The organism is Dactylosporangium sp. NBC_01737 (assembly GCF_035963215.1).
GTDB lineage: Bacteria > Actinomycetota > Actinomycetes > Mycobacteriales > Micromonosporaceae > Dactylosporangium.
On the sequence record NZ_CP109153.1, the window covers coordinates 13,435,809 to 13,897,181 of the forward strand.

At 71.5% G+C, this 461,373-nt stretch carries 417 protein-coding genes and 16 pseudogenes (2 of these 433 running past the window's edge); 196 read left to right on the forward strand and 237 right to left on the reverse strand.

The features are described 5' to 3' along the window. On the reverse strand, positions 1–490 hold the 5' portion of the coding sequence (locus tag OHA72_RS62110; RefSeq protein WP_327005394.1) for a nucleotidyltransferase family protein. Its footprint begins 35 nt before the window's first position; only the first 490 of its 525 coding nucleotides appear in the window; the start codon lies at positions 488–490; its stop codon lies beyond the left edge, outside the window. Between the two features lie 146 nt (positions 491–636). On the opposite strand from OHA72_RS62110, the gene OHA72_RS62115 reads away from it, so the two are divergent. Further along, on the forward strand, positions 637–1,140 hold the full coding sequence (locus tag OHA72_RS62115) for an NUDIX domain-containing protein (protein WP_327005395.1): 504 nt from the start codon (positions 637–639) through the stop codon (positions 1,138–1,140). Between the two features lie 857 nt (positions 1,141–1,997). Here OHA72_RS62115 and OHA72_RS62120 read toward each other — a convergent pair. The 7 genes and pseudogenes from OHA72_RS62120 to OHA72_RS62150 all read right to left on the reverse strand — a co-directional run bounded on the left by OHA72_RS62120 (position 1,998) and on the right by OHA72_RS62150 (position 10,430). Next, positions 1,998–3,658: pseudogene (locus tag OHA72_RS62120) on the reverse strand (bifunctional 3'-5' exonuclease/DNA polymerase). Between the two features lie 83 nt (positions 3,659–3,741). Next, positions 3,742–4,659, reverse strand: coding sequence for a carbohydrate ABC transporter permease (locus OHA72_RS62125; RefSeq protein WP_442788464.1), 918 nt, complete (start codon positions 4,657–4,659; stop codon positions 3,742–3,744). A gap of 11 nt (positions 4,660–4,670) precedes the next feature. After that, positions 4,671–5,579, reverse strand: a complete 909-nt coding sequence (locus OHA72_RS62130) for a carbohydrate ABC transporter permease (RefSeq protein ID WP_327005396.1) — start codon at positions 5,577–5,579, stop codon at positions 4,671–4,673. A gap of 13 nt (positions 5,580–5,592) precedes the next feature. After that, the gene (ngcE, locus tag OHA72_RS62135) at positions 5,593–7,038 is read right to left on the reverse strand and encodes an N-acetylglucosamine/diacetylchitobiose ABC transporter substrate-binding protein (RefSeq protein WP_327005397.1); all 1,446 of its coding nucleotides are present in this window, start codon (positions 7,036–7,038) and stop codon (positions 5,593–5,595) included. Positions 7,039–7,059: 21 nt separating this feature from the next. Then, positions 7,060–7,812: a sugar isomerase domain-containing protein gene (locus tag OHA72_RS62140; protein ID WP_327005398.1), complete on the reverse strand. Its 753-nt coding sequence runs from the start codon at positions 7,810–7,812 to the stop codon at positions 7,060–7,062. Beyond that, positions 7,809–8,720 carry a MurR/RpiR family transcriptional regulator gene (locus OHA72_RS62145; RefSeq protein WP_327011912.1) on the reverse strand — a complete coding sequence of 304 codons (912 nt, stop codon included), beginning with the start codon at positions 8,718–8,720 and terminating at the stop codon, positions 7,809–7,811. The genes OHA72_RS62140 and OHA72_RS62145 overlap by 4 nt, the downstream gene beginning before the upstream one ends. A gap of 441 nt (positions 8,721–9,161) precedes the next feature. Continuing rightward, complete coding sequence (locus OHA72_RS62150) at positions 9,162–10,430, reverse strand: aspartate aminotransferase family protein (RefSeq protein WP_327005399.1); 1,269 nt, start codon at positions 10,428–10,430, stop codon at positions 9,162–9,164. 53 nt (positions 10,431–10,483) lie between these two features. Between OHA72_RS62150 and OHA72_RS62155 the strand changes: the two genes are divergently transcribed. After that, positions 10,484–11,488: a coiled-coil domain-containing protein gene (locus tag OHA72_RS62155; RefSeq protein ID WP_327005400.1), complete on the forward strand. Its 1,005-nt coding sequence runs from the start codon at positions 10,484–10,486 to the stop codon at positions 11,486–11,488. 1 nt (position 11,489) lies between these two features. Here the strand turns inward: OHA72_RS62155 and OHA72_RS62160 are convergent, their stop codons facing one another. Then, entirely contained in the window at positions 11,490–13,046 is a 1,557-nt protein-coding gene (locus tag OHA72_RS62160) for a PucR family transcriptional regulator (RefSeq protein WP_327005401.1), read from the reverse strand. Between the two features lie 74 nt (positions 13,047–13,120). Here OHA72_RS62160 and OHA72_RS62165 point away from each other — a divergent pair, with 74 nt between their 5' ends. Both OHA72_RS62165 and OHA72_RS62170 read left to right on the forward strand, forming a co-directional pair. Further along, entirely contained in the window at positions 13,121–13,543 is a 423-nt protein-coding gene (locus OHA72_RS62165) for a DUF4265 domain-containing protein (protein ID WP_327005402.1), read from the forward strand. Positions 13,544–13,605: 62 nt separating this feature from the next. Continuing rightward, entirely contained in the window at positions 13,606–14,403 is a 798-nt protein-coding gene (locus OHA72_RS62170; protein ID WP_327011913.1) for a TrmH family RNA methyltransferase, read from the forward strand. 15 nt (positions 14,404–14,418) lie between these two features. Here OHA72_RS62170 and OHA72_RS62175 read toward each other — a convergent pair whose 3' ends face one another. After that, positions 14,419–14,733, reverse strand: coding sequence for a hypothetical protein (locus OHA72_RS62175; RefSeq protein WP_327005403.1), 315 nt, complete (start codon positions 14,731–14,733; stop codon positions 14,419–14,421). A 267-nt stretch (positions 14,734–15,000) separates the two neighbouring features. Here OHA72_RS62175 and OHA72_RS62180 point away from each other — a divergent pair, with 267 nt between their 5' ends. Then, complete coding sequence (locus OHA72_RS62180; RefSeq protein ID WP_327005404.1) at positions 15,001–15,711, forward strand: CHAT domain-containing protein; 711 nt, start codon at positions 15,001–15,003, stop codon at positions 15,709–15,711. Positions 15,712–15,720: 9 nt separating this feature from the next. On the opposite strand, the gene OHA72_RS62185 is transcribed toward OHA72_RS62180, so the two are convergent. Both OHA72_RS62185 and OHA72_RS62190 read right to left on the reverse strand, forming a co-directional pair. Then, positions 15,721–16,761: an SPFH domain-containing protein gene (locus tag OHA72_RS62185; protein WP_327011914.1), complete on the reverse strand. Its 1,041-nt coding sequence runs from the start codon at positions 16,759–16,761 to the stop codon at positions 15,721–15,723. A 77-nt stretch (positions 16,762–16,838) separates the two neighbouring features. Next, complete coding sequence (locus OHA72_RS62190; RefSeq protein ID WP_327011915.1) at positions 16,839–17,267, reverse strand: NfeD family protein; 429 nt, start codon at positions 17,265–17,267, stop codon at positions 16,839–16,841. 158 nt (positions 17,268–17,425) lie between these two features. Between OHA72_RS62190 and OHA72_RS62195 the strand changes: the two genes are divergently transcribed. Then, the gene (locus OHA72_RS62195; RefSeq protein WP_327005405.1) at positions 17,426–18,745 is read left to right on the forward strand and encodes a serine hydrolase domain-containing protein; all 1,320 of its coding nucleotides are present in this window, start codon (positions 17,426–17,428) and stop codon (positions 18,743–18,745) included. Here OHA72_RS62195 and OHA72_RS62200 read toward each other — a convergent pair. Then, a complete protein-coding gene (locus OHA72_RS62200) occupies positions 18,742–19,548 on the reverse strand; it encodes a DUF3097 domain-containing protein (protein WP_327005406.1) in 807 nt (268 codons plus the stop codon). The two genes, OHA72_RS62195 and OHA72_RS62200, sit on opposite strands and share 4 nt — an antisense overlap. 75 nt (positions 19,549–19,623) lie before the next feature. Here OHA72_RS62200 and OHA72_RS62205 point away from each other — a divergent pair, with 75 nt between their 5' ends. Further along, on the forward strand, positions 19,624–20,406 hold the full coding sequence (locus OHA72_RS62205; RefSeq protein WP_327005407.1) for an Rv1486c family protein: 783 nt from the start codon (positions 19,624–19,626) through the stop codon (positions 20,404–20,406). Between the two features lie 582 nt (positions 20,407–20,988). Here OHA72_RS62205 and OHA72_RS62210 read toward each other — a convergent pair. Beyond that, on the reverse strand, positions 20,989–21,480 hold the full coding sequence (locus OHA72_RS62210; protein ID WP_327005408.1) for a MarR family winged helix-turn-helix transcriptional regulator: 492 nt from the start codon (positions 21,478–21,480) through the stop codon (positions 20,989–20,991). Positions 21,481–21,530: 50 nt separating this feature from the next. Here OHA72_RS62210 and OHA72_RS62215 point away from each other — a divergent pair, with 50 nt between their 5' ends. Further along, on the forward strand, positions 21,531–22,025 hold the full coding sequence (locus tag OHA72_RS62215; RefSeq protein WP_327005409.1) for an SRPBCC family protein: 495 nt from the start codon (positions 21,531–21,533) through the stop codon (positions 22,023–22,025). Here the strand turns inward: OHA72_RS62215 and OHA72_RS62220 are convergent. From OHA72_RS62220 to OHA72_RS62250, 7 genes are all read right to left on the reverse strand, one after another. After that, positions 21,988–22,767, reverse strand: a complete 780-nt coding sequence (locus OHA72_RS62220; RefSeq protein ID WP_203851149.1) for an HAD-IIA family hydrolase — start codon at positions 22,765–22,767, stop codon at positions 21,988–21,990. The two genes, OHA72_RS62215 and OHA72_RS62220, sit on opposite strands and share 38 nt — an antisense overlap. A gap of 31 nt (positions 22,768–22,798) precedes the next feature. Next, entirely contained in the window at positions 22,799–23,806 is a 1,008-nt protein-coding gene (locus tag OHA72_RS62225; protein ID WP_327005410.1) for a ferrochelatase, read from the reverse strand. A 22-nt stretch (positions 23,807–23,828) separates the two neighbouring features. Next, positions 23,829–24,599 carry an enoyl-ACP reductase FabI gene (fabI, locus tag OHA72_RS62230; RefSeq protein WP_327005411.1) on the reverse strand — a complete coding sequence of 257 codons (771 nt, stop codon included), beginning with the start codon at positions 24,597–24,599 and terminating at the stop codon, positions 23,829–23,831. A gap of 25 nt (positions 24,600–24,624) precedes the next feature. After that, positions 24,625–25,329 (reverse strand): beta-ketoacyl-ACP reductase, encoded by a 705-nt coding sequence (locus tag OHA72_RS62235; RefSeq protein ID WP_327005412.1) that lies wholly within the window; start codon positions 25,327–25,329, stop codon positions 24,625–24,627. Positions 25,330–25,953: 624 nt separating this feature from the next. After that, positions 25,954–26,904, reverse strand: a complete 951-nt coding sequence (locus tag OHA72_RS62240) for a VWA domain-containing protein (RefSeq protein ID WP_327005413.1) — start codon at positions 26,902–26,904, stop codon at positions 25,954–25,956. Continuing rightward, a complete protein-coding gene (locus OHA72_RS62245; protein WP_327005414.1) occupies positions 26,901–27,806 on the reverse strand; it encodes a DUF58 domain-containing protein in 906 nt (301 codons plus the stop codon). Before OHA72_RS62245 ends, OHA72_RS62240 begins: the two co-directional genes overlap by 4 nt. Before the next feature lie 14 nt (positions 27,807–27,820). Next, positions 27,821–28,912, reverse strand: a complete 1,092-nt coding sequence (locus OHA72_RS62250) for an AAA family ATPase (RefSeq protein ID WP_442788800.1) — start codon at positions 28,910–28,912, stop codon at positions 27,821–27,823. A 283-nt stretch (positions 28,913–29,195) separates the two neighbouring features. Between OHA72_RS62250 and OHA72_RS62255 the strand changes: the two genes are divergently transcribed. From OHA72_RS62255 to OHA72_RS62265, 3 genes are read left to right on the forward strand one after another with little or no spacing between them, the layout of a single operon-like run. Continuing rightward, entirely contained in the window at positions 29,196–29,402 is a 207-nt protein-coding gene (locus tag OHA72_RS62255; RefSeq protein WP_327005416.1) for a hypothetical protein, read from the forward strand. Then, positions 29,399–29,875 (forward strand): PH domain-containing protein, encoded by a 477-nt coding sequence (locus OHA72_RS62260; protein ID WP_327005417.1) that lies wholly within the window; start codon positions 29,399–29,401, stop codon positions 29,873–29,875. The genes OHA72_RS62255 and OHA72_RS62260 overlap by 4 nt, the downstream gene beginning before the upstream one ends. Next, the gene (locus OHA72_RS62265; RefSeq protein ID WP_327005418.1) at positions 29,872–31,236 is read left to right on the forward strand and encodes a PH domain-containing protein; all 1,365 of its coding nucleotides are present in this window, start codon (positions 29,872–29,874) and stop codon (positions 31,234–31,236) included. The genes OHA72_RS62260 and OHA72_RS62265 overlap by 4 nt, the downstream gene beginning before the upstream one ends. A gap of 25 nt (positions 31,237–31,261) precedes the next feature. On the opposite strand, the gene OHA72_RS62270 is transcribed toward OHA72_RS62265, so the two are convergent. Further along, positions 31,262–31,999 (reverse strand): SIR2 family NAD-dependent protein deacylase, encoded by a 738-nt coding sequence (locus OHA72_RS62270; protein WP_327005419.1) that lies wholly within the window; start codon positions 31,997–31,999, stop codon positions 31,262–31,264. Positions 32,000–32,053: 54 nt separating this feature from the next. Here OHA72_RS62270 and OHA72_RS62275 point away from each other — a divergent pair, with 54 nt between their 5' ends. Continuing rightward, the gene (locus OHA72_RS62275; protein WP_327005420.1) at positions 32,054–32,476 is read left to right on the forward strand and encodes a thioesterase family protein; all 423 of its coding nucleotides are present in this window, start codon (positions 32,054–32,056) and stop codon (positions 32,474–32,476) included. A 24-nt stretch (positions 32,477–32,500) separates the two neighbouring features. Beyond that, the gene (locus tag OHA72_RS62280) at positions 32,501–33,190 is read left to right on the forward strand and encodes an MBL fold metallo-hydrolase (protein WP_327005421.1); all 690 of its coding nucleotides are present in this window, start codon (positions 32,501–32,503) and stop codon (positions 33,188–33,190) included. A 44-nt stretch (positions 33,191–33,234) separates the two neighbouring features. On the opposite strand, the gene OHA72_RS62285 is transcribed toward OHA72_RS62280, so the two are convergent. Together OHA72_RS62285 and OHA72_RS62290 are read right to left on the reverse strand one after the other, a co-directional pair. After that, positions 33,235–35,259, reverse strand: coding sequence for a catalase (locus tag OHA72_RS62285; RefSeq protein ID WP_327005422.1), 2,025 nt, complete (start codon positions 35,257–35,259; stop codon positions 33,235–33,237). 29 nt (positions 35,260–35,288) lie between these two features. Beyond that, positions 35,289–35,864 (reverse strand): TetR/AcrR family transcriptional regulator, encoded by a 576-nt coding sequence (locus OHA72_RS62290; RefSeq protein WP_327005423.1) that lies wholly within the window; start codon positions 35,862–35,864, stop codon positions 35,289–35,291. Between the two features lie 66 nt (positions 35,865–35,930). Between OHA72_RS62290 and OHA72_RS62295 the strand changes: the two genes are divergently transcribed. Further along, complete coding sequence (locus OHA72_RS62295) at positions 35,931–36,983, forward strand: alpha/beta fold hydrolase (protein WP_327005424.1); 1,053 nt, start codon at positions 35,931–35,933, stop codon at positions 36,981–36,983. On the opposite strand, the gene OHA72_RS62300 is transcribed toward OHA72_RS62295, so the two are convergent. After that, positions 36,980–39,499 carry a DEAD/DEAH box helicase gene (locus OHA72_RS62300; protein ID WP_327005425.1) on the reverse strand — a complete coding sequence of 840 codons (2,520 nt, stop codon included), beginning with the start codon at positions 39,497–39,499 and terminating at the stop codon, positions 36,980–36,982. The two genes, OHA72_RS62295 and OHA72_RS62300, sit on opposite strands and share 4 nt — an antisense overlap. Beyond that, the gene (gene trmB, locus OHA72_RS62305; protein WP_327005426.1) at positions 39,496–40,143 is read right to left on the reverse strand and encodes a tRNA (guanosine(46)-N7)-methyltransferase TrmB; all 648 of its coding nucleotides are present in this window, start codon (positions 40,141–40,143) and stop codon (positions 39,496–39,498) included. The genes OHA72_RS62300 and trmB overlap by 4 nt, the downstream gene beginning before the upstream one ends. Before the next feature lie 60 nt (positions 40,144–40,203). Here trmB and OHA72_RS62310 point away from each other — a divergent pair, with 60 nt between their 5' ends. Then, positions 40,204–40,686 carry a cupin domain-containing protein gene (locus OHA72_RS62310; RefSeq protein ID WP_327005427.1) on the forward strand — a complete coding sequence of 161 codons (483 nt, stop codon included), beginning with the start codon at positions 40,204–40,206 and terminating at the stop codon, positions 40,684–40,686. Between the two features lie 22 nt (positions 40,687–40,708). On the opposite strand, the gene OHA72_RS62315 is transcribed toward OHA72_RS62310, so the two are convergent. Then, the gene (locus OHA72_RS62315) at positions 40,709–42,151 is read right to left on the reverse strand and encodes an aminopeptidase P family protein (RefSeq protein WP_327005428.1); all 1,443 of its coding nucleotides are present in this window, start codon (positions 42,149–42,151) and stop codon (positions 40,709–40,711) included. Between the two features lie 115 nt (positions 42,152–42,266). Between OHA72_RS62315 and asnB the strand changes: the two genes are divergently transcribed. The 7 genes from asnB to acnA all read left to right on the forward strand — a co-directional run bounded on the left by asnB (position 42,267) and on the right by acnA (position 51,666). Then, on the forward strand, positions 42,267–44,195 hold the full coding sequence (gene asnB / locus OHA72_RS62320; RefSeq protein ID WP_327005429.1) for an asparagine synthase (glutamine-hydrolyzing): 1,929 nt from the start codon (positions 42,267–42,269) through the stop codon (positions 44,193–44,195). Between the two features lie 53 nt (positions 44,196–44,248). Next, positions 44,249–45,355 carry an AAA family ATPase gene (locus OHA72_RS62325; RefSeq protein WP_327005430.1) on the forward strand — a complete coding sequence of 369 codons (1,107 nt, stop codon included), beginning with the start codon at positions 44,249–44,251 and terminating at the stop codon, positions 45,353–45,355. A gap of 12 nt (positions 45,356–45,367) precedes the next feature. Next, positions 45,368–46,549 (forward strand): PfkB family carbohydrate kinase, encoded by a 1,182-nt coding sequence (locus OHA72_RS62330; protein ID WP_327005431.1) that lies wholly within the window; start codon positions 45,368–45,370, stop codon positions 46,547–46,549. Between the two features lie 53 nt (positions 46,550–46,602). Beyond that, complete coding sequence (locus OHA72_RS62335; RefSeq protein ID WP_327005432.1) at positions 46,603–47,346, forward strand: hypothetical protein; 744 nt, start codon at positions 46,603–46,605, stop codon at positions 47,344–47,346. A 77-nt stretch (positions 47,347–47,423) separates the two neighbouring features. Then, positions 47,424–47,951, forward strand: a complete 528-nt coding sequence (locus OHA72_RS62340) for a YbhB/YbcL family Raf kinase inhibitor-like protein (protein WP_327005433.1) — start codon at positions 47,424–47,426, stop codon at positions 47,949–47,951. Positions 47,952–48,053: 102 nt separating this feature from the next. Continuing rightward, positions 48,054–48,449 (forward strand): hypothetical protein, encoded by a 396-nt coding sequence (locus tag OHA72_RS62345; protein WP_327005434.1) that lies wholly within the window; start codon positions 48,054–48,056, stop codon positions 48,447–48,449. A 448-nt stretch (positions 48,450–48,897) separates the two neighbouring features. Then, a complete protein-coding gene (acnA, locus tag OHA72_RS62350) occupies positions 48,898–51,666 on the forward strand; it encodes an aconitate hydratase AcnA (protein WP_327005435.1) in 2,769 nt (922 codons plus the stop codon). A 57-nt stretch (positions 51,667–51,723) separates the two neighbouring features. Here acnA and OHA72_RS62355 read toward each other — a convergent pair whose 3' ends face one another. After that, positions 51,724–52,149, reverse strand: a complete 426-nt coding sequence (locus OHA72_RS62355) for a peptidoglycan-binding domain-containing protein (protein ID WP_327005436.1) — start codon at positions 52,147–52,149, stop codon at positions 51,724–51,726. A 101-nt stretch (positions 52,150–52,250) separates the two neighbouring features. Beyond that, positions 52,251–55,274 carry an Hsp70 family protein gene (locus OHA72_RS62360; RefSeq protein ID WP_327005437.1) on the reverse strand — a complete coding sequence of 1,008 codons (3,024 nt, stop codon included), beginning with the start codon at positions 55,272–55,274 and terminating at the stop codon, positions 52,251–52,253. 193 nt (positions 55,275–55,467) lie between these two features. Here OHA72_RS62360 and OHA72_RS62365 point away from each other — a divergent pair, with 193 nt between their 5' ends. Then, positions 55,468–56,421, forward strand: coding sequence for a quinone oxidoreductase family protein (locus tag OHA72_RS62365; protein ID WP_327005438.1), 954 nt, complete (start codon positions 55,468–55,470; stop codon positions 56,419–56,421). Positions 56,422–56,507: 86 nt separating this feature from the next. Then, positions 56,508–58,076, forward strand: a complete 1,569-nt coding sequence (locus tag OHA72_RS62370; RefSeq protein ID WP_327005439.1) for an MFS transporter — start codon at positions 56,508–56,510, stop codon at positions 58,074–58,076. Between the two features lie 102 nt (positions 58,077–58,178). Here the strand turns inward: OHA72_RS62370 and OHA72_RS62375 are convergent, their stop codons facing one another. Next, entirely contained in the window at positions 58,179–59,075 is an 897-nt protein-coding gene (locus OHA72_RS62375; protein ID WP_327005440.1) for a serine protein kinase RIO, read from the reverse strand. A 149-nt stretch (positions 59,076–59,224) separates the two neighbouring features. Then, positions 59,225–59,872: an HAD family hydrolase gene (locus OHA72_RS62380; RefSeq protein WP_327005441.1), complete on the reverse strand. Its 648-nt coding sequence runs from the start codon at positions 59,870–59,872 to the stop codon at positions 59,225–59,227. Positions 59,873–60,008: 136 nt separating this feature from the next. On the opposite strand from OHA72_RS62380, the gene OHA72_RS62385 reads away from it, so the two are divergent. The 9 genes from OHA72_RS62385 to OHA72_RS62425 all read left to right on the forward strand — a co-directional run bounded on the left by OHA72_RS62385 (position 60,009) and on the right by OHA72_RS62425 (position 69,900). Then, on the forward strand, positions 60,009–60,605 hold the full coding sequence (locus OHA72_RS62385) for a TetR/AcrR family transcriptional regulator (RefSeq protein WP_327005442.1): 597 nt from the start codon (positions 60,009–60,011) through the stop codon (positions 60,603–60,605). A 77-nt stretch (positions 60,606–60,682) separates the two neighbouring features. Then, positions 60,683–61,633, forward strand: coding sequence for a TIGR04222 domain-containing membrane protein (locus tag OHA72_RS62390; protein WP_327005443.1), 951 nt, complete (start codon positions 60,683–60,685; stop codon positions 61,631–61,633). Then, positions 61,630–62,565, forward strand: coding sequence for an MbnB/TglH/ChrH family RiPP precursor modification enzyme (locus tag OHA72_RS62395; protein ID WP_327005444.1), 936 nt, complete (start codon positions 61,630–61,632; stop codon positions 62,563–62,565). Before OHA72_RS62390 ends, OHA72_RS62395 begins: the two co-directional genes overlap by 4 nt. Continuing rightward, entirely contained in the window at positions 62,562–62,969 is a 408-nt protein-coding gene (locus OHA72_RS62400) for an SCO6045 C-terminal-like domain-containing protein (protein ID WP_327005445.1), read from the forward strand. Before OHA72_RS62395 ends, OHA72_RS62400 begins: the two co-directional genes overlap by 4 nt. Next, positions 62,950–63,711, forward strand: coding sequence for an SDR family oxidoreductase (locus tag OHA72_RS62405; protein WP_327005446.1), 762 nt, complete (start codon positions 62,950–62,952; stop codon positions 63,709–63,711). The genes OHA72_RS62400 and OHA72_RS62405 overlap by 20 nt, the downstream gene beginning before the upstream one ends. Before the next feature lie 115 nt (positions 63,712–63,826). After that, positions 63,827–65,524, forward strand: a complete 1,698-nt coding sequence (locus OHA72_RS62410) for a S8 family serine peptidase (protein ID WP_327005447.1) — start codon at positions 63,827–63,829, stop codon at positions 65,522–65,524. A gap of 6 nt (positions 65,525–65,530) precedes the next feature. Then, positions 65,531–65,983: a hypothetical protein gene (locus OHA72_RS62415; RefSeq protein WP_327005448.1), complete on the forward strand. Its 453-nt coding sequence runs from the start codon at positions 65,531–65,533 to the stop codon at positions 65,981–65,983. A gap of 126 nt (positions 65,984–66,109) precedes the next feature. Continuing rightward, positions 66,110–69,037, forward strand: coding sequence for a CHAT domain-containing protein (locus OHA72_RS62420; RefSeq protein WP_327005449.1), 2,928 nt, complete (start codon positions 66,110–66,112; stop codon positions 69,035–69,037). Positions 69,038–69,108: 71 nt separating this feature from the next. Further along, positions 69,109–69,900, forward strand: coding sequence for a caspase family protein (locus OHA72_RS62425; protein ID WP_327005450.1), 792 nt, complete (start codon positions 69,109–69,111; stop codon positions 69,898–69,900). 2,770 nt (positions 69,901–72,670) lie between these two features. Here the strand turns inward: OHA72_RS62425 and OHA72_RS62430 are convergent. From OHA72_RS62430 to OHA72_RS62440, 3 genes are read right to left on the reverse strand one after another with little or no spacing between them, the layout of a single operon-like run. After that, positions 72,671–74,605, reverse strand: coding sequence for an ABC transporter ATP-binding protein (locus OHA72_RS62430; protein ID WP_327005451.1), 1,935 nt, complete (start codon positions 74,603–74,605; stop codon positions 72,671–72,673). 57 nt (positions 74,606–74,662) lie between these two features. After that, entirely contained in the window at positions 74,663–75,403 is a 741-nt protein-coding gene (locus OHA72_RS62435; RefSeq protein ID WP_327005452.1) for an enoyl-CoA hydratase/isomerase family protein, read from the reverse strand. Then, positions 75,400–75,624, reverse strand: a complete 225-nt coding sequence (locus tag OHA72_RS62440; RefSeq protein ID WP_033359767.1) for a helix-turn-helix domain-containing protein — start codon at positions 75,622–75,624, stop codon at positions 75,400–75,402. Before OHA72_RS62440 ends, OHA72_RS62435 begins: the two co-directional genes overlap by 4 nt. A gap of 141 nt (positions 75,625–75,765) precedes the next feature. Between OHA72_RS62440 and OHA72_RS62445 the strand changes: the two genes are divergently transcribed. After that, the gene (locus tag OHA72_RS62445; protein WP_327011916.1) at positions 75,766–77,094 is read left to right on the forward strand and encodes a hypothetical protein; all 1,329 of its coding nucleotides are present in this window, start codon (positions 75,766–75,768) and stop codon (positions 77,092–77,094) included. Between the two features lie 10 nt (positions 77,095–77,104). Here the strand turns inward: OHA72_RS62445 and OHA72_RS62450 are convergent, their stop codons facing one another. Continuing rightward, entirely contained in the window at positions 77,105–78,703 is a 1,599-nt protein-coding gene (locus OHA72_RS62450; protein ID WP_327005453.1) for an ABC-F family ATP-binding cassette domain-containing protein, read from the reverse strand. A 211-nt stretch (positions 78,704–78,914) separates the two neighbouring features. Between OHA72_RS62450 and ypfJ the strand changes: the two genes are divergently transcribed. The 5 genes from ypfJ (at position 78,915) to OHA72_RS62475 (ending at position 82,324) form a co-directional block, all read left to right on the forward strand. Further along, positions 78,915–79,859 (forward strand): KPN_02809 family neutral zinc metallopeptidase, encoded by a 945-nt coding sequence (gene ypfJ, locus OHA72_RS62455; protein WP_327005454.1) that lies wholly within the window; start codon positions 78,915–78,917, stop codon positions 79,857–79,859. Continuing rightward, positions 79,856–80,509, forward strand: coding sequence for a DNA alkylation repair protein (locus tag OHA72_RS62460; RefSeq protein ID WP_327005455.1), 654 nt, complete (start codon positions 79,856–79,858; stop codon positions 80,507–80,509). Before ypfJ ends, OHA72_RS62460 begins: the two co-directional genes overlap by 4 nt. A gap of 115 nt (positions 80,510–80,624) precedes the next feature. After that, positions 80,625–81,260 carry a LysE family transporter gene (locus OHA72_RS62465; RefSeq protein ID WP_442788465.1) on the forward strand — a complete coding sequence of 212 codons (636 nt, stop codon included), beginning with the start codon at positions 80,625–80,627 and terminating at the stop codon, positions 81,258–81,260. A gap of 30 nt (positions 81,261–81,290) precedes the next feature. Beyond that, the gene (locus OHA72_RS62470) at positions 81,291–81,779 is read left to right on the forward strand and encodes an RNA polymerase sigma factor (RefSeq protein WP_327005456.1); all 489 of its coding nucleotides are present in this window, start codon (positions 81,291–81,293) and stop codon (positions 81,777–81,779) included. Beyond that, entirely contained in the window at positions 81,776–82,324 is a 549-nt protein-coding gene (locus tag OHA72_RS62475; protein WP_327005457.1) for a permease-like cell division protein FtsX, read from the forward strand. Before OHA72_RS62470 ends, OHA72_RS62475 begins: the two co-directional genes overlap by 4 nt. Here OHA72_RS62475 and OHA72_RS62480 read toward each other — a convergent pair. The 8 genes from OHA72_RS62480 to OHA72_RS62515 all read right to left on the reverse strand — a co-directional run bounded on the left by OHA72_RS62480 (position 82,321) and on the right by OHA72_RS62515 (position 88,898). Continuing rightward, positions 82,321–82,647 (reverse strand): metal-sulfur cluster assembly factor, encoded by a 327-nt coding sequence (locus tag OHA72_RS62480; RefSeq protein WP_327005458.1) that lies wholly within the window; start codon positions 82,645–82,647, stop codon positions 82,321–82,323. The genes OHA72_RS62475 and OHA72_RS62480 overlap by 4 nt on opposite strands. Further along, positions 82,644–83,111 carry a Fe-S cluster assembly sulfur transfer protein SufU gene (gene sufU / locus OHA72_RS62485; RefSeq protein WP_327005459.1) on the reverse strand — a complete coding sequence of 156 codons (468 nt, stop codon included), beginning with the start codon at positions 83,109–83,111 and terminating at the stop codon, positions 82,644–82,646. Before sufU ends, OHA72_RS62480 begins: the two co-directional genes overlap by 4 nt. Continuing rightward, positions 83,108–84,355: a cysteine desulfurase gene (locus tag OHA72_RS62490; protein ID WP_327005460.1), complete on the reverse strand. Its 1,248-nt coding sequence runs from the start codon at positions 84,353–84,355 to the stop codon at positions 83,108–83,110. Before OHA72_RS62490 ends, sufU begins: the two co-directional genes overlap by 4 nt. 7 nt (positions 84,356–84,362) lie before the next feature. Further along, the gene (gene sufC / locus OHA72_RS62495; RefSeq protein ID WP_327005461.1) at positions 84,363–85,139 is read right to left on the reverse strand and encodes a Fe-S cluster assembly ATPase SufC; all 777 of its coding nucleotides are present in this window, start codon (positions 85,137–85,139) and stop codon (positions 84,363–84,365) included. Continuing rightward, positions 85,136–85,462, reverse strand: a complete 327-nt coding sequence (locus tag OHA72_RS62500) for a non-heme iron oxygenase ferredoxin subunit (RefSeq protein ID WP_327005462.1) — start codon at positions 85,460–85,462, stop codon at positions 85,136–85,138. The genes sufC and OHA72_RS62500 overlap by 4 nt, the downstream gene beginning before the upstream one ends. Beyond that, positions 85,459–86,601, reverse strand: a complete 1,143-nt coding sequence (gene sufD / locus OHA72_RS62505; RefSeq protein ID WP_327005463.1) for a Fe-S cluster assembly protein SufD — start codon at positions 86,599–86,601, stop codon at positions 85,459–85,461. Before sufD ends, OHA72_RS62500 begins: the two co-directional genes overlap by 4 nt. Before the next feature lie 168 nt (positions 86,602–86,769). Further along, complete coding sequence (gene sufB / locus OHA72_RS62510) at positions 86,770–88,176, reverse strand: Fe-S cluster assembly protein SufB (protein WP_327005464.1); 1,407 nt, start codon at positions 88,174–88,176, stop codon at positions 86,770–86,772. Continuing rightward, positions 88,173–88,898 (reverse strand): helix-turn-helix transcriptional regulator, encoded by a 726-nt coding sequence (locus tag OHA72_RS62515; RefSeq protein WP_442788466.1) that lies wholly within the window; start codon positions 88,896–88,898, stop codon positions 88,173–88,175. Before OHA72_RS62515 ends, sufB begins: the two co-directional genes overlap by 4 nt. A 139-nt stretch (positions 88,899–89,037) precedes the next feature. Between OHA72_RS62515 and OHA72_RS62520 the strand changes: the two genes are divergently transcribed. Beyond that, complete coding sequence (locus tag OHA72_RS62520; protein ID WP_327011919.1) at positions 89,038–89,973, forward strand: COX15/CtaA family protein; 936 nt, start codon at positions 89,038–89,040, stop codon at positions 89,971–89,973. Here OHA72_RS62520 and OHA72_RS62525 read toward each other — a convergent pair. The 3 genes from OHA72_RS62525 to OHA72_RS62535 all read right to left on the reverse strand — a co-directional run bounded on the left by OHA72_RS62525 (position 89,940) and on the right by OHA72_RS62535 (position 91,582). Then, complete coding sequence (locus tag OHA72_RS62525; protein ID WP_327005465.1) at positions 89,940–90,473, reverse strand: GNAT family N-acetyltransferase; 534 nt, start codon at positions 90,471–90,473, stop codon at positions 89,940–89,942. The genes OHA72_RS62520 and OHA72_RS62525 overlap by 34 nt on opposite strands. Next, a complete protein-coding gene (locus OHA72_RS62530) occupies positions 90,424–91,140 on the reverse strand; it encodes a DUF4184 family protein (protein WP_327005466.1) in 717 nt (238 codons plus the stop codon). The genes OHA72_RS62525 and OHA72_RS62530 overlap by 50 nt, the downstream gene beginning before the upstream one ends. 64 nt (positions 91,141–91,204) lie before the next feature. Continuing rightward, entirely contained in the window at positions 91,205–91,582 is a 378-nt protein-coding gene (locus OHA72_RS62535) for a VOC family protein (protein WP_327005467.1), read from the reverse strand. A 108-nt stretch (positions 91,583–91,690) separates the two neighbouring features. On the opposite strand from OHA72_RS62535, the gene OHA72_RS62540 reads away from it, so the two are divergent. Beyond that, entirely contained in the window at positions 91,691–92,005 is a 315-nt protein-coding gene (locus OHA72_RS62540) for a hypothetical protein (RefSeq protein ID WP_327005468.1), read from the forward strand. Between the two features lie 4 nt (positions 92,006–92,009). Here OHA72_RS62540 and OHA72_RS62545 read toward each other — a convergent pair whose 3' ends face one another. Genes OHA72_RS62545 through OHA72_RS62565 form a run of 5 tightly spaced genes read right to left on the reverse strand, consistent with a single transcriptional unit; the run spans position 92,010 to position 96,667 of the window. After that, the gene (locus OHA72_RS62545) at positions 92,010–93,434 is read right to left on the reverse strand and encodes a benzaldehyde dehydrogenase (RefSeq protein ID WP_327005469.1); all 1,425 of its coding nucleotides are present in this window, start codon (positions 93,432–93,434) and stop codon (positions 92,010–92,012) included. Next, the gene (locus tag OHA72_RS62550; RefSeq protein WP_327005470.1) at positions 93,431–94,192 is read right to left on the reverse strand and encodes an ABC transporter ATP-binding protein; all 762 of its coding nucleotides are present in this window, start codon (positions 94,190–94,192) and stop codon (positions 93,431–93,433) included. The genes OHA72_RS62545 and OHA72_RS62550 overlap by 4 nt, the downstream gene beginning before the upstream one ends. Beyond that, positions 94,192–94,944: an ABC transporter permease gene (locus tag OHA72_RS62555; RefSeq protein WP_327005471.1), complete on the reverse strand. Its 753-nt coding sequence runs from the start codon at positions 94,942–94,944 to the stop codon at positions 94,192–94,194. Before OHA72_RS62555 ends, OHA72_RS62550 begins: the two co-directional genes overlap by 1 nt. Positions 94,945–94,952: 8 nt before the next feature. Beyond that, complete coding sequence (locus OHA72_RS62560) at positions 94,953–95,702, reverse strand: ABC transporter permease (protein WP_327005472.1); 750 nt, start codon at positions 95,700–95,702, stop codon at positions 94,953–94,955. Next, positions 95,699–96,667 carry an ABC transporter substrate-binding protein gene (locus OHA72_RS62565; RefSeq protein WP_327005473.1) on the reverse strand — a complete coding sequence of 323 codons (969 nt, stop codon included), beginning with the start codon at positions 96,665–96,667 and terminating at the stop codon, positions 95,699–95,701. Before OHA72_RS62565 ends, OHA72_RS62560 begins: the two co-directional genes overlap by 4 nt. Before the next feature lie 162 nt (positions 96,668–96,829). On the opposite strand from OHA72_RS62565, the gene OHA72_RS62570 reads away from it, so the two are divergent. From OHA72_RS62570 to OHA72_RS62585, 4 genes are all read left to right on the forward strand, one after another. Continuing rightward, positions 96,830–97,624 carry a CoA transferase subunit A gene (locus OHA72_RS62570; protein ID WP_327005474.1) on the forward strand — a complete coding sequence of 265 codons (795 nt, stop codon included), beginning with the start codon at positions 96,830–96,832 and terminating at the stop codon, positions 97,622–97,624. A 188-nt stretch (positions 97,625–97,812) separates the two neighbouring features. Beyond that, positions 97,813–98,565: a CoA-transferase subunit beta gene (locus OHA72_RS62575; RefSeq protein ID WP_327005475.1), complete on the forward strand. Its 753-nt coding sequence runs from the start codon at positions 97,813–97,815 to the stop codon at positions 98,563–98,565. 129 nt (positions 98,566–98,694) lie between these two features. Continuing rightward, positions 98,695–99,834, forward strand: coding sequence for a 3-carboxy-cis,cis-muconate cycloisomerase (gene pcaB / locus OHA72_RS62580; RefSeq protein ID WP_327005476.1), 1,140 nt, complete (start codon positions 98,695–98,697; stop codon positions 99,832–99,834). After that, positions 99,834–100,628 carry an IclR family transcriptional regulator domain-containing protein gene (locus OHA72_RS62585; protein WP_327005477.1) on the forward strand — a complete coding sequence of 265 codons (795 nt, stop codon included), beginning with the start codon at positions 99,834–99,836 and terminating at the stop codon, positions 100,626–100,628. The genes pcaB and OHA72_RS62585 overlap by 1 nt, the downstream gene beginning before the upstream one ends. A 29-nt stretch (positions 100,629–100,657) precedes the next feature. On the opposite strand, the gene OHA72_RS62590 is transcribed toward OHA72_RS62585, so the two are convergent. From OHA72_RS62590 to OHA72_RS62615, 6 genes are all read right to left on the reverse strand, one after another. Further along, on the reverse strand, positions 100,658–101,416 hold the full coding sequence (locus tag OHA72_RS62590; protein ID WP_327005478.1) for a TIGR03089 family protein: 759 nt from the start codon (positions 101,414–101,416) through the stop codon (positions 100,658–100,660). A 24-nt stretch (positions 101,417–101,440) separates the two neighbouring features. Further along, positions 101,441–102,067: a hypothetical protein gene (locus OHA72_RS62595; RefSeq protein ID WP_327005479.1), complete on the reverse strand. Its 627-nt coding sequence runs from the start codon at positions 102,065–102,067 to the stop codon at positions 101,441–101,443. Between the two features lie 31 nt (positions 102,068–102,098). After that, a complete protein-coding gene (locus tag OHA72_RS62600; protein ID WP_327005480.1) occupies positions 102,099–102,935 on the reverse strand; it encodes an undecaprenyl-diphosphate phosphatase in 837 nt (278 codons plus the stop codon). After that, entirely contained in the window at positions 102,932–103,867 is a 936-nt protein-coding gene (locus tag OHA72_RS62605; protein WP_442788801.1) for an ATP-grasp domain-containing protein, read from the reverse strand. The genes OHA72_RS62600 and OHA72_RS62605 overlap by 4 nt, the downstream gene beginning before the upstream one ends. A gap of 22 nt (positions 103,868–103,889) precedes the next feature. After that, entirely contained in the window at positions 103,890–104,213 is a 324-nt protein-coding gene (locus tag OHA72_RS62610) for a hypothetical protein (protein ID WP_327005481.1), read from the reverse strand. A 300-nt stretch (positions 104,214–104,513) separates the two neighbouring features. Next, positions 104,514–105,515 carry a heme o synthase gene (locus tag OHA72_RS62615; protein WP_442788468.1) on the reverse strand — a complete coding sequence of 334 codons (1,002 nt, stop codon included), beginning with the start codon at positions 105,513–105,515 and terminating at the stop codon, positions 104,514–104,516. Positions 105,516–106,044: 529 nt separating this feature from the next. Here OHA72_RS62615 and tkt point away from each other — a divergent pair. From tkt to pgl, 6 genes are all read left to right on the forward strand, one after another. Then, entirely contained in the window at positions 106,045–108,102 is a 2,058-nt protein-coding gene (gene tkt, locus OHA72_RS62620) for a transketolase (RefSeq protein ID WP_327011922.1), read from the forward strand. A 32-nt stretch (positions 108,103–108,134) separates the two neighbouring features. Next, entirely contained in the window at positions 108,135–109,244 is a 1,110-nt protein-coding gene (gene tal / locus OHA72_RS62625; RefSeq protein ID WP_327005482.1) for a transaldolase, read from the forward strand. An 865-nt stretch (positions 109,245–110,109) separates the two neighbouring features. Continuing rightward, positions 110,110–111,168 carry a hypothetical protein gene (locus tag OHA72_RS62630; protein ID WP_327005483.1) on the forward strand — a complete coding sequence of 353 codons (1,059 nt, stop codon included), beginning with the start codon at positions 110,110–110,112 and terminating at the stop codon, positions 111,166–111,168. A gap of 5 nt (positions 111,169–111,173) precedes the next feature. Continuing rightward, positions 111,174–112,691 (forward strand): glucose-6-phosphate dehydrogenase, encoded by a 1,518-nt coding sequence (gene zwf, locus OHA72_RS62635; RefSeq protein ID WP_327005484.1) that lies wholly within the window; start codon positions 111,174–111,176, stop codon positions 112,689–112,691. Positions 112,692–112,707: 16 nt separating this feature from the next. Beyond that, the gene (locus OHA72_RS62640; protein ID WP_327005485.1) at positions 112,708–113,721 is read left to right on the forward strand and encodes a glucose-6-phosphate dehydrogenase assembly protein OpcA; all 1,014 of its coding nucleotides are present in this window, start codon (positions 112,708–112,710) and stop codon (positions 113,719–113,721) included. Beyond that, positions 113,718–114,446 carry a 6-phosphogluconolactonase gene (gene pgl, locus OHA72_RS62645; protein ID WP_327005486.1) on the forward strand — a complete coding sequence of 243 codons (729 nt, stop codon included), beginning with the start codon at positions 113,718–113,720 and terminating at the stop codon, positions 114,444–114,446. Before OHA72_RS62640 ends, pgl begins: the two co-directional genes overlap by 4 nt. A gap of 593 nt (positions 114,447–115,039) precedes the next feature. Here pgl and OHA72_RS62650 read toward each other — a convergent pair. From OHA72_RS62650 to rsgA, 14 genes and pseudogenes are all read right to left on the reverse strand, one after another. Continuing rightward, positions 115,040–115,330, reverse strand: a complete 291-nt coding sequence (locus OHA72_RS62650) for an RNA polymerase-binding protein RbpA (protein WP_239136452.1) — start codon at positions 115,328–115,330, stop codon at positions 115,040–115,042. A gap of 170 nt (positions 115,331–115,500) precedes the next feature. Continuing rightward, positions 115,501–115,758: a preprotein translocase subunit SecG gene (secG, locus tag OHA72_RS62655; protein ID WP_033359745.1), complete on the reverse strand. Its 258-nt coding sequence runs from the start codon at positions 115,756–115,758 to the stop codon at positions 115,501–115,503. A 105-nt stretch (positions 115,759–115,863) separates the two neighbouring features. Then, a complete protein-coding gene (locus OHA72_RS62660; RefSeq protein WP_327005487.1) occupies positions 115,864–117,537 on the reverse strand; it encodes an ABC transporter substrate-binding protein in 1,674 nt (557 codons plus the stop codon). A gap of 270 nt (positions 117,538–117,807) precedes the next feature. Beyond that, positions 117,808–118,605, reverse strand: coding sequence for a triose-phosphate isomerase (gene tpiA, locus OHA72_RS62665; protein ID WP_327005488.1), 798 nt, complete (start codon positions 118,603–118,605; stop codon positions 117,808–117,810). Positions 118,606–118,608: 3 nt separating this feature from the next. Continuing rightward, on the reverse strand, positions 118,609–119,796 hold the full coding sequence (locus OHA72_RS62670; protein ID WP_327005489.1) for a phosphoglycerate kinase: 1,188 nt from the start codon (positions 119,794–119,796) through the stop codon (positions 118,609–118,611). Continuing rightward, complete coding sequence (gene gap / locus OHA72_RS62675; protein ID WP_327005490.1) at positions 119,793–120,797, reverse strand: type I glyceraldehyde-3-phosphate dehydrogenase; 1,005 nt, start codon at positions 120,795–120,797, stop codon at positions 119,793–119,795. Before gap ends, OHA72_RS62670 begins: the two co-directional genes overlap by 4 nt. Before the next feature lie 1,477 nt (positions 120,798–122,274). Next, a complete protein-coding gene (whiA, locus tag OHA72_RS62680; protein ID WP_033359740.1) occupies positions 122,275–123,255 on the reverse strand; it encodes a DNA-binding protein WhiA in 981 nt (326 codons plus the stop codon). Continuing rightward, positions 123,246–124,265 (reverse strand): gluconeogenesis factor YvcK family protein, encoded by a 1,020-nt coding sequence (locus OHA72_RS62685; RefSeq protein WP_327011923.1) that lies wholly within the window; start codon positions 124,263–124,265, stop codon positions 123,246–123,248. The genes whiA and OHA72_RS62685 overlap by 10 nt, the downstream gene beginning before the upstream one ends. Before the next feature lie 41 nt (positions 124,266–124,306). Next, positions 124,307–125,203: an RNase adapter RapZ gene (gene rapZ / locus OHA72_RS62690; RefSeq protein WP_327005491.1), complete on the reverse strand. Its 897-nt coding sequence runs from the start codon at positions 125,201–125,203 to the stop codon at positions 124,307–124,309. Between the two features lie 1,191 nt (positions 125,204–126,394). Continuing rightward, a pseudogene (gene uvrC, locus OHA72_RS62695) lies at positions 126,395–128,353 on the reverse strand (excinuclease ABC subunit UvrC); the annotation flags it as partial. Positions 128,354–128,440: 87 nt separating this feature from the next. Beyond that, complete coding sequence (locus OHA72_RS62700; RefSeq protein ID WP_442788469.1) at positions 128,441–128,809, reverse strand: Rieske (2Fe-2S) protein; 369 nt, start codon at positions 128,807–128,809, stop codon at positions 128,441–128,443. Positions 128,810–129,013: 204 nt separating this feature from the next. Further along, entirely contained in the window at positions 129,014–129,523 is a 510-nt protein-coding gene (locus tag OHA72_RS62705) for a Rieske (2Fe-2S) protein (RefSeq protein WP_327005492.1), read from the reverse strand. 473 nt (positions 129,524–129,996) lie between these two features. Then, a pseudogene (gene uvrA / locus OHA72_RS62710) lies at positions 129,997–132,906 on the reverse strand (excinuclease ABC subunit UvrA); the annotation flags it as partial. A gap of 173 nt (positions 132,907–133,079) precedes the next feature. Further along, positions 133,080–134,105, reverse strand: a complete 1,026-nt coding sequence (rsgA, locus tag OHA72_RS62715; protein ID WP_327005493.1) for a ribosome small subunit-dependent GTPase A — start codon at positions 134,103–134,105, stop codon at positions 133,080–133,082. Between the two features lie 88 nt (positions 134,106–134,193). Here rsgA and OHA72_RS62720 point away from each other — a divergent pair, with 88 nt between their 5' ends. The 6 genes from OHA72_RS62720 to OHA72_RS62745 all read left to right on the forward strand — a co-directional run bounded on the left by OHA72_RS62720 (position 134,194) and on the right by OHA72_RS62745 (position 137,239). Then, positions 134,194–134,628: a hypothetical protein gene (locus OHA72_RS62720; RefSeq protein ID WP_327005494.1), complete on the forward strand. Its 435-nt coding sequence runs from the start codon at positions 134,194–134,196 to the stop codon at positions 134,626–134,628. A gap of 34 nt (positions 134,629–134,662) precedes the next feature. Beyond that, positions 134,663–135,349: a maleylpyruvate isomerase family mycothiol-dependent enzyme gene (locus tag OHA72_RS62725; RefSeq protein WP_327005495.1), complete on the forward strand. Its 687-nt coding sequence runs from the start codon at positions 134,663–134,665 to the stop codon at positions 135,347–135,349. Continuing rightward, positions 135,346–135,936 carry an MBL fold metallo-hydrolase gene (locus OHA72_RS62730; protein WP_327005496.1) on the forward strand — a complete coding sequence of 197 codons (591 nt, stop codon included), beginning with the start codon at positions 135,346–135,348 and terminating at the stop codon, positions 135,934–135,936. The genes OHA72_RS62725 and OHA72_RS62730 overlap by 4 nt, the downstream gene beginning before the upstream one ends. Before the next feature lie 105 nt (positions 135,937–136,041). Beyond that, the gene (locus OHA72_RS62735) at positions 136,042–136,209 is read left to right on the forward strand and encodes a hypothetical protein (protein WP_327005497.1); all 168 of its coding nucleotides are present in this window, start codon (positions 136,042–136,044) and stop codon (positions 136,207–136,209) included. Further along, a complete protein-coding gene (locus tag OHA72_RS62740; protein WP_327005498.1) occupies positions 136,206–136,592 on the forward strand; it encodes a hypothetical protein in 387 nt (128 codons plus the stop codon). The genes OHA72_RS62735 and OHA72_RS62740 overlap by 4 nt, the downstream gene beginning before the upstream one ends. Then, a complete protein-coding gene (locus OHA72_RS62745; protein ID WP_327005499.1) occupies positions 136,589–137,239 on the forward strand; it encodes a DUF2637 domain-containing protein in 651 nt (216 codons plus the stop codon). Before OHA72_RS62740 ends, OHA72_RS62745 begins: the two co-directional genes overlap by 4 nt. A 354-nt stretch (positions 137,240–137,593) precedes the next feature. Here OHA72_RS62745 and OHA72_RS62750 read toward each other — a convergent pair whose 3' ends face one another. Further along, positions 137,594–138,628, reverse strand: coding sequence for a hypothetical protein (locus tag OHA72_RS62750; RefSeq protein ID WP_327005500.1), 1,035 nt, complete (start codon positions 138,626–138,628; stop codon positions 137,594–137,596). A 213-nt stretch (positions 138,629–138,841) separates the two neighbouring features. On the opposite strand from OHA72_RS62750, the pseudogene OHA72_RS62755 reads away from it, so the two are divergent. Next, positions 138,842–139,039, forward strand: a pseudogene (locus OHA72_RS62755) (MBL fold metallo-hydrolase); the annotation flags it as partial. A 34-nt stretch (positions 139,040–139,073) separates the two neighbouring features. On the opposite strand, the gene hmpA reads toward OHA72_RS62755, so the two are convergent. Then, entirely contained in the window at positions 139,074–140,312 is a 1,239-nt protein-coding gene (hmpA, locus tag OHA72_RS62760; RefSeq protein ID WP_327005501.1) for an NO-inducible flavohemoprotein, read from the reverse strand. A 57-nt stretch (positions 140,313–140,369) separates the two neighbouring features. Between hmpA and OHA72_RS62765 the strand changes: the two are divergent. From OHA72_RS62765 to OHA72_RS62790, 6 genes and pseudogenes are all read left to right on the forward strand, one after another. Continuing rightward, positions 140,370–140,471: pseudogene (locus OHA72_RS62765) on the forward strand (MBL fold metallo-hydrolase); the annotation flags it as partial. Positions 140,472–140,565: 94 nt separating this feature from the next. Next, on the forward strand, positions 140,566–140,886 hold the full coding sequence (locus OHA72_RS62770) for a GYD domain-containing protein (RefSeq protein ID WP_327011925.1): 321 nt from the start codon (positions 140,566–140,568) through the stop codon (positions 140,884–140,886). A gap of 153 nt (positions 140,887–141,039) precedes the next feature. Beyond that, positions 141,040–141,210, forward strand: coding sequence for a PIN domain-containing protein (locus OHA72_RS62775; RefSeq protein ID WP_327005502.1), 171 nt, complete (start codon positions 141,040–141,042; stop codon positions 141,208–141,210). 25 nt (positions 141,211–141,235) lie between these two features. Further along, positions 141,236–141,399, forward strand: a pseudogene (locus OHA72_RS62780) (MBL fold metallo-hydrolase); the annotation flags it as partial. A 308-nt stretch (positions 141,400–141,707) separates the two neighbouring features. Beyond that, positions 141,708–142,058 (forward strand): type II toxin-antitoxin system PemK/MazF family toxin, encoded by a 351-nt coding sequence (locus tag OHA72_RS62785; RefSeq protein ID WP_327005503.1) that lies wholly within the window; start codon positions 141,708–141,710, stop codon positions 142,056–142,058. Positions 142,059–142,087: 29 nt separating this feature from the next. Then, positions 142,088–142,272 (forward strand): annotated as a pseudogene (locus tag OHA72_RS62790) (MBL fold metallo-hydrolase); the annotation flags it as partial. 12 nt (positions 142,273–142,284) lie between these two features. On the opposite strand, the gene OHA72_RS62795 reads toward OHA72_RS62790, so the two are convergent. The 3 genes from OHA72_RS62795 to OHA72_RS62805 all read right to left on the reverse strand — a co-directional run bounded on the left by OHA72_RS62795 (position 142,285) and on the right by OHA72_RS62805 (position 145,035). After that, positions 142,285–143,553 carry an ATP-binding protein gene (locus OHA72_RS62795; protein WP_327005504.1) on the reverse strand — a complete coding sequence of 423 codons (1,269 nt, stop codon included), beginning with the start codon at positions 143,551–143,553 and terminating at the stop codon, positions 142,285–142,287. 670 nt (positions 143,554–144,223) lie between these two features. Further along, complete coding sequence (locus OHA72_RS62800; protein ID WP_327005505.1) at positions 144,224–144,424, reverse strand: hypothetical protein; 201 nt, start codon at positions 144,422–144,424, stop codon at positions 144,224–144,226. Beyond that, complete coding sequence (locus tag OHA72_RS62805; RefSeq protein WP_327005506.1) at positions 144,421–145,035, reverse strand: hypothetical protein; 615 nt, start codon at positions 145,033–145,035, stop codon at positions 144,421–144,423. The genes OHA72_RS62800 and OHA72_RS62805 overlap by 4 nt, the downstream gene beginning before the upstream one ends. A gap of 82 nt (positions 145,036–145,117) precedes the next feature. On the opposite strand from OHA72_RS62805, the gene OHA72_RS62810 reads away from it, so the two are divergent. Beyond that, on the forward strand, positions 145,118–145,825 hold the full coding sequence (locus tag OHA72_RS62810; RefSeq protein ID WP_327005507.1) for a uracil-DNA glycosylase: 708 nt from the start codon (positions 145,118–145,120) through the stop codon (positions 145,823–145,825). A gap of 13 nt (positions 145,826–145,838) precedes the next feature. On the opposite strand, the gene OHA72_RS62815 is transcribed toward OHA72_RS62810, so the two are convergent. After that, entirely contained in the window at positions 145,839–146,366 is a 528-nt protein-coding gene (locus OHA72_RS62815) for a DUF302 domain-containing protein (RefSeq protein ID WP_327005508.1), read from the reverse strand. 130 nt (positions 146,367–146,496) lie between these two features. Between OHA72_RS62815 and OHA72_RS62820 the strand changes: the two genes are divergently transcribed. Next, the gene (locus OHA72_RS62820; RefSeq protein ID WP_327005509.1) at positions 146,497–147,162 is read left to right on the forward strand and encodes a hypothetical protein; all 666 of its coding nucleotides are present in this window, start codon (positions 146,497–146,499) and stop codon (positions 147,160–147,162) included. Positions 147,163–147,172: 10 nt separating this feature from the next. Next, on the forward strand, positions 147,173–148,159 hold the full coding sequence (locus OHA72_RS62825; RefSeq protein ID WP_327005510.1) for an NAD-dependent epimerase/dehydratase family protein: 987 nt from the start codon (positions 147,173–147,175) through the stop codon (positions 148,157–148,159). 56 nt (positions 148,160–148,215) lie between these two features. On the opposite strand, the gene OHA72_RS62830 is transcribed toward OHA72_RS62825, so the two are convergent. Further along, entirely contained in the window at positions 148,216–149,022 is an 807-nt protein-coding gene (locus OHA72_RS62830; protein ID WP_327005511.1) for a class I SAM-dependent methyltransferase, read from the reverse strand. A gap of 232 nt (positions 149,023–149,254) precedes the next feature. On the opposite strand from OHA72_RS62830, the gene OHA72_RS62835 reads away from it, so the two are divergent. Next, a complete protein-coding gene (locus OHA72_RS62835) occupies positions 149,255–150,250 on the forward strand; it encodes a LacI family DNA-binding transcriptional regulator (protein ID WP_327005512.1) in 996 nt (331 codons plus the stop codon). A gap of 221 nt (positions 150,251–150,471) precedes the next feature. After that, positions 150,472–151,404: an SMP-30/gluconolactonase/LRE family protein gene (locus tag OHA72_RS62840; protein WP_327005513.1), complete on the forward strand. Its 933-nt coding sequence runs from the start codon at positions 150,472–150,474 to the stop codon at positions 151,402–151,404. Here OHA72_RS62840 and OHA72_RS62845 read toward each other — a convergent pair. Continuing rightward, complete coding sequence (locus OHA72_RS62845) at positions 151,377–152,351, reverse strand: helix-turn-helix transcriptional regulator (RefSeq protein ID WP_327005514.1); 975 nt, start codon at positions 152,349–152,351, stop codon at positions 151,377–151,379. The genes OHA72_RS62840 and OHA72_RS62845 overlap by 28 nt on opposite strands. Before the next feature lie 63 nt (positions 152,352–152,414). Here OHA72_RS62845 and OHA72_RS62850 point away from each other — a divergent pair, with 63 nt between their 5' ends. From OHA72_RS62850 to OHA72_RS62870, 5 genes are all read left to right on the forward strand, one after another. Further along, the gene (locus OHA72_RS62850; protein ID WP_327005515.1) at positions 152,415–152,825 is read left to right on the forward strand and encodes a VOC family protein; all 411 of its coding nucleotides are present in this window, start codon (positions 152,415–152,417) and stop codon (positions 152,823–152,825) included. Next, the gene (locus tag OHA72_RS62855; protein ID WP_327005516.1) at positions 152,825–153,370 is read left to right on the forward strand and encodes a YdeI/OmpD-associated family protein; all 546 of its coding nucleotides are present in this window, start codon (positions 152,825–152,827) and stop codon (positions 153,368–153,370) included. Before OHA72_RS62850 ends, OHA72_RS62855 begins: the two co-directional genes overlap by 1 nt. A gap of 12 nt (positions 153,371–153,382) precedes the next feature. Beyond that, on the forward strand, positions 153,383–155,173 hold the full coding sequence (locus tag OHA72_RS62860) for an alpha-amylase family glycosyl hydrolase (RefSeq protein WP_327005517.1): 1,791 nt from the start codon (positions 153,383–153,385) through the stop codon (positions 155,171–155,173). 136 nt (positions 155,174–155,309) lie between these two features. Beyond that, a complete protein-coding gene (locus OHA72_RS62865) occupies positions 155,310–156,257 on the forward strand; it encodes an LLM class flavin-dependent oxidoreductase (RefSeq protein ID WP_327005518.1) in 948 nt (315 codons plus the stop codon). Positions 156,258–156,452: 195 nt separating this feature from the next. Next, complete coding sequence (locus OHA72_RS62870) at positions 156,453–156,923, forward strand: aminoacyl-tRNA deacylase (RefSeq protein ID WP_327005519.1); 471 nt, start codon at positions 156,453–156,455, stop codon at positions 156,921–156,923. Between the two features lie 280 nt (positions 156,924–157,203). Here OHA72_RS62870 and OHA72_RS62875 read toward each other — a convergent pair whose 3' ends face one another. Next, positions 157,204–157,443, reverse strand: a complete 240-nt coding sequence (locus tag OHA72_RS62875; protein ID WP_327005520.1) for a hypothetical protein — start codon at positions 157,441–157,443, stop codon at positions 157,204–157,206. A 498-nt stretch (positions 157,444–157,941) separates the two neighbouring features. On the opposite strand from OHA72_RS62875, the gene OHA72_RS62880 reads away from it, so the two are divergent. Then, the gene (locus OHA72_RS62880; protein WP_327005521.1) at positions 157,942–158,262 is read left to right on the forward strand and encodes a C40 family peptidase; all 321 of its coding nucleotides are present in this window, start codon (positions 157,942–157,944) and stop codon (positions 158,260–158,262) included. 109 nt (positions 158,263–158,371) lie between these two features. Here OHA72_RS62880 and OHA72_RS62885 read toward each other — a convergent pair whose 3' ends face one another. Continuing rightward, positions 158,372–158,806 (reverse strand): cupin domain-containing protein, encoded by a 435-nt coding sequence (locus tag OHA72_RS62885; protein WP_327005522.1) that lies wholly within the window; start codon positions 158,804–158,806, stop codon positions 158,372–158,374. A 217-nt stretch (positions 158,807–159,023) separates the two neighbouring features. Here OHA72_RS62885 and OHA72_RS62890 point away from each other — a divergent pair, with 217 nt between their 5' ends. The 3 genes from OHA72_RS62890 (at position 159,024) to OHA72_RS62900 (ending at position 161,058) form a co-directional block, all read left to right on the forward strand. After that, entirely contained in the window at positions 159,024–159,500 is a 477-nt protein-coding gene (locus tag OHA72_RS62890) for a WapI family immunity protein (protein WP_327005523.1), read from the forward strand. A 22-nt stretch (positions 159,501–159,522) separates the two neighbouring features. Next, the gene (locus tag OHA72_RS62895; RefSeq protein WP_327005524.1) at positions 159,523–159,810 is read left to right on the forward strand and encodes a hypothetical protein; all 288 of its coding nucleotides are present in this window, start codon (positions 159,523–159,525) and stop codon (positions 159,808–159,810) included. A gap of 66 nt (positions 159,811–159,876) precedes the next feature. Next, positions 159,877–161,058, forward strand: coding sequence for a hypothetical protein (locus OHA72_RS62900; RefSeq protein WP_327005525.1), 1,182 nt, complete (start codon positions 159,877–159,879; stop codon positions 161,056–161,058). A gap of 77 nt (positions 161,059–161,135) precedes the next feature. Here OHA72_RS62900 and OHA72_RS62905 read toward each other — a convergent pair whose 3' ends face one another. The 3 genes from OHA72_RS62905 to OHA72_RS62915 all read right to left on the reverse strand — a co-directional run bounded on the left by OHA72_RS62905 (position 161,136) and on the right by OHA72_RS62915 (position 162,822). After that, on the reverse strand, positions 161,136–161,501 hold the full coding sequence (locus tag OHA72_RS62905) for a VOC family protein (protein WP_327005526.1): 366 nt from the start codon (positions 161,499–161,501) through the stop codon (positions 161,136–161,138). 35 nt (positions 161,502–161,536) lie between these two features. Then, positions 161,537–162,163, reverse strand: coding sequence for a trimeric intracellular cation channel family protein (locus tag OHA72_RS62910; RefSeq protein ID WP_327005527.1), 627 nt, complete (start codon positions 162,161–162,163; stop codon positions 161,537–161,539). A gap of 119 nt (positions 162,164–162,282) precedes the next feature. Beyond that, the gene (locus OHA72_RS62915; protein ID WP_327005528.1) at positions 162,283–162,822 is read right to left on the reverse strand and encodes a hypothetical protein; all 540 of its coding nucleotides are present in this window, start codon (positions 162,820–162,822) and stop codon (positions 162,283–162,285) included. A gap of 192 nt (positions 162,823–163,014) precedes the next feature. Between OHA72_RS62915 and OHA72_RS62920 the strand changes: the two genes are divergently transcribed. Both OHA72_RS62920 and OHA72_RS62925 read left to right on the forward strand, forming a co-directional pair. Beyond that, complete coding sequence (locus OHA72_RS62920) at positions 163,015–163,224, forward strand: hypothetical protein (RefSeq protein ID WP_327005529.1); 210 nt, start codon at positions 163,015–163,017, stop codon at positions 163,222–163,224. A gap of 212 nt (positions 163,225–163,436) precedes the next feature. Beyond that, positions 163,437–163,817, forward strand: a complete 381-nt coding sequence (locus OHA72_RS62925) for a hypothetical protein (protein ID WP_327005530.1) — start codon at positions 163,437–163,439, stop codon at positions 163,815–163,817. A 20-nt stretch (positions 163,818–163,837) separates the two neighbouring features. On the opposite strand, the gene OHA72_RS62930 is transcribed toward OHA72_RS62925, so the two are convergent. Further along, positions 163,838–164,350, reverse strand: coding sequence for a hypothetical protein (locus OHA72_RS62930; RefSeq protein ID WP_327005531.1), 513 nt, complete (start codon positions 164,348–164,350; stop codon positions 163,838–163,840). Positions 164,351–164,629: 279 nt separating this feature from the next. On the opposite strand from OHA72_RS62930, the gene OHA72_RS62935 reads away from it, so the two are divergent. From OHA72_RS62935 to OHA72_RS62955, 5 genes are all read left to right on the forward strand, one after another. Further along, on the forward strand, positions 164,630–165,094 hold the full coding sequence (locus OHA72_RS62935) for a carboxymuconolactone decarboxylase family protein (protein ID WP_327005532.1): 465 nt from the start codon (positions 164,630–164,632) through the stop codon (positions 165,092–165,094). 26 nt (positions 165,095–165,120) lie between these two features. Then, the gene (locus OHA72_RS62940; RefSeq protein WP_327005533.1) at positions 165,121–166,059 is read left to right on the forward strand and encodes a sigma-70 family RNA polymerase sigma factor; all 939 of its coding nucleotides are present in this window, start codon (positions 165,121–165,123) and stop codon (positions 166,057–166,059) included. An 8-nt stretch (positions 166,060–166,067) separates the two neighbouring features. Beyond that, a complete protein-coding gene (locus OHA72_RS62945) occupies positions 166,068–166,583 on the forward strand; it encodes a SigE family RNA polymerase sigma factor (RefSeq protein WP_327005534.1) in 516 nt (171 codons plus the stop codon). A 71-nt stretch (positions 166,584–166,654) separates the two neighbouring features. After that, positions 166,655–167,503 carry a hypothetical protein gene (locus OHA72_RS62950; RefSeq protein WP_327005535.1) on the forward strand — a complete coding sequence of 283 codons (849 nt, stop codon included), beginning with the start codon at positions 166,655–166,657 and terminating at the stop codon, positions 167,501–167,503. Between the two features lie 176 nt (positions 167,504–167,679). After that, complete coding sequence (locus OHA72_RS62955) at positions 167,680–169,335, forward strand: GMC family oxidoreductase (protein ID WP_327005536.1); 1,656 nt, start codon at positions 167,680–167,682, stop codon at positions 169,333–169,335. A 66-nt stretch (positions 169,336–169,401) separates the two neighbouring features. On the opposite strand, the gene OHA72_RS62960 is transcribed toward OHA72_RS62955, so the two are convergent. Next, positions 169,402–170,034 (reverse strand): DUF998 domain-containing protein, encoded by a 633-nt coding sequence (locus OHA72_RS62960; RefSeq protein WP_327005537.1) that lies wholly within the window; start codon positions 170,032–170,034, stop codon positions 169,402–169,404. Between the two features lie 121 nt (positions 170,035–170,155). Then, complete coding sequence (locus OHA72_RS62965) at positions 170,156–172,276, reverse strand: ThuA domain-containing protein (RefSeq protein ID WP_327005538.1); 2,121 nt, start codon at positions 172,274–172,276, stop codon at positions 170,156–170,158. A 359-nt stretch (positions 172,277–172,635) separates the two neighbouring features. Here OHA72_RS62965 and OHA72_RS62970 point away from each other — a divergent pair. The 5 genes and pseudogenes from OHA72_RS62970 to OHA72_RS62990 all read left to right on the forward strand — a co-directional run. Then, a pseudogene (locus OHA72_RS62970) lies at positions 172,636–173,055 on the forward strand (MarR family winged helix-turn-helix transcriptional regulator); the annotation flags it as partial. Positions 173,056–173,128: 73 nt separating this feature from the next. After that, positions 173,129–173,545, forward strand: a complete 417-nt coding sequence (locus OHA72_RS62975; RefSeq protein WP_327005539.1) for an organic hydroperoxide resistance protein — start codon at positions 173,129–173,131, stop codon at positions 173,543–173,545. A gap of 74 nt (positions 173,546–173,619) precedes the next feature. After that, positions 173,620–174,666 carry an NADP-dependent oxidoreductase gene (locus OHA72_RS62980; RefSeq protein WP_327011926.1) on the forward strand — a complete coding sequence of 349 codons (1,047 nt, stop codon included), beginning with the start codon at positions 173,620–173,622 and terminating at the stop codon, positions 174,664–174,666. Between the two features lie 146 nt (positions 174,667–174,812). Further along, positions 174,813–175,280, forward strand: a complete 468-nt coding sequence (locus OHA72_RS62985) for a DoxX family protein (RefSeq protein ID WP_327005540.1) — start codon at positions 174,813–174,815, stop codon at positions 175,278–175,280. Between the two features lie 7 nt (positions 175,281–175,287). Continuing rightward, complete coding sequence (locus OHA72_RS62990; RefSeq protein WP_327005541.1) at positions 175,288–175,965, forward strand: GNAT family N-acetyltransferase; 678 nt, start codon at positions 175,288–175,290, stop codon at positions 175,963–175,965. A gap of 36 nt (positions 175,966–176,001) precedes the next feature. Here the strand turns inward: OHA72_RS62990 and OHA72_RS62995 are convergent, their stop codons facing one another. Next, complete coding sequence (locus tag OHA72_RS62995; RefSeq protein ID WP_327005542.1) at positions 176,002–178,188, reverse strand: hypothetical protein; 2,187 nt, start codon at positions 178,186–178,188, stop codon at positions 176,002–176,004. A gap of 195 nt (positions 178,189–178,383) precedes the next feature. On the opposite strand from OHA72_RS62995, the gene OHA72_RS63000 reads away from it, so the two are divergent. The 3 genes from OHA72_RS63000 (at position 178,384) to OHA72_RS63010 (ending at position 182,675) form a co-directional block, all read left to right on the forward strand. Beyond that, positions 178,384–178,929, forward strand: a complete 546-nt coding sequence (locus tag OHA72_RS63000; RefSeq protein WP_327005543.1) for a hypothetical protein — start codon at positions 178,384–178,386, stop codon at positions 178,927–178,929. Between the two features lie 816 nt (positions 178,930–179,745). Next, positions 179,746–180,711: a hypothetical protein gene (locus OHA72_RS63005; RefSeq protein WP_327005544.1), complete on the forward strand. Its 966-nt coding sequence runs from the start codon at positions 179,746–179,748 to the stop codon at positions 180,709–180,711. Positions 180,712–180,773: 62 nt separating this feature from the next. Next, the gene (locus OHA72_RS63010) at positions 180,774–182,675 is read left to right on the forward strand and encodes an MFS transporter (RefSeq protein WP_327005545.1); all 1,902 of its coding nucleotides are present in this window, start codon (positions 180,774–180,776) and stop codon (positions 182,673–182,675) included. Here OHA72_RS63010 and hrpA read toward each other — a convergent pair. Continuing rightward, positions 182,645–186,454, reverse strand: a complete 3,810-nt coding sequence (hrpA, locus tag OHA72_RS63015) for an ATP-dependent RNA helicase HrpA (RefSeq protein ID WP_327011927.1) — start codon at positions 186,452–186,454, stop codon at positions 182,645–182,647. The two genes, OHA72_RS63010 and hrpA, sit on opposite strands and share 31 nt — an antisense overlap. A 755-nt stretch (positions 186,455–187,209) precedes the next feature. Here hrpA and OHA72_RS63020 point away from each other — a divergent pair. Next, positions 187,210–187,911: a pentapeptide repeat-containing protein gene (locus OHA72_RS63020; protein WP_327005546.1), complete on the forward strand. Its 702-nt coding sequence runs from the start codon at positions 187,210–187,212 to the stop codon at positions 187,909–187,911. Positions 187,912–187,981: 70 nt separating this feature from the next. Here the strand turns inward: OHA72_RS63020 and OHA72_RS63025 are convergent, their stop codons facing one another. Together OHA72_RS63025 and OHA72_RS63030 are read right to left on the reverse strand one after the other, a co-directional pair. Then, entirely contained in the window at positions 187,982–188,401 is a 420-nt protein-coding gene (locus tag OHA72_RS63025; RefSeq protein WP_327005547.1) for a RidA family protein, read from the reverse strand. Between the two features lie 93 nt (positions 188,402–188,494). Next, positions 188,495–188,911: an ester cyclase gene (locus OHA72_RS63030; protein WP_327011928.1), complete on the reverse strand. Its 417-nt coding sequence runs from the start codon at positions 188,909–188,911 to the stop codon at positions 188,495–188,497. Positions 188,912–188,968: 57 nt separating this feature from the next. Between OHA72_RS63030 and mug the strand changes: the two genes are divergently transcribed. Together mug and OHA72_RS63040 are read left to right on the forward strand one after the other, a co-directional pair. Further along, complete coding sequence (gene mug, locus OHA72_RS63035; RefSeq protein ID WP_327005548.1) at positions 188,969–189,589, forward strand: G/U mismatch-specific DNA glycosylase; 621 nt, start codon at positions 188,969–188,971, stop codon at positions 189,587–189,589. A gap of 83 nt (positions 189,590–189,672) precedes the next feature. Next, complete coding sequence (locus OHA72_RS63040) at positions 189,673–190,146, forward strand: VOC family protein (RefSeq protein WP_327005549.1); 474 nt, start codon at positions 189,673–189,675, stop codon at positions 190,144–190,146. 210 nt (positions 190,147–190,356) lie between these two features. Here the strand turns inward: OHA72_RS63040 and OHA72_RS63045 are convergent. The 5 genes and pseudogenes from OHA72_RS63045 to OHA72_RS65435 all read right to left on the reverse strand — a co-directional run. Then, a pseudogene (locus tag OHA72_RS63045) lies at positions 190,357–190,587 on the reverse strand (hypothetical protein); the annotation flags it as partial. 467 nt (positions 190,588–191,054) lie between these two features. Continuing rightward, positions 191,055–192,518, reverse strand: a complete 1,464-nt coding sequence (locus OHA72_RS63050) for an HNH endonuclease signature motif containing protein (protein WP_327005550.1) — start codon at positions 192,516–192,518, stop codon at positions 191,055–191,057. Positions 192,519–192,564: 46 nt separating this feature from the next. Beyond that, positions 192,565–193,578, reverse strand: a complete 1,014-nt coding sequence (locus OHA72_RS63055; RefSeq protein WP_327011929.1) for an S-adenosylmethionine:tRNA ribosyltransferase-isomerase — start codon at positions 193,576–193,578, stop codon at positions 192,565–192,567. Between the two features lie 146 nt (positions 193,579–193,724). Then, positions 193,725–194,246, reverse strand: a complete 522-nt coding sequence (locus tag OHA72_RS63060; RefSeq protein ID WP_327005551.1) for an SDR family NAD(P)-dependent oxidoreductase — start codon at positions 194,244–194,246, stop codon at positions 193,725–193,727. A gap of 204 nt (positions 194,247–194,450) precedes the next feature. Further along, positions 194,451–194,549, reverse strand: a pseudogene (locus tag OHA72_RS65435) (hypothetical protein); the annotation flags it as partial. An 88-nt stretch (positions 194,550–194,637) separates the two neighbouring features. Between OHA72_RS65435 and OHA72_RS63065 the strand changes: the two are divergent. Both OHA72_RS63065 and OHA72_RS63070 read left to right on the forward strand, forming a co-directional pair. After that, positions 194,638–196,098: a GAF domain-containing sensor histidine kinase gene (locus OHA72_RS63065; protein WP_327005552.1), complete on the forward strand. Its 1,461-nt coding sequence runs from the start codon at positions 194,638–194,640 to the stop codon at positions 196,096–196,098. Next, a complete protein-coding gene (locus OHA72_RS63070; RefSeq protein ID WP_327005553.1) occupies positions 196,088–196,774 on the forward strand; it encodes a response regulator in 687 nt (228 codons plus the stop codon). The genes OHA72_RS63065 and OHA72_RS63070 overlap by 11 nt, the downstream gene beginning before the upstream one ends. 120 nt (positions 196,775–196,894) lie before the next feature. Here the strand turns inward: OHA72_RS63070 and OHA72_RS63075 are convergent, their stop codons facing one another. After that, positions 196,895–198,334 carry an aspartate aminotransferase family protein gene (locus tag OHA72_RS63075; protein WP_327005554.1) on the reverse strand — a complete coding sequence of 480 codons (1,440 nt, stop codon included), beginning with the start codon at positions 198,332–198,334 and terminating at the stop codon, positions 196,895–196,897. A gap of 147 nt (positions 198,335–198,481) precedes the next feature. Here OHA72_RS63075 and OHA72_RS63080 point away from each other — a divergent pair, with 147 nt between their 5' ends. Further along, on the forward strand, positions 198,482–199,492 hold the full coding sequence (locus OHA72_RS63080; RefSeq protein WP_327005555.1) for a LysR substrate-binding domain-containing protein: 1,011 nt from the start codon (positions 198,482–198,484) through the stop codon (positions 199,490–199,492). Positions 199,493–199,501: 9 nt separating this feature from the next. Here the strand turns inward: OHA72_RS63080 and OHA72_RS63085 are convergent, their stop codons facing one another. The 3 genes from OHA72_RS63085 to OHA72_RS63095 all read right to left on the reverse strand — a co-directional run bounded on the left by OHA72_RS63085 (position 199,502) and on the right by OHA72_RS63095 (position 201,809). After that, the gene (locus OHA72_RS63085) at positions 199,502–200,329 is read right to left on the reverse strand and encodes a DUF1028 domain-containing protein (protein ID WP_327005556.1); all 828 of its coding nucleotides are present in this window, start codon (positions 200,327–200,329) and stop codon (positions 199,502–199,504) included. Between the two features lie 95 nt (positions 200,330–200,424). Next, a complete protein-coding gene (locus OHA72_RS63090) occupies positions 200,425–200,979 on the reverse strand; it encodes a hypothetical protein (RefSeq protein WP_327005557.1) in 555 nt (184 codons plus the stop codon). Beyond that, positions 200,976–201,809: a TetR/AcrR family transcriptional regulator gene (locus OHA72_RS63095; RefSeq protein WP_327005558.1), complete on the reverse strand. Its 834-nt coding sequence runs from the start codon at positions 201,807–201,809 to the stop codon at positions 200,976–200,978. Before OHA72_RS63095 ends, OHA72_RS63090 begins: the two co-directional genes overlap by 4 nt. Positions 201,810–202,212: 403 nt before the next feature. Here OHA72_RS63095 and OHA72_RS63100 point away from each other — a divergent pair, with 403 nt between their 5' ends. The 4 genes from OHA72_RS63100 (at position 202,213) to OHA72_RS63115 (ending at position 204,956) form a co-directional block, all read left to right on the forward strand. Then, a complete protein-coding gene (locus tag OHA72_RS63100; RefSeq protein WP_327005559.1) occupies positions 202,213–203,766 on the forward strand; it encodes an MFS transporter in 1,554 nt (517 codons plus the stop codon). 112 nt (positions 203,767–203,878) lie between these two features. Then, positions 203,879–204,313 carry a phage holin family protein gene (locus OHA72_RS63105; protein WP_442788802.1) on the forward strand — a complete coding sequence of 145 codons (435 nt, stop codon included), beginning with the start codon at positions 203,879–203,881 and terminating at the stop codon, positions 204,311–204,313. Further along, entirely contained in the window at positions 204,310–204,699 is a 390-nt protein-coding gene (locus OHA72_RS63110; protein ID WP_327005561.1) for a DUF3618 domain-containing protein, read from the forward strand. Before OHA72_RS63105 ends, OHA72_RS63110 begins: the two co-directional genes overlap by 4 nt. Beyond that, entirely contained in the window at positions 204,696–204,956 is a 261-nt protein-coding gene (locus tag OHA72_RS63115) for a DUF4235 domain-containing protein (protein ID WP_327005562.1), read from the forward strand. Before OHA72_RS63110 ends, OHA72_RS63115 begins: the two co-directional genes overlap by 4 nt. A 581-nt stretch (positions 204,957–205,537) precedes the next feature. Here OHA72_RS63115 and xylB read toward each other — a convergent pair. The 3 genes from xylB to OHA72_RS63130 form a co-directional block, all read right to left on the reverse strand. After that, on the reverse strand, positions 205,538–206,965 hold the full coding sequence (xylB, locus tag OHA72_RS63120; RefSeq protein WP_327005563.1) for a xylulokinase: 1,428 nt from the start codon (positions 206,963–206,965) through the stop codon (positions 205,538–205,540). A gap of 43 nt (positions 206,966–207,008) precedes the next feature. Then, positions 207,009–208,169, reverse strand: coding sequence for a xylose isomerase (gene xylA / locus OHA72_RS63125; RefSeq protein WP_327005564.1), 1,161 nt, complete (start codon positions 208,167–208,169; stop codon positions 207,009–207,011). Positions 208,170–208,364: 195 nt separating this feature from the next. Continuing rightward, positions 208,365–209,687, reverse strand: a complete 1,323-nt coding sequence (locus tag OHA72_RS63130; RefSeq protein WP_327005565.1) for an ROK family transcriptional regulator — start codon at positions 209,685–209,687, stop codon at positions 208,365–208,367. Between the two features lie 237 nt (positions 209,688–209,924). On the opposite strand from OHA72_RS63130, the gene OHA72_RS63135 reads away from it, so the two are divergent. Further along, positions 209,925–210,380, forward strand: a complete 456-nt coding sequence (locus OHA72_RS63135) for an RrF2 family transcriptional regulator (RefSeq protein WP_033359691.1) — start codon at positions 209,925–209,927, stop codon at positions 210,378–210,380. A 108-nt stretch (positions 210,381–210,488) separates the two neighbouring features. Beyond that, positions 210,489–210,713, forward strand: coding sequence for a hypothetical protein (locus OHA72_RS63140; protein ID WP_327005566.1), 225 nt, complete (start codon positions 210,489–210,491; stop codon positions 210,711–210,713). A 143-nt stretch (positions 210,714–210,856) separates the two neighbouring features. Here OHA72_RS63140 and OHA72_RS63145 read toward each other — a convergent pair whose 3' ends face one another. The 4 genes from OHA72_RS63145 to pyk form a co-directional block, all read right to left on the reverse strand. Next, on the reverse strand, positions 210,857–211,357 hold the full coding sequence (locus OHA72_RS63145; protein WP_327005567.1) for an NADPH-dependent FMN reductase: 501 nt from the start codon (positions 211,355–211,357) through the stop codon (positions 210,857–210,859). Between the two features lie 401 nt (positions 211,358–211,758). After that, positions 211,759–212,214 carry an RrF2 family transcriptional regulator gene (locus tag OHA72_RS63150; protein WP_327005568.1) on the reverse strand — a complete coding sequence of 152 codons (456 nt, stop codon included), beginning with the start codon at positions 212,212–212,214 and terminating at the stop codon, positions 211,759–211,761. A 3-nt stretch (positions 212,215–212,217) separates the two neighbouring features. Beyond that, a complete protein-coding gene (locus OHA72_RS63155) occupies positions 212,218–213,096 on the reverse strand; it encodes an acyl-CoA thioesterase (protein ID WP_327005569.1) in 879 nt (292 codons plus the stop codon). Positions 213,097–213,115: 19 nt separating this feature from the next. After that, entirely contained in the window at positions 213,116–214,546 is a 1,431-nt protein-coding gene (gene pyk, locus OHA72_RS63160) for a pyruvate kinase (protein ID WP_327005570.1), read from the reverse strand. 101 nt (positions 214,547–214,647) lie between these two features. Between pyk and OHA72_RS63165 the strand changes: the two genes are divergently transcribed. Then, complete coding sequence (locus tag OHA72_RS63165) at positions 214,648–215,766, forward strand: low temperature requirement protein A (protein ID WP_327005571.1); 1,119 nt, start codon at positions 214,648–214,650, stop codon at positions 215,764–215,766. Between the two features lie 6 nt (positions 215,767–215,772). Here OHA72_RS63165 and OHA72_RS63170 read toward each other — a convergent pair whose 3' ends face one another. The 9 genes from OHA72_RS63170 to gltB all read right to left on the reverse strand — a co-directional run bounded on the left by OHA72_RS63170 (position 215,773) and on the right by gltB (position 228,925). After that, positions 215,773–216,933 carry a mechanosensitive ion channel family protein gene (locus OHA72_RS63170; RefSeq protein ID WP_327005572.1) on the reverse strand — a complete coding sequence of 387 codons (1,161 nt, stop codon included), beginning with the start codon at positions 216,931–216,933 and terminating at the stop codon, positions 215,773–215,775. A gap of 31 nt (positions 216,934–216,964) precedes the next feature. Continuing rightward, on the reverse strand, positions 216,965–218,002 hold the full coding sequence (locus tag OHA72_RS63175) for a S8 family serine peptidase (RefSeq protein ID WP_327005573.1): 1,038 nt from the start codon (positions 218,000–218,002) through the stop codon (positions 216,965–216,967). A 35-nt stretch (positions 218,003–218,037) separates the two neighbouring features. Continuing rightward, entirely contained in the window at positions 218,038–219,210 is a 1,173-nt protein-coding gene (locus tag OHA72_RS63180) for a WXG100 family type VII secretion target (protein WP_327005574.1), read from the reverse strand. Then, positions 219,210–219,614, reverse strand: coding sequence for a hypothetical protein (locus tag OHA72_RS63185; protein WP_327005575.1), 405 nt, complete (start codon positions 219,612–219,614; stop codon positions 219,210–219,212). Before OHA72_RS63185 ends, OHA72_RS63180 begins: the two co-directional genes overlap by 1 nt. A 103-nt stretch (positions 219,615–219,717) precedes the next feature. Further along, the gene (locus OHA72_RS63190; protein WP_327005576.1) at positions 219,718–220,764 is read right to left on the reverse strand and encodes a S8 family serine peptidase; all 1,047 of its coding nucleotides are present in this window, start codon (positions 220,762–220,764) and stop codon (positions 219,718–219,720) included. A 29-nt stretch (positions 220,765–220,793) separates the two neighbouring features. Further along, a complete protein-coding gene (locus OHA72_RS63195) occupies positions 220,794–221,879 on the reverse strand; it encodes a hypothetical protein (RefSeq protein ID WP_327005577.1) in 1,086 nt (361 codons plus the stop codon). An 81-nt stretch (positions 221,880–221,960) separates the two neighbouring features. Next, complete coding sequence (locus tag OHA72_RS63200; RefSeq protein ID WP_327005578.1) at positions 221,961–222,803, reverse strand: neutral zinc metallopeptidase; 843 nt, start codon at positions 222,801–222,803, stop codon at positions 221,961–221,963. A gap of 76 nt (positions 222,804–222,879) precedes the next feature. Further along, positions 222,880–224,355 carry a glutamate synthase subunit beta gene (locus tag OHA72_RS63205; RefSeq protein ID WP_327005579.1) on the reverse strand — a complete coding sequence of 492 codons (1,476 nt, stop codon included), beginning with the start codon at positions 224,353–224,355 and terminating at the stop codon, positions 222,880–222,882. After that, on the reverse strand, positions 224,348–228,925 hold the full coding sequence (gltB, locus tag OHA72_RS63210) for a glutamate synthase large subunit (RefSeq protein ID WP_327005580.1): 4,578 nt from the start codon (positions 228,923–228,925) through the stop codon (positions 224,348–224,350). Before gltB ends, OHA72_RS63205 begins: the two co-directional genes overlap by 8 nt. A gap of 431 nt (positions 228,926–229,356) precedes the next feature. Here gltB and OHA72_RS63215 point away from each other — a divergent pair, with 431 nt between their 5' ends. From OHA72_RS63215 to OHA72_RS63230, 4 genes are all read left to right on the forward strand, one after another. Continuing rightward, the gene (locus OHA72_RS63215) at positions 229,357–230,601 is read left to right on the forward strand and encodes a L,D-transpeptidase (RefSeq protein ID WP_327005581.1); all 1,245 of its coding nucleotides are present in this window, start codon (positions 229,357–229,359) and stop codon (positions 230,599–230,601) included. A gap of 88 nt (positions 230,602–230,689) precedes the next feature. Then, the gene (locus OHA72_RS63220; RefSeq protein ID WP_327005582.1) at positions 230,690–231,499 is read left to right on the forward strand and encodes a CPBP family intramembrane glutamic endopeptidase; all 810 of its coding nucleotides are present in this window, start codon (positions 230,690–230,692) and stop codon (positions 231,497–231,499) included. A gap of 4 nt (positions 231,500–231,503) precedes the next feature. Continuing rightward, positions 231,504–232,430 carry a CPBP family intramembrane glutamic endopeptidase gene (locus OHA72_RS63225; protein WP_327005583.1) on the forward strand — a complete coding sequence of 309 codons (927 nt, stop codon included), beginning with the start codon at positions 231,504–231,506 and terminating at the stop codon, positions 232,428–232,430. 63 nt (positions 232,431–232,493) lie between these two features. Beyond that, positions 232,494–233,309 (forward strand): hypothetical protein, encoded by an 816-nt coding sequence (locus tag OHA72_RS63230; protein ID WP_327005584.1) that lies wholly within the window; start codon positions 232,494–232,496, stop codon positions 233,307–233,309. 15 nt (positions 233,310–233,324) lie between these two features. Here OHA72_RS63230 and OHA72_RS63235 read toward each other — a convergent pair whose 3' ends face one another. Further along, positions 233,325–234,632, reverse strand: coding sequence for a hypothetical protein (locus tag OHA72_RS63235; protein WP_327005585.1), 1,308 nt, complete (start codon positions 234,630–234,632; stop codon positions 233,325–233,327). A 120-nt stretch (positions 234,633–234,752) separates the two neighbouring features. On the opposite strand from OHA72_RS63235, the gene OHA72_RS63240 reads away from it, so the two are divergent. Further along, positions 234,753–235,085, forward strand: coding sequence for a PadR family transcriptional regulator (locus OHA72_RS63240; RefSeq protein ID WP_327005586.1), 333 nt, complete (start codon positions 234,753–234,755; stop codon positions 235,083–235,085). Between the two features lie 64 nt (positions 235,086–235,149). Here OHA72_RS63240 and OHA72_RS63245 read toward each other — a convergent pair whose 3' ends face one another. The 7 genes and pseudogenes from OHA72_RS63245 to OHA72_RS63275 all read right to left on the reverse strand — a co-directional run bounded on the left by OHA72_RS63245 (position 235,150) and on the right by OHA72_RS63275 (position 243,379). Further along, positions 235,150–235,848, reverse strand: coding sequence for a permease prefix domain 1-containing protein (locus tag OHA72_RS63245; RefSeq protein ID WP_327005587.1), 699 nt, complete (start codon positions 235,846–235,848; stop codon positions 235,150–235,152). Positions 235,849–235,881: 33 nt separating this feature from the next. After that, complete coding sequence (cydC, locus tag OHA72_RS63250) at positions 235,882–237,630, reverse strand: thiol reductant ABC exporter subunit CydC (protein ID WP_327005588.1); 1,749 nt, start codon at positions 237,628–237,630, stop codon at positions 235,882–235,884. A gap of 281 nt (positions 237,631–237,911) precedes the next feature. After that, a pseudogene (gene cydD, locus OHA72_RS63255) lies at positions 237,912–239,546 on the reverse strand (thiol reductant ABC exporter subunit CydD); the annotation flags it as partial. Positions 239,547–239,561: 15 nt separating this feature from the next. Continuing rightward, positions 239,562–240,533, reverse strand: coding sequence for a cytochrome d ubiquinol oxidase subunit II (locus OHA72_RS63260; RefSeq protein ID WP_327005590.1), 972 nt, complete (start codon positions 240,531–240,533; stop codon positions 239,562–239,564). Then, entirely contained in the window at positions 240,530–241,780 is a 1,251-nt protein-coding gene (locus tag OHA72_RS63265; RefSeq protein ID WP_327005591.1) for a cytochrome ubiquinol oxidase subunit I, read from the reverse strand. Before OHA72_RS63265 ends, OHA72_RS63260 begins: the two co-directional genes overlap by 4 nt. 224 nt (positions 241,781–242,004) lie before the next feature. Beyond that, positions 242,005–242,541 carry an ACT domain-containing protein gene (locus tag OHA72_RS63270; RefSeq protein WP_327005592.1) on the reverse strand — a complete coding sequence of 179 codons (537 nt, stop codon included), beginning with the start codon at positions 242,539–242,541 and terminating at the stop codon, positions 242,005–242,007. Positions 242,542–242,605: 64 nt separating this feature from the next. Beyond that, complete coding sequence (locus tag OHA72_RS63275; protein ID WP_327005593.1) at positions 242,606–243,379, reverse strand: ACT domain-containing protein; 774 nt, start codon at positions 243,377–243,379, stop codon at positions 242,606–242,608. Positions 243,380–243,598: 219 nt separating this feature from the next. Here OHA72_RS63275 and OHA72_RS63280 point away from each other — a divergent pair, with 219 nt between their 5' ends. Together OHA72_RS63280 and OHA72_RS63285 are read left to right on the forward strand one after the other, a co-directional pair. Then, positions 243,599–244,624 (forward strand): phosphotransferase family protein, encoded by a 1,026-nt coding sequence (locus OHA72_RS63280; protein WP_327005594.1) that lies wholly within the window; start codon positions 243,599–243,601, stop codon positions 244,622–244,624. Continuing rightward, positions 244,624–245,835, forward strand: a complete 1,212-nt coding sequence (locus OHA72_RS63285; RefSeq protein ID WP_327005595.1) for an acyl-CoA dehydrogenase family protein — start codon at positions 244,624–244,626, stop codon at positions 245,833–245,835. The genes OHA72_RS63280 and OHA72_RS63285 overlap by 1 nt, the downstream gene beginning before the upstream one ends. 66 nt (positions 245,836–245,901) lie before the next feature. Here OHA72_RS63285 and OHA72_RS63290 read toward each other — a convergent pair whose 3' ends face one another. From OHA72_RS63290 to OHA72_RS63330, 9 genes are all read right to left on the reverse strand, one after another. Continuing rightward, a complete protein-coding gene (locus OHA72_RS63290) occupies positions 245,902–246,321 on the reverse strand; it encodes a hypothetical protein (protein WP_327005596.1) in 420 nt (139 codons plus the stop codon). Between the two features lie 664 nt (positions 246,322–246,985). After that, the gene (locus OHA72_RS63295) at positions 246,986–248,086 is read right to left on the reverse strand and encodes a LacI family DNA-binding transcriptional regulator (RefSeq protein WP_327005597.1); all 1,101 of its coding nucleotides are present in this window, start codon (positions 248,084–248,086) and stop codon (positions 246,986–246,988) included. 81 nt (positions 248,087–248,167) lie between these two features. Then, entirely contained in the window at positions 248,168–250,603 is a 2,436-nt protein-coding gene (locus OHA72_RS63300; protein WP_327005598.1) for a glycoside hydrolase family 94 protein, read from the reverse strand. 41 nt (positions 250,604–250,644) lie between these two features. Further along, positions 250,645–251,709, reverse strand: coding sequence for a LacI family DNA-binding transcriptional regulator (locus OHA72_RS63305; protein ID WP_442788803.1), 1,065 nt, complete (start codon positions 251,707–251,709; stop codon positions 250,645–250,647). Then, a complete protein-coding gene (locus OHA72_RS63310; RefSeq protein ID WP_327005600.1) occupies positions 251,666–253,069 on the reverse strand; it encodes a GH1 family beta-glucosidase in 1,404 nt (467 codons plus the stop codon). Before OHA72_RS63310 ends, OHA72_RS63305 begins: the two co-directional genes overlap by 44 nt. Beyond that, on the reverse strand, positions 253,066–253,965 hold the full coding sequence (locus OHA72_RS63315; RefSeq protein WP_327011930.1) for a carbohydrate ABC transporter permease: 900 nt from the start codon (positions 253,963–253,965) through the stop codon (positions 253,066–253,068). The genes OHA72_RS63310 and OHA72_RS63315 overlap by 4 nt, the downstream gene beginning before the upstream one ends. A gap of 94 nt (positions 253,966–254,059) precedes the next feature. Beyond that, the gene (locus OHA72_RS63320) at positions 254,060–255,046 is read right to left on the reverse strand and encodes a carbohydrate ABC transporter permease (RefSeq protein ID WP_327005601.1); all 987 of its coding nucleotides are present in this window, start codon (positions 255,044–255,046) and stop codon (positions 254,060–254,062) included. Positions 255,047–255,134: 88 nt separating this feature from the next. Continuing rightward, complete coding sequence (locus OHA72_RS63325; protein ID WP_327005602.1) at positions 255,135–256,445, reverse strand: ABC transporter substrate-binding protein; 1,311 nt, start codon at positions 256,443–256,445, stop codon at positions 255,135–255,137. A gap of 646 nt (positions 256,446–257,091) precedes the next feature. Beyond that, positions 257,092–257,637: a plasmid pRiA4b ORF-3 family protein gene (locus OHA72_RS63330; protein ID WP_327005603.1), complete on the reverse strand. Its 546-nt coding sequence runs from the start codon at positions 257,635–257,637 to the stop codon at positions 257,092–257,094. A gap of 183 nt (positions 257,638–257,820) precedes the next feature. Here OHA72_RS63330 and OHA72_RS63335 point away from each other — a divergent pair, with 183 nt between their 5' ends. The 8 genes and pseudogenes from OHA72_RS63335 (at position 257,821) to OHA72_RS63370 (ending at position 268,759) form a co-directional block, all read left to right on the forward strand. Then, the gene (locus tag OHA72_RS63335) at positions 257,821–258,537 is read left to right on the forward strand and encodes a pyrimidine reductase family protein (protein WP_327005604.1); all 717 of its coding nucleotides are present in this window, start codon (positions 257,821–257,823) and stop codon (positions 258,535–258,537) included. A 199-nt stretch (positions 258,538–258,736) separates the two neighbouring features. Beyond that, positions 258,737–260,491, forward strand: a complete 1,755-nt coding sequence (locus tag OHA72_RS63340) for an ATP-binding protein (protein WP_327005605.1) — start codon at positions 258,737–258,739, stop codon at positions 260,489–260,491. 17 nt (positions 260,492–260,508) lie between these two features. Next, positions 260,509–261,660, forward strand: a complete 1,152-nt coding sequence (locus tag OHA72_RS63345; RefSeq protein WP_327005606.1) for a metallophosphoesterase family protein — start codon at positions 260,509–260,511, stop codon at positions 261,658–261,660. Between the two features lies 1 nt (position 261,661). After that, positions 261,662–264,138, forward strand: a pseudogene (locus OHA72_RS63350) (AAA family ATPase). Then, positions 264,135–265,085: a hypothetical protein gene (locus OHA72_RS63355; protein WP_327005607.1), complete on the forward strand. Its 951-nt coding sequence runs from the start codon at positions 264,135–264,137 to the stop codon at positions 265,083–265,085. Before OHA72_RS63350 ends, OHA72_RS63355 begins: the two are co-directional and overlap by 4 nt. Beyond that, entirely contained in the window at positions 265,082–265,981 is a 900-nt protein-coding gene (locus OHA72_RS63360; protein ID WP_442788471.1) for a DNA-3-methyladenine glycosylase family protein, read from the forward strand. The genes OHA72_RS63355 and OHA72_RS63360 overlap by 4 nt, the downstream gene beginning before the upstream one ends. A gap of 130 nt (positions 265,982–266,111) precedes the next feature. Further along, positions 266,112–267,230: an ATP-dependent DNA ligase gene (locus tag OHA72_RS63365; protein ID WP_327005608.1), complete on the forward strand. Its 1,119-nt coding sequence runs from the start codon at positions 266,112–266,114 to the stop codon at positions 267,228–267,230. Next, entirely contained in the window at positions 267,227–268,759 is a 1,533-nt protein-coding gene (locus OHA72_RS63370) for an alpha/beta hydrolase (RefSeq protein WP_327005609.1), read from the forward strand. The genes OHA72_RS63365 and OHA72_RS63370 overlap by 4 nt, the downstream gene beginning before the upstream one ends. A 4-nt stretch (positions 268,760–268,763) precedes the next feature. Here the strand turns inward: OHA72_RS63370 and ligD are convergent, their stop codons facing one another. Both ligD and OHA72_RS63380 read right to left on the reverse strand, forming a co-directional pair. Then, entirely contained in the window at positions 268,764–269,774 is a 1,011-nt protein-coding gene (ligD, locus tag OHA72_RS63375; protein WP_327005610.1) for a non-homologous end-joining DNA ligase, read from the reverse strand. Between the two features lie 41 nt (positions 269,775–269,815). Beyond that, entirely contained in the window at positions 269,816–270,622 is an 807-nt protein-coding gene (locus OHA72_RS63380; RefSeq protein ID WP_327005611.1) for a hypothetical protein, read from the reverse strand. A gap of 162 nt (positions 270,623–270,784) precedes the next feature. Here OHA72_RS63380 and msrB point away from each other — a divergent pair, with 162 nt between their 5' ends. After that, complete coding sequence (msrB, locus tag OHA72_RS63385) at positions 270,785–271,195, forward strand: peptide-methionine (R)-S-oxide reductase MsrB (RefSeq protein WP_327005612.1); 411 nt, start codon at positions 270,785–270,787, stop codon at positions 271,193–271,195. Positions 271,196–271,212: 17 nt separating this feature from the next. Further along, positions 271,213–271,656, forward strand: a complete 444-nt coding sequence (locus OHA72_RS63390; RefSeq protein WP_327005613.1) for a hypothetical protein — start codon at positions 271,213–271,215, stop codon at positions 271,654–271,656. Between the two features lie 13 nt (positions 271,657–271,669). On the opposite strand, the gene OHA72_RS63395 is transcribed toward OHA72_RS63390, so the two are convergent. After that, positions 271,670–272,458, reverse strand: a complete 789-nt coding sequence (locus OHA72_RS63395; RefSeq protein WP_327005614.1) for an ABC transporter permease — start codon at positions 272,456–272,458, stop codon at positions 271,670–271,672. Further along, positions 272,451–273,395: an ATP-binding cassette domain-containing protein gene (locus tag OHA72_RS63400; RefSeq protein WP_327005615.1), complete on the reverse strand. Its 945-nt coding sequence runs from the start codon at positions 273,393–273,395 to the stop codon at positions 272,451–272,453. The genes OHA72_RS63395 and OHA72_RS63400 overlap by 8 nt, the downstream gene beginning before the upstream one ends. 79 nt (positions 273,396–273,474) lie before the next feature. On the opposite strand from OHA72_RS63400, the gene OHA72_RS63405 reads away from it, so the two are divergent. The 8 genes from OHA72_RS63405 (at position 273,475) to OHA72_RS63440 (ending at position 282,478) form a co-directional block, all read left to right on the forward strand. After that, on the forward strand, positions 273,475–274,239 hold the full coding sequence (locus OHA72_RS63405) for a TetR/AcrR family transcriptional regulator (RefSeq protein WP_327005616.1): 765 nt from the start codon (positions 273,475–273,477) through the stop codon (positions 274,237–274,239). Positions 274,240–274,371: 132 nt separating this feature from the next. Continuing rightward, entirely contained in the window at positions 274,372–276,642 is a 2,271-nt protein-coding gene (locus OHA72_RS63410; protein ID WP_327005617.1) for a hypothetical protein, read from the forward strand. Positions 276,643–276,660: 18 nt separating this feature from the next. After that, the gene (locus tag OHA72_RS63415; RefSeq protein WP_327005618.1) at positions 276,661–277,551 is read left to right on the forward strand and encodes a methyltransferase domain-containing protein; all 891 of its coding nucleotides are present in this window, start codon (positions 276,661–276,663) and stop codon (positions 277,549–277,551) included. Beyond that, complete coding sequence (locus tag OHA72_RS63420) at positions 277,548–279,062, forward strand: deoxyguanosinetriphosphate triphosphohydrolase family protein (protein WP_327005619.1); 1,515 nt, start codon at positions 277,548–277,550, stop codon at positions 279,060–279,062. Before OHA72_RS63415 ends, OHA72_RS63420 begins: the two co-directional genes overlap by 4 nt. Positions 279,063–279,067: 5 nt before the next feature. Beyond that, the gene (locus tag OHA72_RS63425; protein ID WP_327011932.1) at positions 279,068–279,532 is read left to right on the forward strand and encodes a GNAT family N-acetyltransferase; all 465 of its coding nucleotides are present in this window, start codon (positions 279,068–279,070) and stop codon (positions 279,530–279,532) included. A gap of 53 nt (positions 279,533–279,585) precedes the next feature. After that, positions 279,586–280,662, forward strand: coding sequence for a hypothetical protein (locus OHA72_RS63430; protein WP_327005620.1), 1,077 nt, complete (start codon positions 279,586–279,588; stop codon positions 280,660–280,662). Positions 280,663–280,718: 56 nt separating this feature from the next. Beyond that, a complete protein-coding gene (locus tag OHA72_RS63435) occupies positions 280,719–282,041 on the forward strand; it encodes an FAD-dependent oxidoreductase (RefSeq protein WP_327011933.1) in 1,323 nt (440 codons plus the stop codon). A 2-nt stretch (positions 282,042–282,043) separates the two neighbouring features. Beyond that, positions 282,044–282,478, forward strand: a complete 435-nt coding sequence (locus OHA72_RS63440) for a GNAT family N-acetyltransferase (protein ID WP_327011934.1) — start codon at positions 282,044–282,046, stop codon at positions 282,476–282,478. A 503-nt stretch (positions 282,479–282,981) separates the two neighbouring features. On the opposite strand, the gene OHA72_RS63445 is transcribed toward OHA72_RS63440, so the two are convergent. The 3 genes from OHA72_RS63445 to hemG form a co-directional block, all read right to left on the reverse strand. Next, a complete protein-coding gene (locus OHA72_RS63445; protein WP_442788399.1) occupies positions 282,982–284,022 on the reverse strand; it encodes an IS30 family transposase in 1,041 nt (346 codons plus the stop codon). Between the two features lie 601 nt (positions 284,023–284,623). Beyond that, the gene (gene hemQ, locus OHA72_RS63450; protein ID WP_327005621.1) at positions 284,624–285,322 is read right to left on the reverse strand and encodes a hydrogen peroxide-dependent heme synthase; all 699 of its coding nucleotides are present in this window, start codon (positions 285,320–285,322) and stop codon (positions 284,624–284,626) included. Between the two features lie 4 nt (positions 285,323–285,326). Further along, a complete protein-coding gene (gene hemG / locus OHA72_RS63455; RefSeq protein ID WP_327005622.1) occupies positions 285,327–286,685 on the reverse strand; it encodes a protoporphyrinogen oxidase in 1,359 nt (452 codons plus the stop codon). A gap of 22 nt (positions 286,686–286,707) precedes the next feature. Between hemG and OHA72_RS63460 the strand changes: the two genes are divergently transcribed. From OHA72_RS63460 to OHA72_RS63470, 3 genes are all read left to right on the forward strand, one after another. Continuing rightward, positions 286,708–287,463, forward strand: a complete 756-nt coding sequence (locus tag OHA72_RS63460; RefSeq protein WP_327005623.1) for an SDR family NAD(P)-dependent oxidoreductase — start codon at positions 286,708–286,710, stop codon at positions 287,461–287,463. A gap of 129 nt (positions 287,464–287,592) precedes the next feature. Next, positions 287,593–288,033, forward strand: coding sequence for a hypothetical protein (locus OHA72_RS63465; protein ID WP_327005624.1), 441 nt, complete (start codon positions 287,593–287,595; stop codon positions 288,031–288,033). Continuing rightward, positions 287,942–288,778, forward strand: coding sequence for a HEAT repeat domain-containing protein (locus tag OHA72_RS63470; RefSeq protein WP_327005625.1), 837 nt, complete (start codon positions 287,942–287,944; stop codon positions 288,776–288,778). The genes OHA72_RS63465 and OHA72_RS63470 overlap by 92 nt, the downstream gene beginning before the upstream one ends. 13 nt (positions 288,779–288,791) lie before the next feature. Here OHA72_RS63470 and hemE read toward each other — a convergent pair whose 3' ends face one another. Continuing rightward, a complete protein-coding gene (gene hemE, locus OHA72_RS63475) occupies positions 288,792–289,805 on the reverse strand; it encodes a uroporphyrinogen decarboxylase (protein WP_327005626.1) in 1,014 nt (337 codons plus the stop codon). A gap of 80 nt (positions 289,806–289,885) precedes the next feature. Here hemE and OHA72_RS63480 point away from each other — a divergent pair, with 80 nt between their 5' ends. Then, on the forward strand, positions 289,886–290,434 hold the full coding sequence (locus OHA72_RS63480) for a DUF3000 domain-containing protein (RefSeq protein WP_327005627.1): 549 nt from the start codon (positions 289,886–289,888) through the stop codon (positions 290,432–290,434). A gap of 49 nt (positions 290,435–290,483) precedes the next feature. Here OHA72_RS63480 and OHA72_RS63485 read toward each other — a convergent pair whose 3' ends face one another. Together OHA72_RS63485 and OHA72_RS63490 are read right to left on the reverse strand one after the other, a co-directional pair. Beyond that, complete coding sequence (locus OHA72_RS63485; RefSeq protein WP_327005628.1) at positions 290,484–291,302, reverse strand: hypothetical protein; 819 nt, start codon at positions 291,300–291,302, stop codon at positions 290,484–290,486. A 100-nt stretch (positions 291,303–291,402) separates the two neighbouring features. Then, entirely contained in the window at positions 291,403–292,344 is a 942-nt protein-coding gene (locus OHA72_RS63490) for a S1C family serine protease (protein ID WP_327005629.1), read from the reverse strand. A gap of 426 nt (positions 292,345–292,770) precedes the next feature. Here OHA72_RS63490 and OHA72_RS63495 point away from each other — a divergent pair, with 426 nt between their 5' ends. The 4 genes from OHA72_RS63495 (at position 292,771) to OHA72_RS63510 (ending at position 298,634) form a co-directional block, all read left to right on the forward strand. Beyond that, the gene (locus tag OHA72_RS63495; protein WP_327005630.1) at positions 292,771–294,045 is read left to right on the forward strand and encodes an HRDC domain-containing protein; all 1,275 of its coding nucleotides are present in this window, start codon (positions 292,771–292,773) and stop codon (positions 294,043–294,045) included. Between the two features lie 87 nt (positions 294,046–294,132). Next, positions 294,133–295,326, forward strand: a complete 1,194-nt coding sequence (locus OHA72_RS63500) for a thiolase family protein (RefSeq protein WP_327005631.1) — start codon at positions 294,133–294,135, stop codon at positions 295,324–295,326. Further along, positions 295,323–297,392, forward strand: coding sequence for a 3-hydroxyacyl-CoA dehydrogenase NAD-binding domain-containing protein (locus OHA72_RS63505; RefSeq protein WP_327005632.1), 2,070 nt, complete (start codon positions 295,323–295,325; stop codon positions 297,390–297,392). The genes OHA72_RS63500 and OHA72_RS63505 overlap by 4 nt, the downstream gene beginning before the upstream one ends. A 123-nt stretch (positions 297,393–297,515) precedes the next feature. Next, positions 297,516–298,634 (forward strand): peptidoglycan DD-metalloendopeptidase family protein, encoded by a 1,119-nt coding sequence (locus OHA72_RS63510; protein ID WP_327005633.1) that lies wholly within the window; start codon positions 297,516–297,518, stop codon positions 298,632–298,634. Between the two features lie 643 nt (positions 298,635–299,277). Here OHA72_RS63510 and OHA72_RS63515 read toward each other — a convergent pair. From OHA72_RS63515 to OHA72_RS63525, 3 genes are all read right to left on the reverse strand, one after another. Next, entirely contained in the window at positions 299,278–301,032 is a 1,755-nt protein-coding gene (locus OHA72_RS63515) for a diguanylate cyclase domain-containing protein (RefSeq protein WP_327005634.1), read from the reverse strand. 75 nt (positions 301,033–301,107) lie between these two features. Further along, positions 301,108–302,310 carry a sensor histidine kinase gene (locus OHA72_RS63520; protein WP_327005635.1) on the reverse strand — a complete coding sequence of 401 codons (1,203 nt, stop codon included), beginning with the start codon at positions 302,308–302,310 and terminating at the stop codon, positions 301,108–301,110. Further along, positions 302,307–302,972 carry a response regulator transcription factor gene (locus tag OHA72_RS63525; protein WP_327005636.1) on the reverse strand — a complete coding sequence of 222 codons (666 nt, stop codon included), beginning with the start codon at positions 302,970–302,972 and terminating at the stop codon, positions 302,307–302,309. Before OHA72_RS63525 ends, OHA72_RS63520 begins: the two co-directional genes overlap by 4 nt. A 114-nt stretch (positions 302,973–303,086) precedes the next feature. Here OHA72_RS63525 and OHA72_RS63530 point away from each other — a divergent pair, with 114 nt between their 5' ends. Then, complete coding sequence (locus tag OHA72_RS63530) at positions 303,087–304,454, forward strand: outer membrane protein assembly factor BamB family protein (RefSeq protein WP_327005637.1); 1,368 nt, start codon at positions 303,087–303,089, stop codon at positions 304,452–304,454. An 11-nt stretch (positions 304,455–304,465) separates the two neighbouring features. On the opposite strand, the gene OHA72_RS63535 is transcribed toward OHA72_RS63530, so the two are convergent. The 10 genes from OHA72_RS63535 to OHA72_RS63580 all read right to left on the reverse strand — a co-directional run bounded on the left by OHA72_RS63535 (position 304,466) and on the right by OHA72_RS63580 (position 316,770). After that, a complete protein-coding gene (locus OHA72_RS63535) occupies positions 304,466–305,113 on the reverse strand; it encodes an SPFH domain-containing protein (protein WP_327005638.1) in 648 nt (215 codons plus the stop codon). 251 nt (positions 305,114–305,364) lie between these two features. Then, entirely contained in the window at positions 305,365–306,621 is a 1,257-nt protein-coding gene (locus tag OHA72_RS63540) for a PQQ-binding-like beta-propeller repeat protein (protein WP_327005639.1), read from the reverse strand. A gap of 25 nt (positions 306,622–306,646) precedes the next feature. Beyond that, on the reverse strand, positions 306,647–308,029 hold the full coding sequence (locus OHA72_RS63545; protein ID WP_327005640.1) for an outer membrane protein assembly factor BamB family protein: 1,383 nt from the start codon (positions 308,027–308,029) through the stop codon (positions 306,647–306,649). A 53-nt stretch (positions 308,030–308,082) separates the two neighbouring features. Continuing rightward, entirely contained in the window at positions 308,083–309,489 is a 1,407-nt protein-coding gene (locus OHA72_RS63550) for a PQQ-binding-like beta-propeller repeat protein (protein ID WP_327005641.1), read from the reverse strand. A 110-nt stretch (positions 309,490–309,599) separates the two neighbouring features. Continuing rightward, positions 309,600–311,552, reverse strand: a complete 1,953-nt coding sequence (dxs, locus tag OHA72_RS63555) for a 1-deoxy-D-xylulose-5-phosphate synthase (RefSeq protein WP_327005642.1) — start codon at positions 311,550–311,552, stop codon at positions 309,600–309,602. A 91-nt stretch (positions 311,553–311,643) separates the two neighbouring features. Continuing rightward, positions 311,644–312,894, reverse strand: coding sequence for an ABC transporter substrate-binding protein (locus OHA72_RS63560; protein WP_327005643.1), 1,251 nt, complete (start codon positions 312,892–312,894; stop codon positions 311,644–311,646). Between the two features lie 31 nt (positions 312,895–312,925). Continuing rightward, positions 312,926–314,305: a hypothetical protein gene (locus OHA72_RS63565; RefSeq protein ID WP_327005644.1), complete on the reverse strand. Its 1,380-nt coding sequence runs from the start codon at positions 314,303–314,305 to the stop codon at positions 312,926–312,928. A 102-nt stretch (positions 314,306–314,407) separates the two neighbouring features. Continuing rightward, positions 314,408–314,677 carry a hypothetical protein gene (locus OHA72_RS63570; RefSeq protein WP_327005645.1) on the reverse strand — a complete coding sequence of 90 codons (270 nt, stop codon included), beginning with the start codon at positions 314,675–314,677 and terminating at the stop codon, positions 314,408–314,410. A 535-nt stretch (positions 314,678–315,212) separates the two neighbouring features. Next, the gene (gene aroD / locus OHA72_RS63575; RefSeq protein ID WP_327005646.1) at positions 315,213–315,941 is read right to left on the reverse strand and encodes a type I 3-dehydroquinate dehydratase; all 729 of its coding nucleotides are present in this window, start codon (positions 315,939–315,941) and stop codon (positions 315,213–315,215) included. Positions 315,942–316,005: 64 nt separating this feature from the next. Then, on the reverse strand, positions 316,006–316,770 hold the full coding sequence (locus tag OHA72_RS63580; protein ID WP_327005647.1) for an RNA ligase family protein: 765 nt from the start codon (positions 316,768–316,770) through the stop codon (positions 316,006–316,008). A gap of 271 nt (positions 316,771–317,041) precedes the next feature. On the opposite strand from OHA72_RS63580, the gene OHA72_RS63585 reads away from it, so the two are divergent. Continuing rightward, the gene (locus tag OHA72_RS63585) at positions 317,042–318,586 is read left to right on the forward strand and encodes a TROVE domain-containing protein (protein WP_327005648.1); all 1,545 of its coding nucleotides are present in this window, start codon (positions 317,042–317,044) and stop codon (positions 318,584–318,586) included. Positions 318,587–318,876: 290 nt separating this feature from the next. On the opposite strand, the gene OHA72_RS63590 is transcribed toward OHA72_RS63585, so the two are convergent. Both OHA72_RS63590 and OHA72_RS63595 read right to left on the reverse strand, forming a co-directional pair. Continuing rightward, entirely contained in the window at positions 318,877–320,037 is a 1,161-nt protein-coding gene (locus tag OHA72_RS63590) for a class I SAM-dependent RNA methyltransferase (protein ID WP_327005649.1), read from the reverse strand. Beyond that, a complete protein-coding gene (locus tag OHA72_RS63595; RefSeq protein WP_327005650.1) occupies positions 320,034–322,043 on the reverse strand; it encodes an APC family permease in 2,010 nt (669 codons plus the stop codon). The genes OHA72_RS63590 and OHA72_RS63595 overlap by 4 nt, the downstream gene beginning before the upstream one ends. A gap of 97 nt (positions 322,044–322,140) precedes the next feature. Here OHA72_RS63595 and OHA72_RS63600 point away from each other — a divergent pair, with 97 nt between their 5' ends. Next, positions 322,141–322,806 (forward strand): potassium channel family protein, encoded by a 666-nt coding sequence (locus OHA72_RS63600; RefSeq protein WP_327005651.1) that lies wholly within the window; start codon positions 322,141–322,143, stop codon positions 322,804–322,806. Then, on the forward strand, positions 322,803–323,516 hold the full coding sequence (locus OHA72_RS63605) for a potassium channel family protein (protein ID WP_327011935.1): 714 nt from the start codon (positions 322,803–322,805) through the stop codon (positions 323,514–323,516). The genes OHA72_RS63600 and OHA72_RS63605 overlap by 4 nt, the downstream gene beginning before the upstream one ends. A gap of 824 nt (positions 323,517–324,340) precedes the next feature. On the opposite strand, the gene OHA72_RS63610 is transcribed toward OHA72_RS63605, so the two are convergent. The 4 genes from OHA72_RS63610 to dut form a co-directional block, all read right to left on the reverse strand. After that, positions 324,341–325,036 (reverse strand): DUF3159 domain-containing protein, encoded by a 696-nt coding sequence (locus tag OHA72_RS63610; protein WP_327005652.1) that lies wholly within the window; start codon positions 325,034–325,036, stop codon positions 324,341–324,343. 6 nt (positions 325,037–325,042) lie between these two features. Continuing rightward, on the reverse strand, positions 325,043–325,450 hold the full coding sequence (locus OHA72_RS63615; protein WP_327005653.1) for an OB-fold nucleic acid binding domain-containing protein: 408 nt from the start codon (positions 325,448–325,450) through the stop codon (positions 325,043–325,045). Between the two features lie 64 nt (positions 325,451–325,514). Continuing rightward, on the reverse strand, positions 325,515–326,282 hold the full coding sequence (locus OHA72_RS63620; RefSeq protein WP_442788472.1) for a DUF3710 domain-containing protein: 768 nt from the start codon (positions 326,280–326,282) through the stop codon (positions 325,515–325,517). Then, entirely contained in the window at positions 326,279–326,740 is a 462-nt protein-coding gene (dut, locus tag OHA72_RS63625; protein ID WP_327005654.1) for a dUTP diphosphatase, read from the reverse strand. The genes OHA72_RS63620 and dut overlap by 4 nt, the downstream gene beginning before the upstream one ends. Positions 326,741–326,791: 51 nt before the next feature. Between dut and OHA72_RS63630 the strand changes: the two genes are divergently transcribed. Beyond that, entirely contained in the window at positions 326,792–327,241 is a 450-nt protein-coding gene (locus tag OHA72_RS63630) for a DUF3093 domain-containing protein (RefSeq protein ID WP_327005655.1), read from the forward strand. Here the strand turns inward: OHA72_RS63630 and OHA72_RS63635 are convergent. Next, positions 327,228–328,001 (reverse strand): hypothetical protein, encoded by a 774-nt coding sequence (locus OHA72_RS63635; protein WP_327005656.1) that lies wholly within the window; start codon positions 327,999–328,001, stop codon positions 327,228–327,230. The genes OHA72_RS63630 and OHA72_RS63635 overlap by 14 nt on opposite strands. Before the next feature lie 79 nt (positions 328,002–328,080). Beyond that, complete coding sequence (locus OHA72_RS63640; RefSeq protein ID WP_203846057.1) at positions 328,081–328,377, reverse strand: DUF4193 domain-containing protein; 297 nt, start codon at positions 328,375–328,377, stop codon at positions 328,081–328,083. Positions 328,378–328,736: 359 nt separating this feature from the next. Here OHA72_RS63640 and OHA72_RS63645 point away from each other — a divergent pair, with 359 nt between their 5' ends. Then, positions 328,737–329,273 (forward strand): LytR C-terminal domain-containing protein, encoded by a 537-nt coding sequence (locus tag OHA72_RS63645; protein WP_327005657.1) that lies wholly within the window; start codon positions 328,737–328,739, stop codon positions 329,271–329,273. A 13-nt stretch (positions 329,274–329,286) separates the two neighbouring features. On the opposite strand, the gene OHA72_RS63650 is transcribed toward OHA72_RS63645, so the two are convergent. After that, the gene (locus OHA72_RS63650; RefSeq protein ID WP_442788473.1) at positions 329,287–330,096 is read right to left on the reverse strand and encodes an inositol monophosphatase family protein; all 810 of its coding nucleotides are present in this window, start codon (positions 330,094–330,096) and stop codon (positions 329,287–329,289) included. A 254-nt stretch (positions 330,097–330,350) separates the two neighbouring features. Here OHA72_RS63650 and OHA72_RS63655 point away from each other — a divergent pair, with 254 nt between their 5' ends. Both OHA72_RS63655 and OHA72_RS63660 read left to right on the forward strand, forming a co-directional pair. After that, complete coding sequence (locus OHA72_RS63655; protein WP_327005659.1) at positions 330,351–332,009, forward strand: RNA polymerase sigma factor; 1,659 nt, start codon at positions 330,351–330,353, stop codon at positions 332,007–332,009. Positions 332,010–332,317: 308 nt separating this feature from the next. After that, complete coding sequence (locus OHA72_RS63660; protein WP_203846061.1) at positions 332,318–332,551, forward strand: DUF7455 domain-containing protein; 234 nt, start codon at positions 332,318–332,320, stop codon at positions 332,549–332,551. A 526-nt stretch (positions 332,552–333,077) separates the two neighbouring features. On the opposite strand, the gene OHA72_RS63665 is transcribed toward OHA72_RS63660, so the two are convergent. Both OHA72_RS63665 and OHA72_RS63670 read right to left on the reverse strand, forming a co-directional pair. Next, positions 333,078–334,787, reverse strand: a complete 1,710-nt coding sequence (locus tag OHA72_RS63665) for a DEAD/DEAH box helicase (protein WP_327005660.1) — start codon at positions 334,785–334,787, stop codon at positions 333,078–333,080. Between the two features lie 143 nt (positions 334,788–334,930). After that, entirely contained in the window at positions 334,931–335,209 is a 279-nt protein-coding gene (locus tag OHA72_RS63670) for a DUF3039 domain-containing protein (RefSeq protein ID WP_327005661.1), read from the reverse strand. A gap of 74 nt (positions 335,210–335,283) precedes the next feature. Between OHA72_RS63670 and OHA72_RS63675 the strand changes: the two genes are divergently transcribed. From OHA72_RS63675 to OHA72_RS63685, 3 genes and pseudogenes are all read left to right on the forward strand, one after another. After that, positions 335,284–336,192 (forward strand): pseudouridine-5'-phosphate glycosidase, encoded by a 909-nt coding sequence (locus tag OHA72_RS63675; protein ID WP_327005662.1) that lies wholly within the window; start codon positions 335,284–335,286, stop codon positions 336,190–336,192. Between the two features lie 35 nt (positions 336,193–336,227). After that, positions 336,228–336,809 (forward strand): annotated as a pseudogene (locus OHA72_RS63680) (carbohydrate kinase family protein); the annotation flags it as partial. A gap of 89 nt (positions 336,810–336,898) precedes the next feature. Continuing rightward, positions 336,899–337,072, forward strand: a complete 174-nt coding sequence (locus tag OHA72_RS63685) for a PfkB family carbohydrate kinase (protein WP_327005663.1) — start codon at positions 336,899–336,901, stop codon at positions 337,070–337,072. Between the two features lie 3 nt (positions 337,073–337,075). Here the strand turns inward: OHA72_RS63685 and OHA72_RS63690 are convergent, their stop codons facing one another. Genes OHA72_RS63690 through OHA72_RS63710 form a run of 5 tightly spaced genes read right to left on the reverse strand, consistent with a single transcriptional unit; the run spans position 337,076 to position 340,226 of the window. Then, positions 337,076–337,435, reverse strand: a complete 360-nt coding sequence (locus OHA72_RS63690; protein WP_327005664.1) for a DUF3099 domain-containing protein — start codon at positions 337,433–337,435, stop codon at positions 337,076–337,078. A gap of 40 nt (positions 337,436–337,475) precedes the next feature. Further along, positions 337,476–337,925: a large conductance mechanosensitive channel protein MscL gene (gene mscL, locus OHA72_RS63695; protein WP_327005665.1), complete on the reverse strand. Its 450-nt coding sequence runs from the start codon at positions 337,923–337,925 to the stop codon at positions 337,476–337,478. Positions 337,926–337,935: 10 nt separating this feature from the next. After that, positions 337,936–338,658, reverse strand: a complete 723-nt coding sequence (locus tag OHA72_RS63700; protein WP_327005666.1) for a HEAT repeat domain-containing protein — start codon at positions 338,656–338,658, stop codon at positions 337,936–337,938. Then, entirely contained in the window at positions 338,655–339,221 is a 567-nt protein-coding gene (locus OHA72_RS63705; RefSeq protein ID WP_327005667.1) for an HhH-GPD-type base excision DNA repair protein, read from the reverse strand. The genes OHA72_RS63700 and OHA72_RS63705 overlap by 4 nt, the downstream gene beginning before the upstream one ends. Before the next feature lie 54 nt (positions 339,222–339,275). Beyond that, complete coding sequence (locus OHA72_RS63710) at positions 339,276–340,226, reverse strand: hypothetical protein (RefSeq protein ID WP_327005668.1); 951 nt, start codon at positions 340,224–340,226, stop codon at positions 339,276–339,278. Positions 340,227–340,381: 155 nt separating this feature from the next. Here OHA72_RS63710 and OHA72_RS63715 point away from each other — a divergent pair, with 155 nt between their 5' ends. After that, a complete protein-coding gene (locus tag OHA72_RS63715; protein ID WP_327005669.1) occupies positions 340,382–341,068 on the forward strand; it encodes a DUF998 domain-containing protein in 687 nt (228 codons plus the stop codon). Between the two features lie 47 nt (positions 341,069–341,115). Here OHA72_RS63715 and OHA72_RS63720 read toward each other — a convergent pair whose 3' ends face one another. Both OHA72_RS63720 and OHA72_RS63725 read right to left on the reverse strand, forming a co-directional pair. Then, positions 341,116–341,307, reverse strand: coding sequence for a hypothetical protein (locus tag OHA72_RS63720; protein WP_327005670.1), 192 nt, complete (start codon positions 341,305–341,307; stop codon positions 341,116–341,118). An 81-nt stretch (positions 341,308–341,388) separates the two neighbouring features. Next, the gene (locus OHA72_RS63725) at positions 341,389–344,325 is read right to left on the reverse strand and encodes a glycoside hydrolase family 97 N-terminal domain-containing protein (RefSeq protein WP_327005671.1); all 2,937 of its coding nucleotides are present in this window, start codon (positions 344,323–344,325) and stop codon (positions 341,389–341,391) included. 161 nt (positions 344,326–344,486) lie between these two features. Between OHA72_RS63725 and OHA72_RS63730 the strand changes: the two genes are divergently transcribed. The 6 genes from OHA72_RS63730 (at position 344,487) to OHA72_RS63755 (ending at position 349,614) form a co-directional block, all read left to right on the forward strand. Then, positions 344,487–345,512 carry a LacI family DNA-binding transcriptional regulator gene (locus tag OHA72_RS63730; RefSeq protein ID WP_327005672.1) on the forward strand — a complete coding sequence of 342 codons (1,026 nt, stop codon included), beginning with the start codon at positions 344,487–344,489 and terminating at the stop codon, positions 345,510–345,512. 68 nt (positions 345,513–345,580) lie between these two features. Beyond that, positions 345,581–345,922: a YciI family protein gene (locus OHA72_RS63735; protein WP_327005673.1), complete on the forward strand. Its 342-nt coding sequence runs from the start codon at positions 345,581–345,583 to the stop codon at positions 345,920–345,922. Between the two features lie 18 nt (positions 345,923–345,940). Beyond that, the gene (locus OHA72_RS63740) at positions 345,941–347,146 is read left to right on the forward strand and encodes an RNA polymerase sigma factor (RefSeq protein ID WP_327011937.1); all 1,206 of its coding nucleotides are present in this window, start codon (positions 345,941–345,943) and stop codon (positions 347,144–347,146) included. 71 nt (positions 347,147–347,217) lie between these two features. Further along, positions 347,218–347,496, forward strand: a complete 279-nt coding sequence (locus OHA72_RS63745; RefSeq protein WP_327005674.1) for a hypothetical protein — start codon at positions 347,218–347,220, stop codon at positions 347,494–347,496. Further along, positions 347,493–347,843 carry a type II toxin-antitoxin system PemK/MazF family toxin gene (locus tag OHA72_RS63750; protein WP_327005675.1) on the forward strand — a complete coding sequence of 117 codons (351 nt, stop codon included), beginning with the start codon at positions 347,493–347,495 and terminating at the stop codon, positions 347,841–347,843. Before OHA72_RS63745 ends, OHA72_RS63750 begins: the two co-directional genes overlap by 4 nt. Before the next feature lie 214 nt (positions 347,844–348,057). After that, complete coding sequence (locus OHA72_RS63755) at positions 348,058–349,614, forward strand: glycosyltransferase 87 family protein (protein WP_327005676.1); 1,557 nt, start codon at positions 348,058–348,060, stop codon at positions 349,612–349,614. Here OHA72_RS63755 and OHA72_RS63760 read toward each other — a convergent pair. Beyond that, positions 349,598–350,029, reverse strand: a complete 432-nt coding sequence (locus tag OHA72_RS63760; protein ID WP_327005677.1) for an SRPBCC domain-containing protein — start codon at positions 350,027–350,029, stop codon at positions 349,598–349,600. The two genes, OHA72_RS63755 and OHA72_RS63760, sit on opposite strands and share 17 nt — an antisense overlap. Before the next feature lie 97 nt (positions 350,030–350,126). Here OHA72_RS63760 and OHA72_RS63765 point away from each other — a divergent pair, with 97 nt between their 5' ends. From OHA72_RS63765 to sigB, 6 genes are all read left to right on the forward strand, one after another. Next, the gene (locus OHA72_RS63765) at positions 350,127–350,588 is read left to right on the forward strand and encodes a heme-degrading domain-containing protein (RefSeq protein WP_327005678.1); all 462 of its coding nucleotides are present in this window, start codon (positions 350,127–350,129) and stop codon (positions 350,586–350,588) included. 43 nt (positions 350,589–350,631) lie between these two features. After that, a complete protein-coding gene (locus OHA72_RS63770; RefSeq protein ID WP_327005679.1) occupies positions 350,632–351,090 on the forward strand; it encodes a hypothetical protein in 459 nt (152 codons plus the stop codon). A gap of 51 nt (positions 351,091–351,141) precedes the next feature. Continuing rightward, on the forward strand, positions 351,142–351,483 hold the full coding sequence (locus tag OHA72_RS63775; protein ID WP_327005680.1) for a hypothetical protein: 342 nt from the start codon (positions 351,142–351,144) through the stop codon (positions 351,481–351,483). Positions 351,484–351,500: 17 nt separating this feature from the next. Beyond that, positions 351,501–352,964, forward strand: a complete 1,464-nt coding sequence (locus OHA72_RS63780; protein WP_327005681.1) for a DUF7782 domain-containing protein — start codon at positions 351,501–351,503, stop codon at positions 352,962–352,964. Beyond that, the gene (gene dtd / locus OHA72_RS63785; protein WP_327005682.1) at positions 352,964–353,386 is read left to right on the forward strand and encodes a D-aminoacyl-tRNA deacylase; all 423 of its coding nucleotides are present in this window, start codon (positions 352,964–352,966) and stop codon (positions 353,384–353,386) included. Before OHA72_RS63780 ends, dtd begins: the two co-directional genes overlap by 1 nt. Positions 353,387–353,579: 193 nt before the next feature. Next, entirely contained in the window at positions 353,580–354,503 is a 924-nt protein-coding gene (gene sigB / locus OHA72_RS63790; protein ID WP_327011938.1) for an RNA polymerase sigma factor SigB, read from the forward strand. 679 nt (positions 354,504–355,182) lie between these two features. Here the strand turns inward: sigB and OHA72_RS63795 are convergent. After that, on the reverse strand, positions 355,183–355,719 hold the full coding sequence (locus OHA72_RS63795; RefSeq protein ID WP_327005683.1) for a hypothetical protein: 537 nt from the start codon (positions 355,717–355,719) through the stop codon (positions 355,183–355,185). Positions 355,720–355,735: 16 nt separating this feature from the next. Beyond that, positions 355,736–356,917 carry an L-2-hydroxyglutarate dehydrogenase gene (gene lhgO, locus OHA72_RS63800; RefSeq protein ID WP_327005684.1) on the reverse strand — a complete coding sequence of 394 codons (1,182 nt, stop codon included), beginning with the start codon at positions 356,915–356,917 and terminating at the stop codon, positions 355,736–355,738. 84 nt (positions 356,918–357,001) lie between these two features. Here lhgO and OHA72_RS63805 point away from each other — a divergent pair, with 84 nt between their 5' ends. Next, positions 357,002–358,069, forward strand: coding sequence for a lysylphosphatidylglycerol synthase transmembrane domain-containing protein (locus OHA72_RS63805; RefSeq protein ID WP_327005685.1), 1,068 nt, complete (start codon positions 357,002–357,004; stop codon positions 358,067–358,069). Here OHA72_RS63805 and OHA72_RS63810 read toward each other — a convergent pair. The 4 genes from OHA72_RS63810 to OHA72_RS63825 all read right to left on the reverse strand — a co-directional run bounded on the left by OHA72_RS63810 (position 357,953) and on the right by OHA72_RS63825 (position 360,396). After that, positions 357,953–358,678 (reverse strand): SDR family oxidoreductase, encoded by a 726-nt coding sequence (locus OHA72_RS63810; RefSeq protein WP_327005686.1) that lies wholly within the window; start codon positions 358,676–358,678, stop codon positions 357,953–357,955. The genes OHA72_RS63805 and OHA72_RS63810 overlap by 117 nt on opposite strands. Before the next feature lie 51 nt (positions 358,679–358,729). Beyond that, a complete protein-coding gene (locus OHA72_RS63815) occupies positions 358,730–359,272 on the reverse strand; it encodes a Uma2 family endonuclease (protein WP_327005687.1) in 543 nt (180 codons plus the stop codon). Positions 359,273–359,383: 111 nt separating this feature from the next. Then, complete coding sequence (locus OHA72_RS63820; protein ID WP_327005688.1) at positions 359,384–359,731, reverse strand: winged helix-turn-helix transcriptional regulator; 348 nt, start codon at positions 359,729–359,731, stop codon at positions 359,384–359,386. 11 nt (positions 359,732–359,742) lie between these two features. Further along, positions 359,743–360,396 carry an iron-dependent transcriptional repressor DtxR gene (locus tag OHA72_RS63825; RefSeq protein ID WP_327011939.1) on the reverse strand — a complete coding sequence of 218 codons (654 nt, stop codon included), beginning with the start codon at positions 360,394–360,396 and terminating at the stop codon, positions 359,743–359,745. Between the two features lie 230 nt (positions 360,397–360,626). Here OHA72_RS63825 and OHA72_RS63830 point away from each other — a divergent pair, with 230 nt between their 5' ends. Next, complete coding sequence (locus OHA72_RS63830; RefSeq protein WP_327011940.1) at positions 360,627–361,787, forward strand: acetoin utilization protein AcuC; 1,161 nt, start codon at positions 360,627–360,629, stop codon at positions 361,785–361,787. Here the strand turns inward: OHA72_RS63830 and OHA72_RS63835 are convergent. Continuing rightward, on the reverse strand, positions 361,784–362,056 hold the full coding sequence (locus OHA72_RS63835; protein WP_327005689.1) for a DivIVA domain-containing protein: 273 nt from the start codon (positions 362,054–362,056) through the stop codon (positions 361,784–361,786). The genes OHA72_RS63830 and OHA72_RS63835 overlap by 4 nt on opposite strands. A 40-nt stretch (positions 362,057–362,096) precedes the next feature. On the opposite strand from OHA72_RS63835, the gene OHA72_RS63840 reads away from it, so the two are divergent. Together OHA72_RS63840 and OHA72_RS63845 are read left to right on the forward strand one after the other, a co-directional pair. Continuing rightward, positions 362,097–364,661 (forward strand): bifunctional acetate--CoA ligase family protein/GNAT family N-acetyltransferase, encoded by a 2,565-nt coding sequence (locus tag OHA72_RS63840; protein WP_327005690.1) that lies wholly within the window; start codon positions 362,097–362,099, stop codon positions 364,659–364,661. A gap of 869 nt (positions 364,662–365,530) precedes the next feature. Next, a complete protein-coding gene (locus OHA72_RS63845; RefSeq protein ID WP_442788399.1) occupies positions 365,531–366,571 on the forward strand; it encodes an IS30 family transposase in 1,041 nt (346 codons plus the stop codon). Between the two features lie 356 nt (positions 366,572–366,927). Here OHA72_RS63845 and OHA72_RS63850 read toward each other — a convergent pair whose 3' ends face one another. Then, positions 366,928–367,827 carry a LysR family transcriptional regulator gene (locus tag OHA72_RS63850; protein ID WP_327005691.1) on the reverse strand — a complete coding sequence of 300 codons (900 nt, stop codon included), beginning with the start codon at positions 367,825–367,827 and terminating at the stop codon, positions 366,928–366,930. A gap of 80 nt (positions 367,828–367,907) precedes the next feature. On the opposite strand from OHA72_RS63850, the gene OHA72_RS63855 reads away from it, so the two are divergent. The 4 genes from OHA72_RS63855 (at position 367,908) to OHA72_RS63870 (ending at position 370,046) form a co-directional block, all read left to right on the forward strand. After that, positions 367,908–368,690 (forward strand): NAD(P)-dependent oxidoreductase, encoded by a 783-nt coding sequence (locus OHA72_RS63855; RefSeq protein ID WP_327005692.1) that lies wholly within the window; start codon positions 367,908–367,910, stop codon positions 368,688–368,690. Next, the gene (locus tag OHA72_RS63860) at positions 368,687–369,085 is read left to right on the forward strand and encodes a RidA family protein (protein WP_327005693.1); all 399 of its coding nucleotides are present in this window, start codon (positions 368,687–368,689) and stop codon (positions 369,083–369,085) included. Before OHA72_RS63855 ends, OHA72_RS63860 begins: the two co-directional genes overlap by 4 nt. 98 nt (positions 369,086–369,183) lie before the next feature. Beyond that, positions 369,184–369,423, forward strand: coding sequence for a hypothetical protein (locus OHA72_RS63865; RefSeq protein WP_327005694.1), 240 nt, complete (start codon positions 369,184–369,186; stop codon positions 369,421–369,423). Positions 369,424–369,437: 14 nt separating this feature from the next. After that, positions 369,438–370,046: a hypothetical protein gene (locus OHA72_RS63870; protein WP_327005695.1), complete on the forward strand. Its 609-nt coding sequence runs from the start codon at positions 369,438–369,440 to the stop codon at positions 370,044–370,046. Positions 370,047–370,048: 2 nt separating this feature from the next. Here OHA72_RS63870 and OHA72_RS63875 read toward each other — a convergent pair whose 3' ends face one another. Beyond that, the gene (locus OHA72_RS63875; RefSeq protein WP_327005696.1) at positions 370,049–371,899 is read right to left on the reverse strand and encodes a hypothetical protein; all 1,851 of its coding nucleotides are present in this window, start codon (positions 371,897–371,899) and stop codon (positions 370,049–370,051) included. 48 nt (positions 371,900–371,947) lie between these two features. Here OHA72_RS63875 and OHA72_RS63880 point away from each other — a divergent pair, with 48 nt between their 5' ends. Further along, on the forward strand, positions 371,948–373,129 hold the full coding sequence (locus OHA72_RS63880; protein ID WP_327005697.1) for an acyltransferase family protein: 1,182 nt from the start codon (positions 371,948–371,950) through the stop codon (positions 373,127–373,129). Here the strand turns inward: OHA72_RS63880 and OHA72_RS63885 are convergent. The 3 genes and pseudogenes from OHA72_RS63885 to OHA72_RS63895 form a co-directional block, all read right to left on the reverse strand. Continuing rightward, positions 373,087–375,933 (reverse strand): vitamin B12-dependent ribonucleotide reductase, encoded by a 2,847-nt coding sequence (locus OHA72_RS63885; RefSeq protein ID WP_327005698.1) that lies wholly within the window; start codon positions 375,931–375,933, stop codon positions 373,087–373,089. The two genes, OHA72_RS63880 and OHA72_RS63885, sit on opposite strands and share 43 nt — an antisense overlap. A 193-nt stretch (positions 375,934–376,126) precedes the next feature. Beyond that, positions 376,127–376,300: pseudogene (locus OHA72_RS63890) on the reverse strand (NrdR family transcriptional regulator); the annotation flags it as partial. Between the two features lie 275 nt (positions 376,301–376,575). After that, positions 376,576–376,830, reverse strand: a complete 255-nt coding sequence (locus OHA72_RS63895; RefSeq protein ID WP_327005699.1) for a LysM peptidoglycan-binding domain-containing protein — start codon at positions 376,828–376,830, stop codon at positions 376,576–376,578. A gap of 457 nt (positions 376,831–377,287) precedes the next feature. Here OHA72_RS63895 and lexA point away from each other — a divergent pair, with 457 nt between their 5' ends. Beyond that, positions 377,288–377,968, forward strand: a complete 681-nt coding sequence (gene lexA / locus OHA72_RS63900) for a transcriptional repressor LexA (protein WP_239135838.1) — start codon at positions 377,288–377,290, stop codon at positions 377,966–377,968. 1,456 nt (positions 377,969–379,424) lie between these two features. Here the strand turns inward: lexA and OHA72_RS63905 are convergent. Then, on the reverse strand, positions 379,425–380,633 hold the full coding sequence (locus tag OHA72_RS63905; RefSeq protein WP_327005700.1) for a DUF349 domain-containing protein: 1,209 nt from the start codon (positions 380,631–380,633) through the stop codon (positions 379,425–379,427). Positions 380,634–380,866: 233 nt separating this feature from the next. Here OHA72_RS63905 and OHA72_RS63910 point away from each other — a divergent pair, with 233 nt between their 5' ends. Genes OHA72_RS63910 through dapF form a run of 3 tightly spaced genes read left to right on the forward strand, consistent with a single transcriptional unit; the run spans position 380,867 to position 383,266 of the window. Next, entirely contained in the window at positions 380,867–381,508 is a 642-nt protein-coding gene (locus OHA72_RS63910) for a class III extradiol dioxygenase subunit B-like domain-containing protein (RefSeq protein ID WP_327011941.1), read from the forward strand. Continuing rightward, complete coding sequence (miaA, locus tag OHA72_RS63915) at positions 381,484–382,410, forward strand: tRNA (adenosine(37)-N6)-dimethylallyltransferase MiaA (RefSeq protein WP_442788806.1); 927 nt, start codon at positions 381,484–381,486, stop codon at positions 382,408–382,410. Before OHA72_RS63910 ends, miaA begins: the two co-directional genes overlap by 25 nt. 4 nt (positions 382,411–382,414) lie before the next feature. Next, entirely contained in the window at positions 382,415–383,266 is an 852-nt protein-coding gene (dapF, locus tag OHA72_RS63920; RefSeq protein ID WP_327005702.1) for a diaminopimelate epimerase, read from the forward strand. Between the two features lie 4 nt (positions 383,267–383,270). On the opposite strand, the gene OHA72_RS63925 is transcribed toward dapF, so the two are convergent. Beyond that, the gene (locus tag OHA72_RS63925; RefSeq protein ID WP_327005703.1) at positions 383,271–384,734 is read right to left on the reverse strand and encodes an NAD-dependent malic enzyme; all 1,464 of its coding nucleotides are present in this window, start codon (positions 384,732–384,734) and stop codon (positions 383,271–383,273) included. Between the two features lie 114 nt (positions 384,735–384,848). Between OHA72_RS63925 and hflX the strand changes: the two genes are divergently transcribed. Continuing rightward, a complete protein-coding gene (gene hflX / locus OHA72_RS63930) occupies positions 384,849–386,258 on the forward strand; it encodes a GTPase HflX (RefSeq protein ID WP_442788474.1) in 1,410 nt (469 codons plus the stop codon). Between the two features lie 108 nt (positions 386,259–386,366). Further along, the gene (locus OHA72_RS63935; protein ID WP_327005705.1) at positions 386,367–387,845 is read left to right on the forward strand and encodes an SdiA-regulated/phytase-like domain-containing protein; all 1,479 of its coding nucleotides are present in this window, start codon (positions 386,367–386,369) and stop codon (positions 387,843–387,845) included. A gap of 1,426 nt (positions 387,846–389,271) precedes the next feature. Here OHA72_RS63935 and miaB read toward each other — a convergent pair. Both miaB and surE read right to left on the reverse strand, forming a co-directional pair. Next, positions 389,272–390,765: a tRNA (N6-isopentenyl adenosine(37)-C2)-methylthiotransferase MiaB gene (gene miaB / locus OHA72_RS63940; protein ID WP_327005706.1), complete on the reverse strand. Its 1,494-nt coding sequence runs from the start codon at positions 390,763–390,765 to the stop codon at positions 389,272–389,274. Positions 390,766–390,778: 13 nt separating this feature from the next. After that, positions 390,779–391,567 carry a 5'/3'-nucleotidase SurE gene (surE, locus tag OHA72_RS63945; protein WP_327005707.1) on the reverse strand — a complete coding sequence of 263 codons (789 nt, stop codon included), beginning with the start codon at positions 391,565–391,567 and terminating at the stop codon, positions 390,779–390,781. Between the two features lie 122 nt (positions 391,568–391,689). Here surE and OHA72_RS63950 point away from each other — a divergent pair, with 122 nt between their 5' ends. The 6 genes from OHA72_RS63950 to OHA72_RS63975 all read left to right on the forward strand — a co-directional run bounded on the left by OHA72_RS63950 (position 391,690) and on the right by OHA72_RS63975 (position 398,271). Then, entirely contained in the window at positions 391,690–392,436 is a 747-nt protein-coding gene (locus OHA72_RS63950; RefSeq protein WP_442788475.1) for an amino acid ABC transporter ATP-binding protein, read from the forward strand. Between the two features lie 18 nt (positions 392,437–392,454). Continuing rightward, complete coding sequence (locus tag OHA72_RS63955) at positions 392,455–393,411, forward strand: glutamate ABC transporter substrate-binding protein (RefSeq protein WP_327005709.1); 957 nt, start codon at positions 392,455–392,457, stop codon at positions 393,409–393,411. A gap of 75 nt (positions 393,412–393,486) precedes the next feature. Beyond that, positions 393,487–394,143 carry an amino acid ABC transporter permease gene (locus OHA72_RS63960; protein ID WP_327005710.1) on the forward strand — a complete coding sequence of 219 codons (657 nt, stop codon included), beginning with the start codon at positions 393,487–393,489 and terminating at the stop codon, positions 394,141–394,143. Next, positions 394,140–395,003, forward strand: a complete 864-nt coding sequence (locus tag OHA72_RS63965) for an amino acid ABC transporter permease (protein WP_327005711.1) — start codon at positions 394,140–394,142, stop codon at positions 395,001–395,003. The genes OHA72_RS63960 and OHA72_RS63965 overlap by 4 nt, the downstream gene beginning before the upstream one ends. Positions 395,004–395,122: 119 nt before the next feature. Beyond that, positions 395,123–397,120, forward strand: coding sequence for an Hsp70 family protein (locus OHA72_RS63970; protein ID WP_327005712.1), 1,998 nt, complete (start codon positions 395,123–395,125; stop codon positions 397,118–397,120). Between the two features lie 29 nt (positions 397,121–397,149). Further along, positions 397,150–398,271 (forward strand): branched-chain amino acid ABC transporter substrate-binding protein, encoded by a 1,122-nt coding sequence (locus OHA72_RS63975; RefSeq protein WP_327005713.1) that lies wholly within the window; start codon positions 397,150–397,152, stop codon positions 398,269–398,271. A 12-nt stretch (positions 398,272–398,283) separates the two neighbouring features. On the opposite strand, the gene rny is transcribed toward OHA72_RS63975, so the two are convergent. The 7 genes from rny to dhaM form a co-directional block, all read right to left on the reverse strand. Further along, on the reverse strand, positions 398,284–400,068 hold the full coding sequence (gene rny, locus OHA72_RS63980) for a ribonuclease Y (RefSeq protein ID WP_327005714.1): 1,785 nt from the start codon (positions 400,066–400,068) through the stop codon (positions 398,284–398,286). 1,003 nt (positions 400,069–401,071) lie between these two features. Then, complete coding sequence (locus OHA72_RS63985) at positions 401,072–401,584, reverse strand: regulatory protein RecX (RefSeq protein ID WP_442788807.1); 513 nt, start codon at positions 401,582–401,584, stop codon at positions 401,072–401,074. A 1,194-nt stretch (positions 401,585–402,778) separates the two neighbouring features. Further along, complete coding sequence (gene recA / locus OHA72_RS63990; RefSeq protein ID WP_327005715.1) at positions 402,779–403,828, reverse strand: recombinase RecA; 1,050 nt, start codon at positions 403,826–403,828, stop codon at positions 402,779–402,781. A 148-nt stretch (positions 403,829–403,976) separates the two neighbouring features. Then, positions 403,977–404,177, reverse strand: a complete 201-nt coding sequence (locus tag OHA72_RS63995) for a DUF3046 domain-containing protein (RefSeq protein ID WP_327005716.1) — start codon at positions 404,175–404,177, stop codon at positions 403,977–403,979. 10 nt (positions 404,178–404,187) lie between these two features. Continuing rightward, positions 404,188–405,417 carry an MFS transporter gene (locus OHA72_RS64000; protein ID WP_327005717.1) on the reverse strand — a complete coding sequence of 410 codons (1,230 nt, stop codon included), beginning with the start codon at positions 405,415–405,417 and terminating at the stop codon, positions 404,188–404,190. 40 nt (positions 405,418–405,457) lie between these two features. Beyond that, on the reverse strand, positions 405,458–405,691 hold the full coding sequence (locus OHA72_RS64005) for an HPr family phosphocarrier protein (RefSeq protein WP_327005718.1): 234 nt from the start codon (positions 405,689–405,691) through the stop codon (positions 405,458–405,460). 10 nt (positions 405,692–405,701) lie between these two features. Continuing rightward, the gene (dhaM, locus tag OHA72_RS64010; protein ID WP_327005719.1) at positions 405,702–406,073 is read right to left on the reverse strand and encodes a dihydroxyacetone kinase phosphoryl donor subunit DhaM; all 372 of its coding nucleotides are present in this window, start codon (positions 406,071–406,073) and stop codon (positions 405,702–405,704) included. Positions 406,074–406,137: 64 nt separating this feature from the next. Between dhaM and dhaK the strand changes: the two genes are divergently transcribed. Beyond that, complete coding sequence (gene dhaK, locus OHA72_RS64015) at positions 406,138–407,127, forward strand: dihydroxyacetone kinase subunit DhaK (RefSeq protein ID WP_327005720.1); 990 nt, start codon at positions 406,138–406,140, stop codon at positions 407,125–407,127. 1 nt (position 407,128) lies between these two features. Continuing rightward, entirely contained in the window at positions 407,129–407,746 is a 618-nt protein-coding gene (gene dhaL / locus OHA72_RS64020) for a dihydroxyacetone kinase subunit DhaL (RefSeq protein WP_327005721.1), read from the forward strand. Here dhaL and OHA72_RS64025 read toward each other — a convergent pair. The 4 genes from OHA72_RS64025 to OHA72_RS64040 form a co-directional block, all read right to left on the reverse strand. After that, the gene (locus OHA72_RS64025; RefSeq protein WP_327005722.1) at positions 407,743–408,885 is read right to left on the reverse strand and encodes an acyl-CoA dehydrogenase family protein; all 1,143 of its coding nucleotides are present in this window, start codon (positions 408,883–408,885) and stop codon (positions 407,743–407,745) included. The two genes, dhaL and OHA72_RS64025, sit on opposite strands and share 4 nt — an antisense overlap. A gap of 816 nt (positions 408,886–409,701) precedes the next feature. Then, positions 409,702–410,508, reverse strand: coding sequence for a hypothetical protein (locus OHA72_RS64030; protein ID WP_327005723.1), 807 nt, complete (start codon positions 410,506–410,508; stop codon positions 409,702–409,704). Between the two features lie 5 nt (positions 410,509–410,513). Then, on the reverse strand, positions 410,514–411,296 hold the full coding sequence (locus OHA72_RS64035) for a hypothetical protein (protein WP_327005724.1): 783 nt from the start codon (positions 411,294–411,296) through the stop codon (positions 410,514–410,516). Positions 411,297–411,486: 190 nt separating this feature from the next. Next, a complete protein-coding gene (locus OHA72_RS64040; protein ID WP_327005725.1) occupies positions 411,487–412,809 on the reverse strand; it encodes an aminotransferase class I/II-fold pyridoxal phosphate-dependent enzyme in 1,323 nt (440 codons plus the stop codon). A gap of 35 nt (positions 412,810–412,844) precedes the next feature. On the opposite strand from OHA72_RS64040, the gene OHA72_RS64045 reads away from it, so the two are divergent. Together OHA72_RS64045 and leuE are read left to right on the forward strand one after the other, a co-directional pair. Then, the gene (locus OHA72_RS64045) at positions 412,845–414,077 is read left to right on the forward strand and encodes a bifunctional pyridoxamine 5'-phosphate oxidase family protein/GNAT family N-acetyltransferase (RefSeq protein ID WP_327005726.1); all 1,233 of its coding nucleotides are present in this window, start codon (positions 412,845–412,847) and stop codon (positions 414,075–414,077) included. Further along, a complete protein-coding gene (gene leuE / locus OHA72_RS64050) occupies positions 414,077–414,715 on the forward strand; it encodes a leucine efflux protein LeuE (RefSeq protein ID WP_327005727.1) in 639 nt (212 codons plus the stop codon). The genes OHA72_RS64045 and leuE overlap by 1 nt, the downstream gene beginning before the upstream one ends. Before the next feature lie 69 nt (positions 414,716–414,784). On the opposite strand, the gene OHA72_RS64055 is transcribed toward leuE, so the two are convergent. Beyond that, complete coding sequence (locus OHA72_RS64055; RefSeq protein WP_327005728.1) at positions 414,785–415,189, reverse strand: hypothetical protein; 405 nt, start codon at positions 415,187–415,189, stop codon at positions 414,785–414,787. 129 nt (positions 415,190–415,318) lie between these two features. On the opposite strand from OHA72_RS64055, the gene OHA72_RS64060 reads away from it, so the two are divergent. Beyond that, a complete protein-coding gene (locus OHA72_RS64060; RefSeq protein WP_327005729.1) occupies positions 415,319–420,013 on the forward strand; it encodes an ATP-dependent helicase in 4,695 nt (1,564 codons plus the stop codon). A 42-nt stretch (positions 420,014–420,055) separates the two neighbouring features. Further along, positions 420,056–420,526, forward strand: coding sequence for a group II truncated hemoglobin (locus tag OHA72_RS64065; RefSeq protein WP_327005730.1), 471 nt, complete (start codon positions 420,056–420,058; stop codon positions 420,524–420,526). An 827-nt stretch (positions 420,527–421,353) separates the two neighbouring features. Here OHA72_RS64065 and OHA72_RS64070 read toward each other — a convergent pair. The 4 genes from OHA72_RS64070 to OHA72_RS64085 form a co-directional block, all read right to left on the reverse strand. Beyond that, the gene (locus tag OHA72_RS64070; RefSeq protein WP_327005731.1) at positions 421,354–422,049 is read right to left on the reverse strand and encodes a GNAT family N-acetyltransferase; all 696 of its coding nucleotides are present in this window, start codon (positions 422,047–422,049) and stop codon (positions 421,354–421,356) included. A gap of 2 nt (positions 422,050–422,051) precedes the next feature. Next, positions 422,052–423,248 (reverse strand): glycoside hydrolase family 5 protein, encoded by a 1,197-nt coding sequence (locus OHA72_RS64075; RefSeq protein ID WP_327005732.1) that lies wholly within the window; start codon positions 423,246–423,248, stop codon positions 422,052–422,054. Positions 423,249–423,279: 31 nt separating this feature from the next. Beyond that, a complete protein-coding gene (locus OHA72_RS64080; RefSeq protein ID WP_442788476.1) occupies positions 423,280–424,122 on the reverse strand; it encodes an SAM-dependent methyltransferase in 843 nt (280 codons plus the stop codon). Positions 424,123–424,198: 76 nt separating this feature from the next. Then, positions 424,199–424,996, reverse strand: coding sequence for an SAM hydrolase/SAM-dependent halogenase family protein (locus OHA72_RS64085; protein ID WP_327005733.1), 798 nt, complete (start codon positions 424,994–424,996; stop codon positions 424,199–424,201). Positions 424,997–425,013: 17 nt separating this feature from the next. On the opposite strand from OHA72_RS64085, the gene OHA72_RS64090 reads away from it, so the two are divergent. The 4 genes from OHA72_RS64090 (at position 425,014) to OHA72_RS64105 (ending at position 428,225) form a co-directional block, all read left to right on the forward strand. After that, a complete protein-coding gene (locus OHA72_RS64090) occupies positions 425,014–425,949 on the forward strand; it encodes an LLM class F420-dependent oxidoreductase (protein WP_327005734.1) in 936 nt (311 codons plus the stop codon). Between the two features lie 77 nt (positions 425,950–426,026). Continuing rightward, positions 426,027–426,839 (forward strand): DNA-formamidopyrimidine glycosylase family protein, encoded by an 813-nt coding sequence (locus OHA72_RS64095; RefSeq protein ID WP_327005735.1) that lies wholly within the window; start codon positions 426,027–426,029, stop codon positions 426,837–426,839. A gap of 74 nt (positions 426,840–426,913) precedes the next feature. Next, on the forward strand, positions 426,914–427,360 hold the full coding sequence (locus OHA72_RS64100; RefSeq protein ID WP_327005736.1) for a carbohydrate-binding protein: 447 nt from the start codon (positions 426,914–426,916) through the stop codon (positions 427,358–427,360). A 76-nt stretch (positions 427,361–427,436) separates the two neighbouring features. Beyond that, positions 427,437–428,225: a hypothetical protein gene (locus OHA72_RS64105; protein ID WP_327005737.1), complete on the forward strand. Its 789-nt coding sequence runs from the start codon at positions 427,437–427,439 to the stop codon at positions 428,223–428,225. A gap of 18 nt (positions 428,226–428,243) precedes the next feature. Here OHA72_RS64105 and pspM read toward each other — a convergent pair whose 3' ends face one another. From pspM to OHA72_RS64200, 19 genes and pseudogenes are all read right to left on the reverse strand, one after another. Next, positions 428,244–428,999 carry a phage shock envelope stress response protein PspM gene (gene pspM / locus OHA72_RS64110; RefSeq protein WP_327005738.1) on the reverse strand — a complete coding sequence of 252 codons (756 nt, stop codon included), beginning with the start codon at positions 428,997–428,999 and terminating at the stop codon, positions 428,244–428,246. Between the two features lie 34 nt (positions 429,000–429,033). After that, positions 429,034–429,894 (reverse strand): PspA/IM30 family protein, encoded by an 861-nt coding sequence (locus OHA72_RS64115; RefSeq protein WP_327005739.1) that lies wholly within the window; start codon positions 429,892–429,894, stop codon positions 429,034–429,036. 156 nt (positions 429,895–430,050) lie between these two features. Continuing rightward, positions 430,051–430,563: a hypothetical protein gene (locus OHA72_RS64120; protein WP_327005740.1), complete on the reverse strand. Its 513-nt coding sequence runs from the start codon at positions 430,561–430,563 to the stop codon at positions 430,051–430,053. Between the two features lie 298 nt (positions 430,564–430,861). After that, positions 430,862–432,679: a substrate-binding domain-containing protein gene (locus tag OHA72_RS64125; protein WP_327005741.1), complete on the reverse strand. Its 1,818-nt coding sequence runs from the start codon at positions 432,677–432,679 to the stop codon at positions 430,862–430,864. A 469-nt stretch (positions 432,680–433,148) separates the two neighbouring features. After that, a complete protein-coding gene (locus OHA72_RS64130) occupies positions 433,149–433,610 on the reverse strand; it encodes a helix-turn-helix domain-containing protein (RefSeq protein ID WP_327005742.1) in 462 nt (153 codons plus the stop codon). 99 nt (positions 433,611–433,709) lie between these two features. Next, positions 433,710–434,198 carry a CinA family protein gene (locus OHA72_RS64135; RefSeq protein ID WP_327005743.1) on the reverse strand — a complete coding sequence of 163 codons (489 nt, stop codon included), beginning with the start codon at positions 434,196–434,198 and terminating at the stop codon, positions 433,710–433,712. A gap of 164 nt (positions 434,199–434,362) precedes the next feature. Next, positions 434,363–434,917, reverse strand: a pseudogene (gene pgsA / locus OHA72_RS64140) (CDP-diacylglycerol--glycerol-3-phosphate 3-phosphatidyltransferase); the annotation flags it as partial. Beyond that, complete coding sequence (gene rimO / locus OHA72_RS64145) at positions 434,914–436,344, reverse strand: 30S ribosomal protein S12 methylthiotransferase RimO (protein ID WP_327005744.1); 1,431 nt, start codon at positions 436,342–436,344, stop codon at positions 434,914–434,916. The pseudogene pgsA and the gene rimO, both read right to left, overlap by 4 nt. A gap of 29 nt (positions 436,345–436,373) precedes the next feature. Beyond that, positions 436,374–436,817, reverse strand: a complete 444-nt coding sequence (locus OHA72_RS64150; RefSeq protein WP_327005745.1) for a DUF3291 domain-containing protein — start codon at positions 436,815–436,817, stop codon at positions 436,374–436,376. Between the two features lie 15 nt (positions 436,818–436,832). Then, positions 436,833–437,456 carry a helix-turn-helix transcriptional regulator gene (locus OHA72_RS64155; protein ID WP_327005746.1) on the reverse strand — a complete coding sequence of 208 codons (624 nt, stop codon included), beginning with the start codon at positions 437,454–437,456 and terminating at the stop codon, positions 436,833–436,835. Positions 437,457–437,464: 8 nt separating this feature from the next. After that, positions 437,465–438,388 (reverse strand): AEC family transporter, encoded by a 924-nt coding sequence (locus OHA72_RS64160; RefSeq protein ID WP_327005747.1) that lies wholly within the window; start codon positions 438,386–438,388, stop codon positions 437,465–437,467. 1,229 nt (positions 438,389–439,617) lie between these two features. Then, positions 439,618–441,981, reverse strand: coding sequence for an FtsK/SpoIIIE family DNA translocase (locus OHA72_RS64165; protein ID WP_327011943.1), 2,364 nt, complete (start codon positions 441,979–441,981; stop codon positions 439,618–439,620). A gap of 277 nt (positions 441,982–442,258) precedes the next feature. Beyond that, positions 442,259–442,660, reverse strand: coding sequence for a DUF2784 domain-containing protein (locus OHA72_RS64170; protein WP_327005748.1), 402 nt, complete (start codon positions 442,658–442,660; stop codon positions 442,259–442,261). A 4-nt stretch (positions 442,661–442,664) separates the two neighbouring features. Beyond that, a complete protein-coding gene (locus OHA72_RS64175; RefSeq protein ID WP_327005749.1) occupies positions 442,665–444,353 on the reverse strand; it encodes a ribonuclease J in 1,689 nt (562 codons plus the stop codon). Then, positions 444,350–445,303, reverse strand: a complete 954-nt coding sequence (gene dapA, locus OHA72_RS64180; protein ID WP_327005750.1) for a 4-hydroxy-tetrahydrodipicolinate synthase — start codon at positions 445,301–445,303, stop codon at positions 444,350–444,352. Before dapA ends, OHA72_RS64175 begins: the two co-directional genes overlap by 4 nt. Positions 445,304–445,339: 36 nt before the next feature. Continuing rightward, positions 445,340–446,077 (reverse strand): FAD-dependent thymidylate synthase, encoded by a 738-nt coding sequence (gene thyX, locus OHA72_RS64185; RefSeq protein WP_327005751.1) that lies wholly within the window; start codon positions 446,075–446,077, stop codon positions 445,340–445,342. 9 nt (positions 446,078–446,086) lie between these two features. Further along, complete coding sequence (locus tag OHA72_RS64190) at positions 446,087–446,668, reverse strand: DUF2752 domain-containing protein (RefSeq protein WP_327005752.1); 582 nt, start codon at positions 446,666–446,668, stop codon at positions 446,087–446,089. 48 nt (positions 446,669–446,716) lie between these two features. Beyond that, positions 446,717–447,931: a winged helix-turn-helix domain-containing protein gene (locus OHA72_RS64195; protein WP_327005753.1), complete on the reverse strand. Its 1,215-nt coding sequence runs from the start codon at positions 447,929–447,931 to the stop codon at positions 446,717–446,719. Between the two features lie 79 nt (positions 447,932–448,010). After that, positions 448,011–449,351 (reverse strand): glycosyltransferase 87 family protein, encoded by a 1,341-nt coding sequence (locus tag OHA72_RS64200; protein WP_327005754.1) that lies wholly within the window; start codon positions 449,349–449,351, stop codon positions 448,011–448,013. Between the two features lie 156 nt (positions 449,352–449,507). Between OHA72_RS64200 and OHA72_RS64205 the strand changes: the two genes are divergently transcribed. Then, entirely contained in the window at positions 449,508–450,116 is a 609-nt protein-coding gene (locus OHA72_RS64205; RefSeq protein WP_327005755.1) for a GNAT family N-acetyltransferase, read from the forward strand. An 83-nt stretch (positions 450,117–450,199) separates the two neighbouring features. On the opposite strand, the gene dapB is transcribed toward OHA72_RS64205, so the two are convergent. From dapB to OHA72_RS64230, 5 genes are all read right to left on the reverse strand, one after another. Next, positions 450,200–450,892, reverse strand: a complete 693-nt coding sequence (dapB, locus tag OHA72_RS64210; protein WP_327011944.1) for a 4-hydroxy-tetrahydrodipicolinate reductase — start codon at positions 450,890–450,892, stop codon at positions 450,200–450,202. Between the two features lie 64 nt (positions 450,893–450,956). Continuing rightward, complete coding sequence (locus OHA72_RS64215) at positions 450,957–452,270, reverse strand: M16 family metallopeptidase (protein ID WP_327005756.1); 1,314 nt, start codon at positions 452,268–452,270, stop codon at positions 450,957–450,959. A gap of 3 nt (positions 452,271–452,273) precedes the next feature. After that, positions 452,274–454,751: a polyribonucleotide nucleotidyltransferase gene (locus tag OHA72_RS64220; protein WP_327005757.1), complete on the reverse strand. Its 2,478-nt coding sequence runs from the start codon at positions 454,749–454,751 to the stop codon at positions 452,274–452,276. A 207-nt stretch (positions 454,752–454,958) separates the two neighbouring features. Then, complete coding sequence (gene rpsO / locus OHA72_RS64225; RefSeq protein WP_203846174.1) at positions 454,959–455,228, reverse strand: 30S ribosomal protein S15; 270 nt, start codon at positions 455,226–455,228, stop codon at positions 454,959–454,961. Between the two features lie 94 nt (positions 455,229–455,322). Beyond that, positions 455,323–456,264, reverse strand: a complete 942-nt coding sequence (locus tag OHA72_RS64230; protein WP_327005758.1) for a bifunctional riboflavin kinase/FAD synthetase — start codon at positions 456,262–456,264, stop codon at positions 455,323–455,325. A gap of 35 nt (positions 456,265–456,299) precedes the next feature. Here OHA72_RS64230 and OHA72_RS64235 point away from each other — a divergent pair, with 35 nt between their 5' ends. After that, entirely contained in the window at positions 456,300–456,944 is a 645-nt protein-coding gene (locus OHA72_RS64235; RefSeq protein WP_327005759.1) for an HAD-IA family hydrolase, read from the forward strand. On the opposite strand, the gene truB is transcribed toward OHA72_RS64235, so the two are convergent. From truB to OHA72_RS64265, 6 genes and pseudogenes are all read right to left on the reverse strand, one after another. Beyond that, the gene (gene truB, locus OHA72_RS64240) at positions 456,941–457,774 is read right to left on the reverse strand and encodes a tRNA pseudouridine(55) synthase TruB (protein ID WP_327011945.1); all 834 of its coding nucleotides are present in this window, start codon (positions 457,772–457,774) and stop codon (positions 456,941–456,943) included. The genes OHA72_RS64235 and truB overlap by 4 nt on opposite strands. A gap of 68 nt (positions 457,775–457,842) precedes the next feature. After that, the gene (locus tag OHA72_RS64245; protein WP_327005760.1) at positions 457,843–458,739 is read right to left on the reverse strand and encodes a DUF3626 domain-containing protein; all 897 of its coding nucleotides are present in this window, start codon (positions 458,737–458,739) and stop codon (positions 457,843–457,845) included. A 13-nt stretch (positions 458,740–458,752) separates the two neighbouring features. Next, a pseudogene (locus OHA72_RS64250) lies at positions 458,753–460,040 on the reverse strand (MATE family efflux transporter). Between the two features lie 564 nt (positions 460,041–460,604). Then, positions 460,605–460,823 (reverse strand): DUF6186 family protein, encoded by a 219-nt coding sequence (locus OHA72_RS64255; protein WP_327005761.1) that lies wholly within the window; start codon positions 460,821–460,823, stop codon positions 460,605–460,607. Between the two features lie 31 nt (positions 460,824–460,854). Continuing rightward, positions 460,855–461,256, reverse strand: a complete 402-nt coding sequence (locus OHA72_RS64260; protein ID WP_327005762.1) for a hypothetical protein — start codon at positions 461,254–461,256, stop codon at positions 460,855–460,857. A gap of 53 nt (positions 461,257–461,309) precedes the next feature. Then, positions 461,310–461,373: the final stretch of a DHH family phosphoesterase gene (locus tag OHA72_RS64265; RefSeq protein WP_327005763.1), read on the reverse strand. Its footprint extends 968 nt past the window's final position; 64 of the gene's 1,032 nt are visible here — the last part of the coding sequence; its start codon lies beyond the right edge, outside the window; it ends in the stop codon at positions 461,310–461,312.

Below are 461,373 nucleotides of genomic sequence, written 5' to 3' on the forward strand. Positions count from 1 at the left end.
CGTCGGCGATGTCCTCGCACGGCACCGTCTGGACCAGGTCGGCATGGGCCACCAGATATGCCCGCGCGCCGACGTCTGCGGTCGCGAGGGTGGCGACGCCGGCCCAATGGTCCCGCCCCAGGATCACCGGATGGCCACGTTTCCCCTGGTACGTCGCTGTCACAAGCGACTTCGACCCGCCGTCGGCCGCGGCGAGCAGCCTGGCCACCGCGTCGGGCCCGATGCCGGGCGTGTCGACCAGCAGCACCGCGACCGCCACCGCGTCGGCCTCGCTCTCGGCCTCCGCGACCGCCGCCAGCCCGACCCGCAGCGAGCCGCCCATGCCGCTCTTCCAGGTCGGGTTGTCCACCAGCCGCGCGTCGCCGAGCTGCGCCTCCGCGCGCACCCGCGCCGCCTCGGCGCCGAGCACCACGACGATGCGCGCGCAGCCACCGTCGCGCAGCGTCGCCACGGCGCGCTCAACCAGTAACCGGCCGTCGTCATGACGCACGAGGGCCTTGGGCCCGCCATACCGGCGGCCGCCACCTGCGGCGAGAACCAGTCCGACGATCGTGCTCAGCGGGAACTCCTCGGGTGCTCCTCCAGCGCTACACCGGCGCGAGGCTCAGCGTAATACCGTCGGTAGGCTCCTTGCTCATGGCCCTGCACGATCACTGTTCGTATTGCGGTGTCGCCTATGCGTCGGGGGCCCCGTGGCCCCGTCTGTGCGCGTCCTGCGGCGAGATGACCTGGCGAAATCCGCTGCCGGTCGCGGTCGCGCTCCTGCCGGTGGAGACCGACGACGGCCGCGGCCTGGTCCTCGTGCGCCGCGACATCGAACCGATGCGCGGCGAGCTGGCGCTGCCCGGCGGCTTCATCGAGCTCGGCGAGACGTGGCAGGAGGGCATGGTCCGCGAGCTGCGCGAGGAGACCACGCTGCTGGCCGACCCGGCGGACGTGCGCCTCTTCGACGTGCAGAGCACCGCTAACGGCAACCTCATCGTCTTCGGCGTTCTGCCGCCGCGTCCGTTGTCCGCCATTCCGGCGTCGGTGGCTACGGAGGAGTCGCTCGGTTTTGAGATCGGCGTTGGGCCGCAGCAGTTGTGTTTTCCTACCCATACGGATGTCATGGCTCGGTATCTGGCTGTAGTTGACTGGTAGCTGTCTTTGGTCCTCCCCCAGGATCCTGTGGTCGTCTTCCTGCTGAGCGTCCGCTTGGGGGTACGCCGCTTGGACTGGATCCTGGTGTCAGTCCTCGGGGCTCCGCGCGCCCAAGGCGCGCACCAGATCCAGCCCGGCCCCGTCATGATCGAAGGATCCGGGTGGTCGCCCGGACGACCACGGCCGTCCTTCGATCGTGGGCCGGAGCGGAAGATCGCCGTCCGAGTGCGATGTGATGGCTCGGTATCTGGCTGCTGTTGACTGGCAGCCTCTTGATACTCCTCCAAGATCCTGTGGTCGTCTTCCTGTTGCTCGTCCGCTTGGGGGTACGCCGCCTGGAGTGGTTCCTGGTGTCAGTCCTCGGGGCTCGGTGGTTTCGCGCAGCCTGCGGCGGCGCGGACGGGTAGCGCGGTCACCGTCCGTGCCGTATCGAGGTGATGCCAAGCCAGGTCCGAACTCACATGATCCAGCGCCGTCGAGGTCGTCATTCGGTGGTGCCACACCGTCGCTGGCATCAAAAACCATCGCAAATCACCCAAACCGCGACGCGCCAAGGCGCGCACCAAGATCCAGCCCGCCCCCGTCTTGATCGAAGGCTCCGGGTGGTCGTCCGGGCGGCCGCCGCTGTCCTTCGATCATGGGGCGGGACGGAAGATCGGCGTCCGAGTGCTGGTACTCCCCGGTCTATTGATCGATGGTCTTCGTTTTTCTGACCGGCGACGGTGTTGTAGCACCGAATGATGCGCTCGACGGCGTTGGATCATGTGAGCGGTCGCGCCGCGGAAGGCTGCGCGGAACCACCAAGGCCGCACGCGAACGGCAATCGCAAGACCATCAGCGAATCGGCGAAGACAGGCCTACTTCGCGTCCGAATAGCACTCAACCACAGCCACATCCAGCGGAAACCGGACCGGCGTCTCCGCGAACAACAGCCGTCGCGCCTCGTCGCCCGCCGTGCGCAGTGCGGCCACCACCGCGTCGGACTCCTCCACAGGGCAGTGGACGATGAACTCGTCGTGCTGGAAGAAGACCAGCTCCGCGGCCATCGACGCGAGATGCGAGCGGAGCCGTGCGAGGAGCACCAGCGCCCACTCCGCCGCCGTGCCCTGGATGACGAAGTTGCGCGTGAACCTGCCGCGGGCGCGGCCCTTGGCGCCGCCGCGGGCGTCGACCTCCAGGCCTGGCTCGTCGAAGCCCTCGCGCCAGCTGACCGAGGACGGCGGGCAGGTGCGGCCGAGCCAGGTGCGCACGAGGCCGCCCGCCTCGCCGGTGCGGGCGGCGCCTTCGACGAGGTCCCAGGCGGTCGGGTAGAAGCGGCGCAGGGCGGCGAGGGCGGGTGCGGCGTCGCCACCGGTCTGGCCGTACATGGCGCCGAGGAGTGCGATCTTGGCCTTGGCGCGGTCGCCGTCGAAGGCGTCGGTGGCGAGGGCGGCATAGAGGTCGCCGGCGGCGCCGGCCTTGGCGAGGCGGTGGTCGGCGGAGACGGCGGCGAGGATGCGGGGCTCGAGCTGGCCGGCGTCGGCGACGACGAAGGTCCAGCCGGGGTCGGCGACGACGGCCTTGCGCACGACCCGGGGGATCTGCAGGGCGCCGCCGCCTCGGGTGGCCCAGCGGCCGGAGACGACACCGCCGGGGATGTATTCGGCGCGGAACCGGCCGGCGGTGACCCACTGGTCGAGCCAGGACCAGCCGTGCGCGACCCAGAGCCGGTAGAGCTCCTTGTATTCCAGCAGGATCGGCACGGCGGGGTGGTCGACGTGCTGCAGCTCCCAGCGGCGGGTGCTGCGCAGGGTGATGCCCTGGCGGGCGAAGGCGCGCAGGACCTCGGCGGGCGAGTCCGGGTGGACGCGGGCGCCGAAGGCCTCGTTGAGGCGGGCGTTGAGCTCGACGAGCCGGGCGGGTGGGCCGCCGTCGATCGGGGACGGCGGGCCGAGCAGCTCGCGCAGCAGCGCGTCGTGCACGTCGGCGCGCCACGGCAGGCCGGCGAAGCCCATCTCGGCGGCGACGAGGGCGGCCGCCGACTCGGCGGCGACGAGGGTGCGCATGGCGCCGCCGCCCGGCGCGGGGAGATGGCCGCGGCGGTGCGGGTGCGCTGCGCGGCGTGGACCCGCAGGACCGCGTCGAGCGGCAGTGGCGGGGCGGCCATGAAGGTCTCGTCGAACAGGGAGTCCTGCGCCTCGCCCGGCGGCAGCGCGGCGCGCGAGGGCGGGTCGGGTGGCACAGGGTCGCCGGTGAGGCGGGCGAGGGCGGCGGCGAGGGAGCGGGGCTGGCCCCAGTGGCCCTCGGCGCCGAGCAGGAGGGCCTCGGCGAGCTCCAGGTCGTGGCAGCGCTCGACGCGGACGCCGGCGGCGAGGAGGCGGGGATAGAGCTCCGCGGTGGAGGGCCACAGCCACCGAGGGCTGTCGCGGGCCTCGATCCCGGCGACGGCGGTGGCGAGGTCGTCGACGCGGCGCTCGGGGCCGAGCACGCCGCCGTCGTCGGCCAGTGGTCGCAGCAGACCACCGGCACCTGAGGGCATCACCGCAACAATCACGCCCGCATTACATCGCACACCCCCGACAGTTTTCTGGAAACCGCCGGGGGTGCGCGTGCTCGGGTGGGCTACTTCACGGCACCCGCGGTCAGACCGGCCTGGATCTGCCGCTGGAAGATCATGTACATCACGATCATCGGCAGGATCGAGATCGTCAGGGCGGCGAAGAGGCCCGACCAGTCCGCCTCATAGCCGGCGGAGGTGGAGATGTCCTGGATGCCCTGGGTGAGGACCCATTTGTCCTTCGCGCCGGCCATCAGCACCAGGGGCAGCAGGAACTGCCCCCACTGGCCGATGAGGTTGAAGATCGTGAGGCTGATCAGGCCGGGCTTGGCCATGGGCAACATGACCGAGAAGAACAGCCGGGTGTGCGAGGCACCGTCGATCGTCGCCGCCTCCGCCACCGTGTTCGGCAGCGACCTGAAGAACGAGGTCAGGAAGAAGATCGTGAACGGCAGCGAGTAGGCGATGTACACGATGATCAGGCCGGTGTACGTGTTGAGCAGGCCCAGCTGCTTGACCTGGAAGAACAGCGGCACGACCGCGAGGAACGGCGGGAATGCGATGCCGGCGACGAACAGGAAGTAGACGACCCTGTTGCCCACGAACTTGTACCGGGCGAGCACGTAGGCGGCCATCGAGCTGAGCAGCATCGTGCCGGCCGTCGCGAGCGTGACGACGAGGACGCTGTTGAGCACGTACCGGCCGACGTGCGCCTTGGTCCACGCCCGGCCCCAGTTCTCCCAGCGCAGGTGGTCCGGGACGGTCCACGGCGTGGCGAAGATCTCGGTCGTGTTCTTGAACGACGCCAGGAACACCCAGGCCAGCGGGATGATGATCATCAGTGCCCAGATGGCGAGGAACACGTGGCCGATGCTGCCGGCCACATTGAGCTTGCGGCGCGGCCGCTCGCCCTTCGATACCAGGCGGGCGCCCTGTTGTCCGCTGCGCTGACCCGGCGCGTCACGGCCGATGGTTGTGGTCATGTCTCGGCCTCTCAGTACTCGTAGGACTCACGACGGGTGAGCCGCAGCGTGAACGCGGCGAACACCAGCGACAGCAGGCACAGCGCGACGCCGTAGGTGGCCGCGTCGCCGTAGCGGTTCTGCTGCATGTTGTTGTAGATCTCCAGGCCCAGCACGGTCGTGGCGCCGTCGGGGCCGCCGTTGTCCTGGGCGAGGACCGACACGATGGCGAACGCGTCGAAGGCCAGGATGCCGAGGTAGACCCACGCGGTCTGGATGGTGTCCCAGAGCAGCGGCAACGTGACGCGGAAGAACAGCGACACCTTGGACGCGCCGTCGAGCTCGGCCGCCTCGTAGATCTCGGCCGGGATGTTGGCCATGCCCGCGGAGAAGAGCACGACGTAGAAGCCGACCGCCTGCCAGACCAGCACGGCGATGAGCGCCGGCAGCGCGAGGTTCTTCTCGATCAGGAAGCCGACCGGCTTCTCGAGGCCGGCCCGCAACAGCACACCGTTGATCAGGCCGGACTCGTTGGGCCGGTACACCGTCGCGAAGAGCACGCCGATGACCGGCACGGCGAGGACCTGGGGAAGGAAGAACACGACCCGGTAGAAACCCGAACCCCAGACCCCCGCCGTCTTGCCACCCCTGGCTTTGCCTCCCACGTTGAGGAGGAAGGCAAAGAACAGGGCGAATGCGATCGTGGCCAGCGGCAACAGGACGAGGATGACTGCGTGGTGCTCCAACGCCTGATAGAACCGGTCGGCGTGCAGCATCCGATCGTAGTTCTCCAGCCCGACCCATCGCTTCTTGGTGAAGCCGCGCCACTGGTAGAACGACAGATTGATCGTCTGCACGTACGGCCACAGGACGAAGTACGAGTAGAGCGTTACCGGCGCAACCAGGAACCCCAGAATGAAGGGGACTCTCCCATGCCGCATGATCAGGCTCCGATCAGCGCTTGAACTTGGTGATCGACGAGTCCTTCTTGATCTCGTCGGCCTTCTTCTGGATACGCTCGACGAACTGGTCGGCCTTGATGCGACCGAACATCAGCTCGTTGGTGGCGGTGCGGGCCTCCTTGTCGAGGTCCTTGTACCAGCCGTCGAAGAACAGGTTGAAGACCTCCGAGCCGGCCGCCTTCAGCGCGTCCTGCGACGACTGCGTGCCGGGGGTGAAGGTCAGGCCCTCGGTGCTGCCCAGAACCACGGTAGGCGCCTTGACGACCTCGGTGAAGCCCTTGCCGCCGGCCTTCGACAGCATCTGGCGCATGTACTCCAGGCCGCCCTTGGGGTTCTTGCTCTTCGCCAGGACCATGTAGCCCTCGCCGGCGGTCGCGCGCAGCGCCGTCGACTTGAGCTTGTCCGAACCGGTGACGGACGGGGTGGTCATCATCTGGTACTTGAAGCCCTCGGGTGTGTCCTTCTTCTGCTCGTTCTCGAGCCAGTCACCGGAGGGGTACATGCCCAGCTGGTACTGGTTCTGCTTGAGCTGGACATCGGTGTGCTTGAGACCCTCGGCGCCCTGCAGGTTGTACTTGGCACCGATCTCGGCCCACGCCTCGGCGGCCTGCTTGACCGCGTCGGTCTTCCAGGCACCGTCCTCGAGGTTGTCGATGTTCTTGAGGACGTCGGCGCCACCGATCTTCGCGGCGCTGGTGAGGATGATGTTCCACTGGTAGTACGCGGCGTTGGCACCGGCGTAGGCGTAGGGGGCGATGCCCTTGGCCTTGATCTTGTCGCAGAGCGCGGTGAACTCGCTCCACGTCTTCGGCGCGGTCCAGCCGTTGTCGGTGAAGAGCTTGCCGGAGTACCAGATGCCGAACACGGTCGACACGTAGTACAGGACGTACGGCTTGCCGTTGAACGAGCCGGTGTCCACGGTGCCGGGGACCAGGGTGTCGCGGACCTTCTTGGACGGGTCGTCCACCGACGGCGCGTCGAACAGCGCGGTCAGGTCCTGCAGCTGGCCGTCGGCGACGAGCGCGCCGAAGTCCAGCGACTTCTCACCGGAGTTGTTCACGAACTCCGGCGCGTTGCCGCCCGCGATGAGGGGCTGCACCAGGGTGGAGATGGCCTGGCTGGACTGGTGCTTCACCTCGGACTTCGGGTGCGCCTTCTTGTACATCGGCTCGTGGACGTCCGTGGCGTACTTGTCGCCGTAGCCGCCGTTGAAGATGACGACGTTGATCGGCTGGTCCTCGGGGGCGCCCAGCGGGTTGGTGGCGCTGGTGGCACCGGTGTTGCTGGTGCCCGGCTCCTCGTCGCTGCCGCTGTCGGCACACGCGGCGAGGAAGCCCGCCGCGGGGGTGGCGACGAGGCCGGCGACGGCTGCGCGCTGGAGGACGGTCCGCCGCGAGAGCGCGATTGGCTGCGACGGGGACTCGGGGGTAACGGACATGATCTGTCTCCTCGGTTCGGGTCAGGCGGTGCGCCGGACACGTCCGGCGTACCGCGACTCGAGGGTGTGGTTGTGCTCGTCCCCGCCGGGGACGTTTGCGGACAGGTAGACGGGAGCCACCTCGCCCGCAGCCTCGATGCGTCGCACGACCTCGGCGACCACCAGCTGCGCCATGAGCGCGTTGGTGACCGATGAGACCGGGCAGACCGCGCCGCCGCTATCCAGCGACAGCAGTGCGTCGCCGTACGGCGCGCCGTTGTCCAGCACGACGTCGGCAATATCGGCGAGTCGCTTGCCCGACGGGTGCCTGGGGGACACCCGCTCGGTGTGCTCGACCGACGTGATTGCGATCAACTTGTGTCCGCGCTGCTTGATCAGCAGCGCCATCTCGACGATCCCCCCGTTGATCCCGGACTGTGAGGCCATCACGAACACGTCCTCGGGACGCGGCGCAGCGATCTCGTACAGCTGGGCGGCGATCCGGGGATCGCGTTCCAGCTTCTCGTCCTCGAGGATCTGCGGGTCCTGGCCCCCGTAGACGACCAGGTCCCGCAGGAGGATCTTGTTCGTCGGCACGAGCCCGCCGGCGCGGCCGGCGAAGTCCACCGCCACCGCCTCGGAGTGCCCGGTGCCGAACGCCTGGAGGAGGCCACCGGCGCGCAGCGCGGTGACGATGTGGTCGGCCGCCTGGCTGACGTTGCCGACCTGGGTGGTGGCGATCCGGTCGATGAGCGTCTGGATCGCGGAGACATAGCCACTAGCGGTGACGGTCATGCCGATGCCTCTTTTCCACTGGCCGACCGGTGACCGGCGACCGCCTGCGCGGTGACGCTGAAGGCCGCATGCGCGCGTTCGTGCGTGCGCTGCGCCACCGCGATGTACAGCAGGTCCAGCACCACCAGCTGGGGGTGCCGGGCGGAAAGGGCATCGGGCCGGAAGGTCGTCGCCTGCGTCGCGGTGAGCATGACGATGTCGGCGACCTCGGCCAGGGGCGAGCGAGGGAAGCTGGTCAGCGCGATCGTGGTCGCGCCCCGGCTGCTCGCCTCGGCGATCATCTCGATGGTCTCGCGGGTCTGGCCGCTGTGCGAGACACCCAGCGCCACGTCGCCGGGCTTCAGCAGCGACGCGCTGGCCAGACCGTTGTGCACGTCGGCCCACGCCCACGCGGCGATGCCGATGCGGTGCAGGCAGAACTGCATCTCGCCGCCGACGAGTGCACTGCCGCTGGCGCCGTAGATGTCGACCCTGTCGGCGCGGGCGATGGCCTCCGCGGCGCGCTCGACCTCGGTGAGGTCCAGCAGCGAGGCGGTGTCGTGCATCGCCTGGGTGTCGGCGGCCATGATCTGGCCGAGGACGCGCTGCAGGGGGTCGGTCGGCTGGATCTCGCGGCCGATGTCCATCGTCCAGCCGCCGGTCCTCGACGCACGGCCGGTCTCGCCGGCGATGGCCAGCCGCAGCTCGGCGTAGCCGACGAAGCCCAGGGCCCGGCAGAAGCGGGTCACGGTCGCCGGGGAGGTGCCGCTGCGCTCGGCGAGCTCGACGATCGTCGAGCGGGCCGCCGCGGCAGGGTCGGCGAGGATCAGCTCGGCGACGCGCTGCAGGGCGCCGGTGAGCTCGGGCAGCTGCGCCCGGACCTTCGCCAGGACGCTGTCGCCGGTGACGATGGCCGGAAAGCCGTCCATGCCGGAGAGCGCCCCCGCAGGGATCGACGACACGGGCGAGGCGCCGACAGCGGTGTGCACCGCCGTCGTGAGCTCCTCGCGAGGTGTCATGTCGCTCCCTTTCAGCAAAGTTCCTTAACTGTTAGTGGTAAAAGTTCTTACTGAGGGGCCCTTCTTGTCAAGGAGTTGGGTGAAGTTTTCAAACTGTTACCAAAGAAGTGGATCTTAAAGAGAGCTAAAAGCGCAGCTCAGAGCCATTGGCAACATGGCGGCAACACAACGCTCGGCGCCGGGCGGCCCGACCAAGAACACCAGACCCGACCGGGTGATCGTCAGGGTGCTCCGAAGAAATAGCCCGTTTTGTTACATGCGGGGAACCCGAGGTGATCGGCCGTTTTCATGAAGAAGGGCCGAACAGACCCTTTCGGTCCGTTCGGCCCTTTCGGCCCCATGTGGGCGGCGTCAGCCGGAAGCGCTCCCACCAGCCGTCAGTGCCCTGGTCAAAATTTCCAGCCCCTCGCGGGCTTCCTCCTCGCTCAGGTTGAGCGGCGGGCCCATCCTGATCGTCGTGCCGTACAGGCCGCCCTTGCCGACCAGCAGCCCGTCGCGCTTGCACGCCTCGAACACCGCGTTCGTCGTGGCCGCGTCGACCAGCTCGACGCCGAGCATCAGCCCCTTGCCGCGGACCTCCACCACGGCCGGCGAGGAGACCGCCCGCAGCCCGTCGAGCAGGATCCCGCCGACGCGGGCCGCGTTGGCCTGCAGGTCGTGCTCGACGATGTAGTCGAGGACCGCGTTGCCGGCGGCGGTGGAGATCGGGTTGCCGCCGAACGTGGAGAACGAGATGCCCTGCACCGACTCCATCACCTCGGCGCTGCCGACCACCCCTGCCAGCGCGAAGCCGTTGCCGATGCCCTTGGCGAACGTCAGCAGGTCCGGCGTCACGCCGTGCGCCTGGTACCCCCAGAAGTGCTCCCCCGTGCGCCCCCAGCCGGTCTGCACCTCGTCGGAGATCAGCAGGATGCCGTCCTCGTCGAGAATCTCCTTCCAGACCCGCAGCAGCCCGTCGGGGCCGCTGGTGAAGCCGCCGACGCCCTGGATCGGCTCGGCGATCAGGCACGCGACCGGGCCGGCGGTCGTCGTGGCGAGGACCTCGCGCAGGTCCTCGGCCGAGGCGCGCAGGTAGTCCTCGTCGGACAGGCCCTTCAGCACGCCGCGCAGCCGGTCGCCGGAGTGCAGATAGCTGACGTTGAACGGGTTGAGCGGCGAGGCGGACCAGGCCCGGTTGCCGGTCACGCCGATCGTCGCCGCGGTCCGCCCGTGGTAGCTGTTGCGCACCGCGAGGATCGTGTTGCTCTGCCGCCGGTTGGTCGCCAGTTGCAGCGCCGCCTCGTTGGCCTCGGTGCCGGAGTTGGTGAAGAACACCCGGGCGTCGGGGATGCCCGACAGCCGCGCGATCTTCTCGGCGAGCTCCACCTGCTGGCGGATCAGGTACAGCGTCGACGTGTGCGCGATACCGGTCCGCAGCTGCCGCTCGACGGCCTCACGGACCTCCGGGACGTCGTAGCCGAGGGAGTTGGTCAGCACCCCGCCGAAGAAGTCGAGATAACTCCTGCCGTTACTGTCCGTGACCCTCGCGCCCTTACCGGTGACGAGCTCGATCGGCTCGGCGTAGTAGATCGGCATCCAGGAGGGCATGACGCCCCGGTGCCGCCTGAGTAGGTCGTCCATACCGTCCATTCTCGCCCTGGCGTTTTCACGCTGCTTCGATATGCTGACCGGCGATGTTGACGGCGCCGCGACGGATCCTCACGTTTCTGGCCACCACACTCATGCTGGTGGTCGCGTTCGCCGACCCCGCCTCGGCGGAGCCGGGCGAGGACGGTGGCAGCAACCTCACTGTGCGTCAAGCTCTGGACAAGGCCCTGGGCGAGTACAACGACGCCAAGGGCCGCCTGGACAAGTCCACGGCCGACCAGGCCGCGATCGAGGCTGAGCTCGGCAAGACCCAGGCGCGCCTGGCGGAGCTCGAGGTGGCGGCCGGGACCGTCGCCAGCGCCGCCTACCGCGGCCGCCGGGTCAGCCTGGTCAACGTGATGATCGGCAGCAACGACCCCAACGAGCTGCTGCACAACATGACCACGATCGAATACATGGTCTCCCGCGACGACAAGGCGCTGCACGAGCTCGCCGAGACGCGCGCGAAGCTGGAGCAGCAGAAGGCCGACATCGCCGCGGCGGTCGCCAACCAGCAGGCCCAGCTGAAGATCATGGAAGCGAACAAGAAGACCGCCGAGGACGCGCTGAAGAAGGCGGGCGGCGGCGGGGCCACCACCGGCGCACCGACCGGCGGCGTGGTCACCACCAAGCCGGTCGCGCGCAACTCCGACGGTTCGTATCCGAAGGAAGGCTGCACCCTCAAGGACCCGACCACCGGCAACTGCATGTCCCCGCGGATGCTCAACGCCTACAACGAGGCCAGGCTGGCCGGCTTCACCCACTACACGTCGTGCTACCGCAGCGGCGGCGGTGGTGACCACCCGCTGGGCAAGGCCTGCGACTTCTCGGCCAACAAGAGCACCTTCGTCAACGCCCGCGCGACCGGCGACGACCTCGCCTACGGCAACAAGCTCGCCGCGTGGTGCGTGGCCAACGCGAAGAACCTCGGCGTCAAGTACGTCATCTGGTACAAACGCATCTGGCAGCCCAGCAGCGGCTGGAAATCCTACGGCGGCGACGGCACCCCCGCCGGCGACCATTACAACCACGTACACCTGTCGATGCAGTAGCTCAGTCCCGCAGCGCGTCCAACGCCAGCAGGGCCACATGCAGCGACAGGCACACCCGCACCGAGTCGAGATCCACCCCGAGGACCCTGCGGATGCGGGCCAGGCGCTCGTAGAACGCCGGCCGTGACAGGTGGCTGTGCTCCGCCGCCGCGGACTTGTTGCGCCCGCACTCCAGATACATCCGCAGCACCCCGAGCAGCTGCTCCCGCGGGTGCCGGGCGTCGTGCGCGAGCAGCGGGCCGAGTTCCTGCTCCACGAACGTCTGCAGCCGCGGCTCGTCGCGCAGCATGTGCAGCAGGCCCGGCAGGCCGACGTCGGCGAGCCGGACCACCTCGCCGGGGCCCGACGCGACGTGCCGGACCGACATCGCGACCTGGCTCGCCTCCAGCAGCGACCGGCGCGCCTCCTTCGGCGTCGCCACGGCCTCCCCCGCCGCCACGACCACGTCACCGTCGGCGATGGCCCGGATCCGCACCGCGAGCCGGTGCAGCGCGTCGCGCTCCTCCTCGACGCTCCGCAACGCCAGCAGTATCCCGGCGCTGCCGTCGTCGAGCGCACCCGCGAGCCCCGTCAGCGCGGCCTCCCGCAGCGCCCGCGCCGCGGTCTCCGCCCGGCCCGGACGGATCACCACACCGATCAGGTGCCGCCGTTCCAGTGGTACCCCCAGCGCCCGCGCCCGCACGACCACGTCGTCGACCGGCCCGGTGTGCCGCAGCAGCGCGGTGAGCAGCGCGGTCTGCGTCTGCTGCTCGACGTCGTCGCGGTGGGTCAGCCGCACGAGCGCCAGGGCCGACGCGGCCCGCTCGATGAGGATGACGTGCCGCGCCGCGGGCGCCGCCGCCGGCAACCGGATCAGCAGCCGCCCCCAGTCCTGCCCGCGCGCGCCGACGACGGTGACGAGCCAGCCCGCCTCCGCGTCGTGCCCGGTGCGCCCCGGCGGCTGCACCGCCCGCGAATGCGACTCCCAGTTGGCCAGCAGCAGCTCTGCCGAGCCGCCCGCGGCGTCGTACGCAAGGACCTGCCGCGAAAGATTCTCCAGCACGACGGGTGCACCGGCGAGCGCCGCGGTCTGCGCGACCACCTCCGCCGGCGCCGCCCCCTCCACCGACAGGTCCGTGAACCGCTGGTGGATCTCGGCGGTCGCCCGCAGCTCCGCCAGCTGCGCGTCCACGATCATCCCGTGCACCGCCTGCGTGATCAGCACGAACGGCGTGCCCCGGTGCAGCTCGACCAGCGGAAACCCGAGCTCCTCCGCGGTGCGGACCATGACGCCCGGCAGCCGCTGCGAGTAGCGCCGCCCCATCTCCACGGCCAGGCCGCACGCGCCGACGTCGGCCAGGTCGGTGATGAACCGGCGCAGCCCCGCGTCGTCCAGCGGCAGCCCGATCCCCGTGATGAGGACCAGCTCGCCGCCGCGCAGCAGGGTCGCGATGTCCGGCACCTCGGAGCTGTGCACCCACCGCACGGCCTGATCGAGGCCGCGCTCCCCCGCCACGACCCTTGGCGCACCGTTGCGGACCGGGTCGAGCTCGAGCACCTCACGAACCGACGGGAACATCAGCGCGGATGCTACAACTTCCCGGTCGCCATCCGGGCGGGCGACAGCTGGGGCCGGCCTTGACCATGCAGCACGTGTACGTGGCGCTGGAACGCGACGAGAGCGGCTACCCGCCGTTCGAGGCGGAGGAGATCGACGCGACCGAGGTCGGCCGCGGCCGGTTCCGGATCGAGGGGATCCCCGTGTTCGTCGTCGGGATGGCGCGCGGCGACGTGGTCCGCGTCAAGCGCAGGCGCGGCGACGACCGGCTCTGGGTCACCGCGATCGTGTCGAACAGCGGCCACTGGACGTCCCGCGTCGTGCCGGTCGACAGGACCGCACTCGACCGGGTGGCCCGCCAGTTCGTGGCGCTGGGCTGCGACGCGCACGCCACGCCGTTCGGGATGGTCGCGGTCGACGTCCCCGCCTCGGTCCCGGCCGCGGCCGTCATGCAGGTGCTGCGGCAGGGTCAGGACGCCGGCGCCTGGCACTACGACCTGGGCGTCGTGCCCGCTTGACACCCGGGCCGCGGGCCGGGCGTGCGCTCGCACCCACCGCACTTGGCAGAATCGACCGGGTGCTGACCGCCGAGACCATCACCGACCCCGACGACGCGCGCATCGGCGACTACCGGGCGCTGACCGACGTCGAGCTGCGCACCCGGTGGGAGCCGCCGAACGGGCTGTTCATCGCCGAGGGCGAGCTGGTGATCCGCCGGGCGTTGCGGGCCGGGTACCGGCTGCGGTCCGTCCTGATCGACGCCAAGCGCGTCGGGCAGCTCGACGACCTGCCCCTCGACGGTGCACCCGTCTACGCCGGCGACCAGGCGGTGCTCGAAGCCATCACCGGGTTCCACGTCCATCGCGGGGTCCTCGCCAGCTTCCACCGCAGGCCCGACCTGACCGCGGCGGAGGTCCTGGCGACCGCCCGGCGGGTCGCGATCCTGGAGGACGTCAACAACCACACCAATGTCGGGGCGATCTTCCGGGGTGCGGCGGCGCTGGGCATGGACGCGGTGCTGCTGTCGCCGTCGTGCGCGGATCCGCTGTACCGGCGCAGCGTGCGGGTCAGCATGGGTGAGGTGTTCGCGATCCCGTACGCGCGGATCGAGCCGTGGCCCGACGGGCTCGCGGCGGTCCGCGCGGCGGGGCTCACGCTGCTGGCGATGACGCCCGCACCGGACGCGGTGCCGATCCAGACGTTGAGCGCCGCGCAGCGGGAGCGCACGGCGCTGCTGCTGGGCGCGGAGGGGCCTGGGCTGTCGGCCAAGGCCCTCGACGCGAGCGACGTGCGGGTGGTGATCCCGATGCGCAACGGCGTCGATTCGCTCAATGTCGCCGCGGCGGCCGCCGTCGCGTTCTGGGAATTGTGCCGCTGACGCCTTGCTCCGTGATTACACCCGGCGGCGGATCCAGCGGCGGATCAGGGTGCCGGTCAATGCCAGCAGGAACAGGAAGATACCGGCCCGCCAGGCGTCGCCGCTGGTGTTCTCTCCGGTGTAGGACAGCATGCCGATGAAGAAGAACGCCACGTCGGCCACGATGACCGCCAGCAGCACCTTCGTGTCGATGCCGACGCCGCGCCGCGCCGCCGTCTGCGGCTGGTGCACGTTGATGGTCCCGCCGCCCTGGGTGGCGTACACGTTGCCGCCGGGACCGGCCGAGTTGTACTGGTTGGAATTGTTCGACGGGCCGTTACCCGCGCTCATAGCACTCCCTGCCGTCACGTCGCTTCGCTGTCACCATGACATTGCGGCAATGACGGGCTCCTCCGCCGTGCGGTCAGAACCGGGGCCGTTCCGGACGGACGCGCCCGATTGATCGGACGGCGGGCGTGGACGACTCGCCGTGATCAATGGCTGCGGCGCGTGGCGATTGCCGGACACGGCACGGCGAACCGTCCGCATGACGGATCAACAAAGCGTTGCGCGGGTTGGTTCAGTGAGCCTGACGGACGATTCGGTGGAGGTGTCCCGATGCGCGACACGCAGATCAACCGCGCCGACGGTGGCGGCACGGTGTACGGGGTCATGGGTGGGGGAAGCATCAACATCCACGGCACCGCCGAGGCGGCACCGTCACCGGCGGCTCCCGAGGTCCGCATCCGCGTGCTGATGCTGGCGGCCAACCCGGTGGACACCCCGCGCCTCGCCCTCGACGAGGAGGCCCGGGAGATCACCGAGAAGCTGCGGCTGTCGCAGGACCGGGACGCCTTCGAGCTCGTCACCCGCTGGGCGGTGCGCTCCTCGGACCTGCTGCAGCACCTGAACCAGCACCGTCCGCACATCGTCCACTTCAGCGGCCACGGGGACCGGACCGGCTCGATCACGCTGTCCGCGGGCGGCGGCGACAGCCGGCCGGTCGGCACGGAGGCGCTCGCCGAGCTCTTCCGGGTCGTGCGGGACGACATCCGCGTCGTCGTGCTCAACGCGTGCCACTCCGCCGCCCAGGCGCAGGCGATCGGCCGGCACATCGACTTCATCGTCGGCATGCGCACGCGGGTCACCGACGAGTCGGCGGTCGTCTTCGCGTCGGCGTTCTACTCCGCGCTGGGCTTCCGCCGCACGGTGCCGCAGGCGTTCGAGCAGGCGAGGACCGCGCTGATGCTGCACGGCCTGGCCGACCACGACGTCCCGGAGCTGATCATCAGACCCGGTGCCGACGTGGCCGGCACGATCGGCGGTTGAGCCGCGACGCTAGCGCTCCAGCTCGCGGGTCGGCTGGTCGTCCAGGGCGGCCAGGTCCTGGGCGGTGATCCCGGCGGGGGTGCTCTTCGGGTTGCCGGAGACCTGCGCGGAGGCCGCGGCGGCCTCGGCGTTCGCGGCCGCGGCGGCGTCCTCGGCCGAGCGGCGCGCCTCGATGACGTCGGCGGACTCCGCCTCGTCGGCGCGTGACTCGACGAGACCGGCGCGGGCCGAGTCGGACATCTGAGTGATGCCGCCGAGCGCGCCGCCGATGCCCTCCAGGGCCTTCGTCAGCTCGACCGGCAGGATCCACAGCTTGTTGGACTGCCCGGCGGCAATCTGCGGCAGCGACTGCAGGTACTGGTACGCCATGACCTTCGAGTCGGGGTTCGCCGCGTGGATCGAGTCCACGACGGTCCGGATCGCCTTCGCCTGGCCCTCGGCGGTGAGGATGCGGGACTGCCGGTCACCCTCGGCGCGCAGGACCGCGGCCTGCTTCTCACCCTCGGCGGTGAGGATCTGCGACTGCTTGAGGCCCTCCGCGTGCAGGATCGCCGCGCGGCGGTCACGCTCGGCGCGCATCTGCTTCTCCATCGAGTCGCGGATGCTCGGCGGCGGCTCGATCGCCTTCAGCTCGACCCGGGTCACCTTGATCCCCCAGCGGCCCGTGGTCTCGTCCAGGACCCCGGACAGGTGCCGGTTGATCTCGTCGCGGCTGGTCAGGGCCTTCTCCAGGTCCAGTGAGCCGATCACGTTGCGCAGCGTCGTGACGGTGAGCTGCTCGATGCCCTGCAGGTAGCTGTAGATCTCGTAGGTGGCGCGGACCGAGTCGACGACCTTGAAGTACAGGACGGTGTCGATCGACACGACCAGGTTGTCGGAGGTGATGACGGGCTGCGGCGGGAAGCTGACGACCACCTCGCGCTTGTCGACCTTGTTGCGCACCGAGTCGATGAACGGCACCAGGATGTTGAGGCCGGGGGTCAGGGTGCGGCTGTACTTGCCGAGCCGCTCCACGACGTACTCGACCTGCTGGGGCACGACCTTGACCATCTTGACGACGGTGACGATGAACAACAGCGCGGCGGCGATGACGACGATCGCCACGAACGTACTCGGATCCACTTGGCTCAGTCCTTCCACACCATGGCGGTGGCACCCTTGATCTCGATCACCCGGACCCGGTCCCCGACCGCGAACGTCTGCGTCGCGTCGTAGGGGCGGGCCCGCCACATCTCACCGTCGATCTTGATCTGCCCACTGTCGTGGTCGACGGCCTCGATGACCAGCGCCATCGAGCCCTCCAGGGCCTCGACGCCCATCTGCGTGTCGCGCACGTCGCGGCGCATGTACCGCGTCAGCGTCGGCCGCACGGCGAGGAACGACAGAGCCGACACGACCGCGAACACCGCCGCCTGCACCGGCACCCCCGCACCGAGGGCCGCCGCGCCGGCCGCGGCGAACGCGCCGAGGCCGAACATCAGCAGGACGAACGTGGTCGTGAAGATCTCCGCCACGATGAGCGCGGCGCCGACGACGAGCCAGACGATCAGCCACAGGTCCACCCTTCGATCGTGTCACGCCGATGCTCGTGGCGCTGCTCCCTGATCACTCGTCTTGCCGAATCCTTGTCGATACGCGGTGCGCCCCGGCCCGGCGCACAGTTGGGGAGTCAGTCGCCCTCTTCATCCCTCTTCATCGCACTCGGAGGTCACCCGTGCCGCTGCTGCCCGAGACCGTCTCGCGCGTCGACGACCTCGTCGCCCACGCCCATGCCGGTGGGCGGGTGCCCGCCCTCGTCGCCGGGGTCGTCCGCGACGGCGTCCTGGAGCACGTGGCGACCGGCGGGCTGGACGGTCCGGTCACCGGGTTGCAGTTCCGGATCGGGTCGATCACGAAGACCATGACCGCGGCGCTCGTCCTCGCGCTGCGCGACGAGGGGAAGCTGGCCCTCGACGACCTGCTCTACCGCCATCTCCCCGGTACCCCCGTCGGCGCCGTCACCATCCGGCAGCTGCTCGGCCACGCCGGCGGTGTGCAGCGCGAACCGGACGGCGACTGGTGGGAGCGCGCCGCGGGGGTGGACGTCGACACGTTCCTGTCCACGCTGACGGCCGACAAGGTCGCCTACCCACCCCTGCACGGGTATCACTACTCGAACCTCGCCTACGGGCTGCTGGGCGCGATGGTGGCCCGGGTCGGCGGCGAGGACTGGCAGTCGTTGCTCGCCAAGCGGCTCCTCGGCCCGCTGCAACTGGACCGCACGACGTACGCGCCGGTGGAGCCGTTCGCGCGGGGCTACGTCGTACACCCGTGGCTGGACGAACTGCGCGAGGAGCCGCGACACGACGCGGCCGCGATGGCGCCCGCCGGGCAGCTGTGGTCGACGGTGCAGGACCTGTCGCGGTGGGCGGCGTTCCTGGCCGAGCCCGACCCGGCGGTCCTCGCGCCGGCGACCGTGGCGGAGATGTGCGCGCCGGTCGTGATCAGCGACCTGGACGGCTGGACCGCCGGGCACGGCCTCGGCCTGCAGCTGTGGCGGCGCGGGGAGCGGGTCTTCGTCGGCCACAGCGGCTCGATGCCCGGCTACCTCGCGGTCCTCGCCGTGCACCGGCCGTCGCGCACCGGGGTGGTGGCGTTCGGCAACGCGTACACCATGCGCTACTCCGGTGGGCTCAGCGGTTTCGGCCTCGACCTGCTCGGCGCCGTGCTGGACCGCGAGCCGGCGCGGGTGGCGCCGTGGCGGCCCCGGGAGGAGCCGCCCGCGCAGATCGCGCCGCTCACCGGCCGGTGGTGGTGGATGGGCCAGGAGCACGAGGTCGGCTGGGCCGACGGGGAGCTGGTGGTGACGCCGCTGACGACGGGCCGCCGGGGGTGGCGCTTCACACCGGACGGGCCCACCGCGGACCTGTGGCGGGGCCGCTCCGGCGACAACGACGGCGAGCTGCTGCGGGTCGTGCGCGACGCCGACGGTGCGGTGGTCGCGCTGGACATCGCGACGTTCGTGCTCTCGCGGGACCCTTGGCCGTCCTGCTAGACCTCCTCGTCGGGTTCCGTGACGAAGTCGATGAGGCGTTCCACGGCGTTGATGAGCGGGGTTTCGACGTCGCGGTAGCTTGAGACGGACGCGAGGATGCGGCGCCACATGTCGGCGGGCTCTGCCACGCCGAGCCTCTCGCAGACGCCTTCCTTCCAGGGTCGCCCGGGTGGGATGACGGGCCACTCGCGGATGCCGAGGGCCGCGGGTTTGACCGCCTGCCACACGTCGACGTAGGGATGCCCCGTGATGAGCGCATAGGGTGACCGGATATTTCCGACAATTCGGCTTTCTTTGGAGTTCGGCACGAGGTGGTCGACGAGCACCCCGAGGCGCGCCACGGGCCCCGGATGGAACGCGGCGACGGCCTCGCTCAGCTCGTCGATCCCGTCGAGCGGCTCTACCACGACACCCTCGACCCGCAGGTCGTGGCCCCAGATCCGCTCGACGAGCGCGGCGTCGTGGATGCCCTCGACCCAGATCCGGCTCCGTCGCGCCACCCGGGCCGTGAGCCCCGTCACCGCGATCGACCCGGAGCTGGTGATTTTTCGTTGCTGCGGGTGTACGGCCACCGCCGGCCTCGTCAGCGTCACCGGCTCCCCGTCGAGCAGGAACGCGGCCGGCTCGAGCGGGAAGTTGCGGCGCTTGCCGTGCCGGTCCTCCAGCACCACCGCGCCGAACTCGAACCCGACCACGGCCCCGCAGAACCCCGAGTCGGCATCCTCCACGACCAGGTCCAGCTCAGCGTCCACCGTCGGGACCGTGCGCCGTCTCCGCCAGTCGTTGTTCGCCAGGACGTCCATGGACGGCAAGCGTATCGGCTGACGCCCTGTCCGCCTGCGAGACATACCGGCACGTCAGCACGTACCCTTGCTCCCATGTCCCCCGCAGCACGCGCGGCGACCCTGCAGGCGCGCCGCTCGGCGCGTTTCGTGGCATGGGTCCGGGCGTGGCGCGCCGGCCTCGTGCCGTGCGACGACGCCGCCGCCGAGATCTCCGGCGACGAGGAGCACATGGTCTCCGACGTCCCCGGCACGTGGACCGACGTGTCCTTGACGGACGCGATCGCCGCGCTGTCCAAGCTCCACCCGGACGAGGTCCGCCTGGTGCTCCCCGCCCCAGGCGACCCCCGTGGCCTGCCCGGCCCCGGCCCGTTCAGTGGCGCGGCGCTCCTGGCCGGCGAGGGCGTGATCGCAGGCGGACTCGGTTTCGTGCCGGAGGTCCGCCTGCACACCTCCGGCTCCGGCGACGAGTTCGAGACGGTCCGCTGGCAGGTCTTCGTCCTGCCCACCTCCGTCCCACCGGCAGGCGGCCCTTCGACGGCCGAGGCGGAGGCAGAGCTGTCCGCCGAGCTGGCAACCGCGACCCGCACCCTCGCCAAGCTCGACATTGCCCAGTGGCGCCCAGAGCTCGCCGGCGCCATCGAAGCACTCCGCAAACCCGACGGCGCCACGGACCTGCCCCCTGGCTACGACCCCCGGGCCCGCCGCCTGTACGCCCGAGCCTCGGTCCTGGACCGCGTCCTGGCCCTCGCCGAACACGCAGCCCCCGGCGGCGCCATCAACGGCTACGAGGTCCAGCAACGCGACGCCGCCCTGCGCCCCCTGACCACGGCCTGCCGCAGAGCCTTGGTAGCCGCCTGCAACGCCCCGATGTTGTAAAGCTGCCGCGCCTCCGGCACGGCGGCAGGGGTTCCCACCCGCGACGCGCTCTCCCACCAGCCCGAGTGGACAGGTTGGGGCGCTGCGCTTCCCCGGTCCGTCGTGGTCACCGTCTCTACCGGGCTGGAGTGGGGCAGCCGCCACTGCAATCCTGCCGCAGCTCCGCTGCGGCGGCGGGGGTTCCCACCCGCACCCCCATACTCGCTGCGCTCGCACTCTCGGAACCGGCCCGACCGGATAGGTCGGGGCGCTGCGCTTCCCAGGCCCGCCGGGGGCACCCTTCCTTACGGGCCGGAGCGGGGCAGCCGCCACTGCAATCCTGCCGCAGCTGCGCTGCGGCGGCGGGGGTTCCCACCCGCACCCCCATGCGCCGCTCCGCGCCGCACTCTCCTACCAGCCCGAGTGGTTGGGTCGGGGCGCTGCGCTTCCCAGGCCCGCCGGGGTCACCGTTCCGTACGGGCTGGAGTGGGGCGGCCGCCGCTGCAATGCTGCCGCAGCTGCGCTGCGGCGGCGGGGGTTCCCACCCGCAACCCCATACTCGCTGCGCTCGCAGTCCCCTATCGGGTGGGGTGCTCGGAGTGGTTATTCGAAGCGGGACAGGAGTTTGCGGGACAGGGTGTCCAGGTGGTGGCGTTCGTCGGGGGTCAGGGTGGACAGCAGGTTGGACTCGTTGGCCACGTGGACTGTGGTGACCTCGTCTGTCAGGGTGACGCCGCGGGGGGTCAGGGCGATCAGCATGCTGCGGCGGTCCTCGTGGTTGGCGCGGCGTTCGACCAGGCCGGCGGCTTCGAGGCGGTCGAGGCGGTTCGTCATCCCGGCGCGGGACAGCATGAGGACGTCGGACAGCGCTGACGGGGTCAGGACGAACGGGGTGCCGGAGCGGCGGAGCGCGGCAAGGACGTCGTACTCGCCGCGTTGCAGGCCGAAGCGGGTGAAGGTCTCGTCGACGGCCCTGCCCAGGTGGGCGAAGAGCCGGCCCAGACGGCCGAACGTCTCCATCGCGGCCAGGTCGAGGTCGGGCCGCTCGCGGTGCCACTGCGCCATGATGCGGTCCACGTCGTCGGGCGTCGCCATGCCGACATTCTATGGATCGACAGATAGTTCGACGCCGTATTATCAGACGCATGACTACTTTGCCGAAGCAGACGCTGGCGTTGCAGGCCGAGATCGTGATCGACCGGGATGCGCAGGTCGTGTGGGATGTGCTGGCCGACTACGGCAACGATGTGCTGTGGCGCAAGGGTGTCACGTCGATGGTGCCGACGCCCGCTGGGGCGGTCCGCGCCGGCACGACGACGGAGGAGCACATGCGGGTGGCCGGCGGGGCGTACCACAACGTCGGCGTCGTCACCGGGGTCGGTCCGGGGCTGCGGTTCGCCTGGCGCACCACCAGTGGCGCGGACGCCGACGGCTCGCGCACGGTCACCGCGACCGCCGCCGGCGCATGCCTGGTGCGGCTGGAGCTCAACGTCCGCCTGCACGGCGCGCAGCGTCTCGCGGCGCCCCTGTTCCGCGCGACGCTGCGGCGCGCCCTCACCGGAGACGCCGGGCGGCTCCGCGCCCTGGTGGAAACGGCCGGTGCTACACCTCGTCGATCAGGTGCGCGACCGACGGGATGATGCGCGACGGCCGGTACGGGTAACGCTCCACGTCCGCCACCGTCGAGATGCCGCTGAGGACCAGGATCGTCTCCAGGCCCGCCTCGAGGCCGCACAGGACGTCGGTGTCCATGCGGTCGCCGATCATCGCGGTGGTCTCCGAATGCGCGTCGATGCTGTTGAGGGCGGAGCGCATCATCATCGGGTTGGGCTTGCCGATGAAGTACGGCTCGATGCCGGTCGCCTTGGAGATCAGGGCGGCGACGGCCCCGCACGCAGGCAGGGCACCCTCGTTGGAGGGGCCGGTGGCGTCGGGGTTGGTGCAGATGAAGCGGGCGCCGTCGTTGATGAGCCGGATCGCCTGCGTTATCGCCTCGAAGCTGTAGGTGCGGGTCTCGCCCAGCACCACGTAATCCGGTTCGGTGTCGGTCAGGATGTAGCCGACCTCGTGCATCGCGGTGGTCAGGCCGGCCTCGCCGATGACGTAGGCGGTGCCGCCGGGGCGCTGCGTGTCCAGGAACTGGGCGGTGGCCAGGGCCGAGGTCCAGATCGCGGACTCGGGCACGTCGAAGCCGATGCGCCGCAGGCGGGCCTGCAGGTCGCGGGCCGTATAGATGGAGTTGTTGGTCAGGATCAGGAACGGCTTGCCGGACGAGCGCAGCCGGTTGACGAACTCCGGTGCGCCGGGCACGGGCTCGCCCTCGTGCACGAGGACCCCGTCCATGTCGGTGAGCCAGGACTCGATGGGCTTGCGTTCTCTCACGCGTACATGCTCCCTCAGAAACGTTTCGGTCCTATACGCGTTTCGGTGACACGCAGCAGTCGTCCGGGCAGAAATCCCAGGTGGGGACGGTTCCGAGTGCGTGACGAACGTTACTGTGAGCAAGCACGCGCTCGTCGACGAGCTGTCGGATCATCGTCACGAACCGGGGGTCGACGCCCGGTGTGGCGGCGCGGGCGAAGGCGAGCCCGAGCTTCGCGGCGGTGTCGCGGGCCTCGTTGTCGAGGTCCCAGATCACCTCCAGGTGATCGGAGATGAAGCCGACCGGGCTGACCACGACCTCCTTCACGCCGTCCTCGGCGAGCCGCGTCAGGTGGTCGTTGACGTCGGGCTCGAGCCACGGCACCTGGGGCGGGCCGGAGCGGCTCTGCCAGACCAGGTCCCACTCCAGCTCGGGGGCGGCCGCGGCGGCGACCAGGGCGGCCGTCTCCAGCAGCTGCGCGCGGTACCGGCCGACCCCGCCGGGCCCGGAGGCGTCGTTCATGGCGGTCGGGATCGAGTGTGCGGTGAAGACCAGCCGCGCGCTGAGGCGGGACGGCAGGGACTCCAGCGCTGCCCGTACCGCGGCGGCATGCGACTCCACATAGAGCGGATGGTCGTGGAAGTGGCGGATCTTGTCGATCTGTGGGGCATCGGGCCCGACGGCGTCCCGGGCCCGGGCGATGTCGTCCTGATACTGGCGGCAGGAGGAGTTCGAGCCGAAGGGGCTGGTGACGAAGGCGAGCGCGTGGCGGACCCCGTCGTCGCGCATCTGCCGGACGGTGTCTTCGAGGAACGGGTGCCAGTTGCGGTTGCCCCAGTACATGGGCAGGTCCATGGCGGGGCGCAGTGCGTCGAGCAGGGCGCGGTTCTGCGCGTTGATCGGTGAGACGCCGCCGAAGTGCCGGTAGTGCCCGGCGACGGCCTCGAGGCGCGCAGCGGGGATGCCGCGCCCTCGCGTCACGTTTTCCAGGAAGGGCAGGACGTCGTCCTGCCCTTCCGGACCGCCGAACGAGACGAGCAGGAACGCGTCATAAGCCACGCGTCCCATTGTTACAACAGGGTCAGGAGGAACCGACCGCGTGGTACCCGCCGTCGACGTGCACGATCTCGCCGGTCGTGGCCGGGAACCAGTCCGACAGCAGCGCGCAGCAGGCCTTCGCGGCGGCGACCTGGTCGTTGAGGTCCCAGCCGAGCGGCGCGGTCTTCGCCCACGACTCCTCGAACACAGCGAAACCCGGGATTGACTTCGCCGCCATGGTACGAAGGGGACCCGCCGCGACCAGGTTCACCCGGATGCCCCGGGGGCCGAGGTCCCGCGCGAGGTAGCGCGAGGTGGACTCCAGGCCCGCCTTGGCCACGCCCATCCAGTCGTACACCGGCCACGCCTTGGTCGCGTCGAAGTCGAGGCCCACGATCGAGCCGCCGGTGCCCATCAGCGGCAGGCACGCCACCGCCAGGGACTTGTACGAGAACGTCGACACGTGGATCGCGGTCGCCACGTCCTCCCACGGCGTCTCCAGGAACCCGCCGCCGAGGCAGCTGGCCGGGGCGAACCCGATCGAGTGCAGGACGCCGTCGAGGCCGTCGACGTGCTCGCGCACCTTGTCCGCGAGGCCGGCGAGGTGCTCCGGGTTGGTGACGTCGAGCTCGATGACCGGCGCCTCCTTCGGCAGCCGCTTCGCGATCCGCTCGACGAGCGAGAGCCGGCCGAACCCGGTCAGCACGACGGTCGCGCCCTGCTCCTGGGCGAGCTTGGCGACGGAGAAGGCGATCGACTGGTCGGTGATGATCCCGGTGATCAGCAGCCGCTTGCCTTCGAGCAGTCCGCTCATGGTGCTCCTCTTCGTTCAGCTCTGGTTAGTGGCCCATGCCCAGGCCGCCGTCGACGGGGATGACGGCGCCGCTGATGTACCCCGCGGAATCGCTCGCGAGCCAGGTCACCGCGCCCGCCACCTCCTCGGGCTTCGCCATCCTGCCGAGCGGGATGGCCTTCTTGTATTCGGCCTGCGTCGCCTCGGGCAGCACGGCGGTCATGTCCGTCTCGATGAACCCGGGCGCCACCACGTTGGCGGTGATGTTGCGGCTGCCCAGCTCACGGGTGATCGACCGGGCCATGCCGACCAGGCCGGCCTTGCTCGCGGCGTAGTTGACCTGCCCGGGCCCGCCGTACAGGCCGACGACGGAGGAGATGAAGATGATCCGTCCCCACTTGGCCCGCAGCATCTTGCTGGAGGCGCGCTTCGCGACCCGGAACGAGCCCGTGAGGTTCGTGTCGATGACCCGGGTGAACTGGTCCTCGCTCATCCGCAGCAGCAGCGTGTCGTCGGTGATGCCGGCGTTGGCGACGAGCACCTCGACGGGGCCGAGCTCGGCCTCCACGGTCGTGAACGCGGCGTCGACCGCGGCATTGTCGGTGATGTCACACTGCACGCCGAACAGGCCGTCGGGAGCGCCGGACCCCCGGTGGGTCACCGCGACCCTGTCACCCTGCGCGGCGAATGCCTGCGCGATTGCCAGCCCGATCCCTCGGTTACCGCCGGTGACCAGCACGGTCCTCGCCACGTTGCCGCCCTTCTGCGATTCCTGCGATTAGCTGTACGGAGATTAGGTGTTACTGACGGGTACCCGCCAACTCGCCGGTCGGCTGATGTGGGCCGTGAGGCGTGGCGCTACCATGAGCGCGTCTGCACGTGCTTTTTGCTGACCGCCCGGTGCGGCTGCTGCTCCCTGGAGGTGATCGCTGTGCGAAGTAGCGATCCTTCCAGTCGTGACTCGGTGTAGTCCTTCCCCGGTCACGGCTCCGCGTGTCTGTTCTGGAGTTCTTCTCGAGACACACCGTTGGGAGCACGTCATGAGCCGCTTCATCGCGCCCATTGGATTCTTCCTGGCCGCCATGTGGGTCGCTGCGCTTTTCTACATGGTCGGAGCACATTAATCTTCCGCTGCGGCCTTCGGCCGTCCAGGAGCAGTGGGGGATTCTCACCCCACACCCCCAATGCTCCCGCTGGTCGCACGGCCTGCGCTTCGCGCGGCCGACTCACACGCATGCGCGTGGCGATTGAAGACCGGTGGTTCGGGTTGCGGGTCGTGCCAGGTCTGTCGTCCTATTCGCCTGCCCTGCGCGCGAGACGCGAAGGCAGGCCCATCCGCGATGGACCCGCACGCGCCGTCGTTTTTGTTCTTGGGTTATGGGAGGCGGCTGCCCCAGAGGAGGCTTAGGCCGCCGGCTAGCAGGGCCATGATGAAGCCGGCGCCCAGGTACCACTGGGTGATCTCGCGGGGCTTGGTCTTGTAGCCGATGGAGCTGCCCATGTCGGTGTAGACGCGCTTGAGCTCTTCCTTGCTGGCGGCCTCGTAGAAGTAGCCCTTGGTGGTCTCGGCGACCTTCTGCAGCGAGGCCCGGTCGACGGGGACGCGCTGCGGGGTGTTGCCGATGCGGACCACGCCCTCGTCGGTGCCGAACGCGATCGTCGACACGGGCACGTTGGCGGCGGAGGCGGCGGAGGAGGCGTCCTCCAGGGAGCGGCCGGCGGTGCGGAAGCCGTCGGACAGCAGGACGATGCGGGCCGGCGGCGGGCCTGAGGCGCCGTCGGCGGGGACGGTGCGGATCGCGTCGAGACTGGTGAAGACGGCCTCGCCGGTGGCCGTCGACTCCTGCAGGGTGAGGCCGTCGATCGCCTGGAGCACCGAGTTGCGCTCCTTCGTCGGGGACACCAGCACGCTCGCGGTCTTGGCGAAGGAGACGAGGCCGACGTTGAACGAGGCCGGCAGCTGCCTGACGAAGTCGGTGGCCGCGGACTTGGCGGCCTCGATGCGGGTCGGCTGCACGTCGGTCGCCTGCATCGACAGGGAGACGTCGATGGCGAGCATGATGGTGGCCCGCTCGAGGGGTTCCTTGGTGTCCACCGACGGGCGGGCCATGCCGAAGCTGAGGATGAGCAGGCTCAGCAGGAACGCGGCGGCGCTGACGTGGCGCCGGGCGCCGATGCCCTTGGGCACCAGGCTGCTGAGCAGGTCGACGTTGGTGAACTTGACGGCGAACGCGCGGCGGTGCAGTTGCCGCCAGACGTACACGCCGATGACGGCAAGGACGGGCAGCAGCGACAGCAGCCACCACGGTGAGAGCAAACGGATCATCGGGTCGTCCCCCTCGTCCGGGCGTGCCGCTGGGCGGCGACGAACCGGACGATGTCGAGCAGCCAGTCGGAGTCGGTGCGCAGTCTCAGGTGCGCGGCGTTGGCACCGCGCAGTGCCGAGGCTATCTCGGCGCGCTGTGCGGCGGCCGCGTGTGCGTAGCGGTGCCGCAGCTTCGGGTCGGCGGTCTGCACCTCGTGCATGCGGCCGGTCTCGGGGTCGACGAGGGCGATGACGCCGACGTTGGGCAGCTCGAGCTCGCGCGGGTCGACGATCTCCACCGCGAGGAGGTCGTGGCGGACGCCGAGCTTGCGCAGCGGGCGGGCCCACTGGGCGACCGGGGTCATGAAATCGGAGATGACCACGGCCATGCCCCGGCGGCGCGGCGGGCGGTTGAGCATGTCGACGAGCGCGCCGAGGTCGGCGCGGCCGGGCTGGGCCGCCGTCATGGCGATCGCCCGCAGCAGCCCCTGCGCGTCCTTGCGGCCGGGGCGTGCCGGCAGCCGGTGCATGTCGCCGGCGGTGCCGACGACGGCGCCGATGCGGTTGCCGCCGCGCACCGTCAGGTGCGAGACCGCAGCCGCCGCGGCGATCGCCAGGTCGCGCTTGAGGTAGCGGGCGGTGCCGAAGTCGAGGCTGGCGGACAGGTCGACGGCGAGCCAGGTCTCCAGCTCCCGGTCGGCGACGGTCTGCCGGACGTGCGGCAGCGTCGTGCGGGCCGTGACGGGCCAGTCCATGCGCCGCACGTCGTCACCCGGCCGGTACTCCCGGGACTCGCCGGCCTCGGTGCCGGGGCCCGGCAGGAGGCCCAGGTAGTCACCCTGGAGCAGGCCGTCAAGCTTGCGGGTGACGAGCAGCTGCATGCGGTTGAGCACGACCTCGGCGCGGGCGTCGTCCGTGGCCATGGATCAGCAGCCCCTCAACGGCCCGGCCAGGTGGTGATCGTGGTCGGCGGCGCCCCGACGGTGCCTGCCCCGGCCGCGACGGCCTGCTGGCGCGGCGCGACGGTCGGCGGCGGCACCGCGGCGAGGACCCGCTTGACGATGTCGTCGGCGGAGATGTCGTCGGCGAGCGCGTCGTAGGACAGCACCAGGCGGTGGCGCAGGATGTCCGGCGCGATGTCCTGCACGTCCTGCGGCAGCGCGTAGTCGCGGCCGCGCAGCAGGGCGAGGGCCCGCGACGCACGGACGATGCCGAGCGAGGCGCGGGGGCTCGCACCGTACTGGATGAGCTGCGCGATGTCGGGCAGGCCGTGCTCGGCGGGTGCCCTGGTCGCCACCACGAGCCGCACGGCGTAGTCGACGAGCGCGTTGTGCACGAACACGTCGTCGGCCTTGTCCTGCAACGCCATCAGCTCGGTCGGGGTGAGCACGGCGACCGGCTCCGGGGTCTTCACGCTGACCCGGTAGACGATCTCGCGCTCCTCGCTGTCGGTGGGGTAGCCCACCTGGATCTTCATCAGGAAGCGGTCCCGCTGCGCCTCGGGCAGGGGGTAGACACCCTCCTGCTCGATCGGGTTCTGCGTGGCCATGACCAGGAACGGCCGGGGGACCTTGTGGGTCTCGCCGCCGATCGACACCTGCTGCTCGGCCATGATCTCCAGCAGCGCCGACTGCACCTTGGCGGGCGCGCGGTTGATCTCGTCGGCGAGCAGGAAGTTGACGAACACCGGGCCGAGCTCGACGTCGAACTTCTCGCTGGACTGCCGGTAGATCCGGGTGCCGACGATGTCGGCGGGCACCAGGTCGGGGGTGAACTGGATGCGGGAGAACGTGCCGCCCACCACCCGCGCCAGGGTCTCCACGGCGAGGGTCTTCGCCACGCCGGGCACGCCCTCGAGGAGCACGTGGCCACGCGACAGCAGCGAGACGAACATGCGCTCGATCATGCGGTCCTGGCCGACGATGACCCGTTTGACCTCGAACAGGGCGCGCTCCAGCACGGTCGCGTCCTGAGCGGGTGTCGAGACCTGCCCGCCTGGCGGCGAGACGGGGTTGCTCGGCTGGGTCACCGGTCCTCCACTCATGCTGGCAATCAGAGTGCTCCAAGCGTCGCACGCCGGACCAACCGAACGCGATCCGACGTCACTGGGAAGCTTCTGGGAGTCCTGGTCGCGACCGATTTTTACCGATTTTTCGGATAACTGGCTAGTGATTCTCCGGGAATTTCGGATCGGACACCTTGGGTGACTGGACATCACCCGTACCCGCGTGGGTACGATTCACCCCGTCGCCGGGCGGCTTCCCCCGTGGCCGCCCGGCGCTCATCCTCTCCCCCGCTGGCACACTGGCCGCGTGGATCCCCTCATCTGCTCCGCCAAGGGCTGCCGCGCCCCGGCGACGTGGCAGCTGCGCTGGAACAATCCGAAGCTGCACACCCCCGACCGTCGCAAGGTCTGGCTCGCCTGTGACGCGCACCGCAGCACGCTCGGTGACTTCCTGACCGCCCGCGGTTTCCTGCGCGACACGATCCCCCTCGCCCCGGATACGCTCGACCCGTGACCGCCCCGCCTGACACCGTCTCGTGGCGGTCGATCTCGCCCCGGTACTTCTGGCTGCGCCTCGGCGTCCTGACCGTCTGGACCCTCGCGGTCGCGGTCGCGGCCGCCGTCGCCGCTCTCCTGGTCAACGCATGGTTGCTCCTGCTGACGTTCGCCGTGTTGGTGCTGGGTGTGCTCCGCGCCGTGTTCATGCGCCGCTCGATCCGCGCCTGGGGCTACGCCGAGCGGGCCGAGGACCTCCTCGTGCGGCACGGGCTGCTGGTGCGGCGGCTGTCGATCGTCCCGTACGCGCGGATGCAGTTCGTCGACGTCACCGCCGGCCCTCTCGAACGCGCCGCCGGCCTGGCCACCGTCACCCTGCACACCGCCGCCGCGGCCAGCGACGCCTCCGTGCCGGGACTCGAGGCGGCCGAGGCGACCCGGCTGCGGGACCGGCTCGCCGCCCTCGGCGAGATCCGCGAAGAGGGCCTGTGAGGCAACGACTCCACCCGCTGACCCCGCTGCTGAAGGGGGCCAAGCTGGTGGCGTTCGCCGCCGTCGCCGTCTCCTGGCGCGGGCTGAGCGACCTGGGCCCGCTGCACTGGCTCGCCGCGATGGGCGTGATCCTCGTCGTCGCCGTCCTCGTCTCCGCCGTCGTGTGGCTGGTCACCGGCTACGAGATCGTCGGCCGGGAGCTGCGGGTGCACGAGGGGCTGATCTCCCGGCGTACCAGAACGATCCCGCTCGAACGGGTCCAGGCCATCGACGTGGTCCGCCCGCTGCTCGCCCGCGTCTTCGGGCTCGCCGAGCTGCGCCTGGAGGTGATCGGCGCCGGCAAGACCGAGGCGCCCCTGGCCTACCTGACCGTCGCCGGCGCGGCCAGCCTCCGGTCCCGGCTCATCGGCCTGTCCACCGGCGTGGCCCATGCCCCGGCCGGCGACACCGACGTGGCGGGCGTCTTCACGGTCGTGAACCGGCGGCTGCTGCAGGCCCAGCTGCTCACCCCGCAGGCCCTGGCGGTGCCCGTCGGCCTCGTCTTCGTCTCCTGGCAGGCCTCCCTCGACCCGGCCTGGACCCTGATCGGCGCCGCCAGCACGATCACCGCGTTCCTCGGCGTCTTCCAGGTCCCCGTCCGCCGCGTCCTGGACGAGTGGGACTTCACCATCGGCACCGACGCCGCCGCGCTGCGCGTGCGCCAGGGCCTGCTCAACAAGCGCAGCCAGACCGTGCCGCCCCGCCGCGTCCAGGGCCTCAAGGTGACCTGGCCGCTGCTGTGGCGCTCCCCCGGCTGGGCCCGCGCCCGCATCGACGTGGCCGGGTATGCCGGCGACGGCGAGGCACAGCTGCGCGCCGGCACCCTCGTGCCCGTCGCCGCCTCCGCCGACACCCTCGCCGTCGCCGCCGGCGTCCTCGGCGCCGCCGTGCACGCCACCGTCGGCGCACCGCCGCTCGACGCCGCCGCCCTCCCCGTCGCCGGCCCGCCCCGCCGCGCCCGCTGGCTCGCGCCCCTTGCCTGGTCCCGCATCGGCATCGCCGTCACCGACACGGTCGTCGCCGTCCGCGAGGGCGTCCTGACCCGCGAGCTCGTCGCGGTGCCCCTGATCCGCGTGCAGAGCGTCCGGGTCACGCAGGGCCCGCTGCAACGCGCCCTCGACCTGGCCACCGTCCACGTGGACACCGCCGGTGGGCTGCACGCGGTCGGCCGGCACCGCGCCACCGCCGACGCATACGCCCTCGCCGACCTCCTCGCCGACCGCTCCCGGGCCGCCCGCCGCGCCGCCACCCGCCCCCGGGTGTCCCTGCTGAAGCCCCCTGCCGCGCCCCCGCCGCCCCCGGACGCGACCGAGCCCGGGTAGGTCAGGCAGCGCCGCGGCGCGGGCGTCAGGCGGCGGCGTGGGCGAGGCGTGGGAGAACCTCGCCGATGGGATCGCGGATGACCATGTCGGCGACGGCGTCGTACGGGGTCTCGGCGGCGTTGACGATGACCACCATGGCGCCGGCCTTGCGGGCGACGTCGACCAGGCCGGCCGCCGGGTGCACGGTCAGGGACGTGCCGACGGCCAGGAAGATGTCGCAGCCCATCGCGGCCCCGGCGGCGGCCTCCAGCGTGGCCAGGTCCATGGCCTGGCCGAAGGAGATCGTCGCGGACTTCAGCAGGCCGCCGCAGGCCAGGCAGGCCGGGTCGGGGTCGCCGGCCGTGACGCGGGCCAGGGTTTCGGGCATCGGGCGGCGCTCGGCGCAGCCGAGGCACTGCGTCTGCGAGAGGGTGCCGTGCAGCTCGATGACGGTCGCGGCGCCGGCGCGCTGGTGCAGGCCGTCGATGTTCTGGGTGATGACGGCGGTGAGCTTGCCGGCGCGTTCGAGGTCGACGAGGGCGTGGTGGGCGGCGTTGGGCTCGGCGGTCCACGCGGGGTTGTGCAGCCGCTCCTGCCAGGCGCGGCGGCGGATCTGCGGGTCGGCGACGTAGTGCTCGATCGAGGAGAGCTTCATCGCCTCGGGGTCGCGGGTCCAGACGCCGCCGGGGCCGCGGAAGTCGGGGATGCCGGAGTCGGTGGAGATGCCGGCGCCGGTGAGGGCGACCACCTCGCCGGCGTTCACCCAGGCCGCAAGGTCACGCATGCACCCGACTGTAGCGGCGGGGTTTTCGCCTCGAAACTCATTAGTGTGGGGGGTATGGGCTTCTCTGTGGACGCGGCACCGTGGGTGGGGGCGGTCGCCCGGGTCGAGCTGACCGTCACCGACGCCGACACGGCGCAGTCGCTGGGGTCGGGTGACGTGCCGGTCCTCGGCACGCCGAAGCTCCTGGCGCTCGCCGAGGCGGCGACGGTCGGCGCGCTGGTCCGGCGGCTGCCGCCGGGGTGGACGACGGTCGGGACACGGGTCGAGCTGGAGCACCGGGCGGCGACCCCGATCGGGGGCAGGGTCACCGTCGAGGCGCGACTGGCGAAGGCCGACGGCCGGAAGCTGGTCTTCGAGATCGTCGCCCGCGACGGGAGCCAGGTGATCGCCGACGGCCGGGTCGAGCGGGTGATCGTGGAGCGTCACCGTTTCCTGGAGAAGGCCCGGGGAGACGCACAGCAGGAGACGCACAAGTAGGAGACGCACAGCAGGGGGTGCGCCATGACCGTGTTGCGGGAGATCGCCGCCGGGGTGCACGTCACCCGGCACGGTGTGAGGGCAACCCTGGTCGTCGGGGACGACCTGGCGCTCGTCGTGGACACCCTCGCGGACGAGGCGCAGGCGCGGGGGCTGCTCGCCGCGGTCCGCCGGGTCACCGCGCTGCCGCTGGTCGTGGTCAACACCCACGAGCACGCCGGGCACTGCGGCGGCAACGCCGTCTTCGCCGCCGAGGGCGCGTCACGCGTGGCGGTGCCGGACCACGCCGGACCGGCGCCGGTGCCGGTGCCGCTCGGCGGGGGCAGGGTCGTGCACCTGCGGCATGCGGGACGCGGGCACTCCGCCGGCGACCTGGTCGCGCTCGTGCCCGACGCCGACGTCGCGGTGGTCGGGGACCTGGTGGAGCAGGGTGGGCCGCCGCGGTTCGACGACGCGTACCCGCTCGAATGGCCGGACACCCTGGCCGCGTTGCAGCCGGCGCTGACCGGGCAGACGCAGGTCGTGCCGGGCCACGGCACGGTCGTCGACGCGGCGTTCGTGCGGGCACAGCACGAGCAGCTCGCCGCGCTCGCGTGGCTGATCCGCGACGGTGACACGGACGGGGCGCCCGCCGAGCGGGTCGCGGAGCGGTCACCGTTCGAGGGCTCACTCACCGCCGTCCGGCGCGGATACGCCCAGCTGCACAAGCCCTGAGGCGTGGATGCCGGGCCGCGGCGGACCCACTCACCGGACACGCCTCAGGCGGGGATCGCGGACACGTCCCGGTCGAAGTTGCGGTGGGTGGCCAGGGCGGCGAGCAGGCGGCCGGCCGGGTCGTCGTCGAGGATCAGGGCGGGGTCAGCACCGTCGAGAGGGCCGTCGAGCGGGATGTGGGCGCGGTGCAGGACGTCCTGGCCGGTGCCGGACGCCGCGACCGCCTTGCCGTGCTTGTAGGCCTCGGCGGCGAAGTTGACCGCGACGCCGTCCGCGGCGAGCGCCAGGGCGCCGTCGGGGATGGCGACGGCGTCGTAGAGCACGGAGGAGACGGTGCTCATCGCCCGGGTGACCTCCATCGGCAGGCCGTCGTCGGTGTCGACGGTACCGGCGACGGGCCCGAGCAGTTCGACGAGCACGCCCCGCTCGTCGAGGGCGTCGCGGAGCCGGACGACGGCCCGGGCCGAGACGCCGTCGCCGACGAGGACCGCGACCTTGCGGGTGGCGACGGGACCGGGCGCGGTCACGGCCTGGCTCAGCGCGGCCGAGGCGCGACCGTGGTTGTCGACGGACTTGACGGGTTCCTCGACGCCGATGCCTGCGGCGACGGCGACCGCGAGGTCGTGGTCGACGCGGTTGAGGTGCTCGACCATGCGCACCCGGATGGCCATGGTGTCGACCTTGCCGAGCTCGAAGCGGTACGCGGCCACGATGTGCGCCCGTTCCCACGCCGACATGCTGTTCCAGAACAGGGTCGCCTGGCTGTAGTGGTCGGCGAAGGTGACGCTGCGCTTGCGTTCCTTGGGCCCGTCGACCGTCTCGGCGAAGTGCGCGAAGCCCGCGCCGCGGGCCGGCAGGTTGCCGCCGAGGGAGTTGGGCAGGTAGTTGGCCCGGCCGGTGGGTACCCGCTGCTGGTGCAGGCCGTCCTGCTGGTGGTTGCGGACCGGCGCGTGCGGCCGGTTGACCGGCAGCTGCGCGAAGTTGGGCCCGCCGAGGCGGGTCAGCTGCGTGTCGAGGTAGGAGAACAGCCGCGCCTGCAGCAGCGGGTCGTCGGTGAAGTCGATGCCGGGCACGACGTTGCCGACGCAGAACGCGACCTGCTCGGTCTCGGCGAAGAAGTTGTCCGGGTTGCGGGTGAGCGTGAGCCGCCCGACCGGCGTGACGGGGACGACCTCCTCGGGGATGAGCTTGGTGGCGTCCAGCAGGTCGATGTCGTCGAACGCGAACGCCTGCTCCTGCGGGATGAGCTGCACGCCGAGCTCCCACTGCGGGAACACGCCCGCCTCGATCGCCTCCCACAGGTCGCGGCGGTTGAAGTCGGGGTCCTTGCCGGAGATCTTCTGCGCCTCGTCGAAGACCAGGGAGTGGGTACCGAGCGCCGGCGTCCAGTGGAACTTCACGAACGTGCTGTGCCCGTGGCCGTTGACCAGGCGGAAGGTGTGCACGCCGAAGCCCTGCATCATCCGGTACGAGCGCGGCAGCGCCCGGTCCGACATGAGCCAGATGAGGTGGTGCATCGTCTCGGGCTGCAGCGACACGAAGTCCCAGAACGTGTCGTGCGCGGACGCGGCCTGCGGCATCTCGTGGTGCGGCTCGGGCTTGAGGGCGTGCACCAGGTCGGGGAACTTGATGCCGTCCTGGATGAAGAAGACCGGCATGTTGTTGCCGACCAGGTCGAAGTTGCCCTCGCGGGTGTAGAACTTCGTGGCGAAGCCGCGCACGTCCCTCGGGGTGTCGGTGGAGCCGCGGGAGCCCTGCACGGTGGAGAACCGCACGAAGACGGGCGTCTCGGCGTCCGGGTCGGTGAGGAAGTCCGCGGTGGTGTACTCGTCGAGGGGCTCGTAGACCTTGAACACGCCGTGCGCACCGGCGCCGCGGGCGTGCACGACCCGCTCCGGGATGCGCTCGTGGTCGAAGCGCATGAGCTTCTCCCGGAGGTGGAAGTCCTCCAGGAGGCTCGGCCCGCGGGCACCCGCGCGCAGCGAGTTGTCGGTGTCGGCGACGGGGATGCCCTGGTCGGTGGTCAGTGCGCCCTCGTTGAACGCCCGGTGGTCCGATGTGGCGGTCATACTTCAAGGGCTACCGCGGTTCGCGGCTTTTACACACGTTCGGCGGCATCTTCACTGATACGGATCTGGGTTGCGACCTGCTGCAGCGCGGCAGCCAGCCCGGCGCCGTCGACGCCGCGACCGGGGGCGACGAGGTGCTGCACCACCACGCCCGTGAGCAGCGCCTGGTAGAGGGCCCCCGTGCCCGGGCCGCCGCCGAACAGCTCGGCGAGGCCCTCCTGGGCGGCCGCGAGCGAGTGCTGCCAGCGCTCGTGCAGCTCGGGGAGCACGGCGAGCTGCGCGACCACCTCGAACTGCAGCTTCCACAGCGCCGGCTGGGCCTCGACGGAGGCGATGATCCGCGTCCAGATCGCCACGAACCGGGCATGCGGGTCGAGCGCCGCGTCACCCTCGTCGCGCAGCGCGTCCTCCAACGCGGCGCCCCAGCTCTCCATGGCCCGGTCGAGCGCGGCGTTGAGCAGCGCGTCTGTGGTGCCGAAGTGGTAGCCGATCGCGGCGAGGCTCACGCCGGCCGCCGCGGCGACGTCGCGGGCGGTGGTGCGCGCGTAGCCCTTGTCGAGCAGGCACTCGATGGCGCCGTCGAGCAGCTTCTCCTTGTTACCCATGCCCTGATCATACGTCTCACACAAACGTCTTGCACATTTGTCTAACACGGGTGTACCGTTCTGGGCATGACAATCACGCTGGTCGTTCTCGCCGCCGCCGCCCTCCTCGCCGCCGCTCCCCTCACCGTCAGGGCCGTCCTCAAGCACCGGGCCGCCGCGAAGGCGCGCATCGACGCCCCGAACGGGATCGTCGAGGGCCGTTACGTGCGCATCGGCGGCGTCGAGCAGTGGCTGCAGATCCGCGGCGAGGACCGGGACAACCCGGTGCTGCTGGTCGTGCACGGCGGCCCCGGCTCCCCGTATTCGGTGTTCACCGCGGCCCTGCGCGAGTGGGAGCGGCACTTCACCGTCGTGCACTGGGACCGCCGCGGCTGCGGCCGCACCCTGCGCCGCAACGGCATGCCCGGCGCGGACGAGCTCACGTTCGAACGCATGGTCGCCGACGGCATCGAGGTCGCCGAGCACGTCCGCGCCCACCTCGGTAAGGACAAGGTGATCCTGATGGCCGGCTCGATGGGCACCATCGTCGGACTGCCGATGGCGCGGCAGCGCCCCGACCTGTTCAGCGCGTACGTCGGCACCGACTTCTACGTCGACATGCTCGCCAACGAGCGCCAGGGCCGCGCCGACACCCTGGACCGGCTGCGCGCCGCCGGCAACAAGCGGGGCGTGGCCACCCTGGAGGCCCTGGACGCGGATCCCCGCACCTGGGACGTGAAGGCGTGGGGCCGGCGCATGCAGTGGTCGATGGGCACCGACCCGTCCAACCCCAACGGCGGGCTCAAGAAGCTGTTCTCGCTGCTGCTGACCAAGCCCGACTACTCACTGCTGGACGTGAGCGCCTGGCTGCGCGGGTTCGCCGCGGTCCGCGACGCGATGTTCGCCCAGTTCATGGCGTTCGACGCCCGCGCCGAGGGCACCACCCTGCAGATCCCGTTCCACCTGTTCCAGGGCGCGCAGGACGTCGTCACGCTCACCGGCCCGGCGGTCGAGTTCTTCGCCGAGGTCGACGCCCCGGCGAAGTCCCTGGTCCTCATCGACGGCGCGTCGCACTTCGCCGCCTTCACCCACCCGGCGCAGTTCCTGGCGGCGCTGCGCACCGCGGCGATCACCAACTAACCGTCGGACATCGGTCCCACGGCGGTGACGCGGACCGCGGCGAAGCCCGTCGCGTCGGACTCGGCGAGGTCGACCTCGGCGGTGATCCCCCAGTCGCGGTCACCCGCCGGGTCGTCGAAGATCTGGCGGACGAACCACCGGTCCGGCTTCTGCTCGATGACGAGCAGGGCCGGACCTCTGGCGTCCGGGCCGACGCCGAGCGAGTCGTACTCGTCGAAGTAATCCTCGATCGCGTCCTGCCAGTCGTCGGCGTTGAAGCCGTGCTCGCCGTCCAGGTCGCCGAGCTCGTCGAAGCGGCGCAGCGCCGCCAGCTCCACCCGGCGGAACAGCGCGTTGCGGACCAGCACCCGGAACGCCCGCAGGTTGCGGGTGACGGCCGGCGGGCGGTCGGACAGGACGGTCTGCTCCTCGCCCTCGGCGGTGGGGTTGCGCAGCCGCTCCCACTCGTCGATGAGGCTCGAGTCGACCTGCCGGACGAGCTCGCCGAGCCACTCGATGATGTCGGTGAGCTCCTCGGTGCGGGCGTCCTCGGGGACCGTCTGGCGCAGCGCCTTGAACGCGTCCGCCAGGTACCGCAGGACGAGCCCCTCCGAGCGGGACAGGCTGTAGAACCCGACGTACTCGACGAACGTCATCGCCCGCTCGTACATGTCGCGGACCACGGACTTCGGATTCACCTGGTAGTCGGCGACCCACGGGTGGCCCTGCTTGTACAGGTTGTACGCGGCGTCGAGCAGCTCCTGCAGCGGCTTCGGGTGGGTGACGGAGTCGAGCAGGTCCATGCGCTGCTCGTATTCGATGCCCTCGGCCTTCATCGCGGCGACGGCCTCGCCGCGGGCCTTGAACTGCTGCGCGGACAGGATCTGCCGCGGGTCGTCGAGGGTCGACTCGATGACGGACAGCACGTCCAGTGCGTACGCCGGTGCCTCCCGGTCGAGCAGCTCGATCGCGGCGAGCGCGAACGGCGACAGCGGCTGGTTGAGCGCGAAGTCCATCTGCAGGTCGACGGTGAGCCGGACCCGCCGGCCCTCCTCGTCGGGCTCGGCGAGCTGCTCGACGACCCCACCGGCGAGCAGCGCCCGGTAGATCGCGATGGCGCGGCGGATCAGGCGGCGCTGCGAGTGCACGTCCTCGTGGTTCTCGGTCAGCAGGTGCCGCATCGCGGCGAACGCGTCGCCGGGGCGGCTGATCACGTTGAGCAGCATCGCGTGCGACACGTGGAAGCTGGAGCGCAGCGGCTCGGGTTCGGCGTCGACGAGCCGGTCGAACGTCGGCTTCCCCCAGCCGATCGAGCCCTCCGGCGGCTTCTTGCGCACCACCTTGCGGCGCTTCTTCGGGTCGTCGCCGGCCTTCGCCAGGGCCCGCTCGTTGTCGATGACGTGGTCCGGCGCCTGCACCACGACGGTGCCCATCGTGTCGAACCCGGCCCGCCCGGCCCGCCCGGCGATCTGGTGGAACTCCCGGGCGTACAGCAGCCGGGTCTTCTGCCCGTCGTACTTGGACAGCGCGGTGAACAGCACGGTGCGGATGGGGACGTTGATGCCGACGCCGAGCGTGTCGGTGCCGCAGATGACCTTCAGGAGCCCGGCCTGCGCGAGGGTCTCCACGAGGCGGCGGTACTTGGGCAGCATGCCGGCGTGGTGGACACCGATCCCGTGGCGCACCAGGCGCGACAGCGTCTTGCCGAACCCGGCGGTGAACCGGAACCGGCCGATCGCCTCGGCGATCATGTCCTTCTCCGCGCGGGTCGACACGTTGATGCTCATCAGCGCCTGCGCCCGTTCCAGGGCGGCCGCCTGCGTGAAGTGCACGATGTACACCGGGGCCTGCTTGGTGCTCAGCAGCTCCTCGATCGTCTCGTGCAGCGGGTCCATCGAGTAGTTGAACATCAGCGGCACGGGCCGTTCGGCGTTCTTCACCACGGCGGTCGGCCGGCCGGTGCGCCCCGACAGGTCGTCGACGAACCGGGTGACGTCGCCGAGGGTCGCCGACATGAGCACGAACTGCGCCTGCGGCAGCTCGATCAGCGGCACCTGCCACGCCCAGCCCCGGTCGGGCTCCGCGTAGAAGTGGAACTCGTCCATGACGACCAGGCCCACGTCCGCCGTGGCGCCGTCGCGCAACGCGATGTTGGCGAGGATCTCCGCCGTGCAGCAGATGATGGGCGCGTCGGCGTTCACGGACGCGTCGCCGGTGAGCATGCCGACGTTCTCGGCGCCGAACATCGCGACCAGGGCGAAGAACTTCTCCGAGACGAGTGCCTTGATCGGCGCGGTGTAGAACGTGGTGCGGTCCGTGGCGAGCGCCGCGAAGTGCGCCCCGGCGGCGACGAGGCTCTTGCCGGAGCCGGTCGGCGTCGACAGGATCAGGTTCGCCCCGGACACGATCTCCATCAGGGACTCTTCCTGGTGCGGGTACAGCTCCAGGCCCTGTTCCTTGGCCCACCCGGCGAACGCGTCGAAGACGGCGTCCGGGTCCCCGCCCCTCGGGACCCTGGCGGCCAGTCCCGCGGTCACGACTTCACGAACATCAGGTCGGCGGGCGTGCGCCCGGCGGCGAGGGCCCGCTGCTCGAACTTCGTGACCGGCCTGCTGCGCGGCCGCGGCGCGTAGCCGTCGAACCGGTTGCGCAGCGCCGGCTCCGCGGTCAGGGTCTCCAGCATCGCCTCGGCGTAGCCGAGGTCGTCGGTCGCGCAGTGCAGCAGCCCACCGGCCCGCAGTTTCGCGCTGAGCAGCGCCACATGGACGGGCTGGATGAGCCGTCGCTTGTGGTGCCGGGCCTTCGGCCACGGGTCGGGGAAGAACACGTGGATCGCGTCCAGCGACGCGTCCGGGATGTGTTCGCGGCACAGTTCGAGGGCGTCCACGCTCACCACGCTCAGGTTGTCCAGGCCCCGCTGCTCGATGTTGGCGAGGAGGTTCGCGACGCCCGGGGTGTGGATCTCGACCGCGAGGTAGCGCCGCCCCGGGTCGGCGGCGGCCATCTCGAGGGTCGCCTCCCCCATCCCGGACCCGATCTCCAGCACGTCGACGGGATCACCCGGGGTGTAGCCGTGCAGGGTCGCGAGCCGGTCGAGCGCGTCGAAGTGCCGACCACTGAGCCGCCCCCGGCGCGGATGATATGTCCGGATGGGCTTACGGGTGCGTTCGATGGTCTTCACGGGATCAACAGCCTACCTGCCGTCAGGCAGGCCACCGATCGCGCGACGTATTGTGCAAATATGTCCTACCCACCGCCGTACTATCTCGGGCCCGCCGGCGAGCAGTCCGCCACCTACCGCCCGGCGGCGACACCGCCGGACTTCACGTACGCCAACGGCAACACCGTGCACTACCTCGCCACCGGCGCGTCGACGCACGGGCTGTTCGGCCTGTACCGCTGGGAGATGGGTCCGCAACCGAGCGGCCCCGACCCGCACTACCACCGCTCGATCTCCGAGTCGTTCTACATCCTGTCCGGCTCGGTGCGCATCTACGACGGCAAGGAGTGGATCACCACCGTCCCCGGGGACTGGGTCCACGTCCCCGAGGGCGGCATCCACGCCTTCCGCAACGAGTCCGGCGAACCCGCCTCGATGCTGCTGCACTTCTCCCCCGGCGCGCCCCGCGAGGCGTACTTCGAGGGCCTGCCGACCCTGTCGTCGATGACACCCATCGAACGCGACGAGTTCATGCTGACCCACGACACGTTCTGGCTGTCCTAACGCTGTTGCTGATTCTGGTCCCCTAGCCGGGCAGGCGGGGTCCTGCCTCGCGCTGGGTGGCCAGCCACGACTCGACGGCGTCCGCGGAGCGGGGCAGGGCCTCGGACATGACGACGGCGCCGGTCGGGGTGACCAGGACGTCGTCCTCGATGCGGACACCGATGCCGTGCAGCTCGGCCGGGACGAACTCGTCGTCCGGCTGGAAGTACAGGCCCGGCTCGACGGTCAGCACGTAACCGGCCTCCAGGACACCCTCGCGGTAGCGCTCCTTGCGGGCGCTGCCGCAGTCGTGGACGTCCAGGCCGAGCATGTGACCGAAGCCGTGCAGGGTCCAGCGGCGGTAGAAGATGCAGGCCGGATCCATCGCCTCGTCGACGCTGACCGGGAGGATGCCCAGGTCCGACAGGCCCTCGGCGAGGACCCGCATGCAGGCCTGGTGCACGTCGTCGAACTTCGTGCCGGCCCTGATGACGTCGATGCCGGCCTGCTGGGAGCGGAAGACCAGGTCGTAGATCTGGCGCTGCAGCGGGCTGAACGTGCCGGACACCGGCACGGTGCGGGTGACGTCGGCGGTGTACAGGTGACGGTTCTCCACGCCCATGTCCATGAGGAGCAGGTCACCGGGGCGGGTGCGGCCGTCGTTGCGGGTCCAGTGCAGGATCGCGCCGTGCGCGCCGTTGCCGACGATGGAGCCGTAGCCGACGTCGTTGCCGTCGTGGCGGGCGCGGAGGTTGAACACGCCGTCGATGAGCCGCTCGCTGACGGGGCGGTCCGCGGGCAGGATGCGGGCGACGTCCTCGAAACCCCGGGTCGTCGCGTCGATCGCGTCCTGCAGCTGCTCGACCTCCCAGGCGTCCTTCACCAGGCGCAGCTCCGCCAGGACCGTGGCCAGCTCGGCATCGCGCTCGGGTGTGACGGACCTGACGTTGGCGTCGACGCCCGCGTCGTAACCCCGCAGGACCCGGGTGCGGCCGGGCGCGGCGCCGTCGAGGGCGGCCGCGAGCTCGTCGAGGTGCGCGGTCTGCAGCTGCAGCTCCGTCGCCTTCTCCGCGAGCGTGTGCCGCCGGCCGATCCACAGCTCACCGTGGTTGCGGTCGCGGAAGAACTCGTCGGTGTCACGCGGTGACCGCGGCCGCAGATACAGCGTGGCGTCGTGCCCGCCGTCGGTGGGGCGCAGCACCAGCACCGCGTCGGGGTCGTGCTCGCCGGTGAGCCACACGTGCTCCGTGCCCGGGCGGAACGCGTGATACGTGTCGTTGGAGCGGACCTTCTCCACGCCGGTCGGGATGATCAGCGTCTCACCCGGGAAGGCGGCGGACAGCTCGCCGCGGCGCTTGGCGTGATCCGGCGCCTCGGGGCGTGGGGTGACGTCAAGGGTCGAATCGCGCCAGCCGGTGCGCATGAACTCGATGAACCGGTCCGGAAAGTCCGGATCATGCGACTGGCCACCCGCTGTCTCGTCCATCTCCGCCCGTCCTATCGCTGCGAATTCGTGCTCCTCCTGCGACGGTACAGCGTGCGAGACTTTTCCCCGGAAGGGTCCATGGCGCCTTCCCGGCATCACGCGGAGCGGAGGACGAATGGCTGGTCTGCTCACGTTCGTCAGCGCCCGCGGGCGGGCCGCCGCACACCGTGACGCCGTCACCGACGCTCTGGAACTGCTGCGCCACCGGGGACCCGACGACACCAACGTCGTCGTCACCGACGACGTCGTCTTCGGCGCCGACCGGCTCGCCGTGACGGACCTCACCGGCGGGCGGCAGCCGGTGTCGTTCCCGCCGATGGGCGTCACCCGCGGCCGGTATCTCATCGTGTTCGACGGCGCGGTCTACAACGCCGACGCGCTGCGCGCCGAGCTGATCGAGGACCGTGGCGCCGACTTCGCCACCGAGTCGGAGGCCGAGGTCATCCTCGCCGCCTACCACCACTGGGGGCCCAGCGCCGTCAGCCGGCTGCGGGGCATGTTCGCGTTCGTCATCTGGGACAGTTCGGCCCGCCGGGCGTTCGGCGCCCGCGACCCGTATGGGATCAAGCCGCTGTACCAGCTGACCACCACCGACGGCGTCTACCTCGCGTCGGAGCGCAAGGCGCTGCTGCCGTTCGTCGCCGAGGACCGCAAGGCCGAGGTCGACCCGGCGAACCTGCAGCACTACCTGACGATGCAGTACGTGCCCGAGCCGACCACCATGCACCCCGACATCCGCCGGCTGGGCGCGGGCGAGTCCTTCGTGTACACCCCGGGCGGCCCCCTCGCGAACCGCCGCTACAGCCAGCTCGACCTGCGCCCCACCCCGACCGGCGACGAGGAAGGGCTGATCCGGCGGATCACCGAACGGCTCCGCGACAGCGTCCACACGCACCTGAAGGCCGACGTGCCGGTCGGCGCGTTCCTGTCCAGCGGCATCGACTCGACCGCGATCGTGGCGCTCGCCGCCGAGGTCAGACCCGGCATCCGCACGTACACCGTCGGCTACGACCTCGCGCAGTTCTCCGAGATCGAGGTCGCCGAGCAGTCCGCCCGGGCCCTCGGCGTGCCCAACACAGCCACCGTCGTCGGCCCCGCGGACCTCATGCGGGCGCTGCCACGGATCGTCTGGCACCTCGACGACCCCGTCGCCGACCCGGCGCTCGTCCCGCTGTTCCTGCTCGCCGAGCGCGCCGCCCGCGACGTGACCGTCGTCCTCGGCGGCGACGGCGCCGACGAGCTGTTCGGCGGCTACCCGATCTACCGGGAGCCGATGTCGCTGTCCAGCGTCAGCCACCTGCCCGACTCGATGCAGCGGGGCCTGCGCGCCGTGTCACGGGTCATCCCGCAGGGCGTGAAGGGCAAGAGCTTCCTGGAGCGCGGCACCACCCCGATCGAGGAGCGCTACTACGGCAACGCGCGGGTCTTCACCGAAGAGGAGAAGGCGGCGCTGCTGCGGCACTACACGGCCGACATCCGGCACACCGACGTCACCGCACCGGTCTTCAAGGAGGCCAGCGCGCTCGACGACGTCACCACGATGCAGTACATCGACCTGTACACGTGGCTGCGCGGCGACATCCTCGTCAAGGCCGACCGGATGACGATGGCGCACGGGCTGCAGCTGCGCACCCCGTTCCTGGACCGCGCCGTGTTCGAGGTGGCCTCGACGCTGCCGACCGACCTGAAGGTGCCGCCACGCTCCCAGGACACCAAGGTCGCACTGCGCCGCGCCCTCGCCGACGTCGTGCCGTCACCCATCGTGCACCGCAAGAAGCTCGGCTTCCCGGTGCCGATCCGGCCGTGGCTGCGCACCGAGATGCACGACTGGGCGCACGGCATCCTCGACTCCTCCGACGCCGGGGACCTCATCGACCTCGACGTGGTGCGGGGACTGCTCAAGGCGCACCGCAAGAAGGAGGCCGACCACTCCCGAAAGATCTGGACGGTCCTGGTCTTCTGCGTGTGGCACGCCGTGTTCGTCACCGGCACGATCAAACCCGTGATCCCGGACCCCGTGCGGCTGGGGTTAGATCCCTGGTGATCTCCATGGCTTCGCCGACCGGGAAACGGGCCGCCGCCTAGCGTCGGCAGGCGATGCTGCTCAAGTTCAGGCTCCAGAACTACCGCTCGGTCCGGGACATCCAGGAGCTGACGCTGCTCGCCGGCCCCGACGGCGGCTTCGCCGTGCCCCTCGGCCACGGCGGCACCCTACGGGTGTCCCCGCTGTGCGGGGTGTTCGGCGCGACCGCCTCCGGCAAGTCGACCGTGCTGCGCGCCGTGGCGACGATGCGGGCGCTGGCGGCCTCCAGCAGCGACGTACACGACGCCACCCAACGCTTCGAACCCTTCCAGCTCGACCCGGCCGCGCGGCTGCTCCCGACCCGGTTCGAAATCGAGTTCCTCGTCGACAGCGTCCGCTACGTCTACGGCTGCGCCTACAAGCACGACGAGATCGCCGGCGAGTGGCTGCACGCCACCGACCGCGACCGGCGGCGGGTCTGGTACGAACGCGACCGCACCGGCTTCCGCTGCCTGCCGGAGAGCCGCCTGGACCGCCTCGCCGCCGCCTGCGAACCCGGCGCCACCCTGCTCTCACTCGGCGCCGACATCGAACACCCGTGGCTGGGACCGGTCGCGGCCTGGCTGCGCGGCATCCGCACCGTGCGCCTGTCCCCCGGCACCCGCCTCGCCGGCGGCCTCGCCCACCTCGCCGACAAGTGGAGCGAACAGCTGACCCTGCTGGTCAGCCACGCCGACCTCGGCGTCGTCGGCGTCGAACGGGACCTGCTCCGCCTGATGCACGCCGGCCGCTCCGGCCCCGTGGCCCTCGGCGGCTGGGCCGAGTCCGACGGCACCGTCGCCTGGCTCGACCTCCTCGCGGCGCTGCTGCCCATGCTGGAACACGGCGGCGTCCTCCTCGTCGACGACCTCGACGCCGCCGTACACCCCGACCTGGCCGCGGAGGCACTGCGGCTGCTGCGCGACCGCGACCTCAACCCGGCCCGGGCACAGCTGGTGTTCACCGCCCGCACCCCCTTCGGCCCCGGCACCGACGGCCTGCCGGTCCTCGACCCGGAGCAGATCTGGTACACCGCAAAGGACTCCGAAGGCGCAACCGCCCTCGGCCGCGACCCGGCCACCAGCCAACTGGGCCCGGGTGACCTCGCCCGCGAACTGTGGCTGGCGCGTCAGCCGAAATGATGTACTGGCGCGATGACTCGTGCGGGACATGCGGTGGTCATCGGTGAGGCCCTGGTCGACCTCCTCGAGTCCGGGGACCCCATCGTCTACCACCCGGCGATCGGCGGCGCGCCGCTCAACGTCGCCGTCGGCATCGCCCGCCTCGGCGCCCCCAGCGAGTTCGCCGGCTCCCTCGGCGACGACCCCTGGGCGACCCGGATCCTCGACTTCCTCACCACGTCCGGCGTCGGCACCCGCGGCGTGACGACCGTGCCCGGGGTCGCTACCACCCTCGCGGTGACGACGTTCCGCGGCATCGAGCCGACGTTCCGCTTCTACGGCGAGCCACCGTCGTACGGCCTGCTCACCGACGTCGACACCGACCTGGTGGCGACCGCGGGCCTGCTCTACTGCGGCTCGATGTGCCTGCTCAGCCCACCGGTCCTCGCCGCGGCCCGCAATGCCTGGGCGACGCCCGGCCCGATCCGCGTCTTCGACCCCAACGTGCGCCCCGTCGTCGGCGTCGACCCGGCCGTGGTCGCCGAGTTCGCCGCCACCGCCGACCTGGTCAAACTCAGCTCCGCCGACGCCGCCGCGCTGTGGGGCGAGTCACCGGAGCAGGCGGCGGCGCGCCTGCTCGCCCTCGGCGCGGGGGCGGTCGTGGTGACGATCGGCGCGGAGGGCGCCTTGGTCGCGCTCGCCACGAACCCCGTGACAATCGGCGCGGAGGACGCCCTCACCACGCACGCCACGAACCCCGTGACGACTGGCGCGGAGGACGCCCTCACCACGAACCCCACGGCGCCCACCACTCCGCACACGCCCGCGCCTCCCACCACCGCGCCCGCCGCGCATCCCGCCGCCACCGCGCCCGCACCCGCCGCGCCCACGCCCGCCACCACAGCGCCCGCTACTGCCGCCGCCAACGCGCGTGCCACGCCGCCCGCCGCTGCGCGTGCCATCGCCACGGTGCGGGTGGCCGCCCCTGACGTCGTCGCTGTCGACGCCACCGGCGCAGGCGACGCGACCATGGCCGGCCTGTCCTGGGGCATCCTCACCCACGGCCTGCCGACCGACCTGGCGGGCTGGGAGCGGCTGACCCGGTTCGCGGTGCACGTCGCCGGCCTGGTCTGCGAATCCCGCGGCGGCGCCGTGTCGATGCCGACCCTCGCGGCCCTGCGCGCCCGGTTCCCCTCGCTGGAGCTTGTTCAGTAATGGCATCGTAACTCATGCCAGTAGATGGATGGGTGGTTCGTACACTGGCTGGTGTGACGCCGGAGCAGCTCGGTCGGTACGTGCGTGGCAGCCGGATCGCGGCCGCCGCTGTTGCTGTGGTGCTTGTCGGGCTGCGGGTGGGGTACGAGTTCGGGGTGACCGAGGCGCACACGCCGACGTGGCTGGCGATCACGCTGCTGCTGGCGCCGGTCGTGCTGCTCAGCGGGGCGTTCATCGGGTTCGGGATCGCGTTGCGGCCGGTGATGCAGCCGCCACCGTCGGCGTTGCGGGTTCGTGGTGACGCGTTCGTGGTGCCTGGGTCGCCGATCTGGCTCGGCCGGGCGACGATGGCGTGGGCGTTGCTCGGCACGCTGTTCCTGGAGAGCGACCCGAGCACGCCGCTCGGGCTGCGGGTGACGTTGAACGTGGTGGCCGCGCTGCTCATCGCGCTCGCCGCCGTGCCGCTGCTGCGTGGGCCGCGGATCGTCGTGAGCCCCGACGGGCTGACGATCCGGGCGGGTGGCAGCCGGCGGGTGAAGTGGGACGACCTGGTCAAGGTGCCGCAGCGGCCGCTGCCGCTGACGGTGCGCAGCCCGAAGCTGGCGCTCAGTATCCGCCGGCCGGGGCGGATGGAGCCCGGGTGGCTGCTGATCCCGCTGGAGATGCTTGCCGTCGAGCCCGTCTTCCTCGGCTCGGTCGTCGAGCACTACGTGGAGCACCCGGATCGGCGCGCCGCGATCGGGACCGAGGCAGAGTACGCGAGGCTCACCGGCACCCCGGCCGCTTCTGAAGTTTGAACGGCGCCACTTGAGCGCCATGGTCGTTGGGTAAGAGGATCTGGTTAGGAGCAAAGCCCAGCGCTAGGAGAGTGCCCATGACCGACCGACCCCGCCCGCCGTCGCCCTTCGACTCCCTGCCAGCGGTGCCGGCGTTCGCGTTGACCAGCGAGGACCTCACCGACGGCGGCACGCTGCCCGACGCGCAGGTCTACGAGCGCGGCAACACCTCACCCCACCTGAGCTGGTCGGGCTTCCCGGCCGGGACCAAGAGTTTCGCGCTGACCTGCTACGACCCGGATGCCCCGACGGGCGGTGGGTTCTGGCATTGGATCGTGTACAACCTGCCGGCCGACGTCACGGAACTCCCGACGGGCGCCGGCACGGGTGACAAGGACGGCCTGCCCGACGAGGCGATCCACGCCCGCAACGACTACGGCACCCGCGACTTCGGCGGCGCGGCGCCACCGCCGAAGGACGACCCGCACCGGTACTTCTTCGCGGTGCACGCGCTCGACGTCGACGCGCTGGAGATCGGTGCCGACGCCTCCGCGAACGTGGTGGGCTTCAACGTGGTCGCGCACACGATCGCCCGCGCGGTGCTGGTCTCCACGTTCGGGTTCTGACACCGGGTTCGTGCGGCCGGGGTGACACTCCCCGGCCGTACGGCCGCCAGGTGGCAAATCGACGGCAAGGGTCCTGCAAGACCCGTCGCGCACAGTGGCGGAGTGGATCCCCTACTCCTCGTCCGGCGTGTGCCGGCGCATCGCCTCGCCGTGACCCGGCGCATCACCGCCCGCTGGGGCACGCCGGCCACGTCCGAGGTGCAGTGGTGGGAACTGGTCGACCCTGCCTGCGACGACGAACACCCCGCGGCCGCGCTCGCCGCCGTGCGACCCGACGGGACCACCGTCAGGCTGGTCGGCGTCGCCGCGCCGCCCGGGCGCCACGACCTCGCCGTGCAGGTCCTGCAGGGGCTCGTCGACGCGCTGCGGGCCGGGTCCGCGCTGCGGCTCGCGGCGGCGCTCCCGCCGCACGGTCACGAGGTGCTACGCCAGGCGGGCTTCCAGCCGGCCCTCACCGACGTCCCGCCCGACGACGACTCGTGGGCCGTGGACCTCTGAGACGCGTCCCGCACGACGACTCGTGGGCCATGGACCTCCGAGGCGCCTGTCCGCTTCCCCACAGCGGACTGCAAGCGCCGCTGCAAGCCCGCCGAACCGCACGAGCCGGCCAGGCCATCCGCAACACGCCGCGCCAACCGAACACCGCCCGACACAGCGCCCCCGACACAGCGACCCGACACAGCCGGGCACGGCGCCCCAACGCCGCCGAGCGAGCCGCGCCAACCAAAACTCGCCCGCCGACACCGCCGCGGCGGGCCGCAGCGGGCCGCGGCCCTAGCCCGCCGGGCAGGCCAACTCGGCGTGGTGAATCATGTTTCACAGCTTGGTACACGCTTGCGGGTTTAACAAGACGGACGTACGGTTTTCTTGATTGAAGACGACCGGGCTGCCCGGTTGCGGAAGACTTGCCTTGACACCCGCCTGATTGACTTTAGGGAGCAACGCCGTGGCGAGCCTCGACACGTTCGGAGCCAAGAGCCAGCTGAGCGTCGGTGACGCCAGCTACGAGATCTTCAAGGTCGACAAGGTCGAGGGCGCCGAGCGCCTGCCCTACAGCCTGAAGATCCTCCTCGAGAACCTGCTGCGCACCGAGGACGGCGCCAACATCACCGCCGAGCACATCCGTGCGCTCGGCGCGTGGGACGCCACCGCGGAGCCCAGCGTCGAGATCCAGTTCACCCCCGCCCGGGTGCTGATGCAGGACTTCACCGGCGTGCCGTGCGTGGTCGACCTGGCCACGATGCGCGAGGCCGTCGTGGAGCTCGGCGGCGACCCGACCAGGGTCAACCCCCTCGCGCCCGCCGAGCTGGTCATCGACCACTCGGTCATCGCGGACCTGTTCGGCCGCCCGGACGCCTTCGAGCGCAACGTGGAGCTGGAGTACAGCCGCAACAAGGAGCGCTACCAGTTCCTGCGCTGGGGCCAGACCGCGTTCAACGAGTTCAAGGTCGTGCCGCCGGGCACCGGCATCGTGCACCAGGTCAACATCGAGTATCTCGCCCCGGTGGTCATGCCCCGCAAGGGCCAGGCCTACCCGGACACGGTCGTCGGCACCGACTCGCACACCACGATGGTCAACGGCCTGGGCGTCGTCGGCTGGGGCGTCGGCGGCATCGAGGCCGAGGCCGCGATGCTCGGCCAGCCGGTGTCGATGCTGATCCCGCGGGTCGTCGGGTTCAAGCTCAGCGGCGAGCTGCCGGAGGGCTGCACCGCTACCGACCTGGTCCTGGTCATCACGGAGAAGCTGCGCAAGCACGGCGTCGTCGGCAAGTTCGTCGAGTTCTACGGGCCCGGTGTCAGCGCCGTCCCCCTCGCGAACCGCGCCACGATCGGCAACATGAGCCCGGAGTACGGCTCCACGGTCGCGATCTTCCCGGTCGACGACGAGACGATCAAGTACCTCAAGCTCACCGGCCGGGACGAGGCGCAGGTCGCCCTGGTCGAGGCGTATGCGAAGGAGCAGGGCCTCTGGCACGACCCGGCCGCCGAGCCGGACTATTCGGAGCGTCTCGAGCTGGACCTGTCGACGATCGAGCCGTCCCTGGCGGGCCCGAAGCGCCCGCAGGACAGGGTGCCGCTGAAGACCGCCAAGTCCCTTTTCCGGGGTGTACTGGGTGACTACGTCAGTGGTGACGGCATCGAGGGTCCCGCGGATGAGGCGAGCGCGGAGTCCTTCCCCGCCAGCGACCCGCCCGCGAACCACATCCAGTCCAACGGCGACAAGCCGCACGACCGCGTGTCCGCCGCGCGCGGCGCAAACGGCAGGCAGTCGAAGCCGGTGCAGGTCGGCGACTTCGAGATCGACCACGGCGCCGTCGTCATCGCCGCGATCACCTCGTGCACCAACACGTCCAACCCGCAGGTCATGATCGGCGCGGGTCTGCTGGCGCGCAACGCCGTCGAGCGGGGCCTCACCACCAAGCCGTGGGTGAAGACGACGCTGGCGCCCGGTTCGAAGGTCGTCACCGACTACTACGAGCGGGCGGGGCTCACCGCGTACCTGAACAAGCTCGGCTTCAACCTCGTCGGCTACGGCTGCACCACGTGCATCGGCAACTCCGGCCCGCTGCCGGAGGCGGTCAGCGCCGCCGTCAACGAGCACGACCTGAGCGTCGTGTCGGTGCTGTCCGGCAACCGCAACTTCGAGGGTCGCATCAACCCCGACGTGAAGATGAACTACCTGGCCTCGCCGCCGCTGGTGGTCGCCTACGCGCTCGCCGGCACGATGGACCTGGACCTCACCAGCGAGCCGCTCGGCACCGGCTCCGACGGCCAGCCGGTCTACCTGCGCGACATCTGGCCCACGCCGAAGGAGATCGAGGACACCATCGCCTCGGCAATCGGCAGCGACCTGTACACCACCCGCTACGCCGACGTGTTCGCCGGCGACGAGGCGTGGCAGTCGCTGCCGACCCCGACCGGCAGCACGTTCGAGTGGGACACGCAGTCCACCTACGTGCGCAAGCCCCCGTACTTCGAGGGCATGGCGACCTCGCCGTCCCCGGTCACCGACATCAGCGGCGCCCGGGTCCTGGCGAAGCTCGGCGACTCGGTCACCACCGACCACATCTCGCCGGCCGGCTCGATCAAGGCCGACTCCCCCGCCGGGAAGTACCTCGCCGAGCACGGCGTGGACCGCAAGGACTTCAACTCCTACGGCTCGCGCCGCGGCAACCACGAGGTGATGATCCGCGGCACGTTCGCGAACATCCGGCTGCGCAACCAGCTCGCCCCCGGCACCGAGGGCGGCGTCACCGTCAACCACCTCACCGGTGAGCAGACCACGATCTACGACGCCTCGGTCGCGTACGCGGAGACCGGCACGCCGCTGGTGATCCTCGCCGGCAAGGAGTACGGCTCCGGCTCCTCGCGCGACTGGGCCGCGAAGGGCACCGCCCTGCTGGGTGTCCGCACCGTCATCGCGGAGAGCTACGAGCGCATCCACCGCTCCAACCTCATCGGCATGGGCGTGCTGCCGCTGCAGTACCCGCAGGGTCAGAACGCCGAGTCGCTGGGCCTCACCGGCACCGAGACCTTCACGGTCACCGGCGTCGAGCAGCTCAACGACGGCACCACCCCCCGCACCGTCAAGGTCACCACCGACACGGGCGTCGACTTCGACGCCGTCGTGCGCATCGACACCCCCGGCGAGGCGGACTACTACCGCCACGGCGGCATCCTGCAGTACGTCCTGCGCAAGATGATCGAGGCGTAGCCCGGACGCACCGAGGGCCGGCCACCGGGAACGGTGGCCGGTCCTTTTGCGGCTGGATCAGATGTAGCTGCAGGGCGCGTTCTTGCCGGGGAACAGAATGGTGGCGGCCGTCACCTTGCCGTAGATCCCGTCGTCTCCGATGCCTTCGTGGTGCTGCACCTCTTTCAGCGCCCGCTCGGTGATGGGCCCGAAGTCACCGTCGGCGTTGATGTCGTAGGGGAAGCCCACGGCGTCGAGCCACTCGCCGTAGCAGTCGTGCAGGGTGATCTGCAGCATCCGCACGCCGTCGCCCTTGTGGCCGCGTTGCATCCAGCAGTTGCGGTTGCCGGTGCTGCTCGTCGGCACGTAGTGATTCGACTGGACCCGATAGGTGGTGCAGGCCGCGATGGCGGCCGCGGCCGGCTCGGCGAGCGCGACCAGGCCTCCCGCGACACCCACGACCGCTGCGACGGCCATGCCTGCAAGACGCTGACGGATATTCATGCACGCGATTGTGCCGAGCGACCCGGCGTGGCGCCGCCCGCAGCGACAAATGGTCGCCTACCCGGCGTGTGTGCATCGTCGATGGCGGGCGCCGGGTGCTCCTACTTGGCCGGGATCGCGAAGCGGTAGACGGTCCGGTTCTCCTCGTCGATGAGGACGATCGCGTCGTTGGTGACGCTGGCGTCATACGCGCTGGAGTCGGGGGTGTAGTCGGCGGCGCCGACGACGTTGCCGTCGGCGACGTCGACCAGGGCGACGACCGGGATCGACTTGGTCCCGGAGTTGCGGATCGTCAGCATCACGACCTTGCCGCCGGCACCCGCATACGCCATCTTGCTGAGCAGTGCGCTGCCGATGGCCTTCTGGTCATTGCCGTTGGCCGGGTCGAGCAGGACGGGCTCCTGCACGCTGGTGAAGCCGCCGGAGCCCATGAAGAGCTTGCCGTCCAGGACATACCAGTTGGGCTCGTTCTCCATCGGCTTGGTCCAGCGGGCCTTGCCGTCGTCGGTGCCGAGCGCCACCACCGAGTCCTTGCTGGCGTCGATCTTCACGCAGACGAGCTTGTCGCCGCACGGCCGGAAGTCGTCGAGGGTGGCACCGGTGGCCGCCTTGTATTCCCAGGCCTGGCTGAGGTTGTCCAGCCGGTAGGCGACGAGCGTGTTGGTGTTCTTCTTCTTGAACATCGCCACCCCGCCGTAGACGGACCACGGCAGGTCACCGCCGGAGGCGACGGTGCCGCTGGTCTTGACGGCGCCGCTGGTGGTGTCGATCGTGGCGACCTTGTTCTCGGCCTGCATCTGCACGATGACGCCCGGGTCGACGTCGAGCGATTCCTGGAACGGGATGCGGCGCTGGAAGTCGAGCTGGTAGCTCGGCACGAGCGCGCCGCTCGGCTTGGCCCCCGGCCAGGTCAGCACCGGCTTGGCCAGCCGGTCGCCGGAGGTGATGAAGCCGCCCTTGCCCGGGTGGCTCCACTTCGCCTTGCCGGTGAGCAGGTCGGTGCGCTGCACGGCGGTGCTGCCGCGGCGGATCTCGGTGATCGCGTCGGTGCCGATGTAGAACAGGTCGATACGGTAGTCCCACGCATCGGTCCACAGGACCTTGTGGGTGCCGAGGTCGATCACCGACCGGGCGTCCTTGTCGTCGCGGGTGGTGTCGCTCTCGCCGTCGACGATGAGCAGGTTGCCGACCTGGCGCAGAATGATCTCGGTCGGGTCCATCGGCACGTTGACGGTCCAGCGGCTCTTGCCCGCCGGCTCGAACGCCTCGACGTCGAGCTTGCCCGCATTGCCCACGGCGGTGAACACGGCACCGTTGCCGGCGAGCGCGGTGAACTTGCCGTCGCCGCCGATCTTCAACGGCTCGCCCGCGGTCAGGCCCTCGATCTTCACGTTCTGCGGCTTGCCGTCCGCGCCGGTGGTCGTGATGTCCGGGTAGTTGTCCTTGACCGACTCGAACTGGTCGCCCATCCAGCCGAAGATCTTCGAACCGCCCCAGAAGCAGCCGCCGATCAGGGCCAGGACGATGATCAGGGCGATCCACGGGGCGGTGCGCCGGCGTGGCCGCACGATGACCGGCGGCGGGTTGAACCCGCCCTGCCCGCCGGGCGGGAACCCTGCCGCGCCGAAACCACCCGGGCCGCCGGGCCCGCCGGGGACCCCGAAACCACCCGGGGCGCCGGGCGCGCCGATGCCGGCCGGGACGCCGGGCCGGGCGAGGCCGGGCGGCGGCCCTCCGGGCGTGGCCGGCGACGGTCCCTGCGTGCCGGGCCGGACCCCGGGCGGGGCGGCCGCACCGAAACCGCTCTGCCCGGGCGGGGAGGCCGGCGCCGCCGGCGACTGCACGTTGAACGTCTGGGAGAGCCCGACCGGTGACCCGTAGGCGCCCGGCGAGGTCGGCGTGGTCGGCGTGCCCGAGACGGGGAAGCCGGCCGACACCGGGAACGCGGTGTACGGCGAGTGGCCGGGCGACACCGGGGTGCCGGAGACCGGGCGCGGCTGCGCCACCGGCGGGCCGTCGAAGAGCTGCTGCGGCGGGGTGGCGATGGCGAGCATGCCGCCATAGGCGACCGGCAGCTCGGGCTGCTCCGGCACGACGGGTGCGACGCCGAAGCGGGCGTGCAGGCGGCTCGCGACGAGCGGGATGCGCGACGAGCCGCCGACGAGGAAGATGCCGGCGAGCTGGCGGACGTCGACCCCGGCGCGCTCCAGGACGCGGCGGGTCTCGTCGACGGCGCGGTCGATGAGCGGGCCGGCGACGCGCTCGAGCTCCTCGCGGGTGATGTGCAGCGCCTCTTCGGTGCCGGGCACGTGGATCGGGGCGGAGGAGGCGCGCGACAGCATCTCCTTGGCGGCGCGCACCTCATTCCACAGGGCGCGGCGGTCGCGGTGGGCGGCGGTGCTGTCGGGGTTGGCGAGGCGCTGCCAGATCTCCGGGTCGCGCAGGCTGATCAGCTGGCCGAGGTGGCCGACCAGCGCCGCGTCGATGTCGACGCCGCCGAGGTCGTCGAGGCCGCCGACGCCGAGCACGCGCAGGCCGCCCGCGTTGCCGCCGCCGTGAGGCTCGCGGCGGACCACGGACACGTCGAGGGTGCCGCCGCCGAAGTCGAACACGGCGAGGGACTGCAGCGGGGCGACCTGCTGGCCGAGGACGCGCAGGCAGTAGGTGGCGGCGGCGATGGGCTCGTCGACGAGGACGACGGGGCCGAGGTTGGCGGCGCGGGCCGCCTCGAGCAGCACGCCCCGGCGCTGGCCGCCCCAGTCGGCGGGGCAGGTGAGCACGGTGGCACCGACCGGGTTGACGCCCGCCTGCAGCGACTCGTCGGCGACCCGCTTGAGCAGGGCGGCAAGCATCTCCACGACGGTGACCTCGGAGTCGCCGAGCAGGACGGCGCCCGCGTCGACGCTGCGCTTCGGGTAGGGCTCGAACCGCGACGGGGCCAGCTGCGACAGCCGCTCGGCGTCGCGGCCGACGGAGAGCCGGCCGGTCTCGTCGGCATAGATGCCGGACGCCATCACCGGTGAGCCGTCGAACAGCAGCGCGCGAGGTGCCTCGTCGCCGCGGCGGACGACCGCGACGGTGTGGCAGGTGCCCAGATCGATCGCGAGACGATGGGTCGGCCCCACGTGCTCACCTCCAAAGACCCCGGGATCGTACGGCAGCGGTACGACATTTCCGATCGGCGGATTGGGGTAGACAGGAAGCCGACACGACGAAGAGCTTGGGTGCGGCGCGCAGCGTCGCATGGGGGGTGTGGGGTGGGAACCCCCCACGGAACCGCGGGGCGCCAGCCCCGGGGAGCTAGAGACAGGGGAGTCAATGCGCGCGGTGGTGTTCGACGAATACGGCGACCAGTCGGTGCTGAAGGTGAAGGACGTGCCGGACCCGACTCCTGGGGCCGGTGAGGTGCTGGTGCTGGTCGAGGCCAGCGGGGTCAACTTCATGGACGTCTATCAGCGCACCGGCACCTACCAGGTGCAGCTGCCGTTCACGCTCGGTAGCGAGGGCGCCGGCACGGTGCTGCACCTGGGTGACGGGGTCGCGGGCCTCTCCCCCGGCGACCGGGTCGCCTGGACCGGCGTGCCCGGCAGCCACGCCCAGCAGGCGGTCGTCCCGGCGGACCGGCTGGTGCCCGTACCAGAGGGAATCAGCACCGAACAGGCGGCCGCGGCGATCCTGCAGGGCCTCACCGCGCACTACCTGACGCACGACTCCTACGCGGTGCGCGCCGGTGACACCGTCCTGGTCCACGCCGCCGCCGGTGGGGTGGGGCGGCTGCTGACCAGGATCGTGACGCACCTCGGCGGCCGGGTGGTGGCGACCGCGGGCACCGATGAGAAGCGCGACATCGCCAGGGCCGACGGCGCGGTGCGGGCCGTGGCGTACGCCGACGCCCTCGACGCGGTCAGGGACGTCAGCGACGGCGCCGCGGCCGTGTACGACGGCGTGGGCAAGGACACGTTCGACACCAGCCTGGAAGCCCTGCGGCCGAGAGGCACGCTGGTGCTGTTCGGCGCGGCGAGCGGGAAGGTGCCGCCGTTCGACCCGCTGCGGCTCATGAAAGGTTCATATTCGCTCACCCGGCCCACGCTCGGGCATTTCATCGCGGCCCGGCACGAGCTGCTGGAGCGCGCCGAGACGCTGTTCGGCTGGGTCGCCGACGGGGTCGTGGAGGTCGCCGTCACCGGGCGGTACCCCCTCGACGGCGTGCAGGACGCCTACGCCGCGCTCGAAGGCCGCCGGACCACCGGGAAGCTGCTCATTATTCCGTGATCGTGATCTCAGGCGGCGGACCTGCGTGAACCCGGGAAAAGTTCCCCGACTAGACCTTTGAATGGTCTGCAGGAGGGGAGCGCGCAATGAGCCATGTCTCGACGGAGCCACACGGCAGGCACGAGAAGCCGGCACCACCCGCACGCCACGAAGCACCGGAGACGGCACCGCTGCACGCCTACCCCCGCCGCTGGCTCGCGCTGGTGATCATCGCGGTGGCGCAGCTGATGGTCGTGCTGGACGCCACCGTGGTCAACGTCGCCCTGCCGCACGCCAAGACCGACCTCGGCATCAGCGACGCCAACCAGCAGTGGGTGGTGACCGCGTACACGCTGACCTTCGGTGGCCTGCTCCTGCTCGGCGGCCGGATCGCGGACTACTGGGGCCGCAAGCGCACGTTCGTGGTCGGCATCCTCGGCTTCGCGGTCGCCTCCGCGCTCGGCGGCGGCGCCTGGGACGAGACGTCGCTGTTCCTGGCGCGGGCGCTGCAGGGCGTCTTCGGCGCGCTGCTCGCCCCCGCGTCGCTTGCCCTGCTCAGCGTGCTGTTCGTCGATGCGAAGGAGCGGGCGAAGGCGTTCGGCGTGTACGGCGCGATCGCCGGCGGCGGTGCCGCGCTCGGCCTGGTCCTCGGCGGGATCCTCACCGAGTACGCGAACTGGCGCTGGTGCCTGCTCGTCAACATCCCGGTGGCGCTGATCGCGATCGCGCTCGCCGTCCGGATCGTGCCGGAGAGCAAGGCGCACGGCAACACGAAGTACGACATCCCGGGCGCGGTGCTGGCGACGCTGGGCCTGGGCCTGCTCGTCTACGGCTTCACCAAGGCCGGCGAGACCGACGCTCAGCAGCGGCTGAAGTACGGCTGGACCTCCCCGGTCACCCTCGGCCTGATCGGCGTGGCGCTACTGCTGCTCGCGCTGTTCGTGGTCGTCGAGACCCGGATCAAGAACCCGCTGCTGCCGATGCGGATCGTGCTGCAGCGCACCCGCGGCGGCGCGTACCTGGCCTCCACGCTCATCGGTGCCGGGTTCATCGGCGCGGTGTTCTTCGTCAGCCTGTACTTCCAGATCGTGCTGCACTACACGCCGCTGCAGTCGGGCCTGCGCACGCTGCCGATCAGCGTCGGCGTGCTGATCGCCGCGGGCCTGTCCAGCGGGCTGCTGCCCAGGATCGGCCCGAAGCCGATCATGGCCACGGGCGGGGTCGTCGCGGCGGTCGGCATGATCCTGCTGACCCGCATCGGCGTGGACACCTCCTACGCCACCCACGTCCTGCCCTCGATGCTGATCCTCGGCTTCGGCCTGGGCTGCACGTTCGTGCCGCTGGGCAACATCGCGCTGGTCGGTGTCGACGAGCACGACGCGGGCGCGGCCAGCGCCGTGGTCAACGCCAGCCAGCAGGTCGGCGGGTCGCTCGGCACGGCGCTGCTGAACACGGTCGCGATCACCGCCGCGACCTCGTACTTCAAGGACCACCCGCCGGCCTCGCAGGAGCCGGCGGCGGCGAACGCCACGCAGCTGGAGTCGATGGTGCACGGTTACGTGACGGCGTTCTGGTGGGGCTCGGCCCTGCTGGTCGTCGCGGCCGTGATCGTCATCGTCTTCATCAAGGCGGGCAAGGACGACGTGCCCGCCGAGGGCGCCGTCCACATGGGCTGAGCAAGGTACCAACCCTGCACAGACGGAAGTGACGGAACGACCCTCCCCGTCACTTTCAACCGCGGCCCGCCCGGCCACAACACCGGGCGGGCCACGCGCTTCTCACACCCGCATTCCCGCGTCGTGCAGCAGCTCCACGATCAGCGGCTCCGGGTCGACGTGGAAGCCCTTGCCGGTGAACCACTTCGCCATGTTGGCGACGTCGCGGGCCAGGAACTCGGGCCCCTTCGGGTTGATCACCACGTCGACGATCTGCGGCAGGTCGATGATGACCAGCCGCCCCTCGTGGACGAGGGTGTTGTAGGGCGACAGGTCACCGTGTGCGACGCCGGCGCGGGCCAGGACCCGCAACCCGTCGACCAGCTGCCACCACAGGTCGGCGAGCAGGTCCTGGTCGGGCCGGGTCTGGGCGAGCCGGGGCGCGGCCGTGCCGTCGGCGTCGCCGATGAACTCCAGCATGAGCTCCGTGCCGAGCAACTGCACCGGGTACGGGACGGCGACGCCCAGCTCCCACAGCTGCGCGAGCGCGGCGAACTCGGCCTGCGCCCACTGCCCCGCGATCGCCTCCCGCCCGAACGCGGTGCGCCCGGCCATCGCCCTCGTGACCCGGGACTCGCGGACCCGGCGGCCCTCGAGGTAGCCGGAGTCACGGTGGAAGAGGCGGTGCTCGGAGGACCGGTAGCGCTTCGCGGCGAGCATGACCCGCCGGTCGGTGTCCGGCACGCCGCGCTCCACCAAGTGGACGTCGGCTTCCTTACCGGTCTTGAGCACGCCCCGGTCGGTGTCCTTGGCGGCGTGTTCGGTGATCACCCAGTCGGGGATCGGGGCCGGGCCGTGCTGCACGCCGGGCGCGCTCCACGAGGACCAGCCGGTCTCCTCCTCCACGACGTCCCAGATGGCGTCGGTGGACGGTGAGGAGCGCTTTACAAAAGTCGGGTCGTCGTCGTCGAACTTGCGACGCCGGCGAGTGGACGTGCCAAAAGAGTCGTTGTCACGCAACGCGAGGTCTCCAGGATTGAGATGGAAGCGGAAGTCGGCATGCTGAATCGCGCCGTGACGGCAGTCATAGTTCCCGACCCCCTCTCAATCCGAAGTTCCCGAGCACTCTCCCGCACCCCGGCGGAGCGCGCAACTGATTTACCGCAGACCTACCTCGAGGCCATGACCTCGGCGATCGCGGCGATCACCCCGTCGGCGGTGCGGGTCGGCGCGTAGCGCGGCTCGGCCCACCGCCGCCCGCGGTGCAGCCAGACGCTGCGCATCCCCACCCCCGCCGCACCCCCTATGTCGGCCTCGGGGCTGTCGCCGATGAGCCAGGCCCCGCCGAGCCGCATCCGCGCCCGTTCTGCGGCAATGGCGAAAATTCGCGGGTTGGGTTTGCGGACGCCCACATCCTCGGAGATGACCCAGTCCGCGAGGTACCGGTCGAGCCCGGTCTTGCGCAGCTTCTCCTCCTGCTGGCGGGTCTCGCCGTTGGTGACGACGACGGGCACCCAGCCGGCGTCCTCGGCGATCGCCAGCGCGCAGGCGGTCAGCGGGTCGAGCCGGACCCTGCTCATCAGCTCCGCGCGGATCTCCTCGACCAGGTCGATCGCGGCCTCACGCAGCCCGTACCGCTCCCTGATGCCCTCGGCGACGTCCCACGTGGACCCCATCCCGTCGGCGTCGACGGACAGCAGCCAGTCCAGGTCGCACTCGGGCGCACCGAGCCTGCCCAGGAAGTCACCAGCCCATGCGCGGAACGCCCCGGCCCTGTCCAGCAGGGTGTCGTCCAGGGAGAGCAACAACAGGGGCACGCGGGCAGGTTACGTGACCAGAAAGACATCTAACAGATGCTGTTTTCACGAAATCCGCTGGGAATTTGCCCGGCGGGTCGTCCGCAACCGGCACGGGCATGTGCCAAACCGTATGTACGGCTTGCATAATCAGTGCGTGCCCAGGGTTAGTCAGGACCAGCTCGACGCGCGCCGGAAGGAGATCCTCACCGGCGCGCGGACCTGTTTCGCCCGCCACGGCTACGAGGGCGCCACCGTCCGCCGGCTCGAAGAGGAGATCGGCCTGTCCCGCGGCGCGATCTTCCACCACTTCCGGGACAAGGACTCGCTCTTCCTCGCCGTGGCCGAGGACGACGCCGCAACCATGGTAGCCACGGTCGCCGAGCACGGTCTCGTCCAGGTCATGCGGGACCTGCTGGACCGCGCCGCCACCAACGGCGGCGGCGGTGAGCACGAGACCGACGTCGCCGGGTGGCTCGGCAGCCAGCTGGAGGTGTCCCGCCGGCTGCGGACCGACCCCGAGTTCGCGAAGCGGTGGGCGGCCCGCTCCGAGGCGGTCGCCGAGGCGACCCGGGAGCGGCTCCAGCGCCAGCGGGAGGCGGGCGTGCTGCGCGCCGACGTGCCGATCGGGATCCTCGCGCAGTTCCTCGAGCTCGCCTACGACGGCCTGGTGCTGCACCTGGCGACCGGCCGGCCGGTCCAGGATCTGGAGGCCGTCCTCAACCTGGTCGAGGCCGCTGTCCGAAGATCGTGATGACGTCGGTCACAAGGTTTCCTCAAGTGTCCTTCCGGTGACAGGCGCTCCTCGACATCCGGACCCACACTGGCCCCATGAGGACATCGATCGTGGCGGGGCCCGGGGACACCTGGGGCATCGCCGGCCCGGACTTCCTGTGGCTGTATGCCGGGCTCGCCGCACTCGCGATCATCACCGCGTTCATCTGGCGACGCGGTTACCTGCGCGGGCCCTCACTCCGTAGGGCCCGGGACCTGACCCCGACCCAGGCCGCGCTGCTCAACGGCGACCGGCGGCTGGCCGTCTACAGCTCCCTCGCGGCCCTGCGCGCCGCGGGCGCCATCCACAGCGACAGCCGGGGCACGCTCCGGCAGATCGACCGCACGCCGCCCGGCGCCAGCGAGCTCGACCGCACCATCATCGCGGCCACCGGCCGGAGCGTCACCGCCCGCACCGTGCAGAGCGACCCCGCCGTCGTCGACGTGCTCAAGCGCACCGAGGACCAGCTGCGGCTGGCGGGCTGGCTGCTCGACGAGGACCGGCGCCGCGCCGTGCGGATGGCCGCGCTCATCGTCTTCGCGGTCGTCGCGATCGGCGTCGCCCGCGTCGTCGCCGGCATCCTCAACGACCGCCCGATCAGCTTCCTGGTCATGCTGATCGTCCCGGTGGTGCTCATCGCGCTGCTGTTCCTGCGGGTCCCACGGCTGACCACCAACGCCAAGCGGCTGCTGAGCCGGATGCGGATGCAGGCGCTGCACCTGGCGCCGCGGCAGTCGCCGTCCTGGTCGACGTACGGCCCGGAGGCGGCGGCGCTCAGCATCGGGCTCTTCGGCGCCAGTGCGTTCTTCCTCGCCGACCCCGAGTTCGCCGAGGCCGCCGAGCTGCAGCGGCACGTCGCCTCCAGCGGTGGTGGCGACTTCAGCGGCGGCGGCTGGAGCGGCGGCTCCAGCTCCGACTCCGGCTCGTCCAGCAGCTGCTCGTCGAGCTCCAGCTCGTGCGGCGGCGGCTCCAGCTGCGGTGGCGGCGGCGGAGGGTGCGGGGGATGACCACCCCGGCAGCCGGCGCCCCGCCGACCGGCACCACCGCGGCCGGCACCGCGGCCGGCACCGCGGCCGGCACCGCGGCCGGCACCGCGGCCGGCACCGCGGCCGGCACCGCGGCCGGCACCTCCACGGTCGGCATCGGCTGGCGTCCCGAGATCGCGGGCTACGTCGCCGCCCTCCCGGGACTGCGGTTCACCGAGGTCGTGGCGGAGTCCGTACACCTCGCACACCCGCCGGAACTGCTCATGCAGCTCGTCGAGCGCGATGTGCGGGTCGTGCCGCACGGCGTGAAACTGTCGCTGGGCGGGGCCGAGCCGATCGACGACGCCCGCGCCGCGCACCTGTTCCAGTGCGCGCAGCTGCTGCGTTCACCGCTGGTCAGCGAGCACATCGCGTTCGTGCGGGCGGGCGGCGTCGAGGCGGGGCACCTGCTGCCGGTGCCCCGCACCCGGGAGGCGGTCGACGCGGTCGTCGCCAACGTCCGGCGCACCCAGGCCGCGCTCGGCGGCGTCACCCTGGCCCTGGAGCCGATCGCCGCCCTGTTCGACTGGCCCGACCCGGAGCTGACCGAGGCACAGTTCCTCACCGAGATCCTCGACCGGACCGGCTGCGCGCTGCTGCTCGACGTCGCCAACGTCTACGCCAACGCCCGCAACCGCGGCGGGTCGCCGACCGACCTGCTCGACGGGCTGCCCCTCGAACGGATCGCCTATGTGCACGTCGCCGGGGGCGCCGAGCACGACGGCTTCTACCACGACACCCACACCGACGCGACCCCGCCGGAGGTCCTCGACCTGGTCAAGGAGCTGTGCGCGCGGACCACCCCGCCGGCCCTGATGCTCGAACGCGACGGGCACTACCCGCCCGCTGCCGAGCTCACCCGCGAGCTCGACGCGCTCAGCACCGCGGCCGGCCTGCCCCGGATCACGCCGTGACCCTCGCCGAGCGGCAGCGGGCCCTGGTCGACGCGCTCGTCGCCGGCGGTGACGTCCCCGCGGGTTTCGCCGCGGCCGGTGTACTGGCAACGCGCGCCGCCCTGCGCCGCAAACGGGCCGGCGAGGTGGCCCGGGCGTGGCCGTTCCTCGCGGCGTCGTTCGGCGAGCGCTGGTACGCGGCGTTCGGCGCCTGGGCCGACGGCCGCCCGCCGCAGGGCTCGCTGCGCGACGGCTGGGACTTCGCCCGCACCGCCCGGGAGACGCTGCCGCCGCTGGCCCGGGAGGAGCTCGCCGGCCGCGAGGCCGCCTTCACCTACGACGGCGCCGCCGCCCCGGTCCCCCGCAACCGGCTGGCGGCCAAAATCCGCCTTCTACTATCACGGCATGGATCTCGGGCTGCGTGACCGTGTCTACGTCCTGACCGGCGCGTCCCGGGGGCTCGGATACGCCACCGCCGAGGCCCTCGTCCGCGACGGCGCCAGGGTCGTCGTCTCGGGTCGCACCGCCGCCACCGTCGAGACCGCCGTCGCCGCGCTCGGCGAGGACCACGCCGCCGGGGTCACCGGCGACCTCGGCGACCCGGACACCGGCCCGCGGCTCGTCGCGGCCGCCCGGGAGCGCTTCGGCCGGCTCGACGGCGCGCTCGTCTCCGTCGGCGGCCCGCCGCGCGGCACCGCGACCGGCACCGGCGACGACGACTGGGTCGCCGCGTTCCACACCATCTTCCTCGGCACCGTCCGGCTCGCCCGGCTCGTCGCCGAGAGCATCGGCAGCGTCGGGGAGGGTGAGGACGCCGCGATCGGCGTCGTGCTGTCGACGTCGGTCCGCATCCCCCTCGGCGGCCTCGCCATCTCCAACGGGCTGCGCCCCGGGCTCGCCGGGTTCGCCAAGGACCTCGCCACCGAGCTCGGCCCCCGCGGCATCCGGGTCGTGTCGCTGCTGCCCGGCCGGCTCCTCACCGACCGCAACCTGGAGCTGCTGGACACCCCGGCCGCGCAGGCGCAGGCCGCCGCGGTGATCCCGCTGCGCCGGCTCGGCGACCCCGCCGAGTTCGGACGGGTCGCCGCGTTCGTCCTGTCGCCCGCGGCGAGCTACCTGACCGGCATCGCCGTGCCCGTCGACGGCGGCTCGATCAGCGCGTTCTGAAATTCTTGTATCAGCGACCGTCCGGGGCCCCTCTAGTCAGGTGAGACGGCGCTGTCATCAGTCGGGCGGCGCCCCGCGGGGACGGAGAGCCACCATGCAGTTACGCTGCCGACGGATGACGGGGGACGCGCAGGCCGACCTCGGCGACGACAACGGCACCCCACCGTCGACACCCTGGCTGCCCTCGGCGGCCGTGCTGCGCCGCCACGGCGCCCGCGTCCTGGAGCCCGGCGACGGCGCGTCCGCGCCCACGGTCTACCGCGCCGGCGTCCTGCTGTCGACCGAGCCGGCGGCGGAGCAGCCCTCGACCCTCGAGCACTGCAACCGGACCCTGGCCGCGACCGGTATGCGCCTCGCGGCCTCCTCACACCACGACCACGACCACGACGGCGGGCACGGGCCGGACGGGCCGGTCCGGGAGCGGGCCGTGCGGCGGCGGGTGCGGGCCGTGCAGCTCGTCGCGGCGCACGGTGCCGACCCCGAGTCCGTCGACGCCTGGGCCGCGCTGAAGGCGCTGCGGGCCGGTGGCCACGGCGCGCACCTGTCCCTCGACCACCTGCTCTTCGGTGCCTCCATCGGTGGGGTACCGATGACTGAGGGCTCCCCCATGACCGAGGGCTCCCCGATGACGGAAGGCTCTCCCATGACGGAGGGCTCGCCGATGACCGAAGGCTCCCCGATGACCGAGGGCTCCCCCATGACGGAGGGGTCCCCGATGACCGAGGGCAGCGCCTGGCGCTTCGCCGGTGGCGCCGGACGCCAGCCGGTCGACCTGGTCCTCCAGCCGCCCCGCCGGCGCACCGCCGCCGAGCTCGGCGACCGCCGCCCCGTCGTGGCGATCCTCGACACCGGCATCTCCCCGCACGAGTGGCTCGACGTCCCCGCCCCGGCCGGCTCGGCGCTGCCCACGGACGGGTTCACCGCCGTCGACGCCGAGCTGCAGGCCACGATCCTCGCCGCGCAGGAGCAGCTCATCGCCGCCGGCCACCAGCTGCAGCGGCTCCGCGACGCGTGGGAGCGGCAGATCCGCACCGGCTCCGTCGCCGGCGAGCTCGGCAGCCACACCGGCCACGGCACGTTCATCGGCGGCCTCGTGCGCCAGGTCGCCCCCGACGCGACCGTCCTGCAGATCCGAGTCATGCACAGCGACGGCGTCGTCTACGAAAGCGACCTGCTCATCGCCCTCGACCGGCTCGCCGACCAGGTCGAGGCCGCACAGGCCGGCACCGGCGGCGCCATGGTCGACGTCGTGTGCCTGTCACTGGGCTACTACCTGGAGAGCGCGGCGGACACCACGTACACCATCCGCCTCCAGGAACACGTGGACCGGCTCCTCGCCGCGGGGGTCGTCGTGGTCGCGGCCGCCGGCAACCACGCCACGTCCCGCGAGTTCTACCCCGCGGCCCTGCCCTGCGACGGGGAGCTGCCGGTGATGAGCGTCGGGGCGTTCCAGCCCAACGACGCCAAGGCCATGTTCAGCAACGACGGCCCGTGGGTCCGCTACTGGGCACCCGGTTCGGCGCTGGTCAGCACGTATCCGAAGATCCAGGGCAGCCGCGGCGCCGCCTACGCGACCCCGGCCGGCAACGCCGGCGGCCGCCCCGCACGCCGCGAGACCCTCGACGCCGACGACTACACCCGCGGGTTCGCCTCGTGGAGCGGCAGCTCGTTCGCCGCCGGTCTGGGCGCCGCCGAGGTCGCCGCGCTGCTGCTGGCCAACGCGGCCGACGACCCGCAGCTGCGCCTCGACCAGATCGACGCGAAGTCCACCGTGCAACGGGCGCTGCGGGCACTCGACGGGTTCCCGGGGTAGGGCCCGATGAACGACGACACCCTCCTCGCCGACCTGCGCCGCATCGCCGGCCTGGTCGACCCCGTCCCCGCCGACCTGCTCTTCTCCCTCAGCGTCACCGGCTTCGACATCGAGGTCTGCCGTCCCGTCCCGCAACCCCCCGCCGGCGTGCTGGCGGGGGTCCGCGGCGACGAGGAGACGACCCGGGCCACGTTCGAGTCCGCCAGCCTCACGATCATGGTCGAGTGGACCGCCGCCGCGGGCGGCACCGTCCGCCTCGACGGCTGGCTCGCCCCACCGGCCGCGTGCCGCATCGAGCTGCGCACCGTCGACGGCCCGCAGACGATGGACACCGACGAGGGCGGCCGCTTCGCCGCGCAGCGCGTGACCCGGGGCGAGGTCCAGATCCGCGTCCACCCGACGACCGACCAAGAGGCCGATGGCGTCCGGACGGTGGTGACGCCATCGTTCGTGGTGTAGCCATCGTTCGTGGTGTAGCCGAGGAACCGACCAGCACGGTCGACCCGCGCGATCCCGCGCGGGCTACAGGCATGTCCGGCGACCGCCTGACGGCCCGCGCGGCGCGGCTGCACCGGTCCGCGGTGCGTGCCGGCACCACCGGTCGGCCCGCGACCGCCGCGAGACGCGCCACCGAGGCGCTGCGCCTGCTCGGCTGGCCCGGCGGCGAGCCCTCCGCCCTCGCCCGGCCTCGCCGCGCGGCTCCTGCTGACCCTCGCCCACGCCGAGGCCGAGCAGGGCCGCACCGACCTCGGCCTGGAACTGCTCGACCGCGCCGAGTCCTTCGCCGACCTCACCGACGTCGGCACCGTCCTGCAGCAACGCGGCCTGCTCCTGCTCCGCGTCGGCGAGATCGACGCCGCCCTGAAGCTCCTCGACGCCGCCGTGCCCGTCCTGCAGGAGCACGGCGAACCCGCCGTCCTCGCCCGCACCCTGCTCAACCGCGGCGTCGTGCACCTCACCGCCGGCCGGGTCCGCCTCGCCCGCGCCGACCTGCGCCTCTGCCGCGACCTCGCCGTCGCCCACGGCCTGGACCTGCTCGCCGCCAAGGCCGAGCACAACCTCGGCTACTGCGCTCTCGCCGGCGGCGACGTGCCCGCCGCGCTGCAGACGTTCGACACCGCGGCCGACGCGCTGCGCCGCCTCGGCGCCGACGGCTTCCTCGCCATCTCCATGCTCGACCGGGGCCGCGCCCTGCTGGTCGCCGGCCTGGACACCGCCGCCGCGGAGGAACTCGACCAGGCCATCGAACTGCTGAAACGCCACCGCCTCAACCAGGACCTCGGCGAGGCCGAACTGGCCCGCGCCCAGGCCTCCCTCGGCAGCGGCGACCTGGTGGCGGCGGCACTGTGGAGCGCCCGCGCCAGGGCCCGCTTCACCCGCCGCCGCAACCGCGCCTGGGCCGCTCTGGCGGCGTCGCTCCAGGTCCGCGTCGACCTCGCCGCCGCCGCGAGAACCCAGCCACAGCTGCCGGCCGCCACCCCTGCACCGCCCGCGCCGCCCACTCCCGCGCCGCCCACTCCCGCGCCATCCACTCCCGCGCCATCCACTCCCGCCGCGCCCGCTCTTGCGTCGCCCACTCTCGTGCCGTCCCCTGCTGCGCCATCCACACCCGCGCCGCCCACACCCGCGCCGCCCACACCCGCGCCGCCCACACCCGCGCCGTTCCCTGCCGCGCCATCCACCCCCGCGTTGCCCGCTCTTGCGCCATCCCCTGCCGCGCCATCCACCCCCGCGTCGCCCGCTCTTGCGCCGTCTACTCCTGCCCTATCCACTCCCGCATCGCCCGCTCTTGCACCGCCTGCTCTCGCGCCGCTCACCGCTGCACCGCCCACCGCAATGCCGCACGCCGCAGCGCCGCCCGCTGCTGCTGAAGAGGCGCGGCGCAAGCTGCTCGCCGTTGCGCGACGGGCCAATCGCCTCGCCGCGACGCTGCGGCAACTCGGCCTGCGCCACGACGCCGGCAGCGCCGAGCTCCTCGCCCTGCGGGCCAGGGTCGCCGCCGGTGACACCCCCACCGCCGAGCAGCGCGTCGCCGCGCGCCGGGTGCTGCCCGCCGACGTCCCCCTCGACACGCACCTGCTGCGCCGGCTCACTCGCGCCGAGCTGCACCGCGCCGACGGCCGCCCGCGCTCCGCCCTCGACGAGCTGCACAAGGGGCTCGCCACGCTGCAGGAGCACCGGCGCCGGTTCGGCAGCCTGGAGCTGCAGAGCAGCGTCGCCGCGCTCGGAGCGGACCTCGGCGCGTACGGGCTGGACATCTCCTGGTCGCTCGGGCCGCCGAGCCTCGTCTTCAACTGGTCGGAACGCTCCCGTGCCCAGTCGTTCCGGATCCGCTCGGTGCTGCCGCCGCAGGACCCGCAGGTCGCCGAGGCCATCGCGGAGCTGCGCCAGCTGCGCCGGGCGGTCCGCCTCGCCGAGCTCGAAGGCCGGCCCGAACCCCTGCTGCGGGCCCGCTGCGCCGAGCTGGAACAGGCCATCCGCCGGCAGGGCTGGTGGGCCGGCGACACCGAGGACGGCCACGCCGCCACCGCCGACCCCGAGATCCTGGACCGGGTCCTGGCAGAACTCGCCCGCACCGGCCGCTGCATGGTCAGCTATCTCGTCCGCCGCGACCGGCTGCACGCCCTCATCCTCGCCGACGGCACGATCACGTCGGTCGAGCTCGGCGCGTACGCCCCCGTCGCCGAGTCCGTCCGCCGCCTGCTCAGCGACCTCGACACCGCCGCCGACCGGCGCCTGCCCCCGAAACTTGCGGCGGTGGTGCGCGCCAGCGCCGACCGGCAGGCCACAACACTCGATCAGGCGTTGATCGCTCCGGTACACGCAGCGCTCGCCACCCATGACGTCGTCCTCGTGCCGACCAGACAGCTCGCCGTCCTGCCCTGGGGTCTCCTGCCCGGCCTGCGAGGACGCCCCGTGACGGTGGCGCCGTCGGCTTCCGTGTGGCTCGCCGCCCGTACCGTGGAACGCGCCGCAGACAAGGGCGAGCCGACGGGTGCACCGCTGCTCGTCGCGGGCCCCGACCTCGTGCACGCCGACGCGGAGATCGACGCGATCGCCGCGCTGTATCCGCGCGGCCGGGTGCTGCGCGGCGCCGCCGCGACCGCGACCAGCGTCCTGGCCGGCATGGACGCCGCACCCGTCGTCCACGTCGCCGCACACGGCTACCACGACACGCAGAACGTCCTGTTCTCCCGGCTGGAACTCGGCGACGGCCCGCTCCTGGCGTACGAGCTGCAACGCCTCGGCACCGCCCCCGGCCAGGTCGTGCTGTCCGCCTGCGACGTCGGCCGCGCCGTCGTGCGCGCCGGCGACGAACTCGTCGGCTTCACCGCCGCCCTGCTGCACGCCGGCACCGCCAACGTCGTGGCCAGTGTCGCCCGGATCCCCGACGAACTAGGCCCCAAGGTCATGACGCACTACCACCGCGCCGTCGCCGCCGGCATCTCCCCCGCCCGCGCCCTGGCCGACCTGCCGGAGGCCACCCCGTTCGTCTGCTTCGGCGCCGGCTGAACCTAACCGCCTCCCCGTGACGCCTTCACTACAGAAGGTTCCATCGTTTCGACGTGTTCACGGGGGACACCATGAAACTCGCACTCTGCGTCGGCATCAACGACTACCCGGGCGTCTCCAACGACCTGTACGGCTGCCGCAACGACGCCGCCGACTGGACCGACGCCCTGACCGCCCGCGGCTTCGACGTCCGCACCCTGCTCGACAGCGCCGCATCCGGCGCCGCGATCCGCACCGGCATCGCCGACCTGCTGTCGCGCACCTCCTCCGGCGACGCGGTCGTCATCACGTACTCCGGGCACGGCACCTGGGTCCCCGACCTCGACGGCGACGAGCCCGACCACCGCGACGAGGCCATCTGCCCGCACGACATCGCCGCCAACGGCCCACTGCTGGACGACGAGCTGTCGGCCCTGTTCAGCGCGGCCGCTCCCGGCGTACGCACGGTGCTCATCTCCGACTCGTGCCACTCGGGAACCCTGACCCGCCTGAGCCGCCCCCTGGGCGACAGCCGCTGCTCGAGCCGCTTCCTGGCCCCGTCAACGTTCCTGCCCGCCCGCTCTTCCGACCACGTTTCCGCCCGCTTCTCCGATCGCGGCACGCTCCGGGCCCGCCCCCGCTCCGCCGCGCTGCTGCTGTCGGCATGCCGCGACACCGAGTACTCCTACGACGCCACCTTCGCCGGCCGCCCCAACGGCGCGTTCACATACGTGGCGCTGACCGCCCTCGCAGACCTGCCACCCGCCGCAACGTACCGCGACTGGCTCAGGGCGATCCGAGCACAACTGCCGAGCCAGAACTACCCGCAGACCCCCGCCCTGCAGGCCAGCGCCGCCCAGCTCGCCTGGCCCCTGCTCGCCTGACCACCACCCCCGCGCATTCCCAAAGAACCAATCGACAATCACCCATCAACAAACACCCCCGCATACATCACATTGACCCGCATCAACGCAACCCCACCACGGCGACGACACCTATCGATCCGCCCGCACCGAGTGCCCGGACACGCCGAGACACGCCCAACAATGCCCATCACCACCGATTTGCACACCCCACCCCCACCGCCTATCCCAGCCTCGCAGGGATGCCTCACAGCACCCCACCAGGCGATCTTGCACGGAGATCGAAGCCGCCCCATGGCCGCCCGAACAACCGGGACCATCCTTCGATCACGCACCGGGGCGGCAAGTCGCCGCCCGGACGGTGACCGCGCCGCCCGAGGCGGCACGGACCCATGATCGAAGTCGTCCCATGGCCGCCTGGACGACCAGCGCCGTCCTTCGATCACGGGCGAGCACGAAAGATCGCCGTCCGGCGCGTGGTACCTCTCGGTCCAGTCATCGATTCCGATCGTTTCTCGTGATCACGGGGACCCGCAAAGAGCCCAATCTGGACATCGACGACAAGCACGCCAGTCACGCGGCGCGGGCCTAGGCATACACTTCGAGGCGCGAAGCACACGCGACCTTGACCTGTCGTCGGTCGCTCTTGGTTTTCTGACCAGCGACGGTGTTGTAGCACCGAATGACGCGCCCGACGGCGCTGGATCATGTGAGCGCGGACCTGGCTTGGCATCACCGCAAGGCGGCACGGACGGCGACCGCGCTACCCGTTCGCGCCGCCGCAGGCTGCGCGGAACCACAAAGGCCGCAGCCGTGCTGGATCTTTTATTACGGGCATGACAAACCCGCACGCGAACAGCAACGCAAGGCAACCAGCGCATCGGCGGACCCAGTCGCGCCGCGCATGGATGGACAGCTGGCGCACCACCCGCCCGGAGCAAACCTGCACGACGCAAGCGCCCGTGCTCGTGGACTTGTGAATGCCGTGGACGGCGACGCGGACCAGGTCTGTATCGCGGACGCCGACAGGCAGTGCATGACCCGTGAGTGGCGCAGGAGGCATGGCGCCGGACGCCAACACCCCCGGCGAACTGGCAGAACAACGGACAGGCCAGCTGATCAGTGTGTCGGCCAGCAGGTCGAGCCGGGCGTCCCGGCTGTTCGGCGCGACAGGTCAGCGGTGCACCAACGGACCGGCGTGTAAGCCGACGCACCAGTTGTGGAATCTGCAGAAACAGCGGGCCGGCCGCAGAGCGGCGGATAACCGACGACCTCAGGATGAATCGGCAGAAGGCGGGCTGTTGCAGGAGCGCCGACAGGCCCAGGGGCGCAAACCTTGCAGAATCCGACGGAGTCGACCGCAGAACGGTGGCCAGGCCAGCGACCCACAGGCTCGGACCTGGCAGAACCGACCGGGCGGCTGCGCAACCCGCGAGAGAACAGCGGGCCGGCCGCAGAGCAGGAGAGCGGCGGTCGGACGCAGGGGGCGGCCGGCCACAGAACCCGGCGGGCCGGACGCGGAACGGCAGAGCGGCAGGCCGGACGTAGAGCAGCAGTTGGCGGGTCGGCCGCAGAGCGGTGAGTCGGACGCATGGCGGTGGGCCGGGCACGGAACCCAGCGGGCCGGACGCCGACCGGCAGAGCGGGGGGCCGGACGTAGGGCGGCGGGCCGGGCACAAACCCGGCGGGCTGGACGCAGAGCGGCAGAGCAGCGGTCGAACGCAGAGCAAGGGCGGGCGCAGACGGCGGGCCGGACGCGGGGCGGCAAGCCGGGCACAGAACCCGGCGGGCCGGACGCGGAACGGCAGAGCGGCGGGCCGGACGCAGGGCGGCGGGCCGGGCACAGAACCCGGCGGGGCGGGCACAAACCCGGTGGGCCGGACGCGGAACGGCAGAGCAGCGGTCGAACGCAGAGCAGGGGCGGGCGCAGGGCGGCGGGTCGGACGGAGGGCGGCAGGGCGACACAGAACCCGGCGGGCCGGACGTGGAGCGGCGGGGCGGCGGGCCGGGCGCAGGGCAGAGGGCCGACCGCACAAACCGGCAGGCCGAACGCAGAGCAGAGGGCCCGACGCAGCAGCGGGAGAGCAGCAGTCGGGCCAAGAGCAGCCGTCGGGCGAAGAGGAGCAGTCGGCGGGTCGGACGCAGAGCAGCGGGCCGACCGCACAGCGGCTGAGCAGCGGGCGGACGCAGGGCGGCGCGACGGCACAAGGCGCCGAGACGGACACAGAACGGAGGGGTGGACGCAGGACGGCGGAGCGGCAGGGCGGCCCGGATGCAGCAGCGGGAGAGCAGCGGTCGGGCGAAGAGCAGCGGTCGGCGGATCGGGCCCAGAGCAGCGGGCCGACCGCACAGCGGCTGAGCAGCGGGCGGACGCAGGGCGGCGCGACGGCACAAGGCGCCGAGACGGACACAGAACGGAGGGGTGGACGCAGGACGGCGGAGCGGCAGGGCGGCCCGGATGCAGCAGCGGGAGAGCAGCGGTCGGGCGAAGAGCAGCGGTCGGCGGATCGGGCCCAGAGCAGCGGGCCGACCGCACAGCGGCTGAGCAGCGGGCGGACGCAGGGCCGCGGGACGGCACAAGGCGCCGAGACGGACAACAGAACGGAGCGGTGGACCCAGGGCGGCGGGCGGCACAGGGCGCCGAGGCGGGCAGAGAACGGCGGGGCGGGCGCAGGGCGGCGGGCCGGACGTAGGGCGCCGAGGCGAACACAGAACGGCGGGGCGGACGCGGGACGGCGGGGTGGGCGCAGGGCGGTAGGGCGCAGGGCGGCGGAGTGGGAGGGGTTGGGGGTTATGGGATGGGGGTGGAGAGGGGGTTGGGCGGGTAGGGGGTGGCTGGGGGCAATGGGGAGTCGGCTACGGCGAACTGGGTGCGGTACAGCTCCGCATAAAGCCCAGCGGCGGCGACCAGGGACTCGTGGGTGCCGCGCTCGACGATGCGGCCGTCGTCGACGACGAGGATCTGGTCGGCGTCGCGGATGGTGGACAGGCGGTGGGCGATGACGAGGGCGGTGCGGCCGGTGAGGGCCTCGGCGAGGGCGCGTTGGACGGCGGCCTCGGACTCGGAGTCGAGGTGGGCGGTGGCCTCGTCGAGGATGACGATGGAGGGGGCCTTGAGCAGGAGGCGGGCGATGGCGATGCGTTGCTTCTCGCCGCCGGAGAAGCGGTAGCCGCGCTCGCCGACGACGGTGTCGAGGCCTTCGGGGAGGGAGTCGACGAGGTCGCCGACCTGGGCGCGGCGCAGCGCGGTGCGGATCTCGTCGTCGGTGGCGTCGGGCTTGGCGTAGCGCAGGTTGTCGGCGATGGACTCGTGGAAGAGATGGGAGTCCTGGGTGACGACGCCGATGGTGTCGCGCAGGGACTGCAGGGTGGCGTCGCGGACGTCGACGTCGCCGACGAGGACCGCACCGGCGGTGGTGTCGTAGACGCGCGGGACGAGCATGGCGGTGGTGGACTTGCCGGCGCCGGAGGGGCCGACGAGCGCGACCATCTCGCCCGGCTCGACGGTGAAGGAGACGCCCTTGAGGACCTCGTCGGTGACGGTGCGGTCCAGCGACGCGACGTCCTCGAGCGACGCGAGGGAGACCTCGGCGGCGCTCGGGTAGCGGAAGTGCACGTCGCGGAACTCGACCTTCGCGGAGCCGGCCGGCAGCGGGCGGGCGTCGGGGCGCTCCGCGATGCCGGGGGCCAGGTCGAGGACCTCGAAGACCCGCTCGAACGAGACGAGCGCGCTCATCACGTCGACCCGGACGTTGGACAGCGCGGTCAGCGGACCGTAGAGCCGGGTGAGCAGCAGCGCGAGGGTGACCACGGTGCCCGCGGTGATCTGGCCGTGCACGGCGAACCAGCCGCCAAGCCCATACGTGAGGGCCTGCGCGAGCGAGGCGACCAGCAGCATGCTGACGAAGAACACGCGGCTGTACATGGCGGTCTGGATGCCGATGTCGCGGACCCGGCCGGCGCGGTCGGCGAAGCGGGCCGCCTCGGTCTCGGGGCGGCCGAACAGCTTGACCAGCAGCGCGCCGGCGACGCCGAAGCGCTCGGTCATCGTCGCGTTCATGGTGGCGTCGAGCTGATACGCCTCGCGGGTGATCGCGGCGAGCCGCTTGCCGACGCGGCGGGCCGGGAAGATGAAGACCGGCAGCATGACCAGCGACAGCAGCGTCACCTGCCAGGAGAGGGTGACCATGACCGCGGCGGTGAGGACGAGCTGGATGACGTTGCTGACGACGCCGGACAGGGTCGAGGTGAACGCGCGCTGGGCGCCCTGCACGTCGTTGTTGAGCCGGCTGACGAGCGCGCCGGTCTGCGTGCGGGTGAAGAACTGCAGCGGCATGTGCTGCACGTGGCCGTAGACCTGGGTGCGCAGCGACAGGATGATGCCCTCGCCGATGCGGGCGGAATACCACCGCTGGACGAGGGACAGCAGCGCGTCGATCACGGCGAGCGCGCCGATGAGCAGCGCGACCCGCACGACCGCCGCGCCGGCGTCGGGGCCACCGGCGTTGATCTTGTTGATCACGTCGCCGGCGAGATACGGCGTGGCGACGCCGATGGCCGCGCCGAGCACGACGGTGACCAGGAAGACGCTGATGTCGCTGCGATAGGGCCGGGCGAAGGCGAGGATCCGCTTCGCCGTGCCGCGGGCCAGTCGCTTGCCGGCCAGCTCATCGGCCTTGCGCAGGGAACGCAGCGTCTCCCAGCCCGCCATGCCACTCGAAGTCATCGCCACCCCCGGTCGGAAACCATGAGCACAAGCATGCCCCGGGGGTACGACAAAACCTTATTCGCCCGCGCCCGCCAGATCCTGGATCCGCCGGACCTGCGCGGCCCGCTCGACGGCCTCCTGCTCGGCGAACGTGTGACCGCCCGCCGCCGCGATGAGCGCCTTGATCTCCACGACCGCGTCCCGCGAACCCGCGAGGACGGCCGCGGTCAGGTCACTCACGGCGTCGGAGAGCGCGGAGGCAGGCACCACGACGTTGGCGAGGCCGATCTGCGACGCCTCCGCGGCCGGCACGCGCCGGCCGGTCACGCACAGCTCCAGCGCCCGCGCGTAACCGACCAGCTCGACGAGCCGTTTGGTGCCTCCGAGGTCCGGGACGAGCCCGAGCGTGACCTCGGCCATGCAGAACTTGACGTCCTCGGCCACGACCCGGAAGTCGCAGGCGAGGGCGAGTTGGAACCCGGCGCCGATGGCGTGGCCGTGCACCGCCGCGATCGAGATGAGCGACGGCTGCCGCAGCCAGGCGAACGCCTCCTGATACTGCGCGATCTGCGCTTCGGAGACGCCGCCGAGCATCGTCGCGGCGACCGAGGTGTCGAGCCCGGCTGAGAAGGCCCGCCCGGATCCGCGCACGATCACCACACGCACGTCGCCCGGCAGTGACCGGCCGAACGTCCGGAGGTCGGTCCACAACGCGGGGGTCTGCGCGTTGAGGACCTCGGGCCGGTCCAACGTCACCGTCGCGACCGGCCCATCGACGTCGAAACGAGCCTCTCCCGACGTGGGAGTGGTGTTCACGCCTTCTTGCGGCGCCGGGCACCGCCACGCTGACGAAGCTGAACGCCAGATTCGGTCAGCACCCGGTGCACGAATCCATAGGAACGACCGGTGGAAGCGGCGAGCGCGCGGATACTCTCACCGTTGGTGTACCGCTTCACGAGGTCCTTCGCCAGCGTCTGCCTTTCGGCGCCGACGATCCGGCGACCCTTCTCGGTGCTGGTGGTGGCGGTGGCTGCCATGCTGATCCCTCACGTCCCAGACAGAGCGGTTGGTGCGGTCCCACCTATTAGACCGCCTCGAACGATCATGCGCTAGATATCGACGGCACGCCAACCGACACGCACAGCATTGTCGCCTACCCGATACCGTGATGCGCCGTGATGAGCGAACGCCCCACCGACCGACCATGGACTGCGCATCGTGAGCGTCGCGATGCGCTCCGTTGGGTTGTCCTCGGACTGTGCGGACTCGCGCTCGCCGCGCTTGCGGTGCAGCTCGACGCCCGTCTGGGCACCGCCAGCGCCCCCTTCCTCGGCAGGTACAAGATCAGGGTCGGGCCGGGCAGCGTGCTGGCGCCGTTGGTGGCCGCGGCGGTACTGTGGTCTGCGTCACGTGGCGCCAACCAGCGACGATCATGGCGAAAAATTCAGCTATTCGGGTACATCGCCGGCCTGACGTGGGCTATCGCTTTGGCGTTTGTCGATGGCTGGTCGGGTCTTACGAAAGCTCTGGGCTCACCGGAGGAATACCTGGGTGATGTAAGGCGGGTCGGTGACGATCCGCTGGCATACCTCAGACATTTCACGGCCGACGCGCCGGCGCACTCCGTCGCCTCACGGGGCCATCCGCCGGGTCCCGTACTGTTTTTGTGGCTGGCCGACCAAATCGGTGTCGACAACCACGTCGTCCTCGGATTCCTGATCACCGCCCTATCGGCGCTGACGATTCCGTTGGTGTTGTCGGCGGTCCGCGACTCGGTGGGCGAACCGGCCGCGCGGCGGTACCTGCCGGTGCTCGTGCTGGCCCCGTACGCGATCTGGGTGGCGGTGAGCCTCGACGGCCTGGTGGCCACCCTCGGCGCCGCGGCCATCGTCGCGGGCCTGCGGGCCAGCCGCACCAGGGTCCGCGGGCTGCAGGCAACGGCGTGGGCCCTCGCCGCCGGCCTGCTGATCGGTGTCGCGGCGCTGTTTTCGTACTCCGCGCCGTGGCTGGGCCTGTCGATCGTGTTCATCTACTTCGCCAGACGGCGGGCGTTCCTGAACGTGGTCACGGGCATCGGCGCACTGGCGCCCGTGCTGACCGCCCAGCTGCTCGGCTTCAGCTGGGCGGACGGCCTGGTCACCGCGGAGACCGACTACGCCAGCCGGGTCGCGCCCTACCGGTCGGTGCTGTGGTGGAGCGCGATCAGCGTGGTCGTGCTGCTGCTCGCCACCGGCCCGGCGATCGTCGCCAGCGCACGCAAGGTCCGCAACACCGCCGCCTGGCCGTTCCTGGTGGGCGCCGGGGCGGCGGTGGTGTTCTCGATCGCGGCGGGCCTGGCCCGCGGCGGCGTGGAGCACGCCTGGCTGCCGTTCTTCCCGTGGCTCACGGTCGCCGCGGTGGCGCCCGAGAAGCCCGGCGGCGAGCTGCCCCCGACCCCGCTGCTGCTCACGGCGGTGGGGGCAGTCCTCGCGATCGTCGTGGAGGCACTGCTGATCACGCCCTGGTGAAAGACCAGGATCAGGCGAGCTCGACCAGCTCCAGCAGGTCGTCGCTCCACGCGTCCTCGACGCCGTCGGGCAGCAGGATCGCCCGGTCCGGCTTGAGGGCCGTCACCGCGCCCGGGTCGTGCGTGACGAGCACGATCGCCCCCGGATACCGCGCGATCGCGTCCAGGACCTGCTCCCGGCTGATCGGGTCGAGGTTGTTGGTCGGCTCGTCGAGCAGCAGCACGTTGGCGCCGGAGCAGACCAGCGTCGCCAGGGCGAGCCGGGTCTTCTCCCCACCGGACAGGACCCCGGCGGGCTTGTCGACGTCGTCGCCGGTGAACAGGAACGCGCCGAGGATCTTGCGCAGCTCGGTGTCGTTCTGGTCGGGGGCGGCGGAGCGCATCAGCTCCAGGATCGTGCGGTCGACGTCGAGCTGCTCGTGCTCCTGCGCGTAGTACCCGCGCTGCAGGCCGTGCCCCTCGTGCACCTCACCGCTGTCCGGCGAGAGCTCCCCGGCCAGCATCCGCAGCAGCGTGGTCTTGCCGGCGCCGTTGAGCCCGAGGATCGCCACCCGGGAGCCGCGGTCGACGGCCACGTCGACGTCCATGAAGATCTCGAGCGACCCGTACGCCTTCGACAGCCCGGACGCGGTCAGCGGGGTCTTGCCGCACGGCTTCGGGTTGGGGAAGCGGACCTTCGCGACCTTGTCGGAGACGCGGACCTCTTCGAGGTCGCCCAGCATCCGCTCGGCGCGGCGGGCCATGTTCTGCGCGGCGATGGTCTTGGTGGCCTTGGCCCGCATCTTGTCGGCCTGCGCGAACAGGGCACCGGCCTTCTTCTCCGCGTTGGCCCGCTCCCGCTTGCGGCGCTTCTCGTCGGTCTCGCGCTGCTGCTGGTAGAGCTTCCAGTTCAGGTTGTAGAAGTCGATCGTGGCGCGGTTGGCGTCCAGGTACCAGACCTTGTTGACGATCGCGTCCAGCATCTCGACGTCGTGGGAGATGACGACGAGGCCGCCCTTGTGGCTGGACAGGAAGTTGCGCAGCCAGGAGATCGAGTCCGAGTCGAGGTGGTTGGTCGGCTCGTCGAGCAGCAGGATGCCGCCGCCGGTCGCGGCCGCGTCGCGGAACAGGATGCGCGCCAGCTCGATGCGGCGGCGCTGGCCGCCGGACAGGGTGCCGATCGTCTGGGCGAGGACCCGGTCGGGCAGGCCCAGGTTGGCACAGATCCGGGCGGCCTCGGCCTCGGCCGCGTAGCCGCCCAGGCCGGCGAACTGGTCCTCGAGCTGCCCATACCGCCGGATCATCTTGTCGTCGTCGCCGAGCTTGGCCTCGAGGGCCTTCATCTCGGCGTAGATGGTGTCCAGCCCGCGGGCGGACAGCACCCGGTCACGGGCGGTCACCTCGAGGTCGCCGGTGCGCGGGTCCTGCGGCAGGTAGCCGACGGGACCGCGGCGCTCGACGGCACCCGCGTGCGGAGTGCCCTCACCGGCGAGGACCTTGAGGGTGGTGGTCTTGCCGGCGCCGTTGCGCCCGACGAGACCGATGCGGTCGCCAGGCTGGATGCGCAGGTTGATGTCGCTGAGGAGGATGCGCGCACCCGCGCGCAGCTCAAGACCCGTGGTCGTGATCACAGGAAGGACTCGCTCTCGAAATATTCAAAGGGAAGGCGGACAGACTCCAGGTGCAGAACTGGGGTCACTCCCTCTGAGTACGAGTCACCCGCATATCGTACCGTGCGCATCCCGCAGCACCGCCACACGATTACGTCACAAGATCATCGGGTACCGGTCGAAGCAGACACCGGTCGATCCCGCAAGGTCCCCCCGTACGAAGAGGTGTGCCATGGAGTTCAACGACGATGCCGACCTCGACAGCAGCCAGGTCAACGACCTGCGCGGCTCGACCAGCGGTGGCGGCGGAGGCGGTGGCGGTATCGGCGGCATCCCCATCCCCATCGGCGGGGGCGGCAAGATGGGCCTCATCATCACCCTGATCGTCCTCGCGCTGGTGGTCTGCGGTGGCGGCGGCCTCTTCGGCAGCGGCATGCTCGGCGGCGGAGGCGGCGGCGACCAGCAGGCCGACAACTCCGACATCGAGAAGCGCTGCGACAAGTCCAACAAGGACCGGTTCAACGACGCCGACTGCCGCAACCTGCTCTACATCAACTCCGTCCAGGCGTACTGGAAGGCCGAGATGCCCAAGGCGTTCGGCAAGGAGTACCAGCCGGTGAAGACCAACTACTTCAACGGCGCCGTCAACACCGGCTGCGGCCAGGCCGACTCCGGCGTCGGGCCGTTCTACTGCCCCACCGACAGCCAGGTGTACATCGACCTCACCTTCTACAACGAGCTGTCCAGCCGCTTCGGGGCGAAGGGCGAGTTCGCCGCGCCGTACGTGATCGCGCACGAGTACGGCCACCACATCCAGAACCTGCTCGGCACGAACGCCAAGGTCCAGCAGGGCGACACCGGCCCCACCTCGGGCTCGGTGCGCCTGGAGCTGCAGGCCGACTGCTACGCCGGCACCTGGGCCTTCCACGCCACGGAGACCAAGGACAAAGAGGGCGACGCGGTGCTGTTCAAGAGCATCACGCAGCAGGACATCGACGAGGCGCTCGAGGCCGCGCAGGCGATCGGTGACGACACGATCCAGAAGAAGTCCGGCAGCGGCGTGAACCCCGACGCGTTCACGCACGGCACGTCCGCGCAGCGCCAGAAGTGGTTCAAGATCGGCTTCGACAAGGGCGACCCGAAGCAGTGCGACACGTTCGCCACCAGCAGTTTGTGAGCATCGTCGACGACCTCGCCGCGGTCTACCGGGAGCACGCGGCTCCCGGGCAGGCCGCGGCGATGCGTGCCTACATGCGAGACCAGTTCGAGTTCCTCGGCATCCCGAGCCCGCTGCGGCGGCAGCTGTCCAGGCCGTTCCTGAAGGGCGACCCCCTGCCGGTGGCGCTGGCCTGCTGGGAGCTGCCGGAGCGGGAGTTCCAGTACTTCGCCTGCGACCTGCTGGCCCGGCACGCCAGGACGCTCACCCCCGCGGACCTGCCGACGCTGCGCACGCTCATCACCACGAAACCGTGGTGGGACACCGTCGACGCGCTCGCTGCCAACGTCGTCGGCCCGGTCGTCAGCGGCGACCAGACCCCGATGGACGCCTGGGCCGCCGACGACAACCTGTGGGTCGTGCGCACCGCGATCCTGCACCAGCTGCGGTACCGCGCCACGACGGACGTCGAGCGGCTCTTCGCGTACACCCGCGAAAACCGGCACCACAAGGACTTCTTCATCCGCAAGGGGATCGGCTGGGCCTTGCGCGAATACGCGAAGACCGACCCCGCCGCGGTCCGGCGCTTCGTCGCCGACCACCCGGACCTGTCCGGATTGTCCAGACGGGAAGCGCTGAAGAATATCGGTCGCGACGGCGAGCAGCCGTAGGCATGATGCACGCCATGAACCGATGCCGACCCTCCGTCCCCGTCCCCGCGCCCGCCGGCGAAGGGGCCGAGCGACAGGCCGGCACCCTGACGGAGGCGAGCCGCAAGCAGCGGTCGTGAGCCCCGGCCTCGGCGAGGTCATCCTCTCGGGGATGCTCGCCGGCTACGGGGTGGCGGTCCCGGTCGGTGCCATCGGCGCCCTGATCGCCGGCCTCGCCGCCCGCACCGGCTGGAAGACCGGCGCGGGAGCCGCGCTCGGGGTCGCCACCGCAGACGGGATCTACGCGGTCGTCGCCGTCCTCGGCGGCGCCGCCCTCGCGGGGCTGATCGCACCGATCTCGACCCCTCTGCGTTGGGTTGCGGCGGTGGTACTCCTGGCGCTGGCCACGAAGACCGCCGCCGACGCGCTCAGGCACCGACGCGACGCGGCGCGGCCACGCGACGCCGACGGCAGGATGAGCCGCCCGGCCGGCGCCTACTTCGCCCTGCTCGGCCTGACCCTGCTCAACCCGGCGACCATCGTCTACTTCGGCGCCCTGGTCCTCGGCCGGCGCGCCGACGACGGCCTGTCCGCCACCGGCGAGACCGTGTGGGTCCTCGCCGCGTTCGTGGCGTCGGCCAGCTGGCAGCTGCTGATCGCCGGGGGCGGCACCATCCTGGGCAAGGTGCTCACCGGCCCGCGCGGCCGGCTGTGGACGGCGCTGACATCGAGTGCGGTCATCGCGGTGCTGGCGGTCATCCTGGTGCTGTGACCTTTGGCGAAGCTCGCACGTGATGTCTGCATGAGGGATGCCGACGGCTTCGCCGAGTGTTACGCACTGCAGTTCCGGCAGATCGCCGCACAGCTCAGTGTGTACCTCGGCGACCTCGACGAGGCACGTGACCTGACCCAGGAGGCGTTCGTGCGCGCCTGGCAGCGCTGGGACCGCATCAGCCGATACGAGGAGCCCGCCGCCTGGATCCGCCGGGTCGCGTGGAACCTGGCCACGTCGCGCCTGCGCCGCCTGCGCACCGCGCTGCGGCACCAGAGCACGCTGCGGGCAGAGCCGATGCCCGAACCGGGCGAGCACGGCGTGGCCATCCGCGACGCGCTCACGGACCTGCCCGACGGGCAGCGCCGGGCGGTGGTGCTGCACTACCTGGTGGGGCTGCCGGTGGCCGAGGTCGCGGAGCTCTGCCGGGTCCGTGAGGGCACCGTCCGCACGTGGCTGTACCGGGCCCGGCACTCCCTCGCCGCCAGTCTCCACGACTACCGAGAGGTGCCACGGTGACACACGATCTGCGGGACGCGCTGCGTGCCGAATACGAACTTGCCCACGACGCGATCCGGCCCGACGGGGTGGCCGCGGTCCGCGCGACCGCGGCCCGGCACCGGCGCCGGCAGGCCGTCGCGGGGGCGGCCGCGCTGGCCGTCGCGCTGTCCGGTGGCGTGGCTGCGTGGCGGCTGGCGCCGGGCGACGACGACCCGCCGCAGGTGGTCGCCGACAGCTGCGGCCGGCCCGGCGTCGACGTGTCGGTGTTCCTCCGCATGAACATCACCGACGAGCAGGTCACCGAGCTCGACCGGACGCTGCGGAACTCCCCCGAGGTCTACTGCCTGATCTTCGAGACCAGGGACGTGGCCTGGGAGCGGTTCAAGCGCAACTTCAGCGATGCGCCGGACCTCGTCGCGGCGACGAGGCCCGACATGATCCCGGAGAACTACCGGTTCCGGGTCGCAAAGGCCGGGGAGTCCGACGTGATCGAGCAGAGGATCCGCGCGATCGGGGAGATCGTCGACTACATCTGCTCCTGCCCGACGGCCAAGCCCCGCTAGACGTTGAAGCCGAGGGCACGCAGCTGGTCGCGGCCCTCGTCGCTGATCTTGTCCGGGCCCCACGGCGGCAGCCACACCCAGTTGATCCGGATGTCGTTGACCAGGCCGCCGCCCGGGCCGGAGCACAGGGCCTGGCGGGTCTGGTCCTCGATGACGTCGGTCAGCGGGCACGCCGCGGACGTCAGCGTCATGTCGAGGGTCGCGACGTTCTCCTCGTCGACGTGGATGCCGTACACGAGGCCCAGGTCGACGACGTTGATCCCCAGCTCGGGGTCGACGACGTCCTTCATCGCCTCTTCGATGTCGGCGAGCACCGCGGTCATGCCTTCTTCTCCTCAGCTGGGACTTCTTCGACAACGACGGCCCTCGTGAGCGCGTCCTTGTACGCCATCCACGGCAGCAACGCGCACTTGACCCGGGCCGGGTACTTCGCGACGCCGGCGAACGCCACCGCGTCCTCCAGCACCGCCTCGTCCGGCTCGACCTGGCCGCGGCCGCCCATGAGCTCGGTGAACGCCTCGTGCCTGCGCAGCGAGTCCTGCACGGTGCCGCCCTTGAGCAGCTCGTGCAGGATGCTCGCGGAGGCCTGGCTGATCGAGCAGCCCATGCCCTCGTAGGAGACGTCCGAGACGGTGTCACCCTTGAGCGACACGCGCAGCGTCACCTCGTCACCGCAGGTCGGGTTGACGTGGTGGGCCTCGGCGTCGAACGGCTCGCGCAGGCCACGGCCGTGCGGCCGCTTGTAGTGATCCAGGATGATCTCCTGGTAGAGCTGGTCGAGCTTCATGCGAAGACCTTCCGCACCCGCTCCAGCCCGCGGACCAGCGCGTCGACCTCGGCCGTCGTCGTGTACAGGTAGAACGACGCCCTCGTGGTCGCCGGCACGCCGAAGCGCACGCAGGTGGGCCGCGCGCAGTGGTGCCCGACGCGGACCTGCACGCCCTCGTCGTCGAGGATCTGCCCGACATCGTGCGGGTGGATCCCGTCGACGGTGAAGGAGATCGTCGCCCCGCGGTCGGCGGTGTCCGTCGGCCCGATGACCCGCACGTCCGGCGTCGCGGCCAGTGCGTCGAGGGCGTAGGCGGTGAGCTGCTTCTCGTACACCTGGATCGCGTCCATACCGACGGCCGTCAGGTAGTCCACGGCGGCGCCGAGACCGACCGCCTCCGCGATCGGCGGCGTGCCGGCCTCGAAGCGGGCGGGGGGCGGCATGAACGTCGAGCCGGTCATCGCGACCGTCTCGATCATCGAGCCGCCGCCGAGGAACGGGGGCATGGCGTCGAGCAGCTCGAAGCGTCCCCACAGGGCGCCGATGCCGGTCGGGCCGAGCATCTTGTGCCCGGTGAACGCGACGAAGTCGGCGCCGAGCGCGGTCACGTCGACGGGGATGTGCGGCACCGACTGGGAGCCATCCAGCAGCACCAGCGCGCCGACCTGCCGGGCCCGGGCGACGAGGACGTCGACGGGGTTGATCGTGCCGAGCAGGTTGGAGTAGTGCACCACCGAGACCAGCTTCGTGCGCTCGTTGATCAGCTCCTCGAGCCGGGACAGGTCAAGCCGGCCCTCGTCGGTGAGCCCGAACCAGCGCAGCGTCGCGCCGGTGCGCTGCGCGAGCAGCTGCCACGGCACGATGTTGGAGTGGTGCTCCATCTCGGTGATCACGATCTCGTCACCGGGACCGAGGCGCAGGCGCGGGTCCTGCGCACCGGCGGTGAAGGAGTGCGCGACGAGGTTGATCGCCTCGGTCGAGTTCTTCGTGAACACGATCTCGGCCGCGGTGCCCGCCCCGACGAACGCCGCGACCTTCTCGCGGGCGCCCTCGAACGCCTCGGTCGCCTCGGTGCCGAGCGTGTGCACGGACCGGGCGACGTTGGCGTTGTGCAGCTCGTAGTGGTCCCGGACCGCGTCGATCACCTGGCGAGGCTTCTGCGACGTGTTCCCGGAGTCGAGGTAGACGAGCGGGTTGCCGTTGACCTCCCGATCCAGGATCGGGAAGTCTTTGCGTACCGCGTCAACATCCAGCGCGTTCATGATTCCCCTATGCGTGGGTCACGGGTCCTGCACCCGCCAGGTAGCGCTCGTAGCCTTCGGCCTCGAGCTGCTCGGCCAGCTCCGCGCCGCCCTCTTCGACGATGCGTCCGCCGACGAACACGTGGACCTGGTCAGGCTTGATGTACTTGAGAATCCGGGTCCAGTGGGTGATCAGCAGCAGACCGGTGTCGCCGCTCTCGCGGACCCGCTCGACGCCCTCACTGACCACGCGAAGCGCGTCGATGTCGAGGCCCGAGTCGGTCTCGTCCAGCACCGCGATCTTCGGCTTCAGCAGCTCCAGCTGCATGATCTCGTGCCGCTTCTTCTCGCCGCCGGAGAAGCCCTCGTTGACGTTGCGCTGGGCGAACGACGGGTCCATGTTCAGCTTCTCCATGGCGCCGCGCAGCTCGCCGGCCCAGGTGCGCAGCTTCGGCGCCTCGCCGTCGATCGCCGTCTTCGCGGTGCGCAGGAAGTTGGCCACGGACACGCCGGGGACCTCGACCGGGTGCTGCATGGCCAGGAACAGCCCGGCGCGGGCCCGCTCGTCGACGGTCATCTGCAGGACGTCCTGGCCGTCGAGGGTCATCGAGCCGCCGGTGACCTCGTAGCGGGGGTGGCCGGCGATCGCATACGCCAGGGTGGACTTGCCGGAGCCGTTGGGGCCCATGATGGCGTGGGTCTCCCCCGCCCCGACGGTCAGATCGACCCCGGCGAGGATCGGCTTCAGCTCGCCGTCGGGCAGCTTCACCGACACCTGCAGGTTGGTGATCTCCAGCGTGCTCACTTCGTCACTCCATTACTGGGATTCAAGTCGATGTACACGTCGCCGTCGCGGATCTCGACGGGGTAGACCGGGACCGGCTCGGTCGCCGGCAGGCCGCTCGGCTGGCCGGTGCGCAGGTCGAAGCGCGAGCCGTGCAGCCAGCACTCCAGGGTGCAGCCGTCGACCTCACCCTCGGACAGCGCGACCGCGGCGTGCGAGCACTCGTCGTAGGCGGCGTAGAAGTTGTCGTCGTCGGCGTGGACGAGCGCGATCTCGGTCCCTTCGACCTCGAACTGCTGCACCGTCCCCTTCGCCACGTCCGCGACCGCACACACCTTTATCACGTGCCGGCCGCCTCAAGCCGCGAGTCGATGACCGCACCCAGGCGGTCGCGCAGCGACTCGACCGGGATCTTGTGCAGCAGCTCGGCGAAGAAGCCGCGGACCACGAGCTTGCGGGCCTGGTCGTCCGGGATGCCCCGGGACATCAGGTAGAACAGCTGCTCGTCGTCGAAGCGCCCGGTGGTGCTGGCGTGACCGGCACCGACGACCTCGCCGGTCTCGATCTCCAGGTTGGGCACCGAGTCGGCGCGCGCCCCGTCGGTCAGCACCAGGTTGCGGTTGATCTCGTACGTGCTGGTGCCGGTCGCCTCGGCCCGGATGAGCACGTCGCCGACCCACACGGTGTGCGAGTCCTGGCCCTGCAGCGCGCCCCGGTAGGAGACGAAGCTGCGGCAGTCCGGCACCGAGTGGTCGACCAGCAGCCGGTGCTCGATGTGCTGGCCGGCGTCGGCGAAGTACAGGCCGAACGCGTCGATCTCGCCGCCCGGGCCGGTGTAGTCGACGCTGGTGTACTGCCGCACGACGTCGCCGCCGAGGCTCACCTGCACGTGCGTGACGTGGGCGTCGCGGCCGAGCCGAAAGCGGACGTGCTGCGCCTGGACGGCGCCCGCGTCCCAGTCGGTGACGGTGATCAGGGTGAGCCTGGCCGCGTCGCCGACGATCACCTCGACGTTGTCGGCGAGGGTGACCGTGCCGACCTGCTCCAGCACGACGGTCGCCTCGGCCAGCCGGCCGACCTCGACCACGGTGTGGCCGAACGCGACCTCGGAGCTCGAGCCGATCAGCCGCACCACGGCGGCGGTCTCCGGCACGGCGTTCGCCGCGACGGACACCACCAGGGCGTCGGCGGCCGAGCCGGCGGCGAGCGCGCTGATCCGGTCGAACGGGGTCAGCGCCGAGCCGACCCGCGGGTCGGTGCGCTCAACCGTCGCGACGGTCACACCCTCGGGCAGCTCGACGGCCTCGGCCTTGGGTGCCGTGGCGCCGGGCCCGGCGAGCGCAGTCGCGAGACCGCGCAGGCGCTTGAGCGGGGTGAACCGCCACTCCTCCTCCCGGCCGGTGAGGGCCGGGAAGTCCGCGACGTCGAACGATCGGACCTGCTGCGCGCGGGTCTTCGGCGGTACCAGGACAGGCGCGCTCATGCCGCCGCCTCCGCTGCGCTCCGGCGTCGGCCCGAGCCAAAACTGACACACGATGAGCGGCCCGAGCCGCTTCGCTGGCCGCTCATGCCGCCACCTCCGCTGCGCTCCGGCGTCGGCCCGAGCCAAAACTGACACACGATGAGCGGCCCGAGCCGCTTCGCTGGCCGCTCATCCGACAGCGCCCTCCATCTGCAGCTCGATGAGCCGGTTGAGCTCCAACGCATACTCCATGGGCAGTTCCTTGGCGATCGGCTCGATGAAGCCGCGCACGATCATCGCCATCGCCTCGTCCTCGGTGAGGCCGCGCGACATCAGGTAGAACAGCTGGTCGTCGCTGATCTTCGAGACGGTCGCCTCGTGCCCCATCGACACGTCGTCCTCGCGGATGTCGACGTAGGGATACGTGTCGGAGCGGGAGATCGTGTCGACCAGCAGCGCGTCGCACTTCACCGTCGAGCGGGAGTGGTGCGAGCCCTCCAGGACCTGGACCAGGCCACGGTAAGAGGTGCGGCCGCCACCACGGGCGATCGACTTCGACACGATGGTCGAGGAGGTGTGCGGCGCGGCGTGCACCATCTTGGCGCCGGCGTCCTGGTGCTGGCCCTCGCCGGCCATCGCGACCGACATGACCTCACCCTTGGCGTGCTCACCGAGCATGTAGACCGCCGGGTACTTCATGGTGACCTTGGAGCCAAGGTTGCCGTCGATCCACTCCATCGTCGCGCCCTCGTGGCAGACGGCGCGCTTGGTGACCAGGTTGTAGACGTTGGTCGACCAGTTCTGGATCGTGGTGTAGCGGCAGCGGGCGCCCTTCTTCACGACAATCTCCACCACCGCGGAGTGCAGCGAGTCCGAGGAGTAGATCGGCGCGGTGCAGCCCTCGACGTAGTGGACGTAGGCGTCCTCGTCGACGATGATCAGCGTCCGCTCGAACTGGCCCATGTTCTCGGTGTTGATCCGGAAGTACGCCTGCAGCGGGATCTCCACCTTCACGCCCTTGGGCACGTAGATGAAGCTGCCGCCGGACCACACCGAGGTGTTGAGCGCGGCGAACTTGTTGTCGCCGACCGGGATCACGGTGCCGAAGTACTCCTTGAACACGTCCTCGTGCTCGCGCAGCGCGGTGTCCGTGTCGAGGAAGATGACGCCCTGCTCCTCGAGATCATCGCGGATCTTGTGGTAGACGACCTCCGACTCGTACTGCGCGGCGACGCCGGCGACGAGACGCTGCTTCTCCGCCTCGGGGATGCCGAGCCGGTCATAGGTGCTCTTGATGTCGTCGGGAAGGTCTTCCCAGCTCGCCGCCTGCTTCTCGGTCGAGCGGACGAAATACTTGATGTTGTCGAAGTCGATGTGCGACAGGTCGGCACCCCAGGCCGGCATCGGCTTGCGGTCGAACAGGCGCAGGCCCTTCAGGCGCAGGTCGAGCATCCACTGCGGCTCGCTCTTCTTCGCCGAGATGTCGCGCACGACATCCTCGTTGAGGCCGCGGCGTGCCGTGGCACCCGCGTTGTCCGAGTCGGCCCAGCCGTACTCGTACCGGCCGAGGCCGGCAAGCTGATCGGCAGTGGTCATCTCACGTTCCTTTGCCTATCGGGACGGGCGCCGGAGATCGGCGCCGGAATGTGGGTGGTGCAGATGCCATCACCGTTGGCGATGGTCGCGAGGCGCTGGACGTGCGTGCCGACCAGGCGCGAGATGACCTGGGTCTCGGCCTCGCACAGCTGGGAGAACTCGGCGGCGACGTGCGCCACCGGGCAGTGGTGCTGGCACAGCTGCCCGCCGGTCGCGATGGTCGTTGCGCCGGCAGCGTAGCCCTCGGCGGTCAGCGCCTGGGCGAGAGCCTCGGCCCTGGCCAGGGGGTCGTCACCGGCCTCCGCCATCGCGGCCTTGCAGCGCTCCTCCAGCCCGGCGACCTGCGCCATGGCGAACGCGGCCACCGCGGACTGGCCGTGGTGCTCGGCGATCCACCGCAGCGCGGACGTGGCAAGATCGTCATAGGTGTGCGGCAGCGACTCGCGCGCCGCGGCGGTCAGCGTGAACACCCGCGCGGGCCGTCCCCGGCCCCGGCGCCCGCGGTCGGGGCGCTCCCGGCTCTCGACGAGCCCCTCGGCGAGCATCGCGTCGAGGTGCCGGCGGATCCCGGCCGCGCTCAGCCCGAGGGCGAGCCCCAGCTCCGTCGCCGTCGCCGACCCCTGCTGCAGCAGCAGCTCGGTGACCCGGTCACGGGTGCGCACGTCAAGCGGCGGGCACGCGTCAGCGGCAGCAGTCCTCTGCGCCACCTCCACGTTTTTCACAACACCAACGTTACGTAATTCGCCGGGCACTGGCAAACCGACTCCCGGGTGATCCAACGCACGAAAGGTAAGCCTCGCCTTACTAAACCCGCCGCAGGTGGCATATGTAGCCGCGCGTAGTATCGGCCGCGTGTTGGGGATGCTGTCGTCGCTGCTCGATCGGCCTGTGGTGCTGCGCCGGGCGGCACTGGCCTCGCTGGTCGCCAATGTCGGGATCGTGTGCACCGGGGGGCTGGTCCGGCTGACCGGGTCGGGGCTGGGCTGCCCGACGTGGCCGCGGTGCACCGAGCAGTCGTACGTGACGACCCAGGCCATGGGGCACCACGGGATCATCGAGTTCGGCAACCGGACCCTGACGTTCGTGCTCGGGCTCATCGCCGTCGTCGCGCTGCTCGCCGCGTGGCGCCAGCGCCGCCGGGTGCCGGGCCTGCTCGCGGCGGCGGTGTGGATGATGGCCGGGATCGCCGGGCAGGGCGTCCTGGGCGGGATCACGGTGCGCATGGCGCTCAACCCGTGGACCGTGATGGCGCACTTCCTGGCCTCGATGCTGCTGATCGCCCTGGCGTACGTCTTCTGGCACCGCACCCGGGACGTGCCGCCGCGCTGGACCGCGCCGGCCGCGATCCGCACCGCCGGGATCCTGGTCACCGCCGTTTCCGCGGTGGTGCTGGTGCTCGGCACGATCGTGACGGGCAGCGGGCCGCACTCCGGCGACACGAAGGCCGCCCGCACGGGGTTCGACCCGGCCACCGTCTCCCAGCTGCACGGCGACGCCGTCTTCGTGCTCGTCGGGCTGACCCTGGCGATGTGGCTCGGGCTGCGCGCGCTCGGCGCACCGCTGCGGGTCACCCGCGCCGCCGGGCTGCTGCTGCTGGTCGAGCTCGGCCAGGGGGTCGTCGGCTTCGTGCAGTACTTCACCGGGCTGCCCTGGCCCGTCGTGCTGCTGCACATGCTGGGCGCGTGCCTGGTGTGGACCGCCACGCTGGGACTGCTCCTGTCGGTGACGCCCCGCAAGGAACCCGCCAGGCAACCGGCGCCGGTCTACGAGGGCCACTCCGAGGCGAGCACCGCGTAGAGCAGGTCGTCGGTCCACTCGCCCTTCCAGTAGCTCGCCCGCACCAGCAGGCCCTCACGGCGGAAGCCGAGCCGCTCCAGCAGCCGGGCCGAGCGCTCGTTGCGGGCGTCCAGGGACGCGTGCACCCGGTGCAGGCCCTCCTCGACGAGCAGGTGCCGCACGACCCGGCCGACGGCCTCGGTCGCATAGCCGTGGCCCTGATGGGCCGGCGCGAACGTGAAGCCGATCTCCGCCTGCCGCCCGCCGTCGCCGCGGTTGACGCCGACGTCGCCGAGCAGGAGCCCGGTGTCGCGGCCCTCCACGGCGTACTGGAACCAGCCCTCCCGCTCGGGGTCCAGGTGCGCGGTCTCGGTGACGAACGCGAGGGCGTCGCCGAGCGGGTAGGGGGCGTCCCAGGACTGATACCGGGCGACGTCCGGGTCCGAACGGTAGGCGGCGAGGGCGGCGGCGTCACCCGTGTGGAACCGCCGTAACAGCAGCCGGTCTGTCTCCAGGAGCACGCACGAAGTGTAGTGCCACGGACGCCGCGAGCAGAGCGATCACCGACGATACGATCAACCGCACGATGAACACGTGCGGGCCGCCGTAGGCCAGGGACGCGGTGACGAACGCGCCGGCGGCGAACACCTCGACCGCCACCGACCAGAACAGCAGCGGCCGCCTCGGCACGAGCGGCGGCGGCCCGTGCCACTCGCGGATCAGGTGCCGGCGCCCCACGTACCAGAGGAACACCGGCAACAACAGCAACGCTGCGTAGTCGCTGACGTCGCGGACCGTGCGCCACGACGCGATCACGCCGGGGACGGGGTGGGTGACCAGGTCCCACAGCAGGTGGCTGGCGTCGCCGAGCAGCGCCGAGACCGCCGTGACCCACCACGGGTGCCGCACCCGGCGCAGGGCGCCGTACTCGCGCAGCGACCCCGGCAGGTGCGCCGCGACGGCCGGCGCGCCGAGGCGGATCAGCCACGCGACGAGCACCGTGACCGGCAGGCCCCACCAGAACATCGCGGCGACCGTGTGGCTGCGCACGATGACGGCGCCACCCAGCGCGTAGGCGATGTCGGGGGCGGTCGCGCCGACGGCGAGGGCGACCCCGTCGAACCAGCGCGGCCGCCACAGCTTCAGCGGCAGGACGGCAAGGGGATGTGTCGGGAGCGTCGCGGGCACGCCGCCGACACTGCCGCAGCGCGGGCCCGAACCGGCGGGCCTGCACCGGACCCCCACAAGACCTTCACGGGTGCCGTTCGTCCTCCGACCGGGTCACGCAGAACTCGTTGCCGGCCGGGTCGAGCAGGACCGCCCAGCCGCCGCCGTCGTCCTGCCGGTGGTCCGCGGCGAGGACCGCGCCGAGCGTGATGAGCCGGTCGATCTCGGCGTCCCGGAGACGGTCGCCGGGCTGCAGGCACACGTGCACCCGGTTCTTCAGCGTTTTCGGCTCCGGTACGGCCTGGAAGTACAGCCTGGGACCCTCGGACGGCTCGATCACGACCTCGCCGTCGCCCGGGGCGCAGTCCGGGTGGACCGGGTGGCCGATCACGCCCGCCCAGAAGCTCGCGAGGGCATACGGGTCGGCGCAGTCGAAGGAAACGTTACGGATGAACGACACCATGGACCGCACCTTAAGCGTAGAAAATCCGCGAACGCCATATCATTGCCGTGGTGTAAATTCATCTGCACGTTCTTTGGTGACAGATCTTTCATGTGTAACTCTTCTGCAATGGGGCAACAGGAACCGCTGATCATGCAGATCTACTGCCGCCTGGAAGTCGCGGTCAATGACCCTGACGTCATCGCCAAGCTGGCCGGGCAGCAGCTCCGCGAGGCGGATATCGACTGGTCACGCAAGGAGGAGGACCTCGAAGAGGCGGTCCACCAACTCGAGTCCGACCTGCAAGAGGCATTGGCCTGCGTCGTTGAGCAGAACCGCATGACCGAGCATCTGCCCGGGGTCGAGCCGCGCGGTGGGCTGGTGTTCACGACGTTCGGCAAGCCGGACGACCGCTTCCGCCCGGGCTTCACCGACTTTCTCTGAGCCGCTAGAACGGGTAGGGGGCGATCGTGCCGCGGACCGTGATCCACCGCAGGTCGGTGTAGGCGTCCGCGTTCGATCCGCCCCCGGCCCGCGAGCCCGTCCCCGAGTCTCGGACCCCGCCGAAGGGCGCGACCGCCTCGTCGTTGACCGTCTGGTCGTTGACGTGCACGATCCCCGTCGGGATCCGCTCGGCGAGGGCCAGGCCGCGCATCGCGTCGCCGGTGAGGATGCCCAGCGACAGCCCGTACTCGGAGTCGGCGGCGAGCGCGACCGCCTCGTCCTCGGTGGAGAACCGCACGACCGGCGCGACCGGGCCGAAGATCTCCTGCTGGTAGGCGGGCGCGTCGGCGCCGACCCGGTCCAGGACCGTCGGGCGGTAGAACAGCCCGTCGTAGGTGCCGCCGGCGGCGAGCCGGGACCCGTCCCCCACGGTCGCCTCCACCAGGCGGTGCACCTTGTCGCGCTGGCCGGCGTCGATGAGCGGGCCGAGCGCCACCTTCGCGGTGTACGGGTCGCCGACCGGCAGGGCGTCGGCGTGCGCGGCGAGGCGCTCGACGTACTCGTCGGCGATGGAGGCGTGCACGAGGTGCCGCCCCGCCGTCATGCAGATCTGCCCGGAGTGCAGGTAGGAGCCCCACGCCCCGGCGGACACCGCCAGGTCCAGGTCGGCGTCGGGCAGCACCACCAGGGCGGAGTTGCCGCCGAGCTCCAGGTGGACCCGTTTGAGGTGGCGCCCGGCGAGCTCCGCGACGGCCCGGCCGGCGGCGGTGGAGCCGGTGAACGCGATGACCCTGGTCGCGGGGTGCGCGACGAGCTCGGCGCCGACGTCGGCGCCGCCGGGCAGGACGTGCAGCAGCCCGTCAGGCAGGCCGGCCTCGCGCAGCAGCGCGGCGATCGCGAACCCGCCGCCGACGGCGGTACGCGGGTCCGGTTTCAGCACGACCGCGTTGCCGACGGCGAGCGCCGGCGCGACGGCGCGGATCGCGAGGATCAGCGGGAAGTTGAACGGGGCGATGACGCCGACGACCCCGACCGGCGACCGCCGGGCGAGGCTCAGCCGGGGCAGCGCGCTGGGCAGGATGTCGCCGAGCGGCCGGGACGCCAGCGCCGCCGCCTCGTAGCACTCCTGCGCCGCGACGTGCGTCTCGACGCCCGCCTTCGCGGGCACCGACCCGGCCTCCCGGACCAGCCACTCCTGCACGTCCGCGGCCCGCGACTCGAACAGCGTGCCGGCGCGGCGCAGCACCCCGGCCCGCTCCTCGAAACCGGTCGCGGCCCAGGCGGGCTGGGCGGCGGCGGCCTCGCGGCAGGCCCGGTCGACGTCGCCGGTCGAGGCGAGCCCGACCCGGCCGAGGACGGCACCGGTCGCCGGTTCGACGACGTCACGGAGACCGGCGCCCAGCGGACGCCCGTCGAGCAGTTCAGTCATGACTTCCTCACGAGTTTCGCCTGTTGGATGTGGGTGTACACGCGGCCGCGGAGCTCGGTGAAGCGGTGCTGCGCCCGGGTCCGCAGCTGGTCGCGCTCGTCGGGCAGGTCCACGTCGAGGGTGTCGAGGATCGTCGTCGGTGACGCCGACAGCACGATGACCCGCTGCCCCAGGTAGACGGCCTCGTCGATGTCGTGGGTGACGAACAGCAGGGTCACGCCGAGGCGCCGCCACACCTCGCGGATCAGGTCCTCCAGGTCGGCGCGGGTCTGCGCGTCGACGGCCGCGAACGGCTCGTCCATGAGCAGCACCTTCGGTTCGAACGCGATGGCGCGGGCGATCGCGACCCGCTGCTGCATGCCGCCGGACAGTTGCCACGGGTAGGCGTCGCGGGCCTCGGCCAGCCCGACGGCGGCGAGGGCCTCCTTGACCAGGCCGGGCTTGCGGGGGCCGGACAGCGGCAGCCCCACGTTCTCGTGCACGCGCAGCCACGGGAAGAGGCTGCGGCCGTACTCCTGGAACACCACGGCGAGACCGTCCGGCGGGCCGTCGACGAGCCGGCCGGCGACCCTGACCTCACCGGCGGTCGGGCGCAGCAGCCCCGCGACGCACCGCAGCAGCGTGGTCTTGCCGCAGCCGGACGGGCCGACGAGGCAGGCGAACTCGCCGTCGTCGAGCTTGAACGTCAGGTCCGCCAGGGCCTCGACCCGCCGGCCCTGCCCGTCGTACACCTTGCGCAGCCCGCTGACCTCCAGCATCACCACTCCTTCTCAGCGGCTCGCTGCCCGTGGTACCACTTGAGCACCGGCCGCTCGACGAGCCGGAACACGCCGGCGAGCCCGACGCCGAGCAGGCCGAGCAGCAGCACGCCGCTCCACATCTCCGGGATCTGGAAGCCGCGCTGGAACTGCACGACGGTGAACCCGAGGCCGCTCTGCGCGGCGAACATCTCGCTGATCACCATGAGGATCACGCCGATCGACAGGGCCTGCCGGGCGCCGGTCACGATCTGCGGCGAGGCGGCCCGCAGTACCATCCGCCGCACCGGCGGGATGCGGTAGACCGCGCAGGTGTCGGCGAGCACCCCGTCGACGGCGCGCACCCCCTCGACCGTGTTGAGCAGGATCGGCCAGACGCAGCCGGACACGATGACGAGCACCTTCATGAGGTCGCCGATCCCGGCGATCAGGATCAGAATCGGCACCAGCACCGGCGGGGGAATGGCCCGCATGAACTCCAGGACCGGCTCGACCGTCTCCCGCACCGCCGGGTGCCGGCCGATGACGACGCCGGCGGCGACACCGAGCAGCAGGGCGATCGCGTAGCCGGCGGCGAGCCGGGCGAGGCTGGGCAGCACGTCGTCGGCGATGCGCGGGCCGAACCAGGTGTCGCCGAACGCGACCAGGATGGTGCGCAGCGGCGGGCGGTAGAAGTCCTTCGAGCCGGCGGACAGCACCCACCAGCCGGCGAACAGGACCGCCGGCAGCGCGAAGATCGTCAGTATCCGCACGACCGGCTTCATGCGGCGACCCGCTGCGACGGGTGCCAGCGCAGCAGCCGCCGCTCCCCCGACCTGGTGGCGAGGTTGACGGCGACGCCGAGCAGGCCGGTGACGACGACGAGGGCGTACATGGCGGGCACGGCGCCGCTGCTCTGCGCGACCGCGATCTGCTTGCCCAGGCCGGGCGTGCCGATGATCAGCTCGCCGGTGATCGTCAGGATCAGCGCGACCGACGTGGCGAGCCGGATCCCGGTGACGGTGTACGGCAGCGCCGTCGGCCACACCAGCGCGCGCAGCCGCAGCCACCGCGACAGGTGCAGGCTGCGGGCCGTGTCGCGGGCGACCGGGTCGATGTCGGCGACGCCGTGCAGCACCTGGACGAGCACCTGCCAGAACGACGCGTACACGACCAGCAGCAGCGTCGCGGTGCGGCCGGTGCCGTACAGCAGCACCGCCAGCGGGATCAGCGCGACCGACGGGATCGGCCGCAGGAACTCCACCGTTGAGGCGGTCAGCGCCCGCAGCAGCGGCACCGAGCCGATGAGCATCCCGGCGGCGACCCCGCCGGCGACCGCGATGGCCAGCCCCAGCGCCCACGTCTGCAGGGTGTCCAGCAGCGCGGACCAGAACGCGCCGTGGCGCACCTCCTCGCCCAGGGCGGTGGCGATGCGGCTGGCGGGCGGCAGGTACCTGGCCGGGACGAGCCCGAGCCGTGGCGCCACCTCCAGCAGCGCCACGAACCCGGCGGCACCGAGCAGGCCCCTCACGGCAGCAGTTCGTCCAGCGCCGGCGCCTTATCCAGGAGCTTGTCCTGCACGGCGAGGTCGGTCAGGGTCTGCACCGACGCCTTGTTGATCTCCGCGGGCCAGGCCGGCAGCGTGATCTTCGCGGTCACGTCGGCGGCGATCTGCGTGTACGTGCCGATGATCGCCCGGACCTCGTCGGGGTGCGCGGCGGCGTACGCGAGCGACTCCGCCATCGCCTCCTTGAACCGCTTGACCAGGTCGGGGTTCTTGGCGATGAGCTCCTGCGAGGTGAAGTACGTCGCGACGGTGAGGTCGGCGGCGGCGTCGACGTAGTTGGAGGCGACGAGGCGGGCACCCTGCGCCTTCGCGGCGGTGACGAACGGCTCGACGACCCAGATCGCGTCGACTCGGCCGGCGGCGAGCGCGGCCGGCTGGTCGGGGAAGCCGAGCTCGACGAACTTCACCGTCGCCGGGTCTCCCCCGGCCTTGCGGACCGAGGCCCGCACGGTGGTGTCGCCGATGTTCTTGAGCGTGTTGACGGCGACGGTCTTGCCGGCGAGGTCCTTCGCGGACTGGATCGGGCTGTCGGCCTTGACGAGCACACCGCCGAAGTCGGCGCCGTCCTTGCCGGTCGAGGCGACGCCGTTGCTGACCATCTTGATCGGCAGCCCCCGGGACTTCGCCAGGATCAGCGAGGTCACGTTGCTGAAGCCGAACTGGAACTGGCCGCTGACGACGCCGGGCACGATCGCCGCGCCGCCCTGGCTGGTCGACAGGGTGAGGTCGATGTTGCGGCCGCTGAAGAAGCCCTTCTGCTTGCCGAGGTAGATGGGTGCGACGTCGACGATCGCGATGACGCCGGCGGCGACCTTGTCGGGCTGGCCCGGTGCGGCGGGGGTGGGCGTCCCGGTGCTGGAGTTGCCGCCGCACCCGGCGGCGGCGAGCAGCAACGCGGCGGACAGTGGGATGACGGCGAGGCGGCGCATCGAGGCTCCATCCGGAATTGGTTGTTCGGATGACGAACTTCTGTGCGTTCAGCGAAATCTTTGCCGACCGTAGAACGCTTGACGCCCGGTTCGCAAGGTTTCTACGCTTCCGTTCTGAGAACATCTGTTCGCTATGCGAACATGTCGTCGGCAGGGGGTGGCGTGGCCGAGCTGATGTCACTGCCCGATGCCGTCGCCGCACTGGTCCATGACGGGGACACCGTCGCGCTCGAGGGCTTCACCCATCTCATCCCCGTCGCCGCCGGGCACGAGATCATCCGCCAGCGCCGCCGCGACCTGACCCTGGTCCGGATGACGCCCGACCTCGTGTACGACCAGATGATCGGCGCCGGCTGTGCCCGGAAGCTGATCTTCTCGTGGGGCGGCAACCCGGGCGTCGGTTCGCTGCACCGCTTCCGCGACGCCGTCGAGCGGCAGTGGCCCGGCCCGCTCGAGCTGGAGGAGCACAGCCACGCCGGGATGGCCAACCGGTACGTCGCCGGCGCGTCCGGGCTGCCGTTCGCCGTCCTGCGCGGCTACCGGGGCACCGACCTGCCGGCGCAGACCACGACCGTGCGGCCGATCACGTGCCCGTTCACCGGCGAGATCCTCACCGCAGTGCCGGCGCTCAAGCCGGACGTGACCGTCGTGCACGCCCAGCGCGCCGACCGGCGCGGCAACGTCCAGCTGTGGGGCATCACCGGCGTGCAGAAGGAGGCGGTCCTCGCCGCCCGCCGCAGCCTCGTCACGGTCGAGGAGATCGTCGACACCCTCGACCCGCGCCCCGGCGCCGTGGTCCTGCCGTCCTGGGTGGTCACCGCCGTCGCCGCCGCGCCCGGCGGCGCCCGGCCCTCCTACGCGCAGGGCTACTACGACCGCGACAACGACGCCTACCGGTCCTGGGACGCCGTCAGCCGCGACCGTGCCGCGTTCACGGCCTGGCTGGAGGCGCTGTGACGGACCGCACCATGTGGTTGGAGGCACCGTGACGGGCTTCACCGCCTCGTTGGAGGCACCGTGACGGGCTTCACCGCCTCGTTGGAGGCACCGTGACCGGCCGCGCCGCCTCGTTGGAGGCACCGTGACCGGCCGCGCCGCCTCGTTGGAGGCACCGTGACCGGCCGCGCCGCCTCGTTGGAGGCACCGTGACGGGCTTCACCGCCGACGAGATGATGGCCGTTGCCGCGGCCCGCGCGCTGCGGGGGCGCACCGCGTGCTTCGTCGGGATCGGGCTGCCGAGCCTCGCGGCCAACCTCGCCCGCCGCACCGGCGACCCCGACCTCGTCCTGGTCTACGAGTCCGGCACGATCGGGGCCCGGCCGACCCGGCCGCCGCTGTCCATCGGCGACGGCGAGCTCGCCGAGACCGCCGACACCGTCGTCAGCGTGCCCGAGATGTTCAACTACTGGCTCCAGCCGGGCCGCATCGACGTCGGGTTCCTCGGCGCCGCCCAGATCGACGAGCACGCCAACATCAACACGACGGTCATCGGCGCGTACGACGCACCGTCCGTCCGGCTGCCCGGCGCCGGTGGCGCGCCGGAGATCGCCGCGTCGTGCCGGGAGGTGTTCGTGGTGCTCCGGCAGAGCGCCCGCACGTTCGTGCCGAAGGTCGACTTCCGCACCTCCGTCGGCCACGGCGACGGCCCCGGCAGCCGCGCCGCCCTCGGCCTGCCCGGGCGCGGGCCGGTGCTGGTCATCACCGACCTCGGGATCCTGGCCCCCGACCCGGCGACGTCCGCGCTGCGGCTGACCCACCTGCACCCCGGGGTCACCGTCGAGCGGGTCCGCGCCGCGACCGGCTGGGACCTCGCCGTCGCGCCGACGCTGGAGCACACCCCGCCGCCGACCGCCGCCGAGCTCGCGGCACTGCGCGCGCTGGCGAGCGGCTCGCCATGATCCGCCAATGTCGGTCTTCGCCCCGCGGCATGTCGATAGAGTCGGACCGCGCGACACTGCAGCCGAGCGTGAAACCTCCAGGGCGAGCATGAAACCTCCGGGATGGGCATGAAACCGACCGCATCGAGCTTGTTTGACGGCGTCCTGGCCCGCGGCGAGGTCGCCGCGGCCGTCGGCGACGACGCGTGGCTGACCGCGATGCTCCAAGTCGAGGCGGCCCTCGCGCAGGTGCAGGCGTTCAGCGGGCTGATCCCGCAGGCCGACGCCGACGCGATCGCCGGCTGCGCCCGGGCCGAACGCTTCGACGCGGCCGACCTCGGCGCCCGCGCTGCCGCCAGCGGCAACCCCGTCGTGCCCCTCGTGGAGACGCTGCGGGTGCTCGCCGGGCCCGCCGGGCCGTCCGTCCACCTCGGCGCCACCAGCCAGGACATCCTCGACACGGCCGGGATGCTGATCGCCGCGCAGGCGCTGCGGCCGCTGCTCGCCGACCTCGCCGCCTGCGCCGAGCAGGCCGCCCGCCTCGCCCGCGAGCACCGCGACACCCGCATGATCGGCCGCACGCTGCTGCGGCAGGCGGTGCCGACCACGTTCGGGCTGAAGGCCGCCGGCTGGCTCAGCGGCCTCGACGCCGCCCGCCGGCGCCTGGAGCAGGTGCGGCGGGAGCGCCTCGCGGTCCAGCTCGGCGGCGCCGCCGGCACCCTCGCCCCGTTCGGCGACGAAGGGCCCGACGTCGTCGAGGGCCTCGCCACGCTGCTCGGCCTCGCCGAGCCGGTCCTGCCCTGGCACACCGAACGCACCCGCGTCGCGGAGCTCGCCGGTGCCCTCGGCGCCGCCGCCGGGGTCGTCGCGAAGGTCGCCCGGGACCTGACCCTCATGGCGCAGGACGAGGTCGACGAGGCCTCCGACAGCACCCCGGGCGGCTCGTCGGCGATGCCGCACAAGCGCAACCCGATCGCCGCCGTCTGCGCCCTCGGCTGCGCCGCCTCCGCACCCGGGCTGGTCGCCAGCCTCCTCGCCGCCATGGCGCACGAGCACGAACGCGCCGCCGGCGCCTGGCACGCGGAGTGGCGGCCGCTGCGCGAGCTGCTCGTCTGCACCGGCTCCGCGGCGTCGTGGCTGCGGGCCGCGCTGGAGCGGCTGCTCGTGCACCCCGACGTCATGCGCGCCAACCTCACGCGGGGTCTGAGCGGCGCACAGTCCGACGAGTCTCCGGATGCCGCGGGTGTACTGGTGGACCGCGCGCTGCAGGCGCACGCGAAGGGCTCCTGATGGAACCCGGTGCTGAGCGCGGTGCTGAGCGCGGCCCGGACTTCGTGCAGTCCCTCGAGCGGGGGCTCGCGGTCATCAAGGCCTTCGACGCCGCCCGGCCCGAGCTGACGCTCACCGAGGTCGCCGCCGCGACCGGCGTGACCCGGGCCGCCGCGCGGCGGTTCCTGCTGACCCTCGGCGAGCTCGGGTACGTGCGCAACGACGGCAGGCAGTTCTCCCTCACGCCCAGGGTCCTGGAGCTCGGGTACGCCTACCTGTCGGGCCTGTCGCTGCCGGCCGTTGCCGAACCCCACCTGGAGTCCCTCGTCGCCGAGGTCAACGAGTCCTCCTCGGTGTCCGTCCTTGACGGCGACGACATCGTCTACGTCGCCCGCGTGCCCACGTCACGGATCATGACGGTGACGATCAGCGTCGGGACCCGCTTCCCCGCCTACGCGACGTCGATGGGCCGGGTCATGCTCGCCGGCCTGCCACCGCAGGACCTGGAGGCGTACCTGGCGAAGGTCCGCCTGGAGCGCCTGACCGCCCGCACCGTCACCACCGCGGCGGCCCTGCTCGCCGAGATCAACCGGGCGCGGTCGCAGGGGTGGGCGCTCGTCGACCAGGAGCTGGAGGAGGGCCTGCGCTCCGTGGCCGCCCCGATCCGCGACCGGACCGGCAGGACGGTGGCGGCGCTGAACATCTCCGCCGCGGCGAGCCGCAACTCGATCGAGTCCATCCGGCGCACGTTGGTGCCGCCGCTGGTCGCCACGGCCGCCCGCATCGAGGCCGACCTGCCCGCCCGCCGCTTCTGAGTGCTGCCGCCGCCCGGCTCTCGTGAGCCTCAGGCGGTCCTGCCGAAGACCCGGGTCGCGCCTTCCGCGGCGGCGATCTCGTCGAGCCGGGCCGGGTCCGTGCACAGGATGATCGACGCGCCCACCGACAGCGGCGCGAGGAACCACTTCACCGGGTGCTCGTGCTCGGTGGCGTCCACGACGACCCGGTCGCCGGCGCGCAGGTCCTGCATGCCGGCGATCTCGCGGGCGATGCCGCCCCACTGACCGTAGGTGGTGCCGTCGCCGCTGGCCGCCGAGCCGGTCCGCACCAGCGCGGGCGCCGGGACGTCCGCCGGGAACGGCGCGACCGCGGCCTCGAAGTCGCGCCAGCCGATGACGTCGCGCGGGTCGCCGGAGTCCCCGCCGCCGAACACGAAGCGATGCGGCGCCTCGGGGATGTCCTCCAGCCACGAGCCGAGCCGCTCCCGGGCGGCGAACACCACGTCGAACGGCACCCCCGCGTCCGGGCCGACGGCGGGCAGCCCCGCGGTCGCGGACAGGTGGAACGACACCGTCAGCCCGAGCGACCACGCGCCGAGCAGGGCCGCGGCCGTGCGCCAGTGCGGCAGCAGCAGCACCGCGGCGCGGCTGCCGGAGCCCAGGCCGCAGTCGTGCAGCAGCCCCGCGGTGCGGGCCGACCAGCCGCCGAGCTCCGCCGCGGTCAGCGCGGTGCGCCTGCCGTCCGCGTCGTGGTGCGTGAGCAGCGGCACGTCGACGCCGGCGGCGCCCGCACCCGCGGGCCGCGACAGCTCAGAGGCTCCGGTCACCGGACCACCGTAGCGGCAGCGGGCTCACAGCAGCGTGACGGACTCCGAACGGGCGATCTCCGGTGCCGTGGGCGGCAGCGACTCGTACTTCTTCAGCAGTGCGTGCACGACGAAGATGTACGGCGTCTGCGAGATCAGCCCGGTGACCGTCGCGGTGACCCTCGTGCAGCCCTTCCCCGGTGGGACCGACTGCCACGTCCAGCCCGGCTGCGGCCCGATCAGCAGCTCCTGCGACATCCACGTCAGCTGGTACTCCAGCAGGCTCGGATCGCCGACGTTCCACCAGCTGACGGTGGCGGACGTGGTGCCGGGGACCACCGACGCGCCGTTGATGACGCCGGGCCGGACCACGCCGGTGCACTCGGTCGGGCTCATGCTGGGGGTGGGGTAGCTGCGGCTGACCTTCGGCAGCGGCGAGATCGACGCGAGGGGGCCGCGGACCGGGGCGCCGGCGGACGGGTCGACGGACGGGTCGACGGCGTCGCCCTTCGAGTACACCGTCTTCTGCGGCAGGTCGAGGACCTTGCCGTCCTGTTTCGCCCCGCCACCGCCGGCGTCGCCGCCGCCGAGGCCGGGCAGCACGCTGCAACCCGCCACGCCGGCGAGCAGTGCCGAGGCCAGGACGAGGGCCGCGCAGAGCCGCCGCTTCACATGGGGTTCATCGGCGGCCCGGGCCCGCTTCTTAGGTCGCCTCGATCGTGCCCGTGCCCACGAGGACGAGCAGGAGGGTGCCGAGGGCGACCCGGTACACGATGAAGACGGTGTAGGTGTGCCGCGCCACGAACTTCAGCAGCCACGCGACCGCCAGGTAGCCCACGGCGCCGCTGACCAGGGTCGCGGTGATCGTGGCCGGCCAGCCGACGCCGGTGGCGATGTTGTCGTGCTCGTCGGCGATCTGCAGGACCCCCGCGGCGAGCAGCGCCGGGATGGACAGGAAGAACGACAGCCTGGTGACGGTGACCCGGTCGAAGTCGCGCAGCAGACCCGCCGACATGGTCGCCCCCGACCGGGAGACGCCGGGGATCAGCGCCAGGGCCTGGGCGGTGCCGATGATGAGGGTGTCCTTCCACGTCACGTCGGCCTCGTGGCGCTGCTGGGTGGCGGCCCGGTCGGCGAACCACATCACCCCGGAGAACGCAATCAGCGCCCCGCCGACGAACCACAGGCTGCGCAGCGTGGTCTCGATCTGGTCCTTGAACAGCAGCCCGATGATCGCGACCGGGATCGAGCCGAGGATCACCGACCAGCCGAAGCGGTAGTCGGCGTCGTCGCGGCGGGACCGGTCGAACAGCCCCCGGAAGAACGCGGGCACGATCCGGGCGATGTCGCGGCGCAGGTAGAACGCGGTCGCGAGGACGGCACCGGTCTGGATGATCGCGGTGAAGGCGGTGATGTCGGGGTCGTCGATCGAGTACCCGAGGAGCTTCTCGAGGATGGTGAGGTGGCCGGTGCTGGAGATCGGCAGGAACTCGGTCAGCCCCTCGACGGCACCGAGGAGGATCGCCTCGAAGATGTTCACGCGCTGCCCGGGTGCTCGGCGCGGGGCGCGGGCAGGCGGTCGGCGATCGCGGCGGCGAGCCGGTCCGGGGCGTCCGCGGCGGTGGTCAGGAACAGCGACGGCTCGGTCAGCTCGACCTCGATGACGACGGGGTCGCCGGACGCGGCCGGCAGCAGGTCGACGCGGGCGTAGAGCAGGCTGGCCCGGTCGAACGGCAGCGCCGCCAGGACCCGCTCGGCGAGGGCGTGCTCGGCCGGCGACGGCGTCCTCGGCGTGATGGTCTCCTCCTGGTACAGCGTCTCCACGCCCTCGTCGGGTCCGGTGAGGATGGCGCCCTTGCGGATCGCGTGACTGTACCGGCCGGCGATGAACAGCAGCGCCGTCTCCCCGGCCGTGTCGACGTCGGCGAGGTAGGGCTGCACCATGACCAGCCGCCCGGCCGCCTGCAGCCGTTCGATGTGGGCGGTGGCGAGGCCCGCCTGCTCCGGCAGCCGGTAACGCCCGGTGTCGACGCTGCCGACGCTCACGGCCGGCTTCACCACGATCTCGGCGGCTGCGGTGTCGCCGGTGTCCAGGTGTACGGGGTCGCCCGGCTCGATCCACGTGGTGGGGACGATGGGGATGCCCGCGTCGGCGAGCTGGCGCAGGTACCGCTTGTCGGTGTTCCAGGCGATGACGTCGGCGGCGTTGGCGAGCTGCGGCACGGAGCCGGCCCAGGCGGTGAACTCCGACCGGCGTTTCGGGTAGTCCCAGGTGTTGCGCACCACGGCGAGGTCGAACGCCGACCAGTCGACGGCCGGGTCGTCCCAGACGGCCGGGACGGCGGTGATGCCGGCGGCGGCGAGGGCCGGGACGAGGCTCTGGTCGTCGGGGTCCAGCTCAGGCAGCTCGGCACAGGTAACGAGAGCGACCCGGGCAGCTGCCCGGGTCGCGGAATATGACTGTTCGATGATCACTCAGCGAAGATAGGCGAACCTAGCGGGAAAGGACACGCCGCCCCATGGAGCGCCACAGATCGTTGCTGGGCCGCATCTGCTCGAGCAGCTCGCGCTCCCAGGCGTTCTCGATCGTGACACCGGCCTGCGCGCAGGCGGAGCGCGCAATGTCGGTGCCCTCGGCCATCTGGTCGCCCCAGACGCCGTCCTCCCCGACCAGCACGATGCGGGCACCGCGCCGGCCGACGTACTCGATGACTGCCTTGGCGCCGCCGTGGTCGTCCGCGAAGGACTTGATGCCGGAGATGAGGCTGCCCGGCACCGGGCGGCTCAGGGTCATCGTCGTATCGGAACCATCTGCCATGACGGCCACACTAAAGGGGTAACCCGCCACTCGTGGGTGAACCAGGCCCCTGTTGTGATCGTAGTTACTGACAGGTTTAGTTCACCGGGCGTTCGTTTTGCCCCGACAGAACCCGTTAAAACCGGATATTCGGGTGCTCATTTCCTACTCAGTTTGAGAGATGTGCATCACGCCGAGTAGGGCGGCGCGCGGTGTGCCAAAAATTCGGGCGTTTCCAGGTTAAGTCCCGCTTAGGTCCACATTTCGCAGAGATCAAGTCGGGACCGATGCGCAACTGATGTGGGCCCTCGTGCAACGGAACTACTGGATGAAGACGTCTACTCCGATCGCCACGCACAGCAGCGTGAGATACGTGACCGACCAGTGGAACAGCCGCATCGGCTTGAGCGGCTCGCCGCGGCGTGCCCGGCCGTCCAGCCGGTGGGCCTCCAGCAGCAGCAACGCGCCCACGATGACGGCGACGGCGCCGTAGACGGGCGTCATCCCGAACGGCCACAGCGCCACCGAGGCGGCCACCGTCAGCCAGCTGTAGATCACCGTCTCCAGGCCGACGCGGCGCATGCTGGCCACGACCGGCAGCATCGGGATGCCGGCGCGGGCGTAGTCGTCCTTGAACTTGATCGCCAGGGCGTAGAAGTGCGGCGGCTGCCACAGGAAGACCACGGCGAACATGACCCAGGCCGGCCAGGCCAGCCCGCCGGTGACCGCGGCCCAGCCGATCAGCACCGGCGCCGCGCCGCACGCGCCGCCCCACACCGTGTTCTGCGGGGTGGTGCGCTTCAGCCACAGCGTGTAGACGAGGTCGTAGTAGGCGATCGCGCCGACGGTGAGCAGCGTCGCCAGCAGGTTGGTGAACACGGCCATCAGCACCGTGGACAGCGCGGCCAGGACCAGTCCGAAGATCAGCACGGCCCGCGGGGTGATGCTGTGCGTGGCCAGGGGCCGGCGGGAGGTGCGCTTCATCAGCGGGTCGATGTCGCGGTCGATGTAGCAGTTGAGCGCGTTGGCGGCGCCGGCGGCGAGCGAGCCGCCGACCAGCACCACGGCGATCAGCCACAGCGACGGCACGCCGCGCTCGGCCAGGAGCATCGCCGGGACGGTCGTGATGAGCAGCAGCTCGACGATGCGCGGCTTGGTCAGCGAGACGTAGGCCTTGACGACGGCGCCGAGCCGGGCGCGCCGGCCGGCCGCATGCTCCTGCTGCGCCCGGGCCAGTGCCGCTGCCGTCGTGGGACGGACCGGCGTGGATGCGTCCGCCGCCGTGCTCTGGGGGACCGCCGCACGGTCGACGAGCTGCGTCACGTCTGGGTAGCCACCTTCCGGCATCGGCCGCACCTGGGACACCGCCTGCCTTGAGGCCCGGCCGGGAGACGGCGCGGGAGGGGACACGGCGGAGCCGAGGGTCCCGCCGAGACCGGCGGGCTCTCGCATCCTAGAACAGGATCAACGCAGGCCAGACGCGACCCCGGTCACCCGCCGTGGCACCGTCCCGCTTGCGGTGGCGCGCAGCAAAAGTTTCGCGCAGGGCTGAACCGATCAAGGTTTGCCGCCCATCTCACACATCCTCGCAGTCGCGTGGCCGTGGGGCCTGCGGCGGGCATCGACTACCGTTGCCGCAGGCAGTGTCGCCGATGTCCGAAAGATGGTCGACTGCGCGTGGGGCTACCCGTTCGTGGGTAGGGTCGATCTGAACAGCACCCTGCAACATCCCCTCTGGCAAACCTCGTTCGACAGGAGCAGCACAGCCGTGAGCGCTGAAGAGGTCAAGGATCCCGAGCTTTCCTGGTCCGACGTCGACCGGCGGGCCGTCGACACGGTGCGGGTCCTCGCCATGGACGCCGTCGAGAAGTCCGGCAACGGCCACCCCGGCACGGCGATGAGCCTGGCACCCGCGGCCTACCTGCTCTTCCAGAAGGTCATGAGGCACGACCCCACCGACCCGAACTGGATCGGCCGCGACCGCTTCGTGCTCTCCTGTGGACACTCGAGCCTGACTCTGTATATCCAGCTGTATCTCTCGGGCTACGGCCTGAGCCTCGACGACCTCAGGTCGCTGCGGCAGTGGAACTCCCTGACGCCGGGCCACCCCGAGCACGGGCACACGTCCGGTGTGGAGACCACCACCGGCCCGCTCGGCCAGGGCCTCGGCAACGCGGTCGGCATGGCGATGGCGGCCCGCCGCGAGCGCGGCCTGTTCGACCCCGAGCCGGCCACCGGTGAGAGCCTGTTCGACCACCACGTCTACGTGCTGTGCTCCGACGGCGACATCGAGGAGGGCATCAGCCACGAGGCCAGCGCGATCGCCGGCCACCAGAAGCTGGGCAACCTCGTCGTCATCTACGACGACAACGAGATCTCGATCGAGGACGACACCAAGGTCGCCAAGAGCGAGGACGTCGCCGCCCGCTACGAGGCGTATGGCTTCCACGTGCAGACCGTCGACTGGCGCGCGGGCCACGACGCCGGCGACGGCGTCTACACCGAGGACGTGCCGGCGCTGTGGGCCGCGATCCAGGCCGCGAAGGCCGAGACGAGCCGCCCGTCGTTCATCGCGCTGCGCACGATCATCGGCTGGCCTGCCCCGAAGAAGCAGAACACCGGCAAGATCCACGGCTCGGCGCTCGGCGCCGACGAGGTCGCCGCGACCAAGCACATCCTGGGCTTCGACGCGCAGCAGACCTTCGAGGTGTCCAACGAGGTCCTCGCGCACACCCGCGCCGCCATCGAGCGCGGCCGCGAGCTGCACGCCAAGTGGGACAAGGGCTTCGAGTCGTGGAAGGGCACCGCCGGCGACCGTGCCGCCCTGCTGGAGCGGCTCTTCTCCGGCCAGCTGCCGGTCGGCTGGGAGAAGGCGCTGCCGGAGTTCCCGGCGAGCGAGAAGGGCATCGCCACCCGCAAGGCCTCCGGTGACACGCTCGGCGCGCTCGCCGCGGTCCTGCCGGAGCTGTGGGGCGGCTCGGCCGACCTGGCCGAGAGCAACAACACCACGATGGAGGGCGAGCCGTCGTTCCTGCCGCCCGAGTTCGCCACGAAGGTGTTCCCCGGCAACGAATACGGTCGCACGCTGCACTTCGGCATCCGCGAGCACGGCATGGGCGCGATCCTCAACGGCATCAAGCTGCACGGCCCCACCCGGCCCTACGGCGGCACGTTCCTGGTGTTCTCCGACTACATGCGGCCCGCGGTGCGCCTCGCCGCCCTCATGAAGCTCCCGGTCGTCTACGTGTGGACGCACGACTCGATCGGCCTCGGCGAGGACGGCCCGACGCACCAGCCGGTGGAGCACCTGACGGCGCTGCGCGCGATCCCCGGCCTGTCCGTGGTCCGCCCGGCCGACGCCAACGAGACCGCGTGGGCGTGGCGGCGGGCCCTGGAGGTCACCGACCACCCGGTCGCCCTGGCGTTGAGCCGGCAGAACCTGCCGACCCTCGACCGCACCGAGTTCGCGCCGGCGGCCGGCACCGCCAAGGGCGGCTACATCCTCAAGGACGCCTCCAACGGACAGCCGCAGGTGATCATCATCGCCACCGGCTCCGAGGTCCAGCTCGCCGTCGGCGCGCAGCGGCGCCTGGAGGAGGAGGGCACCCCGACCCGCGTCGTGTCGATGCCCTGCCAGGAGTGGTTCATGGAGCAGGACCTGGCCTACCGCCAGCAGGTCCTCCCGACCGGCGTCAAGGCCAAGGTCACCGTCGAGGCCGGCATCGCCATGTCGTGGCAGCACATCCTCGGCGACCACGGCGTGGCCGTGAGCATCGAGCACTACGGCGCGAGCGCCCCACACACGGTGCTGTTCGAGCAGTTCGGCTTCACCGTCGACAAGGTCGTCGCGGCCGCGCACGCCTCGCTCGCCAAGGTCGGCGAGATCACCGGCACCACCACCGGTAGCTGAGCCACCGGTTACTGAGTAAGAGGAGCACTGCGATGAGTTCCGATCGGCTGGCCGAGCTCTCCGCCGCGGGTGTGGCGGTATGGCTCGATGACCTCTCCCGGCAGCGACTGAGCAGCGGCGGCCTCGACAAGCTGCGCATCGAGCAGCACGTCGTGGGCGTCACCACCAACCCCACCATCTTCGCCAAGGCGCTGTCCTCCGCCGAGGACTACGCCGACCAGGTCAAGGACCTCGCCCTGCGCGACGCACAGGTCAACGAGGCGATGCGCACGCTCATGACGTATGACGTGCGCTGGGCCTGCGACGTCATGCAGCCCGCCGCCGACGCCAGCAAGGGCATCGACGGCCGGGTCTCCATCGAGGTCGACCCGGGCCTCGCCGCCGACACCGCCCGCACCATCGCCGAGGCGAAGGCGCTGTGGTGGCTCGTCGACCGGCCCAACCTGTTCATCAAGATCCCCGCGACCAGGGAAGGCCTGCCGGCGATCACCGCCGTGCTCGCCGAGGGCATCAGCGTCAACGTGACCCTGATCTTCTCCCTGGAGCGCTACGAAGCCGTCATGAACGCGTTCTTCGCCGGCCTGGAGCAGGCGAAGGCCAACGGCCACGACCTGACCAAGATCGGTTCGGTCGCGTCGTTCTTCGTGTCGCGTGTCGACTCCGAATACGACAAGCGCCTCGACAAGATCGGCTCCGAGGAGGCGAAGGCGCTCAAGGGCAAGGCCGCGATCGCCAACGCCAAGCTCGCGTACAAGAAATACGAGGAGCTGTTCTCCTCCGAGCGCTGGCAGGCCCTCGCCGACGCAGGCGCGCAGCCGCAGCGGCCGCTGTGGGCGTCGACGTCGACGAAGAACCCCGAATACCGCGACGTCATCTACGTCGAGGAGCTCGTCGCGCCCGGCACGGTCAACACGATGCCCGAGTCGGTCATCCACGCGTTCGCCGACCACGGCGAGGTCCGCCTCGACGCGATCACCGGCTCCTACGCGGACGCCCAGAAGGTCATGGACGCCCTCGCCGCAGTCGGCATCGACTACGACGACGTCGTGCAGGTCCTCGAGCGCGAAGGCGTCGAGAAGTTCAGCGTCAGCGGCAACGAGATGATCGAGACCGTCCGGTCGGCCCTCGAAGGCGCCAAGTAAGGCCCGCAGTTTCAGTAGGCTGGTCACCTGGTCGGTCATCTTTGGAGGGTGCGGGTGCCTGATCTTCTCGACGACGTCACCGCGGCGGCCGGACTCACGGTGTTCGGCGCCGCGGCCGTCGCCGGTGCGATCGGCGCCCGCGCCACCCTCCCCGACTGGTCCCCCGACTACGACGTGGTGCCGCGGGTCGGCATGCTCCGCGCGGAGCTGCGGGCCCTCGGCCTCGACCACGTCGTCCTCGCCTGCGGCGGCGCCGAGGGTCACGCCGGCGGCGCCGACGGTGGCGCCGGGGCCCTCGCCGCCGAGGCGATCACCCGCACCCTCGGCGTGCCGCTCACCGTCCTTTCCGGCACCGACCCGCACGCGATCGCCGCCGCCGTCGCCGACCGGCTGCACCGCACCGTGGTCGTGCTGACCTCGACGTCGCCCAGCTCCACGCCTCTGGCGACGGACAGCCACCGCCGGGCCTACCTGCAGGCGTTCGAGGATCACGGGATCCATGACCTCGGCCGCCGGTTCGTGTTCGTCACCGTGCCCGGCTCGCCCCTCGCGACGACCGCCCTGGAGATGGGCGCGCAGCTGTTCCTCGCCCAGCCGGGCGCGCTGTCCGCGCACACGCTGGTGCCCGCGGGTCTGGCCGGCGCCGACATCGGCGACCTCGTCGAGCAGGCGTTCGCCCTGGCGGAGCCGCCGAGACGCACATCGGCGCCGGCCGGGTTCGCACTGCCCGCCACCGGCTTCGCCCCGGCCCTGCCGACGCCCACCGGCCGCCGCCCGGCCGCCGCGGTCCCCGCCCCGCGCAACCCAGGACTCCCGGCCACATTGCCGCGCCCGCCGCGCCTCCGGCCACGCTGCCGCACCCGCCGTGCCTCCCGGGATCGCCCCCGCGCAGGTCACGGCTTCCGGCCTCGGCGCGGCGCCGCCGTCGCCCACGAGCTTCGGCGCGGCGCGGGACACGACTTCCGGCGAGGGCCATCCCGCGGAGCCGTTCGAGCATCCGGCCGTCGCGCTGGGCGCTGCCCTTGCCGGTGCCGTCGCCGCGGGGCGGGACAAGTTCGCCCTCGCGCCCGACGGCAGCGGGATCGTGGGGCTCGGCGAGTGGGTCGCCGCCCTGCTCACCGCCGCCGGGTCGCGGGCCGTCCCGGTCGTGCTGGAGACGCCGAGCAGCTGGGGGCACGAGGGGCCCGACGTGCTCAGCGTGACCGTGGGCGGCGCCCTTGTCCCGGGCGTCATGCCCGGCGGCGGCATCGCCCCCGACCTCGCCGTCAACGGGCCGCTCGGCGCGCAGCTGCTCGCCTGGGAGCAGGCCCTGACCGTCGCCGGTCTCATCGACCCGGCCGTCCCCGCCGGCACCGGCGGCGGGTCGTCCTCCCAGGAGGGCGTCCTGCGGGTGCTCGACACCGGGCTGCCGCCGCAGGCGCCCGCGTTCGCCGACGGGGCCGTCGAGGTCCACACCGCGCCCGACCCGCACGGCTCCCCCGAGCTTCGCGGCGGCGGCGGCGGCGCGGCGACCCTGACCGGGGTCCTCGACGGGTTCGCGCGGGCCGTGCCGCCCGGCGCGACCCTTGCCGTGCACGCATACCTCGACAGGACCGGTGACGCCGCCGCCCTCGGCGTGCGGACCGGACTCGCCGGCAGGGTCGACCGGGCCGTGACGTTCGCCTGGGGCGGGGCACCGCTCCAGGCCGCTACGGGCGTCGGGCGCGCCGGCGGTACACCTGCCGCAGCGACCATCCAGATCACCGGCGCGGTCACGGAGGACCTGCGAGTGCCCGGGCGCCCTTACACGTTCGGCGATCTGCAGGCCGCCGAGGCTGCCGACGACCGGCAGGCCCTGCTCGACCGGGGCCAGCCGGTGCTGCGACTGCACCTGACCGACCGGACTTCCGGTATCGACCAACTGTTGGCCGCCCTCGGAGGGTGAGTGTGATGACCAATCCCTTGCGGGACCCGCAGGACCGGCGACTGCCTCGGATTCCCGAGCCATGTGCGCTGGTCATCTTCGGTGTCACCGGTGACCTTGCCCGCAAGAAACTCATCCCGGCTGTCTACGACCTGGCCAACCGGGGACTGCTGCCGCCGAGCTTCGCGGTGCTCGGCTTCGCCCGGCGCGACTGGGGCGACGGCGACTTCGAGGACCTCGCCCGCAAGGCCGCCCAGAGCGGCGCCCGCACCGCGTGGCGTGAGGAGGTCTGGTCCCGCCTCGCCGGCAACATCAAGTTCGTGCCCGGCTCGTTCGAGGACGACGCGGCCTTCGACCACCTGGCGCAGACCCTCAACGACCTGCACGACGAGTCGGGCATCCCCGGCAACGCGGCGTTCTACCTGTCGATCCCGCCGTCGGCGTTCCCGGTTGTGCTCAAGCAGCTCGAGCGCACGGGCATGTCGGACAACGCGAGGTCCGGCGGCTGGCGGCGCGTCGTGGTCGAGAAGCCGTTCGGCTACAACCTGGCCACCGCCCGGCAGCTCAACGACCTCGTCGACGACGCGTTCACCGCGCAGGACGTGTTCCGCATCGACCACTACCTCGGCAAGGAGACGGTCCAGAACATCCTGGCGCTGCGCTTCGCCAACAACCTGTTCGAGCCGGTGTGGAACTCCAACTACGTCGACTCGGTGCAGATCACGATGGCCGAGGACGTCGGCATCGGCACCCGCGCCGGGTTCTACGACACCGTGGGCACCGCCCGCGACGTCGTGCAGAACCACCTGATGCAGTTGCTTGCCCTGGTCGCCATGGAGGAGCCGACGGCGTTCGACGCGACCGCGATCCGCACCGAGAAGCTCAAGGTGCTCAACGCGATCACCGTGCCGACCGACGTGTTCATCAACACGGTGCGCGGGCAGTACCTCACCGGCTGGGTTGCGGGCGAGCGCGTCCCCGGCTACCTGGAGGAGAAGGACGTCCCGGCGGAGTCGAAGACGGAGACGTACGTGGCGATGCGCCTCGGCGTCCAGAACCGTCGCTGGGCCGGGGTGCCGTTCTACGTCCGCGCCGGCAAGCGCATGCCGCGCCGCGTCACGGAGCTCGCGATCTCGTTCAAGAAGGCCCCGCACCTGCCGTTCCACCAGACGGACGTGGAGATGCTCGGGCACAACCAACTGGTCATCCGCGTCCAGCCCGACGAGGGCGTGATGCTGAAGTTCGGCTCGAAGGTCCCCGGCACCACGATGGAGGTCCGCGACATCGCGATGGACTTCCAGTACGGCGAGGCGTTCACCGACGCTTCGCCCGAGGCGTACGAGCGGCTCATCCTCGACGTCCTCGTCGGCGACAAGACGCTGTTCCCCGACTCGGCGGAGGTCGAGGCGAGCTGGAACGTGATCGACCCTCTGGAAGAGGCGTGGACGGGTTCGACACCGGAGCCGTACCGGGCCGGCGAGTGGGGTCCCCGAGCAGCCGACGAGATGCTGGCCCGCGAGGGCCGCGCCTGGCGCCGGGCCTAGTGGGGGGAGATTCGTCATGATCGGACTTTGGGACACCACCGGCATCGAGGTCGTCAAGGCCCTGGCGAACGAGCGGCGCAGCGCCGGCGGGCTCACCAGCGGCCTCGCCCTCACGCTCGTCGCCGTCGTCGACGAACGCCAGGTCCGGGAGGCGGAGGCGGCGGCGACCATCGCCGCGTCCGCGCACCCGTGCCGGCTGCTCATCATCGTGCGCGCCGACGTCACCCAGCAGCGGTCCCGCCTCGACGCGGAGATCGTCGTCGGGGGCCGGCTCGGCCCGTGCGAGGCCGTCGTCATGCGCATGCAGGGCCGCCTCGCGCTGCACGCCGAGTCGGTCGTCATGCCGCTGCTCGCCCCGGACGTGCCGGTGGTGACGTGGTGGCAGTGCACGCCGCCGGAGCGGATCGCGTACGACCCGCTCGGCGTGGTCGCGGACCGCCGCATCACCGACAGCGCCCAGGCCGCCGATCCCGTCGGCAACCTGCGCGTCCGCGCCGACGACTACGTGCCCGGCGACACCGACCTGTCCTGGTCGCGGATCACCCCGTGGCGCACGCTCCTCGCCGGCGCGTTCGACGCGACCCGGGTCGGCGTCAAGGCGATCGAGATCATCGCCCCGGACACCGACCCGACGGCGCCGCTGCTCGGCGGCTGGCTCGAGGCCCGCCTCGGCGTCCACCCGACCCGCCGCACCGGCACCGGCAAGATCATGGAGGCGGTGAACCTGGAGCTCGCCGACGGCAGCACCATGAACCTCATCCGCGACCTCAACGCCGGCATCGCCACCCTGCAGCGCACCGGCCAGTCGGACCGGACCCTGCCGCTGAGCCGCCGCCCGCTCGGCGAGGAGCTCGCCGAGGAGCTGCGCCGCCTCGACCCCGACCAGCCGTACGCGGCGGCACTCGCGGCCGCGACCGGCCGGCGCAGCCTCGACGAGCGGCTCGCACCCCGCGTCCACATCTGGAAGGACCCGGCGCTCGCCGAGCGTCCCGAAGCCACTCCCCCTTCGCTGGAGCCTGTCCCTTCATGACCCGTCACCCGGTCGTCATCCACGACGGCCCAAAGCTGCTCGCGGAGGCCACCGCCGCCCGCCTGATCGTCCGGCTCACGGACGCGCAGGCGGAGCGGGGCGTCGCGTCCCTCGTCCTCACCGGCGGCCGCATCGCCGCGCAGATCTACGCCGCGGTCCGCGACAACCCGGCCCGCGACGCGGTCGACTGGTCCCGGGTCGACTTCTGGTGGGGAGACGAACGCTTCCTGCCGTCCGGCGACCCCGACCGCAACGAGACCCAGGCCCGCGAGGCGTTCCTGTCCGCGCTGCCGGTCGACCCCGCGCGGATCCATCCGATGCCCGCCTCGGACGGCCCCCACGGCACCGACGCGGCGGCCGCCGCGCTTGCGTACGCGGCGGAGCTCGGCACCGCCGCTTTCGACCTGGTGCTGCTCGGCGTCGGGGAGGACGGGCACGTGGCGTCGGTCTTCCCGGGTCACCCGGTGGGCGCCGACCCGCGGCCGGTCGCGGACGTGCACGACAGCCCGAAGCCCCCGCCGGTCCGCATCACGCTCACCCTGCCGACGCTGAACACGGCGGCGGAGGTGTGGCTGCTCGCGTCGGGCTCCGGCAAGGCGGACGCGGTGCGGGAGGCGCTGACCGGCTCCCCGGCCACGCTGCCGGCAGCGAAGGTGCACGGCCGGGAGCGGACCCTGTGGCTCACCGACACCGACGCCACCAAGTCCCTTCCACCACGCTCGTAAGCTGCGGCGTCTGCTCGGCTTTGATCGGCAGGAGCCTGTGCCCTCGTGGCCACGGCTTCCTGCCGATCGAGCTTGCGCCGCCCGCCCGCGTTGCTGCCCGAACCGCCTGGCCGCCGCTCGGACAGGAAGGCGTCCCTCCACACGGCTCGACCGCAGCGTCCGCGTCCAAGTGCGAGTCGGACACGGGCTGCGGCGAAGATCGCCGTCCAGCGCGTGGCCTTCCCTGGCCAGTCATCAACTCTGGCCGCTTCGCGTGTTCGCGGAACTTTCACGGGCCTGGGGCGCCACCAAAGTTCCGCGATCACGGGAACGGGCATGCGCCCCCCGGTGTTCAGCCCTGTTTCGCCGCTGATTCGATCTTGCTGCCATGATCAAAGTCGCTGGATGGCCGTCCGCGCGACCCGTCCGCGACTTCGATCAACCGCACGATCCACTCCCGGAACGGGGTCAGCGGCACAGCTGGCGCGCCGGGAACCGGGCAAGCCGAAGCATCGCCGGGGTCCAGACCACGACGATCCTTCGCGTTACCGCGCCGGCGGGTGCACCAGCGGTGTCCGGCGTTCCGCGAGCGTCCGGGGCGCCGGTGGGGTGGGTCAGTTGCGGCGTTGGCGGAGGCGGGCCAGGGCCTCGGCCAGGATTGCCTCGCCGTCCTCTTCGGAGCGGCGTTCCTTCACGTAGGCCAGGTGGGTCTTGTACGGCTCGGTGCGTGGGCGCTCCGGTGGGGCCTGCTCGTCCTGGCCCGCCGGCAGCCCGCACCGGGGGCAGTCCCAGGTGGCGGGGGGTGTGATCTCGGCGGCGAAGGCGGGCTCGGTCACGTGCCCGTTGGCGCACCAGTAGGTGATGCTGCGGCGGGGGGCCTGTTCACCGCGTTCGGCCCAGCGCATCGGGCCGGAACCCACTCGGGTCCCGCGGATGGCGTTACCAGCTGCCACGGCTGCTCGCTCCTGTTCGTCGGGGGGTGCGACGTCGTGCGGAGGCAGGAGTGTGGGCGAAAAACACCTGCGCGCGGGCCGTTGAACGGACCGCGCGCATGAGTCTAGAACGCGGAGCGTGCTCAGGCACCACCGTTCTCGACAATTTTCAGCCAGAGGCCAAGTCCAACGATGCAGGCGAACCAGATGATGCCGACCAGCAGCGTGTAGCGGTCGAGGTTCTTCTCGGCGACCGACGAGCCGGCGAGGCTGGACGAGACGCCGCCGCCGAACATGCTCGACAGGCCACCGCCCTTGCCGCGATGCAGCAGCACGAGCATGGTGAGCAGCACGCTCGTGATGAGGAGCAGCACGATCAGGGTGTAGGCGAACGCCGTCATGGCGCGGTCGTCCTCTCGGTGGGCGGTCAGGCGGGAGTGCCATTATCGCAAAACAGACGCCAGCTTACTGGACCGTTCGCCCAGATCGACGCGAGGCTCCCTGAACTACGCGAGGCCCAGGGCGCACAGGTCCGGCTGGCCGAACTGGGGGTGGATGAAGCCGCCCCGGACCTTCGTGCCGGACATCCGCAGGGCCTTCATGTAGATGATCGGGATGGAGACGGCGCGGCTCGCGATCTTCTCGTCGAGCTGGCCCCAGAGCAGGTACTGCCGCTCCGGCACCGACTCTTCGAGGGCCGCGGTGATGTCGTTGTTGATCTCCGGGTCGTTGAGCAGCGCGTAGTTCTGGTTGTTGGTCGCGTTGGCCTTGGCCGGGATCAGGCGGCCGTCGAACAGCGGCGGGATGACCGCGGAGCCGTTGGCCCAGTCGGGGATCCAGCCGGCCCACAGCAGGTCGTTGGTGTTGGCCGGGTTGCCGATGACGTCGAAGTACGTCTCCGGGTCGATGCCGTTGACCTTGAGCTGGATGCCGATCTGCTGATACGTCTCGACCATGGTCGCGGCCAGGCGGCGGATGTCCTTCTGCTCCGGGATGGCCAGGGTGAGCGTCGTGGCGCACGGCTTGCCCTTGTTGCGCTGGTCGTCCATCAGCTTCATCGCCACGTCGGGTTTGCCCTCGACGTTGGCGGTGCTGTCGTACAGGTCGAAGTCCTTGTGGGCCTTCAGCTGCGGGGCGATCATCGTGTTGGCGTAGTCGCCGAAGACGGAGCCGCCGAGCGCCGCGCGGAACTTGCGCTTGTTGAAGGCGAAGACCAGGGCCCGCCGGCAGTCCAGCTCGGGCATCCGCTTGGTGTTGAGCGACAGGTACCGGATGCCGCCGTAGCTGCCCTGAACGGCGCGTGAGGACAGGGCGGGGTCGTTGACGACCTGCTGCACGAAGTTCGGCGCGACGTTCTTGTCCAGGTCGATCGTGTCGGTCCAGTCGCCCTCGCTCTGGATCAGGTTCGAGGTGACGGTCGGCAGGTCGCCGTTCGCCTCGATCACGATCTTGTCGGGGTACGCCTTGCGCACGCTGTCGGTCTTGCGGTCCCAGTACTGGTTGCGCACGTAGACGAGCTGCTGGTCGGTGTTCTCCTGCAGCTTGTACGGCCCGTTGGAGAACGGCTTCTTGTCGTATTCGCCCTTGGTGTCCTGTTTGGCGAGGACCGGCGCGAACACGGACATGGCGGCGGTGTAGCCGAAGTCGCCGACGGGCTGGGACAGCGTGAACTTGATGTTGCGGTTGTCGACGCACTGCACGGACTGCAGCCCCTTGCCGTTGTTGTTGCCGCCGACGAATGGGCCCGCGTAGTTGTCGGTGCCGGCCAGGTACGTCTTGGCATACGGCTGGGCGACCGAGAACAGGCTGGAGAAGCTGCGCTCCACGCCGTACTTCACGTCGGCACAGGTGATCGGGGAGCCGTCCTCCCAGCGGATGTCGTCCTTGAGCTGGAAGTCCCAGACGCGGTTGCCCTCGCTGGGGCGCCCGGCGTCGGTGGCCAGGTCACCCACGATCTCGCTGGCGGCCTCGCCGGGCTCGGAGCGGAACGTGGTGAGGGTCCGGGTGGTGAGGCGGCTGATGTTGGCCTCGGTCGCGGTCGCGATGCGCTGCGGGTCCAGGTGGGCCGGCTTGGCGCTGACGACGACGCGCAACGTCCCGCCGGTCTTCGGCGGCTGCGGCCGGTTCTCGGCGCCGGCGTCGCTGCAGGCCGCCGTCGCGAGCAGCGAAAGGGCAACCAAGGGCGCAACGAAACGCTTGTCGAGCATGCTCGTCCCCACTCGTCATGGTCGACCCGTTCGTGGCGGGTGGCCCTGGCTGTTGTCCGCGCCGTGCGCGGCGGCTGCCCGCGCTGTGCGCGGGCGTGTCCGGCAACCCGGTGTAGGGGCTGCGGACCAGGCCACTTTAGGCGGCGTTCATGCCGTGCGGAACGTGGGGTGGGATACAAAACAGCGTCGCGCGGCCCTGATCCGGACCGCGCGACGCTGCGTTGACCTGCGACTACGTGATGCTTACTTGCCGAGGCGACAAATGCGGACGAAGCCCTCGGCGTCGATGCTGGCGCCACCGACGAGCGCGCCGTCGATGTCGGGCTGCTCAATGATCGCCGCGACGTTGTCGTGCTTGACCGAGCCGCCGTACAGGATGCGGATCCGGTCGGCGGTGCCGCCGGTGTACTTCTCCGCGAGGCGGGTCCGGATCGCGCCGATGACCTCCTGCGCGTTCTCCGGGGTCGCGACCTTGCCGGTCCCGATGGCCCAGACGGGCTCATACGCCACGACGATCTTCTCGACCTCGTCGGTCTTGATCTTCTCCAGCGCGGCGTCGAGCTGCGCGAGCGTGTAGCCCACGTGCTCGCCGGCCTCCCGGACCGTGAGGCCCTCACCGACGCAGAGGATCGGGGCGATGCCGTTGCTCAGCGCCGCCTTCACCTTGGCGTTGACGAGCTGGTCGTCCTCGTTGTGGTACTGGCGGCGCTCCGAGTGCCCGACGACGACATACTGGCAGCCCAGCTTCGCCAGCATCGCGCCGGAGATGTCGCCCGTGTACGCCCCGGAGGGGTGCGGGGACAGGTCCTGCGCGCCGTAGCCGATGTTGAGCTTGTCGCCGTCGGTCAGCGTCTGCACGCTGCGGATGTCGACGAACGGCGGCAGCACGACGACCTCGACGGCCTCCAGCTGCGCCTCGTTCAGGCTGAACGCCAGCTTCTGCACCAGGGAGATGGCCTCGAGGTGATTGAGGTTCATCTTCCAGTTGCCGGCCATGAGCGGCCTGCGCCCGGTTGCCTCTGCCTTCTTGACGTCTGCCATGGCTCAGCCCTCCAGTGCGGTGATGCCGGGCAGGGCCTTGCCCTCGAGGAACTCCAGGGACGCACCGCCACCGGTCGAGATGTGGCTGAACCCGTCCTCGGGGATGCCGAGCGCGCGCACGGCCGCGGCCGAGTCGCCGCCACCGACGACGCTGAAACCGTCGATCTTCGTGATCGCCTCGGCGACGCCACGCGTGCCGGCGGCGAACGGCGCCAGCTCGAAGACGCCCATCGGACCGTTCCAGAACACGGTCTTCGCGGACTCGACGGCCTGCGCGAACAGCGCCACCGACTCCGGGCCGATGTCCAGGCCGAGCTCCTCGGCGGGGATCGCGTCCGCGGCGACGACCTGGGTCTTCGCGTCGGCGGCGAACTTGTCCGCGGTCACCACGTCGACCGGCAGCACGATCTTGTCGCCGCCACGGGCGAGCAGGTCCGCGCAGGTGCCGACCATCTCGTCCTGCAGCAGGCTCTTGCCGACCTCGTGGCCCTGGGCCTTGAGGAAGGTGAAGCACATGCCGCCGCCGATGAGCAGCTTGTCGACCTTCGGCAGCAGCGCCTCGATGACGGCGAGCTTGTCGGAGACCTTCGAGCCGCCGAGGATCACCACATACGGCCGCTCAGGGTCGCCGGTGAGCTTCGACAGCACGTCGAGCTCGCGTCGCACCAGGCCGCCGGTGTACCGCGGGAGCAGCGCCGCCACATCGAACACGCTGGCGTGCTTACGGTGCACCGCACCGAAGGCGTCGTCCACATAGACGTCGGCGAACTGCGCCAGCTGCCCGGCGAACTCGCCGCGCTCGGCGTCGTCCTTGCTGGTCTCGCCCTTGTTGAAGCGCAGGTTCTCCAGCAGCGCCACGTCGCCGTCACCGAGCCCGGCGACGGCGGCCCGTGCCGTCTCGCCGACGGTGTCGGTGGCGAACGCGACCGGCTTGCCCAGCAGCTCGCCGAGCCGGTTCGCGACCGGCTGCAGCGTGTACTTCGGGTCGGGCGCACCCTTCGGGCGGCCCAGGTGCGACACGACGGTGACCCGCGCGCCGGCCTCACGCAACGCGTTGAGCGTCGGCAGGACCGCCCGGATGCGCCCGTCGTCGGTGATCTTGTCTCCGTCGAGCGGAACGTTCAGGTCGGCGCGCAGCAGCACGCGCCGACCCGCGACGCCCTCGCTCAGGAGGTCGTCGAGCGTCTTCACAGGCCGGTGCCCACCAGCGCGACGAGGTCGACGAGGCGGTTGCTGTAGCCCCACTCGTTGTCATACCAGCCGACGACCTTGACCTGGTTGCCGATGACCTTGGTCAGACCGGCGTCGAAGATGCACGACGCGGGATCGGTGACGATGTCGCTGGAGACGATCGGGTCCTCGGTGTAGACGAGGATGCCCTTCAGCGGGCCGTCGGCGGCGGCCTTCATCGCGGCGTTGACCTCGTCGACCGTGGTGTCACGACCCACGGTGACGGTCAGGTCGGTGGCCGAGCCGGTCGGGATCGGCACCCGCAGCGCGTAGCCGTCCAGCTTGCCCTTGAGCTCGGGCAGGACCAGCGAGACCGCCTTGGCGGCACCGGTCGAGGTCGGCACGATGTTGAGGGCGGCGGCGCGGGCGCGACGCAGGTCCTTGTGCGGGGCGTCCTGCAGGTTCTGGTCCTGCGTGTACGCGTGGATCGTGGTCATGAGGCCACGCTCGATGCCGAACGTGTCGTTGATGACCTTGGCCATCGGCGCGAGACAGTTCGTGGTGCACGACGCGTTGGAGATGATGGTGTGGTTCGCGGCGTCGTACTTGTCCTCGTTGACACCCAGGACGACCGTGAAGTCCTCGCCCTTGGCCGGCGCCGAGATGATGACCTTCTTCGCGCCGGCGGCGACGTGGACCTTCGCCTTCTCCGCGTCGGTGAAGATGCCCGTCGACTCGATGACGACGTCGGCGCCCAGGTCACCCCAGGGCAGCTTCGACGGGTCACGCTCGGCGAGCGCCTTGAAGGTCTTGCCGTTGACCGTGATCTCGTCGGAGGTCGCCTTCACCTCGTAGGGCAGGCGGCCCAGGATGCTGTCGTACTTGAGCAGGTGCGCCAGCGTCGCGTTGTCGGTGAGGTCATTGACGCCCACAACCTCGATGTCAGCGCCTTTGGCCAGCGCCGCACGGAAGAAGTTGCGGCCGATGCGGCCGAAGCCGTTGATGCCAACCCGGATGGTCACTTCGACACATCTCCTCGCCTCGTCGCGGCCGGCCGTTGCCGATGCCGGTCGCCCGTGAGTGATCATGGCTCGCCCGGTCGGGGGCCTGATCGCTGAGGCCCATGAGCGGGGAGCGGCCGCGTGGAGCGGCATACGGACGGCTTCGTCGCCGAACAGGAAAACCCTATCGCCTTGGGGCCGCCGGACTGGCGCCGGGGTGTCTGAGCACACAGCCTGGGGCCGTTTCAACCGAACGCCCCTCGGGCGCTCACCCGCCTCGTCGACCGCCAGAACGCCCCGGAGCCGATTCGATCTTGCGCCCGTGTTCGAAGGCCGCTACCCGGCCACGGCGCGGGCGATACGCCACAGGCCGAAACGGCACCCCTGCGGCGCGAATTCACCGAACATGCAGGGCCCCGTGGCCTGACCCATTCCCCGACTGGTCGGATTTGCGCCGAATGCGCGGTTTCCAGCGCGGGACACCGGCGCGCTGGCAGCCACCCAGAAACTCACCCGCGGAGCCGCAATGATCGAAGGTGCGCGCCGGCCGCCCGGACGACCACCCGACGACTTCGATCACCTACCCGGCGCCACAGGCCCAACCTTCGTGACCAACGCCGCGCGCCGGCCGCCCGGGCACGACCACCTGGCGACTTCGATCACGTCCGCGGGGTCACCGGCCCGACCCCGCGATCAATGCCGCGCGCCAACCGCGCGGGCACGGCCACCTGGCGACTTCGATCACGTCCGGGGGGTCACCGGCCCGACCCCTCGATCAACGCCGCGCGCCAACCGCGCGGACACGACCACCCGACGACTTCGATCACCTGCCCGGCGCCGCGGGCCCGACCCTCGTGACCAACGCCGCGCGCCGGCCGCCCGGGCACGACCACCTGGCGACTTCGATCACGTCCGCGGGGTCACCGGCCCGACCCCGCGATCAATGCCGCGCACCAACCGCGCGGACACGACCACCTGGCGACTTCGATCACGTCCGCGGGGTCACCGGCCCGACCCCTCGATCAACGCCGCGCGCCAACCGCGCGGACACGACCACCTGGCGACTTCGATCACGTCCGCGGGGTCACCGGCCCGACCCCGCGATCAACGCCGCGCACCAACCGCGCGGACACGACCACCCGACGACTTCGATCACGTCCGCGGGGTCGCCGGCCCGACCCCTTGATCAACGCTGCGTGCTGGTCGCTCGGGTGACCGGTGGGCGACTTCGATCACGAGGGGATGGCCGTGATCGCGGTCGGAGGGCATGGTGCGTGGTCAGGGCGGTTGGGTGGTTGTCGCGGCCGGAGGTCGCGGCGCGGCCTTGGCCGGGCGGGGCGCGGAGGCGCGCCGCCCGGCGGCTGCGTGCTTGTCACGGCCGGAGGTCGTGGCGGCGTGACTGGACGCGGAGGTGGCAGGGAAGGCCGTTCACGGCCTGACCGGTGTCTGACGGGAGCGACGGCCGTGCCCACGACGGACCGGAGCCCGCATGGATGGGCTAGCTGACCAGCATTTCGGGAGTCACGGCGGATTCGGTGTCCGGGATCCCGAGGTCGCGGGCGCGTTTGTCGGCGAGGGCGAGCAGACGCCTTATGCGTCCGGCAATCGCGTCCTTCGTGAGCGGCGGGTCCGCGAGGGCACCGAGCTCCTCCAGGGACGCCTGCCGGTGCTCCAGGCGCAGGGTGCCGGCGCTGAACAGGTGCTCGGGGGCGTTGTCGGCGAGGATCTCCATCGCGCGGGCGACCCGGGCGGCGGCGGCGACGGCGGCGCGGGCGGAGCGGCGCAGGTTGGCGTCGTCGAAGTTGGCGAGCCGGTTGGCGGTCGCCCTGACCTCGCGGCGGACCCGGCGCTCCTCCCACGTGAGGACGCTCTGGTGCGCGCCGATGCGGGTGAGCAGCGCGGCAATCGCGTCGCCGTCCTTGACCACGACCCGGTCGACGCCGCGGACCTCGCGGGCCTTCGCGGTGATGCCGATGCGCCGGGCGGCGCCGACGAGCGCCAGTGCGGCCTCGGGCCCCGGGCAGGTGATCTCCAGCGCGCAGCTGCGGCCCGGCTCGGTCAGCGAGCCGTGCGCCAGGAACGCGCCACGCCACGCCGCGACGGCGCAGCACATGTTGGCCGACACGACGTGCGGCGGCAGGCCGCGGACCGGCCGGCCACGGACGTCGAGCAGGCCGGTCTGGCGCGCGAGGGCCTCGCCGTCCTTGACCACCCGGACGATGAAGTGGCTGGCCTTGCGCAGGCCACCGGAGGCGAGGACGTGGATCTCGCTCTGGTACCCGTAGACCTCGGAGACCTCCCGCCGCAGCCTGCGGGCGGCCGCGTTGGTGTCGAGCTCCGCCTCGACGACCACCCGACCGGAGACGATGTGCAATCCGCCCGCGAAGCGGAGCAGCGCGGCCATCTCGGCGCGCCGGCAGCAGGGTTTGGCTACGTCCACCCTGCTCAGCTCGTCCTTGACCGCAGCGGTCATCGCCATTCTGTCGTCACCTCGCGGGGCTCATTCGAACTGTCGGTGCTGCTATTGATGGTGGTGCTGCTCAGCAGTGGCTCCAAGGCCGTGGCCAGCGCGTGCGGGTCGTGCAGCGGTGCTCCGTCCGCGACGGCCACCGGCGCGAGCAGCAGACGGGCACCCAGCGATTCTGCCGCACGATGGACCGGTTCGGGGTCGCCTACGGCTTTCCCGTCGGCAAGAACTACATCGACGTGTAGCCCAGGTAGGTAACGACGCAGGGCGGCAAGGTGTTCCGGCAGGGTCAATCCAGCCGTCTCACTGTCGGGTGCCAGGTTCAGTGTGACCAGGCGCTTCGCCGCAGTCATGGAGATCGCTGCGGCCAGTTGCGGCACCAGCAGATGCGGGATCACGCTGGTGAACCACGACCCCGGCCCGAACAGCAGCCAGTCCGCGTCGATGGTCGCCCGGACCGCCTCCACGCACGCCTCGGGCGCCGCCGGCACCAGCCGGACCCGGTCGATCGTCTTGAGGGTGACCGCGACGGCGTGCTGACCGCGCACGGTGACGACCTCGCCACCCTGGGACAGGTCCGCCTCGATGTGCAGCGGCTGCCGCGACATCGGCAGGACCCGCCCGTCGCAGCGCAGCATCTCCGCCGCCTGGTCCAGCGCGGCGACCGGGTCGCCGGCCAGCTCCATCAGCGCGCACAGCACGAGGTTGCCGACCGGATGTCCGGTGAGGTCGTCGGTACCGGCGAACCGGTGCTGGAACACCTCGGCGATCGCCTCCTCGTCGGCGAGCGCGGCGAGTGCCTGCCGCAGGTCGCCCGGGGGCAGGATGTCGCGGGTCGCGCGCAGCCGCCCGCTGGACCCTCCGTCGTCGGCAACGGTGACGACAGCGGTGATGTCCAGCGGCGTGTCACGGTGGATGAGCCGCAGCGCCCGCAAGGAGGCGGACAGGCCGTGCCCTCCACCGAACGCGACGACCCGGACCGGCCGCTGTCCTGTCAGGGTTTCCGCGGCGGCTACTGGCATGGCGTCGACGGCTGCGCCGTTCTCGCGGCGCGGCACTACGCTCATTCGCGCCCCAGGTCGCGGTGCTGCGGGGCGGCGGCGAGGCGCATCTCACGCAGGCGGCGGGCGAGCTCCTCGGCGATCGCAACGCTGCGGTGCTTGCCACCGGTGCAGCCGACCGCGATCGTGAGGTAACGCTTGCCCTCCCGCTCGAACCCGGGCGCCGTGGCGTTGATCAGCCGGGCGTAGGTCTCCACGAAGGTGACCGCGCCCCGCTGGCCCAGCACGTACCGGCTGACGTCGGTCTCGCGACCGGTGTGCTCGCGGAGCTCCGGCACCCAGTACGGGTTGGGCAGGAACCTCGCGTCGAGGACGAAGTCGGCGTCGGGCGGCAGGCCGTACTTGAACCCGAACGACAGCACCGTGACCCTGATCTGGGTCGTGTCCTCCTCGCCGAACATCTCCTCGATGCGGCCGCGGAGCTGGTTGACGTTGAGGTGGCTCGTGTCGATCAGGACGTCGGCCTGTTCGCGGGCCTCCTGCAGCAGCTTGCGCTCCGCGGCGATGCCGTCGGACAGCCGGCCGCCACCCTGCAACGGATGCGAGCGGCGCACGCTCTCGAACCGCCGGATCAGCACCTCGTCATCAGCGTCGACGAACACCATCCGAGGGTTGAACCCCCGCTCCCGCAACGACTTCACCGCACCCGGCAGGTCGGTGGAGAAGGCATGACTGCGCACGTCGAGCACCATCGCGGTCCGCCGCGCCGCACCCCTCGCCGCGAACGCCAGCTCCGCCATGTCGAGCAGCAGCGCCTGCGGCAGGTTGTCCACGACGTAGTACCCGACGTTCTCCAGCGCCCGGGCGACCGTGCTGCGGCCGCCGCCGGAGACCCCCGTCACGATGACCAGGTCGGTCGTCGTGCGGTCGGGCGCTGCCGGCGCTTCTTCGCTCACCACGCCGACGAGTTTATGTCGTGCCGTGCTCCGAGCTGACGGGTCGGTCGGTTTGTACCTTTTCCGGGTCATCGACAGACCCGATCGTCGCGGGCAAGCAGAACGTTCGGCGCCTCACGACCGCGGACGGCTCGGCACGGCGTGAAGGGCTGGGCGGGGCTGGCGTGGGCGGGCCGGGCTGGCGTGGGCGGGCCCGGCTGGCGTGGGCGGGCCCGGCTGGCGTGGGCGGGCCCGGCTGGCGTGGGCGGGCCCGGCTGGCGTGGACGGCGCTGGCGTGGACGGGTTGGCCAGCCGCGTTGGCCAGCCGCGTTGGCCAGCCGCGTTGGCCAGCCGCGTTGGCCAGCCGCGCTGGCCAGGCGCGCTGGCCAGGCGCGCTGGCCAGGCGCGGTCGACCCGGCCACGGCTGTGCTTGGCCACAGTTGGTCTCGCCGGGATGCACAGGCGCGACAACCCCCAGGCTCGGCTGGCTCAGGCACCGCTGACCCTGGCACGACCGATTCGGGCACCGCTGGTTCAGGCCGCTGGCCCGGCCACGGCTGCGCCCGGCGCGAGTTCACCAGACGTGGCTGAGCCAGGCACGGCTGCTCTCAGGGGCGCAATGACCGCGGCCGCGCCCGGCGCGGCCGCACCTGGGGGTGCAATGACCGTGGCCGCGCCGGTCGCGGCTGCACCGAAGACCGGTCGCGGCTGCACCGAAGAGCGGCTGTTCATGGACCAGCCCGAGCTGGCTCAGCTCTCGCCGGCTCCCCTCGTCAGCTCGGCGCCCGCCAGGTCCGCGTTTCGCGACTCGGCGTTGTCCGGGTGAAGCTCGGCGGGCTCCGCCTTGTCTGGCGTGAAGTCGATCACGATCACAGGGGTGCCGATGTCGGCCACCGCGGCTGGCACCGTGCGGGCTGCGGCTGGTCGCGTGGTGCCGGTCGAGAACGCCGCACTCGTCCGGTCGGGCAGCCCCCGCCCGTCACGGTCGGTCAGATCCGCGGCGAGCGGCGCCTCGAACTCTCCGACTGCCGAGGGTGGGTTGCCAGGCGGCGGAACCTCGCTACGCCCGATCGACGCCGGAAGCGCACCCGACGCCGGAAGGTTATCTGACTCTGCCGGGACCGTGGACGCCGGCGCCGCGAACGGCAGCGCTGCGGACGGGAGGTCTGACGCCGGGTGTGCGGTTGGCGACGGGAGTGCGTCGGGCGACGGAGCTGGGGGCGGCGGGGATGTGGGTGGGGGGCCGTTGAGGGCGGCGAGGATCGCGGCGGCGGTGCGGCGGCCGATGCCGGGGACCTCGGCGATCTCGTCGATGCTGGCGGCCTTCAAGCGCTTCAAGGAGCCGAAGTGGCGCAGCAGGGCCTTGCGGCGGATCTCGCCGAGGCCGGGCACGTTGTCCAGGGTGGAGGCGGTCATGCGCTTGGAGCGCTTCTGGCGGTGATAGGTGATGGCGAAGCGGTGGGCCTCGTCGCGGGCGCGTTGCAGGAGGTAGAGGCCCTCGGAGGCGCGGGGCAGGATGACCGGGAACTCGTCTTCGGGGAGCCAGACCTCCTCGAGGCGCTTGGCGAGGCCGCAGATGGTGATGTCGTCGATGCCGAGGTCGAGCAGGACCTGGGCGGCGGCGTTGACCTGGGGCTGGCCGCCGTCGACGACGACCAGTTGCGGCGGGTAGGCGAACTTGCGGGGGCGGCCGGTGGTCGGGTCGATGCCGGGGCGGGACGGGTCGACGTCGTCGGCTGTGAGGTCGGCGGCGGCGAGCTCGTCGATCTCGACCTTGGCGTCGAGGTAGCGGGCGAACCGGCGGCGCAGCACCTCGGAGAGGGCGGACACGTCGTCGGTCGCGCCGTTGACCGCGAAGCGGCGGTATTCACTCTTGCGGGACAGGCCGTCCTCGAAGACGACCATGCTGGCGACGACGTCGGTGCCCTGGATCTGGGACACGTCGTAGCACTCGATGCGCAGCGGGGCGGTCTGCATGCCGAGCGCCTCGGCGATCTCCTCGAGGGCCTTGCTGCGGGTGCTCAGGTCGCCGGCGCGGCGCAGCTTGTGCTGCTGGAGGGCCTGCTCGGCGTTGCGGGCGACGGTCTCGGCGAGAGCCTTCTTGTCGCCGCGCTGCGGCACGCGGATCGCCACCCGGCTGCCGCGCAGCTTGCTCAGCCAGTCGGCGAGTGCGTCGACGTCGGCGGGCAGCTCCGGGACGAGCAGCTCCTTGGGCAGGTCGGCGGGGTCGGCGCCGGCCTCGGCGCCGTAGATCTGGCTGCAGAAATGGTGGACGAGGTCGCCGGCGCTGAGGTCCTCGGTCTTCTCCACGACCCAGCCGCGCTGGCCGCGGACCCGGCCGCCGCGCACGTGGAACACCTGGACCGCGGCTTCGAGCGGGTCGTCGGCGAACGCGACCACGTCGGCGTCGGTGCCGTCGCCGAGGACGACCGCCTGCTTCTCCACGGCCCGGCGCAGGGCGCCGAGGTCGTCGCGGATGCGAGCGGCGCGCTCGAAGTCGAGCTCGTCGGACGCGGCGAACATCTCCCGCTCGAGCCGCTTGACCATCGTGTCGGTCTTGCCGGCCATGAAGTCGCAGAAGTCCTCGACGATCCGGCGGTGCTCGTCCTCGCTGACCCGGTCGACGCACGGCGCGGAGCACTTGCCGATATAGCCCAGCAGACAGGGGCGGCCGATCTGACCGGCGCGCTTGAACACTCCGGAGGAGCAGGTGCGGGCCGGGAACACGCGCAGCAGCAGGTCGAGGGTCTCGCGGATCGCCCACGCGTGGGCATAGGGGCCGAAGTAGCGCACGCCCCTGCGCTTGGCGCCCCGCATCACCTGCAGGCGCGGATACGCCTCGTCGAGGGTGACCGCCAGATACGGATAGCTCTTGTCGTCGCGGTAGCGGACGTTGAACCTGGGGTCGTATTCCTTGATCCAGTTGTATTCGAGCTGCAGCGCCTCGACCTCGGTGGCGACCGTGACCCAGTCGACCTTCGCGGCGGTGGTGACCATCTGCTGCGTGCGGGCGTGCAGCGTCCACACGTCGGCGAAATACGAGTTGAGTCGTTGCCGGAGGCTTTTCGCCTTGCCCACGTAGATGACACGGCCCGACGGATCGCGGAACCGGTAGACCCCCGGCGTGTCCGGAATGGTCCCGGACGCGGGTCGATACGTGGACGGATCTGGCACTCTTCGAGACTATCCGGGGGGTACGACAGAAACGGGGTCGGCCGCCCCCTCTCGGCCGGCCCTGCTCCCGTCACACCACGAAGGCCGCTACGCCAGGGAGATGTTGTCCCCGTCGATCTTGAGGGTCTTCTCGGTGAGGCCCTTGGTCGCCGGGCCGTTCTTCACCGAGCCGTCCGCCGCAGAGAACGCGCTGCCGTGGCACTGGCAGTTGATCGCGCCGGCGGCGACGTCGGAGACGACGCACGACTGGTGCGTGCAGATCGAACTGAAGGCCTTGAACTTGCCGACCTCCGGCTGGGTGACGACAACACCGCCGCCGTCCTTGAAGATCTTGCCGCCGCCGACAGGGATGTCGGCCTTGGTTGCCAGGACGCCCGCGGCGGCACCACCGGTGCTGCTGTCCCCCGTCGAACCGCTGTCGTCACTGTCGTCTCCACAGGCGGCGAGCACCGTCACGGCCGTGATTCCGGCCGCTCCGGCGAGCACCGCGCGGCGAGTCGTGTCACTCATAGGCTCCTCCAAGGTCGTTGGCCTGCTGGCTACGCCAGGAAATACATAGATCATGGAGCGTACGGTTCAATGCTCAACGAAATCTGGGAATCCGTTACCCGCGCGTGACCTTGAGTGACGCCCAGGTCACCACGGCCGACAGCGGGTGACTCAGGCCTGCACGACGTAGCCGGACTGGACCTTCACCGGTACGCCGCTCAACCCGCGCGTCGCCGGCCCCCGCGCGAGACTGCCGTCGGCGATCTTGAACTGGGAGTTGTGCCCCGGGCACATGATCGTCGTCGCGCCCGGCGACGGAGGGTCGACAAAGATGCCCTGGTGGGGGCAGCTGGCCTGGTACGCCTTGAACGTCCCCTGCTTGGCCTGCACGACGAGGATCGTCTCCTTGGCGATGACGCCGCCACCCACGGGCACGTCCTTCACGGCCACGAGCGCGCCCGCCGGCGGCGCCGCGTCGCTGGCGCCGGCTGCGGGTGCGGTGTTGTCGAACGGGTTGCCCCCGGTCGTCGGCGCCACTGACGGAGCCGCCTGGCTTCCCGTGGCCGCCGGGGGTTGCTCGTCGTCGCCACAGCCTGCCAGCACCGTCACGCCGAGCGCACCGGCGCCCAGCAGCAGTGCCCGCCGGGCGGAGCAGGGGTTGAACACGTCCTTGACCGGCACGTCTTCCTCCGAGGGGTGAGGCCTTGCCAGCGGCCACCGTAGCAGCGCGCGATCATCCCCGCCCCTCCGTCCGGCGCCCTCCGGCCGGCGCGACGGACAGCCACCGGGCACCCGGCCGGCAGTCACCGGCCAGGCTGCACGCAGCGTGACCCATCGACGATCGTCCGCACCGGTGGCCGGTGCGGACGCCGCCCGCGGCGCACGATGGATCAGCCCTTCGCCGCCGCCTTCTTCGCCGGAGCCCGCTTCGCCGCCGGGACCGCCTTCGCCGCCGGGACCGCCTTTGCCGCGGCCTTGGCAGGGACTGCCTTCGCCGCGGCCTTCGTCGCCTTGGCCGGGCGGCGGGAGGTGACCGCCGGGGCCGGTTCGTCGGCGGCCGGGAGGTCGTCGGGCTCGACCGTGGTCGCCGTGGAACGGGTCCGCGGCGCGGTCGACCTGCGGGTCGACGCGGAACGGCCGGTCCCCGAGCCCGGCCCGTTGGCCTTCGACGCGCGGTCGCGGGCGGCGGGGTCGTGGGACGCGGTGCCGCCGACGTCGCCCTTGATGCCGAGGACGGGCCGCAGGAACTGCCCGGTGTGGCTCTCGGCGATCTCCGCGACCTCCTCCGGCGTGCCGACGGCGACGACCATGCCGCCCTTGTGGCCGCCCTCGGGACCCATGTCGATGAGCCAGTCCGCGGACTTGATGACGTCGAGGTTGTGCTCGATGACGATCACGGTGTTGCCCTTGTCGACGAGGCTCTGCAGCACGAGCAGCAGCTTGCGGATGTCCTCGAAGTGCAGGCCGGTGGTCGGCTCGTCCAGCACGTAGACGGTCCGGCCCGTGGAGCGTTTCTGCAGCTCCGAGGCGAGCTTGACGCGCTGGGCCTCACCGCCGGACAGCGTCGGCGCGGGCTGGCCGAGGCGCACGTAGCCGAGGCCGACGTCGTTGAGCGTCTTCAGGTGCCGGTGGATGGCCGGGATCGCCTCGAAGAACCCGGCGGCCTCCTCGATCGGCATGTCGAGGATCTCCGCGATCGTGCGGCCCTTGTAGTGCACTTCGAGGGTCTCGCGGTTGTACCGGGCGCCCTTGCAGACCTCGCACGGCACATACACGTCCGGGAGGAAGTTCATCTCGATCTTGATCGTGCCGTCGCCGGCGCACGCCTCGCAGCGGCCGCCCTTGACGTTGAACGAGAAGCGGCCCGGCCCATAGCCGCGGACCTTGGCCTCGGTGGTCTCGGCGAACAGCTTCCGCACGTTGTCGAACACGCCCGTGTAGGTCGCCGGGTTGGAGCGGGGGGTGCGCCCGATCGGCGACTGGTCGACGCCGACGACCTTGTCGACCTGGTCCAGCCCCGAGATGCGGGTGTGCCTGCCGGGCACCAGGCGGGCGCCGTTGACGACATTGGCCAGGACCGCGTGCAGGATGTCGTTGACCAGGGTCGACTTGCCGGAGCCGGACACGCCGGTCACGGCGACGAACTGGCCGAGCGGGAACGGCACCGTCAGGTTCTGCAGGTTGTGCTCGCGGGCGCCGACGACGACCAGCTCGCGGCCCGGCGTGCGGGGCCGGCGGATCTGCGGGGTCGGGATGCTGCGCCGCCCGGCGAGATACGCGCCGGTCACCGACTCCTCCGCCGTCAGCAGGCCCTCGAAGGTGCCGCTGTGCACGACCCGGCCGCCGTGCTCGCCGGCGCCGGGACCGATGTCGACGATCCAGTCGGCGGTGCGGATCGTGTCCTCGTCGTGCTCGACCACGATCAGCGTGTTGCCGAGGCGCTTGAGCCGGGTCAGGGTCTCGATCAGCCGGTGGTTGTCGCGCTGGTGCAGGCCGATGCTCGGCTCGTCGAGCACATACAGCACGCCGACGAGCCCGGAGCCGATCTGCGTGGCCAGCCGGATGCGCTGCGCCTCGCCGCCGGACAGGGTGCCCGACGCGCGGTCCAGGGACAGGTAGTCGAGGCCGACGTCGACCAGGAACCGCAGCCGCGCGTTGATCTCCTTCAGGACCCGCTCGGCGATGAGCTTCTGCCGGTCGGTGAGGGTCATCGCCCCCAGCAGGTCGGCGCAGTCACCGACGGACAGGTTGCAGATGTCGGCGATGCTGTGCCCGGCGATGGTGACCGCGAGGATCTCCGGCTTGAGCCGGCTCCCGCCACACGTGCCGCAGGGCACGTCGCGCATGTATCCCTCGTACTTGTCGCGGGAGTAGTCGCTCTCGGTGTCGGCGTGCCGGCGCTCGATCCACTGGACCACGCCCTCGAAGCCGGTGTAGTAGGAGCGCTCCCGCCCGTACTTGTTGCGGTAGCGCACGTGCACCTGGTCGTCCGACCCGTACATGATCGATTTCTGCGCCCGGCTCGACAGCGCCCGCCACGGGGTGTCGAGGTTGAAGCCCGCCTCGGCGCCGAGCGCCTCCAGCAGGCGCAGGAAATACTCCAGGGTGTGGCCGGTGGCCCAGGGCGCGATCGCGCCGCCGCGGAGGGTCTGCTCCGGGTCGGGGACGATCAGCTCCGGGTCGACCTCCTTCTTGGTGCCGATGCCGGTGCAGTCGGGGCAGGCGCCGTAGGGCGCGTTGAACGAGAACGACCGGGGCTCGAGGTCCTCGATCGACAGCGGGTGCTCATTGGGGCAGGCGAGGTGCTCGGAGAAGAGCCGCTCGCGGTGCTCGTCGTCCTCGGGCAGGTCGACGAACTCGAGGATGACGATGCCGGCGGCGAGCTTCAGCGCGGTCTCGACCGAGTCGGTGAGCCGCTGCTTCGAGGACGCCTTCACCGAGAGCCGGTCGACGACCACCTCGATGGTGTGCTTCTCCTGCTTCTTGAGCTTCGGCGGCTCGGTGAGGGGGTGCACCACGCCGTCGATGCGCGCCCGGGCATAGCCCTTGGACTGCAGCTCCTGGAACAGGTCGAGGTATTCGCCCTTGCGGCCGCGCACCACCGGGGCGAGGACCTGGAAGCGGGTGCCCTCCTGCATCGCGAGGACCCGGTCGACGATCTGCTGCGGCGTCTGCCGGGTGATCAGCTCACCGCAGACGGGGCAGTGCGGCTCGCCGATGCGCGCATACAGCAGCCGCAGGTAGTCGTAGACCTCGGTGATCGTGCCGACCGTCGAGCGCGGGTTGCGCGAGGTCGACTTCTGGTCGATGGACACCGCCGGCGACAGACCCTCGATGAAGTCGACGTCGGGCTTGTCCATCTGGCCGAGGAACTGCCGTGCGTAGGACGACAGCGACTCGACGTAGCGCCGCTGCCCCTCGGCGAAGATCGTGTCGAACGCGAGGCTCGACTTGCCCGAGCCGGACAGCCCGGTAAAGACGATCATCGCGTCGCGCGGCAGGTCCAGACTGACGTCGCGGAGGTTGTGCTCCCGAGCGCCACGGATGATCAGACGATCCAACATGCTTCCCCTTGGCAGTGAATATGCCCGCCAGCAGCGGCAAAGAGTCCGGCAGCAGCGACTTTGTCCGATTCGGACACCGTCTCGGCGCCAGCCGACAACTCTAGCCAGGGGGTATGACAATTTTCCGCGCCCGAACGGGGGAACCCTCTGCGGAACTCACGGAGGGCACACCTTCACGGGCGGGCCAGTCGTCGCCGGTCCCGGCTTTCGCGTTTCAGCCGCCGTACCGATGCCAGCTTCTGCTCTTTCTGCAGTTTCTGCCAACTCGCGAACCGTCGCGGGCTGAGCTCGCCGTCCTCCACCGCGTCGCGGACGGCGCAGCCGGGCTCCTCGCCGTGCTGGCAGTCGTCGAACCTGCACAGCGTCGCGAGCTGCGTCACATCCGCGAATGCCCGGTCGAGGCCGGCGACCGTGTCGAACATGCCGACGAGCCGTACCCCCGGCGTGTCGAGCACCGCACCGCCGCCCGGCATCGGAATCAACGCCCGATATGTGGTGGTGTGCCGCCCCCGGCCGTCGCCGCGCAAGGTCTGCGTCTGCATGACCTGCGCCCCGGCGAGGGCGTTGACCAGGCTCGACTTGCCGGCTCCGGACTGCCCGAGCAGGCCCAAGGTCCGGCCGTGCGCGACGAGCGGCCGCAACGCGTCGACGCCCATCCCGGTGCGGGCGCTGACCGCGTGGACCTCGACCCCGCCGGGCATCTGCCCGGCGATCGCCTCGGGATCGGCGGCGAGGTCACATTTGGTCAGCACGAGCACGGGACGCGCCCCCGACTCCCACGCGAGCGCGAGGAGCCGCTCGATACGACCGAGGTCAGGCGACGGGTCGACCGGCTCCACGACCGCGACCGCGTCCACATTGGCGGCCAGGACCTGCCCGAACGACTCCTCGCCCGCGACCGCCCGGACGATCGCGGTGCGTCTGGGCAGCACCGCCTCGGCCGTCAGCCTGCCGTCCGGCCAGGTCCGCACGACGAGCCAGTCCCCGGCGCACGGCAGCGACTCGGGATCCGCGGCGCCGCGCGCCAGCAGGCCACCGGACAGGCTCGCCCGCAGCGGCCCGTCCGAGGCCAGCGCGGTGCAGACACCCCGGTCGACGCGGCTGACCCGCGCCGGTCGCTGCCCGGGCTGGTCGAACCGGCCGGAGTACAGCGCGGCGTAGGCGTCGTCCCAGCCCAGGGCCGACAGGTCAATAATCATGAACATCCTTCCGAACCCGTGTTCGGAATTCCACGGTAGGTAGCGCGTCCACGCCGCGAAACCGAATATCGGAGTTATCGTCGGGTGCGTGCTCCCCTCGCATGTGCTGGCCAGCGCCGTCGGACTGCGCCTGGACCGGGCAGACGTCCAGTGGCACGTCTCACCCGGCCAGGACGACTCGCTCATGCGCTTCTGGCTGACCTTCTCCGGTGTCTCCTACGGTTTCCACGTCGGCGCCGAGGACGAGATCCTCGACGTCATCGTCGAGGAGCGCGGCACCGACGCCGACATGGGCATCTACGGCCGGCTCGAGGTCAGGACCGCCGGGTCCGCGGATCCCGCCGCCGCCGCAGTCGGGCAGCGACTGGTGGTCGTGCACGACCTGTACGCCGGCTACCTGGGCAAACCCATCGGGGCCAGGCTCAGCTTCGAGCACGTCGACCTCAGCGTCGCCGACTGGGAGGACGAGCTGCACTGGGCGGTCGGCGACCTGCCGCCCGCCGTGGGGGTCCGGCAGCGCTGAGATTTGTGTCGGTGGTCGGCGGTACGGTGGGCAAGTGACGGCTGATCCGCTCGTGCTGAGCGCCGAACTCGACCGCGCCACGGCCCGGCTGCTCGACACGGTCCGCACCCTCGACGGCAACGGCCTCGCCGTCCCGTCACGGTGCGACGGATGGACCCGCGGCCACGTCGTGACCCACCTCGCCCGCAACGCCGACGCCTACCGCAACCTGCTGACCTGGGCCCGCACGGGGGTGCGGACCCCTGCGTACGCGAGCCCCGACGAACGCGCCGCGGGCATCGCCGCCGGCGCGCTCCGCCCGCACGAGGAGCAGCTCGCCGACCTCACCACCGCCTGCGACCTGCTCCGCGAGGCGATCGACACGGCACCCGCCGAGAGCTGGACCGCGCTCGTCGAGTGGGGCTCCACCGGCCCGGTGCCGGCCGCCCGCGTCGTCTGGTCCCGCATCTGCGAGGTCGAGCTGCACCACGTCGACCTCGACGCCGGGTACGGTCCGCCGGACTGGCCGGCGTCCTTCGCGCTGCGCGTCCTGCACGACCCTGCCACCCCGCATGTGGCGACCCTGGTCTCCGACGAGGGCACGAAGCTGCTGTCCGTCGACGGCGACACCGTGGTCACGGGCCCGGTGCACCTGCTCGCCGCGTGGCTCACCGGCCGGGGCCACGGCACCGGCCTCACCAGCTCCACCGGAGCCCTTCCCAGCCTGGAGGCGTGGAAATGAGCAGCCTGACGTTCACCAAGCTGTCCGTCGGCCCGATGGACAACAACGCCTATCTGCTGCGGTGCACCGCGACCGGCGAGGGCCTGCTGATCGACGCGGCCAACGACGCCGAACGGCTGCTCCAGCTGATCGGCTCCAACCCCGACGGCATCACGACGGTCGTCACCACGCATCGCCATCAGGACCACTGGATGGCCTTGGAGGACGTGGTCGAGGCGACCGGCGCGGCGTCGCTCGCGCACGCCGCCGACGCCCCGGAAATCCCGGTCGTGACGGGCACCCTCGCCGACGGCGACACCATCTCCCTCGGCGACTGCGCCCTGACCGTGATCCATCTCGTCGGCCATACACCGGGGTCGATCGCCCTGTACCACGACGGCCACCTCTGGACCGGAGACGCCCTGTTCCCCGGGGGTCCTGGACGGACCACAAACCCAGCGAACTTCAAGTCTCTGATGGACGACCTCGAAGCCAAGATCTTCGGTGCCTTCCCTGACGAGACGGAGTTCCACCCGGGGCACGGCAAGGACTCGACACTGGGCACGGAGCGGCCGTCGATCCCGGAGTGGCGCGCCAGAGGCTGGTAGCCATTGTCGGCTCAGGACCCCCGACCTTGTTTCCTGTGTCGGAGGAGCTCCTGAACAATGACGGTTCCATCCATCCCACGCATTTCGCCTTGGGTCGTGGCGTGCATGCCACTGACGCGCGTCGTCCGCGACCCGTACATCGTCGAACTGGTGCGGACGCTCCTAGAGGTCCTGGAAGACCGGACCCTCTCGAATGACGCCGAGGCGTACGCCGCATTCCGCCGCGTCGTCGGAATCCTCGCGGTCCTCGCGGACGAAGGACGGCGCCGATGAGCACCCCGCCGTTGACAATCGCCGAAGCCGCCGACCGCAATCCGTTCCAACTCTTGCTGGACCTGTACAACCACACCCGGCGACGGAAGCCTGCCGGCGAGCCGGCCGAAGCAGCACTCGAAGAACTTGCCCTTGCCGCGGCTGTGGTTTCGTGGTGGAGCCGGTGGCAACCGCTCACCATGCACCGCGCCTTCGAGTCTGGTGCGTCACTGGGCGAGGTCGCGTCCGCGACCGGACTCACTGAGGAAGAGGTCTATGTCCGGTGGTCACGCTGGGCTGATGTCCAGTGCGCCCTGATCCTCGGCGGATGTCCGGCCGTTGACCCGGCCATTGCGGCGGACATCCGGACACGCCTCCGCCCCTCGTCTCGGGACGCCCGATGAACGCGATGCGGCTGGCGCGCGCCGCCAGCACAGCGGCCGTTGCGTCGATCGCTGCGTGGTCGTCGTGGAGTCACATGGTGCATGTCGCCCTGCGGTTCGGCGAGCGGCCGGAGGTCGCCTACGTGTTGCCCATCTCCGTGGACGGGATGCTCATCGTCGCCTCAACCGTGATGGTCGACGACAAGCGCAACGGCGGACGTGTCCGATGGTCAGCACGGATCGCATTCGTGGCCGGGGTTGCTGCAAGCGTCGCCGCAAACATCGCCGCCGCCGAGCCGACCGCCGGCGCGCGGATCGTCGCAGCATGGCCAGCAGTCGCGCTGCTTTTGGTGGTCGAGATGCTCGCCCGCGCCCGCAGGTCAGACTCGGCACACCCGCTGGAAACACCGCCCTCCCCGGAGGCTGCCCCCGGCCCGAGTGCGCCCAACCCAAAGCAACTGGCGACAACGCCGTCAGCCAGACGCCGCCGTTCGAGGGCGGACACCGCTGCGGCTATCGCGAACATCCGGCTGGAGCGTCCGAACGCCACCAGCCAGGACATCGCCGATGCTCTTGGGCTATCAGAACGACATATCCGCCGACTTCTGTCCACAACTCTCAGCGGATTGCCTGGAGGTCATACGCACGTTGGACTCACCACCGACTGATTCACGGATTTGTCAGCCTCACCAGGTGTGCTGGTCACGTCAGCACCGAAGTGTTTCGACACGCCTGTACGGACCTGCGCTATGAGGGCATCGGTCTCAGCAATCGGGCATGTCGTACGTGGCGAAATAGACACCCTCCAGAAATTCATCGAGGGTGGCGGACCGGCCAGCCTCTTGGCGTGGTGCTGGCCCTCGCCAAGAGGCCTGCCACGTAGGCCGTTGCCCCGTCCGGCTCCCCTTCCGCACCCACGCAAGCACTTGCTCGAACGAGTCTCCACACTGCAGTGGAACGCCCGGTCTACCACGCTACTCCAGCACGTAGACAGCGGCTCACAAGCGAAAATCCCGATCGACTTAGAGACTCTCTTCGATTTCTAATTCGGCAAAGGCGCGATTAGTCGACTCTGTCTCACGAGCTGAAACCAATATCGTATTTGGCTTTTGCGCCTTAGCGAATTCAGCTACCGACGCCGTCGGTGGCGAAACTTCCGGAGCCGTCCGCGGATGAATCCCCGCGATAATCGAGAATCTTTCCTCAAAGCGCCCTCGACTATCAGCAACTACTTGCTGGTACGATTGCCGGTCGACGACATAGACCAATGTAGCACCGGGGGTGAAGTTCCAACCCTGAACGCGAATTTCGACACCGGGCTTCGCTGAGTAGCGCGACAATGTGACCGATGGATGCAGCCCGATCAGACGCTCGTGCGATATTGAAAGCTGCTTAGTGAGGCCTTCTTTCTCCGCATTCATGGAGGCTACCTCACTGGCCATAACCCCGATTGTCACCGCCAAAATCAGCGCCGCACCAAACTCAAGATACGCAACCCAGCGGGCGCGCCTTCCATCGTCTCGACGCCTGAAGCTCAATTTCGCGTCAATCAAATTGTACTGAAATAAGTTTCGATCAATCCGGGGCAGACAAGAGGTTAGGATGCGAAGCGTGCTTACCTGATCTCGATATACAGGAGCCGGGCCCAGCTGTAGAACACTGCCGTCATGATTCACTCTTAGACTCGGCCTGCTTGCTGGAGAGGACTCATTAAGAGTGATGCCGACAATCGGAGCTTGCAAATCAAGTAGCAGCGGGACGCCTCCGCCAAACTGGTCTTGGGTGATATCAAAGCGCCCGGTATTACGCACCCTAATCGTTAGAATGTGAGGATCCACCACCTCAGACCCGCCGTTATACAACGAAATTTGCGCGCCGACTGACTGGGAGGCGCCAACCAGCGCAATCGGTGATTCATATGTAACTTCAAATCTACGCTGAGGCGGATACAATGCCGATCGCGCATACAGCACACCTATGACGGTAAACGCTAGTCCAATCACGGTCAGCGAAAGGGTGAGGGCATTAAATCCAATTCCGTCCAGCACGTTCACCATCCGAGGCGATTGAGATTGGACTTTTATGGCACAAGGGGCGATACGGCACCTACGGACGGTATCTTCCCTCATCAGGTGGATGATCGCCACCTATTGTCTACAATCCGTCGCCTTGATTGCCCTTAAAGTCTGGAGTCGCAATCAGTAATCACAATCACGTAGTCGCCAGTGAGTGATTGAAGCAGGCTCCGTCACTTGATCATGCCTCTTCTCGGTACAGGAGCCTTCCCCGGCGGCGTCGGCAACACGTGGGGTGACAAGGCGAACTTCGAGTCGCTGATCAACGACGTGACGACGAAGATCTTCGACCGGTTCCCGGACGAGACCGAGTTCCACCCAGGGCACGGCAAGGACTCGACGCTGGGTGCGGAGCGGCCCTCGCTGCCGGAGTGGCGCGCCAGGGGCTGGTAGGCAGCCGGTCCTGCCACACCCGGCTCTGCGGCACTCAGGCGTACAGCGCTTCCGCCGGTCCGAAGAATTCGAAGTTGATACGTTCGTCGGGCACGTCCAGGGCGCGCAAGCCGATCGCGAGCATGCGCATGAAGCCGCGGGGGCCACAGAAGTAGAAGTGGGCGTCGGCGACCGGAACGGCGCCCTTGAGCCAATCCATCGTGACCCTGCCGGGCAGGTCGTAGTCCCGGCCGAGCACGTCCTCGGGTGCGGGGTGCTCGTAGAACACGACCGGGTGGATCGGTCCGTTCGCGGTGGCGAGGTCGCGGACGTGCTGTTTCATCGCGTGCTGGCGACCGCCGAGTGCGGCGTGCACGTACCACGTCTCGGGTGGTGTCCCGCGGCCGACCAGATGCTCCAGCATGGAAACCATCGGCGTGAGACCGACGCCACCACTGAGCAGGACCAACGGTCGGCGGGACGCCTCGTCGAGGAAGAAGTCGCCGGCCGGCGCGCTGACCTGGATCACGTCGCCCGGACCCACCTCCTCGTGCAGATAACTGGACGCCATGCCGGGTGGTGCGTACGGCGCGTCCTCCGGAGGATCTTCCCGCTTCACCGAAATGCGGTAGTGGTCACGACCGGGTGCGCAGGAGACGCTGTAGTTGCGTACGACGGACTCCTGGCCAGGGACATTGAGCCGGACTGTCAGGTATTGCCCCGGCCGGAACGTCATCACCGGGCCGGAGTCGCACGGGCGCAGGTAGAAGGATTTGATGACATCGCTTTCCGGAACGACCCGGTCGACGGTGAAGTCCCGCCAGCCCACCCAACCGCCGGGCGTACGGGCATTCCGGTCGTAGATTTCACGCTCCCGGCGCATCAGGGTGTCGGCGAGGAAGTCGTACGCCTGCGTCCACGCCGCGATCACCTCATCGGTGGCTGCTTGTCCGAGCACGTCTTTCAACGCGCCGATCAACGCCCGGCCGACGTAGGGGTACTGCTCGGACTGGATGTTGAGGCTGGTGTGTTTCTGCGCGATCCGCTCGATCATCGGTCCACACTCGTCGAGACGGTCGATGTTGTCCGCGTACGCGTGGACCGCCCCGGCCAGCGACCGTGGCTGGCTGCCCGACTGCCCGTGGTGGGACTGGTTGAACAGCCTTTTGATCTCCTCGTCCTGGAACAGGATCTCGTACATCCGCCTGGAGATCTCCAGCCCCCGCTCCCTCAGGATCGGCGCGGTCGCCTTGACCGTGCGCACCGTTCGTGGGCTGAGCACGGAACCGGTCATCGCGCATCGCTACCCGCTCCAGCGGAGGCAATGCGAGACCCCGCAGTCAGCCGGTACCGGCTGCCGGACCCGACGGTGATCTACCCGGGACACGGCAAGGACTCGACGCTGGGCACGGAGCGCCCGTCGATCCCGGAGTGGCGCGCCAGGGGCTGGTAGTCGTCGGCTCAGGACTCCCGACCTGATTCCCAACTTCCTGGCGTGGGCCGACACGCCTCCGGCGATTACGCTCGATGCTGAGGGGGTGATCTCTATGCCCAGATTCCTAATCCAAGGGACCTTCACGCTCGACGGGCTTCGCGGACTGCTCAAGGAAGGCGGCAGCGGGCGCGTCGAGGCAGTCCGGAAGATGGCCGAAAGCGTGGGCGGGCGACTTGAGTCGTTCGACTTCTGCTTCGGCGACAACGACACACATGTGATCTGCGAACTGCCGGACAACAAGGCCGCCGCGGCCGTCGCTCTCACGGTTGGTTCATCTGGTGGAGCCACCACCAAGACCGTAGCGCTGCTGACCCCGGAGGAGGTCGACCAAGCGGTTCAGCAGAGCGTCGACTACCGCGCGCCGGGCGCCTGATCCGGCCACCGGCCGGCCAGCCCGGTCGCGTTCATGACCTCCATATCCCCTATGTCCCCATCGATGCACTCGACGCAGACCATCGGGAGCACGCCGACGGAGTGATCGGCTCGCTCGGCGACCTCCGGCGCAGCGACCGAGGTCCAGGCGGTCATGACCGCTCTTGGCACGCACCGCTCGGCCGGTGCCGTCGGCCTGCTCCTCGCCGCGACCGCCGAGCTGCATGACCTCGCACTGGTGCGCTACGACCACGACTTCGACGAAGTCGTCAAGGCAACGAGCCAGCCGGCGGTATGGGCTGCGGCGCCGTGTTCCATCACGTGAACCGATGGTCCCAGCCACGCGCGACTTCCCCGGCGGCGTCGGCAACACGTGGGGTGACAACGCGAAATCAACGACGTGTCGGCGAAGCTCTTCGACCGGCTCCCGGACGAGACCGAATTTCGCCCCGGCCACGGCAAGGACTCGACGCTGGGCGAGGAGCGGCCGTTGCTGCCGGAAAGGCGGGGGCGCGCGGCTGGTAGCTGCAGCGGTCTACCGTTGAGTAGACTCAACGGTATGAGCACCACGACCATCAAGGTCGACTCCAAGGTCCGCGACCGGCTCGCCGTCTTGGCGCACGAGCGTGGGACCACCATGGGCGCGCTCCTGGCCGAGGCGACCGAAACGCTTGAGCGGCAGGCGTTCTTCGCGCGCGCCCAGGAACAGCTGACGAGACTCCGCGACGAGGATCCGGACGCGTGGGCAGCCGATCGGGCCGAGTCGCGGTCGTGGCAGGCGGGCACTGACCGGGACACGCTGAGCAACGACGATCCAGCCGGATGGTGGGAGTGACCACCGTTCGCACCGGGGAGATCTGGCTTGCCGAACTTGATCCGACCGTAGGTCACGAGCAGGGCGGCCGCCGCCCGGTTGTGGTGGTGTCGTCGAACGGGCTTCACGCACTGCCGATCAACATGATCGTGGTGGTGCCGTTGACCAGCCACGACCGGGGGCTGGTGACACAACCGCGGATCTCCGGCGAACAGTCGGGACTTCGCCAGGCCAGCTTCGCCAGGCCCGAAGACATTCGCGCCGTGGACGTGGGCCGCCTGCAGCGCCGCCTTGGTCAGGTGAGCGACGAAGACCTCGCCGAGATCCGCAAGGTGATGCGGTACTTCCTGGACCTCTGACACCTGTTGCCCGCCAAGCGACGCCGCCGTTCCCCGGCGGCGTCGGCAACACCTGGGGTGACAAGGCGAACTTCGAGTCGCTGATCAACGACGTGTCGACGAAGCTCTTCAACCGGTTCCCGGACGAGACCGAGTTCCACCCCGGCCACGGCAAGGACTCGACGCTGGGCGCGGAACGGCCGTCGCTGCCGAGTGGCGCGCCAGAGGCTGGTGAGGCAGGCCGTCGCTACCGCCAGAGCGTGTCGAGCGGCAGGACGAGGGTCCCTTCATCATGTACGTACGCGAACGCGCCTGTGTACAGCACAACGGCGGCGAGCAGCCGGGTGCCGAGCTTCGCCCGCAATGCCCTGATGCCGCGCAGGTCATGACCGTCCACCCGGGTGCCTGCTTTGATTTCGAACGCGATGACGTCTCCGTCGTCGCGCTCCAGCACCAGGTCGACCTCGTCGGCGGCAGGCGTGCGGAAATGCCCGATCGCGACCGGCGCGTCCCACCAGCTCACCTGCTTCAGAATTTCGCCGACGGCAAACGTCTCGACAACATGTCCGTAATCGGTGAGTACCGCAGGATCCGACTTGGCGATCCTCTCGGGGGACAATCCCAGGAGCCAGGCCATGACGCCCGTATCGACCAGGTGCAACTTGGGCTGACGCGCCACCCGTGATCCCAACGTGGTCCCCCATGCCGGCAGGCGTTGCACGAGGAACACCGCCTCCAGCAGCCGCAGATAGTTCTCGGCACTGCTTTTCTCCATACCGACCGCTTCCGCGGTCGCGGCGATGTTCAGCAGTTGGCCGGACCTGGCGGCAAGCTGGTTCAGCAAGCGTGGAAGCATCTCACGCTGCCGGACGCGGCTCAGTTCGATCACGTCGCGTTCGATGACGAGCTCGAGGTAATTGCTGAACCATCGCGAGCGGGAACGGCCGGGAGGACGTCGCAGGGCGACAGGCATCCCACCTGACGTCACGCGTCGCGCATACTCATCCCGGCTCGTCGGCGACTGCTCGGTCGTGGCCGCAGGGTGTTCGCCACTCAGGAGCCGGTGCACGAGGGGCTCCATTGAGGAGCCGTCGATCTCGGACTGCGCCAGCGGCAACACGTCGAGGATGTCGACCCGGCCGGTCAATGACTGCCCGGCCTGCGGCAGGGTCGAATATCGGGTGGAGCCGGCAAGCACGAACCGCCCTGGGCTCAAGTTCCGGTTGAGTTCCGCTTTGATCGCATCCAGCAACTCAGGAACATGCTGGAACTCGTCGATGAACACCGGGCCAGGGCCGGACACGAAGCGCCCAGGGTCGTTACGAACGGCGGCACGCGTCGCTGGGTCGTCGCAGTCGATGACGGCCCGGCCCACACGCCTCGCCAGGACGCTCAGCAGGGTGCTCTTGCCGACCGTCCTGGGACCGTTCAAGACGACGGTCGGTTCCTCGTCCATACGATCGGCGAGGACTCCCGTCAAACGGCGTTCAGCCAGGCCGGTCAGCGCTCCATCCACGCACCAAGCGTGGCTCATCTTCCGTGTCTGAGCAACTTAGATTCCGTAATTTCCGCACTCAGATTCCGTATCTGCAGTCGCTGACACCTGGCCGGAAGCGGTCGGGTGTGGGCGAGGATCGCCAAGAGATTCGGAAATGCGCAGTTGACCCCATCGACTACGAGAACTGCGCCGGAGACCATGCGGGCACGCCGGCGATGACGCGACGGCATGCCCCGGCCGCTGCGGTATGGGCAGCACCGGAACCACTGCTGCCCATGTCACATAAATGCGATCTTGGTGATGCCGTTGGCCGTTGGGTGCGCAGTGGCCGGCCAGATGACCACGGATTGGGCGGCTCAGTGTCCACGGATCGCGTGATTGCGGCGTACTGGGCCCGTGGTTGATCTCCTTCCCGGCATGCACAGGTGCTTGTCGACGAAGCGCTCGCCGGCACGCGAGTGGTGCTGGTGAACGGTGCCCGGCAGGCGGGAAAGAGCACGCTGACCCGCTTGGCAACGGCGTCGAGGTGGACGCGGTGATCGAGGCACCTGACGGTCGCGTGATCGGTGTCGAGGTCGAGGCTGGTGCGACGGTCAGGGCCGAGGACCTGACGGGTCTGCGGAGTCTGGCGAACGCGCTCGGCGAACGGTTCGTCGCCGGATGGGTGCGTGGCTCGGCGGCGACGCCGTCAGTATGTGGCCGACAGCGGGATCCCGGCGGTTGCGGCACGGGCCAGTGCCTCGTCCGCCAGGTCCGGCGTGAGCGCCAGGAATCCCGGGGTGTCGCCGTTTTGGAGCAGGAGCAGGCGATCGGGCAACGCGGCGGCCAGTGCCTCGGCGACCGACCACACAGCGCGCCCTTCGTCGCCGGCCAGGGGGCCGCCGGTCACCTCGGGGTGGTCCAGCGCTGCCCAGCCGGCCCGCAGGCCGGCGAAGCCGGGCACCGTCCGCGCGACCGTCCGGTCGCCGGTCGGCAGGATGCGCAGGCCGCCGATCGCGTCGGCGGTCTCCGTCCGCGTCGCGCGCCAATCCACGCCGGCGATCGCGGATGCCTGGCCGAGCGCGTCGTACAGCAGATCGCGCGGGCCTGGACCAGCGCCGTCCACGAGGCGGCGGCGTCGCGGCCCGGGTCGAGCAGCCCCCGGCCGGCCCGGGCCAGCAGCGCGCCGCCGTCGAGCACGGCGAACAGTTCGGCCAGCCGGTACACCGCCGGGCCGGTCCAGGCGTAGGTGTCCAGCGCACGGGCGAACGGATCCCAGTCCAGCGTGAGCGTCGCAGCGGGCGCCGCCACGCGCACCAGGTCCTCGATGCCGCGTTCCAGCCCGGTGGAGTACCGGGCCGCGCCCCGCACGATCAGCGGGTCCGCGTGGCACCCGGACAGCCAGCCGGCGCCCGCCCGGTGAGCGTCGGCGAGCGGGTGGTCGACGCCGTGCCGGGCGAAGGCGGCCGCCACCGCCCCCAGCGCCCGCGCCGCCGACGGGCCGACGTCCGTGACTGTCACGGACAGCAGGAGATCCGCCATCCCGGCATCCAAGCACGGCGGCGGGATAGAAGGCAGTTGCGCCGGACGATAGATTGCCGCGATGACTGTGCCGGCGAAGCCCGTGTACCTACTGGACTTCATGCCCGACGACTGGCGTGAGGCGGTCACGCCGTACGTCGACGCCGCCGTCGTGGCAGCGCTGTCCTCGTTCGTCGTCGAGCAGTACCAGTCGGCGGTGGTGTATCCGCGGAAGCAGGACATCTTCGCGGCGTACCGGTTGTGCCCGCTCGCGGCCACCCGGGTCCTCATCCTCGGACAGGATCCCTACATCAAGCCCGGGCAGGCCCACGGGCTCAGTTTCAGTGTGCCGCCGGGTGTACCGGCGCCGCCGTCCTTGCGCAACGTGTACCAGGAGATGCGCGACGACCTGGGAGTCGATCCGCCGCCGTCCGGCGACCTGACCGCCTGGTGCCGGCAGGGGGTGATGCTGCTCAACGCGGTGCTGACCGTCCGCGCCGGCGCCCCGAACTCGCACAAGGGGCAGGGCTGGGAGAACATCACCGACGCCACCATCCGGGCGCTGAACGACAAGGCGGAGCGGGTGGTGTTCGTGCTGTGGGGCGCGGCGGCGAAGGCGAAGTCGCCGCTCATCACCAACGACCGGCACGTCGTGCTGCGGGCGGGCCATCCCAGCCCGATGAACCCGACCGGGTTCCTCGGCAGCCGGCCGTTCAGCCGGATCAACGCGGCGCTCACGGCGACCGGGACCTTGCCGGTCCGCTGGTCCCCGGCGATGCCGAGACACTGACAGGCGCTTGCGGTCACGCGGTGAGGCTCGGGGGTACCGGCAGATCGAGCGCTTCGAGCAGGGCCGCGAGCTTGTGGTCGAGCTCGATGCCGACGGCGGCGATGTCCGGCCTGCCGAACGACGCGAACTGCAGGCTGGGCTGCTCCGCCGAGAACACGACCGGACCGCCCGGCACCTGCGAAATGACCGTGCGCAGCGGGGCGTACAGCATCGCGACCGGGTCGTGGCGGAACATCCGCTCGGCGATCGTGTGGTTGCCCATGAGGTAGGCGACGCACCGGGAGGTGTCGCCGGCGGCGCGCATGATGGCGTCGGCCGCGATCCTCCAGTAGATCAGGAACCCGTGCCGGGCGACGTCGTCGGTCAGGTCGAGGACCGCCTGCCATCCGGCGTCGCCGGCCACCAGCTGCTCGATGTGGGCGGCGGGGTAGACGGGGACGGCGGCCTCATACCGGGCGACGGTGTCGTCGAACGAACCCTCTGCCTCGACGGCCAGCCGCCGCGCCGCCCAGTCCACCGCGACGGTGTGCGATCCGGCCATCGGCTGCCTCCAACCATGCTCAGGTGTGCCGCCCGCTGCGGGCGCCGGGTGCGGGACGGCTCTACCCGCGCCGACGGGCACGGAACCCACGCCGTCGGACGGCTTCCCGGATACTGCTGTGGTGCGAGGGGTGGCGGAGGTACGGCAACGGCTGCGGCATGTGCGGTGGGTCGGTGGGGGCAGCGGCGGGGGGAAGTCGACGCTCGCGCGGCGGCTGGCGGGTGAATACGGGTGGCGGGTGTACGCGACCGACGACGTGATGGCGGAGCACGGAAGGCGCAGCACGGCGCTGGACAGCCCGTTCCTGGCGGCGTTCGCGGCGATGGACATGGACGAGCGGTGGGTGTCGCGGTCGCCGGAGGTCATGCTCGAGACGTTCCACTGGTACCGGGGTGAGGGGTTCGGGCTGATCGTCGAGGATCTCCTGCGGCTGCCGGACACGACCGGGGTGATCGTCGAGGGGTTCAGGTTGCTGCCCCGGCTCGTGCGGCCGTTGCTGGCCGAACCGGGCAACGCCGTGTGGTTGTTGCCGACGCCGGGGTTTCGGCGGGCGGCGTTCGAGCGGCGGGGGTCGTTGTGGCACATCGCGGGCAGGACCAGCGATCCGGAGACGGCGCTGCGGAACCTGCTGCGGCGGGACCTGCTGTTCACGCGGCGCCTCGCGGCGGAGGTGCGGGAGCTGGGGCTGCAAGGCATCGAGGTCGACGCCACGGTGACCGAGGACGACCTCACGAATCGGGTCGGCGCGGCGTTCACCCGGCAAGGGCTACCGGAGCAGTGGCCGGCAACGCCTTAGGCTGGAACGCATGCGGATCCTGATCGTCGGTGGCACACGGTTCGTGGGGCGGCACATCACCGAGGCGGCGATCGCCGCGGGGCATGAGGTGACGCTGCTGCACCGGGGGCAGACCGGGGGTGACCTGTTCCCGGCGGCCACGCATCTGCTCGCCGACCGCAACGCGCTGCCCGACGGGCTGCTGGCGGGCGAGTGGGACGCGACCATCGACGTCAGCGGTTACCTGCCGCGGCAGGTGGACGGGCTCGCCGACGCGCTCGGCGGGCGGGGCGGGCGCTACGTGTACATCTCCAGCGTGTCGGCGTACGCCGTGCCGGCCGGGCCGGGGTTCAGCGAGGACTCGCCGCTGCTGGAGCTCGACGACCCGGACGTCGAGGAGGTCACCGACGCGACGTACGGGCCGCTGAAGGTCGCGTGCGAGCGGGTCGCGGAGCAGCGGTTCGGCACGTCGACGCTGATCGTGCGGCCGACCTACGTGGTGGGGCCGCACGATCACCTGTCGCGGTTCACGTTCTGGGTCGAGCGGGTCGCCCGCGGCGGGGAGGTCCTGGCGCCCGGGCCGCGCGACGCCGCGATCCAGGTCATCGACGCCCGTGACATGGCGGACTGGACGATCCGGCTGCTCGGCCGGCCCGGCGGGGGCGTGTTCCACGCCGTCAGCCCGGCGCCGCCGTTCTCGTTCGCGGACCTGCTGGAGGCGATGGTCGCCGAGGTCGGGCCGCCCGGGACGACGCTGACGTGGGTCGACGCGGACTTCCTCGGCGAGCGTGGGCTCACCGACGAGAGCCTGCCGCTGTGGTCCGCGTTCGACCCGACGGCGGGCCTGAACGCGGCCGACCCGGCGGCGGCGTTCGCGGCGGGACTGTCACCGCGGCCGCTGCGGCAGACGGTGCGCGAGACGTACGAGGACGCGCTGCGCCACCCGCTGCCGCCGCCCGCGGCGCGGCTGACCGCCGAGCAGGAGACCAGCCTCCTCGCCGAATGGCACCGGCGCTGAGGTCCCGGACGCAGCGCACGGGTCAGGTCAGGGGCACGGTCAGGTCAGGGGCACGGTCAGGCGGCGGTACCGCGGACCGCCAGGGCCCGTGCGAGCAAAGGGATCGAACCGTCCGCGGCCCGTGGGAGGCGCTCGCGGAGCAGGTCGCGCAGCGTCGCGCGGTGCTCCTCCGACAATGACGCGACATAGCCCGGGGCCGGGCCCGTGCCGCCGAGGAACGGTGTCCAGTAGTCGTCGAAGTCGACGAAGACCGCGGTCGTGTCGATCGGGCGGGTCGTGACGCCGGACAGGCCCGCCGCCGACCACAGGCCGCTGAGCGCGCCGGTGGAGCAGATGGAGAAGCGGCGGCCCTCGTCCAGGGCGGCGGCGGCCGGGTCGAGGCTGGTCGCGGCGTCCCAGAAGTGGCGCATCATGGCCATGCCGTCGGCGTAGTCCCACACGTACGCGGCGACGAGACCGCCGGGCGCGACAGCCCTGGCGAACTCGGCGACGGCCGTGGCCGGCTCGGGCACGAAGTTGAGGGTGAGCCCGCTGACGACGACGTCGGCGGACGCGTCCGGGACCGGAAGCGCGCGGGCGTCCCCGGCAATGAACCGGGCTGCGAACCGGGCAGCGGACCGGTCTGTGAGCCTGGATCGCGCCAAGGCGAGGAACGCCTCCGACGCATCGACGCCGGTCACCTCCGCGGGCGCCGCGGCGGCCAGGACGGTCCCCGTGAGGGCGCCCGTGCCGCAGCCGACGTCGAGCCAGCGCCGGCCCGGCGGCACGGCCAGCCAGTCCAGGAACCTGGCCGCGACGGGACGGCTCCACCGGCCGACGTACGCCTCGTAGGCGTCGCCCCTGGCCCAGACCTCATTCGCCATGCCGCCACCGTAGGCTGCGCCGACAACCGCCAGGGCGATGGATCGGTGGGTGGTGCTGCCGCGGCCTTCGGGACGCTGCACTTCGCCGAGCTGGTGGCGACCCCGCGCGGGGCTGCGGTGGATGCTGCGGGTCAGGCAGGCCGGCGGACCGGGGCGGCTCCGGCGCGACGGGCGTCGATGCGGACCGGTGACCGTGCCGAACTTCTCCGCGCGATGCTGCCATAATCCTCCGATGGGTAGCCGGCCGAGCCTCGCACAGGTGGCGGCGCTGTCGGGTGTTTCGGTCAAGACGGCGTCGCGGGCGTTGAGCGGCGAGGGGTATGTCGCGGTCGAGACCAAGGCGCGGGTGCAGAACGCCGCCGACGAGCTCGGCTACCGGCTGAACCGGACCGCACGGGAGCTGCGCCGCGGCGGCAACACCTCGACGCTCGTCGGGTTGCTCAGCGGTGACCTGGCCAACCCGTTCTACTCGCGGCTCGCCAGCGGCCTGGAGCGGGAGCTGCGCATGCACGGGCTGCAGCTGATCACCGCCAGCACCGACGAGAACCCGGAGTGGGAGCGCCGGCTCACGGACTCGTTGCTGGAGCGCAGGGTCCGGGGGCTCGTCGTCGCCTCGACGATGGCGGAGCACGGGCACCTGGCGGCGGAGCGGCGGCACGGGAGCCCGTTCGTGTTCGTGGACCGGCCGCCGGTGGACCTGACCGCGGACGCGGTGCTGCTGGACAACCGGGGTGGCGCGAAGCGGGCCGCCGAGCACCTGCTCGAACGCGGCCACCGGCGGATCGGGATCGTCGGGGACCTGTCCCGGTTGAGCACGCACCAGGACCGCGTCGAGGGGTTCGCCGAGGCGATGGAGGCGGCGGGCGTCGCCGACTGGCGCGACTACCTGCTCGAGGACGCGCACGACGTCGACAAGGCCGAGCGGGCGGTCCTCGCGCTGCTGGCCAGGGACCCGGCACCGACGGCGTTGTTCACCACCAACAACCGGATCACGACCGGCGCGCTGCGGGCGAGGGTGCACAGCGGCAGGGACACGGCGCTGATCGGCTTCGACGAGCTGGACCTCGGCGACGTGCTCGGGGTCAGCGTCATCGCGCACGACCCGGAGGAGATGGGCCGGCACGCCGCGCGGCTGCTGCTGGCCCGGCTCGACGGCGACGACGGGCCCGCGCGGCGGGTCGTGCTGCCGACCCGGCTGATCGAACGGTCCACCACCGCGCCCGCCTGAACACGCCGCGCCCGCCTGAACACGCCGCGCCCGCTTGAACGCCGCGCTTGCTTGAACACCGCGCTTGCTTGAACACACCGCCCGCTTGATCACGCCGCCCCGCGGAAAGTTTCGCGGGCCACGCCGTGCTGCGGGGACCGGCGCGTCCAGCGGGACAAGATCAATCGACCGCCGACTATAGGATTGCGGCGTCCGATGAGATCTTGAGCGGGGAGGACCTCATGCACAGACGCACACTGTTCGCGGGTGTCGCCGGCGTCGCCGCGGCGATCGCCCTTCCGGGCGGCACGGCAGCCGCCGGCCGGGGGACAACCGGCCGCGGGACAGCGTTTCCCGAGGTGATCGGCCTGCCCGACGGGTGGCAGGCGGAGGGGATCGCGACCGGCCGGGGCACGACGTTCTACGTCGGGTCGCTCGCCCACGGCGGCATCTACCGGGGCAGCCTCGCGACCGGGAAGGGCTCGACCTTCGTCGAAGGCACCGCCGGGAAGCAGGCGGTCGGGCTCGAGTACGACCAGCGGGGCCGGCTGTGGGCGGCCACCGGGAGCGGCGCCACCGTCTACGACGGCGACAGCGGCCGGGTCCTCGCCGAGTACGCGCTCGGCGGGAGCTTCGTCAACGACGTCGTCGTCACCGGACGGGCGGCGTACTTCACCGACTCGTACCAGCCGGTGCTGTACGAGGTGCCCCTCGACCAGGCGGGCAGGCTGCCCGGGCAGGCGGCGGTCCGCACGATCGCGCTGCCCGGCGGGCTCGGCGAGGCCGACGGGTTCAACAACGGGATCGAGGCCACCCCGGACGGGCGGCTGCTCATCGTGCAGATGCTCGCCGACCGGCTGTTCGCGTTCGACCCCCGCAGCGGGGTGGCGGCACAGGTCGACCTCGGCGGCGCGAGCGTGCTGCAGGGCGACGGGCTGCTGCGGCGCGGCGCGCACCTGTACGTGGTGCGCAACTTCTTCAACGTCATCGCCAAGTTCCGGCTCGGGCCCGGCCTGCGCTCCGCGACCCTGGTCAAGGAGATCACGCATCCGAGGTTCGACATCCCGGCGACCGTGGCCGGGTTCGGCGGGTCGCTGTACGCGGTGAACGGCCGCTTCAACCTGCCCGCGCCCGCGCCGACGGACACCTACTCGGTCGTCCGGGTGCCGGCCTGACCGTCCGCCGTGCTCACGGCGGCCTGGTAGCGGGCCGCGAGGTCGCGCAGCAGGTCACGCAGCTCGGGCGGGTCCAGCACGGTGAAGCCGAAGCCGATCGAGCCCAGGAACCCTGCCAGGTCGATGAGCTTGTCGGCGCCGGTTTCCAGCTCGCAGGTGGCGTCGCCGGTCGGGGTGAGCAGCCCGGCCGTCGACGCCAGCCGGGCCGTCACGTCCGCGATCGGCGCGTGCAACCGGATCCGGGCCGGGACCCGCCACGCCGCCGACGCGACACCCCGCAGCACGTGGGCGACCGCGTCGCCGCCGGGTGGCTCGCGGGGCGCGAATCTGGGCCCCGTCGGGGCGTGCAGCGACACCAGGTCGGCGCGGAACGTGCGCCAGTCGGCCCGGTCGACGTCCCAGGCGAGCAGATACCAGCGCCGGCCGGTGTAGACGAGGCGGTGCGGCTCGGCCCGGCGCCGCCGGTCCTTGTAGTCGAAGCTGATCCGCTCGTGGTCGCGGGTCGCCGCGGCCAGGGCGGTCAGCAGCGACGCGTCGACCGTCGGGCCTCCCCCGGCCGCCGAGACGGTCGCCGAACGCAGCGCGTCCACGCGCCGGCGCAGCCGTGGCGGGAGCGTCTGCTCCAGCTTGATCAGCGCCCGCAGCGCCGGGTCCTCCAGGCCCGTGACCGACCCGGCGGCCGCTGCGCGCAGGCCCACGGCGACCGCGACCGCCTCCTCGTCGTCGAGCAGCAGCGGCGGCATCGCGGCACCGGCGCCGAGGCGGTAGCCGCCGGTCGTGCCGGTGCTGGAGTCGATGTGGTACCCCAGGCTGCGCAGCCGTTCGACGTCGTTGCGCACGGTGCGGGTGGTGACGGCGAGCCGGTCGGCGAGGGCCGCACCGGACCAGTCGCGGCGGCTCTGCAGCAACGACAGCAGCCGCAGCAGCCGCGCCGAGGTCTCCAACATGCGCCGAAGTCTGCCAGGTATTGAGGAACGAATCTTTCCGCAACGGCCGATAGCGTCGTACCCATGACACAGAGCAGCGCACACACGTTCCGGGGATTCGCCACGCTCAGCTTCTTCGCCGCCGACCACGAGGCCGCCAAGCGCTGGTACGCGGACCTGTTCGGGCTCGAGCCCTACTTCGAGCGGCCCGGCTACGCCGAGTTCCGCATCGGCGACGACGAGGACGAGATCGGCATCATCGACAGCCGGTACGCGCCGCACGACACGTCGGTCTCGCCGGCCGGTGCGTTCATGTACTGGCACGTCGACGACCTGGAAGGCACCCTGGCGCGGCTCACGTCGATGGGTGCCACGCCGCTGCAGCCGATCACCGAGCGTGGGCACGGCTTCGTGACGGCCGCCGTCACCGACCCGTTCGGCAACATCGTCGGCATCATGCACAACCCCCATTACCTGGAGATCGTGAACGCCTGATGGAACCGATCCTGTTCACCGACACGACAGCGTTCGAGACCTGGCTCATGTCGTACCACGCGAACACCAGCGAAATCTGGATCCTGGTCGGCAAGAAGGGCAGCGGGGTTGCCAGCCTCTCCGTGCAGGAGGCCCTCGACGTGGCACTGTGCTTCGGGTGGATCGACGGGCAGCGCAAGGGTTTCGACGATCGGCATTTCCTGCAGCGGTACGTGCCGCGCCGCCCCCGCAGTACCTGGTCGCAGGTGAACGTGGCGAAGGCCGAGGCGCTGACGGCGGCAGGCAGGATGCGGCCCGCGGGGCTGGCCGAGGTCGCGAAGGCGCAGGCGGACGGGCGGTGGGCGGCGGCGTACCCGTCGCAGCGCACCGCGACCGTCCCGCCCTGCCTCGCCGAGGCGCTCGCCGGCTCCGGGCGTGCGCAGGCGGCGTTCGACGCGCTGGCCGCGACCGAGCGGTACCTGCTGATCCTGCAGCTGCACAAGCTTCGCACCGAAGCCGGCCGGGCGGCTCGGGTGAAGGCCATCCTCAAACAGCTGGAGGCATGAGACGGTGGTCGGGTGGCCCTGCGGAGCATCTCGGACATCGACTTCCATGCGTTGACCGACCGCCAGTTCCATCCCTCGCCGGCGGCATGGGAGGACGAGGTCCTGTACTTCCTGCTCGTCGACCGCTTCTCCGACGGCCGGGAGGCCTCCTACCGCGACAATGACGGAGCCCTGGTGGCCGCGCCCGGCGGCACGCCGCCGCTGCGGCCCGGTGACCACGGCAACGCCGTCGGCACCGAGGACGACGCGGCGGCATGGCGGGCCGCCGGGGGCGGCTGGGTCGGCGGCACGCTCACCGGGCTGCGGACCAAGCTCGGCTACCTGCGCCGCCTCGGCGTCACCGCCGTCTGGGTCAGCCCGATCCTGCACCAGGTGCCGGACGCCGGGTCGTACCACGGCTACGGCACCCACGACTTCCTCGCCGTCGACCCGCACTTCGGCACCGGCGAGGACCTGCGCGACCTGGTCGCCGACGCGCACCGGCTCGGCATCCGGGTCGTGCTGGACGTGGTGCTCAACCACGCCGGCGACGTCTTCGCCTACGAACCCGACGTCGTGCCCGACTGGAACGGGCAGCCGTACCCGGTCCGCGGGTTCCGGGACATCCCGGGTGGTGCCGTGCGCCCCGTCGAGCTGCAACGCGACGGCACGTTCACCGGCAAGGGACGCATCGCCGACTGGGACCGCTTCCCCGAGTACGTGGAGGGGGACTTCGAGACGCTGAAGGACATCCACCTCGGCGCGGGCCCCACCGACGAGTACCGGCCGTCGCCTGCGCTGATCGCGTTGACGCGGGCGTACCAGTACTGGATCGCGTACGCGGACCTCGACGGGTTCCGCGTCGACACGGTCAAGCACATGGATCAGGGGGCGGCCAGGTACTTCGCGTCCGCCGTCCACGAGTTCGCGCAGTCGATCGGCAAGGAACGCTTCTACCTCATCGCCGAGATCACCGGCGACCGGGCGTTCGCCGTACGGACCCTGCAGTCCACCGGCATGGACGCCGCGCTCGGCATCGCCGACGTCCAGGACCGCCTCGAATGGACGGTCAAGGGGGCCCGGAACCCGGCGGAGTACTTCGCGCTGTTCCGCAACTCGCTGCAGGTCGGCGTCGACTCGCACACGTGGTTCCGGGATCGGGTCGTCACCGGGTACGACGACCACGACCAGGTCCGCAAGGGCCAGGCCAAGGCACGCTTCGCCGCCGACGACGCCGGGCAGCGGCTGGCACTCGCGGCGCTCGCGCTCAACGCCACGACCCTCGGCATCCCGTGCGTGTACTACGGCAGCGAGCAGCTGCTCGACGGGCGGGGCGGCAACGACCGGTACATCCGGGAGGCGATGTTCGGCGGGGCCTTCGGGGCGTTCCGCAGCCGCGGGCGGCACACGTTCGACGAGAGCCACCCGGTGTACGTGGAACTGGCGAAGATTCTCGCGCTGCGGCGGCGGGTGCCGGCGTTGCGGCGGGGGCGGCAGTACCTGCGGGAGATCTCCGGCAACGGGTCCGAGTTCGGGCTGCCGCAGTTGCTGGGCGGCGCGGCGCTGCGGTCCGTCGTGCCGTGGTCGCGGATGTTCGCCGACCATGAGGTGCTGCTCGCGATCAACACCGACGTGGCCGAGCCGCGGACCGCGTGGGTGACGGTCGACGACGGGCTGCACGCGGCGGGCGCGACGCTGACCTGCCGCTACTCCACCGATGCGGGCGCGATCGGCCGGACGGTGACCGTGGAGGCACGCAACGGCAAGGCGGTGCTGCTCACGGTGCCGGCGGCGGGGTTCGTCATGTACGACGCCACCGGTTGAGGGATTTGACGTGGCGGTTGTGCACGCTTATGGTCATAGGTGCGGGCGGAGTTGGGCCTGGGATCTTGGGTGAAGCCCCGGATATGGGGTCATGGGTGGCGGTCCGGCGGGCCGATGGGGCTGGCAGCATGGCGGGATGACGACTCTGGGTGCCGTGTTCGTGCCGCAGTTGCCGCCCGAGCGGCTGCGCGCCGTGGTCCGCGCCGCCGATGAGAGCGGGCTGGAAGAGCTGTGGCTGTGGGAGGACTGTTTCCTCGAGAGCGGGATGGCGACCGCGGCGGCGGCGCTCGCGTGGTCGGAGCGGCTGCGGGTCGGGGTGGGGCTGCTGCCGGTCCCGCTGCGCAATGTGGCGCTGACTGGGATGGAGCTGGCGACGCTCTACCGGCTGTTCCCAGGGCGGGCGCTGGTCGGGGTGGGGCATGGGGTGCAGGACTGGATGGGGCAGGTCGGCGCGCGGGCCGAGTCGCCGGTGACGCTGCTGCGTGAGTATGTGACGGCGCTGCGGGGGTTGCTCGGCGGAGAGCGGCTCAACGTGCAGGGCAGGTATGTGCGGCTCGACGGGGTCGCCCTCGACTGGCCGCCCACGGAGGCGTCCGTGGAAGCGGCTGGGACCGGGGCGGCTGGGACTGAGGCTGGGGCTGGGGCTTTGCAGCGTGGGGTGTTGAACCCTGGGGTGCTGGTCGGCGCGGTAGGGCCGAAGACGTTGCGGCTCGCCGGGGAGGTGGCTGACGGGACGATCCTGTCCGGTGGCACCGACGTCGACGGGGTCAGGGCGGCTCGAGGGCTCATCGACGAAGGGCGGCAGGCGGCGGGACGGAGCGGACCGCACCCGGTCGTCGTGTACCTGCACGCCGCGACCGGTGACGGTGCCGCCGAGCGGATGGCGGCGGAGCGGGTCCGGTGGGGGTATCACGACGGGCAGGACGTGTCCGTGGCCGGGGACGCGCACGCCGTCGCCGACGCGGTCAACCGGTGGGCGGACGCGGGCGCGGACACCGTGGTCCTGCAGCCGACCCCCGACGACCCCGACCCGGAAGGGTTCATGCGGTTCGTGGCGGAGCGGGTGCGGCCGCTCGTCGGGTAGGGCGGCGCGCTGGCGTACCGTGGCGGACACCGACGAAACGGAGCACCGATGGCGCCGAATGCCGGCTCGAACCCTGCGCCGGATCCCGGGCCGGACCCGGCTGAGAACCCGGCTGCGAACCCGGCTGAGAACGCTGCTCTGGACGCGGCTGTGAGCCCTGCTGTGGATGCTGCGGGGGGTTCTGGTGCGGGTCAGGTGGGGAATCCGGCGGTTGCGGCGGTCGCGGGGAGTGGGATCGCGTTCCGGGTCGTCGAGCACGGGCCGGTGCGCAGCCTGGCCGAGGCCGCCGCGGTGCGTGGCGTGGCGGTGCCCGACGTCGTCAAGACGATCGTGGTGCGGGTCGGTGACGGGGACTACCGGTTCGTGCTCGTGCCCGGTGACCGGGTCATCTCCTGGCCCAAGCTGCGGGCCCTCCTCGGCGTCAACCGGATGTCGATGCCGGACGCGGCGACCGCGCGGGACGCGACCGGGTACGAGCGCGGGACGATCACCCCGTTCGGCTCGACGACGGCGTGGCCGGTGGTCGCCGACGAACGGATCCTCGGGCGCGAGATCTCGCTCGGCGGGGGGCGGCACGGCGTCGCGCTCGCCGTCGACGCGAGCGCTGCCGTGCAGGCGTTACAGGCGACCGTCGCCGACGTGTCCGAAGCCGAGTCTTCCGGCTGAGCCTCTTGGCTCCGCCCCGTGAGCCGTCGGCTGGGTTGATCGACAAACCCGCTTCCCGGTCGATGCGAGTGGAAAAGTCCGCGCCAATGGCAATTTGCGCAAAATGCCCGGCTTCTGCCGGAACTGTGGGAATGTGGCACTGGCAACCATCATTGCCCGGGTTTCCGGCACACGTGTTCCGGCGGTTCTGCCGCTGGGAGGCACGGCCCAGACCGTGACGGCGCACGCTAAGCGTGCACGCCGCGGGCGGGCCGCCGGGGAGCGCAGGAGAGCCCCGGGCCTAGCGGGGAGTCGCACTGTCCACACATCCGTTACGCCGTCCCGACGGAGCGGCCCGCCGCAGCGTCACCACGGCGAACACACTGAGCGTCAATCTCCGGACCAGCGTCGGCACCGTGCTCTGCGTGGTGCTGTGCACCGTCGCCGGGAGCGGGCCGGCACACGGCTCCCAGGGACATGAGGAGGCGAGCCGCAGCAGCCGGATCAGCACGGACTGGATCAGCACGGACTGGATCAGCACGGCGCCGCCTGCGGGCGTTCGTTCGCTCGCGTACTACCAGGGAACCGCGGTCGACGCGCTCGCCGAACTCCGCGAAGTGCGCGCCGCGAGCAGGAACGCCATGCGGGTCCGGGCCGCGCCGGCGGGTGGCGCGGATCAGCCCGGTGGCGCACCCGAGGCCACACAGGTTCAGGGCGCGGCGAACGTGCCGGCGACCGCCGCGGGGCGGGCGCACACACCACGAAACGGGCCCGACCGGCGCAGCAGGCCGGGCGGCCCCGGCAGGCGACGCCGCGAACGGGTCCGGGCCGGCAGCGCGGGTCGACCCCACGGGCCACGACGGCACGCAAGACGGCGCCACGGGCGGCAACGTCGCGTGCGGCTACATCACGGCCTGCTGCATTACGACCGGCTGCATCACGGCCGGCTGCATCACGGCCGGCTGCATCACGGCCGGGGGTATCGCGGGCGGGCACGTTCGCCGGCGCCGGCGGTGGGTTCAGCGGCGCGGGTGGCGGGGTGGTCGGGTTCGCGCTTGCCCAGGTCGGCAAGGGGTACGGGTTCGGATCCGTCGGGCCCGAACGGTTCGACTGCTCGGGGCTGGTGGCCGCCGCGTACCAGCGGGTCGGAATCTCCCTGCCGCACCAGACCGGGGCCCTGGCGGGGGTCGGGCGGCCGGTCGGGCGCGGTGAGCTGCGCCCCGGGGACCTGGTGTTCCCGTCGGCGGGTCACGTCGGCATCTACATCGGCGGGGGGCGGATCGTGCACGCCTCGACCGAGCGTGGCGGGGTGAAGATCTCGCCGATCTACGCGTTCCGTTTCGCCAGACGGATCGGCTGACCACCGCAGCACTGAGCCGATAACAGTGGTCGCAACGCGGTCCACATCGGACGGTCTACATCGGACAGCAGAGCCTGTCTGATGTGGACCGTTCGGCGTCGGCGCCGGGTCAGGTCGCCAGGCGGAAGTCGGCGAAGTCGAAGCCCGGGGCGACGACGCAGCTGACGAGGACCGGTTCGGCGCCGGTGGGGGTCGCGGCCTGCCAGACGCCGGCGGGGATCAGCACCTGGGGGCGCTGCCCCGCGGCGACGTCACCGCCGAGGAGCGTGGTCGGGCCGTCACCGGGACGGTCGCCGGAGCCGCCGAGGCGCAGGGCGAGCGGGCCGCCCGAGTGCCAGAACCACAGCTCGTCGGAGCGGACCACATGCCAGGCTGACTCCTCGCCCGGGTGCAGCAGGAAGTAGATGGCGGTCGCGGCGTTGCGGGGGCCGTCGTAGCCGTCAGGGGTGAACGTCACCGGCGAGCGCCACGTCTCCCGGAACCAGCCGCCTTCCGGGTGCGGCGCCATGTCGAGCAGCTCCGCGAGCCGAGGTCTCGTCGTCATCCAGTCACCGTAGCGACCAGGCAGGCAACGACCGCCGCCCGGGAGGCCAGCGTCAGAGTGGGCAGCGTCAGAGTGGGCAGCGTCAGAGTGGGCAGCGTCAGAGTGGGCAGCGTCAGAGTGGGCAGCGTCAGAGTGGGCAGCGTCCGCCGAACGTCCGGTGCCCTCGGGCGGCACGGCTTGCGATGCTGGCTGGGTCGGAGGTTGCCGTGGTGACTGCATGTTCAGTGAGGTTGAGGTCGTGAAGCTGGAAGCACCGGGCGGCGGAACCGTCGAACTACGCGTCGTCGACCGCACCAGCACCGCGCCGGGCAGTGACCAGACAAGCAGCGATCAGGGCGCGTTGCTCGTCGTGGAGGGGATCGTGGACGCCGGGGACGGGCGGGCGTGGACGTTCCGCGACGCGTGCCTGACGGTGGCGGAGGCGGCAGCGCTCGGCGGCTGGCTGTTGAAGGCCGCGAAGGGGCGGCTGGAGCTGCCGAACCGGTTGACGTTCGCGGCGCCGAGCCTGACGTTCACCCTGGAGGAGCACGACCATCTCCAGCCGCGCGTCACGGTCGGGTTCTCCCTGGCGGCGGCGCCGCCGTGGCTCGGTGAGGAGCGCGACCGCACGTACGACTACCCGATCACCCTTGACCTCGACCCGGAGTCCCTCGAGGCCGCGGCTGTGGACTGGGAACGCCAGCTTGCCGGGTGACAAGGCCGACTATGGTCGCCGCATGGCGATCGAGTTCCTGCACGACGACCAGATCCTCGTCCTCGACGGGCGGGTCCTGGAGATCTTCCGGCGGCACGGCCAGGACACCCAGCGGTATCACGTCGCGTTTCTGGGCGTCTACGTGAAGCCGAAGGGCGACAAGTACAAGGTGCAGGTCGGTCTGAGCTACGGCGAGCAGGTCCTCGGCGGTTCGACGCTGACCTTGGACGCGATGCAGTTCGCCAGGTTCCAGGAGTTCATCGGGCACGCCACCGCGGCCCGCGACAGCGCGCCCAACCCGCCGCGCTGACCCGCTCCCGCTGGCCGGTCGCTCCCGGCGGGGTCGGGCGGGGTCAGGCAGTCATAGGATCGCCGGATGCGACGACGCACCGCGGCAGCTGCACTGACGACCGTCGTTCTCGCGCTCGCCGGGTGCGGTGGGTCGCCGGCCAAGCCCGCGGGCGGCGTACCGGCTGCCAGTGGCACCGGGCCGGAGGCGAGCGCCGCGCCGTCCGTACCGGCGACGCAGAACGCGACCGCGAGTGCCTCCGCGGCGACGGCGATGCCGGCGCAGGGCAACCCGAACGGGCGGGCCACCGTGCCGGCCGAAGCGCGGGCCGTCGACACGTCGAAGCCGACCAGGGTCGTCGGCAACGGCAGCCCCGGCAGCTGCACCTCCGAGGCCGTGGTGTCGGCGGTCGGCGCGGGCGGGATCATCACGTTCAACTGCGGGCCGGCGCCGGTCACGATCACCATGAAGGCCACCGCGAAAATCAAGAACACGCAGGGCGCGAAGATCGTGCTCGACGGTGGTGGCAAGGTGACGCTCAGCGGTGAAGGCCGGCGGCGCATCCTGTACATGAACACGTGCGACAAGAATCAGGGCTGGACCACGTCGCACTGCCAGGACCAGGACCACCCGTCGCTGACGGTGCAGAACCTGACGTTCGCCGACGGCAACTCCACCGGCGACACCGCGGAGGGCGGCGGGGGTGGCGCGATCTTCGTGCGTGGCGGCCGGTTCAAGGTCGTCAACTCGCGCTTCGTGCGCAACCGCTGCGACCAGAGCGGACCGGATCTCGGCGGCGCCGCGATCCGGGTGCTCAGTCAGTTTCACAATCAGCCGGTGTACGTCGTGGGCAGCACCTTCGGCGGCGCCTCCGGCCAGGGCGGGGTCTGCGCCAACGGCGGCGCCCTGAGCAGCATCGGCGTGTCGTGGGTGGTGCTGAACAGCGTGCTGTCCTACAACTCGGCGGTGGGCAAGGGCGCCAACCCTGCCCGCGCCGGCACACCGGGCGGCGGCAGCGGCGGGGCGATCTACTGCGACGGCAACCAGTTCACCGTCCGGCTCGCCGGGACGCTCGTCGAGCAGAACAAGGCGAACGAGGGCGGCGGGGCGGTGTTCTTCGTCAGCAACGACCGCACGGGGACGATGTCGATCGAGAGCTCGACGCTGCGGAAGAACCCGAGCGCCGGGTTCGAGACCCAGGGGTTCCCCGGGATCTTCTTCCTCGGCGCCCGGCCCCCGTCGGTGTCGTCTTCCACACTGACTCGCTGAGCTGGCAGGCTGTGACTCTGGGCAGGCTGTGACTCTGGGCAGGCTGTGACTCTGGGCAGGCTGTGACTCTGGGCAGGCTACGACCGCAGGCAGGCGCAGAACGGGTGGCCGGCGGGGTCGAGCAGGACCAGGTACCGGTCGGGTGCGGGCTGGAAGTCGGGGCGGGTCGCGCCGAGCTTGAGGGCGCGCTCCTCGGCGTCGGCGAGGTCGTCGACGTAGAAGTCGAGGTGGAACTGCTTCGGCACGGGACCCTCGGGCCAGGTCGGCGGCGCGTAGCTCTCGATCTGGCCGAAGCCGACGGACGTGGTGCCGTCGCTGATCATCGCGTACTCCGCCTGGCTGTGGGTCACCTCCCAGCCGAGGACCTCGCTGTAGAAGGTGGCGAGCACCGGCGGCTCGGCGCAGTCGATGTTGACCATGATGAGCGTGGCGAATCCAGACATGCCCTCATCCTGCCGCCGGTACCTGCCACCTCATGTCAGGAATCCCCCGAAAGGTTCGAGGCGGTCGGTGCGGACCAGTTGCGGCGCAGCGCGACCATCCGCAGGGCGAAGACGAGCACCGCGGCCAGGCCGATGCTCACCGGGCGCTGCATGCGCAACGCGTCCAGCGCCGCGACCGAGGCGCAGCCCAGCAGGCCGGCCACGGCGTAGATCTCGCGCCGCAGCACCGAGGGGATCTCGCCGGTGAGCAGGTCCCGGATCAGCCCGCCGCCGATCCCGGTGATCATGCCGATGATGCAGGCGCCGACGGGTGGGATGCCGGCGTCGAGCGCCTTCAACGTGCCGGTCACCGTGAACAGGCCGAGGCCCGCGGCGTCGAGGACGAGGACCGTCCAGTGCAGCCGGCTGACCGTCGGGTGCAGCCAGAACGTGGCCGCGGACGTGACCACGGCGACCGCCGCGTACCGCCAGTCGACGAACGCGAACGGCTGCACGTTGACGAACACGTCCCGCAGGATGCCGCCGCCGAGCGCCGCCATGAACCCGACGAACACGACGCCGAACAGGTCCAGCCGCTTCGCGACGCCGGCGGTCGCGCCGGACGCCGCGAACACGGCGATGCCGACCAGGTCGACGACGAGCAGCGGGTTGAGCTCTGACACGGTTGTGCTCCAGCGGTACGGATGTGCGGACGGTGAGACTGGCACCGCAGGACGGGCGCGGCGCCGCACGGCACCGCGCCCGTCCTGTATACGGCAAGCCATTTGTACGGCACGCCGGTTCAGATGTTGTTGATGATCGCCATGCTGGTCTCGTGCTGCATCGCCATCATGTCGGAGACCGCGGCGGCGTCGTAGTAGCCGCCGGTGCTCGTGCCGGTGTCTGCTGCGTTCTCGGTGTCGGTCTCGGTGCCGGTCTCGGTGTCGGTCGCTTCGGACACGGAGCCCTCCGCGGTGGTCATGCCGCTGACGTCGCCGTCGAGGTTGCCGCCTGAGCCGTCGTACTCTGCCGTGTCGTATGCAGCCGTGTCGTATGCAGCGAGGTCGCCGTCCAGGTTGCCGCCCGAGCCGTCGTAGTCGGCGGTGTCAGCTGCGTCGGCTGCGTCGGCGGTCAGGTCGGTGTACTCGTCGGTGAGGGCGTTGTAGGACTTCTCGTAGACGCCGTTGCCGTCCTCGTCGAGGGCGGCGAAGTCGGCCTGGCCGTCGCCGTCGAGGTCGCCGACGATGACGTTGGCGCCGTCCTCGGTGGTGTAGATCACGGCCTGGTCCTCGACGCCGTCGCCGTCGAGGTCGGTGGTGAACGGGGTGTATTCGTCGCTCATATCGGTGGCTCCTTCAAATGCCTGTCAGGGAACGAGTGGAACCGTACGAGCAGGCCCGCGGCCCTGACTCCCCCTTTGCTGCCAACCGGACAGCGAGGAAGATCACCGGGCGGGTTTGCGTCACAGGGGCTGCGGGGTATTCAACCGTCGATTCGAAGAAGACGAGTTCGTTCGATAGATGGAGGCAGTCCCGTGGGCAGAGGATCCGGTATCGGCGGGGTCATCCTCGTCATCTGGCTGATCATCGGCGTGATCGCGGCAGGGCAGCGCGGCTACTTCGACAGCGAAGACACGAACTGCGCGAAGACCGGCACGATTCTCGTGACGATCGTCGCCGGACCACTGAACTACCTGGGCGTCAACCCGAAGATCAACTGCGACCTGCCGGAGCCCTCGAAGTAGGGGTCACGGCAGTTCACTGGAGCCGGTGCCACCGTCATGGCGCCGGCTTCAGCGCTGCTCACCCGGCAGTCCCCCAGCGCTCCCCCCAGCGCTCCCCCCACCGCTCCCCCCACCGCTCCCGCGGGTGCTTCCCTCAGTGCTGCCCGGCTTTCCGGAGCCTGTTCACTGCGTACTCCCGGTTCACTTCCAGCGGGGCGCGTTAGCTTCGGCGCATGGATGAGCACAAGGCACGGCGGGTGGTCGACACCTTGCGGGAGCGGGGCGTAGCCGCCCATCTGGAACTGGCGAAGGCGGGACTGTCGGCGTTCGGGGTGCGTATCGCGCTGCCGGACGGGCGCAGCGCCGTGTGGGACACCGACGGCACCGCCGGCCTGGAGGCACAGGTGATGCGGGACGGGATGCTCGTCGGGTACGTGCCGATGATCGAAGGCTCGGAGCACTTCACCGAGGCGCAGGTCGTCGACGCGATCGCCCGCACCGAGTACGACCGGCCGATCGCCAGGCAGCGCGCGGTGGCGCCGCCGCCCGGGCCGGCGCTGCCCTATGATGGCGGGTTCTTCCGGCGGTTCCGGTCAGGGTTCCGCACCACCTGACGAACTGGTGTCAGCCGTAGTCACAGGTCCTGGGTCTGCGCGCGTTCGATCTCGGTGAACGCCGCCTGCAGGTACCGGGGGAACGGACGCGCCTGCAGCAGGTCGACGAGCAGCAGCGGGGCGTGCCTCGCCAGGGCCTGCGGTGACGGGCGTCCCTCGTCGTCGTTGTCGTCCTGGACGCCGAGAGCGCCGACGAGCAGCACGACCATGACCTGTGGGTCGACGTCCTGCCATTCGGCCGCGGACCGCACCGCGTGCTCCAGGGCGGCGCGGACGTCGTCGCCGTCGAGGCCGTCGGGATGCAGGTCCTCGAGCAGGGTGCGCACGACGGCGCCGAGGACCAGGCCGACCTGCTCGGCGTCGAGGGCGGCGAGCTGCTCGACGGCCGCGTCGAACGGCTCCTTGTCGCGGGCCTGAGCGGCCTCGACCGCGGCCGCGGCGGCCGTCGCGATCGCCCGGGCCGGTGCCGGCAGGTGTCGCCAGCCTGACGGGGTGCGGGTGGTGTCCACACCGTCGAACCCTAGTGCCTGCACGATCGCCCACCTGCGACGGAGGCGGCATCGGCGACGTTTGACTGCTGTAACTCTGACTGCTGTAACTCTGACTGCTGTAGCTCTGACTGCTGTATCTCTGACTCTCGTATCTGTGCCTGCTGCATCTGTGAGCGCCGGCTCAGCGATGCCGAGCAACGGCCGGACCGCCCGTTCAGATCGTCGCCCAGCGCACAGGCCGTGGCGCACGCCACACCGGCGGCGGACCCGGAACTGTCACGTTCCGGGTGGGCTCCCCGTCGTCACTGCATGAAGCAACGAATGTCGCTCAGCGAAATCAATCCCGCCGCGTACCAGGCCGTGCTCGGACTCGAGAAGTACATCAGGGCACACGTCGACTCGGCGCTGCTGCACCTGCTCAAGCTCCGTGCGTCGATCCTGAACGGGTGCGCGTTCTGCGTCGACATGCATTCCACGGAGGCGCTCGCCGACGGCGAGGACAGCCGGAAGCTGTTCGCCGTCTCGGCATGGCGGGAAGGCCCGTTCTTCGACGACAAGGAACGGGCCGCGCTCGACCTCACCGACCACGTCACCCGGCTGGGTGAGCACGGGGTGCCGGACGAGGTGTGGGACACCGCCGTCGAGCACTACGGCACGGAGGGAGTTGCGGACCTCCTCATGGTCATTGCGACGATCAACGTGTGGAACCGTCTCGCGGTGTCGACCAGGACCCAGCCGCCGGCGCCGACCCAGCACCCGGCCCAGAACCAGCAGCCGGCCGTCTGAACGAGGAGTTCCTCGCGCACCGGCGAATGCTGCTCGGGCTGGCGTACCGCCTGCTCGGGACGCTGTACGACGCCGAGGACGTCCTGCAGGAGGCGTACCTGCGGTGGACCCGCGCGGACCGATCCGACGTCGCCGAGCCGCGCCGCTACCTGACCAGGGTGGTGGCGCGGCTCGCCGTCGACGCGCTCCGCACGCGGCAGGCGCGGCGGGAGGAGTACGTCGGGACCTGGCTGCCGGAACCGGTCCGCACCGGCGCGCCCGCGGGTGGGCCCGCCGGCACGGAGCTCTCGGGCAGTGGGTTCGCCGGCAGTGGGTTCGCCCACAGTGGGATCGCCGGCAGTGAGTTGCGTGGCAGTGGGTTCGGCGGGCTCGAAGATCTGATCGACACGTCGGACCTGTCGATCGCGGTGCTGCACCTGATGGAGCGGCTGACACCGCCACAGCGGGCCGTGTACGTGCTGCGGACCGCGTTCGAGCTGCCGTACGCGGAGATCGCGGTGATCCTGGACCGCAGCGAGGAGGACTGCCGGCAGCTGCACCGGCGGGCGGGGGCCGCGCTCGCGGGGCGGGCCAGGTTCAGCACCGACCCGGCCGAGCACACGCGGCTCCTCGAAGGGTTCGTCGCGGCCGCCCGGGACGGCGACGTCAAACGCCTCGAACAGCTGCTCCACGAGGACGTGATCGCGTGGAACGACGGCGGCGGCAAGGTGAGGACGGGCCCGAACCCGATCCGCGGGCGGGCGAAGGTCGTGCGGTTCTTCGTCGGCATCATGCGCAAGCGCGCCCGGGCCGGCGCGGCGCCGTTCACGGCCGTGCCGACCGGGGTCAACGGGCAGTACGCGCTGTTCGTGGACGCGAACTACCGGTGCGCCATGTGCGTCAGTGTCGTCGACGGGCGGATTCAGGACCTGTTCCGGATCGCGAATCCGGCGAAGCTCTCAACCTTTGGCGGGGAAGACTCGTAGTAGGGGGTATGCGCGACTTCGACGAGTTCGCCGCCGCGGCGACCCAGCCGTTGCTGCGGCTCGGCTGGCTGCTGACCGGCGACGCCGAACAGGCGCAGGACCTCGCGCAGAACACGCTGATCCGGACGTACGGCGCGTGGCACCGGGTCCGGCACGATGACGCGCTCAGCTACGCCCGGCGGGTCATGGTCAACCTGCACACGGACTGGCTGCGACGGCGGCCGTGGCGGGAGCAGCCGCGCGCCGACCTGCCCGACACCGGCGCCCACGACGGGGGTCAGGGTGCCGTCGAGGACAGGGCCGCGCTGGTGGCCGCGCTGCAGTCGCTGACCCGGCGGGAGCGGGCCGCGATCGTGCTCCGCTACTACGTCGACCTGTCGGAACAGCAGACGGCGCAGACCCTCGGCGTCAGCGTCGGCACGGTCAAGTCCGTCTGCTCGCGGGCTCTCGCCAAGCTGCGAGGCAGCCCTGCGCTGCGTGAGGAACGCCTCTTCGTTCGTACGGCCCAGGGAGAACGATCATGAGCACTGAGCCTGTAGGTGCTGATTCTGTGAGTGCTGATGCTGTGAGTCCTGATGCTGTGAGTGCTGATGCTGTGAGTGCTGTGTTGCAGCTGGACGAGCGGCTCGGTGACCGGCTCACCGACGCGGCGGCGGCCGCGCCGGACCAGTTGGGGGTCACGGTCGAGGAGCTCCGCAGGCGGGGGGCGCGGCGGCGGCAGACCCGGATCGGGGTCGCGTCCGCGGCGGTGCTGCTCGTCGCGGGCGCCACGGCCGGCGGGGTGTTCAGCGGGGTCAGCGGCGGGTCCGGCACGGAGGGCTTCACGGTCGGTGCGCCACCCGCCACCGCCGGGCCAAGCTCCGGACCGAACTCCGGACCGAGCTCCGGGTCAGGCTCTAGACCAGCCGCCGGACCGTCAGCCGGAACGACGACCGAGGTGCCGGATGCGACCGCTGGAGGCGGCTCGGCGTACGCCGTCGTCGAACCGGTGACCACGATCGACACGGGTGAGGCGATCGCCGGTGGGACGCTGACGCTGTGGTTCGCGGTGCACGAGGACCGGTTCCTGCAGGCGGTCGGGCACCGCGGGGCGGACGGGAAGCTGGCCCTGGTCGGCGTCACCAACGACCCGGACGTGACCGGGACGGGGCCCGGGGACGTCGGATTCCACGCGGGCTGGGAGGTCGGCTCCGGAGCGGACCGGTTCGTCACCGGCTACGTCGTCGGAGACGTCACGAAGGTGACCCTGACCGTCGACGGGGCACCGGCAACCGCGAAGGTCGCCGCCTGGCCGGAGAACCCTGCCGTGCACGTGTGGTGGCTGCGGGTGCCCGCTGCGGCGGGCGCGGCGGCATCGTCCGTGCAGGTGCGGGACCTGGTCGCGACCGACGCGGCGGGCACGGTCGTGGCGTCGGCGCCGGACGGCGGTGTCGCCGTCGGGTGACCGGCGGGGTGCCGGCAGAACACGGGTAGAAGGCCGACCGGGGCGTCGACACAGCCCCAACAGGGCGCCGGCAGAGTCCCCACAGAGCCCCGACAGGGCGCCGGCAGAGCGCCGGTTGGTCGGCACTCCCCCGGAGCCTGAAGTCGGCGTATGGTCGGTTGCCAAGGAGGCCCGCCATGCCTGCTGAGGACTTCGAACCGACCGTTTTCGACTATGTGATCGTGGGTGCCGGGCCGGCCGGTTGTGTACTGGCCAACCGGCTCTCCGCGGACCCGGGCACGACCGTGCTGCTGCTGGAGGCCGGTGGGCCTGACAAGGCCAGGGAGATCCGGATCCCGGCGGCGTTCAGCAAGCTGTTCGCCACGCCGTACGACTGGAACTATCGCACCGTCAAGCAGCCGCGGCTCGCCGACCGGGAGCTGTTCTGGCCGCGGGGCAAGACCCTCGGCGGCTCCACATCGATCAACGCGCAGATGTGGATCCGGGGCTGCGCCGCCGACTACGACGGGTGGGGTGTCGACGGCTGGTCGTACGCGGAGGTGCTGCCGTACTTCCAGAAGATCGAACGCCGTGTCGGTGCCGCCGAGGGCAGCGGGTACGGCACCGGCGGTCCATTGTGGATCGACGAGCTGCGCAGCCCGAGCCGGATCACGGCCGCGTTCCTCGAGGCGTGCGTCGCGGAGGGGATCCCGGCGACGGCCGACCTCAACGGACCTGACAACAGCGGCTGCTCCCCCACGCCGGTCACCCAGCACAGGGGCGCCCGGTTCAGCGCCGCCGACGCGTACCTGCGGCCGGCACGGCGGCGGCCGAACCTGACCGTGCGCACCGGCGCGACCGTGGACCGCCTGCGCCTGGCGGAGCCTGCGAAGTCAGCGCCGGCCAAGTCAGGGCCAGCCACGAGCGGTACACAGGCTGAGGCGGCGAAGCGTCGGGTCATCGGTGTCTCGTACCGTGACGGCAGCGGAGTCGTGAGCGAGGTGACGGCGCAGCGGGAGGTGCTGCTGTGCGCCGGTGCCGTGAACACGCCGCAGATCCTGCAGCTGTCCGGCATCGGCGACCCCGACGCGCTGCGGGCCGCCGGGGTCGAACCGGTCCACGAACTGCCCGGCGTCGGGGCGAACCTGCAGGACCACCTGTCCACGGGTGTCGTCGTGACGTGCCCGCAGCCGATCACGATGTTCGCGGCGGAGTCGCTCGGCAGCGTCGCGCGGTACCTGTTCGGGCGGAGGGGAATGCTGTCGTCGAACGTCGCGGAGGCGGTCGCGTTCATCGCCCCGGACGCCGGGACGCCGCCGGAGATCGAGCTGATCTTCGCGCCGGTGCCGTTCGTCGAGCACGGGATGGTGCCGCCGCCCGCGCACGGGTTGACGATCGGGGTGGTGCTCCTGCAGCCTCGCAGCAGGGGGACGGTCGGGATCGCCGGGCCGACCGCGGCCGAGCCGCCGGTGATCGAGCCGGGCTACCTGAGCGACGAGGCCGACCTGCGGCGTCTGATCTGGGGTGTACGGGTGGCGGAGCGGCTCGCCCGGTCGTCGGCGCTCGCGCCGTACGTCGGTGAGCCGATGGAGCCGTACACGGGGGTCCTCGACGACGACGGGCTCGCCGAGTCGATCCGGCAGCACTCGGAGACGCTGTACCACCCGGTCGGTACCTGCCGGATGGGCACCGACGACAGCGCTGTGGTCGACGCCTCGCTGCGGGTGCGGGGGCTGGCCGGGGTGCGGGTCGTGGACGCCTCGGTGCTGCCGGTGATCAACCGGGGGCACACGATGGCGCCGGTGTACATGGTCGCGGAGAAGGCCGCCGACCTGATCATCGCGGGGCGCTGAGCACAGGAGCCGGCTGGGCAGCAGCCAGCCACGCATCGGAGTCAGCCAGGCCGGCTGAGCACAGGGTCAGCCGGTGGCCGGGGTCAACCGCAGGGCGGCACGGGTCCTGGGGTGGAGGGCGAGGACCGTTGTCAAAGGCCAGAGCGACTGGGCGCCGGCGGCAACCCGTTCGGCGAGCCCTACCAGTACACCGACGGCGAGCGCTACGCAGAAGAGCACGACAAACGTGACCAGCACGCCGGCCGCGGCTCGCATCAGCGCCGGCGGGACCGGCTGGGGTGCGCTGCCGGGGACGCGGCTCAGGGCGGGCCACAGCGCGAGGCAGGCGAACGCGACCGTCGCCGCGAACTGATGCGCCCCCGACGAGCCGGTGCGGGGCAGCGGGAACGCGGCGACGAGGACGGTGGCGACGCCGCCGGTGGCGAGCATGACCCTGGCCGGGGTCGCGAACGGGCGCAGGCCGAGGGCGGTGACGCAGTGGCAGAGTCCGACGCCGAGCAGGGCCACGGTCATCACCCACCGGTGGGCGGCGCCGTGGCCGGCGAGGGCGCTGATCGTGTCCCTGAGCGAGTCGAAGCCGGAGCTGGCTGGTTGGAGTGCTGCGGCAAGGGTCCAGCCGCCGATGAGCAGGACCGGTGCGGTGGCCGAGGAGACCACCGCGAACCACCGCACCGAGCCGAGCCGTCCCGAACGACGCATGTCCAGGAGTATGCGCTGCCGTGGGCAGGCGCCGCTCTCAGGCCGTAACTATCACGGCGCTGCTGTCACGGCATTGCTGTCACGGCATTGCTGTCACGGCATTGCTGTCACGGCATTGCTGTCACGGGCCCCAGGCTTCGAGCTCCCAGAGGGAGTAGCCCCACTGGGAGCCGCGCTGGGTGCCGTTGACCCGCAGGTACCGGCCGGAGCCGGTGACCGTCAGGTCGTCGACGCCGCCGTCGCCGGTCGTCGTCGTGTAGATGTCCGTCCAGGTGTTGCCGTCCGGTGAGGTCTGGATCTGGTACGCCTTGCCGTACGCCGTCTCCCAGTTGAGCCGCACCCGGGTGATGGACCTGGTGGCACCGAGGTCGAGCCGGATCCACTGCGGGTCGGCGTACGCGCTGCCCCAGCGGGTGGCGACGTTGCCGTCGACGGCGTTCGCGCCGGTGTGCGCGCTGCCCGGCTCGACCGACGACACCGTCACCGGGCAGTTGCGGCACAGCGACTGCGGTCCGGTGCTCGCCGGGGTGCCGTACACGTTGAGGTCCCAGATCGAGTAGCCCCACTGCGTGCCGCGCTGGGTCTGGTTCACCCGCACGTATCTGCCGGTGCCGGTCAGGGTGACGTCGTCGACGCCGCCGTCGCCGGTCGTCGTGGTGAACACGTTGGTCCACGCCGCCCCGTCGGGTGAGGTCTGGATCTGGTACGCCCTCGCGTACGCGGCCTCCCAGTTGATCCGGACCCGGTTGAGGGTGTACGAGGCATCGAGGTCGACCTGGAGCCACTGCGGGTCGGCGTGGACGCTGCCCCAGCGGGTGCCGGCGTTGCCGTCGACGGCGTTCGCGGCGACGAGGGTGCTGTTCGGCACGGTGCCGTTCGGCTCCACGGACGATGCGGTCGCCGTCTTGCCACGGGCGATGTCGGTGGCGGGTGGGGTGCCGTCGGTCCTGATCCGGATGTTGCGGTAGAAGATGTCGGCGCCGGCACCGTCGTTCTGGACGCCGATGTAGCCGGACTGGATCGCCCTGGTGCTGGTGTAGTCGTTGATCTTCACGCCGTTGAGCCAGATCTCCACCCGCTGGCCGTGCACACCGATCTCGTAGGTGTTCCACTGGCCCGGTGCGTTCAGCGCCGCGGCACGCAGGGCAGTGTCGGGGGCCTTGAAGCTGTACACGCTGCCGGTGGTGCGCGACGGGTCGGCGTCGGTCGCGTCGATCTGGATCTCATGACCGGTGTTGACGGGGCCCCATGGGTCGCCGTTGGGGTCGGGGAACCCGATGAAGACGCCGCCGTTGTCGTCGCCGGGCATCTGCCAGTCGACCTTCAGCGAGTAGTTGGAGAACTGGCTCACCGGGTACCACAGCAGCCCCATGCCACCGAACGACGTGAGCGTGCCGTCGGCGAGCGTGAACCCGCCGGGGCCGGCCTGGCGCCACTGGTTGAGGCTCGACTGGCTGCCGTCGAACAGCCCTTGGTAGCCGGTTTCGGGGCGGCAGTCGGCCTGGGCCTGTCCCGCGGCCCACATGATGCCGCCGAGGAGGTGGGCGGTGAAGTTCGCCTCGGTGTAGGACGCTTCGGTGTGGCCGAGTCCGGTGTACCAGGAGCGGCCGCCGTCGAACTGCTTGCACCATGAGATGGGGTGGTCCCCGGCCGTGCCGTTGCCGGGCATGGTGCCTCCCGAGTAGGAGGTTTCATCGAGGCTCATCAGCACCTTGGCGGTGCTGCGGGGGTTGGTCTGGTAGTTGTACCACTCGTCGGTGCGGGTCCAGGTCTGCGGCAGGTGCGCGGTGGCGGGGTTCGCGCGGTCCTCGACCTTGATCGTCGCCTGCTGCTGCGCGGGGTGCGAGCTGAACCAGGCGCCGACGAGGTTGCCGTACCAGGGCCAGGTGTACTCGGTGTCGGCCGCGGCGTGCACGCCGACGTAGCCGCCGCCCGCGCGGATGTAGGACTCGAACGCGGTCTGCTGCGCGGCGTTGAGCACGTCACCGGTGGTCGACAGCCACACGACGGCCTTGTACTGGGCGAGGTTGGCGGTCGTGAACGCGGCCGCGTCCTCGGTCGTGTCGACGGCGAAGTTGTTGGCGGTGCCGAGCGCCTGCACGGCGGCGATGCCGTTGGGGATCGAGCTGTGCCGGAAGCCCGCCGTCTTGGAGAAGACGAGGATCTTGTACGCGGGTGCGGCGGCCGCTGGGGTTGCCGCGCCGCTCGCGGCGAGGATGGCGGCGACAGCGGTCGCGGCCATCAGTTTCCAACCAGGCAGTTTCCAACCAGGCAGTTTCCAACCAGGCAGTTTCCAACCAGGCAGTTTCCAACCGGGTGTACGCACGTGACGTGCTCCTTCCGACTGGATCGCGGGTCTGTGCGGGACCGTCGCGATCACGGGAGAGGAGGAGCGCGCCGAACGCACCTTCCGTTGCTTCAAGCAGAACTTTGCCGTCAACCAACAAAAGTGTCAATGCCTCGATGAGTGACACCCAGCGACTGACACCTAGTGACTGGCGTTCCGTGACTGGCGCCCCGTGACTGGTTCCGGTGGCAGATGCCGGGTGATTGACGACTCGTTAAGTCGTGCACGATCTAGTCGTGTGCTACTTTTCGGTGGTGAGGGATGTTCTGGCACTCGACCAGCAGGTATGTTTCGCGCTGTACACGGCCTCGCGGGCCGTTACCGCGCGCTACCGTCCACTGCTCGACGAGCTGGGCATCACGTACCCGCAGTACCTCGTCCTACTCGTGCTCTGGGAGCACGACGCGCAGACCGTCAAGGAGATCGGCGCCGCGCTGCGGCTCGACTCGAGCACCCTGTCGCCGCTGCTCAAACGCCTCGAGGCGGCCGGCCTCGTCGCGCGTTCACGACGCACCGACGACGAGCGCTCCGTCACGGTCCGGCTCACCGACACGGGCAGCGCACTGCGCGAACGGGCCCGTGCCGTCCCCGCCCGGCTCGTCTGCGACGGCGGGCTCGGCATCAGCGAGCTCGACGCGCTCCGCGAAACCCTGGTGCGCCTCACGGCAACACTCACCGACCCAGCGCTCACCGACCCGGCGCCTATCAACAGTGCGGCGCTCACCGACCCGCAAGGAGACACCCCTGATGGCAGTCCTGTACACCGCTGACGTCACCGCCACCGGCGACGGCCGCGACGGCCACGTCACCAGCACCGACGGCATCATCGACGTCGACGTCGCCGTGCCCAAGGAGATGGGCGGCGCCGGCGGGGCGACCAACCCCGAGCAGCTGTTCGCCGCCGGTTACGCGGCCTGCTTCCACAGCGCGCTGCGGGTCGTGGCCCGCCGTGCCAAGGCGTCCGTCGAGGGCTCCGAGGTCAACGCCCGCGTCGGCATCGGGCCCAACGGCAGCGGCGGGTTCGGCCTGGACGTCACGCTGACGGTCACCCTGCCCGATGTCGACCCGGCCGTCGCCCGGCAGCTCGTCGACGCGGCGCACCAGGTCTGCCCGTACTCGAACGCGACCCGCGGCAACATCGACGTCAAGCTGGAGATCGCGTGACCGGGGACGGCGTGACGGGAGACAGTGTGACCGGGGACGGCACCAGCGGCGCTGGGGCTGGCGGGGGCGGCACGGTGAGCCGGGTCTGGCAGCTCGCCGCCCGGCCGACCGGGTTCCCGACGCCGGAGGACTTCCGGCTCGTCACCGAGGAACTGCCGGCGCCCGGCCCCGGACAGATCCTCGTCCGCAACGAGGTCATGTCCGTCGACCCGGCGATGCGCGGCCGGATGAACGACGTGCCGTCGTACGTGGCGCCGTTCAAACTCGACGAGGCCCTCGACGGCGGCGCGGTCGGCACGGTCATCGCCACAGGGGGGCCCGCTGGTGACTCTGGCCGCGATTCCGGCCGTGACTCTGGCCGTGATTCTGCGTCTCCCGCCGTCGGCGACAGTGTTCTGCACGGGCTCGGCTGGCGCGAGTACGCGCTCCTCGACGCGCGGCACAGCCGGGTCGTGGACACCACGATCGCGCCGGCTTCGGCGTACCTCGGCGTGCTCGGGATGCCGGGTCTCACCGCATACGCCGGGCTCCTCGACGTGGCGAAGATGCGCCCCGACGAGACGGTGTTCATCTCCGGCGCCGCCGGGGCCGTCGGGACCCTCGCCGGGCAGATCGCCCGGCTGCGGGGCGCGCGGCTCGTGATCGGGTCCGCCGGCTCCGCGGAGAAGGTGCGGTACCTCGTCGAGGACCTCGGATTCGACGCCGCGTTCAACTACAAGGACGGCTCGATCCGGACGCAGCTGAAGCAGCTCACCCCCGACGGCATCGACGTCTTCTTCGACAACGTCGGCGGCGAGCAGCTGGAAGCGGCCCTGTTCCGGATGAACCTGCACGGTCGGGTCGCCGTCTGCGGCGCGATCTCGCAGTACAACAACCCCGACCCGACCGGCATCCGGAACCTGACGCTGCTCATCAGCAAGCGGATCACATTGCAGGGGTTCCTGGTCCTCGACCACTGGGGGCGGCGGCAGGAGTTCGTCGAGGAGATGGCCGGTTGGCTGCGCGAGGGACGGGTGCAGGTCGCGGAGACGTTCGTGGACGGCATCGACCACGCCGTCGACGGGTTCCTCGGCATGCTCCGCGGGGAAAACCTCGGCAAGATGATCGTCCGCCTCTCGTGAGCTGGTCCGCGCGCCAGAACGGCGCGGTACACAGGGACGCCGTGCGTGAGAGCGCTGTTCCCGGCAGCGCTGTCCCCGGCAGTACTGTCCCCGGCAGCACTGTCCCCGGCAGCACTGTCCCGGGCAGCACTGTCCCCGGCAGCGCTGTGCGGGACAGCACTGTCCCCGGCAGCGCTGTGCGGGGCGGTGGCGCTGCGCCCGGGCGTCGTTCCGCGTTCGCGCTGGCGGGCCTGCTGGTGGCCGCGGGGGTCACCCACCTGGTGAACCCGAAGCCATACGACCGGATCGTGCCGCGGGCGCTGCCCGGGTCGCCACGGACCTACACGTCCGTGAGCGGGGTCGTGGAGCTCGCGCTCGCGGCCGGGCTGGTCCACCCGCGGACCCGCCGGGCGGCCGGGCTCGCCTCCGCCGGATTCTTCGCGGCCGTGTTCCCCGCCAACGTGAAGATGGCGCTCGACTGGCGGCACGCGCCGCCGGTACGCCGTGCGGTCGCACACGGCCGCTTGCCGCTGCAGTTGCCGCTGATCCTGTGGGGGCTGAAGGTCGCCCGGGAGGCTCCGCGATCCTCGCCGGCTCGCAATACGGACCGCCGGGCGGTTCCACCGCGGGTTTAATGGCGGGATGCTGCGAACTTCACGGTTGGTGCTGCGACGGTGGCGGGACGAGGACCGGGCGCCGTTCGCGGCGCTCAACGCGGACCCCGAGGTCATGCGGTACTTCCCGCGACCGCTGACCCGGGCCGAGAGCGACATGATGGTCGACCGGATCGAGGCGTCGTTCGACGAGCACGGGTACGGCCTGTGGGCGGTGGACGTCGTCGAGTCCGGTCCGACCGGTCCGGGGACCGGGTCAGGTCCTGGCTCCGGCGCCGGCAGCGGTGGCTTCATCGGGTTCGTCGGGCTGGCCTGGCAGCGGTTCCCGGCGCACTTCACGCCGGCATTGGAGATCGGGTGGCGGCTGGCCCGGCACGCGTGGGGACATGGGTACGCGACGGAGGCGGCGGTAGCGGCACGGAACTTCGCGTTCCGCCCCGCCGCCGCTGACACTGCCGGTGCTGCCGGTGCTGCCGGTGCTGTCGCTGGCGGTGCTGCCGCCGCTGGCGGTGCTGCGGTCTACGGTGCGGGGATGGACGAAATCGTGTCCATGACCACGCGCACCAACGAACCCTCGCAGGCGGTGATGCGGCGGATCGGGATGACCCGCGACCCGGCCGACGACTTCCGGCACCCAAACCTCGAACCGGACCATCCACTGGTCGAGCACGTGCTGTACCGGCTGCACCGCCCCGCCGGCCAGTGACCTGCGGAGCGCCCGCGCTGTGGCGGTGCCGCAGGGTCAGCGGTACAGCTGCAGGTGGAGCTGGAACGCGACCTCGGTGTACCGGATCGTCGGCGGCCGCAGGGCGAGCAGCTGCCGCTCCAGGACGACCTGCAGCTCGCGGGGTGGGGCCTCCGGGCGGGCCATGATCCGCACCGCGACCGGGCGTGACGGGCCGAGGTGGAACTCGACCATGAGTTCCTCGGTGCCGTGCCGTACACCGGTGAACGCCCGATCGACGATGCCCCTGGCCCGGTCGATGAAGTCGCCGAGCTCGGCCGCGGTCGTGGCCCGGCGGAGCTGCTCCTCCGACGTGAGCAGGACGATCCGGCCACGGTCGACGTGCCGGAGCGCCCTGCCGTCGGCGTCACGGCCCGACCGCTCGGCGTCCTCGGCTCGCGGCGGGTGGTAGATGGTGAGCTCGCCGGTGCGGTACCGCTCACCGGCAGGTTGCACGGGTGCGACGCCGGATTGTGCGGAGCGGGCGACGGTGTGGCCGCTGTCGCGGAGGGTCCCCGTCCCGGAGTGGTTCACAGCGTCGCCGGGACGGCCGGTGCCCTCGGACCGCCCCCCGTCCAGAGGCCGGTCCCGGTCCAAGTGCCGGTCCCCGTCCAAAGAACGGCTTGCGTTCAGGGAGCGGCCTGCGTTGGGTTGTCGGTTCGCGTCCAGCGGTTGGTTCGCGTTCAGCGGCCGGTCCGGATCGTGCGGGGGCGTGTCCGGGTGCTGGGGTGCGTCGCGGAAACGGTGCTCGTCACCGGCCTGATCCGAGTCCTCGGACCGCCGCGCTGCCGCAGGCCGCTCCGCACCGCTGACTCGATGCGCCTCACCGGACACGCCGTGGCCGCCGAGCGCCGCGCCACCGCCCACACCACTGCCCGACAAGCCCCCAGCGCCGCTGCCGGTACCGCTGCCGGTACCGCTGCCAGACCGGCTCCCGGACACGCTGTCGGACCCGCTGTCGGACCCGCTGTCAGACTCGCCGCCGGACTCGCTGCCGGACTCGCCGCCCAACGCGGCGTCGGACCTGAACCTGGCCGCGGTGATGGCCGGGTCAGCGAAAGCGGACCGTGCTCCATTACCAGCCAGATCGCCGTCACCGCCGGCCGGACCAGGCTGCGGAACAGACTCGGAGTGGGTTCCGGGACCCGGCCGCACCGCCTGCACAGGACGCGTCGCGGGGCCGGGCCTCGGCTCCAAGCGGAGCGCGAGGGTACTGACCGCACCGGCAGGCAGGCCGATCTCGATCGGGCGGCCGGCCTCGACCGCCTGGCGGAGACGGGCGTACATCGCACCGGTCAGCAGCACCGCGAAACCGTCCTCGACCTGCCGGGCGGTCGGCTCGACGTTGCCCCGGACCAGGAGCAGGAAGTTGCAGCCGATCCGGGTGGAACGCTCACCGCCCGGCGCGACGATCGCGGCGGGACCCTGCTGGCCGGGCGCCCACACGTACGTCTGCGGGACGTCGGCAAGTCCGGGCAGGAACGCGCACACGTCGGCGGCCTCGCGCAGCGCCTCCTCGAACGCCTCCAGTTCCTCGTCGGCGCCGCCGATGTACGAAGTGGCGTCGCCTGCGGTGATGATCAGCTCGAGACGGTCGCCGATGTGGACGACCCGTAGGAACGGCAGGTTGTACGCGGGAGCCTTCGACAGCATTGTCGCGGCGCGGAACTCGGCGTCGTCGACGACCGGGGGCCGGCCGGGACGGAACCACCACGGATGCGGGTAGTACCGCTCCTGCGCACCGAGCAGGGACAGGACCCGCGCGTGGCCGAACCGCTGCACCACCGCGGTCTCACCGGCGAGCAGCGGCAACGCCACGAGCGGGGGGCGCTCGAACCTGACCGTCGACGGGATGTCCTCGGGGGCGGCGGCGTACACGAACCCGGTCACGCGGCCGTCGACGTCGATGCCGGGCTGGCCGAACACGCTGACGTCCCCCGCCTCCACGAGCCGCCCCTCGGCCGCGAGCTGGTGGACGGTGCGGGCCATCGTGAGCGGGTACCCGGGGGCGGGCGCCCCGGTGCGGATCACGGCGAAGACCATCTCCCGCTGACCGTGCCGTTCGAGGCCCTCGGTGGTGTACAGCAGTGCGGGCAGCATGCCGGAAGCCGTGCGGATGCCACCCTCGTCGATGGCGACCGACAGCTGCCGGGGGATGAGGACCTCCCGGCCGACGGGTAACGCGGAGCCCACGGGGCCGATCATCGCATCCACCCGCAACAGTTGACCTTGGACGAACCGTTGCCGCTGGTACCGGAGGTGCCCGCCGCGCTGTCAACGCCGTCATGCGGGGGGACGTCGCCGCGTGGGAAACCTCGCTGCGCTGGGAACATCGCTGCGCTGGGAACATCGCGTGTCGTGAGGGTGGCGCTTCGGGGTCCGGGTCGCGACGATGGTGTGATGCGGATGACGTCGGAGCCGCCGGCCGAGTACGTCGCATTCGTCTCCCGGCACCTGGAGCCGTTGCGACGGGACTCCGTGCGCGTCGTCGGCGGCGAGGAGGACGCAGACTGCCTGTACGTCGATGTCCTCACCGACGTCGCGACCCGCTGGAACTGGCTGGAGCTGCAACGGACCAGACTCGGACATGAGGGCGCCGCAGACGACTTCCTCGGCCGGGTCTTCGCCCGCCGATCCGAGCGGTTCTATCTCGGCGAGGACGGGTTCGACGACGACGACCTGCAGATCCAGGTGACGCCGTGGTACCCGGACGAGCCCCCGCCCCCACGCCGCGTCTACGTCAGTACCGCGGTCCGGCTCGCACCGATGCTCGTGCCACGGCGCAGGAGCACCGTGTTCGTCGCCGGGCCGGCATGCGAGGCGGCGATCGCGTGGTGGCACGCGTACGAGACGATCCGCCGCCGGCGGCTGGTGTACGTCGGGTTCATCGCGATCGCACTCCTGATGGCCCTCGCGAACTTCACGGCGCCCCCGCCAGCGGTCTGACCGTTCGTACTTCGCCCCGAACCTCCGCGGCCTGGCTGGTCCCCGTTCCCAGCGCTCGGGTTCGCCCCACCGCACAACTTGGCCCCATCGCACGCCTGGCCCCACCGCACGCCTGGCCCCACCGCACGCCTGGCCCCACCGCACGCCTTGCCTCACCACACGCCTTGGCCCCACTACACGCCTTGGCCCACCGCTCAGCATGGCCGCCTCACCCGGTGACGGCATAGCGACAGTGCCGGCACCGGCCGCAGTACCACAGGAGCACGGGCGAGCGTGACGCATGCCACGCTCTTGCGGTTCCGGTGACATGATCGTCACCGAACATGCGCGTCCCGATGGCTGTTGCGCCTGCTCCGCCCGTTCACCGGCTGTCCAGCGCTTCCCCCGCCCTGCTCGACTGCGCGGCACCGCCAGCGGAGTGGTGGCAGGACGCAGGGCCGCACCGACCGGCGTGCGGCACGACGGTTGACGGATCCTGCTAGTGTCCGCCGAAGGCCGGTTGGGGGTGACATGAGCACGACGACACGCGGCACAGGACGCTGGGCGGCACGCTCGGCACGGCGATTCGCGGGATTTCTCCCGAGTCTCCTCGCCGCGACTCCGCCGGCACGCGGGACGGGCCACGACGCCACGCAGACCGTGGCGCAAGGCACGGACGCCCGCCCCGCGCCGCACGGACCCTCAGCGCACGGACCCTCAGCGCACAGGACCCCAGGACGCGGTGCCTCAGCCCGTCGGGCCGCGGCCGTGTGGGTCGCCGCCGCCGTCGCCGCCGGTGGATTCGGGTCGCTCGTCGTCGCTCAGCCCGCACATGCCGTGACCACCGAGGCTGACATCGAAACGAAGATCGGCAACAACACCATCCAGGGCAAGGCGGGCGCAAAGACCTCCATCGGTTTCCAGATCACCAACCATGGAAAAGTCGACGTCGGGGTGACCATCACGATCCAGGTGCCGGCGAACACCGAGATCGAGTCCGCCGGCAACTGCAACGTCGGCGGCAACCGCCGGGCGGCCAGCTGCCAGGTGACGATGAAGGCCAGCGCATCCGTCAACGGCTCGGTGCAGGTCGTCCTGCGCACCGCCGGCGAGGGCAACGGCAGCGTCGTCGCCAAACTCAGCGCCAACCAGAAGGTCACCGATCCGAAGCCCGGCAATGACAGCGAAGGGTTCAGGGTCCGCGTCACCGGCGCGAGCGCCACCCCGAGCGCGTCGAAGTCCACCCGCGCGTCGCGCAGCGCCTCCGCCGACCCGACCGGCACCTCCGACGAGGTCATCGCCCCGCCCGAGGCCGGCAACGGCGCGATCCCCCGCGAGGATCCGAAAACCCCGGTCAGCAGCGACTCCGGCGGCCTGTCGTTCGGGTTCTGGATCGGCGTGGTGGCCATCGTCGCGGCGCTCGGGCTCGTCGGCAGCCTGTTCTACTTCCGCCGCAAGGACCGCCTCGAACCGGACACGGGGGTGTTCAACCTGCCCACCGCCGGTCACGACCACCCCACGTCGGTGATCACCCCCGGTGTGTACGGGTCTCCGGCCGCACCAGCTCCCGCAGGTCCCGCCTTCCAGAGCGCGCAGAACTACGGCGGCCAGGGTTACGGGCAGAGCTTCCAGCCGGGCCAGGGTGCACCCGCCGGACCGAGCGTCTACGGCGCGCCGGCCGCACCGCCCATCGCGCCGCCAATCGGTTCTCGACCCGCTGGTCCCCCGGTCGGCCCTCCGCCGGCATCCGGGCCCGGCGCGAACGACCAGACCATCATCATGCGCAGGCCCGACGACCTGTGACGTGACGCTGCTGCCGGTCCCAGGCTGACGGTTCCTCAGCGGCTGCAGGTCCCGAGCACGCGGTGGGTCTGCGTCTCGCCATCACAGGCACGGCACCGGGCATCGTGCCCGGATGTCACGTCGTACTTTGTACAGCGCATCGTGACTGTGCAGCGCGTCGTTTCGGTGCGGCGCCGAGGTCGCTGAAACCGGCAGCCGATTCCTCACCGCCCGCCCAGACGCCCTGGTGGATGGTCGAATCGGACCGCGGCAGGCACGATGGGGCGATGCCCAGCAAGCGGTCCACCTCTATGCGACGGGCCGCACTCGGCACGGCGGTCGTCTTCGCGGCCAGCGGCGCGATGCTCGGCACGTGGGTGTCGCGGGTACCCGCGATCGTCGCCCGGCACGATCTCAACCCGGGTGAGCTCGGCCGGGCACTGCTCGCGCTGGGTATCGGGTCACTGCTGTCGATGCCGTTGACCGGACACGCCTGCAGGCGGGTCGGCAGCAGGGCGTGGACCGCTTTCACCTCGGTGGCCGCAGCGGCGGTGCTGAGCTGCGTGGGCCTGGCCACCGGTCCGGTCCAGCTGTCGGCCGCCCTATTCGCGCTCGGCATGGCCTACGGATCGTGGGACGTGGCGATGAACGTCCAAGGCAGCGCCGTCGACCGGCGGGCCGGGCGGGAGTGGATGCCCCGGTACCACGCGTGCTGGAGCCTCGGCTCAATCGTCGGTGCGGCGGCCGGCGCTCTGGCGGCCCGCGGTGACGTTGCGATCGGTCTGCACTTCACCGCCGCCGCGTGGTCCGCCGCCACGGTGACGTTCGTGGGTCTGTCGCGGTTCATCGACGAGCGGGCTCCGATCGGTACCGGGTTGCCGAGCGTGTCAACGGAAGTGCCGGCGGCAGGTCTCGCACGCGAGAGCCGGAAGCGGGACGGACAGCACGTACAGCACGTACAGCACGTACAGCACGTACAGCACGTACAGCAGCCAACACGGCACCAGCAGACCGTCGATCCGGCTGTCCTGAACCAACGAACGCAACCTCAGCAGTCGAACGAGCAGGCGGCCGGACAACCAGGGACAGCAGAGCAACAGGCCGCGCACCATCCGGCCGCGCACCATCCGGCCGCGCACCATCCGGCCGCGCAGCAGACAGGGCAGCAGACAGGGCAGCCGGCGCCCACCGGACGGCGCGGCGGGCGGGGACGGCTCGTCGGGAAGCCGGCACTGCTTCTCATCGGTCTCCTCACGCTGTGCGCGACGATCATCGAGGGCGCCGCCGACGACTGGCTGGCGCTGTACCTCCACACCGGGCGAGGACTGTCCGAGGCGTCAGCAGCGCTCGGCTACGCGACCTTCGCGACCGCCATGACCGTCGTCCGGTTCGCGGGCACGCCGGCCGCCGCATGGCTCGGGCGGGCCGGGGCCGTACGGGCCGGTGGCGTACTCGGCATCGCCGGGGTACTGATCACCGTGCTGTCGCCGTGGCTGCCCGCGACGTTCGCCGGGGCGCTGTTGTGGGGTGCCGGGGTGTGCCTGGTGTTCCCCGCCGCGGTGAGCGCCGCCGGCGAGACCGACCGTCCGGCCGAGGCGATCGCGTTGGTGACCAGCATCGGGTACGGGTCCATCCTGATCGGCCCGCCACTCATCGGCGCCCTCGCCGACGTGATCGGGATGGGTGAGGCTCTGCTGACACTGGCGGCACTGGCCGCGGGCGTGGCGGTGCTGGCACCGGCCGTCCGGCAGCCCCCCAAACCAACGGCCCCGACCCAACCACTGAACCAACCACTGAACCAACCATCGAACCAGCTGTCGAACCAGCCACTGAACCAGCCATCAACACAGCCACCGGCCCAGTCGACCGCCCAGCCAGCAGCCCAAACACCGGCGCCGAGGCCAACGCCGGACCTGGTCACCGACGGCAGTCGGAATGGCAGCCGGGACGGCGATCAGTCCGGCAACGCGTCCATCGCGCGGTAGATGCGGACATCGGAGATCGGGTACGCGGTACCGAGCGCCTGCGCGAACAGCCCCACCCGGAGTTCCTCGATCATCCAGCGGATCTCCCGCAGCTGAGGGCTCATCGTCATGCTGGCCACCAGCTGGTCGTACTCCCGCTGCACCTCCTGCACGGTCAGCATCCGCTCCCGGTCGCGGGCAGTGTCCGTCGGCACCTTTTCCAAGCGCCGTTCGATGCCACGCAGATACCGTTCAAGATCCGGGAGACGCTGCCAGCCGGTGTCCGTCACGAATCCCCGGTACACCAGCCGTCCCAGCTGCCCGCGCATATCCGTGAGCGCGGGCAGGAGCAGCGGGTTCTTCGTCCGGGCGAGGCGCTGCTCGACGTCGTACGAGGCAGCAAGGATCCGCTGCACGTTGCCGACCACGTCGAGGGTGAGGTCGACCAGGTCGGCGCGGACCTTGTCGCGGAGCTTCGCGAACGCCTCGCCGTTCCACACCGGCCCGCCGGCGTCGGTCATGAGCTGGTCGACGGCGCACGCGGCGCAGTCGTCGAGCAGGTCGACGGCGTTGCGGTGCGGGTTACGGCTCAGGGCGAGCTTCGCCTCGTTCGACAGGCGACCCTGCACGAACTTCGCCGCCGGCGGCAACGTGAGCTGCAGCAGCCGGCGGGTGCCAGCCCACATCTCGTGCCGCTGCCGGGCGGGCAGGTCGAACGCCTTGACCGCCACCGACGTACCCTCGTCGACGATCGCCGGGTAGACGGTGAGGGTGTGCCCCGCCACGGTCCGCGACAGGCTGTGCGGCAACGTGCCGAAGTCCCAGGTGGTGCTGCCGGTCCGGGTGACGTCCGTCGCCGCCTCCGCGACCGTCGCCTGTACCTTCGGCGCCAGCCGGTCCCGCAGCTCGGTGAGGCTCTTGCTCTCGGCGAGGACGGCGCCACCGTCGTCGACGATCCGGAACGACATCTTCAGGTGCTCCGGCACCCTCGTCAGGTCCCACGCGTCGCGGGGCACCGTCACGCCGGTCAGTCGGCGCAGCTCCCGCTCCAGGGCCTCAAGGAGGTGCCCGTCGCGGACCGGCATCCCGGCGAGCGCGTCCCGGGCGGTGTCGGGCGCCGGGACGAAGTTGCGGCGCAGCGCCTTCGGTAGCGACTTGATGAGGGTCGTGACGAGTTCCTCACGCAGGCCGGGCACCTGCCAGCTGAAGTCGGCGTCCCGCACCCGGCCGAGCAACGGCAGTCCGATGTGGACGGTTACCCCGTCGGCGTCGGTACCCGGCTCGAACTGGTACGTCAGCGCGAACCGCTGCCCGTCCTGCTCCCAGGCGTCGGGGTACTGGTCCTTCGCGACGCCGTCCGCGCGGTCGTTGACCAGCATCGCGGGGTCGAACGTGAGCAGCTCGGGCTGGTCGCGGCGGGTCTGTTTCCACCAGCTGTCGAAGTGCCGCCCGGAGACGACGTCCTCGGCGATGCGCTTGTCGTAGAACTCGAACAGGGTCTCGTCGTCGACGAGGATGTCGCGGCGGCGGGCCCGGTGCTCGAGTTCCTCGACCTCTTCGAGCAGCCGCCGGTTCTCGGCGAAGAACGCGTGATGCGTGTCCCAGTCACCCTCGACCAGCGCGTGGCGGATGAACAGCTCGCGCGACAGCGCCGGGTCGATCCGGCCGTAGTTAACCTTCCGGGAGCTGACGATCGGCACGCCGTACAGCGTGACCTTCTCCATCGCCATCACGGCCGCGGGTTTCTTCTCCCAGTGCGGCTCACTGTAAGTGCGTTTGACGAGGTGCTGGGCGAGCGGCTCGATCCACTCCGGCTCGATCCGCGCGGCGACGCGGGCCCACAGCCGGGTCGTCTCGACCAGTTCCGCCGCCATCACCCAGCGCGGCGTCTTGCGGAACAGCGCGGAACCGGGGAACACCGCGAACTTCGCACCCCGCGCACCGAGGTACTCGCTCTTCTCGGCGTCCTTCAACCCGACGTGCGACAACAGCCCGGCAAGCAGCGACACGTGGATGTTCAACGGCGCGGCGGGTTCCTCATTCGGTACGACATCCATGCTCCGCAGCACCGAGCGCAGCTGGCTGAAGATGTCCTGCCACTCACGGACCCGCAGGTAGTTGAGGAACTCGGCCTTACACAGCTTGCGGAACTGGTTGCTGGACAGCTCCTTCTGCTTCTCCTGCAGGTAGTTCCAGAGGTTGACGTACCCGAGGAAGTCCGAGTCCTTGTCGGCGAACCGGGCGTGCTGCTGCTGTGCCTGCGCCTGCTTCTCGACGGGGCGTTCACGCGGATCCTGGATCGACAGGGCGGCGGTGATGACCATGACCTCGCGGACACAGCCGTTGCGTTCGGCTTCGAGGACCATCCGGGCGAGACGGGGGTCGACCGGCAGCTGCGACAGCCTCCGGCCGAGGGGGGTGAGCCGCTGACCGGCCTCCAGCGCGCCGAGCTCCTCCAGCAGCTGTACACCGGCGCTGACGTTGCGGCGGTCGGGCGGGTCGATGAACGGGAACGCCGCCAGGTCGCCGAGGCCCAGGGAGATCATCTGCAGGATGACGGAGGCGAGGTTGGTCCGGAGGATCTCCGGGTCGGTGAACTCCGGCCTGCCGTCGAAGTCCTCCTCGCTGTACAACCGGATGCAGATGCCGTCGGAGGTACGGCCGCAACGTCCCTTCCGCTGGTTTGCCGACGCCTGGGACACCGCCTCGATCGGCAGGCGCTGCACCTTCAACCGATGGCTGTACCGGGAGATGCGGGCGGTGCCGGGGTCGATCACGTACTTGATGCCGGGGACGGTCAGTGACGTCTCCGCGACGTTCGTGGCGAGGACGACGCGGCGGCCGGTGTGCGGCTGGAACACCCGATGCTGCTCGGCGAACGACAGCCGGGCGAACAGCGGCAGGATCTCGGTGTTGCGCAGGTCGAGCTTCGTGAGCGCGTCCGCGGTGTCCCGGATCTCACGCTCGCCGCTGAGGAACACGAGCACGTCACCGGGGCCTTCGGCCTGCAGTTCCTCGACGGCGTCGCAGATCGCGTCGGTCTGGTCCCGTTCCTCCTCGCCCTCGTCGGGCGCCTCGATCGGGCGGTACCGGACCTCGACCGGGTATGTCCTGCCCGACACCTCGACGATCGGGGCGTCACCGAAATGCCGGGAGAACCGCTCCGGGTCGATCGTCGCCGACGTGATGATCACCTTCAGGTCGGGCCGCTTCGGCAGCAACTGCCTGAGGTACCCGAGGATGAAATCGATGTTGAGGCTGCGTTCGTGCGCCTCGTCGATGATCAGCGTGTCGTACTGCCGTAGGAGGCGGTCCGTCTGCATCTCCGCGAGCAGGATGCCGTCCGTCATCACCTTGATCATCGTCTGATCGCCGGACTGGTCGGAGAAGCGGACCTTGAACCCGACCGTGGCACCGAGCTCGGTGCCCAGCTCCTCGGCGACGCGCTCCGCCACCGTCCGCGCCGCGATCCGCCGCGGCTGCGTGTGCCCGATCTGCCCGGTGACACCACGGCCCAGTTCGAGACAGATCTTCGGTAACTGGGTCGTCTTCCCCGAACCCGTCTCACCGGCGACGATCACCACCTGGTGATCACGGATGGCGGCGAGGATGTCGTCCTTGCGCTGACTGACCGGCAGTTGCTCCGGGTACGTGATCTGCGGCATCCCGGCGCGGCGGGTCGCGACCCGCTGCTCGGCACGCTCCACGTCGGCGCGGATCGCTTCGGCGATCGCCTGCGCGTGCGGGGACTTCTTCGCCCCTTCGAGCCGCCGGCGCAGCCGATGCTGGTCCTGCGGCATCAACCCGGCCAGACGCGAGCGGAGCTCATGCAGGACGCCGAGATCCGGTACACCGCCCCGCTCCTGCGACGCGGCCTGCTCCGAACCGGCACCCCGGCCGGTCCGCCTGTTCTGCCTGCTGCCCTGGCTGCCCTGTCCGCTGCCGCTCTGCCCGCTGCCGCCGCTGTTTTGCCCGCTGCCGCCGCGGTTCTGGCCGCCGCCGCCCTGTCTCCTGCCGTTCTTCCTGCCCACCGACTGTCCGGAAGCCACCGCCCCCGCATCCACAGTCAAGGCGTCCGCTGGGCCCGCCGCCACCGTCTCCGCCGCCGCCGTGCTCGCTGCTGCCACCGCGTCCGCTGCCACCATGTCCGCTGCCACCGCGTCCGACGCTGCCAGACCTGCCGTTGTTGCAACGCCTGCCGCTGGTTGACCCGCCACCGGAACTGTCGCTACTGGGTCACCGTCGTCAGACGCTCGGGCAGCATCACGAACGCCGACGGCCTGCTCAGCAGCCGCCCGGATGGACAAATCGACGGAAGGCCGGTGGGCGGAGTCGCCACCGGACCTGGTACGGGACCCGCCGCTGGCCTCGCTGCGGGGCTCGGTCAGGTGGTCGGGCTGGGGCACGTCAGACATAACGCTCGCAAGGATAGGCACGCGTCGCCGCGATTGCCCGGTGATTTTCCGCCACCTGGACTTCCTGGACGGTGGAATTCGCCGGTATGAGACCGAAGGACTCTCGGCAGATCGTCACTCCTGCCACTAACGTCACACTCATGCCCTCCCCGAGCAGACCCGCCGTGCCCGCGAAGCCCAGGCCACCGAAGGCCCTGGAACTGGCGACCGTCGACGAGGACGACCTTCGCGACGAAGGCGCCTACACCGGGCTCGGCTTCTACGACCTCGACCTGACCGGACGATCGGCCAAGGGCGCCGAGTTCGACCAGTGCCGCTTCAACCGTACCGACCTCAGCGGCTCCTCCTTCGTCAAGGTGTCACTGACCGACTGCCTGGTCGAAAGCTCCAATTTCGCCAACCTGCACGGCGACCAGTCGTCGCTGCTCCGGGTGGCGGTCAAGGACTCGAGACTGACGGGCCTGCAGTGGCTCGACGGGGTGCTCCGCGACGTGACGCTGCGCGACTGCCGGATCGACCTGTCGGTGTTCCGCGCGACCAAGTTCGGGGCGGTCCTGTTCGAGGACTGCAACCTGGCCGGCGCGGACTTCACCGGCGCCGACCTGACCGGCGCCACCTTCGCCCGCTGCGATCTGACCGGGGCACAGTTCTCCGCCGCGATCATGGACGGTGCCCGGCTGACCGACTGCGCCCTCTCCGGCATCGGCGGGGTGACCAGTTTCGCCGGCGCCACCATCAGTACCGGCGACCTGATCGCGCTGTCGCACACGCTCGCCGCCGCCCTGAACATCACGGTCTCGGACGGGCGCAGCACGGACGACACCCCCGGCGGCAGGACCTGACGCTGCACCACGCGGAAGCGGTGTTCCCTGCCCTCCGAACGCCTACCGGGCCAGACCTATCCGGCCAGACCTATCGGGGCCAGCCGAGACCCGGTGCGACGCGGCTGCCCGACCGGCGGGCGGTCACCTCGATCTCGATCCGCATCCGCGGGTCCGACAGTCCGCACACCTGCATCGTCGCCGCCGGACGCACGTCGCCGAGCCACTCACGCAGCACCGGCCAGCAGGGTTCGAAGTCGGCGGCGTCCGGCAGCAGGTACCGCACCCTCACCACGTCCTGGACGCTGGCACCGGCCTCCCGCAGGGCCGCGTCGATGTTGGCCCAGCACTGCCGCGCCTGCGCCACCACGTCGTCCGAGATCGTCATCTGCGCATAGTCAAAGCCTGTGGTCCCCGACACGTGGACCCAGTCACCGTCCACGACCGCCCGCGAATATCCGATCTCCCGCTCGAACGTCGAACCACTGGAGATCAACCGCCGCTCACCCATGCCGCTCACGGTAGTGGACCACCAACGGCCCAGGGCCAAGCGGCCTGGGTAGGCAGCACGGGTCAGCGACAAGGGGTGGGCGGCGGCGGTTGATCAGAGCTGGCCGAGCTGACGCATCAGATCGACATCGTCGGACATCACCCAGATGTCGGTGATCTTGCCAGCCTCGACGGCGAGGATGTCGTTGACTCTGATCTTCAACTGGCGGCCGGTCGCTTCGACCCGTCCGAGGGGTGTGACGTACGGACCCACGTGCCTGACGTGCATGTAGAAGCCGATCACCAACCGACTGGCGGTCTCCACCCGGTGCACCAGTTCAGTGCGGCGATCCGCGAACGCGACCTGCAACGCCCGGGCACGAGCCACCAGGTCGTCCGCGGTCATCGGAGTGCCGTTGACCGGCACCGGGTCGGCGTAGAACCTCCTGAAGTCGGCGGCCGGATCGGCACGGTCGTCGACCGGCTCATCCCAAAGCGCCAGCACGGCATCGAGGTCCATCGGCGTGTACATGGTCTCCACCCGTCCACTGTGCCGGTCGCCGAGGCCACCCCTGGCATCCTTGTCCGCATGGCGTCGACATTGAACCGGGGTGTACGACCGAGCCGTGCTGATCTGGCCGCAGCCACGGACAAGTTGCTCGCGGACGTCATCGCGCCCGGTCTCGACGTCCTGCTCTGCGGGATCAACCCCGGGCTGTGGTCCGCGGCGACCGGGCATCACTTCGCCCGCCCCGGCAACCGGTTCTGGCCGGCGTTGCACCGCAGCGGCTTCACGCCGCGGCAGTTGCGCCCGGACGAGCAGGGCCTGCTCATCGGGTACGGGCTGGGCATCACCAACCTCGCCGCCCGTGCCACCGCGCGGGCCGACGAACTGACCCGTGATGAACTGACCACCGGTGGGGTGATCCTGCGGGAGAAGGTGGAACGGTTCTCACCCGCCTGGTTGGCGGTGCTCGGGGTGACCGCGTTCCGCACGGCGTTCGGCGCGCAACGGGTCCACGTGGGTCCGCAGGAGCAGAAGTTCAGTGGCGCGCGGTTGTGGATCCTGCCGAACCCGAGTGGCCTCAACGCCCATTTCACGCTCGACGGTCTTGCGAGCGAGTTCGCCGCGCTCCGAGCAGCCACGGAACACTCAAAGAGCGCGGGAGGCGCACGGGAGGCGCCGGAAGACCAGCGACCGAGGCGCTGACCGAGGCGCTGACCGAGGCCGCCCAGGTGGCAGACTCGACCACAGCGCAAAAGGGTACGTACCCGAGGCGGAGGAGACCGACGATGATCCACGAACCGCATAGTCCCGTGATCTCGCTGATGCTTGCCGTGCCGGACGCCACCGTGGCCGCCCGATGGTACGCGCGGGCGCTGGGTGCCACCGAGCTGTGGAACCTCGGCGGAGTGGTCGGGTTGACCGTCGGAAGCGCCCCCTTCTTCCTGGGCGAGCCGGAGAACAACGGCTGGGACACGCCGGCCGCCGTACAGGGGAGAACGGTGCGGGTCGAGGTGTTCGTCGACGATCCGGACGCCTTCATCGAACGCGCCGTGGCCGCGGGCGCCGACGGCAGCGTCGATGAGATCCGCGACCACGAGGCGCCGTGGGGCGTTCATCGCCAGGGAGGCTTCCTCGACCCGTTCGGCCACCTGTGGCTGGTGGGTGACCGGTCCCCGTTGCGCATGCACCAGGCACCGCCGCCGGGCAGCTCACCGGGCGTCTCACCAAGCATGGCGGACGATGAGCAACGGACGAGCTGAACCAGCCACGGACCGGTGGGCGCCACCTCGACTCCAGTCGGCCTGGTCCGGCGCTCCTTCGGCGTGCAGCTGACACGGCTTTTCGCCTACGTTGCAGCAGCGATCATCCGGTACCGGTGGCTACCTCAGCCGTGTCCGCCGTTCTGGCGCCGGTTCATCCGCGGCTTGCTGCCACTGGCCGCGAGCGACGGTACGCCTCGTGCTGCCGCGCTACAGCGACCCGGGCCGCCGGCACCCGGCCGGCGTGTCGCCGAGCTCGCCTGCGGGTCCCTCGTACCTGGCGGCACGTTCACGGAGCAACTGGCCGAACAGTCCGCTCGGCTGCCCGCAGTCCGCGCAGACGAAGTTGCCGTCGAGCCTCGGCCCGCCGCAGTGGTCGCATGACCCCCGGTCCCGCGGGTCCTGGTACGCCCGCAGCGCCTCCACGAACGCCCGCGCCACCCCCGGCGAGAGCCGCACCGCCGCCCCACCGTCGACCCATAGCTCGACACCACCTGAAGCACCGCGCGAACCACTGCCCGAACTGGTGCCCGAACCAGTGCCCGTGCCGCCGCTCGAGCCGCTGGCCGGACCAGTGCCCGAGCCATACTCCGGGCCGCCATCTGCGCCACCGCCGAGGCCACCACTTGAGCCACCCGAGGCACCGCCGCCAGCACCGGCCCACTCGGACCACCCGGAATCTGCACCACCGTCCGGCACGTGCGCAGGCTCGTACCCAGGCCCGTCCCCAGCGGCATGTGCAGGGTTGTACCCCACTTCGGTTTCCGGGCCTTGGGCCTGCACACGGGTGGGAGGCGGGTCGAACACCGCGATCCTGCGGACGAACTCCTCCAGCGCGGCCGTGACGTCACCGGCCGAAGAGTCCGACCACCGCATCGTCATCCCGCGACCCTAGCCCGCATGCACCGTCATTCCGGTGGCGGGTCGGGGGTGCTGGCCTCCCGATCGGGTGGTGGCCGGCCGCCGCCGCGCCGGAACCCGTCGACCTTCGGTCTGCTCGGTCCCAGCTCGTACGGCCTTCCGTCAGGCCGGGTGATCGTGATCCACCCGGTGACCGGGTCACGGTCCATCGCCCACCCGCGCTCGTGGACGCACACGTGGTGATACCGGCACAGGATGACCAGGTTGCCGACCTCGGTGTCACCGTGGTGGCGGACCCATTCGCGCAGGTGATGCGAGTCGCACCAGCTCGCGGGGATCCTGCAGCCGGGCCACCGGCACTCGGGGTCGCGGGCGGCGAGCACCCGCCGGAGCGCGGGTGGCGTGTTGCGGTACGCCCGCCCGAGCTTGAGCGGCAGTCCGTTGTCGGGGTGCAGCAGCAGCGGCTGGAGGATGGCGTCGCAGCTCAGTCTGGCCGCCAAATCGTCGGGGATCGGACCCCACCCGTCCATGACGGCCGGTTCGTTGCCGTCCGCAGGCGCCGGGAAGAACTGCGTCTCGTCAACCCCCTGCGCCGGCGATGCACCCGGGGATGGCGCTGCAAGCGACGCTGCAGAGGACACTGCAGAGGACGCTGCAGAGGACGCTGCAGACGGCTCGTCCGAGGCTGCGGGTTCGCCGCTGCGGCCGCTGCGGGTGGTGTGATCGTGGAGGTCGACATACCGCCGCACCGGCATCAGCAGCCCGATGTGCGGCCGGAGTCCGCCGCTCGCCGGGGCCTGGCCGTTTCGCAGGACGGTGTTGAGCAGGTCTGCGAGCGCGTCGTGCCGGCGTTGCGCCGGGCTGCGGTTGTCGCCCTGGATCGGCGCCGGGCTGAACGCGTCGAGCGCGCTGCGCAGCAGCGTCCCGGTTTCCGCGTCGAGCAGCCCGGTGAGGTGCCACATGTCGTTGATCCGGCTGACGGTGACGCCGCGGCGCGCATGCTGCCGGTCCGGTGGCGTCGACTTGTCCCGCAGGGCCTCGTCACGCAGGTAGTTGCACGCCGACCGGAGCGTGTCTGGGTCGACGATCTTCGCGAGCGGAACGAGGATGTCCTCGGCGTCCTGCACGACGTCGTCACCGACCCGCTCGGCGGTCAGGCCGATCCTGTTGACGTGCTCGGCGTCGACCTCGCCGGCGACGAACGCCGCTTCGAGTTTCGGCAGCAACCGGGTGATCCCGGCGGCGCGGACTCTGGCGCTCGCGGCGGGACCTGACAGCCGCGCATACGCCTCGAGCCACAACGTCGTCTTGTTGTAACCGTCCTGATGGAACAAATTCCTGTCGTCGAACGTACGGGTGAAACGGGCGATGACCGCGTCGAGCTGGTTGGCGCACTCGAGCATGGACAGCAGGGACTCCCGCACCGACTGGTCGTCGAGTGTCTCAGGATTGAGGACGGCCATCGATGCGAGAACGCCGGTCAGCGGACCGACCACCCCGTTCTCACCCATGCCCCGAACCTAACCCCACCCACCGACACAATCCCCCGCCCGTCACTCACCGCAACAACAGGTTCACATCCCCGAACTCGTGCCAGAGGTACCCCTCCCGGACCGCTTCGGCGTAGCACCGGGCGAGCAGGTCCCGGTCGACGACCGCGGCGAGCAGGTCGAGGTGGGACGCCTTCGGCTCGTGCAGGCCGGTGAGCAGCCCGTCGACCGCTCGGACGCCACGGTCCGGCGTGACGATCAGGTCGGTCCAGCCCTCACCGGCGACGACCCGGCCGTCCCCTCCGGCGACCGTTTCAAGAGCACGGACCGCCGTGGTACCGACAGCGACAACCCTGCCACCGGCGGCTCGTACGTCGTTGACGAGCCGCGCGGTGCTCGACGGCACGCGGAACCACTCCGGGTACGGGCGTTCGTGCGCCTCGGGCGACGCCACCCCGGTGTGCAGGACCAGCGGCGCGATCTGCACGCCCGCCGACACGAGACGGGTGACGACACGGTCGGTGAACGGCCGCGCCGCGCTCGGCATTTCGGCGCTGCCCGGCTGCGTCGCGAACACCGTCTGGTACGCCTCGAGCGGCCACCGCCGCCGCACGTACGGGTAGCGGATCGGCTGCCCGTACCGGTGCAGGAACTCGAGGACCGGGGTGCCGGTGCGGACCGACGCGAACCACAACCTCCCCCGCGAGTACGGCTCCTCGAGCGTGACCGTGCCGCCACCGGGCAGCCGCAGCGGCCCGGGCCTGCCCGGATGTTGGCCGAGGTCGGCGCCGCGGAGCTCGACGAGCCACCGTCCGTCGGCAAGCCTGGTCGAGAAGTGGACCCGCAACCGCGTATCGACGACCGACACGGATGCGGGCAGCGTGCCGGACGTGTTGACGACCAGCAGGTCACCGGCGCGCAGCAGATCGGGCAGCTCGGCGAAGTGGTGATGCGTGACCGAGGTCCCCTGCCCGACGAGCAGCCGCACGCCGTCGCGGGCGGTCCCCCGCGCCTCGGGCGGCTCGTGCGCCTCCAGCGCCGCCGGCAACACGAAATCCAGCGACCCCGCACCGGTAGGCACAGCTCTCAAAGACGCTGCACCCGGGGACACAGGACCCGGAGGAACAGGACCCGGGGACACAGGACCCGGTGGCTCAGTTGGTGCACGATCCGCAGGAAATCCAGACGGTGACCTGCCGTGATGGCTCATCTTGAGTTCCAGCGCCGTCACAGCCGCACCCGCCCCGACGCCGGCCGTGTGGTGACGAGTTCGAGGAACGCCGGCGTCACCGTCTCCGGCAGCGGCCGGTCGCTGATGTCCTCACCGGGAAACGCCTCGGCGTGCATCTGGGTGCGCAGGTCACCCGGGTCGACCCACCACACCCGCAGGTTCGGCTCCTCGACCGCGAGCACGTTGCTCGCCTGCTCCGCGGCAGCCTTGGCAGCGCCGTACCCGCCCCAGCCCGCGTACGCCTCGACCGCCGCGTCGGACGTGATGGTGACGACAGCCCCGTCGTGCTTACGCAATGCCGGCAATGCAAGCTGAGTCAGCGCGAGCGGCGCAACAACGTTGACCTCGAACACGTCACGGAGTGTCGCGAGTGGATAGTCCGCGAGAGGCGGCTGCGGGCTCGGCCCGAGAATGCCGGCGTTGTTGACGAGCAGGTCCAACCGGCCGGTGGCCAGCGCCGCCTCGACGAGCGCCGTGCGGTGCGCGGGGTCAGTGACGTCGCCAGGAACCCTGATCACTCCGGCCGGTAGATCGCTGGTGGGTAACCCGCCCGTGAGCAGCTTGCCCGTGAGCGGCCCGCCCGAAGGCCCTGCAGGAGAACCGGCAGATCCGGGAGAACCAGCAAGACCAGGAGAACCTGCGGATCCAGGAGAAGCCGCGGATCCAGCAGAGCCTGGCGCCAGGGTCCGGCCGTCGACGACGACGGTCCAGCCGGCCGTCGCCAGTGCGGTGGAGATCGCCCGTCCGAGCCCCCGGGAGGCGCCGGTGATGATCGCAGTTGGCATGTCCCCGACGCTATGCAGCGCCTGATCCGCTGCCATCGGGCCGCAGACGGGTGACCGCCCAGGTCTTTGGTCCTAAGTCCAAGAGCCGAAGTGCGAAATGCCTCGGCGTCGGTACTGTCGGAGCATGGCCGCCTGTGATCGCGACGAACTGCGCGAGGTCAGCGCGGCGGTGCTGGCCGTCACGGCGCACCTGTCGGTTCGCGAGGTCCTCCAGACGATCGTCGCCGCCGCCCGGCGGCTCCTGGACGCCGAGTACGCGGCGCTCGGCATCCCCGACGGCAACGGCTCGTTCCGCGAGTTCCTCGCCGATGGTCTCTCCGACGCGCAGTGGCGGGCGATCGGCCCACTCCCCCGCCAGCATGGCCTGCTCGGCGCGATGCTCCGTGACCCGAGTCCGGTCCGGTCGGCCGACATCCGCACGCATCCCCGGTTCGAAGGCTGGCCGTCCGCGCACCCGGAGATGGTCGACTTCCTGGGCATGCCGATCGTCGACGGCGACGAGATCCTCGGCGAGATCTTCCTCGCCAACAAACGCCGCCCAACCCCAGCCCAGCCCGCAGCCGACCAGCGCCCAGCAGACGGGCCCTCAGCAGACCAGCCCTCAGCAGACCAGTCCCCAGCAGACCAGCCCTCAGCAGACCAGTCCCCAGCAGACCAGTCCCCAGCAGACCGGCTACCAGCAGTCCAGCCCGCAGGAGACCGGCACCACCCCCGCCAGCACGGCGGCTTCGACGCCGACGACGAGGAGCTGCTGCGCCTGCTCGCCGCCCACGCCGCCATCGCGATCATCAACGCCCGCCTGTACGAGCGCAGCCGCGAACTGTCCATCGTGGAGGAACGCCAGCGGATCGCGCGGGAGCTGCACGACGCGGTCACGCAGAAACTCTTCAGCCTCCGGCTCACCGCCGAGGCGGCCTCCGCCCTGGTGACCCGCGACCCGCAGCGCGCCGTCGCCGAACTGGACACGGTACGCAGGTTGGCCGCCGACGCGACCGCCGAGCTCAAGTCCATCGTGGTCGGTCTGCGCCCCGCGGACCTCGCCGGCGACGGCCTGGCCACGGCGTTGCAGCGGCAAGCCGAACTGCTCGACCGGGTCCACGCCGCCCGGATCCGGTTCACCGGCGACCAGTTGCCGAAGCTGTCGGAGGAGCGCCAGGAAGCGGCGTACAGAGTCGCGCAGGAGGCCCTCCACAACGCCCTCCGGCACGGCGATCCCCGCCACGTCGACATCCACCTGCGCCGCTCAGGTCGCGGCTTCACCCTCCGCATCACCGACGACGGCACCGGCTTCGACACCACGGAAGCCGGCTCGACAAGGCCCGGCCAGACGAATGCCAACAGAACGAGTCCCAGCAGTACGCATGCCAGCAGTACGCATGCCAGCAGTACGACGACCAGCAGAGCGAATGCCAGCACAACGACCCCAGACAAGACGGGCGCGGGCAGCTCAGGAGCCGCCGCCCAGCGCAGGCTGGGGCTCGCGTCAATGCGGGAACGCGCCCGCAGCGTCGGCGGCAGGCTGACGGTCACATCGAGGCCCGGCACCGGCACAACCGTCACCATGGAGGTTCCCGGTGGCTGCTGACCCAGCCTCCACCCCGATCAGGGTGCTCGTGGTCGACGACCATCCCGTGGTACGGCAAGGCCTGCGCACCTTCCTCGACCTGCAGGACGACATCGCTGTCGTCGGCGAGGCCCACGACAGCGTCTCCTGCGTCGCGGCGGCGGACGCAACGTCCCCGGACGTGATACTGCTGGACCTCAAGATGCCAGGCGGCGACGGCGTCGAGGCCCTGCACGCGCTCCACCAGCCGAACCGGCTCCCACCCCCGGGCACCGACCCCGCCGGGCTCCGACCCGCGAGCACCGCGAAGGTGCTTGTCATCACCAGCTTCACCGACCCGTCCGCCGTCCTTCCTGCGATGCGGGCCGGTGCCGCCGGGTACGTGTACAAGGACATCGACCCACCCGCCCTCGCCGCCGCCATCCGCGCCGTGCACGCCGGGCACGTACTGCTGCACCCTGATGTCGCGCGGCTGCTGGCCGACAGCGGCCCGCCGCCGGAGTCCGCGCACCTGACCGCCCGGGAGCGGGAGGTGCTCGCCGAGGTCGCCCGCGGCCGGTCGAACCGTGAGATCGCCCGCGCCCTCGGCCTGGCGGAGAAGACCGTGAAGACCCACGTGAGCGCGATCCTCACGAAGCTCGGCGTGCAGGACCGCACCCAGGCCGCCCTGTACGCCGTCCGCTCCGGCCTCGACTGATCACAGAACCCAGTCGAACCCAGCCGTGCCTGTCAGTCCCGCAGCTTGTCAGTCCCGCAGCTTGTCAGTCCCGCAGCTTGTCAGTCCCACAGCCACCAGGCCCGCAGGCCAGACCCGCCCTCAGCCCGGACTGACGTCCCCAATCGCCTGGTCCAGCATCTCCAGACCCAGCCCGATCTCCTCATCAGTGCTGGTCAACGGCGGCGCGATCCGGAACGTCCCACCCATCCCCGGCAACTGCACCACGTTGACGTGCAGTCCAAGCTCCAGGCACCGGCGAGTCACCGCCGCACCGACCTGATCAGCGCCGGCCGAGGCCGTACCGGCCGAAACAGCGCCAGCCGAAACAGCGCCCCTCAGCTCAATGCCCTGCAGCAGCCCCCTCCCCCGGACATCGCCGACAATCGGATGACGGCGCTGGATCTCCAGCAACCCTTCGCGCAGGCGCGCGCCGAGGACCCCCGCCCGCAGGTCGAGCTGGTCCCGTTCGAGCACGTCGAGGACGGTGTTGCCGACCGCGGCGACGAGCGGGTCGGAGACGTGCGTGGTGTAGAACAGGTACCCGCGCTCATGGGCCCGTTCCTCGATCTCGGCGCTGGTGACGACCGCGGCCAGCGGCAGTCCCGCGCCCAGCGTCTTGGACAGCGTGAGGATGTCGGGGACGACGCCGTCGCGTTGGAAGGCGTACCAGGTGCCGGTCCGGCACAGCCCCGTCTGCGCCTCGTCGAGGATCAGCAGCATGCCCCGCTCGCGGCACTTGCGGTGCAGCGCGGCGAAGTAGCCGACCGGTGGCTCGATGACCCCGCCGGAGCTGAGGATCGGCTCGACCAGGCACGCCGCGAGGCTCCCGACGGACTGCGCGTCGACGAGTTCGAAGGCCAGGTCAAGCTGCCGCCGCCAGTCATGACCGCCGTCGGGCGTCGTGAAGTCCGGCCGGTACGCGTTCGGCGTCGGGATCGCGATGTTCCCCGGTGCGTTCGGCCCGTACCCCTTGCGCCCGGCGCTGTACGTCGCCGCGGCCGCGGCCTGCGTCATGCCATGCCACGAGCCGGCGAACGACACGATCTCGTGCCCGCCGGTGACGAGCTTCGCCATCCGCACGGCGGCCTCGTTGGACTCCGCCCCCGTGGTCAGCAGCAGCACCTTCGTCAGCGGCCCGCCACCCACAGAACCGCCGTCCACAGAACCGTCACCAACAGGACCATCGCCGACAGAACCGCTGCCGACAGAGCCGCCACCGCTCTGAGCAGCCGGCAGGCCGGCCACCGCCTTGTCCAGGGAGTCCGCGAGGCGCCGGCTGAGCTCGACGACCGGCCGGGACAGCATGCCGCTGAACAGGTGGTCCAGCGTCCCGACTTGCCGCCGGACGGTGGCGACGATCTCCGGGTGGGCGTGGCCGAGGATCGCGCTCATCTGCCCGGACGTGAAGTCCAGGATCCGCCGGCCGCCCTCGGTGTACACGTAGCTTCCCTCGGCCCGATCGATGATCTCCGGGGTGAACGCCCCTCCGTACCGCACCACGTGCCGCCGCACGTCCTGCCAGAACTCGGTGTCAGCCATGCGATCGACCGTAGGCGAGCACATTGTCAGGTTCCAGCGCATCATCCCGCACATACTGTTCGGAACAACCGCACAGCACCGACGGCACAACACCGACGGCACAGCATCGGCAGCAGCACAGCACCGAAAAGCAGAGGAGCGCACCACATGCTCGACCCATGGCGGCTCCGGCTGCTCACACTGCTGGAGAGCCTGGGTACCGTCCGGGCCGTCGCCGAGTCGGCGCGGCTGAGCCCGTCCAACGTGTCCGAGCAGCTGTCCATCCTCGAACGCGAGGCCGCCACCCGGCTCTTCGAACGCGCCGGCCGCCGGCTGCGGCTCACGCCCGCCGGCGCGGCCCTGGTCCGGCACGCGAGGGTGATCCTCGACCAGATGGACGCCGCGCACGAGGAGCTCGCCGCGTTCGACGCCACGGAGGGCGGGCTGGCCGGCGGCGTCCGTCTGGGCGCGTTCACCAGTGCGCTCAACACGTTCGTCCTGGACTCGGTGCGGGACCTGACCCGTGAGCATCCGCGGCTGCGGGTCACCGTGTGGGAGCTGGACCCCGCCGACAGTGTCGCGGCCCTGCAGCGCGGCGAATGCGACGTCGTGGTCACCGCGGATCTGGGCACCAGCACCAGCACCAAGCCCGGCACCAAGGCCGGCACCATCAGTACCGCGGACAACGCCGACAACGACGTCGCGTCCGCCTCCGGCTCGGCCCCGATCCTGCCCGACGTCGTCCACACCCTGCTCGCCACCGACGAGATCATGCTCGTCACGGCCCAGCCGCCCGGTGGCGACCGCCCGCCGCCCTCCGGGCCCGCCGATCTGGCCGATTTCGCAGCCGACCGCTGGAGCGTGGAGCGCCCCGGCACGTGGACGTTCGATCTCGTGACGTCCACGTGCCGACGGGCCGGCTTCGAGCCCGAGGTCGCCGGGTTCTTCGCGTCCTACGGTCCTCTGCTCGCCCACGTGGAGGCCGGACTGTCCGTGACGCTGCTGCCCGAGCTCGCCGTCGACCGCCGATACCGGGTCGCGGCGCGCTCGTTCCGTAATCCGATGCGCCGGCGCATCACCGCCGCCGTCCGCAGGAGCTCAGCGGGGCGCGCCTCGATCGTCGCGGTCGTCGACGCGCTCCGCCGTACCGTGCGTGCCCGGGGCAACGCCTCGGGCTGACCATAGGCGTCAGGTCGTGGCGACGTCCGGGGTCGCCGCGCGGAGGTGGGCCAGGACGTGCAGGTCGACGGCACCGTCGACGAGGCGCTCCTCCAGGTTCTCCACACCGGCCCAGCCGGCCAGGTCGGCGAAGCCGAGCGACGTGAGCCGCTCCGTCACCTCGTCCGCGAGGGCACCGGCGAGCGGCAGGAGGGTCGCAGGGTCGGGCTTCTGGAAGTACAGCTCCCAGAGGCTCATCAAGCTGCCGAGCCGCGTCACCGGGTCGGGGTCGTCGTCGACGCGCAGGTCCACCTCGACGTCGCTGAGCCCGCCGTACCCCGCGCCCCGGCGCACGACGAGCAGCGCGGCGCTCTGCCGCCCGCGGCTGTCCCCGCCGGCCCGGTCCCCCGCGGCGAGCGCGGCATGCAGGCGCCTCGCGAGGGACGCGCCGGGGTCGGCGAGCCAGGCTGTCTCCATGTCGCGGACGACGTCGGGCCCCGTGAGGATGTTGCCCTGGATCGCGTACCCGTCCCCGGCGACGCCACCGGCCCACGCGAAGCACTCGTCGCCGGTGAACGTGGCTCCGGAGCCCTCCCGCCCGACGACGCCGAGCTGCCGGGTCGCGCGCCCCGGATCGGCGGCGGTCAGCCCGGCGATCGTGTCCGCGGCGCTCGTGCCGGTGCGGAGCATCGCGAGGCCCTGGACCCGGTACGCGAGGTTCGCGAACGACTGCGTCGCAAGCGCCCCGACCTCGGCCTCGGCGGCGGGGACGGCGGCCCCGACGGCAAGGAACTTGCTGGCCACGGCGACACCGAGCGACAACCCGTCAACGGACCGCCCCACGATCGAGAACGTCATGGCGCCCACCGTAACGGACCCACCCGCCACAACCGCAGCAGCTCAGCACGGCAGCTCGAAACCGCAGCCTAAGACGGCAGCTCAGGACGGCAGCTTCAGGACGGCAGAGCGCTCGGCGGCTGGGACAGGCAGACGAACGGCCCCCGCACTCCCGCACTGAACCGCTCCGCCGCCCGCAGCGCCACCTCCACCCGCCGTTGCGGCGCCATCCGTGACCCCGCGGTCGCGAACAGCGCCCCGAGCGCGATCTCGTCACCGACGCCGACCGCCGCGTACCCGTCGGCCGCCTCGGCGACCTGGTAGTCGTCGTGGACGGTGAACAGCCGCCCCTTCACCCCGACGAGGAACGTGCCGCCTTCCTCGCGTTCGCTGTCACGGCGCGCCCATCCGCCGGTCTTCAACGCCTCACGGACCGAGTCGATGAACCGGGTCGCCATGAACCGTTCGATGTCACCGACGGGCTTCGGCGGCTTCAGCGCGTACCGGATCAGCTGCCCCATCCGGAACGACGTGGTGAACCCGAACAGGTAGCCGTTGTTGTGGAACACCTTGCTGTCGGCCCGGACCGTGAGGCTCCAGCCGGACGCGCCGGCACTGTCCCCACCGATGTACACGGTCCCGGTGTGCACCAACCCCACGATCGCCGTCATACCCCGTCCCCGTCCCCGTCCGCAACAGCCCCAACAGACTCAGCAGCCACCGGCTCAAACACAGCTGACTCAATCACAACTGACTCAAGCACAGCAGACTCAAGCACAGCAGACTCAAGCACAGCGGGGCCGGCGCCACCCCCGCCGGTGGGGTCCGTCCCACCGGCGTACCGGGCAAGCCCGTCGACCATCAGGTCGATCGCGAACGCGAACCGCTCGTCGCCGCTGCCCTCCGTCATCGCCGGCGCCATCGCGACGAGGTTCGGGAACCGGTCCGCGGGCAGCGAACCGAAGTACTCGCGGACCTGCGCCAGGTACGGCTCCGCGTCCGCCTCCGTCTGGCGCCCGTGGCTGGCGTGGATCGCGGACTCCACGGCGTCCGCGACGATCACGAGCGACATCTGATCCATGCCCCAAGCGGCGATCTTGTCCGGGATACCGGCGCCGCGGAGCACGGCCAGCATCGCCTCGGTGTACCGCAGCGAGTTGGGACCCACGGGAATGTTGGCGCGGGCGACCTTGACGAGGTCCCGGTGGGCGAGGAACACCGCCCGGCTGTCCCAGCAGCTGCGCTTCACCACCGCCGCCCAGTCCCCTGCCTGATCACCCGCCTGATTTCCTGCCTGATCACCATCCGCCCGTGGCGGGTGCGCCACCGGCAGCGGGATCTCGCCGATGACCCGGTCGAGCAGCTGCTCGAGCAGTTCGTCCTTGTTCGCGAAGTACGCGTACAACGACGCCGCCCCCGTGCCCAGGTCCTGTGCCACCCGCCGCATGCTCAGCGCGTCGAGCCCGTCCCGGTCGACGAGCCGCAGCGCGGTCTCGATCACGGCCTCCGCACTGAGCGGCTGCCGGGCGACCGGCGCCTTCCGCCGGGTCCGCCACGGCGGCGCCGGCAGTCCCGCCTCGGGCGAAGCACCGCCCTGGCCGACAGCGCTGCCCTGGGTAGCAGCACTGCCCTGGGTAGCAGCACTGCCCTGGCTAGCAGTACTGCCCTGGCTGGCAGCGCTGACCTGGCTGGGCTCGGAAACGGCTCGGGCTGGCACCCGCCAATCCTACTTGACACGAACAGTGTTCGTAAGTAGAACGGTGTTCGTGACCAACGAACAGCGTTCGAAATCCGCAGCACCGGACACGGCGACCCCAAACCCGACAATCCCTGACACAGCGACCCTGAACACGCCCGCCCACACCGGCACCAGGCCGCCCGACCCGTACCGATGGCGCTGGGCCGTGCTCGCAGTAGTCCTCGCCGCCGAGGTCATGGACCTCCTCGACGCCACGATCATCGCCATCGCCGGCCCCTCGATCCGCGCCGACCTGATCGGCCCAGATCTGACCAGCCCAGCCCTGACCAGCCCAAGCCAGGGAGCCGGCGGCACCGCGTTCCTGCAGTGGCTCGCCGCCGGGTACACCCTCGCCTTCGCGGTCGGCCTGGTCACCGGTGGCCGGCTCGGCGACATCTTCGGCCGCCGCCGCATGTTCCTCGCCGGCGCCGCCGGGTTCACCCTCATGTCCCTGCTGTGCGCCGTCGCACCCGGCCCGGTCTCCCTGGTCGTGTTCCGGATCCTGCAGGGCCTCGCCGGCGCGGTCCTCATCCCGCAGGGCCTCGGCCTGATCAAGGCCGCGTTCCCGCCGGACAAGCTCGGTGCAGCGTTCGGCGCGTTCGGCCCCGTGATGGGCCTGTCCGCCGTCTGCGGCCCGATCCTCGCCGGCGTCCTCGTCGACGCCGACCTCTTCGGCACAGGCTGGCGGATGATCTTCCTGATCAACCTGCCCGTCGGGATCGCCGCACTGATCGGCGCCTGGCTGATCCTGCCCCGCCCCGCACCCGGCAGCGCCGACGCCGGGCTCCGGCTCGACCTGACCGGCACGGTCCTGCTCAGCGGCTCGCTGCTGCTGCTCGTCTTCCCCCTCGTCCAGGGCCGCGAGCTGGGCTGGCCCTGGTGGACGTGGGCCATGATGGCCTTGTCGGTCCCCATGTTCCGGGTGTTTCAGCGGTACCAGCAGCGCCTGCACCGCACGGGCCGCAGCCCGCTCGTCGAGCCGAGCCTGCTCGCCAAGCAACGGTTCACCGCCGGCCTGCTGGTCGGCCTGATCTTCTTCGCGGGACTGATGGGCCTGACCCTGATCCTGAGCGTCTACCTGCAGCTCGGCCTCGGCTTCTCCCCGCTGCGCGCCGGTCTCACCCAGTCGCCGTGGGCGTTCGGCACAGCCGTCGGCGCGGTCGCCGGGCACGTGCTGAGCGCCAGGTTCGGCGGCCGGCGCCTCCTCGTCGGCGGCACCGCCGTGCTCGCCGCGGGCGTGGTCGCGCTGCTCGTCACCCTGACCACCACCGACGGCCCCGTGTCGTCCGTGGCGCTGCTGCCGTCCCTGCTGGTGCTCGGCATCGGCATGGGCTGCTCGATGGCGCCGTACTTCGACATCGTCCTGGCCTCCGTCGACGAGCACGAGGTCGGCTCGGCGTCCGGCACCCTGACCGCCGCCCAGCAGGTCGGCGGCGCGATCGGCGTCGCCACGCTCGGCACGGCCTTCTTCGCCTGGGCGCAGCCGCAGCACCTGGGCCGCGCCTTCGACACGAGCCTGCGGCACGTGCTGTGGCTGGAGCTCGGCCTGCTCGCCCTCGCCGCCACCCTGTCGTTCCTCCTACCGGAACGCGCCCGCGAAGAACCCACCACTGAAGAACCCACCACTGAAGAACCCACCACTGACGAGCCCGCCACCGATGGACCCCACCCCCAGAGGGTGGCCGTGACCGGCCCGGAGGTGTCCGCACCAGTGGCGTGACGTGGGTTAACCCCGGCGTTCACGGGGAAACAGGTACATGCGGGCGAGAGGAGAAGCCATGACGTACACCGTGAACGACCGGCCGGCCACCGCGCCGCGCGTGCAACCCCCCGTGGTTGCGAGCACCGGGATTGCGACCACCCCGGCCACCGACCACCGCTCCACCGCGGACCTGGTCAAGCTGGCCGCCGAGCAGGTCTCCACCCTGGTGCGCGACGAGCTGAAGCTCGCCCAGGTCGAGCTGGCCCAGAAGGGCAAGCGGGCCGGGCGGGGCGTCGGCATGTTCGGCGGCGCCGGCCTCGTCGCGCTCTACGGCGTAGGTGCTCTGATCGCCGCCGCCATCATCGCCCTCGCGGCGGTCATGCCGGCGTGGTTGTCGGCGCTGCTGGTCGGCGTGGTCCTCCTGGCCGTCGCCGGGATCCTGGCGCTGCTCGGCAAGTCCCAGGTGAGCAAGGCCGGGCCGCCGGTGCCGCAGGACGCGGTCGCCAGCGTCAAGGCGGACATCGACACGATTACCCACTCCGTGAAGGACCGGGGGCACCGATGACGGCGACCGAGTCGAAGAACGGCCACAACGGCCACGCCTCCCCCACCGATCCGGAGGCGCTCCGGCAGGAGATCGCCCGGACCCGTGCGGGGCTCGGCGAAACCGTCGAGGCCCTGGCGGCCAAGGCGGACATGAAGTCCCGCGCGCAGGACGCCGTCTCCACCTCGGTGACGGCGGCGAAGCTGCGGATGCGGGAGGGCGTGGAGCAGGTCGCGGTCAACGCCGCGTACGCCGGTCGCGAACTGCGGACCCACCCGCGCCAGGCCGTGCAGCGCTCGCTGCACCGCATGGTCCAGTCGGTCCGGGACCGTCCGGCGCCCTGGGTGGTGGCGTCCGGGCTGCTGATCCTCGCGGCGCTCATCGGGTACCGGAAGGGGTACGAGTGAACAAGATCCTGTACAAGCCGTTCAGCATCGCGTTCAGCGTCGCCGGTGGTGTCGCGGCCGGGATCGTGTTCAAGCAGATCTGGAAGCGGCTCTCCGGCGAGGACGACGCCCCGGAGGCGACCTCGCGGGAGTACGGCTGGGGCGAGGTCCTCGCCGCAGCCGCCCTGCAAGGCGCGATCTTCGCCGTGGTGAAGGCCGCGATCGACCGTGGCGGCGCGGCAGGCGTCCGCCGCATCACCGGCGACTGGCCCGACTGACAAACCTGGCCTGATCAAGCCGGAGCCGGAGCAGGTGACGGAGCCGGAGCCGGAGCCGGAGCCGGCGGCAGCCGACGACAAGCGTGAGAAGGGTCTCCCCAATGCGGGGCGGCCCTTCTTCGTGTCCTACGGCCGGTGGACGCGATGTCACCCGACCCGCCCCGGCAACGCACGCACTCCCGTACCGGAACCGTCCCGCGCAACACGGCGGCCCCAGAGTCTGACCTGCGAACGTGATCCAGCGCCGGCGCCGCACGAGGGAGCGGAACCGGCGCGCGGGAGTCCGGTGCCGGGCCGTCGGGCGGACGGCCCGGCACCGGAACCCCAGACAGGGTCACCCACCGCCTCGTCAACGCCGAATCCCGGACCCAGCCCCGGATCCAGCGCCCAGCCCAAGCCCAAGCCCAAGCGAGCACGCGCCAAGCCCAAGCCCAGGCAACCCGATCAACGGCCGGACAAAGGCCGGGCCGGGACGCCCCAACAACATCCCGGCCCGGCCACCGCACCGGACGCCTCACCAACGCCCGTGCGCAGTTCCCGCGCCCCGCTGCACGACCAACACCCCGTGCACCGGCACCTACCTACCGCAGCAGCGCCTGCGCCCGGTCCCGGACATCGGCGTACACCTTGCGGGTCTCCCCGACCGGCGGTGCCAGGGTCTCCGCCGCGGTGGCCGTCCCCGGCACCCGCCAGGCGGGAGGCTCCGCGCCGCCGTCGAGCACCCACGCGGCCTGCCGGGCGCCGCCCAGCGCGACGTACTCCCCCGGGTCCGGCACACTCACCGGTACCCCGAAGAGGGCGGGTGCGATCTCGCGTACCACGGCGGAGGCGGCCGCACCACCGATGAGCAGGACCCGCTCGACCGGCACCCCCAGACCCCGGACCGCGTCGATGCCGTCGGCGAGCCCGCACAGCATGCCCTCGACCGCCGCCCGGGCCAGGTTCGCCGGGGTGGCGTTGCCGCGGGTGATGCCGTTGAGCAGGCCGCGGGCGTCCGGCAGGTTCGGGGTGCGTTCCCCGTCGAGGTACGGCAGCAGCGTCAACCCGCCCGCACCCGGCGCCGCCGACCGTGCCAGCTCGTCCAATGTGGACAGGTCGACGCCGAGCAGCGCGGCGACGGTCGACAGGACCCGCGCCGCGTTGAGGGTCGCGACGAGCGGCAGGTGCCGGCCGGTCGCGTCGGCGAACCCGGCGACGGTGCCGCTGATGTCGACGACCGGCCGCTCCGACACGCCGAAGACGGTGCCGGAGGTGCCGAGCGACACCACGACGTCACCGGGGCGCAGGCCGAGACCGAGCGCGGCGGCCATGTTGTCGCCGGTGCCCGGCGCAAGAAGGGCACCGGCGACGGTCTCACCCACCACCTCGGCCGGCCCTGCGACCCGCGGCACGGCCAGATCCCGCCCGAAGGCCAGCCGCAACAGCTGCGGCTGGTACGAGCCGGACGCCGGCGACCAGTAGCCCGTCCCGGAGGCGTCCCCACGGTCGGTGGTCGGTCCTCCGTGCGCCGTTTCAGGGTTCCGGTCGGCGCGCAGCAGGTGCGTGATCCAGTCGTGCGGCAGCATGACGCTCGCGGCGCGGGCGGCGTTGTCCGGTTCGTGCTCGGCGACCCACCGCAGTTTCGTCACGGTGAAACTGGCCACCGGCACGAGCCCGGTCGCGTCGGCCCAGCCCGCGGCCCCGCCGGGCAGTTCGGCGATGAGGTCCGTGGCGGCGCCGGCGGACCGCGTGTCGTTCCACAGCAACGCGTCGCGGACGACGTCGCCGGCCTCGTCGAGCAGCACCATGCCGTGCTGCTGCCCGCCGACGCCGATCGCGGCCACGCCGTCCAGCAGTGCACCGTCGGTGGCCTCGCCGAACGCCCGCCACCAGTGCGCCGGGTCGACCTCGGTCGCGTCGGGGTGCCCGGCGCGACCCTCCCGCACGACCTCACCGGTGTCGGCGTCGCAGACGAGCACCTTCGTCGACTGGGTGGACGTGTCGACGCCCGCCACCAGCCGCCTGCTCACGCCGCCGCTCCCCTCACGACCGCACGGCCCGCGACCGCACGGTTCACGAACGGACTCCGAGGAGGTGCTCCATCGCCAGCTGGTCGAGGTGCTCGAACGCCCCACCGCGGGCGGCGAGCTTCTCGACGTCGAAGTCCTCGGCCCGCAGCGACTCGATCGTCTCGCCCTCGCCGAGGGTCGGCTCGGACAGCTCGTTGACCCGCGCCGCCTCGAGCGCCGCGGCGACCTCCGGGTCCGCGCGGAACGAGGCGACCCGCTCCTTGAGGATCAGGTAGTTGCGCATGCACGCCCGTGCGGTCTCCCACACGCCGTCGTAGTCCTCGGTCCGCGGCGGCTTGTAGTCGAAGTGCCGGTAGCCGGTGTAGCCGCCGGTCTCCAGCACGTCGACGGTCCAGAACGCCCCGCGCAGGTTGCCGGCGCCGAAACGCAGGTCCTGGTCGAAGCGCGGGCCGTGCTGGCCGTTGAGGTCGATGTGGAACAGCTTGCCGTGCCACAGGGCCTGGGCGATGCCGTGGGCGAAGTTCAGCCCGGCCATCTCCTCGTGCCCGACCTCGGGGTTGAGGCCGACCCGGTCGGGCTCGTCGAGGGTCGAGATGAGGGCGAGGGCGTGACCGATCGTCGGCAGCAGGATGTCGCCGCGGGGCTCGTTCGGCTTGGGCTCCAGGGCGAAGCGGATGTCGTAGCCCTGGTCGCGCACGTACGCGCAGAGGAGGTTGAGCCCTTCGCGGTACCGGTCGAGCGCGGCCGCGACGTCCTTGGCCCCGCCGGACTCGGCGCCCTCGCGCCCGCCCCACAGCACGTAGGTCTCGGCGCCGAGGTCGGCGGCGAGGTCGATGTTGCGGAGCACCTTCTTGATCGCGAAGCGGCGGACCGCGCGATCGTTGGAGGTGAAGCCGCCGTCCTTGAAGATCGGGTGGCTGAAGAGGTTGGTGGTGACCATCTCGACGCGCACGCCGGTCGTCTTCAGCGCGTCCTTGAACCGGGCGATGGCGTGATCGCGGGTCGCGTCGTCGCTGCCGAACGGGAACAGGTCGTCGTCGTGGAACGTGACGGCGGCCGCGCCGAGGTCCGAGAGACGGTGGACGGCCTCGACGGAGTCGAGCGGGGCGCGGGTCGGGCCGCCGAAGACGTCCTGGGCCTGCCAGCCGACGGTCCACAGCCCGAACGAGAACTTGTCGGCGCGGGTGGGCTGGTAATCGTTCATGAGTACCTCTTAGCGGGGTGTTCGTTGGCGGACGTCTAGCACCCTACGCCGCCTGACGGGGTTAGTTCAATATCGGAACTAACTGGAGCGTGCCTACCCCACGTATCCCGAAATATCCAGTTCAACCAGGACGTACTGTGGCGCACATCCACAGCATGCACCGCGCCGTCAGGCGCGGAAGCAACCCAGTGGCCGTCAGGCGCGGAAGACGACCCGGTAGTACGTCTCCGAGTGCTGCAACGCGAGCAGCACCGCCCCGCGCACCTCCGCGTCCGGCCCGAGCATCGACGCACGGATCTCGACGCCGCGCAGCGCCGGTGCCAGGGCGTGCCGCGCCACCGCTGCCCGCAGCGGGTCCAGCAGCAGGTCCCCGATCGGCGCCAGCCCGCCGCCGACGATGACGACCGCCGGGTTGTACGCGTTGATCAGCCACGACGCCGCCAGCCCCAGGTGCGCGCCGATCTCGGCGATCGCGGCCGTGGCAACGGTGTCGCCGGCCCGGGCGGCCGCGGTGACGTCCCGCGCGTCGAACGTCCCGAGCTCCGCCAGGCTCGACGGCTCTCCCGCGGCGAGCGCGCGGCGCACCGCCCGCACGATCGCCGGTCCGGACGCCATCGTCTCCAGGCAGCCGACCTTGCCGCAGTTGCACGGCTCCTCGTTGCCGGGGACGGCGTTGTGCCCGATCTCGCCCGCGGTCCCGCCGACACCGTGGAACACCCTGCCGTCGGACAGGACACCCGCGGAGAGGCCGGTGCCCGCGTACAGCAGCGCCAGGTCCCCGACGCGCCCGCCGGCGCCCTCCAGGTTCTCGGCGACGGCCGCGGCCTGGCCGGCGTTGTGCACGTAGACGGGGGCGCCGAGCTCGGCGGCGAGGATGTCGCGGACCGGCACGTCCCGCCAGCCGAGGTTCGGCGCGAGCAGGCACACGCCGGTATGGAAGTCGGTGAGCCCGGGCAGGACCGCCCCGACCGCGGCGAGCCGGGCGGTGGGCAGCGCCGTGCTCTGGATCGCGGCGCGCGCCTCGGCCGCCACCATCCGCAACGCGTCGGCCGGCGCCACACCCGTGAGCGCCTGGGAACTCCCAGGGCCCGCACTGCCTCCAGGACCCACACTGCCTCCGGGACCCACACTGCCTCCAGGACCCGCTGTGCCCCCGGGACCCGCTGTGCCCCCGGGACCTGACGCCGCGGCGAGGGCGGTCGGCGTGGGGAACTCGCGCCGTGCGATCTCCTCCCCCGCGGCGTCGCCGATCGCGACCGTGGTGCGCCGGGCGCCGATGTGCGCGCCGACCACCAGCTGGGAGCGGGCGTTGAACTCGAGCAGGATCGGCGGCCGGCCGCCACTGACCGCGGTCGAGCCCGGACCGAGCTCACGGACGAGGCCGTCGGCGATCAGTTCGTCGACGATCGCGGACACGGTCGGCTTCGCCAGCGTCGTGGAACGGGCGATGCTCGCGCGCGAGACCGGCCCGCCCTCCTTGACCAACGCCAGCACCAGCGAACGGTTGACCTCGCGCATCACGTTGTGATCGGCGCCCCTGCGCGGTTCGGATGAGCGGGGTTCGGGTGACCGCTCACCCACGCGTTCGTCTGGTCGCATAATCCGACAACGCTACCCCGGCGATCACCCGTGAGCGCGCACCCTACATTGGTATCGGACATTCCCCATCGGCTAGCTCGAAAAGCTAGCCCCATGGCGGGCCCCGAGGTCCGTCATGGGTACGGCGACGCTCTCTGCGGGAAGGCAGTCTTTGCCATGCACATCTCGGCACGCGGCGACTACGCGGTGCGCGCCTCGCTCGGTCTGGCGGCCGCCTACCCCGCGGTCGTATCGGCCGCCGGCCTCGCCGACGAACAGGAGATGCCCCGCAAGTTCCTGGAGGCGGTCCTCGGCGACCTGCGGCGGGCCGGTCTCGTCCGCGGCCAGCGCGGCGTCGACGGCGGCTATGTCCTGACCCGCCAGCCCTCCGAGATCATGGTCGGCGACGTGCTCCGCGCCGTCGACGGCCCGCTCGCCGAGGTGCGTGGCGTCCGTCCGGAGGAGGCGATGTACTCCGGCACCGCCGAACACCTGCAGCAGCTGTGGGTGGCCGTGCGGGCCGCCGTGCGCAACGTCCTGGACGAGGTCAGCCTCGCCGACGTGGTCCGCGGCCGGATGCCGGCACACGTCCGGCGCCTCACCACGCCACCGCAGGCATGGCAACCCCGCTGAGCCCTGGCACCTGAGCGGACGCGGGCGGGCGGCGCGGGGAGATCTGGCGGCGGCGCCGAAAGTCCCGAACCGGGGGTGAGTCGCCCGTTGCGGACCTACGCTCAGGTCATGTCTAAGGCGCACGACCCGTACCTGCAGGCGGCCGAGGGCTTCCTGCACGCCATCCGCGACGAGCTGGACATGGCCGACGACCTGCAGATGGACCGGACGCTGCAGGTCACGCAGACCTATGCGCTGGTGAGCATCGCCCGCTCGCTGAACGTCCTCAGCGAGCAGGCCGACGGTGCCGACGACTCACCCCTCGCCATGGCGGGCAACCTCATCGCCCGCTGACGGCCACCCCGCCCCTCGGCGCCGACCCAGGTCCTGCCGCACGCGTCAAGCCGCACGCGTCAAGCCGCACGCGTCAAGCCGTGCGGGTCAGACCGTGCGGGTCAGACCGTGCGGGTCAGACCATGCGGGTCAGACCATGCGGGTCAGACGGCGGCTTCGGCGGTGAAGGCGTCGCCGACCCGGGCGACGTACTCGGCGGCGGCGGTCCCCGCGTTCGCCAGTTCCGACTCGACCACCGCCAGGCCCGGGGTCACCGGCACCGCGCCGAGCTCACCGAGCAGTTCGCACAGGTGCCGTTCGGTCGCGTCGGCCTGCGGGCCGACCCCGGCGGTCACCACGGTCACCGCCGCCACGTCCTTGAGCCCTTCGGCCGGCAGCTGGTCCAGCAGGACCTTGAGCACACCGGTGTACGTGCCCTTGTACGTCGGGGTCGCCACGACCAGCACGCTCGCGCGCCGGAGCCGGCCGAGCGCGTCGGCGACCGCACCGTCGCCGGTCTGCAGCAGGCGCGTGCCGAGCGCGGCCACGTCGATGGTGTGCGGCACCGGCTGGCCGAGCCGGTCCGCCAGCGCGGCGCCGACCTCCTCCGCCAGGTGCAGCGTGCGGGAGTGCGGACGCGGGTTGCCCGAGAGCACGACGATCATGCGCCGATCCTATCTCCTATCGAATCGATCGGAAATAGCGAAAGGATCAACCCTCCGTCCTGTGATCACGGGACGGAGCACCTCCGAGCACGGCACAAACGTGGAGCCAGCCGGTTTTCTGACGTCCACTGGCACCGACGTCGCATCCGTGCCCCGTCCAGCCCGCGGCACCCGTCCCGGCCGCGGGCTTGTCGCGGCCGGAGGTCGCGGCGCGGCCGTTCACGGCCGCGGGCTTGTCGCGGCCGGAGGTCGCGTCCGCGCAACTGCACGCGGAGGTGGCAGGGAGGCCGTTCACGGCCGACCGGTGGCTGACGGGAGCGACGGTCGTGCCCACGACGGACCGGAGCAGGCGGCTTTTGCAACCAGGCAGGACCACCGCACCGTGCCCGCCGGCGGCGCCGTCAGACCCAGGCGCGCGGGTCGGCCACCAGGTCGCGGACGCGCTCGGGCAGCTCGCCCGTGACGACGTCCTCGATCGTGACCGTCTCGAGGATGAGACGCTCGTTGGCGCGCAGGGCGATCCACACGTCCTGTAACGCGGAGGCGGCGCCGTGGTAGCCGAGTTCCTCTGGGCGCTGGCCGCGGACGTTGGCGAGCGGGCCGTCGATCACGCGGATGATCTCGGCGAGGCTGATCTCGGCGGCCGGCCGGGCGAGCCGGTAGCCGCCCTCGGGGCCACGCTGGGCGACGACGATGCCGCCGCGGCGCAGCTGCAGCAGGATGCTCTCGAGGAACTTCGGTGGGATCTGCTGGGCGGCCGCCAGGCGGTCGGCGGTCACCAGCTTGCCGTCACCGGCCGACGCCGCGAGCTCCGCCACCGCGCGGAGGGCGTAGTCGACCCGGGCTGAAAGGCGCATGACTCATCCTCCCACGCGTCGCAACAGGCCCTCTTGCACGGCCGTCGCGATGTGTCGCCCATCGCGGGTGAACATGCGGCCGGTGGCCAGGCCGCGGGCGTCGGAGGCCGATGGGCTCACCGAGTCGTACAGGAACCATTCGTCGGCGCGGAAGCCGCGGTGGAACCACAGGGCGTGATCGAGGCTGGCGCCGACGAAGCCGCCGGGGCCCCAGACGGCGCCGTGGACGGCGAGGACCGAGTCCAGCAGGGTGAGATCGGAGGCGAACGTGAGCGCGCACGCGTGCAGCAGCGGGTCGTCGGGGAGCTTGCCGTCGATACGCATCCAGACCCGCTGGGTCGGGGAGGCGGGGCGGTCGCCGGGGCGGACCCAGCCCGGCTCGCCGACGTACCGCACGTCGATCGGGCGGGGGATTATCGACCAGATGCCGGCCCGCTCCGGATACTTCGCCAGCCGCTCCGCCATCGTCGGCGTCTCCTCCGGCAAGGGGATGTCCGCCGGCGCGGCCTCGTGGTGGTCCAGGCCGTCCTCGGGGACGTGGAACGACGCCGACATGAAGAAGATGACCTTGCCGTGCTGCTGCGCGACGGACCGGCGTACGGAGAAGGAGCGGCCGTCGCGGATGTTCTCCACCGCGTACGTGATGGGCTCCGTCGGGTCGCCCGGCCGGACGAAATACCCGTGCAGCGAGTGCACCTGGCGCTGCGGGTCGACGGTCCGGCCGGCGGCGACGAGAGCCTGCCCGGCAACCTGCCCGCCGAAGACGCGCTGGGGGCCGACCGGCGGGCTCATGCCCAGGAACCGGTCGTCCCCCAACGCTTCGAGGTCCAGGAGTCGGACGAGGGCGTCTACCGCCGCCTGTCCGCTTGCAAGCTCGTCCACCCCTGCAATCTAGAGGTAATTACGCGCTGTGTTCCTGTGACAGTGCTCCCAGCTGGTGAACGCGCAGCGTGTTGGTCGAGCCGGGCGTCCCGGGCGGGGAGCCCGCGACGATGACGACGTCGTCGCCGGCGCTCAGCCACGGCAGCCCGACCATGGCCAGGTCGACCTGCTGGAACATCTCGTCGGTGTGCTGGACGAACGGCACGTCGAACGTCTGCACGCCCCACGACAGGGCCAGCTGGTTACGGACCGTCGGCTCGGGCGTGAACGCGAGCAGCGGCAGCTCGCAGTGCAGGCGGGCGAGGCGGCGGACCGTGTCACCGGTCTGCGAGAAGGCGACGAGCGCCTTGGCGCCGATGTTGCGCGCGATGTTGGAGGCGGCCGAGGTGAGCGCGCCACCACGGGTGCGCGGGTCGTGCTGCAGGCGCGGCACCGACAGCGAGCCGCCCTCGGTGGTCGCGATGATCCGGGCCATCGTGGAGACGGTCAGGATCGGATACCGCCCGACGCTGGTCTCGCCGGAGAGCATGACGGCGTCGGCGCCGTCGAGCACGGCGTTGGCGACGTCGGACGCCTCGGCGCGGGTCGGGCGGGCGTTCTCGATCATGGAGTCGAGCATCTGCGTGGCGACGATGACCGGCTTCGCCGACTCGCGGCACAGCTGGACGGCCCGCTTCTGCACGAGCGGCACCTGCTCGAGGGGCATCTCGACGCCGAGGTCGCCGCGGGCGACCATGACGCCGTCGAAGGCCGCGACGATCTGCTCGAGGGCGGCGACCGCCTCCGGCTTCTCGACCTTCGCGATGACCGGGCGGTGCACCCGCTCCTCGTCCATGATCTCGTGGACGAGCTTGATGTCGTCGGGCGAGCGCACGAACGACAACGCGATCCAGTCGGCGCCGAGCTGCAGCGCGAAGCGGAGGTCCTCGGCGTCCTTGTCGGACATGGCCGGGACGCTCACCGCGACGTTGGGCAGCGAGACACCCTTGTTGTTGGAGACCATGCCGCCCTCGGTGACGAGGACGGTGATGTCGTTTCCTTCGACGCCGGTGACCTCGACGGCAACCTTGCCGTCGTCGATCAGCAGTCGGTCGCCGGCCTTCACTTCCTGCGGCAGCTTGGTGTACGTGCACGACACCCGGTCGGCGGTGCCGACGATGTCGTCGCTGGTGATGACGGCCGTGTCACCGGTGCGCCACTCGTGGGGTCCGTTGGCGAAGCGACCGAGCCGGATCTTGGGACCCTGGAGGTCGGCGAGAATGCCCACGGAACGGCCGGCGGCAGCGGCGGCCTCACGGACGAGGGTGAACACCGCGGCGTGGTCCTCATGGCTGCCGTGGCTGAAGTTGAGCCGCGCGACGTCCATCCCGGCGTCGACGAGGCCGCGAATCCGCTCCGGAGACGATGTGGCGGGTCCGAGCGTACAGACGATTTTTGCGCGTCGAGTCACACCTTGAGGCTAGCCCCTCCACGCAGTGACGCTTCGCCCGACCCAGGGTGGCGCCATCAGTTGAGACACTGTCCACCGGGGGTTTCCCTCATAATCGTGCGATGGCTTCCACCTCACAGTGGCGCCGGCCGATGGGCACCCGCGACACCCGCGAGCCCCATCGTGTCGCGACACCGCTCGAGCTGCTGTTCGACCTGTGTTTCGTGGTGGCCATCGCCCTGGTGGCACAGCTGCTGCACCACGCGGTCACCGACGGTGACGTCGTGCACGGGCTCGTGGCGTACCTGACGGTGTTCTTCTCCGTCTGGTGGGCGTGGATGAACTTCACCTGGTTCGCCTCGGCGTACGACACCGACGACGTCGCGTACCGGCTGACGACCCTCGTGCAGATCGCCGGCGTGCTCGTCCTGGCCGCCGGGGTCACCGACGCGTTCCACGGCCACTTCGGCACCGTCACCGTGGGGTACGTCATCATGCGCGCCGCCCTGGTCACCCAGTGGCTGCGGGCGTCGGCCGGCGACCCTGGTGGTCGATCAGGGGGCCGGCGCACCGCCCGCCGGATGGCCGCCGGGGTGTCCGCGTGCCTGGTCGGCTGGTCGCTGATCCTGCTCACCCACGGCACCCCGCACCTGGCGCTGTTCTTCGTCATGGTCGCCGCGGAGCTCGCGGTGCCGCCGTGGGCGGAGCGGGACTACCACACGCCCTGGCATCCGCATCACATCGCCGAGCGGTACGGCCTGCTGTTCATCATCGTGCTCGGCGAGATCGTGCTGTCCACGACCCTCGCCATGCAGGCCGGGTTCGTGCAGGACCGGCTGTGGTGGGTGGCGGGCAGCGGCCTGGTCATCGTGTTCGCGTTCTGGTGGCTGTACTTCGACCACCCGGCGCACCGCCTGCTGGTGGATCAGCGCCACGCGTTCGTGTGGGGCTACGGGCACTACGTCGTCTTCGCGGCCGCCGCGGCGATCGGGGCCGGCATCGCCGCCGTCGTGGACCGCCCCGACCTGTCCGGCGCCCCCGTCACGATCCCGGTCGCGGTGCTGCTGGTGGCGCTGTGGGTCCTGCACATCCGCCCCCGCACCTGGCTGGAGCCGGCCGCCGCGGTCCTGGTCCTGGCCGCGACCTTCGTGGGGGCGTCGCTGGTCGTGACGGCGGCGGTGTTGTCGGTACTGGTGGCCGCCCGCCTTGTGCTCCGTTCCAGAACCCCGGTTGCCGGCTAGCCGCTGTCAGTGCTCCCGTTCGCCACCGGTGAACGCCTCGGCGCGGGCCCGGCCGTCGACGCTGTGGCTGAACACCCGGGCGTCGCTGTCCGCCGTGTGCGTCTGCCCGGTCAGCGTCGCGTGCAACGGCATCGCGGAGGTCATCTCGGCCCGCACCCGCGGCAGCGACGACGGGTGCGCGTCGCGCAGCCACGTCACCATGTGCTCCCGGATGAAGCACCGCAGGTCCCACAGTTTCGGCGCGTCGGTCGCGCTGACCAGCGCCCGCAGCCGCATCGCGCTGCCCGTCGCCTCGACGACCTGCAGCACCGACACCCGCCCGTCCCACAGGTCCGTCGACTCCAGCGCCCGGCGCAGTTCCTCCCGCGCCTCCGGCACCGGCAACCACCAGTCGACGTCGAGCATGACGTCGCCGAGCAGCGCCGCCTCCGTCCGCGTCCAGTTCTGAAACGGCTTCTCCGTGAAGTACGACGTCGGCAGGATCAACCGCCGGTCGTCCCACACGTGCACGACCACGTAGGACAACGTGATCTCCTGGACCCGCCCCCACTCCTCCTCGACGATGACGACATCCCCGAGCCGCACCGCGTCGCTGAACGCCAGTTGCAGCCCCGCGAACAGGTTCCGCAACAGGCTCTGCGCCGCCAGACCCGCGATGATGCCAACGAACCCCGCACTGGCGAGCACGCTCGTGCCCAGTATCCGAGCCTGGGGGAACGTCATCAGCATCACCCCACCGGCGATCACGGCGACCGTCGCGACCGTCACCCGCCGGATCATCACCACCTGCGTGTGCACCCGCCGCGCCTGCCGGTTGTCCGGCACGTCCGTCCTGAACCGCGCCAGCGCGGCGTCCTCCGCCACCACCAGCAACGCCGCGACCAGCCACGCCACCGCCCCGATGATGACAAGCTGCTCCACGTGCAGGAACGTGGGCCGCCACTCCGCCTCGTCAGCGGTGTCCCGGATCGTGAAGTACACCGCCGACAGCACCACCACCCCCTGCGTCGGCCGGTGCGCCCTGTTCGCCAGCTCGGTCAGCAACACCGACCGCCGCCCCACCCGCAGCAGCGCCACATGCACCGCCTGCACCAGCAACAACGCGACGAGCGCCGCCCCGAGCGCAATGCCCAGCGGCTCGAGCGTGTCGATGAGCGTGTCTCGCATTCGGCGCTGGGTACCCGAGCCCGCTGGCCTCCTAACGTGTCCTGCGTCGCACCCACCAGACAACAACTCCACCAACCACCCCGACCCCCACCACAACCCACCCTGCCGCCACACCGACCACCCCACGCCCCGGCGTCTCCCCCTGCCCCGTGGCGGCCGGACTGCCGCCGGGTGCCACAGCGGGCAGCTCCGCGGTCAGCGCGGCCACGGGATTGACGATGCCGTACCCGTACTCGTCGTCCCGCCCCGGCTTCCCCCGATCGGTGGCGGTCGCCGTCAGCCGCCGGATGACCTCGGCGGCGGAGAGGCGGGGGAACTTCGCCCGCACCAACGCCACCACCCCAGCCACAATCGCCGTCGAGTTACTCGTCCCATCACCCGTCACGTACTTGCCGAACGCCCCCGTCGAAACAATGTCAACCGCAGGCGCCGCCAACACCACCTCCGGCCCCGTCGCGGAGATGTCCGCGTGATCACCCTGTTTGCCGGTTCCGGCGACCGCCACAACACCGGGGAGGCTCGCGGGAAACGCGACGTGCTGCGCGGTGGTGGTGTTGCCGGCCGAGGCCACCACCACCACGTCGGAGCGGATGGCGACTTCCACGGCGCGCTTGATCTCTGGGTACTCGCTCGTGCCCGCGGCGACGCAGATGACCCGAGCGCCTCGAGACACAGCCCATTCGATGCCGGCCCCGAGGTTTGCCGGTGAACCACCGAACTCGCTGCGAATCGTGCGGACCGGCAGGATCTGCGCCTTGGGAGCGATGCCGAGGACGCCGGAGCCGTCCGCAAGTCCACGACCGGCGATCAACCCCGCCATGGCCGTTCCATGCCCATCGGTGTCGGTTCTTCCGTCGCCGTTTGCCTGTTCTCCGAATTCCTTTCCAGCGGTGACGGCCTCGGCCAGTTCGCCGCGCCTGGCGTCGACGCCCGTGTCCGCCACGGCTACGAGCACGCCGTCACCCTGGCTCAGACTCTGAGCTTCGGGGATACGGAGAGCGGCAAGATGCCATTGCCGGTCCCGGATCTCGTCAGCCTCTGCGTTCGACGGAGTGAATATCAGAATCACCGCACACAGCACGGCTGCGATTCGGGGTGGCAACCTCAACGGTCTATCCCGAGAACGCCGGGACCCGGATCGTGAGCGGTGGGCATCTCGGCCTCAAACAGCGGTCGCACGCCTTCCGGAACTGACCACGTGCCCTCACCGTCGCGCTGTTGTGTCCTGCGGCGTGCTATGTATTCATCGAATGACCGGTCTTGATACCCGCCACCACCACCGCCACCGACTGGTCTCGCAGAATACGGCGAGGTCGCTGCCGCCGGGCGACGCATCGCAGCCGACGTCGCGCCGCCAATCCGATTGGAACCGGCGGGCGCCGAGCCACCAACCAGTGGTGTGCCGAAAGGCCTCATCGTCGTAGGCTGGCCGACAGGTCCGCCGCCCGCAGTTGCACCTCGTGCGCCGAACCCGCCGGGTGATCCGATCACCGGATAGGTGACGGCTTCTCCGCCGGTCGATCGGACAGATACCGACGAACCCGCTGGAGGCGGCCCGGGATTCATGCCACCTGCGCCCAGCACGTCAGTGACGTGCCGGCCGGTGAGCAGAAAGTCTTCGTCAATCGCAGGAGCAGGCGGTTCGAATCTCGGAGGAACCAGTGCCGTCGCCGCACCGCTGCTGCTCAATGCGAGACGGTGACCGCTTCCAGTTCCAGCGCTGCTGCCGGGCGAGCCCGTGCCGACGGCGGTGACCGGTATCGGAACTACTCCCTGCGTACTGAACCGCGTGTACTGGGGCATGGGCACATTGAGCAGGCCCATCGCTTTCACCACGGTGGCGTCGGCCGCGATGAGAACATCCCGAGCTCGCTGATCCAGCAGCTTCTTCGCGTGCTGACCGACTCGCGGGTCGGCGAGTTCGGAAGCCTTGCCATACTCCGCGACCAGCGACGCCAACTTCGAACGCGATTCCTGGATCACGTTGACGATATGAACGAGACTCCCGCGAACCTCGCCGGCACCCCGGGCTGTTCCCGTCATCGCATCGATCATGTCGTTCAACTTGTCGGCGAACGCCGTGGCCGCTTCGCTCTTCTCCGGTGGCCATGCCTCGGCGAGCTGGTCCCGCAGAACTCGCAGCCGGTCGCGCTGGGTTTCCAGGGCGGTCTGCTGGCGGCGCAAGGTTGCCAGATGCAGGTGAGCATCCTCGGCATCGTCGGCGGCGACCATCTCCCACAGCTCGGGCAGCCGCCACCGCCGGTACGACTCGGCCATCAGGCGGACCTGCCCGTCTTCGGGTCGTGCTGGGCGGTCCAGAGCGCGTCGTCCACCTTGGTCGACGCGACGGCCAGGCTGGCCTTGAACTGCTCACCGCTCAACGTGTCCGCCTGCGCATAGGCCGCGGCGACCTCCTCGGCCGCCTGCACGAACACGGCGCCGTTGTGGACGAACGCGTCCATCAGGTCCAGCAGTTCGATGAGCTTGCGGTGGTACAACGTCGCCGCCGCCTGGACGTCCGGGCTGGCCGTGCGGGTGCCGAACGACGGAGTGTCGACGAACGTGCGCAGGATCTGGTCGTGCTCCGGTGACAGGTGCGCGGTCAGGTCGGCGTGCAACCCGGCGCCGAACGAACGGACCGCTTCCAGATCGACCGTGAAGCCCGACTGTTGATCACTCACCGCGTCCTCCCCGCCACGATGTGCAATAGACAGACGTGACGGTACCGCAAGTCCGAAGCGCTGTGACGCCCGGAATTGCAGCAACTGCGAAGCGTGACAGCAACTACCGCAACCGGCGCCGCCGCCAGGCCAGCAGCCCGGCACACGTGACGACCGTCCCACCACCGACGAAGGCCCAGACCATCGGCAGCGGCGCGGAGGCGTCCCGCTGTCCGGCACGATCCGAGGGAGGCGACGCAGCCACGGTCGGCCCGATCGACGCCGTCAACGCCGCGACCGGATTGACGATGCCGTACCCGTACTCGTCGTCCCGGCCCGGTTTTCCCCGATCGGTCGCGGTGACGGTCAGCCGCCGGATGACCTCGACGGCCGGCAACTGGGGGAACTTCGCCCGCACCAACGCCACCACCCCAGCCACAATCGCCGTCGAGCTGCTCGTGCCCTCGCCGGTCACATAGGCCCCGAACGCGCCAGTGGACACCACGTCCACGGCGGGCGCTGCCAGCACCATCTCAGGGCCAGTGGCCGAGATGCGCGCATGATCCCCGTCCTTGTCCGTCCCGCCAACCGCCAACACCCCGGGCAACTTGGCCGGAAACGCGACCTGCTTGGTCTGCGGCAGATTCCCGGCGCTCGCCACGACCACGACGTCTGCCTTGACGGCCGCCGCGACTGCCGCCTTCACCTCCGGATACTCGCTCGTGCCCGCCGCGACGCAGATGACTTTGGCACCCTGCTCAACCGCCCAGGCGATGCCGTCGCCCAGGTCGATCGGAGAGCCGCCGAACTCGCTGTGCAACGTCTGCACCGGCAGGATGGTGGCCTTCGGCGCGACACCGAGCACACCAGCACCGTTGGGAAGACCGCGGCCTGCAATGAGGCCCGCCATAGCCGTGCCGTGCCCGTCTGTGTCACGTTTCCCGTCGCCGGTCGGCTGCTCACCGAACTCCTTGCCCGGAAGGACGGCACCGGCCAACTCGCCGTGACGGTCGTCGACACCTGTGTCGACGACCGCTACGACGACACCTGCACCCTGCGTGATCTCGTGTGCCTGCGTGATTCGCAAGGCCTTGAGGTGCCACTGCCGGTCACGAATGCTGTCAGCACGGGCAAGGTCGGGCGTCCCGATGATCACAACCGACAACGCCACGCAGGCGAGGACTGCCCGACGAGTTGCGGTCAACGGTCTATTCCGATGACTCCTGGTCCCGGATCGTGGGCCCGGGCCGGAGGAACGTCGATCAAGGGCGGCACTCCCTGTTGCACCGACCACGATTCGTCGTCGCTGTCTCGCGAAGCACGCCGACGACTCGCATATTCATCGAACGATCGATCGCGGTAGCCGCCGGCACCGCCGATCCCGCGTGCTGCCGGTGCGCCGACTCCCGGAGCGCCGATCGCCGGCCGGGTCCCTGAGGCGCCGCCGGTGATCACGCTGGGCGTGCCCACGTTGCCTTTCGCGACGACCGCGCTGGGCGTGGCGGTGCTCTTCGGCAGGGCAGCGCCACCCAGGACCCGCCCTGGTGCCAGCGCAGAACGGTCGATCGGATCGGCCGCGTCGGCCGCCGGGACCACGGACGAGAGCAGCACGTCCTGGTTGCCAGCGGCCAGCCCGAACTCAGCGTCCGCCAGACCGCCTGAGGGCTCCGGCGGATCGAAGCGCGGCACTGCGAGATCGCTGGTTCCGCGTCGGCCAGGGTTCCCTGCGGTGGAACCGCCCGCGCCCGGCGTGCCGCCACTCACCGGCGTCACGACGGTGGTCTGCATGCTGAACCGTTCATAGACGGGCAGCTGGACGTCCATCGCCGCCGCCGGGTCGACCACCCTCGCGTCGGTCGTCATGAGGATGTGGCGGGCGCGTTCGTCCAGGAGCTTCCGGGCGTGTTCCGCCACCCGGTGATCCGGCAGGTCGGCCGTTCGCTGGTACTGCTCGACCAGCGGTGCCAGCTCCGCACGTGCCTGATCGAGCGCCTCGACGATCAGGCTCATCCTGCTGCGCACGTCGGCCGCCCCGCTCGCCGTCAGCGACATCGCGCGGATCATGTCGTTGAGGCGCTGGATGAAGGCGCTCGCCGCTTCGCTCTTCTCGGGTGGCCAGGCCTCGGCGAGGTGGTCGCGGAGGGTTCGTAGGCGGTCGCGCTGGGTTTCCAGGGCGGTCTGCTGGCGGCGCAGGGTTGTGAGGTGGAGGTGGGTGTTCGCCGGGGTGTCGGCGGCGACCATCTGCCACAGCTCCGGCACCCGCCACCGGCGGTACGACTCGGCCATCAGAGGCAGCCGAACTGGTGATCACTCATCGCGTTCTCCCCGCCACGATGTGCAATAGACAGACGTGACGGTACCGCAGGTTCAGCCGTGATACGAGGAGGGCATGTCGCAGGCGTCGAGGGACTGCTCGTAGCCGTCGAAGAAGGCGCCGGTGCGTTGGGCGGCGGAGCCGTGGGCGCCTTCCTGGAACCAGGGTTCGTCCTCGGGGTCGGCGACGGAGAAGAGGCCGTTCCTGAGTTCGTCGAGGTCGCCGTCCTCGAGGGTGAAGTCGCCGACCTTGATGGAGTCGCCGATGTACGCGCCGGCGAAGCAGTCGGCCTGCAGTTCCTGGTAGATGGTGAACTGGTAGTTGATGCCGAGGCGCTGCTGGATCGCGTGGCCGTACTCGTGGCCGAGCAGGTAGAAGACGAACGCGTCGCCGAGTTCCTGGTAGACCTGCTCGGACCAGTTGACGTCGTAGGCGATGAAGTCACCGACGGGGCAGTAGGCGGCGTTCTGGGTCGGGATCGGCTGGGTGCCGCACATGACCTCGCCGTCCACGCGGTAGGGCACGACCCGCGACACCGGCCGGAAGCCGACGATGCGGGAGCTCCAGTACCGTTCCACGACCCGCAGCGCGATGCTGACGTCGTGGGCGAACGTCGAGTCGGCCGGCGCCGAGGCGTGTCCGAAAGCAGAAGAGCCGGGAGCAGAAGAGCCGGAAGCAGACGGACCGGGAGCAGACTGGCCGGGAGCAGAAGAGCCGGGAGCAGGGAAGCCGGGAGCAGAAGAGCCGGACGGCGGCCGCGGGGTCGGCATGGCCGGGATCGACGGCGCCCAGAACGGCGGCGGGTCGGACGCGTGCGCAGCGGTGGCAGGCAGCAGCCACAGCAGGAGAGCCGCCGCGAACACCGGCGGCAGCGCGAACAACGGGGCGGGCTTCATGGCCGACGGGTACCCGGGGAGCGGCCCCACAACAGCGCCGCTCCCGTTTAGCACCCGACAAAGAACAGCAACGGCCTCAGGCCGACAGCGCCACCGCGGACGGCTCCACCGGAGCGGGCAGGGTCCCGTCGCCGCCAAGGTACGCGTGGATCGACGCGGCCGCCGACCGGCCTTCGGCGATTGCCCACACGATGAGCGACGCGCCGCGGTGCATGTCGCCGGCGACGAAGACGCCCGGTGCGGAGGTCTGCCAGTCGGCGCCGGTGTCGATGCCGCCGCGGCGGTTGCGGGTCAGGCCCAGGTTCGTGAGCAGCGGTCCGGGCTCGGTGCCTTCGAAGCCGATGGCGAGCAGGACGAGCTCCGCCGGGTAGAGCCGCTCGGTGCCCGGCATTTCGGTGACGACCCTGCGGCCGTCCACTCTGGACACCTGGACCTCGGCGATGCGCACGCCGGTGAGGTCGCCGTCGTCGTTGCCCTCGAAGGCGGTGACGGCGACGGCGAAGGCGCGCTCGCCGCCCTCCTCGTGGGCCGGGTAGTTGCGCAGGATCCACGGCCACGTCGGCCACGGGTCGCGCGACTCGTCGCGTTCGGCCGGCGGGACCGGGTACTGGTCGAGCTGCAGCACGGACCGGGCGCCCTGCCGGTGCGCGACGCCGAGGCAGTCGGCCGCCGTGTCACCGCCACCGATGATGATGACGTTCTTGCCGGAGGCTGAGATCGACGCGGCCGGGACACGCCCGGCGACGACCCGGTTGGACTCGACGAGGTGCTCCATCGCCAGGTGTACGCCGGCGAGCGAGCGGCCCGGCGTCTCCGGCACGTCGCGGCCCTGCAGTGCGCCGCAGGCGAGCAGGAGCGCGTCGTGGCGGGCCCGCAGGTCGTCGACGGAGACGGAGACGCCGACGTTGACGCCGGTCTCGAAGCGGACACCCTCGGCGCGCAGCTGGTCCAGGCGCAGGTCGATGTGCCCCTTCTCCAGCTTGAAGTCGGGGATGCCGTAGCGCATGAGGCCGCCGAGGGCGTCGTCGCGCTCGTACACCACCACGTCGTGACCGGCCCGGGCGAGCTGCTGCGCGGCGGCGAGCCCGGCGGGACCGGAGCCGACGACGCCGACGCTGCGGCCGGACCGTTCGGGTGCGGGGCGGGGCGTGACCCGGCCGGCGGAGACGGCCCGGTTGATGATCTCGACCTCGACCTGCTTGATCGTGACGGGCTGGCCGCCGGCGATCGACAGGACGCACGCGGCCTCGCAGGGTGCGGGGCACAGCCGCCCGGTGAACTCCGGGAAGTTGTTGGTCGCGTGCAGCGCCTCGATCGCGAAGTCCCAGTTGCCGGTGCGGACCAGGTCGTTCCAGTCGGGGATGCGGTTGCCGAGCGGGCAGCCGTCGTGACAGAACGGGATGCCGCAGTCCATGCAGCGGCTGGCCTGCTCGGTGATCAGCTCGTCGGAGGCCGACGGGTACACCTCGCGCCAGTCACGCAGCCGGACCGGCACGGGACGCCGGGCGGGCAGGCGCCGCTCGTACCGCTGGAAACCGTTCGGGTCAGGCACGTGCGACCTCCATGACAGCCGCGTCGACATCGCGGCCGGCTGCCTCGGCGGCCCGCATGACCTCCATGACGCGCTTGTAGTCGCGCGGCACGACCTCCGTGAACTCCAGGACCGACGCGTCCCAGTCCTCCAGCATGCGCCCGGCGACCGCGGAGCCGGTTTCGGCCAGGTGCGCGGCGACCAGCTCGCGCAGCACCGACGGCGAGGAGACCGGCTCCAGGTCCACCAGCTCGGCGTTGACCAGCGTGCGGTCGAGCTTCCAGACGTAGGCGACGCCGCCGGACATGCCCGCGGCGAAGTTGCGGCCGGTGGGGCCGAGCACGACGACGGCGCCGCCGGTCATGTACTCGCAGCCGTGGTCACCGACGCCCTCGACGACGGCGACCGCGCCGGAGTTGCGCACCGCGAACCGCTCCCCCGCCTTGCCGCGCATGAACAGGGAGCCGCCGGTGGCGCCGTACAGGACCGTGTTGCCGCCGATGATCTGCTCCTCGGCCACGAACGGGGCCGTGGGGTCGGGGCGCACGATGAGCCGGCCGCCGGACAGGCCCTTGCCGACGTAGTCGTTGGCGTCGCCGACGAGGCGCAGGGTGACACCGTGAGGGACCCAGGCGCCGAAGGACTGCCCGGCGGTGCCGTGCAACGTAACGTCCACGGTGTCGTCGGGCAGGCCTGCGCCGCCGACCCGGCGGACGATCTCACCGCCGAGCATCGCACCGACGGAGCGGTGCTCGTTGCGGACGGCGATCTCCAGCTTGATCGTGGTGCCCTCGTCGAGCGCGGGCGTGACCGCTGCGATGAGCTGGTTGTCCAGGGCCCGCTCCAGGCGGTGGTCCTGCTTGGTGGTCTGGCGCCGCGCCGCGTCGTCGGCGAGGGGAGGCACGTGCAGCAACGGGGTCAGGTCGAGCCCGCCGGCCTTCCAGTGGTCCACGGCCGGGCGGACGTCGAGCAGCTCGGTGCGGCCGATCATCTCGTCGAGGGTGCGGAAGCCCAGCTCGGCGAGGTAGCCGCGGACCTCTTCGGCGAGGAACCAGAAGAAGTTCTCGACGAACTCGGGCGTGCCGGTGAACTTCTTGCGCAGCGCCGGGTTCTGCGTGGCGACGCCGACCGGGCAGGTGTCCAGGTGGCAGACGCGCATCATGATGCAGCCGGACACGATGAGCGGCGACGTCGCGAACCCGAACTCCTCGGCGCCGAGCAGCGCCGCGATGATGACGTCCCGGCCGGTCTTGAGCTGCCCGTCGACCTGGACGCTGACCCGGTCGCGCAGGCCCGACAGCAGCAGCGTCTGCTGGGTCTCGGCGAGGCCGAGCTCCCACGGCGTGCCCGCGTGCTTGAGCGAGTTGAGCGGCGACGCGCCCGTGCCGCCGTCGTGGCCGGAGATGAGGATGACGTCGGCCTTGGTCTTGGCGACACCGGCGGCGACGGTGCCGACGCCGATCTCGGAGACCAGCTTCACGTGGACGCGGGCCGCCGGGTTGACGTTCTTCAGGTCGAAGACCAGCTGGGCGAGGTCCTCGATGGAGTAGATGTCGTGGTGCGGCGGCGGCGAGATCAGCCCGACGCCGGGCGTGGCGTGGCGGGTCTTGGCGATCCACGGCCACACCTTGTTGCCGGGCAGCTGGCCACCCTCGCCGGGCTTCGCGCCCTGCGCCATCTTGATCTGCAGGTCGTCGGCGTTGACGAGGTACTCGGTGGTCACGCCGAAGCGGCCGCTGGCGATCTGCTTGATGGCGGAGCGCCGGCGCGGGTCGTGCAGCCGCTCGACGTCCTCGCCGCCCTCGCCGGTGTTGGACCTGCCGCCGATGTTGTTCATCGCGATGGCGAGGGTCTCGTGCGCCTCCATGGAGATGGAGCCGTAGGACATGGCACCGGTCGCGAACCGCTTGACGATCTCGGTGGCCGGCTCGACCTCCTCGATCGGCACGGCGGGACGGACCCCGGTGCGCAGCTCGAAGAGCCCGCGCAGCGATCCGGCCTGCCCGGCGAGCTCGTCGACCTTCGCGGTGTACCGCTGGAAGACGTCGTACTGCTTGGACCGGGTCGCGTGCTGGAGCAGGAAGACCGTCTCCGGGTTGAACAGGTGCAGCTCGCCCTCGCGGCGCCACTGGTATTCCCCGCCGACCTCGAGCCGGCGGTGCGCCCGCTCGGCCTCGTTGGCCGGGTACGCCCGCGCGTGGCGGGCCGCGATCTCGGCGTGGATCTCGGCGAGACCGATGCCGCCGATCTTGCTGGGGGTGCCGGTGAAGTACCGCTCGACCAGGCGCGGGTCCAGCCCGACAGCCTCGAAGACCTGGGCGCCGCAGTAGGAGCTGACGGTCGAGATGCCCATCTTCGACATGATCTTCAGGACGCCCTTGCCGAGCGCCTTGACGTAGTTGTAGACCGCCTTCTCCGGGGCGACGCCGGGCAGCGCGCCGGTGGCGATGAGGTCCTCGGCGCTCTCGAAGGCCAGGTACGGGTTGACCGCGGACGCGCCGAACCCGGACAGCAGCGCCACGTGGTGCACCTCGCGGCAGTCGCCGGACTCGACCACGAGGGACACCTGGGTGCGGGTCTGCTCCCGGACGAGGTGCTGGTGGACGGCGGCGGTGAGCAGCAGCGACGGGATCGGCGCCAGGTCGACGGTCGAGTCGCGGTCGGACAGGACCAGGACCCGCACGCCGTCCTCGATCGCCTCGGACACGCCGCGCATGATCTCCACGAGGCGGCGCTTGAGGCCGGTCGCGCCGTCGCGGATCGGGTACAGGCCGGAGACGCGGACCGCCTTGAAGCCGGGCAGGTCGCCATCGTCGTCGATGTGCAGCAGCTTGGCGAGGTCGTCGTTGTCGATGACCGGGTACGGCAGGGCGATCTGCCGGCACGACGCGGGACCCGGCTTGAGCAGGTTGGCCTCGGGGCCGATGGTGGCCGCGACGCTGGTGACGATCTCCTCGCGGATGGCGTCCAGCGGCGGGTTCGTCACCTGCGCGAAGAGCTGGGTGAAGTAGTCGTACATCAGCCGCGGCCGGGTGGAGAGCACGGCGACGGGCGTGTCGGTGCCCATCGAGCCGAGCGGCTCGGCGCCGGCCCGCGCCATCGGCCCGACGAGGATCTTCAGCTCCTCCTCGGTGTAGCCGAAGGTCTGCTGGCGGCGCTGCACGGAGTCGTGCGTGTAGACGACGTGCTCCCGCTCGGGCAGCTGGTCGAGGTCCATGAGACCGGCGTGCAGCCAGTCCTCGTAGGGCTCGGCCTGCGCCAGCTCCGACTTGATCTCGTCGTCGGTGCGGATGCGGCCGGCGGCCGTGTCGACGAGCAGCATCTTGCCGGGCGCCGAGCGGCCCTTCGCCACGATCGTCGCCGGGTCGAGGTCGAGCACACCCGCCTCGCTGGCCAGCACGACGAGCCCGTCGGCGGTCTGCCACCAGCGGCCGGGGCGCAGCCCGTTGCGGTCCAGGACCGCGCCGACGACGGTGCCGTCGGTGAAGGCGACGCTGGCCGGGCCGTCCCACGGCTCCATCAGGCAGGCGTGGAAGCGGTAGAACGCCCGCCGCAGCGGGTCCATCCGCGGGTCGTTCTCCCACGCCTCGGGGATCATCATGAGCACCGCGTGCGGCAGGCTCCGGCCGGCCAGGTGCAGCAGCTCGAGGACCTCGTCGAAGTTCGCCGAGTCCGAGGCTTCGGGGGTACAGATGGGGAACAGCCGGCGGATGTTGCCCGGCAGGTTCTCCGTGGCCAGCAGCGCCTCGCGGGCGGCCATCCAGTTCCGGTTGCCGCGGATGGTGTTGATCTCGCCGTTGTGGGCGATCAGCCGGTACGGGTGGGAGAGCTCCCACGACGGGAACGTGTTCGTGGAGAAGCGCGAGTGCACCAACGCGATGGCGGAGGTGACGCGCTCGTCGGACAGGTCGGGGAAGAACGACACGACCTGGTCAGGGGTGAGCATGCCCTTGTACGTGATGGTCCGCGACGACAGCGACGGCAGGTAGAGCTGGATGCCGCGCTCGCGGGTCTCCCGCTCGGTCTGCTTGCGCACGCAGTAGACGACCCGGTCCAGGTCGAGGCCGGACAGCACGGTCCCCGGCGCGCTGAGCTTCTCGGCGCTGATGAAGACCTGCTTGATGCGCGGCATCGCGACGAGCGCGGTCGCGCCGAGGTCGGTGGGGTCGGTCGGCACGTCGCGCCAGCCGAGCACCTGGGCGCCCTCGACGAGCGCGTACTTCTCCAGCACGCGCATCGCACGCTGGGCCGCGTCGTCGTCGTTGGGCAGGAACGCCAGACCGGTCGCATACGAGCCGGCGGGAGGGAGGTCGTCGACGCCGGCGGCGCTGGGCTCGAAGACGGCACGGAGGAACGCGTCCGGGATCTGGATCATGATGCCGGCGCCGTCGCCGGTGTTGGGCTCGGCGCCGCGAGCGCCCCGGTGGTCCATGCGCAACAGCGCGGACAGCCCCTTGTGCACGACGTCATGGGAGCGCCGGCCGTGGATGTCAGCCACGAACGCGACCCCGCAGGCGTCATGTTCAAAGGCAGGGTCGTACAGACCCTGCGGCTGCGGTCCGGGGTAACCCATCGGGCCTCCTGACGTCATCGATTGCGAGTCGGGACAACGTCGGCCCAAAAACAGTCTACGGAGCAGTCTTGCCAGTGTACGCGAAGATTCGGGCGCGATCCTCATGTGTGTGATCGGCCGCCCGCCGTGTGCGTTGCCGACCAACGTACCGCCTGCACCGGCGCGCGACCTACAACGTGAGATCGTGACAAATCCCACGAGCGCCCAGGTAGGAGCACTGCGGGGGTGCTGCGGGGGTGCTACAGGGGGTGCTACAGGGCGGTCGTTACCGAATCGGGACGCAACCTTGGACAGTCTGGAACACGTCCAAGGAGCGGATAGCTCAGGCTCTCCGTTACTTCATACGATGCCCCTGCTCCGGTTCAACGGGTTGAACCGTGTGGCACAAACCTGGGATACACCGGCGTTGTAACCGGTGCATGCTCTAGCCCAACGAAGGAGGTGTGGACATGGGAGTCTCCGCACGCGCACTGGCCACGATCACCGCTCTTGCCGGCCTGATCGCCCTCTCTGCTTGCAGCGCTGACGAAAAACCCAAATGGAGTGACAGCGGCAGTGCCGGCGGCCCCTCGGCTTCCGCGTCCGCCGCGCAGCCAACCGCGACCCTCACCGCGCCGGCCGACGGCGCGACCGGCGTCTCCACCGCCACCGAACTCGCCCTGCAGGCGGCGCCCGGCGCGAACGCGTCGGTCACGCTCACGGACGCGTCCGGTGCCACGGTGAACGGCGGTCTGCGCTCCGACGGCACGACCTGGATCCCGGCGACGCAGCTCAAATACGGCACGCAGTACACCGCGACCGTGACCTCCGCCGGTGACAGCACCGGCAAGAAGGTCACGTTCACGACCATGGCGAAGCCCGGCAAGACGGTCAACGTCTCGACGGCCCTGTCCGACAACAAGGTCTACGGTGTGGCCATCCCGGTCGTCGTGCGCTTCGGCTCCAGCGTTCCCACGGAGCTGCGGGCGAGCGTCGAGAAGCGGCTGCTGGTCACCAGCACGCCGCCGCAGGTCGGCACCTGGTACTGGTTCAACGGCGGTGAGGTCCACTTCCGCCCGAAGGAGTACTGGCAGACCGGCACGAAGGTCAGCGTCCGCCTGGCGACGGGTGGCCTGCAGCTGACGAAGACCGGCTGGGGCGCCAAGGACGTCACGACGAACTTCACCGTCGGTGACAAGATCATCATGACCACCGACGACAAGACCCACCAGATGACGGTCGAGAAGAACGGCGAGGTCATCAAGACCATCCCGGTCAGCCTCGGCAAGGCCAAGACGCCGAGCTCCAGCGGCGCCATGGTGGTCATGGACAAGCAGCAGTCCGAGCTGTTCGTGTCGACCGACCCGTCCGACCCGTACCGCGAGACGGTGTACCTGACGCAGCGCACGACCAGCGGCGGCGAGTACATCCACGCGGCCCCGTGGTCCGAGGGCGACCAGGGCAAGCGCAACGTCTCGCACGGCTGCACGAACGTCTCGCAGAAGAACGCGAAGTACCTGTTCGACCTGACGAAGATCGGCGACGTCCACATCGTGAAGAACACGACGCGGAAGCTCGCCTGGGGCAACGGCTGGACGGACTGGGACAAGACCTGGGACGAGTACGTCAAGGGCAGCGCCCTCCCGCCGCCGGCCGCGGACCCGGGCGCCAGCGCCCAGCCGAGCGCCACGGTCACGGTCTCGCCCTCGGCGTAACCGGACGGCTACAGAGCAGCGCGGACAGGGGCCGCTGTCAGAGTCCACCGGACGGTGGGGCTGACAGCGGCCCCTTCCGTGTCCCACCATGGCAGCCGTGCTGGACTGGGTCGACCCGACGTTCCACGCCGCCGAGGTCGTCCTCACGGCGCTGGTCCTGCTCGTGCTCACCGCCAGCGTCCTGCGCGCGTCGCCGGCCCGGATGCGGGAGCGGATCAGGACGAAGGGCCTCGTTCCGGCGTTCCGGCGGTCCGCGGCCACGAACACCCTGGCGGCCCTCATCGCCCTCGAGGCCGTCCTCGTCGGCCCCGGCCTGGACCTCGCCGACCTGGGGCTGCGGCCCGTCACCGTCGGCGACGTCCTGGTCGCGCTGGGCCTGCCGGCCGCGGCCGCCGGGACCGCGGCGTTCCTCGCGGTCCGCTCCGGCGGGATCGGGCCCGACGAGGACCCGCTGTCGTTCCTGCGGCCCGCGACACCGGCCGAGCGCCGCTGGGCGGCCGTCGGCGCCGTCGCCGCAGGGACCGGTGAGGAGATCGTGTTCCGCGGGTTGTTCATCGCCGCCGGTACGGGGGTGCTCGGGCTCCCCGTGTGGGCGGCGGCCGTCCTCGCCGTGGTGCTGTTCGGTGCCGGCCACCGGTATCAGGGCCTGCGGGGCGTGCTCACCACCGGCGGGGGCGCGGTCGTGTTCACCACCCTGTACGCGCTGACCGGCAACCTCATCGTCCCGATCGCCCTGCACATCACCATCGACCTGGTGTCGCTCCTGCTCGTCCCGAGCCTCCTGGCCCGCAACACCGCGCCGGCGGCAGACACGGACGGGGCAGACACGGACGGGGCAGACACAGACGGGGCAGACACAGACGGGGCAGACACAGCGACGGCGGAGGCCGCATCATGACGGCGTGTTCGAGTGGATCGATCCGCCGTTCGACGTCGCCGGTGCCTGCCTGACCCTGCTCATCCTGGTGACGTGCACCGCCGCCGCGGTCCGGGGCTCGACGGCGAAGGCTCGCGCCGCCCGGGACCGCCTGGTCGCCGCGCCGGGCGGGCGGATCCGGCTGTACCGTGCCGGCATCCGCACCTCGATGATGCTGGCGGTGGCCGCGTTCGCGGTGGTGTGGACCGACGGCGTCGACCTCGCCGACCTCGGCCTGGACCTGCCCACCGGCCGCGACGTGAGCACCTCGGTGCTGCTGCCCTCGCTGCTGGCGTCCGCCGTGCTCGTGCCGGCCGTGATCGCCGGCACCGTCAGGGTCGCCGCCGCCCGGCGTGACGGCGACCCTGACGGTGCCGACACCCGCGGCGGGCGCCGTGCCCGCAGCCTCGGCGGCGCCGAGGAGACCCTGGCCAGGGTCCGGTTCATGCACCCGACCACGGCGGCCGAACGCTGGCTGGCGGGCGGGCTCTCGGCGGGTGTCGGGGTCGCCGAGGAACTCGTGTACCGCGGCCTGTTCATCGCCGCCGGCACGGGGCTCCTCGGGCTGGACGCCCGGGTGGCGGCGCTGCTGTCGCTGGTGGTGTTCGGCGTCGACCACCTGTACCAGGGCTGGCGCGGCGCGGTCAGCGCCACAGTGCTCGGCGCGTTCTTCACGCTGCTCTACGCCGTGACCGGGGCCATCTTCGCGCCGATCATCGTCCACACCGTCTTCGACGTGACCGCCCTCGTCGTCGCGCCCTGGCTGGGCCGGCGCGTCGAACGCCGCCCCCGCCGCACCCCTGCCTCCGCACCGTCCCTCCGGCCCGCTCCCGCAACCACACCGTCTCCCGCAAGCACGCCGGCAACCACTGCCAACGGACCGATCTCGCTACGATCCGCAGTGCCTGAGTGACGCAGGGCAGCTGTCGGGAATCGGGTATCGCGCGGGGATCGACGCACCGCTACCGTCTCGCGCATGGCTCTCGTCCGTCGCACGAATGTGCTCGGCCCCAACTCCAACCGTGTCGTGGCCGCCGCCTCGGTGACCCCCGCCGACGCCCCCGCGATCGGCAGGGCCCACGTGCCCACCCAGCAAGGCCCCTCGACCCGATCCGCGAGCGCCGAGGCCACCGGGACCGCACCCGGAAGTGACGCCCCTGCGGAGGAGGTCGGGATCGCGATCGCGTCCGCCGGGCCGGTGGAGCCGACGCCCGGCGGCGAGGCCGCGGCCGTCCCGCCGCAGCCCGCGTCGGTGCTGTCGCTGGTGTCGGCGTTCATCCTGGTCGCCGCCGGCGGCGCCGGGTCGTGGGCGCTGTGGCACTTCAACGTCAACGCGCAGGCGATCCACCTGCCGGACGCGACGACGTTCTTCGCGGTGCTGTTCGCGTTCGCGACCGCCGTCGAGCGCATCCTGGAGCCGTTCGCCCGGTTCCTGCCCGGCAAGCACGCCCGCGGCGAGCTGGAGGCGGCGGTGGCGAATCTCGCCAACAAGTATCACGACGCCACCCTCGACGACCTGATCCAGGTGGCGCACGCGAAGTCGATGATGGAGAAGGGCCGCGCGAGCCGCGGTCTCGTCTCGTGGGGCATCGCGACCGCCGTGGCGACCGTCGCGTCGTCGGCGGGCGGGCTGTATCTGCTGCACTCCATCGCCGGCGAGAACTGGAACGGCATCCCGGTCTGGGTCGACGCGATCGTCACCGGCATCGTCGTCGGCAGCGGCACCAAGCCCCTCCACGACGTGATCAGCAAGGTGCAGAAGAACAAGGAGAAGTCCGAGGACACCCCCTGACGTCGGGCTGCCTGCTCAGATGACCAGCAGCCCGTCGCTCTGCGCGCTGTGCGCCATGACCGCCAGGGCCGGCGGCACCTCAAGGAACGGCAGGTATGGCAGGTCGTAGGGGTGCATCCGCAGCACCTGCGTGGCGTGGTGCCCTGGCACCACGCCCGCCGGGTAGGCGCGGGCGCACCGCCGGTCGACGAGGCCGTGCCGGGTCCCGAACCCGGCCACCGCCTGCCACTCCGACAGGTGCGCGACGGTCGGCAGCGGCATGCCCGGCGGCTCGGCGAACACGTCGACGGACACGAACGGTTCGCTGCCGGCCAGCCACCACGACAGGGACCGCACCGCTGAGCGCAGCGGGTGTTCGCACCAGTACGGGACGAGCCCGGCCCGCAGCACGTGCCACGCGTCGAGGAGGCGGCCGCATTCCACGACGAGCCGGCCCCCGGTGCGCTCGCCGGCCCGCAGCCACTGCCGGTACAGGTCGGCCACGGCGCCGCTGAGCACGTCCGGGTGCCGGTACAGGACCTGGCGGACCGGGTGGCCGTGCGCGGAGCCGTACCGGCGCAGGTCCTCGACCAGGGCCCGGTCGACGGCCCGTTCGCCGTCGCTGTCCTGGCGGGGCGCCCGGCCGCGCAGCGAACGCTCGTCGCGGTAGTCGCCCGGGCCGAGACCGCTGGCGCGGCTGCCGAGCTGGAAGGAGTAGCCGTCCTCGCCGGGCGACGTCTGCCAGCGGCTGACGTCGCGCACCACGACGACGGGCGCGTCCGGGTACAGCCGCTCGGCGATGAACCGCCGGTACGCGGCCGGGAGGCGCCGCCAGCGCACCACGGCGTACGCGGTCGCGGCACCGGACCAGCCCCGCCACACCGGGTCGTACACCTGGCGGACGCCGACGTCGGGGTTGTCGGCGAGGATGTCCCGGGCGAGGCGCTCACCGTCGGCCGCGGGGTGTTCACCGGCGGCGACCTCGGGGGTCGGGACCTCGAACGCGACCGGCAGCCACGGCACGCCCAGCGCCATCGCGAGGTGGACCGCGGCGCCGTGCGGTGAGCCCACGACGAGCCCGGTGTACCGGCCCTCGGGGAGTTGCCCGACGAGCCAGGCCGCGACGTCCTCGGCGTCGAGCTCCCGGCGGGCGTGCCGCCCCGCGCCGGCGGGCTGGCCGATCCTGCCGGCCCGGTCCATCGTCCACTGTGGAGCGGTGACCGCGGGCCTGGCGACGCCGCTGCGGTACGCGAGTGCCCGCCCCGATGCGATCGCGAGTGTGGTCCCCAGTCCGTTGGGCCACAACGACTCGACGTCCTGCGTGGCCTCGACCCGCCGCCTCATACCGCTCCTCGACTTCCGGGCCCAACCACCGGTCACCCGACAGCGCTCCTTCCCAGGACCACAGGGCGTAAACCTGCCCCTCATGGCGTCGCGAGCTGCGAACCCGTAGACTCGCTACACATGAAGGCGGACGCGCTGCGCGGGCATCTCGACGCACTCCTGCTCGCGGTGCTGGACGGCGAACCCCGCCACGGCTACGCGATCATCGAGGCCTTGCAGGAGCGCAGCGGCGGTTCGCTGACGCTGCCGACGGGCACGGTCTATCCGGCGCTGCGCCGCCTGGAGCGTGCGGGCTATGTGGAAAGCGCCTGGTCGACGGTCGGCGGCCGGGAGCGCCGCACGTATCGGCTGACCAGCGCGGGCCGGAAGGTCCTGGCCGAGGAGCGCTCGGCGTGGCAGGAGTTCACCGCCACGATCGGCGCGGTGCTGCTCCCCCCGCCCGCGACCGCCTGACGGCTTCCCGGCGCGCTGCTTCCCCGGCCGTCGTTTCCCCGCCCTTCGCTTCCCCGGCCGCCGTTTACGCGGTGGCGGGCTGGCTCCGCGGTCTGCGGGTGGCGGAGACGCACCGCACGGCCAGGCAGCCCGCGTAGCCGAACGCGGCGGTGTTGACGACCATGCCGATGAGCACCGGCGGCCAGGTCGCCGCCGCCGGCCACTGGCGCAGGCTCAGCACGAACACGGTCGCGCCGAGCAGCGCGTGCATGCCGAGGAACACCACGGTCGCCTGGCCGACGAGCCGCGCATACTGCAGGCCGTCGCGCAGGAAACGGCTGCCCCACCCGAACCCGACGATCGCGAGCCCGGCGGCCGCGGCGGCGAGGAACGACGTGTACTGGAAGTGGTCGACGAGCACCCAGTAGACGTGGCTGGCGCGGTCCGTGCTCCACGACGTGTCCCACCACATGAGCGGCTCGAGCAGCGTCATCACGGGCAGCACCAGCGCGATCCACGTCGCGGTGCGGCGCCCCTGGAGCGTGGCGAGCTCGGCCTGATACCCGGGGACGACCTGCCGGTGCGTGCCGAAGTCGGCGACGGCACGGCGCTGCGCGTCGAGCGGGTCGTGCCCCGCCTCGACATACGCCTCGGCGGCGTCCAGGAGGCTGTCACGCGCCTCGGTGACCATCTCCTGCCGGTGCTGGCGCTGACCCCGCAGCGCGGCGGCGAGCCCGTCGACATAGACGTCGATCGGGCCGGAACCGTGTGAGACCCCGTCCACCCGTCAAGGTTCCCACATCCCGGCCGAGCGCCGTCATCCGCCGGACGTCCGGCCTTCGTCGACGCTGACGACCCGGTCGAACCGGCTCAGCTCCGCCGCACGGTGCGTCACGACGACGACGGTCCGCCCGCCCGCGGCCCGCAGCGCGGTGCCGAGGACGGCGTCGGCGGCGGCCGCGTCGAGGCCCTCGGTCGGCTCGTCCAGCAGCAGCACGGGCGGCGGCGCGACCAGCGCCCGCGCCAGCAGCAGCCGCTGGCGCTGCCCGCCGGAGAGCTTCCCGCCGTCCTCACCGACGATGTCGTCGAGCCGGTCGGCGTACTCGGCCAGCCCCGCGTCGGTGAGCGCCCGCCGCAGCTCCGGGTCACCATGGCCGTCCCGGCCGAGGAGCAGGTTGTCCCGGACGGTCGCATGGAACACGTGCGCGTCGGCGAACACTCCCCCGGCGACCCGCCACGCCTCGACCCCGCCGGGCATCCCGTCGACGGCGCCACCGGCGAGCGGAACCCGACCGGCGATCACCGCGAGGAGCGTCGACTTGCCGGATCCGCTGGGTCCGACGACGGCCACCCGGCTCCCCGCGGGCAGTGCGAGGTCCACGTCCAGCAGCGCGGGCGGCAGATCGTCGCGGTACCGCACGGTGACCCCCCGCAGCACCAGGTCGACGGGTCCACTGATCGGCCCGACCCCGGATCCGCCGGCGTCCAGCGCGGTGACCGGGCCGACGATCCCCCCGGCGGCACCGTCCGAGACGGCGCGGTCCTGAGCAGCGCGGTCCTGAGCAGCGCGGTCCTGGGCGGCGGGGACCGGGGCGGCGGTGGCGATCAGTTCGCGGACGCGGCGGAGTCCTCCGCGCAGTTCGGCGTGCCGGACGGCGGCGGCGGCGAGAGGCACGACGACCTCGCCGACGCTGAGCGCGACGAGCGCGAGCACCGGCCCCGAGCGCCCGTCGGCGAGGACCGCGATCCACACCGCGACGACCGCTGGGATCAGCGCGGCGGCGCCCCCGACGACCGCGGCGACCGTCGCCGACCTGGCTTCGAGGGCGGCGAGCCGGCGGCTCCGGTCGGCGGTGTCGGCGAGGGCGGCGGGCAGGGCACCGTACGCGGCGAGTTCCGCCACCCCGTGCACCACGTCCACGGTCGCCGTCGTCAGCTCCCCCCGCGCCGCCGAGATGGCCGCCGCCCCGCTCAGCGAGCCGGACGGGGAAGCAGCCTGGGAGATGGGGCGGCTGAGCCGGTGCCCGGCCCATGGCAGCAGCACCCCGGCGGCGAGCAGCCCGAGCAGGAGGACGAGGCCGGCCCGCGGGTCGGCGGCGGCGATCCCTGCGACCCCGGCGAGCCCGACGACGGCGGCGACCCCGGCGGGCAGCGCACCGCGAAGGACCGCGTCCTGCACCCCGTCGACGTCGGACACGACCCGGCTGAGCACGTCGGCCGAGGAGACCGGTCCCCGGCCGGTCCGGGCCGCCGGGTCGGCGAGCGCGCCGAACGCCCGGGCCCGCAGGTCCGCGAGGACGCGCAGGACGGCGTCGTGGCCGGCGAGGCGTTCGGCGTACCGGAGCCCGCCCTTGAACAGCGCGAACCCCCGCACCGCCGCGATCGCCACGGCGAGCGCGGCGAGGGGTGGCTGTTCGGCGGCCCGCACGATCATCCAGGTCGCGGTGCCGATCAGCCCGATCCCGGCGGCCTCGGTGAGGACGCCGAGCAGCCCGGCGAAGACCAGCCGGAGCAGCGCACCCGGCCCGAAGAGCCGCACGGGCGGGCCGGCGAGGAGCGCGATCACGCGTGCACCGCCTCGGCGCCGGATGCGGGCGCGCCCGAGGACGCCGGCCCCGCGCCAGTCACGACGGCGGCCGCAGCGCCGGGCCCGGCAGGCGGCGTAGAAGCAGGCCCGGCGGGCGGCGTGGAAGCAGGCCCGGCAGAAGGAGCGGAAGCAGGCCCGGCAGAAGGTGCGGACGCTGCGCCGGGCGGCGGTGCGGCGACAGCCCCGGCAGCCGGCGCGGGAGCAGGCCCGGCACCAGGCCCGGCACCAGGCCCGGGAGCCGGCTCCGCAGGAGGTCCCGTGGCAGGTGCCGGCAGCGGCACCGCGACGCCGTCCTTGATCTCGACGATCCTGGTGGCGACCGGCAGCAGCGCGGGCCGGTGGGCGACCAGGAGGGCCGTGCGGCCGGCGGCGAGCCTGGTGGCGGCGGCGATCACGGCCGACTCGCTGGCCGGGTCGAGGCGGGCGGTCGGCTCGTCGAGCAGCAGCAGCTCGCCGCCGTGGGTGCTGGCGCGCAGCCAGGTCCTGGCCATGGCGAGCCGTTGCCGCTGGCCGCTGGACAGGCCGTGGCCGGCGAGGTCGGTGTCGTACCCGGCGGGCAGGGCCCGGATGAAGGCGTCCGCGTCGGCGGCGATCGCGGCCTCCACGACGCCGGCCTGCGGGGTGGCGGGGGCGCCGAGGCGGATGTTGTCGGTGACGGTGCCGGCGAACAGGTGCGGGCGTTGCGGCATCCACGCGAGCCGGGCCCGCCAGGCGGCGAGGTCGAGGTCGGCGAGGTCCACACCGTCGACGAGGACCCGGCCGCTGCTCGGGGTGACGAACCCGAGGACCAGGGCGAGGATCGTGGACTTGCCGCCGCCGCTGGGGCCGACGAGCGCGACCCGGTCGCCGGGCGCGACGTCGAGGCTCAGGTCCCGCAGCGCCACCACGTCGCCGTAGCGCACCTCGACCCGGTCGAAGGCGAGCCCGGCGAAGCCCGTGCCGGGCAGGCGTGGCGCGGTGCGTACCGGCGGGACCGGCGCCGCGTCGAGGACCTTGAAGATCTCCGCCGAGGCCGCGAGCCCTTCCTGGCTGGCGTGGAACTTGGTGCCGAGCGCGCGCAGGGGCAGGTATGCCTCCGGCGCGAGCAGCAGCACGACCAGGGCGGCGGTCAGGGTCAGCTTGCCGTCGAGGAGCCGCAGGCCGACGGGCACCGCGACGAGCGCCACGGAGACGGTCGCCACGAGCTCCAGGACCAGCGCGGACAGGAACGCGAGGCGCAGGGTACGCATCGTCGCGACCCGGTACGCGTCGGCCATCGCCCGGACCCGGTGCACCTGGCCGCGTTGCGCGCCGAACGTGCGCAGGGTCGGCAGGCCGATGACGGTGTCGAGGAAGTGGCCGCCGAGGCGCTGCAGCAGGTGCCACTGGTGTTTGGTGCGGGCGCCGGTCTGCCAGCCGACCAGCGCGCCGAAGACGGGGATGAGCGGCAGCGTGACCCCGACGACGATCGCGGACGTGGGGTCGGTGAGCGCAAGCCAGCCCAGCGTGCCGACGGGGATGGTGACGGCGAGGAACACCTGCGGCAGGTACGAGGCGAGATACCCGTCGAGCCCGTCGACGCCGCGCCCGGCGAGGGTGGCGAGCTCGCCGGTGCGCTGCCCGGCGAGCCAGCCGGGGCCGCGGGCGGTGGCGGCGTCGAGCAGCTCGCCCCGCAGGTGTGCCTTGACCCTGGCCGTGGCCCGCCCGGCGACGGCGGCGGCAACCGCGCCGTGCAGGCCGCGCAGCACCACGAAGGTCAAGCAGGCGAGCACGGCGCCGAACGACAAGGAGCCGGACAGGAGGGTGGCGAGGCTGACGGCCTGGCCGACGACGAGGATCGCGGCCAGAACAGCCGAGCCGGCCAGCACCATCGCGTAGTGCCGGACCGGCCCGAGTCGCAGCAGTCTTCTGTCCATGAACGTCCGCGCGCCCTACCAGTAGAGAGGGGTGGGCTGACTCTCCCGCCGCCTGAACAGCCACCAGCAGGAGACCTGCACGGCGACCAGCACCGGCAGCAGTGGCGCCGCGCCGATGGCGAGCAGCCGGAGGGTGTCGCCACCGGCGGCCGCGCTGTCGACGGTCACCGTCGCGCCCGGGTCCATCGTGGACGCTAGCACGCCCGGATACCTGGCCAGGGCGACCGTGATCACCGGTAGGGCGCACGCCACAAGCGTGGCGGTGAAGGCCCGCCCGCCGCTGGTGAACCGGGTCGCGACGAGCGCGGCGGCGGTGGCCACGACCAGGCCGGTCGCGAGGAGCGGGTTGCTGACGCCGGGTGGCTTCTGGGTGTACCAGACGGCGGCCGCGACGAGGACGAGCGCGGCGCCGGCGGGGCCGGCCTGGGAGAGCACGCGCCGCATGCGCGGGTCGGCGGTGCGCCAGGCGAGGTAGGCGGCGCCGTTCGCGACGACCAGGACCACGTTGACGAGCGCGGTCAGCCACACGGCAGGGCTGGCGAGTGGCGCAAAGCCGTGCACATGACCGTCGGCGGTCATCGGTACACCATGCGTCACGACACCGAGCAGCAGCCCCCAACCGACCGCGAGTGCGAGGGCACCGGCCGTGATGAGCGCGTCGAACCCGCCGGTGCTGGTGCCGCGGCCGCGCAGTTGCACGCCGGCGTTGAGGGCGGCGAGGCCGAGCACGACAACGATGATCACCGGGTACGCGGCGCCGAACAGCTCCCCCTCCAGGCGCGGAAACGCGGCGATCAGGACGCCGACCGCGCCGACGATCCAGACCTCGTTGCCCAGGAACCGCGGGCCGACGGCGTTGAGCGCGGCCCTCCTGGCGGGGTCACCCTTGTGCAGCGGCAGCAGGAGCGCGACGCCCTGGTCGAGCCCGCCGAGCGCGAAGTAGGCCATGAACAGCAGCCCGAGGACGGCGTACCAGAAGGTGCTCATACGGTGATCTCCTCGCGCACTGGCAGCGGCTGCGGCAGGAACTCATCGCCCGGTCCGCGTCTTGCCTTGCGGGCCAGGAGCCACCAGTCGACGACGACCAGCCCGGCGACCACGGCGGTGAAGCCGAGCGTCGAGGCCAGCAGCGCGCCGTCGCTCATCGGTGACACCGCGTCGGCGGTCTTGAGCAGCCCGTAGACGGCCCACGGCTGACGGCCCTCCTCACGGACGATCCAGCCGGCGATCGCGGTGAGGAACGGCACCGGGATGAGGGCGGTGAGCAGCCACAGCATGGGCCGCGCCCAGCGCCGCTTGATGATCGTGTCGCGGATCGTGAGGAGCTGCGCGGCGAGCAGGATCAGGAACAGCAGGTTCGCCACCATGATCATGGCTCCGAGCGAGGCACCGACGATGCCGCTGTTCGGCAGGTAGTCGCCGGGGCCGTGCTTCGCGGCCCACTCCGCCTGCAGCCGCAGCGCGTCCTCGCCGTCGCCGGAGAGCTTCGTCGGCTGGTTCGCCCCGAGCGGACCGAACTGGGCGTAGCCGAAGCCCATGGTGAGGAACATCCCGACCAGTGAGGATCGCAGCCCGCCGCGCAGCGACCCGCGGAAGATCGGGTCGGCCCCGGCACGGCGAAGGTGCCAGGCGCTGACGCCGGCGACGAACATGCCGCCGGTCAGCATGGCGGCGGAGACGGTGTGGGCGAAGGCGAACCACAGGGCGCTGTTGGTGAGCAGCGCGCCGAAGTCGGTGAGCCTGGCCGTGCCGTCGCCGTCCAGGACGTAGCCGACGGGATGCTGCAGGAACGCGTTGGCGACCAGCACCCAGAACGCGGACAGCAGCGCGGTCGCGGCGACGCCCCAGATCAGGGCCAGGTGCAGCTTCTTGTTCAGCCGCTCCCAGCCGAACAGCCACATGCCCAGCAGCGTGGACTCGAGCACGAACGCGATCAGCGTCTCCAGGGCCAGGGGCGCGCCGAACACGTCTCCGGTGAGCCGGGACAGCCCGCTCCAGTTGAGCCCGATCTCGAATTCCATGACGAGTCCCGTGGCGATGCCGACGGCGTAGTTGATCGCGTACAGCGAGCCCCAGAAGCGGGCCGTCCTGCCGTACGCGGGGTCGCCGGTGCGCACGTAGCGGGTCTGCACCGACGCGACGAAGAAGACCAGGCCGAGCGTGAGCGCGACGAAGAGGAAGTGCAGCGAGGCCGTGACGGCGAACTGCCATCGTGCGGAGTCGAGCGCATTCATAGGTTGCCCCCCGACATGTATCCAACCAACATGTCGGCAGCCTACATGTGAAGGCGGCAAAAGTCAGGCGTGAGTGCGGCGCGGAGCGTCGCATGTGGGTGTCATGGGGGGTGTGGGTGGGAATCCCCCACGGGAACCGTAGGGCCTCAGCCACGGGGAACAAGAAGCAGCGCTCGTCCTCCGCCAAGGACGAGCGCTGCTGAGAAAGGTCTCAGGCGGCCGGGTTATGCCGCGGTGTTCCGCCTTCCCGCCACCTGGGCGAGGCCGACGAGGGCGTGCGCCCGGGCGTACTCGGCCGGGGTGAACGCCGGCGCGGGGCGGCGCACGTAGAGCGTGCCTCCCGCGGGGTCCTGCAGCTGCATGCCGGTCGCGGTGTACCCCTCCGCACCCGTGGACGTGTCCGCCCGCCAGGAGATGTCGCAGTCGCCGAGCAGCGCGGCGATCGCCTCCTCCAGGGTCGCGGTGCCGTCCAGGACCTTCGTGGCCAGGGCGAGGACGCGGGTCGGCTCGTCGATGAGGCCCCGGACGTCGGCCTGGGCGACCCACGCGTCCCGGCCGCGGCCACGCCGCACGGCCTCGGTGAGATCCGCGACGGTCAGCTCGTCGGGCGCCTCGACGAGGAAGTCGTCGACCGCGCCGGACTCGGTGGTGTGCACCTGGACGGAGAGGATGTTGACCTTGCGCAGCGCGAGGCTGGCGGTCAGGACGGAGAGGAAGCCGGGGCGGTCGTCAACGGTCGCCCGGATACGCCAGAGGGTCATACGGGGGGCTCCTTGCCTGTGGTGCAGCCTGGGACGGTGGGGGGACCGCGCCGCAGCGGGCTGGTCAGGCCGCCCAGGAAGCTTTTGTGCCGGCGGGAGCGGGGGCTCCTGCAACGGAACCTCCCGCTTTACCCAGCTCCGCCAAGCCGGGCCCCGCCAGCCGTTCCCCCAGCACAGACGCGGTTGCACCGACCAACTGCGCCAGCCTTGCCACTTCGGAACCGTGGAAAGGTGGTGCTCCAGCGTCGCCGTCCGCCCCGCCGCGGGCGACAACAAGGACCAGACCTCTACGCTGAAAAGGCGCGACAGCAAGATGAATGCCGTCAGCTGCGCTGATCGCGCGAGGTCGGAGTGGTGCGATGTCCACCTGTGGGGGGACATCCGGAGTGCGCCAGCTGGCGCAGATCACCGAGGAGTCGGACCATGCCTGGGCTCGCGCGCCGCCGCCCGCCCAATCCGATCCGACCAGGATCGCGACCGCCCAGTCCGCGCCGAACAGTGCCGGTGCCGCGTCGACGACCGTTGCAAGGCCGTTCTGCGGGCTTGCCGCCACCTGTCCGATGAGCGCGACCTCGCGGCCACTACTCGGCTCCGACAGCTCTGTGCCGCGCCACACACCGTCCACGCGAACGCCTGGGATCGCCGCGAGACCGGTGAGAACACGGTCGACAGGGGCCGAAGCCGGCCATACCACGGTAAGGTCGTCCACCGCACGGCCGCCGACGCGTTCCAGTACAACGACCGAAACGATGTCGGCACCGACCACACCCAGCGTCCGGGCAACCTGCCCGAGTGAGCCGGGACGGTCGGGCAGCGCAACTCGCAGCCGTAGCAGCATGAAAGTCGACCTCCCGTTCGTCCTTGGCTGAGTACGCCGCCGTTGGTGTACGTCACTTGCTCTCCGGTACTGACAACAGTCTGCCCACCGCGGATTTCCGCGCCGTTTCGCCGCAGTGTCGATGCCGGAACGTCTCCGGGTCTGCGAAAACGGACATTGGCGGTGAAAAACCTCGCTCGGACCTTGACAGAGAACGCGTCTCACCCCTGGACTGGCCACATGAGCACCCCGCCCGGTCTCGACATCGCGCGCTTAGCGGCGTACCTCCAGGACAAGGCCCCTGGGCTCGTCACCGAACCCATCGACGCCGAGCTCATCGCCGGCGGCCGGTCCAACCTGACCTACGTGGTCAACGAGGTCTTCGTGCTGCGCCGCCCGCCGCTCGGGCACGTCCTGGCCACCGCGCACGACATGGCCCGGGAGTACCGGGTCATCTCCGCGCTCGGCCCGACGCCGGTGCCGGTACCCGACGCGCTGCTGCTGTGCGAGGACCCCGACGTCCTGGGTGCGCCGTTCTACCTGATGGCCCGGGTCCCCGGGGTGGTGCTGCGCAGCCGCCGGCAGACCGACCCGCTCGGCGACGACGCCCGCCGCGAGGTGGCGTTCGCGATGATGGACACCCTCGCCGGGCTGCACCGCGTCGACCCCGCCGAGATCGGGCTCGCCGACTTCGGCCGGCCGGAGGGCTTCCTGGAGCGCCAGGTCCGGCGCTGGTCGAAGCAGCTGGCGCAGTCGACGAGCCGGGACCTGCCCGACGCGGAGGTGCTGCGGGACCGGCTCGCCGCCGGCATCCCCGTGTCCGCCACGACCGCGATCGTCCACGGCGACTACCGGCTCGACAACCTCATCGTCGACCCCGCGACCATGCGCGTCGCCGCCGTCCTCGACTGGGAGATGGCGACCCTCGGCGACCCGCTCACCGACCTCGGGCTGCTGCTGGCGTACTGGACGGTCCTCGACCAGCTCAAGATCGGCGTCAACCCGATCGCCGACGGGCTCGGCGCCGACGCCGGCTTCCCCTCCGGCGACGAGCTGCTGGAGCGCTACGCGGGCAGCAGCGGTGCGGCGCTGGACGACCTGCACTGGTACGTCGCCATGGCCTGCTACAAGCTGGCCGTCATCCTCGAGGGCATCCACTACCGCTACACCAGCGGCCAGACGGTCGGCGCCGGCTTCGACCAGATCGGCGCGCTGGTCCCACCCCTGCTCGCGCAGGGCCTCGCAGCGATCAACGGAGAGAGCTGATGGACTTCCGCTTCGACACGCGCACCGCCGACCTGCACGAGAAGCTCACCGACTTCCTGGAGGAGGAGGTGTACCCGGCGGAACCCCGCTTCGAGCAGGAGATGGCCCAGCTCGACGACCCGTGGGCACGCCCCCCGGTGATCGAGGCGCTGAAGGCGTCCGCCCGCGACCGCGGCCTGTGGAACCTGTTCCTGCCCGACGAGCGCTACGGCGCCGGCCTCACCAACCTGCAGTACGCACCCCTGGCCGAGGTCACCGGCCGCAGCCCGCACCTCGCCCCCGAGGCCGTCAACTGCGCCGCGCCGGACACCGGCAACATGGAGGTCCTCGCCGGGTTCGGCACCCCGGAGCAGCAGGACCGGTGGCTCAAGCCACTCCTGGAGGGCCAGATCCGCTCCGCGTTCTGCATGACGGAGCCCGACGTCGCCTCCTCCGACGCGACCAACATCGCCACCCGGATCGAACGCGACGGCGACGCCTACGTCATCAACGGCCGCAAATGGTGGTCCTCGGGCGCGATGAACCCCAACTGCGCGATCTTCATCGTCATGGGCAAGAGCGACCCCGGCGCCGAACGCCACCGCCAGCAGAGCATGATCCTGGTCCCGCGCGACACCCCCGGCGTCACCGTCAAGCGTGGCATGCACGTGTTCGGCTACACCGACGGCGCCCACGGCGGCCACGCCGAGGTGGTGTTCGAGGATGTACGCGTCCCCGCCGACCACCTCATCGCCGGCGAGGGTGACGGCTTCGCGATCGCCCAGGCCCGCCTCGGCCCCGGCCGCATCCATCACTGCATGCGGCTCATCGGCATGGCGGAGCGGGCGCTGCAGCTCATGTGCGAGCGCGTCATCGAACGGGTGGCGTTCGGCCGGCCCCTGGCCGAGCAGGGCGTCGTGCGTGACTGGATCGCCGAGTCCCGGGTCCGCATCGAGCAGGCCCGGCTCCTGGTCCTGAAGACCGCCTGGCTCATGGACACCGTCGGCAACAAGGGCGCCCACACCGAGATCCAGGCGATCAAGATCGCCGTGCCGCAGATGACCGAATGGGTCCTCGACAAGGCGATCCAGGCCCACGGCGCCGCCGGCGTCAGCCAGGACACTCCCCTGGCCGCGCTGTGGTCGCAGGCCAGGACGCTGCGCCTCGCCGACGGCCCCGACGAGGTCCACCGCGCGTCCCTCGCCAAGCGGGAGCTGCGCAAGTACAGCTGAGCGCCGCACGACGACAGCGCGAGCGGGCCGCCCCTGGTCGTCAGGGGTGACCCGCTCGACGCGGTGCTATTCCGCGACGCGGTACGGTGCCGGAGCCTCGTACGTGGGGGACGGAACGTCCTCCTCTTCCTCGAACCGCTCCTGCGCCGCCTGGATGGCCTTCGGCGCCGAGGCCGCCACCGCCCAGCCGACCGCGATCCCGCCGAGCACGGCGACCGCGAACCAGCCCCACGGCTTGCGCTGCGGCCGGCCCGACAACGCGTCGAACGCCAGGCTCGCCCGGTGCCACGCCTCGTCGGCCGCGGACCCGACCCGGTCCGACGCCGAGCTGTACCGGCTCGACGCCTCGTCGGCGAGGTCGTACGCCCGGTCCTTCACGGACCCACCCACCGAACGCGCCGACTCGACCGCGGACACCAGATGATCCCAGGCGTCCTCAGCCACACTCTCGGCGCGCCGCTTACCCTTCTTCCACTGTGCGGTCATGTTGGCACCCACCTCTCCTCCATTGACCGGGGTGCCCTATAGGTCGCTGTTGCAAACTGGTTGATGTCAGAGGTGGGTGCTTGGCTGTGCTAGCTGGGGCACGGCTGGCGCCGCGCCCCGGCGGGGGGTTCCCACCCCGCACCCCCCATGCGACGCTGCGCGCCGCACTCAAGCCTGTTTCTTCCGCGGCGGCCTTCGGCCGGAAGAGCATTGGGGGATTCTCACCCCCCCGAATAGCGCTCGCGCTCCAGCGCTTCGCGCGGCCGAAACACACGCATGCGCGCTGCATCCGAAAGACCGGGGGTTCAGGTTGCGGGTCCGGCCGGGTCTTTCGTCCGATTCGCCTGCCCTGCGCGCGAGACGCGAAGGCAGGCCCATCCAGAGACCCGGCGCCGGACCGGTCGGCATGACGTGCACCTTCCGGCGGGTTCGTCGGCCCGAAGTGCGAACGTCCGCGTGCCTGGGCGGATGGGCCTGCCTCCGCGTCTCGCGCGCAGGGCAGGCGAGCTGGACGACAGACCTGATGCGCCTCGAACCTCGACCCCCGGTCCTTTGATCGCCACGCGCACGCGTGTGAGTCGGCCGCGCGAAGCGCTGGGCGTGCGAGCGCGGAGCGCGAGCATTGGGGGTTTGGGGTGAGAATCCCCCACTGCTCTTACGGCCGTCAGGCCGCCGCGGAAGAAGCGGAAGAAACAGTGCTAGCGCGCTCCACCAGGTGGGTCTCGACCATGACGGCGGTGGGGGCGGCGCCGGCGATGCGGGCCAGGAGCAGGCGGACCATCTCGCGGCCCATGGCTTCGACGGGCTGGTGGACGGTGGTCAGCGGCGGGTCGGTCTGGCGGGCGATGGCGACGTCGTCGAAGCCGACCAGCGACACGTCGTCCGGGACGCGCCGGCCCAGCTCGCGCAGGGCGCGCAGGGCGCCGACGGCCATGAGGTCCGAGGCGGCGAAGACGGCGTCGACGTCGGCGTTGCGGGCGAGCAGCTCGTGGATGGCGCGCTCGCCGGAGGCCTCGCTGAAGTCGCCGTAGGCGATGAGGGTCTCGTCGACGGGCAGGCCCGAGCGTTCGATCGCCTCGCGGTAGCCGGCGAGGCGGGACACGCCGGCGGCCATGTCCTGCGGGCCGGCGATGGCGGCGATGCGGCGGCGGTTGCGGTCCAGGAGGTGGCCGACGGCGAGGCGGGCGCCGCCCTCGTTGTCGGCGTCCACGAAGGCGACGTCGGTGCCCAGGGTGCCGGCGCCGACGCCGGGGGTGCCGTCGGCGAGCATGCGGGCGGGGCGGCCGCCGAGGACGACGGGCAGGCCGCGCTGCTCCAGCAGGCCTGGCAGCGGGTCGGCGTCGTGCAGGGACAGCAGCATGACGCCGTCCACGTGCTGGTTGGTGAGGTGGTGTTCGACGCGCTGACGCTCGGCCGGGGACTGCGCCATGGCGAGCCACAGCTGGAGCTGGGTGTCGGCGAGGGCGGAGCTGACGCCGCGGACGATCCCGGCGAAGAACGGCTCGCCGAAGACCCGCTCCTCCGACTCGGACACGACGAGGGCGACGGAGTCGGTGCGCTGGGTGACGAGGGCACGGGCGGCGCGGTTGGGCACGTAGCCAAGCTCGTCGATCGCCTTCTGCACGGCCGCCCGCGCCTCCGGGCTCACCTGCGGCGAGCCGTTGACCACGCGCGACACGGTGCCGCGCCCGACGCCGGCGCGCGAGGCGACCTCGTCGAGCGTGGGACGGCCCGCGGAGCGGGGGCGGCTGTTGGTGGAAGGCACGCCCCATTGTGCGCACACGCCCGCGATCTTGCAGCCGCGGTGCCCGAGAATCGCGGCACCGCGGCGGCAAACCGAAACGATCTACGACAAATGCGCCTCCACCAGCACCGAACTGCCCGCCGGCGCGACGGGCAGCACGCCGCCCTCCACCGGTACACCATCCGCAACGAGACGGCAGGCCGACGCCGACGCACCGGGTTCCTTGGTCACCGTGATCCGGTAGGTGGCGCCGCGGAAGCGCCGGACCGCGGAGAACCCGGACCACGCGGCGGGGATCACCGGCGCGATCCGCAGCCCCGACAGCTCCGGGCGGATGCCCAGGATCCACTGGGTGACGGCGGCGTAGTTCCACGCGGCCGTCCCGGTCAGCCACGAGTTCTTCGCCTCGCCGTGCGTGGGCGCGTCGCGGCCGGCGATCATCTGGGCGTAGACGTAGGGCTCGCAGCGGTGCAGGTCGCCGAGCTCCTCACGGGCCGAGGGGTTGATCCGCTTGTAGTAGTCGAAGGCGCCGTCGCCGTTGCCGACCATCGCCTCGGCGATCATGAGCCACGGGTTGGTGTGGCAGAAGATCCCGGCGTTCTCCTTGTACCCCGGCGGGTAGCTGGAGATCTCGCCGAGCTCGATGCGGTACGAGCTGAACGCCGGCTGCTGCAGCACGATGCCGTGCGGGGTCGCCAGGCGCTCCCGGACGCTGGTCAGGGCGCGGACCGCGGTGCCGTCCTCGAGACCGACGCCGCCCATGATGCACATGCCCTGCGGCTCGATGAAGATCTTGCCCTCGTCGTTGGACGCGGAGCCGATCACGTTGCCGTGGAAGTCGTAGGCGCGGCGGAACCACTCGCCGTCCCAGCCGTGCTCGGCGACGGTCCCGGCCATCTTCTCCGCCGCGTTCTGGTAGGCGGTCGCGTCATCCTCGCGATGCGCGGCGAGTGCCGCCAGTTCCTTGGCCGCCAGGACGAACTGCCCGGCGATGAACACGGACTCCGCGACCCCGCCGGTGGCGTTCTCGGTGGTCTGGAACGGCTCCCCGGGCGTGTCGGAGAAGCAGTTGAGGTTGAGGCAGTCGTTCCAGTCGGCGCGCCCGATCAGCGGCAGGCCGTGCGGTCCGAGGCGCTCCAGGGTGTACCGCAGCGACAGCTTCAGGTGCTCGTACAGTGGCTGTTCGCTGCCGGGGGCGTTGTCGAAGGGCACCGGTTCGTCCAGGATGCCCCAGTCGCCGCTCTCCTTGATGTACGCCGAGACGCCCAGGATCAGCCACAGCGGGTCGTCGTTGAAGCCGGACCCGATGTCGTTGTTGCCCCGTTTCGTCAGCGGCTGGTACTGGTGGTACGCCCCGCCCGTCGGCAGCTGGGTCGCGGCGATGTCGAGGATCCGCTCCCGGGCCCGCTCTGGGATCATGTGCACGAAGCCGAGCAGGTCCTGGTTGGAGTCGCGGAAGCCCATGCCGCGGCCGATCCCGGACTCGTACAGCGAGGTGGACCGGCTCATGTTGAACGTGACCATGTTCTGGTAGGCGTTCCAGATGTTCACCATGCGGTCGGTGTCGGTGTCCGGCGTCTGCACCTGCAACCCGCCGAGCAGTTCCTCCCAGCGCGCCGCGAGCGCGGCGAACCCGGCGTCGACGGTCTCCTGCCGCAACCAGTCAGTGATCTTGGGCAGCACGAGCGCCTTGTTGACGGTCTGCGAGCCGGGCGGGTCGAACTTGGCGTCGCGGGGGTTCTCGGCGTACCCGAGGACGAAGCCGATCTCGCGGGTCTCCCCCGGCTGAAGGGTGAGCTTGACGTGGTGCGAGCCGTGCGGCTGCCAGCCGTGCGCGATCGAGTCGGTGGACTCGCCGCGTTCGACGACGAGCGGCCGGTCCCAGGAGCGGTACGGCCCGAGGAACGCCTCCCGCGCGGTGTCGTAGCCGGCGAGGGGCTCGCTGCAGGCGAAGTAGGCGAAGTGGTCGCGGCGCTCCCGGTACTCCGTCTTGTGGTAGATGACGCCGTCGACGACCTCGACCTGGCCGGTGTTGAAGTTGCGCTGGTAGTTGGTGGCGTCGTCCTGCGCGTCCCACAGGCAGAACTCGATCGAGGAGAAGGCGGACAGCGAAACGGCGGTGTCGCGCTCGTTGGTGACCTTGAGCCGCCACACCTCCAGGGTCTCCCCCAGCGGCACGAAGTAGAGCGTTTCCGCCTTGATCCCGCGGTACCGGGAGGCGATGCGCGTGTAGGACAGCCCGTGGCGGCACTCGTACTCGTCGAGCTCGGTCTGCGTCGGCTGCCACGTGGGCGACCAGAAGGTCTCCTCGTCACGCAGGTAGAGGTAACGCCCGCCGAGGTCCATGGGGGCGTTGTTGTACCGGTACCGGGTGAGCCGGCGCAGCCGCGCGTCGCGGTAGAACGAGTAGCCGCCGGCGGTGTTGGAGATGATGCCGAAGTACGCCTCGGTGCCGAGGTAGTTGATCCAGGGCAGCGGGGTGTCTGGTCGGTCGATGACGTACTCGCGGCGTTCGTCGTCGAAGTGGCCGAAGCGCACGGGGTGCCTCCTGCAGGGGATGAAGACTGCGCTCGAAACGGTCAGGCCGACTCGCGGACCACGAGGTGCGTGTCGAGCACAGTCGAATGGGCCGGCCCGCCGGCGATGCGGGCCAGCAGGAGCCTGGCCATCTCGCGCCCCATCCCCTCCACCGACTGGTGCACGGTGGTGAGCGGCGGCTGGGTCTGCCTGGCCACGGCGGAGTCCTCGAACCCGACCACGGCCACGTCGGCGGGCACCCCGCGGCCCAGCTCACGCAGGGCGCGGATGGCGCCGGCGGCCATCAGGTCGGAGGCGGCGAAGACAGCGTCGAGACCGGGGTTGAGATGGATCAGGCGGTGCATCGCGTCGGCCCCGCTCGCCTCGCTGAAGTCGCCGTACGCGATGAGTCGCTGTTCGTGCGGCAGGGACGCCAGGCGCAGCGCCTCCCGGTAGCCACGGAGGCGGGCGATACCCACCGCCATGTCCTGCGGGCCGGCGATCACCGCGATGCAGCGGCGACCGAGGCCGATGAGGTGTTCGACGGCGGTGCGGGCACCGCCCTCGTTGTCGTTGTCGACGTAGGCGACCTCGTTGTCACCCTCGATTTCGAGCATGTGTGCGGGGCGCCCGCCGAGGACGGTCGGCAGCCCCCGCTTGCCGAGCAGCGCCGGCAGGGGGTCGTCGTCGTGCAGGGACAGCAGCAGCACCCCGTCGACGTGCTGGTCGGACAGGTGCCGTTCGACCATGAGCCGCTGCGACGGTGACTGCGCCATCGCCAGCCACAGCTGCAGCGAGGTGTCGGCGAGGACGTTGCTGACGCCGCGGACGATGCCGGCGAAGAACGGCTCGCCGAAGACCCGCTCCTCCGACTCGGACACCACGAGGGCGACCGATTCGGTGCGGCGGGTGACAAGGGCCCTGGCCGCCCGGTTGGGCACGTAGCCGAGTTCCTCGACGGCTCGGGCGACGGCGGCGCGGGCCTCCGGGCTGACCTGCGGCGAGCCGTTGATCACCCGGGAGACCGTGCCCCGCCCGACGCCGGCGAGCGCGGCCACCTCGTCCAGCGTCGGGCGGCGCACGCTACTCGCCGAGGCCGTTGTGCTTGATGACCTCGCGGAACCGATGGCCGCTGGCCTTGACCGTGCGCTCCTGCGTGTCGTAGTCGACGCGGATCATGCCGAACCGCTTGGTGTAGCCCCACGCCCACTCGAAGTTGTCCAGCAGCGACCACGCGAAGTAGCCGTGCAGCGGCGCCCCGGCGGTGATCGCGTCGTGGCAGGCCCGGAAGTGCGCGTCGAAGTAGGCGACGCGGTCGGCGTCCTCGACCGTGCCCGCGTCGGTGACGGTGTCGATGTACGCGGCGCCGTTCTCGGTGATGTACAGCGGGATCGCCGGGTAGTCGCGGGCGACGCGGGTGAGGGTCTCGGTGAGCCCGGGGGCGTCGACCTCCCAGCCCATGTCGGTGACGGGGACGCCGGGCCGCTTGAGGAACCGGACGGTCTCGCTGCCGGGCCATGACGTCGGCGCCCGCCAGTACGGCTCGGCGGGCACGTCCGGGTCCTCGGCCCCGACGACGTGCCGGCTGTAGTAGTTGATGCCGAGCAGGTCCAGGGGCTGGGCGATCTGCTCCAGGTCGCCGTCGCGGACGAAGCCGAAGTCGCTGACCTCGGCCAGGTCGGCGACGACGTCGGCGGGGTACGAGCCGAGCAGCACCGGGTCGAGGAAGATCCGGTTGGCCAGGCCGTCGATGCGGCGGGCCGCGTCGAGGTCACCCGCCTTGTGCTCGTCGGCCGGGGAGATGGCGTACAGGTTGAGCGTGATGCCCAGCTGCGCCGTGGGGTCGGCGGCCCGGATCGACTGGACCGCCTGGCCGTGGCCGAGCAGCAGGTGGTGCATGGCGGCCAGGGCGTCGGGTGCGTGCTGGCGGCCGGGTGCGTGGACGCCGGACGCATAGCCGAGGAACGCCGAGCACCACGGCTCGTTGAAGGTCGTCCAGTGCCGGACCCGGTCGCCGAGCGCGCCGTGCACGAGCGTGGCGTAGTCGGCGAACCGGGCCGCGGTGTCGCGGGCGGGCCAGCCGCCCGCGTCCTCGAGCTCCTGGGGCAGGTCCCAGTGGTACAGCGTCACCCAGGGGGTGATGTCGTTCGCCAGCAGCTCGTCGACGAGCCGCCGGTAGAAGTCCAGGCCTTTGGCGTTGGCCGGCCCCGACCCGCCCGGCTGGACGCGGGGCCACGCGATGGAGAACCGGTAGGCGTTGACGCCCAGGTCCTTCATCAGTCCCACATCTTCGCGGTAGCGGTGGTAGTGCTCGCAGGCCACGTCGCCGGTGTCCCCACCCAGGGTCTTGCCCGGGGTGTGGCTGAACGTGTCCCAGATCGAGGGGGTGCGGCCGTCCTCCTGGGCGGCCCCCTCGATCTGGTACGACGCGGTCGCCGCACCCCACACGAAACCGGGTGGGAACGTCAGCGGGTCGATGCTGGTCACGCCTTGACCGAACCTTCCATGATGCCGCCGATGATCTGACGGCCGAATGCGATGAACACGAGGAGCAGCGGCACGATGGCCAACGCTGTCCCGGTAAAGACTTGCACGTAGTCGGTCTTGTAGTAACCGGTCGCGAGAATGTTCAGTGAAACTTGCACGGTCGGGGTGTCGCCGTTGAGCACGACGTACGGCCACAGGAAGTCGTTCCAGGTCTCCATGAACGTCAGCAGCCCCAGTACCGCCGCCGCGGGACGCAGCGCGGGCAGCACGACCGACCAGTAGGTGCGCCACGTGGAGGCACCGTCGACGCGGGCCGCCTCGATGAGCTCGTCGCTGATCGCCGACTCCGCGTACTGCCTGATCATGAACACGCCGAAGCCCTTGACCAGGAACGGCACGATGACCGCCTGGAGGGTGTTCGTCCAGTCGAACTTCACCATCAGCAGGTACAGCGGGATGATGTTGACCTGCGTCGGGATCATCATCGTGAGGATGATGATCAGCAGCAGGGCGTTCTTCCCGCGGAACTTCAGCTTCGCGAAGGCGAACCCGGCGAGGGTGGAGAAGAACACCACCGACAGGGTCACGCACGACGACACGATCGCCGAGTTGATCAGGCCGTAGACGAAGTTGGCGTCGGTGTTGTCCAGCACCCGCTGCGCGTTGTCGAAGAAGTTCGGGCCGGGCGTGAGCGGCGGCGGGATGTCGGTGACGGCGCTGTTGTCACGCGACGCCACGATGAACGACCACACGATCGGGAAGACCGACAGCACGATCGTGATGATCAGCGCGAGGTACGTCAGCGGGCTGGCGTCCCACAACGCCGACGAGGCGCTGCGGACCTTGCCCTTCTTCCCCGGCGGTGGCGTGCCCGGCACGCTCCTTGGCCTGGTCATCGTTGTGCTCATGCCGCCACCTCCGCTGCGCTCCGGCGTCGGCCTGAGCTGAACTGCATTGCCGATGAGCGGTCCGAGCCGCTTCGCTGACCGCTCATGAGGTGGTCCCCTTGACGGATCGGCGCACCAAGGCGAAGTTGATGAGCGCGAAGATCAGGATGATCACGAACAGCAGCCAGGAGATCGCGGCACCGCGGCCCACGTTGTAGTTGTTCGTGAACGTGGTCTCGTAGATGTACATCGCGACGGTCTGGAACTCGTTGAGCGAGCCACCCTGGATGCGGCCGTAGTTGAACAGCAGCGGCTCGGTGAACAGCTGCATGCCGCCGATCGTCGAGATGATCACGGTGAAGAGGATCGTCGGCTGGATGAGCGGCACGGTGATCCGCCAGAACCGGCGGGCCGCGGACGCGCCGTCCAGGGACGCCGACTCGTACAGCTCCCTGGGGATCGCCTGCATCGCGGCGAGGTAGATCAGCGCGTTGTAGCCGGTCCAGCGCCAGTCGACCATGAACGCGATCGCGGTCCACGACGACCAGCGGTGGTTGCGCCACTCGACCGGGTCCAGGTGCAGGGACTGCAGCAGCCAGTTGGCCAGGCCGTACCGGTCGGCGAAGATCAGGCCGAACACGATGCCGACGGCGGCGACCGAGGTGATGTTGGGGATGAGCACGCCCATCCGGATCGCGGTGCGGGCCCGCATCTTCTTGTTGAGCCAGCTCGCGATGAGCAGCGCGAAGATGAGCTGCGGCACGGTCGCGACGAGGAACAGGCCGAACGTGTTGTAGATGACGATCCAGAAGTGCTCGTCCCAGAGGATCTTGCGGTAGTTCTCGAACCCGACGAAGCCCGCGTCACCGCCGGTCAGCGTGTTCTTGCGGGTCGAGAGGATCGCGGTGTAGATCAGCGGGTACGCGCCGAACACCGCGAACAGCACGAAGAACGGTGCGACGAACAGATACGGCGACAGTCGCAGGTCGAGCCGGCCGACCCGCACGGAGCGCCGCGACGGCTGCTTCGACGGCCCTGTGGGTGCGCGCCCGTGGCGAGGTCCGGTGACCTCGCCGACGTTGGTTGCCATGGGGGGTGGATCCCTTCCGATCAACGGGCTATGTGGATGACGGAGGCGGCGTCAGGTTCGACGCCGCCCCCGCCGTCAACGTTCGGGATCAGCCTTCGGCGAGTGCCTTGCTGTCCTTGATGGCCTTGTCCCAGCCCGCCTGGGCGCTCAGCTTGCCCTGCTCGGCGGCCTGCATGGCCGGCTCGAACCCGTTCTCCCACAGCGCCTGGTGCTTCGGGCCGAGGTAGATCGGCTTGAGGTCCTTCGCGGCACCGGCGTAGATCTTGCCGACCGGCGCGTTGTTGAAGTACTCGTTCTTCGCGTCGGTGATCTTCGGGTCGTCCAGCGCGGCGATCGACGACGGCAGCGGGCCGGCCTCGGCGAACGCGTCCAGGCCACCCTGCTTGCCGGTGATGAACTTGACCAGCTCGAAGGCGGCCTTCTTGTTCTTGCTCTGCTCCGGGATGGCGAGGTACGAGCCGCCCCAGTTGCCACCCTTACCGGGGATGGTCGCGATGTCCCACTTGTTCTTGCCGGCGTCGCCGGCGCGCTCCTTGATGACACCCGTGTACCACGGCGGGCACGGCACGGTCGCGAACGCGGCGTTCTTGAACGCGGCGTCCCAGTCCGCCTGCCAGCGGGCGAGCTTGGCGGTCAGGCCCTTGGCGGCCATGTCCATGCCCAGGTTGTACGCGGCCTTGACGGCCGGGTTGGTGTCACCGATGTACTTGTCGCTCTTGTCGTAGAACCAGCTGTCGGCGTTCTGCATGATGTACGGCTGCATGACGCTCGTCGCCGAGTCGGTCCACGCCGCGCCGGTGTTCTTCGACTTGAAGATCTCGCCCTGCTTGATGTACTCCTCCCACGTCGGCCACAGCTTGCTGACCGCGTCACGCTCGACGGGCAGGCCGGCCTTGGCGAACAGGTCGGTGCGGTAGCACATGGCGAGCGGGCCGACGTCGGTGCCGAGACCGACGAGCTTCTTGCCGTCCGCGGTGAAGGCGTTCTTCCACTTGAAGGGCAGGTAGTCCTTCTCCAGCGACGCCGCACCCAGGTCCAGCAGGTTGGCGAAGCCCTTGTTGTCCTTCAGGTACTGCAGGAGCATGCCCTCTTCGAGCATGACCACGTCACTCGCGCCACTGCCTGCGGAGATCCACTGGGCGAGCTTCGGCGCGAAGTCCTTGGTCTGGCCCTCGTTCTTGACGTCAACCTTGATGTTCGGGTTGGCCGCCTCGAAGTCCTTGACCGCCTGGTTGAAGCCGGGCGTACCGAAGTAGGACAGCGAGATGGTGACCGGGCCGGTGCCGTCGGCACTGGGCTCGTTGTCGTCCTTGGCGCTGCATGCGGTCGTACCGAGGGCAAGTCCCACGGTGAGCGCGGCCGCGGCGATCGAACGCAGACGGCGTGAGGTGACGCTCATCCTGACCCCTCTCTCAGGTCGTGATGGGTGTAATGGGGGTGTGATGCATCGACGGCGGACCCGGGTGTGAAGTCCGTCGTTCGGGTGTCGCGGTATGGCGGGTCGAGCATTTGAGTGGCTCCCATGGCCGCAGGGTGTGTCACCGGCCACAGCCACGGGAGCGCTCCCATGAGACTGGCGCCTCGTCCGCCACGTGTCAATGGGGCAATGGGAGCGTTCCCATTTCGTTACCGCGAGATTTCAGGGCGGATTTTTGTCCGCCTTTACCGCGATAAGAGCGCTTCTTCGGCCCTAGCCCAGTGATGTGTCTCGATTTCCAGTAGACATCGAGCATTGTCGACGGATTTGTGGCCACCGCTGCCCAGTTGCAGCGGTGTGGATCGATGGACAAACCGGGCTCCGAGCGCCTGGAAGCGCTTCACGGCGCCATCGCCCGCGACCCGGCTCCAACGACGAGTCCCGATATCCTACCGGCCCCCGGACCAAGTCGATCTTGGTCGTTTTGTACCGCTTTACCGCGACGGTCCGCCGGGACCGGTGAAGCTGCGCGCCGGCGCCCGTAACACCCCGGTCAACCCACGGAAACTTTCACCGGGACAACTCCACGCAGTCACCCCGCCCCGCACGGTGACCAGCCGCCGGCGCCCTACGTCATGCGGCGCAGCAGGGTGGTGGCGCGGGCCGGGTCGAAGGACGCGGGGTCGAAGGCGCGGCCGAGCCAGTCCCGCATCGCCGCGTGGTCCGGGTGGGCCGGGTCGGCGACGGCGGCGAGCAGGTCGCGGTACCCGTCGGGGCCGCCGACGTCGTCGGGCGGGCAGGCGCGCTCGCCGGCGGTGCACACGGGATAGGCGACGTCGAGGTCGGCGGGGAACACGTCCTCGACGGTCAGGTCGTGCTCCCACCAGTCGCCGAAGTCGTAGGTGTACCGCAGCCGCCCGTCCTTCTGCGCGACGGCATCCAGGCGCACGTCCAGCTCGTCATGGACGTCGAGCAGGCCGTCGGGGTCCGGCACGCCGTACTGCACCCCCTCGACGTCGAAGACGTGCAGGTGGCGGTCGCCCCAGCCCATCGCGAACTGCACGACGCGGTGGACCCGGTCGAGGGTGAACCCGCCCGGGATCAGGACCCGCCGCCAGACGGTGGGCTCGACGCCGTCGAGCGTGATGCGGAGTTGGATGATCGCGCGCGCCATGGTGCAGTCATTGTTGACCGACCAGGTGTCGCGGCGCACCCTGAACTAGTGATCTGTCCTGCGTGTCGGGAGAAACGGCATGCCGAGTGCCCGGGTGGCAACCGGTGCGACTGCCAGCACCGCGAGCCGGCTCCCACGCCACCGGTGACGGGCCCTCCCGGCGAGTGAACGTAGGGTTGCGGGGTGCAGCAGCTGTACCCGGAGCCGGGGCCCGTCGACCACGACACGCTCATCGACCTGTATGCGCCGCCGCCACGGCCTTCGCTGCGGGTGAACTTCGTAGCCAGTCTCGACGGGGCGGGCACACTCGGCGGGAAGTCCGCGGGGCTGTCGGGGCCGGAGGACAAGCGGGTCTTCGGGATCCTGCGGATGCGCTGCGACGCGCTGGTCGTCGGCGCGGGCACGGTCCGCGAGGAGGGCTACCGCGCGGTGCGGCTGGACGAGCCGCGCCGGCAGTGGCGGCTGGCGCACGGGCTGACCGAGTTCCCGACCCTGGTCATCGTCTCGGGGCGCTGCGATCTGGACCCCGCGCAGCCGGCCCTCGCCGACGCGCCGGTCCGCCCGGTCATCCTCACCACCGCCCACGCCGAGCCTGGGGCGCTGGGCGACGTCGCCGACGTCATCCGGGCGGGTGACAAGCGGGTCGACCTGATCGAAGCGGTCCGGCAGCTGCGGGAGCGCGGACTCCTGCAGCTCCTCAGCGAGGGCGGGCCGACACTGTTCGGGTCACTGACCGCGGCGGGGCTCGTCGACGAGCTGTGCCTCACGGTGTCGCCGTTGCTCGCCGGGCCGGGAGCGGGCAGGATCACGGCCGGACCGGAGCTCCCGGCCCCGGTGGACCTCACGCTGCGTCACGCTCTGCTGGCCGATGGTCAGCTGCTGCTCCGATACAACCGCTGACAAACAGCCGGCCCGAATCCACAACGCTGTCCACAGGCCTGTGGACAAGTGTCCCCAACCTGTGGACAGCTGCCGGTTTTGCCCGGTTTTGCCGGCGTGAACGAACGTGAACGTGTCCACAGCGGGCGTGGTGACTTCGATCCACTGGCGGTCGTGGGGCACGATGCACAGGCGAACACATGTACTGGGGGTCGACCATATGGACGCCAACAAGGACGGGCCGATCGTCGGCCGGGTCCTCGGCACGGCCGACGCGACCCCGCTGACGTTCTGGGTCGCCGTGAACGAGGACGCCTACCTCCAGCTCGATGACGTCGTCGTCACGGAGCGTGAGCTTCCCGGCCAGCCGTCGGTGAAGATCGCCGGGGTGGTCACCGCGGTCCGGGCCCGGCACGAGGGGGTCGTGTTCGACTCCGACGTGTTCCTGGTCGCCGACGGCACCCTGCCGGCGACCGTGCAGGAGGCAGCCGAGATCACCACCACCCGGGTCGACCCCGAGGTCTACGTCCCGCCGACGCCGGGCGCGGTCGTGCACCGGGCGCAGGGCGACGCGCGGGCCGGCGCGCTGTACTTCGACCGGATGGAGCGCACGATCCCGATGGGGTTCGGCCGGGACGGCGCGGCCATGTTCCTCAACGCGGACTTCCTCGACGGCAGCCGCGGCGCGCACGTGTCCATCTCCGGCATCTCCGGGGTGGCGACGAAGACGAGCTTCGCGACGTTCCTGCTCTACTCCGTGTTCCGGTCCGGGGTGCTGGGCGGCGCCGGCGAGACCGCCAACACCCGCGCGCTGATCTTCAACGTTAAGGGCGAGGACCTGCTGTTCCTCGACCACCCCAACAGCCGGCTCGATCCCGCGACGGAGGCGAACTACGCGCGGCTGGGCCTGGTCGCCGGGCCGTTCCCCGACGTGCGGGTCTACGCGCCGCCGCGGGCCGGCGACTCCTCCGGCACGCCGGACGTCAGCAGCCGCCTGACCGGGGTCGACAGCTTCTACTGGACGCTGCAGGAGTTCTGCGCGGACCGGCTGCTGCCGTACGTGTTCGCCGACGCCGACGACGAGCGCCAGCAGTACACGATGGTGGTCCACTCCGTCACGGCGCACCTGGCGCGCATCGCCCAGCCCGCCGAGGGCGGCGTCGCGGTCGACGGCACCCGGCTCAACTCCTACGCCGACCTGGTCGACTACCTGGTGGAGCAGCTCAACGACGACGCGACCCGGGGGCAGTGGGCGGGCAGCGCGGTCGGGCTCGGCACCGTCAACGCGTTCGCCCGGCGGCTGATCGGCAGCAAGAAGGACCTGTCCCGGCTGATCCGCGGCGACCTCGCCACCCGCCGGCCGCACGCGATCAACACCGCCGAGAGCGCCCAGGTGACCGTGGTCGACCTGCACAACCTGCCGGACCGGGCGCAGCGCTTCGTGGTCGGCGTGACCCTGCGCAGCGAGTTCGAGCGCAAGGAGAAGGCCGGCACCGCGAAGCCACTGCTGTTCGTGGTCCTCGACGAGCTCAACAAGTACGCGCCGCGGGAGGGCACCAGCCCGATCAAGGAGGTGCTGCTGGACATCGCCGAGCGCGGCCGGTCCCTGGGCGTCGTGCTGATCGGCGCGCAGCAGACCGCGAGCGAGGTGGAGCGGCGCATCGTGGCCAACTCCGCGATCCGGGTCGTAGGCCGGCTCGACCCGGCGGAGGCGTCCCGCCCGGAGTACGGGTTCCTGCCGCCCGCGCAGCGGCAGCGGGCCCTGCTCGCCAAGCCGGGCACCATGTTCGTGTCGCAGCCGGAGATCCCCGTGCCGCTGTGCATCGAGTTCCCGTTCCCGTCGTGGGCGACCCGACCGGCCGAGGCAGGACCGGCGCCCAGCTCGACACTGCGCTCGATCGCGCAGGCCAACGACTCCTTCGCGGTCGTCGCCAGGGTCGGCGGCGGCATCAGCGACGACGAGATCCCCTTTTAACGAGAGGACACCCACCGGTGCGGATCCTGCACACCTCGGACTGGCACGTCGGCAAGGTCCTCAAAGGACAGTCGCGGGCCAACGACCACATCGCGGCCCTCAAGGCGCTCGTCGACGTGGCCGAGGCCGAGCAGCCCGACCTGGTGATCGTCGCCGGCGACCTGTACGACTCCGCCAGCCCGCCCGCCGACGCCACGAAGATCGTCACGCGGGGGCTGTCGGCGCTGCGCAAGACGGGCGCGGACGTGGTCGTCATCGGCGGCAACCACGACAACGGCCAGGCCCTCGACGCGCTGCGGCCGTGGGCGGAGGCGGCCGGGATCACCATCCGCGGCGCCCTCAACCGGCCCGAGGAGCTGCTGCTGCCGGGGCGGACGAAGGACGGCGAGGAGTGGCGGCTCGCCGCGCTGCCGTTCGTGTCCCAGCGGTACGCGGTCCGGGCGGCGGAGATGTTCGACCTCAGCGCCGCGGAGAGCGCCCAGTCCTACGCGCACCAGATCGGCGGGCTGCTCGCCACCCTGGCCCAGGGGTTCGGCCGGGACACCGTCAACCTGATCACCGGGCACCTGACGGTCATCGGCGCCACGATGGGCGGCGGCGAGCGCGAGGCGCACACGATCATGGGCTACGCGGTGCCGGCGTCGGTCTTCCCGTCCTCGGCGCACTACGTGGCGCTCGGGCACCTGCACCGCGCGCAGGTCGTCAACGGGCCCTGCCCGATCCGGTACTGCGGCAGCCCGCTGCCGATCGACTTCGGCGAGGAGGAGAACTTCTCCGCCGTCACCGTCGTCGACGTCACCACCAGCACCGCGGCGCGGGCCCGCGAGGTGGCACTGCCGGTCGCCACCCCGCTGCGGACGGTCCGCGGCACCCTCACCCAGCTGGCCACCTTGGACACCGGGGAGGCGTGGCTGCGGGTGTACGTGTCGGAGCAGCCACGGGCGGGACTGCGCGAGGAGGTCCAGGAGCTGCTGCCGAAGGCCCTGGAGGTGCGCATCGACCCGAGGATGCTGCCCGACCCGAAGTCCGCCGAGCGCGCGGCGGCCCGCGCCGGACGGTCCGCCGGTGAGCTGTTCTCCGACTATCTCGGCCAGAAGGGCCACGCGGACGAGGCCACGGTCAAGCTGTTCCACCAGCTGCACGACGAGGTTCAGGAGGCGAGGAACTGACATGCGGCCCATCCGGTTGGACATGGACGGCTTCACGGTGTTCCGGCAGCCGACGACCGTCGACTTCACCGACACCGACTTCTTCGCGCTGATCGGCCCGACCGGCTCCGGGAAGTCGACGATCCTCGACGCGATCACGTTCGCCCTGTACGGCACCGTCCCCCGCTGGGGCGACCGGCGGGCCATCGCCAACGCCCTCGCGCCGTCGGCCACCGAGGCCCGCGTCCGGTTCGTGTTCGAGTCGGCGGGCGTGCGGTACGTCCTCGCCCGCGTCGTGCGCCGCGACGGCAAGGGCGCGGTCACCACGAAGCACGCCGGCCTGGAGGCGCTCCCCCACGGCTTCGACCTGTCCCGGTTCGATACCGGGATCACCGCCGAGGACATGGGCGAGGTGCTCGCCGGCACCCCGAACGAGGTCGACCTGGCGGTGCAGACCGTGATCGGGCTGCCCTACGAGCAGTTCACCAAGTGCGTGGTGCTGCCGCAGGGCGAGTTCGCGGCGTTCCTGCACGCCAAGCCCGCCGAGCGGCAGAAGATCCTCGTGAATCTCCTCGGCCTCGACGTGTACGGCCAGATCCGCGAACGCGCGAACACCCTCGGCAGCACCGCCGACGCCAAGCTCAAGGTCCTCGGCGAGCAGCTCGCCGGGATGTCCGACGTGGGCGACGCGGCCCTGGCCGCCGCGGCGGCGAAGGCGACGTCGCTCAGGGCGCTCACCGACGACGTCGACCGGATCGGGCCGCAGCTGGGCGACGCGGCGAAGCTCGCGGTCGCCGCCGCGGAGACCCTGACGGCCCTGGACACCGAGATCGGCCGGCTGACCCGGCTGCGGGTCCCCGCGGATGCCGGGACCCTCGCCGCCGGCGCGGCCGCGGCCCGCAGCGCGGTGGCCGCCGCCGTCGACGGGGCCCGGGCCGCCGAGGAGCGCGAGGAGAAGCTGCGCGGCGAGCTGCAGGCCGCCGGCGACCAGACGGCGCTGCGGCGGCTGCTGGACGCGCACGGCGAACGCGACCGGCTCGCCGCCGAGGCCGCCACCGTGCACGGGACGGTCGCGACCGCGGAGCGCGAGCACGCGAAGGCGACCGGAGCGCTGGGCACCGCCCGTACCAAGGCGAAGGACGCCCTCGAAGCGCTCGAGGCGGCGCGGGAGGCCTACCAGACCGCGGTCGCCGTCGACCGGGCCACCGCGCTGCGCCCACACCTGCGTGTCGGCGACGAGTGCCCGGTGTGCACCCAGACGGTCCACACCCTGCCGGAGACGCCGCACGAGCCGGCGGTCGCCGCGGCCAAGGCGGCCGGTGACGCCGCCCGCAAGCGCAGCGACGCCGCCGAACGGGTCGTCGCCGAGCACGACAAGGTGGTCCGCGACCTCGACCGGGGCCTCGCCGCCGCGCGGGCGCACGCCGAGCAGGTCGACGCCCGGCTGTCCACACTGGACACCGCACTGGACGGGGCACCGGCGCCCGAGGCGTTGCGCCGCGACCTCGAAGCGATCGCGAAGCTCCACAGTGGACTGGAGCGGGCCGGTGCCGAGGTCCGCAAGGCCCGCGAGGCGCACCGCAAGGCGGCCGGCGCCGCCGACCGGGCCGAGGACCAGCTGCGGGCGGCGTGGAAGGCGTTCGACGCGGCCCGCGACGCCCTCGCCGCGTTCGGCCCGCCGCCCGCCGACCGCGAGGACCTCGCCGACGCGTGGGCCACGCTGACCGGCTGGGCCGGCACCGCCGCCGGGGAGCGGCAGGCCAGGCGGCCCGCCGCCGTCGAGGCGGTCCAGGAGGCCGAGTCCGGGTCGGCACGGTCCGCGACGAGCTGCGCGCGCTGTTCGACGCCGCCGGGCTGCCCGCGCCGGGCACCGACCCCGCCCGGGAGGCCGCGGTCGCGCTGGAGCGGGCCGAGGCCGCCCACCGCCGCATCGAGGAACGTCGCGCGGAGGCGGCCCGGCTGCGCGAGCACCGCGACGAGGTCGCGAAGGAGAGCCAGGTCGCCAAGGCCCTCGCCCAGCACCTGCGGGCCGACCGGTTCGAGCGGTGGCTCCTGGCCGAAGCCCTTGACACGCTGGTCGACGGCGCGTCGCGGACCCTGCGGGAGCTGTCCAGCGGGCAGTACGACCTCGGCCACGACAAGGGCGAGTTCTACGTCGTCGACCACCACGACGCCGGGCTGCGCCGCGCGGTGCGGACCCTGTCCGGCGGTGAGACGTTCCAGGCGTCCCTGGCACTCGCGCTCGCGCTGTCCGAGCAGCTCGCCGGGATGTCGACGTCGGCGGCGAGCCTCGAGTCGATCGTCCTCGACGAGGGCTTCGGCACCCTCGACCAGTCCACCCTCGACACCGTGGCGGCGACCCTGGAGTCCCTCGCCGCCCGCGGCGACCGCATGGTCGGCGTGGTCACCCACGTCGGCGCCCTCGCCGAGCGCATCCCCGTCAGGTTCGAGGTGCGCCGCGACGCCCGCACCGCCCGCGTCGAAAGGATCGGCATATGAGATTCCACGTCGACGCCTGGGACCCCTCCTACGGTGTCGCGTTCGAGGCCTCAGGAGCGGGCCCAGACGGCCCGCAGGCGCAGAGCAGCGCCCAGATCCAGCCCGACGTGGAGCTGCCGGCCAAGGCGTGGCGGGCGATCGACGCCCCGGCCGGGCTGCGGCCACCGGGCACCGTCCTGGTCGTCGACGGGGTCCAGCGCATCGACGCGCGGGTCTGGGCCACCGACGACGACGGGGTCACCCACCCGGGCGTCGCCGCGTCGTACGCCGCCGGGGTCGTCCGCTGCGACCTGGACCGGGGCGCCGCCGCGATCGCCACCACCCGCATCGAGCGCGGCCTCTTCACGCCGTTCGAACTGGCGCCGCCACTGGTCGCCGGCGCGATCCGCTACCCGGCCCGCCGGATCGCCCGCGGCGAACCCAAGGACCTGGCGCTGGGGGTGCAGCGGCACATGCGGGCGCTGGAGGTCGGCGTGTCCGGCGAGGAACGCGACGACGGTGACCTGCTCATCGTCGACGGCCCGCTGCAGGAGCGGGCGCACCTGCCCCGCGCCCTGGGCTACATCAAGACCCACCGGGTGGAGTACCTGCCACCGGAGCTGACCGCCGTCGTCACCGGCCTGCGGGGCGCTCAGCGCTCCCCCGTGTTCCTGCTCGGCACGTCGTGGCACCGGTTCGCCTGGTACCTGCGGCTGCCCGGCCCCGAGGGGTCGCCGTGGGCGGGGATCGTGCGGGCCGAGTGCTCCGCCGACCTACTGCCCGCCGACGCGGTCGCCCTCGCGCACCTGTCGGCGGTCACGCTGCCCCGCTTCGCGTCCAGCGCATACAAGGACCCGAGGGCCCCGCAGAACCTCATCCCGATCGCCGGCCTGGAGCGTAAACTGCGCGCCATGCTCGGCGACGCCCGCCTGCTGCACCGCGCCCTGGCCAGAGCCGTGTCGCGGTGAGGACCTTCCCGACCCCGCCGCGCTACGACCTGGCGGGCACCCTGGGCGGCCTGGCCCTCATCCACGGCGACCCCACGCTGTCGATCGGGGCCCGCGAGGGCTGGTTCGCCACCCGTACACCGGACGGCCCGGGAACACTCCAGCTGCGGTATTCGGGTTCGGAGCTGGTGGCGACCGCCTTCGGGCCGGGCACCGACTGGCTGCTGGACCGCGCCGACGCCGTCGCCGGCCTCCGCGACGACGTGACCGGCTTCGCCGAACTCGCCCGGCAGCACCCCCTCGTCCACCGCCTCGCCCGGGAGCACTCCGGCCTGCGGCTCGGCGCCACCGGCCGGGTGTTCCACCACCTGGTCCCCGCCGTCCTCGGCCAGAAGGTCACCGGCAAGGAGGCCCGCGACGGCTACGTGCGCCTGCTGCGACACTTCAGCACCGACCCGGCGCCCGGCCCCAACCCCCGCCTGCGGCTGCCCCCTGAGCCGTCCTCGATCGCCGCCGCGCCGTACTGGGTCTTCCACCCGTTCGGCATCGAACAGAAACGCGCCGACACGCTGCGCCGCGTCGCCGCCGAGGCGTCCCGCCTGGAACGCTGCACCACCGCCGCGGACACCACCGCCCGCCTGCTCAGCGTCCGCGGCATCGGCCCGTGGACGGCGGCCGAGGTGACCCGGGCCGCGTTCGGCGACGCCGACGCCGTGTCGGTCGGCGACTACCACATCAAGAACGTGGTCGCGTACGCCCTGACCGGCGCCCCCCGCGGCACCGACGAACACATGCTGGAACTGCTCGCCCCGTACGCCGGCCACCGCGGCCGCGTCTGCGGCCTCCTCGCCGCCGCCGGCATCATGGCCCCGAAATTCGGGCCTCGGATGCCGTTACGGGCTTTCGCCCGTTTTTAGCTGTGCTGGCTGGGGCTGTTTCGTCCGCAGCCCCGTGAGGCCGGACGTTGCGGCTCCCGGCGCCGCCGTGCTCGCCGGGCGGCGCGGGCGCGGACCGACGTCGCGGGCGGTGGCCAGCTAGTGTTACAGCGTGGATCTGCCGGTGATGCCGCCCGTTGAGCCGATGCTGGCCAAGAGCATTCCCAGTCTGCCGAGTGCGGAGGGGATGAGCTTCGAGCCGAAGTGGGACGGTTTCCGCTGCATCGTGTTCCGGGACGGCGACGAGGTCGAGCTGGCCAGCCGGGGCGGCAAGACGCTGACGCGATACTTCCCCGAGGTGGTCGCGCAGGTGCAGGCGCAACTGCCGGCGCGGTGCGTGGTCGACGGGGAGATCATCGTGATCCGGCGTGACCCGGGCCACCCGAAGCTCGACTTCGAGCTGCTCGGGCAGCGGATCCACCCCGCCGCGTCGCGGGTCAACATGCTCGCCGAGGCCACGCCGGCGTCGTTCGTCGCGTTCGACCTCCTCGCCATCGGCGACGAGTCGCTGGTCGAGGTGGGGTATGCCACGCGCAGAGCCAGACTCGTCGACGCCTTGCGGGGTGTCGTGGCGCCGGTGCACGTGACGCCGGTGACGACGGACATCGAGGTGGCGCGGGACTGGTTCGAGCGGTTCGAGGGTGCCGGGCTGGACGGGGTGATCGCGAAACCCGCCGCAGGCATCTACGAGCCCGGCAAGCGCACCATGTTCAAGATCAAGCATGCGCGGACCGCCGACGCGGTGGTCGCCGGGTTCCGGTGGCACAAGGACGGGCCGATCGTGGGGTCGTTGCTGCTCGGGCTGTATGACGAGGAGGGCCGCCTGCACCACGTCGGGGTGTCCGCGTCGTTCACCCGGGAGCGCCGGGCCGAGCTGGTCGAGGAGCTCGCGCCGTACCGTGAGGACATCGTCGACCACCCGTGGAACTGGGCCGGTCAGATCCCCGGTGCCGCGGCCGCGAGCCTCGACGCCGTGCCCGCCGGTGACGCCGCGACCCGGCTGCCGGGTGGGCTGAGCCGCTGGTCGGGCAAGAAGGACCTGTCGTTCGTGCCGCTGCGCCCCGAGCTGGTCGTCGAGGTCGGCTACGACGCGATGGAGGGCGACCGGTTCCGGCACACCGCCCAGTTCAAGCGCTGGCGGCCCGACCGGGAGCCGGCGTCGTGCACCTACGACCAGCTCGACCGGCCGATCCGCTTCGACGTCGAGTCCGTGCTGGCGGGACGGCCTTGAGAAGACTCGTGCCCGCGCTGCTCGTCGCGGCGCTGCTCGGCGGGTGCAGCACCCCCGCGACGCCCACGCAGGAGGCACGCCCCCTCGCCGCGCCGTCGGCGGGGGCGTCGACGTCCTCGGGCGTGAAGGTCGAGCCGGCCGTGTGGAAGTCGTGCCCCGACGTGTACAAGGGGATCTTCGCCAACCCGCCGCAGAACGTGAAGTACGACTGCGCGACGGTGAAGGTCCCGCAGGACTGGCAGAACCCCGAAGGCTCCGGCACGTTCGACGTCGCGCTGGTCCGCGGCCGGTCCACGACACAGCGGGACCGGGTCGGGTCGCTGTTCATCAACCCGGGCGGGCCGGGCGCGTCCGGGTTCGACTACGCCGTGTACCGCTCCGTGTACCTGCCGGCGGAGGTGGTGCGCCGCTTCGACGTGATCGGCTTCGACCCGCGCGGCATCGGCCGGTCCTCGCCGGTGAAGTGCTTCTCCGACGCCGACCTCGACGCCAACTTCGGCATCGACCCCGACCCGCAGACGGACGCGGCGCTCACCGAGTCCGTCACGCTGACCCGGAAGCTCGCACAGAGCTGCGGCGACAAGTACGGCGACACCCTGCGCTACTTCTCCACCGAGCAGACCGCCCGGGACATGGACGCGCTGCGGGCCGCCGTCGGTGAGCAGCAGATGACCTACCTCGGATACAGCTACGGCACCCTGCTCGGCGCCGTGTACGCGCAGCTCTTCCCGAAGAACGTCCGCGCCCTGGTCCTCGACGGCGCCGTCGACCCGACACTGTCGATGCAGGACTCCGCGGAGAAGCAGGCGGCCGGGTTCGAGCACGCCTTCGACAACTTCAGCACCTGGTGCAAGGCCAACGCGAGCGCCTGCCCGATCGGCCCCGACCCGCGGGCCGTGGTGACGAAGGCGATCGCGGACGCCCGCACCAGCCCCGTGCAGGGCAAAGGCCGCAGCGCCACGGCCGGCTGGGTGTTCACCGCGGTCGTGTCGTCGCTGTACAGCGAGTCCAGCTGGCGGGTGCTCGCCCAGGCCATGCAGGACCTGCGCGGCGGCAAGCCGGAGAAGATGTTCCAGCTCGCCGACTCCTACGCCGAGCGGGACCCGCAGGGCAAGTACACCAACATGTTCGACGCGAACGCCGCCGTCGGCTGCGCGGACAGCGACGACACCCCGACGGTGGAGCAGGCCAAGGCGTTGCAGCCGCAGTGGCGCTCGAAGTATCCGCTGTTCGGCGGCGCGCTCGCGCTGAACCTGATCTGCGCGCAGTGGCCCGGCAAGCGCGACCCGTACCCGGCGGGCGCCGCGACCGGCTCCGCGCCGATCGTCGTCATCGGCACGCTCGGCGACCCCGCGACCCCCTACGAGCAGGCGCCGGCCCTGGCGAAGATGCTGGGCGTCGGCACGCTCATCACGTGGAAGGGCGAAGGCCACACGGCCTACCCGAAGACCGGCTGCGTGATCGACGCCGTGAACCGCTACCTGATCGACCTGCGGGTCCCCGCCGCGAACCTCACCTGCGACAAGTAGCCGCTCATTCCACGGGTCTGGCCCGGCTGGGCTGGACCCGCATCGGCTCGCCGGGCATCTTCGGATACTCCGGCGGATACGGCATGTCGCCCTCGCCGTTGACCGCGTCGCGCTCCGCCCATTCCAGCAACGGCGTGATGTCGTGGGCGACCTCGTCGATGCCGGCGTGCGCGTCGCCGAGCTTCGCGATCCGCGCCGGCACGGTCCGCAGGTCGAAGTCGTCGGGCTCGACGTCGGGCAGTTCCTCCCAGCGCAACGGCGTCGACGCGGTCGCCCGCGCGTTGGCCCGCAGCGAGTAGGCACACGCGATCGTGCGGTCCCGCGCCATCTGGTTGAAGTCGACGAAGACCCGCTCGCCGCGCTCCTCCTTCCACCACTTGGTGGTGACCAGGTCGGGCCGGCGGCGCTCCACCTCCCGCGCCAGCGCGATCACGGCCCGCCGGGCCTCGACGAACGTCCACTCCGGCTTGATCCGGACGTACACGTGCACGCCGCGCCCGCCGCTGGTCTTCGGCCAGCCCCTCCAGCCCAGCTCGTCCAGGACGGCCTTCAGCTCGCCGGCGACGACGGCCGCGTCGGCGAAGTCGGTCCCCGGCTGCGGGTCCAGGTCGATGCGCAGCTCGTCGGGGTGGTCGACGTGCGCCCTGCGCACCGGCCACGGATGGAACACGATCGTGCCCATCTGCGCCGCCCACGCCACGTGCGCGAGATCCACGGGGCACAGCTCGTCGGCCTTGCGCCCGCTGGGGAACGCGATCTGCGCCGTCTCCAGCCACGGCGGCACCCCCTTGACGGGGACCCGCTTCTGGAAGAACGTCTCCCCGCCGATCCCTTCCGGGAACCGCTGCAACGTCGTCGGCCGGTCGCCCAGCGCCCGCATGATCCCGTCGCCGACCGCGACGTAATACTCGAAGACGTCGCGCTTGGTGAAGCCGCGCTCCGGGAACATCACCTTGTCGGGACTGGTCAACCGCACGGGACGCCCCGCAACCTCGATCTCCAGCGCACTGGCCATGCCAAGCACCCTACGCGTCGGCGCCGTCCCCGGGACCCCCGTCAGGAGCGCCGGGTGGTCTGCGGGCTCGGCCTGCGCCTCGGCATCGGCGCCGCCGGCCTGTTCCTCGCGGGGGTCCTGGGCTCAGGGGTCGTGGTCGGGGCCTGCTCCTCGCCCCGGTCGCCGAGACGCGTGAAGTACAGGATGCCCGCCCCTCCAATGATGAACGCGAACCCGATGGTGGTCATCATCGACGACGTGCCGGTCACCGGCAGTGTCCCGGTCGCCGCGGCCGTGCCGGTCGCCGCGCCCGCCACGGACCCCGCGGGGACACTGGAGACACCGGGGCCGCCGCTGCCGGATCCGGTCCCGCCAGGCGTCCCTCCGGGTGTGGTACCCCCACCGCCACCGGGCGTGGTGCCGCCATCGGGCGTGCCGTTGCCGTTGCCACCACCGGGCGTGGTGCCGCCGTTGCCACCCGGAGTGCCGTGCCCATGGCCACCGTTGCCGTTGCCGTTGCCGCTGCCGTTGCCGCCGTGGCCCGAGCCGCCGTGGCTGTGGCCGCCGTAGCCGGGGGCGTCGTCATCGTCGTCGGCCTGGCCGGCGTACAGCGGGCCGCCGGTACCGACGCCGCTCGGCGCGGCGTACCGCCAGTCGTTGGTGTCGTTCGGGCCGTACCCAGCGGGGCCGGCGCCAGGGTGGGACGTCTCACCGTCGGCGCACAGTTCGAGGGTGCCGCTCCACGACCGGCCACAGCCGTCCACGCGCAGCTCCTGCGACGTGAGCGCGGCGTGCGCCGCGGTGGCCAGTGGCGTGATGCCGGCCGCGCCCGCCGCGCCGACCGCAACCGCCTTGTAGAGCAACCTCATCGTTGTCGTACCCCGTCCATCCGACCGGTGTGCCACGAAAAGTCCGAATCATGGCTTTCGTCGGTCCAACGAGACTGGCGCGGAGACGTCGCGCGTACGCCGGCAAAATCGTGTTCGCGGGCCGTAATGGTCGGCGGGCGCCGTGCCGCCTACCGTTGAGGCATGACCGAGCCACTTGTCGACCTGCCCACCACCGATGCCGAGTGGCGCGTGCGGCTGTCCCCGGACGAGTTCCGGGTCCTGCGCCGCGCGGGCACCGAGGCGCCGTGGAGCGGCGAATACGTCAACACCAAGACCGACGGCGTCTACAACTGCCGCGCCTGCGGCGCCCAGCTGTTCGAGAGCACCTCGAAGTTCGACTCCCACTGCGGCTGGCCGAGCTTCGACGACGCCATCCCGGGCACCGTGAAGGAGATCGAGGACCGGAGCATGGGCATGGCCCGCACCGAGATCCGCTGCGCCCGCTGCGACTCGCACCTGGGCCACGTCTTCCGGGGCGAGCGCATGACCGACAAGAACACCCGCCACTGCGTCAACAGCCTGTCGATCAAGCTGGATCCCGCGGCTGGTTAGGCGTTCATGGATCTGCCATGATCGCCGCCATGCCCCGGAGCTCCACACGGGCCAGGGTGGCGATGGCGGTCCTGGCGTTCCCGCTGCTGCTCGGCTGCAACTGCTGTGACGCCCTGGCCTTCCCCGACGACCCACGCCCGGCCTTCACCGAGGAGCAGGTCGTCGGGGTGTGGAACAGCGCGTGCGGCGGGAAGCTGAGCCTCGCCGAGGGCGGGACGTTCCGGGCGCAGGGCCTGCTGGCCGACGGCTGGGACGACGGCCGCCTCACGACCGCGGCGATGACCGGGACCGGGACGTGGGAGACGCACGGCCAGGACGCGAATCAGGATCCGACCGTCCGGCTGACCGTGCGGGACTCGGCCACCGTCTTCCTGTACGCGGTGCACACCGACGAGTTCGAGGACCTCGAGATGGAGGTTCACAAGGCCGGCGGCGTCGCCTGGTGCCGCCTCAGCCGCTGACCGGCGGGGTCCGTCAGCCGCGGGTCTTGTTGCGGAACAGCACGGCCGAGGCGGCCACCGACACGGCCATGATCGCGGCGCACCAGGCGACCGCCTTCCACGGCGCGGAGCCGACCGGCTGGTCCAGCAGCAGCCCGCGCAGGCTCTCCGTGATCGGCGTGATCGGCTGGTTCTCGGCGAAGCCGCGCAGCCAGGTCGGCATGGTGTCGACCGGGACGAAGGCGCTGCTGGCGTAGGGCAGGAACGTGATCCCGAAGGTGTAGCCGGCCGCCGCCTCGGACGAGGACGCGAGCAGCCCGAGGGCCGCCGCCAGCCAGGACACCGCGGTGATGGTGAGGACCAGGATCCCCGCGGCGCCGAGCCACTGCAGCGCCGAGGCGTGCGGCCGGAAGCCGATGGCGAACGCGACCCCGAAGACCAGGGCGCTGGAGAACACGTTGCGGGCGATGCTGGCCGCGACGTGGCCGGCGAGGATGGCCGGGCCGCCGACGTCGAGGGAGCGGAGGCGGTCGATGATGCCGCCGGTCATGTCGTTGGCGACGGAGCCCGCGGTCATGCCCGAGCCGAACGTCACGCACAGCAGCATGACGCCGGGCACGACGTAGGTGACGTAGGCGGTGCCGGTGTCGATGGCGCCGCCGAAGAGGTAGACGAAGACGACCATCAGCATCACCGGCAGGACCAGCGACATGATGAGCGCCTCGACGTTGCGGCGGCCGAGGCGCAGCGACCGCCCGCCCATCGTCAGCCACTGGGTGGCGGCGGACGCGACCGGGGCGGGGGACATCGTGGCGCTAGACATTGGCGGGCTCCTTGACCGAAGAGGTGAGGGCGAGGAAGACGTCGTCGAGGGTGGCGCTGTGCAGTGAGAACCGGCGCACGGTGGTGCGGCCGGGGTCGATCTCGTCGAGGACGGCGCGGACGTGGGCGGCGCTGCCGTCGGTGGTGACGCCGAGGGTGAGCCGCTCGGGGTCGCGTTGCACGACCCGGCCGCCGAGGTGGGCGGCGACCGCGTCCCAGCCGGCCCGGTCGGTGATCTCCAGGTCGAGGCGCTGGTCGCCGAAGCGGCGCTTCAGGTCGGTGGGGGTACCTTCGGCGACGACCCGCCCGTGGTCGACGACGGCGATGCGGTCGGCGAGCCGGTCGGCCTCCTCGAGGTACTGCGTGGTGAGGAAGACGGTCACGCCGGTGCTGACGAGCCCGCCGATCACCTGCCACATCGCCTGCCGGCTGGTGAGGTCGAGGCCGGTGGTCGGCTCGTCGAGGAAGATCACCGACGGGGTGCCGACGAGCCCGGCGGCGAGGTCGAGGCGGCGGCGCATGCCGCCGGAGTAGGTGCCGGCGCGCCGGTTGCCGGCGGCGGTGAGGTCGAAGCGCTCCAGCAGCTCCGCGGCCCGCCTGCCGGCCGCGGCGGCGCCGAGGCCGCTGAGCCGGCCCATCATCCGCAGGTTCTCCAGGCCGGTCTGCAGCTCGTCGACGGCCGCGTACTGCCCCGTGAGGCTGACCGCGCCGCGGACCTGCCGGCGCTGGCGGACCACGTCGTAGCCGGCGACGCGGGCCCGGCCGCCGTCGGGGCGCAGCAGCGTGGCCAGGATGCGCACGGTGGTCGTCTTGCCCGCGCCGTTGGGCCCGAGCAGGGAGAACACGGTGCCGGCGGGCACGGCCAGGTCGACGCCGGTGAGGACGCCGAGCTTGCCGTAGGACTTCGTGAGGCCGGTGGCCTCGATAGCAAGGGACATGCGTCGCCCTCCAAGATTTTTATTGCGTATGTCGTACGCACTACTGCGTAAGTTATACGCAGAAGTAGAATCCGAGTCAATGGACAACGAGATGCCCGCCGTCCTCGCCGCCGCCTGGGGTCTGCGCACCCGGCCGGGCAAGGGGCCGAAGCCCGGGCTGACCCTGGATCGGATCGTCGCCGCGGGTGTGCGGGTCGCCGCGACGGAGGGCCTGGGCGCGGTGTCGATGGGCCGCGTCGCGACCGAGCTGGGTGCGTCGACCATGTCGCTGTACCGCTACGTCGCGGCCAAGAACGAGCTGCTCGACCTCATGGTCGACGCCGCGATCGGCCCGCCGCCGGACGCGCCGCCGGGCGAGGACTGGCGGGAGGGGCTGCTGCTCTTCGCCCGCACGCACCTGGGGATCCTGCGCCGGCAGCCGTGGATCGTGCGGGTGCCGATCAGCTCGCCGCCGCTGACCCCGAACCAGGTCGGGTGGATGGACTACGGCCTGGGGACCCTTGCCGCGACACCGCTGGAGGAGTACGAGAAGCTCTCCACGATCATGACCGTGAACGGCATCACGCGGAACTGGGCACTGCTGACCGCCGACATCACCGCGGCGGCGCAGGCGTCCGGGACGACCGCCGACGAGGCGATGCTCACCTACGGTCAGTTACTCGGCAAACTCGTCGACCCCCAGCGGTTCCCCGCGATCGGCAGACTCCTGGCAACCGGCATACTCGACATGCCGGACGATGTGCCCGACACCGACTTCGAGTTCGGCCTGGCGCGCATCCTGGACGGTATAGCGACGCTGATCGACGGGCGGGCCGGCGGCACGCGCGTCCCCGACTGTCCGTGATGCGTTGATATGGTGCGACGGTCATCTCAAGAAACGGCGGATCACGTGGCAGTAACCGTGGAACAGCCCACGTCAGCGGCACCGACGTCGGCCCCGGCCCGGCGAAAGCCGCCCGCTTGGGCGCCGCCGGCAGTGCTCGGCGTATTGATCCCCATCGGCCTGGCCTTCTACGGCGTGCCGATCTGGACCACCGCGATCTTCGCGACCTATGTCGCGCTGGGCCTCATCCTGCCGGGCATGCTGCTCTGGCGGGCGGTCCGCGGGCGGCCCGGCTGGTTCGTCGAGGACGTGGCCGCGGGCCTCGCTGTGGGTTACTCCTGCGAGGTCATGGTGTACATCGGCGCCAGGGCAATCGGGCTGCCGCTGCTGACCGTCGCCTGGCCGATCGCCACGATCGCCACCTTCCTGCTCGTGCCCGGGCTGCGGCGGCACTGGCGCGGCACCGACCGCGCCGAGGAGAAGACCCCGTTCTGGTTCTCCGCGATCCTGTCCGGCTCGGCGCTGGTGCTCTTCTACTGGAGCATCATCCGGTTCTTCCCGACCCACGACGTGGCCGAGCCCGGCATGCTCAGCCCCGACGGCGACTCCCCGTTCCACCTCGCGCTGCTCGGTGACGCCAAGCACCACATGCCGCTGGCCTCGCCGTGGCTGCCCGAGCAGCCGGTGCTCTACCACTGGTTCGTCTACGCCGAGATGGCCTCCACGTCGTGGATCACCGGCATCGAGCCGCAGGTGCTGCTGCTGCGCCTCTCGCCGCTGCCGATGGTCTTCGGGTTCCTGCTGCTGGTGGCCGTGCTCGGCAAGCGGCTCACCGGCAAGTGGTGGGCGGGCGCGGCGGCCGCGGTCACCACCTACTTCGTACTCACCCCGACGCCGTACCAGTGGCGCCTCGGCGGCTGGTTCTCCACCTTCGGCACCAACGCCTACGAGGACGGCTCGTCGCTGCGGGCCCAGATGTGGACGAGCCCGACGCAGACGTTCGGCGCGATCCTGTTCGCCGGGCTGGCGCTGGTCCTGGTCGACGTGCTCACCGTGTCCAACCGCAAGCGGTGGGCCCTGGTGGTGCTGCTCATGGCGGCGGTGACCGGTGGCAAGGCGACGTTCCTGCCGATGCTGCTGGCCGGGCTGCTGCTGGTCATCGCGGTGCGCCTGCTGACCCGCAAGCGGGTCCACCCGGCCGCGCTGATCACGTCCGGGATCACGTTCGTCGCGGTGCTGTTCGCCCAGTTCGTGCTGTTCGGCGGCGCCGCGCAGGGCCTCGCGATCGACCCGCTGCACTTCGCGCGGATCTCCGGCGCGCCCTACACGGCCACGTTCGCGCTGCCCGGCGTCGGCCCGCTGTGGCGGCTGGTGCTGGTCACGCTGATCACGTTCGCCTGCTGGGCCTGCATCTGGCCGGGGGTGCTCGGCCTGACCGGGCTCGCCAGGCGCCGCCGGCCCGACCTGAAGATCTCCGCCGACCCGGTCATCCTGATGTTCGGCATCGGCCTGTCCGGCATCGGCGCGCTGCTGATCTTCGGGCACGAGGGCGGCGCCGAGGGCTGGTTCATGGTGTCCGGGCGGCCCTACCTGTCGCTCGCGGCGGTGGTCGGCCTGACCATGATCACGCCCAACGACGTGCCCGTGCGGCGGATGCTGACGTGGGTGTACGGCGCGATCCTCACCGGCGCCGCGATCCTGATCGTGGTCCACGAGGTCAACCCGAAGCGGACCCCGCGACCGGCAAACGTGGGCGGGCCGGTGCAGACCGCGTTCCACCTGGTCTGGCCCTACCTGGTGGTGTTCGCGCTGCTCGGCGTCGCCGCGTGGTTCGTGCGCCGCTCCTCGTTCCCGGCCAAGGGCACCGTCTACGCGAGCATGCTGGCCGGCGTCTGTCTGGTCACCACGCTGCTGCACCTGCACGAGACGACCCGCGAGGCCAACCAGGCCGGCTGGCGCGGCGTCCAGCAGTACCAGCCGTTCATCCCCAAGGGCACCAAGGACGCCGGCCGGTGGCTGCGCGACCACTCCAAGCCCGACGACCTGGTCGCCACGAACGCGCACTGCGTCATCGCCAGCGACACCCCGAAGGACGTGTGCGACAACCGGCACTTCGCGTTCTCCGCGTACTCCGAGCGCCGCTTCCTGATCGAGGGCTGGGGCTTCACCAACCGCACGCACGAGATGGCCGCCGCGACCGGCACCAATGCCGTCTGGGCGCCGTACTGGAACGAGCAGCTGCTCGCGGACAACGACGCGGCCTTCTCGGCGCCGTCGGCGGACACGATCGGTAAGCTGCGCGACCAGTACCGTGTGCGGTGGCTGTTCGTCGACGAGGCCCACAGCGCTCCCGCGCCGACGCTGGGCGAGTTCGCGCAGTTCAGGCACCGCGCCGGGGACATCGCCGTCTACGAGATCCGCTGAGGGATGATGAACGACACTGTGACTGACGCCCCCGCGATGGAAGCGTCGGCGGCCGGCCGCCAGGCGCGCCTCGCCGAGGTCCTCGCGTGCCCCGCATGTCACGCGCAGCTGCGGCTCGACGGCGGCGACACGATCACCTGCGCCGCCTGCGGTCACACCGGAAGGCGCCGGGGCGGCCAGCTGAAGTTCGGCGGGTTCGAGTCCGAGGAGCTCACCGCCGACGCGCTGAACCGGATCAAGGAGTTCGTCAAGAAACGGTTCAACAAGGTATATCCGACGGCGATCAAGGTCCTGTCGCCGGTCATGGACCGCAACCTGATCATGCCGTTCCTGCGCAGCTTCGACCTCGATCGGGACCTCGTCGCCGACTTCGGCTGCGGCACCCACCGCCGCGACCAGCGGGTCATCTGCATGGACGGCGGCACCTACCCCAACGTCGACATCGTCACCGACCTGCGCAACGTGCCCCTCGCGGAGGGCAGCCTCGCCGGCGGGATCAGCATCGCGGTGCTGGAGCACGTGCCGGACCCGGCGGAGCACATCGCCGAGATGCACCGCCTGCTGCGCCCCGGCGGCCGGATGCTGGTGTTCGTGCCGTTCATGCAGCCGTTCCACGCCTCGCCGTATGACTTCCAGCGCTACACCGAGGTCGGGCTGCGCGAGCAGTTCCCGCAGTTCGAGGTGCTCAGCGTCAAGGTTGGCGCCGGACCCACGTCGGGCATGCTGTGGACGTTGCAGGAGTGGCTGGCGATGCTGCTGTCGTTCGGCAGCATGCGGCTGTACCGCGCCATCCTCCCGCTCACCTGGATCCTCTCCCCGTTGAAGGTCCTGGATCTGCTGCTGGCGCACCACCCGGCGGCGGCGGTGACCGCGAGCGGTTTCGTCATCGAGGTTCGTAAGCCTTCATGAGGGACGCACGACTCTTCGGCGGCACCGACGGCGACCTGTCCGGCAACCCGTTCCGGGCCGACCGCGACCGGATCGTCGCGTCACCGTTCTTCGCCCGCCTCGGCGGCGTCACCCAGGTGATCAGCCCCGGCGGGTCCGGGCTGCTGGTGCACAACCGGCTCACCCACAGCCTGAAGGTCGCCAGTGTCGCCCGCGGGATCTCGGAGCGGCTGTGCTCCCCCGCGGCCGGCGCGCAGGCGCTGCTGGACAAGCTCGGCGGCTGCGACGCCGACGTGGTGGAGGCGGCGGCCCTCGCGCACGACCTCGGCCACCCACCGTTCGGGCACCTCGGCGAGCGGGTCCTGGACCGGCTCGCCCGGCAGCGGCTCGGGCTCCCCGACGGGTTCGAGGGCAACGCACAGTCCTACCGGATCGTGACGAGCACCGAGATCAGCGGCTCGACCGTCGGGCTGGACCTGACCGCCGCGGTCCGGGCGGCCATGGCGAAATACCCATGGACCCGGCGGACCTACCCTTCGCCGCACGTACACCTGATGCATCCGACACCGCGAGGAGCCGGGGTCGACCCGGAGGACCCCGCGGCAGGGTCCGTGAAGTTCGGCGCCTACGTGACCGAGCTGGCCGACCTGCGCCAGGCCCGCGCGCCGTTCGACGGCCTGCTCGCGCGGTGGCAGCAGACCGTGGAGGCGTCCGTGATGGACACCGCCGATGACATCGCCTACGCCATCCACGACCTCGAGGACTTCCACCGTGTCGGGGTCCTGCAGCAGGGCACCGTGGCGACGGAGCTGATGGCGTGGCAGCGTGATGCGACGGAGCTACGCGGCCTGGACCTCGCCGAGCTGCGGCACACCGCCCGCCGGCCGGGCCGGTCCGTGGAGCTGCTGCGCCGCGACCTGTTCCGCAAGGACGGCTGGATCAGCGACGACGACGCGTTCTGGGCGGCCGTGGAGCACGTGCGCCACGAGCTGGTCGACGGGCTGCTCGCGGCGCCGTTCGACGGCTCGGTCGAGGCGGAGCAGAACGTCGCGCGGTTCTCGGCGCGGTGGACCCGCCGGCTCATCGACGCGATCCACGTGCGGGAGGAGCCGCCGATGCGCTCCGGCCACGTGGCGCTCGGCACCGCGCAGTGGCACGAGGTGCAGGTGCTGAAGTTCGTGCACCACCGGTTCGTCCTGGAGCGGCCCGACCTGGCGCTGCACCAGCGGGGCCAGGCGCGGCTGCTGGGCGCGCTGGTCGAGGCGCTGCACGCGTGGCTGATCGACCCGGCCGAGGCCGCCCGCCTGCCGCGGCGCCTGCACGACCTGGTCGAGATGGCGTTCGCCGAGGTCCAGGGCCTGACCGCGGCCGACTACGGCCTGGCCGGCGAGGACGTCGACATGACGGCCATGGCGCGCGGCCGGGCGATCGTGGACTTCGTCGCCGCGCTCACCGACGGCCAGGCGGTCGGCCTCCTCGACGCGCTGTCGGGCCGGTCCCGGCAGCTGTGGACGGACGCCTTCGTATTGTGAGCACCATGCTCACAATACGACCGCTCACCCAGGCCGAGTACGACCGGCGCGTGCCCGCGCTGCAGGCCGAATACGCGCTTGACGAGGTCAAGGCCGGCCGCGCCACGCTTGACGAGGCCACCGAACGGGTCGATCGGCAGTTCGCCGCGCTGCTGCCCGACGGCCTGGCAACCGAGGGGCAGCTGATGTTCGCCGGCGAGGTGGACGGCGAGGTCGTCGGGTTCCTGTGGATCGGGCTGCCGACGTCCGAGCGGCCGCAGGCCTGGATCTACGAGATCCAGGTCGACGAGGCGCACCGCCGCCGCGGCCACGGTCGCGCGCTGATGCTCGCCGCCGAGGACGAACTGCGTGCCCGCGGCGTCACCCGGCTCGGCCTCAACGTCTTCGGCCACAATCCGGGCGCACGGCAGCTGTACGAATCGTTGGGGTTCGAGACGACTTCACAGCAGATGTCGAAGGCACTTGAATAACCGTGTGCATCAATAGGTTGCGGACGTCACTCCTGTACCACTAGAAAGGGTCGGTGACCACCGAGAGTGATCTTCCGGCGACTGGGCGCCGCGTCATTCACTGGGGGCCGATCGGTGTCGCCGTCGCCGGCGTCGCCACGGTGGCACTGACCGCGGTGCTGGTGTATCCGTTGACGCAGCCGTCCGAGCGGACGTCCGCGGACGGCATGACGCCCGAGCAGCGCCGGTCCGCGGAGATGGCGGGCCTGCCCGGCGCCGCGTCCCCGACCGCCTCCCGATCTCCGTCACCGTCGGTGTCCGCCTCGCCCAGCGCGTCGCCGACGGCGGCACCGCGGGTCGTGTCCCGGGGCGGCGGGAAGCCCGCCGCCGGCAACACGGGCGTCATCGCCGGGACCACGCTGACGGTGCTCAACGGCGATCAGACGCTCGCCACCGACAACGCCGTCGTGGCCAACGCCGACATCCGCGGCTACGTCCGCATCACCGGGAAGAACGTGACGCTGCGCAACTCGATCGTGCGGGGCGGTGCGGCGCGCTGCTCGGCCGCGGTCGTCCAGGTCGAGGGCAGCGCCGTCATCGAGGACGTCGAGATCGCCCCCGCCAGCCCCAACGCCTGCCTCGACGGCGTCTGGGCCGCCGCGACGACCCTGACCCGGGTCAACATCCACGGCACCGTCGACGGTGTGAAGGCCGGCAACGACGTGACCGTCCAGGACTCCTGGATCCACGACCTGACGTTCTACCGCAGCGGCGCCCCCGGCGGCGGCGAGACCGTCAACGACGCCGTCGACACCCGCGGGAAGCGCCGGATCACGCTGCGGCACAACGTGCTGTACCCGGGCGCCAACGCCAACGCCGCCTACCAGGTCACCCAGGAGGGCGGCGCGAGCGGCGACATCCGGGTCGAGAGCAACTGGCTCGACGGCGGCCACTGCGTGCTGAACTTCGCCCACCGCGGCGGCGGCCCCACCCCGATGACCGGCATCGCCGTGGTGAACAACCGCTTCGGCCGCAACAGCATGTTCGTCTGCCCGATCCTCATCAGCACCCAGACCAGCCTGAGCGCCAATTCGGGAAACGTCTGGGACGACACCGGCGCCGCCATCCCCGCACCCGACAAACACGATTAAATGATCGGGTGACTTCTGTGGAGCGGCTGGTGGTGATCGGCGGCGACGCCGCGGGGATGAGCGCCGCCTCGCAGGCCCGCCGACGGCGGCCCGTCGGCGACCTGCGGATCGTGGCGTTCGAGAAGGGGCGGCACGTCTCGTACTCGGCGTGCGGCATCCCCTACCTCATCGCCGGCGACGTCGCCGGGCCCGACGACCTCGTCGCCCGGACCCCGGCCGAGTTCCGCAAGCTCGACATCGACCTGCGCCTCGGCAGCGAGGTCGTCGCCATCTCCGTCGACCGCCGCGAGGTCACCGTCCGCTCCGGCGCCGACTCCTACGCCGAACCCTTCGACCAACTCGTCATCGCCACCGGCGGCGTGCCGGCCCGCCCCGACGTGCCCGGCGTCGACGCCGCCGGCATCCACGGCGTGCAGACCCTGGAGGACGGGATCCGGATCCTGGAATTCCTGGAGTCCGACCGCCCCCGCAGAGCCGTCGTCGTCGGCGCCGGCTACATCGGCCTGGAGATGGCCGAGGCGATGATCAGCCGCGGCCTGGAGGTCGCCCTCATCGACGCCGCCGACCAGCCGATGCGCACCCTCGACCCCGACATGGCCGTCCTCGTCGCCGACGCGCTGCGCGGCCTCGGCGTCGACCTGCGGCTGTCCTGCGCCCTGAAAGGATTCGACGTCACCGACGGCCGGGTCACCGGCGTGCGCACCGCCGGCGAGACGCTGCCCGCGGACATCGTCATCCTCGGCCTCGGCACCCGCCCCAACAGCAAACTCGCCGCCGACGCGGGCATCGCCGTCGGCGCGACCGGCGGCATCACCGTCGACCGCCGCCTGCGCACCTCCGCCGAGGGCATCTGGGCCGCCGGCGACTGCGTCGAGGTCTTCCACCTGATCTCACAGCGCCCCGCCGCCGTCGCCCTCGGCACCCACGCCAACAAGCAGGGCCGCGCCGTCGGCATCAACATCGGCGGCGGCTACGCCACCTTCCCCGGCGTCGTCGGCACCGCGGTCTCCAAGATCTGCTCGTACGAGGTCGCCCGCACCGGTCTGTCCACCGCCGAAGCCCTCACGGCCGGCTTCGCCACCTTCTCCACCGTCACCGAATCCACCACCCGCGCCGGCTACTACCCCGGCTCCCTCCCCATCACCACGAAGATCATTGCCGAACGCACCACCGGCCGCCTGCTCGGCGCCCAGATCGTCGGCCAGGAAGGCGCGGCGAAACGCATCGACGCCCTCGCCGTCGCCCTGTGGCACGGCATGACCGTCGAGGAGATGACCGGCCTGGACCTCTCCTACGCACCCCCCTTCGCCCCCGTCTGGGACCCCGTCCTCATCGCCGCCCGCAAGGCCGCCGAGCAGCTGGCTACGCTCAAGCCGTGATCATGCACAGCGCCCCGTTCGCCGACCTGGACGTCTCCACCCTGTACGCCCTGCTCCGCCTCCGCAGCGACGTCTTCGTCGTCGAACAGCAGTGCGTGTACCCCGACCTGGACGGCCGCGACACCGAACCCGACACCGTCCACGTCTGGCTCACCGACCCGTCCGGCGCCGTGACCGCCTGCCTGCGCGTCCTCACCGAACCGGACGGCACCGCCCGCATCGGCCGCGTCGTGACCTCCCCCGCTCACCGCGGCCAGGGTCTGGCCGCCCGGCTGCTCGCCGAGGCGGTCTCCATCGTGGGCCCCCGTCCCGCTGCCCTGAACGCACAGACCACGGCCATCCGCATCTACGAACGCTTCGGCTTCACCACGTCCGGCCCGACATTCCTGGACGACGGCATCGAGCACGTACCCATGCACCGACCCGCCCCGTCCTGAGGGCACTGTTCGCGTGCGGTGTTTGTCATGCCCGTAATAGAATTCCAGCACGGCTGCGGCCTTGGTGGTTCCACGCAGTCTCCGGTGGCGCGACGGGTAGCGCGGTCACCGTCCGTGCCGTAGTTGCGGTGATCCCAAGCCAGGCCCGAACTCACATGATCCAGCGCCGTCGAGCGCCTCATTCGGTGCTACAACACCGTCGCTGGTTCAAACACAGATCACCCACAACGCAACGGCAGCCGACCCACACCCACCCCCCTCATGATCCAAGGACAGGCGTGGCCATCCAGACGACCACGGCCGTCCTTCGATCACCGACCAGGGCGGGAGATCGCCGTCCCGAGCCTGGCATTCCCCAGTCCGCCCAGAGCCATACGGGCCCCGACCCCCGCACAACACGCAGCAGGCGAAACTGCGACTCCACTCGCCCCAGAGGCCAACGGCAGCCGACCCACACCAACCCCCTCATGATCCAAGGACAGGCGTGGCCATCCAGGGCGGTTTCAGGAGGTGGTTGCAACGTTGCTGGTCAGGAGTTCTGCGAGTTTTTCTGCGGGGGTTCGCCATCCGAGTGTTTCACGGGGTCGGCGGTTGAGTTGGGCGGCGGTGGCGTCCAGGTCGGCCTGGCTGGTGGTGGTGAAGGTGTGGATGCCTTTGGGGTAGTACTCGCGGAGCAGTCCGTTGGTGTTCTCGTTCGAGCCGCGTTGCCAGGGGCTGTGCGGGTCGCAGAAGAACACGGGGCAGCCGGTCGCGATGCTGAACCGGGCGTGCAGGGCCATTTCGGTGCCCTGGTCCCAGGTCAGCGACCGCAGGAGTTCCTCGGGCAGCTGCGTCATTTTCGCGGTCAGCTGGGCGATGACGTGTTCGCTGACGCGGCTGTCGGGCAGGGCGACGAGGATCACGAACCGGGTGGTGCGTTCGACGAGGGTCGCGATCGCGGTGGTGCCGTGCTTGCCGATGAGGAGGTCACCTTCCCAGTGCCCGGGCACGGCCCGGTCCGCTGCTTCGGCCGGTCGGTCGCTGATGCGCAGCCCGAGCCAGGGCCGGTTGGAGCGGACCGCGCCGGCCTCGGCCGCACGGGGGCGCCGGTTGACGCGCCCGGACCGCAGTGCCTTCTGCCGGGTCAGTTCCGCGCGCAGACCGCCGCGGGCCTGCAGGTATATGGCGTGGTAGATCGTCTCGTGTGACACCCACATCGTCCTGTCGTCCGGGAAGTCCTCCCGCAACCGTAGAGCGATCTGCTGCGGGGAATGCCGGTCCTCGAGCCGGGCGATCACCGCGTCCCGCAACGGCGACGCCGCGGTGAGTTTCCCCGCTTTCGACCTCGCTTTGAACGCGTCCGAAGACACCTGCGCCCGCGTCGCCCGGTACACCAGACCCGGCTGACCCAGCCCGGACCAGCGGTGGTTGGAATGGTGGAAGATCTCCCGGGACACCGTCGACGCCGCCCGACCCAACCGGGCCGCGATCACCCGCCTCGACTCACCCCGGGCCAGCCCCACCGAGATCTCTTCCCGTTCCGCGAACGACAACCGAGACGCCACTAGCTGCACACACCCATCTATCGATCATGACTCGGAGTGTTGCAACCACCTCTTGAGCCCGCCCAGACGACCACGGCCCTCCTTCGATCACCGACCAGGGCGGGAGATCGCCGTCCCGAGCCTGGCATTCCCCAGTCCGCCCAGAGCCATACGGGCCCCGACCCCCGCACAACACGCAGCAGGCGAAACTGCGACTCCACTCGCCCCAGAGGCCAACGGCAGCCGACCCACACCAACCCCCTCATGATCCAAGGACAGGCGTGGCCGCCCGGACGACCGCAGCCGTCCTTCGATCACCGACCAGGGCGGAAGATTGCCGCCCGTGTGCCGGCACCGCCCGGTCCAGTGATCGATGGGCTTCGCTTTTTGACCAGCGACGGTGTTGTAGCACCGAATGATGCGCTCGACGGCGCTGGATCATGTGAGCGCGGACCTGGCTTGGGATCACCGCAACTACGGCACGGACGGTGACCGCGCTACCTGTCGCGCTGCCGACAGGCTGCGCGGAACCACGAAGGCCGCAGCCGTGATGGATTTTCTATTACGGGCATGCCGAACACGCACGCGAAGAGCAACAAAGCCAAAAGCGAAACGAAAACGCCTACGGAAGGTTGGCGATCAGGTCAGCGATGTCCCGCCGCCGCCCCGTGTAGAACGGGATCTCCTCGCGAACATGGCGACGGGCCGTCGACGCCCGCAGCTCGCGCATCAGGTCCACGATCCGGTGCAGCTCGTCGGCCTCGAAGGCCAGCATCCACTCGTAGTCGCCGAGGGCGAAGCTGGCCACCGTGTTGGCGCGGACGTCGGCATAGCCGCGGGCCATCTTGCCGTGCTCGGCGAGCATGGCGCGGCGCTCCTCGTCGGGCAGCAGATACCACTCGTAGGAGCGGACGAACGGGTAGACGCAGACCCAGGCGCGGGCCTCCTCGTCGGCCAGGAACGCCGGGATGTGGCTCTTGTTGAACTCGGCGGGGCGGTGCAGGGCCATCTGCGACCAGACGGGCCGGATGTGGGCGCCGAGGGCGGTGCGGCGCAGGGCCGCATACGCCTCCTGGAGGGCCTCGGCGCTCGGGGCGTGCCACCAGATCATGAGGTCGGCGTCGGCGCGGAGGCCGGCGACGTCATAGGTGCCGCGGACCACGACGTCCTTCGCGGCCAGGTCGGCGAGGAACGCGGTCGCCTCGGCGGCGGCACCCTCGCGGGCCTCGGCGCGCAGCGGGGTCGCCGCCTGGAACACCGACCACATCGTGTAGCGGATCGAGTCGTTCAGCTCGCGGATGCGGGCGGCGTTGCTGGTCATGTCGCTATCCTTCCAGGGCCTGGAGCAGCGTGTCGGCGGCGGTCCACCCCGATGTGACGCAGGCGGGGATCCCGACGCCGTCATAGGCGGCGCCGGCGACCGTGATCGCCGGGTGGGCGGTGAGGGCGGCGCGCAGCGCGGCGACGCGGTCGCGGTGGTGCGGCTCGTATTGCGGGAGGCCGCCGCCCCAGCGGAAGACGGCGGCGTCGACGGGGTCGGGCAGGCGGTCGGCGCCGAGGAGGCGGGCCACCTCGTCGCGGACCAGGTCGAGCAGGTCTGCGTCGGTGTGCTGCAGCTGGTGCTCGTCGCCGGCGCGGCCGACGGAGGCGCGCACGAGGGTCAGCCCGGGGCGGCGCAGGTGCGCCCACTTCTGGTCGAAGAACGTGACGGCCTTGACCGCGAACCCCTCGGTCGCCGGGACCAGGAACCCCGACAGCTCGGGCAGCTTGGTGGTGGGCAGCGCCAACGCGACGAGCGCGACGCTGGCATAGCCGAGCGGCACGCCCTGCACGCCGTCCACTGTGGACAGCAGGCGGGCGGCGGGGGTGGCGGGCACGGCGAGGACGACACCGTCGGCGTCCACTGTGGACGCGTCGCGGGTGGAGCCGACGGTGAGGCGCCAGCCGGGGCCGTGCCGGCGCAGCTCCCGCACGGGCAGGCCGAGCCGGACGTCGGGCAGGGCCGCGGCGAGGGCGTCGACGAGCCGGCTCATGCCGCCCTGGACGGTGCTGAACACCGGGGCGCCCGGCGTGCTGCGCCGCGCGGCCAGGGCAGACCGGACGGCGCCGGTGAGGGTGTCGGAGCGCTCGGCCGCGTCGGCGAGGGCGGGCAGCGCCATGCGCAGCGAGAGCCGGTCGGCGCGGCCCGCATAGACGCCGCCGAGGAGCGGCTCCACGAACCGGTCGACGACAAGGTCGCCGCGGCGCGGGCGGACCAGGCCGCCGACGGTCACGTCCTCGCCGGGGCGCAGCAGCGGGCCGCCGGACGGGCGCTCGGCAGGGTCGGTGTCGACGGGGATGCCCATGAGGGTGCCGGGCGGCAGGTCGTGCAGGCCGCCGTCGACCGCGACCGCGGCCTTCGACGTGGCGGGGTGCACGATCGCGTCGCCGAGGCCGACCTGCTCCGCCAGCCGCACGGCGGCGCTCGGGCCGCCGGCCGGGTCGCCGGACAGGAACGACTCGGCGCCCCGCTCGACCGGGCCGCCGGCCAGCTCGACGGTGCGCAGCTTGCCACCGGGACGCTCGCCCTGGTCGAACAGCACCACGTCGAGATGCGGGGCGCGCTCGTGCAGGCGGTGCGCCGCGGCGAGACCGGCGATGCCGCCGCCGATCACCACGACCCGTCGCCGTGCCCCTCCAGTCATGCTCCGAGTCTATGGTCGCCATATGACAGAAACGCGAGTGGCCGTCGTCACCGGCGCGGCGCAGGGCATCGGCCGCAAGACCGCCGAGTTGCTGGCGGCGGAGGGGTACCAGCTGGCGGTCATCGACACGAGACCGGTCGATCTGGACGGGCTGATGTTCACCGGCGACGTCTCCGACGAGGGCGACGTCGCGCGGTTCGTGAGCGAGGTCGAGGCGGTGTACGGCGGCTGCGACGTCCTCGTGAACAACGCCGGCATCGCCTCGATCGCGCCCGCCGAGGACACCGACGTGGCGCAGTGGCGGCGGGTGATGGAGGTGAACCTCACCGGGCCGTTCCTGCTGTGCCGGGCGTTCGGGCGGCGAATGCTGGTCCGTGGCACCGGTTCGATCGTCAACATCGCCTCGGTGGCGGGGTTGCTGGGGGTCGCGGACCGGGTGGCGTACAACGCGAGCAAGCACGGCCTGATCGGCATGACCCGCACCCTGGCCGTCGAGTGGGGCGGTCGCGGCATCCGGGTCAACGCGGTCTGCCCCGGCTGGGTGAAGACGGAGATGGACGACGAGTCGCAGGCGTCCGGCGCGTACGCGGACACCGACATCACCGATCATGTGCCGATGGCACGGTTCGCGCAGCCGGAGGACGTGGCCCGCGCGGTGGCGTTCCTCGCCGACCCGGAGCGGTCCGGTTTCATCAACGGCGCCGCACTGTCCGTGGACGGCGGATGGGCGGCGGACGGGTCGTGGCAGTCGCTGCGACTGGACAGCCGGGGACGCTGAACGCCGGCTGCGGGTACATCCGAAGTGCGTCGATATGTCGTCGGGTCGGGCGAATCTGACCAGGGGGATGTCCATCTGTGGGGCGAACCCCTCTGGAACATCTCGCCGGAGGCGAGCACACTCTCTCGGATGAGCGACCTCGCGTCCTCCCGACCGTCACCGGACGAGCCGAGCGACCGCGCGCTGGATCCCGGCGCCGGCGGCGGTCACGCGCCGTGGACCGCCGAACCACGCAGCGCTGAACCCCGCAGTGCCGAGCCGTGGCGCCCTGAGCCGTGGAGCGCGGAGCCGTGGAGCACGGACCCGTGGCAGATCGGCGCCGGGCACACCGCCGGGCAGCCGGGCGGACCGGACGGGGACGCCCACGCGGTGGACCCGCTCGCCGACGTCATCGCGGACCTGGCCGAACTCGCCGACCCGGCGGCGGCCGCCGCGGGCGGCAGCGGCGGCCGCGGCCCGTGCGGCGCCGGTCGACGACGTGGAGCCGACCGCGAGGACCATCTCGGCGCTGCTGGCCGACACGACGACGTCACCGGCGGAGCTGGCCGACGCCGTCGCCTGGTGCTATGACGACGAGGCGCTGCCGCTGCTGCTGCCGCTGATCCGCCACCACGACGCGCGGGTCCGGCGGGCGGTCGCGCAGGCGCTGCCGAGTGTGCTGGGCGAGGCGGCGCCGGACGACACCGTGCGCGCGTTGCTGGTCCTGAGCAACGACCCGGACGACGACGTGCGGGACTGGGCGTGTTTCGCCCTCGGTACCCAACTGTCCGAGGTGGACGCCCCGGTGCTGCGCGACGCGCTGGTCGTGCGGCTCGACGACCCGCACGACGACACCCGGTGCGAGGCGCTGCTCGGGCTGGCCCGGCGGCGCGACGAGCGGATCCTGCCGGTGCTGCAGGAGCGGCTGGCCCGCGACAACGTGTTCTCGCTGGAGATCGACGCGGCCGGTGCGCTCGGGCACCCGTCGCTGCACACGCTGGTGCGCGGCCATCTGTCGGGCTGGGACGACGACGTGGTCGCGCGGGTCTGCGCGGCGTTGCGGCTGACGGACCCCGACGGGGTCGGCGACGACCTGCTCGACGGGCTCGCGGAGTGGTTCGCCGGCGGCGCCCCGCACGCCAGCGACGACGACCGGTACTGGTGGACGGTGACCCTGCAGCTGCTGGAGCACGCCGAGTACCGGGCGCCGGAGATCGCCGAGCAGGTGCACGCCCGGCTCGCCGGCGAGGCCCGGGCCACGTCGCTGATGCTTGGCTCGCGACTGGCCCAGCTCGCCGGCGACCACGGCTGGTGGCGGTGGAGCCCCACCTACTAGCCCGGCCCGGCGGCTAGAGCGAGTGCACCAGCGACACGACCCTGCTCAGCACGTCAGGGTCGGTCTCGGGCATGACACCGTGGCCGAGGTTGAAGATGTGCCCGGGCGCCTTGCGGCCCTCGGCGACCACCCGTCGCACCTCGGTCTCCACGACCTCCCACGGCGCGAACAGCACGCACGGGTCGAGGTTGCCCTGCAGAACCTTGCCGGGGACCCGCCCCGCGGCCACGTCGAGCGGGGTGCGCCAGTCGACCCCGACCACGTCGGCGCCGGCCTCGGCCATGGCGGGCAGGAGCTCCCCGGTGCCGACGCCGAAATGGATCTTCGGTAGCCCTGTGTCGTCCAGACCGGCCAGGACACGGCGCGAGTGCGGCAGGACGTAGCGGCGGTAGTCGGCCTCGGACAGGGCCCCGGCCCAGGAGTCGAACAGCTGCACCGCGTGCACCCCGGCATCGGCCTGGACCCGCAGAAACGTGAGGGTGATGTCGGCCAGGCGGGCGCACAGGGCGTGCCAGACGTCGGGTGCGCCGTACATGAGGGCCTTCGTCTTCACGTGGTGCCGCGACGGCCCGCCCTCGACGAGATAGCTGGCGAGCGTGAACGGCGCCCCGGCGAAGCCGATGAGCGCGGTCGGGCCGAGCTCGGCGAGCAGCAGCCGGATCGCCTCGGCGACGAAGCCGACGGCGTCGGGGCTCAGGCCCGGCAGCGCGTCGACGTCGGCCATGGTGGCGATCGGTGCGGCGACGACGGGGCCGGTGCCGGCGACGATGTCCAGGTCGACACCGGCGGCCTGCAGCGGCACGACGATGTCGCTGAAGAGGATCGCCGCGTCGACCTTGTGGCGGCGGACCGGCTGGAGGGTGATCTCGCAGACCAGGTCCGGCCGGCGGCACGACTCGAGCATGCCGATGCCGGCCCGCAACGCGCGGTATTCGGGCAGGGAGCGGCCCGCCTGGCGCATGAACCAGACCGGGGGGTGCGGCACCGCCTGGCCGCGGGCGGCACGCAGAAGCAAATTGTCAGTCATAGCGAAGTCATCGTTTCACTGCGTGCGCAACGGCGGCGCGGCGGCACCCCCTGCGTGGGTTTGCGCCTTACTCTTCCGGTATGGCGCCATCGACCGCTACTCCCCCAACGTTCACCCGGGCGGTGGAGGACCTGCGCGCGGTCACGGCGCGGCCCGAGATCGAGCTCGAGGAGATGCCGGCGCCGCAGCGGCTCGCGCCGTTCGCGCACGCGATGAGCGGCACGGTGCTGCGCGACGGCGACGAGGTCGCCACGGGGCGGCTGATCCTGCTGCACGACCCGGCCGGGCACGACGCGTGGGACGGCACGATGCGCCTCGTCACGTATGTGACGGCGGAGCTGGAGGCCGAGCTCGCCGCGGACCCGCTGCTGCCCGGGGTCGGCTGGAGCTGGCTGACCGACGCGCTGGAGGGTCACGGCGCCGCGTACACGGCGATCGGCGGGACGGTCACGCAGACGCTGTCGACGCGCTTCGGTGACCTGGCCGGCCCGCCGACGGCGGCGGACCTGGAGATCCGGGCGTCGTGGACGCCGACGGACGACGACATGCAGGCCCACGTGCACGCGTGGTGCGCGCTGCTGGCCTCCACCGCGGGCCTGCCCCCGCCGGGCGTGACGGCGCTGCACTGAGACACGAAAGGGCGGGCCCGCGGGCCCGCCCTTCGTCACGTCACGGTGCTCAGATTCCGAGCAGGACCTCAGCCTCGTCGCACGGCTTGTCCATCTCGTTGAGCTTGTTCTGCAGGGTGGTCTTGTCGCCCTTGGCGGACGCGTCGAGGGCCTCGAGCAGCAGCTTCAGGCAGGTGCCGATGACGTCACGCTGGCGCTTCGACTCGGTGCTGTCGGCCGTGACGCCACGCAGGTCCTGCTGGGCCTTGGTGAGCTCGTCGGCCTTGGCCTTGAGGTCGGTCTTGGTCTTGTCGAGCTCGCCCTGCGTCGAGGTCAGGCTGTCCTGGCGCTGCGACGCGAGCTTCTCGGACTTGTCGAGCTTGCCGCTCTTGTCGACGTAGAGCCCGACGAAGACGCCGGCCGCGATGATCGCGAGGGCCAGGAGGCTGGCGAGGATCGGCACCGCGATGCTCTTCTTCGGCGGCGCGCCGGGGGTCTGGTAGCCGCCCTGGGCGTATCCGGGCGGGCCGGAGACCGGGCCGTAGGCGACCGGCGGGCCGGACATCGGCGGGCCGGACATCGGCGGCGCCGACATCGGCGGGTTCATCATCATGGGCGAGGTCGGCGGCGCGGACACCGACGGCTCCAGGTTGTAGGACGCCGGCGGCTGCTCGCCGTACTGCGGCAGCTGCGTGGTGCCCTGGTCATAGGGGTTGGGCTGCGGCTGGCCGTAGCTCTGGTCGTGGACCGGCGCGGGCTGCTGCGGCACCGGGGCGCCATACGGGTTCGGCTGCGCGGGCTGCTGCGGGTAGGCCCCCTGCGGCGCGTTCGGGTCGGGGTACGCGTAGCCCTCGTTGGGGTTGCCCTGGGGGTTATTGGGGTACGTCATCTCTTTCTTCCTCCTGATGATCCCTCCGGGCAGCGCCCCGGGCGGGGGTCGAACGGCCGCCGCGACCGGGACGCGGCGACGTGGTGCAGGTCGAGGGTGATCAGCAGATGCTGATCGTTTCGCAGACCACGGAGATCGGGATGGCCAGTCCGATGCCTTCGGCTTCCCGCGCCTTGAGCGTCGCGACGCCGACCACCTCCTTCTTGGCGTTGAACACGGGCCCGCCGGAGTTGCCGGGGTTGATCGCCGCGTCGAACTGCATCAGGTTCTCGCCGCTGAGCGAGCGGAACGCGCTGACGACGCCGGTGGTGACGGTGTCCTCCAGGCCGAGGGGCGCGCCGACGACAAGCACGGGCTCGCCGACCTTCGGCACCTGCGGCGCGGCGACGAGCCGGGTGAACTCCTCGTCGGTGTGCAGCAGTGCCAGGTCCTTGTCGGGGTGGGCCTCGATGATCTTCGCCGGGAAGCGCTGGCCGGTGCGCTCGATGCTGACGTCGCGCTCACCCCTCTCGTACGCCTCCTGCACGACGTGGTAGTTCGTGATCAGGTTCGTGCCGCCGCCCGCGGGTGCGGTCTTGCCGAGCGCGAAGGAGGTGCCGGTGGCGTACTTGGTGGTGACGCGGAACACGCTCGGGCGCACGCTCGCGGCGACCTCGGCGGCGTCGAGATTGCCGCCGGTCTTGGCCTCCAGCTTGTCGGTGCGGTCCTCGAGGGCCTTGAGCCGGGACTCGTCGGTCTGCTTCGCGGCGCTGGCGGCCTTCTCGGCCCTGCTCAGGCGGGAATCGAGCCTGACGATGAACGCGGCCTGCACACCGACGACAAGCAGCAGGACCACCACCAGGATCAGCGCGAGCGGGCCGCTGCGGCCGCGCCGGGCGGGGGCGCCGGGGTGGTGTCCGGGATGCGGGGGCACGCTGTGCGGCGGCGGGCCGGAGGGCGCGGAGACGGGCCAGGCGCTCGTCGGCTCCACCGGGAACGCGCCGGTGGACGGGCCGCCCGCGGGGGACACGCCGGCGGCCGGGAACGAACCGGTGGATGTCATGCGTGGAGGAAGTGGACCGAGTCGCTCCGAATCGTCGCCGGATCGGTCCGCGTGTCGCGGACGATCGTACGAATCGGGGGTTCCGGAAGCCACCGGGTTGGAGGGGTCATACCCGGCCGTCATGCTTCTCGTTTCCTTCCTGTCACAATTCCACCCGTTTGTCCTGCGGCGCGGTCGATGTGCGGCATCGCAGTCGGCCTCACCCTAAACCGCCCGCACAAGCCCCGCGACCTCCGTGGCAACCAACGGACACAACCAGAAGTACCGGTTCCTGCCGTGCTCGCGACCGTACCGGCACAGCCCGCTTTTGTCCGTCCCGAAATCGCGTGTCGCGGGCCACCCGGCACCGTCCCACGGGGCACCGGAAACCGACGCGCCGGACCCGGCTGCATCGGCGCGCCGGTGCCGCAACGTACCGTGGTCCGGGTGACCGACGAACCCCCCGCGCGGCGTCGGGACGAGGAGCCAGACAGTCCGGACAAACCGGACGACAAGACCGAGCCCGTCCTGCTGACCGCCCCCCAAGACGGGACGCCCGAGCCGATCACCGACCGGGCGGAGCTCGCACGCGCCGTCGAGCGCTTCGCCCAGGGCAGCGGTCCCGTCGCCGTGGACGCCGAGCGCGCCTCCGGCTACCGGTACACGCATCGGGCCTATCTCGTGCAACTGCGCCGTGCCGGTGCCGGCACCGTCCTGATCGACCCCCTCCCCTTCGGACAGCTGCCAGAGCTCGACGAGGTGATCTCGCCCACCGAATGGATCCTGCACGCCGCCAGTCAGGACCTGCCGTGCCTCACGGAGCTGGGGCTGCGCCCGACGCGGCTCTTCGACACCGAGCTCGCGGCGCGGCTGTGCGGCTTCGAGCGGGTCGGCCTGGCCGCCCTGACCGAGTCGCTGCTGGGCTACACCCTCGAGAAGCACCATTCGGCGGCGGACTGGTCGACGCGGCCGCTGCCGGCCTCCTGGCTCACCTACGCGGCGCTGGACGTCGAGCTGCTGCTGCAGCTGCGCGACCGGCTCGTCGAGGAGCTGCACGAGCAGGACAAGACGGAGTGGGCGGCGCAGGAGTTCGCCGCGCTGGTCGCCTCCGCCGGCGACCCGCCGCGGGTGCGCGCCGACCCGTGGCGCCGCACGTCGGGCATCCACCGGGTCCGGGGCGCGCGCGCCCTCGCCCGGGTCCGGGCGCTGTGGCACGCCCGGGACGAGGTCGCCGCGCGCCGGGACGCGAGCCCCGGCAGGGTCCTCGCCGACGCGGCCATCATCGCCGCCGCCGAGGCCGACCCGAAGGACGAGCGGACGCTTCTCGCGCTCGCCGGGTTCGGCGGCCGGTCGGTGCGCCGGCTCGCGCCGACGTGGCTGACCGCGCTGTCCGACGCCAGGGCGCTGCCGGACAAGGAGCTGCCGACCACCCCGCCGTCGGACGGGCCTCCCCCGCCGCACCGGTGGGCCGAGCGGGACCCCGTCGCGGCGGGCCGCCTGGCGCGGTGCCGGGAGCTGGTGACCGGCCTGGCCACGGCCAACCGGGTGCCTCCGGAGAACCTGATCACCCCGGATTCGGTACGGCGGCTGGCCTGGTCCCCGCCCGAGGAGCTGACGGAGGAGGCGGTGGGCGCGGTGCTGTCCGGCTACGGCGCACGCCCGTGGCAGGTCGCGCTGGTGACCCCGGGTCTCACCCAGGCCCTGGAGGTACCCGCGGAATAGCGACGGGCGGGGTGTGGGCGGATCCACAGGCGCAGCGGACCTACTGGCGAGTAACATGGCCGGTAATTCGTCGCTAGGAGGACACCCGTGCCCCGTCCCGTCCGCGACGTCGTCTTCGTCGACGGCGTGCGCACCCCGTTCGGCAAGGCCGGTGGGATGTATGCCAACACCCGCGCCGACGACCTCGTCATCCGCTGTATCCGCGAGCTGCTGCGCCGCAACCCGCAGCTGCCGCCGGAGCGGGTCGACGAGGTCGCGATCGCGGCAACCACGCAGATCGGCGACCAGGGCCTGACCATCGGCCGCACCGCCGCCCTGCTGTCGGGTCTGCCCAAGACCGTCCCGGGCTACTCGATCGACCGCATGTGCGCCGGCGCCCTGACCGCGGTGACCAGCGTCGCCGGCGGGATCGCCTTCGGCGCCTATGACGTCGCGATCGCCGGCGGCGTGGAGCACATGGGCCGCCACCCGATGGGTGAGGGCGTCGACCCCAACCCGCGGATCCTTGCCGAGAAGCTGGTCGACCCGTCGGCGCTCGTCATGGGCTCCACCGCGGAGAACCTGCACGACCGGCTGCCCGGCATCACCAAGGAGCGGGCCGACAAGTTCGGCTACGCGTCGCAGGTGAAGACCGCCGCCGCGTATCAGGCCGGCAAGCTGCAGCCCGACCTGGTCAGCGTCGCCACCCGCGACCCGGAGGCGGGCTGGGGCCTGGCCACGGTCGACGAGGCGCCCCGCGAGACCAACCTGGAGAAGCTCGCCACCCTCAAGACCCCGTTCCGCCCGCACGGCAAGGTCACCGCCGGCAACGCCGCGGGCCTCAACGACGGCGCCACCGCCGCGATCCTCGCCGCCGAGGACGTCGCGCTGGAGCTGGGCCTGCCCGTCGGCATGCGCCTGGTGTCCTTCGGCTTCGTCGGCGTCGAGCCCGAGGTCATGGGGTACGGCCCGGTGCCGGCCACCGAGAAGGCGCTGCGCCAGGCCGGGCTGTCCATTGAGGACATCGGCCTGTTCGAGCTCAACGAGGCGTTCGCCGTGCAGGTCCTCGCCTTCCTCGACCACTTCGGCATCGCCGACGACGACCCCCGGGTCAACCAGTGGGGCGGCGCGATCGCCGTCGGGCACCCCCTGGCGTCCTCCGGCGTGCGGCTCATGACGCAGCTGTCGCGGCAGTTCGCCGAGCACCCCGAGGTCCGCTACGGCCTCACCGCCATGTGCGTCGGCATCGGCATGGGCGCATCCGTGATCTGGGAGAACCCGAACTGGAAGGGCGACAAGTGAGCGCGGCCATCTCGAACCCCAACGAGGTCGTGACCAAGGCGCTGCTGCGCTTCGTCACCCTGCCTTCGCGTGAGCGCGCCGCGCTCATCACCCTGGACAACGGCTTCGACCACACCAAGCCCAACTCGTTCGGCCCCGGCGGCCTGGCGAGCCTGGAGGCGGCGATCGACGAGGCCGTCGCGGCCGCGCCGAAGTTCATCGCCCTGACCGGCAAGCCCTACATCTTCTGCGTCGGCGCCGACATCACCGGCATGCCGCTGCTCACCGAGCGTGAGCAGGCCGTGGAGCTCGGCCGGTACGGGCACCGGGTGTTCAGGAAGTTCAAGGATTCGCCGGTACCGACGTTCGCGTTCATCAACGGTGCCGCGATGGGCGGCGGCCTGGAAGTGGCGCTGCACTGCCACTACCGCACGGTCTCCTCGGGTGCCGCGGCGCTCGCGCTGCCCGAGGTCGCGATCGGTCTCGTGCCCGGCTGGGGCGGCACCCAGCTGCTGCCGAACCTCATCGGCATCGCCCCCGCCGCGCAGGTGATCCTGCAGAACCCGCTGACCCAGAAGACGCTCAAGCCGGCGCAGGCCCGCGAGCTCGGCATCGCCGACGAGATCTTCGAGCCGGCCGACTACCTGGAGCGGTCCCTGGCGTGGGCGGAGGGCGTCGTGGACGGCACCGTCACCGTCATCCGCCCCGAGATCGACCGGGACATGTGGGACGGCGTGCTGTTCTTCGCCAAGCACCAGCTCGACGAGCGCCTGCACGGCGCGGTCAACTCCGCCAACAAAGCCTTGGAACTGATGGCCCTGGCGAAATCGTCGACCTTCGAGAACGGCACCGCCGCCGAGGACGAGGCGCTCGCCGACCTCATCATGGGGGACCAGGCCCGGGCCAGCCTGTATGCGTTCGACCTCGTCCAGCGCCGCGCGAAGCGGCCCGCCGGCGCGCCCGACAAGGGCCTCGCCCGCGACGTCAACAAGGTCGGCATCGTCGGCGCCGGCCTGATGGCCTCCCAGCTGGCGCTGCTGTTCGTGCGGCGGCTCGAGGTCCCGGTCGTGCTCACCGACCTCGACCAGGCCCGCGTCGACAAGGGCGTCGGCTACGTCCACGCCGAGATCGACAAGCTCGTGTCGAAGAAGCGCCTCGACCCGGGCAAGGCGGCGAAGCTCCGCGGACTGGTCAGCGGCTCGGCCGACAAGGCCGCGTTCGCCGACGCCGACCTGGTCCTAGAGGCCGTGTTCGAGGACCTCGGCGTCAAGAAGCAGGTCTGGGCCGAGGTCGAGAAGATCGTCCGCGACGACTGCGTCCTGGCGACCAACACGTCCTCGCTGTCGGTCAGCGAGCAGGCCGCCGGGCTCGCCCACCCGGAGCGGGTCGTCGGGCTGCACTTCTTCAACCCGGTCGCGTTGATGCCGCTGCTGGAGATCGTCCGCGCCGACCAGACCGACGACGTGACCCTCGCGACCGCGTTCGCCGTCGGCAAGGCCCTGAAGAAGTCCTCGGTGCTCGTCAAGGACGCCCCGGCGTTCGTGGTCAACCGGCTGCTGACCCGCTTCCTCGGCGTGGTCACCGCCGCCGTCGACAACGGCACCCCGATCCCCGTCGCTGACTCGGCCCTGGACTCGCTGGGCCTACCGATGCGGCCGATGGCGCTGCTCACCATGGTCGGCCCGGCGGTCGCGCACCACGTGGCGGAGACGCTGCACGCGGCGTTCCCGGACCGGTTCGGCGTATCGGCCAACCTGGGGCGGGTCGTGGAGGCCGGCAAGCGCGGCTTCACCGACGCCGAGGGCAGCCCCGACCCCGAGGTCCTCGCGCTGCTGCAGGTCGGCGACTCCCCGTCGACCGCCGACGAGCTGCGCGACGAGGCGACCGCCGCCCTGGCCCGCGAGATCCGGCTCATGCTGGACGAGGGCGTCGTCGCCGACGCACGCGACATCGACCTGTGCATGATCCTCGGCGCGGGCTGGCCGATGCACCTGGGCGGCGTCACGCCGTACCTGGACCGCGAGGGCATCTCGGAGAAGGTGACCGGCGCACGGTTCCTCGCACCCGGCGTGGCCAACGCCCCGTAAGTTCACCCTTTCGAGGGCACATTTGGTAAATATCTGCCGCGGACCCCGTCGACGCCTAGCGTTGGCGGGGTTCGCTCGCAGTCCCCCCGGCTGCACGGATCACTTCGTCCCCGGGGGTGCACCATGCGCAAAATCATGACCGTCGCCGCGGTTTTCCTGGCCTCGTTCGCACCGGCCGTCGACGCGCACGCGGCCCAGACCGCGACGGTCGTCTCCCCCAAGCGCCCCCTGAACGTCCGGGCCGGCAGCGCCGTGTGGACCGCCCCGCTGCGGACCCTGCCGCACGGCGCCTCCGTCGCCATCGACTGCCAGGTCAAGGGCCAGCTGATCAACCAGGGCTCGATCCGCGTCACGGATCAGTGGGACCGGCTCACCGACGGCTCCTACGTCTCCGACGCGTGGATCCGCCGCCCCGCCACCCCGGTCCCCGCCTGCGGCCCGGCCGCACCCGTCGCGCCCGCCGCCGTCGCCGCCGCGGCCGCCGTGACGACGACCACGGGCACCGTCGCGTCGGGCGCCACCCCGCTGAAGGCCCGCACCGGGCCCGCGCACACCGCGCCCCTCATCGCCGCCCTGCCCAACGGCACCCCGCTGACCCTGGTCTGCCAGCAGCGCGGCGAGAACATCGCCGGCTCCCAGCGCGTGACCCCGATGTGGGACCGCCTGCCCGAGGGCACCTACGTGTCCGACGCGTACGTGCGCCGCACCGCGACCCCACCGCCGTGCGCCGCCGCGACCCAGCCCCTCGCCGCCGCCCCTGCCGCCGCCGCCGTCCCTGCCGCCGGCGGCGCCTGGACCAGCCCGCTGCCCGGTTTCAGGGCGCGCCCCGGCTTCCGCACCGCGGGCAACCCCAACCACATCGGCGTCGACATCATGTCCTTCACGGGCACCCCCATCCACGCCGCGTCGGCCGGCACGGTCCTCGAGGTCGTGTGCAACATCGAGGCCGGCCACACCTGCGACCAGACCGGCAGTGCGTCGATCGGCGGCTGCGGCTGGTACGTGAAACTCCAGCACGAGGGCGGCATCTCCACCCTCTACTGCCACATGGTCCGCAAGGCCGTCGTCCGGCCCGGCCAGAAGGTCAAGGCGGGCCAGATCCTCGGCTACGTCGGCAGCTCCGGCAACTCCTCCGCCCCGCACCTGCACTACGAGGTCCACATCAACGCCCCACCGACCGGCCCCCAGAACGCCATCGACCCGATCCCGTTCATGCGCAACCACGGCGCCCCGATCGGCTGAGGCTGTTTCTTCCGCGGCGGCCTTCGGCCGGAAGAGCAGTGGGGGATTCTCACCCCACACCCCCAATGCTCGCGCTCCGCGCTCGCACGCCCAGCGCTTCGCGCGGCCGCAACACACGCATGCGCGCTGCATCCGAAAGACCGGGGGTCCCGGTTGCGGGACCGGCCAGGTCTTTCGTCCGATTCGCCTGCCCTGCGCGCGAGACGCGAAGGCAGGCCCGTCCAGAGAACGCCGCGTCGGACCGCCACCATGACGTGAACCTCCCGGCGGGGTCCGTCTCCCCGAGGTGCGAAGCCACGGGGGCGTCACACTCCCGCCCGGACGGGGTGGACGGCCTGCCTCCGCGTCTCGCGCGCAGGGCAGGCGAGCTGGACGACAGACCTGGTGCGCCTCGAACCTCGACCCCCGGTCCTTTGATCGCCACGCGCACGCGTGTGAGTCGGCCGCGCGAAGCGCAGGGCGTGCGAGCGCGGAGCGCGAGCATTGGGGGTGTGGGGTGAGAATCCCCCACTGCACTTCCGGCCGAAGGCCGCCGCGGAAGAAACAGGCACGAGTGCGAGCGAAGCGAAGCATGGGGGGTGCGGGGTGGGAACCCCCCGCCGGGGTCGCGGCGCCAGCCGTGACCCCAGCCAGCACAGTCGCGCTAAGCGCGGTGGCGGCCGTCCCGGCCGCCACCGCGCTTGGCGGCGTACATGGCCTGATCGGCGGCGCGCAGGACCTCGTCCGGGTCCTCGCCCGGGTCGGCGAGGTGCAGGCCGACGCTGGCGCCGATGCGGACCTCATGGCCGGCGAGGTCGAACGGCTCGGCGATCGCGGCGCGCAGCCGGACCGTCAGGGCGTCGACGTCCTCGCCGCCCACCACGCCGGGCAGCAGCAGGACGAACTCGTCGCCGCCGACGCGGGCGAGGACGTCGGTCGGGCGCAGGCAGGACGAGAGGCGGTCGCCGACCTGGCGCAGCAGCTCGTCGCCGGCCTCGTGGCCGAGCTCGTCGTTGACGGGCTTGAAGCCGTCCAGGTCGACGAAGAGGACCCCGACCGGGGTGTGCTGCAGCGACGCGGTGAGCCGCTCCTGCAGGCGGCGGCGGTTGGGCAGGCCGGTGAGCGGGTCGTGGTGCGCGTCGTGGGCGAGGCGGTCCTGCATCTCGCGGCTGTCGGTGATGTCACGGGCGTTGATGACGATGCCGTTGAGGGCGGCGTTGTGCAGCTGGTTGGAGGCGGTGAAGTCGAACCAGCGGTGGTTGCCGTCGGCCTGCACGACGCGGACCTGCATGCGCTCCAGGCCGCCCTTCTCCGACAGCAGCGCGGCGAAGCGGTCCCGGACGTGCGGGCGGTCGTCGGGATGCAGCAGGTCGAAGACGGACGAGCCGACGGCGACGAAGCCGAGGATGCGCTTGCCGCTGGGGCTGGAGTACACGACGGCGCCGTCGCCGTCCAGCACGGTGACCACATCCGGGGCGTGCTCGACGAGCGCGGCGAAGCGCTCCTCGGCGCGGCGGCGGACCAGCTGCGAGCGGTACCCGAGGACGGCGAGCCCGGCCACGCCGACCAGGAGCATGGTCAGCAGCGCCAGGTTGATGGTGAGGCTGCGGTTGCGGACCGGGCCGTCGAAGGTGGCGGTGGACTGGGTCCGCACGTACGCCCAGCCGCCCGGCAGGCCACCGTGCACCGCGGCGATCATGGACCGGCCGCCGTCGCGGTAGGTGACGAACACCGACTCGGTGGAGCTGATCTTCTTGATGATCTCGGAGTCGACGAGGGTGCCGATCGCGGCGGGGTCGCTGGACGCGCCGACGGTGCCGCTGGCGTCGACGACCAGGGACAGGTGCGACGGGTCGCTGAGTTTCTCCAGGTACACCTGGAGCTGCCCCTTGAGCACGGGGATGAAGCCGTAGATCAGCGCGACCGGGTCGCTGCCGACGACGATCGGCACGGCGACCGCCTGGACCAGGGTGTCCTTGATCGTCATGAGCGAGGAGAAGCCGGGTCTGCCCAGCGCCAGCCCGGAGATCAGCGGTTTCCAGCCGATCGCCTTCTGGTCGGGGAACATGTTCGCGGCCTTCGTGGCGTTGACCGGGTTGCCGGTCAGGTCGGTGAGGACCACGCCGTAGGTGAAGAACGTCGACTTGTTCGCGTACTCGATGAGGGCGGCCCGGTCGCCCGCGTCGCCGGGCGTCAGCGACAGCGGCCGGCTGGTGACGAAGTCGTTGAGCTCCTTCGCCGACACCAGCAGCAGCTGCTCGACCAGGCCGCCGTTGTTGGTGGCCAGGGCGAGGGTGTCGGCACGGTGCACGGTCTCCGCGGCCCGCAGGGCGGAGCGGTTGACCGAGATGCCGACCGCTCCGATGGCGAGCAGCAGGGCGGCGCTGATGCTCACGACGAGCCAACTCCGCAGCCGCATCCGGTTTCCTCCGACGTGTCCTGTGGAGGTCTCATCGGCTGCGAAAGGGTCAGAACTGAGAAACTGTGCCCGCGATCACAAGGGTTTCACCGGCGCCGTGCCGGTCAGGACGGGGGTGACCGCGGCGGCCGGGAGACTGACGGTGACCTCGAGGCCGCCGCCGTCCAGGGCGACGGCGCTGGCCCCGCCGCCGTGCGCCTCGCAGACCGCGCGGACGATCGACAGGCCCAGCCCGGAGCCGCGGGCGCCGGTGCGTTCCCGCCCGCCGCGACGGAACGGTTCGAACAGCACCGGCACGTCGGCGGGGTCGACCTCGAAGCCGGTGTTGCCTACGACCAGCCAGGCGAGGGTCTCGTCGGTGCCGGTGCGCACCCAGATCCGCCCGCCGAGATGGTTGTACCGCACGGCGTTCTCGACCAGGTTGCCGGCGAGCCGTTCGAGCAGGCCGGGGTCGCCGACGACCCGCGCGGGGGCGAGGTCGGTCGTCACGTCCAGGGTGAGCCGCTTGATCTCCTTGCCCATCGCGGACATGGCGACGGTGACGCCGGTGGCCAGGTCGGTGGGGACCTTGCGGCCGAGCCTGCGTCCGGCCTGCGCCTCGGTACGGGCCAGCAGCAGCAGCGACTCGACCAGCGCGTTGGCCCGCATGGAGGCGTCACGCACGACGTTGGACATGCGGCGGAACTCCTCGACGTCGGCGTCGGGGTCGTCGAGGGTCACGTCGACCTCGGTGCGCATCACGGCGAGGGGGGTCCGCAGCTCGTGGGAGGCGTTGGCGACGAACCGTTTCTGGGTCTCGAACGCCTCACCTATTCGGTCGAGCATCGCGTCGAATGTCTTCGCCAGCTCCGACACCTCGTCGTCGGCGCCGTCGTAGTTGATCCGGGCGTCGAGGGTCTCCCCGGTGAGCCGCTGCGCGGTGGTCGTCACCTTCTGCAGGGGTCGCAGCGCCCGGCCGGCCACGACGTACGCGCCGGCCACCCCGACCGCGCCGATGAGCAGCAGCGCCAGGCTGCCCCGGGTGACCAGCTCCCATTCGGCGGCGTCGGCGAGCTCGGTCTGCCACTGCCGGGCGTCGACCTCGCTGCCGTCCTGCAGCACGATGCGGGTGCCGGGCTGCAGCTCGTCGGCGGGCCTGATCGCGCCGTCGACGAGGATGTAGGCGAGCACGACCAGCACCAGCCCCGCCCCGACGAGCAGGATGCCGTTGAGCAGCGTGAGCCGCAGCCGCAGGGTGGGACGGAAGAGGGCGGCGCGGCGGGCGTCGTAGATCGTCATTGCGGCGGCCTGGTCCGGTATCCGGCGCCGACGACGGTCTCGATCAGCGCCGGGTCGCCCAGCTTCTTGCGCAGCGTCATCATCGTGACCCGCACGGTCGTGGTGAACGGGTCGGCGTTGGCGTCCCAGACCCGCTCCAGCAGCTCCTCGCTGGACACGACCGCGCCGCGGGCCTTGAGCAGCTCCTCGAGCAGGCCGAACTCCTTGCGGGTCAGGTCCAGCGGCTGCCCGCCGCGGGTCGCGACCCGTTTGGCCTGGTCGAGCACGAGGTCGCCGATGGTCAGCACCGGCGGCGCGGCGGGGGTGGCCCGGCGGCCCAGCGCCTGCACCCGCGCCACGAGCTCGTCGAACGCGAACGGCTTGGGCAGGTAGTCGTCGGCGCCGATCTGCAGCCCCTCGACCCGGTCGGCGACGCTGCCGCTGGCGGTCAGCATCAGGACCCGGGTCAGCGCGCCGGACGCGACGAGGTCGGCGCAGATGTCGTCGCCGTGGACGCCCGGGAGGTCCCGGTCCAGCACCACCACGTCGTACCGGGTGACCATCGCCATCTCGTGGCCCTGGGTCCCGTCGTAGGAGACGTCGACCGCCATGCCCTGACGGCGCAGGCCCCGCACGATCGCGTCGGCGAGGTTCTGTTCGTCCTCGACCACCAACACGCGCACGCCACATCACCCCCACCCGGTCGGGCCAGTGTCAGGCACCGGCTGTGAAGTCCGCGTGAGCCAACGTATACCGCACCGTTGGCGACCATGGTCCATGCCAGGCACTCTGATGAGGTGGACGAGCGGCTGATCGATCTCGGTGTGGTCACCGATCATGCGGATCAGCTGGACATCGGGCCGCCACCCATGGTGGCCGGGCGGCGGCAGTGGCCGTTCGTGATGGTCCTCGCGCTGCTCGCGGCGTTCACCGGCGGTTCCGGCGCGGGCAGCTCCGTCGAGGTGCTCGGCGTCCTCGCGGAGCACACCGTCGGGTTCGTCGCCGACCGGGGCGCCCTGTACGCGTTGCGGGAGGAGCCGGCGGTCACCGCGTACGACTGGGGCACGGGCGAGGAGCGCTGGAGCCGCTCGATCCCGTCGAACGCCGGTCAGGTCTATCTCGCCGCGGACCGCGCGTACATCAGGCACCGCCCGTGCACCGACGCGACCGGCTGGAGCCTGGAGCGGCTCGACCCGGCCGACGGCCACCAGCAGTGGCTCGCCGCCGGGGCGCCGGTCGCGGTGCTGCGCATCGACCAGCGGCCAGGGCTGCTGCTGGTCGACGAGCGCGCCGCGACGTGCCCGCCGGCGGTGCCGCTGCGCAACACCCCGCAGACGCCGGTGCACCTGGCGGCGATCGACGCGGAGAGCGGCGTCGTGCGCTGGCAGTTCCAGATGCCGGTCGGCGGCCGGCTGGTCTCCCCCGACGTGCCCGGCAACGACTGGTTCGCCATCTGGTACACCGACGGCCACACCGAGGTGCGCGCCGCCGCGACCGGCGCGGTGATCAGCGCCGCGCAGGTGCCCGAGCTCGCCGACGGCCCGCCGACGAGCGTCCGCATCGTCGGCGACCTGCTCGTGATCGTCTCGGTCCGCCTCGACGGCGCGCTGATCACCAGCTACGCGCACGCGCCGCTGAGCTACAAGTGGCAGCAGCTCTTCCAGTCCGTCGAGCCGGTGCCGATCGCCGAGCTCGCCTACGGTCCCGTGGTCGTCGCGTGCGGCCCGATGATCTGCGTGCCGAACTGGCGCGACATCGCCGTGCTCGACCCGCGGACCGGCGAGCAGCGCTGGCGCCGCACGATCCAGCTGGACGCGGTCGGCAGCGGCGTGCTCGTGGCCCGCGACCGCGAGGACTTCATGCGGATCCGGATCGTCGACTGGCAGACGGGCGTGGACCGCAGCGAGCTCGCCGGATGGGGGCTGGTCCCGATGGCCACCGACGGCAACGACGACGCGGCCGGTACCGCCGCCGCGGCCGGCACCACCTACGCCCTGGTCCAGAAGCCCGACGGCGACGGCTCCCGGATCGCCCGGATCAACCTGCACACCGGCGAGGTCGAGATCCTCGGCCAGGTGCGCCCGATCCCGTCGCGGTGCGCGATGCGCGGGCACCGGCTGTCCTGCCTCGCCGGCGGCGACGCCGTCCACCTGTGGAAACTGTGACGGTGTGACGGTCAGTCGGCGTGCAGGACCAGCGTGGTGCCGGTCTGCTCGGCCGCCTGCAGGGCGCGCAGCCGCAGCAGCGCCGGGTGGTCCTCGAGCAGCTTCGCCGTGTTCGCCAGGGAGCGCAGCGCGGCGGCCTCGGCGCGGGCGCGTTCGAGATCGGCGCGGCCGCGCTCCTTGGCCAGCGCGGTGTCGGCGTACGCGCGGCGCAGGTCACCGGGCAGCATGACGTCGCGCACCGTCAGCTCCAGCACGTCGGCGCCGACCTCGCGGGCGGCGGGGGCGAGCGCGGCCGTCAGCCGGGACGGCAGCTGCGTGCGGGCGCCGAGCAGCGTCTCCAGGTCGGACTCGGCCACGGCGGCGCGCAGTTCGACCTGGGTCCGCAGGTACAGCTCCTGCACCGGGTCCTGGGTGGCGGTGACGAACAGGACGGGGTCGGTGACGGCGAGGCGCAGCGTCGCGGAGACCTTGACCACGAGCCGGTCGGCGGTGAGCATCTCCTGGCCGTTGACGGGCACGAGCCGGGGGCGCAGGTCGACGCGTTCGAGCCGGGTGCCGCGGCGCCGGTAGCGGTGCCGCCCCGGCTCGAGCACGCCGGCGAGACGGCCGTCGACGAAGTGGACGACCCGCTCGTATTCCATGACGGTGACCTTGGCCATGACCTGACTCCGGATCGGGGTTGGTGCGCGGCGGCCGCGGGCGGGGATCCCGGCGGTCGTGCCGGGACCCGCAGGGCCCGCGGTCGCCGGGCACGGTTGACGGTGATGCTGGTGGAGTTGTCAGCCCCTGGGTGACTGGACGCACGGCGCGGAACACCCACCGGCGATGCCGGGGCGCCGCATCCTGCCGTGCTTTCCGGGGACGAGGCTACGGCTCCGGCGGGCGGTCACGCAGCCGGATATTCACCGGCTCAGGGCAGCCGCAGCAGGACGACCTCGTCGGTGTCGGTGCCGCAGGCGACGAGACCGCCGTCGATCTCGCACGCAAGGAGCGTGCCGGGCACCGACGCGGACGGTGTGGGTGCGGGCCCGCCGTCGGACCAGGCGAGGAGGGTGTCGCCGTCGGTGCGCAGGCCGAGCAGCACGCGGGCGCCGGCGACGGCGAGGAACCGCCAGCCGGCCGGGATGGTGAGCCCGGTGTCCGCCGGCAGGATCAGCGCGCCGCCGGGCGCGACCGCGAGGGGGGTCTTCGGCACGATCCACAGCAGGTCACCGCCGGCGGGGTCGACGGCGGCGGTGCGTTCGCCGCTGACGCACAGCGCCCCGTCGCACGGCAGGACCGACAGCGGCCCGTTCGGGCCGGTCGGCACCTGCGACTTCCAGCGCGGGACGAGGTCGCGGCCGTACGCGGTCAGCCAGGTGCTGCCGGTCGGCACGTCCCACCGGGCCACGAGCAGCAGCTCGCCGACGGCGGCGACGAGGTCGTCGGCCGGCCCGGCGATGCCGGCGACGGGTGTGGTGCGCGCGCCGGTGGTGAGGTCGACGGTGCTGAGCCTGCCGTCGCCGTCCAGCAGCGCCGCCCAGGTGGCGCCGGTCGCGGCGGCGTCGACGGCGACGCGGGTGCCGGCCTCGACCGGGGTGTCCCAGACGATGCGGCCGGCCTCGTCGATGAGCTGCCAGCGCAGCACGCCGGCGGTCGGGGTGTTGTCGGCGAGGGCGCGGCAGCCGTCGGACCAGAGGCTGCGCATGACGACGGTGCCGGTGCCGCCGGGCGGGGTGCGCACGGGTACGCCGACGGACCGCCACTGCTCCCGGCCGGTCGCCCTGGTCACCGCGACGGTGGTGCCGGTGACCCCGGAGCGGCACAGGTCCGGGGAGAGCACGGCCAGGTCGCCGCGGACGACGACGGAGGAGAAGGTGGCCAGTCCCTCGGGGGTGAACGTCCAGCGCAGCGAGCCGTCGTCGGCGTCGAACACCTCGACGGGGGTCGGCGTGCGGTCGCTGTCGAGCACGAACAGCGCCCCGCCGGCGACGTGGAACTCGCCGTTGCGCAGCGGCTGGCGGGTCACCTCGTGCGGGCGGCCGGGCGGCGGCGCCGCGGACACCAGCGACAGCAGCAGCGCCAGGACGGCCGCCAGGCCCCAGCCCCGGGGCAGCCCGACGGCGTCGTCGTCGACGTGGTCCCAGCTGTCGTCGATGACGCCCAGATCGATGGTGACCGTGCTCATCGGCACGGCTCCATTGTGCGCGGGTTCAGGCCCTGTTGGGCAGCCGCCACACGGACAGGCCGCCGACCACGACGCACACGAGCACGTCGTCGTCGATCGAGCACTCAGGGTTGCCGTACCACTCGCCGGCGCGGGTGAAGACGGTGACCAGCCCGGTCGCCGGGTCGAGCTGGCCGAGCAGGGCGGTGCGGTTGTCCACGGGGCGCCACAGCACCGGCCGGTCACCGCCGGTCAGCAGCTGCCAGCCGGCGAGCTCCTTGACGACGGTGCCGGTGCGGCTGTCGATGATCCCGACGCGGCCGGGCCGGGCATCGGTCGGGTCGCGGTAGGAGCCGGCCAAGAGGCGGTCGCCGGCGAAGCCGACGGTCACGCTGTGCCCGTCGAGGTGCCACCGGCGCGCGCCGGTGGTGCTGTCGAAGGCGTCCAGGCCCTCGTCGCCGCCGGCGCACAGGAGCCGGTCCGTGCACTGGTACAGCCCCCGGTTGGGCTCTTCGGCCCAGCGGAACAGCTGCCGGCCGGTGGTTACGTCGTACACGGTCGCGCCGCGCTGCCCGTCTGGGTAGACGATGACCCGGTCGGTGGGGCGTCCGGAGCCGTCGAGCCAGCCGGCGCTGAACCATGCCGCAGCACCGGACCGGTCGAGCTGGTGGGTCTCGGTCACTGCGCCGGTCCGGGCGTCCAACCGGGTCAGCTGCCCGGTGCGGCTGAGCACGTCGAAGCGGTTGAGCCGGGCCTGGTACGGGTTCTCCCAGCTGAAGTTGACGTCGGAGCCCGCCGGGACCGTGACGTCCCAGAGCGTGGACCCGGTCCGCGCCGCCAGTCCGCGGATGCGCCGCAGCGGTTGCGGGCCGGCGCGGTTGACGCCCGATTCGAAGTCATCTTTGTCGATGACGATGCCGGCCGGATAGTCCTGCGGGTCCTCGACGATCACGACCCCGGGGTTGCTGCCGTTGAACCGGACCCCCGCACGGGACCACAGCTCCTTGCCGGTCGCCGCGTCGAGGACCGTGAAGGCGCTGGAGTCGCCGCGGCTCGTCTGGTCCTCGCTCATCAGGATGACCACGTCGGACCCGGCGACCAGCAGCTGCAGCGGGAGCGCGGCCTCGCGCTCCCAGAGCAGCCTGCCGTCCGACAACCGGCGGCCCTCGATCATCGAGCCGGGACCCGTCGGCTGATACCGGGCGACGAAGAGCCGCCCGCCGGCCGCCTGCGACCGCAGCACCTGATGGTCGATCGTGTACAGCAGGCCGGCGCCGGAGCTCGGCCCGCCGGCGACGAGCAGCCCGAGGGTCACGGCCAGCACGGCGGCCACGGCCACCCACCGGGCCCGCAGGCGGCGCTGGGGCGCGGGCGGCTCCGGCGGTTCCCACGGGACGCTGAGGTCGAGCTCGATCACGGTCTCCTGCACGGGACCCAGGGTGCCACGGCCGTCGCCCGGGCGGGTGTCCTGCGCCATCGGCGTCAGTGCCGCGCCGGCAGGCGCCACACGGTCGCCTCGCCGACCATGACGCACGCGAGGGTGTCGCCGCCGGCGCTGCACTCGGGCGGTCCGTACCACTTGCCGACCGTGCCGAACACCGTGATCCGCCCGGTCGCCGGGTTGAGCTCGCCGAGCATCGCGGTGCGCTGGTCGACCGGGCGCCACAGCAGGATCCGCCCGGCGGACGCCGACTCGATCAGCCGCCAGTCGGCGAGCTCCGTGATGACGGCGCCGGTCCGCGCGCCGATGACGCCCAGCCGCCTCGACACCGCGTCGGGCCGCTCGAAGGTGCTCACCACGAGCCGGTCGCCCGCGGCGGCGACGACCTGCGAGTACCCGTCGAGCCGCCACAGGGGCCTGCCGGTGCTGCTGTCGTAGCCGACGATCGTCTGATCGTTGCCGGCGCAGAACACGTCCGCGGCGCACTGGTGGAGCCCGTCGTAGATCGCGGCGTCGGTGCGGAACAGCTGCCGCCCGCCGGCCAGGGCGAACACGAGCCCGCCGCGCTCCCCGTCCGGGTAGACCACGGCCCGGCCCGGGGCCTGACCGGGGCTGACGAGCCAGGACTCGCCGGTGCTGAACGCGGCCGGGGTGCCGGACCAGTCCAGCTGGTGGGTCGCGACCACCGCGCCGGTGCGCACGTCCCTGCGGGTCACCAGCCCGGCCTGGTCAAGCTGGTCGATGCCGGTCACGCGACCGACGGGGTACCGGCCGTCCCAGGTGAAGTCCAGCGCCGTGCCGGGCGGCGCGGTGAGGTCCCAGACCGGCGCCGCGGTGCGCTCGTCCAGCACGAGGACGTGCCGGGGCCGCAGGTCCCCGGCGTCGTTGATGGTCGGGTCCGGCAGCTCCTCGCCTTCCACGAACTCGACGAACCTGCCCGGGTCAGGCATGTCCTCGACGACGACCACGCCGTTGCCGGTGCCGACGAGCGACGCCTGCGGCCGGGTCCACAGCTGCCGGCCGGTCGCCAGGTCGAGGGCGGTGAGGGTGCTGGTGTAGCCGCGGTCCGCGTTGGAGTGCCGGATCAGGATGAGCACGCGGGTGCCGACCGCCACGTACAGCTCCTGCAGCTCCGCGTGGACGTGCCAGAGCGCCTTGCCGTCCGACAGCCGCCGCCCCTCGAGGCCCTGGCCGGTGGAGGCCTGCTGGAACAGGCCGAGGATCAGCATGTCGCCGGCGACGACGACGTTGCGCACCTGGTCGTCGACCCGGTACAGCGGCCCGGTCGGCGGTTTCGCGCCCGCCGCGGCGAGCACGACGGACGCGACGGCGAGCACGGTGAGCGCCGCCACCCAGCGCCTCCGCAGCCGGAACCTCAGCGGCGACCGGGGAGGCTCCGGCGGCTCCCACGGGCTGCTGAGGTCGAGCTCGATCACTGTCTCAGGCACATATGCCAGAGTCCCACGCGGCCCGCCGGGTTGCGTGCCCTGCGACCGTCCCCGTGCCTGTCAGTGCCTGCCAGTGCCTGTCGGTGCCTGTCGGTGCCTGTCGGTGCCCGTCAGCGCCGGGCGCGGGCCGGGACGGTCGGCTGCTCGGTCTCGTCGAGGCGGCTGACCCACTCGGTGACCTGGCGGGACACGTCCTGCGCGGTCAGCCCGATCTCGGCCAGGATCTCCGCACGGGTGCCGTGCGGGTGCCACGCCTGCGGGACGCCGAGGTCGCGCAGCGGGACCCACACGTCGGCGTCGCGCAGCGACTTGGCGATCGCGTCGCCGACGCCGCCGGTGCGGATGCCGTCCTCGATCGTGACGACGAGGCGGTGCTCGCGGGCCAGGCCGACGAGCTCGACCGGGACCGGGCGGACCCAGCGCGGGTCGACCACGGTGACGCCGTAACCCTGCTCGGCGAGGCGGGCGGCCGCGTCGACGGCCAGGTGCGCGAACGCGCCGATGCTGACCAGCAGCACGTCCTTGCGCTCGTGCTCGCTGAGCACGTCGACCCCGCCGAACCCGTCGACGCCGCCGACGCGGCGCACGGCCGGCAGGTCCGCGGGGACGGCACCGGTCGGGAAGCGCACGATCGTCGGGCCGTCCTCGATGCTGACGGCCTCGCGCAGCTCCTCGCGGACGGTCTGCGCGTCGCGGGGCGCGGCCAGGCGCAGGCCGGGCACCACACCGAAGACCGCCATGTCCCAGATGCCGTAGTGCGACGGGCCGTCGGGGCCGGTGATGCCGGCCCGGTCGAGCACGAACGTCACCGGCAGCTTGTGCATCGCCACGTCCAGCAGGACCTGGTCGAACGCCCGGTTGAGGAACGTCGCGTAGACCGCGACGACCGGGTGCAGGCCACCGATCGCGAGGCCGGCCGCGGACGTCGCCGCGTGCTGCTCGGCGATGCCCACGTCATACGCGCGCTCCGGGTACTTCTTCATGAGCTTCGCGATGCCGGTCGGCTCCGCCATGGCGGCGGTGATGCCGACGATGTCGGCGCGCTCGTCGGCGATCGCGACGAGCTCGTCGGCGAAGACGCCGGTCCACTTCAGCTTCGCCGGGGCGAGCAGCTTGCCGGTCTCGACGTCGAAGGCGCTGCTCGGGCCGTGCAGGCAGTCGGCCTCGTCCTCCTCGGCGGGCCGGTAGCCGAAGCCCTTGCGGGTCACGGCGTGCACGATCACGGGGCCGCCGAACGACTTGGCCTTGCGCAGCGCCGACTCGACCGCGGTCTGGTCGTGGCCGTCGACCGGCCCGACGTACTTGATGCCGAGGTCCTCGAACATCGCCTGCGGCGCGACCGCGTCCTTGATGCCCTTCTTGACCGCGTGCAGCACCTCATACAGCGGGGGGCCGACCAGCGGCGTGCGGCCGAGGGAGTCCTTGACCAGGTCGAGGACCTTCTCGTAGCTCGGGTTGAGCCGCAGGTTGGACAGGTGGTCGGCGAGCCCGCCGATCGTCGGGGAGTAGGAGCGCCCGTTGTCGTTGACGACGATCACCAGCGGGTTCCTGGCGCCGGCGATGTTGTTGAGCGCCTCCCAGCACATACCGCCGGTGAGGGCGCCGTCACCGACGACCGCGACGACGTGGCGCGGCTCGCCGCGCAGCGCGAACGCCTTCGCCAGGCCGTCGGCATAGGACAGCGCGGTCGAGGCGTGCGAGTTCTCGATGACGTCGTGCTCGCTCTCGGCCTGGCTCGGGTAGCCGGTGAGGCCGCCGCGCTGGCGGAGCAGGTCGAAGCCGTCCTGGCGACCGCTCACGATCTTGTGGACGTAGGCCTGGTGGCCGGTGTCGAAGAGGATGCGGTCCTTCGGCGAGTCGAAGACCCTGTGCAGAGCGAGCGTCAACTCGACCACACCGAGGTTGGGGCCGAGGTGGCCGCCGGTGCGGGAGACCTTGGCCACGAGGAAGTCGCGGATCTCCGCCGCGAGCACCTCGAGCTGCTCCGTCGAGAGGTCGCGGAGGTCACCCGGGCTGCGGATGGAGCTCAGCAGGGTGGTGGCCTCGGTCTCTTCAGTGCTCATGGGGCCCAACTCTAACGGGACCCCGCATCCCCGCACGTCGGCCGGATGAATCTTGACAGCTTCCACACATGCTCGTTACCTGGTCACCGCATCATCCGGAGACCGCCGCCGCGAACTTCACCGCGTCCCTGTCCTGCACGAACAGCGCCAGGGCCGCATCGACGGCGGCGCTGCGCCCGGTCCCGGCGACGACACCGTGGGTGAGCGAGCCCACCACCCGGGTCGCGCTGTCGGTCCACTCGGCGATCGCGAGCGCGAGATAGCCCGTGTACTTCGACTTGTCGGCGTCCAGCCGCGCCGGTACGGACCCCTTCTGCGGGTTGAACGCGTCCTGCCCGCTGACGGAGCCGCACTCGATCAGCCACTGCTCGGCGGCCCGGCGGTGCGGCGCGCCCCGGGGCAGCGTGAATGAGTCGGACAGGAAGTCGTAGACCTTGTCCGACCCCGGGCTCGCCACGACCGAGTAGCCCTCCTGGAAGACCAGGCCCTTGGTGCGCAGGTACGCGTCCGCCCAGTCACCCATGACGTTGTAGGCGGCGGTCCCGGCGACGACCTTGTCCAGCGCAGGCTGCCAGTCGCCGGCGGCGGTGGCGATGTCGGACTGGTCGAGGACCTTCACGAACAGCGTCAGCGCCTCCTGGACCGGTGCGCCCCTCCAGTCGGTCGCGCCGTTCCAGAGCCCGGTGTACCCGTCCGCGCCGAGCTCGCCGAGCAGGACGCACTCCAGCAGGTGCTTCTGGGTCCAGGCGGGGCCGATCGCCAGCGGCAGGATGCCCTTGACCTTCAGCGCCGCCGCCTGGGTCAGGAACTGCGACCAGTTCGCCGGCGGGGTCAGCCCGTGGCGCTTGAGGACCGCCGGGTTGTACCAGAGCAGGTTCGCCCTGTGGATGTTCACCGGCACCGAATAGATCTTGCCGTCGAACGTCAGCGCCTCGACCAGCCCCTTCGGCAGCCGCTCCCGCCAGCGCTGCTGGTCGTACAGGTACCGGATGTCCTCGACGTAGCCGGCCTCGATGTCGCTGTCGAGCTCGAGGCCGGCGTGCGCCTGGTACGAGTCCGGCGGGTCGTCGTTCTCCAGCCGGGTCGCCAGGACGGTCCGGGCGATCGTGCCGGCGCCGCCCGCGACGGCGGCATTGTCGAACTCGATGCCCGGGTTGCGCTGCCGGAAGTCCGCGACGAGCGCCTCCAGGCCCTCCTTCTCGCCCGGCCCGGCCCACCAGGAGAAGACCTCCACCTTGCCGGACCCGTCGTCGGCGGTCTCGTCCCCGGCGACCGAGCACGCTGGCAGTCCTAGGACCGCCAGGCCGCCAGCGACGAGCAGGGCCCTCCGGCTATATCCCACTTTTTCAGTATCTTCGCCGCGGACTGCTACGTCAGCGGTTCGGCGGCATCCAGTCAGAGTCGGGCGAGGACGGCCCCTGCCCGGGCGGCGGCTGCATGGCGTCCGGGAACTCCTCGCCGTACTGCTGCGGGTACGCCGGCGCCAGGCCGGCCTCGTTCGCCAGGATCGCCGTGGTCAGCGGCTCGACCCGGCCCCGCAGGTCCGCGTACGTCGTCAGGGTCAGCGTCGAGGTGAGCACCGCACCGGCCCGCGAGAACAGCTCCGCCACGACGGAGCCGATCACGACCGCGACGATGTAGGCGGTGCCGGCCGTGCCGAACAGGTCCCCCGACTCCGGGTCGAACGTGGGCCCGGCGGGCACCGACTGGATGATCTGGCTGACGATGTACGCCACGACCGCGATGCCGATGCTGATCCCGCCGATCGTCGCGATCCGGCTGATCGACGCGCCCAGGTCCTGGTGGAACAGCTTGAAGCAGCGGCTGATCGCCGACGAGCCCCGCTCGAACGTCACTACGGCCGGCAGCACCAGGAACACCGCGCTGAGGTAGATCGCCGGCAGGATGCAGGCGCAGATACCGACCACCACGATCAGACCGGCCAGCAGCTGCCATCCGAGCAGCGGGAACACCCGCCGCACCGCGAGCCCCAGCGCCGCACCGATCCGCGGCCGCAGCCCCGCCGCGACCGACACTGCCACGTGGTTGCACGCGATCGCCACCGCGAAGCTGACCAGAATGCCGAGGAACGCCCCGACGAGCAGCACCCCGAACAGCCCGAAGATCGGCCCGAGGTCCGGCGTGACGGCCTGCCCGGTGTCCGGGTCGACGGTCCGGCTCGCCCTGGCCAGGTCGTCCAGCACGCTCAGCATCAGCAGCGCCTGCGGCACGCTGAACAGCAGCGACAGCACCAACCCGATGAACTGCAGCACCGCGAGCGTCCGCCAGCCCTGCTGGAGGATCGCCAGGGACCGCCGCCACCAGCCGGCGTAGTCGGGGCTGACCAGCGGGTCACCGTCACCGATCTGCCCGTGGAACATCCCGCCCGTCGGCGTCGCCTGATAGATCACGTACGGCTGCGACGGGTCGTACTGCACCGGATACGGCTGCGACCGGTCATACCCGCCCGCCGGGTACTGGGGCACGCCCGGCTGGGCCGGATACCCGCCCGGCACGGCCTGCCCCGGGTAGCCCGGGCTGCCCGGGTATCCGGGCGGCGGGGCGACACCCGGCCCGGTCTCCCCCGGCGCCGACGGCCTGATCCCCGGCACCGCCCCGGCCGGCGGCACGGCGGGCGGAACGTGCTCCTCCGGCGGTGCGGTCTCCCGCTGCTGCTCAGCGTCCGCCGGCGGCACCGGCTCGGACGGCTGGGCCGGTCCCGTTGACTCGTCGGGCCCCGGGGGCTGGGTCATGGTTCCTCCGTATCGCGGACTGCGCCAGGCGGCACGACACAGAAGATAGGGCCACGCGGCACGAAACGCCGCCCCCTCCCGGGGGCAAACTGTCCCCGCCGGTCAGTTGACCAGACCGGAATAGACCGTAGTCAGCACGAAACCGGCAATCCACAGCCCGCCGCACCACCACGTGAGGCGAACCTCGGTTGCCCTGTCCTCGGCACGCAACGCCTTCACCGCAATGAGCGCGGCCGCCACCATCACCGCCAGGCTGGCAATCCACACGACCCAGGCCGCGGGCCCACGCTCAACCTTCGGCCCGTCGTCATCCAGCCCGAGGACCAACCGGATCAACGGCACCAGGAACAGCACGGTGAACGCGATCGTCACCTGCGCCACGGTCCGCCGCACCGGCCGCCACTGATCCCGCCGCGTCCCGCCCTCCGAGCCGTCCGCACCCCCGGCCCGCCCTGAACCCGCCCCGGAAACCGGGCCGGCGGCCGGCTCCGCTATTGCCCCCGCAGACGACCCTGAGGCCGACACCGCAGACGGCCCTGAGGATGGCACCGCAGGCGGCCCTGAAACCGGCTCCGCAACCGCCCCACCTGCTGGCGGCCCAGAAGCCGGCTCGGCGATTGGCCCCGCAGACGTTCCCTCCGACTTCGCGGCAGACGAGTCCGTCGACGCCGCGCCAGATGACTCCGCAGACGACTCCGGCGAGCCCCCAGCGGCCGGCTCCGCAGGCTCCGAGGGCCCAGTTAACCCCGATGCTGCCGACGAACCCGACGCGTCCGACCGATCCGGCGCCGCAGACGAACCCGACGCGTCCGACCGATCCGGCGCCGCAGACGAACCCGACGCGCCCGAAGGCCCAGACGCGCCTGAAGGCCCGGACGAGCCCGACGGCTCGGACGGCTCGGCGGGGTCAGTCACCGGACCGCCGCCGCGCGAAGCGGGGTGAAAACAGCTCCAGCAGCCGCACCGTCTCCTCGAACGGCAGCTGCCCCGGCGCCGGCCGCCCCCCGATCGCCGAATACGTGATCCGGGAGCCGAGCACCGGCAGCATGAGCCGGGACGCTGCGCCCTCGGCGCCCATGGCGATGACGATCACGCCGCGGTGCTGGTGGCGCAGGGTGAACTCGGTGAGGGTCCGCACGTCGTCGGGGCCGTGCGCCATCGTGCTGATCTTGACGAGGTCGGCGCCGGCGGCGAAGCCGTCCTCGGCGAGCGTGTCGAGGTGCGCCGCGGAGGGGGTCGCGGCGAAGTCGTGGTGCGACAGGATCACGAGCGTGCCGTGCGCGCGGGCGGCGGCGACGACACCGGGGCGGATCTCGGCGGAGGCGAGCTCGACGTCGACGGCGTCGACCTCGGGCATGATCGCCTCGTAGAGCCGGAGCCGCCCGGGCTCGTCACCCGCCCAGTAGCCCCCCTCGTCCTTGGAGCGGACCGTGGCGAGGGTCGGCACCCCGGCGAACGGCCGGATCTGCCGCAGCGCGTGGTCGGGCTGGGTCGAGGCATACCAGTCGACGCGCAGCTCGGCGACGTCGACGCGCCGGTCCCGGGCACGCGCCGCGTCCCGCTCGGCGTCCTCGTCGCCGAAGCTGACCGCGACCAGCGGCACCTCTTCGGCGAGCCGCTCCCGCAGCGTTGCCATCCAGCACTCCCCCCGCGCTCCCGGTCGACGACAGGGGGAGTCTACGTGCCGGGTACGACACCTATCACCGTCGGCGGCGAAGGGTCCGCTCGTAGTCCTGGAAGCGGGCCTTGGCGATCACCGAACGGTCCGGGGCGCGCAGGACCAGGCCCTCGGCGCGGCCCGAGACGCCGTCGAGCCCGACGAGGGTGGCCGGCAGGGTGGCGGTCAGCAGCTCGTGCATGCCCTCGATCGCGGACGGCAGCTCGGCGCCGGGCCGGTGCCACAGCCTCGGGGTGAGCTCCAGCCCGGCCGACGCGGCAAGGGTGACGAGGGCGTCCTCGGGCACCCACGGCTGGCCGCCGGACTCCCGCCACGCCGAGATCCGCGCGGGCGACCAGGTCAGCGGCTCGCGCCACTCGGTCAGGTCGGCCACGTCGAAGAGACGCCACCCGAAGCGCGCCGGGTCCCGGGTGTACTGCTTCGCCGCGCCACCGACCTTCCCGCCGTACAGCTCCAGGTAGTACACCCGGATGCCGTCACCGGCGGGCAGCTGGGCAGCGACCGGCTTGAGCTGCTCGACGATGCCGAGGGCGGGGTTGCCGATGAGGTCGCCCTTGGCGTACAGCAGCTCCTCCCGCGACCCGATGAGGTAGGACCCGTCGGGCAGCAGGACGAGACGGCTGTTGGTGCCGTCGACCTTCTCCGTCGCGACGACCTCCCCGGGAAACACCGTCGCAGGGGAGGTCAGGCCCCCGTCGCGGGGGTCCAGGGTGTGGTACGTGGCGATCGACGGGTACTTCGTCAGCGAGTTGAGCAGCCGCAGATCGGCCGCGCGGACATCGAACATCGCCACATCATCCGCGACAAAATTCGCGGGCGTCATCCGGATATCCGCTGCTACCGTTCCGGCACAAGATGTCCCGCCGTGGTGACCCGGTGCGCAGACGCCGGATACTTCGACTACTAATCGAGAGGTCGCAGGTTCGACTCCTGCCGTCCCGGCTCATCGGGGCGTAGCTCAGCGGATAGAGCACTTTGTGCCGGCGCCGCCTTGATCTCGGGTCACCACGACGGGGCATCTTCATGTCGTTTTCAGGCCCGGGGAGGGTGATTCAAGAATGGCGAAGTTCAACAGGCAGCAGACCCGGCCGCGGCGCCCCGACGGTGTCACCTACCAGGGTGGCCCGGGCTACTCGCGGGACCTCATGTCGGAGCTGTTCCTGCTCGCGGTGACCAACATGGTCGGCGAGCAGACGTTCTACGAGTCGGCCGGCGACCGTGACCAGCGCTACCGTGAGCTGCTCGGCGCCGCCGCGGTCGCGCACCCGCAGTGGACGGCGCGGTTCCTGCGCTGGCTGCGCGGCGGGGCGAACCTGCGCACCGCGTCGCTGGTCGGCGCCGCCGAATACGTCCGGGCGCGCCTCGCCGCGGGCCTGGTGAACGGCACCGGCGAGCACCGGCAGGTCGTCGCCGACGTCCTGCAGCGCGCCGACGAGCCGGGCGAGCTGCTCGCCTACTGGACGTCGCGCTACGGCCGGGCGGTGCCCAAGCCGGTGAAGCGGGGCGTCGCGGACGCGGCCACGCGGCTGTACACCGAGCGCAACCTGCTCAAGTACGACACCGCGAGCCACGCGTTCCGCTTCGGTGACGTGCTCGACCTGACCCACCCGGCCCCGGTCCGCGACGCGCAGGGCGACCTGTTCACGTTCGCGCTCGACCGCCGGCACAACCGGCCCGAGCCGCGCGTGGCCGCGTCGCTCACGATGGTCGCCGCCAACGCGGCGCTGCGTGCCGCCGCGGCCGAGGACCCGGCGGTCCTGCTGGACCCCGACCGGCTCCGTGCCGCCGGCATGACCTGGGAGGACGCGCTGTCGCTGGGCGGTTCCCGGCTGCCCAAGGACCGCCTGTGGGAGGCGCTCATCCCGTCGATGGGGTACATGGCGAAGCTGCGCAACCTGCGCAACTTCGACCAGGCGGGCGTGTCCGACGCGGTCGCGGCGACGGTCGCGGCGCAGCTGGCGGACCCGGCCGAGGTGGCCCGGTCGCGGCAGCTGCCGATGCGGTTCCTGTCGGCGTACCGGGCGGCGCCGTCGCTGCGGTGGGCATGGGCGCTGGAGAAGGCGCTGAACCTCAGCCTGGCGAGCATCCCGGAGCTGCCGGGCGACACGCTGATCCTGATCGACACGTCGGGTTCGATGGACTCGGTGTTCTCCAAGGACGGCACGCTGCGGCGCTGGGACGCGGCGGTGATCTTCGGGCTGGCGCTGGCCCTGCGGTGCGCCCGGGCCACGGTCGTGTCGTTCTCGACCCGGACCACGGTGTTCCCGCATCAGCGGGGCGAGTCGCTGCTGCGCGGGATCGACCGGTTCAAGGCGAAGGGGCACTTCCACAACGGCGGCACCAACACGGCCTCGGCGGTGCGGGCGCACTACCGCAAGCAGGACCGCGTGGTGATCCTGACCGACGAGCAGGCGTCCTACGACGGCGACGTGTCCACGTCGGTGCCGGCGACGGTGCCGCTGTTCACCTGGAACCTGGCCGGGTACCGGATGGGCCACACCCCGCAGGTGCGCAACCGCTGGACGTTCGGCGGCCTCACCGACGCCGGGTTCGGCATGATCCGGCTGCTCGAGGCCGGCGACCGCGGTGAGTGGCCCTTCTAGTCGGCTTGAGTGCGGCGCTTGCGCCGCATGGGGGGTGTGGGGTGGGAACCCCCCACGGAACCGCTGGCGAAGCCGACGGAGCTAGCCGAAGGCACGGAACCGCTGGCGAAGCCGACGGAGCTAGCCGGCTCGAGTGCGGCGCTTGCGCCGCATGGGGGGTGTGGGGTGGGAACCCCCCACGGAACCGCTGGCGAAGCCGACGGAGCTAGTCGGCTTGAGTGCGGCGCTTGCGCCGCATGGGGGGTGTGGGGTGGGAACCCCCCACGGAACCGCTGGCGAAGCCGACGGAGCTAGCGACTGAACAGGCCGATGGTTTCGAAGTGCTGGGTCATCGGGAAGCTGTCGAAGGCGCGGACCTGCGACAGCTCGTAGCCGAGGCCCATGAGAGAAGCCGTGTCGCGGGCGAACGCGGCCGGGTCGCACGCGACGTAGGCGATGGCCCGCGGCGACCTGGCCGCGATCGACCCGACCACCTCGCGGCCGGCGCCGGCCCGGGGCGGGTCGAGCACGACCAGGTCGACGCTGCGCCAGCGCGGGTTGGCGATCGTGGCAGCCACATCGCCGTTGACGAAGCGGACGGTGGGCAGGTCGCGCAGGGCCTTGCGGCCGGCGGCGACGGCGCGGCGGTCGCCTTCCACGACGGTGACGGGCCCGCAGTGCGGCGCAAGCGTGGCCGCGAAGAGCCCGACGCCGCCGTACAGGTCCCAGGCCCGCTCCCCTGGCGCCGGTCGCAGCATCTCCAGGACCGTGCCGGTGAAGGCGTCGACGGCGTGCGGGTGGACCTGCCAGAACCCGCCGGCGTCGATGCTCCAGTCGTGCCCGGCGGCGACCTCGCGGACGCGCACGGGCGGGCCGGTGAGCGCACCGCTGCGGGCCGCCCGGGTCAGCACCGCGGTCTCCCCACCGGACGCGGCGACGGCCTCGACGGTCGAGCCCGCCGGCCAGCGTTGCGTCGTGACGGGCAGCGCCTGGATCGCCGGGTGCGCGATCCTGCACCGGTCGACGGGGACGATCTCGCCGGAGCGGTGCCGGTGGAACCCGGCCCGTCCGTCGTCGTCGACGGCGTACTGCACGCGGGTCCGCCAGCCGAGGGCACCCCCGGGGAGAGGCTCCACCGGTACCGACGCGGAAAACGCTGCAAGCCGGGCCAGTTGCTCACCGAGGACCTGGGATTTCAGGCGACGCTGCGCGGCGGGGTCGACGTGCTGCCAGTCGCAGCCGCCGCAGGCGCCGGGACCCGAGAACGGGCACGGCGGGATGACCCGGTCCGGCGACGGCAGCAGGATCTCGACGGCGTCGGCGCGCAGGTAGCCCTTGCGTTCGTCGGTGATCCGGGCCAGCACCCGCTCCCCCGGCAACGCGTGCCGGACGAAGATCACCCGGCCTTCGTGCCGCGCGACGCAGTGCCCGCCATGGGCGACCGCCCCGACCTCGAGCTCCAGCACCGTCATTCGGCGGGTGTTTCCGGTGTACGGCGTGGTCCGCGCTGTGGTCCGCGGGTGAACGCGGCGTCGAGCTTGGCGATGTCCACGTCGTCGATGGAGCTGAGCTGCCACGGGACGCTGGTCACCATCACGCCCGGCTCGAACAGCAGGCGGCCCTTGAGGCGCAGCGCGCTCTGGTTGTGCAGCAGGTGCTCCCACCAGCGCCCGACCACGTATTCGGGGATGAAGACGGTGACCACGTCGCGGGGCGAGTCGCGGCGCTTCGAGCGGACGAAGTCCAGGATCGGGCGGGTGATCTCGCGGTACGGGCTGTCCACGACCGTCAGCGGTGCCGGGATGCCACGGCGCTCCCACTCCGCCTGCAGGTTGCGGGTGTCGTGGTCGTCGACGTTGACCGTCAGCGCGGTCAGCGAGTCGGGCCGGGTGGCCTGCGCGTACGCGACGGCCCGCAGCGTCGGGCGGTGCACCTTGCTGACCAGGACCACGGCGTGGTTGCGCGACGGCAGGACTGGCCGGTCCTCGGACGGGGTCAGCTCGCGGGCGACGGTGTCGTAGTGCTTCTTGATGCCGACCATCAGGAAGTAGATGACGATCATCGCGATGATGGCGATGTACGCGCCGAGCAGGAACTTCGTGATGAGCACGACGATGAGCACGGCGCTGGTCATGCTCAGGCCGATCATGTTGATCGTCCGGGACCGGATCATGCGGGCCCGGGTGCCCTTGTCGCGCACGCTGCGCAGCAGCCGGTTCCAGTGCCGGATCATGCCGGCCTGCGACAGCGTGAACGACACGAACACGCCGACGATGTACAGCTGGATGAGCCGGGTCACCTCGCCCTGGAAGCCGACGATGAGGACCATCGCGGCGAGGGCCAGCAGGATGATGCCGTTGGAGAACGCCAGCCGGTCGCCACGGGTGTGCAGCTGGCGGGGCAGGTAGCGGTCCTGGGCGAGGATCGAGCCGAGCACCGGGAAGCCGTTGAACGCGGTGTTGGCCGCGAGGAACAGGATCAGTGCGGTGATGACGGCGACGACGTACAGCATGATCGAGCCGGAGCCGAACACCGTCTCGCCGAGCTGGGTGGTGACCGTCTTCTGCACGTAGTCGTGCGGGCCGCTGACGATCTGGCGGGCGGGGTCCTCGACGTACTGCAGGCCGGTCTTGCGCGCCAGCAGGATGATGCCGAGCAGCATGGTGATCGAGATCGAGCCGAGCAGCAGCAGGGTGGTCGCCGCGTTGCGGCTCTTGGGCTCCTTGAACGCGGGCACGCCGTTGGAGATCGCCTCCACGCCGGTGAGCGCGGCGCAGCCGGATGAGAAGGTCCGCAGCAGCAGGAACGCCATCGCCCAGGCGTTGAGGTTGGTCTGCTCGGCCTCGATCTCCAGCCCGGCGCTCGGCGCGTGCAGGTCATCGCCCAGGACGAAGATCCTGAAGAAGCCCGTGAGGATCATGCCGATCATCACGATCATGAACCCGTAGGTGGGGATCGCGAACGCGCTGCCGGACTCCCGGATGCCCCGCAGGTTCAGGGCGGTCAGGACGGCGATCGCGATGATCGCGATGGCGACCTTGTGCGTGGCGACCCACGGCACGACCGACCCGAGGTTGGCCACGCCGGACGCGGTCGACACGGCCACGGTCAGCACGTAGTCGACGAGCAGCGCGCTGGCCACCGCGACCCCGAACCGCGGCCCGAGGTTGACCGAGGCCACCTCGTAGTCGCCGCCGCCGGACGGATAGGCGTGCACGTTCTGCCGGTAGCTCGCGACGACCGTGAGCATCACCACGGCGACGGCCAGACCGACCCACGGGGACACCAGCAGGGTGCTGGCACCCGCGATCGACAGCGTCAGCAGGATCTCGTCGGGGGCGTAGGCGACCGACGAGAGCGCGTCGGAGGCGAACACGGGAAGGGCGATGCGCTTGGGGAGCAGCGTGTGTTTCAGCCGGTCCGAGCGGAACGGTCGGCCCAGGAGCAGCCGCTTCATCAGGGAGGTGGGACTGGCCACGACCGCTAAGCGTACGGGTCCCGCGGCTGCCGGATGCACCGGTCCGGTCCGCGCATGGCATCCTCAACACGAGTGCCGCACACATCGGAGGCGTTACGTGCACGTGGTGATCATGGGGTGCGGGCGCGTGGGCTCGACCCTCGCACTGAGCCTCGAACAACGTGGCCACTCGGTCGCGGTGATCGATTCCGACGCCGACGCCTTCCGCCGCCTCGGCGGCGACTTCACCGGCGCCACCGTCACCGGCGTCGGCTTCGACCGCGACGTGCTGATCTCCGCGGGCATCGAGCGCGCCGACGCCTTCGCCGCGGTCTCCTCCGGCGACAACTCCAACATCATCTCCGCCCGGGTCGCCCGCGAGACGTTCGGGGTCGAACGGGTCGTCGCCCGCATCTACGACCCGAAGCGCGCCGAGGTGTACGAGCGGCTCGGCATCCCCACGGTCGCCACCGTCCGCTGGACCGCGGACCGCATGCTGCGCCACCTGGTCCCCGAGGGCAACGTGGAGATCTGGCGCGACCCGACCAGCACGGTGTCCATCATGGAGATCCCGATGCACCCCGACTGGATCGGCCGCTCCGTCGGCGACCTGGAGGCCCGCAGCGGCACCCGCCTGGCCTACCTGATGCGCTTCGGCCTGGCCATGCTCCCCACCGCGTCGACCGTGATCCAGGACGGCGACCTCGCCTTCCTGCTCGTCACCGACGAGATGGTCGCCTCAGTGACAAAGGTCACCGGGTCCGCTCCCGAAGGGGGACACTGATCATGCGGATCGCCATCGCCGGTGCCGGCAACGTCGGCCGCTCCATCGCCACCGAGCTCGTCGACAACGGCCACCAGGTCATGCTCATCGAGCGCGTCCCCCGCATGGTCCGCCCCGAGCGCGTCCCCGCCGCCGAGTGGATCCTCGCCGACGCCTGCGAGCTGTCCTCCCTGCAGGAGGCCGACCTGTCCTCCTGCGACGTGGTCGTCGCTGCCACCGGCGACGACAAGGTCAACCTGGTCGTGTCGCTGCTGGCCAAGACCGAGTTCGCGGTGCCACGGGTCGTCGCCCGCATCAACCGCGCCGAGAACGAGTGGCTCTTCAACGAGCAGTGGGGCGTCGACGTCTCCGTCAGCAAGCCCCGCCTCATGGCCGCCCTGGTCGAGGAGGCCGTCTCCGTCGGCGACCTGGTCCGCCTGATGACGTTCCGCCAGTCCGAGGCCAACCTCGTGGAGATCACGCTGCCGGAGACCGCGCCGTACGTCGGCCACCCGGTCCGCGACGTGCCGCTCCCGCACGACTCGGCGCTGGTCGCCATCCTGCGCGGCAAGCGCGTCCTGGTCCCCACCCCGGACGACCCCCTGGAGGCCGGCGACGAACTGGTCTTCGTCGTCACCTCGGAGATGGAGGACTCGGTCCGCGCCGTGATCCTGGGCGCCGACTCGGTCGAGAACACCCGCAAGAAGCGCGGGCCCCAGTTCAGCCACTAGCTGCTGTTCCTGGCTTCGGACGGCTGCCGCCGCCGGCGGCCAGGGGGTTCCCGCAACACGCGCGGGCGCGCCGCAACCGAACGACCCCGGCGCAAGGTGTCCGAGCCTCACGACACGTCTCACATCCGATCCGCGGAAAAGAGACCCTTCATCCCGGCCGCCGCGTGTCGTGCGCTGCGCGCCGCCTTGATCGAAGTCGTATGGGGGTCGTCCGAACAGCCGCAGGGCGACTTCGATCAACGGGCCGTGATCAACATCGGTAACCGCACCTCGGGCAGCAGCGGCCGCACATGATTGCGCCGAACGTCGCGCCGCTGTCGACCCATGATCGAAGTCGCCGGGCGGCCGTTCGAACAGCCACGAGGCAACTTCGATCAACCAACCATGATCAACACCTGCGACCCGCGGCCCGGCCCGGCCCGGCCCGGAGACCCGACCACCGGCGCGAGCACTCCGGCACGCGGGCCGTCACCCCGCCGCGCGGCCGTGATCAACGCTGCGTGGCGGTCGCACTGGTGACCACGGGGCGACTTCGATCAACCAGCCGTGATCAACATCCGCAACCACACTCGGGCAGCAGCGGCCGCACATGATTGCGCCGAACGTCGCGCCGCTGTCGACCCATGATCGAAGTCGCCGGGCGGCCGTTCGAACAGCCGCAGGGCGACTTCGATCAACCGGCCGTGATCAGCACCTGCGGTCCGCGGCCAGTCCAGGCCCGAAGGCGCGGTCGCTGGCCAGAGCCTCCCGCACGCGGGCCGTCACCCCGTCGCGATCAGCGTCCGCGACCGCGACGACCTGCGGCAGCGGCACGCCCGCTGGGGTCAGTCGGCGGGGCGGACGACCTCGACCGGGGCCGGCTCGGTGGCGCGGATGATGCGGCGGGCCTGCCAGACCGTCAGGGCGGCCAGGAGGGCATACGGCGGCCAGCCGAGGGCGAGCCGGGCGACGCCGAGCAGGTCGGCGGCGTCCTCGCGCCAGAGCTGGATCTGCACGCCGAGCTTTGCCAGGTAGACGACCGCCCACAGCACGGTGAGCCAGGCGAAGGCGCGCCGGAGCCGGGCATTGTCGCGCCAGCGGGTCTCGCCCTTGTCGAGCATGACGGACCAGAGCCAGCCGACAAGGGGGCGGCGGAACGCGACGGAGGCGAGCATGCCGATCGCGTACGCGGCGGTGAGCGCCATGCCGGGCAGGTAGATGTCCTTGGCGTCGCCGCTCTTCCAGGCGAGGTAGGCGCCGATGGCGATGCCGAACACGCCGTTGATGGCGTGGCGGATCGACTCGCGGCGGCTCAGCCGGTACGCGGCCATCGACAGCGCCGCGCCGACGGCCACGATGAGCGACGTGCGCAGCGACCACCAGTTGAAGTGGTCGCCCAGGAAGTTGACCACGATGAAGAGCGTGATCGGGATGCTCGACTCGATGAGGCCGCGCACCCCGCCCAGCTGCTCGGACATCTGCACCGAGAAGGGTGGCAGTGGTGCCTCTTCGTCGGCGTCCGCGGTCTTACCTGGCTGCATCCGGCCTCATCTTGGTGTGTCGAGCTCGTAATACGGGTTGTAGAGCACCTTACGGCCGTCGCGGACCGCGATGCGCCCCTTCGCCGTGATCGCTCGACCGGGCTCGATACCGGCGATGTGCCGGCGCCCCAGGAACACCAGGGTCACCAGGTCACTGCCGTCGAACAGCTCCGCTTCGAGGGTGGGCAGGTTGGTGCGCGGGGTGTAGACCACCGTGCGTAGCCGGCCCTTCAGGCTCACGACCTGACCGCGGCGGCAGGCGAGGGCGGGCATGCTGCCGCACTGCTTGGCGTCGCGTTGCAGTTCTTCGGCGTCGAGCTCCGCCTCGCTGGCGGTCAGGCGGCGGAAGAACTTCCGCAACCCTCGCGCCTGCTCGACGGACGTATCGACGTCTTTCTCACTGTCCGTGGTCATGATGTCGGTGCCACCCTCCTTGGCCAGACATGACACCTCACTACGACGGTACAGCTCATGGTCGCTATTTGCGCCGTGGCCTCGGTGACGGCTTTCGGCGCTGTGCCCCATCCGTCTCGTCGGCCCCGTTGGTGGTGTCCGCGAGCGGGACCTCGGAGCTGCCGTCCGCGGTGGTCGCCTCGGCGACCTCCTTCGGCAGGTGCAGCGGGAGCGGCTCCCGGACCGGCATCGCCTCGTGTCCCCGGTCGACGACCAGGTTGCGCAGGCAGGCCAGCAGTGGCGGCGCGGCGTCGGGGTCGATCGCGGCCGGCCCCTGGAAGACGGCGCGGACCAGCCAGCGAGGGCCGTCGATGCCGACGAAGCGGATGTCGGTCAGCCCGTCGGGGGTACGCACGCGCGCCCGCAGCTCCACGCCCCACTCGCCGTCGGCGTCCTGCGCCGCGACGCCGTCGGTGAACAGCTGCTTGCGGATCTCGGCGCGGACCTCGTCCCAGATGCCCTCGCTGCGGGGCGCGGCGAAGACGCCGAGCTGCAGCGCGCTGTCGTTGTGGACGAGCACGATCTGCTGGATCTTGCCCTCGTTGTCTGCCTGGACGCGGACCTCCACGTCGTCGACCGCGGGCACCTTGAGTGCACCCAGGTCGAGCTGCGGGATGCCGGCGGGCGCCTCGGTGACGTCATACGGGCCTTCGGGCCGGTCCGCCTTGGCGGGCCCGGTCTCCTCCGGATCGTCGTCGACCAGGCCCAGCTCCTCCTCGAGCCGACGGGCTCCGCTCGCGCGTGTGTCGTCCTTCGCGTGCCGCCCGCTCCCGCTCTTGCGCGAGAAGATCACTGCTCTGCCTCCAGTTCAGCATGACCACCGGTGGATCCGTGACCCCCGGCTCCGCGCACAGTATCGGGAAGGTGGTCGACGCCGTGGAAGTGTGCCCGCTCCACGCGCTGGACCACAAGCTGCGCAATCCGGTCACCTCGGCTGATTTTCGCCGTGATCACCCGATCGTGATTGACCAGGTTCACCAGGATCTCCCCGCGGTACCCCGCGTCGATGGTGCCCGGCGCGTTGAGCACCGTCACGCCGAGCCGGTGCGCGAGGCCCGACCGCGGGTGGACGAGACCGACGTAGCCGTCCGGCAGCGCGATCGCGATCCCCGTGGGGACCAGCGCACGCTCGCCCGGGGCGATGTCGATGTCCCGGGCCGCGACCAGGTCGGCACCCGCGTCACCGGGGTGCGCGTACGCCGGCAGCGGCAGCTGCGGGTCGAGCCGCCGGACGTGAACCTCCACCGTCATGCCTCCATCCTGCCGGGTGCCCGTGGGCGCCGGACACGTACCCTCGCACACGTGGCACAGCCGACCTCGTACCGTGAGCGCCTCACCGTCGCCTGGTGGCTCTGGCTGCCCGCTGCGGCGGTCGCCGGGCTCCTCGCAGCCGAGGTCAGGCTCGGCGCACCGGGACTGGCGACCTGGATCCCCTACCTGGTGCTGCTCCCGTTGGCGACCGTGGGGCTGTGGTGGCTCGGTCGCATCCGCATCGAAGTGTCCAACGGCGAGCTACGGGTCGACGACGCGCACATCCCGCTGCGATACGTCGGTGAGGTGACGGCGCTGTCCGCCGCGGACAAGCGCGACCTGCTCGGGCCGTACGCGGATCCGGAGGCGTTCGTCATCCAGCGGCCGTGGATCGCGGGTGCGGTGCGCATCGACGTGGCCGACGACGCGGATCCCACGCCGTACTGGCTGATCAGCACCCGCCACCCGGAGCGGCTCGCGGCCGCGCTCAGCCCTCGATGATTTTCCGGTCGGCCTGAAGGTCCTTGCGGATCTCGGCGCCGAGCGCCGTCGTGGCCCGCCGGTTGAGGAACCCGCCGACGGCCGCGCCGGTCAGGAAGGGGCCCAGGGTGCTGAGGTTGCGCCCGAAGCGCTTGAGCAGCCGGTCCCGCAGCTCCTTGCGCATCGCGGTGCCCATGGCGGCGGCGACGCTGCCGCCGATCCGCAGCGGGTTGATGCCGCGGCGCTCGGCCCACGCCTGGATCAGGGCCGCCGCGCGCTGGGTGCCGGTGCCCTCGACCGGGCGGCCGTACACGGCGTGCAACTCGCCGATCAGCTTCATCTCCACCGCGACCACGGCGACCGTCTCGGCGGCGAGCAGGACCGGGGCGGACAGCAGGCTCGGGGTCACGGCCCACTCGACGGCGGCCACGCCGCCGCCCGCGGCGCCGATGCCGGCGGTGACCCGGGCCGCGTTGCGGATGAGCCGCTCCGCGAGCGCGTCGCCCTCCAGCCCCGAGTGGTGCTGGATGAGCGTGTCGAGGTCGCGGATGGCGATGTGCGGTGCGACGTTCGTCACGGAGTCGGCGATCCAGTTGATCGCCTTCTTCGGCCGGAACAGGTCCTTGACGCCCCGCTGGCGGATCTCGAGCCGGACCAGCCGGCCGAGCAGCCGCCGGCGCTCCTTCTGCTCGACGGCCTCGTCGGTCAGTGCCGCCACGGCGGAGGACAGCTCGGCCTCGGCCACGGGCTGGTTCTCGGCGAGTTCGTCGGGCTGGGCCATCGTCTACCTCCGAGGGTGTGAAACGGTGCCGCCTACGACTCAAGCACGCCTGCGCCAGATCCGCGTGATCAACTCACGGTCAGACACACTCCCGGCAGATCAGCTCCCCGTTGCGCTCGGCCGCGAGCTGGCTGCGGTGGTGCACCAGGAAGCAGCGCGAGCAGCGGAACTCGTCGGCCTGCATCGGCAGGACCTTGACCGTCATGTCCTCGTCGGCGAGGTCAGCACCGGGGAGCTCGAAGGTCTCGCCCAGGTCGGTCTCGTCGACGTCGACGATCGCCGACTGCGCATCGGTCCGGCGGGACTTCAGCTCCTCGAGGCTGTCCTCCCCGAGGTCGACCTCGTCGCGACGCGGCGCGTCGTAGTCGGTGGCCATCGGTGTTCACACTCCCAATTCATTCGCCCGTAGGTGTCTCGCCCGGTGTAACGTCCAACGGGCGGCGTACCTTACCGCTCTCGTGCGTTTGTTGTACGCCCACTCGCGGAATCTTGTTCCCAATGTGACCGAGGCGACACACCTCCGTCCTCGGCAGCTGACCCTCCGGCGGCGCGGCGGATGCGACCTTACCGCCACACGGCCATTTCCGTGGGGAGTCGTCCCGCAACGGCGAGTAGGAACTTTGCGGTATCCCGGGTGGGGACTTCAACATGGATCTCCGACAGGCGCTAACCTTCCCGGCAGCCAGAGCGTCTATCTGGTGACGGAGTCGCTTTGGGGCGGGGAGAAACACTGCCATGAGTTTTGCGCGGGTGAGGGCACTGGCCCTGGTTGGGCTGCTCGTGGCCACCGCGGCGGTGTTCGTGACCATCGCCTTGATCAAGGACCGCCAGACCGGCCCGGCGACGACGAACGAGTGCGCTCAGGACGCCGTCATCGTCAACGACACGTTGCCCGAGGAGAAGCAGGTCAACCTCAACGTGTACAACGCGACGGGCAAACCCGGCCTGGCCGGCGAGATCACCAGCGACTTCGCCAGCCGCGGGTTCAAGGCCACGGTGCAGAACGCGGCACCGAACCCGCCGGCCAACAAGCCCAACGAGAAGGTGGCGATCCTCCGGTTCGGGCCGAAGGCCGTCGGCGCCGCGTGGCTGGTGCGGGCGTACTTCCTGGACAAGTCCACCGACGAGTTCGACAAGAACCGGCAGGACGACAAGGTCGACGTCATCCTCGGCGCGAAGTTCCAGCAGCTGCCGACGGTGACCGAGGTCAAGCAGTCGATCGGCGCCCTGGGCAACCCGGAGCTGCCCGAGGGCACCTGCGCCGAGGCCTAGGCCCTCAGGCCCCTCAGGGGCCCTTGTCGGCACCCAGTTCGACCAGGCGGTCGTGCAGGCCCTTGTACAGGGCCGGCGGGGCCGCCACCACCATGTCCGGGCCCGCGGCGGCACCGGACAGGCCGGTCACCAGCAGGCCCGCCTCCGACGCGACCAGGCCACCGGCGGCGTGGTCCCACGCGTTGAGGCCCTTCTCGTAGTACGCGTCCAGGCTGCCCTCTGCCGCCAGGCACAGGTCGATCGCCGCGGCGCCGAAACGTCGCACGTCGCGGATCTCGCCGATCAGACCGCCCAGCACGGCGGCCTGGTGCAGGCGGCGTTCGGCGGCGTACCCGAACCCGGTGCCGACCAGTGCCTGGCGCAGGTCGGTCTGCACGGAGCCCGACAGCCGCCGCCCGCCGGTGAACGCACCGCCACCGAGCACCGCCGTCCACTCCTTGCCGGTCGCGGCGTTGATGACCACGCCCGCGACCACGGTGCCGTCGACCTCGGCAGCCAGGGACACGGCGTACTGCGGCAGGTCGTAGAGGTAGTTCACGGTGCCGTCGATCGGGTCGAGGATCCAGCGCACGCCCTGCCCGGCCTCCGACTCGGTGCCGAACTCCTCCCCGAGCACCGTGTCGCCCGGGCGGGCGGCGCGGATCGCCTCCCGGACCTGCCGCTCGACCGCGCGGTCCGCGGCCGTGACCACGTCGGTGAGCGTCGACTTCGTCGCCACGGGGTCGACGCCGGCGGCACGCATGGCCTGGGCGAGCGTGGCCGCCTCCCGGGCGATCGACACCGCGAGGGCCAGCAGTTCGTGTTCCCGATCCATGCTTCCCATCCTGTCAGGACCGTGTTTTGCCCATCCGTTCGGTCACAAGCTGGGGTCTGGATCGCGGGTCGGGCCTACAAGGCGGGATGTTGGGGCGAGAGAGCGTTACAATTCACGCGCTGCCCGCTGTCGCTCGTGAATCCGCCCCGGACGCACGGCACACGGGCGCCACCAAAAGCACCCAGGCCCACTCAGCACGGCCGCGCCGTGCGCGACTTCGGCCGCACCGGCCGTCGCTCGCTCATCGCACCGGAAGGTCGTTCGTGACAGCAGCTCACCAGCCCAGCGTCGACGTACGCTCGCTCGCCGACTCGCTGATCGCGCGTGCGGCCGCCAATGGCGGCCACCTCACGTCGGCGGAGGTCGCGCAGGCGGTCGACACCGCAGATGTGACCCCCGCACACGCCAAGAAGCTGCTCAGGAGTCTCGCCGAGGCGGGTGTCACCGTCGTGGTCGACGACTCCGCCAACGGGCGGCGCCGGGTCGCGGCGGCACGCTCCGCGACCCCAGCATCCAAGGCGGCCACCGCCAAGGCCGCGCCGGCGCGTAAGGCGCCGGCAGCCAAGCCGCTGACAGCCGTCGAGTCCTCGCAGGATTCGGGGGTGGAGAGGGTGCCCGTGAAGAAGGCAGCGACACCAGCAGCACCCGCCAAGAAGGCCGCACCCGCGGCGGCAGCCGCGGCCCCGGCGAAGGCCGTGCCCGGCGCGCCCGCCAAGAAGGCGGCACCGGCGAAGAAGGTCGCCGGTCCCGCCAAGAAGGCGGCACCGGGCGACGCCACCGACCCAGCCGCCCCGAAGGCCGCCGGCGACGAGCCGGAGCTCGAGGAGATCGACGACGCCGCGCTCGTGGCGGAGATCGAGGACGTGGTCGCCGACGAGCCGGTCGAGGTCGTCAAGGCCGTCGAGGCCGACGCGGAGGCCACCGCGACCGACGACGACTTCGCGTGGGACGACGAGGAGTCCGAGGCGCTCAAGCAGGCCCGCCGCGACGCGGAGCTGACGGCGTCCGCCGACTCGGTGCGTGCCTATCTCAAGCAGATCGGCAAGGTCCCCCTGCTCAACGCCGAGCAGGAGGTCGAGCTGGCCAAGCGGATCGAGGCCGGCCTCTACGCCGCCGAGCGGCTGCGGGCCGCCGAGGACGCGGGCGAGCCGATGGTCATGCCGGCCAGCCGCGACTTCATGTGGATCTCCCGCGACGGCGAGCGCGCCAAGAATCACCTGCTGGAGGCCAACCTCCGGCTGGTCGTCTCGCTCGCGAAGCGCTACACGGGTCGTGGCATGGCGTTCCTGGACCTCATCCAGGAGGGCAACCTCGGCCTCATCCGCGCCGTGGAGAAGTTCGACTACACCAAGGGCTACAAGTTCTCCACCTACGCCACCTGGTGGATCCGGCAGGCCATCACCCGCGCCATGGCCGACCAGGCCCGCACCATCCGCATCCCGGTGCACATGGTCGAAGTGATCAACAAGCTCGGCCGCATCCAGCGCGAGCTGCTCCAGGACCTGGGCCGTGAGCCCACCCCGGAGGAGCTGGCCAAGGAGATGGACATCACGCCTGAGAAGGTGCTGGAGATCCAGCAGTATGCGCGTGAGCCCATCTCCCTCGACCAGACCATCGGCGACGAGGGCGACAGCCAGCTCGGTGACTTCATCGAGGACTCCGAGGCGGTCGTCGCGGTCGACGCGGTGTCGTTCTCGCTGCTCCAGGACCAGCTCCAGCAGGTCCTGCAGACGCTCTCGGAGCGCGAGGCGGGTGTCGTGCGGCTGCGGTTCGGCCTCACCGACGGCCAGCCGCGCACCCTCGACGAGATCGGCCAGGTCTATGGCGTGACCCGCGAGCGGATCCGCCAGATCGAGTCCAAGACGATGTCGAAGCTGCGGCACCCGTCGCGGTCGCAGGTCCTGCGGGACTACTTGGACTAAGCCTCTGGCTGATTCTCGCATTCTGCTCTGCGCGAACCCGGGCTGTCCCTTTTGGGGCGGCCCGGGTGTGTTTCCGGTCACGGAGGGCATGAGGGAGGGGTGCCGCCGCCTCAACCCACTTGTGATCGCCGCCGAGGCGCGATAGGAAGCACGTAGCGGGTGTTGCGATTCGGGCTCCCGCAGCGCACGACGGAAATGTGACATCGGTCCCCCTCACCAGGCGGGAACGATGTCGGGCAAGACGGTGTTGAACCATCTGTGAACGACGCAAGGAAGCGTTCGTCGGTGACGATCAGAGGAGGAAGGCGATGACCCCGACCCTCACGCCGCCGCCGGAGACGGCAGCGCCCCCAGCCGCCGAGGAACGGTGCGACCGCTGCAGCGCGGCAGGCAAACTACGAGTTCGGCTCGCCGAAGGCGGCGACCTGATCTTCTGTGGACATCATGCAAACAAGTACGCCGACCACCTGGTCAAGATCGCGGTGGAGGTGGCAGTCGCCCCGGACTTCACGTGGCGAGGCACCGAGATCACGACCAGCTGACCGATACCGTGCACGTAGGGCGTCCCGCCGGGGCGCCCTACGGCCGTTTCCGGGCGCTCTTCGCGTGCGGATTGTCATGCCCGGACGGGTAGCGCGGTTGCGGTCCATGCCGTCGTTGCGGTGATGCCAAGCCAGCACCGCGCTCACCTGCTCCAGCGCGCCGTCGAGCGCATCATTCGGCCAGCCTTCAGATCGAAGTCGCGGACTGGCCGCCCGGACAGCCGGACCGCGGCGTTGATCAAGGCGCAGCGGCGAGGCGGCGGCCCGCGCACGGCAGCGTTCCTGCCGTCGGCCACGGTGCGGTGCCAGCGGACGATCTTGCGACTGTGATCAAAGGACAGCAGTGGCCACCCCAGCGACCACCGACGTCCTTCGATCAAGCGGCGGGGTGAAGATCGCCGCCTGGAGCGTGACACTCCCCGGTCCAGTCATCGACGGTCACGACTTCCCCGTGATTCGGAGACCGCGCTTTCATTACGAGCATGCGAACCACAACAAATGGCAACAAATGCATCCGCCAAGCGGCTCACATGGTCTGGATAGTGGCGATCCGCTCCTCAAGCTGCTCGATCGTCGCCTGAGCGCTCGGCGGCCCGCCGCACAATCGCCGCAGCTCGGCGTGGATCTTGCCGTGCGGCAGGTTCGTGCGGTGGTGGTGCGCCGCGACGAGCGTGTTCAGCTGGCGCCGCAGGACGATGCGACGCTCCCCCGCCGTCTTCGGCGCCTCGGGGGCGATGGTCGCGGCGGCCGGCGCGCGGCGCTTCTCGGCGGCGACCTGCTCCGCCTGGCGCTTGGACAGCAGCGCGGACACCTGGTCGGCGGTGAGGAGGCCGGGGAGTCCCAGGTACTCCTCCTCCTCGGGCGTGCCGGTCTGCGCCGGCAGGCCGAACGTCGCGCCGTCGAAGATGACCTGGTCCAGCTCGGCGGTCGCGGAGAGCGCCTCGAAGCGCTTGAGCAGGTCGTCGCCGGCCTTCTCCTCGCGCTGCGCGCGCTCCATGAGGTCGTCCTCGAAGCCCTCCTTCGTCTTCGGGGCGCCGAGGACGTGGTTGCGCTGCGCCTCCATCTCGGCGGCGAGCTCCAGCAGGTGTGGCACGCTGGGCACGAAGACGGTGGCGGTCTCGTTGGTCCCCCGGGCGCGGACGAACCGGCCGATCGCCTGGGCGAAGAAGAGGGGCGTGGAGGCGCTGGTGGCGTAGACGCCGACGGCCAGGCGCGGGATGTCGACGCCCTCGGACACCATGCGGACCGCGACCATCCAGCGCTCGTTCGACGCGGCGAACGTGGCGATGCGGCCCGAGGAGCCCTGGTCGTCGGACAGGACGACGACGGCCTTCTCGCCGGTGATCTCGCCGAGGACCTTCGCGTACGCGCGGGCGGCCGTCTGGTCGCTGGCGATGACGAGGCCACCGGCGTCGGGCATGCCGCCGGTGCGCAGCACCTGCAGGCGGGCGTCGGCGGCGCGCAGGACCTGCGCCATCCAGTCGCCGGTCGGGTCGAGGGCGGTGCGCCACGCCTGCGCGATGAGGTCCTGGGTCATCGGCTCACCCAGGCGGGCGGCCAGCTCGTCGCCGGCCGACGTCCGCCAGCGGGTCTCGCCGGAGTACGCGAGGAAGATGACGGGCCGCACGACGCCGTCGGCGAGGGCCTCGGCGTAGCCGTAGGTGGTGTCCGAGCGGGAGCGGGCCATGCCGTCGGCGCCCCGCTCGTACTGCACGAACGGGATCGGGTTGTCGTCGGACCGGAACGGGGTGCCGGTCAGCATCAGGCGCCGCACGGCGGGCTCGAACGCGGCCTTGACGCCGTCGCCCCATGACTTCGAGTCGCCGGCGTGGTGGATCTCGTCGAGGACGACCAGGGTCTTTCTGGTGATCGTTCTCCGCTTGTGTACGGCGGGAGCCACGCCGACCTGCGCGTAGGTGACGACCGTGCCGTGGAAGTCGGACGCGGCGTGCACGTCGGCGTTGCGGAAGCCCGGGTCGAGGTCGATCCCGACGCGGGCCGCGGCGTCGGCCCACTGCTTCTTCAGGTGCTCCGTCGGCGTGACGACGGTGAGGTTGTCGATCGTGCCGTCGCCGAACAGCTCGAGCGCGATCCGCAGCGCGAACGTCGTCTTGCCGGCGCCGGGCGTGGCGACGGTGAGGAAGTCCTCCCGTTTGCCACGCAGATATTCCATGAGTGCCTTGCGCTGCCACACCCGGAGCGTCTGTCCTGCCTGCACCACCGGACGCGGCGGCATGCGGCACCCCCTCAAGGACCCAGAGAAACCCACACAGAAACGCCTCCGGGTCGCTGGACCTCGAAGGCGTTGCTCAGCCTAGCGGGCGCGGCCCGGCGGAGCGCCGATCCGCGCCGAACGTCACTACGACAGCTGGACGACCGTCAGGCCTTGTCGTCGTTCTGCACGACGTTTTCGTAAATGTCCTTGCAGACCGGACACACCGGGAAGCGGCTGGGGTCGCGCGACGGGACCCACAGCTTGCCGCACAGCGCCCGCACCGGCGTGCCCTCGATCATGGCCTGCATGATCTTGTCTTTCGGGGCGTAGTGCGAGAACTTCTCATGGTCGCCGGCGTCGTAGCGATAGTCAGTCTGCTCTTCGACGCGCTCGTCCGTGAGCGTCGAGCCGCCACCGTCGGGGTTCTCAGGAGTCGTTGTCACGGTCCCAGTCTGCCAGGCCAACGGCCCGGATGCCGCACGGCGGTGGGGTCACATCGCAGGGTTATCGTTGCGAGGTGATCAACCATGCCATCCGCTTCGGCGCCGAGGTCGCGGCCGCCCGGGAGTCCGGCGCGCCGATCGTCGCGCTGGAGAGCACCATCATCTCGCACGGGCTGCCCCGGCCGTCCAACCTGACCGTCGCGAAGGAGATCGAGGCGACGGTCCGCGCGGCGGGCGCCGTCCCGGCCACGATCGGCATGCTCGGCGGCGAGATCGTGGTCGGCCTGTCCGACGAGGAGATCCACCACCTGGCCGGCAGCGACGACGTGGTGAAGCTCTCCGTGCGCGACCTGGCCCCGGCCGCCGCGTCCCGCGCCGACGGCGCGACCACGGTCGCGGCGACCTCGGCGATCGCGGTCGCGGCCGGCATCGCCGTCTTCGCCACCGGCGGGCTCGGCGGGGTGCACCGCGGCGCGGGCACCACGTTCGACGAGTCGGCGGACCTCACCGCCCTGTCGCGACTGCCGATCACCGTCGTCTGCGCCGGGGTGAAGTCGATCCTCGACGTCGGCGCCACCCTTGAGCGGCTCGAGACCCTCGGGGTCAGCGTCGTCGGCTACGGCACCCGCCGCTTCCCAGGGTTCTACCTCACCGACGCCGGGTTCGACCTGGACTGGTCCGTGGACGACCCGGCCGGCGCCGCGGCGATCGTGCGTGCGGCCCGCGCCCAGGGCGTACACCAGGGCGCACTCATCGTCGCGAACCCGCTGCCGGTCGGCGAGCAGCTCGACCCTGACCTGCACGACCGGGTCCTCGGCGAGGGGCTGGCCGGGCTGGAGCGCGACGCCGTGTCCGGCAAGGACGTCACCCCCTACCTGCTGTCGCACTTCCACGCCGCGACCGAGGGCCGCAGCCTTGACGTCAACGTGAAGATCATCCTGCGCAACGCCGACCTGGCGGCGCGCATCGCCGCGGCACTGTGACGGTGATCGTCGTCGGTGACGTGGTCACCGACATCGTGACCGTCCACGAGGGGCCCCTGGCGATCGGCTCCGACACCCTGGCCGCCGTCCGCATCGGCGGCGGCGGGTCGGCCGCGAACACGGCGGCCTGGCTGGGCTCCGCCGGGCATCCGGTCATGTTCGCGGGCGTCGCCGGCGACGACGAGCCCGGCACCGCCCGCCTCGCCGAGCTCACCGCCGCGGGCGTCACGACCACGGTCCGCAGGGTGACGGGCGTCGCGACCGGCACGGTGGTGGTGCTCGCCTCCGACGCGGAGCGCACGATGTTCACCGATCGCGGCGCCAACCGGCTGCTCTGCCCCGCCGACGTGGACCGCGCCCTGGACGCGACGCCGGACGGGCGGCACCTGCACCTGTCGGCGTACGTCCTCTTCGACCCGGACTGCGCGCCCGCCGGCCGCCACGCGCTGCTCGCCGCCCGCGACCGGGGTCTCACGACCAGCCTCGACGCGGCGTCGGCGGCGCCGTTGCAGCGGCTCGGGCAGGCGTTCTGGTCGTCGGTACCGGACGTGGACCTGTTGTTTGCCAACCTTGACGAGGCGAGGGTCCTCGCGGGTCCCGGCGGCACCGCGGCCGAACTGGCGGCGGCGCTGCTGGACCGCGCCGCGGCGGTGGTCGCGAAGTCGGGCGCCGGCGGGCGACCTGGGCCGGGCCGTCCGGCCCGCCGGTGCACGTGCCCGCGGTGCGGGTCGAGCGGGTCGTCGACCCGACCGGCGCCGGCGACGCGTTCGCCGCGGGTTTCCTGGCGGCGTGGCTCACCGACGCGGCACCGGCGGACGCACTGGGCAGTGGCGCCCGCCTCGGCGCGCTCGCGGTGGCGAAGGTCGGCGGCCGGCCCTGACCCTCAGCCGTCGATGATCTTCGGGTCGGTGTGTTCGTGGTCGGTCAAGGCGTGCGCGGGGTCCGGATGCGACTGCTGCTGCCGGCGGGCCTGCAGCTTGTTGCGGAAGCGGTGCTCGGGCCGCGGCCCCTTGTCGTTGGCGAGCAGCACCGCCGCCCACGGCAGGAACACCGCGCCGGCCAGCAGCAGGCTCAGCCACAGCCAGAGCAGCGGCACCTCGGCGGTGACCAGGACCGCCGCCACGATCACGCAGAGGCCACGCAGCAGCATCATCGCCACGTAGCGCCGCTCGCGGGATCGGAGCTCCTGCTCGGGCGTGCGCTCGGCGGTGGTGATCAGCTGCACTTTCTGCCTGCGTCCCATCACCACCGAGTCTGCCACGCGTGCGGTGCCCCGGTCGGGGTCAGGTGTCGCTCGGCTTCACCGGCGCGGCGTGCGCGCCGCCGCCCGGCCCGGTCGGCCGGTTGACGGCGCCGGACGCGAGCAGGTCGCGGATCTCCGTCAGCAGCCGGATGTCGTCGGCCGGGGCGGACGGCTCCGGCTCGATGCCGCGTTTGCGCCGTTCGGCGAGCTTGTTCATCGGCAGCACGACGAGGAAGTAGACGGTCGCGGCGGTCAGCAGGAAGCCGATCACCGAGTTCAGGAACGCCGGCCAGGCCAGAAACTGCGACCCGACCTTCAGCCCCTGGTTCTTGTCGTCGACGCCGATGCCGCCGGTGAGCTTGATCAACGGTTGGAGGAAGCCGTCCGTGAACGTCTTGACCACGTCGCTGAACGCGGCCCCGATGACGACGGCGACGGCAAGTTCGATGACATTGCCGCGCGAGATAAAGTCCTTGAAACCCTTCAGCACGTTAGGCACCCTACGGCCCCCGGTGCCCCGATGCACCTGATGCACACCGATCGAGCGCCATGACCTCATGCGCCGCCGCGCTGACTTCCGCGTCGCGGTCCGCCGCGAGCCGCTCGAGCGCTGCCTGCCCTCCCGGTCGCCGGCTCAGCGCCCACGCGGTCCAGAACCGCACCGCCCGGTCGGCGTCGCCGGCGCGGGCCACCAGCAGCGCCGTGACCTCCTCGTCGCGCCACTGGTAGAGGCCCTGCACGGCGGCGCACCTGACGCCGGCGTCCGGATCACGGACGCCCGCCGTCAGCACGGCCCGGGCACGAGGGTCGTCCGCCCCGAAGATCGAGCCGAGTGCGCCCATCGCCTCGGCGCGCACCCGCGGATCCGCGTCCAACCCGGCCTCGACGACCAGAGGGAGCAGTTCATGGCGCCTGCTCCAGTCGATGACGCTGAGGCCCCAGACCCCGACGCGGCGCAGCCCCGGGTCGTCCGACGCGACACACGCCAGGATCTGCGCCGACGCCTCCGCCGGCCACGCCTTGAAGAGTTCGAGCACGTCGAGCTGCAGCGACCCCCCGTCGTCGTTGCGGTCGTGGACGCTGGCCCGCAACAGGGCCGGCAACGCCGCCGCGCCATACGTGGTGGCCAGGACATGCGCGACGGCGTCCCGTGCGGCGGTGTCGCCCGCGTCCACGTGCTGCGCGAGCCGGCGCTCCAGCTCCGCCCGCTGCGCGCCGCTCACGCCTTCGCCGCGGCCTTCATCTGCTTCTTGTACTCACGGACCCTGGTCAGCGAGTCACCGTCGACGATGTCGGCGACGGACCGGTAGGAACCGACCTCGCCGTATCCACCCGCGGCCTCCCGCCAGCCGTCCGGCTGGACCCCGTACTGCTTGCCCAGCAACGCGACGAGGATCTGCGCCTTCTGCCTGCCGAACCCGGGCAGCGCCTGCACCCGCCGCAGCAGCTCCTGCCCGTTGTCCGCCCCGGCCCACAACCCGTCCGCGGCGCCGTCGTACCGGTCCACCAGCACCCGGCACACCTCCTGCACCCGCGCCGCCATCGCCTTCGGAAACCGGTGCAACGCCGGCGGTGTCGCGAAGATCTCCACCAGCGCGTCCGGCTCGAACTCCGCCAGCTCCTGCGCGGTCGGCTCATGCCCGAGCCGCTGCCCCAGCACCCACGGCGACGTGAACGCCTTCTCCAGCGGGATCTGCTGATCCAACGTCATCCCGATCAGCAACGCCAGCGGGTCCCGGTCCAGCAGCGCATTCGCCTCAGGAGGAATCGGCAACGAAAACGGCATGCGGACAGTTTCCCCCACGCGGGCCGCACGTGGTGCCGCGCGACACGAAGCGGCTCAGTCGAGGCGAGCCTCATCGAACTGGCGCCGCCACCAGGCCTCCAGTCCGCCGGTCTCGTCGGTGAGCCACGAGATCCAGGGAAGGTGCCGCGCCAGCTCGATGACGTCGGACATCGGCACCTCGTCCCGCAGTCGCTGCAGCTGCGGCGGTACGGCTGCGGTGGTGAGGTTGAGCCACGCGGTCGCGCCGCCCAGGCGGATCTCGAGCGGCGCCTCCGCATCGGACCACAGCGCCTGCGTCCACTCCAGTGCCTCGGGCACACGGTCCAGCTCCCGATCGTGCTGCGCGAGGCAGATGACCAGGATCATCCTCACCGCCGGGTCGCCCTCGACGTCGAGCATCGACCGCAGCGTCCCGGTCAGCTCCTCGATGACCGGCAGCGCGGTGACCAGCACGTAGGCCGCGAGCCCGCGCACCGCGGGATCGTCATCACCCAGCAGATCGATCAGCAGGCGGGCGTCCCGGCCGACCATCACACGGACAGCGTCAACCGACCAGTTCTCCTGATAGCCCGAGTGGTCGTAGACCGGAACCGGCTGCGCGGCCCGCAGCATCCAAGGACGCATCTCCATGCGCAGACCGTCCGTCCGCGCAAGGTCACCGACGAGCTGCAACACTCCGATCCGGTAGGCGAATGCCCGATCCGCCGCGATCCGGATCAAGGACGGCACCAGCACCGCACCGGACACAGCCGTGTTCCCATCGCTGCAGACACGCCATCCCAGCGCGGTGAGCGCCTTCCACACCGCGGTGGGATCGTCGTCGCCCAGCCCCTGCATGGCAGCACGAATCTCGGCAAGCGGCGCACCGTGGTCGTTCAAGACCGCCAGCCTGGGGTCGTCCAGGCTCACCGGACCGTGCGGGAGTCCTGCCACAAGGGTCCGCACGTCGAAATCGGGAAGCCACGGCTGATCCGCCTCGTCAGGCACCCAATCGCCCTGCGCCACGATCAACCCTTCCGGAGGTTCTTCAAGGCTGCGGCACCTACTGGCCCACCGTCGCCGTACATGTGACGCCCATCACATCACGGGCGATGTCGGATCGGGGGACGGGTGTTCGAGGAGGGGGTGAAGGTCAGCCGAACCGAGGAAGGGCCACCACCATGACTGCCACCACGAACTCCGTGTCCGCCAAGGCCGCCGTCCCGGCGCACATCCGGGCCAACCGGGTCACCAGGTCGCTGCTCGGTTACGGCATGCTCGCCGGGCCGTTCTACGTCGCCGTGAGCCTCGCGCAGGCGCTGAGCCGTGACGGCTTCGACCTGACCCGGCACGCCTGGAGCCTCCTCGCCAACGGCGAGCACGGCTGGATCCAGGTCACCAACTTCATCCTCACCGGGCTGATGGTGCTCGCCGCGGCGGCCGGGCTGCACCGCGCCCTGCCCGGCACGCCCTGGGTCGCGCGTCTCGTCGGGGTGTACGGCGCCGGTCTCGTCGCCGCCGGCCTGCTGCGGGCCGACCCGGCGATGGGATTCCCGGCCGGGACGCCCGAGGGGCCCGGCACGGTCAGCTGGCACGGCCTGGGTCACCTCGCCGCCGGCGGCGTGGGCTTCCTCAGCGTCATCGTGGCGTGCTTCGTCCTCGCCCGCCGGTTCTCCCGCGAGGGTCGGCGCGGCTGGGCGGCGTACTCGCGGGTGTCCGGCGCGCTGTTCCTGGTCGGGTTCGCCGGCATCGCCTCCGGCAACAGCGCACCCGCCCTGACGCTGGGCTTCGTGGCCGCGGTCCTGGTCATCTGGGCCTGGCTGGCCGCCGTGTCCTCCAAGCTGTACCGCGCCCTGCCCTGCCGCTGAGCAGGCCTCCGTGCGAACGGCCCGGCCACCAGGCCGGGCCGTTCGCGTCAGGAGTGTTCAAGGCGGTACCCGGCGTCGCGCAGGGTGCCGGCCATGTGCTCGGCGTACCAGGCGGGCCAGTCGGCGTCGGGGGTGCCGGTCTCGGTCTCGTGGACGTGGTGGGCGGCGGCCGCCCGCTTGAGGGCGTCGAGCAGGACCGCGGTCACGTCCGGCTCGGGCCGGTCACCGGTCTGGGGCACGGGGCACCTCCTGAAGAAGCCGGCGCCGCAGCGGCCGGCGCCGAACGAACACAGCGCCCCAGAACGGTAGCCGCCAGGGGGTCAGGACGGCAGGTCGATCCAGGCGCGGACCGACTCGTGGGCGTCGGGTGTGGCCGGGTCCAGGGAGGTGTCGTCGACGAGCTGGGTGCCGGTGGTGCCGTACGTGACGGTGACCCAGCGGCTGGTGATGCCGGTGATCTCGCCCCAGTGCTCGACCTTCTCCCAGGTGCCGCGGGTGTACTTGTACTGCACGAGAGTGCCCTCCATGACCGGCACCGTCACCTGCCAGATGCCGGGTTCGACCTGGACCATGGCGACCTTGCCCGGGTCCCAGGGGCCGAGCTCGGGCAATGAGCCGGGCATGTACACCGTGTCGCCGGGCGGGGTGTTCGTGGGCACCCGGACGCGCCACGTCACCTGTACCAGCTGCGCCGACGTCGTCTGGGTGACCTCGTTCGACGGGACGGAGGTGCGACCGGCCACGACGGCGCGCACGACGTAGGAGTACGTGTTGCCGATCGTGACGCCGCCGTCGACGTAGGCGCCGGACGCGACGGTGGCGATCGGGTCGCCGTAGATGCCGCCGGCCGGTTTGCGGAAGACCTGGTACGTCGCGTCCGGCACCGGGTCCCAGGTGAGGGCGACGACGGAGCCGGCGAAGCGGGTGACGGCGAGGTTCGCCGGGGCCGGGACCGCGCCGGGGGTGTGGCCGAGGCGGATGGTGGCGCGGCGGCCGCCGACCGTGACCACCACTGGGCGGTCGCCGGTCAGGCGGGCCTGGAAGCGCACCGTCGCGGTGGAACGGGCGTCGGCGCGGACGTACCGGACCTGCCGTGCCCCGGCAGCCGTCATGGTGATGTCGGCGCCGCCGGGCACGGAGCCGCGGTTGGAGACCGTCGCCGTGATGGTGACGATGTCGCCGCTCTCGACCGCGGCGGGCGCGTCGAGTGCGGTGACGGCCGGCGACGGCCGGGTGTAGCGCGGGAAGTGGTCGGCCCTGGTGGCGGGCCGGAAGCGCACCGCCTGGCCGCCGCTGCGTTCCAGGGCGGCGGTGAAGGTGTCCCGGGCCGTGACGATCGACCGGTCGACGGCCAGCGGCGTCGGGTCGGTGGCGTAGTCGGTGGCGGCCGCGTCGGTGTAGGACTCAGCGACCCAGTCGCCCCGGCCGAGGAACCCGAGCTGGTACTCCAGGGTCTGCGCGCGGTCACCGGTCATGGCGCCGACGTACCAGTCGGTGCCGGAGCGCCGGGCGGTGACGAGGTGGTCGCCGACCGAGGCGGACAGGACCTGGGTCTCGTCCCAGCGGGCCGGGACCTGTTCGATGAACCGCAGGCCGGGTGCGCCGGCGTAGTGCTCGGGCAGGTCCGCGGCCATCTGCACGCCGGAGGCGTAGTTGAGGTAGTAGGACAGCTGCTTGGCGACGGTGGTGTGCACGCGCCGGTCGAGGCCCTGCGGGTCCCACTCGATGTCCATGATGCCGGGGGTGTAGTCCATCGGCCCGGACAGCATGCGGGTGAAGGGGATCGTCAGCGTGTGCTCCGGCGAGTTGCCGGCCGAGAACGCGTCGTACTCCTGGCCGCGGACGGCCTCGCGTGCGAGGGCGTTCGGAAAGGTGCGCACCTCGCCGGTCGCGTGCACGCACTCGTGGCAGATGACGTTGATCTTGTGTTCGGCGGCCTTCCGGAGTACCAGCCGGAAGTGGTTCACCGAGCGCTGTGAGTAGGTGTACTGCCCGGGGATCTGGCCGACGTAGCCGGTCTTGAGGTAGTGGATGCCGAGGCGTTCGTAGAGGGCGAACGCCGCGTCGATCTGCGCCTCGTAGTTGTCGATGTTCGCGCCGGTCTCGTTGTGCGCGACGAACTCGACGTTCTTGGACCTGGCGTACGCGACGACGGCCGGCAGGTCGAAGTCGTCGGCGGGCGTGGTGAAGTCCTGATCCGCCCACGAACCGTCCCAGCCCTTGTTCCAGCCCTCGGCGAGCAGGCCGCCGATGCCGTGGGCGGCGGCGAAGTCGATGTACTGCTCGGCCCGGGCGGTGGTGGCGCCGTGCCGGGGGCCTTCCTCCCAGGTGTACTGCTGGTGCTGCATCGCCCACCAGATGCCGACGTACTTCGTGGGCTTGATCCAGGACGTGTCGCCCGCGCAGACGGCGGTGCACGGCGGGTTGAGGTTCTCCAGCAGGTGCGAGCCGACGAGGCCGGCGGCGTCCGGGGTGATGGTCAGCGCCCGCCACGGGGTGGCCCGGCCGGCGCTCGTCACGACCGCCGCCGCGCGGTCCGGCGTCGGGGTGAGCGCGGCGCGCAGCCTCCCGCCGTCACGGACCAGCGTCATCGCCGCGTAGTCGACGAGGTCGGCCTCGTGGATCGACAGGTGCGTGCCGTCCGCCCACCGGAACGTCGCCGGGGTCATGGTGTCGCCCATCGCGCTGTACGGCGTCGTCCTCCACAGCTGCTCGTCGCCGTCGTAGGCGAGGTTGCGCGGCGTCCACCAGGCGGCCGGGTCGCCGGCGAGGGCGAACTCGGTGATCTCGTCGGCGATCTCGAGCCTGCTCAGGCCGGCCTGCTCCGGTACGGCGTACCGGAACGCGACGCCGTCGTCGAACGCGCGGACGACGAGGTCGAAGCGGCGCCCGTCGGCCTGGCGGAGCCCGACGGTCAGCTCGCGGTGCCGGTCGCGGACCTTCGCGTCGGAGCCCCAGACCGGGCTCCAGGTGGTGTCACGGGCCGTGGCCGAGGTCCGGGTGACGCTCACGCCGGCACCGAGGGACGAGCCGTCGGTGAGCCGCAGGCCGAGCGCCGAGGGCAGCACGAGCGTCCGGCCGTCGCGTTTCACGGTGTACGTGAGGCGGCCGCCCTCCGTGCCGACGGCGAGGGCGAGCCGCCCGTCGGGCGAGGTCACCCGGATGGCGTCGCGGTCCGGTGGATGGCCGGCAGCGGCGGCGCCGGTCGTTCCGAAGGTGATCATCAGGGCCAGGATGCCGGTGGCGGCGGCTCTCATCGGTCTGTCTCCGATCATGGCGTCGCACGGGCGGCGGACCACGCGCGATGTAACCGGTTGCGTGCGGCGTAGTCTCCGCTCGTCGGCGTGACACGTCAATACATGACGATCTACGTCATGAGATCACGCAACCGGTTACGCAGGGCGGTAGACTCCCCGCCGTGGGGGCGCCGAACACGCGGATGAACATGGCGGACGTCGCGGCGCTGGCCGGCGTCTCGAAGGCGACCGTGTCGCGGGTGCTCAGCGGCGCGCCCGGCGTCTCCGAGGAGACCCGGACCCGGATCAAGGCGCTCGTGAAGGACCTGTCCTACGTCGTGTCGCCGGACGCCTCCCGGCTCAGCCGCGGGTCGACCGGCCGGATCGCGGTCGTCATGCCGCACACCACCACCTGGTTCTACGGCGCCGTCCTGGCCGGCATCCTGTCGGTGCTGCGCGCCGAGGGCCTCGACGCCCTGGTGTACCAGGTCGCCGACGGGACCGGGAGCCGGACGTTCTTCGCCGACCTGCCGGTGCAGCGCCAGGTCGACGCCGTCATCGTGGTGGCGTTCCCGGTCACCGAGCACGAGCAGCGGCAGCTGGACCTGCTCGGGATGCCGGTCGTCATCGCCGGCGGCGCGCTGCTGCACCACGCGCACGTGCGGGTCGACGACACCGCCGCCGCCCGCCAGGCCGTGACCCACCTGATCAGGTCCGGACACGAGCGGATCGCGATGATCAACGCGGCGGTGACACCGGACTGGCCGTACGCGCCGCCGGCGGACCGCCTGCACGGCTACCGCACCGCGCTGGAGGATGCCGGCCTTCCCGTCGACCCGCGGCTCGTCGTGGACCTGCCGTGGAGCGGCACGATGGGCGCCGACGGCATGGACCGCCTGCTGAGCCTGGACCGCCCGCCGACCGCGGTGTTCGGCTTCTGCGACGAGGTGGCGCTGGGCGCGCTGCGCAGCCTGCGCCGGGCCGGCGTGCCCGTGCCCCGCGCCGTGTCGGTCATCGGCATCGACGACCACCCCCTCGCCGACCTGTGCGACCTGACCACGGTGCGCCAGCCGGCGGAGCTGCAGGGCGCCCGCTCCGCACACCTGGCCCTCGACCTGCTCGGCGGCGCCCCGATCGACGAGCTGCACGTGACGCTCCCGACGCACCTGGTCATCCGCGCCACGACCGGCCCGCCCGAAATTTCCTGACGCGCCGTGTCCATCGCCGCGCCGGTCGTTCGTAGTCATGGCATCAGGCAACGGAAGGAGCCCAGACCATGAAGTACATGCTGCTCATCAACAGCGCCGCGGACGACACCGAGGCGTGCCCGGACACGTTCGAGGACTGGCAGGTCTACGACAAGGAGGTCAAGGCGGCCGGGATCTTCGTCACCGGGCAGTCCCTCGCGGACCTGGTGACCGCCACGACCGTGCGGGTCGACGCCGCCGGCGAGCGGACCGTGACCGACGGCGCGTTCGCCGAGACCCGGGAGGTACTCGGCGGCTTCCTGGTCATCGACGTGCCCGACCTCGACGTCGCGCTGGACTGGGCCGCCCGCTGCCCCGGCGCCCGCGGCGGCGGCTCGGTCGTGGTCCGCCCGATCGCCGACTTCGGCTGAGACCTCGTCGTGCAGGAGATCGAGGCCGTGTTCCGGGAGGAGCACGGCCGCCTCCTCGCCGCGCTGGTGCGCCGCTTCGGCGACCTGGACCTCGCCGAGGAGGTCGCGTCGGAGGCGGTCGAGGCGGCGCTGGTGCACTGGCCCGCCGACGGGGTGCCGCCCAACCCGGGTGCCTGGCTGATGACCACCGCCCGCCGCAAGGCGGTCGACCGGCTGCGGCGCGACCAGGCGTACGCGGCGAAGCTCGCCATCCTCCAGGTCGACGCCGACCGCCTGCAGCAGGCCGGGCCGGTGCACGTGGCCGGCGAACTGCCGGACGAGCGGCTGCAGCTGTTCTTCACCTGCGCCCACCCCGCCCTCGCCGCCGAGGACCGGGGCGCACTGACGCTGCGCTGCCTCGCCGGGCTCAGCACCCCCGAAGTCGCGCGGGCGTTCCTGGTACCGCCGGCGACGATGGCAAAACGGATCGTCCGCGCCAAGCAGAAGATCCGTGAGGCCCGGATCCCGTTCCGGGTGCCCGGCCCCGACGAGCTGCCGGCCCGCCTCCCGGGGGTGCTGCAGGTGCTCAACTCGATCTTCACGGAGGGGTACGCGGCGCAGCGGCACGACCTGGCCGCCGAGGCGATCCGCCTGACCCGCATCCTGCGCCGGCTGCTGCCCGCGGAGCGGGAGGTCACCGGCCTGCTCGCGCTGATGCTGCTGACCCACGCCCGCCGCGACGCCCGCTTCGTGGACGGCCGGCTCCTGCTGCTCGACGAGCAGGACCGCGCCCGCTGGGACCGGCCGATGATCGAGGAGGGACTCGGGCTCGTCATGGCCGCGCTGACCGGCGGGCCGCCCGGCCCGTTCAGCGTGCAGGGCGCGATCGCGGCCCTGCACGACGAGGCCGCCGACGTCGCGACGACCGACTGGCCGCAGGTGGTCGCCCTGTACGACGTCCTGCTGGTCCTCACCCCGTCACCGGTCGTCGCCCTGAACCGCGCCGCCGCGGTGGCCATGCGCGACGGCCCGGCGGCGGGCCTGTCACTGCTCGACGAGCTGTCCGGCGAGCCACGGCTGCGCGGCTACCACCCGCTGCACGCCGCCCGCGCGGACCTGCTCGCCCGGCTGGGCCGGACCGTGGAGGCCGCGGCCGCCTACCGGGAGGCGATCACCCTGGCCGGCACCGAACCGGAACGGTCCCTGCTCCACCGCCGCCTGCGAGATCTCGCCAGCCGAGGTTGACCAGCCCGAACCGCATGCGTAGCATTCGCCAACATGTGGCCCTACGCATGGGGAGCGCTATAGTGCTGACTATGGCGAAAACTACGGTCAGTGTGTCGACCGAGGCGAGGGACGCGTTCGCAGCCGTCGCCGCGAGTCGCAACACGACGATGTTCGCCCTGCTCGAAGAGACGGCTCGGCGCCTGGAACGGGAAGAGGCAATGCGTCAGGCGACGCTCGACTACGAACGACTCGCCACCGAAGACCCGGATGGCTTCGCGGAGTATCTCGTCGAGGGTCGCCTGTGGGACCTGACATCCGGCGACGGCCTTGGTGACGCACGCGCCGAGTTCCCCGAGCACAACCCGTGATCCGTCGGGGCGACGTGATGATCGCGGACCTGAGTCCCGTCGTCGGACATGAGCAGGGCGGGCGCCGGCCGGTGCTGGTGCTCTCCCCCGCCGCGTACAACTCCTGGCCGATCGGGATGGCTGTCGTCGCGCCGATCACCTCGGCCGACCGGCGCCTCCGCCATCACATCCCCATCGGGCGAGAAGCAGGACTGCGTCAGGACCTGAGCTTCGTCATGCCCGAGTACGTCCGGGCGATCTCGCAGCAGCGCCTCACCGGCCAGGCGCTCGGCGTCGCGCTCCCGGCGACACTCGACGCAGTCGAGCGGTGGGTCGCGCAGTTCACGACCGAGACCCGGATCGCGTAGGCGGGCGTCGGAAACCGGACGCCTGCCGGGCCGGTGGGCGGCGCCTGCCGTGCAGGGTTGGCGGCCCCTGCCATACCCGGTGCGGGCTGCGGAAATCCGGGGCACGACCGGTTCGGTGCGCGGTGACGCAGCACACGCAACGGTTCGGCGGCAGATGGTCCGGACGGCACGAAGACGGGGTTTCCGGCTTGAACGAGCGCCATAGCCTGGTGCGATGTTCGAGCGCAAGGTGATGGCGGCGTGGGCCGCGTTCGGGGGGATCGCCGCGGTGTCCGCGGCGCTGGTGCTGCGCCGGCCCGACGCGCAGCGGCTGTCGGATCTGCACATCTACTACGGGGCGGCGAAGTTCGACGGGCCGCTGTACGACTACGTCGCCGAGAACGGCGGGCCGTTCACGTATCCCCCGTTCGCGATGGTGCTGTTCCGGCCGCTGAGCCTGTTGCCCGAGGCGACCCTCGGCCTGCTGTGGCTGGCGATGACCTGCGCCGCCGTGATCGCCATCGCGCGCACCGTGACCCGGCGGGCCACCGAAGCACCCGGGGCATCCGCTGCCGTTGGCCGCGGGCTGCTGGTGGCCGGGGTCGCCACCGCGCTGCTGGTGTCGGCGCCGGTGCAGAGCAACCTGCGGTTCGGGCAGGTGAGCATCTTCATCGTGCTGCTGGCGCTCGTCGACGCCGGGCAGGTCGTGCCGGCGCGGTATCGGGGCATCCTGGTCGGGGTCGCCGCGGCGATCAAGCTCACGCCGCTGCTGTTCGTCGTGTACTTCCTGGTCGCGCGGCGGTACAAGGACGCGGCGCGGGCCGGGGCGGCGTTCGCCGGGTGCGCCGCCGTCGCGGCCGTGCTCATGCCGGGCGCCAGCGTGCGGTACTGGGGCGGCACCATCTTCCAGACCTCGCGCATCGGCGACCTCGCCTCGCTGGGCAACCAGTCCGTGCACGGCATGCTGCTGCGGGTCGGGCTGTCCCCCGCGACGCTGCCGGTCGTCTGGGCGGTGCTGATCGCCGCGATCTGCGGTGCCGCGCTGCTGCGGGCCCGGCACCTGCACCTGCACGGCGAGCCGGTGCGGGCCGCCGTGCTCGTCGGCTGCGCCACGGTCGCGGCGTCGCCGGTGTCGTGGACGCATCACCAGGTGTGGACGGTGCTGGCGGCGATGCTGCTGGTCGCCGCCGACGGCGCGTGGCGGCGGGTGGCTGGGTGGGCGCTGCTGGTCGTGATGACGCTGTCGCTGGGCGTGGTGCTGCGCGGCGTCGCGCTGTACCCGGGCTGGCAGTTCCTGCTCGAGAACGCCCGGTCGCTCGGGCTGGTCGCGGTCTGTGTCGCCGGGGTCGGCGGCGCCGCGGCCGTGCGGGCACGCACCGCACGGTTCCGCGCCACGCGGCGGGTCGCGGTGGCCGTCGCGGCAGGGCTCGCCGTGCTCGCGCTCACCCCGCTGCCGGCCGGCGCCGACCCGACGTTCAAGGCGTACTCCGCCGACGACCTCACCAACCCGCGCTACTTCTACTTCACCGGCGCGCCGGTGGCAGGCCAGCCGGTCACCTTCATGATCCGGCGGGAGAAGACCAAGGTCCGCGTCAACGGCGTGGTGGGAGCCGAGGTGGCGCGGCTGCGCTACACCTCGGCGCCCGGTGGCGCGGCGCGCGGCATCCCGCTGCTGGAGGCGGAGCCGGGCGTGCGCACGTTCTCGTTCCGCAGCGCCAGCCTCGTCCACGGCCGCCTCGAGGCGCTCGACGCGGCCGGGCAGGTCACCGCGACGTTCACGAACCTGGCGTGAACCGCTCGGCCTCGAGCACCGACTTGAGGCCGCTGAGGACCCGCGACCACGCCTCGTCACGCTCCTCGTCCGGGTCGCGCTCCACGTCGTCGCACGTGAGCGCGACCCGGCACACGCCCGGCTCGGCCGGGGTGATCAGCCAGGTCAGCCAGCAGTGCACCTCCTGTTCGGCGCCGATGCCGGTGTACAGGTTGTGCACCAGCAGCCGCCCCTCCTCGACGTGCACGATGTCGCCGTGCAGGACGTCGGGCACCGGACCGGCCGCGGCGCGGTAGACGATCGGGGCGCCCGGGGTCCACTGCGAGTCGACCGCGAGGCCGAGGTAGAAGCGCCGGGTGAACGCCGGCTCGGTGATCGCCCGCCACACCCTGGCCGGGTCGGCGGCGATGTACAGGCTGCACGTCGAAGTCCTCATGCCCTGTATCACACCGCGGGTGACTTGGGAGGCGCTTGCGCCGGACTTGGGGCGGTCCCCGTACCCTGGCGGCAACGACGACCCGAGGAGCACTCGCGTGGACGACCTGATCGCCGAGTTGGTGGCGCAGGAGGAGCGGCTGCGGTTCACGCGGTTCGACAACGACGACGCGTGGACGCTGGGGTCGCTGCTGGTCCGGCTGGGCAAGGAGCGCGGGCTGCCGATCACGATCGACATCCGCCGCCACGGCCACCAGCTGTTCCACGCCGCGCTGCCGGGCACCGCGCCGGACAACGACCGGTGGATCGAGCGCAAGATCCGGGTCGTGGAGCGGCTCAACGCCTCGTCGTTCCTGGTCGGCCGGCGGATGGCGGCCAAGGGGCAGGCGATGGACTCGGCATACGGGGTGGACCCGGCCGACTTCGCCACGCACGGCGGCGCGTTCCCGATCCGGATCGTGGACGTCGGCGTCGTCGGCGTCGTCACCGTGTCCGGGCTGCCGCAGGCCGACGACCACGCTCTCGTCGTCGAGGCCCTAGGGCTGTTCCTCGACAGATAGAGGGTTGTCTCCGGCCGGGCTGGGCCTGAGGATTCCGCGTGTGATGAAGCGACTTGCTGTGCGCGTCGCCGTTACCGCGGCCCTCGCACTGACCGGATGCCTATCTGGTTGCTCCGACGACGCGCCGAAGGACAACGGCGCCGCCGCGGCACCCACCACGGAACAGTCCCTGCTGCCGCAGACCGGCCCGGCGCCGACGAAGCCCGGCGCGAGCCCGCAGGCGGGGTGCCCGGTCGACGCGGCGACGCTGGAAAAGGCGTTCGTGGCCAACCTCGACGTCTCGAACGCCGTCGACATCGGCAAGGGCCTCACCGACATCAGCTGCGTGGAGACCTGGGCGACCGCGCGCACCCAGCCGGAGGCCAACGACAAGGCGACGGTGCTGTTCCAGTACGACACCGCCAAGAAGCAGTGGTTCGCCGTCTCCGGCGGCACCGACGGCGTGTGCTCCGGCAAGGTGAAGGTCCCCGCGGAGATCGCCAAGCAGTTGAAGAATTGCTGAAGTTGATGAAGAGGGACTAACCAAAAGTCCGGCTTTATGGTCACATAGGTCATGGAGCGTGAAGTACTGCTCCGGCTCCTCGACGAGGTGCCGGGGGAAGCGTTCGTGGCCTGCAAGGACGCGATCATGGCCGGCGCGGACTATGTCGTGTGGGACGACACCGTGCCGGCCGACCAGCTCGCGCGCAGCTACTCGCGGCGGGCCCAGCACATGGCGAAGATCGGCACCCCGATGCTCGGCGGCGACGACGCGATCGCCCGCCTGCAGATCGCGGGTGTCCGGCCGCTGCGCATCGGCGAGGCGAAGGTCGAGGACCCGCCGACGCACTTCCAGCTCTTCCTCACCGCCGACGCGACGCGTGTCGTGGCCTGTTTAGGGATCGACCAACGTTGACGTAGCAGGATGTCAGGGTGGATGCACTGCTCGACGCCGACGGTCTCGCCCGGCTCCGTGAGGCGCTGACCTCCGCCCGGTACACCTCCCAGGGCATCAAGGACCTGCTGGGTGAGCCGGCGACGGCCGCCCTCGCCCGCAACGATTTCCGCGCCGCGCTCAAGCGCACCGAGGAGCAGCCGGGCCGGCTCGCGACCCTGGTGCGCCTGTTCGTGTGCGGCCAGACCGAGCCGCTCCCCGCCGTCGCCGACGCGTTGTCGCCGCTCCCGCTCGCGGCCGCGCTGCCGCTCCTGGAGGCCGACGGTGACGGTGTCCGCGCCGCGGTCGAGCTGGAGCCGTACGGCGACTGGTGGGTCGTGGCCGACCTGTCCGCCGGCATGCGGCCCGGCCGGCCGCTGCCCGGCGACCACGTGCTCGGCATCGGCGGCGCCTCCACCCTCGCCGCCGCGACGCTGCGCCACCCGGTCGCGACGGCGCTGGACCTCGGCACCGGCTGCGGCGTGCAGTCGCTGCACCTGTCGACCCACGCGGGGAAGGTCACCGCGACCGACCTGCTCCCCCGCGCGCTGCGCTTCGCCGCCACGACCGCCGCCCTCAACGGCCTGGACTGGGAGCTGCTGCACGGGGACCTGACCGTGCCGGTCGCCGGTCGCCGCTTCGACCTGGTCGTGAGCAACCCGCCGTTCGTCGCCGGGCCGGGCACGACCGAGCACACGTACCGCGACTCCGGCCGCCCCGGCGACGCGGTCTGCGCCGAGCTCGTCGCGGCCGCCCCCGGGCTGCTCACCGACGGCGGGCACATGCAGTTCCTGGCCAACTGGCTGCACGTCACCGGCGAGCAGTGGGAGGACCGGGTCGCGGACTGGCTGGCCGGCACCGGCCTCGACGCCTGGGTGATCCAGCGCGAGGTCTCCGACCCGGTCGCCTACGTCAACCTGTGGCTCACCGACGCAGCCGAGGACCCCGCGCGCCAGCCGGCGATCGCGGCGGCCTGGCTGGACTGGTTCGACGCGCAGAAGGTCGACGCGGTCGGCTTCGGGCTGATCACCCTGCGCGCCGGCGGTCACGACGACCCGACGGTGCGCATCGAGGACCTGCGGCAGACCGTCGACGGGTCGTTCGGCCCGCTGATCGGCGACTGGTTCGCCCGGCAGGACTTCCTGCGCTCCGGCGACCTGCTGGGTACCCGGTTCGTCGCCGCGCCCGGGCTCACCCTGCGGCAGGAGGCGACCCGTGGCCCCGACGGCTGGGAGGTCGGGCAGCAGGTCCTGAGCCTGCCCGACGGCCTGCGGTGGAACGAGGAGGTCGACCCGGTCGCCCTGACCCTCGTCGGCGCCTGCGACGGGTCCGTGACCCTGCGCGATCAGGTCGACGTGCTGGCGGCGGCGCACGGTGTACCGGCGGAGGTGCTCGCCGATGTCGCGGTCCCCCTCGTCGCGCACCTGGTCGAGCGGGGCGTGCTGCTCCCGGCCGGCGCGTAGTGCGCGCCCTGGTCCAGACGGTGGGCCGGGCGTCGGTGACCGTCGAGGGCGAGGTGGTCGGGTCGATCGGCTCCGGCCTGCTGGTCCTGGTCGGCGTCACGCACACCGACGTGCTCGCGACCGCCCAGACCCTGGCCCGCAAGGTGCACGAGCTGCGCATCCTCCCTGACGAGAAGTCCGCCGCCGACCTGGGCGCGCCGCTGCTCGTGGTCTCGCAGTTCACGCTGTACGGCGACGCGCGCAAGGGCCGCCGCCCCACCTGGATCGCGGCGGCCCGCCCGGAGGCCGCCGAGCCGCCCATCGAGGCGTTCTGCCAGCATCTGCGAGACCGGGGCGCTGTGGTCGAAACCGGTCGATTCCGGACCCACATGCTGGTCGAGAGCGTGAACGTCGGACCTCACACGGTGATGCTCGAAATCTGAGACTCACGGATTCGTGCCACGGCTCGGCCGCCTCACCGCCACTTCACGCCCGCTCAGCGAAGCTTCTTCCCGTAGGAATGATCGCGCCACTTGTCAAGGCACACGGGAGGCGAGCGAAGTGGCCCAGCCGCTGAGTGACACCACGGAGTTCAACGCAGTAGACGTCGACGCCGACGAGCAGCACGAGCCGCAGATCGACAACACGGGCGTCTCAGCGGACCTCGTTCGCGCATACCTCAACACCATCGGACGCACCAAGCTGCTCACCGCCGAGCAGGAGGTCGACCTCTCCAAGAAGATCGAGGCCGGGCTCTACGCGGAGGAGAAGCTCGGCACGGGCAACGTCCACCCCGCCTGGATGAACACCTACGAGGTCGTCGTCCGCGAGGGCCGCGCCGCGAAGGCGCACCTGCTGGAGGCCAACCTGCGGCTGGTGGTCAGCATCGCCAAGCGCTACACGGGTCGCGGCATGGCGTTCCTGGACCTCATCCAGGAGGGCAACCTCGGCCTCATCCGCGCCGTGGAGAAGTTCGACTACACCAAGGGCTACAAGTTCTCCACCTACGCCACCTGGTGGATCCGGCAGGCCATCACCCGCGCCATGGCCGACCAGGCCCGCACCATCCGCATCCCGGTGCACATGGTCGAGCAGGTCAACCGCATGGTCCGGGTCCGCCGCGACCTGTCCGCCACCCTCGGCCGCGAGCCGGTCGTGGCAGAGGTCGCCGCCGCCCTGGGCATCGAGGAGTACCAGGTCATCGAGCTGATCTCCTACGACCGCGAGCCGGTCAGCCTCGACCAGGCCGTCGGCGAGGACGGCGAGAGCGCCCTCGGCGACTTCGTCGCCCGCATCGACCCCCGCGAGGAGCCCGCCGACAGCGTCTCGCAGGGCATGCTGAAGTCCGAGGTCGAGATCGTCCTGTCCACGCTCTCCCAGCGCGAGCAGGCCGTGATCCGGCTCCGCTTCGGCCTCGACGACGGCCGGCAGCGCACCCTCGACGAGGTCGGCCGCGAGTTCGGCCTGTCCCGCGAGCGCATCCGCCAGATCGAGAAGGTCACCCTGCTGAAGCTGCGCCACCCCTCCCGCGCCAAGCGCCTCGAGGCCTACGCCAGCTGAAGCTGAAGCTGTTTCCCGCCTGCGGCTGCGCTGTAGCTCGCTGCCCCACCGCTGCGCGGCGGGTCCCGCCGGGGGATTCTCACCCCGGACCCCCAATGCGCCGCCAGCGGCGCACAGTCCGCGTGCCGCGTGACTGGGATTGCGCATGCGCGCCCATCCCGTCGCCGGCGCCGTTACACCGACCGCACTTGATCGACAGGAACCTCTGGCTGCGGCGACAGCCAGGCGTCCCTGTCGATCAAGGCCGGCCTGTTTCCCGCCTGCGGCTGCGCTGTAACTCGCTGCCCCACCGCTGCGCGGCGGGTCCCGCCGGGGGATTCTCACCCCGGACCCCCAATGCGCCGCCAGCGGCGCACAGTCCGCGTGCCGCGTGACTGGGATTGCGCATACGCGCCCATCCCCTGGCCGGCCGCCGTTTACCGACTGCGCCTTGGATCACGGCCATGCACTCGACGTCGCGTTCCCGCTGCCTTCCGCGTTTCCGCTGCGTGCCGTGCCGGGGTCACGGACCGGCGCTGTCGTGATCGAAGTCGCGGGGTGGTCGGCCGGGCGGCCAGAGCTGTCCTTCGATCACGGCGCGAAGATCGACCGCGGGGCTGGAGCATGTCGCGGGGGCGGCGTTGGACGGGTGTGTCGCGGCAGGCCGGTGGGTGATCGAAGTCGCGCTGTGGCGGTGGGGTTACAGGCTGCTGAGGTCGATCAGTTTGGCGAGGTCGACGAGCTTCGGCAGGAGTTCGGTGGCCTTGTCGTCGGCGGCGCCGGGGGCGAGGTGGACCGACAGCTGGATGATGCGCTTGTTGCCGGCGAGCCAGCCGACCTCGGCGCCGGGGCCGGTGGCGTCGGCGGCGGGGGTCGGCCGCTGGTACGCGGCGGCGCCCAGGCCCGGGACCGGGGTGGCGCCCTTCGGCTGGATGGCGGACGTGTAGATGTCGGCGCCGATCGTGGTGGCGCTCACCGACAGGACCAGGTCGGGCGAGCCGGCGGCGCGGGGCTGCAGGACGCAGGTGAAGGTGTTGTCCAGGGTCGCGGCCGCGGCGACGGCGAGGTCCAGGCCCAGCTTGGCGTTGACCACCGGGAAGTCCAGCAGCTGGCAGGCACCGCCGGCCGCGGCAGCCGGCGCGGTGGACGGGGCGGCCTGCGGATGCGCGCCCGCGTCGGCGTCGTCGCAGCCGGTGAGCAGGAGCAGTGCCGCCAGCGTCAGGCCAACCGTTCGCACGCGGGCACCTTAGCGCCTACCGGGGCAGGCGGTCGACGATGTACCTGGCGATCTCCAGCGAGCTGGTCGCTGCCGGGGACGGGGCGTTGAGCACGTGGACCTGGCGGCCCTCGGCGACGATGAGGAAATCGTCCACGAGGGCGCCGGTGGGGGTGATGGCCTGTGCCCGTACACCCGCGGATGCCGGCACCAGGTCGGCCGCGGTCACCGCGGGCACCAGGCGGGCCAGGCTCTCCGCGAAGCGCTTCTTGGACAGCGAGCGGCGGACCTCGGTGAGGCCGTAGCGCAGGTGCTTGCGGGCCAGCTGCCACATGCCCGGGTAGCTGACCGTGTCGGCGATGTCACCGGGACGGATGCGCGACCACGAGTAGCCCTCGCGGGCGGTGGCGAGGACGGCGTTGGGGCCGGCGTGGACGCTGCCGTCGATCATCCGCGTCAGGTGGACGCCGAGGAAGGGGAACTGCGGGTCCGGCACGGGGTAGATCAGCCCGTTGACGAGGTGCCGCCGTGAGGGGCGCAGCTCGAAGTACTCGCCGCGGAACGGGATGATCCGGGCCGGTGGCTTGATGCCGGCCATCTTCGCGACCCGGTCGGCGTGCAGGCCGGCGCAGTTGACGAGGACGTCGGCGAACACGTCGCCGACCGTGGTGTGCACGACCGTCTCGCCGTGCAGGGTGGAGATGCCGGTCACCCGGGCGCCGAGGCGCAGGGTCGCGCCGGCCTTCTCCAGCAGCGCCGCGAGGGTCACGCAGACGGCGCCGAAGTCGGCGATGCCGGTCGACGCGACGTGGATGCCCTGGACGCAGGCGACCTCGGGCTCGTAGGAGCGGGCCTCGGCGGCGTCGACCAGCCGGGCGGGCAGGCCATTGGCGAGAGCGCGCTCGTACAGGCCGCGCAAACGAGGTAACTCGGACTCGTCGGTCGCCACGATCAGCTTGCCGGTCACCTTGTGCGGGATGTCGTGCTCCCGACAGAACGCCACCATCGAGGCGCTGCCGGCCTTGCACAGCGTCGCCTTGAGGCTGCCGGGCTTGTAGTAGACGCCCGCGTGGATGACGCCGGAGTTGTGGCCCGTCTGGTGGGCGCCCCAGGTCTGCTCCTTCTCCAGGACCGTGACCTCGGCGTCCGGGTGCTCCAGGGTGAGCCGGTGCGCGGTGGCCAAGCCGACGATGCCGCCACCGATGACCACGTATCGCACACTGCCTCCTCGGGCTCAGACCGTCGCATCCTAGCCGTGCTAGCGTTCCCGTCCGTGGGTCAGCCAGGTCAGCCTGTCGTCGAAGTGGCACCAGCCAAGCCGTGGCGGGCCCGCGTGATCACCGCCGTGCGGGTGCTCGCCGCGCTCGGCATCGTGTACTTCATCGTCGCCACCACGATCGACCAGTGGTCGGCGGTGCAGGCGACGTTCCGGGGCCTGTCGTGGGGGTCGCTGATCGCCGCGCTGCTGGCCGCCGTCGTCTCGCTGTGGACGACGATGATGGCCTGGCGGGCGATGGTCGGCAGCATCGACCACCCGCTGCGGGTCCGCGACGCCGCCCCGATCATGCTGGTCGGCTCGCTCGGCAAGTACCTGCCGGGGTCGGTGTGGGCGTATGTCGTGCAGATGGAGCTGGGCCGCCGTGCCGGCGTGTCCCGCTCGAAGGTCTTCATCGGGTCGGTCCTGGTCAGCGGACTGGGCGTCACGTCCGGGCTGATCCTGACCGCCCCCGGCTTCGGCATCGCCTTCGACGGCGTGAAGGCCTCCGGGCACGAGGTGTTCGGCTCCCTCGCGGTGTGGGCGTCGATCATCCTGCTGCCGTTCGCCGTCGCCTGCTGCTACCCGCCGCTGCTGACCTGGATCGTCGGCAGGGCGATGCGCGTGCTGCGGCGCCCCCCGCTGGACCGGCCGATCACCTGGCGGCCGGTCCTGGAGAGCGCCGCCTGGTGCGTCGCCGGCTACCTCGCGGCGGGCCTGCACGTGTGGCTGCTGGTCCGCTCGCACCTGCCGGGCGTGCACGGCCTGGCGGGCAGCGTCTTCGCGATGGCGCTCGCGATGAGCATCAGCACATTTGTCATCGTCGCCCCGTCGGGCCTCGGCGCCCGCGAGTTCCTGATGGCGCTCGCCCTGGCCGGCCTCGGCGTGCCGTGGGCGACGGCGTGGGCGTTGACGCTCGTGTCGCGCCTGCTCTTCACCGTCGCCGACGTGGCCGCCGCCGGCGTCTCCGCCGCCGTGGGACTGCGGCGGATCCGGCACTCAGAGGGTGCGCGACAGGTAGTCCTCCCAGGTCCCGGCCCCGCCGCCAGGACCGGTCCCCGCACCGCTGCGCAGGGCCCGGAACAGCTTTCCGGGCAGCCTGACCGGGACCAGTAGCCGCCGCTTCCCGGCCTTCGCCAGGTACGCCTGCCACAGCTCCCGCGCGCTGCGCCGCTGCGGGCCGGACAGGTCGGCGGGCTTCGCCGGCAGCTCACCCTCGACGATCTCCGCGAGCCGCACCGCGACGTCGTGAACCTCGACCGGCCGCAGGTCGAACGCCGGGTAGAACCCCACGAGCGGCAGTTTGGTCATCGCCTTCGCCAGCGTCAGCACCAGGTCGTGGAACTGGCTGGCCCGGAAGTTCGTCCCGCCGTACGCGGCGACCATCCCCTCGATGGTGACCTTGTCGTTGTAGTAGCCGAACGGGATCCGGTCGACGCCGACGATCGACACGAACACCAGCTGCGGCCTCCCGCCGACCTCCAGGGCCTCGATGAGCTTCGCGGTGGCAGCGACGTCCTTGCGGCCGTCGGTGGCCGCGTGCACGACGACGTCGACCCCGTCGAGGGCCTCGGCGAGCCCTTCGCCGGTGAGCAGGTTGCCGTGCGCGAAGCCGGGCTTCGACCGGCTCAAGCCACGCACGTCGTGACCACGTTCCCGCAGGACGGCGACCACGTCCCGCCCGAGCGTCCCGGTCGCGCCGGTGACGAGCACTGTTCGCTTCATGGTGTACCTGACGATTCAGCCCCAGGAACGTGACACCGTGTGGCCGGCGTCTCAGTCCAGGTCCGGCACCTCGCCGGCGAGCAGCGCGTCGAGCGGGTCCCTGCCGACCTCGGCGTACGCGCCGCCGGTGAGCCGGAACCGCAGCACGGTGCCGTCGGGCTCCACCCGCCAGAAGTACGCGATTCCGGCGTCGGCGTATTCGCGTGGCTTGAGCCACCGGTCGGTCCGTTCCGACCCAGGCGACACGATCTCGACCGCGAGCAGGACGTCGGCCGCCGCCAGCCACACGTCGTCCAACTTGACGTCGCCCTTTGTCACAACGAGGTCGGGAATGCGGCCGTTGCGGTCATTGTCGGAAGTCTTGACGCCTGGGGCGGCGAAGGCACGCTCCCCGAACTTCCCGTCCAGCCAGATGTAGAGCCGCCCACTGATCCGCTGATGTCCCAGAGTCCCCGGCGGCATGACGATGAGATTCCCCTCGCTCAGCTCGAACCGGTGCCGATCGTCGGCCTCGGCGAGCGCTGTCACGTCCTGCAACGTGAGCGGCCCGAGCGGCAGGTTCGGGGCGGCGGTCATGCCGTGCTCCTTCCTCATCCGGCCCAGTTTAGGGCAGCCACGCGCCGCCGACTGTACATGTGGCCATATGGCCACCCAAACAGCGCGGGCGGTGAGCCCGCGGCTGCGGCGGTGATGGACGGAAGGCGGCTAAGAGGCGGTGCGGGCGTCGTAGTGCTCGCGGGCCAGGGTGACGTCGGTGCGGTGCCGCTCCGCCCACGTGGTGATCGCGAGCAGGGCGGCGTGCAGCTCCAGGGCCATCGGGGTGAGGCTGTATTCGACCCGTGGGGGGACCGTCGGGTAGACGGTCCGCACGAGCATCCCGTCACGCTCCAGGTTGCGCAGCGTGAGGGTCAGCATGCGGCGGCTGATGCCGCTGATGGCCCGCTCCAGCTCGGTGAACCGGATCGGGCCGTCGGCGGCGGCCACCAGGATGCACACGCTCCACTTGCCGGCGACGCGGTCGACCAGCTCCTGGACGGTGCATCCGTGCAGCATCGGTGCGCCGCTCAGTGCGCCGCGACGAACACCCGTGACGCGACCTCGCGCGGCAGGCGGATGCGCTCGCCGGCGCGGTCGATGCTGACGCCGTCACGCTCCTGCGCCACGGTGACCGTCGCGCCCGGGTCGATGCCGGCGGTGTGCAGTTGGCGCAGCACGTCAGCGTCGGTCTGGACGCTCTCGCAGATCCGGCTCACCACGACCGCCCCGGCGAGGCCGGGGAAGGCGAGGTTGCGCTCGGGGTCGGACGGGTCGTGGGGCGTGGTGCTGCCCTCGAGGCCCTCCAGTCCCGGGATCGGGTTGCCATACGGCGAACGGGTCGGACGCCCGAGCAGCTCATAGACCCGCTGCTCGACGGCGTCGCTCATGACGTGCTCCCAGCGGCACGCCTCTTCGTGCGCCTCTTCATACGGCAGGCCGATCACGTTGACCAGCAGCAGCTCGGCGAGGCGGTGCTTGCGCATGACCGCGACCGCGTGGACGCGGCCCTCGTCGGTCAGCGCGAGGTGGCGGTCGCCCTCGACGATCAGCAGTCCGTCGCGCTCCATACGGGCGACGGTCTGGCTGACGGTGGGTCCGCTCTGGTGGAGTCGCTCGGCGATCCGGGCACGCTTGGGAACGACGCCCTCTTCTTCGAGCTCCAGGATCGTCTTCAAGTACATCTCGGTGGTATCGACCAGGTCGTTCACTGCCTTGCCCTCCCGGTACGCGATAGTACTCGTCGCGTACGTCAAGATTGGAACGTGACAGCCAACCAAGCGATCTTGGACGGTGCCGTCGTCGCCGAGCTGGTGTGGGAAGCGGGGGTCTCCGCGTTCTGCAATCCTACCGGCGCGCGCAGGGTCCCTGCTCACACTGCACAGGAGGGACCGGTCACGTGAACACGCTGGTCATGTGGGACGACGCATTGCTGCGGTACGACATGGGCGAGCACCCCCTCGATCCGGTGCGGGTGGAGCTGACCATGGCGCTCGCCCGTGACCTGGGCGTTCTCGGTCGGGAGGGGGTCACGCTGCGGGCCCCGGAGCAGGCCGGCGACGACATGCTGGGCACAGTGCACGACCCCGACTACATCGCCGTGGTCAGGGCCGCGTCGACCGGCCGGCGGATCGGCATCATGGGACTCGGCACGAGCGACAACCCCACGTTCCCCGGCATGCACGACGCCAGCGCCCTCATCGCGGGCGCGACCCGCGCCGCGGCCGAGGCGGTCTGGCTCGGCGAGGCCGACCGGGCGGTCAGCATCGCCGGCGGGCTGCACCACGCGATGCCCGCCCGGGCCGCCGGGTTCTGCGTCTACAACGACCCCGCCGTGGCGATCGCCCGGGTGCTGGAGCTCGGCGCCGAACGGGTCGCGTACGTCGACATCGACGTCCACCACGGCGACGGCGTCCAGGAGATCTTCTACGACGACCCGCGGGTCCTCACCGTCAGCCTGCACGAGTCGCCGCACTCACTCTTCCCCGGCACCGGCTTCCCGTCCGAGACCGGCGGGCCGGGCGCGGAGGGCTCCGCGGTCAACGTCGCGCTGCCGCCGGGCACCGACGACGCCGCCTGGCTGCGCGCGTTCCACGCCGTGGTGCCGGGTGCGCTGCGCGCGTTCCGGCCGCAGCTGCTGTTCACGCAGTGCGGCGCCGACACGTACCGGCACGACCCCCTGGCGAACCTGCGGCTGACCGTCGACGGGCAGCGGGCCGCGTACCTCGCGCTGCGTGACCTCGCGACCGAGGTGGCCGGCGGCAAGTGGGTCGCCAGCGGCGGCGGCGGATACGCGCTCGTCGAGTGCGTGCCGCGGGCGTGGACGCACCTCCTTGCCGTGATGACCGGCGATGCTCTGGACCCCGCGACGCCGACACCCTCGTCGTGGCGGTCCCTTGCCGCGGCGCGACGGCCGGGCCATCCCGTACCCACGACGATGACGGACGGCGGGTCAGGAGCGTGGACCCCATGGGTGCCGGGACAGACGCCGGACGCGGTCGACAGGGCGATCATGGCGACCCGCACGGCGAGCTTCCCGCACTTCGGCCTGGACCCGCATGATCCGCGGGACTAGCTCCGCACGGCGGCCTCTTCCAGGCGGGTCAGGCGCTGCTTGATCCGGTCGAGCTCGGCCAGCATCGCCGTCTCCGCCGCCTTCGACGTGCCGAACGACGTGTCCGGCGACGGCGCGCCCCGCAGGGTCGACAGCTCGTCGTGCAACGCGGTCAGCGCCTGCGCGACCACGTCCAGGAACGCGTCGACCTCGTCCTCGTCATAGCCGCGCTTGCCGAACGCCGCCTTCGTGAACCGGACGGCTTGCACGTCGGCCGGGGTGAGCATCATCCCGACACGATAACCAACGCGCCGGTGGGACGATGAAGACGTGACCGAAACACCGGACCGGGCCGCGGACGTCCTGCTCTCCGACGGCACGACCGTCCACTTGCGACCGATCCGGCCCGACGACGCCGACCGGATCGTCGCCCTGCACTCGCGCTTCTCGGAGAAGACGCGCTACCTGCGGTACTTCTCCGCGTACCCACGGATCCCACAACGCGACCTGGACCGGTTCGTCAACGTCGACCACCACGACCGTGAGGCGTTCGTCATCGAGCACGCGGGTGAGCTCATCGCCGTCGGCCGCTACGAGCGGCTCGGCGCCGGCTCGCACCAGGCGGAGGTCGCGTTCGTCGTCGAGGACGCCCACCAGGGCCGTGGCATCGGCTCGGTCCTGATCGAGCACCTCGTCGCGGCCGCGACGCAGGAGGGCATCACCGAGTTCGAGGCCGACGTCCTGCCCGTGAACCAGGCGATGCTGCGCGTCTTCATGGCCGCCGGGTTCCGCATCGAGCGCAAGTTCGCCGACGGCGTCGTGCACCTGTGGTTCCCGATCGCCGCGACCCCGGACTCGATGCGGGTCCAGTGGTCCCGCGAGCAGCAGGCGGAGGCCCGCTCGATCGGCCGGCTGCTCAACCCGCGCGGCGTGGCCGTCTACGGCGCCCGCGCCGACGGCACCGGCATCGGCGCCGCCATCCTCGCGCACCTCAAGGCGGCCGGGCCGGCGGGCCCGATCGTCCCCGTGCACCCGTCCGCCGCCACCGTCGGAGGGCTGCCCGCGGTGGCCGCACTGGAAGGCACCACGCACCCGGTGGATCTGGCGGTCGTCGCGGTACCGGCGGACGCGGTGCCGTCCGTCGTGCAGGACTGCGCCGCCGCCGGGGTGCACGGGCTCGTCGTGGTCTCCGCCGGGTTCGCCGAGTCCGGGGCGGCCGGCGCCGAGGCGCAGGCGACCCTGCTGCGCGCGGTCCGCAGCCACGGCATGCGCCTGGTCGGGCCCAACTGCCTCGGCATCGCCAACACCGACCCCGGCGTGCAGCTCAACGCGACGCTCGCGCCGCTGCTGCCCCGCCGCGGCCGCGTCGGCTTCTTCAGCCAGTCCGCCGCGCTCGGCACCGCCCTGCTCGCCGAGGCCGACCGGCGGGGCCTGGGACTGTCGACGTTCGTCTCCGCCGGCAACCGCGCCGACGTGTCCGGCAACGACGCCCTCCAGTACTGGCGCGAGGACCCGCACACCGACGCGGTGCTGCTGTACCTGGAGACGTTCGGCAACCCCCGCAAGTTCGCCCGCATCGCCCGCGAGCTGGCCCGGCGCAAACCGGTCGCCGCGGTCGCCAGCCCGGTGCGGCCCCCCGCCCTCGACGCCGTCACCACCGGCCCCGACGCCCGCGGCGTCGCCGCCCTGTTCGCCAGCTCCGGCGTCATCCGCGTCGACACCGTCGCCGAACTCTTCGACGTCGGCCTGCTCATCGCCGGCCAGCCCCTGCCGACCGGCGACCGGATCGCGGTCGTCACCAACGCCGCCGCCCTCGGCGTGCTCACCGTCGCCAAGGCGCCGGCCGCCGGGCTGCGGGTCGCCTCCGTCCGCGACCTCGGCCCTGAGGTCAGCGACGCCGACTTCGTCGACGCCGTGGGCGAGGCGCTCGCCGACGACTCCGTGGACGCGGTCGTCGCCGCGTACGCCCCCGCCCTCTCCGTCGCCGGCGAGCTCGGCGTCGCGGAACTGCTGCGCACCTCGACCGTCGAGTCCGTGCGCCCCCTCGCCGTCGTCCTGCCGGCGGACCCGTCGTTCACGTTCGCCCCGGCGTACCTTTCCAGCGACCCGACGGCACTGCCGACCTACCCGGCGATCGAAGAGGCGGTACGCGCCCTGGGCCGGGTCGCCCGCTACGCCGCCTGGCGCCGCGAACCGGTCGGCACCGTCCCCGAACTCCCCGACCTCAAGATCCCGCCGTCCGCCGACGTCGAGGAACTCCTCGCCGCCTACGGCATCCCCGTGGTCCCGTCCCGGCGCGCCACGGCCGCTGACGTCGCGACGGTCGCCGCCGACCTCGGCCTGCCCGTCGCGTTGAAGGTCGCCACGAAACCTTGGCGGCACCGCCTCGACCTCGGCGCGGTCCGGCTCAGCCTCACCACGCCGGACCTGGTCACCGACGCGTACCAGGAGCTGGAACGCCTCTTCGGCCTCGGCGTGGAGGTCCTCGTCCAGCCCATGGTGGCCCCCGGCGTCGCCTGCGTCGTCGAGGTCGTCGACGATCCCGCGTTCGGCCCGGTCGTCGGCTTCGGCCTGGGCGGCGAGGCCGCGGACCTGCTCGGCGACCGCGCCTGGCGCCCAGTCCCGCTCACCGACCGCGACGCGGCCGCCCTGGTCCGCGCCCCGCGCGCGGCGCCGCTGCTGACCGGCTACCGCGGCTCCGCCCCCGTCGACCTGGACGCCCTGGCCGACCTGCTGCTACGCGTCGGCCGCCTCGTTGACGACCAGCCGACCCTGTCGTCCCTGTCCCTGAACCCGATCCTGGCCCGCCCCGAGGGCCTGGCCGTCCTGCACGCCACGGCCGACTTCACCACCCCACTCCCCCGCCCCGACAGCGGCCCCCGTCGCCTCTTCTGACACCCGCCACCACACGCACCGTCACCACCGCGCGATCCATCCGGTCCGCCGTGATCCAAGGCCTGATCCGGTCACCCGGACAACCACCCCGCGACTTCGATCACGCGACCGGCGAGTGCACCACACCCGCCACTCCGCCGCGTCGTCCATCCGCCCCGTGGTTGATCTCGCCAACGTGATCCAAGGACGGGACTGGCCGTCCGAGCAGCCCCGGCGCGACTTCGATCACCCGGGGCGATCGGGCGCGAGCTCGGATGGGCGCCGCCGCACGGTGCCCTCGTTCCGCACTCGGTGCTGTTGCACGGCACGCACCGTGTCCGTGGCATGCGCCGCGGCCCGGCCCGGCCCGGCGCGGCCCGGCGCGGCCCGGCGCGGTCGAGCTTCACGCGGTGATCCAAGGACGGATCCGGCCGCGCGGACGACCACCGCACGACTTCGATCACCGAGCGGACGGGGCGCGACGCCCGCTTCCGCCGCCGCGTCCTCCCCACCCGGAGTGCCTGCGGCGGGCCCGTTCCGCGGTCCACTGCCACCGCACCGCAAGCTCCACGCCCGTGCCATCCTCCACGACGCGGTCGAGCTTCACGCGGTGATCCAAGGACGGATCCGGCCGCGCGGACGACCACCGCACGACTTCGATCACCGAGCGGACGGGGCGCGACGCCCGCATCCTCCCCGCCCGGAGTGGCTGTGGCGCGCCCGTTCCGCGGTCCACTGCCACCGCACCGCAAGCTCCACGCCCGTGCCATCCTCCACGACGCGGTCGAGCTTCACGCGGTGATCCAAGGACGGATCCGGCCGCGCGGGGCGGGCTCAAGAGGTGGTTGCAACACTCCGAGTCATGATCGATAGATGGGTGTGTGCAGCTAGTGGCGTCTCGGTTGTCGTTCGCGGAACGGGAAGAGATCTCGGTGGGGCTGGCCCGGGGTGAGTCGAGGCGGGTGATCGCGGCCCGGTTGGGCCGGGCGGCGTCGACGGTGTCCCGGGAGATCTTCCACCATTCCAACCACCGCTGGTCCGGGCTGGGTCAGCCGGGTCTGGTGTACCGGGCGACGCGGGCGCAGGTGTCTTCGGACGCGTTCAAAGCGAGGTCGAAAGCGGGGAAACTCACCGCGGCGTCGCCGTTGCGGGACGCGGTGATCGCCCGGCTCGAGGACCGGCATTCCCCGCAGCAGATCGCTCTACGGTTGCGGGAGGACTTCCCGGACGACAGGACGATGTGGGTGTCACACGAGACGATCTACCACGCCATCTACCTGCAGGCCCGCGGCGGTCTGCGCGCGGAACTGACCCGGCAGAAGGCACTGCGGTCCGGGCGCGTCAACCGGCGCCCCCGTGCGGCCGAGGCCGGCGCGGTCCGCTCCAACCGGCCCTGGCTCGGGCTGCGCATCAGCGACCGACCGGCCGAAGCAGCGGACCGGGCCGTGCCCGGGCACTGGGAAGGTGACCTCCTCATCGGCAAGCACGGCACCACCGCGATCGCGACCCTCGTCGAACGCACCACCCGGTTCGTGATCCTCGTCGCCCTGCCCGACAGCCGCGTCAGCGAACACGTCATCGCCCAGCTGACCGCGAAAATGACGCAGCTGCCCGAGGAACTCCTGCGGTCGCTGACCTGGGACCAGGGCACCGAAATGGCCCTGCACGCCCGGTTCAGCATCGCGACCGGCTGCCCCGTGTTCTTCTGCGACCCGCACAGCCCCTGGCAACGCGGCTCGAACGAGAACACCAACGGACTGCTCCGCGAGTACTACCCCAAAGGCATCCACACCTTCACCACCACCAGCCAGGCCGACCTGGACGCCACCGCCGCCCAACTCAACCGCCGACCCCGTGAAACACTCGGATGGCGAACCCCCGCAGAAAAACTCGCAGAACTCCTGACCAGCAACGTTGCAACCACCTCCTGAAACCGCCCGGACGACCACCCCGCGACTTCGATCACCGGCGACGGGCGACCGGCGACGGGAGACCGGCGATGGGCGATAGGCGACCGGTGAGCCGCGGCGCGGCACCGCACGCCCGTGACCGATCTGGTCCGTCGTGATCCAAGGCCGGATCTGGTCACCGGGACGACCGCAGCGCGACTTCGATCACGGCTGCGGTGGTCCGCGACTCGGCGCGGCAGACACCCGAGACGCGATGCCGGGCGCATCGGCCGTGATCCAAGGAGAGGGCTGGTCGTGTGCGCGGCCGGGGCGCGACTTCGATCACCGGACCGACAGAGCGAAGGCGGAACGGCAATGGAGCGGAAAGCGCGGCGCGGTCAGGGGAAGAGGGACCTGGCCTCGGCGCGCAGGACGGTCAGGAAGTCGGTGACCGTGGGCGGGACGGTGCGGCCGGTGAGTGTTGCGGCCAGGACGCTGCGCGGGGGTACCTCGTCGGGGTGCAGGGCGAGCAGCGTCACGTCCGGCGGAGCGGCGCGGGCCGCGAGCGCCGGGACCAGGGTCACGCCCAGGCCGGCGGCGACGAAGCCGAGTTTCGCGGTCCACTCGCCCGCGACGAATGCGATCCTCGGCCGGAACCCGAGCCGCACGCTCGGTGCCAGCAGGGTCTCCTCCGGTACCGCCGAGCCCGCGATCCACGCCTCAGCGGTCAGGTCCGCCAGCCGGGCGGAGGAGGCGGCCGACAACGGGTGGCCGGTGGGCACGGCGAGGAGGACGGGTTCGTCCAGGACGTGGTGCGTCGCGAACCGGGGATCGTCGAACGGGCGGTCGGCGCCCGCCGTGACCAGGACCATGTCGGCGTCGCCAGCGAGCAGCGCGGCGAGCAGGCCGCCGGTGACGCCCTCGAGGAGGGACAGCCGCACGGAAGGGTGGGTGGCGCGGTAGCGGGCGAGGGCGCGCGGGACGAGCGCGGCGTCGGCCGTGGCGAACGCGCCCACGCGCAGGACGCCGAAGGTGCCGGCGTGCACGGCGGCGACCTCGCGGCGGGCCAGGGCGAGCCGGTCGAGGATCGCCGTGGCGTGGGTGAGGAGGTTGGCGCCGGCTGCGGTGAGCGCGACGCCGCGCGGCAGCCGGTCGAACAAGCGCGTGCCGAGCTCCTGCTCCAGGGCCGCGACCTGGCGGGACACCGCCGACTGCGTGTAGCGCAGCGTGCTCGCCGCGCCGGTGATCGAGCGGAGCCGGGCGACCTCCCGGAACACTTCCAGCGTCTCAGTCTGCACCGACAGACATTCTCACAGCGCATGGTAACCATGCCAGACATTCGTTGGTGGCATGTCGTTGACGCAAATACGGTCGCGGCATGCAGAAGATCGCTGTGCTCGGGCTCGGGCACATGGGGGCGCCGATCGCCAGGCGTCTGGCCGCGCACGGGTTTGCCGTCGCGGGGTGGAGTCGCACGCCGCGGCTCGTCGACGGGGTCAGGGTCGAACAGGACGCGGCGACGGCGGTCCGCGACGCGGACGTGGTCGTCACGATGCTCACCGACGGGCCGGCGGTCATCGACGTCGTGACCGCGGCGGGCCTGGAAGCAGGCGTGACGCTCGTCGACATGTCGACGATCGGGCCGGACGCGGTGCGGGACCTCGCCCGGGTCCTGCCCACCGGCGTGGACCTGGTCGACGCGCCGGTCGCGGGCAGCACCGGAGCCGCCGAGGGTGGCACGTTGCGCATTTTCGCCGGGGGTACGACCGCCGCCGTCGACCGGGTCGCGCCGGTGCTCGCCACGCTCGGGGACGTCCGCCGGTGCGGGCCGTCCGGCAGTGGCGCGGCGATGAAGGTGGTCCTCAACACCGCGCTCGTCACCGCGCTGGCCGCCCTGGCCGAGGTGCTGCAGGTCGCCGACGCGGTCGGCGTCGCCCGCGCGGAGGCCCTGGAAGCCCTGCGCAGCGGGCCGCTCGGCATCGCCGTGGAGCGGGCGGTGGCACCGAAGGCGGCGCATTTCGCGGTACGACTCGCGGTGAAGGACCTGGCGCTCAGCATCGGTGACCGGGACCTGCCCGTCGCCGTCGCCGCTGGGCGGCACCTCGCGGCCGCCGACCCGGAGGCGGACCTGACCACGATCATCACGGAGGGACGGCCATGATCGTCATCGACAACCCCGCCGCGGTCGCGGCACCGGTCGGCGCGTACTCGCACGTGGCCCGCGCCGACGTCGGCACCGGGGCGCTGCTGTTCCTGTCGGGGCAGATCGCGCTGGACGACGACGGCGCCCTCGTCGGCGCGGGCGACATGGTGGCGCAGGCGACCCGCGTGTTCGAGCTGATCGGCGCGATCCTCGGCGCGCACGGGGCGACATTCGCCGACGTGGTGAACATCCGGACGTTCCTGACCGACATGGCGTTGCTGCCGCAGTACGGGCAGATCCGCCGGGCGGTGTTCACGGGGCCGCCGCCGACCAGCACCACCGTGGAGGTGTCGAAGCTGTTCCGCGACGGGGCGCTGCTGGAGGTCGAGGTGGTGGCGGCCGTCGCGGCCTGACCTCGCGGCCTGACCTCGCGGCCTGACCTCGCGGCCTTGACCGAATCCTTACGTTGTCCCGCGGGGAGCGCTTACCCGCGGGACACACCATGTCCGCCATGAGACGAACCATCGCCATCGCGCTGGCCGCCGCGCTGTTGTTCACCGGCGGCTGCGGGCGGCAGGAGCGCAAGGACCGGCGCGACCAGCGGCCGGCCGCGGTCTCGACCCAGACGACACCGGCGCAGGACGCCCCGGCGGCGGCCACCGGCAGCGGCGGCGAGGACGTCGACCAGCTGCTGGACCAGGTCGACCAGCAGCTGTCCGGGGACGCCCAGCCCGCCGGCGACGAAGACTGAGAGGGACCGACACCGTGAAGCGCACCCTGATCGCCCTGACCCTGATCCTCACCGCCGTGCTCATCCCGGCCACCGCCTCGGCGGAGCCGTCCGCCCGGCCGTCGGTGCGGGCCGCGACCCTCGACGGGGCCAAGGACGCCGTCGCGTCCCGCATCGACAAGCGCCTGGACGCGCTGAAGAAGTTCGAGGCCAGCCTGGCCGCGGCGAAGCAGGTCCAGGCCGGGCACCGTGACACGCTCACGAAACTCATCGCCGACCAGCGCGCCGGCCTGACCGCGTTGAAGACCAAGGTGCAGGGCGAGACGACCGGCGCGGCCGTGAAGGACGATGCGCAGTCGATGGTCTTCGACTACCGCGTCTTCGTCCTCACCGGCCCGAAGGTCCGCCTCACCGCGGCCATCGACACCGAGCTCGCCGCCGTCGCGAAGCTGCGCACCCTGCCGGGCGCCGACACCGCGAAGCTCGACGCGATCGAGGGCACCCTGAAGGGCAAGGTCGACGCCCTCCTGGCCATCAGGCCGGGCGCCGACGGCGACGCGATCAAGGCGCAGATCCAGCCGGTCCGCGCCGCCGCCAAGACCGCGCACGCCGACCTGAAGGCGCTGCGCAAGCCCAGGAAGTGAGGCTAGGCCCGGACGATCTCGATGGAGACCGCCGGGTGGCGTCGCCGGAGTGCCTCGGCCCGCTCGCCTGCGTCGTCCGACAGGGCGAGCAGGCGCATCGGGCCGGGCATCCTGGCGACGACGGCGTCGAGGCGGTCCGGGGAGTTGATCGGCCCGACGTGGTAGGTCGCGCCGGCCATCGCGCCGGAGGTGCGCTGCAGCGTCGAGATGAACAGCGTCAGCCGGTACGAGTCGTACCCGGGGTCGTCGCCGATCACGACGGTCGGGCGGCCGGGGGTGAGCCCGAGGGCGGCCCTGGCGTAGGCGAACTGGTCCACGCCGGCGCCGGCCAGCCAGCCGGTCCTCGCGTCGAGGTGGTCCTGCCGGTCGCCGGCCCGCTCGCCGCCGATGAGCGCGACGATCGCCATCAGCACCGACGCGGTCCTGAGGTGCACCACGGACAGGGGGCGGCGCGGCAGGTGCAGCGCGAGGGCGCCGGTGCCGGCCAGCAGCAGCGCCAGGACCAGGAACAGGGCCTTGTTGGCGTAGTAGCCGCTGCCTGAGCCGAAGAGCCGCTGCACGGCCAGCATCCCGACGGCGAAGCCGGCCACGGGGACGAAGATCAGGGCGTACGAGCGCCAGATCCGGCTGCGGCGGCCGCGCCTGGTGAGCATGCCCGACGCGACCAGGCAGAGCAGCACGGCGAGCCCCTCCCGTCCCACCTTCAGGGAGCCGACGCTGAGCAGCGCACCGGCCTGCCCGGCGACGAGGACCCCGATGGCCAGCGGGACCGCGCTGGTGACGGCGATCGCGAGCGCCAGCGCGGGGATCCGCCGGCCACGGTGCCGGCGGCGTTCCCGCATCAGCCACAGGATCGCGGCGAGGCCGACCGGCGGCAGGTACAGGTAGTACGTGAACCCGACGGCGGCGAGCAGGGCCGCGACCAGCAGCAGCTGCTGCCGGGGACGGGGCACCGGCCGGATGAGGACGGTCAGGAGCATGACCGCCTCGGCGAGGCCCAGCACCTGGCTCGGGTAGCCGAACCGGACCAGGTCGAGCAGCTCCCCGAACGCGCACAGCGCGGCGATCCCGCCCGCGACCGGGACCATGCGTGCGGGGGTCAGCCCGCCGGCCCCGATCCACTGCGCGGCCCAGACGAGGGTCGCGGCGAGCAGCAGGTAGCCGGCCGCGACGAACGCCAGGTAGTGGTCGAACATGCCGGCGCCGGTGCCGTGGGCCGCCGCGGACGACCTGACGAACCCGTCGAGCAGGGCCGCGGTCACGTGCTCGCCCTGCGGGTAGCTGACCATCCCCTCGTAGACGAGGGTCCTGCCCTGCGCCGGGTGTTGGAAGAGGTACCCACCGGCGTGGCCGATCGCGTCGAACAGCGCCGCGTGCCGGGCGAGATCCTCGCCGTCCATCACCAGCGCGAGGCGTCCGGTCCGCCCGTCGCGCAGCAGCGGCCAGGCAACGACCGCGCCGACGGCAGCGACGGCGAGCCCCGCGATCGCGTCGGTGGCGCCGGGCCTCGGCAGCCGCGGCCGGCGCCCGGTCCTCGCGGCGGCGACGATCAGCGTGGTGGCGGCGGTCCCGCCGGCGGTCACCGGGTGCAGCCCCCACGGCCAGACGGCGAACACGAGCGCGCCGAGGCAGGTGAGGCCGAGCAGCAGCCCGGTGGCGAGCATCAGCCGGTCCAGGACGGTCCGGCCGCCCCGCAGCAGCGCAGCGGTGGCGATCAGCAGCAGCGGCGGGACGAGGAAGGCCACCCCGCCGAGGTACAGCAGGGCGATGACCAGCCACGCGGCCGCGACCAGTGCGGCGGTGACCAGTTGCTTGGGTGTGGTGTCCGTCTTGGGGAGTGCGGATACTGACACAACTCACTTAACGACGAAGTCGGTCATCTGGTCGTTTGTCATGATGTGTTGGTTGACCGGTACTCGCCCCGCGCGAACGCTCTCGGGTTCCTGCGGCTGTGTCTCGCCCTCGCGGTCCTGGTGGGACACTCGTGGCCGCTGGGCGCCGGCCGGGCGACGCCGGGCCTGGGGTTCTCCCACGGCCAGGCGGACGTGGGGGCGCTCGCGGTGGACGGCTTCTTCGTCCTGTCTGGCTTCCTGGTCACCGCGAGCGCGGCCCGGCTGGGCTCCGTCCGGTTCGCGTGGCACCGCTGCCTGCGGATCTTCCCCGGCCTGTGGGTGTGCCTGCTCGCGACCGCCCTGCTTGCCGGACTTTTCGCAACATTTCGTGATGCTGGCCTGTTCGCCGCGCGCAACGCGCTCGGGCAGCCGCACCAGTGGGGCATCGGCACCCTGTTCAGCGACACCCCCTACGGCAGGCTCACCGGCGGCGGCTCCGTCGTCAACGGCTCGCTGTGGAGCCTGTCGTTCGAGCTCTTCTGGTACGCCGTCCTCACCGCCCTCACCGCCTGCGGCGTGATCCGCCGCTCCCCGCGACTGATCCTGTTGCTCACCGCCGGCGCGTACGCGGTCCTGCTCAGCGACTTCCTGCACCAGCTGCCGGCAACGCCGTACACCATCCCCCAGCCGCGCGGCACGTTCGGCCCGATCCCGTTCTTCGGCTCACTTAACACCCAGACCCTCGTCTACCTGGGTTTCCTGTTCCTGCTGGGCGCGTCGGCGCAGCTGTATCAGCACCGCGTCCCCGCCCACCCGCTGCTCGCCGCCGCCGCCGCGGCGGTGCTGCTGGCGACCCTGCGCTTCGGCGCCTTCCACGTGCTGGGCTACCCGGCGTTGGCCTACCTGCTGCTGTGGGCGGCCTGCACGCTGCCGCCCTGGACACACCGCATCGGCCGGGACCGCGACTACTCCTACGGCATCTACATCTACGCGTTCCCGACCCAGCAGGTCATGGCGGCCCTGGGCGTCCACCACTGGGGCCTGCCGGCGTACATCGCGGCCTCGGCGGCCGCCACGACCCTGCTCGCCGCCGCGTCCTGGCACCTGGTCGAACGCCCGGCACTCCGCCTCAAGCACTGGACCCCGTTCACCCGCCTGAACAGCGACCGCCCGGACCTGGACAGGTCCGGGCGGTCGGTGTCAGACGCTCAGCTGCAGCCGCTGGTGGAGCCGCAGCCCTCGCAGACGTAGCAACTGCCGGCGGGGCGCATCTTCGTGCCGCAGGTGAAGCACAGCGGCGCGTCGGCGGCCTTGCCCTGGACCAGTTCGAGCAGCTCGGTCGACGAGCCCGCCTTGCGCGGGGGCGCGACCTCCACCGGCTTCGACACCGCCGGCTTTGCGGCCGCCTCCACCGGGGCGGAGTTGCGCATCTCGGTCAGGTCGACGTCCGGCTCGCCCGCCTCGGCGCGCAGCTGGGCGGCGCGCTCCGACGAGGTGAGGATGCCCAGCTCCGAGCGGGTGTCGAAGTCCAGGAAGTCCAGTGCCAGCCGCCGGAAGATGTAGTCCATCACCGAGGAGGCCAGGCGGATGTCCGGGTCGTCGGTCATGCCGGCCGGTTCGAAGCGCATGTTGACGAACTTGCTGACGTACGTCTCCAGCGGCACCCCGTACTGCAGGCCGATGGAGATCGCCACGGAGAAGGCGTCCATCACGCCGGCCAGGGTGGAGCCCTGCTTCGACATCTTCAGGAAGACCTCGCCGAGGCCGTCGTCCGGGTAGGACGACGCGGTCAGGTACCCCTCGGCGCCGGCGACGGAGAACGACACGGTCGAGCTGGGCCGCTTCTTCGGCAGCCGCTTGCGGACCGGGCGGTACTCGATGACCTTCTCGGTCTTGACCACCTCGGTGACCGGCGTCTCGGCGGCGGCCTTCGCGGCGGTGGCGGCCTTGTTGACCGCGGAGAGCGGCTGGCCGACCTTGCAGTTGTCACGGTAGATCGCCAGGGCCTTGAGGCCGAGCTTCCAGCCCTGGAAGTAGATCTCCTCGACGTCCTCGACGGTGGCCGCCTCCGGCATGTTGACCGTCTTGGAGATGGCGCCGGAGATGAACGGCTGGATCGCCGACATCATCCGCACGTGGCCCATCGGGGCGATGGTGCGCTCGCCCATGGCGCAGTCGAAGACGGAGTAGTGCTCGGCGCGCAGGCCGGGCGCGTCGACGACGTGGCCGTGCTCGGAGATGTGCTCGACGATCGCCTCGACCTGCTCCTCCTGGTAGCCCAGGTTGCGCAGGGCGCGGGGGACGGTCTGGTTGACGATCTGCATCGAGCCGCCGCCGACGAGCTTCTTGAACTTGACCAGGGCCAGATCCGGCTCGACGCCAGTGGTGTCGCAGTCCATCATCAGGCCGATGGTGCCGGTCGGGGCGAGGACGCTGGCCTGCGAGTTGCGCCAGCCCTGCTTCGCGCCGAGCTCGTTGCCCCTGGCCCACTCCTGCGTGGCCGCGGCCTTGATCGCGACGTCCACCCCGCCGACGGTGCCGATGGCCTCGTTGGCGGTGGCGTGCTGGCGCATGACCCGCTGGTGCGGCACGGCGTTGCGGGCATAGCCGTCGTAGGCGCCGACGATCCCGGCGAGCTCGGCGGAGCGGCGGTACGCGGTGCCCGACATGAGGCTGCTGATCGTCGCGGCGACCGCGCGGCCACCGTCGGAGTCGTACGCGAGGCCACTGGCCATGAGCAGCGCGCCGAGGTTGGCGTAGCCGATGCCGAGCTGACGGTACGCACGGGTGGTCGCGCCGATCTTCTCGGTCGGGAAGTCGGCGAAGCAGATCGAGATGTCCATCGCGGTGATGACGAACTCGATCGACTTGACGAACTTCTCCACCGCGAACGAGCCGTCGGCGTTGAGGTACTTCAGCAGGTTCAGCGAGGCGAGGTTGCAGCTGGAGTTGTCCAGGTGCATGTACTCGCTGCACGGGTTGGACGCGGTGATCCGTCCGGTCTCCGGGCAGGTGTGCCACTCGTTGATCGTGTCGTCGTACTGAATGCCGGGGTCGGCGCACTCCCACGCGGCCTGCGCGAGCTTGCGGAACAGCTCGCGGCCCTTGACCGTCGACACGACGCTGCCGTCGAGGCGGGAGCGGAGCGCGAACTCGGCGTCGTCCTCGATGGACTGCATGAACTCGGCGGAGACCCGGATCGAGTTGTTGGCGTTCTGGTACTGGACGCTGACGATGTCCTTGCCGCCGAGGTCCATGTCGAAGCCGGCGTCGCGCAGGGCGCGGATCTTGTCCTCTTCGCGCGCCTTGGTCTCGATGAACTCCTCGACGTCGGGGTGATCGACGTCCAGGATGACCATCTTCGCCGCGCGGCGGGTCGCGCCGCCGCTCTTGATCGTCCCGGCGGACGCGTCGGCGCCGCGCATGAAGCTCACCGGGCCGCTGGCGGTGCCGCCGCTGCTCAGCAGCTCCTTCGAGGAGCGGATCCGGGACAGGTTGACGCCGGAGCCGGACCCTCCCTTGAAGATCAGGCCCTCCTCCTTGTACCAGTCGAGGATGCTGTCCATCGAGTCGTCCACCGCGAGGATGAAGCAGGCGCTCACCTGCTGCGGCGACTGCGTACCCACGTTGAACCAGACCGGCGAGTTGAAGCTGAACACCTGGTGCAGCAGCATCCAGGTCAGCTCGTGGGCGAACACCTCGGCGTCGGCGGGCGTGGCGAAGTAGCCGTTGTCCTCGCCGGCCTTGCGGTACACCGTCACGACGCGGTCGATCAGCTGCCGCAGCGACCACTCGCGGGCGTCGGTGCCGACGGCGCCGCGGAAGTACTTGGTGGTGACAATGTTCGCCGCGTTCACGGACCAGAAGTCAGGGAACTCGACGCCGCGCTGCTCGAAGTTGATCGAACCGTCGCGCCAGTTGGTCATGACGATGTCGCGACGCTCCCACGTCACCTCGTCGTAGGGGTGGACCCCCTCGGTCGTCCACACCCGCTCGACGCGCAGGCCCTGTGCCTCTTTGCGCGACGCTGCCTTGGTCTTCGTCTCCCCCGCCATCCGCGGCCCCCTCAAGTCTTCGTTTGCGTCTGCTGGTTGTCTTGCTTCGCTTGTGTACTGGCGCCGCTCACCCGACCGGTTCGGCGGCGCGCTCCCCCTGTTGTGGTGCCGACTGGTGCTGTGTTGCACTGGCCGGCCGGTTCGACGCCGCGCGGAGCGAGGCGATCTCGCGCTCGAAGTCCTGCAGCGAGTCGAACGGCTCGGTGACGCCGCTGCGCTTGACGACCGCGAGGACGGCCTCCTCGACGGTGGTGAACCTGCGGCCGCACTCGGGGCAGGACCGGCGCCGACGGATGATCTGGCCGTCCTCGGCTTCCCGGGAGTCGACCACCCGCGAGTCGGCGTGGCGGCAGTACGGGCAGCGCATGCGGTGGCCTTCCAGTCTACGTCGGTTATGTCCTGATAAAACGCACGCGAACGCCCAACGGGCGGCCCTCGTCGCTGGCCTCCGCTGGTCTTTACCGTCAGTAAGGGTGATTGCCGAATCCACTACCAGTGGACGACTTACAGCCCTGTAACTACTACATCTAGGGGTAGACGCTATGCCGACGCATACGCGGACGCAAGTTGATCCGCGAATTCCACCCCTCGCGTGTCGCGCGTCTCGTTCTCCGCCGTTGGCCCGGCGTTCATTTGCCCTGATCAGCGCTGCCGAGGCAGGGTCAGCCGCTGCCCGGCGTCGACACTGTAGCCGTCCAAGTGGTTGAGACGGCGGATCTCCTCGATCGTCGCGTCGCGCCTCCGGACCCCCGAGTGCCGGGTCGCGATGTCCCACAGCGTGTCGCCCGGCTGCACGATCACGACCGGCGCCGGCCCCGGCCGGTCGGCCGCCTGCCCCGGCACCCCGACGAGCGTGAACAGCCCGCCCGCGACCGCAAGCAACAGACAGAAGAGCACGATTCGACCCCGCCGGGTCAGCCGGATGGGCGGGTTTTGCGCGTGTCGTCGCATGTCGGCCCTCGATTCCGTACAGCCGTTCGATCGAACGGACGTACGATGGTCTACCAGAGCGAGAAGACCCGAGTCCAGCGACGCGCCGAAAAAACAGCGCGCCACGTAGTACAGATGTTTGAAACTGTCACACCTCGGCGATACGGTGATCCACACACGATCGAGACGATTGATCGGGATACCCGAAATTTGCGACAACCGGCGCCGTCACATCCGGTGGCGGCCGAGGCGGCGGGCCACCCCACGGCCCGTCCGCACCCGCGGCCTTCCCTCCGCGGGTGCCAACACGAGGGAGGACGACGTGTCAGCCGACGACCGCACCGACGAGCCCGCCGAGGTCACCGCGATCGGCAGCGGCACCACCCGCCGCGCCAGCACCCGCCGCCGCGGAGGCGAGCCGGAGATGCGCGCGGTCACCGCGGTGGTCAGCGCCTTCCCCGACCTGTTCGCGGCCGACCTGACCGTCCGCCAGCGGCGCATCCTGGAGTTCATCCGCAGCGCGGTGGAGCGCAACGGCTATCCGCCGAGCGTCCGTGAGATCGGCGAGGCCGTCGGCCTGGTCTCCCCCTCCAGCGTCGCCTATCAGCTCAAGGAGCTGGAGCGGAAGGGCTACCTGCGCCGCGACCCCAACCGCCCCCGCGCCGTCGACGTGCGCCCGCCGAGCGAGCTCGTCTCCGTCGACGAGGAGGCCGAGCGCGCCGCCCGCCCCGCCCCCGCCTACGTGCCGGTCCTGGGCCGCATCGCCGCCGGTGGCCCGATCCTCGCCGAGCAGGCCGTCGAGGACGTCTTCCCCCTCCCCCGCGAGCTCGTCGGCGAGGGCACCCTCTTCATGCTCCAGGTCAAGGGCTCCTCAATGATCGAGGCCGCCATCTGCGACGGCGACTGGGTCGTCGTCCGCCAGCAACCCAACGCCAACAACGGCGACATCGTGGCCGCCATGATCGACGGCGAGGCCACCGTGAAGACCTACCGCAACCGCGACGGCCACGTCTGGCTCATGCCGCAGAACCCGGCCTTCGACCCCATCGCCGGCGACCACGCCACCATCCTCGGCCGCGTCGTCACCGTCGTCCGCCGCATCTGACGCCCTCCTCCCCGGAGACCGGAAGGGCCCGCCCAGCTCCTCGGAGCCGAGCGGGCCTTCGCGTTTCCCGGATCTCCCGCCCCCGCGAGTCCGCCACCGCTCCGGAACCAGCGCCCGCCAGCCGTCCTCACCCGGCTCGTGATCCACGGACGGACCCGGCCGTCCGGACGACCACTCTTGTCCTCGGATCACAGGCGGGAGCGGACTCAGAGCCGGTTACGCAGCGATCCGCACAGCGATGCACGCCCGATGGCCGGCTCCACCGCCACCGCCGACACCTACCGCCACCCCGCACCCCACGCCGCCACCGCGCACCCGCGCCACCGGCCCTCACCCGCGCCACCGGCCCGCACCCGCGCCACCGCCGCGCGCCCACCGCCACCCCGCACCCGCATCACTGTCGGCCCGCACCCGCCGCCTTCGCCGCGCCCATCGCCACACCCGAGCCACCGCCGCACCGCCACCCCCGCACCGCCTTCGCCGCGCCCACCGCCACCCCCACACCCGCGCCGCCGTCACGCCCACGGCCACCCCCGCGCCAGCCGCCGCCATCGCTGCTCCGACTTGTGATCCAAGGATGAGGCTGGTCGTGCAGACGACCACTCCCGTCCTTGGATCACAGACCGGAGCGGACTCGGAGCCCGTCACCCCCGCGCCACCGCCTCACACCTGCGCCAACGCCAGCCATCCCTGACCCCGCTCGTGATCCAAGGATGAGGCTGGTCGTGCAGACGACCACTCCCGTCCTTGGATCACAGACCGGAGCGGGCTCAGAGCCGGTCACCCCCGCGCCACCGCCTCACACCTGCGCCAACGCCAGCCATCCCTGACCCCGCTCGTGATCCAAGGATGAGGCTGGTCGTGCAGACGACCACTCCCGTCCTTGGATCACAGACCGGAGCGGGCTCAGAGCCCGTCACCCCCGCGCCACCGCCCTCGCACCCGCGCCAACGCCAACGCCAGCCATCCCTGACCCCGCTCGTGATCCAAGGATGAGGCTGGTCGTGCAGACGACCACTCCCGTCCTTGGATCACGGACAAGAGCAGGCTCAGAGCCGGTCACCCCCGCGCCACCACCCTCGCACCCGCGCCACCGCCCTCACAGCTGCGCCAGCGCCCGCCATCCCTGACCCGGCTCGTGATCCAAGGACGAGGCCGGTCGTGCAGACGACCACTCCCGTCCTTGGATCACGGACGGGAGTGGGCTCAGAGCCGGTCACGCGGCGTTTTGCCCGGCTTGTCGCGGCACCCGTCGCCGACGACCGACGCCGGCGCGGGCTCGACTGGCGGGACCGGTCACCAGCCCGGCGGCCATCACCCCGCTCGTGGTCCAGGATCGAACTGGCCGGCCGAGCAAGGGGGAAAACGACGTTGACCACTACACGCCGCGGCGTGTAGTGGTCAACTTTTCTATGTCGGACGAGCGCATCGGCCCGTCACTGGAGAAGTCTCTCGGTCAGCCGGTGTGCTCGGCCATCGCCAGGAACTTGCGCTTGCTCTCCAGGGCCTTCTCGGCCTCCTTGATGCGGCGCTGGTCGCCGGCGGCCTGAGCGCTGGCGAGCTGCTGCTCGGCGCGGGCCACCTGCTCCCGCATCTGGGCGAGCAGAGGGCTCGCCTCCGGCGGGGTCCGGCGCCAGGCGGCGTCCATTGCGGCCTTGACCTTGTCCTCGACGACGCGCATGCGACGGTCGAGGCCCGTCTGCGCCTCGCGGGGTACGCGGCCGACCTCGTGCCAGGCGGCCTGGATGTCGCGGAGCTTCGCCTGGGCGCCCTTGGGGTCGCCGTCGACGTCGAGGGCCTCGGCCTGGACGAGGAGCGCCTGCTTGGCGTCCAGGTTGCCCTTGAACTCGGCGTCGCGGGCGCTGAAGACCTCGCTGCGGCGCTTGAAGAACGAGTCCTGGGCGGCGCGGAACCGCTCCCAGAGCTTCTGCTCGGTCTCCTTCGCGGCGCGGGGCGCGGCCTTCCACTCGGTCATGAGGTCCTTGAGGCGGGCGGCCGTCGCGTTCCACTCGGTGGACTCGGCGATCTGCTCGGCCTCGATGACCAGCTCCTCCTTGCGGCCCTGCGCCTGCTTGCGGCTGGCGTCCAGGGTCGCGAAGTGGGCGCCGCGGCGGCGGGTGAAGGCGTCGCGGGCTGCCGCGTACCGCTTCCACAGCTCGCTCTCGGCCTTCTTCTCCACGCCGTGGATGGACTTCCACTCGTCGAGGATCTCCTTGAGGCGGTCGCCCGCGGTCTTCCAGCCGGTCGCCTCGGCCGCGAGGAGCTCGGCCTCCTCGACCAGGGTGGTCTTGCGGGTGAGGGCCTCGGCGCGGGCGGCGTCGCGGGCCGCGCGTGCGGCGCCGGCCTTCTCCTCGGCGATCGAGGTCAGCTTGTCGAGGCGGGCGGCGAGCCCGTCGATGTCGCCGACCACGTGCGCCTCGTCGAGGCCGCTGCGCAGGCGCTTGATGGTGGACAGCGACTGACCGGCGTCGGCCGCGCCGCTACCGAGCCGCGCCTCGATCAGGTCGACCTCGGTCACCAGGTCGGCGAACCGGCGGGCGAAGTGGGCGAGGCCCTCCTCCGGTGTGCCGGCCTGCCACGATCCGATGGCCCGCTCTCCGGCTGCCGTCTTCACGAAGACGTTGCCGTCAGCGTCGATCCGTCCAAACGTCGTAGGCTCGCTCATCTGCCATCCTCGCTCCCGGCGCCCGTGGGATCGGGTATCCCACTGTCACGCCGCCATCGCACAGCAAAGTTCCCCATGGCATTCTCACAGGTGTGCCCCGGGGCCGGTCGAGGGCCTGCGGCCGAACCGTGACCATTCCGGTGCCGAACGGGTCGCAGGATGCCGCAGCGACCATCCCCGATAACGTTAAGACCGTGCCACTCGTCGCCGCCGCCGTCTGCCCACATCCGCCGATGCTCGTGCCGGAGGTGGCCGCCGGAGCCGCGAGCGAGCTCGACGACCTGCGTGCCGCCTGCCGTGCCGCCGTGGCGCACCTGGAGACCGCGGACGTGATCGTCGTGGTCGGTGCCGACGCCACGACCATACGCCGTGAGCCCCCGTTCGGGGGGACCCTGGCGCCGTGGGGCATCGACCGGCGGGTGGGTGCGCCGACGACGGACCCGCTGCCGTTGAGCCTGCTCATCGGTGCATGGCTCCTGGAAGACGTACATAACCGAAATATCCGGTACCACAGCATCGCGGCCGACGCGGAGCTCGGCGAGTGCGAAGCGCTGGGCAGAAAGCTGGCGGGCAGCGGTACCAGAGCCGCATTGCTCGTCCTTGGAGACGGAACCGCGTGCCGGGGTGAGAAGTCGCCGGGCTACGACGACCCGCGGGCCGAGGGCTTCGACGCGGCCGTCGCGGACGCCCTGGCCAAGGGTGACACCGCGGCCCTGCGCGACGTCGACCCGGTCCTCGCCGCGGAGCTGCTCGTCGCCGGCCGGGCGCCGTGGCAGGTCCTGGCCGGCGCGGTGGACACGCCGTTCGGCACGACCGAGCTGCTGCACAACGAGGCGCCGTACGGGGTCGCATATTTCGTCGCGAGCTGGCGGTGACCCGCGTCGTCGCGGTGGTCGGGCCGACCGCGGCCGGCAAGTCGGCGCTGAGCCTGCGGCTGGCCCACGAGCTCGGCGGCGAGGTGGTCAACGCCGACTCGATGCAGCTGTACAGGGGCATGAACATCGGCACGGCCAAGCTCACCGTCGCCGAACGCGAGGGCGTGGCGCACCACGTCCTGGACATCTGGGACGTGACGGAGCCGGCGAGCGTGGCGGTGTACCAGCGCCTGGCGCGCGCCGCGATCGACGACATCGCCGCCCGGGGGCGGGTGCCGCTGCTGGTCGGCGGGTCGGGGCTCTACGTCCGGGCGGTCCTGGAGGACTTCGACTTCCCCGGCACCGACCCCGGCCTGCGCGAGGCGCTGGAGAAGGAGCTCGCGGAGGTCGGCGCTGAGGCGCTGCACGCCCGCCTCAGCAGCACGGACCCGGAGGCGGCGGAGCGCATCCTGCCCGGCAACGGCCGGCGGATCGTGCGTGCGCTGGAGGTCAACGCGCTCACCGGCACGACGTTCACGGCTCGCCTGCCGTCGCAGCCGCGGCCGGTGTACGACGCGCTGCAGCTCGGCGTGGACGTCGACACGGCGGTGCTCGACGAGCGGATCGAGGCGCGGGTCGAGGCGATGTGGGCCGCGGGTCTCGTGGAGGAGGTCCGTGCGCTGGACGCCGCCGGCCTGCGTTCCGGGCGGACCGCAGGGGCAGCGCTCGGATACAAACAGATATTGGACTACTTTTCGGACTTGTCGGATGAAGCGACCGCCAAGGCGGAGACGGTACGCGCCACCAGGCGGTTCGTGCGCCGGCAGCGGTCCTGGTTCCGCCGGGACGACCGGATCGTGTGGCTTGATGGTGGCGCTGCCGACATCACAGCAGCGGCGCTGGAGATCGTGCGGCAAGATTGACGCCATGCGCTTCGCCAAGGGACACGGAACGGGCAACGACTTCGTCATCCTGCCCGACCCCGACGGCGTGCTGCCGTTGACGCCGACGTTCGTCGCCGCGCTCTGCGACCGCCGGCGGGGCATCGGCGCCGACGGCGTCCTGCGCGTGGTGCGCAGCGCCGCCCACCCGGACGCCGAGGCGTCCTCGGGCACGGCCGAGTGGTTCATGGACTACTGGAACGCCGACGGCTCCCAGTCCGAGATGTGCGGCAACGGGGTGCGCGTCTACGCCCGCTATCTCGCCGAGGCCGGCCTGGTCGCCCCCGAGGGGTCGTTCAACCTGGTCACCCGCGCGGGGGTGGTGCCGGTGACGATCGGTGAGGAGATCGCCGCCGGGATGCCCATGCCGCGGGTGTACGTGCGCAGCGAGGCCACCAGCTCCGGCCAGGTGTTCGGCGGCACCGCCGTGGACGTCGGCAACCCGCACCTGGTCTGCCCCGTCGACGAGCCGACGCTGGAGCGGCTCGACCTGACCCACGCGCCCGACATCGACCCGCTGATCTTCCCGGCGGGCGTCAACGTCGAGTTCGCCGCGGCGGGGGCACCGCCGGCGGGCGCCGACCTGTACCGGCGGATGCGCGTCTACGAACGCGGCTCCGGCGAGACGCAGTCGTGCGGATCGGGTGCCTGCGCGGTGGCCGCGGTCGCGCTGGACCACGCCGGGCTGGAAACCGGCGTGGTCGTCGTGGACGTGCCGGGCGGCCGGTTGACGATCACCCAGACCGCGGCGGAGTTCCTGCTGGCCGGACCGGCCGTGATCGTCGCGCACGGTGACGTCGACGCCCAGGCGATCCGGCAGCTGGCACCGTCCTTCTGACGCGCTAGAAGGCGCGCTCGACCGGGGAGGGCATCGCCGACGGCTCGCCGTCCACGGTGCTCTCCAGGTAAGCGCCCTTCGCCGCGGCCCTCACGGCGGCGGCCACGGCCGGGGCGACCCTGGCGTCGAAGACGCTGGGCACGATGACGCTCGGGTTGAGCTTGTCCTCGCCGACCGAGTCCGCGATCGCCCGCGCCGCGGCCAGGGCCATCGCCTCGGTGAACTCGCGCGCCTGGGCGTCGAGCATGCCGCGGAACACGCCGGGGAAGGCCAGCACGTTGTTGATCTGGTTCGGCTGGTCGGACCGGCCGGTCGCGACGATCGCGGCGTGCTCGCGGGCCTCCCGCGGGTCGACCTCCGGGTCCGGGTTGGCCAGCGCGAACACGATCGAGCCGGGCGCCATCGTGGCGATGTCGTCGCCGGTGAGCAGGTTCGGGGCGCTGACCCCGATGAACACGTCGGCGCCACGCAGCGCGCCCTTCAGGTCGCCGCTGTAGCCGGTCTTGTTGGTGTTCTCGACCAGCCACGGCCAGGCGCCGGTCAGGCCGGGCATGTCGCGGTGCAGCGCGCCGGGCCGGTCGGTGGCGATCACGTCGCCGACGCCTTGGCGCAGCAGCAGCTTGATGATCGCCGTGCCGGCCGCGCCGGCACCGCTGACCACGACCCGGATGTCGCCGATCGACTTGCCGACGACGCGCAGCGCGTTGGTGAGCGCCGCGAGGACGCAGATCGCGGTGCCGTGCTGGTCGTCGTGGAACACCGGGATGTCCAGCATCGCCCGGAGCCGCTCCTCGATCTCGAAGCAGCGCGGCGCGGCGATGTCCTCGAGGTTGATCCCCCCGTACGCCGGGGCGATCGCCCGCACGATCGAGATGATCTCCTCGGTGTCCTGGGTGTCCAGCGCGACCGGCCAGGCGTCGACGCCGCCGAACCGCTTGAACAGGGCGGCCTTGCCCTCCATGACGGGCATCGCGGCGGCCGGCCCGATGTTGCCCAGGCCGAGCACCGCGGAGCCGTCGGTGACCACGGCGACGGTGTTGCGCTTGATCGTCAGGCGGCGGGCGTCGTCGGGGTTCTCGGCGATGGCGAGGCAGACGCGGGCCACACCCGGCGTGTACGCCCGGGACAGCTCGTCACGGTTGCGCAGCGCGACCTTGGGTGTGACCTCGATCTTGCCGCCGAGGTGCAGCAGGAACGTGCGGTCGGAGACCTTGCGCACCGTGACCCCGTCGAGCTTCTCGAGGCAGGCCACGACCTGCTCGGCGTGCGCGGAGTCGGCGGTGTCGCAGGTCAGGTCGACCACGACCGCGGTGCTGTCGGAGTCGACCACGTCGACCGCGGTGACGACGCCTCCGGCCTCGCCGACCGCGGTCGTGAGGCGGCCGATCGCCGAGGCGTCGGCACGGACGGAGACACGGATGGTGATGGAGAACCCGGCGCTGGGCAAACGGTGCGTGGCAGTCGTCACGTCACCCATTCTTATCCCCCGGCCCGCGAGCAGCGCGCACGGGGACATATCCAGTGCGGGATTGCCGGGCGAGGTGTCACGATTGGAGGGTTGCATCGACTGAACAAGGAGAACATGTTGCGAGTGACTGCCGCAGAAACCTGGGATCTCGCCGACGACGGCGACGGCCTGGAGCTCGAGGAGCGGCATGCGCTTCGCCGTGTCGCCGGTCTGTCGACCGAGCTCGCCGATGTCACCGAGGTCGAATACCGCCAGCTGCGCCTCGAGCGGGTCGTGCTCGTCGGGGTGTGGACCGAAGGCACCGCCACCGACGCGGAGAACTCCCTCGCGGAGCTCGCCGCCCTGGCCGAGACCGCCGGCTCGGAGGTCCTCGACGGGCTGATCCAGCGCCGCAGCCGGCCGGACTCCAGCACCTACATCGGCTCCGGCAAGGTCGACGAGCTGCGTGCCGTGGTGCAGAGCACCGGCGCCGACACGGTCATCTGCGACGGGGAGCTGTCCCCGTCGCAGCTGCGGACCCTGGAGGCGAAGGTCAACGTCAAGGTCATCGACCGGACCGCGCTCATCCTGGACATCTTCGCCCAGCACGCGAAGAGCAAGGAGGGCAAGGCCCAGGTCGAGCTCGCCCAGTTGCAGTACTTCCTGCCGCGCCTGCGCGGCTGGGGTGAGGCACTGAGCCGGCAGACCGGTGGCTCCGCCAGCGGCAACGGTGGCGTCGGCCTCCGCGGCCCCGGTGAGACCAAGATCGAGACCGACCGGCGACGGATCCGGACCAAGATCAGCCGCCTGAAGCGCGAGATCGCCGCGATGGCGACGATCCGCGACACCAAGCGCTCCACCCGGCGCCGCAACCGGGTGCCCAGCGTGGCGATCGCCGGCTACACCAACGCCGGCAAGTCCAGCCTGCTCAACCGGCTCACCGGCGCGGGCGTGCTGGTGGAGGACGCGCTGTTCGCCACCCTGGACACCACGACCAGGCGGGCCCGGGCCGAGGACGGCCGCATCTACACGCTGTCCGACACCGTCGGGTTCGTCCGGCACCTGCCGCACCAGCTGATCGAGGCGTTCCGCTCCACCCTCGAGGAGGTCGCCGAGGCCGACCTGGTCCTACACGTCGTGGACGGCGCCCACGCCGACCCCGAGGAGCAGGTCCGCGCGGTCCGCGAGGTGCTTGCCGAGGTCGGCGCCGACGCCGTGCCGGAGCTGCTGGTCGTCAACAAGATCGACGCCGCCGACGAGGAGACCCAGCTGCGGCTGAAGTCCCTGTGGCCCGACGCCGTGTTCGCCTCCGCGCGCACCGGCGGCGGCATCGACGCGGTCCGGGCCGCGGTGGAGCACCGGCTGCCCTGGCCGGCGATCGAGCTGACCGCCGTGGTGCCCTACGAGCGGGGCGACCTGGTCGCCAGGGTCCACACCGTCGGCGAGGTGCTGGAGACCTCCCACCTGGCCGAAGGCACCCGGATCCGCGCGCGGATCAACGACGCGCTGGCCGCGGAGCTCGCCCCATTTGCCGTGAAGTCGTAGGGTTCGTCTGATCACTGCGAGTGAGAGCCGGACCGGGCGCACCCACATCCGGTCCGGCTCTGCCAAACTTGTCCGATGCGACAGCGGGTGGGCCTTGTTTGTGGTGCGGTGACGAGTCTGCTCCTGGGGCTCGCGGCGCCTGCCGCGGCCGCTCCGAGCCCGTCGGCCAACACGGCCCAGCCGCCCGCCGCCGGCGCAGGTCAGACAGTGTGCACCCCGGACTCCTCGAAGATCAACGAGATCTCCGGGCTCGTCGCGACCGCCACCGGTTACGTGGCGGTCAACGACAGCGCGTCGCCCAACAACAAGGCCCGCATCTACACGCTCGACGCGGGCTGCAAGGTCGTCGGCACGCCGGTCAACTACGAACCGACGGCCCGCGACCCCGAGGACCTCGCCCTCGACAAGAACGGCACGCTGTGGATCGCCGACATCGGCGACAACACCGAGGCCTCCGGCGGCAGCGCCGCCCCCCGCAGCACGGTCGCGGTGTGGAATCTGCCCCAGGGCGCGAAGGCCCCGGTCATCAACCGGCTCGCCTACCCCGACGGCAAGAAGCGCGACGCCGAGGCCATGCTGCTCAACGGCAACGGCACGCCGATCATCATCACCAAGGACCCTGTCGGCGAGGTCTGGATCCCCGAAGGCCCGCTGCAGCCCAACACCACCAAGGGCGTCAAGCTCAAGCAGATGGGCACGTTCACGCCCCAGGAGACGAAGACCGCCAACCCGCTCGCCTTCCTCGGCTGGAAGGCGATCACCGGCGCCGCCTCCTCCCCCGACGGCACCCGCGTCGTCATCCGCACCTACTCCGACGCGTACGAGTTCGACGTCCAGGGCGGCGACGTCATCAAGGCGATCACCACCGGCAAGCCCCGCATCACGCCGCTGCCCAACGAGGCCCGCGGCGAGGCGATCACCTACTCGACCGACGGCAAGCAGTACATCACCGCCTCCGACGTGCCGTCCGACGTGAAGGCGCCGATCCTCAAGTACACGCCGCAGAACGTCACGCCCGGCAAGGGCGCCGGCGCGGTCCTGCCGACCCCGAAGCCCGACGACCGGTCGTTCCTGGAAGACCTGACGCTGCAGGACATCACGTACATGGTCGCCGCCATCGGCGTGCTCGGCCTGCTCCTCGTGGTCGCCGGCATCATCGGCATCCGCCGCTCCCGCGCCGGCCGTCGCGCCGCGGCCGGGACGGGCCCGGCCCGCGGCGCTGCGGCGCTCCGCGGCCCGGACGACGACCTGCCCCCCTCACCCGAGGAGGGCGGCACCGGCAAGGTGTATGGCGGCGCCAACCGGCCCGCATCAGCCGCCCGTGGCGCCGCGGCCAGTGGCACGGTGTACGGCGGTGGCGCTCAGCCTGATCCGCGCGACTTCGACCAGCCGGGATACGGGCCGCCGCCGTCGTATGACCAGCCTCGCGGGTTCCAGCAGGGGGGTTATCCGCCGCCTTCCGCGCCGCCGCAGGGCGGGGTGTACGGGGGGCGCGGGCAGGGCGGTTATGACCAGCGCGGCGTTTACGGCGGCGGGCATCCCGGCGATCACGACGGGTATGAGCGGGGCTATGCGCCTCACCGCTGATCCTTTTGCCGATGCGCTGGTTGTCTTGCGCTGCTCTTCGCGTGCTTGTTTGGCATGCCCGTAATAGAAAATCCATCACGGCTGCGGCCTTGGTGGTTCCGCGCAGCCTGACGGCAGCGCGACCGGTAGCGCGGTCACCGTCCGTGCCGTGCCCGGGGTGATCCAAGCCAGATCCGAACTCACATGATCCAGCGCCGTCAAGCGCATCATTCGGTGCTACAACACCGTCGCTGGTTCAAAACACGGACAAATCACCCTTATCGCAGCGCGGGTAAGCCCGCGCCGAGATCCACCACCGCCCGCGCATGATCCAAGGACAGTTCTGGTCGCCCAATCGAGCGCCGCTTGTCACTTCACCCAGCGCCCCGAAGTCGTCGGCGGCCTCAACCCGGCACAAATCACCCAGACCGCTGCGCCACACCCACCCACACCCGGACCCCTCATGATCAAAGGACTGCGGCGGCCGTCCGGGCAGCCACCCGCATCCTTGGATCACCGCCAAATCCCGGTGTGAACCGAACAACGCCAACACACACGCAAGGGCATCCAGTGACACCGCCCCGGACCCCACCCTCCAACCCCGACCCGTGATCCAAGGACCGATCCGGTCACCCAGACGGCCACCTACGTCCTTGGATCACCAACAGGTCCCGGCGCGAACCAAACAGCGTGAACACACCTTCGCCGGGGCATCCGTTGACACCGCTCTGGACAGCGCCCACCACCGCCGACCCATGATCAAAGGACCGATCCGGCCGCCCAACCGAGCGACGTTTGCCACTTCACCAGCCCAAATCACCCAGACCGCTGCGCCACACCCACCCACACCCGGACCCACTCATGATCCAAGGACGGCGGCGGCTGTCCGGGCAGCCACCTGAGTCCTTGGATCACCGGCAAATCCCTGCGCGAACCGAACAACGCCAACACACACGCAAGGGCATCCAGTGACACCACTCCGGACCGCGCCCTCCACCGCCGACCCGTGATCAAAGGACCGATTCGGTCGCCCAAGCGAGCGACGTTTGTCCCTTCACGCAGGCCCGAAGTCATCGGCGGCTTCAAACCCGCACAAATCGCCCAGACCGCTGCGCCACACCCACTCACACCCGGACCCCCTCATGATCAAAGGACAGCGGCGGCTGTCCGGGCAGCCACCCGCGTCCTTGGATCACCAGCAGGTCCCGGCGCGCGGCCAAACAGCGTGAACACGCACGCGAGGGCATCCGTCGACGACGCTCTGGACGGCGCCCCGACCGCGACCTGTGATCCAAGGATGGATCCGGTCGTCCAGGCGGCCACTCGGGTCCTTGGATCACGAGCGGTATTGCCGTGGGTCGAGGGCCGCGCGTCTGCGGTGGTTGCATGATCCGGGGGAGCTTGTGCAGCCAGAAGGTGCGCAAGGTCGTGCGGAAGTGCGGGTGGGTCAGCAGGAGCGGACGGGGGCGGGGGCCGGGGGTGGGGTGCCGATGGTGGGCATGCCGAGCGAGACGCCCGGGGTGCGGGTGACCCGGCCGGCCTCCCAGGCGTCGCCGGCGCGGGTGCGGCGGTGGGACAGCAGAGGGCCGTCGGCGTTGAGGTGGTGGGGGGCGGCGTACGTCACCGTGGTGTGCACGATGTCGCCGGGGCGCAGGGCGATGTCGCCGTTGGATGCGGTGACCGACGGGTCGGCGGCGAAGTGCACGAGGCGGCCGTCGCGGGCGCGGCCCGACATGCGGCCTGTGGCGCCGTCCTTGCGGCCCTCGCCGACGGCGACCAGGACCTCGACCGGCGTGCCGACGAGCTTCTTGTTCTCGTCCCAGCTGATCTGCTCAAGGGTGGCGATCAGCCGGTCATACCGCTCCTGGACGACCGCCTTCGGGATCTGCAGGTCCATGGTGGCCGCGGGGGTACCGGGGCGCTTGGAATACTGGAAGGTGAAGGCGCTGGAGTAGCGGGCCTCGCGGACCACGTCGAGGGTGCGCTCGAAGTCGGCATCCGTCTCGCCGGGGAAGCCGACGATGATGTCGGTGGTGATGGCGGCGTCGGGCATGGCGGCGCGGACGTTCTCGATGATGCCCAGGTAGCGCTCGGCGCGGTAGGAGCGGCGCATCGCGCGCAGCACGTCGTCGGAGCCGGACTGCAGGGGCATGTGCAGGGAGTGGCAGACGTTGGGGGTCTCGGCCATCGCGGCGATGACGTCGTCGGTGAAGTCCTTCGGGTGGGGGCTGGTGAAGCGGACCCGCTCGAGGCCCTCCACGTCGCCGCAGGCGCGCAGGAGCTTGCCGAAGGCGAGGCGGTCGCCGAACTCGACGCCGTAGGAGTTGACGTTCTGGCCGAGGAGGGTGACCTCCAGGACTCCCTCAAGAGCGAGGGCGCGGACCTCGGCGAGGATGTCGCCGGGGCGGCGGTCCTTCTCCTTGCCGCGCAGGGCCGGGACGATGCAGAACGTGCAGGTGTTGTTGCAGCCGACGGAGATGGAGACCCAGCCGGCGTAGGTCGACTCGCGGCGGGTGGGCAGCGTGGAGGGGAACACCTCGAGCGACTCGAGGATCTCAACCTCGGCGGCGGCGTTGTGGCGGGCGCGCTCCAGCAGGACCGGCAGGGAGCCGATGTTGTGGGTGCCGAAGACGACGTCGACCCAGGGGGCCTTCTTGACGATGTCGCCGCGGTCCTTCTGGGCGAGGCAGCCGCCGACGGCGATCTGCATGCCCGGCTGGGCGAGCTTCGTCGGGCGCAGGTGGCCGAGGTTGCCGTAGAGGCGGTTGTCGGCGTTCTCCCGCACGGCGCAGGTGTTGAACACGACCACGTCCGGCTCGGCGTCGGCGGGCACCGGGACGTAGCCGGCGTCCTCGAGGAGGCCGGAGATGCGCTCGGAGTCGTGCGCGTTCATCTGGCAGCCGTAGGTGATGACCTTGAAGCTGCGGGGGGTCTCAGTCATAGCAGCGCAAAGTTTAGCCCCCGACGTGTTCGCCCGCCGTATCCACCAGCCCGGGCAGCGCGACGTCGGCCGCCTCGCGGGACGGGCGGACGGGGGTGACGGCGACGTAGCCGTCCAGCAGCCACGCGTCGTCGCTGCCGGGCTCCGCGCCGTGGTCGCTCTGCTCGAGGGACATCCGCACGTACCCGTGGCCCTGCTCCAGCAGGACCATCTGCACGGCGCCGAACTGCGCGAGGGTCGCACGGCGGATGCCGCGCAGGTCGCCGGCGTGCAGGTTGGGCACGTTGACGTTGAGCACGAAGTCGCCGGTGAGCAGCGGCAACAGGTCGCCGGCGACCTCGGCGGCGGTGTCCCAGTGCTCCTGCGCGCCGTCCGCGGACGCGGTGGCGCGGAACGGCACGTCGAGGGAGACCGCCATCGCGCGGCAGCCGTTGGCGACGGCGGTGAACGCGGCGCCGACGGTGCCGGAGTGCAGGACGGCCGCGCCGGTGTTGGGGCCGCGGTTGATGCCGGACAGCACCACGTCGGGCACCGGGCCGTAGGCACCCCGGGTCGCCATCAGCGCGATGAACGCCGGCGACGCGGACACGGCGAACGTCGGTACGCCCGGGAACAGCGGCGGACGGGTCTCGGTGGCGATGCGCCCGTCGGACTCGACGCCGGTGAGGGAGGTCCCGGCGCCGCTGGCCTCGCGGGCGGGTGCCGCGACCACCACGTCGTGGCCTTGGCGGACCGCCATCGCGGCGAGCGCGTGCAGGCCGGGGCTGTCGATGCCGTCGTCGTTGGTCACCAGGATGCGCATGGTCATCATTGTGACAAGCCCCGGCCGTTATCCGTCCGTGACCGCTATGCAGCTGTTCGTGGGCATCGCCACCGCTAACGTCGAGCCCACCGACGGAGCCAGAGTGCACAGCGATGGGGCGGATGATGACGGACGAGCCTTTGATCGTGCTCAGCGGCGTCAACAAGTGGTTCGGTGAGCTCCATGTGCTCAAGGACGTGAACCTGTCGATCGCCCGGGGCGAGGTCGTGGTCGTGATCGGCCCGTCGGGCTCCGGCAAGTCGACGTTGTGCCGGGCGATCAACCGGCTGGAGCCGATCAACAACGGCGAGATCGTCTTCGACGGTGTCCGCCTGCCCGAGGAGGGCCGCCCGCTCGCCCGCCTGCGCAGCGAGGTCGGCATGGTGTTCCAGTCGTTCAACCTGTTCGCGCACAAGACCATCCTCGAGAACGTGATGCTCGGACCGGTCAAGGTGCGCAAGGAGAAGACGGCCGTGGTGCGGGAGCGCGCCATGGGCCTCCTCGATCGGGTCGGCATCGTCGCGCAGGCGGAGAAGTACCCGGCGCAGCTGTCCGGCGGTCAGCAGCAGCGGGCCGCGATCGCCCGGGCCCTCGCGATGCAGCCGAAGGCGATGCTGTTCGACGAGCCGACGAGCGCGCTGGACCCCGAGATGGTCGGCGAGGTGCTCGAGGTGATGACCGGGCTGGCCGGCGAGGGTATGACGATGGTCGTCGTCACGCACGAGATGGGCTTCGCGCGACACGCCGCGAACCGGGTCGTGTTCATGGCGGACGGCCAGCTGGTCGAGGAGGCGGATCCGAAGACGTTCTTCGCGAGCCCGCGCACCGACCGGGCCAAGGACTTCCTGTCGAAGATTCTCACCCACTGAAAGGGGATAGCGACCATCATGCGTATCTCGCGGATCGCCGCGGCAGCCGCCGCCGTCACGCTTGCGCTGGGCCTGGCCGCCTGCGGCAAGGATGGCACGCCCGCACCGACGACTGACGGCGGGGCCAGCTCCGGCGCGCCGACCAGCGACGCCTGCACCTCCTCGGGCACCACGTTCACACCGGCGACCGGTGTGGCGATCACGGGCAGCCCGACGTTCGACAAGATCAAGGCGGCCGGGAAGGTCGTCATCGGCGTCAAGTTCGACCAGCCCAACCTCGGCTACAAGGACGCCGCCGGCAAGCGGTGCGGCTTCGACATCGAGATCGCCCAGCTGATCGCGTCCAAGCTCGGCGTCGACCCGTCGAAGATCGAGTACAAGGAGATCGCCTCCGCCAACCGCGAGACCGCGATCAAGGGCGGCGAGGTCGACTACTACGTCGGCACCTACTCCATCACCGACAAGCGCAAGGCCGACGTGTCCTTCGCCGGCCCGTACTTCATCGCCGCGCAGGACCTGCTGGTCCGCAAGGACGACACCTCCATCACCGGCTCCGACAGCCTCAAGGGCAAGACCGTCTGCTCCGCGACCGGCTCCACCCCGATCCAGCGGGTCCGGGACCAGAAGCTGACCGACAAGATCGTGGAGTTCAAGACCTACTCCGAATGCGTGTCGCAGCTGCTGGACAAGAAGGTCGACGCCGTCACCACCGACGACGCCATCCTCAAGGGCTTCGCCGCGCAGAGCCCGTCACTGCTGAAGGTCGTCGGCAAGCCGTTCCTCGACCCCACCACCGGCAAGGCCTACCCCGAGAAGTACGGCATCGGCCTCGGCCACGACGACAAGGCCCTCCGCGACTTCGTCAACGCCGCCCTCGAAGCAGCCTTCAAGGACGGCACCTGGCAGAAGGTCTACGACGGCACCCTCGGCAAGTCCGGCTCGGCGGGCAGCCCGCCGGCCCTCGAGAAGTACTGATCCTGTCGTTGACGGGGCGCCGCCTTGCCGGCGGCGCCCCGCTCGCATGTGCCGGGCTGAAGCGGAGGTGATGGCGTGAACGAGTTCGTACACGTCCTTACGGACAACTGGGACGTCATCGGCTCCCATTTCTGGGAGACGATCAAGCTCTTCCTGATCGCCGCCGTCGGCTCGCTGGTGATCGGCACGCTGCTGGCCGCGATGCGGGTGTCCCCCGTCCCCGCGCTGCGCGGGTTCGGCAGCTCCTACGTGCTGCTGCTGCGCAACACCCCGCTCACGCTGGTCTTCGCGCTGCAGGTGTTCGCGCTGCCGAAGCTCGGCGTCACGTTCGACTTCACCACCGGCGCCTGTGTCGCGCTGACGGCGTACACCAGCGCGTTCGTGTGCGAGGCGCTGCGCTCCGGCATCAACACGGTGCCCGTCGGGCAGGCCGAGGCCGCGCGCGCCTTGGGCATGACGTTCGTCCAGGTACTGACCACCGTGGTGCTGCCACAGGCGTTCCGCACCGTGGTGCCGCCGCTGGTGAGCGTGCTCAACGCCATGCTGAAGAACACCACGGTCGCCGCCGGCTTCTCCGTCGCCGAGGCGGGCGCCATCACGTTCTACCTGTCCGAGCGCGGCGAGAACCAGATCTACACCCTGCTGTGGATCACCATCGGGTTCCTGATCCTCGTCGTCCCGCTCGTCACCGTCCAACGGATGCTCGAACGACGCTGGAAGGTCGCGCGATGACCAATGTCCTCTACGACCTGCCCGGTCCGAAGGCCCGGCTGCGCTACCGCATCATCGGCATCCTCAGCGCGGTGGGGATCGTGGCGCTGCTCGCCTACATCGGCTGGCGCTTCTACGACACCGGCCAGTTCGAGCCGATCCGCTGGCAGCAGTTCCAATACGCGCAGATCCAGCGGGACCTGCTGGACGGTTACCTCACCACGCTGAGCGCCGCCGGTACCGCCGCCGTCCTCGCCATCGCCCTCGGCGCGCTGCTGGCCACCGGGCGGCTGAGCGACCACGCCGTGTTCCGGGCCCCGACGACGGGGTTCGTCGAGCTGTTCCGTGCGATCCCGCTGCTGATCCTGATCTTCTTCGCGTACTACGGCCCGATCCAGCTCGGCTACAAGGTCGGCCCGTTCTGGCCACTGGTGGTGGGTCTCACCCTGTACAACGGCGCCGTGCTGTCCGAGATCTTCCGGGCCGGCATCATCTCCGTGGCCCGCGGGCAGTCGGAGGCGGCGTACGCGCTCGGCATGCGCAAGTCGCAGGTCATGATCTCGATCCTGCTGCCGCAGGCGGTCCGGGCGATGCTCCCGGCGATCGTCAGCCAGCTGGTCGTGCTGCTCAAGGACACCGCGCTCGGGTTCATCATCCAGCTGCCGGAGCTGCTGTACTACGGCAAGCAGATCGGCGGCCGGCTGCCGTTCGGCTTCCCCTACGTGCCCAGCTACCTCGTCGTCGCCGTCGTCTACATCGGCACCTGCGGCCTGCTGTCGTGGTTCGCGTTCTGGCTGCAGCGGCGCCTCATGGGCGGCCCCAAGCAGGTGAAGACGACAGCGAAGCCCGTCAAGCTGACCGACGTCGGACAGGCCGTGTAAATGGTCCGCAGCGCAGCGGGGGCGCGGGCTCACAGTGCCGCTGGAGCGCGGCGGAAGCGACGCTGTGAGCTGACCGAACGATGATTGGCAAGGTTGCGCAGAGTACGTACGCTGCGCGGGTGGCGGACACCGGCTTTCGTTTGGGCATCGACTTCGGCACCTCGAACACCGTCGCCGTGCTCCGCTGGCCGGACGGCCGCACGAAACCGCTGCTGTTCGACGGTTCGCCGCTGCTGCCCTCCGCCGTCTATGTCAACGCCGACGGCACCATCCTCACCGGGCGTGACGCCGTGCACTCGGCACGGTTGCAGCCGCACCGGTTCGAGCCGTACCCGAAGCGCCGCGTCGAAGAAGGCACCGTCTGGCTCGGCGAGCAGGACGTGCCGGTCATCGATCTCGTCGCCACCGTGCTGCGCCGGGTCGCCGCCGAGTCCTACCGGGTCGCGGGCTCCCACCCGAACGAGGTCAACCTCACCCACCCGGCGACGTGGCCGCCGCAGCGCCGCCAGACCCTCGCGCAGGCCGCCACGGCCGCCGGGTTCCCCGCGCCGTTCCTGTCCTCGGAGCCGGTCGCCGCGGCGTCCTACTTCGTCGGCACCATCGGCACCCACGTCCCCGTCGGTGGCATCGCCGTCGTGTACGACTTTGGCGCCGGCACCTTCGACGCGAGCGTGGTGCGCCGCAACGCCGGCGGCGGCTTCGACGTCCTCGCCAGCGAAGGGCTCCCCGACGCGGGCGGCCTGGACGTCGACGCGGCCGTCGTGGCATACCTGGGCCGCGCCTTCACCGGCCGCGAGGGCGACCAGTGGCGCCGCCTGACCAACCCGGAGAGCGAGACCGACCGGCGCGCCGCGTGGCAGCTGTGGGAGGACGCCCGGCTCGCCAAGGAGATGCTCAGCCGGGCCGCCACCACCTACGTGCACGTGCCGCTGTTCGACGAGAGCGTGCCGATCGGGCGGGAACAGCTGGAGCAGCTGGCCAAGCCGATCCTGGACCGGACCGTCACCGCCACCCAGATCGCGGTGACCTCCGCGGGGGTCTCGGGGCCGCCCCTCGCCGCGGTGTTCCTGGTCGGCGGGTCGTCACGCATCCCGCTCGCCGCGACGCTGCTGCACCGGGCGTTCGGGCTGGCACCCACCGCGATCGAGCAGCCCGAGCTGGTCGTCGCGGAGGGCGCGCTGCACCTCGCACCGCCGACCGGGCGCGCGCACGTCGGCGGGGCGCCGTCGGGTGGCCTCGCGGGGTCGCCGACGTCCGGTGCTTCTGGTCCGTTCGGTCCGGTACCCACGTCCGGCGGGCCGTCCTCCGGCGGGCCCTCGTCGGGTGGGCCGTCCTCCGGGGGGCCCTCGTCCGGCGGGCCGTCGGGGGGTTCGCACGAGCCGAGCGGGGACGTGTCGGCGCAGCCGGTGTCGGCCACACCGGTGTCACCGGGCTTCAGCATGCCGTCGATGAACCCGGGGCTGCCGCCATTGCTGCAGACCGCCTCGATGCCGGTGGTGCCGAGCCAGCAGCCGCCGGGGTACCAGCCGCCGCAGCACCAGATGCCGCAGCAGCCTGGCCCGGCGCAGCCCGGCCAGTATCAGCAGCCGGCGCCGCACCAGCAACCGGCGCCGCACCAACAGCCTGCGCCGCACCAGCAACCGGCGCAGCATCAGCAGCCTGCCCAGCGGCCCGGGGTGCCGCCGCAGGGGCAGCGGCCGCCCGGGCAGCAGCCGCCGGTCCAGCCGCAGGTGCAGCAGCGGCCGCCGGTCGTGCCGCCGATCCCGGCTCAGCCCACCCAGCCGGTCCAGCAGGGTTTCCCACAGCAGGTGCAGCAGCCCGCCCAGCAGGGGTTCCCGCAGCGGTTCCAGCCGCAGGTGCCCGGGCACCGGCCGCAGGTCAGCGCACCCCCCGCGTCCGGGCCGCCGGCGCAGAACTGGATGGCGCCCGCCTCCGGGCCACCCGCCTCCGGACCGCCCGCGTCGGGGCCGCCCGCCTCGGACCGCCCGCGTCGGGGCCGCCCGCCTCCGGACCTCCCGCCCAGGGATGGTCATCGGGTGGCCAGGCGTACCCGCCGGCCAACCGGCGCCGGACCGGGACGCTGGTCACCGCGGTCGGTGGCGGGGTCCTCGTCCTGATCCTCCTCGTCGCCGGCATCGTCTGGGCCGTGAACCGCGGCGACGGCGGCGAGCCGGGTGGCGGCGGCAGCAGCGGCCCGTCCAACCAGGCGGGGCCGGCGGTGTCCGCGGCCTGCGGGCACAAGGTCGCCTTCCTCGGCATCCTCGCCGGCAACGGCTCCAAGGACACCAACGGCATGCGCAACGCCGCCAAGCTGGCCGTCGACGACTACAACACGAAGCATCCCGGCTGCAACGTCGGGTTCGCGGAGTTCGACACCAAGGGCACCGAGGAGGGCAGCAAGGCCGCCGCGGAGAACCTGGTCGCCGACAGCGAGGTGATGGGCGTCGTCGGGCCCGCGTACCGCGTCGAGATCCTCGCCGCCGCACCCATCCTGGAGAAGGCCGGCATCCCGTTCTTCACGCCGTTCGCGCCGGACGTCGACCTCGCCGCGAAGGGCTGGTCCACGTTCCACCGCCTCATCGCCAACGACAAGGACCAGGCCGCGGCCGGCGCCCGGTACATCAAGAACAAGCTGCGCGCCTCGAAGGTCGTCGTGGTCTACGACGACACCGACTTCGGCGGCGTGGCCCGGCAGGCGGTCTCGAGCACCCTCGGCGGCGCCGTCACCGCGAGCGTCGCGATCCGCCGGGCGGACAAGGACTTCGCCGGCCCCGTCGGCCAGGTGACGAACGCGAGCCCGGACGCGGTGTACTACGCCGGCGAGTCCGACGACGGCACGGCGTTCATCAAGGCGCTGCGGGCGGCGAAACCGGGCATCGCGATCGTCGTCAGCGACCGGCTGTTCACCCAGCTCTTCGTCGACACGCTCGCCAAGGCCGCCGACGACATCATCGTCACCTGCCCCTGCATCCCGAGCGACCGCGCGAGCGGCGACTACGCGTCGCGGTACCAGGCGGCGTACAAGGCGACGGCCGGCTACTACGGCCCCGAGGCGTACGACGGGGCGGCCATCCTGCTGGAGGGTTTCACGGCCGGCAAGGCGACTCGGGCGGACATGCTCGCCTTCGTCAACAAGTACGACGGCAAGGGCGTCGCGCGGTCGTACAAATTCACCGCGACCGGTGAGCTGGCGGTGGCGGACCCGCTGATCTGGTCCTACAAGATCGCCAGCCCGTACACATCCGCGGAGTCGGTGATCGCCCCGTAGCCGGTCCTGCGCTCAGCGGGCGATCTCGGTCACCCTCGACTCGCGGACGACGGTGACGCGGATCTGGCCGGGGTAGGTCAGCTCCTCCTCGATCTGCTTCGCCACGTCGCGGGCGAGCACGGCGGCGCCGATGTCGTCGACGTCGTCGGGGCGGACCATGACCCGGATCTCGCGGCCTGCCTGCATCGCGAAGACCTTCTCGACGCCCGACTTGCCGGCGGCGATCTCCTCGATGCGCTCGAGGCGCTTGACGTAGGCCTCAAGGCTCTCGCGGCGCGCCCCGGGGCGGCCACCGGAGCAGGCGTCGGAGGCCTGGGTGAGCACGGCCTCGATGGTCTGCGGCAGGACCTCGTTGTGATGCGCTTCGATGGCGTGCACGATGTCCTCGTGCTCGCCATACTTGCGGGCCACGTCGGCGCCGATCAGCGCGTGGCTGCCCTCGACCTCATGGGTGAGCGCCTTGCCGATGTCGTGCAGGAACGCGCTGCGCTTGATCGGCTTCGGGTCCAGGCGCAGCTCGCTGGCCATGATGCCGGCGATGTGGGCGGTCTCGACGAGGTGCTTGAGGACGTTCTGGCCGTACGACGTCCGGTACCGCAGCCGCCCGAGCAACGTCATCAGCTCCGGGTGCAGGTCCGTGATGCCGACCTCGACCAGAGCGTCCTCGGCGGCGCGCAGGCAGAGACGCTCGACTTCGTGCTTGGCCTGCTCGAACACCTCCTCGATGCGGTGCGGGTGGATCCGGCCGTCGAGCACGAGCTTCTCCAGCGTGAGGCGGCCGATCTCCCGCCGCACCGGGTCGAAGCAGGACAGCAGGACCGCCTCGGGCGTGTCGTCGATGATCAGGTTGACCCCGGTCGTCGACTCGAACGCGCGGATGTTGCGGCCCTCACGGCCGATGATCCGGCCCTTCATCTCGTCGCTGGGCAGGTGCAGGACGCTGACGACGCTCTCCGCGGTCTGCTCGCTGGCGACCCGCTGGATGGCGTCCACGACGATGTGCCGGGCCCGCTGGTCGGCGGTGTTGCGGGCGTCGTTCTCGATGTCGCGCACGAGCAGCGCGGCCTCGCGCTTCGCCTGCATCTCGATCGTCTCGATGACCTCGACCCTGGCGGCGTCGGTGGTGAGCCCCGCGACCCGCTCCAGCTCCTCGCGGTGCCGCTCCTCGCCCGCGGCGATCTCGGCCTCACGGCGGGTGAGGGCCGCCTCCCGCTCGAGCAGGTCGGCCTCGGTGCTGGTGATGCGCCGGTCGCGCTCGGCCAGCCGCTCGGCTTCCTCGGCGAACAGCCGCTCCCGCTCGTCGAGCCGGCGCTGGCGCCGCTCCGCGTCCTGCGACTGCTCCTTCGCCACCGTGGTCAACTGGCTGACCTCGCGCTCACCGGCGCGGCGGGCGGCGGCCCGGGCCTGCTCGGCGTCGGTCTCCGCCTGCCGGTGCGCCCGCTCCAGCAACGAGTCGGCCTCGGCCCTGGCCGCGTCGAGAATGCGCCGCGCCTCCGACCTGGCGGAACTGGCCTCCGCCTTGGCCGCTGCCGCCTCGGTACGCGCAGCGGCCGCAACGGCACGCGCCTCGTCGACGGCGGCGGTGGCGTCCTCGGCCGCGGTGCGCAGCGAGGCGAGGGAGTGCTCCTGCCGGTCCTTCTCGGCCAGGAACGCGGGATCTTCGGCAACGGGCAGAGCGGGCGCCGTGGCGGCGGTGTGCAGGCGGCGCATGACCTTCAGCGAGAGCAGCAGCGCGGCGAGGACGCCGAGGCCGATGACGACGACCACGACGACGAGCACAACCTGCAGGCCGGTCACGCGGTCACCTGGCCGGCGGGCTGCTGGCGCTGCTCGCTTGCGGCTTGCTGCTCGCTTGCGGGTCGTTCGCAGAGGATGACAGGGGCGCACTCCGTCACGACGTCACCTCGCTCCGCTCGGCGCTGCGCAGAGTCGCGCAACGCGGGATGTTGTGGAGGAGACGCCCGACCACACACTGCCATCAAGATGTATCAATATCGAGGCACAGGGTGCCCCGACAACGGGTCGACACCGCCACCTCCCGCAAGGCGCGGCGCTTATGTGTCATGCGTAAACGTTGCTGATCTGTGACGCGATCTATGTTGTGCGGTAAACCCGCGGTGGTTGGGCGGTCTCCATCTGGTAACGCCGAGGCTAGGTCGTGAAGGGCGCTTCGGTCAAGGACTCATGATCGGGCACCATAAGGGACGTAAGTCCGTCAAGACCCTTGCCTGGCGAAACACCCTACCAGTGACATTTGACCAGAACTTTCCGGCATGTCGGTCGCACTCCGCCGCAAATTGTCGCCCACTGTAGCGATCCCGACGCTCCGCGCTGAACCCCGACCGACGTGCAGCTGCAATCATTCCACCACAGACCGTGCGCTCACCAACCACCGCATCGACGCCTGTCGCACTCCAGCCACGCTGGAAGGTCGCAGTGCAACACGCTGAGCTACCTGGCCGACATCCTGGTGGCTGTTCGCTGTTGCGCCGTCACCGTCGGATGGCGCACCGCGGACGATGACGCCGCGGGTGGCGGCCGGTGTGCCGGACTCCGCACGACAACCGTACGCACGGCGTGAAGCGGACACGCCTCCCGGCACGATCGGCGATTTCCACCACCGGGGTGCCATCACGATCGACGGCGACTTGGCGGGTGACCCTGCCGCGAGGGCGAGGGCGGGCAGGTCTGCGCGGAACGCCCGCCCGTAGACCGGTCGAACGTCAAACGTTGCGCTGCCAGCGCCGACGGCAGGTCAACGTCGGGCAGGTCAACGTCGGGCAGGCCGACGTCGGGCAGGTCAGCGCTGGTCGGGGTCGAGGGCGGCGTCGGCGAGGGCGTCCGGGTCGATGCCGTCGGCGAACTCGGCGGCGTCCGCGCGTTCGGCCAGTCCCTCCTTCACGAGGCGGATGGCCAGGCCTGGCGGATACCCCTTCCTTGCCAGCATCCCCACGAGCCGCCGGAACACCGCCTCCGGGGGTGCGTTGGACTCGACGCGGAGGCGCCTGGCGACCAAGGCTCGGGCGGTCTGCTCCTCGACGTCGGGGTCGAGCTCGTCAAGGGCCTCGCCGACCTCGTCGGACGAGACGCCCTTGCGGCGCAGCTCCCCCGCCAGCGCCCGCCGGGCCAGGCCCTTGCCGTGGTGGCGACTGGTGACCCAGGCACGGGCGAACGCGGCGTCGTCGATGATGCCGACCTCGTCATACCGATCGAGGATCTCGTCGGCGATCTCGTCCTCGACCCCACGCTTCCGCATGGCGGTGGCGAGCTCGAGCCTGGTCCTCGGCCGCACGGCGAGCTGCCGCAGACAGATCTCCCGTGCTGCTTCCCTCGGGTCGAGCGACGCGGCCTGCTGACCACCCCGCCGCCCAGCGCCACCCCGCCGCCCAGCGCCGCCCGGCTGCTCAGAGCCGCCCGGCTGCTCAGAGCCGCCCGGTTGCTCAGAGCCGCCCGGTTGCTCGGTGCCATCAGGCTGCCCGGTGTCGCCTGGCTGATCCCGTCCCGTCGAACGGCTGGAACCGCCTCGGCCGGTGCCATACCCATCGCGACCCGACCGGCCACTGCCACGACCCGATCTGCGGCTGCCGTCGTGGACAGGCCGGCCACCCTCGTCGTCGTGATCCGGTCTCGGATCGCCAACGGTGAAGAGGCCATCGCCGCCGAGCGGTCCATCGGCTCGCGTGCTGCCGCGAGATCGGCCCGCCCGGGTGCCACCAGGAGGCGCGCCGGCCTGAGTGTCCTTGGGAAGCTTGCCGGCCCGCACACCGCCGGGAGAGCCGCTGGAAGCGCCACCGACCCGGGCACCGCCGGAAGGGCCGCTGGAAGCGCCGCCGGCCCGGGCGCCGCCGGAAGGGCCGCCGGCCCTGGTGCCGACGTCAGGGGTGGACAGCCAAGCAGGCGGTGCGCTGCTCGTCACCGCGGGCAGTCTGGTGGACGCGACGTCGCTGTGCTCAGGATCGGATGGCCAGCCCGGCGGCACGTCGCCGGGAGACGTCCGCCGCGGGCGCGCCGCCGTGGCCCCGCCCGGCTGGGACTCGGCGGCCAGCCACGGATTGTCGTCGCCCATGTCGGCGAACGGCCAGGAACCCCTCGCCGCAGCAGCAGCCCCCGACGCAACAGACCCCGCCACAGCACCCGGAACCGCAGCTCCAGCCCCCGCAGCAGACCCCGCAGCGCCAGACCCGACGGCACCAGGCCCAAGAGCGCCGGACTCGGCAGCTGCGGATGTCAGAGCGTCAGGCTCGTGCCCGACGCCCTCAGCCGGCTGCTCGCTGGGATCGCTGGATCGCCGCCTGCCCGGCACGAGAACACCTCCGAAACCATGAACCGCCCGCGCCAGCATCAAGCCGCAACGAGCGGCAAGCCAGCAACGAGCGGCAAACCCGCGTCAACAGCGGACCGACGGACAGGCGGGCCGGGCCGCGGGTCGGACCCCCAGACGGAGGTCCTCCCGCGGACCGGCACCGAACGCCGTGAGTCGCGCATGGAAGAAAGGCCGAGCTGCCGGTCAGAAGTCGACCGGGACCACCTCGGGGCCGCCGGCCGCGTCCGTGGCCTGTCCGACGCCGACACCGAGCTTCTCTTTGATCTTCTTCTCGATCTCGGCGGCCACGTCGGGGTTCTCCCGCAGGAACTTACGGGAGTTCTCCTTGCCCTGGCCGAGCTGGTCGCCGTCGTAGGTATACCAGGCGCCGGCCTTGCGGATGATCGTCTGCTCGACGCCCACGTCGATGAGGGAGCCCTCGCGGGAGATGCCCTTGCCATACATGATGTCGAACTCGGCCTGCTTGAACGGCGAGGCCACCTTGTTCTTCACGACCTTGACGCGGGTGCGGTTGCCCACCACGTCGGTGCCGTCCTTGAGGCTCTCGATGCGGCGCACGTCGAGGCGGACCGACGAGTAGAACTTCAGCGCGCGGCCACCGGTCGTGGTCTCGGGGCTGCCGAACATGACACCGATCTTCTCGCGGAGCTGGTTGATGAAGATCGCGGTGGTGCCGGAGTTGTTGAGCGCACCGGTGATCTTCCGCAGCGCCTGGCTCATGAGGCGGGCCTGGAGGCCGACGTGGCTGTCGCCCATCTCGCCCTCGATCTCGGCGCGCGGCACGAGGGCTGCGACCGAGTCGATGACGATGATGTCGAGGGCGCCGGAGCGCACCAGCATGTCGACGATCTCGAGGGCCTGCTCACCGGTGTCCGGCTGGGACACCAGCAGCGCGTCGGTGTCGACGCCGAGATTCTTGGCATAGTCGGGGTCCAGTGCGTGCTCCGCGTCGATGAACGCCGCGATGCCGCCCTGTGCCTGGGCATTGGCGATCGCGTGGAGCGCGACGGTCGTCTTACCGCTGGACTCAGGTCCGAAGACCTCGATGACACGTCCGCGGGGCAGGCCACCGATCCCGAGGGCCACGTCGAGTGCGATGGAGCCGGTCGGGATCACCGCCATCGGAGCGATGACCCGCTCACCGAGGCGCATGACCGAGCCCTTGCCGAACTGTTTGTCGATCTGCGAGAGGGCGAGCCCGAGCGCCTTCTCCCGGTCAGGTTGCACTGCCATGTCCGTCACCCCTGAGTTCGCGGTCTTCGTCGGCGTTCGTTTATTCACGCTGACAAGGTAAGCGCCGGGTATGACAAAAACCGGCGCCGACCCCTGAGGAGGCTACCCGTACATCTGTACGATCAACGAGGCGACACGCCAAAAAACATCACCGCAGCCTGCTAGGAACACGCTCCGGATACGCGGCAACCACAGCGCGCCACACCACGGCGGCATCCTCGCCACCTGCGAGAGCTTCCCTGATGGTCCGTCCACCCAGTTCGGTCAGGACCTGGTCGTTGGCGACGCTCCCCGCGTACGCCACGCCGAACACCTGCTCCAGCCGCTGCCAGAAATCCGTCAGTCGCACGCGGCCAAGACTAAGACCTCCGCAGTGCCAGAGCAGCCAGCGGCACCACGGCGACGCCCGCCAGTACCGACAACGTGGCGAACCCGAACAGATCGACCACGACCCCGGCGAGCGCGCCCGCCGTGGCCGCCGAAACGCCCATAATGACGTCGGACAGCCCCTGGACACCGGAGCGCTGCACGACCGGCACGGACTCCGACAGCAGCGTGGAGCCCGCCACCATCGTGCAGCTCCAGCCCACGCCGAGCAGACCCATCGCGACCGAGAGCTGGACCGTGCCGTCGCCTGCGGTGCCACTCAGCGCGCACGCGAGGGCCAGCAGCACGACACCCGTCAGGATGACCGGCCGGCGGCCGAAACGGTCGGTGGCCCAGCCGACGACCGGCGACAACGCGTACATGCCGGTGATGTGGATGCTGATCACCAGCCCGACGACGCGCAGCAGGTCACCGTGCTCGTGCACGTAACCACCGATGTGCACGGGCGTCATCGACATCACGCCGACCATCACCACGTGCCCGACGGCAACGGTGGAGACGCCCAGCCGTGCGCCGACGCTGGTCCGGATCGCCGAGAAGGCCGACTTCCACGATGGTGATTTTTCCGATAAATCGGAAACCACCAGCAGTCGCGCCGTCAGCAGCGGATCCGGCCGCAGCAGCCCGAACAGCACCACCGCCGCCAACCCGAACGCCAGGGCACTGAACAGGTACGGCCCCGCGTACTCCGGCGCACCCCACGGCATGGTCACCCGATCGGCGAACGGCGCCAGGTTCGGACCCACGACGGCGCCCAGTGTCGTCGCCCACACCACCAGCGACAGATGCCGCGCACGGTGGTCGCTGTCGGCGAGGTCCACCGCCGCGTACCGCGACTGCAGATTGGCCGCACTCGCTCCGCCGAACAGGAACGTCCCCACGAACAGCAGCGGCACCCACTGCAGCTGCACCGCGGTGACGACCAGCAACGATCCGGTCACCCCGGCGGCATACGCGAACACCAGCCCCGGCCGCCGCCCACCGGTCCGCATGAGTCTGGTGGCCGGGATCGCGATCAGGGCCGCCCCGATGACCGCGGCACTGCCGGACAGCCCGGCGGCGGTCGGCCCTGCCATCTCCGAGGCGAGCAGTGCGCCGATCGACACCCCGCTCGCCACGCCGAGCCCGCCGACAATCTGCGTGGATACGAGCAGCCCGAGGGTGCGCCGCTGGAGCGTGGCAACGGGAAGTGTGTCGATCACGGTGCCATCCTCGCGTACGCACCGCGAAGCGCACCACTCCTTACTCGTAAGCCGACAGGAGAGACACGACCGCCGATACCGCGGCTTCGGCGTCGGCGCCACTGGCGTGCACCTGCACCGAGGAACCCGCGCGGGCGTTGAGACCCATCACCCCGAGCACGCTGCGTGCACTCACCTGCTTGCCTTCGAAGCGGATTTCGACGGTACTGACGAAGCCCGCCGCCGCCCGGACCAGCGCCCCCGCCGGCCTGGCGTGCAGGTCGGCGGGCAGCACGACGGTCGCCTCAGAGCTTGCGGACATCGCGGGCCTCCGTCGCCGCGCGGGTGCACTCGGTGACGTCGGCACCGGCGCCAGCCAGCACCGCCGCGGCCACCGCACCCTCGACGAACGGGGCGTCGACCAAAACAGCCGTGTTGGCGACCCGGTCCTCCAGCACGGTCTGCGCGGTGAGGACGGCGCTGCCCAGGTCGGTCAGGACCAGCACCCCGCCACCCCGGTCGGCCCGGTCGATCGCGACCAGGATCCGGTCGTAGCTGGTGCCGAGCCCCCCGTCGTCGGTGCCGCCCGCCGCCTCGATCGGCACCTCCTCCCCCGCCACCTGGACGAGCATGTCCCGCAACCCGTGCGCGAGCCGTTCGCTGTGCGAAACGAGCACGATTCCCACCATGTGTGCCACGCGGGCAATGCTATGCACGACCGGTACCCGCAAAATGGCAGGCATGAAGAAGTTCATGAACGATCCGGACGACGTGGTCCGGGAAGCCCTCGCCGGGATGGCCGCCGCGCATCCCGACCTGCGGGTCGACCTCGACGAGCAGATCATCGTGCGGGCCGACGCGCCGCGCCCCGGCAAGGTGGGCATCGTCTCCGGCGGCGGCTCCGGGCACGAGCCGCTGCACGGCGGGTTCGTCGGGCTCGGCATGCTCGACGCGGCCTGTCCCGGCGAGATCTTCACCTCACCCGTCCCCGACCAGATCCTGGCCGCTACCAGGGCCGTGGACGGCGGCGCGGGGGTCGTGCACATCGTGAAGAACTACACGGGCGACGTCATGAACTTCGAGCTCGCCGCCGAGGACACCGAGTCGCAGGTGGAGAGCGTCCTCGTCGACGACGACGTCGCGGTCGACGGCTCCACGTGGACCGCCGGCCGCCGCGGCACCGGCGCGACCCTGCTGGTCGAGAAGATCGCCGGCGCGCTCGCCGAGGAGGGTGCCCCGCTCGCCGCGGTCGCCGCCGTCGCCAGGGACGTCAACGCGCGCTCCGCGTCGTTCGCGATCGCCCTCACCGCGGGCACGACCCCGGCCGCGGGCAAGCCCGGTTTCGACCTGCCCGAGGACGAGATCGAGGTCGGCGTCGGCATCCACGGCGAGCCCGGCCGCGCCCGCGAGAAGCTGCGACCCGCCCGCGACCTCGCCGCGCGCATTGTGGAGCCCGTCCTGGCCGCCAAGCCCATCGAGCCGGGAAGCCAGGTGATCGTGCTCGTCAACGGTCTCGGGGGTACGCCGCTGCTGGAGCTGTACATCATGTTCAACGACATCAGCCGCCTGCTGGCCGACGCCGGGGTGCAGATCGCCCGCAGCCTGGTCGGCAACTACGTCACCAGTCTCGACATGGCCGGGATCTCGCTCACCGTGTGCCGGGTCGACGAGGAGCTGCTGCGGCTGTGGGACGCGCCGGTCCGTACCGCCGGCCTGCGATGGGGCGTCTGACGTGGACGCCGCCCTGGCCCGCGCGTGGGTCTCCGCCGTCGCCGCCTCGGTCACGGCGCACGCCGCCGAGCTGACCGACCTCGACGCCGCCATCGGCGACGGTGACCACGGCGTCAACCTGCGCCGCGGGTTCGACGCCGCGGTCGCCGCCCTGGCCGGATTCGAGGCCGACACCGCGGGTGCCGTCCTGACCAGGACCGGCACGACCCTGGTGTCGAAGGTCGGCGGCGCGTCGGGGCCGCTGTACGGCAGCCTGTTCCGCGCCCTCGGCAAGGCCCTGCCCGCCGAGGTCGACGCGGCCGCCTTCGCGGACGGGTTGCGGGCCGGGCTGGACGCGATCGTGCGGCTCGGCAAAGCGGCGCCGGGCGACAAGACCATGGTCGACGCTCTCACGCCGGCCGTGGACGCCTACGCCGCCGCGGCACCGTCCGGGTTCGCGGCGGCCGCCGCCGCGGCGTCCGCGGCAGCCGCCGAAGGAGCCACCGCGACCACACCGCTGCAGGCCCGCAAGGGCCGCGCGTCCTACCTCGGCGAACGCAGCGCCGGTCACCAGGACCCGGGCGCCACGTCCACCGCGCTGATCTTCGCCGAGCTCGCTGGGGTCTACTCCGCCGCCTAGACGCCCAGGCTGCGGCCGATGATCTCCTTCATGATCTCGGTCGTGCCGCCGTAGATGGTCTGTACCCGGCTGTTCAGCCAGGCCTTGGCGACCGGGTACTCCATCATGAAGCCGTACCCGCCGTGCAGCTGGACGCAGCGGTCCGCCACCTTGTTCTGCAGTTCCGTGGTCCACCACTTCGCCTTGGCCGCGTCGGCGACGGACAGCCGCCCCGCGTTCTGCTCGACGATGCACTGGTTCAGGAACGTCCGGGCGATCGTCACCTCGGTGTCGAGCTCGGCGAGCACGAACCGGTTGTGCTGGAACGACCCGATCGGCTTGCCGAACGCCTGCCGCGTCTTGGCGTACTCCAGCGTGATCGCCAGGACGTGCTCGGCGGACGCGACGGCGGCCACCGCGATGCCGAGCCGCTCCCGCGGGAGGTTCGCCATCAGGTGGTAGAAGCCGGCGTTCTCCTGGCCGAGCAGGTGATCGGCGGGGATGCGGCAGTCGTCGAAGAACAGCTCGGCGGTGTCGTTGGCCTTGAGGCCCACCTTCTCCAGCCGGCGTCCCCGCGTGAAGCCCGGCGTGCCGCTCTCGACCACGAACAGGCTGATGCCGTGTGCGCCCAGCGACGCGTCCGTCTTCGCCACGACGATCACCAGGTCGGCCAGCTCACCGTTGGTGATGAACGTCTTCTGCCCGTTGAGCACCCACTCGTCACCGTCACGCACCGCGGAGGTCCGCACCCCGGCGAGGTCGCTGCCGGCACCCGGCTCGCTCATCGCGATGGCGGTCACGATGTCACCGGAGCAGAACCCCGGCAGCCACCGCTTGCGCTGCTCCTCGGTGGCCAGATCGGTCAGGTACGGCGCGACGACGTCGTTGTGCAGCCCGAACCCGAGCCCCGACGCACCCGCGGCGACGATCTCCTCCACGAGGACCGCGTTGAAGCGGAAGTCCTTCTGCCCGCCACCGCCGTGCTCCTCGTCGACGTCCATGCCGAGCAGCCCGGCCGCGCCCGCCTTGCGCCAGACCTCCCGGTCGACGATGCCCGCCTTGTCCCACTCGTCGTTGTACGGCACCGCCTCGCGGGCCAGGAACGCCTTGCACAGTTCCCGGAAGGCTTCGTGCTCGGCTTCGTACAGGTGCTGTTCCATGACGTGCAGTGTCATCCGTGAGACGCAGTCTCGCCTAGGCCCGCATCCCGCTCACGACCCTTATCGCGGAACCTTTGATCATGGGCTGGTCGACCGGAGTCGCCCCGGTGGCCGCCGTGGTCGATGGGTGGCGATGCAACCCCGACCGGGACATGCGCCGCCCGGCGCCTTGCCCGCCGCCACCAATGCAACCAGCCATAGCGCTGCCCAGCGCCCAACCGCTGCCCACTGCCCGCCCGGCGCCCAATGCCGGCCGACGCCAACCGCTGCGCAGCGCCCCAACCGCCGCGCAGTACCGAGCCGCAGCCTGGCACAACGGCCCTGCGCCAGCGCAACGGCCCGGAGCCGCGCCCGCCTGGCTCCCGTCCCCACCGGCCGACAAGACCGGCCGTAGAGCCCGGCTGGCAACTGTCCGTCATCGCCGACACCGCCAGTTGATCACCGAACCAGTCCCCTGACGGTGCCCCCGAGCCGAAGGCCCGAGCCAAGTCCTTCTCACCGGCGGCCTCTGCCCTGACCGGGCCACTTCCCCCGGCTGTCACACGACCGGCGCGGCTGCTCCCGGTCAGCCGCCTCCCCCGGCGACACCCGACGCCGCCCCACTCACCCGCAGCGAGGCAAACCAGCAGCGGACCGCCGACGACAAGGGCTGGCACAGCAGCACGAAGGCAGGAAAGGCCTCTCGGCAAGCCCGCAAGGCATGACAGTCACGCGCACGATGCGGACAACCGAGGCGACCTTTCCGCCAGCGTTCCTCCGACCGGACGGCAACCCAGTCAACCCGGGCCCGACCACCCGCCCGGGCCGGGCAGGCAGTCAGAGGCCGAGCATGCCGTACAGATGGTCGGGGAGCGGTTCGGCGTTGGCGGGGGCGGTGGTGCTGAGCGTGGTGCCGAAGTCGGAATACGTGGCGGTGACCGGGTTGTCGGGGATGTCGACCTTCATCGACACGAGCCGGTCCTGGTCGTCGACGGTCGCCTCGAACGGAATCCTCCTGGCGACCTCGCCGAGCTGGATCACCTGCGGGATGTTGACCGGCCCCCACGCGGTCACGCGGGTCATGTCGACGGTGCCGGTGTAGCCGCGGTTCTCCCGGCGCACGTCGTGGACGGCGGCGACCAGCGCCTGCACGCCCGTCGGGTCCTTGATGGCGCTGAGACCCAGCGACCCTGGTCGCGTGACGCGGGCGGGGTCGACGCGATACCAGGTCGTGCCGTCGAACCCGGGCATCGGCAGGCCGGTCAGCCGCGTATACGCGGTGCCACGCACGCCGACCGTGTCGATCTTCAGGGAGGCGCCGTCGGAGGAGACGCTGACCGTGGCGTCGAGCAGGTCGGCGACGGGGTCGATGCCACCGGTGTAGCTGCCCTCCTTGGCCACCACTTTGAACTTGTAGCCGCCGCTGCTCAACGCGTGCAGGCTCTTCGCCAGCTCGCTCTGCGACGGCGCCACCGATGGCCCGGTGGTCGGCTTCGGCGGGTCGCCCTTGCCGAACGAGCAGCCGGCCAGCGCGGCCGCGGTGACCAGGACGGAGGCCAGCGCCGCGACCAGCGCGGGGGCGGACCGGCGCGGGCTGCCGGGCACACGCCCCGGCCGGATCGGGATCAGCCGTCGTCGCAGCATCGCGGTCAGCCGTTGAGCAGGCCGTAGACGGCGGCCGGGGCGGCCAGGACATCGGCGGGCTTCGGCGCGGCGACGGTGACGGGCTGGCCGTGGCCGGTGTAGTCGACCGTGAGCGCCTGCTCGGCGACCGTGCCATAGGCCGGGACCGTGATCTTCAGGGAGACCAGGTGCTTGCCGTCGAGGGTCGCCGTGAACGGTGCGGCCTTGGCCTTCTCGCCGAGGGCCTGGATCACGGCGGCGTCGTCGATGCCGAGGTCGCCGCCGCCGGTGAGGTCATACGTGCCGGTGATCGTGGTCGGGGCGCTCTGCGTCGCGGTGACGACCCGGGCGACGAGGCCCTGGCTGACGGTGGGGTCCTTCGCCTCGATCAGCCCGATGATCGCATCCTTCTTGATCTTCGAGCGGTCCAGCTTGTACCACTTCTTGGCGTTGATGCCCGTCGTCGGGATGCTGGTCTTGAAGTAGTAGTCGGCGCCGAGCGCGATGCCCTCGATCGTGTACTTGACCCCGCCGGCGGCGACCCCGTCGACCTTCACCTGCTGCTTGCCCGCCGGGTCGATCGAGCCGGTGAAGGTGCCTTCGGGGATCTTCATCGCATAGCCATAGGTGCCCGAGTTGAGGTCCTTGACGGCCGCGGCGAGCACGTCCTTGGCGGACGGGGCGCTCGACGTGGCGCCCTTCGAGGAACCGCTGGTGGCCTTGTCGTCGCCACCCCCGCAGGCGGTGGTCAGTGCCAGTGCGATCGCCGCGACGACGATGCCGAACGTCCTGAACGTGCTGGTGCGCATGTCATTTCCTCCCTGATGACGCGCCCCGAAACGTGCGGGGGCCGGTCGCGGACCGTGCCCGGCCCTTCCTCCTCGCTGCTCAACCGCCGCTGGACGGTTTCGGGTGCGTCGATGAGCGCGGAAGCGGCCTGCGGCACATCCCGTGAATCGGTGTCACGCCGATGGACACTAGCCGCAGGGTCCGACAGTTTCACACCTGCCGACCGGAGGGGTCGGCGAGCCGGCGTGTCACGGCCGCGGCGACCCGGCCCGCGTCGCGCGGGTCCAGCAACGCCGTGGTGATGCGGATCGCAGGTGGCGTGAGCAGCCTGTACATGGAGCCGGGCGCAACGGCGATGCCGTCCTCCCGCAGCCCCGCGACCATGGACGTCTCGTCCGGGACCGGCAGCCACACATTGATCCCGCTCACACCATGGGCCGGCAGGCCGCCGAGCGCGGTGCGCAGCGCCTCCCGGCGGGTCGTATAGACGTCGCGGGCGCGTTCGACCGCCGCCGTGGCCTCCGGGTCCTGCCACAGCGCCACGACCAGGCGCTGCAGGACGGTCGAGACCCAGCCCACCCCGAGCCGCATGCGTCCCTCGATGCGTGCCACGGTCACGTCGTCGCCGACGACCGCTGCCACGCGCAGGTCCGGCCCGTACGGCTTGGACAGCGACCGCACATACGCCCACGAGCCGGTCGCGCCGACCAGCGGGTGCACCCGCTCGTGCGCGAGCTCGGCGGCGTGGTCGTCCTCGAGGACCAGCAGCTGCCCGTGCCCCATGAGCTGCCGTCGAAGGACAGCGGCCCGGCGACCGGAGATCACCGCTCCGGTGGGATTCTGCGCACGGGACGTCACGACGAGGCCGGCGACCCCGGCGCTCAGCGCCGCCCGCAGCCCCTCCTCGGTGGGCCCTTCGTCGTCGACCGGGACCGGCACCGGCGTGAGGCCGAGAGCGGCGACCAGGTCCAGGAGGTTGGCCCAGCCGGGGTCCTCGACCGCGACCTTGTCACCGGGCCGCAGATGCGCGACGAGCGCCCGCTCCAGCGCGTCGAGCGCGCCGCCGGCGACGGTGAGCCGCCCGGACGGGATGCCGTCGGCCGCGAACCGCTCGCCGGCCAGCTCCAGCAGCTCCGGCAGCGGGCCACCGCCGGCATAGCCCACTGGCGGCATGGCCGCCGCGAGCCGGATCAGGTGCGGCGCGTAGTGCGGCAGCAGGTCGTGGTCGGGGCCGCCGCTGGCCAGGTCGAGGGCGCCGGCGGGCACCGCGAGGGCGTGCCGCGTGCGCCTGGCCACGGGCGGTCGCGGCCGGACCCGGGTGCCACCGCGGCCGGCGGTCTCGACCAGCCCGCGCTCGCGCAGCGCACGGTATGCGGCCGCGACGGTGGCTGGGCTGACGCCGAGGTCGACGGCGAGGGCCCGCACGGACGGCAGGGGCGCGCCCGGGTCGAGCTCGCCGCTGCGGATGCCGCTCTCGACGCTGGCCGAAATCTGGGCTGCCGTGCCACCCGTCGGCTGATACTGTACTGCCACAGTTGAGAGATTGTACTAGAACAAATGAGGTTGCGGTGGACACATATCTCAAGACGGCACGGACGACACCCAAACGGCTGGGCGAGCGCGCGTCATATGACGCCGACCTGGTGCACTCCGTCCTCGACGAGGCCTATGTCTGCCACCTCGGGTTCGTCGTCGACGGCGAGCCGCGCGTGCTGCCGACGCTGCACGTGCGCGTCGGTGACGTGATCTACCTGCACGGCTCGACGGGCAGCCGTGCGCTGCTCGCGGCCCGCGACGGCGGCGTGCAGGTCTGCGTGACCGTGACGCTGCTCGACGGCCTGGTGCTGGCCCGCTCGCAGTTCCACCACAGCGCCAACTACCGCTCGGTCGTCGCGCACGGCACCGCCCGGCTGGTCACCGACGCCCAGGAGCGGGAGCGGGCGTTCGCGGCGCTGGTCGACAAGGTCGCCGCCGGCCGGTCCGCAGACAGCCGTCCGGGCAACGCCAAGGAGCTCGCCCAGACGGCGGTGCTGGCACTGCCGTTGCGAGAGGTGTCCGCCAAGATCCGCACGGGTGGCCCCATCGATGACGAGCAGGACCTGCCGTTGCCATATTGGGCGGGTGTGGTACCGCTCACGCTCGTCGCCGGTCCGGTCGAACCGGCGCCGGACGTGCTGGTGCCGGTCCCGGCGTATCTGCGACCCGCCGCGACCGGTTGGCAGGGCGCACCGACGCTGCGGGGACGGCACGTGGTGATCGAGCCGCTCGACCACGCGCACTCGGCGGGGCTGTTCGCCGCGCTCGACGACGCCGAGGTCTGGACGCATCTCACCGTGGCCCGGCCCGGTTCGGCCGCGGAGATGGCCACGATCGTCGCCGCGGCGATCAAGGACCCGACGCGCGTGCCCTTCGTACAACGGGATCCGGACAACGGACAGATCCTCGGCAGCACCTCCTACTACGCGATCGATGAGGCCCGCCGCTCGATCGCGATCGGGCACACCATGCTCGGCCGGCCGCACTGGCGCACCGCGATCAACACCGAGTCGAAGCTGCTGCTGATGGCGCACGCGTTCGACACGCTCGGCGCGATCCGGGTCGAGTGGCACACCGACATCCGCAACGAGCGCTCGCAGCGGGCGATCGCCCGGCTCGGCGCCGAGCGTGAGGGCGTGCTGCGCTCGCACCGGCAGCGCCCCGACGGCAGCTGGCGCGACACGGTCTGCTTCGCGATGCTCACCGGCGAGTGGCTCGCGGCGCGCGAGCGGCTGACCTCGGCGCTGGAAGCGGGGGCCCGCTGATGCTGGGCGTGACCAACCCGTGGACCTATGTGCTCGGCACGGCCGCGATCGTGCTGCTGCCCGGCCCCAACTCGCTGTATGTGCTGTCCGTCGCCGCCCGCCGGGGTGTGCGGGACGGGTATCGGGGCGCCGCCGGGGTCTGGCTCGGTGACGCGGTGCTGATGACGCTGTCGGCCGGTGGCGTGGCCTCGCTGCTGCACACCTATCCGTGGCTGTTCGTCCTGGTGAAATACGCGGGGGCCGGATATCTCGCCTACCTCGGTGTGCGTCTGGTGATCGACACGGTACGACGGCTGCGGGCCCCCGCCTCGGTGCCGCAGGCCGAGCCGCCCGCGGACCGGCCGTTCCGGCGCGCGCTGGTGATCAGCCTGCTCAACCCGAAGGCGATCCTGTTCTTCGTGTCGTTCTTCATCCAGTTCGTCGACCCGGACTACGCGTATCCGGCGGTGAGCTTCCTGCTGCTCGGGATCGTCGCCGAGGTGCTCAGCGCGATCTACCTGACGGTGCTGATCTTCGCCGGGCGGTATCTCGCGGAGCAGTTCCGCTCGCGGCGCAAGCTGGCCGCGGGGCTGAGCACCACGGTCGGCGGGCTGTTCCTGGCGTTCAGCGTGAAGCTGGCGACGGCCAGCCTGTCGTAGACGTAACGCATGGAGGGTCCCCCACTGGTTCATGGGGGACCCTCTTCGCTGCCCGGCCAGGCAAGTTCCTCAGTGCTCCACGATCAGGTCCGCCCTGCCCAGGTCGCGGAGCAGGTCGTTGACCACGCGGTCGTCGTCGCCCTGGCGGCGGCGTTCGACGGGCGCGCGGCCACCGGTCAGCAGCGCCAGCCGGGCGCCGCCGCCGGGGCGGGCCGGGCCGTCGCCGGTGACGCCGGTCGCGCCCCGGTAGACGAAGTAGTGCACGGCGGCCCGCACCCGGGCCCGGTCGACCGCGCTGGACCTCGCGGTGTCGGCGATCAGCTGGCGCAGCGCGGCGGCCATCCGCTCGGCGTGCCCGACGTCGACGGCGCCGCGACCGGTCCGCAGGGCGGCGAGATAGGCGTCCAGCTGGCGCAGCAGCACTTCCGATTCCTGGCGGATCGCCCGCTGGGCGATCGTGCGCTGTGCTGCCACCGGCTGCTCCTGTGATTGGGGATTGGCACACCTTAGCCAAACTCCCCCTTTCGTACAAATCGGACTAATCCGATCGGCGGGGTGCGCCGGTCGGGGAAAAGTGTCGTACCGCGGGGGCAGGATGGAGGCATGGATGAGCTGGGTCGGTTCGGGGCGGCGACGCGGGAGTGGTTCGGTGCGGCGTTCGCGGCGCCGACCGCCGCGCAGGCCGGCGCGTGGCGTGCGATCAGCGCCGGCCGGCACGCCCTCGTGGTCGCGCCGACCGGCTCCGGCAAGACCCTGGCCGCGTTCCTCTGGTCGCTCGACCAGCTCGCCGCCCGCCCGGGCGTGGAGGCCGCGAAGCGCTGCCGGGTGCTGTATGTCAGCCCCCTGAAGGCACTCGCGGTCGACGTCGAGCGCAACCTGCGGGCGCCGCTGGCCGGCATCAGGCAGGCATCCGCGCGGCTCGGGCTGGAGCCGCCGGACATCAGGGTCGGCATGCGCACCGGTGACACCCCGGCCGACGAGCGCAGGGCGTTCACCAAGACCCCGCCCGACATCCTGATCACCACGCCCGAGTCGCTCTATCTGCTGCTCACCTCGCAGGCCAGGGAGTCGCTGCGCAGCGTCGAGACGGTGATCGTCGACGAGGTGCACGCGGTCTGCGCGACCAAGCGCGGCGCGCACCTGGCGCTCTCCCTGGAGCGGCTCGACGCCCTGCTGGAGCGGCCGGCGCAGCGGATCGGGCTGTCCGCGACCGTCCGGCCGATCGACGAGACCGCCAGGTTCCTCGGCGGCGCCGCGCCCGTCGAGGTCGTGCAGCCGCCCAGCGCCAAGACCATCGAGGTCGAGGTGCAGGTGCCCGTCGAGGACATGACGGCCCTCGGCGAGAGCGACCCCTCGCAGGACGACGGCGCGCCCCGGACGGCATCGATCTGGCCCGCCGTGGAGGAGCGGGTGCTGGACCTGATCGAGGGCCACCGCTCCACGATCGTGTTCACCAACTCGCGGCGCGGCGCCGAGCGGCTCTGCGCCAGGATCAACGAGCTGTCCGCGGCCCGCGCCGGCATCCCCACGCCCGCCGCGCCGCGGACCCCGGCCGAGATGATGGCCCAGGCCGGCACCGCCAACGGCGCGGCGCCCGTCGTGGCCCGCGCCCACCACGGCAGCGTCTCCCGCGAGGAGCGCAAACACATCGAGGAGGCCCTCAAGTCGGGCCAGCTGCCGGCCGTCGTCGCCACCTCCAGCCTGGAGCTGGGCATCGACATGGGCTCCGTCGACCTCGTCGTGCAGATCGAGGCGCCGCCGAGCGTCGCCGCCGGCCTGCAGCGCGTCGGGCGCGCCGGGCACCAGGTCGGCGCCGTCTCCCGCGGGGTGGTGTTCCCGAAGCACCGTGGCGACCTGGTCTCGTGCGCCGTCGTCGCCGAGCGGATGGTCCAGGGCGGCATCGAGGAGCTGCGCTACCCGCGCAACCCGCTCGACGTCCTCGCCCAGCAGATCATCGCGATGGTCGCGATGGAGCCGTGGCAGGTCGACGAGCTGGCGGCGCTGGTGCGCCGCACCGCGGTCTTCGCCGACCTGCCCGAGTCGGCGCTGTTCGCGGTGCTCGACATGCTCGCCGGGCGCTATCCGTCGACCGCGTTCGCCGAGCTGCGCCCCCGCGTCGTGTGGGACCGCACCGACGGCGTGCTCACCGCCCGCCCCGGCGCGCAGCGCCTCGCCGTCACCAGCGGCGGCACCATCCCCGACCGTGGTCTCTTCGGCGTGTTCCTGGCCGGCGCCGAGAAGGCCGCACGCGTCGGCGAGCTCGACGAGGAGATGGTCTACGAGTCACGCGTCGGCGACGTGTTCCTGCTCGGCTCGACCTCGTGGCGCATCGAGGACATCACCCCCGACCGGGTGCTGGTCTCCCCCGCGCCGGGCGCCGCCGCGAAGATGCCGTTCTGGAAGGGTGACTCCCCCGGCCGCCCGGTCGAGCTGGGCCGGGCGATCGGCGCGCGGCTGCGCGGCTTCGTGAAGTCCGGCGACGAGGTCGCCCGCACGCAGCTGCGCGGCGGCGGGCTCGACGAGTGGGCCGCCGACAATCTCCTGGCCTATCTGCGTGAGCAGCGCGAGGCGACCCGCCATCTCCCCGACGACCGCACCGTGCTGGTCGAGCGGTTCCGCGACGAGCTGGGCGACTGGCGGATGACCGTCCACTGTGTCCTCGGCGCCCGGGTCAACGCGCCGTGGGCCCTCGCGATCGCCCGCCGGCTCAACGAGCGCTACGGCGTGGACGCCCAGGTCATGCCCAGCGACGACGGCATCGTCGTCCGCCTGCCCGACATCGCCGACGAGCCCCCCGGCGCGGACCTGGTCGCGTTCGACCCCGACGAGATCGCCGGGATCGTCGAGGAGACCGTCGGCACGTCGGCGATGTTCGCCGCCCGGTTCCGCGAGTGCGCCGCCCGCGCCCTGCTCCTGCCTCGCCGTGACCCGCGCCGCCGCCAGCCGCTGTGGCAGCAGCGCCAGCGCTCCGCGCAGCTGCTCGACGTCGCCCGGGACTACGCCGACTTCCCGATCACGCTCGAGGCCGCCCGCGAGTGCCTGCAGGACGTGTTCGACGTCGCCGGCCTCGTCGGCGTCATGCGCGACATCGCCGGCCGCAAGCTGCGCCTCGTCGAGGTCGAGACGCCACGGCCGTCGCCGTTCGCACGATCGTTGCTGTTCGGCTACGTCGGCGCGTTCCTCTACGAGGGCGACTCGCCCTTGGCGGAGCGCCGGGCGGCGGCGCTCGCCCTCGACCCGACGCTGCTGGCCGAGCTGCTCGGCCGGGTCGAGTTGCGCGAGCTGCTCGACCCCGAGGTCGTCACCGAGACCGAGCGGACCCTGCAGTGGCTCGGCGAGCAGCGCACCCCGCGCGACGCCGAGGACGTCGCCGAGATGCTCCGCGTCCTGGGCGACCTGTCCGACGCCGAGCTCACCGCCCGGGGCGCCGACCCCGCCTGGGCCGTCGAGCTCGCCGCCCAGCGCCGCGCCATCCAGGTCCGCGTCGCCGGCGAGCCCCGGTGGGTCGCGGTCGAGGACGCCGCCCGCTTCCGCGACGCCCTCGGCGTGGCCCTGCCCGTCGGTCTCCCCACCGCCTATCTCGAGCCGGTCGCGGACCCGCTCGGCGACCTCGTCACCCGCTATGGCCGCACGCACGCCCCGTTCAGCGCCGCGACCAGCGCGGCCCGCTTCGGCCTCGGCGTCTTCGTCCTCGAGCAGGCCCTGCGCCGCCTGCCGTCGATGGTGTCCGGCGAGTTCACGCCCGGCGGCGCCGGCAGCGAGTGGTGCGACGCGGAGATCCTGCGGCTGCTGCGCCGCCGGTCCCTGGCCGCGCTGCGCCGCGAGATCGAGCCCGTGCCGCCGCGGGCCCTGGCCCGGTTCCTGCCGCAGTGGCACCAGATCGGCGCGTCCCGGGCCCGGGGCATCGACGCCGTCGCCGCCGCCGTCGAGCAGCTGCAGGGCATCCCGATGCCGGCCTCCGCGCTGGAGCGGCTGATCCTGCCCGCCCGGGTCGCCGACTACACCCCGGCCTATCTCGACGAGCTGTGCGCCTCCGGCGACCTGTTCTGGTCCGGCGGCGGCGCCATCGGCGAGCATGACGGCTGGGTCAGCCTCGCCTTCGCCGACACCGCCCCGCTGCTCCTGCCGCCCCCGGCCGAGGTCGGCGGCCCGGTCCACGCCGCGATCCTCACCGCGCTCGCGGGCGGGCAGGCCCTGTTCCTGCGCACCTTGGCGGAGCGGGTCAACGACGTCCTCGCCTCGACCCCGCCGCCTCCACCCGTTTCCCCGCTGGAGGGCGCGGCGGACGAAGTCGTGCCGCCGCCCGCGCCGCTCGCCAGGTTGCGCCGGGCCAGGGCCGCGCCGGGTGAGGGGTCGATCAGCGGCACCCTGCGAGGGGTCGAGGCGTCGCTGCGCGCCGGCGTGCCCGGTTCGCCGGTGCCGGTCTTCGTGAGCGAGGCGGAGCTCATCGACGCCATCTGGGACCTGGTGTGGGCCGGGCTGCTGTCCAACGACACGCTCGGGCCGCTGCGGGCCAAGCTGAGCGGCGGCGGGGCACACCGGGCGAAGCCGGCGGCGCCGCGGTCGCGGTATCGGCGGGCCGGCGTCGCGGCGGCACGTGCGTCGCTCGCCGTGGGCCGGTCCGGTCCTCCGACGGGGGCCGGGCGCTGGCACCGGCTGCCGGATCGGGACCTCGACCCGACCCGCCGGGCGACCGCCAACGCCGAGCTGCTCCTGGACCGGCACGGGGTCGTCACGCGCGGGGCGGTCATGGCCGAGAACCTGCCGGGCGCGTTCGCCGGGGTCTATCCGGTGCTCGCCGCGATGGAGGAGCGGGGCGCGGCCCGGCGGGGATACTTCGTCGAGGGCCTGGGTGCGGCGCAGTTCGCGTTGCCGGGCGCGGTCGACCGGCTGCGCGGCGGCACCGACACCCGCGACGCGCTGGTGCTCGCCGCCACCGACCCCGCCAACCCCTACGGCGCCGCCCTGCCCTGGCCCGAGCGGGTCGTCGACGCCGGCGACGGCGAGCGGTCCGGCCACCGCCCGGGCCGCAAGGCGGGCGCCCTCGTCGTCACCGTCGGCGGCGACCTCGTCATCTACGTGGAGCGGGGCGGACGGACGCTGCTGTCCTACGTCGAGGACACCGACCTGCTCTCACTCGCCGCGAAGGCACTCGCCGACGCGGTCCACGGCGGCGCCCTCGGCGCCATGTCGGTCGAACGCGCCGACGGCGAGTCCATCCACGCCTCAGCCCTCGGCGACGCACTGTCCGCAGCAGGCTTCCGCACCACCCCGAAAGGGCTCCGGCTGCGGAGCTGAGCCACGGCAACGATCACAGCAACAGCGGAAGGAGCCGACACGGTGACCCGATCGGCAGGCGAGGGACGGCTGTCGTTGTTCGAATACGCCGGTGGCACGACGGCATTCCAGGCGCTGGCGCTGGCGCTGCACGAGCGGTGCCTCGCGGACCCGGTGCTCAACCACCCGTTCTCGCACCCGGGCCAGCATCCTGAGCACGTCCAGCGGCTCGGGACGTATCTGGCCGAGGTGTTCGGCGGCCCGCCGGCGTACTCCCAGACGTGCGGCACCCACTTCGGCATGCTCGACCTGCACGCCCGGCAGGGCGCCGACGACGACCTCGGCGATCGGTTCGTGCGCTGCTTCGTCCTCGCCTGCGACGACGCCGACCTGCCCGCCGACCCCGAGTTCCGAGCCGCCCTGCGCGCCTACATGACCTGGGCGGCAAGCGACGTCATGCAGTACTCACCACCACACTCCAAGGTGCCCGCCAACGTCCGAATGCCCCACTGGACATGGGAAGGACCCACCTGACACCCCAACCGCCGACCGGCAGCCGGCGCCGCGTTGCCGGTCCGCGATCCGCGGTCTGAGCCGGCAATCCACGAACCGAGCCGACGCCGTCCACGATCCGCGCTCCGAGTCGGCCGTCCGCAGTCCGCGCCGCAGTCAGCGGTCAGCGGTCAGCGGTCAGTGCCACAGTCCGCGCCAGCCATCGGAATCGGCAGTCCGCGGTCGAAGTCGCCGGTCGGCGGGGTCGCAGTCACCGGCCGACGATCCGCGGTCTGCGGTCAGCGCAACAGTCCGCGGTCCGCGCCAGTCATCGGAATCGGCCGTCCGCGGTCGAAGTCGCCGGTCGGCGGGGTCGCAGTAACCGATCGACGATCCGCGGTCTGCGGTCAGCGCAACAGTCCGCGGTCCGCGCCAGCCATCGGAATCGGCAGTCCGCGGTCGAAGTCGCCGGTCGGCGGGGTCGCAGTCACCGATCGACGATCCGCGGTCTGCGGTCAGCGGTCAGCGCAACAGTCCGCGGTCCGCGCCAGTTATCGGAATCGGCCGTCCGCGGTCGAAGTCGCCGGTCGGCGGTCGCAGTCACCGATCTACGGCCTGCGGTCTGCGGCCGGAATCGACGGCCGGAATCGACGGTCCAAATCGGCGATTGGCAGCACGCGTCGACGACTGGCGATCCGCGTCGGCGACCGCGGATTGAGTCGGCGATCGGCGTTCCGCGGGCAGTCCACGAGGCCGGCCGAGTGGCGCAGACCCGCCGTGGCGATTCGAGGAGAAGTCGAAGGATTTCCGGGGCCAGGGCCCCGGCGATCCTTCGGGTTGTCGGGTCGCGGCAGGGTGGGCTGACCGGGTCAGGCGGGTGGCGGCGGTTCGGTGAGGTGTTCGAGCTGGATGATCGCGTCGCCGTCGTGGAGGTGGGCGGCGCGGCCCGTCGGGGTGTAGCCGGCGGCGGCGTAGAGGCGCTGGGCGCGGGTGTTCGACTGGCGGGTCCACAGCGTCGTGCGGGTCCAGCCGAGGGCGTGGACCGCTCGGAGGAGATGCTGGCCATAGCCGTTCGACCAGTGGGAGGGGTGGACGAACACCATCGACACGTGTCCGTAGCCCGGGACCGGTTCGCCGGCTCCGTCGTCGGCACGGCCCGGCTCGACCAGGGCCATGCCGACCACCACCCTGCGCCCGCCGGCCACCACCTCAAGTCCGCCAGCCGCCCGCTCAGGCCCGTCCACCATCACGCCGGGCCCGCTGGGCAGCGTGTCAGGGCTGACGACCAGCTGGTCGGGGCTGCTGGCCACTACGTCAAGCACGTCGACCATCGACCCGGGCGCGCCGGGCAGCACGGCAGGCTCGCCGGGCGCCGCCCTCAGCCCGGCGGATGGTGGGGTGGGGAGGGTGGCTACGAGGACGGTGGCGTCGGGGGCGGTGAGTTTTTCGTGGATTCGGGCCAGGCGGGAGGCGGTCGGGGGCAGGCCGCGGGCCGTGTTCGCGGCGTGCCAGACCTCGACTGCGGCCGGCAGGTCGCCTGGCAGGGCGGGGCGCACGTCGATCATCGTCACCATTGAAGCACTTGGCGGGTCAGCGGGGTGAGGTGCTGGCAGAGGGTGGGGTGGGGCCAGGTGACGTTGCGGAGTTCGTCGTCGTACGACTGCCAGTAGTGGCCGCTGCCGTCGTGGTCGAAGTAGGCGTGCGACTCGTACGCGACGCGCTGCAGCGGGTCGCGGATCCAGGCGCGGGGGTGCATGAGGCCCCAGGACGGGGGGCCCATCGGGATGTAGCCGCTGACGAGGAGGGCGCGGCGGTCGCCGGTGGCGCGGATCGCGTCGACGGACTGCTGGGCGGCGCGTTCCCAGAGCAGGGCGCCGGCTCGGCCGTCGGCGGCGAGGCGGGTCGGTTCGTTGAGCAGGCCCAGGCCGATGACGGCGGGGTTGTCAGCAACAACGGCCATGCGGCGCCAGAAGTCGGCGAGGGCGGTCGTCGGTAGGCCGGGGCCGCCGAGGCGCAGCAGGGTCTGTCGGTGCAGGCCGCCGCCGAGGGCGAAGTCGCCATAGCCGTGCAGGTCCAGCACGACGAGCAGGTCGGCGGCGCGGGCGTGGTCGAGGGCGGCGCGGACGCGGGCCACCTCGTCGGCGGCGAGGGGGGCGAAGGGGACGGGCTGGAGGCGTTCCCAGTTGACCGCGAGGCGGACGAGGCGGACGCCCCGGCCGGCCAGGAACTCGTAGCTCTGCGGGGTCTCGTACGTGTAGTCGTGGCCGTACCGGCCGGGGTTGGCGCTGCCGAAGCCGCCGTTGACCTCGGACGTGGCGAAGGAGCCGGCGGCGAGGTTGACACCGCGGAGGTAGCCGGCGGCGCTGCCGTGGCGTTCGACGACCTTGGCCTGCGGGCCGGCGACGTCGACGTCCATGCCGTGCGCGACCGGGCGGTAGACGGCCATCGGGTAGTTGGCGGGCCAGGTGCCGGCCGCCCATGCCGTGACGGGCAGGCCGATCACATCGGCGGCGTCATACCAGGCCTCGGCGACACCGGTCCACTGCTGCGCGTCGCGGTCGGCGGGCCAGCCGATCTCGCCGATGAAGCCGGTCGCGTCGTTGCGACGCAGCCAGGACGAGAAGTTGGCGAGCCCGGCGACGGCTCTGGCCTGCACGATGTCCGTCGTGCACACCGTGCGCGCGCGAAGCGGCCAGGTCACCGGTACGACCAGCGCCGTCACGAGCAGCAGCAGCACCATTGCCAGCGCCGGAGCTTTGCGCACCACCGCGTGGCACTGCCCGGCGCGGGGACGGTCATGCCTTCCTGGCGACGCCTCCGTAGACGGAGACCTGGGTGTCGGTGACGTCGGGCGAGACCTGGTCGTCGGCGCGCCACTTCGTGACCAGGGGCAGGCCGGGCTCGACGAGCTCCAGGCCGGTGAAGAACCGGGCGATGTCGGCGCGCGGGCGGACCTGCATCGTCACGCCCTGCCGGGCGTAGATCGCGGCGACGTGCTCCCAGGCGACCGGGTCGAAGTCGCCGGTGAGGTGTGACAGTGCCAGGTAGCTGCCGGCGGGCAGGGCGTCGACGAGCTCCTGCACGATCGAATACGGCTCGTCGGCGTCACCCACGAAGTGCAGGATCGCGATGAGCAGCAGCGCCACCGGCTGGTCGAAGTCGATGACCTCGCGCAGCTGCGGGGAGTCGAGGATCCGCCGGACGTCGCGCAGGTCGGCGTCGATGTACTCGGTGCGGCCCTCGGGCTTGCTGGTGAGCAGCGCGCGGGCGTGGGCCAGGACGATCGGGTCGTTGTCGACGTAGACGATTCGGGCGTCGGGCGCGATCGCCTGGGCGACCTCGTGCACGTTGGGTGACGTCGGGATGCCCGTGCCGATGTCGAGGAACTGCCGGATGCCCGCCTCGCCGGCAAGGTACTCCACGGCGCGGCGGAGGAAGGCCCGGTTCTCCCGTGGGGGGATGCGGCTGTTGGGGTTGGCGCGCAGGCCGGCCTCGGCCGCGCCCCGGTCGGCGGGGAAGTTGTCCTTGCCGCCCAACAGGAAGTCATAGACCCGGGCGGGGTGCGGCCGGTCGGTCTGCAGGTCGACCGGCTCGTGGGTCTCGTCGGGCTTGGGCTTCATCCAGTCGGCGCCTGACATGTCCACTCTCCGCCACGTGTGATCCGCTTGGGCATCCCCGTCCGGCTCGGATCATATGCCCGAACATCACCCTCCGTCATTCCCCAGCACTATCAGCAACGGACTCATAGCGCACCGTAACGAGGTCGCCTGCGCGGGTGCCGAGGAGCGCCGCGGCGCTGCCGCCGTTGACGGCGACGGCGAGGTAGCCGGCGGAGTCGGTGAACACCACGAGGCCGCCGGTGGCCGCGTCGCCGAACGTGCCGCCGGCCGTCGCGGGGCGGCCGTTGACCGTCACGGCACCGGACGAAGAACCCGCAGCGGGGGCAGCGAGCTGCAGGTTGCCGAAGCGGTCGACGGTGAGCACCTCGGCCGTCACACCGCCCGGCGTCCGCTCAAGGTGCGGTGGCGGAAGTCGTACCAGGGCGGCGGTTGCACTTCCCGCGGAAGCCAGGTCGGCGCCCTGGGCGAGGCGGGCGGCCACCGGGGCGAAGACGTCGCGGCCGTGGAACGTGCGCGACACGTCCGGCGCGAACCAGGCTCCGTTGGTGAGGTGCACGGCGCGGCGGATCCCGCCGAGGGCCTCCGCCGCCGGGATCAGCAGGCCGTTGTCGGGGCCGACGAGGAAGCCGCCGCCGGCCGCCTCGATCGCGATCGGCCGGCGGGCGGTGCCGACGCCCGGGTCGACGACGGCGAGGTGCACGCCGCGCGGCAGCGACGGGACGGTCTGCGCGAGCACGTGCGCACCGCGGGTCACGTCGCCGGGCGGCACGAGATGGGTCACGTCGATCACCCGCGCCTCGGGGGCCAGGCGGGCGATCACGCCGTGGCAGGCGGCGACGAACCCGTCCTCGAGCCCGTAGTCCGTGGTGAAGGAGATCCAGCGCTGGTCCATCGGGATAGTGTCGGCCCATGCGGCTCTGCGTCTTCATCGAACCCCAGCTGGGCGCCACGTACGAGGATCAGCTCGCCTTCGCGCAGCGGGCCGAGCGGCTCGGCTTCGAGGGTTTCTTCCGCTCCGACCACTACCTGGCGTCGGCCGGCGGGCCGCCCGGGCCGACCGACTCCTGGGTGACGCTCGGCGCGCTCGCCCGCGAGACGTCCACGATCCGGCTCGGCACGCTGGTGTCGTCGGCGACGTTCCGGTACCCGGGGCCGCTCGCGGTCGCGGTCGCACAGGTCGATGCGATGAGCGGCGGGCGGGTCGAGCTGGGGCTGGGCACCGGCTGGTTCGAGCGCGAGCACTCGGCGTACGGGATCCCGTTCCCGCCGGTCGGTGAGCGGTTCGGCCGCCTGGAGGAGCAGCTGGAGATCCTGACCGGGCTGTGGTCGACGCCGGTGGGTGCCACGTTCAGCTTCGAGGGCCGCTACTACGACCTGGTCGACTCCCCCGCGCTGCCGAAGCCGGTGCAGCAGCCCGGGCCGCCGATCATCATCGGCGGCAAGGGGCTCAAGCGGACGCCCCGGCTGGCGGCGCGGTTCGCCGACGAGTTCAACGTGCCGTTCTCCTCCCTGACCGACACCACCACGTCCTACGACCGCGTGGTCGCTGCGATCGAGGCGGAGGGGCGCGACGGGCGGGCGCCGATCGTGTTCTCGTTCGCGCAGACGATCGTGTGCGGCGCGACCGAGGCCGAGGTCCGGCGGCGGGCGGAGTCGGTGGGGCTCGACCCGAACGGGCCGTCCGCCGCGGGCGGGCAGGTGTACGGCACGCCGGCGCGAGTGGCCGAGCAGCTGGCCGACTTCGTGAAGGCCGGCGCGTCGAGGGCGTTCCTGCAGGTGCTCGACTTCCGGGACCTGGAACATCTGGACCTGATCGCCGCGGAAGTGGCGCCACTGCTTCCATAAAGCAGCCGCAGCTTCCATAAAAGTGCCGCGGCTTCCATAAAAGTGCCGCGGCTGAGCTGAAGCGGCAAGATGGGCTGGTGCCCGAAGGCGACACCGTCTGGAACACCGCCCGCGTGCTTGCCGACGCGATCGAGGGCCAGGTCCTCACCCGCAGCGACTTCCGCGTGCCCCAGCTCGCGACCGTGGACCTCCAAGGCTGGCTGGTGGCCGAATCCGCCAGCTACGGCAAGCACCTGCTGCTGCGCCTGACCCGCGAGCCGGACCGTGCGATGACTCTCCACTCGCACCTGCGGATGGACGGGACGTGGCGCACGTACCAGCCGGGCGAGCGGTGGACCGGCCGCCCCGCGCACCTGATCCGGGTCGCGTTGCACGCCCCGGCGTCCGTCGCGGTCGGCTTCCACCTGCACGAGCTCGCGATCGTGCCGACCGCCGAGGAGCACCGGCTGGTCGGGCACCTCGGGCCGGACCTGATGGGCGAGGGCTGGGACCCGGCCGAGGCGGTCGCGCGGCTCGCCGCCCGGCCCGACCGTCCCATCGCCGACGCGCTGCTCGACCAGCGCAACCTCGCGGGGATCGGCAACCTGTACAAGGCCGAGGTCCTGTTCCTGCGAGGGGTCAACCCGTGGACAGAGGCCGGCGCGGTGCCGGACCTGCCGGCAATGGTGGACCTCGCGCACAGGCTGCTCAACTCCAACCGGGGCCGCTGGACGCAGACGACGACCGGGTCGCTGCGCCGCGGCGAGACGAACTGGGTGTTCGAGCGGGCGGGCCGGCAGTGCCGCCGGTGCGGGACCAGGATCGAGCGCTGGACCGGCGGTGATCATGACCGGATCACCTACTGGTGTCCGCACTGCCAGCCGGTTATCCCTGCGCCACCTGGCCCGTAGGCTGCGAACCCGCTGGTCATGGCGCGATTCGCGCGAGGCGCGGAGGAGATGCGGACGTGCACGGAGTTCACCGGTTGGGACGCACCGATCGGACGCTGCTGTGGGGCACGGCGGCGCTGATCGCGTTCACGCTCGGTGCCGTCGCGGTCGCGCGGACGAACGGCGGGGCTGTCGTCGGCGCCGACGACAGCCGGCTCTGCTACAACTCGGCGGGCGTCGGCGCCGCGTGCCTGCCGCCACCACCGGCCGGCTTCGAGGACGTGGCGATCCCGGCCGGCGCGGCGCCGGCAAAGCCACCCCCGCCGCCGTCACCCGTCACGTCCGAACCGGCGCCGAAAGCCACCACGCCACCGCCGACGACGAGGAAGCCGACGACGAAGAAGTGGGCGGTCGGCGTCGCCTACGGCGAGGGTGCGCAGGTCACGTACCAGGGCCGCGTCTATGCCTGCCTGCAGCCGCACACGTCGCAGGTGGACTGGTCACCGGTCGCCGCGCCCGCGCTCTGGAGCCGGGTGTCGTGAGGTTTACGCCCGCGCACTGATCATTGCGGGCACGCGGTAGGGTCTTGGGCGTGACGCTGGGTGTGGTGTTGTACCGGTGGATCACCGGCTGAGCCGGCGGGGCCTCTTCCTCGGCTCGGCGGCGGCGCTCCTGGCATCCGCGCTCGGCGGCTGCGACGGGACCCCGCTCGCCGCCCCGACCGACGCCCCGACGATGCGACCTCCCGACGGCACGCCGCTGGCCGTCTGGGAGCTGACCGGCGGGCTCGTCGGCACGGCGATGCTCGCCCTGCGCGCGCCCCGCCTCGTCGTCTTCGGTGACGGCGACGCGATCGCCGACGCCGCGTACCGCTCCCGCCTGGACCCCGACCAGTTGCAGAGCCTCTCCACGGGGCTCCTCGCCGACCTGCGCTCCAGCGACGCGCAGAAGCAGCGCACCGCCGCCTCGCCGATCGCCGGCGCGCCGGTGACGAAGGTGTCCGTGTGGTCGCCGACGGGGGTGCTCACGTTCACCGCCGAGGGACTCGACGAGCTCAAGCCCGAGCACGTCTACGCCGACGCGCTCTACGACGCCCGGGACCGCCTCGCCGCGGTGCACAAGACGGTGGCGGCGACCGCCCAGCCGTATCTGGCGGACCGGGTCCGGCTGGTCGCGATGCCGGTCGACGGCGAGCCGGCGACCGTGAACACGTGGCCGCAGGATGTGACGCTGCCGGAGCCCGACCGCAACGCGCTGAGGAAGGCGGACCTGTCCGGTGACGCCGCCCGGGCGGTGGTGCGGACCCTCACCCGCGACCTCGACCAGCGGGGTGCGTGGCCGGCATACAGGACCACCGGCGGCGACGTGGTGCGCGCGAGCTGGCGGTACCTGTTACCGAACGAATAACCGGACGAGCAGGCAGGGTCAGGCCGGGCTCGGTCGCGGGGTCGTGGTCCGCAGGTCCGACAGCGCCTCGGCGACGCCCTTCAGGAACGCGGTGGCGTCGGCGAGGTTGCCGATCGTGGCGCTGTCCTCGGCGACGCAACCGGCCGCCGCAGTGACGAACTGCTCATACGCCGTCACGCCCTGCTCGAGCTGCGCGGCGAGGACGGCGTGCGCCGGGCGCAATGACTCGCCGGCCGCGCCGAGCCCCATCGCCCGCTCGACCGAGGCGGTGCGCTGCGCCAGGTCGCGCAGCGACTGCTCGGCGACGGTGGCGTCGAGCACGGCGGCCTCCGCGTGCGGGCCGAGCCGGCCGACCAGGCCGTTGAGCATCGTCGAGGCCCGGTCGAGGCGCCGCCACGGCTCGGCGACAGTGAGGCCGCGCAGCTTGAACGAGTCGCGCTGCCGGCCGAACTCGGCGATCGCGGTGCGACCCGCGGGCATGCGGGCGACGATGCCGACGAGCTTCTCCTTGGCCTGAGCGCCGAGGACGGCCGGATCGGGCTCGGGCGGCACGGGCAGCGCCCGGAAGGCCCGCAGATCGATCCACCGCCAGATCGCGATGGCAACGGAGCCGCCGGCCCCGGCCGCCCAGAACGCGTCGGGCAGCCCGAGGCCGCTGTAGGGCACGAGCACGGCCGTGGCGCCGGTCAGCAGGCCGGCCCGCACGGACCAGCCGCGGGCGGAGCGGTGCAGCCGCCGCAGTCGCTTCAGGTGCTTCGTCCGGTCCGACGCCATGGCTCCCGCTCTCCCCCAGAAAAACTTCGTGACGTCAGCTCGCGCTGGCGGCATCCCCCGCTTGCTTGTCCTTGTTGAGCAACCCGGCCCTGATCTCGTCGAGGCGGGCCACGCTGGCGTCCTTGGGCCCGGTGGACGTCGCGGCCGGCGTCCCCGGCGCGGCGGCGAGCTGCTCGCCTGCCATGCTCGCGCGGATCTGGTCGAGCCGGGAGCTGCCGGCCATGTCGAGGGTGGTGCGCTGGACCTCCAGCATCCGGCCCTCGACGGAGTTGGAGGCGAGCTCGGCGCGGCCCATCGCGTTGGCATAGCGACGCTCGATCTTCTCGCGCACCTCGTCCAGCGACGGCGTGTTGCCGGGGGCGGCCAGGCCGCTCATCGACTCCAGGGACTTGGCGACGGTCTCCTGCATCTTGGCCTGCTCGAGCTGGCTGAGCAGCTTGGTGCGCTCCGCGAGGCGCTGCTGCAGCAGCATCGCGTTGTTCTCGACCGCCCGGCGCGCCTGCGCGGCGGCGTTGAGCGACTGGTCGTGCAGCGTCTTCATGTCTTCCATGCCCTGCTCCGCCGCGACCAGCTGGGTCGCGAAGATCTGGGCGGTCTGCTCATACTCGGCGGCCTTCGCCTCGTTGCCCTCGGCGCGGGCCTTGTCGGCGAGCAGCAGCGCCTGCCGGGCGGAGCCCTGCAGCTTCTCGACCTCGCCCATCTGCCGCGACAACCGCATCTCGAGCTGCCGCTGGTTGCCGATCACGGCCGCGGCCTGCTGCACCAGGGCCTGGTGCTGACGCTGCGCGTCCTCGATGGCCTGCTGGATCTGCACCTTGGGATCGGCGTGCTCGTCGATCTTGGCGCCGAAGAGCGCCATCAGGTACTTCCAGCCCTTAACGGCGGGATTTGCCATCTCGCGGTCCTCTCTGCGCCAGCACTACGAACGTGCGGCTTCCATCGTGTCAGGCGAGCGCTAGAGCGTCACGCCCAGCGTGTGGGCAAACGGTTGAAGAAAGCGTCCAAACCGGGATGAACCTCGCGCGACTCAGGGTGATCTCAGGGATGCGCACTACTGCACCTGCCCGCCGGCGAGCGTCGAGCGCGACAGCCGCTCCGCCTCCGCGAGGCCGTCGCGCATGCCCTCAAGATCGCTGGTGAGCTCGGCCACCTTGACCGCCGTCAATGAGGTGCCACCGTCGGCGGTCGCGTGCAGGGCGAGCAGCTCCGCCATCCGCGCGACGAGGCCCTCCAGCCCGAGCACCGCCGCCTGCATCCGGGCGAGCAGCATCTCGCGGGCGTCATGCAGCCGCCGGGCGACGTCGAGCTGGTCGGTGACGGCGCGCAGCGCCCGCTCCCGCTCCGCCCGCAGCGGTCCCTGTGGCAGGCCGTGCAGCCCGCGCTCCAGCTGCGCCCGCTCCTGCTGGAGCCGGCCGAGGTTGATGCCCGCCGAGGTCTGCTCGATCAGCGTGACCTGCCCGGCGAACCGCGCGAGGTCCCCGAGCACCTCGCCGGCCTGGTCGTCGACGCCGGCGAGCTGCGCCCGCAGGACGGCGTCGCCGGGCTGGCGGTGCAGGGTCCGCACGGCCGCCTCGGCCCGCCGCAGCCACCGGTCCGCCGCGCCACCGCGCGCCGGCGCCGGGAGGCCGGGTGCCGGCCGGGCGGGGTGCGATCGCTCAGCACGCCGAGCCCGACCCGGATGCCGTACACGGCGCCGGCCACAACCAGCCCGACCGGCACCCCGACGAGCAGCCCGGCAGGGGCGAGGGCGGCGGCGACCGCGGCGCCCATGCCACCGAGCAGGCCGGCGGCGACGAGCCCCCACGGCTCGGTCAGCTGCTCCCTCACACCCACACCGCCAGTCTGCCTTCTCCCGGACGGGATCAGAAGTTGCTGAGGACGTTGACGAGCACCTTGTCGATCGTGGTCGGGTCGCTCGCGTCGTACGCCGCCGCCCGTGACGCCGCCGAGATCCGTTGCAGCACGCCGAGGTCGGCCTGGCCGCCGTACGCGATGGTGAACACGCGCACCGGGATCTCCTTCTCGGCCGTGTCGATGTCGCGCACCAGGGCGTCGAGGTTGTTGTCCTTCGCGTACTCGTTCTTGCCGTCGGTCAGCACCACCACGGCGTTGATCCGGGACGGATCCGCCGAGCCGGCCAGCTGCTGTTGCGCCGCGCGGGTGGTGGCGTACAGGGCGGTCCCACCTTCGGCACTCAACCCCTTGATGACCTGCTCGATCCTGGTCCGGTTCGCCGACAGCGCGCCGATCCCGACCTGCGTGGTGTACGGCGTCGCCGAGCCGTTGAGCTCGGTCGAGAACGTCCACAGCCCGACCTCGTCGTCCGGCGCGAACAGCGACAGCGACTGCAGCGCCGCCGACTTCGCCAGCTCCAGCCGGCTCCTGCCGTTGCCGGCGTTGACGTCCATCGACCCGGACACGTCCAGCACCAGCAGCACCCTGGCCCGTTTGCGATGCGCGTCCCAGGTGGTGAGCGCCTTGTCCAGCACCTTCGGCGACGGCGGGTCGATCACGGTGAACGCCGCGTCCGGCAGCAGCCCGTTGGCCTTCGTCAGCGCGGCGCCGACCTTGCCCTCGTACGTGCGGAACGCCGCGTCGGTGAACCGCTGCTGCCGCGCCGGCTCCTGCACGTACTTGAGGAAGTCCTCGGCGGCGGCCTTCTGCTCGTCGCTGACGTTGCTCAGCACCACGTACGGGTGGTCCGACAGCAGCGTGCCCTCCTTCGGGTACACCGCGACCAGCGGCACCCGGGGCTTCGTCCCCTTGCCAACCAGGGCCGGGTCGCCGGTCGGGTTGCCCTGGTTGTAGTCGTAGACCGACTTCTCCTCGATCGCGACCGCGCTGATGTACGTGAGGCCGCGCCCGGCCTGGTCGGCGGCGGCGAGGTTGGACAGGAACGTCAGCGTGATGTCGCCGTAGTGCACCACGCCGGACTCGACGGACCGTACGTACTGCAGCACCTTCGGGTCGGCGAGGTCCTTCTCCGTCAGGTCCGTGGAGCGGCCGGTCGCCGCGAAGTAGGCGCCGACGGTCGCGTTCAGCCCGGACGTGGAGAAGTGCGGGTTGGTCTTGCCGAGCTTGAACCGCCCCCACTCCGGGTGCCCCTTGGATCCCCAGCCCTGCGGGTCGCTGCTCAGCCCCAGCACGTCCGACCAGCCGATCGGCTTGTCCGGCCAGCCCAGCGCCTCGGCGAGCGGCTTCGGCATGGCGAGCACGAGCGGCGACTGCGCCACGGTCGGGATCTTTCCCTCTGGTACCAGGTTGCCCTTGTCCGTGCTGGACAGCCGCTGCTGCAGCAGGGCGACCCAGGACGACGACGCGGGCGTCCACACCTGTGGCACCGGCCCGTCCTTCGCGGCGTCCCAGCCGGCGGCCAGCGCGTCGAGCGCCGCACCGGACGCCTTCGACGTCACCACCGGGTCGGCGCACTTGCCGTCGAAGCGCCGGTCCGCCCTGATGTACTCGTCGGCGAGCTGGCTGAGCAGCGCGGCCTTCTCGCTCGACGCGGTGATGGCCAGGGGGACGCAGCCTTCGCGCCGCGGCGCCTGCCCGTCCTTGCTGCCGCCGCTGTCACCGTCCCGGTTGGCGAGCACCAGGTAGACGCCGCAGATGGCGAGCAGGCCCACCACGATCGCGATGACGATCGGCAGGGGGTTGCGTCGCCTGGCCGGGAAGGTCACGGGTCGCCTCCACGAGGTTGATCACGCCAGCTGGCGTGGGCCCAGTGTGGCAGGCGCGTTCTACGGCCCGGCGGCGCTCCCGGCGCCTCCCAGCGCTTCCCAATCGGTGGTCTTCGCGCCCGGCCCGTGATCGAAGTCGCGCACCGGCCGTCCGGACGACCACGGGAAGACTTCGATCACGAGCAAGCCGCAGCGGGACCGAAGCACCACCCCATTCCCGCGATCGAAGTCGCACACCAGCCACCGCAGCGACGGCCGCCCACGACCGCGGGAAGACTTCGATCACGAGCGAGCCGGGGCGAGGTCAGAGACGACGCGACCATTCGGGCGATTTGTCACGCTTTGCGAGTAGTGCCACGACAGAGCGCAGGCACGAACGCGCAGGCACCAGTTGGCTGCGGCGAGGCGTGCTGGGACAGCCTTCAGCGTCGACCGAGCTCGCCGAGACCGGGCGGCCGAAGGCGCAGGGTCAGGCGGCGTAGACGACTTCCCGCGGATTGCGGGTCGCTCGCAGCGTCGTGCGCAGCGGCCCGTCGTGGTGCACCGCGACCGACAGCTTCGCGTCCACGCTGACCTTCGACTTCTGCGCGCCGCGGCTGAGCCGGGCCTCCGCGGAGGCCGGAGCGGGCTCGGGCACGGCGGTCTCGGCCGTGGACTCGGACTCGGGCGCACCCACTGGGACGAGCACGCGTGGCAGGTCCTCGGCGTGGGCGAGCGTGTCGCTCACGTCGCGCAGCACCTCGGACAACGCGGCTCCGAGCGCCTCACAGATGGCAGCCAGCAGCTCGCTGGACGCCTCCTTCTGCCCGCGCTCGATCTCGGACAGGTAGCCGAGACTGACGTTGGCGGCGGTCGACACCTCGCGCAGGGTCCGGTGCTGGGCCTGCCGCCGCGCACGCAGCGCGTCACCGATCACTCGACGAAGCAGCACCTTGGCACCCCCTCTGAGGCAGTCCGCGAATGGCTGGCCGCGAAAACTGGTACCCGCCACGGTACCTGGTGCGGCGCCGATCGACACCCTGCCCCGCCGTTATCGCGAGGTGATGGTGATCGCGAGCCGCTCCGCGAGGAGCGCGACGGCCGCGTCGACGGCGCCGGAACGCACCGCGGGACGGTCACCCTCAAGGGTGAGTTCGCGGACGGCGGCGTGCGCGGGCAGGGGGCCGGCGACGGCGACGTACACCCTGCCGACGGGCTGGCCACCCTGCGGATCAGGGCCCGCGACCCCGGTGGTGGCCGCGGCCCAGTCGGCGCCGCAGCGTTCCCTGGCACCGGCGGCGAGCGCGGCCGCGACGGACGGATCCACCGGCCCGTGCGAGTTCAGCAGCGGCGGCGGTACGCCCAGCAGGCTGGCCTTCAGTTCGGTCGCATATGCGACGACGCCTCCGCGGAACACGGTGCTGGCCCCGGGCACGGCGACGAACTCGGCAGCCAGGAGCCCACCGGTCAGCGACTCGGCGACCGCGAGCGTCTCGCCCCGCTCCTGGAGCAGGGTGAGGATGTCGGCGGCCGAGGTCATGCGACCGGCTCGTCGGCGGTGGGCACGACGGCGGGCGCCGCTGCCGGGGCGCTGAGCATCGAGTCCGGGGAGGACATGCGGGCCGCGTCCCCGAAGCCGTCCGGGCCGCTCGCACCGCCGGGGGTACCACCGCCGGGGCGTCCTGCACGGCGGCGCAGGGAGTCGCGCCGGACCCGGTAGGCCCGCAGCACGTAGTCCAGACCGGTGACGACCGTCACGATGAGGGCACCCGCCATCAGCCACGGGCCGACGGCCGCGAGCCAGTCGGGCAGCGGCGTGAGATACCAGCCGATCGCCAGGATCTGCAGCGCCGTCTTCACCTTGCCGCCCCGGCTCGCGGGGATGACGCCGTGGCGGATCACCCAGAAGCGCAGGAGGGTGACGCCCCACTCGCGCACGAGGATGAGCACGGTCACCCACCAGGGCAGCCGGTCATACAGCGACAGCAGCACCAGCGCGGCCCCGGTGAGGGCCTTGTCGGCGATCGGGTCCACGACCTTGCCGAACGAGGTCACGAGGTTGTACGTGCGCGCGATCCACCCGTCGACGTAGTCGGTCGCGGACGCGACGACGAAGGTGATGCCTGCCGCGAGCTGCCAGCCGGTGTCGGTCATCTCACCGGCGACGACGAAGACGACGAAGACGGGGACAAGCACCATCCGCACCACGGTCAGGGCGTTGGCCGCGTTGAGCAGGGGGACGGGCTTCACCACCGTCATGAGTCCGCCGGACTGATCATCTCGATCGGCACGGCGACCAGGTCGACGCCGACGCTGTCGACGACCCTGGCCCGGACGAGGTCGCCGCGGCGCAGCGCGAACGGGTCGAGCGCGTCCCCGGCGACGAGGGTCGTGGAGCCGTCGACCTCGGGTGCCTGGTGCGCGGCGCGGCCCTCGACCGCGTCGTCGAGGATGTCGTCGACCAGGACGTCGACGTGGGAGCCGATCCGGTCGGAGGCCCGCTGCGCGCACAGCTCCTCGGCGAGGGCGCTCATCCAGTCATACCGCTTCTTGATGTCGCTCTCGGACACCTTGTCGGGCAGGTCGGCGGCCTCGGTGCCGTCCTCGTCGCTGTAGTCGAACACGCCGACGGCGTCGAGGCGGGCCTCCGTGAGGAACCGGGCGAGCTCGTCGACGTCCTCGCGGGTCTCGCCGGGGAAGCCGACGATCACGTTGCTGCGGGCGCCCGCGTCCGGGTCGAGCTTGCGGACCGAGTCGAGCAGCTCCAGGAACCGCTCGGTCGAGCCGAAGCGCCGCATCCGCCGCAGGACGGTCTCGCTGGAGTGCTGGAACGACAGGTCGAAGTACGGCGCGACGCCCGGCGTGGTCGCGATCGCCTCGACCAGGCCGGGACGGGTCTCGGCGGGCTGCAGGTAGGACACCCGCACGCGCACGATGCCGCTGACCGCGGCCAGCTGCGGCAGGAGCCGCTCCAGCAGGCGCGGGTCGCCCAGGTCCTTGCCGTAGGACGTCGAGTTCTCGCTCACCAGGACCAGCTCGCGCACGCCGGTCGACGCGAGCCACTCCGCCTCGGCGAGGATCTCGTCGGGGGTCCTGGACACGAACGCGCCCCGGAACGACGGGATCGCGCAGAACGTGCACCGCCGGTCGCACCCGCTGGCCAGCTTGAGCGGCGCCACCGGGCCCTGCTCGAGCCGCTGCCGCATCACGCCGCGCAGGTGCGCCGGCAGATGGCCCGGCACGACCACCTCCGTGGCCGCCTGCCGCGCCACCGGGGTCAGCGGCAGCAGGGTGCGCCGGTCGCGGGGCGCGTGCGACGCGATCGTCTCGCCGGCGAGGATCGCGTCGAGGCGCGCCGCCATGTCCGGGTAGTGGTCGAAGCCCAGCACCGCGTGCGCCTCGGGCAGCTCTCCGGCGAGCTGCTCGCCGTAGCGCTCGGCGAGGCAGCCGGTCGCGACGACCTTGGCGCCCGTGTCGGCGGCGGCGAGCAGCGTGTCGATCGAGTCCTGCTTGGCCTTGGCCACGAAGCCGCAGGTGTTGACGACGACCACGTCCGCGTCGGTGCCGTCGGTGGTGACCGCCCAGCCGCCGGCCGCGAGGCGGGCCGCCAGCTCCTCGGAGTCCACCTCGTTGCGGGCGCAGCCGAGGGTGAGCAGGGCGACGCGACGGTCAGCGTTGGTGGGCATGCTGTCGAGCGTACCGGGCGGACCTGGGCTCAGGCTGCGGGGAATGGGTCGCGGAACGTGAAGGCCTCGGGTGACGATCCGTTGCGGCGCAGGAGGTCCAGCCGCTTGCCCGCCTCCTCCACGGTCGGGATGTGCCCGGCCGGAATCCACCAGTTGACGGCATACACGTCACCGAGTGGGACGAACCACTCACGGCGCCGTCGCAGCACGTCGAGATGACCGCTGCGGAACGTGAAGTCCCGCAGCGAATCCAGGTCCTGCCACACCGACAGGTTGACGATCAGGTCGTCGCCGAACGGCCGCAGCGACGTCGCGTCCGCGCCGCCCTCGTCGACGAGCCGCCAGACGAAGCCGGGCCACCCGTCGGCGAGCGTGTTGATCCGGTCGAGGTCGCCGTAGAAGCCGGCCATGCGGGGGTCGTCCTTCGGCCCGACGGTCCGTCCGACGTTGAGCTGCGCGAGGTGGGAGGTCATGCCGACATTCTAAAACTAGTCGTCATTGTTTTTGGTATCCGGATCGCTCCGCTGAACGGTCACACAACACCCGTCCGGACGGGGGTCGATCTTGACCCGGGCACCCAAGGCCCCCTCCAGCAGGGCGAGGTTGGCCCCGCAGACGAGTGCGGCGTGCGTGCGGGCCACGCCGTCGAACGGGCAGTTGCGCAGCCGCCACACCTCGCCGTCCTCGTACGGCTCGTACCCGAGGTCGCGCAGCACGCTCTCGGCGTCACCCTTGAGGCGTTCACCGTGGCGGCGGGCGGTCTCGAACAGCACCGGCTCCACGCCCGCCTCCTCGACGGCGTCGGCGAACACCGTGGCCAGGGTCCGGTAGTCCCGCGGCGGCAGGCTCAGCTCCTGCTCGGCGGCGGCGCGGCGGTACAGCTTCGACGGACGGCCCGACCCCGGCCCGCTGCGCCCGTTGACCCGCGCGAACGACACCTCGACCAGCCCGGCCTCGGCCAACCTGTCCAGGTGGTGCGCCGCCAGGGTGCGCCCGATCGACAGCGCGTCCGCGACCGCGTTGCGGCTCACCGGCACCCCGGCGGCGGCGACGTGCTCGTACACGGCCCGGCGCTGCGGCTCGGCAAGGGCGGCGATCGCTGCTGCATCCACCCCACCAACTATCCCAGCAGCGCCGCCGTCACGGTCAGCGTCACCATCGACGCCGCCGTCGACGCCACCACGGCATCCCGCGGGAACCGCCCGTCCACCCCGTACGCCCGAGCGAACACGAACGTGTTCTGCGCCGTCGGCAACGCCGAACACAGCACCGCCGCGAACAGCGCCGCGCCGTGCAGCCCGAAGACGAACCTGGCGAGCAGCAGGCACACCACCGGCTGCACACACGACTTGAGCAGCACCGACAGCGCCACCTCCACCGGCCGCCCCGGCACCTGGTCGGCGCCGTCGGTGCGTACCAGCGACAACCCCAGCGCCACGAGCGCCGAGGGCACGGCGGCGTCCCCCAGCAACGCGACCACGCCGGCCACCAGCGGCGGCAACGCCACCCCCGCCGCACCGAGCCCCACCCCCGCGAGGCACGCCAGCATGACCGGACTCCGCAACGGCACCGTGGCCAGCCGCCGCCACCGCCCCTTGGTGCCATGCTCCTGCCGCGCCAGATCGAGCGTGCCGAGAATCACCGGCGTCAGGATCGTCGTCTGGATGAGCAGCACCACCGCGATGAACGACGCATCCCCCAGCACCTGCACCGCCACGGGAATGCCGAGATTGCCCGCGTTGACATATCCCGCGGCCATGGCGGCGATGGTCTGCTCCCCCAGCGACCGCCGAAACCCCCACCGCGCCACACCGAACCCGACCGCGCCGACGATCAGCGTGGCCCCCACGAATGCGGCGACCCCCTCGCCCGCGAGCCCGGTGATCGGCCGACGGGTCAACGTGTCGAGCAACGCGGCCGGCATCGCCACGTAGAAGACGAACCGCCCGAGCACGTCAACGGCCCCGAACCCAAGCACCCCGGTCCGCCCGGCAACGTAACCGACCACAGTGAGCGCCCAGATCGGAACGAACGCCGCCAACACCGCCGCCCAGCTCCGCCCCGACTCGACCTCAACCCCGCAGGCACACCCTGCCGACCCCCACACCCAACGTCAACACCACCGACTGCCCTCCCTGGTCCGCCTCGGGTGGCGCGCATGCCCCCTGCGATCACGCAGAACGCGGCCGCCTCACGCCGGTCGCGTGAGTTGCCCCGACCGTGCGCTGCAACAGCGCGCACATCCGTCGATGACCAGACCAAGGGGTACCACGCGCCAGACCGCGGCCTTCGCCGCAATCCCCCGGACGCCGGCGTGGCTCGAGCCCACGCGCTGGATCGGTGCACCCGTCTGCCGATGTCCAGATTGGGCTCTTTGCGCGGTTACCCGCCCCGGGAATGACTCTTGCTCTTGATCGGAGTCGCAGGCTGGCCACATGGACGGCCACCAGGCGACTTCGATCACGGCGGCAAGATCGAATCTGGGCGAATGGCCCGCTTCGAACGATCGCTCCGCCTACGCATACCTTCGCGGGCGAGCACTTTCGCCCAGGCCCGCTTCGCGCAGACCAACACCCGCACAGGCGAGCGATCCCGGCAGATCCAGTCCACGCAGCCCAGACCCCCAATGCAGACCCAGCACGTTGGCCCCACCCGCGCAGGCAAGCAGTCCCGGGCAGATCCAGTCCGCGCGGCTCCGACCCGATGCAGACCCAGCACGTTGCCTCCGCCCGCGCAGGCCCACTTCACGCAGAGCCGGCTCCCGCGCAGGCCCAGCCCGCACAGGCCAGCAATCCCGGGCAGATCCAGTCCACGCAGCCCCACTTCGCGCAGAGGCGAGACCAGTCCGCGCAGTCCAACGCCCGCGCAGGCGAGCAGTCCCGGGCAGATCCAGTCCGCGCGGCCGCGCAGCCCCGACGCCCATGCAGACCCAGCACGGTGCCCCCGCCAGCGCAGGCCCAGCCCGCACAGGCCCAGGCCGCGCAGTCCAACCCGCACAGGCGAGCAGTCCCGGACAGATCCAGTCCGCGCAGGCCCACCCCCATGCGGACCCAGCACGTTGCCCCGGCCCGCTCAGGCCATTTCGCGCAGAGGCAGCTCCCGCACGGGCCCAGCCCGCGCAGTCCAACATCCGCGCAGGCGAGCAGGTCGGGGCAGGTTCGCTTCGCGGAGGTCCGGCCGCATGGGGCCCCGCCCCGCGAAGGCGGCGCACCCGTGCGGGCGGCGCATCAGCGCAAGGGCGGCACGGCGGCGCGGGTGGGCCGCCGGCAGGGGTCAGTCGTCGTCTTCGGAGGCTCGCAAGGCGCCGAGGACCTCGGGCAGCTCGTCGGGCTTGACCAGCACGTCGCGGGCCTTCGAGCCCTCGGACGGGCCGACGATGCCGCGGGTCTCCATGAGGTCCATGAGGCGGCCGGCCTTGGCGAAACCGACCCGCAGCTTGCGCTGCAGCATGCTGGTCGAGCCGAACTGGCTGGTGACGACCAGCTCGATCGCCTGGAGAAGCAGCTCGAGGTCGTCGCCGATCTCCTCGTCGACCTTCTTCTTGGCTTCCTCGGGCTTGGTGGTGACGCCTTCGCGGAACTCGGGCTCGCGCTGGTCTCTGCAGAACTTGACGATGTCGTTGATCTCGGTCTCGCTGACCCAGGCGCCCTGGATGCGGACCGGCTTCGAGGCGCCCATGGGCAGGAAGAGGGCGTCGCCGCGGCCGATGAGCTTTTCCGCGCCGGGCTGGTCGAGGATGACGCGGGAGTCGGCGAGGCTGGACGTGGCGAACGCCAGCCGGGACGGCACGTTGGCCTTGATCAGGCCGGTGACCACGTCGACGCTGGGGCGCTGCGTGGCGAGGACCAGGTGGATGCCGGCCGCCCGGGCCAGCTGCGTGATGCGCACCACCGAGTCCTCGACGTCGCGCGGGGCGACCATCATCAGGTCGGCGAGCTCGTCGACGACGACCAGCAGATAGGGATAGGGCCGGATCACCCGCTCGCTGCCCGGCGGCGCGGTGATCTGCCCGGCGCGGACCTTGCGGTTGTAGTCGTCGATGTGGCGAACGCCGGCCGCGGCCAGGTCGTCGTAGCGCATGTCCATCTCGCGCACGACCCAGTCGAGGGCGTCGGCAGCCTTCTTCGGGTTGGTGACGATCGGCGTGACCAGGTGCGGGATGCCCTCATAGCTGGTCAGCTCGACCCGCTTCGGGTCGACCAGCAGCAGCCGCACCTCGTCGGGCGTGGCCCGGGTCAGCAGCGACACCAGCAGCGTGTTGAGGCAGCTCGACTTGCCCGCGCCGGTCGCGCCGGCGATCAGGATGTGCGGCATCTTCGCCAGGTTGGCCACCACGTAGCCACCCTCGATGTCCTTGCCGAGCGCCACGATGAGCGGGTGGTGGTCGCTGGTCGCGACCCGCGAGCGCAGGACGTCGCCGAGCGCGACATTCTCCCGGTCGGGGTTGGGGATCTCGACGCCGACGGCGCTCTTGCCGGGGATCGGGCTCTGGATGCGCACGTCGGGCGACTTCACCGCATAGGCGATGTTGCGCGACAGCGCCGTGATCCGCTCGACCTTGACGCCGTGGCCCACCTCGACCTCATAGCGGGTCACCGTCGGGCCGCGGGTGAAGCCGGTGACGAGCGCGTCGACGCCGAACTGCTCGAACACCCCCTGCAGCGCCGCGGTCACCTCGTCGTTGGCGCGGGTGCGGCCGCGCGGCGCGTCGCCGGTGCCGAGCAGGTTGGGCGGCGGCAGCTTGTAGTCGGCGTCGGTGAGGGCGAGCTGCTCGGCGCGGGTCGGCAGCGGCGAGTGCTCCGGCGGGTCCTTCTCCCGCTCCTTCGCCTTCTTCCGCGACCCGGCGGCCGGCGTGCGCTGCAGCACGACCGTGTCGTGGACGATCGGGTCGTCGACGCCGAGGTCGGGCGCCGAGGCGTCATAGCCGTCGAGCGGCCCCTCCGGGTCGTCGAGCGGATGCGGCAGCGCGGTGGCCTGCCGGCGGCGGGCCGGCGTGCGGCGGGCCGGGCGCGGCTCCGGCTCGTCATAGAGCTCCTCGAACTCCTCGTCGACGTCGAGGGTCGGGTCCTCGACCCGGCCGAGGGCCAGGTCACGCAGCTGCCGCCAGCGGTGCGGGATGCGGCTGATCGGGGTGGAGGTGACGACGAGCAGGCCGAACCCGCCGAGCAGGATCAACAGCGGGACCGCGACCCATGAGGTCACGGCCTTCTCCAGCAGGCCGCCGCTGGCCCGGCCGAGCAGGCCGCCGGCCTTGTCCATGAGGTCGGGCTTGTCGGGGCTGCCGGCGGCGAGGTGCATGAGGCCGGTGCCGCCGAGGAACAGCGCGGTCCAGCCGACGAGCCCCCGGCCGCGGTGGTCCTCCTCGGGGTCGGAGCGCATGATCCGGATCCCGCCGATGAGCAGCAGGACCGGCAGCACCGAGGCGGCGCTGCCGAGGAACGTGTGGCAGATCCCGGCGAGCCAGTGCCCGACCGGCCCGGCGGACTGGAACCAGACCGCGGCGGTGAGCAGCACGGCGAGGCCGATGAGGCCCAGCCCGGCGCCGTCGCGGCGGTGCGCGGGATCCAGGTCGCGGGCGCTGGCGGCCTGGCGGCCCACGGCACGGGCGACCCAGCCGACGCCGTGCGCGACACCCATCCAGAGCGCGATCATGCCCCGGCCGAGCAGCCCCAGCGGGGTGGCCACGACCGCGCCTCCGCGCCGGCGCGACGCGGCGGTGCGACGCACCGGCGTCGCACGCCTGCCGGAGCGGCCCGCCGGGCCGAAGCAGACGTGGCACCCCGGGCCGCAGCAGTGGTCGCCGCGGCCGTTGCCCGCTTCGCGGGAGTTGTCCGTTTGGACGGCGTGCTCGCCCCGCCGCGGGCGCCGGACGTGCCGCCACCGCGGCCGGCCTGAGAGGTGCGGCCCGCCATGGTCACACCGTAGCGGTAGGCTCCGACATTTCTTCGGACCCCGCGGTCGTGTTCCGGCGCTTTCTGCGGCGCACGAAGATCCCCGCGTAGGACACCGCCACCAGGACACCCACCAACACCTGCAGCAGGTGCGTGTAGCGCTCCGGATAGAGCACGCCTTCGATGTACTGGTCGATGAAGCCCCGCCCGACGCCGGTCTCGCCGGCCTTGCGGCGGGCCCAGTGCTCGACCAGCGTCAACGGGCAGGTGAGCGGGATGCTCACCACGGCGAGACCCCAGGCGGCGGCCGCGAGATGCGGCCACAACGCCCTGGGCCATCGCCAGGCGAGGAACCCGCCCAGCACCACGTAGGCAAGGAAGCAGAAGTGCAGGACGAGCACAGTGGACGCCAGCACTTCATACATCCCGCTAAACCTCCACCACCGTCGGCACGATCATCGGGCGGCGGCGGTAGGCCTCGTTGACCCAGCGCCCGACGGTGCGTCTCACGATCTGCTGCAGTTGGTGCGGGTCGGTGATGCCCTCGGTCGCGGCCTTGTTGAGCGCCTCCGTGACCAGCGGCAACACCGCGGCGAACACCGCCGGGTCGTCGGAGAAGCCCTTCGCCGACACCGTCGGACCCGCGACGACCTTGCCGGTCACCGAGTCGATGACCACGGTCGCCGCGATGAACCCGCCGTCACCCAGTATGCGGCGCTCGGTGAGCAGCGACTCACCCACGTCTCCGATGGCGAGGCCGTCGACGTACACGTACCGCGAGCGGATGTGCCCGACCAGCGACGCCTTGCCGTCCACGAGGTCGACGACGTCGCCGTCCTCGCAGAGCACGACCCGGTCGTCGGGGACACCGGCGTCGCGGGCCAGCTGGGCGTGCGCCCGCAGGTGCCGCCACTCCCCGTGCACCGGCATGAAGTTGCGCGGCTTGACGACGTTGAGCAGGTAGAGCAGCTCGCCGGCGGGTGCGTGCCCGGACACGTGGACCTTGGCGACGTCCTTGTGCACGACGAGCGCGCCGGACCGGGACAGCTGGTTGATCACGCGGTACACCGCGGTCTCGTTGCCCGGCACGAGCGAGGAGGCGAGCACGATCGTGTCGCCCTCGCCGATCTGGACGTGCCGGTGGTCGCCGTTGGCCATCCTGCCCAGGGCGCTCATCGGCTCGCCCTGCGAACCGGTCGACATCAGCACGACCCGGTCCTCGGGCAGCCCCATCGCCTCGTCGATCGGCACGAGCAGGCCGGCCGGGATCCGCAGCAGCCCCAGGTCACGGGCGATGCCCATGTTGCGCACCATCGAGCGGCCGATCAGCGCGACCTTCCGCCCGTGCACGTGCGCGGCGTCGAACACCTGCTGGACCCGGTGCACGTGCGACGCGAACGACGCGACGATGATCCGCCCCTTGGCCCGGCCGAAGGTCCGCTCCAGGACGGGGCCGATCTCCCGCTCCGGGGTGACGAACCCGGGGATCTCCGCGTTGGTCGAGTCCGACAGCAGCAGGTCGACGCCCTTGGCCCCGATCCGGGCGAACCCGGCGAGGTCGGTGATGCGCCCGTCCAGCGGCAACTGGTCCATCTTGAAGTCGCCGGTGTGCAGGACGGTGCCGGCCTTGGTGGTGACCGCGACGGCGAGCGCGTCGGGGATCGAGTGGTTCACCGCGAAGAACTCGCACTCGAAGGGGCCGAGTCGCTCGACCTGCCCCTCACGCACGGTCAGCGTGTAGGGCTCGATGCGCCGCTCGGCGAGCTTCGCCTCGACCAGCGCCAGGGTGAACTTGGACCCGACGAGCGGGATGTCGGGTTTGTGGGCGAGCAGATACGGCACGGCGCCGATGTGGTCCTCGTGGCCGTGGGTGAGCACGATCGCCTGAACCCGGTCGAGCCGGTCGAGGATCGACGAGAAGTCGGGCAGGATCAGGTCGACGCCAGGCTGCTCGACGTCGGGGAAGAGCACCCCGCAGTCGATGATGAGCAGCTTGCCGTCGTGCTCGAACACCGTCATGTTGCGCCCGATGGCGCCCAGGCCGCCGAGCGGGGTGACCCGCAGGGCGCCTGGAGTGAGGGGCGGCGGTGGTTCGAGCTCGATGTGTGCCACCGTCATAGGGCCACTCCGAGGTCGTTGTGATGGGCCATCTGGTCCGCGGTGCCGATCGTGCGGCCCGCCTCAGCGCAATCCTCCCGCAGCCGGCCCAGCTCCGCCGCGTTGGCCGACACCAGCGGCGGGCGCACCGGCCCGGCGGGAAGGCCCAGCAGCGTCAGGGCGGCCTTGGTGAGGATGACCCCCTGCGTGCGGAAGAATCCGCAGAACGCGGGGAGCAGTTGCAGGTGCAGCGCTCGGGCACGGGCGACGTCGCCCTCCTCGTGCGCCAGAATCATCCGCTTGGTCTCCGGGCCGAAGACGTGCGTCGGCACGCCGACCACCCCGACGGCGCCGACCGACAGCAGCGGCAGGGTCAGCTTGTCTTCACCCGAGTAATACGCCAGGTCGGTCCGCTTGATCACCCAGGCGCTCTCGCCGAGGTCGCCCTTGGCGTCCTTCACGGCGACGATGCGCTCGTGCTCGCCGATGCGGCACATGGTGTCGGTCTCGATCGCCACGCCGGTCCGGCCGGGGATGTCGTAGACCATCACGGGCAGCGCGGACGAGTCCGCGATCGACCGGAAGTGCTGCAGGATGCCGGCCTGCGGGGGCTTGTTGTAATACGGCGTGACGACGAGCAGCCCGTCGGCGCCCGCCTTCTCCGCGGCGCGGGCCAGCTCGATCGTGTGATGCGTGTCGTTGGTGCCGACGCCGGCGATCACCGTGGCCCGGTCGCCGACCGCCTCGATGACGGCCCGCAACACCTGGTCCTTCTCGGCGTCGCTGGTCGTCGCCGACTCCCCGGTGGTCCCGTTGACCACCAGGCCGTCATGCTCCTGGTCGTCGACCAGGTGAGCGGCCAGCCGCGCCGCACCGTCGACGTCGAGCGAACCGTCAGCGCGAAATGGCGTCACCATCGCGCTGAGCAGCCGGCCGAACGGCCGGCCGGGGACGGAACCGGTGCGTGTCATACGCACAACCTAGCGGAAGCGTTCCGGTCGCTCAGCTCAAGATTCCCAGCTGTGCTGAGCGGTGGCGACCTCGCTGCCGTCGGCGAGCGTGCTGATGGCGAAATCGGCGAACACGTTGGGCGCCACCCGCTGCAGCTCCTTGAGGCAGGCGATCGCCACCTCACGGATCTCCACGTCGGCGGCCTCGGTCGCCCGCATGGTCACGAAGTGCCGCCACGCCCGGTAGTTGCCGGTCACGACGATCCTGGTCTCGGCCGCGTTGGGCAGCACCGCCCGCGCCGCCTGCCGCGCCTGCTTGCGCCGGCTGGTGCCGTTCTCGACCTCGCTGAACTTGGCCTCCAGGCCCTCCAGGAGCTCGTTGTAGGCCCGCAGCGCCGCCTCGGAGGCCTCCACGAACACCTTGTGCAGCTCGGGGTCCTCGGCGATCACGTCGGGCTCGACCATCTGCGCCTCGCGACCGGGGACATATCGCTGCGACAGCTGCGAATACGAGAAGTGCCGGTGCCGGACCAGCTCGTGCGTGAACGAGCGGGACACGCCGGTGAGGTAGAACGTCACGGTCCCGTGCTCCAGCACCGACAGGTGCCCGACCTCGAGGATGTGCCGCAGGTAGCCCTCGTTGGTGGCGGTGGCCGGGTTGGGCTTCTTCCACGACTGGTAGCACGCCCGCCCGGCGAACTCCGCCAGGGCCTGACCGCCATCGGCATCCGTCTCCCACGGCACGTCCGAGGGCGGTTCGAAATGCGTCCAGGCGATCGCTTTGGCGGAGAGCATGCAAAAAGCCTAGACGAACAGCCAATCGAACGGCGCCCAGGGCAGATTCCGTGCGACGGAGAACACCAGCCACGCGACCAGGAAGCCGATCAGCGCGCCGTTGGACAGCCGCATCGTCGGCAGGACCTTGCGGTTGGCGAGCCGGTTGACGGTCCAGCTCACATACAGATAGACCAGGAACGGCGTCGCGAACACCATCATCGCGTGGTGGTGCGCGGCGGCGGGGATGTCGCCGTGCAGCAGATACCAGGCCGCCCGCGTGCCACCGCACCCTGGGCAGTCGAAGCCGGTGAAGAGCTTCATCACACACGTCGGCGCGGCGGTCGCGCTGGTCGCGGTCGGCCGCATCAGCAGCGTGTATGCCACGCCACCGGACAGCAGCGCCGTCAACCCGAGTGGCGACACCCACCTCGGCGTGCGCTCCGCCAGCCTGGCGAGCCGCCCTTTCGGTGGCGCCACGTAGTGGTACTGATACCCACCCTGCGGCGGCACCTCATGGCCGCCCGCGGCAGGTTGCTCGACGGGCGCGCCGGCCAGCAGATGTGCCGCCAGCCCGTCACTGGCGGGCGCGGCCTGAAGGGGTGACGTCACGCCATTCACGCTACACCGGCCGGGCCAGCGGCCGGCACGGCCGACAGGTCAGACGGTCATGGCCTTGGCCAGGTCGACGGCGAAGTCGCCCGCGACCGGCAGATCGACCCGCTCCAGCCCCAGCCAGCCGGCAAACCTGCGCAGCTCCGCCGACAGCGCCGCCGCCACCTCACCGCGCGAAGGGGCGCCGCGCCCCGTCAGCGGCTCGACCCAGGCGGCCGGCACCAGCAGCGTCCCCGAGCGGCGGTCGGCCTTCAGGTCGACCCGGGCGACGAGCCGGTCACCGAGCAGGAACGGCAGCACGTAGTAGCCATAGAGGCGCTGCAGCGGCGGGACGTAGATCTCGATGCGGTAGGTGAAGCCGAACAGCCGCGCCACCCGGGCCCGCTCCCACATCAGCGGGTCGAAGGGGCTCACGAGCGTGGCGGCGCCGATGCGGCGCGGGTTGGGCGCCTCGTGGTGCAGGTAGGCGCGGGGCTGCCAGCCCTCGACCTCGGTGGGGATGAGCTCGCCGGCCTCGACGAGCTCGGCGATCGCGGTGCGGGCGCCGGCGAGCGGCAGGCGGAAGTAGTCGCGCAGCTCGGCCTCGGCGGCGATGCCGAGGGACCTCGCCGCGACCCGGACCAGGTCGCGGTACGCATCGGCGGGCTCAGGGGTGGGCGCGGCGAGCACGGCCGCCGGGAGGATGCGCTCGGGCACGTCATAGACCCGGGCGAAGGAGGAGTTGCGGCTGGCGACGCTGACCTCGCCGGTGTAGAAGAGCCACTCGATCGCGGTCTTGGTGTCCGACCAGTTCCACCCCCAGTGCTCCTTGCTGCGGGGGCGGGCCAGGTCACCCTCGACCTCGTTGGCGGTGATCGGACCCTTGTCGCGGATCTCGTCGAGGACCCAGCGGATCAGGTCGGGCTGCTCGCGGGCCATGCGGACCATGCGGCCCCAGGCGGAGCCGGACTGCATCCGCCAGCGCAGCGCCGGGTGCAGGTGGACCGGGACGAGGGACGCCTCGTGGGCCCAGTATTCGAACAGCTCGCGGGGGCGCCGATAAGCCAGCCGGTCGAGCAGCTCGGTCGGATAGGGCCCCAGGCGACTGTATGCGGGCAGGTAGTGCGCGCGCTGGACGACGTTGACCGAGTCGATCTGCAGCAGGCCGGTGCGGCCGAGGACCCGCTTCAGGTGGCGCCGCTCGGGGACGCCGGTCGGGGCGCGGTCGGCGAAGCCCGAAGCGGCGAGAGCGATCCGCCGTGCCTGGGTGAGAGTCAGCACCCCGCGAGGCTAACCGGCGGGTATGACAAAAAACGGACGGCGGCCCGTGCGGGGCCGCCGTCCGTGTGTGTCGCTGGAGCTATGCGCCCACGAGGGGCCGGGCCGGTTCGGAGGACTTGCTGGCGTCCTTGGCCTCGAACGCGGCACTGACGCGCCGGTCGATCTCCACGAGGTCCGGGACGTCCTCGACCACGGGGCCGGTCGAGGTCGCCGGGTTGGCCTTGCGCAGCGGCCCGGAGGTCGCGTCCGCCGGCTCCCGGATCGGCAGGGTGATCAGCAGGGCGATCATCAGCAGCACGTAGGCGTTGCCGCCGAGCAGGCCGAGACCGTCGAACTTCTGGTGGAACGCCCATGGTGTGCGGCTGCACAGCAGCAGGTAGGAGAACACCCCGAAGATCATGAGGTGGCGCCTGCGGCGTGCGTCGTTGCTCCGGTCGGTCGCGTGGTCCAGCAGGACCGCGATCGACGGCAGCACCCACACCAGGTGGTGGATCCAGCTGATCGGGCTGACCATGCAGCCGACGAGGCCGGTCAGCGCGAGCCCGGCGAGCTCGTCGCCGGCCTTGACCGCCTTGCGGACCCGCCACGCCCAGACCGCGAGCGCGCCGAGCACGAGCAACAGCCACAGCGGCTTCATCGGGTCCGGGTTGAACAGGCGGGCGACGAGGCCGCTGAGCGCCTGGTTGGACACGAACGTGGCGGAGCCGACGCGGTCGGTGTTCCACATCGCGTCGGTCCAGAAGACCCGCGAGGCGTCCGGCGCGAAGGTCGCCGCCGCCCACGTCGCGGCGGCCGCGGTGGCCGTGGAGACCGCAGCGGCCCGCCAGCGGCGGGTCACCACCAGGTACAGGATGAACACGCCCGGCGTGAGCTTGATCGCGGTCGCCAGGCCGACGCCGATGCCGCCGAGGCGCGAGCCTCCACGGACCAGCAGCAGCAGGTCACCGACGACCATGAACAGCAGCAGGATGTTGACCTGGCCGAAGTTGACGGTCTCGCGCACCGGCTCGAAGGCCGCGACGAGGCCGAACGCGATGGCGAGGGAGAACCAGAACTGCCAGCCCTGGCGCTTGATGACCGGGCCGATGAGCCAGGTGATGATGAAGCCGAGCGCGACGACGTTCATCGTCACGCTGATCGCGATCGCGGTGTGCCAGCCGATGAGCGCCATGGGCGACATCAGGGCGGCGGCGAACGGTGGGTAGGTGAAGCCGTAGGGCGTGCCGGGCACCAGGTAGTCGTAGATGTCGCCACCCTTGTTCACCCAGTAGTCCATGGCGCCGTAGTAGACCTTGAGGTCGAAATACCCGTTTCTCGCCGCGGCCACGTACAAGAAGGCCCATACGACGGCCCATACGGCCGCCACGATGAGCACCTGCTTGACCCGGGGCCGAAGCTTGGGCCGGACGGCCGTCAACACGGCGACTCGTCCTCGCTCCGCCACTTGTGCTGCCCTCCACTCGCTCGCTGCTGGCTTACCTGCTGCCTGTCTCAACGGTTGCTCGGGTCCAACTGTGACGAGCCGGCGCTACCCCGCCACGTGGCTCTTCACACAAAATCCGTAGGCTGCTGCGTCATGACGCTCGGCTTCGTCCGACCGGCGCGACTCGACGACGTCGGCGAGATCACGCGAATCCAACTCACGACCTGGCGTGTCGCCTACCGGCGACTGCTGCCCCAACACATCCTCGACCAACTGGATGAGGACTGGATTACCCGCAGATGGCGGGACGCAATCGCGGATCCCCCGACCCCTGAACACCGGGTCCTGGTCGCAGTGGAGCAACAACAGCCGCCCAGCACTGGACCGACCTCAGCATACGTCGTGGGTTTTGCCGCGTCAGGTCCAGCAGACGACACTGCGCTCGCTCCGGACGAAGATCACACCGTCCTGGCGAAGGCCGCGGCGATCACCGATGTCCTGGTCGAACCCAGGTGGGGGCGTCGCGGCCATGGAAGCCGATTGCTGGCGGCTAGTGTCGATTTATGGCGTACTGACGGATTCACGACAGCTCTCGCGTGGACATTCGCTGACGACCCTGTTACGCGTCGATTTCTGGAGAGTTCCGGCTGGGCCCCGGACGGGGTCAGCCGGTCACTCGACGTTGATGATCTGCTCATCCCGCAGCTGCGGTGGCATGCGTCACTCGAGACCGAGGAAGCCCCTCCCGTTACCGCGATGTGACCCTGTTGCGCCCGAATTGGGGCCTTAGGATCCCAGTATCTGGAAACGTCAGACGAACGCGAAACGGTTACACAACGTGATTGTCAGCCGAGGAGCGGACCGAGGCCGACCGTCAGCCCGGGGCGCGACACGACCGAGCGGACCGCCAGCAGCACCCCCGGCATGAACGACTTCCGGTCGTACGAATCGTGCCGGATCGTCAGCGTCTCGCCCGTCGTGCCGAACAGGACCTCCTGGTGCGCGACGAGCCCACGGGCCCGCAGCGAGTGCACCGGAACCCCCTCGACGTCCGTGCCCCGGGCGCCCGCCATCTCCTCCGAGGTCGCGTCCGGCACCGGGCCCAGGCCCGCGGAGGCCCGCGCCGAAGCGATGAGCTGGGCGGTGCGCAGCGCGGTGCCGCTGGGGGCGTCGATCTTCTGCGGGTGGTGCATCTCGACCACCTCGACCGACTCGAAGAAGGGCGCCGCGCGGGCCGCGAACTCCATCATCAGCACGGCGCCGATCGCGAAGTTGGGCGCGATGATCACGCCGACGTCCGGCTTGTCCGAAAGCCACGACCGCACCTCGTCCAGCCGCGCGGTGGTGAAGCCCGACGTGCCGACGACCGCGTGCACGCCGTGCGACACGCACCAGCGCAGGTTGTCCATCACCACGTCCGGCGTGGTGAAGTCGACATAGACGGAAGCAGCCGTGGACAGCTGGTCGCCGACGTCGAGCGACGCGACCAGCGACAGGTCAGCGCTGGCCGAGACGGCCTGACACGCCTCGGTGCCCATGCGACCACGGGCACCGATCACACCGACCTTGATCGGCTCTGAAGGAGAGTTCACGCGGGATAATTTATCCCAAAGCTCCCGCGAAGGCGTTGTCGTCGAACTCGCCGATCACCGCGAGGGACATCGGGCGGGACAGCAGCTCCCCCGCCACCTGACGCACCATCTCCGGCGTGACCAGGTCGACCCGGCGCAGCACCTCGTCGACGGACAGCAGCTCGTCATACAGCAGCTCGCCCTTGCCGAGCCGGCTCATCCGGGACCCGGTGTCCTCCAGACCCAGCACGACGGCGCCCTTGAGCATGCCCTTGCCGCGCTCGACCTCGGCGTCGGTGACGCCCTCCGCCGCGACCCGGGCGAGCTCATCCCGGGTGATGGCGAGGACCTCCTCGACCTTGCCGGGCGCGCAGCCGGCGTAGACGCCGAAGAGGCCGGCGTCGCTGTACTGCGAGGTGAACGAGTAGACCGAGTACGCCAGGCCGCGCTGCTCACGGATCTGCTGGAACAGCCGGCTCGACATGCCGCCGCCGAGCACGTTGTTGAGCGCACCGAGGGCGAACCGGTTGTCGTGCTGGCGCGGGTAGCCCACGCAGCCGAGCACCAGGTGCGCCTGCTCGGTGTCCTTGTTGCGGACCACGACCTGCCCGGAGCGGGCGGGCACCCGCGTGGTACGGGAGCGCCGCGGCGCCGGGTCCGCCTCGACGGACAGCCCTTCGAACGCCGCCCGGACCGCCTTGACGACCTTCACGTGGTCGAGGTTGCCGGCCGCCGCGATCACCATCTGCGAGGGCAGGTACCGCCTGCGGTAGAACCCGTCGATCTGCTTACGGGTCAGCGCGGAGATGCTCGCCACGCTGCCGGAGATCTGCCGGCCGAGCGGATGGTTACCGAAGATCGCCTCGGTGAAGACGTCGTGCACCTCGTCGCCGGGCTCGTCCTCGTGCATCGCGATCTCCTCGAGGATCACGCCACGCTCGGTCTCGACGTCCGCATCGGTCAGCACCGAGTCGATGACCAGGTCGCACACCACATCGATGGCGAGCGGCAGGTCGGCGTCGAGGACCCGTGCGTAGTAGCACGTGTACTCCTTCGCGGTGAACGCGTTGGTCTCCCCGCCGACCGCTTCGATCTGGGAGGAGATCTCCAGCGCGGTGCGCCGCTTGGTGCCCTTGAACAACAGGTGCTCGAGGAAGTGGGAGACCCCGGACAGCGCCGGGGTCTCATCCCGCGAGCCGATGCCGACCCAGACGCCGAACGACACGCTGCGCATCGCCGGTATCGCCTCGGTCAGAATGCGCAGCCCGTTGGGCAGCACGGTGCGACGCACCGTGCCACCCAGCGGGTCCTCTGCCAACGTCTGGGTCAGCGCTCGACTCGCCATGTTTCAGCTGTGCCGGTTGCGCCGACGACGGAACTCGCCGCCGTCCTCGCCGTCGGCCGGGCCGTCCTCGCCGTCGGACGAGGACGTGGACGGAGCCGAGGGTGAGGACGGCGCGGTGTCCGCGGACGCCTGACGCGGCCCACGGTCACCACGGTCGCCGCGGTCACCACGGTCGCGCGAACGCGGCCCACGGTCACCGCCGCGGTCGCCGCCACGGTCCCGGCCGGACGGCCGGTCGCCCGAGCCGGAGGCCGACGCGCCGCCACCGGCCGCGGCAGCCTCGGCCGCGGCGGCGGCCTCTGCCTCGGTCAGCACCTTGTCGAGGTAGATCTTGCCGCGGTTGTCGATGTCCGCGATCTGCACCTCGACCTTGTCACCGACGTTGAGGAAGTCCTCGACCCGGTCGACGCGCTTGCCGTTGCCCACCTTGGAGATGTGCAGCAGGCCGTCGCGGCCGGGCAGCAGCGAGATGAAGGCGCCGAACGCGGCCGTCTTCACCACCGTGCCGAGGAACTTGTCGCCGACCTTCGGCATCGTCGGGTTGGCGATCGCGTTGATCCGCTCGACCGCGGCCTCGGCCGACGGGCCGTTGGTCGCGCCGACGTAGATCGTGCCGTCGTCCTCGATGCTGATCTCGGCGCCGGTCTCGTCCTGGATCGCGTTGATGGTCTGGCCCTTCGGCCCGATCACCATGCCGATCTTGTCGACGGGGATGCGGACCGTGGTCACGCGGGGCGCGTACTGGCTCATGCCGGCCGGCGACTCGATCGCCTCGGCCATCACGTCGAGGATGACGTGCCGCGCGTCGTGGGCCTGCTGCAGGGCACCGGCCAGCACGTCGGACGGGATGCCGTCGAGCTTGGTGTCCAGCTGCAGGGCGGTCACGAAGTCACGGGTGCCGGCGACCTTGAAGTCCATGTCGCCGAACGCGTCCTCGGCACCGAGGATGTCGGTGAGCGTGACGTATTCCGTCTTGCCGTCGACCTCGTCGGAGATGAGGCCCATGGCGATGCCGGCGACCGGCGCCTTCAGCGGCACACCGGCGGACAGCAGCGCCATGCTCGAGGCACAGACCGAGCCCATCGACGTGGAGCCGTTGGAGCCGAGGGCCTCGGAGACCTGACGGATCGCGTAGGGGAACTCCTCGCGGGCCGGCAGCACCGGGATCAGGGCCCGCTCGGCGAGCGCGCCATGGCCGATCTCGCGCCGCTTGGGCGAGCCCACCCGGCCGGTCTCACCGGTCGAGTAGGGCGGGAAGTTGTAGTTGTGCATGTAGCGCTTGGACTTCTCCGGCGCCAGGGTGTCCAGCGTCTGCTCCATGCGCAGCATGTTCAGCGTGGTGACACCCAGGATCTGGGTCTCGCCGCGCTCGAACAGCGCCGAGCCGTGCACCCGCGGGAGCACCTGGACCTCGGCGGTCAGCGGACGGATGTCACGCGGGCCACGGCCGTCGATGCGGACCTGCTCGCGCAGGACCCGGGCGCGGACCTCGTTCTTGGTCAGCGAACGCAGCGCGGCGCCGACCTCCTTCTCGCGACCCTCGAAGGCACCGGCGAGGCGCTGGAAGGCGGCCTCCTTGATCCGGTCGAGGGCCTCCTCGCGCTCCGCCTTGGAGGAGATGCGCAGCGCCTCGGAGACCTCCTCCTTGACGGCACCGGCCACGGCCTCGTAGGCGTCGGGCTGGTAGTCGAGGAAGGTCGGGAACTCCTGGACCGGCTTCGCGGCGACCGCCGCGAGCTCGGACTGGGCCCGGCACAGCTCGCGGATGGCCGGCTTGGAGGCCTCGAGGCCACCGGCCACGACCTCCTCGGTCGGCGCGGGCGCGCCGCCGGCGATCAGCGCCACGGTGTGCTCGGTCGCCTCGGCCTCGACCATCATGATCGCGACGTCACCGTCGGGCAGGGTCCGGCCGGCGACGACCATGTCGAACGTGGCGCGGCTGAGCTCCTCGAGCGTCGGGAACGCGATCCACTGGCCGTCGACGTGCGCCATGCGGGTGGCGCCGATCGGGCCGGAGAACGGCAGGCCGGACAGCTTGGTCGACAGCGAGGCGGCGTTGATCGCCACGACGTCGTAGGGGTGGGCCGGGTCGAGGGCGAGAATCGTCTCGACGACCTGGACCTCGTTGCGCAGCCCCTTGACGAAGCTGGGGCGCAGCGGCCGGTCGATCAGCCGGCAGGTGAGGATCGCGTCCTCGCTGGGACGACCCTCGCGGCGGAAGAACGAGCCGGGAATGCGGCCCGCGGCATACATCCGCTCCTCGACGTCGACCGTCAGCGGGAAGAAGTCGAACTGGTCCTTCGGGGTCTTGCCGGCCGTGGTCGCCGACAGCACGACGGTCTCGCCCAACTGGGCAAGCGCCGAACCGGCGGCCTGCCGCGCCAGGCGACCCGTGGAGAACGTGATCTCCCGGGTGCCGAACGCGCCGTTGTCGATGACCGCGGTGCTGAAATGCGTACCGAGAGTGCTCTGCTCGGTCATGTGGTGTGGTGCTCCTTCGGGTTGTGGTGCGCCCAGGCGGAGCTGTCTGCGGCCGGTCTTCGATCGAAGCTCACGGGGCTGATCTGCCCGGAAGCCACTACCGAGGACCGGTGCGCCGACGCGCTCGGGCGGGGCGTTGCTTCATACCAGTGTGTCACTACACGAAGGGGAGCGACGCATGCACGCCGCTCCCCAACGCATCAGTCGTTATCGCCGCAGGCCGAGCCGCTCGATCAACGAGCGGTAGCGGGCGATGTCGCTGCGCTGCAGGTAGTTGAGCAGGCGGCGGCGACGGCCGACCAGCAGCAGCAGGCCGCGCCGGCTGTGGTGGTCGTGCTTGTGCAGCTTGAGGTGTTCGGTGAGGTCCGCGATCCGCTTGGTCAGCATCGCGACCTGGACCTCCGGCGAGCCGGTGTCCCCTTCGACGGTCGCGTACTTGCCCATGATCTCGGTCTTCTGCGCAGAGTCGAGCGCCATGTTCTCCCTTAGAGGTTGGATCTTCATGAAGGCCGGCCCCGCGGCGTCGTGCAGGCAGCCTGACCCCCGCCGGTCACCCGGCGTCGATACAAGGCTAACAGACGGGCCGGTCCAGCAACCGTCTGGTCTGTGCGACGTCCTCGCGGATCTGCTCGATCAGCGGCTCGATGCCGGTGTACACCCGCTGCTCACGGAGGCGCTCGACGAAGTCGACGGCGATCCGCTCGCCGTAGATGTCGCCGGCGAAGTCGAGGATGTAGGACTCGACCCGCCGCTCCTTGCCGGAGAACGTCGGGTTGGTGCCGATGGAGACCGCCGCCGGGTGAGGCGTCCGGTCCCGGTCGCGGGTGACCCAGGCGGCGTAGATGCCGTCGGCGGGGATCGCGGCGTTCGGCGACGTCAGCAGGTTGGCCGTGGGGAAGCCCAGCTCACGGCCGCGCTGGTCGCCGCGCACGACGACACCCTCGACGCGGTGCGGCCGGCCGAGCGCGCGGGCCGCGGCCACGACGTCGCCGGCGTCGACGCAGGCCCGGATGTAGGTCGAGGAGAACACCGTGCCCTCGTCGGCGACCAGCGGCGCGCCCTCCACCCCGAACCCGAACGTGCGGCCGAGGCGGTGCAGCAGCTGCAGGTCGCCGGCGGCCTTGTGGCCGAACCGGAAGTTCTCCCCCACCACGACCAGCGCCGTGTGCAGGTGCTCGACCAGCGCGTCGTGGACGAAGGCCTCGGGTGACAGGTGCGAATACTCCACCGTGAAGGGGATGACGCACAGCACGTCGACCCCGAGCGCCTCGATCAGCTCCGCCTTGCGGGACGGCTCGCTCAGCACCGCCGGGTGCGACCCTGGCCGCACCACCTCCGACGGGTGCGGGTCGAACGTCAGCACGACCGACTGCACGCCCAGCTCCCCGGCCCGCTTCACGACGTGCCCGATCACCTGCTGGTGCCCCCGGTGCACGCCGTCGAAGACGCCGATCGTGGTGACCGCGCGGCCCCAGCCACCCGGCGCCGCCTGTGTTCCCCGCCACCGCTGCATGCCCACGAGCCTAGCGCCGAGGCAGGATCGGCTTCATGGCAGACGTCACCGCGGTGCTCTTCGACATGGACGGCACGCTCGTGGACTCCGACGCGGTGGTGGCCCGGACCTGGCTGCACTGGTCCACCCGCCGGGGCCTGGAGCACGACCTGGTCATGCGGGTCACCCCCGGCCGCCCGGCCCGCGAGACGATCCCCGAGCTGGCGCCGTGGCTGTCGCCCGGCGAGCAGGCCGCGGACGCGGCGGCGCTGCTGGACATGGAGCGTGCGGACCTCGACGGGGTGGTGCCGGCGCACGGCGCGCTGGACCTGCTCGCCGCGCTGGACGACTGGGGCGTGCCGTGGGCGGTCGTCACCTCGGCCGACCGCCACCTCGCGCTGACCCGGCTCGGCGCCGCCGGCATCACCCCGCCGGAGGTGCTGGTGACGATCTCCGAGATCCAGCGGGCGAAGCCGCACCCGGAGGGCTATCTGAGCGCCGCCGCCCAGCTCGGCGTCGACCCCCGACACAGCCTCGTCGTGGAGGACGCGGTCGCCGGTGTACTGGCGGGGAAGGCGGCCGGTGGCGTGGTGGCGGGACTGCGCAGCGTCCCCGGCGCCGACTTCAACGTCGCACACCTCGACGAGCTGCGGACCCGCTCGGCCCGCACCCCTGCGGGCCTGCGGATCCGCACGGCTTAGGGCACGAGCACGATCTCCGGGCGCGCCCGGCCGTCCTTCTCCCGGACGATCGCCAGGACGGTGCCGTCGGGGGCGAACACCGCGTAGGGCTCGGCGACGCCGATCGGGGCGAGCGAACCGCCGTGCGACAGCGTCTTCGCCTCCACCTCGTCCGCGTCACGCCGGGGGAAGCACCGGTCGGCGGCGGCCGGCAGCGGCATCGTGACCGGGTCCTCCCGCTCGGCGAGCTCGTCCAGGGTGGCGGCCTCGGCGAGGGTGAACGCGCCGACGGCGGTGCGGCGCAGCGCGGTCAGGTGGCCGCCGACCCCGAGCGTGGCGCCGAGATCCCTGGCCAGCGCGCGGATGTAGGTACCGGACGAGCACGCCACGTCCACGTCCACGTCCACCCATCCGGGCGAGCGGTGGATCGCCAGCACGTCGAGGCGCGACACGGTGACGGGCCGGGCCTGCAGCTCGACCTCCTCGCCGGAGCGGACGCGGTGGTACGAGCGCACCCCGTTCACCTTGATCGCCGACACCGCGCTGGGCACCTGCAGGATCGCACCGCGCAACGGCTCGAGCCCGGCGTGCACGTCGCCGTCGGTGACCGCGCTCGCGTCCACTGTGGACACGACCTCGCCCTCGGCGTCGTCGGTGACGGTCGCCTGCCCGAGCCGGATCGTCGCGTGGTACTCCTTGGTGCTGCCGATCACGTACGTGAGCAGCCGGGTCGCCTTCTCCACGCCGATGATGAGCACCCCGGTCGCCATCGGATCCAGGGTCCCGCCGTGCCCGACCCGGCGCGTCCTCGCCAGCCGCCGCATCCGCGACACCACGTCGTGCGAGGTCATCCCGCCGGACTTGTCGACCACGACCAGCCCGCCCTGCGTCACTGCCTTCTGCGCCACGACCGGTCAGCCTAACGGCCGTGCCAGGCGAGGATGTGCCACAGGTACTTGAGCAGCTGCAGCGTCGCGGCGGGCGTCCCCCACGCCGCCCACTCCCCGGGTGCGGTGACGACGTCGCGGGCGGCACGGCCGATCAGCTCGGCGTCGAGGAGGGGCCGCGAGTAGCGCTCGCACAGCAGCACCGCGAGTGGGCGCATCTCGGGGCCGCGGAATTCCTCGGGCACCTCGTCGGGTGCGAGGCGCGACCCGGCCCGCCACTCGAGCTTGATGTCGAAGCGGGCGGTGAGCAGCTCCGCCGCGGGCAGGCGGCCGGCGAAACTGTCGTCGAGGACGAGCGCCTCGACGTCGCGGGCGAGGTCGACCGGGCCGTGAACCTGCGCCTCGACGTAGTCGTCGAGCGGTCCGGCGGCGGTGAGATGGTCGGTGAGGCCGGCCAGTACCGGCGACAACGCGTCGAACACGCCCGCCTCGGCCGGCTCGTGGAAGCTGTCCCCCAGGGTGAACGTGGCGCGGGCGTTGACCTCGGGGCGCAGGCGCAGGTGCGCGGAGCCGAAGCGGCGGGCGGCGCCGGCGGGGTGGCGGCCCAGGTCGAGGGCGCCGTACTTGGGGCGGTCCGCGGGCACGACCCCGGGCCGCTGGTAGGCGCCGCCGAACATGCGCTCCTCCCAGCGGTCACGGTCGCCGCCGGGGTGGGCGGTCAGGCCGCCGTTGGAGATGCCGGTCTCGAACTGGCTGCGGAACCGGCCGTCGGCGAGGAGCCCTTCGACGACGCTGCGGCCACCGGCGTCGATCCGGTCCGGATGGAAGTTGATCGTCACGACCGCGTCGAGCGGGTCGGTGCGGGCACCGCTCGCGGCCCTGACGTGGGCGAGCGCTTCGAGCTGCGCGGGTGTCAGTCGTGCATCCACGGTGCGCAGTATGTCAACGCACGGCGCCGACCACGGCCCATTTGTCGCCGGCGAGGCGCCAGAGCAGGCCGGCCAGGCGCAGCGCGATGAACAGGCACAGGGCGATCCACACGCCGCGCAGGCCGCCGTCGAGCAGGTACGCCAGCCAGATGCCGGGCAGGAAGCCGCCGAGGGCGGACACGAGGGTCAGGTTGCGCAGGTACCGGATGTCGCCGGCGCCGAGGAAGACGCCGTCGAGGGCGAAGACGACGCCCGCGGCGGGCATCATGGCGACGAACCACCACCAGGCGGTCTTTGCTTCGGCGTACACCTGAGGATCGGCGCCGAACCAGGGCCGCACGGTCGCCAGGGCGGCCGCGACGAGGAACGCGAACACGATGCCCGACACGAGGCCGGCGGTGGTGATGCGGCGGGCCAGCAGCTTCGCCTCGTCGGCGCGGTCGCCGCCGAGCGCGGCGCCGACGAGGGACTGCGCGGCGATCGCGACCGCGTCGAGGGCGAGTGCGGTGAAGAAGAACAGCTGGATGGCGATGAGGTGCGCGGCGAGGCTGGCGGTGCCGAAGCGGGCCGCGACCGCCGACGCGGACAGGAAGCACGCCTGGAACGCGGCGCCGCGCAGCAGCAGGTCCCGGCCGAGCGTCAGCTGGTGGCGGATCACGTCGAGGTGCGGGCGCAGCGGGACGCGCTCGGTCAGCAGCGCCCGCACGAACAGCAGGCCGACGGCGCTCTGGGCGACGACGTTCGCGACGGCGGAGCCTTCCAGCCCCAGGCCCAGCGGGTAGACCAGCAGCGGGCAGAGCACGGCGGACAGCACGTTGGCGCCGAGGACGTAGTACAGGGGGCGGCGGGTGTCCTGCACGCCGCGCATCCAGCCGTTGCCGGCGGTGCCGAGCATCAGCCCGGGCGCGCCGAGGGCGGCGATGCGCAGCCAGTCGGCCGCGCCGTCGGCGACCGGGGCCCGGCGACCCGGCGATGGCGCGGGTCAGCGGCCCGGCGACCAGCTCCAGGGTCACCATGATGGCGACGCCGCCGGCGAGGGCCAGCCAGGACGCCTGGACGCCTTCGGAGACCGCGGCCTCGCGCTGGCCGGCGCCGAAGCGGCGCGCGGCGCGGCCGGTCGTGCCGTAGGCGAGCACGGTGCCGAGCCACACGGCGAGCGCCATGACCTGGCCACCGATGGCCAGGGAACCCAGCTCCTCGCGGCCCAGGTGCCCGACGACCGCCGTGTCCACCAGGACGTAGAGGGGCTCGGCGGCCAGCACCACGAGCGCCGGCAGGGCGAGGGCGGCGACACGACGCATCACGGTCACCGCGACAGCGTAAGGAGTTAACCTCCTACGCGCTACTTACAAAGGTGATCAGCCCCGGCGGTCCATCGACATCTGCAGGGCGGCACGGGCGCGCTCGCGCGTGTCGGGGGTGGACTCCTGCGGCTTGGGCTGGGGCTTCGGCTGCTCGGGCATGACACTGGTCTCCTGACTGGTGACGCGACTGACGGCGCGGTTGGTGTGTTGACGGTCCGATCGCAGGGACGCCGGGGTCACCGGCGGCCACGCCAACGCACGACCAGGAGACCGACGATGGGTGGTGTCGGTCTGAAACGTGGATCGGTGGGTCTTGCGCATCTGATTCCTCGCTGACGGCGGCTGTTGTGAACTGGGCCGTGGACGCCCGCCGCCGGGTTCCGCTGGAAGCGGTCAGGCCCGGGACGGGCGGCGAAGAATTCGTACGATGCGCATGGCGACTAAGTTATCGTTCAGTTCCACGATGTGCGACGTCATCCCGCGATCTGGACGTTGTTACCTGCGGGTTTACCTGTCGGATGCACGTCAGCGGGCTCCCCGGCGGTCGTGTCAGCAAGCTCGTCAGCGGGCCAGGAAGTGCCAGCCGAGCCACCACCAGAAGCCGAACATCGCGATCCGCCCGACCGGCAGCGGGCCGACCCGGTAGCGCATGACGACGCCGCAGACCTCGCCGAGGGTCGGCACCCGCGAGCCCTCCCGCCGGGCCGCGATCTCGACCGCGGCGAAGAGTCCCAGCGTCACGGTGAACGCGGCCGCGATGCCCGCCTGCGCAAGGGTCATGCCGTCTCCCCCGTGGTGCTCCGCCGGCCGGTCATCGCCGCACCATCGCCCAGAACGCCCACAGCCAGCCGAAGTACGCGGCGGCACGGGCGAGGTAGTGCTCCAGCAGCGGGTCCGCCAGCCGGGACAGCGTCGGATAGGCCCGCGAGCCGATCAGGAACGTGACGCCCTCGACGACCGCGAAGAGCCCGATCGGCAGCAGCCACCACGCCGAGGCCCTGGGCAGCCGCGCCGGCGAGGTGCGCTTCGGCACCGCGGCGGACATCCCGAGCCACAGCAGCGCGCCTCCGGCGCCGAGGACGAGCAGGTTGGCCCGCAGGGAGAACGACGGCAGCGCCCCGCCCACGAGGGCGATCAGGGCGAAGACCGGTGCCAGCACGACCGGACGGGCCCAAACCCGGTCGACCTCCGCAACCAGCTCAGGTCGGTCCATGCATCGATTGTCACCGCATAACCATCTCGCGTGCTACCGATGTCAGCCCTGGATTAACCCTGATCCACGAGGACGACCCGGTCGGCGAGCGCGGCACGGATCGAGTCCATGACGCCC

Bases quoted from the DNA above. Each gene is read 5' to 3' on its own strand.
- OHA72_RS62770 (WP_327011925.1), top strand. From the start codon at position 140,566: ATGCCCAGATTCCTAATCCAAGGGACCTTCACGCTCGACGGGCTTCGC.
- OHA72_RS63180 (WP_327005574.1), bottom strand. From the start codon at position 219,210: ATGGCCGAGTCGTACCGGCGGTGGCGGCTGCCCGAGCTGTGGGAGATG.
- ypfJ (WP_327005454.1), top strand. From the start codon at position 78,915: ATGGAGTTCAACGACGATGCCGACCTCGACAGCAGCCAGGTCAACGAC.
- tal (WP_327005482.1), top strand. From the start codon at position 108,135: ATGAGTTCCGATCGGCTGGCCGAGCTCTCCGCCGCGGGTGTGGCGGTA.
- OHA72_RS63290 (WP_327005596.1), bottom strand. From the start codon at position 246,321: ATGACCGCACAGTGGAAGAAGGGTAAGCGGCGCGCCGAGAGTGTGGCT.
- thyX (WP_327005751.1), bottom strand. From the start codon at position 446,077: ATGCTCTCCGCCAAAGCGATCGCCTGGACGCATTTCGAACCGCCCTCG.
- OHA72_RS62185 (WP_327011914.1), bottom strand. From the start codon at position 16,761: ATGGTCAAGGTCGTGCCCCAGCAGGTCGAGTACGTCGTGGAGCGGCTC.
- pspM (WP_327005738.1), bottom strand. From the start codon at position 428,999: ATGGCGTCGGACCGGACGAAGCACCTGAAGCGACTGCGGCGGCTGCAC.
- OHA72_RS63520 (WP_327005635.1), bottom strand. From the start codon at position 302,310: ATGACGATCTACGACGCCCGCCGCGCCGCCCTCTTCCGTCCCACCCTG.
- OHA72_RS63340 (WP_327005605.1), top strand. From the start codon at position 258,737: ATGGACGCCAACAAGGACGGGCCGATCGTCGGCCGGGTCCTCGGCACG.
- OHA72_RS63050 (WP_327005550.1), bottom strand. From the start codon at position 192,518: ATGGGTGAGAACGGGGTGGTCGGTCCGCTGACCGGCGTTCTCGCATCG.
- OHA72_RS63835 (WP_327005689.1), bottom strand. From the start codon at position 362,056: ATGATGCTCACCCCGGCCGACGTGCAAGCCGTCCGGTTCACGAAGGCG.
- OHA72_RS63690 (WP_327005664.1), bottom strand. From the start codon at position 337,435: ATGGGACGCAGGCAGAAAGTGCAGCTGATCACCACCGCCGAGCGCACG.
- OHA72_RS63715 (WP_327005669.1), top strand. From the start codon at position 340,382: ATGACTGCCACCACGAACTCCGTGTCCGCCAAGGCCGCCGTCCCGGCG.
- OHA72_RS63020 (WP_327005546.1), top strand. From the start codon at position 187,210: ATGCCCTCCCCGAGCAGACCCGCCGTGCCCGCGAAGCCCAGGCCACCG.
- OHA72_RS63565 (WP_327005644.1), bottom strand. From the start codon at position 314,305: ATGACCCAGCCCCCGGGGCCCGACGAGTCAACGGGACCGGCCCAGCCG.
- OHA72_RS63030 (WP_327011928.1), bottom strand. From the start codon at position 188,911: ATGTACACGCCGATGGACCTCGATGCCGTGCTGGCGCTTTGGGATGAG.
- OHA72_RS64150 (WP_327005745.1), bottom strand. From the start codon at position 436,817: ATGACCTCCCACCTCGCGCAGCTCAACGTCGGACGGACCGTCGGGCCG.
- OHA72_RS62125 (WP_442788464.1), bottom strand. From the start codon at position 4,659: ATGACCACAACCATCGGCCGTGACGCGCCGGGTCAGCGCAGCGGACAA.
- OHA72_RS64255 (WP_327005761.1), bottom strand. From the start codon at position 460,823: ATGACCCTTGCGCAGGCGGGCATCGCGGCCGCGTTCACCGTGACGCTG.
- OHA72_RS62905 (WP_327005526.1), bottom strand. From the start codon at position 161,501: ATGTCTGGATTCGCCACGCTCATCATGGTCAACATCGACTGCGCCGAG.
- OHA72_RS63645 (WP_327005657.1), top strand. From the start codon at position 328,737: ATGAGTTTTGCGCGGGTGAGGGCACTGGCCCTGGTTGGGCTGCTCGTG.
- OHA72_RS63315 (WP_327011930.1), bottom strand. From the start codon at position 253,965: ATGACCAGGCCAAGGAGCGTGCCGGGCACGCCACCGCCGGGGAAGAAG.
- OHA72_RS63860 (WP_327005693.1), top strand. From the start codon at position 368,687: ATGATCGTCATCGACAACCCCGCCGCGGTCGCGGCACCGGTCGGCGCG.
- OHA72_RS63090 (WP_327005557.1), bottom strand. From the start codon at position 200,979: ATGACGGCGATCGTGGGGTTGGTGCACACCGGGACCGTGTACATCGGT.
- OHA72_RS62115 (WP_327005395.1), top strand. From the start codon at position 637: ATGGCCCTGCACGATCACTGTTCGTATTGCGGTGTCGCCTATGCGTCG.
- OHA72_RS62550 (WP_327005470.1), bottom strand. From the start codon at position 94,192: ATGCTGGAGGTCAGCGGGCTGCGCAAGGTGTACGACGGGCAGGGCCGG.
- hemE (WP_327005626.1), bottom strand. From the start codon at position 289,805: ATGACTGACAATTTGCTTCTGCGTGCCGCCCGCGGCCAGGCGGTGCCG.
- OHA72_RS63130 (WP_327005565.1), bottom strand. From the start codon at position 209,687: ATGCGCGAGGTCAACCGTTCGCTGGTGCTGGCGTTGGTCAAGGAGGGC.
- hemG (WP_327005622.1), bottom strand. From the start codon at position 286,685: ATGACTGGAGGGGCACGGCGACGGGTCGTGGTGATCGGCGGCGGCATC.
- ligD (WP_327005610.1), bottom strand. From the start codon at position 269,774: ATGGCCAGTGCGCTGGAGATCGAGGTTGCGGGGCGTCCCGTGCGGTTG.
- OHA72_RS62850 (WP_327005515.1), top strand. From the start codon at position 152,415: ATGACACAGAGCAGCGCACACACGTTCCGGGGATTCGCCACGCTCAGC.
- OHA72_RS62370 (WP_327005439.1), top strand. From the start codon at position 56,508: ATGAGCCATGTCTCGACGGAGCCACACGGCAGGCACGAGAAGCCGGCA.
- OHA72_RS63405 (WP_327005616.1), top strand. From the start codon at position 273,475: ATGGACAACGAGATGCCCGCCGTCCTCGCCGCCGCCTGGGGTCTGCGC.
- OHA72_RS62585 (WP_327005477.1), top strand. From the start codon at position 99,834: ATGGAACCCGGTGCTGAGCGCGGTGCTGAGCGCGGCCCGGACTTCGTG.
- OHA72_RS63755 (WP_327005676.1), top strand. From the start codon at position 348,058: ATGTTCGAGCGCAAGGTGATGGCGGCGTGGGCCGCGTTCGGGGGGATC.
- OHA72_RS63195 (WP_327005577.1), bottom strand. From the start codon at position 221,879: ATGGCCGAGTCGTACCGCCGGTGGCGGGTGCCGGAGCTGTGGCAGATG.
- OHA72_RS62240 (WP_327005413.1), bottom strand. From the start codon at position 26,904: ATGATCCGTTTGCTCTCACCGTGGTGGCTGCTGTCGCTGCTGCCCGTC.
- OHA72_RS62915 (WP_327005528.1), bottom strand. From the start codon at position 162,822: ATGAGCGACGAATACACCCCGTTCACCACCGACCTCGACGGCGACGGC.
- OHA72_RS62845 (WP_327005514.1), bottom strand. From the start codon at position 152,351: ATGTTGGAGACCTCGGCGCGGCTGCTGCGGCTGCTGTCGTTGCTGCAG.
- OHA72_RS63725 (WP_327005671.1), bottom strand. From the start codon at position 344,325: ATGAGAGCCGCCGCCACCGGCATCCTGGCCCTGATGATCACCTTCGGA.
- OHA72_RS64090 (WP_327005734.1), top strand. From the start codon at position 425,014: ATGCGGCTCTGCGTCTTCATCGAACCCCAGCTGGGCGCCACGTACGAG.
- OHA72_RS62285 (WP_327005422.1), bottom strand. From the start codon at position 35,259: ATGACCGCCACATCGGACCACCGGGCGTTCAACGAGGGCGCACTGACC.
- OHA72_RS62340 (WP_327005433.1), top strand. From the start codon at position 47,424: ATGACCGACCGACCCCGCCCGCCGTCGCCCTTCGACTCCCTGCCAGCG.
- OHA72_RS62775 (WP_327005502.1), top strand. From the start codon at position 141,040: ATGACCGCTCTTGGCACGCACCGCTCGGCCGGTGCCGTCGGCCTGCTC.
- OHA72_RS62815 (WP_327005508.1), bottom strand. From the start codon at position 146,366: ATGGCCGGATCGCACACCGTCGCGGTGGACTGGGCGGCGCGGCGGCTG.
- OHA72_RS64230 (WP_327005758.1), bottom strand. From the start codon at position 456,264: ATGCAGCGGTGGCGGGGAACACAGGCGGCGCCGGGTGGCTGGGGCCGC.
- OHA72_RS63705 (WP_327005667.1), bottom strand. From the start codon at position 339,221: ATGCCGTTTTCGTTGCCGATTCCTCCTGAGGCGAATGCGCTGCTGGAC.
- fabI (WP_327005411.1), bottom strand. From the start codon at position 24,599: ATGAGCGGACTGCTCGAAGGCAAGCGGCTGCTGATCACCGGGATCATC.
- OHA72_RS64060 (WP_327005729.1), top strand. From the start codon at position 415,319: ATGGATGAGCTGGGTCGGTTCGGGGCGGCGACGCGGGAGTGGTTCGGT.
- OHA72_RS62975 (WP_327005539.1), top strand. From the start codon at position 173,129: ATGGCAGTCCTGTACACCGCTGACGTCACCGCCACCGGCGACGGCCGC.
- truB (WP_327011945.1), bottom strand. From the start codon at position 457,774: ATGACCTCGCACGACGTGGTGTCGCGGATGCGGCGGCTGGCGAGGACG.
- OHA72_RS62175 (WP_327005403.1), bottom strand. From the start codon at position 14,733: ATGAGCGCGGGTAACGGCCCGTCGAACAATTCCAACCAGTACAACTCG.
- OHA72_RS62740 (WP_327005498.1), top strand. From the start codon at position 136,206: ATGAGCACCCCGCCGTTGACAATCGCCGAAGCCGCCGACCGCAATCCG.
- dapF (WP_327005702.1), top strand. From the start codon at position 382,415: ATGCGCTTCGCCAAGGGACACGGAACGGGCAACGACTTCGTCATCCTG.
- dxs (WP_327005642.1), bottom strand. From the start codon at position 311,552: ATGAGCACTGAAGAGACCGAGGCCACCACCCTGCTGAGCTCCATCCGC.
- OHA72_RS63075 (WP_327005554.1), bottom strand. From the start codon at position 198,334: ATGGCTGACACCGAGTTCTGGCAGGACGTGCGGCGGCACGTGGTGCGG.
- sufU (WP_327005459.1), bottom strand. From the start codon at position 83,111: ATGAAGCTCGACCAGCTCTACCAGGAGATCATCCTGGATCACTACAAG.
- OHA72_RS63775 (WP_327005680.1), top strand. From the start codon at position 351,142: ATGGAGCGTGAAGTACTGCTCCGGCTCCTCGACGAGGTGCCGGGGGAA.
- OHA72_RS62480 (WP_327005458.1), bottom strand. From the start codon at position 82,647: ATGACCGCGGTGCTCGCCGACATCGAAGAGGCGATGAAGGACGTCGTC.
- OHA72_RS63460 (WP_327005623.1), top strand. From the start codon at position 286,708: ATGACAGAAACGCGAGTGGCCGTCGTCACCGGCGCGGCGCAGGGCATC.
- OHA72_RS63760 (WP_327005677.1), bottom strand. From the start codon at position 350,029: ATGAGGACTTCGACGTGCAGCCTGTACATCGCCGCCGACCCGGCCAGG.
- OHA72_RS62995 (WP_327005542.1), bottom strand. From the start codon at position 178,188: ATGATCGGCCCCGTGGGCTCCGCGTTACCCGTCGGCCGGGAGGTCCTC.
- asnB (WP_327005429.1), top strand. From the start codon at position 42,267: ATGGCTGGTCTGCTCACGTTCGTCAGCGCCCGCGGGCGGGCCGCCGCA.
- OHA72_RS62150 (WP_327005399.1), bottom strand. From the start codon at position 10,430: ATGGACGACCTACTCAGGCGGCACCGGGGCGTCATGCCCTCCTGGATG.
- OHA72_RS63965 (WP_327005711.1), top strand. From the start codon at position 394,140: ATGACCAATGTCCTCTACGACCTGCCCGGTCCGAAGGCCCGGCTGCGC.
- OHA72_RS62275 (WP_327005420.1), top strand. From the start codon at position 32,054: ATGGGCTTCTCTGTGGACGCGGCACCGTGGGTGGGGGCGGTCGCCCGG.
- OHA72_RS62840 (WP_327005513.1), top strand. From the start codon at position 150,472: ATGCACAGACGCACACTGTTCGCGGGTGTCGCCGGCGTCGCCGCGGCG.
- OHA72_RS63480 (WP_327005627.1), top strand. From the start codon at position 289,886: ATGGCGCCATCGACCGCTACTCCCCCAACGTTCACCCGGGCGGTGGAG.
- OHA72_RS63000 (WP_327005543.1), top strand. From the start codon at position 178,384: ATGCGGATGACGTCGGAGCCGCCGGCCGAGTACGTCGCATTCGTCTCC.
- OHA72_RS63770 (WP_327005679.1), top strand. From the start codon at position 350,632: ATGAAGCGACTTGCTGTGCGCGTCGCCGTTACCGCGGCCCTCGCACTG.
- tkt (WP_327011922.1), top strand. From the start codon at position 106,045: ATGGACGCCGTCGAGAAGTCCGGCAACGGCCACCCCGGCACGGCGATG.
- recA (WP_327005715.1), bottom strand. From the start codon at position 403,828: ATGGCAGTGCAACCTGACCGGGAGAAGGCGCTCGGGCTCGCCCTCTCG.
- OHA72_RS64025 (WP_327005722.1), bottom strand. From the start codon at position 408,885: ATGGAACAGCACCTGTACGAAGCCGAGCACGAAGCCTTCCGGGAACTG.
- OHA72_RS62205 (WP_327005407.1), top strand. From the start codon at position 19,624: ATGTCCCCCGCAGCACGCGCGGCGACCCTGCAGGCGCGCCGCTCGGCG.
- OHA72_RS63080 (WP_327005555.1), top strand. From the start codon at position 198,482: ATGCTCGACCCATGGCGGCTCCGGCTGCTCACACTGCTGGAGAGCCTG.
- hrpA (WP_327011927.1), bottom strand. From the start codon at position 186,454: ATGCCGCAGGACCAGCATCGGCTGCGCCGGCGGCTCGAAGGGGCGAAG.
- OHA72_RS64085 (WP_327005733.1), bottom strand. From the start codon at position 424,996: ATGGACCAGCGCTGGATCTCCTTCACCACGGACTACGGGCTCGAGGAC.
- OHA72_RS63610 (WP_327005652.1), bottom strand. From the start codon at position 325,036: ATGCAGCCAGGTAAGACCGCGGACGCCGACGAAGAGGCACCACTGCCA.
- OHA72_RS63435 (WP_327011933.1), top strand. From the start codon at position 280,719: ATGAGCGCCGCCTCGCAGGCCCGCCGACGGCGGCCCGTCGGCGACCTG.
- OHA72_RS62945 (WP_327005534.1), top strand. From the start codon at position 166,068: ATGCGCGACTTCGACGAGTTCGCCGCCGCGGCGACCCAGCCGTTGCTG.
- OHA72_RS63150 (WP_327005568.1), bottom strand. From the start codon at position 212,214: ATGCGCCTTTCAGCCCGGGTCGACTACGCCCTCCGCGCGGTGGCGGAG.
- OHA72_RS62990 (WP_327005541.1), top strand. From the start codon at position 175,288: ATGCTGCGAACTTCACGGTTGGTGCTGCGACGGTGGCGGGACGAGGAC.
- OHA72_RS63540 (WP_327005639.1), bottom strand. From the start codon at position 306,621: ATGAGCACGGTCACCATCGATCTGGGCGTCATCGACGACAGCTGGGAC.
- OHA72_RS62245 (WP_327005414.1), bottom strand. From the start codon at position 27,806: ATGGCCACGGACGACGCCCGCGCCGAGGTCGTGCTCAACCGCATGCAG.
- whiA (WP_033359740.1), bottom strand. From the start codon at position 123,255: ATGGCGATGACCGCTGCGGTCAAGGACGAGCTGAGCAGGGTGGACGTA.
- OHA72_RS62405 (WP_327005446.1), top strand. From the start codon at position 62,950: ATGGATCTCGGGCTGCGTGACCGTGTCTACGTCCTGACCGGCGCGTCC.
- OHA72_RS63235 (WP_327005585.1), bottom strand. From the start codon at position 234,632: ATGAGGCGGCGGGTCGAGGCCACGCAGGACGTCGAGTCGTTGTGGCCC.
- OHA72_RS63215 (WP_327005581.1), top strand. From the start codon at position 229,357: ATGGGAGTCTCCGCACGCGCACTGGCCACGATCACCGCTCTTGCCGGC.
- OHA72_RS62750 (WP_327005500.1), bottom strand. From the start codon at position 138,628: ATGGTGAACGTGCTGGACGGAATTGGATTTAATGCCCTCACCCTTTCG.
- OHA72_RS62200 (WP_327005406.1), bottom strand. From the start codon at position 19,548: ATGGACGTCCTGGCGAACAACGACTGGCGGAGACGGCGCACGGTCCCG.
- OHA72_RS63135 (WP_033359691.1), top strand. From the start codon at position 209,925: ATGCACATCTCGGCACGCGGCGACTACGCGGTGCGCGCCTCGCTCGGT.
- OHA72_RS63650 (WP_442788473.1), bottom strand. From the start codon at position 330,096: ATGGGAAGCATGGATCGGGAACACGAACTGCTGGCCCTCGCGGTGTCG.
- OHA72_RS64030 (WP_327005723.1), bottom strand. From the start codon at position 410,508: ATGCTGCGACGACGGCTGATCCCGATCCGGCCGGGGCGTGTGCCCGGC.
- OHA72_RS63230 (WP_327005584.1), top strand. From the start codon at position 232,494: ATGGCTCTCGTCCGTCGCACGAATGTGCTCGGCCCCAACTCCAACCGT.
- OHA72_RS63855 (WP_327005692.1), top strand. From the start codon at position 367,908: ATGCAGAAGATCGCTGTGCTCGGGCTCGGGCACATGGGGGCGCCGATC.
- OHA72_RS62395 (WP_327005444.1), top strand. From the start codon at position 61,630: ATGACCACCCCGGCAGCCGGCGCCCCGCCGACCGGCACCACCGCGGCC.
- OHA72_RS62855 (WP_327005516.1), top strand. From the start codon at position 152,825: ATGGAACCGATCCTGTTCACCGACACGACAGCGTTCGAGACCTGGCTC.
- OHA72_RS63320 (WP_327005601.1), bottom strand. From the start codon at position 255,046: ATGGCAACCAACGTCGGCGAGGTCACCGGACCTCGCCACGGGCGCGCA.
- OHA72_RS62440 (WP_033359767.1), bottom strand. From the start codon at position 75,624: ATGGCAGCCACCGCCACCACCAGCACCGAGAAGGGTCGCCGGATCGTC.
- OHA72_RS63170 (WP_327005572.1), bottom strand. From the start codon at position 216,933: ATGCGAGACACGCTCATCGACACGCTCGAGCCGCTGGGCATTGCGCTC.
- sufB (WP_327005464.1), bottom strand. From the start codon at position 88,176: ATGACCACTGCCGATCAGCTTGCCGGCCTCGGCCGGTACGAGTACGGC.
- OHA72_RS62365 (WP_327005438.1), top strand. From the start codon at position 55,468: ATGCGCGCGGTGGTGTTCGACGAATACGGCGACCAGTCGGTGCTGAAG.
- OHA72_RS63660 (WP_203846061.1), top strand. From the start codon at position 332,318: ATGACCCCGACCCTCACGCCGCCGCCGGAGACGGCAGCGCCCCCAGCC.
- hmpA (WP_327005501.1), bottom strand. From the start codon at position 140,312: ATGACCGGTTCCGTGCTCAGCCCACGAACGGTGCGCACGGTCAAGGCG.
- rpsO (WP_203846174.1), bottom strand. From the start codon at position 455,228: ATGGCGCTCGACTCTGCGCAGAAGACCGAGATCATGGGCAAGTACGCG.
- OHA72_RS62935 (WP_327005532.1), top strand. From the start codon at position 164,630: ATGTCGCTCAGCGAAATCAATCCCGCCGCGTACCAGGCCGTGCTCGGA.
- OHA72_RS62890 (WP_327005523.1), top strand. From the start codon at position 159,024: ATGTTCAGTGAGGTTGAGGTCGTGAAGCTGGAAGCACCGGGCGGCGGA.
- OHA72_RS63065 (WP_327005552.1), top strand. From the start codon at position 194,638: ATGGCCGCCTGTGATCGCGACGAACTGCGCGAGGTCAGCGCGGCGGTG.
- OHA72_RS63440 (WP_327011934.1), top strand. From the start codon at position 282,044: ATGCACAGCGCCCCGTTCGCCGACCTGGACGTCTCCACCCTGTACGCC.
- OHA72_RS63910 (WP_327011941.1), top strand. From the start codon at position 380,867: ATGCTCGTGCCGGAGGTGGCCGCCGGAGCCGCGAGCGAGCTCGACGAC.
- OHA72_RS62315 (WP_327005428.1), bottom strand. From the start codon at position 42,151: ATGGACGAGACAGCGGGTGGCCAGTCGCATGATCCGGACTTTCCGGAC.
- OHA72_RS62940 (WP_327005533.1), top strand. From the start codon at position 165,121: ATGCTGCTCGGGCTGGCGTACCGCCTGCTCGGGACGCTGTACGACGCC.
- OHA72_RS63265 (WP_327005591.1), bottom strand. From the start codon at position 241,780: ATGAATGCGCTCGACTCCGCACGATGGCAGTTCGCCGTCACGGCCTCG.
- OHA72_RS62785 (WP_327005503.1), top strand. From the start codon at position 141,708: ATGGTGGGAGTGACCACCGTTCGCACCGGGGAGATCTGGCTTGCCGAA.
- OHA72_RS62325 (WP_327005430.1), top strand. From the start codon at position 44,249: ATGCTGCTCAAGTTCAGGCTCCAGAACTACCGCTCGGTCCGGGACATC.
- OHA72_RS62925 (WP_327005530.1), top strand. From the start codon at position 163,437: ATGGATGAGCACAAGGCACGGCGGGTGGTCGACACCTTGCGGGAGCGG.
- OHA72_RS62310 (WP_327005427.1), top strand. From the start codon at position 40,204: ATGTCCTACCCACCGCCGTACTATCTCGGGCCCGCCGGCGAGCAGTCC.
- OHA72_RS62745 (WP_327005499.1), top strand. From the start codon at position 136,589: ATGAACGCGATGCGGCTGGCGCGCGCCGCCAGCACAGCGGCCGTTGCG.
- OHA72_RS63615 (WP_327005653.1), bottom strand. From the start codon at position 325,450: ATGACCACGGACAGTGAGAAAGACGTCGATACGTCCGTCGAGCAGGCG.
- pgl (WP_327005486.1), top strand. From the start codon at position 113,718: ATGACCCGTCACCCGGTCGTCATCCACGACGGCCCAAAGCTGCTCGCG.
- OHA72_RS62540 (WP_327005468.1), top strand. From the start codon at position 91,691: ATGGGGCAACAGGAACCGCTGATCATGCAGATCTACTGCCGCCTGGAA.
- OHA72_RS63745 (WP_327005674.1), top strand. From the start codon at position 347,218: ATGGCGAAAACTACGGTCAGTGTGTCGACCGAGGCGAGGGACGCGTTC.
- OHA72_RS62425 (WP_327005450.1), top strand. From the start codon at position 69,109: ATGAAACTCGCACTCTGCGTCGGCATCAACGACTACCCGGGCGTCTCC.
- msrB (WP_327005612.1), top strand. From the start codon at position 270,785: ATGACCGAGCCACTTGTCGACCTGCCCACCACCGATGCCGAGTGGCGC.
- OHA72_RS63885 (WP_327005698.1), bottom strand. From the start codon at position 375,933: ATGGCGGGGGAGACGAAGACCAAGGCAGCGTCGCGCAAAGAGGCACAG.
- OHA72_RS63380 (WP_327005611.1), bottom strand. From the start codon at position 270,622: ATGAGGTTGCTCTACAAGGCGGTTGCGGTCGGCGCGGCGGGCGCGGCC.
- OHA72_RS64220 (WP_327005757.1), bottom strand. From the start codon at position 454,751: ATGACCGAGCAGAGCACTCTCGGTACGCATTTCAGCACCGCGGTCATC.
- xylA (WP_327005564.1), bottom strand. From the start codon at position 208,169: ATGAACGATTACCAGCCCACCCGCGCCGACAAGTTCTCGTTCGGGCTG.
- OHA72_RS62610 (WP_327005481.1), bottom strand. From the start codon at position 104,213: ATGGCAGATGGTTCCGATACGACGATGACCCTGAGCCGCCCGGTGCCG.
- OHA72_RS64170 (WP_327005748.1), bottom strand. From the start codon at position 442,660: ATGTATGAAGTGCTGGCGTCCACTGTGCTCGTCCTGCACTTCTGCTTC.
- OHA72_RS64205 (WP_327005755.1), top strand. From the start codon at position 449,508: ATGACGCTCGGCTTCGTCCGACCGGCGCGACTCGACGACGTCGGCGAG.
- lexA (WP_239135838.1), top strand. From the start codon at position 377,288: ATGCGCGCGGTCACCGCGGTGGTCAGCGCCTTCCCCGACCTGTTCGCG.
- OHA72_RS63240 (WP_327005586.1), top strand. From the start codon at position 234,753: ATGAAGGCGGACGCGCTGCGCGGGCATCTCGACGCACTCCTGCTCGCG.
- OHA72_RS62215 (WP_327005409.1), top strand. From the start codon at position 21,531: ATGACTACTTTGCCGAAGCAGACGCTGGCGTTGCAGGCCGAGATCGTG.
- OHA72_RS63145 (WP_327005567.1), bottom strand. From the start codon at position 211,357: ATGATCGTCGTGCTCTCGGGCAACCCGCGTCCGCACTCCCGCACGCTG.
- OHA72_RS62830 (WP_327005511.1), bottom strand. From the start codon at position 149,022: ATGGCGAATGAGGTCTGGGCCAGGGGCGACGCCTACGAGGCGTACGTC.
- OHA72_RS64035 (WP_327005724.1), bottom strand. From the start codon at position 411,296: ATGCGCACCAGCACGTTCAGGACGTTCGGCATCGTCGTCGCGGCGATC.
- OHA72_RS62180 (WP_327005404.1), top strand. From the start codon at position 15,001: ATGCGCGACACGCAGATCAACCGCGCCGACGGTGGCGGCACGGTGTAC.
- rsgA (WP_327005493.1), bottom strand. From the start codon at position 134,105: ATGATTATTGACCTGTCGGCCCTGGGCTGGGACGACGCCTACGCCGCG.
- dut (WP_327005654.1), bottom strand. From the start codon at position 326,740: ATGACGGTGGAGGTTCACGTCCGGCGGCTCGACCCGCAGCTGCCGCTG.
- OHA72_RS64215 (WP_327005756.1), bottom strand. From the start codon at position 452,270: ATGGCGAGTCGAGCGCTGACCCAGACGTTGGCAGAGGACCCGCTGGGT.
- OHA72_RS62835 (WP_327005512.1), top strand. From the start codon at position 149,255: ATGGGTAGCCGGCCGAGCCTCGCACAGGTGGCGGCGCTGTCGGGTGTT.
- OHA72_RS63025 (WP_327005547.1), bottom strand. From the start codon at position 188,401: ATGGGTGAGCGGCGGTTGATCTCCAGTGGTTCGACGTTCGAGCGGGAG.
- leuE (WP_327005727.1), top strand. From the start codon at position 414,077: ATGCTGGGCGTGACCAACCCGTGGACCTATGTGCTCGGCACGGCCGCG.
- OHA72_RS63585 (WP_327005648.1), top strand. From the start codon at position 317,042: ATGGCGAAGTTCAACAGGCAGCAGACCCGGCCGCGGCGCCCCGACGGT.
- OHA72_RS62810 (WP_327005507.1), top strand. From the start codon at position 145,118: ATGACTGTGCCGGCGAAGCCCGTGTACCTACTGGACTTCATGCCCGAC.
- OHA72_RS62955 (WP_327005536.1), top strand. From the start codon at position 167,680: ATGCCTGCTGAGGACTTCGAACCGACCGTTTTCGACTATGTGATCGTG.
- OHA72_RS63735 (WP_327005673.1), top strand. From the start codon at position 345,581: ATGAAGTACATGCTGCTCATCAACAGCGCCGCGGACGACACCGAGGCG.
- sufD (WP_327005463.1), bottom strand. From the start codon at position 86,601: ATGAGCGCGCCTGTCCTGGTACCGCCGAAGACCCGCGCGCAGCAGGTC.
- dhaK (WP_327005720.1), top strand. From the start codon at position 406,138: ATGAAGAAGTTCATGAACGATCCGGACGACGTGGTCCGGGAAGCCCTC.
- OHA72_RS62565 (WP_327005473.1), bottom strand. From the start codon at position 96,667: ATGCGCCGCCTCGCCGTCATCCCACTGTCCGCCGCGTTGCTGCTCGCC.
- OHA72_RS64175 (WP_327005749.1), bottom strand. From the start codon at position 444,353: ATGACGGTGGCACACATCGAGCTCGAACCACCGCCGCCCCTCACTCCA.
- dapB (WP_327011944.1), bottom strand. From the start codon at position 450,892: ATGGGCACCGAGGCGTGTCAGGCCGTCTCGGCCAGCGCTGACCTGTCG.
- OHA72_RS62535 (WP_327005467.1), bottom strand. From the start codon at position 91,582: ATGGTGTCGTTCATCCGTAACGTTTCCTTCGACTGCGCCGACCCGTAT.
- OHA72_RS63200 (WP_327005578.1), bottom strand. From the start codon at position 222,803: ATGAAGCCCGCCCCGTTGTTCGCGCTGCCGCCGGTGTTCGCGGCGGCT.
- OHA72_RS62295 (WP_327005424.1), top strand. From the start codon at position 35,931: ATGACAATCACGCTGGTCGTTCTCGCCGCCGCCGCCCTCCTCGCCGCC.
- OHA72_RS63285 (WP_327005595.1), top strand. From the start codon at position 244,624: ATGGACTTCCGCTTCGACACGCGCACCGCCGACCTGCACGAGAAGCTC.
- OHA72_RS62520 (WP_327011919.1), top strand. From the start codon at position 89,038: ATGCTGTCGTCGCTGCTCGATCGGCCTGTGGTGCTGCGCCGGGCGGCA.
- OHA72_RS63420 (WP_327005619.1), top strand. From the start codon at position 277,548: ATGAGGGACGCACGACTCTTCGGCGGCACCGACGGCGACCTGTCCGGC.
- OHA72_RS62545 (WP_327005469.1), bottom strand. From the start codon at position 93,434: ATGACTGAACTGCTCGACGGGCGTCCGCTGGGCGCCGGTCTCCGTGAC.
- OHA72_RS63490 (WP_327005629.1), bottom strand. From the start codon at position 292,344: ATGACATCCACCGGTTCGTTCCCGGCCGCCGGCGTGTCCCCCGCGGGC.
- OHA72_RS62330 (WP_327005431.1), top strand. From the start codon at position 45,368: ATGACTCGTGCGGGACATGCGGTGGTCATCGGTGAGGCCCTGGTCGAC.
- OHA72_RS63905 (WP_327005700.1), bottom strand. From the start codon at position 380,633: ATGAGCGAGCCTACGACGTTTGGACGGATCGACGCTGACGGCAACGTC.
- OHA72_RS63510 (WP_327005633.1), top strand. From the start codon at position 297,516: ATGCGCAAAATCATGACCGTCGCCGCGGTTTTCCTGGCCTCGTTCGCA.
- OHA72_RS64115 (WP_327005739.1), bottom strand. From the start codon at position 429,894: ATGGCAAATCCCGCCGTTAAGGGCTGGAAGTACCTGATGGCGCTCTTC.
- OHA72_RS63515 (WP_327005634.1), bottom strand. From the start codon at position 301,032: ATGCGGCTGCGGAGTTGGCTCGTCGTGAGCATCAGCGCCGCCCTGCTG.
- OHA72_RS62145 (WP_327011912.1), bottom strand. From the start codon at position 8,720: ATGGACGGCTTTCCGGCCATCGTCACCGGCGACAGCGTCCTGGCGAAG.
- aroD (WP_327005646.1), bottom strand. From the start codon at position 315,941: ATGGCAACGCTGCGGGAGCGGCTCGCCGAAGAGGTGCCGCTGGTCGCG.
- hemQ (WP_327005621.1), bottom strand. From the start codon at position 285,322: ATGACCAGCAACGCCGCCCGCATCCGCGAGCTGAACGACTCGATCCGC.
- rimO (WP_327005744.1), bottom strand. From the start codon at position 436,344: ATGCCCACCAACGCTGACCGTCGCGTCGCCCTGCTCACCCTCGGCTGC.
- OHA72_RS63830 (WP_327011940.1), top strand. From the start codon at position 360,627: ATGTGGGACGACGCATTGCTGCGGTACGACATGGGCGAGCACCCCCTC.
- OHA72_RS62650 (WP_239136452.1), bottom strand. From the start codon at position 115,330: ATGCGCTGGGCCGAACGCGGTGAACAGGCCCCCCGCCGCAGCATCACC.
- OHA72_RS63580 (WP_327005647.1), bottom strand. From the start codon at position 316,770: ATGTTCGATGTCCGCGCGGCCGATCTGCGGCTGCTCAACTCGCTGACG.
- OHA72_RS62355 (WP_327005436.1), bottom strand. From the start codon at position 52,149: ATGAATATCCGTCAGCGTCTTGCAGGCATGGCCGTCGCAGCGGTCGTG.
- OHA72_RS62685 (WP_327011923.1), bottom strand. From the start codon at position 124,265: ATGCCAGTAGCCGCCGCGGAAACCCTGACAGGACAGCGGCCGGTCCGG.
- OHA72_RS62430 (WP_327005451.1), bottom strand. From the start codon at position 74,605: ATGACTTCGAGTGGCATGGCGGGCTGGGAGACGCTGCGTTCCCTGCGC.
- OHA72_RS62410 (WP_327005447.1), top strand. From the start codon at position 63,827: ATGACGGGGGACGCGCAGGCCGACCTCGGCGACGACAACGGCACCCCA.
- OHA72_RS63140 (WP_327005566.1), top strand. From the start codon at position 210,489: ATGTCTAAGGCGCACGACCCGTACCTGCAGGCGGCCGAGGGCTTCCTG.
- OHA72_RS62730 (WP_327005496.1), top strand. From the start codon at position 135,346: ATGAGCAGCCTGACGTTCACCAAGCTGTCCGTCGGCCCGATGGACAAC.
- OHA72_RS62390 (WP_327005443.1), top strand. From the start codon at position 60,683: ATGAGGACATCGATCGTGGCGGGGCCCGGGGACACCTGGGGCATCGCC.
- OHA72_RS63640 (WP_203846057.1), bottom strand. From the start codon at position 328,377: ATGGCCACCGACTACGACGCGCCGCGTCGCGACGAGGTCGACCTCGGG.
- OHA72_RS63590 (WP_327005649.1), bottom strand. From the start codon at position 320,037: ATGACGGTGCTGGAGCTCGAGGTCGGGGCGGTCGCCCATGGCGGGCAC.
- OHA72_RS62445 (WP_327011916.1), top strand. From the start codon at position 75,766: ATGAGCGAACGCCCCACCGACCGACCATGGACTGCGCATCGTGAGCGT.
- OHA72_RS62895 (WP_327005524.1), top strand. From the start codon at position 159,523: ATGGCGATCGAGTTCCTGCACGACGACCAGATCCTCGTCCTCGACGGG.
- OHA72_RS62640 (WP_327005485.1), top strand. From the start codon at position 112,708: ATGATCGGACTTTGGGACACCACCGGCATCGAGGTCGTCAAGGCCCTG.
- zwf (WP_327005484.1), top strand. From the start codon at position 111,174: ATGACCAATCCCTTGCGGGACCCGCAGGACCGGCGACTGCCTCGGATT.
- OHA72_RS64135 (WP_327005743.1), bottom strand. From the start codon at position 434,198: ATGACCTCGGCCGCCGACATCCTCACCCTGCTCCAGGAGCGGGGCGAG.
- OHA72_RS63040 (WP_327005549.1), top strand. From the start codon at position 189,673: ATGATCCACGAACCGCATAGTCCCGTGATCTCGCTGATGCTTGCCGTG.
- OHA72_RS63165 (WP_327005571.1), top strand. From the start codon at position 214,648: ATGGCTTCCACCTCACAGTGGCGCCGGCCGATGGGCACCCGCGACACC.
- OHA72_RS63950 (WP_442788475.1), top strand. From the start codon at position 391,690: ATGATGACGGACGAGCCTTTGATCGTGCTCAGCGGCGTCAACAAGTGG.
- OHA72_RS63085 (WP_327005556.1), bottom strand. From the start codon at position 200,329: ATGACGTTCTCGATCGTGGGGCGGTCCGTTGACGGGTTGTCGCTCGGT.
- OHA72_RS62155 (WP_327005400.1), top strand. From the start codon at position 10,484: ATGTTGACGGCGCCGCGACGGATCCTCACGTTTCTGGCCACCACACTC.
- gltB (WP_327005580.1), bottom strand. From the start codon at position 228,925: ATGACGTCAGGAGGCCCGATGGGTTACCCCGGACCGCAGCCGCAGGGT.
- OHA72_RS62210 (WP_327005408.1), bottom strand. From the start codon at position 21,480: ATGGCGACGCCCGACGACGTGGACCGCATCATGGCGCAGTGGCACCGC.
- OHA72_RS63955 (WP_327005709.1), top strand. From the start codon at position 392,455: ATGCGTATCTCGCGGATCGCCGCGGCAGCCGCCGCCGTCACGCTTGCG.
- OHA72_RS63280 (WP_327005594.1), top strand. From the start codon at position 243,599: ATGAGCACCCCGCCCGGTCTCGACATCGCGCGCTTAGCGGCGTACCTC.
- OHA72_RS62160 (WP_327005401.1), bottom strand. From the start codon at position 13,046: ATGTTCCCGTCGGTTCGTGAGGTGCTCGAGCTCGACCCGGTCCGCAAC.
- OHA72_RS63260 (WP_327005590.1), bottom strand. From the start codon at position 240,533: ATGAGCACCTTCTGGTACGCCGTCCTCGGGCTGCTGTTCATGGCCTAC.
- OHA72_RS63110 (WP_327005561.1), top strand. From the start codon at position 204,310: ATGACGGCGACCGAGTCGAAGAACGGCCACAACGGCCACGCCTCCCCC.
- OHA72_RS62140 (WP_327005398.1), bottom strand. From the start codon at position 7,812: ATGACCGTCACCGCTAGTGGCTATGTCTCCGCGATCCAGACGCTCATC.
- OHA72_RS64070 (WP_327005731.1), bottom strand. From the start codon at position 422,049: ATGATCGACGTGCGCCCCGCCCTGCCAGGCGACCTGCCGGCCGCAGTC.
- OHA72_RS62415 (WP_327005448.1), top strand. From the start codon at position 65,531: ATGAACGACGACACCCTCCTCGCCGACCTGCGCCGCATCGCCGGCCTG.
- OHA72_RS64260 (WP_327005762.1), bottom strand. From the start codon at position 461,256: ATGGACCGACCTGAGCTGGTTGCGGAGGTCGACCGGGTTTGGGCCCGT.
- OHA72_RS62490 (WP_327005460.1), bottom strand. From the start codon at position 84,355: ATGAACGCGCTGGATGTTGACGCGGTACGCAAAGACTTCCCGATCCTG.
- OHA72_RS63865 (WP_327005694.1), top strand. From the start codon at position 369,184: ATGAGACGAACCATCGCCATCGCGCTGGCCGCCGCGCTGTTGTTCACC.
- OHA72_RS62470 (WP_327005456.1), top strand. From the start codon at position 81,291: ATGAGGGATGCCGACGGCTTCGCCGAGTGTTACGCACTGCAGTTCCGG.
- OHA72_RS63425 (WP_327011932.1), top strand. From the start codon at position 279,068: ATGCTCACAATACGACCGCTCACCCAGGCCGAGTACGACCGGCGCGTG.
- OHA72_RS62735 (WP_327005497.1), top strand. From the start codon at position 136,042: ATGCCACTGACGCGCGTCGTCCGCGACCCGTACATCGTCGAACTGGTG.
- OHA72_RS63815 (WP_327005687.1), bottom strand. From the start codon at position 359,272: ATGAGGAAGGAGCACGGCATGACCGCCGCCCCGAACCTGCCGCTCGGG.
- OHA72_RS63390 (WP_327005613.1), top strand. From the start codon at position 271,213: ATGATCGCCGCCATGCCCCGGAGCTCCACACGGGCCAGGGTGGCGATG.
- OHA72_RS62865 (WP_327005518.1), top strand. From the start codon at position 155,310: ATGACGACTCTGGGTGCCGTGTTCGTGCCGCAGTTGCCGCCCGAGCGG.
- miaB (WP_327005706.1), bottom strand. From the start codon at position 390,765: ATGACTGAGACCCCCCGCAGCTTCAAGGTCATCACCTACGGCTGCCAG.
- OHA72_RS62270 (WP_327005419.1), bottom strand. From the start codon at position 31,999: ATGCGTGACCTTGCGGCCTGGGTGAACGCCGGCGAGGTGGTCGCCCTC.
- OHA72_RS62280 (WP_327005421.1), top strand. From the start codon at position 32,501: ATGACCGTGTTGCGGGAGATCGCCGCCGGGGTGCACGTCACCCGGCAC.
- OHA72_RS63535 (WP_327005638.1), bottom strand. From the start codon at position 305,113: ATGGCCAAGGTCACCGTCATGGAATACGAGCGGGTCGTCCACTTCGTC.
- OHA72_RS63395 (WP_327005614.1), bottom strand. From the start codon at position 272,458: ATGTCTAGCGCCACGATGTCCCCCGCCCCGGTCGCGTCCGCCGCCACC.
- OHA72_RS63635 (WP_327005656.1), bottom strand. From the start codon at position 328,001: ATGGCCCAGCCCGACGAACTCGCCGAGAACCAGCCCGTGGCCGAGGCC.
- OHA72_RS62965 (WP_327005538.1), bottom strand. From the start codon at position 172,276: ATGGCCGCGACCGCTGTCGCCGCCATCCTCGCCGCGAGCGGCGCGGCA.
- OHA72_RS62960 (WP_327005537.1), bottom strand. From the start codon at position 170,034: ATGCGTCGTTCGGGACGGCTCGGCTCGGTGCGGTGGTTCGCGGTGGTC.
- tpiA (WP_327005488.1), bottom strand. From the start codon at position 118,605: ATGGCAGACGTCAAGAAGGCAGAGGCAACCGGGCGCAGGCCGCTCATG.
- OHA72_RS64080 (WP_442788476.1), bottom strand. From the start codon at position 424,122: ATGTCAGGCGCCGACTGGATGAAGCCCAAGCCCGACGAGACCCACGAG.
- OHA72_RS63330 (WP_327005603.1), bottom strand. From the start codon at position 257,637: ATGGCGCGCGCGATCATCCAACTCCGCATCACGCTCGACGGCGTCGAG.
- hflX (WP_442788474.1), top strand. From the start codon at position 384,849: ATGTTGCGAGTGACTGCCGCAGAAACCTGGGATCTCGCCGACGACGGC.
- OHA72_RS63665 (WP_327005660.1), bottom strand. From the start codon at position 334,787: ATGCCGCCGCGTCCGGTGGTGCAGGCAGGACAGACGCTCCGGGTGTGG.
- OHA72_RS63275 (WP_327005593.1), bottom strand. From the start codon at position 243,379: ATGCTGCTACGGCTGCGAGTTGCGCTGCCCGACCGTCCCGGCTCACTC.
- OHA72_RS62900 (WP_327005525.1), top strand. From the start codon at position 159,877: ATGCGACGACGCACCGCGGCAGCTGCACTGACGACCGTCGTTCTCGCG.
- OHA72_RS63400 (WP_327005615.1), bottom strand. From the start codon at position 273,395: ATGTCCCTTGCTATCGAGGCCACCGGCCTCACGAAGTCCTACGGCAAG.
- OHA72_RS63325 (WP_327005602.1), bottom strand. From the start codon at position 256,445: ATGAGCGTCACCTCACGCCGTCTGCGTTCGATCGCCGCGGCCGCGCTC.
- OHA72_RS62885 (WP_327005522.1), bottom strand. From the start codon at position 158,806: ATGACGACGAGACCTCGGCTCGCGGAGCTGCTCGACATGGCGCCGCAC.
- OHA72_RS63485 (WP_327005628.1), bottom strand. From the start codon at position 291,302: ATGACGTACCCCAATAACCCCCAGGGCAACCCCAACGAGGGCTACGCG.
- OHA72_RS63820 (WP_327005688.1), bottom strand. From the start codon at position 359,731: ATGCTGCACGGATGCACCGTCCAGGAGCTGGTCGACCGCGTCGCCGGC.
- secG (WP_033359745.1), bottom strand. From the start codon at position 115,758: ATGACGGCGTTCGCCTACACCCTGATCGTGCTGCTCCTCATCACGAGC.
- OHA72_RS63810 (WP_327005686.1), bottom strand. From the start codon at position 358,678: ATGAAGCGAACAGTGCTCGTCACCGGCGCGACCGGGACGCTCGGGCGG.
- OHA72_RS63220 (WP_327005582.1), top strand. From the start codon at position 230,690: ATGGCAGCCGTGCTGGACTGGGTCGACCCGACGTTCCACGCCGCCGAG.
- OHA72_RS64165 (WP_327011943.1), bottom strand. From the start codon at position 441,981: ATGGGTGTCGCGCACGGCGTCGGCTGGGTCGCCCGTGCCGTGGGCCGC.
- OHA72_RS62290 (WP_327005423.1), bottom strand. From the start codon at position 35,864: ATGGGTAACAAGGAGAAGCTGCTCGACGGCGCCATCGAGTGCCTGCTC.
- surE (WP_327005707.1), bottom strand. From the start codon at position 391,567: ATGCGCATCCTGGTGACCAACGACGACGGCATCGACAGCCCCGGCCTG.
- ngcE (WP_327005397.1), bottom strand. From the start codon at position 7,038: ATGTCCGTTACCCCCGAGTCCCCGTCGCAGCCAATCGCGCTCTCGCGG.
- dapA (WP_327005750.1), bottom strand. From the start codon at position 445,303: ATGACACGCACCGGTTCCGTCCCCGGCCGGCCGTTCGGCCGGCTGCTC.
- OHA72_RS62130 (WP_327005396.1), bottom strand. From the start codon at position 5,579: ATGCGGCATGGGAGAGTCCCCTTCATTCTGGGGTTCCTGGTTGCGCCG.
- OHA72_RS63465 (WP_327005624.1), top strand. From the start codon at position 287,593: ATGAGCGACCTCGCGTCCTCCCGACCGTCACCGGACGAGCCGAGCGAC.
- mug (WP_327005548.1), top strand. From the start codon at position 188,969: ATGGCGTCGACATTGAACCGGGGTGTACGACCGAGCCGTGCTGATCTG.
- OHA72_RS63355 (WP_327005607.1), top strand. From the start codon at position 264,135: ATGAGATTCCACGTCGACGCCTGGGACCCCTCCTACGGTGTCGCGTTC.
- OHA72_RS63825 (WP_327011939.1), bottom strand. From the start codon at position 360,396: ATGTACTTGAAGACGATCCTGGAGCTCGAAGAAGAGGGCGTCGTTCCC.
- OHA72_RS63270 (WP_327005592.1), bottom strand. From the start codon at position 242,541: ATGACCCTCTGGCGTATCCGGGCGACCGTTGACGACCGCCCCGGCTTC.
- OHA72_RS62825 (WP_327005510.1), top strand. From the start codon at position 147,173: ATGCGGATCCTGATCGTCGGTGGCACACGGTTCGTGGGGCGGCACATC.
- OHA72_RS64235 (WP_327005759.1), top strand. From the start codon at position 456,300: ATGGCAGACGTCACCGCGGTGCTCTTCGACATGGACGGCACGCTCGTG.